This is a genomic window from Cupriavidus sp. JZ107, from assembly GCF_053903255.1.
The window spans coordinates 2,851,799-3,306,562 of the sequence record NZ_CP096481.1 but is presented as its reverse complement, the minus strand read 5'-3'; the positions used below and the strand labels follow the sequence as shown (position 1 = coordinate 3,306,562).

Annotated in this window: 395 protein-coding genes, 2 tRNA genes, 1 pseudogene and 2 riboswitches (1 of these 400 running past the window's edge); of the genes and pseudogenes, 243 read left to right on the top strand and 155 right to left on the bottom strand. The window is 68.8% G+C overall.

Features of this window, described 5'->3' with window-relative positions:
- The 3 genes from yidC to mnmE form a co-directional block, all read left to right on the top strand.
- Positions 1 to 1,134, top strand: the 3' portion of a protein-coding gene (yidC, locus tag M1D55_RS24510) for a membrane protein insertase YidC (RefSeq protein ID WP_064574841.1). 528 nt of this gene lie to the left of the window's left edge; 1,134 of the gene's 1,662 nt are visible here — the last part of the coding sequence; its start codon lies off the left edge, out of view; its stop codon occupies positions 1,132 to 1,134.
- A 175-nt stretch (positions 1,135 to 1,309) separates the two neighbouring features.
- On the top strand, positions 1,310 to 2,242 hold the full coding sequence (locus M1D55_RS24505) for a CHAD domain-containing protein (RefSeq protein ID WP_456282048.1): 933 nt from the start codon (positions 1,310 to 1,312) through the stop codon (positions 2,240 to 2,242).
- An 18-nt stretch (positions 2,243 to 2,260) separates the two neighbouring features.
- On the top strand, positions 2,261 to 3,694 hold the full coding sequence (mnmE, locus tag M1D55_RS24500) for a tRNA uridine-5-carboxymethylaminomethyl(34) synthesis GTPase MnmE (RefSeq protein WP_006579325.1): 1,434 nt from the start codon (positions 2,261 to 2,263) through the stop codon (positions 3,692 to 3,694).
- A gap of 64 nt (positions 3,695 to 3,758) precedes the next feature.
- Here mnmE and M1D55_RS24495 read toward each other — a convergent pair whose 3' ends face one another.
- Positions 3,759 to 5,003 (bottom strand): MFS transporter, encoded by a 1,245-nt coding sequence (locus M1D55_RS24495; RefSeq protein ID WP_456282047.1) that lies wholly within the window; start codon positions 5,001 to 5,003, stop codon positions 3,759 to 3,761.
- A gap of 1 nt (position 5,004) precedes the next feature.
- Complete coding sequence (locus M1D55_RS24490) at positions 5,005 to 6,414, bottom strand: amidase (protein ID WP_456282046.1); 1,410 nt, start codon at positions 6,412 to 6,414, stop codon at positions 5,005 to 5,007.
- Between the two features lie 161 nt (positions 6,415 to 6,575).
- Between M1D55_RS24490 and gcvA the strand changes: the two genes are divergently transcribed.
- From gcvA to M1D55_RS24475, 3 genes are all read left to right on the top strand, one after another.
- Positions 6,576 to 7,475, top strand: coding sequence for a transcriptional regulator GcvA (gcvA, locus tag M1D55_RS24485; protein ID WP_006579328.1), 900 nt, complete (start codon positions 6,576 to 6,578; stop codon positions 7,473 to 7,475).
- A gap of 109 nt (positions 7,476 to 7,584) precedes the next feature.
- Positions 7,585 to 8,301 carry an MgtC/SapB family protein gene (locus M1D55_RS24480; protein ID WP_006579329.1) on the top strand — a complete coding sequence of 239 codons (717 nt, stop codon included), beginning with the start codon at positions 7,585 to 7,587 and terminating at the stop codon, positions 8,299 to 8,301.
- Positions 8,302 to 8,472: 171 nt separating this feature from the next.
- Positions 8,473 to 8,703 carry a hypothetical protein gene (locus tag M1D55_RS24475; RefSeq protein ID WP_456282045.1) on the top strand — a complete coding sequence of 77 codons (231 nt, stop codon included), beginning with the start codon at positions 8,473 to 8,475 and terminating at the stop codon, positions 8,701 to 8,703.
- Positions 8,704 to 8,883: 180 nt separating this feature from the next.
- Here the strand turns inward: M1D55_RS24475 and M1D55_RS24470 are convergent, their stop codons facing one another.
- The 4 genes from M1D55_RS24470 to M1D55_RS24455 form a co-directional block, all read right to left on the bottom strand.
- Complete coding sequence (locus M1D55_RS24470; protein ID WP_456282044.1) at positions 8,884 to 9,717, bottom strand: IclR family transcriptional regulator; 834 nt, start codon at positions 9,715 to 9,717, stop codon at positions 8,884 to 8,886.
- A gap of 23 nt (positions 9,718 to 9,740) precedes the next feature.
- Entirely contained in the window at positions 9,741 to 10,730 is a 990-nt protein-coding gene (locus tag M1D55_RS24465) for a Bug family tripartite tricarboxylate transporter substrate binding protein (RefSeq protein ID WP_456282043.1), read from the bottom strand.
- 156 nt (positions 10,731 to 10,886) lie between these two features.
- A complete protein-coding gene (locus M1D55_RS24460; RefSeq protein ID WP_456282042.1) occupies positions 10,887 to 12,662 on the bottom strand; it encodes an AMP-binding protein in 1,776 nt (591 codons plus the stop codon).
- Between the two features lie 79 nt (positions 12,663 to 12,741).
- Positions 12,742 to 16,089: a carboxyl transferase domain-containing protein gene (locus M1D55_RS24455; protein ID WP_456282041.1), complete on the bottom strand. Its 3,348-nt coding sequence runs from the start codon at positions 16,087 to 16,089 to the stop codon at positions 12,742 to 12,744.
- 371 nt (positions 16,090 to 16,460) lie between these two features.
- Here M1D55_RS24455 and M1D55_RS24450 point away from each other — a divergent pair, with 371 nt between their 5' ends.
- The gene (locus tag M1D55_RS24450; RefSeq protein WP_232206838.1) at positions 16,461 to 17,114 is read left to right on the top strand and encodes an Sbal_3080 family lipoprotein; all 654 of its coding nucleotides are present in this window, start codon (positions 16,461 to 16,463) and stop codon (positions 17,112 to 17,114) included.
- Here the strand turns inward: M1D55_RS24450 and M1D55_RS24445 are convergent.
- Positions 17,101 to 19,161 carry a methyl-accepting chemotaxis protein gene (locus M1D55_RS24445; protein WP_456282040.1) on the bottom strand — a complete coding sequence of 687 codons (2,061 nt, stop codon included), beginning with the start codon at positions 19,159 to 19,161 and terminating at the stop codon, positions 17,101 to 17,103. The genes M1D55_RS24450 and M1D55_RS24445 overlap by 14 nt on opposite strands.
- A 272-nt stretch (positions 19,162 to 19,433) precedes the next feature.
- On the opposite strand from M1D55_RS24445, the gene M1D55_RS24440 reads away from it, so the two are divergent.
- Complete coding sequence (locus M1D55_RS24440) at positions 19,434 to 20,423, top strand: Rpn family recombination-promoting nuclease/putative transposase (protein ID WP_456282039.1); 990 nt, start codon at positions 19,434 to 19,436, stop codon at positions 20,421 to 20,423.
- A 43-nt stretch (positions 20,424 to 20,466) separates the two neighbouring features.
- Here the strand turns inward: M1D55_RS24440 and M1D55_RS24435 are convergent, their stop codons facing one another.
- The 3 genes from M1D55_RS24435 to M1D55_RS24425 all read right to left on the bottom strand — a co-directional run bounded on the left by M1D55_RS24435 (position 20,467) and on the right by M1D55_RS24425 (position 23,578).
- Positions 20,467 to 21,438, bottom strand: a complete 972-nt coding sequence (locus tag M1D55_RS24435; RefSeq protein WP_456282038.1) for a M14 family metallopeptidase — start codon at positions 21,436 to 21,438, stop codon at positions 20,467 to 20,469.
- Positions 21,439 to 21,448: 10 nt separating this feature from the next.
- The gene (locus M1D55_RS24430; RefSeq protein WP_064574857.1) at positions 21,449 to 22,441 is read right to left on the bottom strand and encodes a Bug family tripartite tricarboxylate transporter substrate binding protein; all 993 of its coding nucleotides are present in this window, start codon (positions 22,439 to 22,441) and stop codon (positions 21,449 to 21,451) included.
- Positions 22,442 to 22,594: 153 nt separating this feature from the next.
- Positions 22,595 to 23,578 (bottom strand): LysR family transcriptional regulator, encoded by a 984-nt coding sequence (locus tag M1D55_RS24425; RefSeq protein ID WP_456282037.1) that lies wholly within the window; start codon positions 23,576 to 23,578, stop codon positions 22,595 to 22,597.
- Between the two features lie 275 nt (positions 23,579 to 23,853).
- Here M1D55_RS24425 and M1D55_RS24420 point away from each other — a divergent pair, with 275 nt between their 5' ends.
- Positions 23,854 to 24,555 carry a tetratricopeptide repeat protein gene (locus tag M1D55_RS24420; RefSeq protein WP_006579492.1) on the top strand — a complete coding sequence of 234 codons (702 nt, stop codon included), beginning with the start codon at positions 23,854 to 23,856 and terminating at the stop codon, positions 24,553 to 24,555.
- 210 nt (positions 24,556 to 24,765) lie between these two features.
- On the opposite strand, the gene rodA is transcribed toward M1D55_RS24420, so the two are convergent.
- The 5 genes from rodA to M1D55_RS24395 form a co-directional block, all read right to left on the bottom strand.
- Entirely contained in the window at positions 24,766 to 25,908 is a 1,143-nt protein-coding gene (gene rodA, locus M1D55_RS24415) for a rod shape-determining protein RodA (protein WP_023263931.1), read from the bottom strand.
- Positions 25,909 to 25,919: 11 nt separating this feature from the next.
- Complete coding sequence (mrdA, locus tag M1D55_RS24410; RefSeq protein ID WP_456282036.1) at positions 25,920 to 28,307, bottom strand: penicillin-binding protein 2; 2,388 nt, start codon at positions 28,305 to 28,307, stop codon at positions 25,920 to 25,922.
- Positions 28,308 to 28,367: 60 nt separating this feature from the next.
- On the bottom strand, positions 28,368 to 28,880 hold the full coding sequence (mreD, locus tag M1D55_RS24405) for a rod shape-determining protein MreD (RefSeq protein WP_006579990.1): 513 nt from the start codon (positions 28,878 to 28,880) through the stop codon (positions 28,368 to 28,370).
- Positions 28,877 to 29,917, bottom strand: coding sequence for a rod shape-determining protein MreC (gene mreC / locus M1D55_RS24400; protein ID WP_456282035.1), 1,041 nt, complete (start codon positions 29,915 to 29,917; stop codon positions 28,877 to 28,879). Before mreC ends, mreD begins: the two co-directional genes overlap by 4 nt.
- 214 nt (positions 29,918 to 30,131) lie before the next feature.
- Positions 30,132 to 31,175, bottom strand: a complete 1,044-nt coding sequence (locus tag M1D55_RS24395) for a rod shape-determining protein (RefSeq protein ID WP_023264573.1) — start codon at positions 31,173 to 31,175, stop codon at positions 30,132 to 30,134.
- 709 nt (positions 31,176 to 31,884) lie between these two features.
- Between M1D55_RS24395 and gatC the strand changes: the two genes are divergently transcribed.
- The 6 genes from gatC to M1D55_RS24365 all read left to right on the top strand — a co-directional run bounded on the left by gatC (position 31,885) and on the right by M1D55_RS24365 (position 38,018).
- Positions 31,885 to 32,184 (top strand): Asp-tRNA(Asn)/Glu-tRNA(Gln) amidotransferase subunit GatC, encoded by a 300-nt coding sequence (gene gatC / locus M1D55_RS24390; RefSeq protein WP_006580203.1) that lies wholly within the window; start codon positions 31,885 to 31,887, stop codon positions 32,182 to 32,184.
- A 136-nt stretch (positions 32,185 to 32,320) separates the two neighbouring features.
- The gene (gatA, locus tag M1D55_RS24385) at positions 32,321 to 33,844 is read left to right on the top strand and encodes an Asp-tRNA(Asn)/Glu-tRNA(Gln) amidotransferase subunit GatA (RefSeq protein ID WP_064574866.1); all 1,524 of its coding nucleotides are present in this window, start codon (positions 32,321 to 32,323) and stop codon (positions 33,842 to 33,844) included.
- 2 nt (positions 33,845 to 33,846) lie between these two features.
- Complete coding sequence (locus M1D55_RS24380; protein ID WP_064575129.1) at positions 33,847 to 34,332, top strand: hypothetical protein; 486 nt, start codon at positions 33,847 to 33,849, stop codon at positions 34,330 to 34,332.
- Between the two features lie 114 nt (positions 34,333 to 34,446).
- Positions 34,447 to 35,904, top strand: a complete 1,458-nt coding sequence (gene gatB, locus M1D55_RS24375) for an Asp-tRNA(Asn)/Glu-tRNA(Gln) amidotransferase subunit GatB (RefSeq protein ID WP_006577809.1) — start codon at positions 34,447 to 34,449, stop codon at positions 35,902 to 35,904.
- A 270-nt stretch (positions 35,905 to 36,174) separates the two neighbouring features.
- Positions 36,175 to 36,933 carry a DUF484 family protein gene (locus tag M1D55_RS24370; RefSeq protein WP_456282034.1) on the top strand — a complete coding sequence of 253 codons (759 nt, stop codon included), beginning with the start codon at positions 36,175 to 36,177 and terminating at the stop codon, positions 36,931 to 36,933.
- Positions 36,934 to 36,956: 23 nt separating this feature from the next.
- On the top strand, positions 36,957 to 38,018 hold the full coding sequence (locus tag M1D55_RS24365) for a tyrosine recombinase XerC (RefSeq protein ID WP_064574870.1): 1,062 nt from the start codon (positions 36,957 to 36,959) through the stop codon (positions 38,016 to 38,018).
- 45 nt (positions 38,019 to 38,063) lie between these two features.
- Here M1D55_RS24365 and M1D55_RS24360 read toward each other — a convergent pair whose 3' ends face one another.
- Positions 38,064 to 39,017 (bottom strand): transcriptional regulator GcvA, encoded by a 954-nt coding sequence (locus M1D55_RS24360; protein WP_023263526.1) that lies wholly within the window; start codon positions 39,015 to 39,017, stop codon positions 38,064 to 38,066.
- Positions 39,018 to 39,227: 210 nt separating this feature from the next.
- Between M1D55_RS24360 and M1D55_RS24355 the strand changes: the two genes are divergently transcribed.
- The 4 genes from M1D55_RS24355 to M1D55_RS24340 all read left to right on the top strand — a co-directional run bounded on the left by M1D55_RS24355 (position 39,228) and on the right by M1D55_RS24340 (position 42,303).
- A complete protein-coding gene (locus tag M1D55_RS24355) occupies positions 39,228 to 39,590 on the top strand; it encodes a DUF2917 domain-containing protein (protein ID WP_456282033.1) in 363 nt (120 codons plus the stop codon).
- A gap of 189 nt (positions 39,591 to 39,779) precedes the next feature.
- The gene (lipB, locus tag M1D55_RS24350; protein WP_456282032.1) at positions 39,780 to 40,607 is read left to right on the top strand and encodes a lipoyl(octanoyl) transferase LipB; all 828 of its coding nucleotides are present in this window, start codon (positions 39,780 to 39,782) and stop codon (positions 40,605 to 40,607) included.
- A 36-nt stretch (positions 40,608 to 40,643) separates the two neighbouring features.
- On the top strand, positions 40,644 to 41,642 hold the full coding sequence (gene lipA / locus M1D55_RS24345; RefSeq protein ID WP_006577815.1) for a lipoyl synthase: 999 nt from the start codon (positions 40,644 to 40,646) through the stop codon (positions 41,640 to 41,642).
- A gap of 55 nt (positions 41,643 to 41,697) precedes the next feature.
- Positions 41,698 to 42,303 (top strand): MarR family winged helix-turn-helix transcriptional regulator, encoded by a 606-nt coding sequence (locus tag M1D55_RS24340; RefSeq protein ID WP_197498312.1) that lies wholly within the window; start codon positions 41,698 to 41,700, stop codon positions 42,301 to 42,303.
- Here the strand turns inward: M1D55_RS24340 and M1D55_RS24335 are convergent.
- Complete coding sequence (locus M1D55_RS24335) at positions 42,300 to 43,946, bottom strand: alkaline phosphatase family protein (protein ID WP_064574872.1); 1,647 nt, start codon at positions 43,944 to 43,946, stop codon at positions 42,300 to 42,302. The genes M1D55_RS24340 and M1D55_RS24335 overlap by 4 nt on opposite strands.
- 35 nt (positions 43,947 to 43,981) lie before the next feature.
- Positions 43,982 to 44,971 (bottom strand): tripartite tricarboxylate transporter substrate-binding protein, encoded by a 990-nt coding sequence (locus tag M1D55_RS24330; RefSeq protein WP_261668765.1) that lies wholly within the window; start codon positions 44,969 to 44,971, stop codon positions 43,982 to 43,984.
- A 286-nt stretch (positions 44,972 to 45,257) separates the two neighbouring features.
- Between M1D55_RS24330 and pxpB the strand changes: the two genes are divergently transcribed.
- The 3 genes from pxpB (at position 45,258) to pxpA (ending at position 47,840) form a co-directional block, all read left to right on the top strand.
- Positions 45,258 to 45,956 carry a 5-oxoprolinase subunit PxpB gene (gene pxpB / locus M1D55_RS24325; RefSeq protein WP_456282031.1) on the top strand — a complete coding sequence of 233 codons (699 nt, stop codon included), beginning with the start codon at positions 45,258 to 45,260 and terminating at the stop codon, positions 45,954 to 45,956.
- On the top strand, positions 45,953 to 47,032 hold the full coding sequence (locus tag M1D55_RS24320; protein ID WP_456282030.1) for a 5-oxoprolinase subunit C family protein: 1,080 nt from the start codon (positions 45,953 to 45,955) through the stop codon (positions 47,030 to 47,032). Before pxpB ends, M1D55_RS24320 begins: the two co-directional genes overlap by 4 nt.
- 73 nt (positions 47,033 to 47,105) lie before the next feature.
- Positions 47,106 to 47,840 carry a 5-oxoprolinase subunit PxpA gene (pxpA, locus tag M1D55_RS24315; RefSeq protein WP_456282029.1) on the top strand — a complete coding sequence of 245 codons (735 nt, stop codon included), beginning with the start codon at positions 47,106 to 47,108 and terminating at the stop codon, positions 47,838 to 47,840.
- A 359-nt stretch (positions 47,841 to 48,199) separates the two neighbouring features.
- Here pxpA and M1D55_RS24310 read toward each other — a convergent pair whose 3' ends face one another.
- The 5 genes from M1D55_RS24310 to M1D55_RS24290 form a co-directional block, all read right to left on the bottom strand.
- The gene (locus M1D55_RS24310) at positions 48,200 to 49,435 is read right to left on the bottom strand and encodes a VanZ family protein (RefSeq protein ID WP_456282765.1); all 1,236 of its coding nucleotides are present in this window, start codon (positions 49,433 to 49,435) and stop codon (positions 48,200 to 48,202) included.
- A gap of 76 nt (positions 49,436 to 49,511) precedes the next feature.
- Entirely contained in the window at positions 49,512 to 50,138 is a 627-nt protein-coding gene (locus tag M1D55_RS24305) for an ABC-type transport auxiliary lipoprotein family protein (protein WP_456282028.1), read from the bottom strand.
- 29 nt (positions 50,139 to 50,167) lie between these two features.
- Entirely contained in the window at positions 50,168 to 51,127 is a 960-nt protein-coding gene (locus tag M1D55_RS24300) for an MlaD family protein (RefSeq protein ID WP_006579623.1), read from the bottom strand.
- The gene (locus tag M1D55_RS24295; protein ID WP_232206196.1) at positions 51,127 to 51,993 is read right to left on the bottom strand and encodes an ABC transporter ATP-binding protein; all 867 of its coding nucleotides are present in this window, start codon (positions 51,991 to 51,993) and stop codon (positions 51,127 to 51,129) included. Before M1D55_RS24295 ends, M1D55_RS24300 begins: the two co-directional genes overlap by 1 nt.
- The gene (locus M1D55_RS24290; protein ID WP_006579621.1) at positions 51,990 to 53,114 is read right to left on the bottom strand and encodes an MlaE family ABC transporter permease; all 1,125 of its coding nucleotides are present in this window, start codon (positions 53,112 to 53,114) and stop codon (positions 51,990 to 51,992) included. Before M1D55_RS24290 ends, M1D55_RS24295 begins: the two co-directional genes overlap by 4 nt.
- Before the next feature lie 129 nt (positions 53,115 to 53,243).
- On the opposite strand from M1D55_RS24290, the gene M1D55_RS24285 reads away from it, so the two are divergent.
- Positions 53,244 to 54,182 carry a biotin--[acetyl-CoA-carboxylase] ligase gene (locus M1D55_RS24285; RefSeq protein WP_456282027.1) on the top strand — a complete coding sequence of 313 codons (939 nt, stop codon included), beginning with the start codon at positions 53,244 to 53,246 and terminating at the stop codon, positions 54,180 to 54,182.
- Complete coding sequence (locus tag M1D55_RS24280; RefSeq protein ID WP_456282026.1) at positions 54,179 to 55,066, top strand: type III pantothenate kinase; 888 nt, start codon at positions 54,179 to 54,181, stop codon at positions 55,064 to 55,066. Before M1D55_RS24285 ends, M1D55_RS24280 begins: the two co-directional genes overlap by 4 nt.
- 44 nt (positions 55,067 to 55,110) lie before the next feature.
- On the opposite strand, the gene rfaE2 is transcribed toward M1D55_RS24280, so the two are convergent.
- From rfaE2 to M1D55_RS24245, 7 genes are all read right to left on the bottom strand, one after another.
- Positions 55,111 to 55,605, bottom strand: coding sequence for a D-glycero-beta-D-manno-heptose 1-phosphate adenylyltransferase (gene rfaE2, locus M1D55_RS24275; protein WP_456282764.1), 495 nt, complete (start codon positions 55,603 to 55,605; stop codon positions 55,111 to 55,113).
- 25 nt (positions 55,606 to 55,630) lie between these two features.
- Positions 55,631 to 56,494, bottom strand: coding sequence for a ferritin family protein (locus M1D55_RS24270; RefSeq protein ID WP_006579757.1), 864 nt, complete (start codon positions 56,492 to 56,494; stop codon positions 55,631 to 55,633).
- 174 nt (positions 56,495 to 56,668) lie between these two features.
- The gene (locus M1D55_RS24265; protein WP_232206213.1) at positions 56,669 to 57,871 is read right to left on the bottom strand and encodes a patatin-like phospholipase family protein; all 1,203 of its coding nucleotides are present in this window, start codon (positions 57,869 to 57,871) and stop codon (positions 56,669 to 56,671) included.
- Between the two features lie 47 nt (positions 57,872 to 57,918).
- Entirely contained in the window at positions 57,919 to 58,935 is a 1,017-nt protein-coding gene (locus tag M1D55_RS24260) for a PhaM family polyhydroxyalkanoate granule multifunctional regulatory protein (RefSeq protein WP_456282025.1), read from the bottom strand.
- A gap of 68 nt (positions 58,936 to 59,003) precedes the next feature.
- Complete coding sequence (locus M1D55_RS24255; RefSeq protein WP_006579915.1) at positions 59,004 to 59,879, bottom strand: enoyl-CoA hydratase/isomerase family protein; 876 nt, start codon at positions 59,877 to 59,879, stop codon at positions 59,004 to 59,006.
- A gap of 165 nt (positions 59,880 to 60,044) precedes the next feature.
- A complete protein-coding gene (locus tag M1D55_RS24250; RefSeq protein ID WP_006579914.1) occupies positions 60,045 to 61,028 on the bottom strand; it encodes a fumarylacetoacetate hydrolase family protein in 984 nt (327 codons plus the stop codon).
- Positions 61,029 to 61,115: 87 nt separating this feature from the next.
- Entirely contained in the window at positions 61,116 to 62,156 is a 1,041-nt protein-coding gene (locus tag M1D55_RS24245) for a Bug family tripartite tricarboxylate transporter substrate binding protein (RefSeq protein ID WP_232206192.1), read from the bottom strand.
- A gap of 257 nt (positions 62,157 to 62,413) precedes the next feature.
- Between M1D55_RS24245 and M1D55_RS24240 the strand changes: the two genes are divergently transcribed.
- The 4 genes from M1D55_RS24240 (at position 62,414) to M1D55_RS24225 (ending at position 65,889) form a co-directional block, all read left to right on the top strand.
- A complete protein-coding gene (locus M1D55_RS24240) occupies positions 62,414 to 63,247 on the top strand; it encodes an IclR family transcriptional regulator (protein WP_006580140.1) in 834 nt (277 codons plus the stop codon).
- The gene (locus M1D55_RS24235) at positions 63,207 to 64,310 is read left to right on the top strand and encodes a DUF3108 domain-containing protein (RefSeq protein WP_456282024.1); all 1,104 of its coding nucleotides are present in this window, start codon (positions 63,207 to 63,209) and stop codon (positions 64,308 to 64,310) included. The genes M1D55_RS24240 and M1D55_RS24235 overlap by 41 nt, the downstream gene beginning before the upstream one ends.
- A gap of 214 nt (positions 64,311 to 64,524) precedes the next feature.
- Entirely contained in the window at positions 64,525 to 65,331 is an 807-nt protein-coding gene (gene pcaD / locus M1D55_RS24230; protein ID WP_064574892.1) for a 3-oxoadipate enol-lactonase, read from the top strand.
- Positions 65,332 to 65,631: 300 nt separating this feature from the next.
- The gene (locus M1D55_RS24225; protein WP_006579976.1) at positions 65,632 to 65,889 is read left to right on the top strand and encodes a BTH_I0359 family protein; all 258 of its coding nucleotides are present in this window, start codon (positions 65,632 to 65,634) and stop codon (positions 65,887 to 65,889) included.
- A gap of 104 nt (positions 65,890 to 65,993) precedes the next feature.
- On the opposite strand, the gene M1D55_RS24220 is transcribed toward M1D55_RS24225, so the two are convergent.
- A complete protein-coding gene (locus M1D55_RS24220) occupies positions 65,994 to 66,386 on the bottom strand; it encodes a rhodanese-like domain-containing protein (RefSeq protein WP_006579975.1) in 393 nt (130 codons plus the stop codon).
- Positions 66,387 to 66,553: 167 nt separating this feature from the next.
- Here M1D55_RS24220 and M1D55_RS24215 point away from each other — a divergent pair, with 167 nt between their 5' ends.
- The 3 genes from M1D55_RS24215 (at position 66,554) to M1D55_RS24205 (ending at position 71,250) form a co-directional block, all read left to right on the top strand.
- The gene (locus M1D55_RS24215) at positions 66,554 to 67,648 is read left to right on the top strand and encodes a homocysteine S-methyltransferase family protein (protein ID WP_023263508.1); all 1,095 of its coding nucleotides are present in this window, start codon (positions 66,554 to 66,556) and stop codon (positions 67,646 to 67,648) included.
- 100 nt (positions 67,649 to 67,748) lie between these two features.
- Positions 67,749 to 70,496 carry a methionine synthase gene (gene metH, locus M1D55_RS24210; RefSeq protein WP_082928413.1) on the top strand — a complete coding sequence of 916 codons (2,748 nt, stop codon included), beginning with the start codon at positions 67,749 to 67,751 and terminating at the stop codon, positions 70,494 to 70,496.
- Between the two features lie 250 nt (positions 70,497 to 70,746).
- Positions 70,747 to 71,250, top strand: a complete 504-nt coding sequence (locus M1D55_RS24205) for a hypothetical protein (RefSeq protein ID WP_023263509.1) — start codon at positions 70,747 to 70,749, stop codon at positions 71,248 to 71,250.
- A gap of 113 nt (positions 71,251 to 71,363) precedes the next feature.
- Here M1D55_RS24205 and M1D55_RS24200 read toward each other — a convergent pair whose 3' ends face one another.
- Positions 71,364 to 74,189 carry a pentapeptide repeat-containing protein gene (locus M1D55_RS24200; protein ID WP_456282023.1) on the bottom strand — a complete coding sequence of 942 codons (2,826 nt, stop codon included), beginning with the start codon at positions 74,187 to 74,189 and terminating at the stop codon, positions 71,364 to 71,366.
- Positions 74,190 to 74,553: 364 nt separating this feature from the next.
- Here M1D55_RS24200 and M1D55_RS24195 point away from each other — a divergent pair, with 364 nt between their 5' ends.
- The 3 genes from M1D55_RS24195 (at position 74,554) to M1D55_RS24185 (ending at position 75,969) form a co-directional block, all read left to right on the top strand.
- Positions 74,554 to 75,186: a response regulator gene (locus M1D55_RS24195; protein WP_006579377.1), complete on the top strand. Its 633-nt coding sequence runs from the start codon at positions 74,554 to 74,556 to the stop codon at positions 75,184 to 75,186.
- 96 nt (positions 75,187 to 75,282) lie between these two features.
- On the top strand, positions 75,283 to 75,690 hold the full coding sequence (locus M1D55_RS24190) for a response regulator (protein ID WP_023263511.1): 408 nt from the start codon (positions 75,283 to 75,285) through the stop codon (positions 75,688 to 75,690).
- Between the two features lie 135 nt (positions 75,691 to 75,825).
- On the top strand, positions 75,826 to 75,969 hold the full coding sequence (locus tag M1D55_RS24185; protein WP_006579379.1) for an entericidin A/B family lipoprotein: 144 nt from the start codon (positions 75,826 to 75,828) through the stop codon (positions 75,967 to 75,969).
- Between the two features lie 48 nt (positions 75,970 to 76,017).
- On the opposite strand, the gene M1D55_RS24180 is transcribed toward M1D55_RS24185, so the two are convergent.
- Positions 76,018 to 77,541, bottom strand: a complete 1,524-nt coding sequence (locus M1D55_RS24180; RefSeq protein ID WP_456282022.1) for a CHASE3 domain-containing protein — start codon at positions 77,539 to 77,541, stop codon at positions 76,018 to 76,020.
- 272 nt (positions 77,542 to 77,813) lie between these two features.
- On the opposite strand from M1D55_RS24180, the gene M1D55_RS24175 reads away from it, so the two are divergent.
- The 4 genes from M1D55_RS24175 to M1D55_RS24160 all read left to right on the top strand — a co-directional run bounded on the left by M1D55_RS24175 (position 77,814) and on the right by M1D55_RS24160 (position 79,542).
- Entirely contained in the window at positions 77,814 to 77,987 is a 174-nt protein-coding gene (locus M1D55_RS24175) for a DUF1328 family protein (RefSeq protein ID WP_006579617.1), read from the top strand.
- An 81-nt stretch (positions 77,988 to 78,068) separates the two neighbouring features.
- A complete protein-coding gene (locus M1D55_RS24170; protein ID WP_006579618.1) occupies positions 78,069 to 78,236 on the top strand; it encodes a DUF1328 domain-containing protein in 168 nt (55 codons plus the stop codon).
- Between the two features lie 142 nt (positions 78,237 to 78,378).
- Positions 78,379 to 78,840, top strand: coding sequence for a glycine zipper domain-containing protein (locus tag M1D55_RS24165; RefSeq protein WP_023264146.1), 462 nt, complete (start codon positions 78,379 to 78,381; stop codon positions 78,838 to 78,840).
- A gap of 108 nt (positions 78,841 to 78,948) precedes the next feature.
- Positions 78,949 to 79,542 (top strand): ferritin-like domain-containing protein, encoded by a 594-nt coding sequence (locus M1D55_RS24160; RefSeq protein WP_006579440.1) that lies wholly within the window; start codon positions 78,949 to 78,951, stop codon positions 79,540 to 79,542.
- 207 nt (positions 79,543 to 79,749) lie between these two features.
- Here the strand turns inward: M1D55_RS24160 and M1D55_RS24155 are convergent, their stop codons facing one another.
- Complete coding sequence (locus M1D55_RS24155; RefSeq protein ID WP_456282021.1) at positions 79,750 to 80,082, bottom strand: DUF1840 domain-containing protein; 333 nt, start codon at positions 80,080 to 80,082, stop codon at positions 79,750 to 79,752.
- Positions 80,083 to 80,306: 224 nt separating this feature from the next.
- On the opposite strand from M1D55_RS24155, the gene argS reads away from it, so the two are divergent.
- The 5 genes from argS (at position 80,307) to M1D55_RS24130 (ending at position 85,400) form a co-directional block, all read left to right on the top strand.
- Positions 80,307 to 82,094, top strand: a complete 1,788-nt coding sequence (argS, locus tag M1D55_RS24150; RefSeq protein ID WP_064575139.1) for an arginine--tRNA ligase — start codon at positions 80,307 to 80,309, stop codon at positions 82,092 to 82,094.
- A gap of 109 nt (positions 82,095 to 82,203) precedes the next feature.
- Positions 82,204 to 82,908: an SPOR domain-containing protein gene (locus M1D55_RS24145; protein WP_064574896.1), complete on the top strand. Its 705-nt coding sequence runs from the start codon at positions 82,204 to 82,206 to the stop codon at positions 82,906 to 82,908.
- A gap of 85 nt (positions 82,909 to 82,993) precedes the next feature.
- Entirely contained in the window at positions 82,994 to 83,629 is a 636-nt protein-coding gene (locus M1D55_RS24140) for a thiol:disulfide interchange protein DsbA/DsbL (protein WP_006578386.1), read from the top strand.
- A gap of 95 nt (positions 83,630 to 83,724) precedes the next feature.
- Positions 83,725 to 84,564 carry an SDR family oxidoreductase gene (locus tag M1D55_RS24135; protein ID WP_023265041.1) on the top strand — a complete coding sequence of 280 codons (840 nt, stop codon included), beginning with the start codon at positions 83,725 to 83,727 and terminating at the stop codon, positions 84,562 to 84,564.
- Complete coding sequence (locus M1D55_RS24130; protein ID WP_456282020.1) at positions 84,564 to 85,400, top strand: helical backbone metal receptor; 837 nt, start codon at positions 84,564 to 84,566, stop codon at positions 85,398 to 85,400. Before M1D55_RS24135 ends, M1D55_RS24130 begins: the two co-directional genes overlap by 1 nt.
- 28 nt (positions 85,401 to 85,428) lie before the next feature.
- On the opposite strand, the gene M1D55_RS24125 is transcribed toward M1D55_RS24130, so the two are convergent.
- Complete coding sequence (locus tag M1D55_RS24125) at positions 85,429 to 85,812, bottom strand: antibiotic biosynthesis monooxygenase family protein (RefSeq protein ID WP_232206186.1); 384 nt, start codon at positions 85,810 to 85,812, stop codon at positions 85,429 to 85,431.
- 11 nt (positions 85,813 to 85,823) lie between these two features.
- A complete protein-coding gene (locus M1D55_RS24120) occupies positions 85,824 to 86,903 on the bottom strand; it encodes an MBL fold metallo-hydrolase (protein WP_456282019.1) in 1,080 nt (359 codons plus the stop codon).
- Positions 86,904 to 87,134: 231 nt separating this feature from the next.
- Between M1D55_RS24120 and M1D55_RS24115 the strand changes: the two genes are divergently transcribed.
- The 29 genes from M1D55_RS24115 to M1D55_RS23975 all read left to right on the top strand — a co-directional run bounded on the left by M1D55_RS24115 (position 87,135) and on the right by M1D55_RS23975 (position 121,327).
- A complete protein-coding gene (locus M1D55_RS24115; protein ID WP_456282018.1) occupies positions 87,135 to 87,605 on the top strand; it encodes a MerR family transcriptional regulator in 471 nt (156 codons plus the stop codon).
- A 308-nt stretch (positions 87,606 to 87,913) separates the two neighbouring features.
- Positions 87,914 to 88,291: a PaaI family thioesterase gene (locus M1D55_RS24110; protein ID WP_456282763.1), complete on the top strand. Its 378-nt coding sequence runs from the start codon at positions 87,914 to 87,916 to the stop codon at positions 88,289 to 88,291.
- Between the two features lie 72 nt (positions 88,292 to 88,363).
- Positions 88,364 to 89,548, top strand: coding sequence for an isovaleryl-CoA dehydrogenase (locus tag M1D55_RS24105; RefSeq protein WP_064574905.1), 1,185 nt, complete (start codon positions 88,364 to 88,366; stop codon positions 89,546 to 89,548).
- 211 nt (positions 89,549 to 89,759) lie between these two features.
- Complete coding sequence (gene aceK, locus M1D55_RS24100; protein ID WP_006578378.1) at positions 89,760 to 91,577, top strand: bifunctional isocitrate dehydrogenase kinase/phosphatase; 1,818 nt, start codon at positions 89,760 to 89,762, stop codon at positions 91,575 to 91,577.
- Positions 91,574 to 92,245 carry a carbonate dehydratase gene (can, locus tag M1D55_RS24095; protein WP_006578377.1) on the top strand — a complete coding sequence of 224 codons (672 nt, stop codon included), beginning with the start codon at positions 91,574 to 91,576 and terminating at the stop codon, positions 92,243 to 92,245. Before aceK ends, can begins: the two co-directional genes overlap by 4 nt.
- Before the next feature lie 206 nt (positions 92,246 to 92,451).
- Positions 92,452 to 93,633: an acetyl-CoA C-acetyltransferase gene (locus M1D55_RS24090; protein WP_023265040.1), complete on the top strand. Its 1,182-nt coding sequence runs from the start codon at positions 92,452 to 92,454 to the stop codon at positions 93,631 to 93,633.
- 45 nt (positions 93,634 to 93,678) lie between these two features.
- Entirely contained in the window at positions 93,679 to 94,359 is a 681-nt protein-coding gene (locus M1D55_RS24085; protein WP_456282017.1) for an SDR family oxidoreductase, read from the top strand.
- Positions 94,360 to 94,366: 7 nt separating this feature from the next.
- Positions 94,367 to 95,497 (top strand): acyl-CoA dehydrogenase family protein, encoded by a 1,131-nt coding sequence (locus M1D55_RS24080; RefSeq protein ID WP_456282016.1) that lies wholly within the window; start codon positions 94,367 to 94,369, stop codon positions 95,495 to 95,497.
- Between the two features lie 88 nt (positions 95,498 to 95,585).
- Positions 95,586 to 96,245, top strand: a complete 660-nt coding sequence (locus tag M1D55_RS24075; RefSeq protein ID WP_006578172.1) for a 2-hydroxychromene-2-carboxylate isomerase — start codon at positions 95,586 to 95,588, stop codon at positions 96,243 to 96,245.
- Entirely contained in the window at positions 96,242 to 96,937 is a 696-nt protein-coding gene (locus M1D55_RS24070; protein ID WP_064574917.1) for an HAD family hydrolase, read from the top strand. Before M1D55_RS24075 ends, M1D55_RS24070 begins: the two co-directional genes overlap by 4 nt.
- Positions 96,934 to 97,416, top strand: coding sequence for a YchJ family metal-binding protein (locus M1D55_RS24065; RefSeq protein WP_456282015.1), 483 nt, complete (start codon positions 96,934 to 96,936; stop codon positions 97,414 to 97,416). Before M1D55_RS24070 ends, M1D55_RS24065 begins: the two co-directional genes overlap by 4 nt.
- Before the next feature lie 129 nt (positions 97,417 to 97,545).
- Positions 97,546 to 99,153: a carboxyl transferase domain-containing protein gene (locus M1D55_RS24060; protein ID WP_456282014.1), complete on the top strand. Its 1,608-nt coding sequence runs from the start codon at positions 97,546 to 97,548 to the stop codon at positions 99,151 to 99,153.
- 3 nt (positions 99,154 to 99,156) lie between these two features.
- Complete coding sequence (locus tag M1D55_RS24055; protein ID WP_456282013.1) at positions 99,157 to 100,128, top strand: alpha/beta hydrolase; 972 nt, start codon at positions 99,157 to 99,159, stop codon at positions 100,126 to 100,128.
- Between the two features lie 41 nt (positions 100,129 to 100,169).
- Positions 100,170 to 100,958: an enoyl-CoA hydratase/isomerase family protein gene (locus M1D55_RS24050; protein ID WP_456282012.1), complete on the top strand. Its 789-nt coding sequence runs from the start codon at positions 100,170 to 100,172 to the stop codon at positions 100,956 to 100,958.
- A gap of 275 nt (positions 100,959 to 101,233) precedes the next feature.
- A complete protein-coding gene (gene bioA / locus M1D55_RS24045) occupies positions 101,234 to 102,658 on the top strand; it encodes an adenosylmethionine--8-amino-7-oxononanoate transaminase (protein ID WP_456282011.1) in 1,425 nt (474 codons plus the stop codon).
- Entirely contained in the window at positions 102,648 to 103,892 is a 1,245-nt protein-coding gene (gene bioF / locus M1D55_RS24040; protein ID WP_456282010.1) for an 8-amino-7-oxononanoate synthase, read from the top strand. The genes bioA and bioF overlap by 11 nt, the downstream gene beginning before the upstream one ends.
- Positions 103,889 to 104,635, top strand: a complete 747-nt coding sequence (bioD, locus tag M1D55_RS24035) for a dethiobiotin synthase (protein WP_456282009.1) — start codon at positions 103,889 to 103,891, stop codon at positions 104,633 to 104,635. Before bioF ends, bioD begins: the two co-directional genes overlap by 4 nt.
- A 19-nt stretch (positions 104,636 to 104,654) precedes the next feature.
- A complete protein-coding gene (gene bioB / locus M1D55_RS24030; protein ID WP_456282008.1) occupies positions 104,655 to 105,686 on the top strand; it encodes a biotin synthase BioB in 1,032 nt (343 codons plus the stop codon).
- 166 nt (positions 105,687 to 105,852) lie between these two features.
- Positions 105,853 to 107,877 carry an acetyl/propionyl/methylcrotonyl-CoA carboxylase subunit alpha gene (locus tag M1D55_RS24025; protein ID WP_456282007.1) on the top strand — a complete coding sequence of 675 codons (2,025 nt, stop codon included), beginning with the start codon at positions 105,853 to 105,855 and terminating at the stop codon, positions 107,875 to 107,877.
- 370 nt (positions 107,878 to 108,247) lie between these two features.
- Complete coding sequence (locus tag M1D55_RS24020; RefSeq protein WP_456282006.1) at positions 108,248 to 110,734, top strand: hypothetical protein; 2,487 nt, start codon at positions 108,248 to 108,250, stop codon at positions 110,732 to 110,734.
- Between the two features lie 121 nt (positions 110,735 to 110,855).
- Positions 110,856 to 111,797 carry a 2-hydroxyacid dehydrogenase gene (locus M1D55_RS24015; protein WP_064574934.1) on the top strand — a complete coding sequence of 314 codons (942 nt, stop codon included), beginning with the start codon at positions 110,856 to 110,858 and terminating at the stop codon, positions 111,795 to 111,797.
- 65 nt (positions 111,798 to 111,862) lie between these two features.
- On the top strand, positions 111,863 to 112,804 hold the full coding sequence (locus M1D55_RS24010; protein WP_456282005.1) for a hydroxymethylglutaryl-CoA lyase: 942 nt from the start codon (positions 111,863 to 111,865) through the stop codon (positions 112,802 to 112,804).
- Positions 112,805 to 112,864: 60 nt separating this feature from the next.
- Complete coding sequence (locus M1D55_RS24005; RefSeq protein WP_006577544.1) at positions 112,865 to 113,401, top strand: YbaK/EbsC family protein; 537 nt, start codon at positions 112,865 to 112,867, stop codon at positions 113,399 to 113,401.
- Positions 113,398 to 113,835, top strand: a complete 438-nt coding sequence (locus M1D55_RS24000) for a thioesterase family protein (RefSeq protein ID WP_023264838.1) — start codon at positions 113,398 to 113,400, stop codon at positions 113,833 to 113,835. Before M1D55_RS24005 ends, M1D55_RS24000 begins: the two co-directional genes overlap by 4 nt.
- 151 nt (positions 113,836 to 113,986) lie before the next feature.
- On the top strand, positions 113,987 to 116,719 hold the full coding sequence (locus tag M1D55_RS23995; protein WP_456282004.1) for a hypothetical protein: 2,733 nt from the start codon (positions 113,987 to 113,989) through the stop codon (positions 116,717 to 116,719).
- Between the two features lie 32 nt (positions 116,720 to 116,751).
- Complete coding sequence (locus tag M1D55_RS23990; RefSeq protein WP_456282003.1) at positions 116,752 to 119,415, top strand: hypothetical protein; 2,664 nt, start codon at positions 116,752 to 116,754, stop codon at positions 119,413 to 119,415.
- Between the two features lie 87 nt (positions 119,416 to 119,502).
- On the top strand, positions 119,503 to 119,790 hold the full coding sequence (locus tag M1D55_RS23985) for a DUF1289 domain-containing protein (RefSeq protein ID WP_023264836.1): 288 nt from the start codon (positions 119,503 to 119,505) through the stop codon (positions 119,788 to 119,790).
- The gene (locus tag M1D55_RS23980; RefSeq protein ID WP_456282002.1) at positions 119,787 to 120,737 is read left to right on the top strand and encodes an MBL fold metallo-hydrolase; all 951 of its coding nucleotides are present in this window, start codon (positions 119,787 to 119,789) and stop codon (positions 120,735 to 120,737) included. The genes M1D55_RS23985 and M1D55_RS23980 overlap by 4 nt, the downstream gene beginning before the upstream one ends.
- A gap of 5 nt (positions 120,738 to 120,742) precedes the next feature.
- A complete protein-coding gene (locus tag M1D55_RS23975; protein WP_006577539.1) occupies positions 120,743 to 121,327 on the top strand; it encodes a GNAT family N-acetyltransferase in 585 nt (194 codons plus the stop codon).
- Between the two features lie 4 nt (positions 121,328 to 121,331).
- Here the strand turns inward: M1D55_RS23975 and M1D55_RS23970 are convergent, their stop codons facing one another.
- Entirely contained in the window at positions 121,332 to 122,912 is a 1,581-nt protein-coding gene (locus M1D55_RS23970) for an ABC transporter substrate-binding protein (protein ID WP_232206170.1), read from the bottom strand.
- A gap of 513 nt (positions 122,913 to 123,425) precedes the next feature.
- Between M1D55_RS23970 and M1D55_RS23965 the strand changes: the two genes are divergently transcribed.
- Positions 123,426 to 125,504: a hypothetical protein gene (locus tag M1D55_RS23965; protein WP_456282001.1), complete on the top strand. Its 2,079-nt coding sequence runs from the start codon at positions 123,426 to 123,428 to the stop codon at positions 125,502 to 125,504.
- 82 nt (positions 125,505 to 125,586) lie between these two features.
- Here M1D55_RS23965 and M1D55_RS23960 read toward each other — a convergent pair whose 3' ends face one another.
- The 6 genes from M1D55_RS23960 to M1D55_RS23935 all read right to left on the bottom strand — a co-directional run bounded on the left by M1D55_RS23960 (position 125,587) and on the right by M1D55_RS23935 (position 132,668).
- The gene (locus tag M1D55_RS23960) at positions 125,587 to 127,773 is read right to left on the bottom strand and encodes a TonB-dependent receptor (protein ID WP_456282000.1); all 2,187 of its coding nucleotides are present in this window, start codon (positions 127,771 to 127,773) and stop codon (positions 125,587 to 125,589) included.
- A 197-nt stretch (positions 127,774 to 127,970) separates the two neighbouring features.
- On the bottom strand, positions 127,971 to 128,414 hold the full coding sequence (locus M1D55_RS23955) for a hypothetical protein (protein WP_456281999.1): 444 nt from the start codon (positions 128,412 to 128,414) through the stop codon (positions 127,971 to 127,973).
- Entirely contained in the window at positions 128,404 to 129,729 is a 1,326-nt protein-coding gene (gene zigA / locus M1D55_RS23950) for a zinc metallochaperone GTPase ZigA (RefSeq protein WP_456281998.1), read from the bottom strand. Before zigA ends, M1D55_RS23955 begins: the two co-directional genes overlap by 11 nt.
- A 212-nt stretch (positions 129,730 to 129,941) precedes the next feature.
- On the bottom strand, positions 129,942 to 130,628 hold the full coding sequence (gene dksA / locus M1D55_RS23945) for an RNA polymerase-binding protein DksA (protein ID WP_023264981.1): 687 nt from the start codon (positions 130,626 to 130,628) through the stop codon (positions 129,942 to 129,944).
- 409 nt (positions 130,629 to 131,037) lie between these two features.
- Positions 131,038 to 132,123, bottom strand: coding sequence for a CobW family GTP-binding protein (locus M1D55_RS23940; protein WP_456281997.1), 1,086 nt, complete (start codon positions 132,121 to 132,123; stop codon positions 131,038 to 131,040).
- Positions 132,111 to 132,668, bottom strand: coding sequence for a Fur family transcriptional regulator (locus M1D55_RS23935; protein WP_456281996.1), 558 nt, complete (start codon positions 132,666 to 132,668; stop codon positions 132,111 to 132,113). The genes M1D55_RS23940 and M1D55_RS23935 overlap by 13 nt, the downstream gene beginning before the upstream one ends.
- Before the next feature lie 197 nt (positions 132,669 to 132,865).
- Between M1D55_RS23935 and glgX the strand changes: the two genes are divergently transcribed.
- The 7 genes from glgX (at position 132,866) to M1D55_RS23900 (ending at position 140,199) form a co-directional block, all read left to right on the top strand.
- Positions 132,866 to 135,055 carry a glycogen debranching protein GlgX gene (gene glgX / locus M1D55_RS23930; protein ID WP_456281995.1) on the top strand — a complete coding sequence of 730 codons (2,190 nt, stop codon included), beginning with the start codon at positions 132,866 to 132,868 and terminating at the stop codon, positions 135,053 to 135,055.
- 195 nt (positions 135,056 to 135,250) lie between these two features.
- Entirely contained in the window at positions 135,251 to 136,237 is a 987-nt protein-coding gene (locus M1D55_RS23925) for a tripartite tricarboxylate transporter substrate-binding protein (protein ID WP_064574951.1), read from the top strand.
- 333 nt (positions 136,238 to 136,570) lie between these two features.
- Positions 136,571 to 137,107, top strand: coding sequence for an ATP-dependent protease subunit HslV (gene hslV, locus M1D55_RS23920; protein ID WP_023264983.1), 537 nt, complete (start codon positions 136,571 to 136,573; stop codon positions 137,105 to 137,107).
- A gap of 117 nt (positions 137,108 to 137,224) precedes the next feature.
- Positions 137,225 to 138,556, top strand: a complete 1,332-nt coding sequence (gene hslU, locus M1D55_RS23915) for an ATP-dependent protease ATPase subunit HslU (RefSeq protein ID WP_006576303.1) — start codon at positions 137,225 to 137,227, stop codon at positions 138,554 to 138,556.
- A 255-nt stretch (positions 138,557 to 138,811) separates the two neighbouring features.
- Complete coding sequence (locus M1D55_RS23910) at positions 138,812 to 139,396, top strand: hypothetical protein (protein WP_006576302.1); 585 nt, start codon at positions 138,812 to 138,814, stop codon at positions 139,394 to 139,396.
- Positions 139,397 to 139,545: 149 nt separating this feature from the next.
- On the top strand, positions 139,546 to 139,749 hold the full coding sequence (locus M1D55_RS23905) for a CsbD family protein (protein WP_023264984.1): 204 nt from the start codon (positions 139,546 to 139,548) through the stop codon (positions 139,747 to 139,749).
- A 132-nt stretch (positions 139,750 to 139,881) separates the two neighbouring features.
- A complete protein-coding gene (locus tag M1D55_RS23900) occupies positions 139,882 to 140,199 on the top strand; it encodes a hypothetical protein (RefSeq protein WP_456281994.1) in 318 nt (105 codons plus the stop codon).
- 78 nt (positions 140,200 to 140,277) lie between these two features.
- Here M1D55_RS23900 and M1D55_RS23895 read toward each other — a convergent pair whose 3' ends face one another.
- Together M1D55_RS23895 and M1D55_RS23890 are read right to left on the bottom strand one after the other, a co-directional pair.
- Positions 140,278 to 140,904, bottom strand: a complete 627-nt coding sequence (locus M1D55_RS23895) for a response regulator transcription factor (protein WP_231906337.1) — start codon at positions 140,902 to 140,904, stop codon at positions 140,278 to 140,280.
- The gene (locus M1D55_RS23890) at positions 140,901 to 142,256 is read right to left on the bottom strand and encodes an ATP-binding protein (RefSeq protein WP_456281993.1); all 1,356 of its coding nucleotides are present in this window, start codon (positions 142,254 to 142,256) and stop codon (positions 140,901 to 140,903) included. The genes M1D55_RS23895 and M1D55_RS23890 overlap by 4 nt, the downstream gene beginning before the upstream one ends.
- Positions 142,257 to 142,559: 303 nt before the next feature.
- Here M1D55_RS23890 and M1D55_RS23885 point away from each other — a divergent pair, with 303 nt between their 5' ends.
- Complete coding sequence (locus M1D55_RS23885) at positions 142,560 to 143,033, top strand: copper chaperone PCu(A)C (protein ID WP_006576297.1); 474 nt, start codon at positions 142,560 to 142,562, stop codon at positions 143,031 to 143,033.
- 74 nt (positions 143,034 to 143,107) lie between these two features.
- Here M1D55_RS23885 and M1D55_RS23880 read toward each other — a convergent pair whose 3' ends face one another.
- Complete coding sequence (locus tag M1D55_RS23880; RefSeq protein WP_006576296.1) at positions 143,108 to 144,043, bottom strand: LysR family transcriptional regulator; 936 nt, start codon at positions 144,041 to 144,043, stop codon at positions 143,108 to 143,110.
- 97 nt (positions 144,044 to 144,140) lie between these two features.
- Here M1D55_RS23880 and M1D55_RS23875 point away from each other — a divergent pair, with 97 nt between their 5' ends.
- Entirely contained in the window at positions 144,141 to 144,647 is a 507-nt protein-coding gene (locus M1D55_RS23875; RefSeq protein WP_023264985.1) for a DMT family transporter, read from the top strand.
- Between the two features lie 52 nt (positions 144,648 to 144,699).
- Here M1D55_RS23875 and M1D55_RS23870 read toward each other — a convergent pair whose 3' ends face one another.
- Positions 144,700 to 144,948 carry a cysteine-rich CWC family protein gene (locus M1D55_RS23870; protein ID WP_064574955.1) on the bottom strand — a complete coding sequence of 83 codons (249 nt, stop codon included), beginning with the start codon at positions 144,946 to 144,948 and terminating at the stop codon, positions 144,700 to 144,702.
- Positions 144,949 to 145,147: 199 nt separating this feature from the next.
- Here M1D55_RS23870 and argB point away from each other — a divergent pair, with 199 nt between their 5' ends.
- The 6 genes from argB (at position 145,148) to M1D55_RS23840 (ending at position 150,923) form a co-directional block, all read left to right on the top strand.
- Positions 145,148 to 146,065: an acetylglutamate kinase gene (gene argB / locus M1D55_RS23865; protein WP_006579752.1), complete on the top strand. Its 918-nt coding sequence runs from the start codon at positions 145,148 to 145,150 to the stop codon at positions 146,063 to 146,065.
- 53 nt (positions 146,066 to 146,118) lie between these two features.
- Positions 146,119 to 147,093 carry a pyrimidine 5'-nucleotidase gene (locus M1D55_RS23860; protein ID WP_064574959.1) on the top strand — a complete coding sequence of 325 codons (975 nt, stop codon included), beginning with the start codon at positions 146,119 to 146,121 and terminating at the stop codon, positions 147,091 to 147,093.
- Positions 147,090 to 147,764, top strand: coding sequence for a nucleoid occlusion factor SlmA (gene slmA / locus M1D55_RS23855; protein WP_064574961.1), 675 nt, complete (start codon positions 147,090 to 147,092; stop codon positions 147,762 to 147,764). Before M1D55_RS23860 ends, slmA begins: the two co-directional genes overlap by 4 nt.
- Before the next feature lie 344 nt (positions 147,765 to 148,108).
- Positions 148,109 to 149,347, top strand: a complete 1,239-nt coding sequence (gene metX, locus M1D55_RS23850) for a homoserine O-succinyltransferase MetX (protein WP_082928418.1) — start codon at positions 148,109 to 148,111, stop codon at positions 149,345 to 149,347.
- Positions 149,344 to 149,967: a methionine biosynthesis protein MetW gene (gene metW / locus M1D55_RS23845; protein ID WP_006577582.1), complete on the top strand. Its 624-nt coding sequence runs from the start codon at positions 149,344 to 149,346 to the stop codon at positions 149,965 to 149,967. Before metX ends, metW begins: the two co-directional genes overlap by 4 nt.
- A gap of 128 nt (positions 149,968 to 150,095) precedes the next feature.
- Complete coding sequence (locus tag M1D55_RS23840; protein ID WP_006577583.1) at positions 150,096 to 150,923, top strand: acyl-CoA thioesterase; 828 nt, start codon at positions 150,096 to 150,098, stop codon at positions 150,921 to 150,923.
- 196 nt (positions 150,924 to 151,119) lie between these two features.
- On the opposite strand, the gene M1D55_RS23835 is transcribed toward M1D55_RS23840, so the two are convergent.
- On the bottom strand, positions 151,120 to 152,451 hold the full coding sequence (locus M1D55_RS23835) for a muropeptide transporter (protein WP_456281992.1): 1,332 nt from the start codon (positions 152,449 to 152,451) through the stop codon (positions 151,120 to 151,122).
- 148 nt (positions 152,452 to 152,599) lie between these two features.
- Between M1D55_RS23835 and M1D55_RS23830 the strand changes: the two genes are divergently transcribed.
- A complete protein-coding gene (locus M1D55_RS23830; RefSeq protein WP_456281991.1) occupies positions 152,600 to 153,595 on the top strand; it encodes a M48 family metallopeptidase in 996 nt (331 codons plus the stop codon).
- Positions 153,596 to 153,737: 142 nt separating this feature from the next.
- On the opposite strand, the gene argC is transcribed toward M1D55_RS23830, so the two are convergent.
- Together argC and M1D55_RS23820 are read right to left on the bottom strand one after the other, a co-directional pair.
- Entirely contained in the window at positions 153,738 to 154,685 is a 948-nt protein-coding gene (gene argC, locus M1D55_RS23825; RefSeq protein WP_006578518.1) for an N-acetyl-gamma-glutamyl-phosphate reductase, read from the bottom strand.
- A 96-nt stretch (positions 154,686 to 154,781) separates the two neighbouring features.
- The gene (locus M1D55_RS23820; RefSeq protein ID WP_023264749.1) at positions 154,782 to 155,558 is read right to left on the bottom strand and encodes an exodeoxyribonuclease III; all 777 of its coding nucleotides are present in this window, start codon (positions 155,556 to 155,558) and stop codon (positions 154,782 to 154,784) included.
- Positions 155,559 to 155,588: 30 nt separating this feature from the next.
- Here M1D55_RS23820 and pyrE point away from each other — a divergent pair, with 30 nt between their 5' ends.
- Positions 155,589 to 156,272 (top strand): orotate phosphoribosyltransferase, encoded by a 684-nt coding sequence (gene pyrE, locus M1D55_RS23815; protein WP_456281990.1) that lies wholly within the window; start codon positions 155,589 to 155,591, stop codon positions 156,270 to 156,272.
- Here pyrE and M1D55_RS23810 read toward each other — a convergent pair whose 3' ends face one another.
- The 5 genes from M1D55_RS23810 to M1D55_RS23790 all read right to left on the bottom strand — a co-directional run bounded on the left by M1D55_RS23810 (position 156,273) and on the right by M1D55_RS23790 (position 160,871).
- On the bottom strand, positions 156,273 to 157,091 hold the full coding sequence (locus M1D55_RS23810) for a polyphosphate kinase 2 family protein (protein ID WP_064574970.1): 819 nt from the start codon (positions 157,089 to 157,091) through the stop codon (positions 156,273 to 156,275). It lies immediately after the preceding gene.
- An 85-nt stretch (positions 157,092 to 157,176) separates the two neighbouring features.
- Entirely contained in the window at positions 157,177 to 158,049 is an 873-nt protein-coding gene (gene dapF, locus M1D55_RS23805; RefSeq protein WP_456281989.1) for a diaminopimelate epimerase, read from the bottom strand.
- Between the two features lie 93 nt (positions 158,050 to 158,142).
- On the bottom strand, positions 158,143 to 159,036 hold the full coding sequence (locus M1D55_RS23800) for a lipid A biosynthesis lauroyl acyltransferase (protein ID WP_006578522.1): 894 nt from the start codon (positions 159,034 to 159,036) through the stop codon (positions 158,143 to 158,145).
- Entirely contained in the window at positions 159,033 to 160,007 is a 975-nt protein-coding gene (locus M1D55_RS23795; RefSeq protein ID WP_006578523.1) for a lysophospholipid acyltransferase family protein, read from the bottom strand. The genes M1D55_RS23800 and M1D55_RS23795 overlap by 4 nt, the downstream gene beginning before the upstream one ends.
- A 9-nt stretch (positions 160,008 to 160,016) precedes the next feature.
- A complete protein-coding gene (locus M1D55_RS23790) occupies positions 160,017 to 160,871 on the bottom strand; it encodes a lysophospholipid acyltransferase family protein (protein ID WP_006578524.1) in 855 nt (284 codons plus the stop codon).
- 358 nt (positions 160,872 to 161,229) lie between these two features.
- Here M1D55_RS23790 and metK point away from each other — a divergent pair, with 358 nt between their 5' ends.
- A complete protein-coding gene (gene metK / locus M1D55_RS23785; RefSeq protein ID WP_023264748.1) occupies positions 161,230 to 162,393 on the top strand; it encodes a methionine adenosyltransferase in 1,164 nt (387 codons plus the stop codon).
- Between the two features lie 226 nt (positions 162,394 to 162,619).
- Here metK and M1D55_RS23780 read toward each other — a convergent pair whose 3' ends face one another.
- Together M1D55_RS23780 and M1D55_RS23775 are read right to left on the bottom strand one after the other, a co-directional pair.
- Entirely contained in the window at positions 162,620 to 163,039 is a 420-nt protein-coding gene (locus M1D55_RS23780) for an Hsp20/alpha crystallin family protein (protein ID WP_456281988.1), read from the bottom strand.
- Between the two features lie 43 nt (positions 163,040 to 163,082).
- A complete protein-coding gene (locus M1D55_RS23775) occupies positions 163,083 to 163,610 on the bottom strand; it encodes an Hsp20/alpha crystallin family protein (RefSeq protein WP_456281987.1) in 528 nt (175 codons plus the stop codon).
- A gap of 228 nt (positions 163,611 to 163,838) precedes the next feature.
- On the opposite strand from M1D55_RS23775, the gene M1D55_RS23770 reads away from it, so the two are divergent.
- From M1D55_RS23770 to M1D55_RS23760, 3 genes are all read left to right on the top strand, one after another.
- Positions 163,839 to 164,801: a Kdo hydroxylase family protein gene (locus tag M1D55_RS23770; protein WP_456281986.1), complete on the top strand. Its 963-nt coding sequence runs from the start codon at positions 163,839 to 163,841 to the stop codon at positions 164,799 to 164,801.
- 227 nt (positions 164,802 to 165,028) lie between these two features.
- Positions 165,029 to 166,600, top strand: a complete 1,572-nt coding sequence (locus tag M1D55_RS23765; protein ID WP_064574975.1) for a GMC family oxidoreductase — start codon at positions 165,029 to 165,031, stop codon at positions 166,598 to 166,600.
- A 143-nt stretch (positions 166,601 to 166,743) separates the two neighbouring features.
- Positions 166,744 to 167,175, top strand: coding sequence for a hypothetical protein (locus M1D55_RS23760; RefSeq protein ID WP_064574976.1), 432 nt, complete (start codon positions 166,744 to 166,746; stop codon positions 167,173 to 167,175).
- A 21-nt stretch (positions 167,176 to 167,196) separates the two neighbouring features.
- Here M1D55_RS23760 and M1D55_RS23755 read toward each other — a convergent pair whose 3' ends face one another.
- Positions 167,197 to 168,864 carry an acyl-CoA dehydrogenase family protein gene (locus M1D55_RS23755; RefSeq protein WP_456281985.1) on the bottom strand — a complete coding sequence of 556 codons (1,668 nt, stop codon included), beginning with the start codon at positions 168,862 to 168,864 and terminating at the stop codon, positions 167,197 to 167,199.
- 267 nt (positions 168,865 to 169,131) lie between these two features.
- Positions 169,132 to 169,233: riboswitch (TPP riboswitch) on the top strand.
- A 105-nt stretch (positions 169,234 to 169,338) separates the two neighbouring features.
- Between M1D55_RS23755 and thiC the strand changes: the two genes are divergently transcribed.
- From thiC to M1D55_RS23720, 7 genes are all read left to right on the top strand, one after another.
- Positions 169,339 to 171,237, top strand: a complete 1,899-nt coding sequence (thiC, locus tag M1D55_RS23750) for a phosphomethylpyrimidine synthase ThiC (protein WP_456281984.1) — start codon at positions 169,339 to 169,341, stop codon at positions 171,235 to 171,237.
- Between the two features lie 161 nt (positions 171,238 to 171,398).
- A complete protein-coding gene (locus M1D55_RS23745; RefSeq protein WP_064574983.1) occupies positions 171,399 to 172,610 on the top strand; it encodes an FAD-dependent oxidoreductase in 1,212 nt (403 codons plus the stop codon).
- 112 nt (positions 172,611 to 172,722) lie between these two features.
- Entirely contained in the window at positions 172,723 to 172,920 is a 198-nt protein-coding gene (gene thiS, locus M1D55_RS23740) for a sulfur carrier protein ThiS (RefSeq protein WP_006579970.1), read from the top strand.
- A 4-nt stretch (positions 172,921 to 172,924) separates the two neighbouring features.
- Positions 172,925 to 173,752 (top strand): thiazole synthase, encoded by an 828-nt coding sequence (locus M1D55_RS23735; RefSeq protein WP_456281983.1) that lies wholly within the window; start codon positions 172,925 to 172,927, stop codon positions 173,750 to 173,752.
- Positions 173,749 to 174,918 (top strand): thiamine phosphate synthase, encoded by a 1,170-nt coding sequence (locus M1D55_RS23730; RefSeq protein ID WP_456281982.1) that lies wholly within the window; start codon positions 173,749 to 173,751, stop codon positions 174,916 to 174,918. The genes M1D55_RS23735 and M1D55_RS23730 overlap by 4 nt, the downstream gene beginning before the upstream one ends.
- Before the next feature lie 164 nt (positions 174,919 to 175,082).
- The gene (locus tag M1D55_RS23725; protein WP_064574992.1) at positions 175,083 to 175,841 is read left to right on the top strand and encodes a type IV toxin-antitoxin system AbiEi family antitoxin domain-containing protein; all 759 of its coding nucleotides are present in this window, start codon (positions 175,083 to 175,085) and stop codon (positions 175,839 to 175,841) included.
- On the top strand, positions 175,834 to 176,760 hold the full coding sequence (locus M1D55_RS23720; protein WP_456281981.1) for a nucleotidyl transferase AbiEii/AbiGii toxin family protein: 927 nt from the start codon (positions 175,834 to 175,836) through the stop codon (positions 176,758 to 176,760). The genes M1D55_RS23725 and M1D55_RS23720 overlap by 8 nt, the downstream gene beginning before the upstream one ends.
- A gap of 53 nt (positions 176,761 to 176,813) precedes the next feature.
- Here M1D55_RS23720 and M1D55_RS23715 read toward each other — a convergent pair whose 3' ends face one another.
- Positions 176,814 to 178,616 (bottom strand): sigma-54 interaction domain-containing protein, encoded by a 1,803-nt coding sequence (locus M1D55_RS23715; RefSeq protein WP_456281980.1) that lies wholly within the window; start codon positions 178,614 to 178,616, stop codon positions 176,814 to 176,816.
- A 181-nt stretch (positions 178,617 to 178,797) separates the two neighbouring features.
- Between M1D55_RS23715 and M1D55_RS23710 the strand changes: the two genes are divergently transcribed.
- The 6 genes from M1D55_RS23710 (at position 178,798) to M1D55_RS23685 (ending at position 185,741) form a co-directional block, all read left to right on the top strand.
- Positions 178,798 to 180,345: an acyl-CoA carboxylase subunit beta gene (locus M1D55_RS23710; RefSeq protein WP_006579966.1), complete on the top strand. Its 1,548-nt coding sequence runs from the start codon at positions 178,798 to 178,800 to the stop codon at positions 180,343 to 180,345.
- Between the two features lie 86 nt (positions 180,346 to 180,431).
- Positions 180,432 to 181,436 (top strand): Bug family tripartite tricarboxylate transporter substrate binding protein, encoded by a 1,005-nt coding sequence (locus tag M1D55_RS23705; protein WP_006579965.1) that lies wholly within the window; start codon positions 180,432 to 180,434, stop codon positions 181,434 to 181,436.
- A gap of 4 nt (positions 181,437 to 181,440) precedes the next feature.
- On the top strand, positions 181,441 to 183,618 hold the full coding sequence (locus tag M1D55_RS23700; protein ID WP_456281979.1) for an acetate--CoA ligase family protein: 2,178 nt from the start codon (positions 181,441 to 181,443) through the stop codon (positions 183,616 to 183,618).
- Positions 183,615 to 185,033, top strand: a complete 1,419-nt coding sequence (locus M1D55_RS23695; protein ID WP_456281978.1) for an acetyl-CoA carboxylase biotin carboxylase subunit — start codon at positions 183,615 to 183,617, stop codon at positions 185,031 to 185,033. Before M1D55_RS23700 ends, M1D55_RS23695 begins: the two co-directional genes overlap by 4 nt.
- Before the next feature lie 14 nt (positions 185,034 to 185,047).
- Positions 185,048 to 185,260, top strand: a complete 213-nt coding sequence (locus M1D55_RS23690; RefSeq protein WP_006580124.1) for an acetyl-CoA carboxylase biotin carboxyl carrier protein subunit — start codon at positions 185,048 to 185,050, stop codon at positions 185,258 to 185,260.
- Positions 185,261 to 185,288: 28 nt separating this feature from the next.
- Positions 185,289 to 185,741: a PaaI family thioesterase gene (locus M1D55_RS23685; protein ID WP_156526487.1), complete on the top strand. Its 453-nt coding sequence runs from the start codon at positions 185,289 to 185,291 to the stop codon at positions 185,739 to 185,741.
- A gap of 349 nt (positions 185,742 to 186,090) precedes the next feature.
- Here the strand turns inward: M1D55_RS23685 and thiD are convergent, their stop codons facing one another.
- Entirely contained in the window at positions 186,091 to 186,915 is an 825-nt protein-coding gene (thiD, locus tag M1D55_RS23680) for a bifunctional hydroxymethylpyrimidine kinase/phosphomethylpyrimidine kinase (RefSeq protein WP_456281977.1), read from the bottom strand.
- Positions 186,916 to 187,035: 120 nt separating this feature from the next.
- Positions 187,036 to 187,130: riboswitch (S-adenosyl-L-homocysteine riboswitch) on the top strand.
- Positions 187,131 to 187,250: 120 nt separating this feature from the next.
- Here thiD and ahcY point away from each other — a divergent pair.
- From ahcY to M1D55_RS23660, 4 genes are all read left to right on the top strand, one after another.
- Positions 187,251 to 188,669, top strand: coding sequence for an adenosylhomocysteinase (ahcY, locus tag M1D55_RS23675; RefSeq protein ID WP_456281976.1), 1,419 nt, complete (start codon positions 187,251 to 187,253; stop codon positions 188,667 to 188,669).
- Between the two features lie 210 nt (positions 188,670 to 188,879).
- The gene (locus tag M1D55_RS23670) at positions 188,880 to 189,233 is read left to right on the top strand and encodes a phage holin family protein (RefSeq protein WP_006580075.1); all 354 of its coding nucleotides are present in this window, start codon (positions 188,880 to 188,882) and stop codon (positions 189,231 to 189,233) included.
- Positions 189,234 to 189,282: 49 nt separating this feature from the next.
- Complete coding sequence (metF, locus tag M1D55_RS23665; protein WP_456281975.1) at positions 189,283 to 190,113, top strand: methylenetetrahydrofolate reductase [NAD(P)H]; 831 nt, start codon at positions 189,283 to 189,285, stop codon at positions 190,111 to 190,113.
- Between the two features lie 82 nt (positions 190,114 to 190,195).
- Entirely contained in the window at positions 190,196 to 190,975 is a 780-nt protein-coding gene (locus M1D55_RS23660) for a Mut7-C RNAse domain-containing protein (protein WP_006580074.1), read from the top strand.
- 97 nt (positions 190,976 to 191,072) lie between these two features.
- Here M1D55_RS23660 and M1D55_RS23655 read toward each other — a convergent pair whose 3' ends face one another.
- Positions 191,073 to 191,705, bottom strand: coding sequence for a 5-formyltetrahydrofolate cyclo-ligase (locus tag M1D55_RS23655; protein ID WP_456281974.1), 633 nt, complete (start codon positions 191,703 to 191,705; stop codon positions 191,073 to 191,075).
- A 149-nt stretch (positions 191,706 to 191,854) separates the two neighbouring features.
- Here M1D55_RS23655 and M1D55_RS23650 point away from each other — a divergent pair, with 149 nt between their 5' ends.
- From M1D55_RS23650 to M1D55_RS23625, 6 genes are all read left to right on the top strand, one after another.
- Complete coding sequence (locus tag M1D55_RS23650) at positions 191,855 to 193,825, top strand: lytic transglycosylase domain-containing protein (RefSeq protein ID WP_232206139.1); 1,971 nt, start codon at positions 191,855 to 191,857, stop codon at positions 193,823 to 193,825.
- A gap of 170 nt (positions 193,826 to 193,995) precedes the next feature.
- A complete protein-coding gene (locus tag M1D55_RS23645) occupies positions 193,996 to 195,018 on the top strand; it encodes a complex I NDUFA9 subunit family protein (protein ID WP_064575006.1) in 1,023 nt (340 codons plus the stop codon).
- A gap of 384 nt (positions 195,019 to 195,402) precedes the next feature.
- On the top strand, positions 195,403 to 196,092 hold the full coding sequence (locus M1D55_RS23640) for a glutathione S-transferase family protein (protein ID WP_064575007.1): 690 nt from the start codon (positions 195,403 to 195,405) through the stop codon (positions 196,090 to 196,092).
- Between the two features lie 25 nt (positions 196,093 to 196,117).
- The gene (locus tag M1D55_RS23635) at positions 196,118 to 197,362 is read left to right on the top strand and encodes a multifunctional CCA addition/repair protein (protein ID WP_456281973.1); all 1,245 of its coding nucleotides are present in this window, start codon (positions 196,118 to 196,120) and stop codon (positions 197,360 to 197,362) included.
- Positions 197,363 to 197,614: 252 nt separating this feature from the next.
- Entirely contained in the window at positions 197,615 to 199,936 is a 2,322-nt protein-coding gene (locus M1D55_RS23630) for a hypothetical protein (RefSeq protein ID WP_456281972.1), read from the top strand.
- 19 nt (positions 199,937 to 199,955) lie between these two features.
- Complete coding sequence (locus M1D55_RS23625; RefSeq protein WP_456281971.1) at positions 199,956 to 202,076, top strand: hypothetical protein; 2,121 nt, start codon at positions 199,956 to 199,958, stop codon at positions 202,074 to 202,076.
- Here the strand turns inward: M1D55_RS23625 and M1D55_RS23620 are convergent.
- Positions 202,071 to 202,265, bottom strand: coding sequence for a DUF2905 domain-containing protein (locus M1D55_RS23620; RefSeq protein WP_006579486.1), 195 nt, complete (start codon positions 202,263 to 202,265; stop codon positions 202,071 to 202,073). The genes M1D55_RS23625 and M1D55_RS23620 overlap by 6 nt on opposite strands.
- Positions 202,266 to 202,280: 15 nt before the next feature.
- Positions 202,281 to 203,477, bottom strand: a complete 1,197-nt coding sequence (locus M1D55_RS23615) for a class I SAM-dependent methyltransferase (protein WP_456281970.1) — start codon at positions 203,475 to 203,477, stop codon at positions 202,281 to 202,283.
- 15 nt (positions 203,478 to 203,492) lie between these two features.
- Between M1D55_RS23615 and M1D55_RS23610 the strand changes: the two genes are divergently transcribed.
- From M1D55_RS23610 to ttcA, 3 genes are all read left to right on the top strand, one after another.
- Positions 203,493 to 204,326, top strand: coding sequence for an SDR family oxidoreductase (locus tag M1D55_RS23610; RefSeq protein WP_064575017.1), 834 nt, complete (start codon positions 203,493 to 203,495; stop codon positions 204,324 to 204,326).
- 89 nt (positions 204,327 to 204,415) lie between these two features.
- A complete protein-coding gene (locus tag M1D55_RS23605; protein WP_006575896.1) occupies positions 204,416 to 204,808 on the top strand; it encodes a dihydroneopterin aldolase in 393 nt (130 codons plus the stop codon).
- Between the two features lie 129 nt (positions 204,809 to 204,937).
- Positions 204,938 to 205,918 carry a tRNA 2-thiocytidine(32) synthetase TtcA gene (gene ttcA, locus M1D55_RS23600; RefSeq protein ID WP_006575897.1) on the top strand — a complete coding sequence of 327 codons (981 nt, stop codon included), beginning with the start codon at positions 204,938 to 204,940 and terminating at the stop codon, positions 205,916 to 205,918.
- A 93-nt stretch (positions 205,919 to 206,011) separates the two neighbouring features.
- On the opposite strand, the gene M1D55_RS23595 is transcribed toward ttcA, so the two are convergent.
- Positions 206,012 to 206,908: a DUF6279 family lipoprotein gene (locus tag M1D55_RS23595; RefSeq protein WP_456281969.1), complete on the bottom strand. Its 897-nt coding sequence runs from the start codon at positions 206,906 to 206,908 to the stop codon at positions 206,012 to 206,014.
- A gap of 290 nt (positions 206,909 to 207,198) precedes the next feature.
- On the opposite strand from M1D55_RS23595, the gene glmU reads away from it, so the two are divergent.
- Together glmU and glmS are read left to right on the top strand one after the other, a co-directional pair.
- On the top strand, positions 207,199 to 208,572 hold the full coding sequence (gene glmU / locus M1D55_RS23590; RefSeq protein ID WP_006575899.1) for a bifunctional UDP-N-acetylglucosamine diphosphorylase/glucosamine-1-phosphate N-acetyltransferase GlmU: 1,374 nt from the start codon (positions 207,199 to 207,201) through the stop codon (positions 208,570 to 208,572).
- Positions 208,573 to 208,699: 127 nt separating this feature from the next.
- A complete protein-coding gene (gene glmS, locus M1D55_RS23585; RefSeq protein ID WP_006575900.1) occupies positions 208,700 to 210,538 on the top strand; it encodes a glutamine--fructose-6-phosphate transaminase (isomerizing) in 1,839 nt (612 codons plus the stop codon).
- 89 nt (positions 210,539 to 210,627) lie between these two features.
- Here glmS and M1D55_RS23580 read toward each other — a convergent pair whose 3' ends face one another.
- Together M1D55_RS23580 and M1D55_RS23575 are read right to left on the bottom strand one after the other, a co-directional pair.
- Positions 210,628 to 212,004, bottom strand: a complete 1,377-nt coding sequence (locus M1D55_RS23580) for a heavy metal sensor histidine kinase (protein ID WP_456281968.1) — start codon at positions 212,002 to 212,004, stop codon at positions 210,628 to 210,630.
- Positions 212,004 to 212,690 carry a heavy metal response regulator transcription factor gene (locus M1D55_RS23575; RefSeq protein WP_006575901.1) on the bottom strand — a complete coding sequence of 229 codons (687 nt, stop codon included), beginning with the start codon at positions 212,688 to 212,690 and terminating at the stop codon, positions 212,004 to 212,006. The genes M1D55_RS23580 and M1D55_RS23575 overlap by 1 nt, the downstream gene beginning before the upstream one ends.
- Positions 212,691 to 212,927: 237 nt before the next feature.
- Here M1D55_RS23575 and M1D55_RS23570 point away from each other — a divergent pair, with 237 nt between their 5' ends.
- The 5 genes from M1D55_RS23570 (at position 212,928) to M1D55_RS23550 (ending at position 217,767) form a co-directional block, all read left to right on the top strand.
- Positions 212,928 to 214,784, top strand: coding sequence for a copper resistance system multicopper oxidase (locus M1D55_RS23570; RefSeq protein WP_456281967.1), 1,857 nt, complete (start codon positions 212,928 to 212,930; stop codon positions 214,782 to 214,784).
- A 47-nt stretch (positions 214,785 to 214,831) separates the two neighbouring features.
- The gene (locus tag M1D55_RS23565) at positions 214,832 to 216,052 is read left to right on the top strand and encodes a copper resistance protein B (RefSeq protein WP_456281966.1); all 1,221 of its coding nucleotides are present in this window, start codon (positions 214,832 to 214,834) and stop codon (positions 216,050 to 216,052) included.
- Positions 216,053 to 216,092: 40 nt separating this feature from the next.
- Positions 216,093 to 216,479, top strand: coding sequence for a copper homeostasis periplasmic binding protein CopC (gene copC, locus M1D55_RS23560; RefSeq protein ID WP_006575904.1), 387 nt, complete (start codon positions 216,093 to 216,095; stop codon positions 216,477 to 216,479).
- A 4-nt stretch (positions 216,480 to 216,483) separates the two neighbouring features.
- Positions 216,484 to 217,422 carry a copper homeostasis membrane protein CopD gene (copD, locus tag M1D55_RS23555; RefSeq protein WP_456281965.1) on the top strand — a complete coding sequence of 313 codons (939 nt, stop codon included), beginning with the start codon at positions 216,484 to 216,486 and terminating at the stop codon, positions 217,420 to 217,422.
- A 213-nt stretch (positions 217,423 to 217,635) separates the two neighbouring features.
- Positions 217,636 to 217,767, top strand: a complete 132-nt coding sequence (locus M1D55_RS23550) for a hypothetical protein (RefSeq protein ID WP_255650794.1) — start codon at positions 217,636 to 217,638, stop codon at positions 217,765 to 217,767.
- 88 nt (positions 217,768 to 217,855) lie between these two features.
- Here M1D55_RS23550 and M1D55_RS23545 read toward each other — a convergent pair whose 3' ends face one another.
- From M1D55_RS23545 to M1D55_RS23535, 3 genes are all read right to left on the bottom strand, one after another.
- Positions 217,856 to 218,596 (bottom strand): dienelactone hydrolase family protein, encoded by a 741-nt coding sequence (locus M1D55_RS23545; RefSeq protein ID WP_456281964.1) that lies wholly within the window; start codon positions 218,594 to 218,596, stop codon positions 217,856 to 217,858.
- An 85-nt stretch (positions 218,597 to 218,681) separates the two neighbouring features.
- A complete protein-coding gene (locus M1D55_RS23540) occupies positions 218,682 to 219,494 on the bottom strand; it encodes a helix-turn-helix domain-containing protein (protein ID WP_456281963.1) in 813 nt (270 codons plus the stop codon).
- 143 nt (positions 219,495 to 219,637) lie between these two features.
- The gene (locus M1D55_RS23535) at positions 219,638 to 220,375 is read right to left on the bottom strand and encodes a GDSL-type esterase/lipase family protein (RefSeq protein WP_006575910.1); all 738 of its coding nucleotides are present in this window, start codon (positions 220,373 to 220,375) and stop codon (positions 219,638 to 219,640) included.
- A gap of 284 nt (positions 220,376 to 220,659) precedes the next feature.
- Between M1D55_RS23535 and M1D55_RS23530 the strand changes: the two genes are divergently transcribed.
- The 6 genes from M1D55_RS23530 to M1D55_RS23505 all read left to right on the top strand — a co-directional run bounded on the left by M1D55_RS23530 (position 220,660) and on the right by M1D55_RS23505 (position 226,216).
- Entirely contained in the window at positions 220,660 to 220,941 is a 282-nt protein-coding gene (locus tag M1D55_RS23530) for a UxaA family hydrolase (protein WP_006575911.1), read from the top strand.
- Between the two features lie 104 nt (positions 220,942 to 221,045).
- Positions 221,046 to 222,221 (top strand): UxaA family hydrolase, encoded by a 1,176-nt coding sequence (locus M1D55_RS23525; protein ID WP_006575912.1) that lies wholly within the window; start codon positions 221,046 to 221,048, stop codon positions 222,219 to 222,221.
- Positions 222,221 to 223,159, top strand: a complete 939-nt coding sequence (locus M1D55_RS23520) for a hydroxyacid dehydrogenase (RefSeq protein ID WP_456281962.1) — start codon at positions 222,221 to 222,223, stop codon at positions 223,157 to 223,159. Before M1D55_RS23525 ends, M1D55_RS23520 begins: the two co-directional genes overlap by 1 nt.
- Positions 223,156 to 224,196 carry an Ldh family oxidoreductase gene (locus M1D55_RS23515; protein ID WP_456281961.1) on the top strand — a complete coding sequence of 347 codons (1,041 nt, stop codon included), beginning with the start codon at positions 223,156 to 223,158 and terminating at the stop codon, positions 224,194 to 224,196. The genes M1D55_RS23520 and M1D55_RS23515 overlap by 4 nt, the downstream gene beginning before the upstream one ends.
- Before the next feature lie 90 nt (positions 224,197 to 224,286).
- Positions 224,287 to 225,300, top strand: a complete 1,014-nt coding sequence (locus M1D55_RS23510; RefSeq protein ID WP_456281960.1) for a Bug family tripartite tricarboxylate transporter substrate binding protein — start codon at positions 224,287 to 224,289, stop codon at positions 225,298 to 225,300.
- A 175-nt stretch (positions 225,301 to 225,475) separates the two neighbouring features.
- Entirely contained in the window at positions 225,476 to 226,216 is a 741-nt protein-coding gene (locus tag M1D55_RS23505) for a GntR family transcriptional regulator (RefSeq protein WP_064575153.1), read from the top strand.
- Positions 226,217 to 226,318: 102 nt separating this feature from the next.
- Here the strand turns inward: M1D55_RS23505 and M1D55_RS23500 are convergent, their stop codons facing one another.
- On the bottom strand, positions 226,319 to 226,729 hold the full coding sequence (locus M1D55_RS23500; RefSeq protein WP_006579736.1) for a Fur family transcriptional regulator: 411 nt from the start codon (positions 226,727 to 226,729) through the stop codon (positions 226,319 to 226,321).
- Positions 226,730 to 226,905: 176 nt separating this feature from the next.
- On the opposite strand from M1D55_RS23500, the gene M1D55_RS23495 reads away from it, so the two are divergent.
- The 5 genes from M1D55_RS23495 to M1D55_RS23475 all read left to right on the top strand — a co-directional run bounded on the left by M1D55_RS23495 (position 226,906) and on the right by M1D55_RS23475 (position 234,082).
- Positions 226,906 to 229,071: a TonB-dependent siderophore receptor gene (locus tag M1D55_RS23495; protein WP_456281959.1), complete on the top strand. Its 2,166-nt coding sequence runs from the start codon at positions 226,906 to 226,908 to the stop codon at positions 229,069 to 229,071.
- Between the two features lie 40 nt (positions 229,072 to 229,111).
- Positions 229,112 to 230,749, top strand: coding sequence for an ABC transporter substrate-binding protein (locus M1D55_RS23490; RefSeq protein ID WP_456281958.1), 1,638 nt, complete (start codon positions 229,112 to 229,114; stop codon positions 230,747 to 230,749).
- Between the two features lie 197 nt (positions 230,750 to 230,946).
- A complete protein-coding gene (locus tag M1D55_RS23485; protein WP_456282762.1) occupies positions 230,947 to 231,816 on the top strand; it encodes an ABC transporter permease in 870 nt (289 codons plus the stop codon).
- 5 nt (positions 231,817 to 231,821) lie between these two features.
- A complete protein-coding gene (locus tag M1D55_RS23480; protein ID WP_456281957.1) occupies positions 231,822 to 232,649 on the top strand; it encodes an ABC transporter permease in 828 nt (275 codons plus the stop codon).
- Positions 232,646 to 234,082, top strand: a complete 1,437-nt coding sequence (locus M1D55_RS23475) for an ABC transporter ATP-binding protein (RefSeq protein ID WP_456281956.1) — start codon at positions 232,646 to 232,648, stop codon at positions 234,080 to 234,082. The genes M1D55_RS23480 and M1D55_RS23475 overlap by 4 nt, the downstream gene beginning before the upstream one ends.
- Positions 234,083 to 234,199: 117 nt before the next feature.
- Here the strand turns inward: M1D55_RS23475 and M1D55_RS23470 are convergent, their stop codons facing one another.
- Positions 234,200 to 234,502 carry a TFIIB-type zinc ribbon-containing protein gene (locus tag M1D55_RS23470; protein WP_064575050.1) on the bottom strand — a complete coding sequence of 101 codons (303 nt, stop codon included), beginning with the start codon at positions 234,500 to 234,502 and terminating at the stop codon, positions 234,200 to 234,202.
- A gap of 216 nt (positions 234,503 to 234,718) precedes the next feature.
- Between M1D55_RS23470 and M1D55_RS23465 the strand changes: the two genes are divergently transcribed.
- Entirely contained in the window at positions 234,719 to 235,531 is an 813-nt protein-coding gene (locus tag M1D55_RS23465; protein ID WP_456281955.1) for an aminotransferase class IV family protein, read from the top strand.
- Between the two features lie 84 nt (positions 235,532 to 235,615).
- Here the strand turns inward: M1D55_RS23465 and M1D55_RS23460 are convergent, their stop codons facing one another.
- Positions 235,616 to 236,560, bottom strand: coding sequence for a Bug family tripartite tricarboxylate transporter substrate binding protein (locus tag M1D55_RS23460; RefSeq protein WP_156526488.1), 945 nt, complete (start codon positions 236,558 to 236,560; stop codon positions 235,616 to 235,618).
- Positions 236,561 to 237,058: 498 nt separating this feature from the next.
- On the opposite strand from M1D55_RS23460, the gene M1D55_RS23455 reads away from it, so the two are divergent.
- From M1D55_RS23455 to M1D55_RS23445, 3 genes are all read left to right on the top strand, one after another.
- Positions 237,059 to 238,210, top strand: a complete 1,152-nt coding sequence (locus M1D55_RS23455) for an acyl-CoA dehydrogenase family protein (RefSeq protein WP_456281954.1) — start codon at positions 237,059 to 237,061, stop codon at positions 238,208 to 238,210.
- Complete coding sequence (locus M1D55_RS23450) at positions 238,207 to 239,382, top strand: acyl-CoA dehydrogenase family protein (RefSeq protein ID WP_456281953.1); 1,176 nt, start codon at positions 238,207 to 238,209, stop codon at positions 239,380 to 239,382. The genes M1D55_RS23455 and M1D55_RS23450 overlap by 4 nt, the downstream gene beginning before the upstream one ends.
- Before the next feature lie 89 nt (positions 239,383 to 239,471).
- Positions 239,472 to 240,455 carry a tripartite tricarboxylate transporter substrate binding protein gene (locus M1D55_RS23445; RefSeq protein ID WP_043438942.1) on the top strand — a complete coding sequence of 328 codons (984 nt, stop codon included), beginning with the start codon at positions 239,472 to 239,474 and terminating at the stop codon, positions 240,453 to 240,455.
- Between the two features lie 19 nt (positions 240,456 to 240,474).
- Here M1D55_RS23445 and M1D55_RS23440 read toward each other — a convergent pair whose 3' ends face one another.
- Complete coding sequence (locus tag M1D55_RS23440; RefSeq protein ID WP_006578809.1) at positions 240,475 to 241,452, bottom strand: LysR family transcriptional regulator; 978 nt, start codon at positions 241,450 to 241,452, stop codon at positions 240,475 to 240,477.
- A gap of 105 nt (positions 241,453 to 241,557) precedes the next feature.
- Positions 241,558 to 241,734 carry a hypothetical protein gene (locus M1D55_RS23435; RefSeq protein WP_456281952.1) on the bottom strand — a complete coding sequence of 59 codons (177 nt, stop codon included), beginning with the start codon at positions 241,732 to 241,734 and terminating at the stop codon, positions 241,558 to 241,560.
- On the opposite strand from M1D55_RS23435, the gene M1D55_RS23430 reads away from it, so the two are divergent.
- The 5 genes from M1D55_RS23430 to M1D55_RS23410 all read left to right on the top strand — a co-directional run bounded on the left by M1D55_RS23430 (position 241,733) and on the right by M1D55_RS23410 (position 248,481).
- The gene (locus M1D55_RS23430; protein ID WP_006578808.1) at positions 241,733 to 242,506 is read left to right on the top strand and encodes an enoyl-CoA hydratase/isomerase family protein; all 774 of its coding nucleotides are present in this window, start codon (positions 241,733 to 241,735) and stop codon (positions 242,504 to 242,506) included. The two genes, M1D55_RS23435 and M1D55_RS23430, sit on opposite strands and share 2 nt — an antisense overlap.
- 23 nt (positions 242,507 to 242,529) lie before the next feature.
- Positions 242,530 to 243,747: a CaiB/BaiF CoA transferase family protein gene (locus M1D55_RS23425; RefSeq protein WP_006578807.1), complete on the top strand. Its 1,218-nt coding sequence runs from the start codon at positions 242,530 to 242,532 to the stop codon at positions 243,745 to 243,747.
- A 386-nt stretch (positions 243,748 to 244,133) separates the two neighbouring features.
- Positions 244,134 to 246,302: an alpha/beta hydrolase domain-containing protein gene (locus M1D55_RS23420; RefSeq protein WP_456281951.1), complete on the top strand. Its 2,169-nt coding sequence runs from the start codon at positions 244,134 to 244,136 to the stop codon at positions 246,300 to 246,302.
- A 29-nt stretch (positions 246,303 to 246,331) separates the two neighbouring features.
- Positions 246,332 to 247,972, top strand: coding sequence for a tannase/feruloyl esterase family alpha/beta hydrolase (locus M1D55_RS23415; RefSeq protein WP_456281950.1), 1,641 nt, complete (start codon positions 246,332 to 246,334; stop codon positions 247,970 to 247,972).
- A gap of 176 nt (positions 247,973 to 248,148) precedes the next feature.
- The gene (locus M1D55_RS23410; protein WP_006579003.1) at positions 248,149 to 248,481 is read left to right on the top strand and encodes a four-helix bundle copper-binding protein; all 333 of its coding nucleotides are present in this window, start codon (positions 248,149 to 248,151) and stop codon (positions 248,479 to 248,481) included.
- Positions 248,482 to 248,616: 135 nt separating this feature from the next.
- On the opposite strand, the gene M1D55_RS23405 is transcribed toward M1D55_RS23410, so the two are convergent.
- The 3 genes from M1D55_RS23405 to M1D55_RS23395 all read right to left on the bottom strand — a co-directional run bounded on the left by M1D55_RS23405 (position 248,617) and on the right by M1D55_RS23395 (position 255,477).
- The gene (locus M1D55_RS23405) at positions 248,617 to 249,933 is read right to left on the bottom strand and encodes an MFS family transporter (RefSeq protein ID WP_456281949.1); all 1,317 of its coding nucleotides are present in this window, start codon (positions 249,931 to 249,933) and stop codon (positions 248,617 to 248,619) included.
- Between the two features lie 484 nt (positions 249,934 to 250,417).
- Positions 250,418 to 254,206 (bottom strand): AAA family ATPase, encoded by a 3,789-nt coding sequence (locus M1D55_RS23400; RefSeq protein ID WP_456281948.1) that lies wholly within the window; start codon positions 254,204 to 254,206, stop codon positions 250,418 to 250,420.
- On the bottom strand, positions 254,203 to 255,477 hold the full coding sequence (locus M1D55_RS23395; RefSeq protein WP_456281947.1) for an exonuclease SbcCD subunit D C-terminal domain-containing protein: 1,275 nt from the start codon (positions 255,475 to 255,477) through the stop codon (positions 254,203 to 254,205). Before M1D55_RS23395 ends, M1D55_RS23400 begins: the two co-directional genes overlap by 4 nt.
- 149 nt (positions 255,478 to 255,626) lie before the next feature.
- Between M1D55_RS23395 and M1D55_RS23390 the strand changes: the two genes are divergently transcribed.
- Positions 255,627 to 255,700: transfer RNA gene (locus M1D55_RS23390), tRNA-Cys, on the top strand.
- A gap of 50 nt (positions 255,701 to 255,750) precedes the next feature.
- Here M1D55_RS23390 and dmeF read toward each other — a convergent pair.
- Positions 255,751 to 256,785: a CDF family Co(II)/Ni(II) efflux transporter DmeF gene (gene dmeF / locus M1D55_RS23385; protein WP_456281946.1), complete on the bottom strand. Its 1,035-nt coding sequence runs from the start codon at positions 256,783 to 256,785 to the stop codon at positions 255,751 to 255,753.
- Positions 256,786 to 257,206: 421 nt separating this feature from the next.
- Between dmeF and M1D55_RS23380 the strand changes: the two genes are divergently transcribed.
- Positions 257,207 to 257,779 carry an acyloxyacyl hydrolase gene (locus M1D55_RS23380; RefSeq protein WP_023263830.1) on the top strand — a complete coding sequence of 191 codons (573 nt, stop codon included), beginning with the start codon at positions 257,207 to 257,209 and terminating at the stop codon, positions 257,777 to 257,779.
- A gap of 46 nt (positions 257,780 to 257,825) precedes the next feature.
- On the opposite strand, the gene M1D55_RS23375 is transcribed toward M1D55_RS23380, so the two are convergent.
- Positions 257,826 to 259,268: an aminotransferase-like domain-containing protein gene (locus tag M1D55_RS23375; RefSeq protein ID WP_023263831.1), complete on the bottom strand. Its 1,443-nt coding sequence runs from the start codon at positions 259,266 to 259,268 to the stop codon at positions 257,826 to 257,828.
- Positions 259,269 to 259,597: 329 nt separating this feature from the next.
- On the opposite strand from M1D55_RS23375, the gene M1D55_RS23370 reads away from it, so the two are divergent.
- The 3 genes from M1D55_RS23370 (at position 259,598) to M1D55_RS23360 (ending at position 263,439) form a co-directional block, all read left to right on the top strand.
- A complete protein-coding gene (locus M1D55_RS23370) occupies positions 259,598 to 260,929 on the top strand; it encodes an aminotransferase class III-fold pyridoxal phosphate-dependent enzyme (RefSeq protein ID WP_456281945.1) in 1,332 nt (443 codons plus the stop codon).
- A gap of 454 nt (positions 260,930 to 261,383) precedes the next feature.
- Positions 261,384 to 262,772 (top strand): amino acid permease, encoded by a 1,389-nt coding sequence (locus M1D55_RS23365; RefSeq protein WP_064575070.1) that lies wholly within the window; start codon positions 261,384 to 261,386, stop codon positions 262,770 to 262,772.
- A 319-nt stretch (positions 262,773 to 263,091) separates the two neighbouring features.
- Positions 263,092 to 263,439, top strand: a complete 348-nt coding sequence (locus M1D55_RS23360) for a DUF2917 domain-containing protein (protein WP_064575072.1) — start codon at positions 263,092 to 263,094, stop codon at positions 263,437 to 263,439.
- Between the two features lie 10 nt (positions 263,440 to 263,449).
- Here the strand turns inward: M1D55_RS23360 and M1D55_RS23355 are convergent, their stop codons facing one another.
- Positions 263,450 to 264,499, bottom strand: coding sequence for a hypothetical protein (locus M1D55_RS23355; RefSeq protein ID WP_456281944.1), 1,050 nt, complete (start codon positions 264,497 to 264,499; stop codon positions 263,450 to 263,452).
- Positions 264,500 to 264,795: 296 nt separating this feature from the next.
- Here M1D55_RS23355 and icmF point away from each other — a divergent pair, with 296 nt between their 5' ends.
- The 4 genes from icmF to M1D55_RS23335 all read left to right on the top strand — a co-directional run bounded on the left by icmF (position 264,796) and on the right by M1D55_RS23335 (position 272,100).
- Complete coding sequence (icmF, locus tag M1D55_RS23350) at positions 264,796 to 268,110, top strand: fused isobutyryl-CoA mutase/GTPase IcmF (RefSeq protein ID WP_456281943.1); 3,315 nt, start codon at positions 264,796 to 264,798, stop codon at positions 268,108 to 268,110.
- 155 nt (positions 268,111 to 268,265) lie between these two features.
- Positions 268,266 to 268,682 (top strand): HIT family protein, encoded by a 417-nt coding sequence (locus M1D55_RS23345; protein WP_023264791.1) that lies wholly within the window; start codon positions 268,266 to 268,268, stop codon positions 268,680 to 268,682.
- Between the two features lie 71 nt (positions 268,683 to 268,753).
- Complete coding sequence (locus M1D55_RS23340) at positions 268,754 to 269,614, top strand: 3-hydroxybutyryl-CoA dehydrogenase (protein ID WP_006578654.1); 861 nt, start codon at positions 268,754 to 268,756, stop codon at positions 269,612 to 269,614.
- A 644-nt stretch (positions 269,615 to 270,258) separates the two neighbouring features.
- On the top strand, positions 270,259 to 272,100 hold the full coding sequence (locus M1D55_RS23335) for a hypothetical protein (protein WP_456281942.1): 1,842 nt from the start codon (positions 270,259 to 270,261) through the stop codon (positions 272,098 to 272,100).
- Between the two features lie 10 nt (positions 272,101 to 272,110).
- Here M1D55_RS23335 and M1D55_RS23330 read toward each other — a convergent pair whose 3' ends face one another.
- On the bottom strand, positions 272,111 to 272,779 hold the full coding sequence (locus M1D55_RS23330) for a Crp/Fnr family transcriptional regulator (RefSeq protein ID WP_006578248.1): 669 nt from the start codon (positions 272,777 to 272,779) through the stop codon (positions 272,111 to 272,113).
- 259 nt (positions 272,780 to 273,038) lie between these two features.
- Between M1D55_RS23330 and M1D55_RS23325 the strand changes: the two genes are divergently transcribed.
- From M1D55_RS23325 to M1D55_RS23295, 7 genes are all read left to right on the top strand, one after another.
- The gene (locus M1D55_RS23325) at positions 273,039 to 275,048 is read left to right on the top strand and encodes an AMP-dependent synthetase/ligase (RefSeq protein WP_456281941.1); all 2,010 of its coding nucleotides are present in this window, start codon (positions 273,039 to 273,041) and stop codon (positions 275,046 to 275,048) included.
- Positions 275,049 to 275,061: 13 nt separating this feature from the next.
- Complete coding sequence (locus M1D55_RS23320; RefSeq protein WP_006578246.1) at positions 275,062 to 276,009, top strand: ABC transporter ATP-binding protein; 948 nt, start codon at positions 275,062 to 275,064, stop codon at positions 276,007 to 276,009.
- Positions 276,010 to 276,064: 55 nt separating this feature from the next.
- Entirely contained in the window at positions 276,065 to 276,979 is a 915-nt protein-coding gene (locus M1D55_RS23315) for a branched-chain amino acid ABC transporter permease (RefSeq protein WP_006578245.1), read from the top strand.
- Positions 276,980 to 277,021: 42 nt separating this feature from the next.
- Positions 277,022 to 278,098 (top strand): branched-chain amino acid ABC transporter permease, encoded by a 1,077-nt coding sequence (locus tag M1D55_RS23310; protein ID WP_006578244.1) that lies wholly within the window; start codon positions 277,022 to 277,024, stop codon positions 278,096 to 278,098.
- Positions 278,099 to 278,192: 94 nt separating this feature from the next.
- Positions 278,193 to 279,530, top strand: coding sequence for an ABC transporter substrate-binding protein (locus M1D55_RS23305; RefSeq protein ID WP_023264789.1), 1,338 nt, complete (start codon positions 278,193 to 278,195; stop codon positions 279,528 to 279,530).
- Between the two features lie 226 nt (positions 279,531 to 279,756).
- Positions 279,757 to 280,572, top strand: a complete 816-nt coding sequence (locus M1D55_RS23300; protein ID WP_006578243.1) for an ABC transporter ATP-binding protein — start codon at positions 279,757 to 279,759, stop codon at positions 280,570 to 280,572.
- Between the two features lie 32 nt (positions 280,573 to 280,604).
- Positions 280,605 to 281,852, top strand: coding sequence for a phenylacetate--CoA ligase family protein (locus M1D55_RS23295; RefSeq protein ID WP_456281940.1), 1,248 nt, complete (start codon positions 280,605 to 280,607; stop codon positions 281,850 to 281,852).
- Positions 281,853 to 281,874: 22 nt separating this feature from the next.
- Here M1D55_RS23295 and M1D55_RS23290 read toward each other — a convergent pair whose 3' ends face one another.
- From M1D55_RS23290 to M1D55_RS23245, 10 genes are all read right to left on the bottom strand, one after another.
- Entirely contained in the window at positions 281,875 to 282,297 is a 423-nt protein-coding gene (locus M1D55_RS23290; protein ID WP_082928731.1) for a YbaN family protein, read from the bottom strand.
- Positions 282,298 to 282,408: 111 nt separating this feature from the next.
- Complete coding sequence (locus M1D55_RS23285) at positions 282,409 to 283,386, bottom strand: NAD(P)H-dependent flavin oxidoreductase (protein WP_023264788.1); 978 nt, start codon at positions 283,384 to 283,386, stop codon at positions 282,409 to 282,411.
- A 323-nt stretch (positions 283,387 to 283,709) separates the two neighbouring features.
- Positions 283,710 to 284,912, bottom strand: a complete 1,203-nt coding sequence (locus M1D55_RS23280) for a class I SAM-dependent rRNA methyltransferase (protein WP_064577361.1) — start codon at positions 284,910 to 284,912, stop codon at positions 283,710 to 283,712.
- A gap of 123 nt (positions 284,913 to 285,035) precedes the next feature.
- Complete coding sequence (locus M1D55_RS23275; protein ID WP_023264787.1) at positions 285,036 to 285,326, bottom strand: DUF493 family protein; 291 nt, start codon at positions 285,324 to 285,326, stop codon at positions 285,036 to 285,038.
- Positions 285,327 to 285,349: 23 nt separating this feature from the next.
- Positions 285,350 to 286,555 carry a D-alanyl-D-alanine carboxypeptidase family protein gene (locus tag M1D55_RS23270; RefSeq protein ID WP_023264786.1) on the bottom strand — a complete coding sequence of 402 codons (1,206 nt, stop codon included), beginning with the start codon at positions 286,553 to 286,555 and terminating at the stop codon, positions 285,350 to 285,352.
- Between the two features lie 114 nt (positions 286,556 to 286,669).
- The gene (locus M1D55_RS23265; protein ID WP_006578239.1) at positions 286,670 to 287,314 is read right to left on the bottom strand and encodes an alpha/beta hydrolase; all 645 of its coding nucleotides are present in this window, start codon (positions 287,312 to 287,314) and stop codon (positions 286,670 to 286,672) included.
- A gap of 88 nt (positions 287,315 to 287,402) precedes the next feature.
- Positions 287,403 to 287,723, bottom strand: a complete 321-nt coding sequence (locus M1D55_RS23260; protein ID WP_006578238.1) for a (2Fe-2S) ferredoxin domain-containing protein — start codon at positions 287,721 to 287,723, stop codon at positions 287,403 to 287,405.
- A 245-nt stretch (positions 287,724 to 287,968) separates the two neighbouring features.
- Complete coding sequence (locus M1D55_RS23255; protein ID WP_456281939.1) at positions 287,969 to 290,086, bottom strand: ATP-dependent helicase; 2,118 nt, start codon at positions 290,084 to 290,086, stop codon at positions 287,969 to 287,971.
- A 330-nt stretch (positions 290,087 to 290,416) separates the two neighbouring features.
- Positions 290,417 to 290,962 carry a TlpA disulfide reductase family protein gene (locus M1D55_RS23250; protein WP_456281938.1) on the bottom strand — a complete coding sequence of 182 codons (546 nt, stop codon included), beginning with the start codon at positions 290,960 to 290,962 and terminating at the stop codon, positions 290,417 to 290,419.
- Positions 290,963 to 291,026: 64 nt separating this feature from the next.
- The gene (locus M1D55_RS23245; protein ID WP_456282761.1) at positions 291,027 to 291,500 is read right to left on the bottom strand and encodes a thioredoxin fold domain-containing protein; all 474 of its coding nucleotides are present in this window, start codon (positions 291,498 to 291,500) and stop codon (positions 291,027 to 291,029) included.
- A 212-nt stretch (positions 291,501 to 291,712) separates the two neighbouring features.
- Here M1D55_RS23245 and M1D55_RS23240 point away from each other — a divergent pair, with 212 nt between their 5' ends.
- The 3 genes from M1D55_RS23240 (at position 291,713) to M1D55_RS23230 (ending at position 294,536) form a co-directional block, all read left to right on the top strand.
- Positions 291,713 to 292,297 carry a hypothetical protein gene (locus M1D55_RS23240; RefSeq protein ID WP_064577356.1) on the top strand — a complete coding sequence of 195 codons (585 nt, stop codon included), beginning with the start codon at positions 291,713 to 291,715 and terminating at the stop codon, positions 292,295 to 292,297.
- Positions 292,297 to 293,679, top strand: a complete 1,383-nt coding sequence (locus M1D55_RS23235; RefSeq protein WP_456281937.1) for an MFS transporter — start codon at positions 292,297 to 292,299, stop codon at positions 293,677 to 293,679. The genes M1D55_RS23240 and M1D55_RS23235 overlap by 1 nt, the downstream gene beginning before the upstream one ends.
- A gap of 197 nt (positions 293,680 to 293,876) precedes the next feature.
- A complete protein-coding gene (locus tag M1D55_RS23230) occupies positions 293,877 to 294,536 on the top strand; it encodes a LysE family transporter (RefSeq protein WP_006579220.1) in 660 nt (219 codons plus the stop codon).
- A gap of 555 nt (positions 294,537 to 295,091) precedes the next feature.
- On the opposite strand, the gene M1D55_RS23225 is transcribed toward M1D55_RS23230, so the two are convergent.
- Positions 295,092 to 296,822, bottom strand: coding sequence for a YifB family Mg chelatase-like AAA ATPase (locus tag M1D55_RS23225; RefSeq protein ID WP_456281936.1), 1,731 nt, complete (start codon positions 296,820 to 296,822; stop codon positions 295,092 to 295,094).
- A 329-nt stretch (positions 296,823 to 297,151) separates the two neighbouring features.
- Positions 297,152 to 297,400 (bottom strand): annotated as a pseudogene (locus tag M1D55_RS23220) (accessory factor UbiK family protein); the annotation flags it as partial.
- A 381-nt stretch (positions 297,401 to 297,781) separates the two neighbouring features.
- Here M1D55_RS23220 and M1D55_RS23215 point away from each other — a divergent pair.
- From M1D55_RS23215 to mnmH, 12 genes are all read left to right on the top strand, one after another.
- Positions 297,782 to 298,552 (top strand): TorF family putative porin, encoded by a 771-nt coding sequence (locus tag M1D55_RS23215; protein ID WP_064577349.1) that lies wholly within the window; start codon positions 297,782 to 297,784, stop codon positions 298,550 to 298,552.
- 60 nt (positions 298,553 to 298,612) lie between these two features.
- The gene (locus M1D55_RS23210) at positions 298,613 to 298,951 is read left to right on the top strand and encodes a P-II family nitrogen regulator (protein WP_006159494.1); all 339 of its coding nucleotides are present in this window, start codon (positions 298,613 to 298,615) and stop codon (positions 298,949 to 298,951) included.
- 53 nt (positions 298,952 to 299,004) lie between these two features.
- Entirely contained in the window at positions 299,005 to 300,534 is a 1,530-nt protein-coding gene (locus tag M1D55_RS23205) for an ammonium transporter (protein WP_456281935.1), read from the top strand.
- 518 nt (positions 300,535 to 301,052) lie between these two features.
- The gene (gshA, locus tag M1D55_RS23200) at positions 301,053 to 302,348 is read left to right on the top strand and encodes a glutamate--cysteine ligase (RefSeq protein WP_006578775.1); all 1,296 of its coding nucleotides are present in this window, start codon (positions 301,053 to 301,055) and stop codon (positions 302,346 to 302,348) included.
- Between the two features lie 45 nt (positions 302,349 to 302,393).
- On the top strand, positions 302,394 to 303,386 hold the full coding sequence (gene gshB, locus M1D55_RS23195; RefSeq protein WP_232207235.1) for a glutathione synthase: 993 nt from the start codon (positions 302,394 to 302,396) through the stop codon (positions 303,384 to 303,386).
- A 93-nt stretch (positions 303,387 to 303,479) separates the two neighbouring features.
- Positions 303,480 to 303,935: a PTS sugar transporter subunit IIA gene (locus tag M1D55_RS23190; RefSeq protein ID WP_006579199.1), complete on the top strand. Its 456-nt coding sequence runs from the start codon at positions 303,480 to 303,482 to the stop codon at positions 303,933 to 303,935.
- Positions 303,904 to 304,173, top strand: coding sequence for an HPr family phosphocarrier protein (locus M1D55_RS23185; protein WP_006579200.1), 270 nt, complete (start codon positions 303,904 to 303,906; stop codon positions 304,171 to 304,173). The genes M1D55_RS23190 and M1D55_RS23185 overlap by 32 nt, the downstream gene beginning before the upstream one ends.
- A gap of 50 nt (positions 304,174 to 304,223) precedes the next feature.
- Entirely contained in the window at positions 304,224 to 306,005 is a 1,782-nt protein-coding gene (ptsP, locus tag M1D55_RS23180) for a phosphoenolpyruvate--protein phosphotransferase (protein ID WP_006579201.1), read from the top strand.
- 224 nt (positions 306,006 to 306,229) lie between these two features.
- The gene (locus M1D55_RS23175; protein WP_064573664.1) at positions 306,230 to 306,541 is read left to right on the top strand and encodes a (2Fe-2S)-binding protein; all 312 of its coding nucleotides are present in this window, start codon (positions 306,230 to 306,232) and stop codon (positions 306,539 to 306,541) included.
- 120 nt (positions 306,542 to 306,661) lie between these two features.
- Positions 306,662 to 307,141: a bacterioferritin gene (gene bfr, locus M1D55_RS23170; RefSeq protein WP_006579203.1), complete on the top strand. Its 480-nt coding sequence runs from the start codon at positions 306,662 to 306,664 to the stop codon at positions 307,139 to 307,141.
- 222 nt (positions 307,142 to 307,363) lie between these two features.
- Positions 307,364 to 308,437, top strand: coding sequence for a selenide, water dikinase SelD (selD, locus tag M1D55_RS23165; protein ID WP_456281934.1), 1,074 nt, complete (start codon positions 307,364 to 307,366; stop codon positions 308,435 to 308,437).
- Positions 308,437 to 309,624, top strand: coding sequence for a tRNA 2-selenouridine(34) synthase MnmH (mnmH, locus tag M1D55_RS23160; protein ID WP_456281933.1), 1,188 nt, complete (start codon positions 308,437 to 308,439; stop codon positions 309,622 to 309,624). Before selD ends, mnmH begins: the two co-directional genes overlap by 1 nt.
- A gap of 86 nt (positions 309,625 to 309,710) precedes the next feature.
- Here mnmH and M1D55_RS23155 read toward each other — a convergent pair whose 3' ends face one another.
- From M1D55_RS23155 to gpmA, 3 genes are all read right to left on the bottom strand, one after another.
- Positions 309,711 to 310,460: a HesA/MoeB/ThiF family protein gene (locus tag M1D55_RS23155; protein WP_006579206.1), complete on the bottom strand. Its 750-nt coding sequence runs from the start codon at positions 310,458 to 310,460 to the stop codon at positions 309,711 to 309,713.
- A 73-nt stretch (positions 310,461 to 310,533) separates the two neighbouring features.
- Entirely contained in the window at positions 310,534 to 312,147 is a 1,614-nt protein-coding gene (locus M1D55_RS23150) for a S41 family peptidase (RefSeq protein ID WP_064572476.1), read from the bottom strand.
- Positions 312,148 to 312,323: 176 nt separating this feature from the next.
- Positions 312,324 to 313,070 carry a 2,3-diphosphoglycerate-dependent phosphoglycerate mutase gene (gene gpmA / locus M1D55_RS23145; protein ID WP_006579208.1) on the bottom strand — a complete coding sequence of 249 codons (747 nt, stop codon included), beginning with the start codon at positions 313,068 to 313,070 and terminating at the stop codon, positions 312,324 to 312,326.
- A 141-nt stretch (positions 313,071 to 313,211) separates the two neighbouring features.
- Here gpmA and M1D55_RS23140 point away from each other — a divergent pair, with 141 nt between their 5' ends.
- The 5 genes from M1D55_RS23140 to M1D55_RS23120 all read left to right on the top strand — a co-directional run bounded on the left by M1D55_RS23140 (position 313,212) and on the right by M1D55_RS23120 (position 316,958).
- Complete coding sequence (locus tag M1D55_RS23140; protein WP_006579209.1) at positions 313,212 to 313,625, top strand: rhodanese-like domain-containing protein; 414 nt, start codon at positions 313,212 to 313,214, stop codon at positions 313,623 to 313,625.
- Between the two features lie 142 nt (positions 313,626 to 313,767).
- Complete coding sequence (gene grxC, locus M1D55_RS23135; protein WP_006579210.1) at positions 313,768 to 314,025, top strand: glutaredoxin 3; 258 nt, start codon at positions 313,768 to 313,770, stop codon at positions 314,023 to 314,025.
- A gap of 154 nt (positions 314,026 to 314,179) precedes the next feature.
- Entirely contained in the window at positions 314,180 to 314,698 is a 519-nt protein-coding gene (secB, locus tag M1D55_RS23130) for a protein-export chaperone SecB (RefSeq protein ID WP_456281932.1), read from the top strand.
- A gap of 233 nt (positions 314,699 to 314,931) precedes the next feature.
- Positions 314,932 to 315,957, top strand: a complete 1,026-nt coding sequence (locus tag M1D55_RS23125; RefSeq protein ID WP_006579212.1) for an NAD(P)H-dependent glycerol-3-phosphate dehydrogenase — start codon at positions 314,932 to 314,934, stop codon at positions 315,955 to 315,957.
- Complete coding sequence (locus M1D55_RS23120) at positions 315,954 to 316,958, top strand: Bug family tripartite tricarboxylate transporter substrate binding protein (protein WP_456281931.1); 1,005 nt, start codon at positions 315,954 to 315,956, stop codon at positions 316,956 to 316,958. The genes M1D55_RS23125 and M1D55_RS23120 overlap by 4 nt, the downstream gene beginning before the upstream one ends.
- Positions 316,959 to 316,984: 26 nt before the next feature.
- On the opposite strand, the gene trmL is transcribed toward M1D55_RS23120, so the two are convergent.
- Together trmL and M1D55_RS23110 are read right to left on the bottom strand one after the other, a co-directional pair.
- Complete coding sequence (gene trmL / locus M1D55_RS23115) at positions 316,985 to 317,455, bottom strand: tRNA (uridine(34)/cytosine(34)/5-carboxymethylaminomethyluridine(34)-2'-O)-methyltransferase TrmL (protein ID WP_064572487.1); 471 nt, start codon at positions 317,453 to 317,455, stop codon at positions 316,985 to 316,987.
- Positions 317,456 to 317,512: 57 nt separating this feature from the next.
- Positions 317,513 to 318,208, bottom strand: coding sequence for a ComF family protein (locus tag M1D55_RS23110; RefSeq protein WP_232207237.1), 696 nt, complete (start codon positions 318,206 to 318,208; stop codon positions 317,513 to 317,515).
- A gap of 153 nt (positions 318,209 to 318,361) precedes the next feature.
- Between M1D55_RS23110 and M1D55_RS23105 the strand changes: the two genes are divergently transcribed.
- The 8 genes from M1D55_RS23105 to M1D55_RS23070 all read left to right on the top strand — a co-directional run bounded on the left by M1D55_RS23105 (position 318,362) and on the right by M1D55_RS23070 (position 325,135).
- Positions 318,362 to 319,318, top strand: coding sequence for a methyltransferase domain-containing protein (locus M1D55_RS23105; protein ID WP_456281930.1), 957 nt, complete (start codon positions 318,362 to 318,364; stop codon positions 319,316 to 319,318).
- 238 nt (positions 319,319 to 319,556) lie between these two features.
- Positions 319,557 to 320,069, top strand: coding sequence for a DUF2244 domain-containing protein (locus M1D55_RS23100; protein WP_456282760.1), 513 nt, complete (start codon positions 319,557 to 319,559; stop codon positions 320,067 to 320,069).
- A gap of 64 nt (positions 320,070 to 320,133) precedes the next feature.
- A complete protein-coding gene (coxB, locus tag M1D55_RS23095) occupies positions 320,134 to 321,387 on the top strand; it encodes a cytochrome c oxidase subunit II (protein ID WP_023263845.1) in 1,254 nt (417 codons plus the stop codon).
- A 39-nt stretch (positions 321,388 to 321,426) separates the two neighbouring features.
- Positions 321,427 to 323,031, top strand: coding sequence for a cytochrome c oxidase subunit I (gene ctaD, locus M1D55_RS23090; RefSeq protein WP_023263844.1), 1,605 nt, complete (start codon positions 321,427 to 321,429; stop codon positions 323,029 to 323,031).
- A gap of 97 nt (positions 323,032 to 323,128) precedes the next feature.
- Complete coding sequence (locus M1D55_RS23085; RefSeq protein ID WP_006579792.1) at positions 323,129 to 323,260, top strand: cytochrome oxidase small assembly protein; 132 nt, start codon at positions 323,129 to 323,131, stop codon at positions 323,258 to 323,260.
- A gap of 30 nt (positions 323,261 to 323,290) precedes the next feature.
- Positions 323,291 to 323,917 (top strand): cytochrome c oxidase assembly protein, encoded by a 627-nt coding sequence (locus M1D55_RS23080; RefSeq protein ID WP_006579793.1) that lies wholly within the window; start codon positions 323,291 to 323,293, stop codon positions 323,915 to 323,917.
- A gap of 23 nt (positions 323,918 to 323,940) precedes the next feature.
- Positions 323,941 to 324,156, top strand: coding sequence for a DUF2970 domain-containing protein (locus M1D55_RS23075; protein WP_006579794.1), 216 nt, complete (start codon positions 323,941 to 323,943; stop codon positions 324,154 to 324,156).
- A gap of 118 nt (positions 324,157 to 324,274) precedes the next feature.
- Positions 324,275 to 325,135, top strand: a complete 861-nt coding sequence (locus M1D55_RS23070) for a cytochrome c oxidase subunit 3 (RefSeq protein ID WP_006579795.1) — start codon at positions 324,275 to 324,277, stop codon at positions 325,133 to 325,135.
- A gap of 126 nt (positions 325,136 to 325,261) precedes the next feature.
- Here the strand turns inward: M1D55_RS23070 and M1D55_RS23065 are convergent, their stop codons facing one another.
- The 7 genes from M1D55_RS23065 to M1D55_RS23035 form a co-directional block, all read right to left on the bottom strand.
- Positions 325,262 to 326,557, bottom strand: coding sequence for an MFS transporter (locus M1D55_RS23065; RefSeq protein ID WP_456281929.1), 1,296 nt, complete (start codon positions 326,555 to 326,557; stop codon positions 325,262 to 325,264).
- A 36-nt stretch (positions 326,558 to 326,593) separates the two neighbouring features.
- A complete protein-coding gene (locus M1D55_RS23060; RefSeq protein ID WP_456281928.1) occupies positions 326,594 to 327,376 on the bottom strand; it encodes a peptidylprolyl isomerase in 783 nt (260 codons plus the stop codon).
- Positions 327,377 to 327,400: 24 nt separating this feature from the next.
- The gene (gene narI / locus M1D55_RS23055; protein WP_006579798.1) at positions 327,401 to 328,084 is read right to left on the bottom strand and encodes a respiratory nitrate reductase subunit gamma; all 684 of its coding nucleotides are present in this window, start codon (positions 328,082 to 328,084) and stop codon (positions 327,401 to 327,403) included.
- Between the two features lie 38 nt (positions 328,085 to 328,122).
- On the bottom strand, positions 328,123 to 328,848 hold the full coding sequence (gene narJ, locus M1D55_RS23050) for a nitrate reductase molybdenum cofactor assembly chaperone (RefSeq protein WP_456281927.1): 726 nt from the start codon (positions 328,846 to 328,848) through the stop codon (positions 328,123 to 328,125).
- A gap of 3 nt (positions 328,849 to 328,851) precedes the next feature.
- A complete protein-coding gene (gene narH, locus M1D55_RS23045; protein ID WP_456281926.1) occupies positions 328,852 to 330,378 on the bottom strand; it encodes a nitrate reductase subunit beta in 1,527 nt (508 codons plus the stop codon).
- Positions 330,375 to 334,205: a nitrate reductase subunit alpha gene (locus M1D55_RS23040; protein WP_456281925.1), complete on the bottom strand. Its 3,831-nt coding sequence runs from the start codon at positions 334,203 to 334,205 to the stop codon at positions 330,375 to 330,377. Before M1D55_RS23040 ends, narH begins: the two co-directional genes overlap by 4 nt.
- Before the next feature lie 502 nt (positions 334,206 to 334,707).
- Entirely contained in the window at positions 334,708 to 334,920 is a 213-nt protein-coding gene (locus tag M1D55_RS23035) for a twin transmembrane helix small protein (RefSeq protein WP_006577163.1), read from the bottom strand.
- Positions 334,921 to 335,001: 81 nt separating this feature from the next.
- On the opposite strand from M1D55_RS23035, the gene M1D55_RS23030 reads away from it, so the two are divergent.
- From M1D55_RS23030 to M1D55_RS23010, 5 genes are all read left to right on the top strand, one after another.
- Complete coding sequence (locus M1D55_RS23030; RefSeq protein ID WP_456281924.1) at positions 335,002 to 335,835, top strand: SURF1 family protein; 834 nt, start codon at positions 335,002 to 335,004, stop codon at positions 335,833 to 335,835.
- 18 nt (positions 335,836 to 335,853) lie between these two features.
- A complete protein-coding gene (locus M1D55_RS23025; protein WP_006579465.1) occupies positions 335,854 to 336,513 on the top strand; it encodes an SCO family protein in 660 nt (219 codons plus the stop codon).
- Positions 336,514 to 336,523: 10 nt separating this feature from the next.
- Positions 336,524 to 337,696, top strand: a complete 1,173-nt coding sequence (locus M1D55_RS23020) for a COX15/CtaA family protein (RefSeq protein ID WP_456281923.1) — start codon at positions 336,524 to 336,526, stop codon at positions 337,694 to 337,696.
- Positions 337,693 to 338,634: a heme o synthase gene (locus M1D55_RS23015; protein ID WP_006579467.1), complete on the top strand. Its 942-nt coding sequence runs from the start codon at positions 337,693 to 337,695 to the stop codon at positions 338,632 to 338,634. Before M1D55_RS23020 ends, M1D55_RS23015 begins: the two co-directional genes overlap by 4 nt.
- Positions 338,635 to 338,772: 138 nt before the next feature.
- A complete protein-coding gene (locus tag M1D55_RS23010) occupies positions 338,773 to 339,402 on the top strand; it encodes an SCO family protein (RefSeq protein ID WP_064572501.1) in 630 nt (209 codons plus the stop codon).
- A 27-nt stretch (positions 339,403 to 339,429) separates the two neighbouring features.
- On the opposite strand, the gene M1D55_RS23005 is transcribed toward M1D55_RS23010, so the two are convergent.
- The 5 genes from M1D55_RS23005 to rpoH all read right to left on the bottom strand — a co-directional run bounded on the left by M1D55_RS23005 (position 339,430) and on the right by rpoH (position 345,123).
- Positions 339,430 to 340,335, bottom strand: coding sequence for a GntR family transcriptional regulator (locus M1D55_RS23005; protein ID WP_456281922.1), 906 nt, complete (start codon positions 340,333 to 340,335; stop codon positions 339,430 to 339,432).
- A 131-nt stretch (positions 340,336 to 340,466) separates the two neighbouring features.
- On the bottom strand, positions 340,467 to 341,498 hold the full coding sequence (gene puuE / locus M1D55_RS23000) for an allantoinase PuuE (RefSeq protein ID WP_456281921.1): 1,032 nt from the start codon (positions 341,496 to 341,498) through the stop codon (positions 340,467 to 340,469).
- A gap of 50 nt (positions 341,499 to 341,548) precedes the next feature.
- Positions 341,549 to 342,283 carry an aspartate/glutamate racemase family protein gene (locus M1D55_RS22995; RefSeq protein ID WP_006578316.1) on the bottom strand — a complete coding sequence of 245 codons (735 nt, stop codon included), beginning with the start codon at positions 342,281 to 342,283 and terminating at the stop codon, positions 341,549 to 341,551.
- A gap of 68 nt (positions 342,284 to 342,351) precedes the next feature.
- A complete protein-coding gene (locus tag M1D55_RS22990) occupies positions 342,352 to 343,857 on the bottom strand; it encodes an NCS1 family nucleobase:cation symporter-1 (protein WP_156526345.1) in 1,506 nt (501 codons plus the stop codon).
- A gap of 369 nt (positions 343,858 to 344,226) precedes the next feature.
- Positions 344,227 to 345,123, bottom strand: a complete 897-nt coding sequence (gene rpoH, locus M1D55_RS22985) for an RNA polymerase sigma factor RpoH (protein ID WP_456282759.1) — start codon at positions 345,121 to 345,123, stop codon at positions 344,227 to 344,229.
- Positions 345,124 to 345,501: 378 nt separating this feature from the next.
- Here rpoH and M1D55_RS22980 point away from each other — a divergent pair, with 378 nt between their 5' ends.
- The gene (locus M1D55_RS22980; protein WP_064572507.1) at positions 345,502 to 346,377 is read left to right on the top strand and encodes a pirin family protein; all 876 of its coding nucleotides are present in this window, start codon (positions 345,502 to 345,504) and stop codon (positions 346,375 to 346,377) included.
- Positions 346,378 to 346,578: 201 nt separating this feature from the next.
- Here the strand turns inward: M1D55_RS22980 and ybiB are convergent, their stop codons facing one another.
- The 3 genes from ybiB to M1D55_RS22965 form a co-directional block, all read right to left on the bottom strand.
- Complete coding sequence (ybiB, locus tag M1D55_RS22975; RefSeq protein ID WP_456281920.1) at positions 346,579 to 347,592, bottom strand: DNA-binding protein YbiB; 1,014 nt, start codon at positions 347,590 to 347,592, stop codon at positions 346,579 to 346,581.
- Positions 347,593 to 347,710: 118 nt separating this feature from the next.
- On the bottom strand, positions 347,711 to 349,030 hold the full coding sequence (locus tag M1D55_RS22970; protein WP_456281919.1) for a CmpA/NrtA family ABC transporter substrate-binding protein: 1,320 nt from the start codon (positions 349,028 to 349,030) through the stop codon (positions 347,711 to 347,713).
- Positions 349,031 to 349,059: 29 nt separating this feature from the next.
- A complete protein-coding gene (locus M1D55_RS22965) occupies positions 349,060 to 349,722 on the bottom strand; it encodes an ANTAR domain-containing response regulator (RefSeq protein WP_456281918.1) in 663 nt (220 codons plus the stop codon).
- 305 nt (positions 349,723 to 350,027) lie between these two features.
- Here M1D55_RS22965 and M1D55_RS22960 point away from each other — a divergent pair, with 305 nt between their 5' ends.
- Both M1D55_RS22960 and maiA read left to right on the top strand, forming a co-directional pair.
- Positions 350,028 to 350,732 (top strand): fumarylacetoacetate hydrolase family protein, encoded by a 705-nt coding sequence (locus M1D55_RS22960; protein WP_064572511.1) that lies wholly within the window; start codon positions 350,028 to 350,030, stop codon positions 350,730 to 350,732.
- A gap of 4 nt (positions 350,733 to 350,736) precedes the next feature.
- A complete protein-coding gene (gene maiA / locus M1D55_RS22955) occupies positions 350,737 to 351,384 on the top strand; it encodes a maleylacetoacetate isomerase (protein WP_064572513.1) in 648 nt (215 codons plus the stop codon).
- Positions 351,385 to 351,464: 80 nt separating this feature from the next.
- Here the strand turns inward: maiA and ftsY are convergent, their stop codons facing one another.
- The gene (gene ftsY, locus M1D55_RS22950) at positions 351,465 to 352,880 is read right to left on the bottom strand and encodes a signal recognition particle-docking protein FtsY (protein ID WP_456281917.1); all 1,416 of its coding nucleotides are present in this window, start codon (positions 352,878 to 352,880) and stop codon (positions 351,465 to 351,467) included.
- A 60-nt stretch (positions 352,881 to 352,940) separates the two neighbouring features.
- Here ftsY and M1D55_RS22945 point away from each other — a divergent pair, with 60 nt between their 5' ends.
- From M1D55_RS22945 to M1D55_RS22915, 7 genes are all read left to right on the top strand, one after another.
- On the top strand, positions 352,941 to 354,488 hold the full coding sequence (locus M1D55_RS22945; protein ID WP_456281916.1) for a M16 family metallopeptidase: 1,548 nt from the start codon (positions 352,941 to 352,943) through the stop codon (positions 354,486 to 354,488).
- A 9-nt stretch (positions 354,489 to 354,497) separates the two neighbouring features.
- Positions 354,498 to 355,901 carry a M16 family metallopeptidase gene (locus tag M1D55_RS22940; RefSeq protein ID WP_456281915.1) on the top strand — a complete coding sequence of 468 codons (1,404 nt, stop codon included), beginning with the start codon at positions 354,498 to 354,500 and terminating at the stop codon, positions 355,899 to 355,901.
- Between the two features lie 241 nt (positions 355,902 to 356,142).
- On the top strand, positions 356,143 to 356,697 hold the full coding sequence (gene rsmD, locus M1D55_RS22935) for a 16S rRNA (guanine(966)-N(2))-methyltransferase RsmD (protein ID WP_006576802.1): 555 nt from the start codon (positions 356,143 to 356,145) through the stop codon (positions 356,695 to 356,697).
- Positions 356,698 to 356,906: 209 nt separating this feature from the next.
- Positions 356,907 to 357,392: a pantetheine-phosphate adenylyltransferase gene (coaD, locus tag M1D55_RS22930; protein ID WP_006576803.1), complete on the top strand. Its 486-nt coding sequence runs from the start codon at positions 356,907 to 356,909 to the stop codon at positions 357,390 to 357,392.
- A gap of 171 nt (positions 357,393 to 357,563) precedes the next feature.
- Positions 357,564 to 357,824 carry a YfhL family 4Fe-4S dicluster ferredoxin gene (locus M1D55_RS22925; protein ID WP_064572517.1) on the top strand — a complete coding sequence of 87 codons (261 nt, stop codon included), beginning with the start codon at positions 357,564 to 357,566 and terminating at the stop codon, positions 357,822 to 357,824.
- Positions 357,825 to 358,055: 231 nt separating this feature from the next.
- Positions 358,056 to 359,279, top strand: coding sequence for a hypothetical protein (locus M1D55_RS22920; protein ID WP_456281914.1), 1,224 nt, complete (start codon positions 358,056 to 358,058; stop codon positions 359,277 to 359,279).
- A gap of 106 nt (positions 359,280 to 359,385) precedes the next feature.
- Positions 359,386 to 360,978 carry a hypothetical protein gene (locus tag M1D55_RS22915; RefSeq protein ID WP_456281913.1) on the top strand — a complete coding sequence of 531 codons (1,593 nt, stop codon included), beginning with the start codon at positions 359,386 to 359,388 and terminating at the stop codon, positions 360,976 to 360,978.
- A gap of 65 nt (positions 360,979 to 361,043) precedes the next feature.
- Here the strand turns inward: M1D55_RS22915 and pth are convergent, their stop codons facing one another.
- The 7 genes from pth to M1D55_RS22880 form a co-directional block, all read right to left on the bottom strand.
- Complete coding sequence (gene pth, locus M1D55_RS22910) at positions 361,044 to 361,634, bottom strand: aminoacyl-tRNA hydrolase (protein ID WP_456281912.1); 591 nt, start codon at positions 361,632 to 361,634, stop codon at positions 361,044 to 361,046.
- Between the two features lie 158 nt (positions 361,635 to 361,792).
- Complete coding sequence (locus M1D55_RS22905; RefSeq protein ID WP_006576808.1) at positions 361,793 to 362,404, bottom strand: 50S ribosomal protein L25/general stress protein Ctc; 612 nt, start codon at positions 362,402 to 362,404, stop codon at positions 361,793 to 361,795.
- A gap of 147 nt (positions 362,405 to 362,551) precedes the next feature.
- A complete protein-coding gene (locus M1D55_RS22900) occupies positions 362,552 to 363,505 on the bottom strand; it encodes a ribose-phosphate pyrophosphokinase (RefSeq protein ID WP_006576809.1) in 954 nt (317 codons plus the stop codon).
- A gap of 79 nt (positions 363,506 to 363,584) precedes the next feature.
- Positions 363,585 to 363,661 (bottom strand) — tRNA-Gln (locus M1D55_RS22895).
- 57 nt (positions 363,662 to 363,718) lie between these two features.
- Positions 363,719 to 364,591, bottom strand: coding sequence for a 4-(cytidine 5'-diphospho)-2-C-methyl-D-erythritol kinase (gene ispE, locus M1D55_RS22890; protein WP_456281911.1), 873 nt, complete (start codon positions 364,589 to 364,591; stop codon positions 363,719 to 363,721).
- 65 nt (positions 364,592 to 364,656) lie between these two features.
- Positions 364,657 to 365,265, bottom strand: coding sequence for a lipoprotein insertase outer membrane protein LolB (gene lolB / locus M1D55_RS22885; RefSeq protein ID WP_456281910.1), 609 nt, complete (start codon positions 365,263 to 365,265; stop codon positions 364,657 to 364,659).
- Between the two features lie 139 nt (positions 365,266 to 365,404).
- Positions 365,405 to 367,366 (bottom strand): tetratricopeptide repeat protein, encoded by a 1,962-nt coding sequence (locus tag M1D55_RS22880; protein WP_232207099.1) that lies wholly within the window; start codon positions 367,364 to 367,366, stop codon positions 365,405 to 365,407.
- Between the two features lie 134 nt (positions 367,367 to 367,500).
- On the opposite strand from M1D55_RS22880, the gene mutM reads away from it, so the two are divergent.
- Complete coding sequence (gene mutM, locus M1D55_RS22875) at positions 367,501 to 368,394, top strand: bifunctional DNA-formamidopyrimidine glycosylase/DNA-(apurinic or apyrimidinic site) lyase (protein ID WP_456281909.1); 894 nt, start codon at positions 367,501 to 367,503, stop codon at positions 368,392 to 368,394.
- A 58-nt stretch (positions 368,395 to 368,452) separates the two neighbouring features.
- Complete coding sequence (gene mutY / locus M1D55_RS22870; RefSeq protein WP_456281908.1) at positions 368,453 to 369,658, top strand: A/G-specific adenine glycosylase; 1,206 nt, start codon at positions 368,453 to 368,455, stop codon at positions 369,656 to 369,658.
- 56 nt (positions 369,659 to 369,714) lie between these two features.
- Here mutY and M1D55_RS22865 read toward each other — a convergent pair whose 3' ends face one another.
- The 11 genes from M1D55_RS22865 to M1D55_RS22815 form a co-directional block, all read right to left on the bottom strand.
- Entirely contained in the window at positions 369,715 to 370,368 is a 654-nt protein-coding gene (locus M1D55_RS22865) for an LON peptidase substrate-binding domain-containing protein (RefSeq protein WP_006576778.1), read from the bottom strand.
- An 83-nt stretch (positions 370,369 to 370,451) separates the two neighbouring features.
- Positions 370,452 to 371,333 carry an RNase adapter RapZ gene (gene rapZ, locus M1D55_RS22860; protein WP_232207102.1) on the bottom strand — a complete coding sequence of 294 codons (882 nt, stop codon included), beginning with the start codon at positions 371,331 to 371,333 and terminating at the stop codon, positions 370,452 to 370,454.
- A 269-nt stretch (positions 371,334 to 371,602) separates the two neighbouring features.
- Positions 371,603 to 371,893, bottom strand: a complete 291-nt coding sequence (locus M1D55_RS22855) for a PsiF family protein (protein ID WP_006576780.1) — start codon at positions 371,891 to 371,893, stop codon at positions 371,603 to 371,605.
- A 188-nt stretch (positions 371,894 to 372,081) separates the two neighbouring features.
- Entirely contained in the window at positions 372,082 to 373,053 is a 972-nt protein-coding gene (hprK, locus tag M1D55_RS22850) for an HPr(Ser) kinase/phosphatase (protein ID WP_006576781.1), read from the bottom strand.
- A 72-nt stretch (positions 373,054 to 373,125) separates the two neighbouring features.
- A complete protein-coding gene (ptsN, locus tag M1D55_RS22845) occupies positions 373,126 to 373,581 on the bottom strand; it encodes a PTS IIA-like nitrogen regulatory protein PtsN (RefSeq protein WP_006576782.1) in 456 nt (151 codons plus the stop codon).
- Between the two features lie 379 nt (positions 373,582 to 373,960).
- A complete protein-coding gene (hpf, locus tag M1D55_RS22840) occupies positions 373,961 to 374,317 on the bottom strand; it encodes a ribosome hibernation-promoting factor, HPF/YfiA family (protein WP_006576783.1) in 357 nt (118 codons plus the stop codon).
- A 49-nt stretch (positions 374,318 to 374,366) separates the two neighbouring features.
- Complete coding sequence (locus M1D55_RS22835; protein ID WP_456282758.1) at positions 374,367 to 375,845, bottom strand: RNA polymerase factor sigma-54; 1,479 nt, start codon at positions 375,843 to 375,845, stop codon at positions 374,367 to 374,369.
- Positions 375,846 to 376,033: 188 nt separating this feature from the next.
- Positions 376,034 to 376,858 carry an LPS export ABC transporter ATP-binding protein gene (lptB, locus tag M1D55_RS22830; RefSeq protein ID WP_006579161.1) on the bottom strand — a complete coding sequence of 275 codons (825 nt, stop codon included), beginning with the start codon at positions 376,856 to 376,858 and terminating at the stop codon, positions 376,034 to 376,036.
- A 97-nt stretch (positions 376,859 to 376,955) separates the two neighbouring features.
- Positions 376,956 to 377,585: a lipopolysaccharide transport periplasmic protein LptA gene (lptA, locus tag M1D55_RS22825; protein ID WP_053822969.1), complete on the bottom strand. Its 630-nt coding sequence runs from the start codon at positions 377,583 to 377,585 to the stop codon at positions 376,956 to 376,958.
- An 80-nt stretch (positions 377,586 to 377,665) separates the two neighbouring features.
- Positions 377,666 to 378,295, bottom strand: coding sequence for an LPS export ABC transporter periplasmic protein LptC (gene lptC, locus M1D55_RS22820; RefSeq protein ID WP_006579159.1), 630 nt, complete (start codon positions 378,293 to 378,295; stop codon positions 377,666 to 377,668).
- Between the two features lie 8 nt (positions 378,296 to 378,303).
- Positions 378,304 to 379,287 (bottom strand): KpsF/GutQ family sugar-phosphate isomerase, encoded by a 984-nt coding sequence (locus M1D55_RS22815; RefSeq protein ID WP_006579158.1) that lies wholly within the window; start codon positions 379,285 to 379,287, stop codon positions 378,304 to 378,306.
- 244 nt (positions 379,288 to 379,531) lie between these two features.
- Here M1D55_RS22815 and M1D55_RS22810 point away from each other — a divergent pair, with 244 nt between their 5' ends.
- The 3 genes from M1D55_RS22810 (at position 379,532) to M1D55_RS22800 (ending at position 384,077) form a co-directional block, all read left to right on the top strand.
- A complete protein-coding gene (locus tag M1D55_RS22810) occupies positions 379,532 to 381,511 on the top strand; it encodes a monovalent cation:proton antiporter family protein (RefSeq protein WP_006579157.1) in 1,980 nt (659 codons plus the stop codon).
- A 61-nt stretch (positions 381,512 to 381,572) separates the two neighbouring features.
- Positions 381,573 to 382,145, top strand: a complete 573-nt coding sequence (locus tag M1D55_RS22805; RefSeq protein WP_006579156.1) for an adenine phosphoribosyltransferase — start codon at positions 381,573 to 381,575, stop codon at positions 382,143 to 382,145.
- Positions 382,146 to 382,316: 171 nt separating this feature from the next.
- Positions 382,317 to 384,077, top strand: coding sequence for a Na/Pi cotransporter family protein (locus tag M1D55_RS22800; protein WP_456281907.1), 1,761 nt, complete (start codon positions 382,317 to 382,319; stop codon positions 384,075 to 384,077).
- Here M1D55_RS22800 and uvrA (M1D55_RS22795) read toward each other — a convergent pair.
- Entirely contained in the window at positions 384,064 to 386,988 is a 2,925-nt protein-coding gene (gene uvrA, locus M1D55_RS22795) for an excinuclease ABC subunit UvrA (protein ID WP_082928207.1), read from the bottom strand. The two genes, M1D55_RS22800 and uvrA (M1D55_RS22795), sit on opposite strands and share 14 nt — an antisense overlap.
- Positions 386,989 to 387,461: 473 nt before the next feature.
- Here uvrA (M1D55_RS22795) and M1D55_RS22790 point away from each other — a divergent pair, with 473 nt between their 5' ends.
- From M1D55_RS22790 to M1D55_RS22755, 8 genes are all read left to right on the top strand, one after another.
- Positions 387,462 to 388,739, top strand: coding sequence for an MFS transporter (locus tag M1D55_RS22790; protein WP_064572538.1), 1,278 nt, complete (start codon positions 387,462 to 387,464; stop codon positions 388,737 to 388,739).
- Between the two features lie 183 nt (positions 388,740 to 388,922).
- Positions 388,923 to 389,444 (top strand): single-stranded DNA-binding protein, encoded by a 522-nt coding sequence (locus M1D55_RS22785; RefSeq protein WP_006578107.1) that lies wholly within the window; start codon positions 388,923 to 388,925, stop codon positions 389,442 to 389,444.
- A gap of 215 nt (positions 389,445 to 389,659) precedes the next feature.
- Positions 389,660 to 390,877: an acyl-CoA dehydrogenase family protein gene (locus M1D55_RS22780; protein ID WP_456281906.1), complete on the top strand. Its 1,218-nt coding sequence runs from the start codon at positions 389,660 to 389,662 to the stop codon at positions 390,875 to 390,877.
- Between the two features lie 29 nt (positions 390,878 to 390,906).
- The gene (locus M1D55_RS22775; RefSeq protein ID WP_456281905.1) at positions 390,907 to 392,247 is read left to right on the top strand and encodes an LLM class flavin-dependent oxidoreductase; all 1,341 of its coding nucleotides are present in this window, start codon (positions 390,907 to 390,909) and stop codon (positions 392,245 to 392,247) included.
- 118 nt (positions 392,248 to 392,365) lie between these two features.
- Positions 392,366 to 393,196 (top strand): MetQ/NlpA family ABC transporter substrate-binding protein, encoded by an 831-nt coding sequence (locus tag M1D55_RS22770; RefSeq protein WP_456281904.1) that lies wholly within the window; start codon positions 392,366 to 392,368, stop codon positions 393,194 to 393,196.
- Positions 393,197 to 393,216: 20 nt separating this feature from the next.
- Positions 393,217 to 394,083, top strand: a complete 867-nt coding sequence (locus tag M1D55_RS22765) for a methionine ABC transporter ATP-binding protein (protein WP_456281903.1) — start codon at positions 393,217 to 393,219, stop codon at positions 394,081 to 394,083.
- Entirely contained in the window at positions 394,064 to 394,720 is a 657-nt protein-coding gene (locus tag M1D55_RS22760) for a methionine ABC transporter permease (RefSeq protein WP_456281902.1), read from the top strand. The genes M1D55_RS22765 and M1D55_RS22760 overlap by 20 nt, the downstream gene beginning before the upstream one ends.
- Before the next feature lie 230 nt (positions 394,721 to 394,950).
- Entirely contained in the window at positions 394,951 to 396,534 is a 1,584-nt protein-coding gene (locus tag M1D55_RS22755; RefSeq protein WP_456281901.1) for a TerC family protein, read from the top strand.
- A gap of 33 nt (positions 396,535 to 396,567) precedes the next feature.
- On the opposite strand, the gene M1D55_RS22750 is transcribed toward M1D55_RS22755, so the two are convergent.
- The 3 genes from M1D55_RS22750 to M1D55_RS22740 all read right to left on the bottom strand — a co-directional run bounded on the left by M1D55_RS22750 (position 396,568) and on the right by M1D55_RS22740 (position 397,548).
- Positions 396,568 to 396,942 carry a hypothetical protein gene (locus M1D55_RS22750; protein ID WP_023263391.1) on the bottom strand — a complete coding sequence of 125 codons (375 nt, stop codon included), beginning with the start codon at positions 396,940 to 396,942 and terminating at the stop codon, positions 396,568 to 396,570.
- Positions 396,943 to 396,962: 20 nt separating this feature from the next.
- Positions 396,963 to 397,247, bottom strand: coding sequence for a hypothetical protein (locus M1D55_RS22745; RefSeq protein WP_456281900.1), 285 nt, complete (start codon positions 397,245 to 397,247; stop codon positions 396,963 to 396,965).
- A 97-nt stretch (positions 397,248 to 397,344) separates the two neighbouring features.
- On the bottom strand, positions 397,345 to 397,548 hold the full coding sequence (locus M1D55_RS22740; RefSeq protein WP_456281899.1) for a cold-shock protein: 204 nt from the start codon (positions 397,546 to 397,548) through the stop codon (positions 397,345 to 397,347).
- A gap of 303 nt (positions 397,549 to 397,851) precedes the next feature.
- Between M1D55_RS22740 and M1D55_RS22735 the strand changes: the two genes are divergently transcribed.
- The 8 genes from M1D55_RS22735 to M1D55_RS22700 all read left to right on the top strand — a co-directional run bounded on the left by M1D55_RS22735 (position 397,852) and on the right by M1D55_RS22700 (position 407,479).
- A complete protein-coding gene (locus tag M1D55_RS22735) occupies positions 397,852 to 398,016 on the top strand; it encodes a hypothetical protein (protein ID WP_456281898.1) in 165 nt (54 codons plus the stop codon).
- Complete coding sequence (gene kdpF, locus M1D55_RS22730) at positions 398,013 to 398,105, top strand: K(+)-transporting ATPase subunit F (RefSeq protein WP_197498270.1); 93 nt, start codon at positions 398,013 to 398,015, stop codon at positions 398,103 to 398,105. The genes M1D55_RS22735 and kdpF overlap by 4 nt, the downstream gene beginning before the upstream one ends.
- The gene (gene kdpA, locus M1D55_RS22725; RefSeq protein WP_456281897.1) at positions 398,105 to 399,913 is read left to right on the top strand and encodes a potassium-transporting ATPase subunit KdpA; all 1,809 of its coding nucleotides are present in this window, start codon (positions 398,105 to 398,107) and stop codon (positions 399,911 to 399,913) included. The genes kdpF and kdpA overlap by 1 nt, the downstream gene beginning before the upstream one ends.
- A gap of 213 nt (positions 399,914 to 400,126) precedes the next feature.
- Complete coding sequence (kdpB, locus tag M1D55_RS22720) at positions 400,127 to 402,208, top strand: potassium-transporting ATPase subunit KdpB (RefSeq protein WP_456282757.1); 2,082 nt, start codon at positions 400,127 to 400,129, stop codon at positions 402,206 to 402,208.
- Positions 402,209 to 402,255: 47 nt separating this feature from the next.
- Positions 402,256 to 402,888 (top strand): potassium-transporting ATPase subunit KdpC, encoded by a 633-nt coding sequence (gene kdpC / locus M1D55_RS22715; protein WP_456282756.1) that lies wholly within the window; start codon positions 402,256 to 402,258, stop codon positions 402,886 to 402,888.
- Positions 402,889 to 402,956: 68 nt separating this feature from the next.
- Entirely contained in the window at positions 402,957 to 405,818 is a 2,862-nt protein-coding gene (locus tag M1D55_RS22710) for a DUF4118 domain-containing protein (RefSeq protein WP_456281896.1), read from the top strand.
- Between the two features lie 42 nt (positions 405,819 to 405,860).
- Complete coding sequence (gene kdpE, locus M1D55_RS22705) at positions 405,861 to 406,556, top strand: two-component system response regulator KdpE (protein ID WP_456281895.1); 696 nt, start codon at positions 405,861 to 405,863, stop codon at positions 406,554 to 406,556.
- A gap of 146 nt (positions 406,557 to 406,702) precedes the next feature.
- Positions 406,703 to 407,479, top strand: a complete 777-nt coding sequence (locus M1D55_RS22700) for a TorF family putative porin (protein ID WP_456281894.1) — start codon at positions 406,703 to 406,705, stop codon at positions 407,477 to 407,479.
- A gap of 32 nt (positions 407,480 to 407,511) precedes the next feature.
- On the opposite strand, the gene M1D55_RS22695 is transcribed toward M1D55_RS22700, so the two are convergent.
- The gene (locus tag M1D55_RS22695) at positions 407,512 to 408,333 is read right to left on the bottom strand and encodes an anti-sigma factor family protein (protein WP_232207113.1); all 822 of its coding nucleotides are present in this window, start codon (positions 408,331 to 408,333) and stop codon (positions 407,512 to 407,514) included.
- The gene (locus M1D55_RS22690) at positions 408,330 to 408,860 is read right to left on the bottom strand and encodes an RNA polymerase sigma factor (RefSeq protein WP_006579644.1); all 531 of its coding nucleotides are present in this window, start codon (positions 408,858 to 408,860) and stop codon (positions 408,330 to 408,332) included. The genes M1D55_RS22695 and M1D55_RS22690 overlap by 4 nt, the downstream gene beginning before the upstream one ends.
- A 248-nt stretch (positions 408,861 to 409,108) precedes the next feature.
- On the opposite strand from M1D55_RS22690, the gene M1D55_RS22685 reads away from it, so the two are divergent.
- Entirely contained in the window at positions 409,109 to 409,558 is a 450-nt protein-coding gene (locus M1D55_RS22685) for a DUF305 domain-containing protein (protein ID WP_456281893.1), read from the top strand.
- Positions 409,555 to 411,066 (top strand): YncE family protein, encoded by a 1,512-nt coding sequence (locus M1D55_RS22680; protein WP_456281892.1) that lies wholly within the window; start codon positions 409,555 to 409,557, stop codon positions 411,064 to 411,066. Before M1D55_RS22685 ends, M1D55_RS22680 begins: the two co-directional genes overlap by 4 nt.
- 30 nt (positions 411,067 to 411,096) lie before the next feature.
- On the opposite strand, the gene M1D55_RS22675 is transcribed toward M1D55_RS22680, so the two are convergent.
- Positions 411,097 to 411,996: a LysR family transcriptional regulator gene (locus M1D55_RS22675; protein ID WP_064572571.1), complete on the bottom strand. Its 900-nt coding sequence runs from the start codon at positions 411,994 to 411,996 to the stop codon at positions 411,097 to 411,099.
- Positions 411,997 to 412,092: 96 nt separating this feature from the next.
- Here M1D55_RS22675 and M1D55_RS22670 point away from each other — a divergent pair, with 96 nt between their 5' ends.
- Positions 412,093 to 412,698 (top strand): cysteine hydrolase family protein, encoded by a 606-nt coding sequence (locus tag M1D55_RS22670; protein ID WP_053821055.1) that lies wholly within the window; start codon positions 412,093 to 412,095, stop codon positions 412,696 to 412,698.
- Positions 412,699 to 412,837: 139 nt separating this feature from the next.
- On the opposite strand, the gene uvrA (M1D55_RS22665) is transcribed toward M1D55_RS22670, so the two are convergent.
- Positions 412,838 to 418,750: an excinuclease ABC subunit UvrA gene (gene uvrA / locus M1D55_RS22665; RefSeq protein ID WP_456281891.1), complete on the bottom strand. Its 5,913-nt coding sequence runs from the start codon at positions 418,748 to 418,750 to the stop codon at positions 412,838 to 412,840.
- Between the two features lie 477 nt (positions 418,751 to 419,227).
- Here uvrA (M1D55_RS22665) and M1D55_RS22660 point away from each other — a divergent pair, with 477 nt between their 5' ends.
- A complete protein-coding gene (locus M1D55_RS22660) occupies positions 419,228 to 420,586 on the top strand; it encodes an ankyrin repeat domain-containing protein (protein WP_456281890.1) in 1,359 nt (452 codons plus the stop codon).
- A gap of 33 nt (positions 420,587 to 420,619) precedes the next feature.
- On the opposite strand, the gene M1D55_RS22655 is transcribed toward M1D55_RS22660, so the two are convergent.
- The 7 genes from M1D55_RS22655 to ilvA all read right to left on the bottom strand — a co-directional run bounded on the left by M1D55_RS22655 (position 420,620) and on the right by ilvA (position 428,915).
- A complete protein-coding gene (locus tag M1D55_RS22655; RefSeq protein ID WP_456281889.1) occupies positions 420,620 to 422,194 on the bottom strand; it encodes an efflux transporter outer membrane subunit in 1,575 nt (524 codons plus the stop codon).
- Positions 422,195 to 422,243: 49 nt separating this feature from the next.
- Positions 422,244 to 423,407 (bottom strand): ABC transporter permease, encoded by a 1,164-nt coding sequence (locus tag M1D55_RS22650; RefSeq protein WP_456281888.1) that lies wholly within the window; start codon positions 423,405 to 423,407, stop codon positions 422,244 to 422,246.
- Entirely contained in the window at positions 423,404 to 424,414 is a 1,011-nt protein-coding gene (locus tag M1D55_RS22645; protein WP_456281887.1) for an ATP-binding cassette domain-containing protein, read from the bottom strand. The genes M1D55_RS22650 and M1D55_RS22645 overlap by 4 nt, the downstream gene beginning before the upstream one ends.
- Positions 424,411 to 425,478: an HlyD family secretion protein gene (locus M1D55_RS22640; protein ID WP_456281886.1), complete on the bottom strand. Its 1,068-nt coding sequence runs from the start codon at positions 425,476 to 425,478 to the stop codon at positions 424,411 to 424,413. Before M1D55_RS22640 ends, M1D55_RS22645 begins: the two co-directional genes overlap by 4 nt.
- Positions 425,479 to 425,497: 19 nt before the next feature.
- On the bottom strand, positions 425,498 to 426,355 hold the full coding sequence (locus M1D55_RS22635; protein WP_456281885.1) for a TetR/AcrR family transcriptional regulator: 858 nt from the start codon (positions 426,353 to 426,355) through the stop codon (positions 425,498 to 425,500).
- A 114-nt stretch (positions 426,356 to 426,469) separates the two neighbouring features.
- A complete protein-coding gene (gene queF / locus M1D55_RS22630; RefSeq protein ID WP_006577922.1) occupies positions 426,470 to 427,303 on the bottom strand; it encodes an NADPH-dependent 7-cyano-7-deazaguanine reductase QueF in 834 nt (277 codons plus the stop codon).
- Between the two features lie 73 nt (positions 427,304 to 427,376).
- Entirely contained in the window at positions 427,377 to 428,915 is a 1,539-nt protein-coding gene (gene ilvA, locus M1D55_RS22625) for a threonine ammonia-lyase, biosynthetic (RefSeq protein ID WP_023264521.1), read from the bottom strand.
- Between the two features lie 341 nt (positions 428,916 to 429,256).
- On the opposite strand from ilvA, the gene otsB reads away from it, so the two are divergent.
- The 3 genes from otsB (at position 429,257) to otsA (ending at position 433,498) form a co-directional block, all read left to right on the top strand.
- Complete coding sequence (otsB, locus tag M1D55_RS22620; protein WP_456281884.1) at positions 429,257 to 430,174, top strand: trehalose-phosphatase; 918 nt, start codon at positions 429,257 to 429,259, stop codon at positions 430,172 to 430,174.
- A gap of 119 nt (positions 430,175 to 430,293) precedes the next feature.
- On the top strand, positions 430,294 to 432,051 hold the full coding sequence (locus M1D55_RS22615; RefSeq protein ID WP_144425869.1) for a glycoside hydrolase family 15 protein: 1,758 nt from the start codon (positions 430,294 to 430,296) through the stop codon (positions 432,049 to 432,051).
- 55 nt (positions 432,052 to 432,106) lie between these two features.
- Positions 432,107 to 433,498 (top strand): alpha,alpha-trehalose-phosphate synthase (UDP-forming), encoded by a 1,392-nt coding sequence (gene otsA, locus M1D55_RS22610; protein ID WP_064572583.1) that lies wholly within the window; start codon positions 432,107 to 432,109, stop codon positions 433,496 to 433,498.
- A gap of 135 nt (positions 433,499 to 433,633) precedes the next feature.
- Here the strand turns inward: otsA and M1D55_RS22605 are convergent, their stop codons facing one another.
- From M1D55_RS22605 to M1D55_RS22570, 8 genes are all read right to left on the bottom strand, one after another.
- Positions 433,634 to 434,242: a nucleotidyltransferase family protein gene (locus tag M1D55_RS22605; protein ID WP_456281883.1), complete on the bottom strand. Its 609-nt coding sequence runs from the start codon at positions 434,240 to 434,242 to the stop codon at positions 433,634 to 433,636.
- A complete protein-coding gene (locus tag M1D55_RS22600; RefSeq protein WP_064572587.1) occupies positions 434,224 to 435,252 on the bottom strand; it encodes an XdhC family protein in 1,029 nt (342 codons plus the stop codon). Before M1D55_RS22600 ends, M1D55_RS22605 begins: the two co-directional genes overlap by 19 nt.
- Positions 435,225 to 435,761 carry a CoxG family protein gene (locus tag M1D55_RS22595; RefSeq protein ID WP_043440339.1) on the bottom strand — a complete coding sequence of 179 codons (537 nt, stop codon included), beginning with the start codon at positions 435,759 to 435,761 and terminating at the stop codon, positions 435,225 to 435,227. Before M1D55_RS22595 ends, M1D55_RS22600 begins: the two co-directional genes overlap by 28 nt.
- On the bottom strand, positions 435,752 to 437,014 hold the full coding sequence (locus M1D55_RS22590) for a vWA domain-containing protein (RefSeq protein ID WP_456281882.1): 1,263 nt from the start codon (positions 437,012 to 437,014) through the stop codon (positions 435,752 to 435,754). Before M1D55_RS22590 ends, M1D55_RS22595 begins: the two co-directional genes overlap by 10 nt.
- Before the next feature lie 36 nt (positions 437,015 to 437,050).
- Entirely contained in the window at positions 437,051 to 437,959 is a 909-nt protein-coding gene (locus tag M1D55_RS22585; RefSeq protein ID WP_064572589.1) for an AAA family ATPase, read from the bottom strand.
- Positions 437,960 to 438,080: 121 nt separating this feature from the next.
- Positions 438,081 to 438,929 (bottom strand): FAD binding domain-containing protein, encoded by an 849-nt coding sequence (locus M1D55_RS22580; RefSeq protein WP_456281881.1) that lies wholly within the window; start codon positions 438,927 to 438,929, stop codon positions 438,081 to 438,083.
- Positions 438,930 to 438,946: 17 nt separating this feature from the next.
- Entirely contained in the window at positions 438,947 to 441,358 is a 2,412-nt protein-coding gene (locus tag M1D55_RS22575) for a xanthine dehydrogenase family protein molybdopterin-binding subunit (RefSeq protein ID WP_456281880.1), read from the bottom strand.
- A gap of 12 nt (positions 441,359 to 441,370) precedes the next feature.
- Positions 441,371 to 441,883 (bottom strand): (2Fe-2S)-binding protein, encoded by a 513-nt coding sequence (locus M1D55_RS22570; protein ID WP_456281879.1) that lies wholly within the window; start codon positions 441,881 to 441,883, stop codon positions 441,371 to 441,373.
- Positions 441,884 to 442,342: 459 nt separating this feature from the next.
- Between M1D55_RS22570 and M1D55_RS22565 the strand changes: the two genes are divergently transcribed.
- The 9 genes from M1D55_RS22565 to ubiB all read left to right on the top strand — a co-directional run bounded on the left by M1D55_RS22565 (position 442,343) and on the right by ubiB (position 454,569).
- Entirely contained in the window at positions 442,343 to 442,921 is a 579-nt protein-coding gene (locus M1D55_RS22565; RefSeq protein WP_023263402.1) for a YqaA family protein, read from the top strand.
- Positions 442,922 to 443,152: 231 nt separating this feature from the next.
- Entirely contained in the window at positions 443,153 to 447,127 is a 3,975-nt protein-coding gene (locus M1D55_RS22560) for a DUF3683 domain-containing protein (protein ID WP_456281878.1), read from the top strand.
- Positions 447,128 to 447,137: 10 nt separating this feature from the next.
- On the top strand, positions 447,138 to 447,605 hold the full coding sequence (locus tag M1D55_RS22555; protein WP_456281877.1) for an HIT family protein: 468 nt from the start codon (positions 447,138 to 447,140) through the stop codon (positions 447,603 to 447,605).
- A gap of 193 nt (positions 447,606 to 447,798) precedes the next feature.
- On the top strand, positions 447,799 to 449,730 hold the full coding sequence (locus M1D55_RS22550) for an ABC transporter ATP-binding protein/permease (protein ID WP_456281876.1): 1,932 nt from the start codon (positions 447,799 to 447,801) through the stop codon (positions 449,728 to 449,730).
- Positions 449,731 to 449,790: 60 nt separating this feature from the next.
- On the top strand, positions 449,791 to 450,210 hold the full coding sequence (locus M1D55_RS22545) for a gamma-butyrobetaine hydroxylase-like domain-containing protein (protein ID WP_064572600.1): 420 nt from the start codon (positions 449,791 to 449,793) through the stop codon (positions 450,208 to 450,210).
- 43 nt (positions 450,211 to 450,253) lie between these two features.
- The gene (gene ubiE / locus M1D55_RS22540) at positions 450,254 to 450,985 is read left to right on the top strand and encodes a bifunctional demethylmenaquinone methyltransferase/2-methoxy-6-polyprenyl-1,4-benzoquinol methylase UbiE (RefSeq protein ID WP_456281875.1); all 732 of its coding nucleotides are present in this window, start codon (positions 450,254 to 450,256) and stop codon (positions 450,983 to 450,985) included.
- A 41-nt stretch (positions 450,986 to 451,026) separates the two neighbouring features.
- Positions 451,027 to 452,034, top strand: a complete 1,008-nt coding sequence (locus M1D55_RS22535; protein ID WP_232204937.1) for a Tim44 domain-containing protein — start codon at positions 451,027 to 451,029, stop codon at positions 452,032 to 452,034.
- Positions 452,035 to 452,180: 146 nt separating this feature from the next.
- Positions 452,181 to 452,885: a ubiquinone biosynthesis accessory factor UbiJ gene (locus M1D55_RS22530; protein ID WP_064572605.1), complete on the top strand. Its 705-nt coding sequence runs from the start codon at positions 452,181 to 452,183 to the stop codon at positions 452,883 to 452,885.
- Positions 452,886 to 452,994: 109 nt separating this feature from the next.
- Positions 452,995 to 454,569 (top strand): ubiquinone biosynthesis regulatory protein kinase UbiB, encoded by a 1,575-nt coding sequence (gene ubiB, locus M1D55_RS22525; protein WP_064572606.1) that lies wholly within the window; start codon positions 452,995 to 452,997, stop codon positions 454,567 to 454,569.
- Positions 454,570 to 454,764: the final 195 nt, after the last annotated feature.

The window sequence follows — 454,764 nt, the reverse complement described above, 5'->3', positions numbered from 1 at the left end:
ACGTACCGCTTCCAGAAGGGCAGCTATGTCGTCGCGACGCGCTTCGACGTGACCAACAACCGTGCGCAGCCGGTGTCGCCGACGCTGTACATGGAACTGGCGCGCGACGGCAGCCATGTCGAGCAGTCGCAGTTCTACAGCACGTTCACCGGCCCGGCCGTCTACACGGACGCGGACAAGTACCACAAGATCAGCTTCGAAGACATCGCCAAGGGCAAGGTCACGATGCCCGGCCCGTCGGACAACGGCTGGGTTGCGATGGTGCAGCACTACTTCGCCTCGGCCTGGCTGCCGCAGACCGGCAAGCAGCACAGCTTCTACGTCGAGCAGATCGACCCGAACCTGTATCGCGTCGGCGTGCAGCAGCCGCTGGGCGAGATCGCGCCGGGTGCGACGGTATCGACCGACGCGCGCCTGTTCGCCGGTCCGCAGGAAGAGCACATGCTCGAGCAGATCGCCCCGGGCCTGGAGCTGGTCAAGGACTATGGCTGGCTGACGATCCTGGCCAAGCCGCTGTTCTGGCTGCTGGAGAAGCTGCACGGCATCCTGGGCAACTGGGGCTGGTCGATCATCGCGCTGACCGTGCTGATCAAGCTGGTGTTCTTCCCGCTGTCCGCGGCGAGCTACAAGTCGATGGGCAAGATGAAGGACCTGCAGCCGCGCATGACGTCGATCCGCGAGCGTTACAAGAACGACCCGCAGAAGATGAACCAGGAGATGATGGCGCTGTACCGCACCGAGAAGGTCAATCCGCTCGGCGGCTGCCTGCCGATCCTGATCCAGATTCCGGTGTTCATCGCGCTGTACTGGGTGCTGCTGTCGTCGGTCGAGATGCGCGGCGCGCCGTGGCTGGGCTGGATCAAGGACCTGTCGGTACCCGACCCGTTCTACATCCTGCCGATCGTGATGGCCGTATCGATGTTCGTGCAGACCAAGCTGAACCCGACGCCGCCGGACCCGATCCAGGCCAAGGTCATGATGATCATGCCGCTGGTGTTCTCGGTGATGTTCTTCTTCTTCCCGGCCGGCCTGGTGCTGTACTGGGTGGTCAACAACATCCTGTCGATCGCGCAGCAATGGCAGATCAACCGGATGCTGGGCAAGGGCAAGACTGCGGCGCCGGCCAAGGGCTGAGCCCGACCGGCACCGCGCCACGACAAGGCCCGACGCGAAAGCGTCGGGCTTTTTCTTTGGGCGGCTCCTGGACCCAAAGACGACCATGCGCCGCTTCAAGCGAGGCCGTTTCCTACACTGTAGCCAGGCGAATTGACAGCGGGCCGGCGCGAGTCACCGGCTCCAAATTGCCGACATGGGCACTCTGACACTGAAACGCCGGATGCGCGCGCTCGACGCCTTTGCCGCGCTGGCCGCCGCCGACCTGCAGCGGATCGCCAGCGCGCTGCGCGCGCTGGACCGGCGCGACCGCCCCGACGACCTGCATGCCCTGCGCGTGGCGGTCCGCCACCTGCGCGCGGTGCGCTGGGTCTTCGCGCCCGCGCTGCCGGGAACGGTGGCGGCGCGCTGGCGCATCGTGCTGCGCGACCTGATGCGCGCCACCGGCCCGGTGCGCGATTGGGATGTCTTTATCGCCGACACGCTGCAGCCCGCGCTGTCGCGCCAGCCGGGCGATCCGGTGCTGCTGGCGCTGCTCGACAGCGCACAGTCCAGGCGGGAGGCCGCGCGCGCGACGCTGATGGCGGTTCTGCACGCCCAGCGCAGCCAGACCTTGCCGGTGCTCGACGACGACCTGGCCGCACTGCGCCATCGCGCCGTCGACGGCATCCCGGGCAAGGCGAACGCGCCGCTGGGCCGGCTGGCGCGCCGACGCGTGCGCAAGGCGCGGCGCAGCGTCCGGGCGCTGAAGGCGCGCTGGCGCGAGCTCGGCACCGAGGCTGACATCACGCTTGCGCCTGCCGGCGACTTTCTGCATGCGCTGCGCGTCGCCGGCAAGCGGCTGCGCTACGCGATCGAGGCCGTCGGCCCGTTGCTGCCGGCGCGCTACACCGGCCGCGTCCATCGCAAGCTGGTCGCGCGCCAGGCCAGGCTCGGCGCGCAGACCGATGCCGCCAGCGCCCGTAGCCTGCTGTCCGCGCTGCTGTCCGGCCCCGGCGAGGAGCATCCGTTCCAATCTGCGGGGACGGCGGGGACGCCAATCGCCGCGGCAACGACTGCCACGACCGCGATGTCGCCGCCCCTGTCCTCATCGAAGACTGCCCAACTGGTGACGCCGGCGCCGCGTTGATCTGCGACAATACCGCCCATGACCGTCCAGCCCAGCATCGACACGATCGCCGCCATCGCCACCGCGCCCGGACGGGGCGGCATCGGCGTGGTCCGCGTGTCCGGACCCGAAGCCGGCACGATCGCGCGCGCGGTCTGCGGCCAGCCGCTGACGCCGCGCCGCGCCACCTATCTGCCCTTCCTCGACGGCAAGGGCGAGGTGATCGACCACGGCATCGCGCTGTTCTTCCCCGGCCCGCATTCGTATACCGGCGAGGACGTGCTCGAGCTGCAGGGCCACGGCGGCCCGGTCGTGATGCAGATGCTGCTGACGCGCTGCCTGCAGGCGGGCCGCGAAGTCGGGCTGCGCTTGGCCGAACCCGGCGAATTCACGCGCCGCGCCTTCCTCAACGACAAGCTCGATCTGGCGCAGGCCGAGGCCGTGGCCGACCTGATCGAGGCCAGCACCGAGGCCGCCGCGCGCTCGGCGGCGCGCTCGATGGAAGGCGCGTTCTCGCAGGCGATCCGCGCGCTGGTCGAGCAGGTGATTCATCTGCGCATGCTGGTCGAGGCCACGCTGGACTTCCCGGAGGAGGAGATCGACTTCCTCGAGGCCTCCGATGCGCGCGGCCAGCTCGATACGATCCGTACCGCGCTGGGCGGCGTGCTGGCGCAGGCGCGGCAGGGTTCGCTGTTGCGCGAAGGCCTGTCGGTGGTGCTGGCGGGCCAGCCGAACGTCGGCAAGTCGTCGCTGCTGAACGCGCTGGCCGGCGCCGAGCTGGCCATCGTCACGCCGATCGCCGGCACCACACGCGACCGCGTGCGCGAGACGATCCAGATCGAAGGCATCCCGCTGCATATCATCGACACCGCGGGCCTGCGCGAGGACGCGGTCGACGAGGTCGAGCGCATCGGCATCGAACGCACCTGGGAAGCGATCGGCCGCGCCGACGTGGTGCTGCATCTGATCGACGCCACCGACTATCTGCAGCATGGCCTGTCCGAGATCGACGATGCGATCGACGATCGCCTGTCCGGCCATTTGCCGCCGGGGGCGCCGATCCTGCGCGTGGTCAACAAGATCGACCTGGCGCCCGCGGTCGGCGCCATCACGTTCGGCGGCAACCGTCCGCACGTGGTGGTGGCCAACGGCCCGAACCCGACCGAGATCTGGATCTCGGCGCGCACCGGCGCCGGCATCGACCTGCTGCGCCGGGAACTGCTGCGCGTGATCGGCTGGCAGGCCGGCAACGAGGGCGCCTTCCTCGCGCGCGAGCGCCACCTGAACGCGCTGCGCAGCGCCCAATCGCATCTGGACCTCGCCGCCGAACGCGCCGATCAGCAGGACAAGGCGCTGGACCTGTTCGCCGAGGAACTTCGGCTGGCGCAGGAGCACCTGAACAGCATCACCGGCGAATTCACCAGCGACGACCTGCTCGGAACGATCTTCACGCGGTTCTGCATCGGCAAGTAAGGCCGGCCCTGGAGCCGCCTTTGGGCTGCCGTTGGGCCGCCGCTGGGCGCCGTCGGGCCGAATATCAGCCCGGCGCCGAGCCGCGCTTCGACCCGCGCGCCGCCACCATCAAAATTGCCCCCGCAATCAAATTCGCCGCCACCGCCGCCAGGATCGGCAGCGTATAACTGCGGCTCGCATCGAACGCATAGCCGGCCGCGCTCGGTCCGATCAGCGTCCCGAAGGCCACGCTGGTGTACAGCACGCCGATGATGCCGCCGACGTTGCGGCCGCCGAACAGGTCCATCACCACCGCCGGCAGCACCGCGACCCAGCCGCCGTAGCAGGCGCCGAAGAGGAAGGCGAACAGCGCCAGCATCCAGAAGCCGCTGGCGACGGCCCAGATCACCAGCGTGAACGCCAGCGCGATCACCGTGCACAGCAGGAAGCGCTGGCGGCCCATGCGGTCGGCCAGGCTGCCCAGGAAGAAGCGTCCCACCGTGCTGCCGACACCGATCACGCCCAGCAGCAGCACGGCCGTGCCCTGCGCAATGCCGAGGTCCTGTGCGTGCGGCACCAGGTGGACGAAGGGCACGAACACGCCGAACGAGGCGATCAGGCACGCGGCATAGAGGCTGATGAACTGGCGCGTCCGTACGGCGTCGCCGACCGACAGGTCGGCCGACGGCGCGGCGGTGTGGGCATGGACAGGCAACGGCTCGCCGTCCGCTGCCAGGCCGCGCTCGCGCGGATCGTTCTCCAGCAGCAGCGACGCGCCCACGCCAAGCACCGCGGCCAGCACGCCCAGCGTCAGATAGGCGTCTCGCCAGCCCGCGCCGTCGATCAGCAGCGCCGCCAGCGGCGGCATCGCCAGCGTGCCGACGCCGATGCCGCTGACCGCAAGCCCCGAGGCGAGACCGCGCCGCTTGACGAACCAGCGCTGCACCGCGCCCACCGCCGGCACATAGGCCAGGCCGACGCCCAGGCCCACGCCGAGCCCGTAGGCCGCGTAGACCTCGACGATATTGCGCGCGACGCTCGCCAGCGCGAGCCCCGCGCCGACCAGCAGCATGCCGGCGATGCACAGGCGGCGCGCGCCCCAGCGATCGGCCAGCGGCCCGCTGACGATGCCCAGCGCGAAATACAGGAAGCCGGCCAGCGAGAACACCAGCGAGACCGCCCCGCGCGACGCGCCGAACTCGTGCTGCAACGGCTCGATGAACGCGCTGAAGGTATAGGCGCTGCCGAAGCCGACGAAGGTCACGGCGAACGCCGCGGCGACGACCCACCAGCCGTAGAAGATGCGCTGCTTGACCACCAGTGTCGTCATGTCAGTTCACCGGATGTTGTCGATGCCAATCGGTGGCGCCCTGGAAGGCGGCGCCCGCGCGCACCAGCATCGCTTCGCCCAGATGCGGGGCGACGAGTTGAAAGCCGATCGGCAGCCCTAGCCGCGACAAACCGCCTGGCAGCGTGATGGTCGGATGGCCGGTCAGGTTGAAGGGACAAGTGTACCGTTGCAGGCCGGCGATCAGCGCGGGCTGTTCGCCGAGCGTGCGAACAGCGGCCAGCGACAGCGGCGCATACGGATGCACCGGCGTCAGCAGCAGGTCGATGGTTTGCAGCAGGCCGACCATGCGGCCACGCAAGTCGGCACGGCGCAGCAATATCCGCTGATAGTCGATGCCGGACAGCGCGCGTCCCGCTTCGATGACCGAGGCCAGCACCGGCCCATATTCGTCGCGGCGGGCGGGATAGCTGGCGGCATGGGCGACGGCCGCCTCGACCGCGCAGTTGGCGGCCCAGTCGTCGGTCAGCGCGCTGCCCGCACGCATTGCCTCCGGAACGCGGACGTCGACCACGGTCGCGCCGAGCGCCCGCAAGACCTCCGCGGCCGCGCAGACAACGGCCTGGACTTCGGCATCGATGCCGTCGCCATTCCAGTCCGCGTCGATGCCGATGCGGACGCCGCGCAGGTCCGTCGCCATCGCGCCAAGGTAGTCGGGCACCGGCTCGCGCAGGGCGGTCGGGTCCTGCGTGTCGGCGCCCCCGATGACCTGCAGCAGCAGGCCGGCATCCGCCGCGCTGCGCGCCATGGTGCCGACATGGTCCAGCGACGGCGCCAGCGGGAACACCCCATGCCGGCTGACGCGGCCCCACGTCGGCTTCAGCCCGGTCACGCCATTGGCCGCCGCCGGCCACCGGATCGAGCCGCCGGTATCCGACGCGATGGCGCCATGGCAGAGCCCGGCCACCGTCGCCACGCCGGCGCCGCTCGACGAGATGCCCGGCCAGTAGTCCGCATGCCACGGGTTCAGCGGCGCAGTGACCGAGGGGTGATGGTCGGAATAGGCACCTTCGGTCAGTTGCAGCTTGCCCAGCAGCACCGCGCCCGCCTGCTTGAGCCGCTGGACGACGGTGGCGTCCCGGTCCGGCCGGAAATCCCGATGGATCGCCATGCCGGCAGCGGTCGGCACTCCCTCGGTCCAGCACAGGTCCTTGACGCCGATCGGCACGCCATGCAGCGGGCCGCGATATCGGCCAGCGGCAATCTCGGCCTCGGCGGCTTCCGCCTGGGCCATCGCCATATCCGCCATCACCAGCGCGTAGCTGTGCAGCACGCCGTCCAGCGCGGCGATGCGATCCAGCTGGGCGCGCACCACGGTCGTAGGCGAAATCTCCCGGCGCCGGATTCTTGCGGCCAGTTCGGTGATGGAGAGGAAATGCCAATCGGAGGCCATCGTTTACTCGTACGGAAAGAAGGTTAAGTAGAATTGAAGCGGCCTTGCGCCGGAGCGTACCCAACGCTGCGCTGACATGGCCAGACGGCGTCCCAAAACTACCTTTTGTCCCGTCGCCCGCGCAAACCAGATTTCATGGGCCTTTCGCCTTAGAAAAACTAATGTCAAACCACAAGCTGCCACCGCTCAATGCCTTGCGGGCCTTCGAGGCCGCGGCCCGGCATCTGTCGGTCAAGCACGCCGCCGAGGAGCTGTGCGTGACGGCCGGCGCGGTCAGCCAGATGGTCAAGGCATTGGAGTCGCATCTGGGCGTCAAGCTGTTCCAGCGGGTGAACCGCGGCATCTACCTGACCGAAGCCGGGCGCGCCTATCTGCCGCCGGTGCGCAACGCGTTCCGGCAGATCAAGGACGCGACCGGCCGCATCGCGGCGCCGGCAGACACCGGCCTGTTGAACGTCAGCGTCACGCCGTTCTTCGCGGCCGCGTGGCTGGTGCCGCGCCTGCAGTCGTTCCAGCAAACCCATCCCGACATCGATCTGCACGTGATCACGACCACCGCGCTGGCCGACTTCACGCGCGACGGCGTGCATGTCGCGGTCCGGCACGGCCTGGGCCAATATCCGGGCCTGCACAGCGAGCGCATCATCGCGGTGGAGATCGTGCCGGTGGCTGCGCCGTCGCTGGTAGCCAGGCTCGGCATGCCGGCCACGTCCGCCGATCTGCTGCGCTGGCCGCAGGTGCACGACACCGAGCGCAAGGGCTGGCATCTGTGGTTCGCGTCACAGGGCATCGACGAGATCGAGCGCCCGCGTGGACCGTCGTTCGACGATTCGAGCCTGTTGTGGAAGGCCGTGATGACGGGTCAGGGCGCAGGGCTGCTGCCGGCGGCGATGGTGGCCCGCGAACTGGCCGACGGCTCGCTGGTCCGTCTTGCCGACGTCACGCTGCTGGATGCGTTCGCGTACTACCTGGTCTACCCCGAGGAAAGCCACGCGCGCGCGAAGATCGCCTCGTTTCGGGAGTGGATCCTGGAAGAGGCAGCACGTGCCGGCAGCGCGTAGCCGGCGCATCGAGTCTTGCAATCGGTCCTGAATCGGGACCTCGGAACCGGTGCGCACCGCGATCGCGCGATCGCCCTGCGCAGAGCGTCGCATCGCGACAGGAGCCCGTATGGAAGCCTTCCACAACGTCAATCTCGCCTCGCTGCTGGACACGCTTGTCAGCCTGAGCGCCGCCTTCATGTTCGGTGGCGCGATCGGATTCGAGCGGCAGTACCGGCAGCGCACCGCGGGGCTGCGCACCAATGTGCTGGTCGCGGTCGGCGCCGCGGTATTTGTCGACGTCGCCAACCGGCTGCATGGGCACGATGGCGCGGTGCATGTGATGGCCTACGTCGTGTCGGGCGTCGGCTTTCTCGGCGCGGGCGTGATCATGCGGGAGGAGGGCAACGTGCGCGGGCTCAATACCGCGGCGACGCTGTGGGGCTCCGCCGGCGTTGGCGCGGCGGCCGGTGCCGACCTGATTCTCGAGGCGATGATGGCGACGGTGTTCGTGCTCGCGGCCAACACGCTGCTGCGGCCGATCGTCGATGCGATCAATCGCAAGCCGCTCGATGTCGAATCGGTCGAGGTTACCGGCACGGTCCACGTGATCGCGGAGCGGGGTCAGCAGAAGGCGGTCATGGCGCAGCTCGAAGAGGCGCTGGAGCGTGGCGGTTATCCGGTGCACGATCTCGACATCCAGCCGTTCGGACAGGACGAGGTCGAGATCGAGGCGACGCTGGTGGCAAGTTCCTTCGATGGCGATGCGCTGGACCGCCTGGTGCAGCGGCTGGCCGCACTGCCCGCGGTGCGCCAGGCGTTCTGGAGCCCCAGCACGACGACCTGACCGCGGCCGGCGTTGTGCGCGCCTGCGCGTTGGTTTCGGGTTTGTAGGACTACACCCACATGGCTTTCGGCGCTCACTTGATAAGGACGCGCCGCCCCTCTGTGTATCGTTCAGTCAAACGGTTGGCATTGACTTGTCACTCCGTACGAACAACTGCAGAGGTAAGCAAACATGGCTTCGGCCCTCGTCAGCATGCCTGTGGAGCATGCCCGGGCGCTTGCCCGGATTCTGTCCGTGACCCGCGCCGCCTGGCGCTTGAATGAAAACGTCGAAACCGGCAACACCGCGCCATCGCGCACTGCTTCGCGGCGCCGCCGTACCGCCCATCTTGCGGACCTCGCGGCCCGCGCGTTCGAAGCGCAGGTGATGGCGCTGCGCTGCCGCCAGGCCTTCGTTGGCTGACGCCGATCCGGTTTGCGAACACGCAGAGGCCATTGACGCCAACCAGCAGCGAATTCCGCAGTACCTTGTAGTGCTTGTTCCGTTTTGCGCGCGACGTTTATGCGCGTTTGTGTGTCTCCTTGGTTCTTGGCCAGCCTACGGGCTGGCTTTTTTTCGCCGGCTTTGGCCTGCCCGCGCGCCTTACCTGGGGAACGTCGATTCCAGCTGCCGCACCACCTCCAGCAGGCGCGGCCGCACTTCGTTGAGCAGGAATTCGGGCGACAGGCTGTACGACGGTCCGCCGACATTGAGCGCCATCCTCGCCATGCCGTTGCCCGGATCGAAGCCGCGGCCGATGCCGTTGACGTCCTTTTGCCAGTCGCCGAACGAGCATGCGACGCCCAGCGCGCCATGGTCCTGCAGTCCTTGTTCGATGCCCTTGCGGATGCGCGGCCAGGCGACGTCGTCGAGTTCGCGTATCTGCTCGAGCAGCGCCTCCCGTTCTCCATCGGGCGCGACCGCGAGCCACGCCCGCCCGATCGCCGACGTCGACACCGGAATGCGAGAGCCGATGTCGAGCGTCAGCGAGATCGCCGCCGAGCTACGGCAGTGCTCGACGTAGATCATCGACAGCCGGTCTCGCGCGCCGAGCGATACGGTGCCACCGGAGAAGTCGGCCAGGTCCTGCATCAGCGGCCGCGCGACCTTGCGGATGTCCAGCCGCGACAGCATCGCGCTGCCCAGTCCCAGGCAGGCCGTGCCGAGCGCGTACTTGGTGGTGCCTTCGTATTGCGTCAGGTAGCCGAGCCGGGTCAGCGTCGCGGTCAGGCGCGACACCGTGGATTTCGGCAGACGGCAGCGCTGCGCGATCTCCTGATTGCCGAGCGCACGGTCGCTCGAGCGGAAGCACGCCAGCACTTCGAGTCCACGCGCGAGCGCCGTGACGAAATGCCGGTCTTCCTTCGATGCGGCCTTCGATGTGGCCGTCGATGTGGCCGTCGATGCGGCCCCGTTCGTGGGCGAGCTGTCGCGCATGGGAATGGACTTCTGCTGGCCGCTCATCCGACCCGGATACCGGTCTGCTGCACCAGCGACTGCCACACCTTCTGGTCGCGCTTGAGCAGCGCCGCGAACTCGTCGGCGCTGGTGCCGCGCGGCAGCATGCCGGCCTCGGTCAGCATCCGCGATCCATCGGCCGAGCGGACGATGCGTGCGATTTCGGTCGACAGCCGGTCGATTACCGGGCGAGCGCAGCCATGCGGGGCCAGCATGCCGATCCAGCCGATCGCCTCGAAGCCCTGATACCCGGATTCCGCGAAGGTCGGCACGTCGGGCATCGACGGTACGCGGCTGGTCCCCAGCGTCGCCAGCACCTTGATGCGGCCCGCCTCGCCATAGGTGCGCGCCACCACCGTGGAGACGAAGCCGGCCGGCAGCTGCTTGGCCAGCAGGTCGGCGATCGCCGGGGCATCGCCCTTGTAGGCCACGTGCACCGTCTCGATGCCTGCGCGCTGCTTGAACAGCTCGCCGTACAGATGCCCGGTCGACCCGACGCCGAGACTGCCGTACCCCGAACCCGGATGCGCCTTGGCATAGGCCGCGTAGTCGCGCAGCGACTTGACCGGCAGATCGGCGTTGGCGACGAACACCTGCGCGGCGTCGGCGACCAGCGACAGCGGATCGAAGTCCGTCATCGGGTCGTACAGCGGCTTGGGCTGGATCAGCGGGCTCTGGATCAGCGCGGTATTGGTAAACAGCAGCGTACGGCCGTCGGCGGGCGACTTGGCTACCTGCGCGGCGCCGATCATGCCGGCCGCGCCGGGGCGGTTCTCGACGATCACGGTCTGCTTGACCGCCGCGCCCAGCCGGTCGGCGATGAAGCGCGTGATCGCATCGGTCGATCCGCCGGGCGGGTAGGGCAGCACGATGCGGATCGGGCCGTCGATGGTGGCGGCGCCGGACGACTGCGCGCCGGCAAGGCGGGGCAATGCGAGGCTGCCGGCGAGGGCGGCCGAGGTCTGCAGCAGCTTGCGACGGGACGGGTTCATGGTTTGTCTCCTGGTGTCATCGGGCACTCTTGCGGCGCCCTTCCGATCGATGTGCGACCGCGGCTTTGCACGGCTTCGGTCGCGCCTGCTCAATGCGTTCTCAATGCGTTCTCAATGCGTCCTCAATGCGTCCTCAATGCGCGCGCATTGCGATGCTCACTGCGACTGCTCCGCCTCCAGCTGCGCCTGCAGCTCGACCTTGCGCACCTTGCCGGTCGCGGTCAGCGGCAGTTCGTCGACGATGCGGATCTCCGGCACCTTGTAGACCGCCATCTGTTCGCGGCACCAGGCGTGCAGCGATTCGGCGTTGACCGTGGCGGCGTGTTCGGGCCGCAGCCGGATGAAGGCCACCGGCATCTGTCCCTTGTCGCGGTCGGGCCGGCCGACCACGGCCGAACCGAGTACCGCGGGATGGCGCGACAGCAGCACCTCGAGCTCCGACGGGAACACGCTCATGCCGCGCACCTTCAGCATTTCCTTGCGGCGGCCCAGGAAATGCAGATAGCCGTCCTCGTCGTAGGCGCCGATATCGCCGGTGCGGAACCAGCCGCCGCGGAATACTTCGGCGTCGACGTCCGGCCGTCCCCAGTAGCCCTTGAACAGCGACGGCGTGCTGACGACGATCTCGCCTTCGGCGCCGATCGGCAGCAACGCACCGGTGTCGAAGTCGCAGATCTTGATGCGCGTGCCGGGCACCGGCAGGCCGACAAACACGGGCCGCCCGCGCAGGTCCATGTCGTCGTGCTGCATGCCGGTGGTGAAGGTGTCGCTGGTATGCGTCTCGGTCATGCCCCAGGCGCCTTCGGCCAGCACGCTGCCGGTCAGCTCGAACCAGCGCCGGCGGATGTCGGGCGTGATCTTGCGGATGAACGAGGCCGCGCGCGTATGCCGCAACGAGCGCAGGTCGTAGCGTGGCAGCTCGGGGTGGTTCATCAGCTCGACCGCGTTGTCGACCACGACGAAGGTGCGGTTGACACGGTAGCGGTCGATGGCCGCCATCACGGCCACCGGATCCCAGCGCGCGAGCACCACCACGGTGGCGCCGCTGAAGATCGGATAGATCAGTCCCAGGTTCTCGCCGGCGATCCAGAACATCGGCAGGAAGTTCAGCATCACGTCGTCGGAACCCTCCGCCATGCGCGCCGCGTCGACACCGCCGGTCAGCGCGTACGAGGCGGCGGCCGTGTAGACCATGTCGCGCTGCGTGTGCATGCAGCCCTTGGGCATGCCGGTGGTGCCGCCGGTGTAGTTCAGCGCGGCGAGCGCGTCGAGATCGACGGGCGGCAGCGTGATCGGCGACGTCGCGCGGATCGCCGGCATCAGGTCGGTCGCACCGTCGATTCGCAGCGGCGCCGCGTCGAGTCCCGCGGGCAGCGGCACGGTCGGCCGCGCCGGCAGCATCTCGCCCTGGCTGGTAGTGAAGACCGTGCGGATGTGGGTCTGGCTCTTGACCGCCATCAGCATGCCTGCCAGCTGGTCCAGCACGATGATCGCGGTCGCGCCCGAGTCGTTCAGCTCGTAGCGCAGCTCCTCTTCCTTGAACAGCGGATTGACCGGCACGTAGACCGCGCCGAGCTTCAGGATGCCGTAGAACACCACATGGAACTGCGGGCAGTTGCCGATCATCACCGCGACGCGGTCGCCCGCGCCGATGCCGTGCGAGGCCAGCAGCGCGGCGCAGCGCTCGCTGAGGTCGTCGAGCTCGGCATAGCCGACTTCGGTGCCGTAGTAGATCAGCGCCGGATGCGTCGGGCGACGGCGCGCCCACGCGCGCAGGTAGTCGCCGAGCGCGACCTCGCCGTGCGGGTACACCGGCGCGGTCGGCAGGCCGGCGGGCCAGATCCGGCGGTGGCGCGCTTCCAGATCGTCGAAGAACTGCGCCTCGGACGTGGCGTCATGCGATGCCGGTGGGTTCGACTGCTCGCGGTCCATCTGCTGTCTCCTGTTGCATTCTTGTTGGGGTCGATGGCAAGGCGGGGGACGTCTGCGGCGGTGCTGGCGCGGGTTCTCCTTACCAGGCGTCGACGTAGGGCCGCAGCGGCCGGTCCCGATGCGATGCGCCCGCGTCGAGTCCGGTCACCAGCCACTGCCGCGTCGCCGCCGGGTCGATCACCGCATCGAGCTCGAGTGCGGCGGCGGCGTTGATCGCGTGGCCGCGCTCGTACATCTGCGCGACCAGCTTCTGGTACAGCGCATCGCGTTCGGGCCCCTCGGGCAGCGCCTCGAGCTCCTTGCGAAAGCCGAGCCGCACCGCTCCCTCGAGGCCCATGCCGCCGAACTCGCCGGTCGGCCACGACAGCGTGAAGGTCGGCGCGCGAAAGCCGCCCGCCGCCATCGCCATCGCGCCGAGGCCGTAGCCCTTGCGCAGCACCACCGCGAGAAAGGGCACGCGCAGCTTGGCGCCGATCACGAACATCCGCGAGACGTGGCGCACCTGCGCGCGCGCCTCGACCTCCGGGCCGACCATGAAGCCCGGCGTGTCGATCAGCGAGACGATCGGCAGGCCGTGCGCATTGCAGATCTGCATGAAGCGGGCGGCCTTGTCGGCGGCGTCCGCGTCGATGGCGCCGCCGAGGTGGCGCGGGTTGTTGGCCAGGATGCCGACCGGGCGGCCCTCGATGCGGGCCAGCGCGGTATGGATGCCGGTGCCGAAGCCGCTGCGCAGCTCCAGCACGCTGCCGGCGTCGGCGATGCCGGCGATCGCCGCGCGCGTGTCGTAGACGCGCAGCCGGTTCTCCGGCACCACGCGCCGCAGCGCCAGCGGATCGGGCGCCTGCCAGTGGGCGACGGAACCCTGGAACATCGACAGATAGTGCTTGGCCGCGGCCACCGCGGCGGCCTCGTCGTCGACCAGCAGATCGACCACGCCGTTGTGATGCTGCACGGCGGCTGGGCCGATGTCCTCGGGCCGGAACACGCCCAGTCCGCCGCCCTCGATCATCGCCGGTCCGGCCATGCCGATATTGGCGTTGCGCGTGGCGACGATCAGGTCGCAGCAGCCCAGCAGCGCCGCATTGCCGGCAAAGCAGCGCCCGGAGGCGATGCCGATCACCGGCACCTCGCCGCTGAGCGCGGCAAAGGCCGCGAAGGACGGCTGGTAAAGCCCCGCCACGGTCGGAAAGTCGACGTCACCGGGCCGGCCGCCGCCGCCTTCGGCAAAGATCACGGTCGGCAGCCGGTTCTGCAGCGCGACCTGCAGGATGCGGTCGGTCTTGATGTGGTTGCGCTTGCCCTGCGTGCCGGCCAGCACGGTGGCGTCGTAGGCCAGCACCGCGCAGCGCGAGCGCTCGGCCGGGAACAGCGCACCGTTGACGCCGCCGATGCCGGTGATCAGGCCGTCGGCCGGCGTATTGGCAATCAGGTCCGCCTCGCTGCGCCGGCTGGCCTGCGCGGCCACCGCGAGCGCACCGTATTCGACGAAGGTGCCGGCGTCGCACAGGTCGGCGACGTTCTCGCGCGCGGTGCGCTGCCCGCGGGCATGGCGCTTGGCGACGGCGTCGGGCCGCGCCTCGTCGTACAGGAAGGCATGGCGCTCGAGTACGCGCTGCAGGTCCGCGCGGATCGCGTTTGGATCGGCCTGCTCGGCATCGCCGCCGGTGTGCGCGCCGGCCTCGGCCGGTTCCAGCACCAGCAGCACCTGCCCTTCGGCGGCCTGCTCGCCGGCCTCGGCGCGCAGGTCGATCACGCGGCCCGGCTGTTCGGCGACGATCGCGTGTTCCATCTTCATCGCGTCGAGCACGGCGACGGTCTGGCCGGCCTGCACCAGCTGGTCCACCGCGACGCTGACCTCGACCAGCCGGCCGGCCATCGGCGCGCGCACTGCGCGCAGGCCCTCGCCGAGCTGCTCGTCGAAACTGCTGGCGCCGACCGGTGTGGCCGCGACGCTCGCCATGGCGCCGCCGGTGCCGTCCTGCACCGCCTGCTGCGCGCGGCGCTGCGCATCGAGCTGCGCGGCGCGGCTCAGCAGTTCGGGCAGCACCGCCTCGACGTGCCGGGTATGGATCTGCTGGCTGGCGAAGTCTTCGCGCTCGGCCAGCGCGCGCAGCAACTCGAGATTGGTCGCGATGCCGCGGATGGTGAATTCGCCCAGCGCGCGCTGCAGCCGTCGTACCGCGTCGGCGAAGCGTCCGCTGCCGGACGTCACGATCAGCTTGGCCAGCAGCGTGTCGTACTGCGGCGAGGGCGCGTAGCCGGTATAGCCGTGCGTGTCGACGCGAACGTCGGGGCCGGTGGGTGGATCGAAGCGTTCCAGCCGTCCCTGCGCCGGGCGGCCGAGCCCTTGCGCATCGATCGATTCGGCGTTGATCCGGGCCTGGATCGCATAGCCGCGTGGCGCGGGCGGCCGCTGCGGATCGAGGCCCAGTTCGCGCAAGGTCCGGCCCTGCGCGAGCCCCAGTTGCAGCGCCACCAGGTCGACGCCGGTGACCTGCTCGGTGATCGTGTGCTCGACCTGCAGGCGCGGGTTGGCCTCGATGAAGACGAAGGACGGGTTTGCGCCATCGCGGACGGCCCCGTGGCCCGGTTCGGCTTCCTCCACCAAAAATTCGAACGTGCCCAGGCTCCGGTAGCCGGTTCGGCGCGCGAGCGTACGGGCCGCCTCGACGATGCGTTCGCGCAGCGCCGGGTCCAGCGCCGGGCTGGGCGCGATCTCGACCAGCTTCTGGAAGCGCCGCTGCAGCGTGCAGTCGCGCTCGCCCAGCGAGATCACGTCGGTCCCATCGCCGGCGATCTGCACTTCGATATGGCGCGCCCGCACAACCAGCCGTTCGGCATAGACCGCGTCGATGCCGAACGCCGAGCGCGCCTCCGAACGGCAGCGCGCATAGGCCTCGGCCAGCGCGTCGCGTTCGCGCACCACGCGCATGCCCCGGCCGCCGCCCCCGCCGACCGCCTTCAGCACGATGCCGGCGCCTTGCTGCTCGTCGAAGAAGGCCGTCACTGCCTCCAGCGTCGCGCTGCCTTCGGTGGCTGGCATCACCGGCACGCCGCACTCGCGCGCCAGCGCCAGCGCGCGGCCCTTGTCGCCGAACAGTGCGAGCTGGCCGACCGTCGGGCCGACGAAGATCAGGTCGGCCTCGGCGCAGGCCTGTGCGAAGTCGGCGCGTTCGCTGAGAAATCCGTAGCCGGGATGGACCGCGTCGCAACCGGTGCGGCGCGCGGCGGTGAGGATGGCGGGGATGTCGAGGTAGGCGGTGGGGCCTTCGCCGTCGAGCGCGACCGCTTCGTCGGCCAGCAGGCGGTGGCGGCTATTGGCATCGTCGCGTGCATGGACGGCGACGGTCGCGATGCCTAGATCGCGGGCCGCGCGTTGCACGCGCAGCGCGATCTCGCCGCGATTGGCGATCAACAGCTTCTTCACAAGTGTCCCCTGTCGATGTCGCCGCCGCCGGCAGCGGGGCGCATTGTTTTTTGTGGCATGTGATTCTGCAAAGCAGAATCTACATGCCGGGGGATGCGGGGGACAAGGGCGTTTGCCGCGGTGGGACAAAGACGTTGGCGATAATCGGCCAGGCAAAAATTCCGCTGTGCAGAATCACGGTTCAAAATCGGGCGCCACTGCCGTCGATACCGCATCGGATCTCGCATCGGTTGCCGAGCGAATCGCCCCTACAGATCCCGCGGCTAGTCGCCGTTAACCGGCAGAGACCCCGCCATGCGTGCGCTGCGATGCTGGCGGGAGAAGCCCTGCCACCGCGCCATCGCACCAACCGGACCCCGAGGGGAACCGCCATGACTTCCGCCCTGCCACGCCGCGGCCGCGCCGCGTTTGCCGTTTCGTCCGCCCGTGCGGGCCTGCCGAGGATGTCCGCGCTGACGGCGTTGACCGTGCTGACCGCGCTGACGGTGCTGACCGCGGGCTGCGCCACCTATCAGTCCGTCAGCCCCGCCGAAGCGGCGCCGCCGGCCGATCCGATCGCGGCAATGGTCCGCATCGATCCGGACCTCGGGGCCTCGTTCTGCGTGATCGATAGCCCCGCCGGACGCGCACCGTTCGCGGCGACGCTGCTGCAATCGCTGCAGCGCCGCGGCTTCGAAGCGAGGCTGCTGCCGCCCGGATCGTCGGTGGCGGCCTGTACGTTGACGGCGACCTATGCGGCCACCTCGCAGTCGTACTGGCGCACCTTCCTCGCGACGGCCGACATCACCGTCTATCGCCGCGGCGAACGCGTCGGCAAGGCGGTCTACGACGCGCGGCGCAGCCAGGGCGGCGTCAACCTGAGCCACCTGATCGAGCCGCAGCAGAAGATCGACGAACTGGTCGACCAGCTGTTCCCGGGCCGCCTTCCGCATCCGGAGGCGCGGGACCGCAACGCCCCGCCGTCCGATCCGAACGGCGGGGCGGGTCCGAACGCCAACTCCGGCGCTACCGCTACGCCAGCCTGAACGCCTGCACCGCCTCGCGCAGCTGCTGGGCGCGCTGATCGAGGCTTTCGGCGGCGGCCGCCGCCTCTTCGACCAGCGCGGCGTTCTGCTGCGTGACGCCGTCCATCTCGGCCAGCGCGTCGCTGACCTGGGCGATGCCCTGCGACTGCTCGCGCGACGCCGCGCTGATTTCCGCCATGCGCGTGGCGATGCCTTCCACCTGGCGCACGATGTCTTCCATTGCGCTGCCGGCCTGCTGCACCGCTGCGTGGCCGTCGCGCAGGTCGGACACGGTGCGTTCGATCAGCGCCTTGATTTCGCCCGCCGCGGTGGCGCTGCGCTGCGCGAGGCTGCGCACCTCGCCGGCCACGACCGCGAAGCCGCGGCCGTGTTCGCCCGCGCGCGCCGCTTCGACGGCCGCGTTCAGCGCCAGGATGTTGGTCTGGAACGCGATGCCATCGATCATGCCGATGATGTCGACGACTTGCTGCGCGTTGCGATGCACGCCGTCCATCGTCTGCACCACGCGCTCGACCGTGCCGCCGCCGTGCCGGGCCGCATCGGCGGCGCTGCGCACGGTGGCGTCGGCATCCACCGCGGCATCGGCGTTCTGCCGCACCGTCGCGCTCAGCTGCTCGATGCTCGCGGCGGTGCGCTCCAGGCTGCTGGCCTGGCTCGCGGTGCGCGCCGACAGATCGGCGTTGCCGGTCGCGATCTCGCCAGTGCTCGCGACGATCGCATCGGCGCTGGCCCGCACGGTGCCGACGATGCCGGACAGGCCCTGGCCGACGCCGTCGATTGCGCGCATCAGCTCGCCGATCTCGTCGCGGCGCGGGCTGTCCAGGCGCGCGGTCAGGTCGCCGGCGGCGAGACTGCGCGCGGCCGTCGCCGCATCGGCCAGCGGCACGCTGACCATCCGGCGCAGCATCCACCAGAATCCCGCCGACACCAGCAGCGCAAGCGCAAGGCCCGCGCCCAGGAAGCGATTGCGGTTGGCGATCAGTTCGGCGCGCAGGCTGTCGACCGGCACCGAGCCGACGATCAGCCATTGCCATTCGGGATAGGTCTCGAACGCGGTCAGGCGCAACGCCGGGGCGCCGCCGTCGAAGGCGATCCGATGCGTCAGGCTGCCCTGGCGCGCGGCCATCATCTCGCGCAGCCAGGTCTTGCCGTCTTCGTCGCGCGCGTCGAGCTGGACCGTGCCCTCCTGGCGGCGGCCGACCAGCAGCTTGCCCTGGTCGGGACCGGGTTTGGCGTCGACCACCACGAAATGGCCGTCCGTGCCGATCGACTTGCGGCGGATGCGGTTTTTCAGCATCGCGAGCTCGGCACTGACGTCGACGCCGACATAGAGGGCGCCGGCGACCTTGCCGGCGGCGTCCCGCACGGGCTCGTACTTGCTCATGTACGGCTTGCCGAACAGCCAGGTCAACGCGCGATACGAGCGGCCGGCCTGCACCGCGGCATAGGCAGGCCCGGCGCGGTCGAGCAGCGTACCGACCGCGCGCTCGCCGTTCTGCTTCTTCAGCGAAGTCGTCACGCGCACGAAGTCGTCGCCGCGGCGCGCGAACACCGTGGCGATCGTGCCGCCGGTGGTCGCGAAGAAGCGGTCCGGCAGCTCGAAGTTGTTGTTCAGCACGATCTCGCCGCTGGTGAACTGCGGCGTCGGCTGCCCGGCGACCTCGATGGTCTGCGCGGGATCGACCGCATACGGGCCGGGCACCACCGCGGCGAAGCTCAGCAGGAAGCGGTCAGCCTCCTGCAGCATGGTGTCGTCGAACTGGCCGAGCAGGTCGCGCAGCGTTTCGTTCTGCGCGCTCATCGCCGCGCGCTGCTGCGCCTCGAGCTGGCGCATGCTGCTGTCGGACAGCACCCAGGCGAACAGGCCGAACACCAGCACCTGTACGGCCAGCACGATCAGCGCGAGCCGCGTACCGATCCGCGCGGGGCCAGGGCGCCAGCGGCGTGAAGGCCGGCTGGTGGACGAAGTGTCGGCGGGGGAAGGGGAGTAGGCGCCGGCAAAGCCGGCAGCCGAGGAAGCAAGGGGGGCGGGGGCAAGGGGGCGCACGTCCGTTTCCTGCGAAAAGGAAGTTGCCGGCACCACATGGCGCACGGCGGACGCATGATCTCCGTCACGTCGTCATGCAGAGGTTTACGGCCGAGGACGCGCTGCGCTTGATGAGGGTGTTCACCGATTTCCATAGCCATTGACTCGGTTCGGTCCCCATGACGCAACAAATCAGTAACTCATAGCGCGGCAACTATTAAGAAAGCTTCATAGCGGTTGAGTCGGCATGCTGGCGGTCTCGGCGCGATGCGCCCCCACGCATGATCGGCACGATGGCCAAGCACGACGACGTCTCTTACAAGTTTCTGTACACCTGTCCCGAATTCGTCAGGGACCTGCTGAAGACCTTTGTGCCGAGGCAATGGTGGCGCAAGGTGGATTTCTCCACCCTGGAGCGCATGCCGTGCAGCTACGTCACCGATGACTTCCGCCAGCGCGCCGACGATGTGGTTTGGCGCGTGCGAACGGGACAGCAGTGGATGTACCTGTACATCCTGATCGAGTTCCAGAGTACCGTCGACGCGTTCATGGCCGTGCGCGTGCTGAGTTACCTGATGCTTCTGTATCAGGACCTGATCCGCAGGAAGGAATGTTCACCGGACCGCCTGCTGCCGCCCGTGTTGCCCATCGTGCTGTACAACGGCGAAACGAAATGGAAGGCGCCGGTGGATGTCGAAAGCCTGATCGCTCACGATGCGGACTTCCCGGTGCCGCGGTTTCGCTATCACCTGATCGACGAAAGCCGGTACTCGGAAGCACAACTTGCTCGGCGGCGCAATCTCGTGGCGGCGGTGATGCGTTTCAACCGATTGAAGAACGAGCGGAGTCTGATCCGCGTAATTCGTGAGGTCCGTTGCTGGATCGACGGACGCAAGGAGCTCAAGCGGACTTTGGCGATGTGGATGCGTGGCGTATTGTTGAGGCAGCGCAAGGGCAAGCTCGCGCTGCCGCGGGTTCGAGATCTGGAGGATTTGGAAATGTCACTGGCACAACGGATGGACGAGTGGGCCGCCCGACACGAAGAGAAGGGCGAAAAGCGGGGAGAGAGGCGGGGCGAGAAGAAGGGGGTCGCAAAGGGAATCACGAAGGGCCGGCGGGAAGGTGCGGCCCGGGTCCTGCAGCAACTGCTGGCGCGCCGGTTCGGGCCGCTGCCACCGGATATCGTTGCCAGGCTGAATGCGGCGCAGGCGGCCGACATCAGGCGGTGGAGCGGGCGGCTGCTGGACGCGCAATCGCTGGACGCCGTCTTCAAGACACGCTGAGGGCCGCGGCGATGCTCTTGGTGGGCATCTTTGCCGCGGAGGATCAAGGCTGCAGCTGTCCCAGCCGCACTACCGTCACGCCCGGGCGCAGCTGGCGCAGCGACGGCATCACCAGCACGCAGTCCGGATACGGCGTCATCACCGGCACGTCGTCGTTCCAGCCGATCACGGTGCCGGCCTCGGCGAAGGTCTCCAGGCCGGTATAAGGACCGGCGAAGCGGAAGTTCATGCTGGTGGCGACCACGGGCTCGGTCACGCGCACCACGCGCTGCGGTGCGGCCTGTGCCGACAGCCAGCCGGCGGGCAGGTCGCCGCTGTCGACGATGCCGGCGGCGAGCAGGAAGCGCGCGGTGCTGTCGCGCGCCACCGCCACCGACGATGCCTCCCAGTGCTGGCCGCACTCGATCAGCAGCGCATTCTTCGGACTGGCCGGATCGCCGAAGCCGGCGTAGTCGCGCATGCGGCGGCCTTCCGGATGGCCTTCGTCGACGATCACATGCGCCGGAGCGCCGAGTGTGCGCGCCAGCGCCACGCCCTTGTCCAGCGGGCCCGACACGATCAGCGGCAGGCTCTTCTCGTGCATCGAATGCAGGTCCAGCAGCAGATCGACGCGATCGATCAGCGGGCGCATCTCGCGCGCGCGCCGCAGCTCCGACGAGTCGCGCGACGCATCGTCGAGCACCGCGGCGGTCCAGACGCGGTTGAAGTCCTGGTCGACGAAGCGCGAGGCGTCCGGCCTGGCCGGATCGAAGCGGTGATACGCGTCGACGTTGGCGAACGCCAGCGTCAGCTGTCCGCGGCGCGGCTTGAGCCCCAGGTCCAGCAGCTCCTTGACGACGATCGCGCCGCAGACCTCGTTGCCGTGGGTCAGCGCGTTGATCATCACGTGCGGACCCGGCACGCCGCTGTCGAAGTGGTGGACGTAGGCGACGCCGGTATTGCCGTCGGCGTACGGCCGGATATCGGGAAATGCGACTTCGACCGGGTAAGCGTCGAGCGTGGTCATCGTGTTCATGGGGTTCCCGTTATTGCTGGATGCCGGCCGCCTGCACGATGGTGCGGTACTTGGCGGTCTCGCGCTTGACGAAGGCGGCGAACTGGGCCGGATTGGCGGGCGCGACCTCGACGCCGGCCTCGGCCAGCTTCTTGCGGACCTCCGGCATCGCCAGCACGGCCTGCATCTCGTTGTTGAGACGATCCACCACCGCGCGCGGCGTGGCCTTCGGCGCCATCAGGCCGAACCAGACGCCCATGTCGACGCCCTTCAGCGCAGGCGTCTCCGCCAGCGCCGGCACGTCGGGCGCCACCGCGGCGCGCTTGGCCTCGGTCACGCCGTAGGCCTTGACCCGTCCGGCCTGGATATGCGGCAGCGCGGACGACAGCACCATCACCGCCAGATCGATCTGGCCGCCGAGCAGGTCGGTTGCCATGGCCGACGCGCCCTTGTACGGCACGTGCGTGATGCCGACCTTGCCCTGCTGCTTGATCAGCTCGCCGGCGAGGTTCAGCGGCGTGCCGACGCCCGACGACGCGTAGGCGAGCTTGTCCGGCTGCGCCTTGGCCAGCGCGATCAGTTCGCCGGCATTGCGCGCCGGCAGCGTGGGCTTGCCGACCAGCACCATCGGCTGCGTGCCGACGAAGGTGATCGGGGCCAGGTCCTTCTCGCCGTCGTAGCGGACCGCCGGATTGGTCAGGCGGGCGATCGACACCTCGCTGCCCGAACCCATCAGCAGCGTGTAGCCATCGGCCTCGGCCTTGACCACGCGCGACGCGCCGATGGTGCCGCCGGCACCGCCGAGGTTTTCGATCACCACGCTCTGGCCGAGCCGCTTGCCCAGTTCGGGCGCGACGGTGCGGGCCACCAGGTCGACGCTGCCGCCGGCCGTGTAGCCGACCACCAGCGTGATCGGCTTGGCGGGCCATTCGCTGGCGCGCGCGTCGGCCGGAGCCAGCGACATGGCCGAGATGGCGGAGAACAGCAAGGTGGCGGCGGTGGCAGTCCGCAGCGAGATCTTCATGGCAACGCTCCCGTGTCTATCTGTTATCGATGTGGTATGGCGCGATGTTAGGGAGCGGCGCCGTGTCGTCGCATGCGGGTTTGGCAATGGCGATTGCCGGATCGGCAAGCGGGAAGGCGGAGCACCGCCTGCGCGCCCGGCCGCCCGGCGGTATTACGCCGTCGCGGCGCCCCAGAACGCCTCGGCGAGCGGGCGCATCGCCGCGCGCGGACGATAGAGCCGGATCTGCAGCACCAGATCGCGATTGCCGCCCTGTTGGCCGCCAAACTGGCCGCCCTCCGTCCCGGCGTCCGCGACGTTGCCGATATCGGCGCGCACCAGCCGGCCGGCATGCAGATCGTCGGCGATCAGCCGTGCCGGCAGCCAGGCCAGGCCCATGCGCTGGCGCACCATCTCGTGCACCGATTCCGCGAAATCGCAGACCGCCACCACGTCGAGGCGGCCGGCCAGTTTGCGCCGGGCGATTTCCTGATTGACCATGCGGCCCATCGTCAGCGTTTCGGCATAGGCAATGATCGGGACCTGCGCGCCGCTCTTGCCGCCGGTGCCGCGCGCCGGCAGGCGAAAGCACGGGCCACCCGCGGCGTCGGCGGCGGCGACGCAGACCAGCCGTTCGATCCCGACCGGGTGGAACTGGTAGCGGGCCTCGTCCAGCCGCACCGGCAGGTCGGGCGGGCTGTAGCACAGCAGAAAATCGGCATCGCCCTCGGTAAACATCGCCATCGCATCGTGCATGGCGAAGGTCGACAGCCGCGTACGAAAGCCCGCGGCCACCGGATCGTGCCGCAGCGCCTGGCGCAGCCCGGCCAGCCACGCCGGCACCAGCGAGCGCGACAGCGTCTTGCCGGTGGCGATCACCACGGTGCTGGCATCGACACGGTGGGCCGCCCGCAGCGCCAGCCGCGTTTCCTCCAGCGTATGCAGCGCCGACTGCGCCGCCTCCAGGAACTGCCGGCCCTCGGCGGTCAGCCGGACTGGGAACACGCTGCGATCGATCAGCGGCGCGCCGGCCCACACTTCGACCGCCTGCATGCGGCGGCCGAACGCCGGTGGGGTGACGTTGCGCAGTTCGGCGGCGCGGGCGAGGCTGCCGGCCTCGGCCAGACAGACAAAGTCTTCGAGCCAACGGATATGCATGGGGACGAAACGATCGGTTCGTGTCGGGGAAGGGCGGGAAGGGCCGCATGGTCCTTGCGCGGCCGCGTCACTCTAGAGCGTACGCAGCGGCCTGCACGCGCGCGGCGTCGTCGCGGCCAAGCGCCAAGGCGAAACGGCAATCATGTGATCGATGAATGGAGCGGGCGAAAAAATTCCGCTTGTTATTTGTCCTCGTAATGAACCGGTGCAAGCTATCACCGCCTTCCATCGGCTCCTACACTGGCTGGAAAGCCCGATCCCACTGGGAGTCCGCCATGCCGTCCCTGCGCCGCCTCGCCTGCCATGCCGCCTGCACGCTGATCCTGCTGGGCGGGTGGCAGACCGCGATGGCGGCACCCCGGCCGCCGCAGCCCGCGGAGACGCTGACGCGCCAGGCGGTGGCTGCCTACGAGGCGGGCGCTTTCGAGTCCGCGCTGCGCGACTTCGCCGACGCGGCGCGCCAGGGCAACCGGCTGGCGCAGTTCAACTACGCGATGATGCTGCTGCGCGGCGATGGCACCGCGTCGAAGCCGCAGGAGGCGCTGGTCTGGCTGAAGAAGGCGGCCGATAACGAGATGACGCATGCGCAGTTCACCTGGGGCGAACTGCACGAGCGCGGCGAACTGGTGCCGAAGTCGCTGGAGGAGGCCAACCGCTGGTATCAGCGCGCCAGCCAGGGCGGGCATATCCAGGCGCAGGTCGCGCTGGCGACCAATTACTTCATCGGCCGCGGCGTGCCGCGCGATTACGCCAAGGCCTTCGAGTGGTACACGCGGGCGGCGACCGCCGGGGACGGCGGGGCGCAGTACATCGTCGCCAGCTTCTACGAGCGCGGCGAGCCGGGCGTGGTCGAGCGCGATATCGAGCAGGCCAAGATCTGGTACGCCCGCGCCGCGGCGCGCGGCGACCCTGGCGCGCTGGCCAAGTTGCGGTCGCTGCTGGAGCAGACGGTGAGATCGCGCGCGCCGACGATGTAGCGGACGCCTTTCCCTCTGCCCTGCGCCTCTCCCGCAAGCGGGAGAGAGATGAGGTGTGCAAGAGATCGCGCGGTGTTCCGGCGGTTCTCATCTCTGCTGGGGCGCGAAAGGGAATCGCTGCGCCAGGACTCGCGCGGAATCTCCCCTCTCCCCTCTCCCGCTCGCGGGAAAGGGGAGCGAGCAAGCGCGCGCCAGCGCGCCAGTGCGCCCTCAAGTCTGGATCAGCCGCTTCTGCCGCGAGATGTTCATCAGGATGCCGATCCCCATGCCAAGCGTGACCAGCGCGGTGCCGCCGTAGCTGATCAGCGGCAGCGGCACGCCCACGATCGGCAGGATGCCGCTGACCATGCCCATGTTGACGAAGGCATAGGTAAAGAAGATCAGCGTGACGGCGCCCGCCAGCAGCCGCGAGAAGTGTGTCGGCGCGTTCGCGGCGATATAGAGCCCGCGGAAGATCAGCAGCAGGTACAGCACCAGCAGCACGGCATTGCCGATCAGGCCGAATTCCTCCGAGTAGACCGCGAAGATGAAGTCGGTGTGCTTCTCGGGAATGAACTCGAGGTGGGTCTGCGTCCCCTTGAGCCAGCCCTTGCCCATCAGGCCTCCGGAGCCGATCGCGATGATCGACTGGATCGTGTGGAAGCCCTTGCCGAGCGGATCGGTGGTCGGATCGAGCAGCGTGCAGACCCGGTGCTGCTGGTAGTCGTGCAGCACCGGCCAGTTGACGCCGGGCGCGCACATGTCGTGCTCGAAGAACAGCAGCCCGGAGATCAGCGTCACCAGGATCGCCAGCGCCGGCAGGATCAGCTTCCACGACAGGCCGGCGAAGTAGATCACGTACATGCCGGCCGCCAGTACCAGCAGCGCGGTGCCCAGGTCCGGCTGCTTGGCGATCAGACCCACCGGAACCGCCAGCAGCACGCCGGCGACGATGAAGTCGAACCAGCGCAGCCCGCTCTCGCGCTTCTGGAAGTACCAGGCCAGCATCAGCGGCATCGCGATCTTCATCAGCTCCGAGGGCTGGATCACGATGCCGACATTGAGCCAGCGGCGCGCGCCCTTGCGGATCAGCCCGAACATCGCCACTGCGATCAGCAGCGCGACGCCGACCGTATAGAGCGGCACCGCGACCCGCATCAGCGTCTGCGTGGGCAGATAGGCGATCACCCACATCACCGCGTAGGACAGCAGGATATTGCGCAGCTGGTCTTCGACGCGGCCGGGCATGTCGACCGAGGCCGAGTACAGCGCGACGATGCCGGTGGCGAACAGCAGGAAGACGATCAGCGCGAGCGGCTTGTCGAAGCCGGTCAGCGCGGTCTTGATCAGGGACAGGGCGCGTCTGCGATCCATCTGCGCCTCCTTCAATGCGTGGCGTTGGCGCCCGGCGCCGCGGCGGCCTGCCGGGCGCGGGATGCGGGAGACGGAGCGGGGCCCGGCGCGGCGGGCGGCGTGCCCGGGCGTGTCTGGCGCGCGCCCGGTGCGGCGGGAGCGGGTGGCGCGGCGGCCGGCGCCGGCGGCGCGCCATCATGCGGCGGCCTGGTGTGGCCGAGCGCCTGGCGCATGCGCTCGCCCAGCGTCACCGGCGCCGAGGCCGGTGCGATCGCTTGCGGATCGATGTCCGGCGCCGCGGCGACCGCGCTGGCGCCGCCTTCGCGTGCCTCGCCTCCGCCCGCCTTGTCGTGCTGATCCTTGCCGCCCGGCTTGCCTTCCCCTTCCTCGCTGGCCAGCGTGTTGCCCATCGCGCTGGCGCTGGCGATGCTGGCGGTATGGCCGGTGGTGAACACGCTGGGCGTATCGACCGGCGGCAGGCCGTGCGCCCGTTCGGCGGCGGGCGGCGCGATCTCGGCCAGTTCGGCGGGCCATTTGCCGAGCAGGTAGTAATCCATCACCTTGCGCGCGATCGGTGCCGCGTGCGCCGCGCCGAAGCCCGCGTTCTCGACGATCAGCGCCAGCGCGATCTTCGGTTTGTCGGCGGGCGCGAACGCGGTGTACAGCGCGTGGTCGCGCTTGTGCTCGGCCAGTGCGTGATGGTTGTACTTCTCCCCCTTGGCCAGCGAGTAGGTCTGCGCGGTGCCGGTCTTGCCGGCCGACTCGTAGGCGGCGCCGGCGAACACGCGCGCCGCGGTGCCCGAATGCGTGACGCCGACCATCGCGCGCTTGATCACGTCGATATCGGACTGCTTGAACGGCAGCCGGTAGCTTTCCTTCGGCACCGTCAGGCGGCGCTGGCGCGTGACCGCGTCCTCGATCGCCTTGACCAGGTGGGGCTTCATCACCACGCCGTTGTTGACCAGGATCGAGGTCGCATGCGCCAGCTGCAGGATCGTAAAGCTGTTGTAGCCCTGGCCGATGCCCAGCGAGATGGTCTCGCCGTCATACCACTTTTGCTGCTCCGGCTTGCGGTAGGCGCGGCGCTTCCAGTCGGTCGACGGCAGGATGCCGCGGTTCTCGCCCTCGATGTCGATGCCGGTCAGCTGGCCGAAGCCGAGCGGCTTCATGAAGTCGTGGATCGCGTTGACGCCCATGTCGCGCGCGAGCGCGTAGTAATAGGTGTCGCACGACGCGACGATCGAGCTATGCATGTCGACCCAGCCGTGGCCGCCCGGCTTGTCGTCGCGGAAGGTGTGGTTGCCCAGCGTGAAGAAGCCGGGGTCGTGCATGCCCCAGCCCGCGGTGCGCTTGCCGGTCGCCAGCGCCGCCAGCGCCATGAACGGCTTGTAGGTCGAGCCGGGCGGGTAGGTGCCGCGCAGCGGGCGGTTCAGCAGCGGCTTGTTCGGCGAATTGTTCAGCTCGTTCCAGGTGGCGGTGTCGATGCCCTCGACGAACAGGTTCGGGTCGAAGGTCGGCTTGGAGACGAAGGCGAGGATGTCGCCGGTGGCCGGCTCGATCGCCACCAGCGCGCCGCGGCGGTCGCCGAACAGCGCCTCGGCCAGCTGCTGCAGCCGGATGTCGAGCGACAGGATCAGGTTGTTGCCCGGCGTCGCCGGCGCGGTCGACAGCGTGCGGATCGGCCGCCCGCCGGCGCTGACCTCGACCTCCTCGATCCCCGTCAGCCCGTGCAGCTCGGTCTCGTAGCTTTGCTCGATGCCGATCTTGCCGATGTAGTTGGTGCCCTTGTAGTTGTCGGCGTCCTTGCGCGGATCGTACCTGGCCGGATTGGCGTCGTTGGCCTCGTCCATCGCCTCGATGCGCTGCTGGTCGCGCTGCGAGATGCGGCCGATATAGCCGACCACGTGCGAGGCCGATTCGCCCATCGGGTACTGGCGGAACAGCCGCGCCCGCACGTCGACGCCGGGAAAGCGGAAGCGCTGCGCGGAGAAGCGCGCGACCTCCTCGTCGCTCAGCTGGCTGCGGATCGGCAGGCTCTCGAAGCTGCGCGACTCCTCCATCAGCCGGCGGAAGCGCCGGCGGTCGCGCGGCTGGATCTCGATCAGCTCGGACAGTTCGTCGATGGTGTCGTCCAGCGACTGCGTCAGCTTGGACGGCGTGATCTCCAGCGTGTAGGCGGAATAGTTGCGCGCCAGCACGATGCCGTTGCGGTCCATGATGATGCCGCGGTTCGGCTCGATCGGCGCCACCGAGATGCGGTTGTCCTCGGCCTTGGCCGAATACTGGTCGTGCTTGTACCACTGCAGCCAGAAGAAGCGCAGGAACAGCAGGCCGAACAGGATCACGGCGAACAGCGCCGCGGCCGCCACGCGAAGGCGGAAGCGGCCGAGCTCGAGTTCGACGTTGCGGATTTCGGTCATGGTGCTGCGTGGACGGGCGGTCGGGGCACGGAGGGGAACAGCGAACGGAGTGCCATGCCGTCAGATCGGCCGGGTTTCGTCGACGTCGATCGAACGGCGCTGCGGCGCCAGCAGCAGGCCGGTGGCCAGCGGCCACAGCAGCGCCTCGATGCCGGGCGCGACCAGCAGCGGCCAGCCGGGCAGCGGCGCGCCCATCAGCAGCCGGATCACCACCGGCACCGCATGCGCGATGAACAGCAGCGGCAGCACGTGCAGCGCCTGCGTATAGACGCTGAACCACAGCACGCGGCGGTGGATCGTGATGGCGAAGTACGCCAGCAGCGTGTAGGCCATCGCGTGCTCGCCGAGCAGGCGGGCATCGTGCACGTCCATCAGCAGGCCCAGCACGAAGGCCACGCCCATGCCGACCTTGCGCGGCTGGTGGATGTTCCAGAACACCAGCACCAGCGCCACCATGTCGGGCACCCACAGGATGTCGCCCCACGGCAGCAGGTTGAACAGGAACGCCAGCACGAAGGTCAGCGCGATGAAGGCCGGGTTGACCGGCCGCAGCAGGTATTGGGGATGGGTCACCGCTTCTGCTCCTGGCCGGGCGCGGTCGAAGGCGCGGCCGCGGTGGCGACCGTGGCCGCGGCATCCGCCTTCGGCGCCTTCTCCGCTTTCTCGGGCTTATCGGCCTGATCGGCCTTATCCGTCTTGCCGGCCTTGTCCGTCTTGCTGGCCTTGCCGCCGGCGTTCTTGCCGTCGGCCCCGGCCGGCAGGTCGCGCGAGGGCTTCTCGGCCTCGTAGCGCACCACCAGCAGTTGCCGATGCGAACGCACGCCCGCGACCGGCTCGCAGTAGACGCGCGAGAACGCGGTATCGGCCTTGCGTTCGATCTGCACGATGCGCGCGACCGGCAGCCCGGCCGGATAGACGCCGTCCAGGCCGGAGGTCACCAGCAGGTCGCCCTGCTGCAGATCGGCGGACGCCGCCATGAAGCGCAGATCCAGCATGCCCGCCTTGCCGCCGCCGAAGGCGATGCTGCGCAGGCCGTTGCGTACCACCTGCACCGGGATCGCCTGGTCCTTGTCGGTCAGCAGCGTGACTTCGGACTGGAACGGCGTCACGCGCGTGACCTGGCCGACCACGCCGCGATCGTCGATCACCGGGTAGCCGGCCCGCACGTCGTGCTGGCTGCCGCGGTCGATCACGATGCGCTGGCTGTACGGATCGCGCGCGTCGTACAGCACCTCGGCCGCGGTGACCGGCGTGGCCGATTGCTCCTTCAGGTCAAGCAGCTTGCGCAGCTGGCGGTTCTCGGCCTCGAGCTGGGCCTGGCGCAGCGCGTCATCGGCCTGGGCCACCGCGCGCCGGCGCAGCTCGCGGTTCTCGCTGGCCAGCGCGGCGGACGACTGCAGATAGTCGAACGCGGTGCGCGCCATGTCGCGCGGCACCAGCACCGCGCGCTCGACCGGCATCAGCACGGTGGCGGCGACCTGCCGGACCGTGGACAGCGCATCGAAGCGGGCGTCGACGACGAGCAGCACCAGCGCCATCGTGACGAAGATGACCAGGCGCGCGAACGCGGACGTGCCCTGCTTGAATAGCGGTGGCGGCGTGTAATCCATTTAGCCGTACGCAGGCGGTGGCGGTCCGCGTCGCCGGCACGCCGCGCGCGGGCGTCCGGGGGCGGACCGGAATTGGCAAAGTCGCGCGGCCCGCCGGTGGGCGGCGGCCGGCTTGGCCAGGGTGGCGCGGCGGCGGACCTGCCCGTGGCCGGCGTCGGCCAGCGGTGCGGGCAGGGCGCGCTTCGCCACGGGAACGATCCTTTGCCGGACCGGCTTACTCGTAGGCGAAGATGCTGCCCAGCTTGTCCATGCGCTCCAGGGCCATGCCCGAGCCGCGCACCACGCAGGTCAACGGATCCTCGGCGACCAGCACCGGCAGGCCGGTTTCCTCGGCCAGCAGGCGATCCAGGTCGCGCAGCAGCGCGCCGCCGCCGGTCAGCGTGATGCCACGCTCGGCGATGTCCGCGCCCAGTTCGGGCGGGGTCTGCTCCAGGCCGATCTTGACGGTGGAGACGATCTGGTTCAGCGGATCGGTCAGCGCTTCGAGGATCTCGTTGGACGAGACCGTGAACGCGCGCGGGATGCCCTCGGACAGGTTGCGGCCCTTGACCTCCATCTCGCGCACTTCCGAACCCGGGAAGGCGGAGCCGATTTCCTTCTTGATCGCTTCGGCGGTCTGCTCGCCGATCAGCATGCCGTAGTTGCGGCGGATGTAATTGACGATGGCCTCGTCGAACTTGTCGCCGCCGACGCGCACCGAGCCCTTGTAGACCATGCCGCCCAGCGAGATGATGCCGACTTCGGTGGTGCCGCCGCCGATATCGACGACCATCGAGCCCGACGGCTCGGACACCGGCAGGCCGGCGCCGATCGCGGCGGCCATCGGTTCCTCGATCAGGTAGACCTGCGAGGCGCCGGCGCCCAGCGCCGACTCGCGGATCGCGCGGCGCTCGACCTGGGTCGAACCGCACGGCACGCAGATGATGATGCGCGGCGACGGACGCAGCAGCTTGCTGTCGTGCACCATCTTGATGAACTGCTTGAGCATCTGCTCGGTGACGGTGAAGTCGGCGATCACGCCGTCCTTCATCGGGCGGATCGCCTCGATGTTGCCCGGCACCTTGCCCAGCATCTGCTTGGCTTCCTTGCCGACTGCCTGAATGGTCTTCTTGGCGTTCGGGCCGCCGCCCAGGTGGATCGCGACCACCGACGGTTCGTCCAGCACGATGCCCTTGTCACGCATGTAGATCAGCGTGTTGGCGGTGCCGAGGTCGATCGCGAGATCGTTGGAGAAGTAGCTGCGGAGAAATCCGAACATCAGGAGTCCTGTTTTCTGGTGGGTTCGCAGGTATGCGAAGCGGCCGGCGCCAGTCGTTGGCGCCGGCCGCGAAATTCATATGTCGTCGATGGAAACGGCGCGCGTCGTCCGCGCATCCACGGTCCCGCCCATGCCGTTGCGGTGCGCCAGGCGAACCGCGACAGTGCTGGGGGAATGGGCCCGCCGAGCCGGCGGAACGCACTCCCACGGGAACCTTTGATTAGACGGCGCCAGAAAGTTCGCCAAACTTCATTTGGCGGATGGCCGGACGGTGGTCCGGGCGCCACAGACCCGGCACCTAAGATGGGGCAGCAGCGAGTCGGTCTAATCGGAGGATCCTGGTCCGGGCCCCGCGGGCAGTCGGGTCCGGCATCCTTCAGCGGCCGGGTCCTGGGTCCCAAGCGGCGAAGGCGCCGCCAGGGGCGGCGGCAAAACGGAATGATACCTTATAATTCCGCGTGTTTCGGCGGCAAATTGCCCTGAAAAAACCTGTAATTCTGACGATTGTGGGGCGCCGCGCGCGGCACATTCTCCGGGCTGACGCCGGGCCGACAAGGGCCCCGACAGGGCGCTGCCCGAGGCGCGCCGGCCCGGCCCGGTTCAGCGCCTCCCGACTTTCTCCGTACGGTCGCCACGGTCGTCATTCTCCCGGTCCGTCCCGGCCTGTCGCCGGACTGCCGGGCCCTCTGGAATTCCTCGCACCCACGCCATGGCACTCGAGCTATCCGACGTCAAGCGCATCGCCCATCTTGCCCGCATCGACATCAGCGATGACGAAGCTGGCCAGACGCTCGGGCAATTGAATCAATTCTTCTCGCTGGTCGAGCAGATGCAGGCGGTCGACACCAGCGGCGTCGCACCGCTGGCGCATCCGCTGTCGGCGGTACGCGAAATGCAGCAGCGGCTGCGCGACGACGTCGTCACCGAGCCCAACCGGCGCGACGACTACCAGCGTCCGGCCCCGGCCACCGAGGCCGGCCTGTATCTGGTGCCGAAGGTGATCGAATAACGGTCCCACGCCCGGCTCGCCGACGTCGTCCGGCCTTTCCGTATCGGCGTACCGGTACGCACGGCGGCGTCTCCTGAATCGATCCGGCCCGCAGCGATGCGCCGCGGGCCGTTCTCCGAAGCTCTTCCGACACTCCATGTCTTCCTCCGCTTCCTCCTTCCCGGTCGGTTCGACCGTGACCTCGCTGCGCCAGATCGCCGATGCGCTCGCCGCCGGCGCGGTGTCGGCCGAAGAACTGGCGCGTGACTATCTGGCCCGCATCGAGCAGGCCAGTGCGCTGAACGCCTACATCCATGTCGACGCCGAACTGACGCTGGCGCAGGCCCGCGAGGCCGACGCGCGCCGCGCGCGCGGCGAGGCCGGTCCGCTGACCGGCGTGCCGATCGCCCACAAGGACGTGTTCGTCACGCGCGGCTGGCGCTCGACCGCCGGCTCGCGCATGCTGGCCGACTACGAGAGCCCGTTCGATGCCACCGTGGTCCAGCGGCTCGCCGCCGCCGGCATGGTGACGCTGGGCAAGACCAATATGGACGAGTTCGCAATGGGTTCGTCCAACGAGAACTCGCATTTCGGCCCGGTGCGCAACCCGTGGGACGCGTCGCGCGTGCCCGGCGGCTCCTCAGGCGGCTCGGCCGCGGCCGTGGCGGCCGGCCTGGCGCCGGCCGCGACCGGTACCGATACCGGCGGCTCGATCCGCCAGCCGGCCGCGTTCTCGGGCATCACCGGCATCAAGCCGACCTACGGCCGCGTGTCGCGCTTCGGCATGATCGCGTTCGCCTCGTCGCTGGACCAGGCCGGCCCGATGGCGCGCAGCGCCGAGGATTGCGCGCTGCTGCTCAATGCGATGGCCGGTTTCGACGAGCGCGATTCGACCTCGCTGACGCCGGCCCAGGGCGGCGTGGACGAAGACTTCACGCGGCTGCTGGGCCAGCCACGCGGTGGCGCCAGCGCGAACCAGCCGCTGGCCGGCCTGCGCATCGGCCTGCCGCGCGAGTACTTCGGCGCCGGCCTGTCGGCCGATGTCGAGGCCGCGGTGCGCGCCGCGCTGCGCGAATACGAGAAGCTGGGCGCGACGCTGGTCGAGGTGTCGCTGCCCAAGACCGAGCTGTCGATTCCGGTCTACTACGTGATCGCGCCGGCCGAGGCCTCGTCCAACCTGTCGCGCTTCGATGGCGCGCGCTATGGCCACCGCGCGGCCGAGTACCGCGACCTGCTCGACATGTACAAGAAGACCCGTGCCGAGGGCTTCGGCTGGGAGGTCAAGCGCCGCATCCTGGTCGGCACCTATGTGCTGTCGCACGGCTACTACGACGCCTACTACCTGCAGGCGCAGAAGATCCGCCGCATCATCGCCGACGACTTCCAGCGCGCCTTCGGCGAGTGCGACGTGATCATGGGGCCGGTCGCGCCGACGGTGGCGTGGAAGCTCGGCGAGAAGAGCGCCGACCCGGTGCAGATGTACCTGGCCGACGTCTTCACGCTGTCGACCAGCCTGGCCGGCCTGCCCGGCATGAGCGTGCCCTGCGGCTTCGGCGAGGGCGGCATGCCGGTTGGCCTGCAGATGATCGGCAACTACTTCGGCGAGGCGCAGCTGCTGCAGACCGCGCACGCCTTCCAGCAGGCCACCGACTGGCATCTGCGCCAGCCCTCGCAGGGATGATCATGAACGCGCTGCTTTCGATCCGCCCGTCCCGCCTCTCTGCCGGCCGCCTGGCATTGACGGCCGTACTGCTGGCCGCGCTGGCCGGCTGCATTCCGCTGCCGCGCATCGGCGGTCCCACGCCGATCGCCGATCGCGACATCGACCTGGCCGGCGACTGCCGCCGCACGGAGGAAGACGGCTTCCGCGAGGACGCGCAGCTGCGCGTGGCGGACAACAACGTGCAGCAGCTGTCGTGGAAGCTGTGGGTCGGCAAGCGCGGCTCGTGCAGCTTCGACCTGGCCGAGTTCCGCCAGACCCGCCGCAAGCCGCATATCGAACTGGCCGCGCGCGACGGCAGCGCGTGCAAGCTGCTGGTCTGGCAGGACCCGCGCCGCGTCACGCTGGCGCACGCCAATTGCCAGAGCCGCTGCACGCCGGGCATCTATGAAGAGGCGTGGCCGGTCATGTTCGAACCGGGCACCGGTACCTGCGCGCGCACGCAATAACGCCGCCGCACGCACGGCCACAGAGCACAACGCAGAACGCAACGCAGAACGCGAAAGCACACGGCGGCGCGGCCCAGGCCGGCGCCGCCGCAAGGAACCAACAGGAATACCGCCATGCAATGGGAAGTGGTGATCGGTCTCGAAACGCATACGCAGCTTTCGACGGCCTCGAAGATTTTTTCCGGCGCCTCCACCGCGTTCGGCGCGGCGCCCAATACCCAGGCCAGCCCGGTCGATCTGGCGCTGCCCGGCACGCTGCCGGTGCTGAACAAGGCCGCGGTCGAGCGCGCGATCCAGTTCGGCCTGGCGATCGGCGCCCATGTCGCGCCGCATAGCGTGTTCGCGCGCAAGAATTACTTCTACCCCGATCTGCCCAAGGGCTACCAGATCAGCCAGTACGAGATCCCGGTGGTGCAGGGCGGCAGCCTGACCTTCCAGGTCGAGGGCCGCAAGGGCGAGTTCTACGAGAAGACCGTGCAGCTGACCCGTGCCCACCTCGAGGAGGACGCCGGCAAGTCGCTGCACGAGGACTTCGCCGGCATGACCGGCATCGACCTGAACCGCGCCGGCACCCCGCTGCTGGAGATCGTCACCGAGCCCGACATGCGCAGCGCCGCCGAGGCGGTCGCGTATGCGCGCGCGCTGCATACGCTGGTGGTGTGGCTGGGCATCTGCGACGGCAACATGCAGGAAGGGAGCTTCCGTTGCGACGCCAACGTGTCGGTGCGGCCGGTCGGCAGCGACAAGCTGGGCACGCGCCGCGAAATCAAGAACCTGAACTCGTTCCGCTTCCTGCAGCAGGCGATCGAGTACGAGGTGCGCTGGCAGATCGCCGAGATCGAGGATGGCCGCGAAATCCAGCAGGCCACCGTGCTGTTCGATCCGGACACCGGTGAGACGCGCGCGATGCGGACCAAGGAAGACGCGCACGACTATCGCTACTTCCCCGATCCGGACCTGCTGCCGCTGGAGATCGAGCCGGCCTGGGTCGAACGTGTGCGCGCCGCGATGCCGGAGCTGCCGGCCGCGATGCAGGCGCGCTTCGTCTCGCAATACGGCCTGCCGGCCTACGATGCCAGCGTGCTGACCTCGTCGAAGGCGCTGGCCAACTGGTTCGAGCAGGTCGTCGCCGAGGCGGGCGCGGCCAACGCCAAGCCGGCGGCCAACTGGCTGATGGGCGACGTCGCCTCGCAGCTGAACCGCGAGGGCATCGAGATCGATGCCGCGCCGATTCGCCCGGCACAACTGGCGCTGCTGCTCAAGCGCATTGCCGACGGCACGGTGTCGAACAACACCGCCAAGAAGGACGTGTTCCCGGCGATGTGGGCCGGCGAGTGCGACGGCGACGCCGACGCGATCATCGCCGCCAAGGGCCTGAAGCAGATGTCGGACACCGGCGCGCTCGAGGCCATCATCGACGAGGTGCTCGCCGCCAACGCCAAGTCGGTCGAGGAGTTCCGCGCCGGCAAGGAGAAGGCGTTCAACGCGCTGGTCGGCCAGGCGATGAAGGCGACCAAGGGCAAGGCCAATCCGGCCCAGGTCAACGAGCTACTGCGCAAGAAGCTGGGCTGATCGGCTCGGCGCAGTCAGATCGGGAACCCGCGCCCTGGCGCGGGTTTTTTGATGGCGTGACGGGATTGGGCGATATGGGTCGATCGATCGCCCCGCCCTCTCCCCGGCCCTCTACCGCAAGCGGGAGAGGGAGAACACCGTGCGGGATGGCCGACCGCTTCCGTTTTCGCCCCTCCCCCGCTTGCGGAAGAGCGGCCGGGGGAGAAGGCAGCCGGCCCACCCCGAACAGCGTTTGCTACACTCCAGCGCAAATCGTTCGATGACCCGCCAATGAATCCGCAAGACGTCGCCGCCTATCTGCAAAGTCATCCCCAGTTCTTCGAGGACCACGCCGAGCTGCTGGCCTCCGTGCAGCTGACGAGCCCGCACAGCCATCGCGCGGTCTCGCTGCAGCAGCGCCAGATGGAAATCCTGCGCGAGAAGAACAAGGGCCTCGAACTGAAGCTGGCCAATCTGATGCGCCACGGCCACGACAACGACCGCACGCAGAACCGCATGCACGCGTGGCAGCTGCGGCTACTCGGCGAGGCCGATGCGCTGGCGCTGCCGATGGCGGTCAGCCAGGGCCTGCAGCAGGTCTTCGATGTGCCGGCCGTCGCGCTGCGGCTGTGGCAGCTGGCCGAAACGCACGCCCCGCTCGATCTGCTGCGCGGCGAACAGGCCACCGCCAGCGAAGCCGCGCGCCGCTTTGCCGAGGGCCTGCAGACGCCGTATTGCGGCGCCAATCCGTGGGCCATCGCGCCAGCCGTCGCCGAAGAGGGCGCCCAGCCTGTGCCGGCGGCAGTGCCCGACACGCTTGGTGAAGGCGGCAAGCAGGCGGTCGACTGGCTCGAGCGCGATGACATCGCGTCGCTCGCGATCGTCGCGCTGCGCGCCCCCGCCGGCCAGGACGCCGAAACGGGTCCGACCTTCGGCCTGCTGGTGCTCGGCTCGCCCGATGCGCGCCGCTTCCACGAAGGCATGGGTACGGCCTACCTGAGCCGTATCGGCGAACTGGCCGGCGCGGCGCTGGCGCGCCTGCGCGGCTGATCGAAGGACTCGGGCGGCAACGGATGGCCCGCGCCAGCGAACCGGCGTCCGCGGAGAACGCGACGGACGCGCCCCCACCGGCCCTCGATCCGCTGCTGCTCCGCTATCTGGACTGGCTGGCCAGCAGCCGCAAGCTGGCCGAGCACACGCTGGTCGGCTACCGGCGCGACCTGTCGGTATTGCAGGCGCAGGCCGCCAGGTTCGCCCCCGGTACCGCGCTGACCGCGCTGCGCACCGACCAGATCCGCAGCTTCGCCGCGCGGCTGCGCGGCAGCGGTCTCGCTTCGACCAGCATTGCCAGGGCGTTGTCGGCCTGGCGCGGCTTCTACCTGTGGGCCGCGCGGCACGGCCACGGCGTCGAGGCCAATCCCGTCGACGGTGTGCGTGCCCCCAAGGCCGGACGGCCGCTGCCCAAGGCGCTATCGGTCGAGCACGCGGTGGCGCTGGTCGGCCAGCCGGCCGGGGAGGGCGCCGAGGGGCTGCGCGACCAGGCCGTGTTCGAGCTCGGCTATTCGAGCGGCTTGCGCGTGTCGGAGCTGGTGCAGCTCGATTTGCGTTACGTGGAAGAGGACGGCTACCGCTCGTCGGGCTGGATCGACCTGGCCGCGGGCGAAGTCACGGTGCTCGGCAAGGGTTCGCGCCGCCGCAGCGTGCCGGTCGGCAGCAAGGCGGTGCAGGCGCTGCGCGCGTGGCTGGCGGTGCGCGACGACTGGGTCAAGGCTTCGGCCGTCGCCGACCATCGGCACGCGCTATTCCTGTCGCGGCGCGGCGAGCGGCTGTCGGACCGGACCGTGCGCGCCCGCATCAAGCAGCAGGCGATCCGCGCCGGCGTGCCGGCCGACGTGCATCCGCACATGCTGCGGCACTCGTTCGCCAGCCACGTGCTGCAGTCGTCGGGCGACCTGCGCGCGGTGCAGGAGATGCTGGGCCACGCCAGCGTGGCGACGACGCAGATCTACACCGCGCTCGATTTCCAGCATCTGGCCAAGGTCTACGACCAGGCCCATCCCCGCGCACGGTTGGCCGAGCGCGACACGCCCGCCGCGCCTGCTGCGACATCGAAGCCGGACGACGAGCCCGCCTGAGGCCCCGCCAGCCCGCCTGAGGCCCCGCCAGCCCGCCGTCCCTGCCTACGCCCACTGCGACAGGATCTGCCGGAACGCCGCGATCTCGGGCAGCAGCCAGTTGCGGAAGGCCTGCACCTTCGGCGTCTCGAGCATCGCGGGCGTGCAGACGAAGTACAGCAACCACGGACACGGGATGCTGACGTCGAACAGCCGCACCACCCGCCCGGACAACAGATCGTTGTAGGCCAGCGACGAGCGGATCAGCGCGATGCCCTGGCCCTCCGCCGCGGCCTGCAGCAGCAGCGACGAATCCTCGAACATCAGGCCCTTGCGCGGCTCGGGCCAGTCGAGTCCCGCCGCCTCGAACCATGGCCGCCACGGATCGCCTTCGCCGCGCAGCAGCGTCAGCCCCTGCATCTGCTCGGGGCGCTGCGGCAGCTTGCCGCCCAGCAAGGTCGGGCTGCAGACCGGGAAGAACACGTCGTCGAGCAGCCGCTCGACATAGAGCCCCGGATAGTCGCCGCTGCCCATGCGCAGCGCCACGTCGACCTCGTCGCGCGCGAAATCGACCAGCGTGTTCGACGACATCAGCTCGACGTCCAGCTCGGGATGCCGTTCGATAAAGCTGCCGATGCGCGGCGTCAGCCAGCGGGCGGCAAACGACGGCATCGTGCTGATGGTCAGCCGCTTGTCGCGCGTGCCTGACTGCAGCGCGCGCGTCGCTTCGGCGATCTGCAGCAGCGCGTCGCGCACGCGCTCGGCGTAGACGCGGCCGGCCGGCGTCAGGCTGACCCGCTTGCCGTTGCGGGCGAACAACGGCTGGCCCAGTTCTTCCTCTAAGGCACGGACCTGATGGCTGACGGCCCCATGGGTGACGAACAGCTCGGTGGCCGCGCGCGAGAAGCTCTCATGCCGCGCGGCGGCTTCGAACGCGCGCAGCGCGGTCAGCGCCGGCAGCCGTGGCAGCTCGCGATGCCAGGCGCGCGGCAGTTCGACGGGATTACGCTTCAGGGTCATCGCAACAGCGTCGCTATGTGAGATTCGCTAACAAGGGAAATCAATATATATCGTTTTGGAGGTGGTCGGGCAATCACTAGAATGCAATGCATCGGGACCGCAACAGCGAGCGCGCCAGGCCAACCCAGGCCAGACACGGTAAAGCGCGACGCCAGCCGCGCGAAACTCGCGTGCCGGACGGTACCGTCACCTTAGTGAAGGAAGTCCAAAATGGAAACCCTGCTCACAACGACCGTCTTCAGCCTGAACCCGGGCGAGGTCGCGCCGCTGTCGGTACACACCGCGCAACGGCTCTATGTGGAAGATGCCGCCGGCCTGAACCTGTGGGTCACCCGCGACGGCGACTCGGAAGATTACTGGCTGCGCTGCGGCGCCAGCCTGCAGCTGAACCGCGGTGACGAAGTGGTGCTCAGCGTCGATCCGCGTGCCGAGCGCCCGGTACGGCTGGCGCTGATCGCCGAAGCCCGCCGCCCGGCCGCCACCAAGCTGCCGCATCTGGTGAACCGCGTCGTGCGGCGACTGGTTCGAGGCACGCAATGGTCGCCTAACCAGGACATCGTCGCGGCGTCCTGAGCCGAAAGCCGATGCGCCGAGCCGGCGCCATCTGCGGCTGGTCTACTGCCGGCCGCCGGCGCGCCCGGTGTCCGGCGAAGATCGTCCCAATCCAGACCACACCAGCGGACAACCCTGACGGCGCCAGGGTGACAGCCGCCAGCGAAGCAGGGGCCGGTGCGAACCGGCCCTTTTCGCTACACTCTCGGCATGCAAGCAATCGAAGTCATCGAGCGGGGCCGGGAGGACTACGCGCCCTGTTTCGACGCGATGCGCGCCTACACCGCCGCGCGCACCGCCGAATCCCCCGACCAGATCTGGCTCGTCGAGCATCCGCCGGTCTACACGCTGGGCCAGGCGGGCGATCCCTCGCATCTGCTGTCGCCCGATCCGGCGATCCCGCTGGTGCGGATCGATCGTGGCGGACAGATCACCTATCACGGTCCCGGCCAGGTCGTCGCCTACCTGCTGCTGGACCTGCGCCGCCGCGGCCTGATGGTGCGCGAGCTGGTCCATGCGATCGAGCAGGCGGTGCTGGACACGCTCGCGGCGTATAATCTGCCCGCCGAACGCAAGCCTGGCGCCCCCGGCATCTATCTGTCCGACGGTCCGCACCGCGGCGCCAAGATCGCCGCGCTGGGCCTGAAGATCCGCAACGGCTGCAGCTACCACGGCGTCAGCCTGAATGTGCGGATGGATCTGAACCCGTTCCTGCGTATCAATCCGTGCGGTTATGCCGGCCTCGAGACGGTCGACATGGCCCGCGCCGGCGCGACGGTACCGGCGAGCGATGCAGACGGCGGCGTGCGCCGGGAACCGGTCGACGCCCGGCACCAGCCGGAGATCGCGCGACGCCTGGCGGCGGCATTGTGCGACGTGCTGGCGGCGGCGCAGCTGCGCGCCGCGGCCGGCGAACCGGCCGCGAACGAGCAAGCAAACCAGCAAGCAAACCAGCAAGCGAACCGGCAAGCGAACGAACAAGCGAACGAACCAGCCGCCACGGCCCCTGGCCACCTGACACCCCTGACTACGGCCTAGCCGACCTATGCGCGCGGGGAGCGCGCGGAGAACACCATGAGCGACGCCCTGATCGCCACCTCGAATCCCCAAGGCGATGCCGCCCAAGGCGCGGCCTACGACCCGACCCGCAAGCAGAAGTCGGCCGACAAGACCGCCCGCATTCCGATCAAGATCGTCCCCGCCGAAAAGCTGAAGAAGCCGGACTGGATCCGCGTGAAGGCGGCGACCGGCAATTCGCGCTTCTACGAGATCAAGGACATCCTGCGCGCCAACAACCTGGTGACGGTGTGCGAGGAAGCGAGCTGCCCGAACATCGGCGAATGCTTCGGCAAGGGAACCGCGACGTTCATGATCATGGGCGACAAGTGCACGCGCCGCTGCCCGTTCTGCGACGTCGGCCACGGCCGCCCGGACCCACTCGACGTCAACGAGCCGCTGAACCTGGCCAAGACCATCGCCCAGCTGAAGCTGAACTATGTGGTGATCACCAGCGTCGACCGCGACGACCTGCGCGACGGCGGCGCCCAGCACTATGTGGACTGCATCAGCAAGACCCGCGAGCTGTCGCCGATCACCCGCATCGAGGTGCTGGTGCCCGACTTCCGCGGCCGTCTCGACAAGGCGCTGGACATCCTCCAGGCCTGCCCGCCGGACGTGATGAACCACAACCTGGAAACGGTGCCCCGCCTGTACAAGCAGGCCCGTCCCGGCGCCGACTACGCGCACTCGCTGAAGCTGCTGCAGGAGTTCAAGCGCCGCAATCCGGACGTGCCGACCAAGTCGGGCCTGATGGTGGGCCTGGGCGAGACCGACGAGGAAATCCTCGAAGTCATGCGCGACATGCGCGCGCACGACATCGACATGCTGACCATCGGCCAGTATCTCGCTCCGTCGAACCACCATCTGCCGGTGCTGCGCTACGTCCATCCCGACACCTTCAAGATGTTCGAGGAAGAGGCCTACAAGATGGGCTTCACCCACGCCGCGGTCGGTGCCATGGTGCGCAGTTCCTACCATGCCGACCAGCAGGCGCACCAGGCCGGCTTCGCCTGATCCCGCCCGGCGCCCGTTCGCGGCGCCGGATGTTGCCTTGCCTTCTTCCGATCCCGTGGCAGACGACGCAGGCGCCAGCCGCCTGCGCGCGCCGCGCGATATCACCGATCTGCTCAATTTCCGTCTCGCGGCGCTGGTTGGCGCCAGCGGCGCGGCGGTGATCCGCCTGTGCGAAGGCCAGTACGGGGTGTCGCGCCGCGAGTGGGCGCTGCTCGGGCTGCTGGCCATGCGCGGCGCGCAGGCGCCGTCGGAGATCGCCGACCAATGCCATCTGGACCGCACGCGCGTATCGCGGGCGATCACGCGCCTGACCGCCAAGGGTTTGATCCGGCGGCAGACGCTCGACGGCGACCGCCGCCGCGCCAGCGTCGCGCTGACGCCGGCGGGGCAGGCGCTCTACCGGCAGCTGTTCGACGAGGTGGCGGCGATCAATCGGCGCCTGGTCGAGACGCTATCGAATGAAGAACTGGCGACGCTGGACACGCTGTTGACCGCGCTGACCGAGCAGGCCGTCCGCGTCAAGCGGCAGGTCGCCACCACGGTCAGCACCAACCGCTGGCGTGGCGGCGGCGCGCGGCGTCAATGGACCGCGCCGGAAGACCAAGCCGAGGCTGAGTCGGAGATGGACCCCGCCTCGGACGAAGACAGCGCCGCCCGCTAGCGCAGCGCCTCGCGCGCGCCGCGCCATTTCTCGTGCAGCAGCTCCTCCGGCAGCTCGCTCTCGTCCCAGAATCCCAGCAGGATGCCCTTGCGCACCGATGCGCCGCGCATCGCGGCGATGCGTTCATCGCTGATCGCGGTTCGCTGCGACTGCCGTAGTCCCCATTGCGCGAGCGCGAGATACATGCGCTCGCATTGCGCCTGGTGGGCGGGATCGGCGCCGAGGTCGTGCAGCTCGTGCGGGTCTTCGGCCAGATCGAACAGCATCGGCCGGAAGCCGGGCGCGTGAATGTACTTCCAGCGTGCGTCGACGACCATGAACAGCCGCGCATCGAGCGGCGCGACGCCCAGCGATACCGCGGCACCGGTCGCCGAATAGTCGTATTCGCTGATCGCGTAGCGGCGCCAGTTCGCCGGCGCCTGTCCGTGCAGCCAGGGCTGCAGCGCACGTCCCTCGAGCCGGTGCGGTTGCGGCGCGCCGCCGCAGGCCTCGACGAAGGTCGGCACCAGGTCGATCGCCTCGACCAGCGCATCGCAGACCGAGCCGCGCGTCGCGTCGGCCGCCGGCGAGGGGTCGACGACGATCAGCGGCAGCCGCACCGACGGCTCGTGGAACAGGTCCTTCTCGCCCATCCAGTGGTCGCCCAGGTAGTCGCCATGATCTGACGTGAACACGATCATCGTGTCGTCGAGCAGCCCCTTGTTCTCGAGGAAGCGCGTCAGCACGCCGATCTGGTCGTCGATCTGCGTGATCAGGCCCATATAGGCGGGAATCACCGCCTCGCGCACCTCGTCGCGCGAAAACGCCCGGCTGACGCGCGAGTTCAGGAAGGCCTGATAGATCGGATGCGGCTGCGCGCGCTCGGCCTCGTTGCGCACCGGCGGCGGCACGTCGGCGGCCCCGTACATCGCGTGATAGGGCGCCGGCGCGATGCAGGGCCAGTGCGGCTTGATATAGGAAAGATGCAGGCACCACGGCGCGTCGCCGGCCTGGTCGATGAATTCCATCGCGCGCCGCGTCATGTACGGCGTTTCGGAATGCTCCTCGGCCACGCGCGCGGGCCGGCTCGAATTGCGCAGCAGCCAGCCCGACAGCAGATTGCCGTTCTCGTCCTCGCCGGCGTTGGCCCAGTCGTCCCAGCCGTCGTCGCCGGCATAGCCGAGCTCGCGCAGATAGTCGTTGTAGCGCACCGGCTTCGGATCGTAGCGGCCGGCCGGGCCGCTGCCGTGCAGGCCGTCGTCGCGCTCGTACGGATCGAAGCCGCACTCGGCCACGCGCGTGCCGATCAGCGAGGTCGGATCGATGCCGAGCCGCGCCATGCCCTCGGTGTCGGCCGCCATATGGGTCTTGCCGACCAGCACGGTCTGCCGGCCGAGCGGGCGCAGATAGTCGCCCAGCGTCATCTCGCCGACCTTCAGCGGGAAGTTGTTCCAGGCGGCGCCGTGCGAATCGACATAGCGGCCGGTGTAAAAGCTCATCCGCGACGAGCCGCAGATCGTCGATTGCGCATAGGCGCGCGAGAAGCGTACGCCGCGCGCTGCCAGTGCGTCGATGTTGGGCGTGCGGATGGTCGGATGCCCGGTGCAGGACAGGTAGTCCCACCGCAGCTGGTCGCACATGATGAAGAGAATATTGCGGGCCATCGCCGTCACTCCTTGCTGTTGCGTCCGGCCGGACCTTATTGCTGGAAGCCGCTGCGCTTGACCACCGGCTGCCACTGGGCCTTGTAGGCCTTCAGCATGTCCGCGGTCTGCTGCTGCGTGCTGGCCACCGGCTGCATGTTGGCGGCGACGAAGCGCTGCTGTACCGCCGGGTCGGACATCACGCTGTGGATCGCCGCCGACAGCGCCTTGACCTTGTCCGCCGGCATCGACTTGGGCGCGAAGAACGCGTTCCAGCCGTCGGCGGCCAGATCGATGCCGGTCTCCTTCAGCGTGGGGATGTCCTTGGCGAACGACGAGCGCGTCTTGCCCGAGACCGCGAGGATCTTCAGCTTGCCGCTCTGATGCAGCGACAGCACGGCGTCGAGCGTGTCGACGCCGACCGGCACCTGGCCGCCCAGCATGTCGGTGGCCAGCGGCGCCGAGCCCTTGTAGCCGACCACGTCGCCCTTGACGCCGGCGCGCTCGGCCAGCATCAGCGCGAAGAAGTGGGGCAGGCTGCCGGTGGCCGGCACGCCGAAGAACGCCTTGCCGGGATTGGCCTTGAGCCACGCCACCAGGTGCGACATCTCGCGCACCGGCACCTGCGGGCCGGTGATCACGGCGAAGTCGTAGGTCGAGACCTGCGACACCGGCACGAAATCCGCGTCGGGATCGTAGCTGGTGTCCTTGAACACCAGCGGGGCGACCGTCATCACCGCGGGATTGCCAAGCATCAGCACGTTGTCGGCGGAAGCGGCGTGCTTTAGCTGCTGCGCGGCGAGCCGGCCGCCGGCGCCGGCCTTGTTCTCGACCACCACGGTGACGCCGTACTTCGCCTGCAGCGCCTGGCCGACGATGCGCGCGGCACGGTCCGAGGCGCCGCCCGGCGCATACCCGACGACAAAGCGCAGCGGCCCGTCGATCTTGTCGATTTTCTGTGCCAGCGCGGCGGGCGCGGCCGCGCTCAGCAGCGCGACGGCCAGCGCCGCGCGGCGGGCCTTGCGGGCCAAGGTTGCGAATGTCATGGCGTCTCCGTGAGGGTCCTTTCTGCGAGGATGCGGGCAAATTTAAGCGGGACATCGACGATTGATCTAATCAACTATCGTCGCGCGCCGCTATGGAAAACCCTAGGCGCCGGCATGGCGACACAGGTTTCGCAAAACTCACTTTCTCGATAAATTGCCGATAAGACGCATCGGGCGCTCCGCCGCGCATATTGGAGGTGCATTCCGGAGCTGCATTCCGGAGCTGCATTCCCCAACTACATTCCCTGACCCCGCGCGCCTCCTGAATTCCGGACCGACCACCATCATGGCTAGTTGCACGATCCACCGCCTTGCCGAGCGCGCGCTGCTGTGCAGCGTGCCGCCACCCGCGTCGCTCGACGTGCAGCGCCGTTTCTGGGCGATGGCCGATGCCGCCGGCGCCTGGCCCGGCGTCGTCGATGCCTATCCCGGCATGAACAGCCTGACGGTGCTGTTCGATGAGGGCGCCGACCCGCTCGCGCTCGAAGCGCGGCTGGCGCAGGCGTGGGAGCGCCCCGACAGGGAAGGCGACGGCAGCAACGCCAGCAGCCATGTCGGCGGCCGCGTCGTCGAGATCCCGGTCCGCTACGGCGGCGACGATGGTCCCGACCTGGCCGACGTGGCCGCGCATACCGGCCTGACGCCCGAGGAGGTGGTGCGGCGGCACAGCGCGGGCAGCTATACCGTCTACTTCCTCGGCTTTCAGCCCGGCTTCGCCTATCTGGGCGGGCTCGACCCGGCGCTGGCCACGCCGCGGCGCACCGAGCCGCGGCTGGCGGTGCCGGCCGGTGCGGTCGGCATCGGCGGCGAGCAGACCGGCGTCTATCCCGCAGCCGCGCCCGGCGGCTGGCAATTGATCGGACGTACCGAGTTGCCGCTGTTCCTGCCCGAGCGCGATCCGCCCTCGCTGCTGACGCCGGGCGATACCGTGCGCTTCGTTGTCGCATCGGTTGCCGAGCCACTCGCCAAATCGGTGCGCCCATGATCGAGATCCTTCGCCCCGGCGCGCTGGCGTCGATCCAGGACCTGGGCCGCAACGGCATGCGGCGGTTCGGCGTCGGCGGGGCCGGCGCGCTCGACACCGTCGCGCTGCGGGTCGGCAATCTGCTGCTGGGCAATGACGCCGGCGCGGCGGCCATCGAATTGACGCTGGGCCGCGCCACGGTCCGCTTCCACGCTGACCTGCGGATCGCGCTGACCGGCGCCGAATGCCGTGCCGACCTCGACGGCGAGCCGGTCTGGTGCTGGCATGCGTTCGACGTGCGCGCTGGCAGCACGCTGACGCTGCCGGCGCCTCGCGGCGGCACCCGTACCTATCTGTGCGTGGCGGGCGGCATCGACGTGCCGCTGGCGATGGGCTCGCGCAGCACCGATCTGAAGGCCGGCTTCGGCGGATACCAGGGCCGCGCGCTGCGGCGGGGCGATCGGCTCGCGGCGCTGCGGCCCGGCCCGGGTCCGGCGCCATTGCCGCGGATCGGCGTGCTGGCGCCCCCGTGGGCGTTGCCTTCGCCGTCGTCAGCAGCATCCAACGCAGCATCCGCTGACGGCCGCGCGCTGCCGATCCGCATGCTGGCGGGGCTGGAGTACGATCAGTTCGAGACCGAGGCCCAGCACGCGCTGTGGCAGGCCGACTGGACCGTCACGCCGAACAGCAACCGCATGGGGTTCCGGCTCGAAGGGCCGGCGCTGGCCCGGCGGCGCGGCGCACCGGAACTGCTGTCCCATGGCGTGGTGCCGGGCGTCATGCAGGTGCCGCCCGGGGGCCAGCCGATCGTGCTGATGGCCGATGCGCAGACCACCGGCGGCTATCCGAAGATCGGCGTCGTCATCGAGGCCGATCTGTGGCGCCTGGCGCAGGCGCCGCTCGGCGCGGCGGTGCGCTTTCACCGCGTCGGCTTCGAGGAGGCAGAGGCCGCGCGCATGCAGGTGCAGACCTATCTGCGCCAGGTCGCGCAGGCGGTGGCATGGCAATCCGAGGCGCGGACCGGGGCGCAGGCGCCGGCCGCGCGGCGGCGCGCGATGACGCGCCGGCTGTCACCGGCCGGTGCCACGCTGCCGTGACGCGAGAGCGCCAACGTACGCAGCGAACCAGAAGAACGCAACGAAACGACCGAACCCATCCTGGAGGCCCGTCATGCAGATCGATCTGAACGCCGACCTCGGCGAAGGCTGCGGCAGCGACGAAGCGCTGCTGGCATTGATCAGTTCGGCCAATATCGCCTGCGGCTGGCATGCAGGCGACGCGGCCACCATGCTGCAGACCGTGCAGTGGGCACTGGCCAAGGGCGTCGCCATTGGCGCGCACCCCAGCTATCCCGACCGCGAGAATTTCGGCCGCACCGAGATGCGGCGCGACCCGCGCGACATCTATGCCGACGTGCTGTACCAGATCGGCGCGCTCGCGGCGATCGTCAAGGCCCAGGGCGGCCGCCTTGCCCACGTCAAGGCGCATGGCGCGCTCTACAACCAGGCCGCGCGCAACCGCGCGCAGGCGCAGGCAATCGTCGACGCGGTACGCGATTTCGACCCTGAGCTGGTTTTCTTCGGCCTGGCGGGCAGCGTGATGATCGAGGTCGCGCGCGAGGCGGGCCTGGCGGTCAAGGAAGAGGTCTTCGCCGATCGCGGCTACAACCCCGACGGCTCGCTGGTCCGCCGCGGCACGCCCGGTGCGCTGCTCGACGACGACGAGGCCGTGCTGGCGCAAACGCTGTCGATGGTCCGCGAGCGCAAGGTGCGCGCGATCGACGGCCAATGGATCCCGATCCAGGCCGATACCGTCTGCCTGCACGGCGACGGGCCGCATGCGCTGGCCTTCGCCCAACGGATCCGCGATCGTCTGCGGGAAGAGGGGATTGCCGTGCGGGCTTAGGCAGGCGATATTCTTGCTCGAATTGCCCTGGACTTGCGCGGCGGGTCGAACGGCTGTTGCCTGTGCCGATTTGCCACTTAAACTTCGTACGTTGCAGACAAGCGCGGACGATTGTAGAGGTCGTCAGTATGACGGCAGCCTCGACAGGTGGGCTCCTCGAGTCCGGGGTCTGCAACACTTCCTCCAACGCCCCCGATACAAGCACGATTTGAAGGGCGATCTCTGCTCAGTGCTGCGATGACGCGCCGACATTCGCGTTGGCTGCCGAAACAGTCGCAGGCTGCCGCCGTCTTCCGGTTCTGGAATATGTGAAAACGGTGACGTCGCAGGAAGGGCAATGGGGGACAGCGCTACGTCGTCTAGCCGTCTGCCCGCGGCGCCCCGCGCCGCCTCCGCCGCTCCCTTCGCCGCGTGAGCCCGAACTGCTCGACGCGCCAGGCCAGATAGCAGAAGGCCAGAAACGGCCACAGCCATCCGAGCCATTGGGCCAGGCCGTTGAAATGGACGAAGCGGCCGAGCCGCCAGCCCTGTTCGGAGACCCAGGCATAGGGATTGGGCGGCAGCACGTTGGTCAGGATCACCAGCGTCAGCAGCGCGCTCATCGCCAGGATGCCGCGCAGCGGGCGTGGCAGGCGCACCAGCAGCACCAGCGCCAGCGTGCCGGTCACCAGTGCGTAGCGGCCGCCTTCGGACAGCCAGTTGAAGGCGTTGTCGGCGGGAAACTGCAGTTCGGCGGCGAGCCCCTTGAGCAGCAGCGTGGCGGCCAGCAGGCCGGCGAGGATGCGCAGCGTCGGGGCCTGCCGGCGCATTGCCACCGAGGCGAACAGGCCGGTGCCGACCCACGCGCAGCCGGTCACCAGCGATTCGAGCAGCTGGTGCTGCTGCATGTCGTCGGGGCGCAGGCCGATGTCCTCCTGCAGCCGCAGGAAGCCCGGAAACACCCACTGCACCAGCTGCATCGGCCACGACTCGGGATTGGTCAGCCATTGCCGCACCAGCCCGCCCATGCCGAACAGATGCTCCTGCGGAAAGATCTGCGCGAACGGCCACAGCAGGATCAGGATGATCGCGAAGCTGGCGTGCGACTCGAACCAGGCGATGCGCAGGCGCCGCAGCGTGCCGCGATCGATCATCGCGCTGGCGAACGGCGCCATCATCGTGCCGCCGAGCAGCGCGCCCAGCGCATTGGTCATCAGATCGATATTCGATGGAATGCGGTTCGGCAGCCAGGTCTGCAGCGCCTCCATCGCGCCGGACAGCACGATGCCGGCAGCGAACGCCAGCAGCGCGGCGCGCGCGCCCGTCACGCGCGGATGCAGCGACAGCACCACCAGCGCGCCGAACGGGCAATAGCCCAGCACATTGGTCAGCAGATCGAAGTCGGTGATGTAGCGTGGCTTGGGCGCGTTGAGGAAGGCCCACGGCGAGATGCCGTTGTCGGTCCAGCCGGTGAACGGATACAGGCTGGCGTAGATCATCAGCAGCGTCAGGCACAGCAGGCCGAAGCGCGCCAGCGGCGAATGGCGCAGCATGGCCGCGTTCTCCGGCGGCGCCGCGCCGAGGCGCGGGTCCGGAGGAACGGGAGACGGTGGCAGGTCGTGCTGTTTCATGATGCTGCTTGCGGGCGTACCGGCCCGGCGTACCGGCTGGCGTACCCGCTGATGTATCGGCTCATCGTACCGGCAGCGTCGCCACCCAGTCGATGATCGCCGCGATCACGGCATCGGTGCTGCCGGCCAGCGCGCGCACGCCGCCGGCGCCGTCGGCGCTGGGGGCGGGCTGCTCGGCGGTGAAGGTCTTCTGGCCGACCATGCCGTTGCGCAACACGGTGGCGCGCACCTGCACCACGCCCCGGCTGCTGTCGGCGCTGTCGAAGACCTGCTCGAAGTCGACGATATCGACCTTCAGCGCGGGCGCCTGCGTATCCCCGGCCCAGGTCAGTTCGCCGCGTGCCGACACCGCTTCGCGCAGCCGTTCGTCGAACAGCCGCACCGGCGACATGATCCAGCGCTGCGTCGCATAGGGCTGCAGGCGCTCGGCCTGCGCATAGCGCAGCCGGTAGTGGATCGCGTTGCCGTCCAGCCAGGACGGGCCATCGGTGGACAGCACGCGCAGCCGCGGCAGCGTCTTGCCCTGTGCCGGCGAGGCGGCCGGCGGGCCGAGATCGTAGGTCGTGCTGTGCGGCGTGGCCGGCAGCAGAGAGCAGCCGGCCAGCAGCGAGGCGGCCAGCATCGCGCCGGCGCCCGGACGCAGCAGCGCGGAAAGGTTGGCGAGGCGGGACAGGACGGCGTCGGTCATGGGCATCGGTTCCCGGTGCAGGATTGGATTCACGGTGCGGTCCCCGCCGAGGGCGCGCTGAAGCCGTCCTCGCCGGGACCCGGCGGGGTCGCCGAGCCGCCGAACAGCACGCTCTGCGGCCGCTCGTTGAACTGGCCGGCGGCGCGGTCCAGGCTGCGCACCGTCTGCCGCGCGTCGCGCGCGAGGCCGTTGAGCTGCGGCAAGGTCTGGTCGTTCAGATTGTTGGCCGCGTGCTCGACCGAGCCGGCCGCGGCGCGCAACTGCTGGCCGACGCCGTCGACCGTGCGCATCAGCGTGCCGTCGGGGCTGCCGAGCTCGCGGGTCAGCTGTTGGGTCGACTTCAGCGTCGCATTCAGGTTCGCGGTTACCTGCGGCAACTGCCGCGCGGCCGGTTCGATCGCACGGGCCACGCGCGCATAGTCGTCAACGCCCTCCTTGATCGAGCGGATCGTCGTCATCAGCTCGCGCCGGTTCTCGCCCTGGAACATGTCGTTGAGCGAGGCCATCAGCGATTCGACCTGCGTCAGCAGCGAGTCGCCGCGCCGCTCCAGTTCCTCGAAGAAGCCCGGCCGCATCTGGATGCGGGCGACCGCGCGCGGCGAGGTCTCCAGCGGCGGCGACGGCGCGGTGCTGCCTTCCTGCGCGGCGGTATCGTCCAGCTGCACGTAGGCGATGCCGGTCACGCCCTGCAGGCCCAGCGTGGCATAGGTGGTGCGCGTGATCGGCGCCTCCTTGTCGACGCTGATGCGCACGATGATCTGCCCCGGCACCGACGCATCGAAGCGGATCGACTCGACCCGGCCCACCGTCAGGCCGCGGTACTTGACGTCCGCCTGTGGCCCGAGCCCCGTCACGGTCGAGCGCGTGACCAGGTCGTAGGGCACGCGTTCGGTGTGGTCGGTGCCGAACCAGAACAGCGCGAACAGCACCAGCACGGCCAGGCCGATGGTGAACACGCCGGCGAGAAAGGCGTTCGACTTGTTTTCCATCACGACTCTCCAGCGTGGCCGGACACGGCCGCCACGTCCGATGCAGGGTGGGCGCCGCCGGGCAGCGCGCTGAGCGCACGCTGGCCGCGTTCGCCGAGAAAATATTCGCGGATGAAGGGATGGTCGATCTTCACCAGCTGCGGGATCGGCAGCGCCGCCAGCACCTTGCGGTCCGCCAGCACCGCGACGCGGTCGGACAGCGCGACCAGCGTGTCCAGATCGTGCGTGACCATCACCACCGTCAGCTTCAGCTCGCGCCGCAGTTCGCGGATCAGCGCGACATAGTCGTCCGATGCCATCGGGTCCAGGCCCGCGGTGGGCTCGTCCAGGAACACCAGTTCCGGCTCGAGGGACAGCGCGCGCGCCAGCGCCACGCGCTTGATCATGCCGCCGGACAGATCGGCCGGCATCTTGTCGGCGTCGCGCGCCGACAGGCCGACCAGTTCGAGCTTGAGCAGCGACGCCTCGCAGATCAGATTGTCGGGAAGGCAGCGAAGTTCACGCAGCGGCAGCGCGATATTGTCGATCACCGACAGCGACGAGAACAGCGCGCCGCGCTGGAACTGCATGCCCCAGCGGTTGCGCATCCATTGCAGCCGCGCGGGGTCGAGGCCGGCGAGGTCTTCGCCGAACAGCCGGATGGTGCCGGCGGTGGGGCGCTCCAGGCCGACGATCTGGCGCAGCAGCACGGTCTTGCCGGTGCCCGAGCCGCCGACGATCGACAGCACCTCGTCGCGATAGACCTCCAGATCCAGGCCGTCGTGCACGACGGTATCGCCGAAGCGCTTGACCAAGCCCCGTACCTCGATGATCGGCGTGCGACCCCGTTGCACCGTGTCGCGGCCGGTATCGACGATCGCCGTCATATGCCGACATCCTTGAACAGGATCGCGAAGATCGCATCGGCCACGATCACCACGGTGATGGCGGTGACCACCGACGCGGTCGTGCCTTCGCCCAGGCTCTGCGTATTGGGCTTGATGCGCAGGCCGAAGTGGCACGCGGTCAGCGCGATCAGCATGCCGAAGGCCACGCCCTTGCCCAGGCCAAGCCACAGGTTGGCGACCGGCACCGCGTTGGGCAGCTCGCGCAGGAAGAACACCGGGCTCAGGCCCAGCTGCATGTTCGAGGCCACCATGCCGCCGATCAGCGCCAGCAGCGCGGTCCAGGCGACCAGCAGCGGCATCGCCACCGCCAGTGCGATCGCGCGCGGCATGATCAGCCGGAAGCTGTGCGAGATCCCCATCACCCGCATCGCGTCGAGTTCCTCGGTCACGCGCATCACGCCGATCTGCGCGGTGATTGCGGAGCCCGAACGGCCGGCCACCAGGATCGCGGCCAGCACGGGCCCGAGCTCGCGGATCACCGACAGGCCGAGGATATTGACGATGAAGACACTGGCGCCGTAGGTGCGCAGCTGGTTCGCCAGCAGATAGGCCAGCACCACGCCGATCAGGAAGCCCACCAGCGCGGTGATGCCCAGCGCCTTGTAGCCGATGCTGTAGACGTTGGCCGAGATCTCGCGCCACGGGCCGCGCCGCGGCGCGGCGGCGAAGCGCAGCAGGTCCAGCGACAGCTGGCCGAGCATCGCGACGCCGTTGCCGAGCTGCGAGAACAGCGACAGCATCGACGCGCCGAGCAGCGTGACCGGGTTGAAGCGGTCGACCATCCGTTTTTTCCAGCCGTGCCGCCGCACCGCGGCGATCCGCTCGAACGCGCGGCGCTGGCCGTCGGTGGCCTCGAGATGGGCCGGAAAGCGCTCGCCCCAGGCCTGCCACAACAACTGCGCGCCGATATGGTCGAGCCGGCCGATGCCGCCCAGCTGCCAGCGCGCCGTGCCGGGAACGAGGGCCTGCAGCTGCCGGCGCAGGTCATGGGCGCAGCGCTCCTGCGCCAGCGACAGCGCGGTCCAGTCTCCCTGCAACTGCACGGCGGCGGTGCCGTCCTGTTGCGTGACAGCGATGTCCGGCTTCGTATAGCGTTCCAATGGCTGACCGATGTAAGGTGCGAAAGCCGATTTTAAGCCACGCGCCGGCGGGCGCCAAAGTGGACGCGGCTACAATGCGCATGGCCCGATATCGTCGGCCGCCGCCGATTTGCTGCCTCCTCCGCCCGCATGACCGCCGCCCCCACCGATTTCCCGGCCGATTCCTCCGCCGATTCCTCCGCCGATTCCTCGGCCGATTCCCCCGCGCCTTCGTCCTCCTTGCCGCCTGCCTGGCGCATCGATCCGGTACGCCTGCGGGCCGCGCTGGTCGAGGACGCGGCGCGGTGGCAGCTCGAGATCGTCGACGAGACCGGCTCGACCAACGCCGATCTGGTCCAGGCCTGCCGGCGCACGCCGTGGGCCGACGGCGACATGCTGCCGGCCGCCATGCTGCGGCTCGCCTACCGGCAGACCGCCGGACGCGGACGCCAGGGGCGGCCCTGGCAGGGCCAGGCCGGCATGACGTTCTCGGTCGCGCTGCCGCTGGCGCTGCCGCCGGCGCGGCTGGCCGGGCTGAGCCTCGCGGTCGGGCTGGCGCTGGCCGAGGCGCTGAACGACGTCGACGCGCGGCTGGGCAAGGCGGTCGGCCTCAAATGGCCGAACGATCTGCAGATCGACGGCCGCAAGCTGTCGGGCATCCTGATCGAGTCGGTGCCCGCGGGCCCGCAGCGGGTATGGGCCGTGGTCGGCATCGGCCTGAACCTGGTGCGCGATGCCGCGATGGAGGCCGCGCTCGGACGGTCTCTGGCAGGCGTCACCGAATGCATGGACAGATTCGATCCGAAGCATGGGCCGACCGATCTGCTGGCCGCGGTGCTGAACCGGCTGGCCGCGATGCGGATCGCGTTCCTTGCCGACGGCTTCGCGCCGATGGCGCGGCGCTGGTCGGCGCGCGACGCCTATCGCGACCAGCCGGTGCGGCTGCTGCACGACGGCGCGGTGCAGGCCGAGGGCATGGCGCGCGGCGTCGATGGCGAAGGTCATCTGCTGCTGGAGACGGCAAGCGGGTTGCAGCGGATCGCCTCTGGCGAACTGTCATTGCGGCCTGCCGGCGAGGGGACGCGATGAGCGCGAACCACGATGCGCAAGCCAGGGCGAGCGGCACCGTGTTGCTGATCGATATCGGCAATACGCGCCTGAAGTGGGCCTGGTGCAGGGCGGCTCCGCTCGATGCCTCGCCCACCGGCGCGCTGCCGGTGCCGTGGCGCGCGGGCGGCGCCTGCGTCCATGAAGCGCTGCCCACGCTGGCGGCGGACTTGCGCCAGCTGGCCGATGCCGAAGGCGCACCGCGCGGTGTCTGGATCAGCAACGTGGCCGGCCCGGTCATTGCGGCCGAGGTCGACGCCTTGCTGGCCGATGTCTTCGGCACTCCGCCGGCGGTGCACTGGGCCCGCGCCACCGCGTCGCACGGCACGCTGGACAACGGCTATCGCGAACCGAGCCAGCTGGGCGTCGACCGCTGGATCGGCGCCATCGGCGCGCGCCACCATCTGCGCGACGGCCATCTGCTGATCGTCACGGCCGGCACCGCGACGACGATCGACGTGGTGCTGGCTTCGGATGGCAGTGGCAGTGGCAGTGGCAGCGGCGAAGGCACGCCAGCGCGCTCGCGCTTCGCCGGCGGCATGATCCTGCCGGGCCTGGCGCTGATGATGGGATCGCTGGCGCGCAATACCGCGCAGCTGCCCGCGGTCGAGATTTCCGAGGCCCAAGCCGCCGCGGCGTGGGCGGACAACACCCGCGACGCGATCGCCGCGGGCTGCCTGGCGGCGCAGGCCGGCGCGATCGAACGGGCCTGGAGCGCGCTGACGCGGCGCGGTCCGGCCCGCTGCCTGCTGTCGGGCGGCGCGCGCGAGGCGCTGGCGGGCGCGCTGACGCTGCCGTTCGAGCGGCACGAGAACCTGGTGTTGCTGGGTTTGTCGGTGATGGCCGCGCAGCAGCGCGCGATTTGAAGGCCCACGCCGCTCGATGGGCGTGAGACCGGCAGCGGGCGGCCTCAGCCGCCTCGCCGGACCTTGTGCAGCAGCTTGGTGGTCGAGCGGTCGTGCAGGAAGGGGATCGCGTGGGCCTGGCCGCCCCAGCCGCGCACCAGCCGGGTCTCTTCGAGCGTATCGATGTCGTAGTCGCCGCCCTTGACGTAGATGTCGGGGCGTACCAGCCGGATCAGCTCGACCGGCGTCTTCTCGCCGAACATCAGCACCAGGTCGACCGATTCGAGCGCGGCCAGCAGCGCCATGCGGTCGGCCTCGCCATTGAGCGGGCGGTCGTCGCCCTTGCCCAGCATCCGCACCGAGGCATCGCTGTTGACGCCGACCACCAGGCAGGCGCCAAGCTGGCGCGCCTGGGCCAGATAGGTGGCATGGCCGCGATGCAGGATGTCGAACACGCCGTTGGTAAACACCATCGGGCGCGGCAAGGCCGCCAGGCGCCGTTGCAGCGCCTGGGGATCGTCGGTCGAGGCGAGCTTGGCCTCGAAGGCCGGAGGGGACAGCGTCATCGCAAGGACGGCGCCGGCGTCAGGCTTCGGCGGCGGTGGTGCCGCCATTGGCCTGCAGCCGCGCGTTCAGTTCCTTGCGATAGCGGTTCAGGTCCTGCACGGTCTCGAAGGTGCGCTCGAACAGCAGCGACATGTTGTGCAGGATGCGTTCGATGACCTTCTTCTCCCAGCCTTCGTCGAAGCGGATCTGCTTGTCCAGCCAGTGCTCGAGCCAGTCCGGGTCGGGCAGGCGCGACTGCACGGTGTCGTTCGGGAACAGCGCCTTGTTGACGTGCAGGTTGGTCGGGTGCAGCGGCTTCTCGGTGCGGCGCGCCGACGCCATCAGCACGCCGATCTTGGCGAAGGCCGAGCGCGCGTTGTCGCCGAACTGGTTCAGGTACTTCTTCATGTAGCGCAGGTAGGCGCCGCCATGGCGCGCCTCGTCCTGCGACAGCGTGCGGTAGATATGCTTGATCACCGGCTCGGTGTGCCATTCGGCGGCACGGCGATACCAGTGGTTCAGGCGGATTTCGCCGCAAAAATGCAGCATCAGCGTTTCGAGCGGCGGCGCCGGATCGAATTCGAAGCGCACGGCGTGCAGTTCTTCCTCGGTCGGAACCAGATCCGGGCGGAAGCGGCGCAGGTACTCCATCAGCACCAGCGAATGCTTCTGCTCCTCAAAGAACCACACGCTCATGAACGCCGAAAAGTCGGAGTCGTGGCGGTTGTCGCGCAGGAACATTTCGGTGGCCGGCAGGGCGGACCACTCGGTGATCGCATTCATGCGGATGGTTTTCGCCTGATCGTCCGTCAGCAGGCTGGCATCGAAGGAATCCCAGGGGATGTCCTTGTCCATATGCCATCGGACCGCTTCCAGCGATTTGAACAGTTCGGGGTAGAGCATGGTAAGCCTTTGAAATTACGGGCAGATTCTACCAGATGCGAATCATTCCTATAGACCTTTTGCTGGCCGTTCGCAAGTTGCCGTGCGACCGGTTCGATGCCGCCTCCCAATGGCGGACCGGGCAGCAGCCTGCCGAAGTCAGCTGTCGCCACTGTGAAAACCGCGAAAACGGCGTCAGGCCAGCGCCGAGGCGGGCGGGGAGCCTGCCTCGCTGATCGCCGGCGCGCTGCTCGCGGCCGGCGTGCCGGGGATCACGCCATAGAGGAAAGCGGCCAGTTCGTCGCCCTGCGCCTGCGCATCGCGCTCGCCGAGTGCGATCAGCGCCTGCGTGAACTCGGGCTCGAACAGCAGGTAGCTAGCAAATGCCGCGCCTTTCGCCTCGGTGCCGCCCAGCGGGGCCAGCAGCGCGCGCACGGTGCGGGGCAGCCGCTTGACGTGTTCGATCGCCAGCGCCTCGATCGGCTCGCTCGGCGCGATCGTCATCACCTGCACCGGCCGCCACCCTTCGCGATCGTTGGCGATCTCGGGCATGCGCGAGAGCAGCGTGTTGATGTGCTGCAGCCGCTCGAGGTCGGTCGACAGGCCGTCCAGGAAGATGCTGGCCAGCGCCTGGCCGCCGACCTGCGCCAGCGACGGATAGCCGCCCGCCGGCACGGTGTCGTACCAGCCGGCGCGCGGCGCCGAGGCCGCGCCGATGGCCAGGATGCGCGAGGCGCCGAGGTGGATCGCCGGGGACAGCGGCGACATCTGCCGCATGGTGCCATCGCCGAACCACTCATGATGGCCGTCCAGCTCCAGCGGCGTGGCGGGAAACAGGAAGGGGATCGACGACGAGGCCAGCAGATGGTCGACGCCGATGCGCGCCTCCACCGCCAGTCGCTGGCTGCGGCGCCAGGGCTGGATGCGGCGGTGCGACTGGTAGAAGGTCACGTGCCGGCCGGTCGAATACGACAGCGCGGTGATCGCCAGTGCCTGCAGGTGGCCGGCGTCGAGGCTGGCCTGCACGCGCTCGGGATCGAACAGTTCGCTGAGGAGGCTGTCCAGCGGCTTGTTGTCGAACAGCGCGCGCGGCGCGTGCTGCAGCGCCCAGCCGACCGCCAGCGCCGACAGCCAGCGTGCGCCCGAGATGCCGACGCGCAGCACGTCGGTGCGGTAGACGTCCTCGGCATGGATGCTGGACCACAGCGCGGCCAGCGTTTCGGTGGCGCGATCGAAGTCGCCGGCATCGATCGCCAGGCCCGCGCCGTTGATCGCGCCGGCCGAGGTGCCGCAGACCACGTCGAAGGGATTGCGCGTCCCCACGCCATGGCGGGCGGCGATGCGTGCGATGCCGCGCAGCACGCCGGCCTGGTAGGCGGCGCGCGCGCCGCCGCCCATCAGGATCACCGCGGTGGTCTTGCTCGCTGCCAAGGCGCCTCCGGGTGTCAGTGTCCGTTGTTGGCCTTGCCACGGCGCGCGGGCTTCGCGCTCTTGCCGGCCGGCGCCGCGCCATTCGAGGGGCCATTCGAGGGGCCATTGGTGGCGCCGTTGGTGGCGGCATTGGTGGCGCCATTCGTGCCGGCATTCGCGCCGGCCTTCGCACCGCGGCCTGTCCCGCCCGTGGTGCCGTCGTTTGCCGCGCGGGTCGCCCTGCTGCCCGCGGCCTTCGCCGCCGTCCTGGTGCGGCCCTTGGCCGTCGGCTTCGCGGAGCCCGTGCCGGACTGCGCCGGCTGTTCCGGTTCGCTCGCGCCCGCGGTACCCGCCTGGCCGCTGCCCTGGGCCGCCGCGCCGGTGCCCGGCTGGCCGGCGCCGAAGGCGCCCAGATTGTTCAGCGACGCGAGGCTCGCGGCGGCGGCGCTGCTGGCGATCTGGTTGAACTGCTGCTGCAGCATGTCCCACCACAGATTGGCCTGCGGCGGGGGCGAGGCATTGGCGGACTGCGATGCCCTGGCTCGTTGCGCGCCGGGTTCAGGCGGCGCTTCGTGGTCCGGCGCAGCCTGGTCGCCATCCTCGTCCTGATCCGGCGTCGCTTCCATCTCCGCCATGTCCGCCAGATCGCTCGGATCGATGCCCTCCGCGCCCGCCGCCGGCTGGGCGGGGGGCGCTGAAGCCGGACGCCGCGGCGGCGCCGCGCTCGGCGCGTTGGCCGCGCGCGCGACGTTTTCCATCGCGCTTTGCAGCGCCTCGGGCGACAGCGCCTCGCCGACCGTCTTCAGCGCGACCAGCGTCGCGCGCTGGACCTCGAGCCCCTGGATCGTCGTCCGCAGCAGGTTCGCGTTCAGCTGCAGCCAGCTTTCGACCGCCTTCAGGTCATGGATGCGCTTGTCGACCTCGTCCAGATCCATCGGCGGCGTCATCGCCTGCAGGCCCGGCATCAGCCCGGTCGGCATGCCCGCCGCGTTGCCCCACATCTTGCGCAGAAATTCGAAGCCGTCGTTGAAATCGGGTATCTGTCCAAACATGGTCTGTGCTCCGCGGTGGGGCCATCGTCATTGGGTGGCGCGCTGACTGTCCGGCTGCACGCTCCGGCTTACGCGCCGAAGCGCGGCGGCCGTTTCTCGCGCAGGCTGGCCACGCCTTCGCGGACATCGGGTCCGGCGAAGCCCATGAACTCGAGCGCCAGCGAGGTATCGAAGGCGGGCCCGGCCATGCGCAGCCAGTTGTTCAGCGCGTACTTGGTCCAGCGGATCGCGCTCTGCGATCCTTCGGCGAGCCGGTTGGCGATCTCGAAGGCCTTGGCCACCAGCTCGCTCTCGTCGACCGCCAGCGAGACCAGGCCGATGCGCTCGGCTTCCTCGCCGCTGACCGACTCGCACAGCATCAGATAGTACTTGGCCTTCGCCATGCCGCACAGCAACGGCCAGACGATCGCGGCGTGGTCGCCCGCGGCAACGCCCAGCCGCGTATGGCCGTCGACGATGCGCGCGGTGCGCGCCGCGATCGAGATATCGGCCAGCAGGCCGGCGACCAAACCCGCGCCGACCGCGGGACCGTGCATCGCCGAGACCACCGGCTTGTCGCAATTGATCACGTTGTAGACGAGGTCGCGCGCCTCGTGCCAGACGCGCGAGCGGGTCTCGAAATCGTTGGCCATGTCCTCGACCAGCGCCAGGTCGCCGCCGGCCGAGAAGCCCTTGCCCTCGCCGCGGATCAGCGCGACCCGGATCTCGGGATCGGCCGACACATCGCGCCAGATCTCGGCCAGCTCGCGATGCATGTTGGCGTCGGCGGTGGCCAGCTTGCGGTTGGCCGATTGCTGCGCGCCCATCACGATTTCGAGAATGGGGCCGTGCTGGCGCAGCGTCAGCGCCTGATAGCGGTCGTAGCGCGAGGAAGGGGCGGTGCCGGTAGTGGCTGGATCAGTGGCTGGATCGGCGGCTGGGGTGGCGGCTGGGGTGGTGGACATCGCGGGTGGGCTCCTGGCGGGTGGAGGAAGGCGCGGCAAGCCGCCGCGCGCACCCGGCAGGGAGAAAATCGGCGCCCGCTGAAGGCCTGCGCGAATTCCCCAACCGGGCGGTCGGGGAATTATAGGCTGATCGCCGCGGCGATCGGCCGCCAGCCGAGCCCGCGCTCAGGCCGGCGCCGCCACCACCTGGTCGATCGCGCCAAAGATCGAGCGGCCCTGGGCGTCGAACATCTCGATCTTGACCGCGTCGCCGTACTGCATGAAGGGCGTCACCGGCGCGCCGCTCTCGATCGTTTCCAGCGTGCGCTTCTCGGCGATGCAGCAGTAGCCCTTGCTGCGGTCGACGTTGGAGATCGTGCCCGAGCCGACGATACTGCCGGCCCGCACATTGCGCGTCTTGCAGATGTGGGCGATCAGCTGGCCGAAATCGAACACCATATCGGTGCCGCAGTCGGGCCAGCCGACCTTCCTGCTGTTCCACCAGACCGTCAGCGGCAGATGGACCTTGCGTTCGCGCCAGGCGTCGCCCAACTCGTCGGGCGTCACCGCGACTGGCGAGAACGCGGTGGCCGGCTTGCTCTGGAAGAAGCCGAAGCCCTTGGCCAGTTCGGCCGGGATCAGGTTGCGCAGCGACACGTCGTTGGCCAGCACCAGCAGCCGGATGCCCTCGGCCGCCTGCTCGGGCGTGGCGCCCATGCGTACGTCGCCGGTGATCACCGCGACCTCGGCCTCGAAGTCGATGCCCCAGGCCTCGCTGGCGCAGACGATGTCGTCGCAGGGGCCGAGCAGATCGTCGGCGCCGCCCTGGTACATCAGCGGGTCGGTCCAGAACTCCGGCGGCATCTCGGCGCCGCGCGCGCGGCGCACCAGCTCGACGTGATTGACGTAGGCGGAGCCGTCGGCCCACTGGTAGGCGCGCGGCAGCGGTGCCATGCATTGGCGCGGATCGAATGCGAATGGATGCCGGGCGCGGCCGGCGTTCAGCGCGTCGTACAGATCCTGCAGCTGCGGCGCGAGGAAGTGCCAGTCGTCCAGTGCGGTCTGCAGCTTGCCGGCGATGTCGGTGGCATAGTGCGCGGTCTTCAGGTCGCGCGACACGACCACGAGCTGTCCGTCGCGCGAGCCGTCCTTCAGGGTGGCCAGTTTCATCGGGATTCCTGCATCAAGAACGACGCCGGCATGGCGCCGGCGTCCGGATGGGGGATGGCGCCGGCTGTGCCGGCCGCCGCGAGGCCGTCAGTCTACCGTGATGCCCTTGGCCTTGATCAATTTGCCCCAGCGCTCGGCCTCGCCGCGCGCATACTGCGCGAACTCGTCGGGCGTGCTGGAGACCGGCTCGACGCCGATGCCCTCGAAGCGCTTCTGGACCTCGGGCTGCTTCAGCGCCTTGACGAGCTCGGCGTTCAGCCGGCTGACCACCGGCTGCGGCGTGCCGGCCGGCGCGACCACGCCCTGCCAGGCATAGGCCTCGAAGCCGGCGACACCGCCCTCGGCCACCGTCGGCACCTGCGGCAGCGCGGCCAGGCGCTTCGGCGTCGCGCTGCCGAGCGCGCGCAGCTTGCCGCCGAGCACGTTCTGCTGGCCGGCCGCCAGATCGAGGAACATCAGGTCCACCTGGCCGGCCAGCAGATCCTGCACGGCGGGCGCCGCGCCCTTGTACGGCACGTGGGTCATGCGGATGCCGGTCTGCTCCATGAACAGCTCCATCGCCAGGTGGTGCGGGCTGCCGGCGCCCGGCGAGGCGAAATTGACCTTGTCCGGGTTCTTGCGCGCGTAGTCGACCGCCTCCTTCAGCGTGCGCGCCGGGAAGTTCGGATTGGCGACCAGGATCAGCGGGAATCGGGCGATCATGCCGACATGGACGAAGTCCCTGGCGGGGTCGTACGGCAGCTTGCGGTACAGCGACGGATTGGCGGCCAGCGTCGCGGTGTCGGCGGTCAGGATCGTGTAGCCGTCCGGCTTGCTGTGCGCGACGGTGTCGGCGCCGACGATCGTGGCCGCGCCCGGCCGGTTGTCGATCACCACCTGCTTGCCCAGCGCGGGCGAGACCGCCTGGGCCAGCGTGCGCGCCACCACGTCGGTGCCGCCGCCGGCCGGATAGGGCACGACCCAGCGCACCGGCTGGCTCGGCCAGGCAGGCTGCGCCGCGGCTGGGCGAGGCAGGGCGGCGGCGATGGCCGCCAGCGCGCCGGCGCTCAACACGGCGGCGTTCAGCAGGCGACGCAGGATCGGCAGGGAAAGGCGCGCGGTGGGCGCAGCGGCGAGCGGGGCTGGCATGCGGGTCTCCGGGATGTAGTTGTACGGGCATGGTGCCGGTTCGGGCGTGGTCGGGCACGCCTTGCGCAGTCTAGCGACGGATTAAAAACTGGTAAATCGATTTCGCTATAGTAAATTTACGGATCGAGGCGTAGCGCGACGTGACGGAATCGAACTATATTGCCGCGCTTGCCTGCCGCTCGTTTGGCAAGGCGCCGCATGCCGGCGCGGCAAACGCGCCCTGACTCCCGTCCATCCCGCCCGTCCCGATTCGACGCATGACCGACCTAGAAGAAGACGACGCCAAGCTGCGCACCGGCATCCAGTCCATCGAAGTGGGCTTCCAGCTGCTCAAGGCGCTGGCCGCGTCGCCGCGCGCGATGATGCTGCGCGACCTGGCCGCCGCGGCCGACATGAATCCGGCCAAGGCGCATCGCTATCTGGTCAGCTTCCAGCGTCTGGGCATGGTCGCGCAGGACCCGGTCAGCGGCCGCTACGACCTTGGCCCCTTCGCGCTGCAGCTGGGGTTGGCCGGTCTGAACCGGCTCGATCCGGTCAAGAAGGCGCGGCCGATCCTGTCCCAGCTGCGCGACGACATCGACCAGACCGTCGGCATCGCGGTCTGGGGCAACCACGGGCCGACCGTGGTGCACTGGGAGGAGTCGAGCCATCCGGTCACCGTCAGCCTGCGCCTGGGCGACGTGATGCCGATGCTCAATTCGGCCACCGGACGGCTGTTCGGCGCCTATCTGCCGCGCCAGCAGACGCTGCCGCTGATCGAGCGTGAACTGAACGAGCGCCGCGACGACAATCTGCCGGACCTGCCGCGCTCGCTGGCAGACTACGACGCGGTGTGCGCCGACGTGCGGGCGCACGGCGCGGCGCGCACGCTGGGCGGCGTGCTGCCCGGCATCAACGCGATCTCGTTTCCGGTATTCGATGCCAGCGGCCATGTCTCGATGGCGCTGATCGTGTTGGGCGCGCAGACGGTATTCGATGCAGAATGGGGCGGAGCGATCGACCGCCAGGTGCGCGGGATCGCACACCGGATCTCGACGGAGCTTGGATATCTTGGCGGGACCCCGCCGACCGGAACCGCCGGTCACGCCTGACGCAAAACGCGCGCGCCGCCTGCGCTGGGCGGTCGCGCTGGCCGTCGTGCTGATCGCCCATGCGGTGGTGCTGATCGGACTGGTGCGGATGCCCGGCCCGCTGATTCCGCTGGACGCGGTCGACACGCCGGCCCTCGAGGCGATCCTGCTGCCGCCCAAGCCCGTTGCCGTGGCACCGACCCCGCCGCCGCGTCCCCGTCGTTCCCCTCCCAAACCCGCTCCCGCGCCGGCTGCCACGCCGGAACCTGAACCCGCTGCCGAACCGGCGCCTGGTCCGCCGGCGCCCACCGAAGCGCCGCCGCTGGCGACCTCGCCTGGCGGTGCGGGCAGCGTCGCGGCCGGAGGCGGCGCGGGCGGCGCGGGCGGCGCGGGCGGCACGGGTATGGGTCCGGGTTCGGCCCCGGCGCCGGCCCCGGCCGATGCGCTGCGCTACGCCGCGCCTCCGTCGGCGACGCTGCGCTACGCCAGCTTCGTCAACGGCGTCGAGAACCCCGACGGCACCATCCGCTGGCAGCACGGCGGTGGGCGCTACCAGCTGTCGGTCGAAACCCGCATGCTGTGGTTCCGCTTCGCTTTCCACAGCACCGGCGCGCTGGGCGAGCAAGGGCTGGCGCCCGAGCGCTACGTCGAGGAGCGCCGCAAACGCAGCCAGGTGACGCGCTTCGACCGCGCCGCCAACGCGATCGTGTTCGAGTCGCGCGGCGGCCAGGCGCCGCTGCCCGACGGCGCGCAGGACCGCTTCAGCGTGTTCCTGCAGCTGGTCGGCCTGGTGCGCGGCAATCCACAGCGCTATGCCGCGCCGGTTGTCACCGAGACGTTCCAGGTCGCCGACACCAGCGATGTCGAGCCGATGCGGGTCCAGTATGTCGGCGAGGAGGACATCGAGACCGGCGCGGGGTTCGTGCGCGCCAAGCACTTCATCCGCCTGCCGCGGCGCGCGGACGACCGCCGCCGCGTCGAGGTCTGGCTGGCGGAATCGGTCGGCTGGATGCCGGTCAAACTGCGGCAGACGGAGCCCGACGGCACGCAGATCGATCTGGTACTGCGCGGCGCCGAGCCCTAGTCTGGAAGGATCGGAGCCGACCGGCGTGCCTGCCGCGACGCTCCCGCGCGATGCGTCGCCGCCGACCCACCCCGACAGGAGGACACCGATGACCGACACCTTGCCGCCCACCACCACGCCTGACGCGGCTGCGGGATCAAGCCCGGGATCAAGCCGGGAATCAAGCGCAGGCTCCAGCTCCGCCGCCCACCCGCCGGCCTCCGAAACCCATCGCGTGATCGCCGGCGACGTGACGCTGCACGCCCGCATCGACGGCACCGAAGGCCCGTGGGTCGTGCTGTGCCACGGCCTGGCCTGCGATCACACGCTGTGGGATGCCACCGCGGCCCATCTGGCACCGCGCTATCGGGTGTTGCGCTACGACCTGCGCGGCCACGGCCGCAGCGACGCGCCGGTCGGGCCCTATTCGATGCTGCGCATGGCCGACGACGTGGCCGCGCTGATGGACGGACTGGACGTGCCGCAGGCGCATTTCGTCGGCATTTCGCTGGGCGGCATGATCGGCCAGACGCTGGCCGTCCGCTATCCGGAGCGGCTGCACTCGCTGACGCTGGTGGACACGGTCTGCCGCACCCCGCGCCAGGCCCATCCGATGTGGCACGAGCGCATCGGCCACGTCGAGGCACACGGGATGGCCGGAGTGCTCGATGCGACGCTCCAACGCTGGCTGACCGCCCCGTACCGGGCCGCGCACCCCAATCAGGTCGAGCGGATCCGGCAGATGGTGCTCGCCACGCCGGTCCGCGGCTATGTCGGCGCCTGCCTGGCGATTCTTGGCTTCGACCAGGCCGATGCGCTCGCCCGCATCCATTGCCCGACGCTGGTGGTGGTCGGCGACAAGGACCAGGGCTGTCCCGTGGCCGACTCCAGGGCCATTGCCGATGGCATCCCGGCCGCCCAGTTCGAGGTGTTGCCGGACGCCGCCCATTTGTCGCCGATCGAGCAAGCGGAGCGGTTTCATGCCGTTCTCGACGCTTTTCTGTGCAAGGCGGCATGCGGGGCACAGTGCGACACGCCGTGAGCGTCGCCGGACCTGTCGAGCGGTCGTTCCGGCGGCCTTCGTAGGCGTCGAGTACACGCTTCGTAGGACAAACCCTCTTTTCGGCAGAGGAAACGAACTTGCCGCCTCGGGGACGGCTCCAACCTGATGAGCGGGCGCAACGGCAACGGGCACCACGCCAGCGCCCAGCGAGGCATGCGCTTGAAAAGCGTCTTCATGCCCTCAGCTTGGAGGTGAAATCGCGGAAGGAAGCCGGCGCTCCCACCGGCTGCCGCAAGAATCAACAAACCTTCCGCCCGTCCCATAGCCCGGAGGTGCGCCATGCAAATGATCTATAACAGCGACAACTACTGCATCGTGGAGTTTGGTGCCGACGTCGAGCATGCCCCCCTTGCCTCCGGCGGTTACGAGATCGTCGACAAGAACATGAAGCGCGAGATCTTCCTTGGCGGCCAGTTGGCCGAGCATTTCCGCGCCGATGTGCAACGTCTGATCGAGAGCGAACCGTCCGTGGAAGAGGTCGACGAATTTCTTGGCAAGTTCGATACGGTAATGACGCACTCGCTGGCGATGCACTGACGACGCACCGCTGCTGCAAAAAACCCGCGCCACGGCGCGGGTTTTTTTATCGGGGTTGCGCATGCGGGCGGGTCAGCACGCCGCCACCCCGCCGGGCCAGTCTCTCAGTACTGCTCCCACGGCAGCCCTTCGAAGCGCCAGCCGTTGACCGTATTGCGGTGCCGCTGCGCGTCCAGATCGCCCTCGAAGCCGTGCAGCACGTTATAGACGGTGGTGAAGCCGGCGCCTTCGAGCGCCTGCGCCGCGGCCGTCGAGCGGTTGCCGCTGCGGCAGATCAGCAGCACCGGCCGCGCCGACGCCTGTCCGGCCAGCTTCTTGACCGCCTGCACGAAGTGCGGATTGACCTCCCAGTCCGGACCGTCGTTCCACGGCACGTTCAAGGCGCCGGTCGGATGGCCGACGAACAGGTATTCCATCTCGCTGCGGCAGTCGATGAACAGGGCGTCGGGGTGTTCGGCCAGCAGGGCCTGGGCCTCTTGCGGGGCAAGGTGTTGCATGTGGTGTCCGGCGGTGTCGGTCGGTGGGTCGATCTGCCCGAGTGTAGGCGCGGGCAAGGAAGCCCGGCAAGGGCCGGCAAGGTGCCGTAACTGATAAAATCGACCACTTTTCCAGCATCACCGAGGCCAGTGAAGCCATGAGCGCTGCAACCATTGAATCGTCCGGCATGGCATCCGCCAATGCATCGGGCTCGCAGGCAGGCCCGCAGGCCGGTCCCCCGGCGCGGCCGTACACCCGCGCCGCGCAACTGCCGCGGCTGCTGCGCGAGCGCATCCTGATCCTGGACGGCGCGATGGGCACCATGATCCAGCGCTACAAGCTCGGCGAGGCCGAATACCGCGGCGAGCGTTTCGCCGCGCATCCGGTCGACGTCAAGGGCAACAACGAGCTGCTGCTGCTGACCCGCCCGGCGGTGATCCGCGAAATCCACGAGCAGTACCTGGCCGCCGGCGCCGACATCATCGAGACCAATACCTTCGGCGCGACGCGCGTCGCGCAGGAGGACTACAAGATGGCGGACCTGGCCTACGAGATGAACGTGGCCGCGGCCCGGCTCGCGCGCGAGGCCTGCGATCGCTACAGTACGCCCGACAAGCCGCGCTTCGTCGCCGGCGCCTTCGGCCCGACGCCGAAGACCGCCAGCATCTCGCCGGACGTCAACGACCCGGGCGCGCGCAACGTCAGCTTCGAGGAGCTGCGCGATTCGTACTACGAGCAGGGCAAGGGTTTGCTCGAAGGCGGCGCCGACGTGTTCCTGGTCGAGACCATCTTCGACACGCTGAACGCGAAGGCCGCGCTGTTCGCGATCGACCAGCTGTTCGAGGACACCGGCGAACGGCTGCCGGTGATGATTTCGGGCACCGTCACCGACGCCTCGGGCCGCATCCTGTCGGGCCAGACCGTCGAGGCCTTCTGGAACAGCCTGCGCCACGCGCGCCCGATCACGTTCGGCCTGAATTGCGCGCTGGGCGCGACGCTGATGCGGCCGTACATCGCCGAGCTGGCCAAGCTGTGCGATACCGCGATCTCGTGCTACCCGAACGCGGGCCTGCCGAACCCGATGAGCGATACCGGCTTCGACGAGACGCCGGACGTCACCTCGTCGCTGGTCGACGAGTTTGCCGCCTCGGGGCTCGTCAACCTGGTCGGCGGCTGCTGCGGCACCACGCCCGAGCATATCGCCGCGATCGCACAGCGCGTCGCCAACCGCAAGCCGCGCGCCTGGCCCGGCCAGTACCGCGACGAAGCGGCCGCGGCCTGACCGGCATCCCGGTCGTCCCGCCGCCCACGCCTTACCGGCGCGCCGCCGAACGCAACCGTTGCCGGCGCGCCGCGCATCCGATCCCGAACCTGAGTCCGCCATGTCTACCGATACCCGTCCCGCTCGTCCGATGCGCCTGTCCGGCCTGGAGCCGTTCACGCTTGGCGAGGGCAGCCTGTTCGTCAACGTCGGGGAACGCACCAACGTCACCGGCTCCAAGGCCTTCGCCCGGATGATCCTGAACGGCCAGTTCGACGAGGCGCTGGCGGTCGCGCGCCAGCAGGTCGAGAACGGCGCGCAGATCATCGACGTCAACATGGACGAGGCGATGCTCGACTCCAGGGCCGCGATGGTGCGCTTCCTGAATCTGATCGCGTCCGAGCCCGATATCGCGCGCGTGCCGATCATGATCGATTCGTCCAAGTGGGAGGTGATCGAGGCCGGCCTGCAATGCGTGCAGGGCAAGGCCGTGGTCAACTCGATCTCGCTGAAGGAAGGCGAGGAGCAATTCCGTCACCACGCCACGCTGATCCGCCGCTACGGCGCGGCCACCGTGGTGATGGCCTTCGACGAGCAGGGCCAGGCCGATACGTTCGCGCGCAAGACCGAGATCTGCAAGCGCAGCTACGACATCCTGGTCAATGAGGTCGGCTTCCCGCCCGAGGACATCATCTTCGACCCGAACATCTTCGCGGTCGCGACCGGCATCGAGGAACACAACAACTACGCGGTCGACTTCATCGAGGCGACCCGCTGGATCAAGCAGAACCTGCCGTACGCCAAGGTCAGCGGCGGCGTGTCGAACGTCTCGTTCTCGTTCCGCGGCAACGACGTCGTGCGCGAGGCGATCCACACGGTGTTCCTCTATCACGCGATCGCGGCCGGCATGGACATGGGCATCGTCAACGCCGGCCAGCTCGGCGTCTACGACCAGCTCGACGCCGAGCTGCGCGAGCGCGTCGAGGACGTGGTGCTGAACCGCCGTGCCGACGCGACCGACCGCCTGCTCGAGATCGCGGACCGCTACAAGGGCGGCGGCGCGAAGCGCGAGGAGAACCTCGAATGGCGCGGCACGCCGGAGAAGCCGGTGCCGGTGGCCGACCGCCTCGCGCATGCGCTGGTGCACGGCATCACCACCTTCATCGTCGAGGACACCGAGGAGGCGCGCCAGCAGATCGCCGCGCGCGGCGGCCGCCCGATCGAGGTGATCGAGGGCCCGCTGATGGACGGCATGAACATCGTCGGCGACCTGTTCGGCGCCGGCAAGATGTTCCTGCCGCAGGTGGTCAAGAGCGCGCGCGTGATGAAGCAGGCGGTGGCGCATCTGCTGCCCTTCATCGAAGAGGAGAAGCGCCTGCTGGCCGAGGCCGGCGGCGACGTGCGCGCGCGCGGCAAGATCGTGATCGCCACGGTCAAGGGCGACGTGCACGACATCGGCAAGAACATCGTGTCGGTGGTGCTCCAGTGCAACAACTTCGAGGTCGTCAACATGGGCGTGATGGTCCCGTGCAACGAGATCCTCGCCAAGGCCAAGGTCGAGGGCGCCGACATCATCGGCCTGTCCGGACTGATCACGCCGTCGCTCGAGGAAATGGCCTACGTCGCCTCCGAGATGCAGCGCGACGACTATTTCCGCGTCAAGAAGATTCCGCTGCTGATCGGCGGCGCGACCACCTCGCGCGTGCACACCGCGGTCAAGATCGCGCCGAACTACGAAGGGCCGGTGGTCTACGTGCCCGATGCCTCGCGCTCGGTCAGCGTGGCCTCGAGCCTGCTGTCCGACGAGGGCGCGACGCGCTATCTGGACGAGCTGCGCGCCGACTACGAGCGCATCCGCACGCAGCACGCGAACAAGAAGGCCGTGCCGATGGTGACGCTGGCCGAGGCGCGCAAGAACAAGACGCCGGTCGACTGGAGCGGCTACGTGCCGCCGAAACCGAAATTCATCGGCCGCCGCGTGTTCCGCAACTACGACCTGGCGGAACTGGCCAACTACATCGACTGGGCGCCGTTCTTCCAGACCTGGGACCTGGCCGGCAAATTCCCGGCGATCCTGAACGACGAGATCGTCGGCGAATCGGCGCGCCGGGTGTTCTCCGACGGCAAGGCGATGCTGGCGCGGCTGATCCAGGGCCGCTGGCTGACCGCCAACGGCGTGATCGCGCTGCTGCCGGCCAATACCGTCAACGACGACGACATCGAAATCTACACCGACGAGAGCCGCAGCCAGGTCGCGCTGACCTGGCACAACCTGCGCCAGCAGAGCGAGCGGCCGGTGGTCGACGGCGTGCGCCGGCCGAACCGGTGCCTGGCCGACTTCGTCGCGCCGAAGGACAGCGGCATCGCCGACTATGTCGGTCTGTTCGCGGTGACCGCCGGCATCGGCGTCGACAAGAAGGAAGCCCAGTTCGAGGCCGACCATGACGACTACAGCGCGATCATGCTGAAGGCGCTCGCCGATCGTCTCGCCGAGGCCTTCGCCGAATGCCTGCACGCGCGCGTTCGCCGCGACCTGTGGGGCTACGCCGCCGATGAATCGCTCGACAACGAACAGCTGATCGCGGAAGCCTATCGCGGCATCCGGCCCGCGCCCGGTTATCCCGCCTGCCCGGAGCACACGGTCAAGGGCCCGATGTTCCAGGTCCTCGATGCCGGCGAGATCGGCATGGGCTTGACCGACGCGCTGGCGATGACGCCGGCGGCCTCGGTCAGCGGCTTCTATCTGGCACATCCCGAAGCGACCTACTTCTCGGTCGGCAAGATCGGGCAGGACCAGCTGGAAGACATGGTGGCGCGCCGGCACGAAGACCGGACCGCGCTCGAGCGCGCGCTCGCGCCGAACCTGTAACGGTGTGCGAAGCCGCGCGGCCACGGCAGGCGCCGTCGGCGCGCGGCGCCACGCCGCAAGTCGTTGACGGGACTGGCGAAAGCCGCCATCGCGAGCGTGCCGCGGCCGGTGTGCCCGCTCACGACTCCTTACAGCGCATTACATCTCCTCACAGCATCGCGGTGGGGTGCTCCCTAGACTGAGGTCTCGCTCTCCAGGCGACAACCCGCGGCGAAAGCCTCGCCGCACAGTCATTCGAAAGGAGTACTCCATGAAGAAACTGCTGATCTCGCTGTCCGCCCTGTCGATCGCCGCCGCCTCGTCGCTGGCCATGGCGCAAGGTACGCAAGCCGGTGCGACCGGCGGCGCCGCCGGCTCGCTGACCGCGCCGACGGCAACGGCTCCGTCGGCCGGCGCCAACGCCGGCGTGAACGCGGGCGCTGAAGTCGCAGGAAGCCGCGCGAACATGGATACCGGCGTCAAGGCGGGCCTGAACGACAAGGCCGGCGAAATCGACGACACCCGCAAGAGCGCCAAGGACCGTGCGGCCACCGCCGGCAGCAAGGCCAAGTCGAAGGCCCACGACGCGCACGGCAAGACCAAGAGCAAGGCCAAGGACACGGTCGGCGCGGTGGAAGGCACCGCCGACAAGACGGTCGGCGCCGTTGGCGATACGGTCAGCGGCACCGCCGGCAAGGTGGGCGGCCTGGTCGGTGGCGCGACTGGCGGCACCTCGGCCACGGTCGGCGCGGGCGCGTCGGCCAAGGTTCAGTAAGTTCGCTGGATCCAGTAGATTCAGTAGAGGGATCGCCCGCGAGCAAGCGGGCCAGCGCGGCGTCGAATCGCCGCGCTGCCGGGGGGCGGAGGATCGAGGATCTCCGCCCTTTTTTATTGTTGCCTTGCGCGTGCCAACACGTTGCGCAGATGAGGGCGCCACTTCGATGGCCACACGGTATCGAAGACCTCCATTTCGCGCGTGTTGTCGGTCTGTTTCAAGGACAAGTCGAGCAGCATGTGCGTGGACAGCTCGTCGGTACATCTGTCCGAAAGCAGCCGCTCGATGTAGTTGCGGCGCACGGAGGCCATGGACGCGTCGATGCGGATGGCCGCATTGCCCAACGCCGCCGCATAGCGCCTCAGCGCAAACGGGCCATCATTGCTGGTGCCCAGGAATGCGTCGGAAGACAGCCGGGCCAGCACGGCGGCAACACACCACAGGAAATGCGATTGGCATGCCGGGTCCTCGCGATGGGACGGCATGGTGTCGAGCAGCGCCTCCAGATGGGCGGGGGTCGGTTGGACATCCTTTCCCTCGCCGATCAGCACCTCGTTGGAACGATACGCCAGCGCCTGCTGGTGTTCATGATCGACAAGCCGTCGGACGGCGTGGTTGTCCGCGATTGCCGACCGGAAATCGGTCAGGTATTCACTGCCAAATGGCAGGACGGCAAGAAGCCCGTCATGCCATTGGTGCGACCGATTAGCTCCGGCGTAGGCGTTGTGCAGCAATGGGCAGGCGGCCAGATCCTTCCCGATGTCCGCAACGCCGCCAACGTCATAGCGTTGCGCGCCGGTGTTCCCCGGCTCGGCAACCGCGGTCAGCCGGAGCATCGATTGCCAGGTCGGGGGCAGCGCCCCCTGACTTGACGACACGCCACTCTGCTCGAGCGACTCGCCGCGAATCAGGCAACCATAATATTCCGGCGCCACCAGCAGCGCATATTGGCCTGCATCGCCGACGATCGGGAAGAACGTTTCGCCCTCGTCTTTCTCGAGCCGGGCCACCGTATCGGCGAGGGCGGGCGGCAATGTCGCGCGGTACGCGTCCATCAGCGCGGTCTTTCGTTGCGCCACCGATGCCGGCGCATCGGGCCGCGCGGCGAGAAAGACGAGCTGCATCACCAGCCCCGCGTGCTTGCGCGCCCAGGCAGCCCGGTTGCCCTCGCCCAGCGAGCCGATGGCGTCGTGCATCAATCCCGGCAGCAATGGGGCCGTTTCCGGCCACGCCAGCGGGCGGGAGTCGGCCGATCGTTCGGCTTCCCAATAGAGGCGCCGCAGGACCTGCCGCGCCGCCTCGGCTTCGTACTGCGGATGCTCCAGCAGCCAGTTGCGCAACGCGGCGCAACGCCGCACGTCGTCCCGGCAGCCGCAGGCGAGTTGGAACAGATACTCCGAGATCGTACGCCGGGCGCGCGGAGACGGCGGCAGATCCCGCAACGGCGCGCCTGTTGTCAATTGCGCCAACGCTTCGTCGACGTCGCGGATCCGAATGGAAAAGTCGCTGCTCGCCTGCAGCGACAGTGTCAGCAGACACTTGCCATCGCCGACGTCGACGCGACTGAATCGTGCCCCCTCGACGGCGGCCCCGCCGAAGTCGGCGCCGCCAAGACCGGCTTCATTGAAGTGCGCATTGTGCAAGGTGGCGTGGTGAAAGGTCGTGCCCGCGAGGTCGACATTGTCGAAGCGCGCATCCGGCAGACAGGCGTAGCCGAACTCCGCGTTGGTCACCTTGGCACGGACGAAAATCGGCGTGGTGCCGTAGCAGGCCGTCAGCGCCGCGCCATCCATCTGCGCCCCCGCAAAAAGCGCGAACGACACGATAGCCCTCGACAGATTGGCGTGTTCGAGCCGTGCCTCGCGCAGCGTCGTGCCGATCAGACTGGCTTCGGTCATGTTCGCCTGCGACAGGTCCGCCCCGGGCAGCGCGGCCCTGGACAGGCGTGCCTTCGCCAGATTGGCGTGGCGCAGGTTGGCGCGGGCCATGCGCGCATCCTCCAGATCGGCGTTCGCCAGATTGGCGCCGGACAGGTCGGCGGACGCGAGCGTGGCACCGCCTAGCAGCGCGCCCTCCAGGTCGGCGTCAGCCAGGAGCGCGCCGCTCAGATCCAGTTTCGTCAGGTCGGCGCGGGCCAGTTTTGCGCCTCGCAGATCGGGGACCGTGCTAGGCGCGACACGCCTGGCGACTTCGGTCGCCCGCAGCGCGGCCTCGACCCGCGCACGGCCGGCGGCCGGAGACGGCGAGTCGGCCGATGCGCCGTCGCCCGCATGGCAGGTGCGCAACGCGCGCGTCAGCAGCTGTTCGATCGTTCGAACCGGCGGCGGCGACGAATTGCGAAACAGGTTGCGCAGCGCCTGCAGCAGCCGCGCCAGCGGCGTCGTCGGCTGCCCGATCGGCACCAGGCTTGCGGTGGCGTCGGCCATGCCCCGTTTGCCGGGCTCCACGTGCACGTAGTAGTCCTGGCCGTGATAGCGCAGCTTCGCCCCGTCCTTGCATTTCGCCAGGAACTCCTTGAACGGCAGCATGTTCAGATCGCGGCTGATGGCGAAGGCGCGGCACAGTTCGACCAGATGGCGATCGCTGGTGAAGCGGTGCACGCGGTCCGCCAGTTGCGCGTGGCGATTGGCCAGCCGCGTCGCCAGCATGGCGGCTTGGGCCTGCCGGCTCGCTTCCGCTGCCGGGGTCATGGCGCGCTCGCCGCTCCCCGATCGCGCCAGCGCCTGCACGACGTAGCGCGGCTTGTCCGCTGCGTTGTCCAGTCGGACGCTGAAGGCCTGCTTGCCTATCATCAGGTTTCCACCGAGGCGCAGCGCGCTCATCGTCGTCGCATCGAGATGGCTGACGTCGCGCACACTCTTGCAGCGCAGGGTCGCGGCGGTGGGCGCGAGGCGGGGCGAAGGCGCGGCAGGTGCCGGCGGGTGGGCGGGCACTGCCATGGAAGTGGTCTGGGCGGGCATGTGGTAAAGGAGTGGGATTGCCGGGGAGGGATGGCGGGAGCAGGGATTGGAGCGCGCTCCCCGGGAGGCTGCGAGATTGCCATCGGAAAACGCGGCACCGATATCAAAAAAATCCCCGGTTTGAACACCTGCTGACTCTGTTCCGCGAGATATGCCGGGCCAGTCATGCCGCCCGCCGCGATATGTCGTTTGGAAAGAAACGCCGTCGTGCCGGGCGCCATTGGCACGCCACATTGTCAGCCTGACACCGACATTCCCGGTGCTTTGTAATGACTACAATGCAACAGGCCAAACACAGCCTGGCCCCGGCGTCCGGGCAATACCATCGCAGGGGGGAAACTTCATGATTCGCGTCCTGATCGCCGACGATCACCAGATCGTCCGTGCCGGTCTGCGCCAGTTCATTTCCGACGAACCGGATATTCGCGTCGAAGGCGAGGCGGCCAGCGGCGACGAAGTGATGGCGCGGCTGCGCGAAACCGAGTTCGACGTGGTGGTGCTCGACATCTCGATGCCCGACCGCAACGGCATCGACGTGCTCAAGCTGATCCGCCAGCGGCATCCCGACCTGCCGGTGCTGATCCTGTCGACCTATCCCGAGGACCAGTACGCGATCAATCTGATCCGCGCCGGCGCGTCCGGCTATCTGACCAAGGAAAGCGCGCCCGACGATCTGGTCAAGGCGATCCGCACCGTCGCGCAGGGCCGGCGCTATGTCAGCCCGACCGTGGCCGAACTGCTGATCGGCGGGCTGGAGAAGCCGACCGACCAGCCGCTGCACCAGACCTTGTCGAAACGGGAATTCCAGATCTTCTGCAAGCTCTCGCGCGGGCAGTCCGTTTCGGTGATCGCCGACGAGCTGTTCCTCAGCGTCAAGACGGTCAGCACCTACCGCTCGCGCATCCTGGAAAAGATGGGCATGAAGACCAATGCCGATCTGACCTATTACGCGATCAAGAACGGCCTGGTCGAATAGACGGCAAGCCGTTCGTCCCGCAACAAAGGGGCCGGCGGCGGTGCTGTAGGACGGACCCGGATACCTGGCCCCTGGCCCCATTGCTACCATCGAACCATGTTGGATCAAGCCGCGGCAACTCCCTACCGTACGCTGCGGGTCTTACTGATCGAGGACTCGGCGGTCCTGCGGAGCATGTTGCTGGAGTACTTGAACGCATTCTCCTTCGTCGAGACCGTCGATTGGGCGGATACCGAAAGCACTGCCATCCGCCTGTTCGAAAGCGGCAGGTATGAGGTCGTCATCGTCGACCTGCAATTGCGACAGGGCAACGGTATCAACGTGCTGCGGGCGATCCAGAAGGCGCAGGCGCCGGGCATCCGGATCGTCTACACCAATCATGCGCAGGTGCCTACCTACCGGCGTCAGTGCGCCGAAGCGGGGGCCGACTATTTTTTCGACAAGTCGCTCGAGCTCGAACAGGTATTCCGCGTGATCGAGGAATACGCGCAGGCACCGTCCTGAGTTCGGCCGAATGGCTTGAGGCTGGCGGCCGGCGACGACGACTCGTGCTGAGCTCCATGGACCGATCCTTGAGCAGCAAATTTTTTTTCCGTCGCGGCAACGCGCCGCACCCCTCGCCAAGCAAAGGAGATCGTCATGAAAAAGCTGATCGCGCTGTTCGCACTTGCCGGTGTCACGCTGATTACGGGTTGCAACACCATCGCCGGTGCCGGCAAGGACATCGAAAGGGGCGGCGAGAAGATGCAGGGCTCGGCGGAGGAAACCAAACGCAAGATGTAATGCGTCCCGGCGCAGCCATCGAAAAGGAGCCTTTCCAGGCTCCTTTTTTCATGCGCCGTGGCCGTGCTGCGGCGCTCCGGTGGGGCGGGCCGGCGACGGCTCGGTGCCGGGGGCGGCCGGCCGCGGCGGCGTCGCTTCCGCCTGCGCCGGCGCCGCCATCGGCAGTTCGTGCGGCAGCGGCGCGTCGTCCTCGTCCAGCGACGGCGGCGGGGCCACCACGGCGTCGGTCAGCGGCACCTCGACACGGATCGTGACGCCTGCCCCGGGCGTCGAATCGATCTGCAGGGTGCCGCCCAGCGCGATCACGCGCTGCTCCATGCCGAGCAGGCCATGGTGGCCCGAGGTGCGGCGCGTCTCGATATCGGCCGGCAGGCCGCGGCCGTTGTCGCTGACCTTCAGCAGCAGATGATCGTCGGTGCGGGTCAGCGCGACCGACACGCGGCTCGCTTCCGCGTACTTGGTCGCGTTGGTCAGCGACTCCTGCACGATGCGGTACAGCGCGATAGCGGCGGCATCGCGCAGCGGCGGCACCGACGGATCGAGTTCGACCTCGGTCTGCCAGTGGTTGCGCGTGCCGACTTCCTCGACCAGCTGGGCGATCGCTTCCTTCAGGCCGAGGTTCAGCAGCACGGTGGGGCGCAGGTCCTCGATCAGCCGGCGCTTGATCTGGATGCCCTGGTCCACATGCAGCATCACGCGCGTGATCTTTTCCTGGATCTCGGGATAGTCGTTCTGCAGGCGCCGGCGGATCCAGTGCATGTCGAGCTTGGTGGCGGTCAGGATCGCGCCGAGTTCGTCGTGCAGCTCGCGCGCCAGCCGCGTCTTCTCATCCTCGGTGACGCGCTGCAGGTGCGAGGCCAGCGCCGACAACTGGCGCGTGCGCGCGCGCACCATGCGGTCCAGCCGCGCGCTTTCCTCCTCGAGCTCGCTGCGCGCGGCCTCCGACACCGCCAGCCGGCGCGAATGCTGGAAGCCGACGATGACCAGCAGCACGATGTTGATCGCGGTCAGCAGGCCGATGCCGTAGCGCGACAGGTTGATGTCGCGGTCGGCGTTCTCGAGATTGCGCGACACCGACGCGGCGGAGCGCGCGCGCAGCGTCTCCAGGCCGAGCCGCGCCTTCTCCATCGTCTGCTTGCCGAAGTCGGTGCGGATCAGATCGAGCGCGACCTCGACATCGCGCTTGCCGTAGATCAGCGTCAGCTCCATTTCCGTCAGCTTGCGGCTGATCAGCAGCGACGCCTCGCCGAACTGCTTCAACGCCTCGGGGTCGTCGGCGAAGCGGTTGCGGATGTCGTTCATCAGCGTGTTGATGCGCGGGATCGCGCGATGGTACGGCTCCAGATAGCTTTCCTTGCCGGTCAGCAGGTAGCCGCGCTGGCCCGCCTCGGCGTTGACCAGTTCGGCCAGCAGCGCGCTGATGTCGCTCTGCACGTTCTGCGAGCGGATGACTTGCGAATACCCCTGGCGCAGCCGGATATTGCCGGCCTCCGAGGCGATCAGCACGACCACCGTGAGCAGGATGCCACCCGCGAGCAGCACGGTGGACCGCAACGACGATAGCTTCAACATGATGGAATTTCCTGGATTGCGCGCTCGCGGTCGCGCGCGGTGACTGCGCCGATGGAATCACAACGGTTGCGCCCGGTCAACCGATCCACGGACCCGCCCGGAGGCTTCGCAAGGCGGTGCTTCGCACGAGACCTGGCGCCGCGCCGGAGCTGTAGGAAACCGCTGACAGGGGAATCGGTGCAAGGTCGGTGCCTCGCCGAAGTGGCGATTCCTACCATGCTTGCATGGCCTGGCGCACCGAAGCACCGAGCCGCGAGAACAGGAGAAACACCATGCTGAAATGGGCGCTGATCTTTGCCGTGATTTCCATCGTCGCGGGACTGCTCGGTTTCACCGGCATCGCGGCGGGCGCGGCGGGCATCGCCAAGGTCCTGTTCTTCCTGTTCCTGATTCTGTTCGTGCTGTTCCTGGTGCTTGGGGTAACGATCTTCAAGTCGGTCAAATGACGGCCTACCCGACGATCCACCGCTCGCGTTTTCACGCGCCGTTGTGCTGAGGCAGTTCGATCCATCTAGGGGAGTTTCACCATGCTTTACTACGCACTGGTCTTTTTCATCATCGCCCTGGTCGCCGCCGTGTTCGGCTTTGGCGGCATCGCTGCCGGCGCGGTCGAGATCGCGAAGATCCTGTTCTTCATCTTCCTGGTAGTGGCGCTGGTGACCTTCGTCATGAGCCTGGTCCGCAAAGGCCGATGAACGGTCGATGAGCGGCCGATGAACGGGCCGACGATGGCCCGTCGATCGTCGGCCGGCCCTGCGCCAGGTCGCCTGCATTGCGTCGGCCAAGCGCGGCGCGTCGCGCCGCGCGTTGGCCGACGCGCGTCTTAAGGAGAGTCCCATGCTGACCCACAATCCGAAGGTGAAGAAGGAAGTCCGCCATCTTGCCGATTGCGCCAGCGATACGGTGCGCCAGCTGCGCCATGCCGCCCGCGATACCAGCGGCGCCGCGCGCGAGGCCGCCACGCCGGTGGTGGATGAGGTGAGGGGACTGATCTCGGCACTGGAACACACGATCGAGGTGCTGGCGCGCGAAGGCTCGTCCGAGGCCGCGCAGGCCAGCCGCCGGCTGCAGACGCGGGCGCGCATGCTGGCCGACCAGGCACGCGAGGCCACGATGCAGAGCGCGGGACGTGCGCGCGAGCGCGTCGACCAGGCCGTCGTCGGCGTGCAGCATCGCGTCGCCGAGTCTCCGTTCCGCGCCATCGCGATCGCCGCGGCTGTCGGTGCGATCGCCGCGCTGCTGCTGGTGGGCGGCAGCAGCCGCCGCCGCAGCGAGGACGGCCACTACGACGGCAACTGAGGGCCAACCCGGCGACGCAAGCCGAGCCGCGGCAACCAGCGACGGCAACGGAGGCAACGCACCTCCGGCCCGAACCCCACAAAGCAACCTGACAGGAGAACCGCACACATGGACACCCAGACCACGGGCGCCGCCTCTTCCCGCACCGATGCCTCCTCCGCCGGCAAGGGGCCGACCCAGGGCTTTCTGTCGGATGTCGCCACCATCCGCGCACGTGCCCGCAAACATATCGAGGACGGCGCGGTCACCGAAAACTACGACGCGGACCGTGCGACCGTGCTCAAGCTGCTGAACGAGGCGCTGGCCACCGAGCTGGTCTGCGTGCTGCGCTATCGGCGCCACCACTTCATGGCCAAGGGCATCCACGCCGAGCCGATCGCGGCCGAGTTCAAGGTCCATGCCGATGAAGAGCAGGCGCACGCCGACCGCATCGCCGCGCGCATCGTGCAGCTGGGCGGCGAGCCGGATTTTTCGCCCGACGGTCTGTCGGCGCGCAGCCATTCGGAATATGTCGCGCCCAACGGGCTGACCGACATGATCCGCGAGAACCTGATCGCCGAACGGATCGCGATCGAGAGCTATCGCGAGATGATCCAGTACATGGGCGAGCGCGACCCGACCACGCGGCGCATCCTCGAGGAGATCCTCGCGGTCGAGGAGGAGCACGCCGACGAACTGGCCGACATGCTGAGCAAGGAATAGCGGTCGCGCTCAGAGGTGGCGCATGCCGCCATCAAGAATGTCGCCGGCGCTGCCGATGTCGCCATCGGCGGCGCCGGACAAGGAATTGCGGTGCCTCCCCCGACGCCGCAATATCGCAGTACCCCCCTTCGGATCCCCCCTGGTCCGGTGCCCGGTCCGCCCCCAGCGGCCGGGCTGTTTTTTTGGAGGGGGAACGCCTGACTTGCGTCAGACGCCCCACAACACGTCGCAGCCCTCGCGCTGCGAGGCCCGCAGCATGTCCAGGAAGGGATAGGCGCGCTGTCCCAGGTGCAGCGGCTCTTCTTCGTCGTCGTAGTCGTCGCCCTTGCCGCGCTGTTCCTCGGGCAGCTGGCTCTGCGCCGGGGACTGCTTTGCCTGCATCACCGCGGCCTCGAGCCGGTGGATCGCGCGCGGCAGCTCTTCCTTGGTGATCACCCCGCGCTCGCCGACGTGCTTGCCGATGATGCCGAGCAACGTGACGGCGAGATCGTTCATCATGATCAGGTCTTGCGCCGCGTGGGATTTGAAGGTGATCAGCATGGTGGTTCCTTGTCAGCCATGTTGGGATGGTAGCCGTCCTGCTCCGGCGTGCCGGAGCCGGCCGACTGGCTCCTGCGGATGATGTCAGCATAGCACCTGATAAAATCCGCGTTCTGCAATCGATTGCCCGTGCCGCGCTGCGGCATCGTCACGCTGCCGGTGACGGCACCGCCACTATGGCCGAAGCCATCGCGGTCCTGCGTGGCGCGCGGGCCCAGACATTCATGCTGCCTGTTCAGACCTCCAAACTTGCCGCCGCGTTCACCGATGCGGTACGCGCGCTGGCGCCGGCCGATGCCGTGCTGCCCGCTGTCGCCTTCGAACGGCCCAAGGTGGCCGCCCACGGCGATCTCGCCTGCAATCTGGCGATGCAGGTGGCCCGCACGCTCAAGCGCAATCCGCGCGAGCTGGCGCAGCAGATCGTCGACGCGGTGAAGGCCGATGCGCGTACCGCCTCGCTGGTGGCAAGCCTGGAGATCGCCGGCCCCGGCTTCATCAACCTGCGGCTGACCCCGGCGGCCAAGGCCGAGACGCTGCGCGCGGTGCTGCAGCAGGGCGATGGCTATGGCGCCCAGCAGCAGGGCGCGCGCGGCCAGGTACTGGTCGAGTTCGTGTCGGCCAACCCGACCGGCCCGCTGCACGTCGGCCACGGCCGCCAGGCCGCGCTGGGCGACGCGCTCGCCAACCTGCTGTCGTGGCAGGGCTACGCCGTGCACCGCGAGTTCTACTACAACGACGCCGGCGTGCAGATCCAGAACCTCGCGATCTCGGTGCAGGCGCGCGCCCGCGGCCTGAAGCCGGGCGAGGCCGGCTGGCCAGAGGCCGCCTACAACGGCGACTACATCGCCGACATCGCCGCCGATTTCCTCGCCGGCAAGACCGTGCGCGCCTCCGACGGCGAGCCGGTGACCGCCTCCGGCGACGTCGAGGATCTGGACTCGATCCGCAAGTTCGCCGTCACCTACCTGCGCAACGAGCAGGACATCGATCTGCAGGCGTTCGGCGTCAAGTTCGACCGCTACTACCTGGAGTCGTCGCTGTACACCGACGGCAAGGTCGAGGAGGCCGTGCGCACGCTGATCGCCAAGGGCAAGACCTACGAGAGCGAAGGCGCGCTGTGGCTGCGCACCACCGAAGACGGCGACGACAAGGACCGGGTGATGCGCAAGGGCGATGGCAGCTATACCTACTTCGTGCCGGACGTCGCCTATCACACCACCAAGTGGCAGCGCGGCTTCCACAAGGTCATCAACGTGCAGGGCAGCGACCACCACGGCACCATTGCGCGCGTGCGGGCCGGCCTGCAGGGGCTGGAAATCGGCATCCCGGCCGGCTATCCCGACTACGTGCTGCACAAGATGGTCACCGTGATGAAGAACGGCGAGGAGGTCAAGATCTCCAAGCGCGCCGGTTCGTATGTCACGGTGCGCGACCTGATCGAATGGAGCAATGGCGGCGACGAGACCATCCGCGGCTGCCTGGAGACGGGCGTGGCCGACTGGCCGGCCCACTTCACGCGCGGCCGCGACGCGGTCCGATTTTTCCTGCTGTCGCGCAAGGCCGATACCGAGTTCGTCTTCGACGTCGACCTGGCGCTCAAGCAGAACGACGAGAACCCGGTGTACTACGTCCAGTACGCGCACGCCCGCATCTGCTCGATCTTCGAGTCGTGGGGCGGCGAGGGGTGGCAGCAGCGCCTGGCCGAGCTGGCGGGGGCCGACCTGGAGCCGGTGACCGGCGCCGCGGCGAGCCCGCAGGCGCTGGCGCTGGGACAGCGGCTGGCCGAATTCCCCGAGATGCTGGCCCAGGCCGCCAACGAGCTGGCGCCGCATGCGGTCGCCTTCTATCTGCGCGACCTGGCCGGCGACTTCCATGCCTTCTACAACGCCGACCGCGTGCTGGTCGACGACGAGCCGGTCAAGCTGGCGCGGCTCGCGCTGCTGGCGGCGACCCGCCAGGTGCTGCGCAACGGCCTCGCGGTGATCGGCGTGTCCGCGCCGCAGCGCATGTAAGGGGGGCAGCGCGGCCTGCCGGTGTCCTCACCGTCTGCGGGCCGCGGTGACCGGGCCGCCCGGCCGGGCACTGGCTCTATAATCTTCCGGCAATATCCAAGAGGACTCCATGCAACAGCAACGCAAGCGTGCCCCGCGCAAGGCCAGCCGCGCCCAGCAGCGCGGGGGTACGTTTCTCGGCCTGGTGCTCGGCCTGATCATCGGCCTGGCCATCGCGGTGGTGGTGGCGCTGTATATCACCAAGGCGCCGACGCCGTTCCAGCGCAAGGGCACGCCCAAGCCGGCCGAATCCGGCAACGTGGTCGGGACGCTGCCGTCGCCGGTGCAGGAGGCGCCGTCGGACCCGAACAAGCCGCTGTGGAGCAAGACCCCGCCCAAGCCGGTCGGCCCGCCCGCGGAGCCGGCGCATCGGGAGCCCGCCGCGCCGCCGGCGGCCAGGCCCGCGCCGACGCCGGAGGAAGCCGTCAAGCCCGCGCCGAAGACCGCGGAGAAGCCCGCCGAGAAGCCGGCCGAAAAGCCCGCCGAGCGTGCCGTGGCCGATCCGATCGCCGAGATTGCCCAGGCCGACGCCAACAAGGTCGGCTATCTGCTGCAGGTCGGCGCCTTCCGCTCGCAGGACGACGCCAACCGGCAGAAGGCCAACCTGGCGATGCAGGGCTTCGAGGCCAGGGTCACCGACCGCGAGGTCAATGGCGTCAAGCTGTACCGCGTACGGCTCGGCCCGTACAACAAGATCGAAGACATGAACCGCGCGCGCGACCGCCTGCAATCGGCCGGTTTCGAGGCGTCGGTGATCCGCTTCACCAAGCAGTAAGCCAGGAGGCGGCGGCGCCGGGGCGGGCTGAACCCGCGCGGCGCATCGCTGTCATACGCACACCGTTTCACTTTTCTCTCGCGCCATGAAGAAAATCGCCGCCTTGTTCGCCACGCTCGCCGCCGCCGCGGGACTGATGATGGCATCGCCCGCCCAGGCCGCGCCGGCCGAAGGCAAGGAATACCAGGTCTTGAAGGCGGCCCAGCCCGTCACCGCGGGCAAGATCGAAGTCACCGAGTTCTTCTGGTACGGCTGCCCGCACTGCTACGACTTTGAGCCCGAGATCGAAGGCTGGGTCAAGAAGCAGGGCAAGGACGTGGTCTTCAAGCGCGTGCCGGTGGCCTTCCGCGACGACCTGCTGCCGCATACCCGCATCTATTACGCGCTCGAATCGATGGGCAAGCTCGAGGCCATGCACGGCAAGGTCTTCAGCGCGATCCACGCCGAGCGCAAGCGCCTGCTGGACCCGAACGAGATCGCCGATCTGATGGCCAGGAACGGCATCGACCGCAAGGCCTTCCTGGAGGCCTACAACTCGTTCTCGGTGTCGACCAACACCACGCGCGCCAACAAGATCGCCGACGCCTACAAGATCGACGGCGTGCCGACCATCGTGATCCAGGGCAAGTACGTGACCTCGCCGTCCATCGCGGGCAGCAAGGGCGCCGCGCTGCAGACGATGGACTACCTGGTGACCCAGGTCCGCGACAAGAAGCTGTGATGACGTTGCGCGCCGCCGTTGCCGCCGCAGAACGGCCGGCCAACGGCTGAGCGCGCATTGCTTCCGCTTCGTCCTTCTCCTTCCCCCGCCGCCCGATGCGACCCGTCAAAGTCTTTCTCACCGGCGCATCGAGCGGAATCGGCCAGGCCCTGGCGCGCGAATACGCCCGGCAGGGCGCGATTCTCGGCCTGGTCGGCCGCCGCGACGATGCCTTGCGCGCGTTCGTTGCCACCCTGCCCAATCCCAATGCCGCCCGCGTCTATGCGGCCGACGTGCGCGATGCCGACGCGATGCTCGGCGCCGCGCAGGACTTCCTCGACCACTTCGGCTGTCCCGATATCGTGATCGCCAACGCCGGCGTGTCGGTCGGCACGGTGGCCAGCGAACGCGAAGACCTTGAAGCCTTTCGCGCGGTGATGGACACCAACTGGTTCGGCGTGCTGACCACCTTCCAGCCGTTCCTGGCGCCGATGCAGGCGAGAGACGTGGGGCCGCGCGAGTGGCGCGGCACGCTGGTCGGCATCGCCAGCGTGGCGGGCGTGCGCGGGCTGCCGGGCGCCGGCGCCTACAGCGCATCGAAGTCGGCCGTGATCAAGCTGCTCGAGAGCCTGCGGCTGGAACAGCGGCCGCACCGGATCCGCGTGGTCACCATCGCGCCGGGCTATATCCGCACGCCGATGACCGCGCGCAATCCGTATCCGATGCCGTTCCTGATGGACGCCGACGCGTTCGCGCGCAAGGCGGTGCGGGCGATCGCCGCGGGCCGGCGCTTTGCCGTGGTGCCGTGGCAGATGGGCGTGGTGGCCTCGGTGCTGCACGTGCTGCCGCGCTGGCTCTACGACGCGCTGTTCACGCGCGCGCCACGCAAGCCCCGCCAGCCGGAACGGCCGGACGCTCCCGCAGACCCCGCCGCCGACGGCAACGGGAGCCCGTGATGTGGCGCGACGCGCTGGGCCAGCCACACCCGTGCGCCGCTGCTGAGGCGCGGATCGCCTCGCTGGTGCCGTCGGTCACCGAATTGCTGTTTGCGCTGGGACTCGGCGATCGGCTGGTGGCGCGGACCGGCTTCTGCATCCATCCCGAACCGCAGGTGCGCACCGTCGCCAAGGTCGGCGGCACCAAGGACGTGCAGCTGGACAAGCTGCGCGCGCTGGCGCCGACCCATGTGGTCGTCAATATCGACGAGAACCGGCGCGAGACCGTGGACGAGATCCGCGGCTTCGTGCCGAACGTGATCGTGACCCATCCGTGCGCGCCGCGCGACAACCTCGAGCTGTACCGGCTGCTGGGCGGCATCTTCGATCGCGAGGCGCAGGCGCAGGCGCTATGCGCGCGGCTGGAGCAGGGGCTGGCGCGGCTCGAGGCGCGCACCTGGCCGACTCGCAGCGTGCTGTACGCGATCTGGCAGGACCCATGGATGACGGTGTCGCGCGACACCTATATCAGCCGCATGCTGGCGCTGATCGGCTGGCAGACCTGGCCCGGCGATGCCGGCCAGGCGCTGCAGGCCTGCAGCGGCGGCGATTGCGCGCGGCCCAATGCGCCGGGCCAGCGCTATCCGACCTTCCGCTGGAGCGAGGCGCTGGTGCGCGAGCTCGACCTGGTGCTGCTGTCGAGCGAGCCCTATCGCTTCACCGAGGACCACGCCGATGCGCTGGAGCGCCAGCTCGGCCTGCCGGTGCTGCTGGTCGATGGGGAGATGGTGTCGTGGTACGGCAGCCGCGCGATCGATGGGCTGGCGTACCTGGAGACGCTGGCGCGCCAGGCTTGAGGCCGCCGTCGCGATGGCGACGGCGAGATCAGCGCTCGAACCCGTAGGCCCGCTCGACCTTGCTGACGCGCAGCTGGAAGCCCTGATACCAGCGCTCGCGTCCCAGGCGCTGCGCGACCCGGTGTTCGGCATGCGCCTGCCAGGCGGCGATGTCCTCGAGCGAGCGCCAGTACGACACCGTGATGCCGGGCGCGCCGGGCGTGCTGCCGTCGCGCACCGACTCGACACCGAGAAAGCCCGGCATGGTCGCGGCCAGCTCCACCATCCGCTGCGCCATCGCGCCGTAGTCGGCTTCGTGGTTGTCCCCACCCGCCTCGGCGCCGGTGCGCGTGGACGTGAAGATCACCGCGTAATAGGGCGGCGGCGGGGTCTGGGCAAACGGGCTGTCTGGTGCGTGATCGGCGGCGGACATGGGGATCGGATTCAGGCGTGGGCTCGGAACCGGATGATGCCATCGTCGCCGATGGCGCGCTGCAGCTCGCCGGCATGCCACAGCACGTGCAGGTGGGCCAGCGCCTCGCCCATCGCGAAGGTCATCTGGTGGATGTCGAACTGGCGGCGGAAGATCACGTTGACGATATCGCGCGCGCTGCAAGGCTTTTCCGCGCAGGCGGCGCGGGTCTCGGCCAGGCGCTCGACATGGTGCTCGCGCAGCTGCCCGATGCGCGTCTGCAGGTTGCGGAACGGCCGGCCGTGCGAGGGCAGCACCAGCGTGTCCTCGGGCAGGTCCTGGTAGCGGTCGAGCGAGCGCAGATAGAGCGCAAGCGGGTTGGCCTCGGGCTCCATGTCGAACACGCTGACGTTGGTCGAGATCCGCGGCAGCACCATGTCGCCGGAGATCAGTACCTTGAGCTCGGCGTTGTACAGCGCGACGTGTTCGGGCGCGTGGCCGTAGCCGGTGATCACGCGCCAGCTCGCGGCCGCCGGATCGGCGCCCATCGTCACCGTGTCGCCTTCCATCAGCCGGCGGTACTGCGTCGGCAGGTCGGGCACCAGCGTCGCGTAGTAGCTCTTGCGGGCGCGCAGCTTTTCCAGGCTGTCGGGATCGGCCAGGCCGTGCCGCGCGAAGTGGCTGGCGGCGAAGTCGCCGCCGGCGTTCGAGCCGACGCCATTGCCGCCGCTCATCACGCGCGCGCTCATATAGTCGCCCAGGCTCATCCACAGCCGCGCGTCCCAGCGCTGGCACAGCCAGTGCGCCAGGCCCACGTGGTCGGGATGGCAATGCGTAACCAGCACGCGCAGTGCCGGCAGGCCTTCGAGCTCGTTGGCGAAGATCGTCTCCCAGTGCGCCTTGATGGTGTCGTTGGTGATGCCGCAATCGATCACGGTCCAGCCGTCGCGCCCGTCCACGCGATCGCGCACCAGCCACAGATTGATATGGTCCAGCGCGAACGGCAGCGGCATGCGCAGCCAGTAGACGCCGGGGGCCACCTGCTGGCGCGCGCCGGGCTCGGGCATGGTCTCGCCGAACGGGTATTGGAGTTGGTGTTCGAGTGCGTTCATCGGGGAGTCTCTCGGTTGCGAAGCCCTGCGGTGGGCTTTCTCGTCGTGGATCCGGATGCCGGACGCCGGGGGCATGCAATGCGCCGGCACGGCGGGGTGGCCGGGACGGCGTCGGGCGGTTGCCAGGCGCGCTGCTTGACGCTAACGTAAACGTCAATTCGGACGGCCTGTTGCCATCTTAAGCGAAAACGCCCACGCGTATCGAACGTTCGTTCTCTTTTACAGGCGCCCATGCCCAGCTCCGCCACCCAGCCTCCCACGCCGATCGGCCAGCCTGCCAACGCTACCGCCGGCACCACCTACACCATCACCGAACTGGCGCGCGAGTTCGACATCACGCCGCGCGCCATCCGCTTCTACGAGGACCAGGGCCTGCTGTCGCCCGATCGCGTCGGCGCCGGGGGCAGGCAGCGGCTCTACAGCGGCCGCGAGCGCACCCGGCTGAAGCTGACGCTGCGCGGCAAGCGGCTCGGCCTGACGCTGAACGAGATCCGCGAGATCCTGGACCTGTACGAGTCGCCGCGCGATACGGTGCCCCAGCTCGAGCGCTTCCTGGCCTCGCTGGCGCAGCACCGCCAGGCGCTGGAGCGGCAGATGGAGGACCTGCAGGCGCAGTTGGCCGAGATCGACCAGCACGAGCGGCAATGCCGCACGTTGCTGGCGGCGGCCGCACCCGAGCACGAAGGCGCTGCCGGCGCCTGAATGTGGCCGATGCCACCTTCGTCATCCTGCTCACCGACAAATTTAATTGACGTTTACGTAAACGTAAATAAAATAAGCCGACAGCCCACCGCAGCGAGCGGTGCCGGCGCCGACAGGAAGCTGCCATGCCGAATTCCGCCACGGATCTTGCTACAGATGCCGCTGCCGACGTTGCTGCCGACGTTGCCCCAGACCTCGCCGCGGACGTTTCCGCACGCGCCGCCGCGGACGTTTCCGCACGCGCCGCCGCGGACTTGCCGCCGGGCCGCGCCGAGGCGATCGCCGCCAGTTTCGCCCGGCAGGGCCTGATGGCGACGTTCGGCGCCGAGCTGGTCCGCGTCGAGCGCGGCGAGGTCGAACTGGCGATGCCGTGGTCCGAAGGCGTGACGCAGCAGCACGGCTTTTTCCACGGCGGCGTGGTCGGCGCGCTGGCCGACAGCGCCTGCGGCTATGCCGCGCTGTCGATGGTCGGCGAAGGCGAGGCGGGACTGACCGCCGAGTACAAGATCAATCTGCTGTCGCCCGCCAAAGGCGAGCGGCTGATCGCCGTGGGACGGGTGCTGAAGCCCTGCCGCACGCTGATCGTCGCCCAGGGCGACGTATTTACCGAGACCGGCGGCACCCGCAAGGCGGTGGCGACGATGCTGATGACGCTGTGTGTGGTGCGCACGCTCGATCACGTCTGAATTCCCGCGTCCGCCCAGCATCGACCCATTCCGTATCGAATCCGGATTCCACGAGGAAATAGGAGACAAACCATGACCGCGACCCTGCCAGGCCTGAAGTTCGACCTGGGTGAAGACATCGAGATGCTGCGCGAGTCCGTGCAGTCCTGGGCCCAGGCCGAGCTGGCACCGCGCGCGGCCGAGATCGACCGCACCGACCAGTTTCCGATGGACTGCTGGAAGAAGATGGGCGATCTCGGCGTGCTGGGCATCACCGTCGCCGAGGAGTACGGCGGCGCCGACATGGGCTATCTGGCCCACATGATCGCGATGGAGGAGATCAGCCGCGCCTCCGCCTCGGTCGGCCTGTCTTACGGCGCGCACTCGAACCTGTGCGTCAACCAGATCCATCGCAACGGCACGCCGGCGCAGAAGGCGAAATACCTGCCCAAGCTGGTGTCCGGCGACTGGATCGGGGCGCTGGCGATGAGCGAACCCAATGCCGGCTCGGACGTGGTCAGCATGAAGCTGCGCGCCGACCGCAAAGGCGATCGCTATGTGCTGAACGGCACCAAGATGTGGATCACCAACGGTCCGGACTGCGACGTGCTGGTGGTCTACGCCAAGACCGAACCGGAGCTCGGCGCGCGCGGCATGACGGCCTTCATCGTCGAGAAGGGCATGAAGGGCTTCTCGGTGGCGCAGAAGCTGGACAAGCTCGGCATGCGCGGCTCGCATACCGGCGAGCTGGTGTTCCAGGACGTCGAGGTGCCGGCCGAGAACATCCTTGGCGCCGAGAACGGCGGCGCCAGGGTGCTGATGAGCGGCCTGGACTACGAACGCGCGGTGCTGTCCGGCGGCCCGGTCGGCATCATGCAGGCGTGCATGGACGTGGTCACGCCGTACATCCACGACCGCAAGCAGTTCGGCCAGAGCATCGGCGAATTCCAGCTGATCCAGGGCAAGGTCGCCGACATGTACACCACGCTGCAGGCCGCGCGCAGCTATCTGTATACCGTCGGCAAGAACCTGGACGCGCTAGGCAGCGAGCACGTGCGCCAGGTGCGCAAGGACTGCGCCGCGGTGATCCTCTATACGGCCGAGAAGGCCACGTGGATGGCCGGCGAATCGGTGCAGATCCTGGGCGGCAACGGCTATATCAACGAATATCCGGTTGGCCGCCTGTGGCGCGACGCCAAGCTGTACGAGATCGGCGCCGGCACCTCGGAGATCCGCCGCATGCTGATCGGCCGGGAGCTGTTCGCGGAAACGATGTAATGACGAGGCGATGACGAGGTAAAGAGAAGGAAACCGGGGTGTACGGTGCGCCGCTCCACGGTGGGCGGCGCCACCGATGCCACGCGCGAAGCGCTTACAATCACCCCTGATATCCGGTCTCGCCCGCGGCGAGCGCCGCATGCAGGTTTCCCGCCGATGTCCCGCCGGATCCGCGTCCCGATTCTGACCCGCCCAGGTAGTCCGCTCAGCCATGTCCCACTTCCCGAAACTGCTGTCGTCGCAGATCGCCTACGATGTGGCGCGCACCATGCTGGACGGGTTCGACAAGCACTACCGGCTGTTTCGCGAGGTCAGCATCGAGGCCAAGGTCCGGTTCGAAGCCGGCGACTGGGCCGGGCTGCAGCAGCTGCAGCGCGACCGCATCGCGTTCTACAACGAACGCGTGCGCGAGACCACGGTGATCCTCGAGGACGAGTACGACGCCGAGCGGATCGAGGACGAGATCTGGCAGCAGATCAAGCTGCATTACATCGGGCTGCTCACCAACCACCATCAGCCGGAGCTCGCCGAGACCTTCTTCAATTCGGTCTTCACCCGCATCCTGCACCGCTCGTACTTCAACAACGATTTCATCTTCGTGCGTCCGGCGATCTCGACCGAATACATCGAGAACGAGGAGTCGCCGACCAGGCCGACCTTCCGCGCCTACTATCCAGGCAGCCGCGAGGGCATGGCCGACTGCTTCGAACGGATCGTGCACAACTTCCAGCTCGAGCGGCCGTACGAGGACCTGAAGCGCGATATCGGCTATGTGGTGCGCGCGGTCACCGAGCACCTGGGCGACTTCCGCATCGCGCCCAATTTCCAGATCCACGTGCTGTCGTCGCTGTTCTTCCGCAACAAGTCGGCCTTCATCATCGGCCGCCTGCTGAACGGCGACCGTACCTACCCGCTGGCGATTCCGATCGTGCACGGGCCGTCGGGCAAGCTCGCGCTGGACACGGTGCTGCTGCGCAAGGAACAGCTGCTGATCCTGTTCTCGTTCACGCATTCGTACTTCATGGTCGACATGGAAATCCCGTCGGCCTACGTGACCTTCCTGCGCGACATCATGCCGCGCAAGCCGCGCGCGGAAATCTATACGTCGCTGGGTTTGCAGAAGCAGGGCAAGAACCTGTTCTACCGCGACTTCCTGCACCACCTGCAGCATTCGTCGGACAAGTTCATCATCGCCCCCGGCATCCGCGGGCTGGTGATGCTGGTGTTCACGCTGCCGTCCTATCCCTATGTGTTCAAGGTGATCAAGGACTTCTATCCGGCGCCGAAGGAAACCACGCGCGAGCTGATCAAGTCGAAGTACCAGCTGGTCAAGCAGCACGACCGCGTCGGCCGCATGGCGGACACGCTGGAATATTCGGACGTCGCCTTTCCGCTGTCGCGCTTCGACGATGCGCTGGTGCGCGAGCTGCACGAGCATGCGCCGTCGATGATCGAATACCAGCGCGCCAAGGACGGCACCGAGGAAATCGTGGTGCGCCATCTCTATATCGAGCGCCGCATGACGCCGCTGAACATCTACCTGCAGGAAGGCACCGACGAGCAGGTCGAGCACGGCATCATCGAGTACGGCAATGCGATCAAGGAGCTGATGGCGGCCAATATCTTCCCGGGCGACATGCTGTACAAGAATTTCGGCGTCACGCGCCATGGGCGCGTGGTGTTCTACGACTACGACGAGATCGAATACCTGACCGACTGCAATATCCGCCACGTACCGGCCCCGCGCAACGAGGAAGAGGAGATGTCGGGCGAGGTCTGGTACAGCGTCGGCCGCCACGACATCTTTCCCGAAACCTTCCGCACCTTCCTGCTGGGAGACCCGCGCGTGCGCGCGGCCTTCCTGCGGCACCATGCGGACTTTTTCGAACCTGCCCTGTGGCAGGGACACAAGGACCGGCTGCTGGCCGGACACGTTCATGACTTTTACGCCTACCATGCATCGGAACGCTTCATCCATCGATATGGCCCAACCGAAACCGGCGACGAGCCGGCAAGGAGGGCAGCATGACTGACGCCATCGCCCAGCTGTTTCGCAACAACCGCGAATGGGTCGACCGCGTCAACGCGGAAGATCCAAACTTCTTCACCAGCCTGGCCAACCAGCAGGCGCCCGAATACCTGTGGATCGGCTGCTCGGACTCGCGCGTGCCGGCCAACCAGATCCTCGGCCTGGCCCCCGGCGAGGTGTTCGTCCATCGCAATATCGCCAACGTCATTGCGCACAGCGACCTGAACGCGCTGTCGGTGATCCAGTTCGCGGTCGAGGTGCTGAAGGTGCGCCATATCACCGTGGTCGGCCACTACGGCTGCGGCGGCGTCAAGGTCGCGCTCAAGCGCGAGCGCGTGGGCCTGGTCGACAACTGGCTGCGCCATGTGCGGGACGTGGCGGACAAGCACGACGCCTACCTCGGCACCATCGTGCGCGAGGACGACGCCCACAGCCGCCTGTGCGAGCTCAATGTGATCGAGCAGGTCAACAACGTCTGCCAGACCACGGTGATCCAGGACGCCTGGGCCCGCGGCCAGCAGGTCACGGTGCACGGCTGGATCTACGGCGTGTCCGACGGCCTGCTGCGCGATCTCGGCATGGCGGCCAGCAGCAACGAGGAACTGCGCACGCAACTGCAGGCGGCCTACCGGCAGTACGGGGACCCGCCGCATATTCCGGTGCGGTGAGGAAGGATTGAGTGGCGAGGCGTCAAGCGCGCCGATGACACGCTCCCCTGCCCCGCTTGCGGGGGAGGGGCTGGGGGAGAGGGAGGGGCGCTGGCAAGCGCTGAAGGCGTCGGCAGAACGACCGCTTTCCCTCTCCCCCGACCCCTCTCCCGCAAGCGGGAGAGGGGAGTAACCAAAACCGCAGGACAGCAAGCAAGGAGACCACCATGCAAGACCCGATCGTCATCGTATCCGCGGCCCGCACCCCGATGGCCGCATTCCAGGGTGAGTTCGCCAGCGTCACGGCGCCGCAGCTTGGGGCCGTCGCGATCCGCGCGGCGATCGAGCGCGCCGGCATCCAGCCGGAGCAGGTCCAGGAGGTGGTGTTCGGCTGCGTGCTGCCGGCCGGCCAGGGCCAGGCACCCGCGCGCCAGGCCGCGCTGGGCGCTGGGCTGCCGCTGTCGGTCGCCTGTACCACCGTCAACAAGATGTGCGGCTCCGGCATGCGCGCCGCGATGACGGTCTACGACAGCCTGGTGGCGGGCTCGTACGAGATCGCGGTGGCCGGCGGCATGGAGAGCATGACCAACGCCCCGTACCTGATTCCGAAGGGCCGCGGCGGCTACCGGATCGGTCACGGCATGATCTATGACCACATGATGCTCGACGGTCTGGAGGATGCCTACGAGAAGGGCCGCGCGATGGGCACTTTCGGCGAGGATTGCGCGGCCAAGTACGGCTTCACGCGCGAGGCGCAGGACGCGTTCGCGATGGAGAGCGTGCGGCGCGCGCAGCAGGCCACCGAACGCGGCGATTTCCGCTGGGAGATCGCGCCGGTCACGGTGGCGGCCAAGGGCGGCGACGTGGTGATCGACACCGACGAAGGTCCGCGCCGCATCAAGGTCGACAAGATCCCGTCGCTCAAGCCCGCGTTCGCCAAGGACGGCACCATCACCGCCGCCTCGTCGTCGTCGATCAACGACGGCGCCGCCGCGCTGGTGATGATGCGCGAGTCGACCGCCAAGGCGCTCGGCCTGCAGCCGCTGGCGCGCATGCTCGGCCATAGCAGCCATGCGCAGGCGCCGGGCTGGTTCACCACCGCGCCGGTCGAGGCGATCGCCAAGCTGTATCGCAAGCTCGACTGGAACAGCGACAGCGTCGACCTGTTCGAGATCAACGAGGCCTTCGCCGTGGTGCCGATGGCGGCGATGCACGAACTGAAGATTCCGCGCGACAAGGTCAATATCCACGGCGGCGCCTGTGCGCTGGGCCATCCGATCGGCGCCTCCGGCGCGCGCATCATGACCACGCTGATCGGCGCGCTGCGCAAGACCGGCGGCAAGCGCGGCGTGGCCAGCCTGTGCATCGGCGGCGGCGAGGCCACGGCGGTCGGCATCGAGCTGGTCTGAGCCGCCTTCAACGCCGATCCCTGAACGACCCGACAGGAGGCTAGCTTGCCAACCGCACTGATACTGGGCGCCTCGCGCGGCATCGGCCTGGAGTTCGTCCGCCAGTACCGCGCCGACGGCTGGCGCGTGATCGCCACCGCCCGCAGCGACGACGGGCTGGCCGCACTGAAATCGCTGGGCGCGGAGGCGCACCGCGTCGACCTGGCCGAGGCCGATCAGGTCGCGGGCCTGGGCTGGACGCTCGACGGCGAATCGCTCGACGTGGCGGTCTACAACGCCGGCGTGATCGGCCCGCGCACCGAGGGCGCGCAGCCGGTCTCGGCCGAGGAGTTCGACGACGTGATGCATGCCAATGTGCTGGGGCCGATGATGGCGCTGCCGCTGGTGCTGCCCTTCGTCGAGACCGGCCGCGGCGGCAAGGGCGGCGTGCTGGCGGTGCTGTCCTCGCGCATGGGCAGCATCGGCGCGATGGAGAGCAACCGCAGCTGGCTGTATCGCGTCAGCAAGGCGGCGGTCAACGCGGCGCTCAAGTCGGTGTCGCTCGACGCGCGCCATGCGGTCTGCCTGGCGCTGCATCCGGGCTGGGTCCGTACCGACATGGGCGGCGCGGGCGCCGACCTGACGCCGCAGCAGAGCGTGTCCGGCCTGCGCCGCGTGCTGGCCGGCGCCACCGCGCAGGACAACGGCGGTTTTCGCAACTACGACGGCAGCGTGCTGCCCTGGTGAGGTCCCGATGCTGCTCAGTCCCGAACAGGAAATGATCCGCGACGCGGTGCGGCAGTTCGCGCAGGAGGTCATCGCGCCGCAGGCCGCCGCGTGGGATCGCGACAAGACGTTCCCGAAGGAAGTCCACCGCGAACTCGCGGCGATGGGCACCTATGGCGTCGCCGTGCCCGAGGCCTACGGCGGCGCGGGCCTCGACTACCTGTCGCTGGCGCTGATCCTCGAAGAGATCGCCGCCGGCGACGGCGGCACCTCGACGGTGATCAGCGTCAACAACTGCCCGGTCTGCAGCATGCTGATGGCGTTCGCCGACGAGGCGCAGAAGCAGCAGTGGCTGGTGCCGCTGGCCAAAGGCGAGATGCTGGGCGCGTTCTGCCTGACCGAGCCCCATGTCGGCTCGGACGCCGCGGCGCTGCGCACCACCGCGACGCGCGACGGCGATCATTACGTGCTGAACGGCGTCAAGCAGTTCATCACCAGCGGCAAGCACGCCGACGTGGCGATCGTGATGGCGGTCACCGACAAGGCCGCCGGCAAGCGCGGCATCAGCGCCTTCCTGGTGCCGACCGATACGCCGGGCTATGTCGTCGCGCGGCTGGAAGACAAGCTCGGCCAGCATTCGTCGGACACCGCGCAGATCGTGTTCGAGGATTGCCGCGTGCCGGCCGCCAATCTGCTGGGCGAGGAGGGCGCGGGCTACAGGATGGCGCTGTCCGGCCTCGAGGGCGGGCGCATCGGCATCGCCGCGCAGAGCGTCGGCATGGCGCGCGCGGCGTTCGAGGCGGCGCTGGCCTATTCAAAGGAACGTGAGAGCTTCGGCCAGCCGCTGTTCGCGCATCAGGCGGTGCAGTTCCGCCTGGCCGAGATGGCCACGCGCATCGAGGTCGCGCGCCAGATGATCTGGCATGCCGCCTCTCTGAAGGACGCCGGCCGGCCCTGCCTGAAGGAGGCCGCGATGGCCAAGCTCAATGCCAGCGAGATGGCCGAGGCGGTCTGCTCGGATGCGATCCAGGTGTTTGGCGGCTATGGCTATGTCAGCGACTTCCCGGTCGAGCGGATCTACCGCGATGTGCGGGTCTGCCAGATCTACGAGGGCACCAGCGACATCCAGAAGATGCTGATCGCGCGGGCGCTGGCGTGAGCCGCGCCCACGCGAGGCATTTGCCGCCCCTGCTGTTTCGTGCCGTTCCTGCCGTTCCGTTCGCCGTTTCCCTTGCCGAGGACCTGACATGACCGCTGCCCCGATCGACTTCTATTTCGATTTCTCGTCGCCCTACGGCTACTTCGCCAGCACGCGCATCGACGACCTCGCGCGCCAGTACGGCCGCAGCGTGGCGTGGCATCCGATCCTGCTCGGCGTGGTGTTCAAGACCACCGGCATGGCGCCGCTGCCGCAGATTCCGCTCAAGGGCGACTACAGCTGGCGCGATTTCGAACGCACCGCGCGCCACCACGGCATTGCCTACCGCCGGCCGTCGAACTTCCCGCTGCCGACCACGCAGGCCGCGCGCGCGATGCTGTGGCTGCAGAACCATCATGCCGCCGACGTGGCGGTGCGCTTCGCCAAGGCGGTGTACCACGCCTACTTCGTCGACGACATCAACATCGCCGAGCCGGCCGAACTGGTGAAGATCGCCGCGGCGCTGGAGATCGACGCCACCGCGATGGACGCCGGCGCCAGCAGCCAGCCGATCAAGGACCAGCTGAAGGCCGAGATGGAGGTGGCGATGGCCAAGGGCGTGTTCGGCTCGCCCTTCGTCATCGTCGATGGCGAACCCTATTGGGGCTTCGACCGCTTCGACCAGATCGAGGCCCTGCTCAAGAGCGGCACGCCCACCGAGTTGCGGGCCGTGCCGTCCCCCGATTTCAAGGAAAAGAAACCCGCATGACCCTCAGTGCTTCCCCCTCCCGCCGCTTCGACTGCGTGATCTTCGATTGCGACGGCGTGCTGGTCGACAGCGAACCGATCGTCAACCGCGTGCTGAACCAGATGCTGAACGAACTGGGCATCGCGATCTCGCTGGAGGACTCGACCGCGCTGTTCCTCGGCCGCGCCGTGCGCGAGGAGCTCGACACCATCGAGCGGATGCGCGGCGCGCCGCTGCCGGAGAACTGGCTGTCGCACTGGCTGGCCCGGCGCAACGAAGTGCTGGAGGCCGAGGTCGAGGCCGTGCCCCATGTGCGCGACGCCATCGCCGCGATCGCGGCAACCGGCATGCCGTTGTGCGTCGCCTCTGGCGCCGACCGCGTCAAGGTCAAGCTGCAACTGAAGCGCACCGGCCTGCTGGAGCTGTTCCAGCACGACGCCGACGGCCAGCCGCGCGAGCACGTGTTCTCGGCCACCGAGGTCGAGCGCAGCAAGCCCGCGCCCGACGTCTATCTGCTGGCGGCGCGCACGATGGGCGTGGAGCCGTCGCGCTGCGCGGTGGTGGAGGACAGCCCGGCCGGCATCACCGCCGGCGTGGCGGCCGGCATGACGGTGTTCGGTTATGCCGCGCGCAACGATGCCGCGATGCTGCGCGAGGCCGGTGCCCAGACCATCTTCACCGATATGCGGCAACTGCCGGAGCTGGTGGCATGAAGCGGGCGGCGGCGCCTTCGCGCGAAGGCGCCTGCCCGTGCGGCGGCGCCAGCTACGCCGGCTGCTGCGGGCGCTTCCATCGCGGCGAGGCGCTGCCGGACACCGCCGAGCAGCTGATGCGCTCGCGCTACAGCGCCTACGTGCTGAACGACGCGCGGTGGCTGCGCCAGAGCTGGCATCCGTCGACCTGCCCGGCGGCGCTGGAGCAGGACATGGCGCAGGACATGGCGCAGGACATGGCGCAGGAAGCGGCGCAGGACCAGCGCGGCCCGCGTACCCAGTGGCTGGGCCTGACCATCGTCGCGCACCAGCAGCAGGACGACACGCACGCCGAGGTCGAGTTCGTCGCCCGCTACAAGGTCGGCGGTCGCGCGTCGCGGCTGCACGAACGCAGCCGCTTCGTGCGCGAGCCGCGCGCGAGCGGCGAAGCGCCGCGCTGGCTGTACCTCGATGGGGACATCCGCGGGGAAGCGCGATGAGCGCCGCGGCCGCCGCCGTGCGCTGAATTACCGCACCGCGTATCGCCATCCAAAGCGACCATCCAAAGCGACCATCCAACGCAACGCATCCAACGCAACGCATCACAAGATCAGGAAGAGACAGACCCGATGCCCACGCTCGAATCCAAACTCAATGCCCGTTCCGAGGCCTTCAAGGCCAATGCCGAGGCGATGCAGGCCCTGGTTGCCGACCTGAAGGCGAAGATCGCCCAGGTCGCGCAGGGCGGTGGCGAAGACGCGCGCAACAAGCATCTGTCGCGCGGCAAGATGCTGCCGCGCGAGCGCGTGCAGCAGCTGCTCGATCCGGGCACGCCGTTCCTGGAGCTGTCGCAGCTGGCGGCGTACGACATGTACGACAATGCCGCGCCCGGCGCCGGCATCATCACCGGCATCGGCCGCGTGGCCGGGCAGGAATGCGTGATCGTGTGCAACGACGCCACGGTCAAGGGCGGCACCTACTACCCGATGACCGTCAAGAAGCATCTGCGCGCGCAGGAGATCGCCGAGCAGAACCACCTGCCGTGCATCTACCTGGTCGACTCGGGCGGCGCCAACCTGCCGAACCAGGACGACGTGTTCCCCGACCGCGATCACTTCGGCCGCATCTTCTACAACCAGGCCAATCTGTCGAAGATGGGCATCCCGCAGATCGCCGTGGTGATGGGCTCGTGCACCGCCGGCGGCGCCTATGTGCCGGCGATGAGCGACGAGTCCATCATCGTCCGCAACCAGGGCACGATCTTTCTGGGCGGCCCGCCGCTGGTCAAGGCGGCCACCGGCGAGGAAGTCAGCGCCGAGGACCTGGGCGGCGCCGACGTGCATACGCGGCTGTCGGGCGTGGCCGACTACTTCGCGCAGAACGACGCGCATGCGCTGGGGCTGGCCCGCAATATCGTGCAGCACCTGAACCGCCGCAAACCGGACCAGATCCGGCTGCACGCGCCGGTCGAGCCGCGCTACCCGGTCGAGGAGCTGTACGGCGTGATCCCGACCGATACGCGCAAGCCCTACGACGTGCGCGAGGTGATCGCCCGCATTGTCGACGACTCGGACTTCGACGAGTTCAAGGCGCGCTACGGCACCACGCTGGTGTGCGGCTTCGCGCGGATCTGGGGCTATCCGGTCGGCATCGTGGCCAACAACGGCATCCTGTTCTCGGAATCGGCGCTCAAGGGCGCGCACTTCATCGAGCTGTGCTGCCAGCGCAAGATCCCGCTGGTGTTCCTGCAGAACATCACCGGCTTCATGGTGGGCCGCAAGTACGAAAACGAGGGCATCGCGCGCAACGGCGCCAAGATGGTGACCGCGGTGGCGACCGCCCAGGTGCCGAAGTTCACCGTGATCATCGGCGGCTCGTTCGGCGCCGGCAACTACGGCATGTGCGGCCGCGCGTATTCGCCGCGCTTCCTGTGGATGTGGCCGAACGCGCGGATCTCGGTGATGGGCGGCGAGCAGGCCGCCAGCGTGCTGGCCACGGTGCGGCGCGACGGCATCGAGGGCCGCGGCGGCAGCTGGAGCGCCGACGAGGAGGAGGCCTTCAAGCGGCCGATCCGCGAACAGTACGAACACCAGGGCCATCCGTACTACGCCAGCGCCAGGCTGTGGGACGACGGCGTGATCGACCCCGCGCAGACCCGCACGGTGCTGGGCCTGGGCCTGTCGGCGAGCCTCAATGCCCCGATCGACGAGATGAAGTTCGGCGTGTTCCGGATGTAAGCGATGCTGCGTCGTTGCCGCGCGCGCGGTGCCCGTGATGTCGTGCAGTTCGTGCGGGTCGTGCCGATTGCCCGGCTGGCGCTGTGCCTGCTGGCCTGGAGCGCCGGGATCGCGGGCTTCGCATTGCCGGCCGGCGCCGCGCCGCTCGAGGAGACCTGGTCGGTGCCGGTCACGGTCACCGATGCGCACGGCCGGCAGGTCGCGCAGCGTATCGTCGTCTCGGCGTTCCGCGAGCCGGGCCATCCGCGCTATCCGCTGCTGGTGCTCAACCATGGCCGCGCGCCCGATCCCTATGCGCGCGCCCGGCTCGGGCGCGTGCGGCTGGCCGAGCAGGCCGCGTATTTCGCCTCGCTCGGGTTCCAGGTGCTGGTGCCGACGCGGATCGGCTATGGCGCCAGCGGCGGCGACGACATCGAGAACACCGGCAGCTGCACGCGCAAGAACTATCGGCCGGGCTTCGAGGTGGCCGCGCAGCAGGTGCTGCAGGTCATCGAGATGGCACGCTCGCGCCCGGAGATCGACGTGTCGCGCGTCGTGCTGGTCGGCCAGTCGTTCGGCGGCGCGGCGGTGATCGCGCTGGCGGCGAAGAACCCGCCGGGCGTCCGGCTGGTGCTGAACTTCGCCGGCGGTGGCGGCGGCGATCCGCGGCTGCATCCGCGCGAGCCGTGCGCGCCCGAGCAGCAAGCCGCGCTGTTCGCCGAGTATGGCCGCAGCGCGCGCGTGCCGACGCACTGGATCTACACGACCAACGACCGCTACATGGGACCGTATCCGGCGCAATGGTTCGAGGCCTTCCGCGGCGCCGGCGGCGTCGGCAAGTACCACGCGCTGCCGGCCTTCGGCCAGGACGGCCATCAGCTGTTCGCGCGGGGGCTGGCGCGCTGGAAGCCGCTGGCCGAGCAGGCGCTGCGCGAGGCGGGCTTCGAGCCGCGGCCGTTGAACCAGCCCGCCACACCGAAGGATGCGCGCCGATAGCCGGACACACCAATCCAAGCCAGAACTGCAAGGAGACCACGATGGAATTCACCACGCTGACCGTGACTGTCGAGCGCCATGTCGCCACGGTGACGCTGAACCGCCCCGATGTGCGCAACGCCTTCAACGAGACCGTGATCGCCGAACTGAGCGGCGCCTTCCGCGCGCTGGGCGATACGCCGGAGGTCCGCGCGATCGTGCTGGCCGGGCAGGGGCCCGCGTTCTGCGCAGGCGCCGACCTGAACTGGATGAAGAAGATGGCCGGCTACTCGCACGACGAGAACCGCGCCGACGCGCTGCAGCTCGCGCAGATGCTCCATACGATCTGGGCCTGTCCGAAGCCGGTGATCGCGCGCATCCACGGCGACACCTATGCCGGCGGCGTCGGCCTGGTGGCCGCCTGCGATATCGCGATCGCGGCCGACCACGCGCACTTCTGCCTGTCGGAGGCGCGCCTGGGACTGCTGCCGGCGACGATCAGCCCGTACGTGATCCGCGCGATGGGCGAGCAGGCGGCGCGCCGCTACTTCATCACCGCCGAACGCTTCGATGCGGCCGAGGCGCTGCGGCTGGGCTTCGTGCATGCGGCGGTGCCGGCCGACGCGCTCGACGCCAAGGTGGCCGAGCTGACCGCCGCGCTGGTCGCCAACAGCCCGAACGCCGTGCGCGAAAGCAAGCGGCTGGTGCAGGACATCGCCGGCCGGGCCATTGGCGACGACCTGCTGGCCGATACCGCCGAGCGCATCGCGGCGATCCGCGCCTCGGACGAGGGCCGCGAGGGCGTGCGCTCCTTCCTCGAGAAGCGCAGCCCGTCGTGGCGGCCGGCCTGATGTCGTCGCGGTCCGTCCTGTCCCCGATGCCGCCGGCGACGATGTGCGCAGATGCGCGCGCGCCGGTGCGCGATCGCGGTTTCATCGCCCAAATGCCACGAATCTGACGACAACACGCCCTAACGCGCAAATTCACCACCGTTTGCCAAGCCCGCAAGGACCTTCCTACCATGCGTTCTCCCAATCCAGCCGCGTTCCTCGCACCGTCCGGGCCTACCCGGGCCGGCGCCCGCACGGCTGGCCAACCATGGAGGACTCCCTTGGATACCCAGTCCTTGCAACCTGCCCGTTCCGCTCCGCCCGCCGCGCCCGCGCGGCAGCACGGCGGCGGGCTCGCCGCGCGCAGCCAGCGCGCGGTATGGCATCCCTGCACGCGCCTGCGTCCCGGCGGCGATCGGCCGCCGCTGGCCGTGGTCCGCGGCGAAGGCCCGTGGCTCTACGATGACGAAGGCCGCCGCCTGTTCGACGCGACCAGCTCGTGGTGGGTCAATCTGTTCGGCCATGCGAACCCCGCGATCAACGCCGCGCTGAAGGACCAGCTCGACACGCTCGAACACGTGATGCTGGCCGGCTGCACGCACGCGCCGGCGGTCGAGCTCGCCGAATGGCTGTCGGCGCTGACCGGCGGCGCGCTCGGCCATGCGTTCTACGCATCGGACGGCGCCTCGGCGGTCGAGATCGCGCTGAAGATGAGCTTTCACTTCTGGCGCAACGCCGGCCTGCCGGGCAAGCGCGAGTTCGTCTGCCTGCGCCACGGCTACCACGGCGAGACGGTCGGCGCGCTGGCGGTCACCGATGTCGCGGTGTTCCGCGATGCCTACGATCCGCTGCTGATGCGCGCCCATGTGGCGATGTCCCCGGATGCGCGCCAGGCCGGGCCCGGCGAATCGCCGCGCGAGGTCGCGCAGCGCGCGCTCGACGAGCTCGAGGCGCTGCTGCAGCAGCGCGCCGCCAGCATCGCCGCGCTGATCGTCGAGCCGCTGGTGCAATGCGCGGCCGGCATGGCGATGCACGATCCTGCCTATCTGGACGGCGTGCGCGCGCTGTGCGACCGCTACCGCGTCCACCTGATCGCCGACGAGATCGCGGTCGGCTGCGGGCGCACCGGCACCTTCTTCGCGTGGGAGCAGTCGCGCGGCGGGGCCGCGCTCGGCGCGCAGCAGTGGCCCGATTTCCTGTGCCTGTCCAAGGGCATCAGCGGCGGCTATCTGCCGCTGTCGCTGGTGCTGACGCGCGACGCGATCCAGCAGGCCTTCGTCGCCGACGAGCTGTCGCGCAGTTTCCTGCATTCGCACTCGTACACCGGCAATCCGCTCGCCTGCCGCGCCGCGGTAGCGACGCTGGACCTGTTCGCGCAGCACGACGTGCTGGCGATGAACCGGCAGCGCGCGCAGTGGCTGGCCGACGGGCTGGCCGGCCTGGCCGCCGATGCGCGGTTGCGCCACGTGCGCCAGCGCGGCCTGATCTGGGCCGCCGATCTGCGCGAGCCCTTTGCCTCCGAGACCTTCGCCGCCGACTTCCATCGCGCCGCGCTGGAGCACGGCGTGCTGGTCCGGCCGATCGGCAACACGCTGTACGTGATGCCGCCCTACGTCTTCGACGCGCCGCTGGCGAACTGGCTCGGCGAGCGTCTGCTGGCCGCGCTCGACGAGGTGATCAAGCCGGCCGGGCCTGGCAGGGAGGCGCGCGATGCTGCTTGAGCGACTGACACAAGCCGCCGCCGAACGCGAACGCCAGGCGCTGACGCGGACTCGCCGGATCGCGCATACGCCGTGCGCGCCCCGGCAGACCATCGGCGCCCTGCTGCCGGACGGCAGCGAGGCCGACCCGCGCTCGCTGCTCGGCTTCAGCAGCAACGACTATCTGGGCCTGGCCAACCATCCGGCCATCGTCGAGGCCTTTGCCGACGGCGCGCGGCGCTGGGGCGCCGGCAGCGGCGCCTCGCATCTGGTCACGGGCCACGGCCTCGCGCATCACCGGCTCGAGACCGAACTGGCGCGCTGGTACGCCGAATCGATTCCGGACGCGGCCGCGCTGACCTTCTGCACCGGCTACATGGCCAATCTGGCGGTGCTGACCGCGCTCGGCGGCGCCGATGCCACGCTGTTCTGCGAGGCGCTGAACCATGCGTCGCTGATCGACGGCGCGCGGCTGACGCGTGCCAACGTGCAACGCTATCCGCATGGCGATGCCGCCGCGCTCGATGCGCTGCTGGCCGCCAGCACGTCGCCGCTGAAGCTGATCGTCACCGACGGCGTCTTCAGCATGGATGGCGACGTCGCGCCGCTGGCCGAACTGCTGGCGCTGGCCGAGCGGCACGACGCCTGGCTGGTCGTCGACGATGCCCACGGCTTCGGCGTGCTGGGCGAGCGCGGCCACGGCGTGCTCGAGCAACTCGGCCTGACATCGGAGCGGCTGATCTATATCGGCACGCTGGGCAAGGCGGCCGGAGTAGCCGGGGCCTTCGTCGCCGCGCATCGGCTGATCGTCGAGCATCTGGTCAATACCGCGCGCACGTATATCTTCACCACGGCGGCGCCGCCGGCGGCCGCCCATGCGCTGCTGACCAGCCTCGCGCTGATCGAGGGCGACGAGGGCGCGCAGCGGCGCGCCGCGCTGCGGCAGCGCATCGCCGAGCTGCGCCGCGGTCTGGCGCCGATCGCCGCGCCGGCGGGCTGGCAACTGGCCGACAGCGCGACCGCGATCCAGCCGCTGATCGTTGGCGACAACGCCGCGGCGCTGTCGCTGTCGGCGGGACTCGAGCACGCAGGCATCCGCGTCGGCGCGATCCGTCCGCCGACCGTGCCCGCGGGCACCGCGCGGCTGCGCATCACGTTGTCGGCGGCGCATCGGCAAGAGGATGTCGCGGCGTTGCTGTCGGCGCTGGGTGCATTGGCGGCGCAGACCGATTCTTCTTGCAGGGAGGCAGCATGAACCCGCTCCCCGCATTCGCCTGCTTCGTCACCGGCACCGATACCGGGGTCGGCAAGACCCACGCCAGCGCGGCGTTGCTGCACGCGCTGGCCGCGCAGGGCCGCACGACGGTCGGCATGAAGCCGGTTGCCAGCGGCTGCGAGCTGCGCGACGGCCAGTGGCATAACGACGATGTCGCGCAACTGCGCGCGGCCAGCAGCGTGGACGTGCCGCTGGCGCAGACCTGCCCGTGGCTGCTGCGCACGCCATGCTCGCCGCATCTCGCGGCGCAGGCCGATGGCGTCCGCATCGACGCCGAGCCGATCCTGTCCGCGTTTGCGTCGCTGCGCGCGCAGGCCGACACGGTCGTGGTCGAGGGCGTCGGCGGCTTCCGCGTGCCGCTGGCCGCCGGCCCCGACGGCTGGGACACCGCCGACCTGGCGGTCCGGCTCGGCCTGCCGGTGATCCTGGTGGTCGGCATCCGGCTGGGCTGCCTGAGCCATGCGCTGCTGACCGCCGAGGCGGTACGCGCGCGCGGGCTGCGCCTGGCCGGCTGGATCGCCAACCGGATCGATCCCGACATGCTGCTCGCCGACGACAACATCGCCACGCTGCGCGACGCGTTCGACGCAACCGGCACGCCGTGGCTGGGCACGCTGCCGTGGCAACTGCCTGCCGGGCAAGCCGCGCGCTGCCTCGATCTCGCCCCGCTGCTCGACCCCACCCGACATCCCGGCGATGCGCCCTTCGAGCGCGCCGCCTGACAACAGATTCCGACCCGACATGACTACCATCGCCACCATTTCCGCCGATTCGCTGCGCCAGAGCGCACGCCAGCAAGCGCCGCAGACCAATGCCAGGGACAACGGCGACGCCGCCTGGACCGTCGACGCGGTCGCCGCCCTGTTCGCGCTGCCGTTCAACGATCTGCTGTTCCGCGCGCAGCAGGTCCACCGCGAGCATTTCGACGCCAATACCGTGCAGCTGTCGACGCTGCTGTCGATCAAGACCGGCGGCTGCGAAGAGGATTGCGGCTATTGCCCGCAGAGCGCGCACCACGATGCCGGCGTCAAGGCCGGCAAGCTGATGGCGCTCGACGAGGTGCTCGACGCCGCGCGCACGGCCAAGGCCAACGGCGCCACGCGCTTCTGCATGGGCGCCGCCTGGCGCAGCCCGAAGGACCGCCATCTCGAACCGGTGATCGACATGGTCCGCGAGGTCAAGGCCATGGGCCTGGAGACCTGCGTCACGCTCGGCATGCTGCGCGCCGAGCAGGCGCAGCGGCTCAAGGACGCGGGCCTCGACTACTACAACCACAATCTGGATACCTCGCCGGAGTTCTATGGCGAGATCATCAGCACGCGTACCTATCAGGATCGCCTGGACACCATCGGCCATGTGCGCGACGCCGGCATCAATGTCTGCTGCGGCGGCATCGTCGGCATGGGCGAGACGCGCGAGGCGCGGGGCGGGTTGATCGCGCAGCTGGCCAATATGGACCCGTATCCGGAGTCGGTGCCCATCAACAATCTGGTCCAGGTCGAGGGCACGCCGCTGGCGGGCACCGCGCCGCTGGACCCGTTCGAGTTCGTCCGCACGATCGCGGTCGCGCGCATCACGATGCCGCGCGCGATGGTGCGCCTGTCCGCCGGCCGCGAGGCCATGGACGAAGCGTTGCAGGCGCTGTGCTTCCTGGCCGGCGCCAATTCGATTTTCTACGGCGACAAGCTGCTGACCACCGGCAACCCGCAGGCGGAGCGCGATCGCGCGCTGCTGGGCCGGCTCGGCATCCGCGCGGAAGGACACGCGGGATGACGAGGGTGTCCGCGCCTGCCGTTCTCCCGTCGCCCCCGCAAAAGCGGGGGCCCGGCGACTTGCGTAAGCCGCTGGGTCCCCGCCTCCGCGGGGACGACGGGGGGCCGCGCCCGGCGCGGACACCGACAGCCAGCCGGTCGCCGTTCCCCATCAACAAGGAGGAGCCATGTTCACCAAGATCCTGATCGCCAACCGCGGCGAAATCGCCTGCCGTGTCGCCGCCACCTGCCGGCGCCTGGGCATCCGCACCGTCGCGGTCTATTCCGACGCGGACGCGCAGGCGCGCCATGTCGCCTATTGCGACGAGGCCGTGCATATCGGCGGGGCCGCGGCGCGCGACAGCTATCTGCGCGGCGACCACATCATCGAGATGGCGCGCGCGACCGGCGCGCAGGCGATCCACCCGGGCTACGGCTTCCTGTCGGAGAACGAGGGCTTTGCCGAGGCGTGCGCCGCGGCCGGGTTGGTCTTCATCGGGCCGCCGGCATCGGCGATCCGCGCGATGGGCAGCAAGAGCGCGGCCAAGCAGCTGATGGAACGCGCCGCGGTGCCGCTGGTGCCCGGCTATCACGGCGAGGACCAGGATCCGGCGCTGCTGCGCCGCGAGGCGGACCGCATCGGCTATCCGGTGCTGCTCAAGGCCAGCGCGGGCGGCGGCGGCAAGGGCATGCGCGTGGTCGAGGACGCCGCCGGCTTCGAGGCGGCGCTCGCCTCGGTCAAGCGCGAGGCCAGCGCCAGCTTCGGCGACGACAAGGTGCTGGTCGAGAAGTACCTGACGCGGCCGCGCCATATCGAGATCCAGGTGTTCGCCGACACGCAGGGCAACTGCGTCTACCTGTTCGAGCGCGACTGCTCGGTGCAGCGGCGCCATCAGAAGGTGCTGGAGGAAGCCCCGGCGCCCGGCATGACCGAGGAGCGCCGCCGCGCGATGGGCGAGGCGGCGGTCGCCGCGGCCAAGGCGGTCGGCTATGTCGGCGCCGGCACGGTGGAGTTCATCGCAAACCAGGATGGCTCGTTCTACTTCATGGAGATGAACACGCGGCTGCAGGTCGAACACCCGGTGACCGAGATGATCACGGGCCAGGACCTGGTCGAATGGCAATTGCGCGTGGCCGCCGGCGAGCCGCTGCCGCTGTCGCAGGACCAGCTGCGCATCGACGGCCATGCGCTCGAGGCGCGGGTCTACGCCGAGAATCCCGACAAGCAGTTCCTGCCCTCGACCGGCACGCTGCGCTATCTGCGCACGCCGCCCGCGGTGCAGTTCACGCGGGGCGAAGACGTGCATGGCCCCGCCGGCGTGCGCATCGATTCGGGCGTACGCGAGGGCGATGCGATCAGCCCGTATTACGACCCGATGATCGCCAAGCTGATCGTCTGGGGCAAGGACCGCGACGAGGCGCTGGCGCGCATGCGGCAGGCGCTGGCCGCGTATCACGTGGTCGGGCTGTCGACCAATATCGCGTTCCTGCAGCGGCTGGTGGCCTCCGAGCCGTTTGCCAAGGCCGACCTCGATACCGGCCTGATCGCGCGCCACGAAGCCACGCTGTTCGCGCCGCCGGCGCCGGTCGGCATGGAACTGATCGCGCTGGCCGTGGCCGCGCTGCTCGATGCCGAGGCGCGCGAGCGCCGCATCGATGCGGCGGACCCGAATTCGCCGTGGACCCATGCCGGGCCGTGGCGGCTGAACGCGGGCGCCCAGCGGGTGCTGCGCTTCACGCATGGCGCCGACACGCTGGAAGTCACGCTGCAGGCCGACGCGCAGGGCAGCACGCTGTTCTATGCCGACCAGGCGGCACCGTTCCGCACGCACTGCGTGGCCGACGACGTGCAGGTCGACCTCGGCACGCGCCGCGCGCATGGGCAGGTGCATCGCGATGGCGACGTCTTCCATGTGTTCGCCGGCGGGCGGCATGTGTCGCTGGAATGGCAGGATCCGCTGGCGCATGCCGGCGATGCCGAAGGCGAGGGCGGCAAGCTGACCGCACCGATGCCGGGCAAGGTGATTGCCGTGATGGTCGAAGCGGGCGCCACCGTCACGCGTGGGACGCCGCTGCTGGTGATGGAGGCGATGAAGATGGAGCACACCATCAGCGCGCCGGCCGATGGCGTCGTCGGCGAAGTGCTGTATGGGGTCGGCGACCAGGTGGGCGAGGGCGAGCAATTGCTTGGTTTCGAAGCGAAGGCGGGCTGAACCTTCGGGGGAAGGTGGCATGCGGCACTCGCGTTGCGAAATGCAAGAACCGCATGCCTTCCCGAAAGCCGGGCTCCGACCTCGCGTTGACAATTCCGCGATGCCTTGTCTCCGCGAGGCCGGTTCCCGGGGGCCCCGCCTGGCATCGAAGCAACGGCATTGGCGCCGGCCCGAATCCCTCGGGCAGACGCCATCGGCCCGTCGGCACCGCACCGCATCGCTTCGCGGCACGAGGAAGTTCTCAATCGCACGTCTTGAGTTTCCCATGCCCCGATACACGCTCGACCCCTGCGCGCCGCCGCCATCCAACGTGGCCGCCGCCAGCGCGGCCAACGCCACGGCTGCACCATCCCCTCGACACGATTTCGGCGTGTTCCGCTTCGACGGCTATGCCGTGTCCATCAGCATGGACCACCACGGCATGCGAGCCGAGCGGCTGGTCAAGACCACGTCGTCCAGCCCCCTGCATGCGCTGCTGTACTGGTTGAGGACGCTGTTCAAGGCGGAGGGCGGCGCGGCGTGGTATCTGAGCGAGCGCGACGGCAACGAGGTGATCGGGCAGCGCTGGGCCGACGACCGGCAACGGCATCTGCGATCGTTCACGACGCCTGCGCCGCCTCCGCCGTCTCCGCCGCGACCGCCGGCCCTCGAGCTGCCGGCGATTGCCTGGGCCGAGGCGGCCTGGACAGTCGTGCTGGGCTGCCTGCCCAGCCGCGATCGAGCCGCGCTCGGACTGGCCTCGTGGGGGATGCAGCAGGCGATGCAGGGGGAGCTCGCGCTGCATGCGGCACTGGCCCGCACGCGTGGCGTGCGCACGCTGGCGGGCCTGCAGAAGGTCGCGGCGGACTACGGCCTCGGCACCGGCCAGCAGGCCGGCCAGCAGGCGACCCCCGCGCGACCGGACAGGCTGGCGCCAAGACAAAAGGAGGCGCTCGTTGTGGCGCTTGCCGAGCGCATCCCGATGCTGGAAGGCGCTCAGCGCGCCGCCGCACTGGACTGTCTGTGCCGACAGGCCGCGGGCCTGGAGGGCCGCAACGGGATGCGGGTACGCGCCGCGCTGCTGATGTCGCTGCCCAAGGCGCAGCGGGAACAGGCGGCCGCCGTGCTGATGCCTGACAAGGCGGCTTACGCGGCGCTGATCCGGTCGCAGACGCCGCAGGAACAAAAAGAGCGGCTTGTCGGCATCACCGAGGCCTTTCTGCACCAGCCCGGCACGGCAGAAGAGGCGGTCAGCCGCTGGGACCAATTGCTTGCCGATGCCGCGGGCGACCTGCTTGCCCGGCCGGCCCTGGCGCAGCGGCAACTGTCCGCGCTGGCCGCATGCCTGAAGAAGATCGGCAGGCCCGGCGGGAGCGGCGATCGCGAGCTGCCCGCGGTTGCGCTCGATCGCTGGCACGCGCTGCGTCAGCAGTTGCCGGCCTTGCCCGCCACGGAAGCCGTCGAGCTCGCGTACGCGCTGTCCAGGAGCCTCGTTCGTCTCGACGTCGACGGTATCGATCGCGCAAAGGCGGTGGCGTCGGTCGATGCCTGGCAGGCCGGCGTGAAGCTGACCTGCGAACAGCAGGTCAGGCTTCTCGCGCGGCTGGCGCACCTCGAACCGACCGAGGGGCCGGCCGAACGCTGGTCGGCGGTGTGGGACCGTATCGAATCCGAGCAGCTTGGCCACCTGGGCCCCCAGGCGGCGCGCGAGCTGGCATGGGTGCCGGCGCAACAGGGCTGGCAACGCGTGGTGGACTTCTGCATCGACCGCCGCAACGCATCGGCGGATCAGCGTGCCGAGATGCTGCTCGCGCTGGTCCACCTCGTCGATATGCGCCGGTTCTTCTACCGCCAGCTCGACGTCAAGGCATTGAAGCCGAAGCTTCACGAGGCCGCGCAGGATCTGATGAAAAGCGGTGGGCCCGTTTTCCCGCTGCTGCGATGCCAGTGGCGGCCGAAGGCCGAAATCGCCGCGGCCATCCGGCAGCATCTTGACTGGCCCCGCCATTGCCAGGCGCTGGTGCAATGGCTCGAGTACCGCGGCAACCAGGACGCGTCGCCGCATTGGAGCCTGCCCGACCTGCTCGCGCTGCAACCGGACCTGGCCTGGCTTGCCCGGCACATCGGCCAGGATGGCGACGGCGCGGCGCGCGAGGCCGGCCAGCGCGTGGCGATGGCGGTGGCCTCATGGGCCGATACGCAGCTCGCCAGCGACGGCAGTCAGCTGGAGCCGGGGCTGGCGCTGGCCGAAGCGTTGCTGCCACTGGTACAGGCCACGCACTGCGATGACCCCGGCGGCGGCGCGCTGGCGCGGTTGGTGCAGCTGGTCAACACCATCATGCTGGCGGCGAACGAGCAGCCCGGCATCGCGCGCGCCGCTCGCATCGACGCCCTGTTCGACGCGACGTGGGCACGTGTGGATGCGCTCGCGCCGGCCGACCGCCGCGCCACGCTGCAAGCGCTGATCACGCTGAAGGAGCCGCTGCCGCCGAACGAGATACGCCGCACGCCGCAATTCTGGGCTGGCACGACGCTGCTTCGCGCCGCGCAGGCCATATCGGACGACATGCCGGGCAGGGGCGTCCTGCTGGTGGGGCTGGCGAAGGCCGAATACATGCTCGATGGCAAGAACAACCTTGGCGCTCACTTCGGCGGTGCGCGGATGCAGATCCACGCCAGGACCGTCGCGTTGCCGGACAGGGATTTTGCGGTGGCCGCGGAACGCCTCGCGCTATGGTTCTCCAGCCGGCCAGCCGACCGTGCCGAGGCGCACGCCTGGGAAAAGGCGAAGTCCGCCTTCGTCGCCCGCGTGCAAGGCCTGTCAGCCGAACACGTGGCGGCGCGCCAGCGTATCGATTACTGGATGCAACCGGACTGACAGGCGGATCCGGCGATTCGGCCCTGCTCGGCCCTGCTCGGCCCGGCTCTGCCGGCGCCGGTTCCGGAATGACGGAGTCTGAGACAATACGCCGGGACAAGACCAAAGACGTGGAGAAGCAATGAAGCTGCAGTTGTACGTGCCCGACGGCCGCTATGCGCCGTGGATCGAGGGGTTTGCGCAGGCCCTGCCCGAGGCGCAGTGCGTCACCTGGGAAGAGAGCCAAGGACAGCCGGTCGACTATGCGGTGGTCTGGCGCCCGCCGCTCGAGATGCTGAAGGGACGCCAGGACCTGAAGGCCGTGTTCAATCTGGGCGCCGGCGTCGACGGCATCCTGCGGCTGCGCGACACCGATCCCGAAGCGCTGCCGGCCGGCGTGCCGATCGTGCGGCTCGACGACGCCGGCATGGGCGCGCAGATGGCCGAGTACGTGACCCACGCGGTGCTGCGCTATTTCCGCCGGCTCGACGACTACGCGGCGCAGCAGCAGGCGGGCACCTGGAAATTCCTCAAGCCGAATCGGCGCGCCGATTTCACCATCGGCGTGATGGGCGTCGGCACGCTGGGCGCGCATATCGCCCGCACGCTGGCCTCGTTCGGCTTCCCGGTGCGTGGCTGGAGCCGATCGCCGAAGACGGTCGATGGCGTGCAGTGCCATGCCGGCGAGGCCGGGCAGGCCACCTTCCTCGACGGGCTGCGCGTGCTGGTCAACGTGCTGCCGCTGACGCCCGAAACCGAGAACATCATCGACGCGGCGCTGCTGAACCGGCTGGCCAAGGGCGCCTATCTGATCAACGTCGCGCGCGGGCCGCACCTGGTCGAAGAGGACCTGCTGGCCGCGGTGCAGCAGGGCCAGATCGCCGGCGCGACGCTCGACGTGTTCCGCACCGAGCCGCTGCCGCCCGAACATCCGTTCTGGCGCGAGCCGCGCATCACCATCACGCCGCATATCTCGGCGCTGACGCTGCGCGAGGACAGCATCGCGCAGATCGCCGACAAGATCCGCGCGCTGCGGGCCGGCCAGCCGATCGCCGGCGTGGTCGACCTGCAGCGCGGCTACTGAGCGGCGCGCCACATAAAACCGGACCGCCGCCGCGAGCGGCGGCCACCACCAGACGAGGAGCAGCGATGAACCAACCCAACTACGTGAAGATCGTCGAGGTCGGGCCGCGCGATGGCCTGCAGAACGAGAAGGCGATGGTGCCGGCCGACACCAAGGTCGCGCTGATCGACCGCCTGACCGAGGCCGGCTTCGTCAATATCGAGGCGGCTTCGTTCGTGTCGCCCAAATGGGTGCCGCAAATGGCCGACGGCGCCGAGGTGATGGCACGCATCCAGCGCCGGCCCGGCACACTGTATTCGGTGCTGACGCCGAACATGAAAGGGTTCGAGGGCGCGGTCGCCGCGGGCGCGGACGAAGTGGTGATCTTCGGCGCCGCCAGCGAGGCCTTCTCGCAGAAGAACATCAATTGCTCGATCGCGGAATCGATCGCACGCTTCGAGCCGGTGGCGGCTGCCGCCAAGGAAAAGGGCATCCGCCTGCGCGGCAGCATCTCCTGCTCGCTGGGCTGCCCGTACCAGGGCGAGGTGCCGGTGGCGGCGGTGGTCGACGTGGTCCGTCGCATGCGGGACCTCGGCTGCGACGAGATCGACATTGCCGACACCATCGGCGTCGGCACGCCGGCCCGCGTGCAGCAAGTGATGCGCGCCGCCGCCGCCGAGTTTGCGCTGGACCGCCTGTCCGGCCATTTCCACGACACCTATGGCCAGGCGCTGTCGAACATCCTCGCCAGCCTCGACGTCGGCATCCAGATCTTCCACGCCTCGGTAGCGGGCCTCGGCGGTTGCCCCTATGCGAAGGGCGCGACCGGCAATGTCGCGACCGAGGACGTGCTGTACATGCTGCATGGCATGGGCGTGCGCACCGGCATCGACCTGGAGCAGGTGGTGCGCGCCGGCGATTTCATCTCGCAGGCGATCGGCCGCGCCAACAACTCGCGGGTCGGCCGCGCGCTGCTGACCAAGTGGGCGGCCGACAAGGCCGAAGGCAATGCCGCGGCCTGCGTCTGAAGGCGTCTGAAGCCAGTCAGATCCAGACAAGAAACCACAACGCGCGGAGACCGAAGCCCGATGCAGAACCTCGCCCGACCCTTGTCGTTGTCCGAAGGCACCGCCGCCGAGGCGGCCTTGCCCGAATCCGCCCAGCGCGTGGCGCGCCTGCTCGCCGAGCTGGGCCATGACAAGCCGATCGTGATGCTGCCGTCGACCGGCAAGACCTCGGCCGAGGCCGCTGCCGGGCTGGGGTGCTCCGTTGCCGAGATCGCCAAGTCGATTGTCTTTCGGCGGCTCGACGACGACGCGCCGGTGGTGGTGATCGCCAGCGGCAGCAATCGTGTCGACGAGGCCAAGGTCGCCGCGCGCGTCGGCGCGCTAGGCAAGGCCGATGCCCGCTTCGTTCGCGAGAAGACCGGCTATGCGATCGGCGGCGTCTGCCCGATCGGCCATGCGGTCGCGCCGGTGATGCTGCTCGATCGCGACCTGTTCCGCCATGACAGCCTGTGGGCCGCCGCCGGCCATCCGCACGCGGTGTTCAATCTGACCCCGCAGCAACTGCAGGCCATCACCGGCGCGGAAGTGGCCGACGTGGCGCAGGAGGGTTCGGCATGAGCCCCGATCTGAAACCCGGCCTGGCGTTCACCTGGCGCTATACGGTGCCGCCCAAGGCCACGGTGCCAAATCTCTACGACGACGTCCCCGGCTGTCCCGAGATGCCCGACGTGCTGGCGACCGGCTATATGGTCGGCATCATGGAGTGCGCGTGCCTGCAGATGCTGCGTGAATACCTGGACTGGCCACGCGAGCAATCGCTCGGCACGCTGGTCAGCTTCACGCATCTGGCGCCGACGCCGGCCGGCATGACAGTCACGGTCAAGGGCGTGTTGACGGCGATCGAGGGGCGCAAGCTGCGTTTCGAGCTGTCCGCCTGGGATGGCGAGGACAAGATTTCCGAAGGGGTGCATGAGCGCCATCTGATCGACGCGGCGCGCTTCAACGACAAGGTCGCCGCCAAGCGCGAACGGGCGGCCGCCGCGCCCAGGTAGATCGGTCGCCCCAAACGCTTGGGTTTGCCGCCGTTTTGGCAAGCAGCCATGTTCGGCATGGGAACAATACCGTGCAGGTCCGCAGGGTGCGCCTTCGCCCTGCGGGCACCCCGATACGGGGCGGTCTTGATTCACTCCATGTCCGAACGCCATGCCCGACTCGTACAAGTACGTCTACCACGGCTTGCCGCCGCGACAATTCGAAGACATCGAACACCTGCGCCCCGTCTTCGAGCGCGCCTACAGCGTCAGGATCGTATGGCTGCACGACAAGCCCGTGCGCGCCGAACGCGATCCGCCGGCCCGGTTCGGTTCGCCATGGTCGAGACTGATCTACTGGCTGCGCAGCCTGCTGCGTCTGGAAGGCGGCCGCAGTTGGGCCATCGGCCGGCGCGACGCCCGTACCATCATCGAGCAACGAAGCGGGATCGAGCAGGCGTGGTGGTCGGCCCGCGGGGCCAGCGAGGATAAGCAGGCCAACGGCAATGACAAGGCCGGCACGCCGACGCGCCACATCGCTGCGACACCGGCACCCGCACCGGAACCTGCGCCTGCACCCGCATGCATCCATCCGCTCTTCTGGCGCCAGGTCTGCCGATTCCTCGAGCCGGACCAGGTACTGGCCGTGGCGGCGGTCAGCAAGGACGCAAGGCGTTCCACCGCCAGCCAGGCGCTGGTCGCGCGCGCCATGCGCGGCGCGGCGGAAGCCACGACGTTGTCGGCGATGCTGGCCGTGCTCGACGACATGGCCGGCTGGCAGCGGCGCCAGGATCCCGAGTGGCCCGTGCCGATGGCCAGCCATGGCAGTCTGGTGTCGGCGCTCGCGGCACGCGTCCATGTTCTGCTGCCCGCGCAGCGGCAGCCGGCATGCGAGGTACTGCTCGACACCGCCGAGCGCCTTCATGTGGCCGGCCTGCGCGCCCGTGCGTTCGCCGCGATCGCCCGCTCCCTCGATTCGGTACGCGACTCCGACCGCGACGCGACCGAAAGCCGCCTCGGCCGGTTGATCGACGCACTGCCGGCCGAACATCGATATCCGGCGTTGGCCGCCGTGCTGGCGAGCCACCGCACGCGGGAAGCGCGGCGGGCGTTCACCGCGCTGGGTTGCACCGCCGAGAACTGGTTCGCCGTCGTCGGCCGGCTTCCGGCATCCGAATGGGCCCGGGCGACATGGATCGTCTGCGAGGCGCTGCTGCAGGGGTTTCCCGACCAGTGGTCCGCGCAGCCGCCGCGCGCCGAGGCGTGGGACGCGATGCTCGGCGCCATCGACAGGACCGGCACGGCCTGCAACGAGCCGGATCGCGATCGGCGCAAGGCATTCGCACTGGAGGCCATGTGCAAGACCTGGATCGTCGGCGGCAATCCCGAGGAGGACGAGGCACGGTGGCGAGCATTGTTCGAACGGACGAGCGCGCTGCCGCCCGCGCTGATCGCGCCGCCGATGCGTCGGCTGCGCGCCCGTCTGAGCGATCTGCCCGATGCCGCCGGCCGGGCGTGTGCGTCGGCATTTCGCGGCTGGCTGCAAACGGCCGCGCTGCCGGCCGCGCAGCGGATCGAACTCGGTGCGCCACTGATCTCCTGTCTGCCCGAAGAGGAGCGAGGCGCCTACTGGGAGGCAAGGTGGGCCGACTGGTGCAGCGGTGTCGACGACGATGATGCGCGGCGCATCGGCCTGGCACGCGGATTGATCGGCATGCTTTGGAGCGTGCCGTCGCTGGCGAACTGGCCGGCTCCGCTCGGGGGGCACGGCGGTAGCGCGCCGCTGGCGCCTGGGTCGCACGCCAGGCTGCTGTCGATGTTGCCGGCGGAGGCCATGCGCGATGCGCCCGGCAGCATGGCGCAGGTGCTGGCCGAGTCGATGCGTCTGGCGCAGCAGTACGACAGCCCCTTTGCCGCCTTGTGGTGGTACGCGGCAGGTGCGTTGTCGCAAGCGCAGCAGCGCAGCGTGGAATCGATACTGCAACGCATGGACCCGGTCAGCCGGTTCGGTCTGCTGTACGAATTGCTGCAGGACGAGCGCCGCCCGCCTTGCGCGGCGGCGCTGGCGATGGACTGGCTGCGGCAGCCGACGGCGGGCATCGAGGAAGGCCCGGTGCGGGCCCGGCTCGCCTCGTTGCTGGCCAGGCTGTGCGAAGAGGAGACGCGCGCGGGTCTCGCGTTGTCCAAGGTGCTGGACCGCATCGAGACGCTGGCCGGCGAGCTCGAAGCGAGTCCGCCGGTGCAGGCCCAACTCCAGTTCGCCACCGACATGGTGATGCTTGGCAACACCGCCGCCATGGCGGCGAGCCTGCGCCAGCCACCGCCGCGCGAGGTTGTCGAGGCGATCATGCTGCTGGATCGGATCTGGCGCTGGGTCGCACGCGCGCCAGCGTCGATGCGGGCGGAAGTCGTCCAGGCACTGTTGCTGCGCAATCCGGGTTCCGGACGCAATACCGAGAACGCGAACGTCTACCACTACCTGTCCAGGCCCAGCCTGCACCATGTGCTCGAATTGGTCAGAAGCAGCGTGTCAAGCGTGCCGGCCGGGCGCCGTGGCGACATTCTGCTTGCGCTCGCGGTGGCGCGTATCGACAGCGCCAGAGCGGCTGGTTTCGGCGCCATGCACCTCGCCATGTGGGACCTGCTGCGCGATGCGATGCCCGACCGGAACCGGCTTCCCATCCTGTTCGCGGTCGGACGCTGGCTGATCGATTCGCCGATGGACGATGTCATGCGTTTGCGCTGGCGACATTGCATGGCCGAATACGCGGCGCTGTGCGACGGCCTGGCCGAAGTCGACCGCAACTGCGTCCTTCCATGGCGGCTTGCCGTGCAACAGGCGCTGTCGTTCGCGGCCGCCGCGCCCGGTCCGGCGCCGATCCATGGACTCGCGGCGAACGCGTGAGCCTGCCGCGCCCTGAAGACGGACGACGGACCATGCCTGATTCTCCGAAGTACCTCTACGATCCGACCCACGCCGACAGCATTGCCGCGCTGTCCCGTCTCGGACGGGCGCCATCGAGCGGCGCGCAAACCATCGGCGTGTTCCGCTTCCGCGGCGGCGAGCCGGTCCGGATCGCGCGTCTGGACGACAACACCTGGATGGCGACCCGCCTCGATGCGGCGGGCCGGCCGCGCCGCCTGCTCGACCGGCTGCTCGAGCTCGTGCGGTCGCTGTTCCGGCTGGAAGGCGGGCGGCGATGGAAGCTGACCGGGCGCGACCGCCGCGAGATGGAATCCTGGATGTTCGCGATGTCCGCGCGCGCGCTGCAACAGCAGATGCGATGCCAGCGCGAGCAGGCCGCGGTGCGCGATCGGCGCGACGCCAGCACGCTGTCCCGGTTGGAAGCGTTGCCGCTGCCGTTGCTGCACGCGATCGGCGTGAGGCTCAGTCTGCAGGACTGCCATGCGTTGCGGCAGGTCTGCTCCCGGTTCGCCAAGCCGACGGCGCACTGCGTGCCCTTGCTGCAGGCGGCCTTGTGGACCACGCTGCCGGGGCTGCGCCGCGCGCTCGCGCATATGCTGCCGCAAACGGAGAGCCGGCCGTTCGCCGTCGAGCCGGACCGGCCGACGCGCGTAAAGGCATTGCAGGTGGCGGCCGACCGCGTGTCGGAGCTGCCCGCCAGCCAGCGCTGCGCGGGCCTGCGCAGTGTGCTCGATGCGATCCAGCTGGCGTTTCCCGACGGCGACGGCGCCGCGGTACCGCTGCGCGTGCTCGCCACCGAGCTGGCGCGGCAGCCATGTCTTGCCGTGGAAGAGAGCCGCCAGGTCCAGCGTCTCGCGGTCGAACTTTGCCGCGCGCTCGAGCGCCTGCCACTGGCCGAACGGATCGGCGCGGCATTGGCGCTGCACAGGAACCCGACGCTGTCGATCACTGACCGCGTACGCGCGCTGCTGGTGCCGGAGTCCTGCTGGCTGCTGGCCGTGCGCGTGGTCCCAGCGGTGCAGCGGCGCCGCGTCGTCGACGATCTTGCCAGCCTTGTTGCCGAGCCTTCCCGTTTGCCGCCGTCGAAGGCCGTGCCGTTGGCCCTGCAGGCGCTGGAGCTGGCCGAACTCGATCCGGGCGCCAGCGCGCAGGCGCTCGCGGCACTGTTCCGGATCTCGGCGCTGGTCATGCTGGTGCAAGACTGTCCGCCCGTTCCGCCCGATCCGCGCGGTGGCCACGCGGCGTTCCGTGCCGGGATGGCGGTATGGGAGCGCCTGTTGGCAACGGCGTCCGCATGGCCGACGCAGGCAGCCGTCATTCTGATGAAGGCGCTGTTGCAGGCGCTGGCCGCGCTGTCGGACCAGCGCGTCAAGAACAAGGCCCGCCTCGCCGCAGGCAGATGGCTGCAGAATGCCGGCGAGCTGCCGGGCAACGATCGCCATATGATCGAGGCGCTGCTGTTCGCGCTATTGGCCGAACCCGCCCGTCTCGCTGCCTGGAACGCGATGTGGGACGCCTTGCCGCCGCCGGCATCGCAGCACGACGACGCCGCCGAGGCGGACATCCGGCAGATCGCGCGATGCCTGACCTACCTCGCCGATGCCACGCAATGGGAATCGATGCTGCTGCCGCGGCTGACGCCGTTGCCGCCGCAGCAGCAGGCGGCATTGCTGTCAAACCTGCCGGCCTTCCTGTACAGGGGCCCGCATACGATGGAACTGTTCGAGCGGGTGTTGAACCTGGCGGTCCATCATCGACTGATGAAACCGCTGACGCTCTGGTATCGCGCGCGCACGCTGGCGGACTACGGCCAATACGGCGATGCGCTGGACAGCGCGCTGGTCTGCCAGCCGACGGTCCAGCAGGCCCAGTGGATCGTGGCGCTTTCGCGCAATCGGGTGGTGCCCCAGCTATGGATCGATGTGGGACTGGCCGCGATGGAGCCGCCGTTGCCGAATGCGGCGCTGCAGGCCTCGCTGATCGGTGCAGTGGCGGTGCAGTGCCACGGCTGCGGCATCGCGCTCGACGCCGGCTGGCAAGCGCGGCTCGTCCGGCTGACCGAAGCCCTGGTGCAGCTGGAGGACACGGCCGCGCGCCTGGATACCGCGGCGCTCTCGGCGCTGATCGGCATTGGGGATGTCATGCTGCAGCTGCACGACGGCGCGGCGAGATCGGCCAGGCGGGCCTGGGCCGAGGACGCGATCCCCGCCTTCGTCGACGCGGTATGGAGATGGGTCCGCGCTTTGCCGTTTGACAGCATGCTCGGCATGCTGGCCGCCCTGTGCACGGTGCGCGCGCCCTTCGCTCCGTCGTACGAGCGGCACTTTCATCTGGCCACCGTACGGCATGCGTTGGGGTTATTGCCTGCGTTGTCGCCTGAGCAGCAAAGCGACCTGCTGCCGCTGCTGGTCGACATGGAATCCGGGCCCAAGGGCGCGAGGCCGATCGATTGGCGCGGTTTCGACCGCTGCCGCCAGACGCTGTGGCAGGCCATCGTGGAGCTGCCGGCCCGGGAGCGGGCGCGCGCCCGCCTGCTCGACAAGGTGTCGTACTGGTTTGCCCGTGCCCCGGCGGACGCGGCCAGTCGCCGGGCGTGGCGCGACGCCCGCCGCGAGTACCTCGCCATGGTCGATGGCGTGCGGTCCGACCATCGTCCGGTACTGGCCTGGCGCTGAAGGTGGCGGCAGCCCTCGACCCGCCGCGCTGTGCCGTCCGCTCAATGGCGCTACACTGCGTCGATCAGCCTCCGGCCCTTCGTCCCCATGCCAGCCGACGCCAAATTGATCGCCGATCTGCGCCGCCGTGCGCTTTCCGCCCAGTATGCGAGGCCGGTGGCCTCGCCTTGCCGGGATGTCTGCCGCATGGGCCAGCACGGCTACTGCGAAGGGTGCTTCCGCACCATCGACGAGATTGCCGGCTGGGCCAATCGCAGCGACGAAGACAAGCGCGCGATCTGGCAGACGCTGCCGCAACGCGCCGCCACGGCGGACACCGCCGCTACCACCGATACCTCCAATACCGGCGACACGGTGCAGTCGGGGCGCCCATGAGCGAATCCACAGCAAACCAGCCGGACGCATTCGCCGACCGGTTGCCCGCCGGCATCCGCGTGTTCGAACGCGGCTGGCTGTCGGCCAACAACGTGCTGCTGATCGACGGCGACGATACCGTGCTGGTCGATACCGGCTATGTCAGCCATGCACAGCAGACCGTCGCGCTGGTCGAGGCCGCGCTGGACGGCAAGCCGTTGAAGCGCCTGATCAATACCCATCTGCATTCCGACCACTGCGGCGGCAATGCGCTGCTGCAGCGGCGCTGGCAACCTCGCACTTGGATTCCCGCGGCCGAGGCCCGCGCGGTGGCGCAATGGGACGTCGATGCGCTGAGCTATCGCGCCACCGGCCAGCAGTGCGATCGCTTCGCCTTCGACGCGCTGCTCGAGGACGGCCAATCGATGCGGATGGGAGGCCTGGACTGGCAGGTCATCGCCGCACCCGGGCACGACCCGCACGCGGTGATGCTGTTCGCGCCGGCGGAACGCATGCTGATCTCCGGCGATGCGCTGTGGCAGCACGGCTTCGGGGTGATCTTTCCCGAGCTCGACGGCGACAGCGGCTTCGCCGAGCAGGACGCGGTGCTGCGGCGGATCGCCGAGCTGGACGTCCGGCTGGTGATTCCGGGCCATGGCAGCCCGTTTACCGATGTCGGCGCGGCGCTGGAGCGCGCTCGTGGCCGGCTCGACTATCTGCGCGCCGATCCGCGCCGCAACGCCGCGCACGCGCTGAAGGTGCTGGTCAAGTTCAAGCTGCTGGAGCAGCGCCAGATGACGCGCGACGCGCTGCTGCGGTGGATGGCGCAGGCACCGCTGCTCGAGCGCGTGCGGCTGCGCTATCTGGACGGTGCGCCGTTGCCCGGCGTGCTCGAGCAGGTGCTGGCCGGCCTGGTCAAGGCGGGTGCGGCCACGGTCGACGGCGAGTTGATCCGCAATTCGGATTGAGCGCGATGAGCACGGTGCCGATCCTGCGGGGCGACGGGTTCTCGCTGCGTCCGTTTCGACAGGCCGACGCGGAGCAGTTCGCCGCCGCGGTGCAGGAGTCGATGGCGAGCCTCGCGCCGTGGATGCCATGGGCCCATCTGCGCTACAGCGTGCGCGACGCGCAGCTGTGGATCGATACCTGCGCGGAGAATCTTGCGGCCGGACTGTCGTACGACATCGGCGTCTACTCGCAGGACGGCCGCGTGCTGTGCGGCGGCGTCGCGCTGAACCAGATCTCGACCGAGAACCGCATCGCCAACCTGGGCTACTGGATCCGCAAGAGCCGGCAGGGCGAGGGGCTTGCCACCCGCGCCGCCTGGATGATGGCCTGCTTCGGCTTTCACCGGCTGCATCTGACCCGCATCGAGATCGTCGCCGCCGAGCAGAATCTGGCGAGCCGCCGCGTTGCCGAGAAGACCGGCGCGCTGCTCGAATGCATCGCGCGCAACCGGCTGGTGCTGCACGGCGTGCCGTGCCGCGCGGCGATCTACTCGCTGGTGCCGGAGTCGGTGATGCCGACTGTCCCTGCGCCTCCGGCCCCACCGCAATGAGGGATCAGCGCGTGATGCTGAACGCGTAGGTGCGTTCGTCCTGGCGCGGAATCACGGTCAGGCCCTTCTTCGCCGCCCACACATTGATCTGGTAGTACAGCGGGATCACGCCGTAGTCCTTGATGCCGATCTCGGTGGCCTCCTGCAGCAGCTTCTCGCGCGCGCGGTCGTCGATCGTCGTCAGCGCGGCGCTGAGCTTGGCGTCCAGCGCCGGGTTGCTGTAGCGCCCGCGGTTCGAGGCGCCCCAGCCCTTGCCGGGGTCGTAGGTCGCCAGCAGCGACTTCAGCGACGAGCCTGCCTCGCCGGTGTCGGCGCCCCAGCCCGCCAGCATGAACGAGAAGTCGAGCTTGTTGGCGCGCGTGAAGAAGCTCGCCGACGGCATCGCCTCGACGCGCGTCTGGATGCCGATGCGCGTCAGCATCGACGCGATCGCCTGCGCCACCTGTTCGTCGTTGACATAGCGGTTGTTCGGCGTATGCAGCGTCAGCTGGAAGCCGTCCGGATAGCCGGCCTCGGCGAGCAGGCGTTTGGCCGCTGCCGCATCGGCCGTATCGGGCTTCAGGCCCGGCACGTGGCCGAACAGCGAGCTGTTGACCAGCTGGCCGGTCGGCTCGGCCGCGCCTTCCATCACGCGGTCGACGATCGCCTGGCGCGAGATCGCCTTCGAGATCGCCTGGCGCACGCGCGCGTCTTTCAGCGGATTGCGGGGCAGCGGCTTGCCTGCCTTGTCGGCGACGAAGGGCGAGACCTCGCGGTCGCTGTCCATATGCAGGTACATCATGCGGAAGGTCGGCACCTTGAATACCGACACGCCGGGATCGGACGACAGCTTGCGGATGTCCGAGGTCGGCACGTTCTCGATCACCTGCACGTCGCCGGCCAGCAGCGCCGCCACGCGCGGCGCATCGTTGGTCAGGATGCGCAGCGACACCGTGTCCCATTGCGGCTTGTTGCCCCAATAGGCGTCGTTGCGGGTCAGCTCGACGCGGTCGCCCTTGCGGAAGCTGACGAACTTGTACGGCCCGGTGCCGACCATCGCCTTGCCGCTGTTGAAGTCGTCGCTCGAGGCATTTTCGGCGACCTTCTTCGACACCATGTAGATCGTCGACAGATCGTTCGGCACCAGCGGGTAGGGACCGTTGGTGGTGATGCGCACGGTCAGCTTGTCGACCGCGACCACGTCCTTGAAGCCCTTGGTGTAGATCGTGTACGGCGACGGGCTGTTCTTGACGTTGGCCGGCCGTGCCAGCGAGAACACGACGTCCTGCGCGGTGAATTCGCTGCCGTCGTGGAACTTGACGCCCGGCCGCAGCTTGACCTCCCAGGTGGTCTCGTCGACCGCGCGCCAGCTTTGCGCCAGCGCCGGCTTGAAGCGCATCTTCTCGTCCTTGGCGATCAGCGTTTCGAACATGTGCTCGGCGACGTTCGCGTTGGGCGTGACGTTGTGATAGTGCGGATCGAGCGAGGTGATATCGCCGGACAGGCCGATGGTCAGGCCGGCCGCGTGTGCGGGCAGGGCGGCGGCGCCGAGGGCCAGGCTTGTGGCCAGCACCGCGGCGCGCAAGGTACGACGAACGAATGGCATCGGGCACTCCCGTCGGTTGTGGTGTGGCGCATTGTCGGGACCGCGCTCTTGCAGTGTCAAGACGGACAGACCCGCGGCACGGCATTGCACCGGCGGCAGGCAGACCGGGGCGCCGTTAGCCCGCTGGCGCCCCGCAGGGGTGCCTGCTGCACCGCGATGAAACGTCGCGCCGGTAGTCGACAGACCGAGGCGATCGACCCACGCAAGAATGCCCCTCCGGCGCGAAGGCCCCCTGCGCCCTGACCCGACCCTTCGAGGAATCCGATGCCCATCCACGACCTCGGCCGCGCGAGCGCGGCCATGCCCATTGGGCCCGATCCGACCGATTCGGACCCGACCGGTTCCAATCCGACCGGTTCCAATCCGACCCGGCCAAATCGCCTGACCGGCGAAGCGCCCGCGCCAACCGGCACGCTGCATCTGCTGGCGCCGGCGCGGCCGTCCAGCGTTGCGCTGGTCGTCGCGGCTGCCGACGCGGCGCCCGGCCCGTGCTGGTCGCTGTTGGCGGACCCGATGAAGCGCATCGCCGGTTATCTGTCGTTGCGCGACCGCATCGCGCTGTCGCGCGCCAGCCATGCCGTGCGCGACGCGATGGGACAGCTCGCTGCCACGACGCTGGAGCGCGCACGCCAGGTGTCGACCCTGTCCGCCTTGTCCGGCATGCTGGATCGCATCGACGCGATCGCGGACGTGGGCGATCGCATGTTGGTCTTGCGGGCATTGGCGCGGCGCACGAGCTGCCTGGCGCGTGCCCACCGTGTGCGCGCATGGCGGCTGGTGCTGCGCGCGAGCGATGCGCTGCCTGTGGCGGCACGCGGCGCCGTGCTCGTTGAACTGGCGTCCGTGCCAGGCGTGGCGCGGACGCCGGAGCCGTTGCGGCATGACAGCGTGCGCGAAGTCCATGTTCCCGATTGCCTGGCGATGCTCGATCAGCGCCTGAACGGCCTGCCCGGGCCCGGCCGGGCGGCGTTGACCTTTGCCTTGCTTGAAGTACGCGCACCGCAGCGGGGCGGCGGGGTGTACCTGAAGCCGCCCCCGCGGCTGCCATTCGACCTGGCGGGCCATCTTGCGCTGGCGGCCCTGTTGCCGGTGGGCCGGCACCGCGATGCCGCGCGGCTCGCTGTCGAATACCACCTGCGTTCCCCCGGCACGCCAGCGGAACTCTGGCGCGACGGCTTTGGCGCCGCCTGTGCGGCTGGTCATCGGACGATATCCGCATGGACGCTAATGGCGCTGCTGGAAGCCAGGACCGTCGAAGGACCGCCGCTGCTCAGTGCGCTGGAAGCGCCCCAGCTGGCGTGGCAGCAGGCATTCGCCCAGGCCGGACGCTGCACCGGGGAGGCTGCCGCGGAGTTGGCGGTCGGTCTGATGCGATGCTTGCGCGCCGGCTGGGCTGCCGACCCGTTCCGCAGGCAGGGCATCGACGCGCTGTGGCAGCTCGGCGTCGATCTGCGCTTCGATATCGATCAACGCGCCAGGCTGTTTGCGCGATGGGGCGGCTGGCTGTCTGCGCAGCAGTGGGAAGCACTGTGCGACGAGCTGATGGAGCGGTGCGCCACCGAAGGCACAACGCGTTCCCGACGTGACTGGCTGAATCGATTGTTCGACACCGCGCCGCCGGGCGCGCGTTCGATGCCACGGCAACGGGCATTCACGGACACGCAGCGGAAAACATCGGATGCCGCGGCGCCGCTGGAGCGTGCGGCATCGCTCGCACAACGGCTCGAGGCGGCTCCGGGCGAGCCGCCCCCCACCGAGATGCAAAGCTTCCTGGACGCCTTGATGGCGGCCATGCCATTGGCCGACGATGGCCGCGCGGTGCTCGCGCAGGCGATGCAGCGGCTATGCGACACGTCCGAGCCGTTTTCCGCGAAGATGGTCGCGCTCGCCGCCGATTTGCCGTCCTGGAGCGGCGAGATGGAAATGGCCGCGCAACCGGCACTGGCGTTGGAGTTTGCGCGTCTTGCCATCGTGGTGCAGTGGCAGTCGGAACAAGGCCGCGATCACATCCACAGTGCCGACGCGATGGTTCTGCGCAACTTCGTCGATGTCCTGACCCGGTCGGTCAGGCGTTTGCCGATCGAGGTTCGGCAGACGGTGCTGCTCGACCTCGGGCAAGGGCCGACCGAGCAGTACGAGGGCCTGTCCAGTATCAACGCGAGTACCGATTGGATCCTGTCCGTCGCGGCGTCCTTGCCGCCGGCGTTTCGCGTCGACGTGCTGCGCCAGTGGGCCGAGGCCGATACGCGGCGCAACGCTGTGGCCACGATGTGGCACCAAGCGAGCGGCGGCGAATATGGCTGGGCGCCCAGGCGCGCGGTATGGCGCGCCATCATGCAGATCCCGCCCGAGTATCAGGCGTCGCTGCTGTGCGCGACCACGGACTGGTTCCACAGCGTCGTCTCTTCGACGCCGAGCGCGGCGTCACGGAAGGACGACGATTTCGTGGCAGCCGGCGCGCAATGGCTGGAAGCGCTGCAGCGTTTGCCGCCCGACGATCGTCTCGAGCCGCAATCCCTCGTGATGCCGCAGGTGGCAGTGATGATGGAGGATGCGGTAGCGAGGCTGATCTGCAGGTTCGACCGCGCATGAAGCACGGCGCCGGAACAGGGGCCGACGCCATGCAGCCGGGACGGCCGGCGGCGCATCCTTCGCGCCGCTGGCCAGCGCTGCGCTAGAACGTCGTGCGCAGGCCCACGCGCACGCTGCGGCCGGCCATCGGCGCGATGTCGCGCAGGATCGAGGTGGAATTGCGCGCCTCCTCGTTGGTCAGGTTGTCGCCGCGCAGGTAAAGCAGGGTTTGCGTGCGCCCGCTCTTGATCTTGTAGGTCAGCGCGACGCCCAGCATCGTGTAGGCGTCGGTCGGCGTGTCGTTGACGGGCACGCGGGTCTGCTTCGCGGCCCAGGTCAGGTCCAGGCGCGCGCCGAAGGGGCCGGCGCCGTAGACGAGCGCGCCGCCAAGACGCAGCGGCGCCAGCCGCGGCAGCGGCTCGCCGGTCTCGCGGTTCTCGCCGCGCACGTAGTCCGCCCGCGCCTCGAAGTCCAGCGTATCGCTGCCGGTCAGCAGCTTGCGGGCCAGCCGGGTCTTGCCCTCGGCCTCGAAGCCGTACAGCGTCGCCGGAATGCCGAGATAGCGCAGTTCGGGCAGGGCGTCCGCGCTGCCGGGGGCCACCAGCTCGCCTTCCTCGTTGCGCGCGTTGCCGGTCGCGGACAGCGCCAGATAGTTCGAGAAGCGGCTGTAGAAGCCGGACACGCCGGCGCTGTGATCGCCCTGCTTGAAGCGCAGGCCGAGATCGACCGAAGTCGCGCGTTCCTTGTTGGCGTTCGGGTCGCCCTGCTCCCAGGCACCGGTGGCAACGTGCGGGCCGTTGGCGTACAGCTCGTAGAACGTCGGCGCGCGCTCGGTGTAGGCGACGTTGGAGGTCAGCGACCAGGCCGGACCCAGCTTGTAAAGCAGGCCGGCCGAGGCGCTGCCCGCGTTGAAGCTGCGTTTCGCGTCGGCAAAGCGTTCGTTGCCGCCGGCGGTGGCCTTGATGCTGGTATGGTCGATGCGCCCGCCTAGGTTCAGCTTCAGGTTGCCGGCCGAATCCAGCGGCATTTCCTCGAACACGAACAGCGCGGCGTTGTCGGTATCGCTGCTGGGCACGAAGGCCTCCTCGCCCAGCGCGGAGAAGCGGGTCGCGCCGAACTGCGCGCCGATCACGCCGCGCATGCGGCCGATATTGCCGTGCTGCGCCTCGATGCGGGCGTCCCAACCCTTGTTCTTGAACACCGTGCCGGTTTCGCCGCCTTCGATTTCCTTGTGCTCGTAGTCGGTATAGCCGAACTTGCCCTTGACCGATTCGAACCAGCCGCCGGTGGTCCCCGACAGGTTGCGCGCTTCGCCTTCCAGCGCGAAGCGGTCCTGCTTCATGTTCAGCCGCACCTCGTCTTCGGCGGGCGTGCCGTAGTCGTTGCGATAGGCGCTGTAGCTGGCGCCGACGAAGCCGTCGGCCCAGGTGTAGGAGCCGCCCAGCGCGCCGCCGTGCTGCTCGGCGTTCGTGTTGGGCAGGCGGTTGCGGACCTCGCTCTCGCCTTCCTCCAGCGGCTGGCTGTTGCGCAACCGCTCGCTGCGGGCGTAGCCGGGGATGCGCAGGTCGCTGGTCTTGCGGGCGAATGCGTCGGCATGGATGGCGAACTTGCCGTTGCCGGCCTCAATCAGGCCGCTGGCGTTGCGGGCCGCGTCGCCGTCGATCGTCGCGCTCAGGTCGGTGGCGCCGGTCACGCCTTCGATCGGCGCCTTGGGAATGCGGTTGTCGATCACGTTGACCACGCCGCCGATCGCGTTGCCGCCATACATCAGCGCCGCGGGGCCGCGCACGACCTCGATGCGCTCGGCCACCAGCGGGTCGAGCGGCACCGCGTGGTCGTAGGACAGCGTGGCGGCATCGATGCTGCTGCCGCCGTTCTGCAGCACCTTGATGCGGTCGCCATCGAGCCCGCGAATCACCGGCCGGCTCGAGTTCGGCCCGAAGTAGGTCGAGGACACGCCGGGCAGGCTGTTCAGCGTTTCGCCGAGCGTGCTGTTCTGGCGCACGGCCAGGTTGTCGCCCTGCAGCGTGGAGACGGCGGGCACCAGCGAGTTCAGGTCGCTGCCGAGCGGATTGGCGGTGACAACGACTTCGCCGAGGGTGGGGGCGGCGGCCGGGGCGACCGCGGTGGCCTGGCCCCAGGCGGCCGGCGCGGCGAGGCACAGCGCGACGGCGGCCAGCGGAGTCAGGCGGGCGCCGGGCCGAGGCGATCGTTGTGTCAGGTGTTGTGCCGGGCTGGCCGAAGCGTCGGCGGAGCGGCGTGCGGTGGTGCGTTGCAGGGTCGGATTCATGGCTCGCGATGCGAAGAACATCGTGGCGATCGGTCGCGCTCGGTGACTCGCTGCGGATTGGTGCGGCAAGGCGCGGCAAGGCAAGGCCCGCGGCGATGGCGCGGCAGTGCCGGGCCGTCGCAGGGGGAATGCCGGTCAGCGTGGTCGAACGTCGGGATCGCCGGGTCGTCAACAAGCGGCCGCAAGAGCGGCCGCGCTCAGGCGAAGGCGAGCGAAGAAGGTGGGGCGCGCGTCAGGAAGCTGCGCTGCGGCGGCAGGTGGGGCCAGCGCCAGGTGATGCCGGGCGGCACCAGCGGCTTGCCATGCGACAGCAGCGGTATCGGCGGCGTACCGCAGGCACCGAGCGCCTGCGTGGCGGCGTCGAACAGCACGCACGAATGGATCGGCGCGCGCGCGCTGTCCGGTGCATGGCTGTCGATACGGGTATCGCTACCGGCGGAGGCGAGCGAAGTGCCGACCAGGTTCGGCGAAGCCGGATTGGCAGACATTGGCACGGCCGGCGAGCCGCCGTGCTGGATGCGGTGAACCAGGCCGGCGTGCTGCGCCAGCAGCAGGCACAGCACCAGCCACGCTGCCCACAGCGCGCCGCTCAGACGATCCGTGCCCCGGCGCCGCAGCGCGCGCAGCAGCTCAGTGCGCATGTCCGCCATGGTGCCCGCAGTCGCACGGGGCCCCGTCGTGATCGTGATGATCGTGATCGTGATCGTGGTCGCGATGGTCGTGGTCGCCCTCGTTGTCGAAGGCGTCTTCCCAACTGGGGAATGGATCGTCGTAGGCAATCCAGGCCTCGGGACCGGCGGCCATCTCGGCGTCGCTCAGCAGGCAGGCGTCGAGCGCCGCCTCCAGCGCGGCGCGGTCCATGTTCTGCCCGATCAGCACCAGCTCCTGGCGCCGGTCGCCGAACGGCGCCGGCGCACCGTCGACCTGCGAGTCGGCGCGGATCGCGGCCAGCGTCTCGTCGTCCTGCGGCCAGTCGGCCGGGGCGATCGACGCCCACCAGGCACCGGCACCGCCGTGGCGGCACACGCCGCCGGCCTGGCTCCAGCTGCCGGCCACGTCCATGCGGCTGGCCAGCCAGAAGAAGCCCTTGGAGCGCAGCACCTTGCCGTGCTCGCGCAGCCATTCGGTGTGGATCAGGTCGGCGAAGCGGCGCGGATGGAACGGGCGCCGACGCCGGTAAACGAAGCTGCCGATGCCGTAGGCGTCGCTCTCCGGCACATGCTCGCCGCGCAGCTCGGCCTGCCAGCCCGGCGCGGCCGCGGCCGCCTCGAAGTCGAAGCGCCCGGTGTCGAGCACCTTGTCGAGCGGCACCTGGCCGAAGCGCGCGGGCACGATCTCGGCGCGCGGGTTCAGCGCGTGCAGCAGCGCCATCAGCCGTTCGCGTTCGGCGTCGTCGACCAGATCGATCTTGTTCAGCACGATCACGTCGCAGAACTCGACCTGTTCGATCAGCAGATCGACCACGGTGCGGTCGTCCTCGTCGTCGCGCGCCTGGCCGCGGTTGCGCAGATAGTCGGCCTCGTCGAAGTCCTGCGTGAAATGCGCGGCGTCGACCACGGTGACGATGGTGTCGAGCCGGGCCAGGCTGTCCAGCGCGCGGCCGTGTTCGTCTTCGAACGTGAATGTTTCGGCGATGGGCAGCGGTTCTGCCACGCCGGTCGATTCGACCAGCAGATAGTCGAAGCGCCCCTCGCGTGCCAGCGCGGCGATCTCGACCAGCAGGTCCTCGCGCAGCGTGCAGCAGATGCAGCCGTTGGACAGCTCGACCAGCCGCTCGCCGGCCTGCGCCAGCACGCCTTCGCCGACCAGGCGCGCATCGATGTTGACGTCGGCCAGGTCGTTGACGATGACCGCCACGCGCTTGCCTTCGCGGTTGGCCAGCACGTGCTGCAGCAGCGTGGTCTTGCCGGCGCCGAGGAAGCCGGCCAATACGGTGACGGGAAGACGGTCGGCCATGGCGATCTGGAGGATGGAGGGCGAGGGCCGCGCCGCGGTGCGCAGCGCGAAATGCCCAGCTTATTGCAACAAGGTTGCGACTGTAGCAGAAATGCGCGGTCGCGGCACCCTTGCTGTAGCCGCGCGGCGACGCCGTCGTGGTGCGCCGCATAAAAAAGCAAAACGGCCCGGAGTTCCGGGCCGTTGGCAGTGCGGATGAAGGCGCGCAGCCCTCAATCGCCGAACAGTTTCTGACGCAGTTCGCGGCGTTGCTGGGCTTCCAGCGACAGCGTCGCGGTCGGGCGGGCCAGCAGACGCGGCACGCCGATCGGCTCGCCGGTTTCCTCGCACCAGCCGTAGTCGCCGGACTCGATGCGGGCCAGCGACTGTTCGACCTTCTTCAGCAGCTTGCGCTCGCGGTCGCGCGTGCGCAGCTCCAGGGCATGTTCTTCTTCGATCGTGGCGCGGTCCGCCGGATCCGGCACGATGACCGTTTCGCGCAGATGCTCGGTGGTCTGGTCGGCGTTCTTCAGGATTTCGTCGCGCAGCTGTTCAAGGCGGTTCTTGAAAAAGGCCAGTTGGGCCTCGTTCATGTAGTCCTTGTCGTCCATCTTCAGGATTTCAGCTTCAGTCAGAAGTTTATTGCTGCTCATGGTTGCTGCTGATTCTCTTGTTGATGCGACCGGCGGCGTCGTGTTCCGCGCGGATGCAGTGTCGGTCCGCTTGCGCGGTTCGACCGTTTCACTCTGGCTGGCTGCAGTCTTGCTGCTTCGCGTGCCTCCCTTTGCCGCTCCGGTACCGGCCGGCGCCGAGCCGTTCCGGGGGGTAGGCGCAGCTTGCTGTCCCTGCGCCTTTGTCGTAGCGGCCGCAGCACCAGCGGTCTTGCTGCGGCTTTCTTTGGTTTTTGCTGCGGCTACCATGGGATCCCTTTCTCGGCGTCGGTCGACATCGGTCGGCGTCGTTGCCCCAGCGGCAACGCCCTGAAACGTTGCGGCCCGAGATCCCGCGCGTTCGACGGCCATCGCACGAGCACAGCGGCCGCACCGCAGGACGGCCGTCTGATGCTGACGACAACCGCCGCCCTGCATACGACGCGGGCGGCGGCGACATCGCGCTGCCCGCATCACATCCGGCTTATTGTACTTGAACAAATTACCAGGAGATACGGTGGAAAACCGGACCGGATATTCGGTGTTTCACCGAGCGGCGCGTGCCGCGTATATCCGTGCGCAGCGCCGGCGTTTCACCCGGACGGGTGCGGCGTTGCGGCAAGCAGGGCGGCAAAGCTGGCGCGGCCGAGGCGCGGTGGCCCCGGCGAGCGGCCGCCGATCAGGCGAGGCAGTTGGCCAGGCCCTTGAGGATCGCGTCCTTCGGCAGGTCGACGCCGATGAACACCATTTTGGTGCCTGGGGTTTCGTCTTCCCATTTGCCGCCGATGTCGCTGCCCATCAGCTGGTGCACGCCCTGGAACACCACCTTGCGGTCGACGCCTTCCATATAGAGCACGCCCTTGTAGCGCAGCAGCTTCTCGCCGTAGACGGTCAGGATCCCCGACAGGAATTCCTCGAGCTTGCCGTAGTGGAACGGCTTGTCGCTGCGAAAGACAAACGAGCCGATGCGGTCGGTGTGGTGATGGTGGTGATGATGGTTGTGGCCGTGACCGTGGTGGTGTTCGTGGTCATGGTCATGGCCGCAGTCGGCGCCGCAGTGCTCGCCATGCTCGTGGTCATGGTCGTGATCGTGATCGTGATCTTCGGCGCGCAGGAAGTCGGGGTCGATCTCCAGCTTGGCGTTCAGGTTGAAGCCGCGCAGGTCGAAGATCGAGTCGATCGGCGCCTCGCCGAAATGCGCGGTGCCGATCGGCGCGCGCGGATTCATCTGCAGCACGCGATGGCGCAGGTCGGCCAGCTCGTCGGCCGATACCAGGTCGGCCTTGGTGATGAAGATCGCATCGGCGAAGCCGACCTGGCGCTGCGCCTCCTCCTGCTTGTCCAGCTGCTGGTTGCCGTGCTTGGCGTCGACCAGCGTGACCACGGCGTCGAGCAGATAGCGCGAGGCGATCTCGTCGTCCATGAAAAAGGTCTGCGCCACCGGGCCGGGGTTGGCCACGCCGGTGGTCTCGATGACGACCCGTTCGAAATCGATCTCGCCGGCGTCGCGGCGGCCGATCAGGTCCGACAGCGCCTGCACCAGGTCGCCGCGGATCGTGCAGCAGATGCAGCCGTTGCTCATCTGCACGATCTGTTCGCGGCCGTCCTGCACCAGGATCTCGTTGTCGATGTTCTCCTCGCCGAACTCGTTTTCGATCACGGCGATCTTCATGCCATGCTGTTCGTTGAGGATGCGCTTGAGCAGCGTGGTTTTGCCGCTGCCGAGAAAGCCCGTCAGGATCGTGACCGGGATCAGTTTGGACATGTTGGTTCTCCGGGATTGGGGGAAGCCTCAACGGCACCTTCAGTGGCACCCGCGGCCGGCGCGTCGGCCACGGTGCGCGCGCCACATTCGGCGCAGATGCCGTTGACGGTCAATTCGACGTGTTCGACCGCGAAGCCGCTCGGCACACGCGGCGCGGCCTGCCGCGGCGGCGCGCTGTCGGCCTCGAGGCAGAAGGTGCGGTCGCACCGGCTGCAATGGAAATGGCTGTGCCGCCGATGGACTTCCGCGCGCGCCGCCTCGTGCTCGATCAGGCTGAAGCGGAACACGCGGTCGTTGCCGGCGCGCTTTTGCGCCAGCCCCTGCTCGACCAGCCAGTCGAGCACCCGATAGACGGTGACGCGGTCGATCGCCTCGGCGCCGCCCGGAAGACGGTCGATCACGGCCTGATGGGTCAGCGGGATGTCGCTGCCGATCAGGCACGCCAGGATGCAGACGCGCGGTTGCGTGACGCGCGCACCCAGCGCCCGGAGGCGCTCCTGTGCCGCATCGACGGCGGCCGGCAGGCTGGGAGTGGGCGAAGACATGGGGGCGATTTAACCATAGTGCCCCCGGAGATGCAATTCAGTTGCGAGAACGGGTGATCGGCGGCCCCTGTAGTTTTGACAACGCTGCCGGAGATCCGGCGGCAAATATGGGAAGCGCCGGCCTGCGCGCCATGGCCGGCGCCCGGGCATGCGCCGTGCTCCGCACCATCCGTTTCCACACGGGAGTGCCGCGCGCCATGTCCAACTACACCGTCAGCGAAGGCTTGCCGTTTCCCCTGGGCGCCACCTGGGACGGCGACGGCGTCAACTTCGCGCTGTTCAGCGCCCATGCCACCAAGGTCGAGCTGTGCCTGTTCGACCAGAACGGCGAACGAGAGGTCGAGCGCATCGCGCTGCCCGAGTACACCGACGAGGTCTGGCACGTCCGCGTGCAGGGGCTGGCACCGGGCGCCGTCTATGGCTACCGCGTGCACGGGCCCTATGACCCTGCCAACGGCCATCGCTTCAATCCCAACAAGCTGCTGCTCGACCCCTATGCCAAGGCCTATGTCGGCGAACTGCGCTGGGACCCCGCGGTGTTCGGCTATCGGATGGGCGAGGACGACCTGAGCTTCAGCGACAGCGACAGCGCGCCGTTCATGCCGAAATGCCAGGTCGTGGACCAGGCCTTCACCTGGGAGCACCCGCTGAGCGTGCGCGTGCCGTGGGAGCGGACGATCTTCTACGAGACTCATGTGCGTGGCTATACCAAACGCCATCCGGCGGTACCGGAGGCAATGCGCGGCACCTTCGAGGGGCTGGGCCAGCGCGCGGTGATCGACCATATCAAGGCGCTGGGCGTGACCTCGGTCGAGCTGCTGCCGATCCACGTCTTCCTGAACGACAGCCATCTGCTGGACAAGGGGCTGACCAACTACTGGGGCTACAACACGATCGGCTTCTTCGCGCCGGATCCCCGCTTCTTCGCGCGCGGGCCGGGCGCGGTGGCGGAACTGAAGCAGATGATCGACCGCTTTCACGAGGCCGGGCTCGAGATCATTCTCGACGTGGTCTACAACCATACCGCCGAGGGCAGCGAGCTGGGCGCGACGCTGTCGTTCCGCGGCATCGACAACCTGTCCTACTACCGGCTGATGCCGGACGAGAAGCGCTATTACATCAACGACACCGGCACCGGCAACACGCTGAACCTGTCGCATCCGCGTGTGCTGCAGATGGTGATGGACAGCCTGCGCTACTGGGTCACCGAGATGCAGGTCGACGGTTTCCGTTTCGACCTGGCCACGATCCTCGGGCGCGAGCCCGGCGGCTTCGACTATGGCAGCGGCTTCCTGAAGGCCTGCCGGCAGGATCCGATCCTGTCCAGCGTCAAGCTGATCGCCGAGCCGTGGGACTGCGGCCCGGGCGGCTATCAGGTCGGCGGCTTCCCGGCCGGATGGGCCGAGTGGAACGACAAGTTCCGCGACACGGTGCGCGACTTCTGGCGCGGCGAGGAGGGCGTCGCGCCGGAACTGGCGGCGCGCGTCACCGCTTCCGGCGACAAGTTCAACCACAGCGGGCGCCGGCCTTGGGCCAGCGTCAACTTCATCACCGCGCACGATGGCTTCACGCTGCACGATCTGGTCTCGTACAACGACAAGCACAACGATGCCAACGGCGAGGACAACAACGACGGCACCAGCGACAACCGCTCGTGGAACTGCGGCGCGGAAGGGCCGACCGATGACCCCGACATCGTCGAGCTGCGCGAGCGCCAGAAGCGCAATCTGCTTGCCACGCTGCTGTTCTCGCAGGGCACGCCGATGATGGTGGCCGGCGACGAGTTCGGCCGCACCCAGCAGGGCAACAACAACGCCTACTGCCAGGACAACGAGATCAGCTGGGTCGACTGGGAGATCGACGAGCGCGGCCGCGCGTTGATCGACTTCGTGCGCAAGCTGACGACGTTGCGGCGCGCGCTGCCGGTGCTGCGGCGGGGGCGTTTCCTGACCGGCGAGGTCGACGAGGAACTGGGCGTGGCCGACGTCAAGTGGATCAGCGCTGCCGGCGACGAGCTGACGCCGGAACACTGGGACGACGCCTCCATGCGCTGCTTCGGCCTGGTCATCGACGGCCGCGCGCGCGCCACCGGCATCCGCCGTCTGGCTTCGGACGCGACGCTGCTGCTGGTGTTCAACGCCTATCACGACGTGGTCGAGTTCACGTTGCCGCAGATTCCCGGCAGCGACCAGTGGACCTGCCTGATCGACACCAACATGCCGGTGCGCGAGGAACTGCCGGAGTTCTCGTCCGGCGACGTCTACCAGGTCACCGGCCGCTCGGTGCTGCTGTTCGCGCTCGAGGCGCGCGGCTCGACGCGGCGCGTGTTCGAACGGCTGGAGGGCGTGCTGACGGAGGAGGCCGAACCGGGTCCCGACCGCCAATGACATCGAGCGGGGGCCGCATTGGCGAGTGACGTGCGGCCCGCTTCTGCCCGGGTATTTCCTGATATTTCAGGCAAGTCGCCGTTGATAGCATGGCGGCTCCAAGCCGCGACCTCCGGTGAGGCGGCCCACGCCGCCACGGTGGCCGGGCGGCATGGCAGTCTGCACGACGGGAAGTCGGGGAAATCAGGAGAAATAATGAAACACGTTGCAAAAACCGTGGCCGCCGCCCTTGCGGCCGCCGCACTGGCTCTGCCTGGCGTGGTACAGGCGCAGGACTATCCGGGCAGCCGGCCGGTCTCGGCCGTGGTGCCGTTCGCCGCGGGCGGTCCGACCGACAAGGTGGCGCGCGAGCTGGCGCAGGTCATGTCCAAGCATCTGGGCGCGACCATCGTGATCGAGAACCTCGGCGGCGCCGGCGGCACGATCGGCGCGAAGAAGGTGGCCCAGTCGAAGAACGACGGCCACACCGTGCTGATCCACCATATCGGCATGTCGACCGCGCCGGCGCTGTACCGCAACCTCGGCTTCGATCCGCTGAAGGATTTCGAGTACATCGGCGAAATCGCCGACGTGCCGATGGTGCTGGTCGGCAACAAGAACCTGCCGCCGAACACGCTGAAGGACCTGCTGCCGTACATCAAGGCCAACGCCAGCAAGCTGTCGCTCGCCAACGCCGGCATCGGCTCGGCCTCGCACCTGTGCGGCCTGCTGTTCCAGAGCGCGATCCAGACCGAGCTGACCACGGTCCCGTACAAGGGCACCGCGCCGGCGCTAACCGATATCCTGGGCGGCCAGGTCAACCTGATGTGCGACCAGACCACCAATATCGCCGGCCAGCTGAAGGCCAATGCGCTCAAGCCCTATGCCGCGATGCAGCCGCGCCGCGTCGAGGCGTTCAAGGACATCCCGACCGCGGCCGAGCAGGGCCTGTCGAACATCGAGGTCAAGATCTGGCACGCGATGTACGCACCGAAGGGCACGCCGCAGCCGGTGATCGAGAAGCTGTCGGCGGCGCTGCAGAAGTCGGTGACCGACCCGGGCTTCCGCGCCAAGATGGCCGAGCTGGGCGCCGAAGCGGTGCCGGCCCAGCGCGCCACGCCGGATTCGCTGAAGACCTTCCTCGGCAACGAAATCAACAAGTGGACCCCGGTGATTCGCAAGGCCGGCGTCTATGCCGACTGAGTCGATGCGACACTGACCGACTGACCCACTGGCCGCTTCGCCGCCGCTGCTTCCGGCGCGGCGCAGCGGACCGGAGCGGTACCCGAGGCCACGCGTAGACGCGTGGCCTTTTTGTCTTTGCATGGTGGAAAGCGGACTTCGGCGGCGCAATGACTGGAGCAGGGGCCGGTGCGGCCGTCCAGCCCGTCTATATTGGGAGGCCTATATTGGGAGACGCGGGCGGCGCGAGGGCGAATATGGGGCGAACAAGCCGCGTCGGCGGTGGCTGCGCCCGCTCTTGAATTCCGTCAGGCCGTCGCCAAGTAGCTGCCTGAACCCAACTCAGAAGCCACCATGGAACAGTATCACGGCACTACCATCGTCAGCGTCCGGCGCGGCAACCAGGTTGCCCTGGGCGGTGACGGCCAGGTCACTCTCGGCAATATCGTGATGAAGGGCACCGCGCGCAAGGTGCGCCGCATCTACAACGGCAAGGTCCTGGTGGGCTTCGCCGGCAGCACCGCCGATGCGTTTTCGCTGCTGGACCGCTTCGAGGCCAAGCTGGAGAAGTACCAGGGCAACCTGACGCGCGCCGCGGTCGATCTGGCCAAGGACTGGCGTTCCGACCGCGCGCTGCGCCGGCTCGAGGCGATGCTGATCACGGCCGACCGCGACACTACGCTGGTGATCACCGGCAACGGCGACGTGCTCGATCCCGAAGGCGGCATCGCGGCAATCGGCTCGGGCGGCGCCTATGCGCAGTCGGCCGCCAAGGCGCTGATGGAGAACACCGAGCTGTCGCCCCGGGACGTGGTCGAAAAATCGCTGGGCATCGCCGGCGAACTGTGCATCTACACCAATACCAATTTCGTTATCGAGACGCTCGAGTGAGCGTCCTCCTCACGCTTTCCCGCACGTGACGCCCGCCGGGCGCACCACCGCGCCGCAGGGCGCCGTGGCGGCGCCCTGACCGGCCCTCATTGAACGGATACCCGGATACCGAGACCCATGTCCCACACCATGACTCCGTCGGAAATCGTTTCCGAACTCGACAAGCACATCATTGGCCAGAACAAGGCCAAGAAGGCCGTCGCGGTGGCGCTGCGCAACCGCTGGCGTCGCCAGCAGGTGGCCGACCCGCTGCGCCAGGAAATCACGCCGAAGAACATCCTGATGATCGGCCCGACCGGCGTCGGCAAGACCGAGATCGCGCGGCGCCTGGCCAAGCTGGCCGATGCGCCCTTCATCAAGATCGAGGCCACCAAGTTCACCGAGGTCGGCTATGTCGGCCGCGACGTCGACACCATCGTACGCGATCTGGTCGAAATGGCGATCAAGCAGACGCGCGAGTCCGAGATGAAGAAGGTGCGCACCAAGGCCGAGGATGCCGCCGAGGACCGCCTGCTCGACGTGCTGCTGCCGCCGCCGCGCGACATCGGCTTCTCCCAGCCCGAGGAAAAGGATTCCAACACCCGCCAGGTCTTTCGCAAGAAGCTGCGCGAGGGGCAGCTGGACGACAAGGAGGTCGAGCTCGAACTGGCGGCCGCGGTGCCGAGCCTGGACATCATGGGCCCGCCGGGCATGGAGGACATGACCGAGCAGCTGCGCAGCATGTTCGCCGGCCTCGGCCAGGGCAAGAAGCTGCGCCGCAAGATGAAGGTCAAGGAAGCGTTCAAGCAGCTGATCGACGAGGAAGCGGCCAAGCTCGTCAATGACGACGACCTGAAGCAGAAGGCGCTGGCCAATGTCGAGCAGAACGGCATCGTGTTCCTCGACGAGATCGACAAGATCGCCAGCCGCAGCGAACTGGGCGGCGGCGAGGTATCGCGCCAGGGCGTGCAGCGCGACCTGCTGCCGCTGGTCGAGGGCACCACGGTCAGCACCAAGTACGGCATGGTGCGGACCGACCATATCCTGTTCATCGCCTCCGGCGCGTTCCACCTGTCCAAGCCGAGCGACCTGATCCCCGAACTGCAGGGCCGCTTTCCGATCCGCGTCGAGCTCGAATCGCTGTCGGTGGCCGACTTCGAGGCGATCCTGACGCAGACCGACGCCAGCCTGACCAAGCAATACCAGGCGCTGCTGGCCACCGAGCAGGTCGAGCTGGTGTTCGCGCCGGACGGCATCCGCCGCCTGGCCGAGATCGCCCACTCGGTCAACGAGAAGGTCGAGAACATCGGCGCGCGCCGGCTGTACACGGTGATGGAGCGCCTGCTCGAGGACCTGTCGTTCCACGCCACTCGTTCGAGCGGCGAGACCGTGACGATCGACGCCGCCTATGTCGACGAACGGCTCGGCGATCTGTCGGCCAACGAGGACCTGTCGCGCTACGTGCTGTAAGCCGCAGCGATTGTCCCGGCGCCTGTGTCCGAAGTGCGCCTTCCCAGCGATGGGAAGGCGCATTTTTTTTGGTCCCCGGGACACCCGCCAGTGAAGTGTGGTTCTCATGTGGGAATCGTCTTACTCCCCTTTCGGAAGCCCCCGTCTGCTTGCAAAAGCGCACCGCACATAACCTTCATATACGACGAGACAGCAAGGCGGACGCCAACGTCGCCCTTGCAAACTCGAACCGTTCGACAACGACAGGAGCGCGACATGATGAAGAAATGGCTGTCTGCTGCAGTGTGTTCGATGATGGTTGCCGCACCGGCCGGCTTTGCGCTGGCGCAGAGCGCGCCGTCCGGCGCCCGTGCCGACTATGACGCCGCCGTCTCGCGGGCCGACGCCGACTACAAGAACGCCAAGACCCGTTGTGACGCCATGAAGGACAACGCCGAAGACGTCTGCGAGGCCGAGGCCAAGCGCGATCGCGACGTGGCCAAGGCCGAGGCCGAAGCGCGCCGCGATGGCACCGAAGCGGCCCGCGCCAAGGTCCTGAAGGTCAAGGCCGACCGCGAGTACGAAGTCGCGAAGGAACGCTGCGACGACAAGAAGGGCAACGACAAGGACGTTTGCGTGAAGGAAGCCAAGACCGCGCATGAGAAGGCGCTGGGCGAGGCCAAGACGACCCGCGCGGCTGCCGGCGGCGGTACGCGCACCGATGTGGCCGAAGCGCGCCGCGAGGCTCGCAAGGACACCAGCGACGCGGCCTACAAGGCGGACAAGGAGAAGTGCGACGCGATGTCGGGCGACGCCAAGGACCGCTGCGAAGCCGACGTCAAGGCCAAGTACAACCGCTGATCCATCAGCAATCCATCAGCAAGCGATCAGCAAGCATTAGCAAGCATTAGCAAGCATCAGCAATGGGCCGGCCGCGGCTGACGCGGCTGGTCCGTCCCGACGCAGCGAGCGAAGTCGCCAACGCATCAATCGACATTGAGGAGCGGATCATGAACTGGGACCAGATCGAAGGGAAGTGGGAGCAGGCCAAGGGCAAGGTCAAGGAGAAATGGGGCCAGCTCACCGATGACGATCTCACGCAGATCAACGGCAAGCGCGATCAGCTGGCCGGCAAGATCCAGGAGCGCTATGGCTACACCAAGGAGCGCGCCGAGGAGGAAATGCGCGAGTGGGAGCGCGACACGCGCTGGTGACATCGGCCCGTGACATCCGTTGACGGCCGGTAAGCCAGGTAAGCGTTGGTAAGCACGCTGGCACGGCCGCCGCGACGATGAGAAGCTTGCGCCTCGTTGGGCTGCAGTATGGCCGTAAGCAGGAGGTCCAAAATGAAGCATATCGGTTTGATGTCGGCAGGCGTGTTGGCGGGGCTGGCCGGGGCCACGGCGTTCCTGTGCGCCGTGCCGGATAGCAGCGAAGCCACGCGCATCGATGCCGCGGTGGGCGACGGCAGGGTCAAGGTCTCGCATGCCTTGTTCGTCAGCGGGTCCGCCGAATACGGCGCACGCTCGAACCGGCATGCGTTCGATGCATTGCGGGTGGGTACCGGCGGCATGACCGGCGCGACCGGCACGACGGACATGGCCGATCGTGCAGCCCACGGCGGCGACGACCTCGGCTGGGACTACGTGCAACTGCGGCTGTGAAGCGGCGCGCGGCGATGGCCGTGATGCGATACGGCAAGGGCCTGCGAATGCAGGCCCTTTTTACGTTTGCTCGGCGCGCTAGCGCGACACCGGCCGCTTGGCGAGCTTGCGCTGCAGCGTGCGCCGATGCATGTTCAGCGCCCGCGCTGTTGCCGAGATGTTGCCGCCGTGTTCGGCCAGCACGCGCTGGATATGCTCCCACTCCAGCCGCGGCACCGACAGCGGCAGCGGATCCTCGAGCGCGGCCTCGGCGACCACTTCCGAGATGCCGGATTTCAGCGCGGCGAGGATCGAATCGACATTGGCCGGCTTGGCCAGATATTCGTCGGCGCCCTGTTTGACCGCCGCCACGGCGGTGGCGATGCTGGCGTAGCCGGTCAGCACCAGGATGCGCGCGCGCGGCAGCATCGCCCGCAGTGGCGCCACCAGCTGCAGCCCGGAGTCGGCGGGCGCGGTTACGCCGGCCGCGGGGCCGGCGGCCAGATGCAGGTCCAGCGTGACATAGCGGAACGCGGTCTTCTCGGCGAGCGCCAGCGCCTGGTGGCGGTTGTGCGCGATCTCGACCGCAAAGCCGCGCCGCGACAGCGCGCGTGCGAGCGTGTCCGAGAACACCGGATCGTCATCGATCACCAGGAAGGGTGCGCCGGCGTCGCCGTTGCCGGCGGCAGCGGCAGAGGAAAGGGAAGCGGTCGACGTCAAGTTCATGCCGCGTGCTCCAATGAGTCGCTGATCGCCGGCAGCCGCAGCTCGGCCACGGTGCCGCCTTCGGGACGGTCCTGCCACAGCAGCCGCCCCCCCATCTGGCGCGCCACGCTCTGCGCCAGATAGGCGCCGATGCCCTGGCCGCCGTGCGTGCTCGCCACGGGCGCTTCGCCCAGCCGCGCGCGCAGCGCCGCCGGCATGCCGGTGCCATCGTCGATCACGCGCAGCACCAGTTCGCTCGGTCCGCTCCGACGATCGAGCGCGATCGACAACCGCAGCGGCAAGTCGCCGCGTCCGGCGGCCTGCTGGCTGCGGGCCGCGTTGTCGAGCAGGATCGTCAGCATCTGTCCGGTCCGTGCCGGCTCGATCGGCACGTCGGCGGCATCCGGCGCCATCGTGGTGTCGACCCGCGCCTGCGGATGGCGCAACTGCCAGCCGTCGGCGAAGGCGGGCAGCCAATGTCCGACCGGCTGCAGCGCGCTGGCGCGGTTCGCCTCGCGCAATCGCGCCAGGATGCCGCGGCATAGCGCCAACTGCTGCTCGACGGTATCCAGGTCCGGCAGGTAGTCGCGTATCGCGGTACCGCCGCGGGCCGCGTCCGCCGCGTCGGCGCGCAGCTCGCCGGCGATCACGGCGAGCGTCGACAGCGGCGTGCCGATCTCGTGGGCGACCGTCGCCGCCTGCGCGTTCAGCGACTCGACCCGCGCCTCGCGCAGCAGCCGTTCGCGCGCATCGGCCAGTTGCGCCTCGCGTTCGCGCAGCACGCCCGACAGCCGCGCGACGAACAGCGCGATCATCACGGCGCTGGCCACGAAGTTCAGCCACATGCCGACCAGGTGGTAGACCACCGCGTTGTCGGGGTTGTGCAGGTGCAAGGGCACGTATTCGAACAGCATCAGCGAATAGCAGGCCAGCGCGTACAGCGCCAGCGCGACCACCTGGCGCCACGGCACGATGGCCGCCGCCAGCGCCAGTCCCGGCAGATAGAACGAGACGAAGGGATTGGTGGCGCCGCCGGTGAAGAACAGGATCGCCGACAGCGCGGTCAGGTCGACCAGCAGCTGTCCCATCAGCTCGGCATCGCCCGGCACCGAGCCGGCGCGCGCATGCTGGCGCAGCCGCCAGGCGGTCAGCAGATTGAACAGCGCCTGCAGCACGAAGATCGTCAGCAGCGGGCGATAGGGCAGTTGCAGCGCGGCCAGCGTCTCGGCCCAGACCAGCAGCAGCCCCTGTCCGCCGAGGATGGCCCAGCGCAGCCAGTACACGCGGCGCAGGCTCAGCAGGCTGTCTGCGCCGAGGCCTTGCGCGCGAAGGGATTCGCCTGCGGGTGGGGCGGCGTGGGCGGTCATCGTCATGCCGCGAGTGTAGCAATGGCGCCGCCACCGGCCGGCTCGTGCGACACCATGCCGCATTGGTCACGCGGCGAGGCACTGCCAGACTGGCGGATTGCATCGCGTGGGTCTCCATGGCGTGTTCGTGCCCGCCCTGACCCTGCAGCGGTTCATGGTCTAATCGCGCTGTTACGGGGCCATTTACCCGACCATTTACCCGACCATTTACACGACCGGTCACACGACTGTTTGCACGACCATTCACGCGGACTTCCCGCCTCCGCCAAACCGCCTCGATTGAACGAATTGCACCGAGAAAGGATAGAGATGCAAGCCAAGCTGTTCGCCGCCGCCGCTGCATGCTGCGCGCTGTTTTCCACCGCTGCCTCCGCGCAGATCGACATCCGCAACGCATGGGCGCGCGGCACCGTGCCGGCGCAGACCGCCACCGGCGTCTTCATGACGCTGCACGCCCACCAGAACGCGCGCCTGGTCGGCGTCTCGACGCCGGCGGCCGCGACCGCCGAGGTGCACGAGATGAAGATGGAAGGCAACGTGATGCGGATGCGCGCGCTGGACGCGCTGCCGTTGCCGAAGATGGAAGACGTCGAGCTCAAGCCCGGCGGCTACCATGTGATGCTGCTGGGTTTGAAGGCGCCGCTGAACGTCGGCGACAAGGTGCCGGTGACGCTGAAGTTCGAACAGGGCGGCAAGCTGATCGAGCAGCGCGTCGAAGCCGAAGTGCGCGGGCTGACGGCGCCGGCTCACGGCGGCGGCGCCGCGGCCAATCACAAGCACTGACGTCACGCTTCGCCGCAACGCCAGCGGATCGCACCGGCGCGAAGCCGGCCGGTCCGCGGTCGAACCGCCGGGTATCAACCGCGCAGGCTGATCGCCTCGTCCAGCCCCTGGCCCGCGCCGACCGCCAGCAGCCGTTCGCGCAGCCACGCATGCCCCGGATCGGCATCGTTGCGCTCGTGCCAGATCGCGCTGAAGGTGAAGCCCGGAAACGCGAACGGCGGCTCGAACACCGCGAAGCGCGGATCGTCTTCCAGCGCCGCCAGGCTGCGGCGCGCCGTGGTCAGGACCAGGTTGGTGCCGGCGATCAGCGCCGGCGCGACGCTCCAGTGCGGCACCACGCAGGCGATCTTGCGGCGCCCGCCGTGCTTGGCGATCGCGGCATCGATCGGATCGACCTTTGCGCTGTGGGCGGCCACCAGCACGTGCGAGCGCGCCAGGTAGGCAACCTGGTCCAGCCGCCCGTGGTCGCGCACCGTCGCCGCATCGACCGCGCAGCCGTACTCCTCCTCGAACAGCGCCGCCATCCTGACGCCCTCGGGCTGATAGACGAACACGCCCAGCGCCAGATCGATCTCGCCATCGGCGACCTGCGCCGACATCGCTTCGCGGCTGCCCTGCGTCACCACCAGCTCGATGCCGGGCGCGGCCTTGCGGACGGCGCGCAGCAGATTGGGCAGCACCACCATCGCGCCGTAGTCCGACATCGCCAGACGGAAGGTGCGCCGGGCCGTGGCGGGCTGGAAGCCAGACGGACCGAGCAGGATGCGCACCTGTGCCAGCGCCTCGGCCAGCGGACCGGACAGTTCGTGCGCCCGCGCGGTCAGCACCAGCCCGCCCTGGCCGCGCACCAGCAAGGGGTCGTCCAGCAGCTGGCGCAGCCGGGCCAGCGCGTGGCTGACCGCCGGCTGGCTCAGATGCAGCCGCAAGGCGGCGCGGGAAATATGACGCTCGGCCAGCAGGGCCTCGAGCACGACCAGCAGGTTCAGGTCGACGTTGCGCAGATTATTCATGCGGCGAATATTAAACGTTCGAAACGAGAATTGGAAATCCATCCGGCGTAGGGGCAGACTGGCGCGGTCTCGTTTTCGCAAGCATCGAGGAGGTCGCATGTTATCTTCGTCCCATCCCGCCGCCCCGGCCCTTGCGGCCGCCGTGCCGGTGCTGATCGCCGCGCTGGCCGGCGCCATGATCCCGCTGCAGGCGGGCGCCAATGCCGCACTGGGCCGCGCGCTCGGGCATCCGCTGTGGGCGACGCTGGTGTCGCTGCTGGTCAGCCTGGCGGTCGTGGTGGTGCTGATGCTGGCGCTGCGTGTCGGTCCGCCGGGCGCCGGCTGGGCGGGCGGGCCCGCGTGGATGTGGATCGGCGGCGCGGTCGGCGTGTTCTATCTGACCGCCGCGCTGATGCTGGCGCCGCGGCTCGGCGCCAGCGGCTTCATCGCGGCGGTGGTGGCCGGCCAGATGCTGGCGTCGCTGTGGATGGACCATGCCGGCCTGGCCGGCTTCGCGGTGCGCGAACTGACGGCGCCGCGGCTCGGCGGCGCGCTGCTGATCGTGCTGGGTGTGGTGGCGATGCAGTGGAGCGGACCGGCGCGCGTGGGCGCGGCGCTGGATTGAAACGGCGGGACCGATGGGAAAGCCAAGCCGCTGACCGGCTCCCTGTCCGTGTTCACTGTCCCGCTTGAGCCTGCCGCGCGCGCAGGCAGTCCGGACACAGGCAGTGCTGCCCCGGCACGATCAGCCGGGCCGGCAGCAGCGGCATCGTCGCGCACCAGCAATGCGGCAGGCCGGCGGCATGGCCGCAGACGAAGCGCGCGCCGCAGGCCGAGCACCGCTCGACCGGCCGCAACTGGCCGGTCAGCACGGCAGCGGGGCCGTTGCTCGCGTCGGGGCTTTTCGCAGCGCCTTCTGCTGACATCGCGGTGGCTTCCGTTGGCGTAGTTGTTGCATGAAAAGAACGGCCGATGGGCCCCCGGACGCACCGTTGGCGCCCCGCGCAGGGTCCGGTCGGCCCTGTCGCTAGCGTGGCACCCCGTTTCTTGTAAAATTCGGGCGCCTGCCGCGGGGCGCCGGATGCGCCGCGTTGCCATGATACCTGTCGATTTTCACGGATTGCCATGACCTCCGATACCTCCGGGCCCACCGCAACCGCAGTGGCCGCCATCGCCCCCGCCCTCAAGGCCGAGATCCTCGCCGAGGCGCTGCCCTATATCCGCAAGTTCCATGGCAAGACCATCGTGGTCAAGTACGGCGGCAATGCGATGACCGAAGAGAAGCTCAAGCATGGCTTCGCGCGCGACGTGATCCTGCTGAAGCTGGTCGGCATGAATCCGGTGGTCGTGCACGGCGGCGGTCCGCAGATCGACGAGGCGCTGAAGAAGGTCGGCAAGGTTGGCACCTTCATCCAGGGCATGCGCGTCACCGACGAAGAGACCATGGAAGTGGTCGAGTGGGTGCTCGGCGGCGAGGTCCAGCAGGACATCGTGATGCTGATCAACCAGTACGGCGGCCAGGCGGTCGGCCTGACCGGCAAGGACGGCGGCCTGATCCGCGCCAAGCGGCTGAAGATGCCGGACCGCGAGAATCCCGGCGCGTTCATCGACATCGGCTATGTCGGTGACATCGAGGCGATCAATCCGGCGGTGGTCAAGGCGCTGCAGGACGATGCCTTCATCCCGGTGATCTCGCCGATCGGCTTCTCCGACGACGGCCAGGCCTACAACATCAACGCCGACGTGGTGGCCGGCAAGATGGCCGAGATCCTGAAGGCCGAAAAGTTGGTGATGATGACCAATATCCCCGGCGTGATGGACAAGAAGGGCAATCTGCTGACCGACCTGTCCGCGCGCGAGATCGAGGAGCTGTTCGCCGACGGCACCATCTCGGGCGGCATGCTGCCGAAGATCTCGTCGGCGCTGGACGCCGCCAAGAGCGGCGTGAACTCGGTGCACATCATCGATGGCCGCATCGAACATTCGCTGCTGCTTGAGATCCTGACCGAGCAGGCGTTCGGCACCATGATCCGTTCGCACTGACGTACCGCCACCAGGCGCCCGCCGTCGCCGCGGCGGCGCGGCGCCTTCCCCTCGTGCCTTCCCACGCCTCCCGCCGCTCCCCCCACCGCCTGCGGCATCGCCCGGCCGGCAACAACGCCGGCGACACGGTCTGGCTGTTCGATCTCGACAACACGCTGCACGATGCCTCGCACGCGATCTTCCCGGCGATCAATGCCGCGATGACCGCGTACGTCGCGCGCGTGCTCGGCTGCGACGAGGCCACCGCCAGCCGCGTGCGCGTCGACTACTGGAAGCGCTATGGCGCGACGCTGCTCGGCATGATCCGCCATCACGGCGTGGACCCGGCCGACTTCCTGCGCGCCGCGCATGAATTCCCCGACATCGCGCGGATGGTGCGCGTGCGCCGCGGCCTTGCGAAGCAGCTGCGCAGCCTGCCCGGCCGCAAGGTGCTGCTGACCAACGCGCCGCAGGACTACGCGCGCGCGGTGCTGCGCGTGGCCGGCATCGAGCATTGCTTCGAGCGCGTGATCGCCATCGAGCAGATGTGGGTTCATGGCGATCTGCGTCCCAAGCCCGATCGGCGCATGCTGCGGCGTCTGCTGGCACGGCTGCGGATCGCGCCGGGCCGCGCCGTGCTGGTCGAGGACACCGTCTCGCATCTGAAGCGCTATGCTGGCCTGGGGATACGCACCGCGTGGATCACCGGCTATCTGCGCTCGATCGCGCCGAGCCGGCCGCATGACGTACCGGCGGGCGCGGCGCGCGATGCCGCGCAGCAGGCGGCGCTGCGCGCCGAGGCCCAGCGCCATCCGCACGACCGCGACGCCGATCGCGCGGCCAGGCAGGAGGCGGTGACGCTGGTCGCCGCGGAGAACCAGGCGGCCCGCGCACCGCGGCTGTCGCCCGAGGCGCAGCAGGCCGATCGCAACGCGGCCCACACCACGGTACGCACGCGGGCCCGCATGGTGCACCGGCCGGGCTATGTGGACATAAAAGTACAATCGGTGCATCAACTCCATCGACGAATGCGGAGAAACGGGTCATGACGCAGAGCAACGAGGCAGCCGCGCCGGCCGCGAACGCGGACGAGCGCAGCCGGCAGGGCGAGGGCGGCGGCGCTGCCGAGGCCGTGGTCGCGCGCAAGCGGCCGCGCCCCGGCGAGCGGCGCGTGCAGATCCTGCAGACGCTGGCCGGCATGCTCGAGCACCCGCGCTCCGAACGCATCACCACCGCCGCGCTGGCCGCCCGGCTCGGCGTCTCCGAGGCCGCGCTGTACCGGCATTTCGCCAGCAAGGCGCAGATGTTCGAGGGCCTGATCGCCTTTATCGAGCAGACCGTGTTCGGCCTGATCAACCAGATCACCGCGCAGGAGGAGCACGGGCTGCGCCAGGTGCAGGCGATCGTGCGGATGCTGCTGTCGTTCGCCGAGAAGAATCCGGGCATGACGCGCGTGCTGACCGGCGAGGCGCTGGTCGGCGAGCATGAGCGGCTGCAGGAACGCATCAATCAGCTGGTGGACCGGATCGAGGCGTCGATCCGCCAATGCCTGAAGGTCGCCGCGACGCAGGGCGCGTTTCCGGCCGACGCCGACGTATCGGCACGGGCCGCGCTGATTGTCGCCACGGTGCAGGGGCACTGGCATCGCTATGCCAAGAGCGGCTTTCGCAAGCTGCCGGCCGGGCAGATCGACGCGCAGCTGCGCGTGCTGCTGGGCTGATCCCCGTAGCCGGACTGCGGCCGTCGATATTCATCTCCGCGCGCCCCTTCTGCCGACTTCAGCTGATGTCTATCGCTTTGCTCTATAATCTGCCGGTCGCGCCGATTTGATGACTGGCTTGCGGGCGCGCGGCGGGGAAATTTCCCGCCACTATAAATGCGGCTAAAGAGGTTGGTCGGCGCCCCCTCTCCGATTCGCGATTCGACAGGAACGCATTTCAGGGACAACGCCACCGCGCGGCGGACAGCGAAGCATCCGGTGCGAAACAACCCGACTTGGCTGCGTGATTCCAGACGCAAGACCGGTCGGGTTTTTTTATGCCTGCTTCGCGCAGGCCCGCCTACATGACTGACGTTGCCTCGCCATCCGCGCACGCGGACCCGGTGGAACCGGCCGCTTCCGGCACTGCTTCGGACGCCGCTGCCGCCGCCGCGCTGCACCTGCCCCTGCCGCCCGACTCGGTCGGCATCGTGACGCCGCAGCGCATGCATTTCGCCGAGCCGCTGCCGCTGCGCAACGGCTCTTCGCTGGCCGGCTACGACCTGATGGTCGAAACCTACGGCACGCTCAATGCCACGCGGACCAATGCCGTGCTGGTGTGCCACGCACTGAACGCCTCGCATCATGTGGCCGGCGTCTACGCGCACGATCCGCGCGACGTCGGCTGGTGGGACAACATGGTCGGCCCCGGCAAGCCGCTCGACACCGACCGCTTCTTCGTGATCGGCATCAACAATCTCGGCTCGTGCTTCGGCTCGACCGGTCCGATGAGCCTGAACCCGGCCACCGGCCAACCGTTCGGCGCCGCCTTCCCGGTGGTCACGGTCGAGGACTGGGTCAATGCGCAGGCGCGTGTGGCCGATGCCTTCGGCATCGAGCAGTTCGCCGCGGTGATGGGCGGCAGCCTCGGCGGCATGCAGGCGCTGGCCTGGAGCCTGATGTATCCGGAGCGGCTGCGCCATTGCATCGTGGTGGCCTCGACGCCGAAGCTGTCGGCGCAGAACATCGCCTTCAACGAGGTCGCGCGCAGCGCGATCCTGTCCGATCCCGACTTCCACGGCGGCAACTACTACGCGCATGGCGTCAAGCCCAAGCGCGGGCTGCGCGTGGCCCGGATGATCGGCCATATCACCTACCTGTCCGACGAGGACATGGCGGCGAAATTCGGCCGCGAGCTCAAGGCCGAGGACATCCGCTTCTCGTTCGACGTCGAGTTCCAGGTCGAGAGCTATCTGCGCTACCAGGGCGACAAGTTCGCCGAGTACTTCGACGCCAATACCTATCTGCTGATCACGCGCGCGCTCGACTACTTCGATCCCGCGCTGACCTTCGGCGGCGACCTGACCCGTGCGGTTGCGCATACCCGGGCCAGCTTCCTCGTTGCCAGCTTCACCACCGACTGGCGCTTTGCGCCAAGCCGCAGCCGCGAGCTGGTCAAGGCGCTGCTCGACAACAAGCGGCCGGTCAGCTACGCCGAGATCGACGCCCCGCACGGCCACGATGCCTTCCTGCTCGACGATCCGCGTTACCACAACCTGATGCGCGCCTATTACGAACGCATTGCCCGGGAGATCGGCGCATGAATGCCAAGTCCATCACCGAAGCGGCCAACGGCGTGCTGGCACGGCGGCCGGACTTCCGCGCGATCGCGCGCTGGATCGAACCGAATGCGACCGTGCTCGACCTGGGCTGCGGCGACGGCAGCCTGCTGCGCGTGCTGCAGGACGAGCTCGACGTGCAGGCCTACGGCATCGAGATCCGCGACGAGGGCGTGCTGGCGTGCGCGCAGAAGGGCGTGCATGTCATCCAGCAGAACCTGGAGGGCGGGCTGGCGCTGTTCGAGGACAAGAGCTTCGACACCGTGATCCTGTCGCAGACGCTGCAGACCATCCACAACACCGCGCAGGTGCTGCGCGACACGCTGCGCGTCGGCCGCGAATGCATCGTGTCGTTCCCGAACTTCGGCTACTGGCCGCACCGGCTGTCGGTGTTTCGCGGCCGCATGCCGGTGTCCGAGTCGCTGCCCTACCAGTGGTACGACACGCCGAACGTGCGCGTGCTGACCATCAGCGACTTCGAGGCGCTGGCGCCCAAGGTCGGGCTGCGCATCCTCGATCGCGTGGTGATGCACGAGGGCATCACGGTCAACTGGGGCGTCAACTGGCGCGGCAGCCTGGCGGTCTATCGGGTCTGCTCCGCCTGATCGGTTCGGCCCGATCGGTTCGGTCCGAGGATGGCCTCGAACGGAGTGGCCGGCACTTGACGTGCGGCCACTCGGGCGACTACCGTACGGAAATTCCGAACGATCGTTCGCTTTTTCGGCGAGGCCCCATGTCCGCGACATCCGAGCTGCATCCCTTCGACGACGCGATTGCGTTGACCCCCGCCGGCGAGCACCGCTTCGCCGGCCGCACCACCGAGTCGTACTGGAACATGATCGGGCCGTACGGCGGCATCACCGCGGCGACGCTGCTGCAGGCGGCGCTACAGCATCCGCAGCGGCTCGGCGATCCGATCGCGCTGACCGTCAATTTCGCCGGACCGATCGCCGAGGGCCCGTTCACGATCGAGGCGCGGCCCTCGCGCACCAACCGCTCGACGCAGCACTGGTCGCTGGAACTGGTACAGAACGGCGAGGTGGCGACTACCGCCAGCGCGGTGTTCGCGGTGCGGCGCGATACCTGGGGCTGCGGCGAGGCCATCTTTCCCGACGTGCCGCCGGCCGACGCCATCGCGCCGCTGCCGAGCGGCTTCGCGCCGGTGCGCTGGCTCAAGTCCTACGAGATGCGCCCCGTGCGCGGCGCCAAGCCTGCAACCGCCGAACCGGGCACCGAGCATCCCGACAGCCTGACGCAGTTCTGGCTGCGCGACCATCCGGCGCGCACGCCCGACTATGCGTCGATCGCTGCCTGGTGCGACAGCTTCTATCCGCGCATCTTCCTCAAGCGCGCCGGCTTCGTGCCGGCCGGCACGGTCTCGCTGACGACTTACTTCCACGCGGATGCCGCCACGCTGGGGGCGCTGGGCGATCGCCACGCGCTGGGCAGCGCGCGGGCGCAGGTGTTCCGGCAGGGCTTCTTCGACCAGAGCGCGCAGCTGTGGAGCCCGGACGGCGAGCTGCTGGCGAGCTCGCATCAGATCGTTTACTACAAGCAGTAGGCGGGGCCGCTAATCCTCTCCTCACCCTCTCCCCAGCCCTCTCCCGCAAGCGGGAGAGGGAGCCAACCGGTAGTCCGCTCAGGGATACCGCTTCGGCTCGGCTCCTCTGCCGCGGTCGCTCGCATTCGGCTCCCCGCTCCGCTCGCGGGAGAGGGGTGAGGGAGAGGGCAGCGGCGCCCGCTGACCCACTACTGCGTCAGCTCTCGCGAACGCCCTTGCCGTCTCGCCGGCCCTCTCCCGCAAGCGGGAGAGGGGGAACACCCGCAGCCTCGACGGACGCCGTGCGCGTCTGGCTTTCATAGCGCTCGACCGTGCCGCGCATCGCACGCAGCAGCAGCAGCCCCGGCAGCGCGACCAGCACCGTGCCGAGATAGAAGGGCGCCCACCCGTACGATTCGACCAGATAGCCCGAGGTCGGGCCGACATAGACGCGTCCGACCGAGGCCAGCGCCGACAGCAGCGCGTACTGCGTCGCCGAAAACGAGCGGTTGCACAGCGCCATCAGCAGCGCGACGAACGCCGCGGTGCCCATGCCCCCGCACAGGTTCTCGACCGCGATGGTCGCGCCCATCGACCACAGATGGGCGGGCGTCACCGCCAGCAACCAGTAACCGAAGTTCGACACGGCCTGCAGCACGCCGAACAGCATCAGCGAGCGGTACAGGCCGAGCCTGACCATCAGCGTGCCGCCGAACAGCGCGCCGATGATGGTCGCGGCCAGGCCCAGCGTCTTGTTGACCAGCCCCACCTCGCCGGCGGAAAAGCCCACGCCGCGGATCAGGAAGGTCGTCGACAGGCTGCCGGCGAAGGCGTCGCCGAGCTTGTACAGCACGATCAGCCCCAGCAGCCACCAGGCGCCGGTGCGGCCGAAGAAGTCGCGCAGCGGGCCGACCACCGCCTCCTCCAGCGAGCGTGGCGCGCGCGGCGGCGATTCCGCGCGCGGCGCCCACGGCAGCGTCAGCAGGCCGACCGCCATCAGCGCCGCCATCAGCAGGTACATCTGCTGCCAGCCCAGCACGCGGTCGGCCAGCCACAGCGCCAGGCCGCCCGAGACCAGCATCGCCAGCCGGTAGCCCAGCACCTTGACCGCCGCGCCGGCGCCGCGCTCGGCGGGCCGCAGCACGTCGGTGCTGTAGGCGTCGAACACGATGTCCTGCGAGGCCGACAGGAAGGCCACCAGCGTGGCCAGCCCCGCCAGCAGCCACAGCGCCTCGCGCGGCGGGCAGAACGCCATGCCGGCGATGCCGAGCACCAGGCCGACCTGCGTCAGCAGCAGCCAGCCGCGCCGCCGGTCCAGCAACGGCGGCGTGTAGCGGTCCATCAGCGGCGCCCACAGGAACTTGAAGATGTAGGCCTGGCCGACCAGCGAGAAGAAGCCGATGGTCTTGATGTCCAGCCCTTCGACCGTCATCCAGGCCTGCAGCGTGCCCGAGGTCAGCGCCAGCGGCAGCCCCGAGGCAAAGCCCAGTGTCAGCATCGCGCCGATGCGGCGGTTGCGGAAAATATCGAGATAGTCTTGGAAGGTCATGAAGGCGGGAGCAGGGGCCGGGCGGAACAGGCGGTGGAAGTGCCTGGAGGGCCCTGGGTGGCGATCGGGCGCCGTGTATTATTGCATCAGCCTTCGTGATGTCTGTCGCATTCTCGTTGAAACGATGCCCCTTCGCTTGCGTCTGGCCATGTCCGCTCCCTCCGTTGCCGTTCCCCGCATTGCCGTTCCTTCCTCGCGTTCGCTCGGGCTCGCGGCGCCGCTGCGCCGGCTGACGCTGGCCATGCTCGGCGCCGTCGCGCTGCTGGGCGCGCCCGCCGCGCTGGCGCAGTCGGACGGCGTCAATGTGCAGCGCGGCGGTGGCGCGGTCAGCCAGCTGGTGCCGGCCGAGGCGATCGAACAGCAGGCCGCGCAGGAATACGAGCAGATCAAGCAGGAGGCACGCGCCAAGGGCGCGCTGGCGCCGTCCAACGATCCGCGGCTGGCGCGCCTGCGCACGATCTCCGAACGCATCCTGCCGCACGCCGGGCGCTGGAACGACCGCGCCCGTGGCTGGAAGTGGGAGGTCAACCTGATCAAGGCCAAGCAGGTCAATGCGTTCTGCATGCCCGGCGGCAAGATCGCGGTCTATACCGGCTTTCTGGACCAGATCAAGCCGACCGACGACGAGCTGGCGATGGTGATCGGCCACGAGATCGCCCACGCGCTGCAGGAGCATGCGCGCGAGCGCGCCGCCAAGGCCGAGATCACCAACCTCGGCGCCAACGTCATTTCGCAGCTGTTCGGCTTCGGCAACCTGGGCAATCTGGCGCTGGGCACCGGCGCGCATCTGCTGACGCTGAAGTTCTCGCGCTCGGACGAGACCGAGGCCGATCTGGTCGGCATGGATATCGCGGCGCGCGCGGGCTACGATCCGCGCGCCGCGGTGACGCTGTGGCAGAAGATGGGCAAGGTGTCGCAGTCGTCGGCGGCCGGCGCCAGCATGGACTTCCTGTCCACGCACCCGTCCGGCCAGTCGCGCATCGCCGAGCTGCAGCGGCATATGCCCGAGGTGCTGCCGCTGTATGCGCGGGCGATCGGCACCACCGTCGACCGGCTGCCGGCCTACCGGACCAATATGGGCGGCCTCGCCAACGCGCCGGTGGACCGCGGCGACGAGGACAAGCAGCAGCCGCTGAAGCGGTAGCACAGGCCTCGTTCCCGCGCAGGCGGTACCCAGCGTCTTGTGAAGTCACTGGGTCCCCGCATTCGCGGGGACGACAAGCTTGCCGACAAAAGCAAACGGCCCCTGATTCAGGGGCCGTTTGCTTCGGTCAGGCAGGAAAGCGTCAGGCGGTCAGCCCGGTCGCCTCGTCCGCGCCGATATGCACGTTCATGCATTGCACCGCGGCGCCGGCCGCGCCCTTGCCGAGGTTGTCCAGCCGCGCGATCAGCACGATGCGGTCCGCCGAGCCGAACACGAACAGGTCGACGCGGTTGGTGTCGTTGTTGGCCTGCACGTCGAAGAAGCCGTTGTCCAGATGCTCGTCGCTGGCCGCGGGCATCACGCGCACGAACTGCTCGCCCTCGTAGTGCTTGCGGTAGATCTCGGCGACTTGCTCCGGCGTGACCTTGCGCGCCAACCGATCCGGGAACACCGGCACCGTGACGGCCAGGCCCTTGTAGAACTTGCCGACGATCGGGCTGAAGATCGGCGCCTGCGCCAGGCCGGTCTGCACCCGCATCTCGGGCAGATGCTTGTGCTCCAGCCCCAGCGCGTAGGCGCGCGGGCTGTCGAGCTTCGGATTGCCGCCCGCCTCGAAGTCCGCAATCATCTTCTTGCCGCCGCCGCTGTAGCCGGTCAGCGAGAACGCGGTGACGGGGTAGTCGGGCTGCATCACGCCGGCATCGACCAGCGGGCGCACGGCCAGCACGAAGGCGCTGGCGTGGCAGCCGGGCACCGCGATGCGCTTGCTGGCGCGGATCTTCTCGCGCTGGCCGCGCACCAGCTCGGGCAGGCCGTAGGCCCAGTTATCGGCGGTGCGGAACGCCGTGCTGGCGTCGATCACGCAGGTGTCCGGATTGGTCACCAGCGACACCGCCTCGCGCGAGGCCACGTCCGGCAGGCACAGGAAGGCCACGTCGGCGGCGTTCAGGAAGCGTGCTCGCTCGGCCGGATCCTTGCGCTTGTCTTCCGCGATGCGCAGCAGTTCGACATCGGAACGGCCGGACAGATAATCGAGCAGCCGAAGGCCGGTGGTGCCTTCCTGGCCGTCGACGAACACTTTGAATGCCATGGTGGACTCGCTTGGGTATTACGGGTAAGAGGTGCATTGTAGCGAGGATGCCCCGGCATCGCAGCGGCAATCCGCCCCGGCGGCCGGGCGGCCCCGTTACAGCGGGAAGTCGTAGTCGATCGACAGCGGCGCGTGGTCGCTGAACTTCTCGTCCTTGTAGATCGAGCAGGCCTTTGCGGTGTCGGCGATCTTCGGCGTCGCCAGGTGGTAGTCGATGCGCCAGCCGACGTTCTTCGCGTAGGCCTGGCCGCGGTTGCTCCACCAGGTGTACTGCTCGGGCCGCGGGTCGAGCTTGCGGAACACGTCGACATAGCCGTGCACGTCGAACAGCTCGCCGATCCAGGCGCGCTCCTCGGGCAGGAAGCCGGAGTTCTTCAGATTGCCCTTCCAGTTCTTGATGTCGATTTCCTTGTGCGCGATGTTGACGTCGCCGCACAGCACGATCTCGCGCCCGCTGGCCTTGAGCTGCAGCAGATGGGGCAGGAAGGCCTCCATGAAACGGTACTTGGCCAGTTGCCGTTCCTCGGAACTGGAGCCCGACGGCACGTAGACCGAGATCACCGCCAGATGCGGATACTGCACTTCAACGTAGCGCCCCTCGCTGTCGAACTCGGCATTGCCGAAGCCGGTGATCACGCGTTCGGGCTTGTGGCGCGTGTACAGGCCGACGCCGCTGTAGCCCTTCTTCTCGGCGTAGTGGAAGTAGCCGTGATAGCCGTGCGGGGCCAGGAAGGCCTCGGTCATGTCGGCGGCCTGCGCCTTGAGCTCCTGCACACAGACCATGTCGGCGTCCTGCTTGCCCATCCAGTCGAAGAAGCCTTTCTTGCTGGCGGAGCGGATGCCGTTGAGGTTGGCACTGATAATCCGTAACATCTCGGGAAATTTTTGGAACAGAGAGAAAAGATGACGCAGCAAACCACGTCGGCGGCGGACGACCTCAGCCAGACCTTCATCCGCTTCGCGCTGGACGCGGGCGTGCTGTCCTTCGGCGAGTTCGTCACCAAGGCGGGACGCAAGTCGCCGTATTTCTTCAACGCGGGGCTGTTCAACGAGGGCGCCACGCTGGGCCAGGTGGCGCAATTCTATGCGAAAACCCTGCTGGCCTCGGGTGTCGCATTCGACATGCTGTTCGGGCCGGCCTACAAGGGCATCACGCTGGCGTCCGCCACCGCGGTGGCGCTGGCCGGCATGGGCCGCAATGTCGGCTTCGCCTACAACCGCAAGGAAGCCAAGGACCACGGCGAGGGCGGTACGCTGGTCGGCGCAAAGCTGCAGGGCAAGGTGGTGATCGTCGACGACGTGATTTCGGCCGGCACCTCGGTGCGCGAATCGGTGCAGCTGATCCGTGCCGCCGGCGCGGAGCCGGCCGCGGTGCTGATCGCGCTGGACCGGATGGAGAGAAGCGGCACCGCGGAGCAGATCGGCGCCCATTCGGCGGTGCAGGACGTGCAGCGCGAATTCGGCGTGCCGGTGATCGCGATCGCCTCGCTGGCCGATCTGCTGGCATACCTGGACGCCGCGCAGGACCCCGCGCTGGGTGCGTCGCGCGACGCGGTGGCCGCCTACCGCCAGCGCTACGGCGTCTGATCAGTCGACCTTCAGCTGGTCCAGTCCCGGCGCCGACGGCGGATAGGCCGGCTTGAGCCGCGCGAAGGTCTCGCGCAGGATCTCCGCGATCATCAGATTGCGGTGCGTCTTCGAATCGGCGGGAATCACATGCCAGGGCGCGTCCGGCGTCGCCGTCGCGGCGATCGCGTCCTGGTAGGCGTCCATATAGGCGTCCCAGTGCCGGCGCTCGGCCAGGTCATTGGGATCGAACTTCCAGTGCTTGTGCGGATCGGCGAGCCGCGCCTCCAGGCGCGCCTTCTGCTCGTCCTTCGAAATATGCAGGAAGCACTTGACCAGCGTGGTGCCGGTCTCGGCCAGCAGGCTTTCGAAGTGGCGGATCTGCCGATAGCGGCGCTCGCACTCGGCCGCGTCGATCCAGCCATGCACGCGCGTGATCAGCACGTCCTCGTAGTGGCTGCGGTTGAACACCGCGATCTCGCCGGCGCGCGGCACCTGAGCGTGGATGCGCCACAGGTAATCGCGCGCCTTCTCCTCCGCGGTCGGGGCCTTGAAGCCGACCACGCGCACGCCGAGCGGATCGAAGCTGCGGAACACGCCGCGCACGGTGCCGTCCTTGCCGCTGGTGTCCATCCCCTGCAGGATCACCAGCAGCTTGCGTGACTGCTCGGCGTAGAAGATGTCCTGCTGCTCGTCCAGATGCGTCGACAGCTCGGTCAGGCGAGCCCGGTCGCTGGTCTTGTCGCCGCTGGAGAAGGGCCTGGCGCCCGCGTCGAAGCGGTCCAGGCGAAATCCCTTCCCACTGGCGATGCGGTAGGGGTCGAGCGGGGTGTCTGGCATGGGCGCTTCTCCGCGTGGGCGCCGGGCTTCCGGCAGGGTCGCTGGGGCGGGGCGCCGCTGGGGCATGCCCCGCAAGGTCGCTGAATCAGCCGCGCGGCTGCAGCGCGTCCAGATCGATCGAACCTTCGAACACCGTGGTGGCCGGGCCCGTCATCCGCACCGGCGTGCCGTCGCCATCCCAGGCGATGGTCAGGTCGCCGCCGTGCGTATGCACCTTGACCGGCGAGTCGAGCAGGCCGCGCCGGATGCCGGCGACCACCGCCGCGCAGGCGCCGGTGCCGCAGGCCAGCGTCTCGCCGGAGCCGCGCTCGAACACGCGCAGCCGGATCGTGTTGCGGTCGACCACCTGCATGAAGCCGGCATTGACGCGCTTCGGGAAGGCCGCATGGTGCTCGATCACCGGACCGTCCTCGCGCACCGGGAAGCGCTCGGTGTCGTCGACCACCTGCACCGCATGCGGATTGCCCATCGACACCGCGGAAATCCACACGGTGCGGCCATTGGTCTCGATGCCGTACAGCGTGTCGCCGCCCTCGGTCCGCGTCGGCAGCCCCTCTGGCAGGAACGGGATGCGCGCGGGCTCGAACTCGGGCGCGCCCATGTCGACCGTGACCTGGCCGTCGTCCTGCAGCGTCAGCGTGATGACGCCGTTCATGACCTCGACCCGCACCGAGCGCTTGTCGGTCAGGCCGTGGTCGGTGACGAAACGGACGAAGCAGCGCGCGCCGTTGCCGCAGTGCTCGACCTCGCCGCCGTCGGCATTGAAGATCCGGTAGCGGAAGTCGACGTCGGGGCGGGTCGGCTTCTCGACGATCAGGATCTGGTCCGCGCCCACGCCGAAATGGCGGCTTGCCAGCGCGCGCCACTGCTCGGTGCTCAGGTTCAGGGTCTGGTGGATGCCGTCCAGCACGACAAAGTCGTTGCCGGCGCCGTGCATCTTGGTGAACTGGATTTTCATGGCGGGGAGGGCGGGGCGGTCTTGGTTCGATAGGTGGGCCGCGGCGGGCGGTTCAACAATGCCTGGGACCGGCGTACCGGTCCCTCATCAGCGTCAATATATCCCGGGCTCGCCGGGCGGGCGATTCTTGAACCGCTTGTGGACCCAGTAGTACTCGGGAATCCTCGGCCGGATGCAGTCCTCGAAGAACGCGTTCATGCGGCGCGTGTCCTCTGTCACGTTCTCGCCCGGATAGTTGTCCCACGCGGGGAGGATCCGCAGCACGTAGCCGCGATAGTCGGGCAGCTGCTCGGTATAGATCGGCACGACCTTGGCGCCGGTCAGCCGCGCCAGCCGCGACACCGAGGTCAGCGTCAGCGCCTGGGCGCCGAAGAAGGGCACGAATTCCGAGTCGCGCTCGCCGAAGTCCATGTCGGAGATCAACTGCAGCGCCTCGCCCTTCTTCAGGCAGCGGATGATGTCCCGCACGCTGTCGTTGCGCGCGATCATGTGCGCGCCGAAGCGGCCGCGCGCCTGCTTCAGGAAGCCGTCGAACAGCGCGTTCTTCTGCTTGGTGTACAGCGAGGCGCCGGAGCGGCCCACGTGGTCGCGCAGATAGATGGTCAGCCGGATCGCGCCGGCCTCGACGCCCGACAGGTGCAGCGTGACCAGGATGTGCGGCTCGCCGTCGAGCGCGACCAGGTTGGCCTGGTCGTCGATCTGCACCCAGCGGCGCATCTGCGCCTCGCTGCCGGTCCAGAAGATGCCGCGCTCGGCGAAGCTGCGGAACACCGAGCGGAACGACTGGCGCGACAGCTCGGCGATCTCGGCCTCGGACTTGTCGGGAAAGGCGAGCCGCAGGTTGGCGCGGACCACCTCGCGGCGGCCGCTGGGAAACAGATACAGCAGACTGCCCAGCCCTTCGCCGAAGCGGGCGACCAGGGGGTAGGGCAGCTTGCCGAGCACGGTCAGCAGACCGATGCCCAGCCAGGTGAAAAGACGGCTCATGGATGGGAAGTGGACGAAGTCGATTCCGTGGCGCCCGCGTCGGCGGCCTTGAGCGGTGCCGGCGGCGTGGTGGACGGCGCGGCGGACGGCGTGGGCAGCGATGGGGCTTCGGCATCGGCGGGCCACGCGGGCGGCAGTTCCGCGCCGGCCGGGTGCTTGTAGCGGTTGTAGCCCCACAGGTACTGGGTCGGCGCCAGCCGTACCAGTTCCTCGACCACGCCGTTGATCACGGCGGCGGCCGCGGCCGGATCTTCCGGCAGCGGCTCCTCGATGACACGCACAAAGGCGCGATAGCCGCTGCCGCGCGGCAGCCGTACCGAAGCGACGATCGCCAGCGGCGCGCCGCTCCATTGCTGCAGCCGCTGCACCAGCGTCATCGTGTAGGCCGGGCGGCCGAAGAACGGCGCCCACGTGCCCTCGCCGCCGATCGGCACCTGGTCGGGCAGGATGCCGATGGCTTCCTTGCGCTTGAGCGCCTTGACGAGCATCCGCACGCCGCGCGGATTGGCCGGCGCGCTGGTCATGTTCGGGCGGTTGCGCATGCGTTCGACCCAGTCGCGCAGCCAGGGCTGGTGCGGCGGCTTGAACAGCACCGTGACGGGCCGGCGCATCGCGTACGACTGCGGCAGCACCTCGAAGCAGCCCAGGTGCGGCGTCAGCACGATCACGCCGCGCCCCTGGTCCTGCAGCCGGTCCAGCGTCGGCCAGACCACCTCGTTGAAGTCGACCAGCTTTGCCTTGATGGTGTGCCGGGTCCAGAAGTACGGCATTTCCAGGATCATGCGCCCCATCGAGCGAGCCGCCTCATCGATCATGTCGTCGGTGGCGTCCGGAAAGGCGTGGCGGAAATTCTCGGTCAGGCGGGTGCCATAGCGGCCGGGCATCCTGGCGGCCAGCAGGCCGAGCGCGCCACCGATGGCGTGCAACCAGGCCAGCGGCAGACGGGAGATCAGCCAGAACAGGAAAGTCATGGAAGTCGGTCACGCAGCCCGGGGCGGAAGCTCCGCACCGGCCGGGTGCTTGTAGCGGTTGTAGCCCCACAGGTATTGGGTCGGCGCCTCGGCCACCAGCGACTCCGCGGTGCGGTTCAGCAGGGCCGCGGCGTCGGCGGGGTTGTCCGGCAGCATGTCTTCCAGCACCCGCATATGGGCGACATAGGTCGCGCCGCGGGCGGTGCGCTCGGCGAAGACCATGGCGATCGGCGCGCCCGTCAGCTGCTGCAGACGCTGGACCAGCGTCATCGTGTACGCGGGTTTGCCGAAGAACGGCGCCCATACCCCATCGCCGCCGGTGGGTACCTGGTCGGGCAGGATGCCGATCGATTCGCCGCGCTTCAAGGCCTTGAGCAGCGTGCGCACGCCCCGCGGCGTGGCAGGCGCCATCACCAGGTTCGGGCGAGTGCGCATGCGTTCGATCCAGTCGCGCAGCCAGGGCTGGTGCGGGGGCTTGTACAGCGCGGTCACCTTGCGGCGCATCGCGTACGCCTGTGGCAGTACCTCGAAGCAGCCCAGATGCGGCACCAGCATGATCAGCCCGTTGCCCTTGCCGAGCAGCCGGTCCAGTTCCGGCCAGGTGTGCTCGGAAAACCGGGCGAGCCGCTTGCTCAGCGTCTTGCGGCCCCAGAAATACGGCATCTCCATCATCATCCGACCGGTGGAGCGGGCGGCCTCGGCCAGCATCTCGTCGGTGGCGTCGGGATAGGCGTGGCGGAAGTTTTCGGTCAGCCGCCTGCCGTAGCGGCCGGGCAGGCGCGCGGCCAGCAGGCCGAGCGCGCCGCCAATGGCTTGCAGCCATGCCAGCGGCAAGCGCGCAATCAGCCAGAACAGGAAGGTCATGGAGTCCCAACAATGGCCGGCAGCAGGGCCGGCGAGTTCATTTTTCCGCGGATATTGTTTCCCCGGCAGTGGTTTCCCGGCGGCGGCCGATAACCCCGACAGCAGCGATGGCATCGGCATCCTGCCGCGGGATGCGTGTGCCGCGCCGCGCAGGCGCGTATAATACCGCGCATCGCCGAGTTAACTGACAACTTGCGGGGCGATGCGGACCGAATCCCGATGGGAATCCGGCCCGGCTGAAATACCGCTAAAGCGTCGCCCTCCAGGTTTGAGCATGGTTGGCACGCAATAGCCAACGATAGCCAACAAGTTTCGAACAGCGCCATCCCGGCGCCGTAGCCAACCTGGAGAATAGTTCGTGGCAAACGACTTCCTGTTTACTTCGGAATCCGTCTCCGAAGGCCATCCCGACAAGGTCGCCGACCAGATTTCCGACGCCGTCCTGGATGCCATCCTGGCCCAGGACAAGTACGCGCGCGTCGCCGCGGAAACCCTGTGCAATACCGGGCTGGTGGTACTGGCCGGGGAAATCACCACCACGGCCAACGTCGACTATATCCAGGTCGCGCGCGAAACCATCAAGCGCATCGGCTACGACAACACCGACTACGGCATCGATTACAAGGGCTGCGCGGTGCTGGTCGCCTACGACAAGCAATCGCCCGATATTGCCCAGGGCGTCGACCGCGCCTCGGACGATTATCTGAACCAGGGCGCCGGCGACCAGGGCCTGATGTTCGGCTATGCCTGCGACGAGACCCCGGAACTGATGCCGTTCCCGATCTACTACTCGCACCGCCTGGTCGAGCGCCAGTCGCAACTGCGCCGCGACGGCCGCCTGCCCTGGCTGCGTCCGGACGCCAAGTCGCAGGTCACGGTGCGCTATGTCGACGGCCGTCCGCACAGCGTCGACACCGTGGTGCTGTCGACCCAGCACGCGCCGGACATCACGCAGGCGCAGATCCGCGAGGCGGTGATCGAGGAGATCATCAAGCCGGTGCTGCCGCCCGAGATGCTGAAGGACACCAAGTACCTGGTGAACCCGACCGGCCGCTTCGTCATCGGCGGCCCGCAGGGCGACTGCGGCCTGACCGGCCGCAAGATCATCGTCGACACCTATGGCGGCGCGGCGCCGCACGGCGGCGGCGCGTTCTCGGGCAAGGATCCGTCCAAGGTCGACCGCTCGGCGGCCTACGCGGCCCGCTATGTGGCCAAGAACGTGGTGGCCGCGGGCCTGGCGCGCCAGTGCCAGGTGCAGGTCAGCTACGCGATCGGCGTGGCGCGCCCGATCAACGTGACGGTCTACACCGAAGGCACCGGCAAGATCTCCGACGAGGCGATCGCCAAGCTGGTGATGGAGCACTTCGACCTGCGGCCCAAGGGCATCGTGCAGATGCTGGACCTGCTGCGCCCGATCTACGAAAAGACCGCCGCCTACGGCCACTTCGGCCGCGAGGAGCCGGAATTCTCGTGGGAAGCCACCGACAAGGCCGCGGCGCTGCGCGCGGCAGCCGGGCTGTAATTCGCGGGCGCCGGGTCCACTCGGCCAGCGCGAGGGAGCCGGGGGCGGGAAAGACCACCCCCTCTCCCCAACCCTCTCCCCCTGAGGGGGCGAGGGAGAAAGACCTGCCCTCTCCCCCGCGGGAGAGACGGAGAAACACCTCCCCTCTCCCGCTTGCGGGAGAGGGGCCGGGGGAGAGGGCAGCGGCGCGGACCGCCGCCACCGCCGCCTTTTCCCCCACCTCCACTTACCCCACCTTCACTTCGATCCGCCGCGGCTGCGCTTCGGCCTGCTTCGGAATCCGCAGATTCAGCACGCCGTCCTTGAGCACCGCCGAGATCGCGCTGCTGTCCAGCTCGCGGCTCAGCGTGAACACGCGCTTGTAGCGCGCGATCTGGACCTCGGCATAGACCGGCTCCAGCCCTTCGGGCATCTCCTGGCGAATCTCGCCCTCGATGGTCAGGCTGTCGCGGTCGGCGCGCACCTGCAGCGTGTCGCGCGACACGCCCGGCAGGTCGGCCAGCAGCGTGATGCCGGTCGCATCCTCGGTCACGTCCACGCGCGGCAACAGCGTCGCGCTGGTGCCGGCATTGCCGTTGCCGTTGGTGTTCCCGCTGACGTTCACGTTCCGGTCCTGCTCGGCCCGGGTAACGGCTTGATCGTTCATGTCGAACCTCCTGCTCGGTGCAATCATCAGGTCAGTGATCGGGTCAGTTCACGGTGATCCGGCGCGGCTGGGCCGCTTCCTGGCGAGCGATCGAGATCCGCAGCAGCCCGTCGCGATAGGTGGCCTCGATCCTGGCGGTATCGACGTCCTCCGGCAGCGAAATCACGCGCCGGAAGCTGCCGTCGAAGCGCTCGCGCACATAGACGTTGGTGTCGTCGCGCAAGCTCGACGCGCCCGGGGCCGGCTGGCCCTGCTGGCCGGCTTGCGGATTGGCCGACGGGTCGCTCTGCCCAGTTTGTTGCCCGGTGCCCTCGACCCGCGCGCTGCGCCGCCCGGCAATGGTCAGCAGGCCGCGGTCGACGCTGACGTCGAGCGTGGACGGATCGATACCCGGCGCGAACGCATAGACCTCGACGCTGGACGGCGTCATGCCGATATTGACCGCCGGAAAGGCGCCGCGCGCCACCGCGCGGATGCTGCTCGGCGCCGAGAAGGCCTGCTGCAGTTCGCGCTGCAGCCGGTCGAACTCGGCAAACAGGCTGCCCGGAGAACTCAGCAACGATGCATACATGGCATTCCCTCCTTGCTCCTTGCTACTGCTGGCTGTCGTGCATTCGGACCGGCGCGGCCGGTCCCCCGCGTGCCGGACCTGGCCGGCGCGCTTCGACACGAATGTAGTGTCGGACCGCGTCGCTTCAAGAGTCGCATGCGTGGCCGCGGGCGCGCGCGAAGCGTTCCGCGGCGCGGCGGTAGAATCGCGCCATCAGGCGTGGCACACGCCAGCATGCCGAGGAATCCCATGTCCGTTCAAACCGCTGTCCCTCCCGCCGCGCCTGCCAGCGGCGCCGCACCGTCCGCTGCGTCCGCCGCTGCCGGCGGGCTGGACCTGATCCGCCCGCAGCCCTATACCGACTGGGCGCCGCAGCTGCGCGCCGAAACGGCCGCCGGCCTGCGCCGCGAGCTCGAGCAGGGCGCCGTGCTGTATTTCCCCGATCTGCATTTCCGCTTCGAGCCGGGCGAGGAACGCTTCCTCGACAGCCGCTGGTCCGATGGCAAGTCCAAGAACATCAACCTGCGCGCCAACGACACCGCGGTGCGCGGCGCCGTCGGCAGCCCGCAGGACCTCGCCGACCTGTATGCGCTGATCCGGCGCTACGCGGAATACAGCGAGCGTCTGGTGCTGTCGCTGTTCCCCGAATACGGTCCGCATCTGGAGCGCGCCGGCACCTCGCTGCGGCCCAGCGAGATCGCCGGGCGTCCGGTCAGCTGGCGCAAGGACGACACCCGGCTGCACGTCGATTCGTTCCCGTCCAATCCGCTGCTCGGCAAGCGCCTGCTGCGCGTGTTCCACAACATCGATCCGCAGGCGCCGCGGGTGTGGCGCGTCGGCGAGCCGTTCGCCGATTTCGCCAAACGTTTCGTGCCGCGTACCAAGGGCATGTGGCCGGGACAGGCCTGGCTGATGAAGCAGCTGCATATCACCAAGCGCGAGCGTTCGGAATACGACCACCGCATGCTGCAGCTGCACGACATGGCCAAGGCCGACCTCGACTACCAGGCCAGGGTGCCGCAGCAGGAATTCCACTTCCCGCCGGGTTCGACCTGGATCGTCTTCAGCGACCAGGTGCTGCACGCCGCGATGCGCGGGCGCGCGATGATGGAGCAGACCTATTACCTCGATCCGCGCGCGATCTCGGACCACACCCATTCGCCGGAAGCGGTGCTATCGCGGATGCTGGGCAAGCCGATGCTGAAGTCCTGATACGCGCTGCAAGGGCAGGGCGCGTGGGCGCGCGTCCTGCCTTGTTTCCACCCCTGTTCCCCTCCTTTCGCCGGGCTTGTCCGGCCCCTCGCTTTCCCCCGCCGCCCCTCCACAAAGCGCCTACACTGGGCAGCATAGACCGCGTTCGCGCCCCGTCCGCCAGCCTTCGGTGGCGGCCCGACGCGCGAGCGAGCGGCGCGCCGACTTGCCATCGTGCGAGGGGACAAATGGACACCAGTTTCGATTACATCGTGATCGGGGGCGGCGCGGCGGCATGCGCGCTGGCCGGCAGGCTCGCCGACAGCGGCAGCGAATCGATCGCACTGCTCGAGGCCGCCTGGCCCGACGATGACGCGCCGGACTGGGGCCCCTATCTGCGCGGCGCGCCATCCGACTACGACGGCTGGGCCGAGGCCGGTTGCGACGGCTGGTCCTGGGACGACGTACTGCCGTGCTTTCGCCGCGCCGAATGCAATACCCGCGTGATGGGGCGCGACGACGATCCCTGGCATGGCGGCAACGGCCCGCTGCATGTCGGCGATCCGCCGGCGCCTTCGCCGCTGGCCCGCTACTTCGTCGAGTCGGCCGCGCACGCCGGCCATCCCCGCAACGACGACTTCAACGGCCCCGAGCAGGAGGGTGTCGGCTGGTTCCAGAGCGCGCGCCATCGCGGCGAGCCGTGGAGCGCCGCGCGGGCCTATCTGCATCGCGGCGTCGGCGGCAATCTGCAGGTTCTGCACGGCATGCAGGCGCAGCGCATCGTCTTCGAAGGACGGCGTGCGGTCGGCGTGCAGGCGCTGCGCCATGGCAGGCAAATCGCGTTGCGCGCGCGGCGCGAGGTGGTGCTCGCAGCCGGCGCGATCGGCTCGCCGCAATTGCTGATGGTTTCCGGCATCGGCCCCGCCGATCATCTGCAGGAGCACGGCATCGGCGTGGTGCAGCATCTGCCGGGCGTGGGGCTGAACCTGCAGCAACCGGTCGGCATGCTGCTGCACAAGCGCGGCCCGACGCCGCCGTCGCTGCGGCAATCGTTCGGACCGCGCTGGTTCGGCGTCCAATCGGCGATCGGCATGTCGGTCGGCAGGACGTTCGCCGCGGCATGGCACTGGTTGCGGCATGGCGCCGGACTGGGCGGGCGGCGCAGCACGCTGGCGCAGGCCGAGCCGATCAGCGCCGGCGCACTGCTGAAGAGCCAGCCCGAATTGCCGGAACCCGATCTGCAACTGCGCTTCGTCGTCGGTCCAGGTCATGCGCGCGGCGACGGCGGCGGGCACGGCCAGAGCTACGGATGCCGCGTGCTGCTGCTGCGTCCGCGCAGCCGCGGAAGGTTGCGGCTGGCCGGCAGCGATCCGCAGCGGCGCCCGCTGGTCGAGGCCGGGCTGCTTGGCGATCCGCAGGACGTGCGCGACCTGATCGCGGGCGTGGCGCTGGTGCGGCGCATTCTCGCCCAGCCCCCGCTGGCCGCGTTCGGCGGCAAGGCGCTGTATTGCGGCGGGGTGCGCGCCGATCCCGGTGACGAGGCGGCCATCGATGCGCTGGTCCGCGCCCATGCCGAGGCCGCGGAGCGGCCGGCCGGCACCTGCCGGATGGGCATCGATGCGCTGTCGGTGGTCGATCCGCAATTGCGCGTGCGCGGCGTCGAGGCGCTGCGCGTCGCCGATGCGTCGATCATGCCGACGCTGGCCGGCGGCGATGCCGATGCGCCGGCGATCATGATCGGCGAGCGCGCACACGACCTGATACGGCACGGTCCGCGGGTGAGGCTGCGCGCGCTGGAGACCTTGCTGGCACGCGCCTGAGCGCCACGCTCGCCCCGCGGGCGCCGGTTTCCCCTGCTTTCGCCGCATTTTTTCCCACTTTCGGTACGCCGATACTCGGGCAGCAGCCTGTGCGGCGGCGAACAGCCTTATGCTGTGAGCCCACCATGGAAAGGAGAGTCACCGTGCAAAGCACAGGGACCCCCAGGGCCGCCGCGGCCTGGCATGCCGGCCGGCCCCCCGCGGATGCGCGCCATCGTCAGCCGCCCGGCGCCGCCAACGCCAACGCTCCGCTGTCGTCCCATCGGATCGACTGGATCGAAACCGAGGGCGACAACGCCCGCGATCCTGGCGCCGACGGATTGCGGCGTGCCTGGATCGCCCTCGGGGCCTTGACGCGCCATCATCGCGCGCTGGCGACCGTGGTCATGGCTACGGCGATGTCGCTGCCGATCGGCCTGGCCGGCGCCGTTGTGGTGGTCCGCGGCGACCCGCAAGCGCTCCACCCTGGCGTGGCAATGATCATCGCAGCCACGGGCCTGTGGTGCGGCACCTGCTGCCTGTTCTATCTGGATCAATGTCGGCGCCTGCTGCGCGACGGCGAGTCCAACGAGTAGACCTGACCGCAATTGCCGCGATCAAACCGGCCAGGCCCGCTCGATCAGCTTGCCCAGCTGTGCCGCGCTGCCGTCGAGCGTGCCGAACACGCGCCCATGCTGCCGCTCGAGCCGGCTGGCGACGAAGCGCTCGGCGCTATCGGCATCGGCGTGCGCCAGCATCAGCGCCGCCTGCGCGGTCAGCACCAGACCCTGCGCGAAGCGGCGCGCGCAGGTTTCCAGTTCTTCCGGCGCGGCGCGCAGCATCGCCTGCAGCGAAGCGAGTTCGGCGCGCACCGCGGCATGCCCGCCGGCGCGCTGGCCGAGATCCTGCAGCAAGCGCAGCGCATCGTCGGGACTGCGCTGGATCGCGCGCAGCACGTCCAGGCACATGATGTTGCCGGACCCTTCCCAGATCGAATTGACCGGTGCCTCGCGGTAGAGCCGCGCCATCGGCCCTTCCTCGACGTAGCCGTTGCCGCCCCAGACCTCCATCGCCTCGCCGGTCGCCTCGATCGCGCGTTTGCAGATCCAGAACTTGGCGGCGGGCGTCACGATGCGCTTCCACGCGCCGGCCAGCGGATCGGTGGCTGCGTGTTCGAACGCATGGGCGAGCTCCATCATCAGCAGCGTCGCGGCCTCGCTCTCGAGCGCGAGATCGGCCAGCACATTGCGCATCAGCGGCTGGTCGGCGAGCCGCTTGCCGAACGCCGTGCGATGGCGCGCATGGTGGATCGACTGGACCAGCGCGGTCCGCAGCAGCGCGGCGCTGCCGATCACGCAATCGAGCCGGGTATTGGTGGCCATCTCGATGATGGTCGGAATGCCGCGCCCTTCCTCGCCGATCAGGATGCCGCTGGCGCCGCGGAATTCGACCTCGCTGCTGGCGTTGGAGCGGTTGCCGAGCTTGTCCTTGAGCCGCTGGATCTGGATCGCGTTGCGGCTGCCGTCGTCGCGAAAGCGCGGCACGAAGAAGCAGGACAGCGGCCCGTCCTCGGCGCCCATGCGGGCGACCACCAGGTGCGCGTCGCACATCGGCGCGGAGAAAAACCACTTGTGTCCGGTCAGCGCGTACTCGGCGCCGCGGCCCTCGCCCCGCACCGGCCGCGCCACCGTGGTGTTGGCGCGCACGTCCGAGCCGCCCTGCTTCTCGGTCATGCCCATGCCGATCATCACCGCGCGCTTGTCGCGCCAGGGGAGGTCCTCGGGATCGTGCGCGGTCGCATAGAGCCGCGGGGCCAGCTCGCTGAACAGCGCGGCTTCCTTCTGCAGTACCGGGATGCTGGCGAAGGTCATCGTCGCCGGGCACAGCGAGCCCGATTCGAGCTGCGCCTGCAGGAAATAGCCGGCGGTGCGCGCGGCCCAGGCGCCGGGGCGCGGCTGCGCGAACGGCAACGCCTGCAGCTGGCGGCTGCGCAGCAGCGACAGCAGCGCATGCCAGCTCGGATCGAAGCGGACCTGGTCGATCCGTTCGCCGGTGCGGCTGTGGGTGTGCAGCTCGGGCGGATGGCGATTGGCCTGATCGGCCCAGGCCTGGACCTCGGGCTGGCCCAGCGTCGCGCCGAACTCGCGCAGCTCGCCGGCATGCCAGCCGCCGCCAAGGCGTTCGAGCGCGGCGCCGAGCGCGGTGTCGATCGCGAACAGGTTGTGGTGCGCCAGATCGGGGACCTGGTTGAAGACGCGATGGGTGGCGGCGTCGCTGGTGCTCATGGTGTCTCCTGTGGCGGGCTTTCCTGGCTCTGTCCACGCCGTTGCCGTTGCGATTGCCGTTGCGATTGCCGCTGCAATCGCCGCCGGCGCGCTGTGCATGCGCGGACACGCTTTCTGCATGGTAGAGCACCGCCGGCGCTCGTGGCCGGCGCCGACGCAGGCGGCCCAGGCGTCACGCCGAAAGGCCGATCCGATACCGCAGTGCACCACAGTGCGAATGAAACAAGGCTGGCGCAGCCAGTTTCCTTGTGCTTAAATTGGCCCCGTTGGATGAAACAGGGGTGCCGTGCGGATTGGCCGCGCGGCTGAGAGAGTCCCTTCGAACCCGATCCGGTTAGTACCGGCGTGGGAAGTTTCACTGAAGACCCGCAGTTCCCGCCGGCGCGCATTCCAGCCGCGCCAGCATGGTCCCCGAGGGACATGCTCACAGGACTCCTGGTTTCGTCCATCCCCCAAAGAGAGAGGACGATATCCATGGCCCGCAACAACGCCGCCCCCGCCGCATCCTTCGAGTCGCTCGCCAGCGATCTCGACCAGAAGTTCGCCTACCCCGCGTCGAACAAGACCTACCTGACCGGCAGCCGCCCGGACATCCGCGTGCCGATGCGCACCATCCTGCAGACCGCGACGCGCACCGAGCACGGCGAGATGCCGAACCCGCCGATTCCGGTCTACGACACCTCGGGCCCGTACAGCGACCCCGACGTGCGCATCGACCTGAAGGCCGGTCTGCCGCCGGTGCGGGCCAAATGGATCGAGGAACGCGGCGATACCGAGGTGCTGCCGGGCCTGTCGTCCGAGTACGGCCAGGCGCGCGCCAACGATCCGGCCACCGCGCACCTGCGCTTCGCGCAGCTGACCAATCCGCGCCGCGCCAAGGCCGGCGCCAATGTCACGCAGATGCACTACGCGCGCCGCGGCATCGTGACGCCGGAGATGGAATACGTGGCGCTGCGCGAATCGCTGAACCTGCAGGCGCTGTACGACAAGCCCGAATACAAGGCGCTGCTGCGCCAGCATCCCGGCAATGCGCTGGGTGCCGGCCTGCCGCTGCGGCCGGAGGACATCACGCCCGAGTTCGTGCGCCAGGAAGTGGCCGCGGGCCGCGCGATCATCCCCGCGAACATCAACCACACGGAGCTCGAGCCGATGATCATCGGCCGCAATTTCCGCGTGAAGATCAACGGCAACCTGGGCAATTCGGCGGTGACCTCGTCGCTGGCCGAGGAAGTCGAGAAGATGGTCTGGTCGATCCGCTGGGGCGCCGACACGATCATGGACCTGTCCACGGGCAAGCATATCCATGAGACGCGCGAATGGATCCTGCGCAATTCGCCGGTGCCGATCGGCACGGTGCCGATCTACCAGGCGCTGGACAAGACCGGCGGCATCGCCGAAGACCTGACCTGGGAGATGTTCCGCGACACGCTGATCGAGCAGGCCGAGCAGGGCGTGGACTACTTCACGATCCACGCCGGCGTGCTGCTGCGCTATGTGCCGCTGACCGCGGACCGCGTGACCGGCATCGTGTCGCGCGGCGGCTCGATCATGGCGAAATGGTGCCTGGCCCACCACAAGGAAAACTTCCTGTACACGCACTTCGACGAGATCTGCGAAATCATGAAGGCCTATGACGTGTCGTTCAGCCTCGGCGACGGCCTGCGTCCGGGCTGCATCGCCGACTCGAACGACGAAGCGCAGTTCGGCGAGCTGCGCACGCTGGGCGAGCTGACCGCCAAGGCGTGGAAGCACGACGTGCAGGTGATGATCGAAGGCCCGGGCCACGTGCCGCTGCAGCGCATCCAGGCCAATATGGACGAGGAACTGAAGCACTGCTACGAGGCCCCGTTCTATACGCTCGGACCGCTGGTCACCGACATCGCCCCCGGCTACGACCACATCACCAGCGGCATCGGCGCGGCCAATATCGGCTGGATGGGCACGGCGATGCTGTGCTACGTCACGCCGAAGGAGCACCTGGGCCTGCCGGACAAGGAAGACGTGCGCGAGGGCATCATCACCTACAAGATCGCCGCGCATGCCGCCGATCTGGCCAAGGGCTGGCCCGGCGCGCAGCTGCGCGACAACGCGCTGTCGAAGGCGCGCTTCGAGTTTCGCTGGGAGGACCAGTTCAACCTGGGCCTCGATCCGGAACGCGCGCGCTCCTTCCACGATGCGACGCTGCCCGCCGAGGGCGCCAAGATCGCGCACTTCTGCTCGATGTGCGGTCCGAAGTTCTGCTCGATGAAGATCACGCAGGACGTGCGCGACTACGCCGCCTCGCTGAAGTCCGACGAGGCCGCGCAAGCCGAACGCGGCATGCAGGAAAAGTCGATCGAGTTCGTCAGCAAGGGCGCCAAGATCTACTCGTAAACACCGGCGTGTCGTTCCCGCGAGCGCGGGAACCCAGCGGCTTTTCCCCGCCGCAACAGGCGAAGTCGCTGGGCCCCCGCCTTCGCGGGGGCGACGCAGTGGCTTGCTGGCGAATTCGATGTTCCCGGGCCGCCCGCGGCCGGGCTGGCACAATACACCCCATGAAACAGCAGTTTGACGTCGCCATTCTCGGCGCCGGCCTGGCCGGGCGCCTGGCCGCCTGGCGCCTGGTCCGGGCCGGGCTGCGCGTGGCCCTGGTGGAACGCGCCGGTCCCGACGGCGCGGGCGCGGCCGCCCATGTCGCCGCCGCGATGCTCGCGCCGCTGGCCGAATCGGCCATCAGCGAGCGCCGCATCGTCGAGCTCGGCATCGCCAGCGTGGACCTGTGGCGCGCATGGGTGGCCGAGCTCAATGCCGAACAGGCCGCCGAACAGGCGGACGGGCCCACCGCGGTCGAACCCGTCTTCTTCCAGCAGGACGGCACGCTGGTGGTCTGGCACGCCCACGACCGCGGCGAGATGCCGCTGTTCACCAGCCGCATCCGCGCCGTGTCGCCGCCCGAGCTGGTCGCCGAGCGTCTGCACCGGGTCGACGGTGCGGGCATCGCGGCGCTCGAGCCCGCGCTGGCCGGCCGCTTCCAGCAAGGGCTGCTGCTCGAGGGCGAGGGCCAGCTGGACAACCGCGGCACCCTGCGCGCGCTGCTGGCCTGCGCGGTCTCCGCCGGCGTGCATTGCGTCTGGGAAGCGGGCGAGATCGACGAGCGCGACCTGCCGCGGCTGGGCATCGACGCGCGCGTCGTGCTCGATTGCCGCGGCCTGGGCGCCCGTGCCGCGTGGCCCGCCGAGGGCGCCATCAGCGGCGGGGGCGGGATGCCGGGCCTGCGCGGGCTGCGCGGCGAGGTGGTGCGGGTATTCGCGCCCGAGGTTTCGCTGCACAGGCCGGTGCGGCTGCTGCATCCGCGCTATCCGATCTATATCGCGCCCAAGCCCAATCATCTGTACGTGATCGGCGCCACCGAACTGGAAAGCGAGGACGACTCGCCGATGAGCGTGCGCTCGGCGCTGGAGCTGCTGTCGGCCGCGTATTCGCTGCATCCGGCCTTCGGCGAGGCGCGCGTGCTCGAGCTGAACGTGCAGCGCCGGCCCACGCGTCCCGATCATCTGCCCGCGGTGCGGGTCGACGAAGAGTCGCGCGTGGTGCGCCTGAACGGCCTGTACCGGCATGGGTTCCTGATCGCGCCGGCGGTGGTCGAGGCGGCCTGCGAAGTCGTGCGCGCGCTCGCCGACGGCGATCCCGCCGCGCATGCGGTGCCCGCGTCGGCGCGCTGGCCGGGCATGATCGCGCCCGTGCATGGCCAGGCGGTGCTGCATTGATGCGGCATCGAGACAACCGTGCGCTGCTGAACCCCATGCAATCGCGCCCCACCGTCGATCCTCGATCGCCGGACGGCGCGGTTCATCTCAACCGACGACCTACGCGCTGAACATGGAAATCCTGCTCAATGGCAAGCCGCTGGCGCTGAATGCGCCGGCCACGCTGGCCGACGCGGTGGCCGCGGCGCAGATCCCGCCACCGTTCGCCGCCGCGCTCAACGGCCGCTTCGTGCCGCGCGCCGCGCATGCGGATACGCCGCTGTCGGCCGGCGACCGCATCGATCTCGTGCAACCCGTTACCGGAGGCTGATCCCATGACCTTCCCGACCCAGGATGCCGTGCGCGATCCCTTCGTGCTCTACGGCGAATCGTTTTCCTCGCGCCTGCTGCTCGGCACGGCGCGCTATCCGTCTCCGGCGACGCTGCAATCCGCGGTCGAAGCCTCGAAGCCGGCCATGCTGACCGTGGCGCTGCGCCGCCAGGGCGCGGTCGGCGACGGCGAGGGCGGCCACGCCTTCTGGCAGATGCTCAAGTCGATGCAGGTGCCGGTGCTGCCCAATACCGCTGGCTGCATGGCGGCGCAGGAGGCGATCACCACGGCGATGATGGCGCGCGAGGTGTTCGAGACCGACTGGATCAAGCTGGAGCTGGTCGGCGACGACTACACGCTGCAGCCCGACACGCTGAACCTGCCGGCGGTGGCCGAGACGCTGATCAAGGAAGGCTTCAAGGTGCTGCCGTATTGCACCGAGGATCTGGTGCTGTGCCGCCGCCTGCTCGACGCCGGCTGCGAGGCGCTGATGCCGTGGGCCGCGCCGATCGGCACCGGCAAGGGCGCGGTCAATCCGCATGCGATGCGCGTGCTGCGCGATCGCCTGCCCGACACCCCGCTGATCGTCGACGCGGGCCTGGGCCTGCCGTCGCATGCGGCGCAGGTGCTCGAGTGGGGCTACGACGGCGTGCTGCTGAACACCGCGGTGGCGCAGGCCGCCTATCCGATCGAGATGGCCCGTGCCTTTGCGCGTGCGGTCGAAGCGGGACGCCTCGCCTATCTGGCCGGACCGATGCCCGAGCGCGAGATCGCGCAGGCCAGCACGCCGGTGGTCGGCATGCCGTTCTGGCACGCACAGGAGCACGCATGACGCGCCAACCGACGCCGATGCCGGTCGATGCGGCGCTGCAATCCGCACTGGTCGCGCGCCATGGCGAAACCTTCGGCGTGGCCGACCGCGACTGGCGCGCCTTGCGGCTGCAGGACACGCTGACTGCCGATTCCGCCGAGACGCTGGGCCAGACGGACCTGTTGCTGGCCGACGGCGAGGTCGATGCCGCGACGCTCGAACGCGTCGCCGCACGCGGCGCGATGCTGGTCCAGACCGAGCGCGAGGGCGGCCAGTGGATCGACACGGTGCGCTCGCCGATGGGGACCTGGGTGTTCGCCACGCCGGCCGACGCCAGCGACGATGCCGCGCAGCCGCCGGCCTTCGTCGCGACGCTGCTGGCCACGCTGGCGCTGCATTTCCCGGCGCACGATGCGCTGTGCCTGGCACGCGCTTGGCAGCCCGGCACGCTGGACTGGCCGGCCGAGTTCGCACGGTTCCCGCGCGTTCGGCACGCCGCGCTGGTCGCGCCGGAGCAGTCCGCCGAACCGTTCGTGCCATGCCCGGCGCGCCTGGGCCTCTACGCCGTAGTGCCGACCGCCGACTGGATCGAACGGCTGGTACCGCTCGGCGTGCCAACCGTGCAGCTGCGCTTCAAGTCCGACGACGCGGCCGCGGTACGCGAGCAGATCGCGCGCTCGGCGGTGGCCGCGCGCGGCAGCCGCAGCCGACTGTTCATCAACGACCATTGGCGCGCCGCGCTGGACTACCACGCCGCGCACGGCAACGACAGCGCGGCCAGCGGCATCTATGGCATCCACCTGGGCCAGGAAGACCTGGATGAGGCGGACCTCGACGCACTGCGCGCCTCCGGCCTGCGGCTCGGCGTTTCCACCCACGGCTACGCCGAGATGCTGCGCGTCGCGCCGCTGCGTCCCAGCTACCTGGCGCTCGGCGCCATCTTCCCGACCACCACCAAGGTGATGCCCACGCAGCCGCAAGGGCTCGGACGCTTTTACGCCTACGCGCGCCTGATGCGCGAGCAGGTCCCGGCACTGGTCGGCATCGGCGGCGTCGACGCGGGCAATCTGCCGCAGGTTCTCGAGGCCGGCGTCGGCAGCGCCGCCGTGGTCCGCGCGATCACCGAGGCGGCCGACGTGCCGGCGGCGGTGGCGCGGCTGATGGCGGCGTTCGGGCAGGCTGATTGAAGCGCCGGGCGGCACCATGCTGCCCGGCACGCTCATAGGGTAGTGCTTCGTGCACCGCCCTTTGATTAGATTTTTTGCGGCAGAAATAAATCAAGGCGCTATTTGTTCTGCCCACGCTAATCGATTCTGCCGCAAGTGTTTAGATCTAGTGCTATTCTTCAACGATGGTTGAAGTTTCGCGCTACCAGATAATCAAACGCCTGCAGACCGGTCTGCACCGGGGGGCGCCGTTCAGCCTTGCGACATTGCGGGAATTTGGCGTGTCGCCACAACTCGCCGCGCGCTATGCCGATGGCGGCTGGCTGGTTCGCCTTGCCCAAGGCGTCTATGCCTTCCCGAACGATGACTTCGGCATCGATGGCTCGCTACGTTTCCTGCAGCGGCAAGTGCCCGGCTTTCACGTAGGCGGCAAGACGGCTCTGGCCTGGCAAGGCATGCGACACAACCTGGGGTCCCGCGAAGCCATCGTCGTTTGGGGCGATGCCCGCTTTTCGCTTCCGGAGTGGATCACCGCGCGACATCCTGCTCGCTATGTGCACGCGCGCCTGTTCGATTGGCCGGATCGCGCATTGGCCGATCGAACGCTGATGACTCCGCCCGGCATGTCGAACGGCGTCAGCGTGTCGGCTCCCGAACGTGCCGCACTTGAGATGCTTTACGAGGTGGGTGTTAAGCAAAGCCTTGAGGAGGCGCGTAACGTCTTCGACGTCTTACGCTCCCCTCGCAAGGACCTGCTCGGACAATTGCTATCGTGCTGTACCAGCGTCAAGGCCGTTCGGCTTTTTCTGACGTGGGCTCGAGAGACCGATCTGGTCGACGTCGATGCCCTGCTGGCCCAGTATCCGGTGCGCTCAGGCAGCAACAAGCGATGGATCAGCCGTCTCGACGACGGTACGTTGCTCTGCCTGAAGCCCCATGGATAACGCCTACGCCAATACTGTCCGTCTCCTGCTTGCCGTTGCTCCCACGGTTTTCGCCAGCGACCTGTTCGCCATGAAGGGGGGCACTGCCATCAATCTGTTCGTCCGCGATATGCCTCGCCTCTCCGTGGACATCGACGTGGTCTACCTTCCGCACGACGTACGCAGAGAGGACGCGATGCTTGCCATCCATCGCGAACTGACTGCTATCGCGCAACGCGCGGCAGCGCTTGGCTTGCGCACGAGGATGATCGGCGCACGCGATCAGCGCGAAACCAAGCTCATCGTCGACAACGACATCAGCCAGGTGAAGGTCGAGGTCAACCTGGTATTTCGTGGCACTGTGCTGCCGGTCGAGCGACGGACGTTGAGCAAAAGGTCCGCTGATCTTTTCGGTGTCGAGTTTGACGTGCCGATTCTCGCCACCGATGAGCTCTACGCCGGCAAACTGGTCGCTGCGCTTGACAGGCAGCATCCCCGCGATCTCTTCGACGTATGGCGACTGTACGAATCGGGCGGGATCACGGACGGCATGGTGGAGTGCTTCGTGACCTATGTCGCCGGCCACAATCGGCCCATTCATGAGGTGCTGTTCGGCAACGACAAGGAAATCACTGGCGAGTATCACCGCGCCTTTGTCGGCATGACGGAGGTCGACTGCTCCCTGAAGACACTGATCGATACCCGGATACGGCTGAAGGAAGAACTGCCAAGGCGGCTCAGCGAGCGGCACAAGCAGTTCCTGACGGGGCTATCCCGAGCCACGCCGGACTGGTCGCTGCTCCAATGCAGGCATGTCGCGGAACTGCCGGCATTGCGATGGAAAGTCGGCAATCTGGAAACGTTTCGCCAGCGGCGCCCCGCGGAGTTTGCAAGGCAAGTGGAGTTGCTCGAAGCGGCGTTCGTCGCGCAAGGGCATTGAATTGTCGCGGCGCCACGGCAAGGGTCACCGTGGCCCGCTATCGATTCGCTCCATCACCCGCCCCGCGCCAGCAACGTGTACAAATGCGAGCGCGAAATCCCCAGCGCCTGTGCGGCGCGCTTCTTGTTGCCGCCATGGTCGGCGATGGCCTTCAGTGCGGCTTCGTAGGCAAGTTCCCGCAGCGCGGCGGGGCGGGAAGGCGGCGTGGTCGCAATGGCCGTCGGTGTCTCGCCGCGCGGCTCGTCTTCCCCCTCGTGTTCGGCATAGCTTTGCGCCAGCGGGTGCGGCGCGGCGTCGGCCGCCAGGGCCGCCGTCGCGCTTTCGTCGCCGCGGGCGAAGTCGGCCACGCGCAGGCGGCCGCCGTCGCAGAACACCAGCGCTTCCTCGATCTTCTGCCGTAGCTGGCGGATATTGCCGGGCCACGGCCGTTCGGCCAGATGGCGGGGGACCGCGCTGTCGATGGCGGGCACCGGCACGTTGTTGCGCTGGCAGAAGGCCTGCACGAAGTGGTGCAGCAGCGCGGGGATGTCCTCGCGGCGCTGGCGCAGCGCGGGGATGCGCAGCACGACGCCGCTCAGTCGGTAGTAGAGATCCAGCCGAAAGCGGCCGGCGTCGATCAGCGCCTGGATGTCGCGGTTGGTCGCCGCCACCAGCCGGAAGTCGATGCGGCGCGCCTGCCGGCTGCCGATGCGCTCGACTAGATGGTCTTCCAGCACGCGCAGCAGCTTGACCTGCATCTCCATCGGAATGTCGGCGACTTCGTCGAGAAACAGCGTGCCGCCGGCCGCCTGTTCCAGCTTGCCGGCCTGGCCCTGGCGGCGGCTGCCGGTGAAGGCGCCGGCGGCGTGGCCGAACAGTTCCGACTCGATCAGCGTGGCCGGCAACGCCGCCAGGTTCAGGCTGACCAGCGGCTTGCCGTCGCGCGTGTCGCCGCCGTCGCGCTGGCTGGCCTCGTGGATCGCGCGTGCGACGAGCTCCTTGCCGGTGCCGCTCTCGCCCAGGATCAGCACCGGCACGTCGAGCCGCGCGACCGTTTCGATCTCGCGCCGCAGCCGCTGCATCGGCGCGCTGTCGCCGATCAGCCGGCCGGGGCCGCCGCGCAGGTCGTCCAGCGCGCGCCGGTAGTGCGCGACCTGCGAGCGCAATTCGCTGACCTCCTTGTGCATCCGCGCGATCGCTTCGGGTTCCTTGAACAGGACCTGCCCGATCGCGCCGACCACCTCGCCGTGCTGGACGATCGGGATGCGGTTGACCACGCGCGTGACACCGTTCATTCGCTGCAGCTGCCCGATCTCGGCCTTGCCGGTGGCCGCGACCTGCGGCAACCGCGAATTCGGAATCACGCGCTCGGCGGGCTGGCCGATGCCCTCGCCGGTGCGCAGCCCCAGGAAGCGCTCGTGCACCGGGCTGATATAGCGCATGCGGCCGTCGCGGTCCGCCACGGTGATTGCCTGGTACGGGTTGGTGATGAAGTGTTCGAGGATGGCGCCGGCAAACGGCACGGCGCCAAGGAAATCGAACAGCGCGGTGGCGCTGCCCGGACGGTGCAGCAGCACCAGCGTCGTGGTGCCGTCGTCCAGCGCCAGCGCGATATGGCGCGTTGCCTCGGCGCCGGGCGCGGCTACCTCGAACAGATACGGACGAGTGCCGGCAACTTCATCGGTGGAGGGGCGGCCGGCCCGGGCGGTGTCGAAATCGGTGGCCTGTGCCAGCGCGGCCAGCGCGGCGCCGGCCAGTGTGTCGTCGCGCGCGATGCCGGTTGCCGCGGCGACCCGCCCGTCGCGGTCGATCACCAGCGCGCCCAAGGCGTCCGGAACGGCAGCCGATGTCCCGATAGGTGTCTTCAATGACGACAAGAACTGTCTCCGTGGCGGACACCGCAGTGTCCTGATATGTCGTTATCGCGGACACCGTAACAGCCGTCGCTCTCGTCCGCAAGGTTTTTTGCAAGCAGATCAACGACTTGCAGCGGTTACGCCGCCTGGCACGGTTGCTGCGCTTGTGTTGTCCACAGCAACGAGCAACAGGAGACAACGCGTGTCGTGGCAACCCGAAATCGATGAACTGGCCTACCGCCGGCAACTGGCGGCCCAACTGGGCGGGCCGGACAAGGTCCAGCGGCACAAGGACGCCGGCAAGCTGACGGTGCGCGAGCGCATCGATGCGCTGGCCGACCCCGGCTCCTTCCATGAGGTCGGCAGCCTGACCGGCAGCGGCCAGTACGACAGCAACGGTCGGCTGGTCGGCTTCACGCCGGCCAATCTGGTGATGGGACGCGCCCGCGTCGACGGCCGCCCCGTCGTGCTGGTCGGCGACGACTTCACCGTGCGCGGCGGCGCCAACGATGGGGCGGTCGGTGACAAGCTGGTCCACGCCGAGAAGATGGCGCGCGACCTGCGGCTGCCAATGGTGCGGCTGGTCGACGGTACCGGTGGCGGCGGGTCGGTGCGCAATATCGAGACCAAGGGCCATACGCTGATTCCGACCATGAAGGTGTGGCAGCACGTGGTCGAGAACATGTCGCTGGTGCCGGTCGTGTCGCTGGCGCTGGGCTCGGTGGCCGGCATGGGCGCGGCGCGCGTCGCGGCCAGCCACTACTCGCTGATGGTCAAGGAGACCTCGCAGCTGTTCAACGCCGGCCCGCCGGTGGTCGCACGCATCGGCCAGCATCTGACCAAGAACGAGCTCGGGGGCAGCCATATCCACACGCGCAACGGCGTGGTCGACGACGAGGTCGCCAGCGAAGAAGAAGCGTTCGCGCGCGCCCGCCAGTTCCTGTCGTATCTGCCGACCTCGGTGTTCGAGTTGCCGCCGCGCGCCGAGCCGGCCGACGATCCGGCGCGCCGCGACGAATGGCTGCTGTCGGCGATTCCGCGCGATGGCCGCGCGGTCTACAAGATCCGCCCGATCGTGCAGACGCTGGTCGACTCCGGCTCCTTCTTCGAGATCGGCCGGCATTGGGGCCGCGCCATCGTCACGGGGCTGGCGCGCGTCGACGGCTGGCCGGTCGCGGTGGTGGCCAGCGACCCGTACTACTACGGCGGCGGTTGGGACAGCGCCACCGCGGAGAAATTCACGCGCTTCGTCGACATGGCCGAGGCCTTCCATCTGCCTGTGATCAATCTGGTCGACATCGCCGGCTTCCAGATCGGACTCGAGGCCGAGAAGGCCGGGACCATGCGCTACGGCGTGCGTGCGCTGTCGGCGGTCTATCAGGCCACGGTGCCGTGGTGCTCGGTGATCCTGCGGCGCGCCTACGGCGTCGCCGCCGCGGCGCACCAGCATATGGGCCGCTTCAACTTCCGCTATGCCTGGCCGTCGGGCAACTGGGGCTCGCTGCCGATCGAGGGCGGGCTCGAGGTCGCCTACAAGGCCGAGATCGAGGGCGCCGACGATCCGGTGCAGAAGCGCGCCGAGATCGAGCAGCGCGTGCGCAGCCTGACCTCCCCGTTCCGCAGCGCGGAGGCCTTCGTCATCGAGGACATCATCGATCCGCGCGATACGCGGGCGCTGCTGTGCGAGTTCGCCAACCTGGCCGCGCCGCTGCGCGAGGCCGGCGTGCGCAAGTTCGGCATCCGGCCATGAGGCGGGGCTGTGGCACGCCGGCGGCAACGACAACGCCGCGCACAAAGACAACGACAACAACGACAGCCAACATCAAGGAGACCATCATGAATCGAACCCACCGGCCCATGCGCCGAACCACGCTGGCGCTGACCGTCCTCGGTGCCATGGCCGCCGTATCGGCCATCATGCCGAGCACCGCCGCCGCGCAGGAGAACTGGCCGTCCAAGCCGGTCACCATCATCGTGCCGTTCCCGGCCGGCGGCATGACCGACGTGCTGGCGCGCCGCATCGCCAAGGACATCGCCGTCGACCTGAAGCAGCCTGTCGTGGTCGAGAACCGCGCCGGCGCCAGCGGGCAGATCGGCACCGAGATGGTCGCGCGCGCCAAGCCCGACGGCTACACGCTGCTGGTCTCGGCGACGCACCACGTGATCAACCCCGCGGTGCGCGGCACGCTGCCGTACGACGCGGCGAAGGACTTCACGCCGATCGCGCTGCTCGCGACCACGCCCAACGTGCTGGTTGTCAACAACAACATCCCCGCCTCGACGTTGCCCGAATTCCTGGCCTACGCGAAGAAGCAGAAGGAGGGGCTGTCGTTCGGCTCGTCGAGCATCGGCGGCGCGACGCACATGTCGGGCGAGCTGCTGAAGCTGATGACCAAGGCGCCGATGGTCCATATCCCGTACAAGGGTGCGACGCCCGCGATGGCGGACCTGCTCGGCGGGCAGATCCCGGCGCTGTTCCACGATGCGATGACGATGGCGCCGTACGTCAAGGACGGCAAGGTCAAGGCGATCGGCATGACCTCGGCCAGGCGCAGCGATGCGCTGCCGAATGTGCCGACCATCGCCGAGCAGGGCGTGGCGGGCTACGAGGCCACCACGTGGATCGGCTTCTACGGGCCGGCCAATCTGCCCAAGCCGATCGTCGACCGGCTCAACCGCGAGGCGGTCAAGAGCATGAACGCGCCGGATTCGAAGGCCAGCCTCGCGCAATCCGCGACCACGCCGGGCACGATGTCGGCCGAGCAGTTCGGCGGCTTCGTGCAGGCCGAGCTGGCCAAGTGGAAGCGCGTGGCGAGCGAAGCCAAGGTCAAGGTGGAATGACGCGATGACCGATCTCCATGCCAATCCGATCGCGCCGGCGGACGACGGCCGCGCGCTGCTGTCGCTGCTGTCCCCGCGCTCGGTCGCCGTGCTCGGCGCCTCCGACAGCACGATCAAGGCCGGCGGCCGGCCGATCGACTACATGCGGCGGCACGGCTTTGCCGGCGCGATCTATCCGGTCAATCCGAATCGGGCGACGATCCAGGGGGTGACCGCCTATCCGTCGCTCGACGCGTTGCCGGCCGCGCCCGACCTGGTCGTCATCAGCGTGCCCGGATCGGAAGTCGAGCAGGCGATCGATCAGTGCCTGGCGATCGGCGCGCGCGGTGCCGTCATCTACTCGTCGGGCTTCGCCGAACTCGGCGAGGCCGGCGCGGCGCAGCAGCGGCGGCTGGTCGAGCGTGCGCGTGCCGGCGGCCTGCGGCTGTTCGGCCCGAACACGCAGGGCCTGGCGAATTTCGCCAGCGGCGCGATCGCGCACTTCTCGACGATGATCAATGAGGAGGCGGGCCAGGACGGGCCCGTCGCCATCGTCAGCCAGAGCGGCGCCGGCTCGGCCATTGTCTATGGCGGACTGCGCCGCAACGGCATCGGCGTGCGCTATATGGTCGCCACCGGCAACGAGGCCGACGTCAGCGCCGCCGAAGTCGTGCGCGCGGTGCTGCACGACGAGCAGGTGCGCGTGGTGCTGCTCTATATCGAGTCGCTGCGCGACCCGCAGGTGCTGGCGCAGGCCGCGCGGCTGGCGCACGAGCGCGATGTGCCGATTCTGGCCGTCAAGGCCGGCCGCACGCGCGCCGGCCAGCTGACGGCGAGCTCGCACACCGGCGCGCTGGCGGGCGAGGACGCGCTCGCCGATGCCTTCCTGCGCCGGCATGGCATCGTCCGCGTGGCCGACTTCCGCGAGCTGGCCGAATACTGCCAGGTCTTCGCCGGCGGCCAGCGGCCGCGCGGCGACGGCGTGGTGGCGATCAGCAATTCGGGTGCGACGTGTGTGCTCGCGGCCGATGCCGCCGAGGACGAGGGCCTGCGCCTGGTCGAGTTCGACGCGGCCGGCACCGAGGCGCTGCGCGCCGTGCTACCCGGCTACGTCAGCGCGCGCAATCCGATCGACATGACGACCGCGCTGCTGGGCCAGCCGCAGATCTTCGGCCGCACGCTCGACGCTGTGGCCGAGCGCGGCGCCGCCGACATGATCCACGTCGGCTTTCCGATCGGCGGCGAGGGCTACGATTTCGACGACTTCTCCCAGCAGACCGGCCGCTTCGCCTCGGCCAGCGGCGTGCCGGTCGTGGTCAGCGCCAATCAGCAATGGGTGGCGCAGGCCTTCCGCCGGCATGGCGTGCCGGTGTTCGACAGCGAGCGCGCGGCGATGCGCGCGCTGGGGCTGCTGTCGCGCTATGTGCGGGGGCGTGCCGCGGCGCTGGCGGCACCACCGGCGGCACCGGCGGTGTCCGGTTCAGCGAGCCAGCCCACCGCATCGTCAACCACCACGCTCGATGAAGTGCAAAGCCTGGCGCAACTGGCCGCGGCCGGCCTGCCGGCGGTCGCCCATCGGCTGTGCCGCGACCGCGAGCAGGTTCGGCACGCCGTGGCCGAGCTGGGTTTGCCGGTGGTCGCCAAGGGCGTGTCGGCGTCGATCACGCACAAGTCCGAGTACGGGCTGGTGCGCCTGGGCCTGGACAGCGAAGCGCGCGCGCTGGCCGCCTTCGACGAGCTCGATGCCAGGCTCGCCGCGCTGGCCGCCGAGCAGGGCGTCGAGCATGGCGGCGTGCTGATCGCGCGCCAGCACAAGGGAGCGTTCGAACTCGCGGTCGGCGCGCATCGCGATCCGGTCTACGGGCCGGTGGTGATGATCGGGCAGGGCGGCGTGCTGGTCGAGGCGCTGGACGACGTGCAGTTCCTGCCCGCGCCGTTCTCGGCCGCGCAGGCGCGCGAGGCCATCGCACGCCTGCATGTCGCGCGCGCGTTCGGCGCGGTGCGCGGCATGCCGGCGGTCGACGTCGACCGGCTCGCGGCGATGCTGGTGGCGCTGGGCGATTGGTTCGCCGGCAGCGCCGCCGGACGCGCTTGCGCGTCGGTCGATGCCAATCCGGTGATCGTGCCGCGTGGCGACGCCGCCCCGGTCATCGTGGACGCCGTGGTGGTCCGCAACGCCGCCAGCGAGGAGACCAATCGATGACGCCAAAATTGCAGGTCCGTCCGTTGCGCCGCGTGCTGGTCGCCAACCGCGGCACGGTGGCCGCCCGTATCCTGCGCGCGCTGAACGCGCAGGGCATCGAGTCGATCGCGGTCTATTCCGACGCCGATGCCGAATTGCCGTACCTGCAGCAGGCTACGGTGCGCGTGCGGCTGGGCGAGGCCGCGCCGCTGCAGAGCTATCTGAACCAGGACGCGCTGCTGCAGATCGCGCGCGAGCATGCGGCCGACGGCGTCCATCCGGGCTACGGCTTCCTGTCGGAGAACGCCGGCTTTGCCGAGCGCGTCGAGGCGGCGGGACTGTGTTTCATCGGCCCGTCGTCGCGCTGGATCCGCAGGCTCGGCCACAAGACCGAGGCGCGCGCGCTGATGGCGACCCATGGCATGCCGATGACGCCCAGCAGCGCCGTGCTGCCCGACGATCCGGAGGTCGTCGCCAGGGCGGCGGCGCGCATCGGCTATCCGGTGCTGATCAAGCCGGCCGGCGGCGGCGGTGGCATCGGCATGCTGCCGGCCCACGACGACAGCGAGCTGGCCGCGGCGTGGCAGCGCGCCCGCTCGGTCGCGCAGCGCAGCTTCGGCCAGGCCGAGCTGTATCTGGAAAAGCTGATCGAGCGGCCCCGCCATATCGAATTCCAGGTGCTGGCCGACCGCTACGGTGGCGTGCGGGTGCTGGGCGAGCGCGATTGCTCGGTGCAGCGGCGCCATCAGAAGGTCATCGAGGAGGCGCGCGCGCCGAACGTGCCGGCCGACGAGATCGACGCGATGGCCAGGCGCCTGGCGTCGCTGCTGGCGGCGCTGGGCTACGACGTGATCGGCACCGTCGAGATGCTGTACACGCCGGCGACCGGCTTCGTCTTTCTCGAGCTCAATACGCGCTTGCAGGTCGAGCATGCGGTCACCGAGCAGGTCACCGGCATCGATATCGTCGCGGCGCAGCTGCGGCTGGCCCGCGGCGAGCCGATCGAGGCGGTGCTGCCGACGCCGGTTCGCTTGCGCGGCCATGCGATCGAGGCGCGCGTCTATGCCGAGGATCCGGTGCGGTTCCTGCCGTCGCCCGGTCCGCTGACCGTGTATCGGCCGCCGGCGGGCGAGGGCGTGCGGGTGGAGACCGGCTATGCGCAGGGCGGCCGTGTCACCTCCTACTACGACCCGATGCTCGCCAAGGTGATCGCCACCGGCGCCGATCGCGCCCAGGCGATCGCGCGGCTGCGCGCGGCGCTGGACGCCTTCGCCATCGAGGGCGTCAAGACCAATCTCCCCTTTATCCAGCGGGTGCTGGACGACGACGATTTCGTCGCCGGCCGCATCGATACCGGCCTCGCGCAGCGCGTGCTGGCCGGCGGCACGAAGTCCGCCGCCGCGGCGCAGGCGGCCGCATCCACCCTGACATCCTGATCCCGGAGTCCCCCATGAAGCAAATCGAAGCGGCCGTCGCCGGCCATGTCTGCGCCGTCGACGTGCAAGTTGGCGCTACCATTGCGGCCGGCGATGCCGTGATGACCATCGAGTCGATGAAGATGGAAATCCCGCTCGAGTCCGAGCAGGCCGGCGTCGTCAAGGCCATCCTGGTGCAACCCGGCGATGCGGTCGCCGAGGGCCAGGTCGTGATCGAACTCGAGTAAGGAAGTGGTTTTGGAAAGCAGTACGCAAATCGTCCCGCAGATCGTCCCTGAGATCGTTCCGGTCGCGCCGGGCACGGCCGAGAAGCCCTATTTCGGCATTGACGTCCCGCTGATGCGGCATCTGGGCCTGCAGCCGGTCCATATCGAGGAGGGGCTGTGCCAGACACGGCTGCCCGCGCATCCGGCCCTGGTCAACAGCCGTGGCGACGTGCATGGCGGCACGCTGATGGCGGTGCTGGACTTCACGCTCAGCGGCGCCGCGCGCTCGCATGCGCCGCTGGAGACCGGCGTGATCACGATCGACATGTCGACCCACTTCCTGGCCGCCGCGCGCGGCGAGTTGACCTTCGAAGCCCGCTGCATGCGGCGCGGCGCGCGCATCGCGTTCTGCGACGGCGAGGTCAAGGATGCCGCCGGCAACGTCGTGTGCGTGGCGCGGGCGGCGTTCAAGCTGGTGCCGTTGGCGGCCGGGGGGAATTGAGGGCAGAGGTTGGCCGCATTGGCTGGCCGGGCGCCCTTTGCCCTCTCCCCCACCCCTCTCCCGCAAGCGGGAGAGGGGAGTGAGGTTTCCGTGAGGGCGTCGGCCTTGCTGACGCTATCGCCGGTGATCTCCCTCCGACCGCCCGCCGGAGAAGGGATGAGGTTTTCGAGAGGGCGTCGGCCTTGCTGACGTTATCGCCGGTTTGCTCCCCTCGCCCGACTGCGGGAGAGCGGAATGAGGTTTTCGAGAGGGCGTCGGCCTTGCTGACGTTATCGCCGGTTTGCTCCCCTCGCCCGCTTGCGGGAGAGGGGCCGGGGGAGAGGGCAATCCAGCGTCCGCAAAACCGCCATCACCCCAACACCCGCGGCGCGAAGCCGTGGTTCAGCGGGCCGTTGCCGGCGCCGAGCCGCAGGTCCGCGCCGGCCGCGATGGCCTGGGCGACGAAGTCCAGCGCGGTGCCGACCGCCTGCTCCAGCGCGTCGCCGCGCGCCAGTTGCGAGGCGATCGCGGCGGCCAGCGTGCAGCCGGTGCCGTGCAGGTTGCGGGTATCGATGCGCGGATGGCTGAACACGCGCACGCTGCCGTCGGCGCTCATCAGCAGGTCGTCCAGGCTGTCCTGGCCGGCTTCGGCCAGATGTCCGCCCTTGAGCAGCACCGCCTGGCAGCCCAGTTCGATCAGTTCCCGCGCGGCGCGCTCCATGTCGGCGCGGCGCGTGACCGGCCGGCCCAGCAGATACGAGGCCTCGGGCAGATTCGGCGTGACCAGCAGCGCGCGCGGGAACAGCAGCCGCACCATCGCCTGCGCGGTGGCGTCGTCCGACAGCGTCGCGCCGGACGTGGCCACCATCACCGGATCGACCACCAGCTTGCGCACGCCGTGGCGGTCCACCGCGGCGGCCACCGCCTCGACAATCGCCGCCGTGCCCAGCATGCCGGTCTTCGCGGCGTCGATGCCGATATCGCCGGCCACTGCGTCGATCTGCGCCGTCACCATCTCCGCCGGGATCGCATGCACGCCGGTCACGCCGAGCGTGTTCTGCGCGGTAATCGCGGTGATCGCGCTCATGCCGTAGCAGCCAAGGGCGGCGAAGGTCTTCAGGTCGGCCTGGATGCCGGCGCCGCCGCCGGAGTCGGAACCGGCGATGGTCAGGGTACGCGGGGGAAAGGCGGTCATAACGAGTCGAAAGACGAGGTCCGGGACGGCCGGCGGAGGGACGCCGGCCGAGTCCTGACCTGCCAGAAAAGAATTCGGAGAGCGGCACACCGTCGCCGCGCAGGGCAGGTACAATACCGCCACTCCGAGGAGCGTTGCAACGGACGGCGCGCGGGCCCAACCCCGCATTCTGCCATCCGCCAGGCTCGGAATGTCTTCAACGGCGCTCGCTGAACCGTGGTTCGCACGGTGGCGAGTCGACCTATCCGCACGCTGCACCCCCCGATGGGCACGCAGCCGTCCCGGATCCCGTCCCCCTTTCGTCACCGGCGTCCCACTCTTCGACGGAGTGAAACATGAACGCTGTGACCGATCTCAAGAACGATTTCGTGGTGGCCGACATCGGCCTGGCCGGCTGGGGCCGCAAGGAAATCGCCATCGCGGAAACCGAAATGCCGGGGCTGATGGCAATCCGCGAGGAATTCGCCGCCAGCCAGCCGCTCAAGGGCGCCCGCATCGCCGGCTCCCTGCACATGACGATCCAGACCGCGGTGCTGATCGAGACGCTGAAGGCGCTCGGCGCCGACGTGCGCTGGGCCTCGTGCAACATCTTCTCGACCCAGGACCACGCCGCCGCCGCGATCGCCGCCTCGGGCACGCCGGTGTTCGCCTTCAAGGGCGAGTCGCTGAAGGAATACTGGGACTTTACCCACCGCATCTTCGACTGGGCCGACGGCGGCACGCCGAATATGATCCTGGACGACGGCGGCGATGCCACGCTGCTGCTGCACCTGGGCGCGCGCGCCGAGCGCGATCCGTCGGTGATCGCCAGCCCCGGCAGCGAGGAAGAGACCTTCCTGTTCGCCGCGATCAAGGAAAAGCTGGCCAAGGATCCGGGCTGGTACAGCCGCAACCTCGAAGCGATCCGCGGCGTCACCGAAGAAACCACCACCGGCGTGCACCGCCTGTACCAGATGGCGCAGAAGGGCGAACTGCGCTTCCCGGCGATCAACGTCAACGACTCGGTCACCAAGAGCAAGTTCGACAACCTGTACGGCTGCCGCGAATCGCTGGTCGACGGCATCAAGCGCGCCACCGACGTGATGATCGCCGGCAAGGTCGCGGTGGTGTGCGGCTACGGCGATGTGGGCAAGGGCAGCGCGCAGGCGCTGCGCGCGCTGTCGGCGCAGGTGTGGGTCACCGAGGTCGACCCGATCTGCGCGCTGCAGGCGGCGATGGAAGGCTATCGCGTGGTGACGATGGAATATGCGGCCGACAAGGCGGACATCTTCGTGACCTGCACCGGCAACTACCATGTGATCACGCACGACCACATGGCGCAGATGAAGGACCAGGCGATCGTCTGCAACATCGGCCACTTCGACAACGAGATCGATATCGCCTCGCTGGAGAAATACCAGTGGGACGAGATCAAGCCGCAGGTGGACCACGTGATCTTCCCCGACGGCAAGAAGCTGATCATCCTGGCCAAGGGCCGCCTGGTGAACCTCGGCTGCGCGACCGGCCACCCGTCGTACGTGATGAGCAGCTCGTTCGCCAACCAGACGCTGGCGCAGATCGAGCTGTGGCAGCAGCGCGATAGCGGCAAGTACCCGGTCGGCGTCTACACGCTGCCCAAGCACCTGGACGAGAAGGTCGCGCGCCTGCAGCTCAAGAAGCTCAACGCGCAGCTGACCGAGCTGACCGACCAGCAGGCCGCGTATATCGGCGTGTCGAAGGAAGGCCCGTACAAGGCGGATCACTACCGGTATTGATTGCAGACCCATTGCCCGGATGGTGCTCCCCTTTCCCGCTTGCGGGAGAGGGGTTGGGGGAGAGGGAACGAGCGGTGGTCATGCCGCCGTCGCAAGCCACTGCGAATGCCCTTGCCCTCTCCCCAACCCTCTCCCGCAAGCGGAGAGGGAGTACGCCAAAGGCAATCGGCGCGTTTTCGCTTTGCCTTTTTCCACCGACAAGGAGTTGCCATGAGATTGCTGGCGGTATGGATCATCAACGCGCTGACGCTGTTCGCGATCAGCGCGGTGGTCGACGGCATCGAAGTGCGGGGCTTTGGCTCGGCGATGATCGCGGCGGCGGTGCTGGCCATCATCAATACGCTGATCCGGCCGATCCTGGTGCTGCTGACGCTGCCGGTCACGCTGCTGACGCTGGGCCTGTTCATCTTCGTGATCAACGCGCTGTTGTTCCTGTTCGTCGGCAATCTGCTGTCGGGCTTCACCGTGTCGGGCTTCTGGACCGCGCTGCTCGGTTCGCTGCTGTACAGCGTGATTTCGACCCTGCTGGCCGGCCTGCTGCTGCGCGACCGCGAAGCAGCCTGACGCCGGGCGCTCCCTTCCCAGCGCCGCCTCGGCGGCGGCGCCACCCATCATGCAAGACCGCTACTACAGCTTCGAGTTTTTCCCGCCCAAGACGCCCGAGGGCCGGGAAAAGCTGCGCAATACCCGCGCACAGCTGGCCCCGCTGGGGCCCAAATACATCTCGGTGACCTTCGGCGCCGGCGGCACCACGCAGCAGGGCACGCTCGACGCCGTGCTGGAAATCCAGCGCGACGGCATCGACGCCGCCCCGCACCTGTCCTGCGTGGGCTCGACGCGCGACGGCATCCGCGAGATCCTGCGCACCTACCGCGACAACGGCATCCGCCATATCGTCGCGCTGCGCGGCGACATGCCGTCGGGCATGGGCGAGATCGGCGAATTCCGCTACGCCAACGAGCTGGTGGAGTTCATCCGCGCCGAGACCGGCGACTGGTTCCAGATCGAGGTGGCCGCCTATCCGGAGTACCACCCGCAGGCGCGCTCGCCGCGGCACGACCTCGAGAACTTCGTGCGCAAGGTCAAGGCCGGCGCCGACTCGGCGATCACGCAGTACTTCTTCAACGCCGACGCCTACTTCCGCTTCGTCGACGACGTGCGCGCGCTCGGCGTCGACGTGCCGATCGTGCCGGGCATCATGCCGATCACCAACTACTCGCAGCTGATGCGCTTCTCGGAGATGTGCGGCGCCGAGGTGCCCCGCTGGGTCGCCAAGCGTCTGGAGAGCTTTGGCGACGACCGCGAGGCGATCCGCGCCTTCGGCCTGGACGTCGTCACCGCGCTGTGCGAGCGGCTGCTGGCCGGCGGCGTGCCGGGCCTGCATTTCTACACGCTGAACGCGGCCGGCGCGACCAAGGCGATCTGGCAGCGGCTGAAGCTGTAAGTCGGTAAGGCTGCAGGGCTGCAAGGCGGCCCGCCGCGATGGTGGCGATGCGGTGCCCGGTGCCGATGGCATACTGTGCCGCATGGTTACCGCCACGTTCCGCTTCTACGAGGAGCTGAACGATTTCCTCCCCCCGGCGATGCGCGGACGGGACTGGTCCTGTCCGTGCGCCCGCGCGGCCACGGTCAAGCACATGATCGAGGCGCTCGGGGTGCCGCACACCGAGGTCGAACTGATCCTGGTGAACGGACAGTCGTGCGGCTTCGACCGCGTGCTGGCCGACGGCGACCGGGTCTCGGTCTACCCCACTTTCGAGGCGCTGGACGTCACGCCGCTGCTGCGGGTACGGCCGGCGCCGCTGCGGGTCACCCGTTTCGTCGCCGACGCCCACCTCGGCGGGCTCGCCGCGCTGCTGCGCCTGACCGGCTACGACACCCTCTACGACAACCACTTCGACGATCGCGAGATCGAAGCGATCGCGGCGCGCGAGGGCCGCATCGTGCTGACGCGCGACCGCGAGCTGCTCAAGCGCAGCAGCATCACGCATGGCTGCTATGTGCGCGCGCTCAAGCCCCAGGCGCAGCTGCGCGAGATCTTCGGCCGGCTGGACCTGCGCCGGCAGGCGCGGCCGTTCTCGCTGTGCCTGAGCTGCAATGTGCCGCTGCGCGCCGCCTCGAGCGACGAAGTGGCCGGCCGCGTGCCGCCCGCGGTGCTCGAGCGGCACGAGCGCTTCTCCACCTGCGAGGCCTGCCGGCGGGTGTTCTGGGAGGGGTCGCACTGGCGCCGGATGCGGGCGCTGGTCGATTCGCTGATGCTGCCGGAAGGGACGGCCGACGCGCCCGACGCGGCGGCGGACTGCTGACGACGTCCCGATTGCCGCCATGTCGTTCCCGCGAAGGCGGGAACCCAGCGTCTTCAGCAGTCGCCGGGTCCGCGCATGCGCGGGGACGACGCAGGCGTCAGAACCGCCCGGCCTCGGTCACCATCCAGTCCATCGGGATATCGTGCGCGGCTGGCGCCAGCGCGATCCGGCAGTCTTCGTAGCCGATGCCGATCGCCACCGGCTTGCCCGGCAGCGCCGCCAGCGTGCGGTCGTAGAAGCCGCCGCCGTAGCCGAGGCGGAACTTCTGCGCACTGAAACCGACACAGGGAATCAGCAGCGCGTCGGGCGTCACCGCGGCGGTGCCGTCGGGCACCGGGATGCCGTAGCGGCCCTCGCGCATCGGTGTGTCGGGCGTCCAGCGATGGAAGTCCAGCGGCACGCCGGGCCGGCTGACGGCCGGCAGCGCGGCGTCGCGCCCCGGTGCGGCCGCGAGCCAGCGCGCCACCAGGCCGCGCGCGTCGAATTCCTGCTGGATCGGCCAGTAGAACCCCAGGCAACGCACCGGCAACCAGTCGAGCAGCGCGGCCAGCTCGGCCTCGATGCGCGCGTCCAGCCGCTGCCGCTGCGGCAGGCTGGCGCGGCGTGCCAGCAGAGCAGCCCGCAGCGCCCGGCGTTCGGTCACCGGATCAGCGGCGGGATCGCCGGACGGCGAAGACGGTTGCGCGGACGAGGGCGAGGGATCGAGCGGACCGGTCGGTGCGTTGGCCATGAGCGGGAGAAATACGTGCCGAAGCGGGGCGTTAGTCCCGGATCGGCCGGTGAGAAGTGCGTGTGATAATGTCCGCGGACTATTGGTTTTCAAGCGGTTCGGCAGCCACATCCAGCGCCGGCCGGGCCGCCACAACAAGGAAAGACAGGATGCGCAACGGAGTATATCGGCAGCGTGCGGGACAGTTCGCATTGACCGCGATCGCCACCGCCTTGAGCTTGACGCTGCTGGCAACACCGGCCGCCGCGCAGAAGCGCACGGTATCGTCGAACGGACAGGGCGCCGCATCGACGATGATCCCGGGCAATCCGGACGACGCCTTCCGGGCGCTGCGCGAAGCCGCCCGCAAGAACGACGTGGCGCGCGCCTATGCGATCTCGGCCACGCTGGTCGACTACCCGGTGCCCTCCTACGTCGAATACTTCCGCATCAAGCCGCAGCTGTTCGATGCCAGCGGCCTGGCGCGCATCGACGCGCCCGACGACGAGGTGCGCGCCTTCCTGCAGCGCTACCAGGGCGAGGCGATCGCCGACCGCATGCGCAACGACTGGCTGCTGGTGCTCGGCAAGCGGCGCGACTGGGCCAACTTCGACGCGCAGTATCCGCAGTTCGTGCTGAAGGACGATACCCAGGTCGAGTGCTATGCGTTGCTGTCGCGCGCGCTGAAGGGGCAGAACGTCGCCGCCGAGGCGCGCGCGCTGCTGACCGAGCCGAAGAACTATGGCGAGGGCTGCGTCGACCTGATCGGCTATCTTTACCAGAGCCGCCAGATCACGCGCGCGGACGTCGCCTTCCAGGCCCGCACCGCGCTGGAGCAGAACTACACCACGCTGGCCGGACGCATCGCCGCCACCGTGCCGGACGCCCCCGTCGACGGCGATACGCTGGCCATGGTGGTCAAGATGGCGCGCAGCGATCCGGCGCAGGCCGCCGCCTACCTGACCGCCAGCTCGGGCAGCCTGTCGCGCGACGAGCAGGGCGCGGGCTGGGGCGTGGTCGGCCAGTTCGCCGCCAAGAAGCTGCTGCCCGATGCGGCCGGCTACTTCCGCCGCCAGGTCGAACTGGGCGGCAACCAGTGGCTGTCGACCGAGACGCAGGAGTGGCGCGTGCGCGCGGCGCTGCGCCAGGGCGACTGGAAGCTGGTGCGGCTGGCGATCGAATCGATGCGCCCCGAATTGCGCACCAAGGATCCGGCCTGGACCTACTGGCTCGGCCGCGCGCTGGCCGAAGCGGGCCGCAACGACGAGGCCCGCCAGCAGTACCAGTCGATCGCCAGCGGCTTCAATTTCTACGGGCAGCTCGCCAGCGAGGAACTGGGCCAGCGCATCACGCTGCCGGCGCGTACCCAGGTCAGCGATGCCGAGGCGATGGCGATGCGCACGCGCCCCGGCTTCCAGCGCGCCAAGGCGTTCTACGACATGGACCTGCGCTTCGAGGGCAACCGCGAATGGAACTGGGAGCTGCGCGGCATGAGCGACCGCGAGCTGCTGGCCGCGGCGGAGTACGCGCGCCGCATCTCGCTGCTGGACCGCACCGTCAACACGGCCGACCGCACCCAGGCGCAGCATGACTTCTCGTTGCGCTTCCTGATGCCGTTCCGCGACATCATGCAGCGCGCCACCGACCAGGCGGGCCTCGACATGGCGTGGGCCTACGGCATCATCCGGCAGGAGTCGCGCTTCATCATGAACGCGCGCTCGTCCGCCGGCGCCCACGGCCTGATGCAGGTGATGCCGGCCACCGCGAAGTACGTGGCCCGCAAGATCGGCATGACGGACTTCACGCCGTCGATGATGAGCGATCCGAATGTCAACATCCTGCTCGGCACCAGCTACATGAGCATGGTGCTGACCGACCTGGACAGCTCGCAGACGCTGGCGTCGGCCGCGTACAACGCCGGCCCGGGCCGGCCCAAGAGCTGGCGCACCAGCCTGTCGCGGCCGGTCGAGGGGGCGATCTTCGCCGAGACCATTCCGTTCACGGAGACGCGAACCTACGTCAAGAATGTGCTCTCCAACGCCACGTACTATGCTGCATTGATGCACGGACATCCGCAGTCGCTGAAGGCGCGGCTGGGCACGGTGGTGCCGTCGCAGGTCACCACCACCAGCCTGCCCTGACGGGGCCGTGACGGCGCCCCGCGGGTGCGCCGACGGGGTGCCCCCGGGGCGAGATGTCCGCCGCTGCTTGACGCAGCATCGAACGCGCAGCATCGAACGCGCAGCATCGAACGCTGGGTCGAAACCCGCCGCGGCAGCCGTGCCGCGGCCACCGTGCCACGGAGGACATCATGCTGACGAGCAATGTGCTGGTGATCGGCGGTTCGGGCTTTATCGGCAGTCATCTGGTCGCGCGCCTGTCGGGCGTGGCAAACCGCAGCAACGCGCCGCTCGAACACGCGACGGTGGTCATTCCGCCGATGGATCCCGAACGGATCGTGGTGGTCACGCGCAACGAGGACAATGCGCGCGACCTGCTGGCGCTGCCGCGGGTCGAGATCGCGGTGCTCGATGTCGCCGACGAGGCGGCGCTCGACAGCGCGATCGGATCGCTGGGCATCGAGGGCATCGTCGTCAATCTGGTCGGCGTGCTCCACGGCGGGCGCGGCGACCCTTACGGGGCAGGGTTTGCCGCCGCCCATGTCGAACTGCCACGCCGGCTGATCGAATCGATGCGGCGCACCGGCGTTCGCCGGCTGCTGCATATGAGCGCGCTCGGCGCCGACAGCGCGGGCCCGTCGATGTATCTGCGCAGCAAGGGCGACGGCGAGCGCGCGGTGCGCGAGAGCGGTCTGGACTGGACGATCTTCCGCCCCTCGGTGGTGTTCGGCCCCGACGATCATTTCCTCAACCTGTTCGCCAGCATGCAGCGGCTCGCGCCCGTGGTGCCGCTGGCCTGCGCGCAGGCGCGGTTTCAGCCGGTGTTCGTGCAGGACGTCGCGCAGGCGATGGTCAATGCGATGGCGACCCCGGCCACGATCGGCCGCTGCTACGAACTCGGCGGCCCGCAGGTCTATACGCTGGAGGAACTGGTGCGCTTTGCCGGCGAGGCCTCCGGCCATCCGCGCCCGGTACTGCCGCTGCCCGACGCGCTGGCACGCCTGCAGGCGGCCGTGCTCGAACATATGCCGGGCGGCCCGGTGATGTCGCGCGACAACCTCGATTCGATGCGGCTGGACAATGTGCTGAGCGGCCCGATGGCGCCCGAGCTCGGCGTGCATCCGACCAGCCTGGAGGCGGTGATGACCGAGGCGCTGTCCGGTGGCAGGGAGACGCGGCTGGAGGCGTTGCGCTCGAGCGTGCATCGGCGGTGAAGGTGGGGTGGGAGCTGCCCTCTCCCCGGCCCTCTCCCGCAAGCGGGAGAGGGAGAAAACCGGCAGGCGGTTCCCACTAACGCTTGCGGGAGAGGAAGAGAAACCAACCGAGGGTTTCTCACCCCCCTTGCAGGCGGACGGCTCCCCTCTCCCGCTTGCGGGAGAGGGGCTGGGGGAGAGGGCAGCGGACCCGATGCGCTCGTATGTGACCCAGATTGACACTCCTTGCGAGCCCAATTCGTTTGGCCCGGCCCCGAGCCGCTGGCTACAATGTTCGGCCTGAAGCGCAGCGTGGTCAGCCATACCGCTTTCCTGTCTTTCCGGTCTTTTCCGCATGCCACCGATCGCGCTCGCCTCGCTCTCTCCCTCTCCAAGGACTCCCAAATGAAGCTCGTCATCGGCAACAAGAACTATTCCTCCTGGTCGTTGCGTCCCTGGCTGGTGATGGCGCACGCCGGCATTCCATTCGAGGAAGTGCCAGTGCGCCTGTTCACGCCGAGCTTCGCCGAGGAGATCGGCCGTTATGCGCCGGCCAACAAGGTGCCGGCGCTGATCGACGGCGATATCGTGGTCTGGGACTCGCTGGCGGTCGTCGAATACCTGGCCGAGCGATTCCCCGACAAGCAGCTGTGGCCGCAGGACTCGGCCGCGCGGGCCTTCGCGCGCTCGATCTGCGCCGAGATGCACGCCGGCTTCGGCAATCTGCGCAGCCAGCTGCCGATGAACCTGAGCGCGATGCTGCCCGGCATGGGCTGGAACGTCGCGGTGCAGCGCGATATCGACCGCATCGTGCAGCTGTGGCAGCAGGCGCGCGAGCGCTTCGGCAACGGCGGCCCGTTCCTGTTCGGCGCGTTCTCGATCGCCGATGCCTACTTTGCGCCGGTGGTCTGTCGCTTCGCGACCTATGGCATCCACCTGCCCGAGCACGCCAAGGCCTATGCCGATCTGGTGCTGGAACTGCCGGCGCTGCAGCGCTGGATCGCGGCGGCCCGCGAGGAGCGCGATTTCCTCGCGCCGGACGAGCCGTATCGCGCCGCGCCGGACCGCGACGACGCGATCGTGATCCAGCACTGAAGCGTCGGACCGAGGAAGCAGCTCCATGCAGATCTATGCCGTCGGCGGCGCCATCCGCGACCAGTTGCTGGGCACCCCCAGCCAGGACCGCGACTACGTGGTCGTCGGCGCGACCCCGGCGGAGATGGAAGCGGCCGGCTTCAAGCCAGTCGGCAAGGACTTCCCGGTCTTCCTGCATCCGCGCACCCGCGAGGAATACGCGCTCGCGCGCACCGAGCGCAAGACCGCCGCCGGCTACAAGGGCTTCGCCTTCTATTGCTCGCCCGATGTCACGCTGGAGGACGACCTGATCCGGCGCGACCTGACCATCAACGCGATGGCGCAGGCGGTCGACGAGCAGGGCGACCTGGCCGGGCCGGTGATCGATCCGCACGGCGGCCAGCGTGATCTGGCCGCCAAGGTATTCCGCCACGTGTCGCCGGCCTTCGCCGAGGACCCGGTGCGCATCCTGCGCCTGGCGCGCTTCGCCGCCCGCTTGCCCGAATTCACCGTCGCGCCGGAGACGCTGGCGTTGATGCGGTCGATGGTGGACAGCGGCGAGGTCGACGCGCTGGTGGCCGAGCGCGTCTGGCAGGAGCTCGCGCGCGGGCTGATGGAGGCGCGCCCGTCGCGGATGTTCGAGGTGCTGCGCGAGTGCGGTGCGCTGGCGCGGCTGATGCCGGAGCTGGACCGGCTGTGGGGCGTGCCGCAGCGCGCCGAGTATCACCCCGAGGTCGATACCGGTGTCCACGTGATGATGGTGGTCGATACCGCCGCCGCGATGCGGGCACCGCTGACGGTGCGCTTCGCGGCGCTGGTCCATGACCTGGGCAAGGGCACCACGCCCGCCGACGTGCTGCCGCGCCATATCGGCCACGAACAGCGCAGCGTCGCGCTGCTCGAAGCGGTCTGCAAGCGGCTGCGCGTGCCGACCGATTGCCGCGATCTCGCCGTGCTGGTCGCGCGTGAGCACGGCAATATCCATCGTTCCACCGAATTCGGCGCCGCCGCGGTGACGCGGCTGCTCGAGCGCTGCGACGCGCTGCGCAAGCCGGAGCGCTTCGCCGAGGCGCTGCAGGCCTGCGAGGCGGACGCGCGCGGCCGGCTCGGCTTCGAGCAGCGTGACTATCCGCAGCCGGCCCGGCTGCTGGCCGCACGCGAGGCCGCCGCCAGCGTGGATGCGGGCGCCATCGCGCGGGAGTGCGCGGGACAAGTCGAACTGATCCGCGAGCGCGTGCACCAGGCGCGGGTCGCCGCGGTGGCGCGCGCACTGGGGCAGCCGGGCGAGTAGCGCGGCGGGCGACGAGACAAGTCACCGCGGCAAGTCACCGCTGCAAGCCACCGACACAAATCGATAGCAACGGTCAGGAGCGGACAACAGAATGGCGCCTCGCTCGAATGCGGGGCGCCTGCCGGCCTGTCCCTGCATTCGAGCGGCTAGTCGCCGACGCCTGCACCGACGCGCATCGTCTCTTCCTCGCCATGGTGCCGATCCGGCACGGCAGCCCAGCGTCGGCGTTGTCCTGTCCAAAGGTCCAACGCCATGCCCAATCCCATCGCTCCGTATCTCCCCGCCTGTCCGATGCCGCCGGCATCGAACGATTCCACCGCCGCGATCCCGTACGTCCCAATCGAAGCCGAAAACAAGGCCGACACCAACCTCGACACCAACCTCGACACCAACCTCGACACCAACCCCGACACCAACCCCGACACCAACCCCGACACCAACCCCGATACCGATATCGAACCCGACACGGGTTGGCATCGGCTGCCCGCCGAGCTGGTCGTCCATATCGGAGGTTTCCTGCCATGGCAGGCGCTCGACGCGCTGGGTCGAACCCATCACCGGTCGCGCCAGGCGCTCGCCGCTTGCATCGTTCACTCGCGCATCGGCTGGCGCATTGCCTGCGTTTCGAGCCTGTCGCTGCTCGGGCGCACGGTAGGCGAGTTGCGCAGCCCCCAGCTGTCCGGCCTGCAACGCGCTCGGGCGCTTGGCGCGCTCGCGGGCCGCCTGCCGAGCCTGGATGGCGGCATGGTCTGCGCGGCACGACATGTCCTGCTGGACGAGATTGCGCGGCTGCCGCGCCCGCTGCGGGCAGAGCCGCTTGTCGGCGTGATGCATGGGCTCGCGCGCTGCTCGCCATCGCCGGTGCACAAGGGCGGTGCCTGGCCGCTGCTGATAGCGGCGCATGCCGTGGCGCCCGCGCGGCGCGGCGAGGCGCTGATTGCGTGCCTGCGCATTCCGTCGTTGACGCGAAACGCCATGCCCAACGTCACGCATTGGATCGACGAGGCGCTGTCGCTGCCGGCGCCCGACCGTGGCGCCTTGCTGGCACAGGTCGTGCGGCGCTTCTCGTTTGGCAGTCCGATGCGCACGGATGCGCGCTTGCAGCAGTTCATGCGCGCCTGCCAGGCGCTGCGGACGCCCAATGGAGAGCCCGCGGGGGCCGAGCAGGCCGTCGTGCTGATCGCATTGGCCGATGCGCTGGACCATCATCTGGCGCGGAAAGACGGGGAAGACGAGGCCGCGCACGACGTGTGGCGCGACCTGCTGGCCGCGGCGCAGGCCTTGCGGCCCGACTGCGCACTCGACGTGATGGCGGCACTGGCGGGCCCAGGGGCCCTGAGGGGCGCCGCGAGCGGCCCGCTGCGCTGGGCCATGCTGTGGCAGGCGGGCCGGCGTTTCGGCGCGGAATCCTCGCAATACGCGCGCTGGCTGGCGGCGCTGTCCCTGCATCACGGCTGGGTGCAGCCAGAGGGAACATGGCAGTGCCTGTTCGATGCGGCCGCCACGCTGCCGCCACGCGAAACAGGGCCGGTGGTCGCCATGCTGGCGCGCGGCGCCGCGGCCGCGGCCGATCGGGCCGATCGCCATGCCCGCTGGCTCGCGCTGTACCAGATGACCCTCGCGATGCCACTGCCCGAAGCGCGTACCGCGCCGCTGGTGGGACTGGCCGAGGCCTTGCTGACCGAGGATGCCGCGATCCAGGACGAGCGCTGGCGGCTGCTGGTCGACGCGATGCCTGCGCTGCCGACGGCCGCGCAATTCAGGGCGCTGCTCGCCTGCATTGACTTCGGCACCGCCGAGCCGTTCTGGGCGCCGTGCCGCCGCATCATCCTGCGCTTGCCGGCGGCCCAGCGCGGCGCGGCGTTGTCCCAGCTTGCCGACCGCATCGTCCAGCTGCAGGCGGACGCGCATCGTGTACGGGCATGGCGGGATATCGCCCATGCGGTGAACGACTTGCCGGCGGAGTATCGGCAGGCACCGTGGCAGATGCTGCTGCGGCGGATGAATCGGGTGTTCGAGCGCGATCCGGTCGGACACGGACGCGCGCGCGACACGCTCGCCGATCTGCTGGCCGGACAGCCGGCCATCGCGCGGCAGCAATGCCTGCTGAGCGCGACCTGGCGAGCCGATCCCAGGCGCTGCGAATGGATCGTGGCGCAGGCACGCGACCTGCCCCCGGCGCTGCAGGCCGAGGTGCTGGCGAGGGTAGCGCGGGCGGCACGGCTTGCCGGCACGGGCCATCGCGTTGAATGGGGCACCGATCAACGCATCGCGGTGTGGGTCGATCTGGTCGGCGCGGTCAAGGAGTTGCCGACCCACTATCGCGGCGCGCCGCTGCAGCAACTGGCGCAACTGCTTGCCAAGTTGCCGCCGGACATGCGGCGCACGGCCCGCCGGTATTTCGTCGCGCTGCTGCGCGGCGTACCGCCCGCCGACATGCCGGCCGGCTTCGCCGCGGCCGATCCCTTTGCGGAATCCGCGATGGTACGCCGTGTATTGAAGCGGCCGCGGTACCCGCTCGCCATGCAGGCCGTCGCGCCGAAGCGCGCGCGGATCGACGAGACCTGGCCTTGAACTGTTTCACGGAGCCACCATGCCGCTGCAAATCGATACCCGATGCATGACCAACCCGGCGTTCGTGCCGGCCGGGGAAACCGGGGAGGCAGGGGCGGCCGCACAAGCCGGACATCCCCGCGCCACGTGGCACGATCTGACGACCGATCTGCTGTGGCATATCGCCGGCTATCTCGACGATCGGCCGCTTTGCGCGATCGCGCGCACGGAGCGCCGCAGCCGCGCGACGCTGGCGTCGGCGGTGCGCCTGGCCCGGATCGGCTGGCGCATTGCGCGCGCGTCGAGCCTGTCGACGCTGCGCGACGCGTTGCGGGAGATCGATGCGGCCGGACTGCCGGCAACCACGCGTGGCGATCGTCTGGCGGCGCTGGCGCAGCGGCTGCCGCTGCTGCATCTCGACATGGGTCCTGAAGCGTGCGATGTCCTGCTCCAGGCCATCGCCGCGCTGCCGGCCGGCGCACGCCAGGCGGCGCTGTGCGAATGGCTGCGCGGCTTCGGCTGGGTGCATGGCAGAAGCGCGCGGGCGCGCGATCCATGGCTGCAAGCCCGATTGCTGCGCCTGGTGCTCGAACTGCCCGCCCGGCAGCAGGCCGCGGCATGCCAGGCATTCTTTGACAACATGCCTTGGCTGGCCCCCTCGCTGCTTGCCGAGCTGCCCGCGCGCCTGCTGTGGGCACTCGCCTTGCCGGAGGCGGATCGTGGTCCCCTGGTCGTGGCCATGCTGCAGTCCGTTCGCACGGTCGAACACGCGCGGCAGTTCGATCTGCTCGGCGTGTTGCAGTCGGTGTACGCGCAATTGGTGCGGCCGGATGGGCAGCCGGCGGTTCCTGAGCGCACCGCGTTGCTGTGCGCGGCGGCGGGCGAGGTCGGCGCGGTCCGGCAACTGCCGGATGACGAGACCAGGACCGTGGGGTTGCGACGGTGGCTGATCGGCATGGCGCAATCGCTGCCCGGCGATAGCCTGTTGCCGGTGCTGATGCGGGTGGCCGCGTGGCCGACGGTGTCCCTGTCGCTCCATGCCGATGGCGACGGGCCGCAACGGCTGTGGGCCATCGGTGTGCGAGCGTGCGGCGATGCATTCGCATTGGGGCGGTGGCTCGCGGCGATGCACCGTCATCCGGTGCAGGACCTGTCGGAGGTGTGGGCCACGGTATGGGCGGACGCGATGACAATGGCGCCACCTCGGCGTGCCGATGCGATCGCGTCCCTCGCGGCGTCACTGACGGTGATGCCAGGCTATCCGCAGCGGGTCAACTCGTGGCTGACGCTGTTTCAGCATACCGTCGAGGCATTGCCGCTGGCGTATCGTGCCGCTCCGTTGCAGGCGCTGGTGACAGCCTTGCCCGAACTGGGCCTGATGATCTGGGACCCGCGGGGCGATATGGTGGTCGATGCCGCGGCTTGCCTTCCTCCGGCGCAGCAGGTGGCGGTGCTGCACGAATGCTGTGCCGATTCCGGCGCGCTGCTCGAGCGCCATTGGGACCGTTATCTCGAACAGATCAGGCAGCTGCCTGCCGCGGCGCTGGCGGTCGAACTGGAGCGGATGGCCTGGCAGCTACGCAGAATGCGTCCCGCCCTGGCGGCATCGGCATGGCCCGAGCTCGTCGCGCTGCTGCACCGCGTACCGGCCGAACAGCGCTTGCGGCCATGGCTGGCGCTTTGGCGGGTGGTCGGCGTTACGTTCGGCCAGGCGAACCGGGCGGCGGCATGCGAGGGTTTGCTGCAGGCACTGACGCGGCAGCCGCCGGCCGCGCAGGAGCAATGGCTGGTGGCCGCCGCGGCGATCGACCATCCGGACGCGGCGTTGCTGCTGCTCGAGCGGGTGGCCGGCCTGCCGGCGGCGCGCCGCGCCAGCGTGCTGACGGTACTGGCGCGCGGCTCCGTGATGATCCGCTCCCGGGCGGAATGCATGGCGATATGGCATGCGCTGCTCGACGCGGTGGGTGGCCTGCCGCCGGCCTACCGCGGCTCGCCGCTGCACGCGCTGGCCGATCTGCGGCGCCGGCTGGCGTGGGGATATGGCGAGCCCTCGTTGGAGCCTCTGCTCGCGTTGTGCGACGGCGTGCCGGCAATGGACCTGCCCGCGGATCTTGTCTCACCGGATCTCCCGCCGGACTTCTCGCCTGACCTCCCGCTATAGCAGCCGGCCAACCACCAGCGCGATCAGCGACAGCAATACCGTCGACGCGAACGGCAGCACCCACTCGCGGCCGAACAGGCGGAAGCGCACGTCGCCCGGCAGGCGGCCCAGCCCGATCTTTTGCAGCCACGGCAGCGCGGACGACAGGATGATCACGGAAAGGAAGATGGTCAGTGTCCAGCGCAGCATGGGGGCCTTCCGTGGCTACAGGGTGTGGCTGCGGTCGCCCGCGGCAAAGCCGATCGGCACGCTGTCGCCCAGACCGCGCGTCAGCGCGATGGCCTTGAACAGCTCGCCCATTTCGGCTTCGGACAGCAGCTTCTGCACCGCGTTGGCGGCCGGCAGGAAGCTGCGCGCATCGTTTGGGTCCAGCGACATCAGCAGTTCCGTGATGCCGGCGTTCATCAGCAGGCGCGCCTGCGAGGCAAAGCCCGCGACCTCGAGCCCGGCGTCGACCGCGGCCTGCGCGATGCCGCTGAAGTTGACGTGGGCAGTGATGTCCTGCAGCCCCGGATAGAGAAACGGATCGGGATGGGCGTGATGGCGGTAGTGGCACATCAGCGTGCCGCCGGTGCGCTGCGGATGGTAGTACTCGCTGGCCGGGAAGCCGTAGTCGATCAGCAGCGCCGCGCCGCGCGTCAGCATCGCGCCGAGCGAGCGGACGAAGCCCTCGCCCTCGGCATGGGTCTCGGTGACGACGTCGTGGTCGCCGGGAATCGCCGCGACGGCGGCGGGCACGTCGGCCGCGCCCAGTGGCCGGTCGGCGAAGCGGAAGCGCGCCTCGTTGCCATGCTCGCCGCCATCGTTGCGCGCGACCCCGCGCTCATGCCAGACACCGCCCACCCGCGCGTAGAGCCGCACCGGCATCGCATCGAGGACCTCGTTGCCGATCGCCACGCCCTCGAAGCGCGCCGGCAGCGCGTCGAGCCACTGCACGCGGGCGGCCAGATGCGGGGCGCGCGCGGCCAGCGTGGCCTGCTGGCGGGCGCGCAGTTCGCCGGACAGCTCGACGATCCAGTAGCGCGAGGGCAGTTGGCCTTCGTCTTCGAGCGCCAGCAGCAGATCCGCCGCCAGCCGGCCGGTGCCGGCGCCGAATTCCATCACCTCGCCCAGGCCGAGTTGGAGCCATTGGGCCAGCTGGCGCGCCAGCGTGCGGGCGAAGAACGGGGTTAGCTCGGGGGCGGTGATGAAGTCGCTGCCGTCGCGCACGTCGCGGCCGAACTTCGCCGCACCGCCGCTGTAGTACCCGAGCCCGGGCGTGTAGAGCGCCATCGCCATATAGCGGTCGAAGCCGAGCCAGCCTTGCGCGGCGTCGATCGCCTCGCCGATGCGCGTGGCCAATGCCGTGGAGGCATCGAGCGCGTCCGCGGAGGGAAGGGGTAAACTACCGGTTTTCTGCATCCCGCGATTGTAGCAATGCCAGATTTCACTTCTTCCGGCGCCGCGCCCGCTTCGTCCGCGGCTTCGTCGACGCAGGCGGCCGCGCCCGGCAATGGCCGCGGCATTGCGCTGGTGACCGGCGGCGCCCGCCGCATCGGCCGCGCCATTGCGCTGGAGCTGGCGGCGCGAGGCTGGGATATCGCCGTGCACTGCCATCGCTCGCGCGACGAGGCCGAAGAGGTCGCCGGCCAGATCCGCGCGCTGGGCCGCCGCGCCGCGGTGCTGCAGGCGGACCTCGCCGACGAGGCCGCGACTGGCGGGCTGATCGCCGCCTGCACCGCCGCCATCGGCACGCCGACCTGCCTGGTCAACAACGCCTCGCTGTTCCAGTACGACGTCGCCACCAGCTTCTCCTACGGCTCGCTCGACACGCATATGCGTACCAATGTCGCGGCGCCGCTGCTGCTGTCGCGCGAGTTGCACCGGGCGCTGCCGGACGATGCGCGCGGCGTCGTGATCAATCTGCTGGACCAGAAGCTCGACAACCTGAACCCGGACTTCCTGTCGTACACGCTGTCAAAGGCCGCGCTGCAGACCGCAACGATGCAGCTGGCCCAGGCGCTGGCGCCGCGGCTGCGTGTGGTCGGCGTGGCGCCGGGCATCACGCTGGTGTCCGGCGACCAGTCCGGCGGCGGCTTCAAGCGCGCGCACCGGATGACGCCGCTGGGCCAGTCGTCGACGCCCGACGATATCGCCCAGGCCGTCGCCTACCTCGCCGAGGCGCGCGCGGTGACCGGCACCACGCTGTATGTGGACGGCGGCCAGCACCTGATGCCGCTGGCGCGCGACGTGATGTTCCTGACCGAATGACTTCCCCGGAGCCGGCGCCGCCTGTACCATCGGCGGCCTTTGCCGGTTCCCGGCCTCTCTTCCCTCTGCCCTTTCTCTCCCACGCCGCCATGTCCGCCGCTCTTTCCCATCCCAGCCTGCAAGACTGCCGCCGCATGTTCCTGCGCAACTACGAAGTGCAGATCAACATCGGCGTGCACGAGTTCGAGAAAAAGGGCGAACAGCGCGTGCTGATCAATATCGACCTGTACGTGCCGCTGGCGGAAAGCACGCCGCACGACGACAAGCTGCACGAGGTCGTCGACTACGACTTCATGCGCAATACCGTTGCCGAACGCATGGCGCTGGGCCATGTCCATCTGCAGGAAACGCTGTGCGACGACGTCGCCCGGGCGATGCTGCGCCACCCCAAGGTGCGCGCGGTGCGCGTATCGACCGAGAAGCCGGACGTGTACCCGGACTGCGATTCGGTCGGCGTCGAGGTGTTTCATATCAAGAGCTAGGCCCGCACTTGCCAGGCCGGTCCCCGTCGTGACGCGGCCGGCACTTGATGCGGCCGCTGGGGCGCTCCGCTAAAATACCCGGTTCGATTGCGCCAGAACGGCGCCCCGCCCGTTGCCTTTCCTCCCGCCATGACCGAAACCACCCATTCCAAGAACTTCTACCGCCTCGAGACCTATCTGCAATCGCAGACGGGCCGCGCGATCGGCGACTTCAAGATGATCGAGGACGGCGATACGGTGCTGGTCTGCCTGTCGGGCGGCAAGGACTCGTACACGATGCTGTCGGTGCTGATGGCGCTGCAGAAGCGGGCGCCGATCGACTTCAAGCTGATCGCGATGAACCTCGATCAGAAGCAGCCGGGCTTCCCAGAGGACGTGTTGCCGCGCTACCTCGATGGCATCGGCGTGCAGTACGTGATCGTCGAGGCCGACACCTATTCGATCGTCAAGGAGAAGGTGCCCGAGGGCAAGACCACCTGCTCGCTTTGTTCGCGGCTGCGCCGGGGCGTGATCTACCGGACCGCGAAGGAACTGGGCGCCAACAAGATCGCGCTGGGCCACCACCGCGACGACATCGTCCAGACCTTTTTCCTGAACATGTTCTTCGGCGGCAAGATGAAGGCGATGCCGCCGAAGCTGGCCACCGACGACGGCCAGCACATCGTGATCCGCCCGCTGGCCTATTGCTCGGAGAAGGACATCGCCGCCTATGCGCGCGCGATGGAATTCCCGATCATCCCGTGCAACCTGTGCGGCTCGCAGGAGAACCTGCAGCGCAAGAAGGTCAAGGAGATGCTGCTCGAGTGGGAACGGCAGAACCCGGGCCGCATCGACAACATCTTCTCGGCGCTGAAAAACGTGGTGCCGTCGCATCTGGCCGATACCGAGCTGTTCGACTTCAACGGCCTGGCGACCGGCCTGGCCAAGGTCGACGAGGCCTCGCTGTTCGGCGACTCGACCTTCTCGCAGCAGCCGCTGGTGTTCGCCGGCGGCAGCGCCGAGAACCGGATGGAATTCGTCCGCTTCGAGAGGCCGGGGGGGCGGGACACGAAGCCCGAAGGCGCGGCGGCGGGGACCGCCACTGCGGCGGCCGCGTCGGCGGCCGAATAAGGCATCGGCGCCCTGGCGCCGGTTCATTCAGCGCTCCTCCGGCTCTTCTCCAGCCCGCCTTCCGCGCTCTTCGGCTTTTCCTTGCCCGCCGTCTCAGTTCGCGGCGCGCGACGGCGCGATGGCCGGTTGCCGCGGCTCCTCGCGCATCAGCGACCGCGTATCCTCGATCCACTTCTGGAAGCGCTCGACCGCGTGGCGCTTCTGCTCCGGCGTGGTCATGTTGGCGATCTGCGCCGCCACCGTCAGTCCGGCCTCGGTATTGGCCTCGTAGCTGACGCGGCGTTCGCGCGTCGGCGGCGCCTGCCACTGGTCGCCGAAGCGCTGCAGCAGCGCGATCACGCGCGCCTTGGGCGGATGTTCGGCCTGAACCTGCCGAACCAGCGCCAGCCAGGCCTGCTGGCGCTTGACCCGTTCGCCGAAGCGCGACTCGGCGTTGTCGACCACCGGGCGAAGCGCGGCACGGATCGCGTCCTGCTGCTCGCGCGAGAAGCGGCCGTAGATCAGCGTGGCCCACTCCATCACCTTGTCGTAGCGCGCCTCGAGCCGGTCTTCGGGGCTGCCGCGCAGGAATTTCTTGCGGTACTTTTCGTTGCCGTCGGCGAACTTGCGTTCCATCCGCTTGATCTGGTCCGGCGTCAGCGTCAACAGCAGATCGGCGACATCCGGAATCGCATGGTCGAAGGCGACGCGCGCCATGCGCTGCGTGTCGTCGCGCACGCGCTGCAGCTGCGCCTCGGTGACCGGCCCCTGGACCTCGCTCCTGGCGCGCTGCAGCAAGGCGGCGATCTCCGGCAACTGCTCGCGTCGGTGCCAGGCGAAGAAACGGGCGATCGCGTCGCGCGTCTGCGGTTCCTGGTCGTCGGAGACGTCGACATAGTTGTCGATCCACCAGTAGGCGAGGTGGTCGCCCTGCTGGTAGCCGAGTTTCATCGCATTGCAGGCGGTCAGCAACACCAGCATCCCCGCCGCGATCAGTTCGCGCCACCGCACATTGTGAATTTGCGCAACAGCCGTCAAGCGGCGGATACCCCCCATGCTAGAATCGCCGGACGCGCCGACGGCAGCTCGCCGTCGCCCGCCAGGCAAGGTGTGGCAACGGTTTGCGGGCGATGGCGGGGTGCCGGCGACGGCCTCCGCATCCGCCCGTCCAGGACGAAACGCAGCCGATAAACGGCCAGGCGTCCGCCAGTTGCGCCAATGCCCGGCTGTCACGTCGGGGCTGGTCGCGCGTCTTTCCGATCCGGATCTCAATTCGGGCGCACTCACTTAGGAACCTCCTCGTGAACATCGTCATTCTCGCCGCCGGCATGGGCAAACGGATGCATTCCGATTTGCCGAAGGTGCTGCATCCGCTGGCCGGCCGGCCGCTGCTTGCTCATGTGATCGATACCGCGCGTACGCTGTCGCCGACGCGGCTGGTGGTGGTCGTGGGCCATGGCGCCGAGCGGGTCCAGGCCGCGGTCGCCGCCCCCGATGTCGCCTTCGCGCTGCAGGCTCAGCAACTGGGCACCGGCCACGCGGTGATGCAGGCGCTGCCGCTGCTCGATCCGGCCCAGCCGACGCTGGTGCTGTACGGCGACGTGCCGCTGACCCGGGCCGATACGCTGGCCCGTTTGGTGGAAGCCGCCGGCAAGGACCGTTTCGGCATCCTGACCGTCGAGATGGACGATCCGACCGGCTACGGCCGCATCGTGCGGGACGCCGCCGGCAGCATCGCCCGCATCGTCGAGCAGAAGGACGCCAGCGAGGCCGAGCGCGCGATCCGCGAAATCAACACCGGCATCGTGGTCTGCCCGACCGCGAAGCTCACCGAGTGGCTGGCCACGCTGCGCAACGATAACGCGCAAGGTGAGTACTACCTCACCGATACCGTCGAGCGCGCCGTCGCCGATGGCGTCGAGGTCGTGTCCGCCCAGCCCGGCGCGCTGTGGGAGACGCTGGGCGTCAACAGCAAGGTGCAACTGGCCGAACTCGAGCGCCTGCATCAGCGCAATCAGGCGATGCGGCTGCTGGAAGCCGGCGTGACCGTGCTCGACCCGGCCCGGATCGATATCCGGGGCGAACTGACATGTGGCCGAGACGTCACGATCGACGTGGGGTGCGTGTTCGAAGGACAAGTTCACCTGGAAGACGGCGTGCAGATCGGTCCTCACTGTGTGATCCGCGATAGCCGCATCGGTTCCGGGGCACGGGTGCTGGCGTTCTGCCATCTGGAGCAGGCGCAGGTCGGCGCCGACGGCCGGATCGGGCCCTATGCCCGTCTGCGCCCAGGCACCGAACTGGGCGAGGACGTCCATATCGGCAACTTCGTCGAGGTCAAGAACAGCCAGATCGCCGCGCACAGCAAGGCCAACCATCTGGCCTACGTCGGCGACGCCACGGTCGGCTCGCGCGTCAACATCGGGGCGGGCACGATCACCTGCAACTACGACGGCGTCAACAAGCACCGCACGGTCATCGAGGACGACGTCTTCATCGGCTCGGACTCGCAGCTGGTCGCGCCGGTCACGGTGCGGCGCGGCGCCACGCTGGGCGCCGGCACCACGCTGACCAAGGAAGCGCCGGCGGACCAGCTGACGCTGTCGCGGGCCAAGCAGATGACCGTCCCCGGCTGGCAGCGGCCGGTCAAGCAGCCCAGGCAGGGCACGAAGTAAGATAGGCGCACCGCGCTGGCCGGCGCGCCAGCGCCGGGGGCGGGCGGCATAAGCGCCCAGCCATCCGGAACATCGAACAAAGCATCAACGCAGGCGGTCACGAGCCGCGGCACCCAGGGAGAGCAACATGTGTGGCATCGTCGGCGCGGTTTCGACGCGCAATATCGTTCCGGTTCTGATCGAAGGCCTGCGCCGCCTGGAATACCGCGGCTATGACTCCTGCGGCGTGGCGGTGGTCCGCGAAGACACGCTCGAACGCGCCCGCACCGTATCGCGGGTGGCGGACCTGGACGAGCAGACGCGCGGCTCCGGCCTGTCCGGCACGATCGGCGTCGCGCACACGCGCTGGGCCACGCACGGCAAGCCCGACACCATCAACGCGCACCCGCACTTCTCGGGCGAGACCATTGCGCTGGTGCACAACGGCATCATCGAGAACTACGAGCCGCTGCGCGACGAACTGCGCGCCGCTGGCTACGGCTTCGATTCGCAGACCGATACCGAAGTGGTCGCGCATCTGGTGCACCAGGCCTACACCTATCCCAGCAGCGCCACGCGCGGCGACCTGTTCGCCTCGGTGCGCGCGATCACCAAGCGCCTGCATGGCGCCTATGCGATTGCCGTGGTCGCCAAGGACCAGCCGGACGTCGTGGTTGGTGCGCGCGCCGGCTCGCCGCTGGTCGCGGCGCTGGGCGAGGGCGAAGCCTTCCTCGCCTCGGACGCGCTGGCCGTCGCCGGCACCGCCAACCGCGTGATCTATCTGGAAGAGGGCGACGTGGTCGAGGTGCGGCGCGACGCGATCACGATCCACGACCTCAACGACGAGCCCGTCGAGCGCGAAGTGCGCGTGGTGGAAGCCCATGCGGCGGCCGTCGATCTGGGCCCGTACCGGCATTTCATGCAGAAGGAAATCTTCGAGCAGCCGCGCGCGCTGGCCGACACGCTCGAAGGCATCGAGAGCATCGAGCCGAGCCAGTTCGGCGAGCGCGCCGCGCAGGTGTTCGCCAATATCGACAGCGTGCTGATCCTGGCCTGCGGCACCAGCTACTACTCGGGCTGCACCGCCAAGTACTGGCTCGAGGCGATCGCCCGCATCCCGACCCAGGTCGAGGTCGCCAGCGAATACCGCTACCGCGAAACGGTGCCGAATCCACGCCAGCTGGTGGTCGTGATCTCGCAATCGGGCGAGACCGCCGACACGCTGGCCGCGCTGCGCCATGCCAAGGGACTGGGCCACGAGCACACGCTGTGCATCTGCAACGTCGCCAGCAGCGCGATGGTCCGCGAAACCGAGCTGCGCTTCATCACCCGCGCGGGCACCGAGATCGGCGTCGCCTCGACCAAGGCCTTCACCACGCAGCTGGCCGCGCTGTACATGCTGACGCTGGCGCTGGCCAAGCTGCGCGGCACGCTGTCGGAGGAAAGCCAGGGCAGGGCGCTGGCGAACCTGCGCCACCTGCCCGCCGCGCTGCACGGCGTGCTGGCGCTGGAGCCGCAGATCATCGCCTGGTCCGAAGACTTCGCCCGCCGCGAAAACGCACTGTTCCTCGGGCGCGGCCTGCACTATCCGATCGCGCTGGAAGGCGCGCTGAAGCTGAAGGAAATCTCGTATATCCACGCCGAGGCCTATCCGGCGGGCGAGCTCAAGCATGGGCCGCTCGCGCTGGTCACGGAAGCGATGCCGGTGGTCACGGTGGCGCCGAACGACGCGCTGCTGGAGAAGCTGAAGTCGAACATCCAGGAAGTGCGCGCCCGCGGCGGCCGGCTCTACGTGTTCGCCGACGCGGACACGCACATCACGTCGACCGACGGCATCCAGGTGATCCGCCTGCCCGAGCACTACGGCGACCTGTCGCCGATCCTGCATGTCGTGCCGCTGCAATTGCTGGCGTATCACACGGCCTGCGCGCGCGGCACCGACGTCGACAAGCCGCGCAATCTGGCGAAGTCGGTGACGGTGGAGTAAGGGGCGAACCGACGAGGGGATCGCTCCCCCCGAAGGGCGCTGCGGCGAGGTATCGGCCGCAGCGCCTTTTTCTTTGGGCAGTCCGCCCTTCAGCCCTGCCGCTTCGGAAACCGCAAGCCGAACCGCGTCTTCCCCCGCTCCGACCGCACCGCGATATCCCCGCCATGCGCCAGCATGATGGCCTTGGTGATCGACAGCCCCAACCCCACGCTGTCCGATTCGGGCCTGGTGCGCGATTTATCCCCGCGAGAGAAGCGGTCGAAGATCGAAGGCAGCAGGGCGGGGTCGATCTCGGTGCCATCGTTTTCCACCGCGACCTCGACGTGTTCGCCGGCGTCGGCCACCGCGACGACGATGCGGCCGCCGGGCGGCGTATAGCGCAGCGCGTTGGAAATCAGGTTGCTCAGCGCCCGCCGCAGCATCAGCCGGTCGCCCTGGATGCGGCCGTCGCCCTGCAGGTCCAGCCGCACCGCCTTGTCCTCGGCCAGCGCCTCGTAGAAGTCGAACAGCGCGCGCACCTCGTCGGCGATGCGGATCGCCTCGGTATTCGGCAGGTCGAGCCCGTGTTCCATCTTGGCCAGATACAGCATGTCCGACACCATGCGGGCGAGGCGCTGCAGTTCCTCGGCGTTCGACGCCAGGATGTCGCGGTAATTGCCGGCATCGCGGGGCTGCGACAGCGCGACCTGGGTCTGCGTCATCAGATTGGTAATCGGCGTGCGCAGCTCGTGCGCCAGGTCCGAGGAGAACTCGGACAGGCGGCGGAAATCGTCCTGCAGCCGAGCCAGCATCGCGTTCAGGTTGGCCGCCAGATCGGCCATCTCGACCGGCACCGCTTCGACCGGCATCCGTTCGGACAGCTTGCTGCCGGTCACGGTCTGCGCGCGCGAGGCCATGGTGCGCAGCGGCGACAGTCCGCGGCGCGCGGCCCACCAGCCCAGCACGCCGCTGGCCAGCGCGGCAAGCGCGATATAGAACACCAGCGACTGGCGGAATGCGTGAATGAAGTGATCGTGGATCTCGGTGTCCATGCCGACCAGCATGCGCAGCGGTTCGCCCGTGCCCGATCCGCGAAGGGTGCGAACCATGCCGCGATACAGCTGGCCGTTCTGCCGCCATTCGAGCGCATCGCCGTCCGCACCGGGCCGCATCGCCGCATCCAGCGCCGCACCGAAATCGAAGCCGGGGCTCGCAAACAGCGGCGCGCTTCGATCGCCCTGCACATGGATCAGCAGGCCGCCGTGGTGCTTCTGCGCGTCGGCCAGCCGCGCGGCGATGCCGTCGGACGGGCCCGTCGTCACGATCCGCTCGACCATCCGCAGATTGTCCCCGAGCAGCGCGTAGTCCTGATCGGCAAAGTGCCGGTCCATCGCCGAGAAGATCAGCCACCCGAGACCCAACAGCACGCAGGCGGAGGTCAGCGAGAACAGCGCGGTCAGCCGGGCCGTCAGCGAGAGGCGCGGCATCAGTCGGCGTCCTCCGGATTTTCGAGCACGTAGCCCATGCCGCGCACGGTCTGGATCAGCTTGATGTCGAAGTCGTCGTCGATCTTGGCGCGCAGGCGGCGGATCGCGACGTCGATCACGTTGCTGTCGCTGTCGAAGTTCATGTCCCAGACCTGCGAGGCGATCAGCGAGCGCGGCAGCACCTCGCCGCGCCGGCGCGCCAGCAGCTCCAGCAGCGAGAATTCCTTGTTGGTCAGCACGATGCGCCGCCCGGCACGGGTGGCGCGGCGGCGGGCCAGGTCGAGCACCAGGTCGGCGATCTGGATGCGGTCCATCGCCACCTGCGTGGCGCCGCGGCGCAACAGCGTGCGGACGCGGGCCAGCAGCTCGGCAAAGGCAAACGGTTTGACCAGATAGTCGTCGGCGCCGAGCTCCAGCCCCTTGACGCGATCGGCGACGCTGTCGCGTGCCGTCAGGAACAGCACCGGCACGCGGTTGCCGGCGGCGCGCAGCGTCTGCACGATGCGCCAGCCGTCGACGTCGGGCAGCATCACGTCGAGCACGATCAGATCGTACGGTTCGGTCATGGCCAGATGCTGGCCGTCCAGGCCGTTGGCGGCCAGGTCCACCACGAACCCCGCCTCGGTCAGGCCCTGCCGCAGGTATTCCCCGGTCTTGGCCTCGTCTTCGACTACCAGCAATTTCATCGGCGCTTTCCTGCTTTCCCGCTTCCCGCTTTCCCGCTTCCCGGTCGCTTCCGCTTTTGCTCCGGCCCGCCATCGGCGTCCGGCGCGACTGTCGCGATAGTGTAGGGCCACGCTCCCAACATGACGCCAACCTTACCGGAATGTAATGTCGGGGTAATTGGGCGGTTACTGCCGTGTCCTTATGCTGGCGACGCGATAGATCACGATAGACAACGATAGAAAACGAGGACCGCTTCCATGCCACGCATTGCCCCGACCACCCTGGCCCTGCCGCCCCATCTGTCCCGCCGGCGTTTCGTGCAGGGACTGGTGGCGGGGGGCGTGCTCGGTGCACTGTCCGGCGTGTCCGGCGCAGGCTGGGCCCAGCAAGCGGACCGTCCGCGGCGCGCGGGCAGCGGCAGCGCGCCGGTGCTCTCCGGCACCGAGTTCGACCTGGTCATCGAGGAGGCGGTGGTCAACTTCACCGGCAAGCCGGCCATCGCCCACACGATCAACGGCATGCTGCCGGGGCCGACGCTGCGCTGGCGCAAGGGTGATACGGTGACGATTCGCGTGACCAACCGGCTGCGCGAGCCGACCTCGATCCACTGGCACGGCATCATCCTGCCGTTCGAGATGGACGGCGTGCCCGGCATCAGCTTTCCCGGCATCGCCCCGGGCGAGAGCTTCACCTACCGCTTCAAGGTCGTGCAGAGCGGCAGCTACTGGTACCACTCGCACTCCGGCTTCCAGGAGATGACCGGCGTCTACGGCGGCCTGATCATCGACGGCGACGACGACCCGATCCGGGCGGACCGCGACCATACCGTGCTGCTGTCCGACTGGACCGACGAGGACGGCATGCGCGTGCTGTCCAAGCTGAAGACGCAGAGCGACTACTACAACTACAACCAGCCCACCGTCGTCGACTTCTTCCGCGATATCGCCAACGACGGCGTCAAGGCCGCTGTCGACAAGCGCCGCATGTGGAACCAGATGCGGATGAGCCCGACCGATCTGGCCGACCTGTCCTCGCATACGCTGACCTATCTGACCAACGGCGTGACGCCGGCGGGCAACTGGACCGGCCTGTTCAAGCCGCGCGACAAGGTGCGGTTGCGCTTCATCAATGGCAGCGGCAATACCTTCTACGACGTGCGCATTCCCGGGCTGAAGCTCAGGGTCGTGCAGGTCGACGGCCAGAGCATTGAGCCGGTGACGGTCGACGAATTCCGCTTCGGCCCCGGAGAGACCTGCGATGTCATCGTCGAGCCGCGCGACGAGGTCTACACGATCTTTTCGCAGTCGATGGACCGCACCGGCTATGCGCGCGGCACGCTGGCGACGCGCGAAGGGCTGCAGGCCGCCGTGCCCGCGCTGGACAAGGCCGAATGGCTGACCATGACCGACATGATGGGCGACATGGGGGCAATGGCCCACGGAAGCCATGGCGGCGCTCACGATCACGGCGCCATGCACGGCGCGCACGGGATGCATGGCATGCATGGCACGCAACATGGCGGCATGGTGATGGACCACAGCCAGCATGCGATGGCCGCGATGCCGGCCGACGGTTCGCTGAAGGTTCCCAGCAAGACCGCGCGTCATGCGCGCACCGAATACGGCCCGAGCACCGATATGCGGGTCGACATGGCGCGCACCAATCTGGACGACCCCGGCATCGGCCTGCGCAACAACGGACGCCGCGTGCTGACGCTGGCCGACATGCGCACCGTCGGCGGCCCAATGGACCCGCGCGACGCGGGCCGCGAGGTCGAGCTGCACCTGACCGGCAATATGGAGCGCTACACCTGGTCGTTCGATGGCCTGGAGTTCGGCAAGTCGACACCGGTGTATTTCCACCACGGCGAGCGGCTTCGCGTGATCCTGCACAACGACACGATGATGACCCACCCGATGCATCTGCACGGCATGTGGAGCGAGCTGGAGGCGCCGGACGGCTCGTTCCAGGCGCGGCGGCACACGATTCCGGTGCAGCCGGCCCAGCGCATCAGCTTCCTTGTCACGGCCGATGCGCTCGGACGCTGGGCGTGGCATTGCCATCTGATGATGCATATGGACGCCGGCATGTTCCGCGAAGTGCTGGTGGCCTGACGGGCCCGAGCTTTCATCCGAATTCCAAGACGCACGGAGCCCGAGCCATGCCTTCGAAAACACTTGCAGCCTTCCTGCTGGCGTCCGCCGGCGCCAGCGCCGCATTGGCACAGCAGCCGCACCAGCACGATCACGGTGATCATCACCAGCACCACCACCAGCACCACCACCAGCACCAGCAGCAGCACCAGCAGCAGCATCATCAGCAGCACCAGCACCAGCACCAGCACCAGCACGGGCAGCATCAGCAGCATCAGCAGCATCAGCAGCATCAGCAGCAGCACGGGCGCAACGACCACCACGGGCATCACCATCAACCGGCCGCGGCACAGCCTGCGGCCAGCAAGCCCGCCGAAGCCGCTGCCGCGCCCGCCGACAAGCCGGGCGCGGACCATGGCGCGATGCACGACATGGACCACGGCACTGCGCAGCCGATGGACCACGGCGTCCACGGCAACGGACAAGCCATGCCGCCCGCCAGCGCCCCGCAACCGGCGATGGACCACGGCGACATGAAGATGCAGGGCGGCAGCGCTCCGCCCGACGCGCGCGATCCGCACGCCTACTCCGGCGGCCATCGTCTCGGCGTCGGGCAGTACGCGCTCGGTCCCCATCGCCAACTGCATATGGCCGACGAGCACCTGTTCGGCTCGGTGCTGGTGGACCGCCTCGAATGGGCCCGCGGCAGCGACACCAACGCCGCCGCGTACGAGGCACAGGCGTGGATCGGCAATACCTACGACCGGCTGGTGATCAAGGCCGAGGGCGAGGTCGAACGCGGCAAGGTTCACGAGGCCCGCACCGAACTGCTGTGGGGCCACGCGATCGCGAGCTACTGGGACACCCAGCTCGGTATCCGCAACGACGCCGGCCACGGCCGTCCCGCGCGCAACTGGCTCGCGTTCGGCGTACAGGGGCTGGCGCCCTACTGGTTCGAGGTCGACGCCACCGGCTACCTCGGCACCGAAGGGCGGACGGCGCTGCGGCTGTCCGCCGAGTACGAGTTGCTGATCACGCAGCGCCTGATCCTGCAGCCGCGCATCGAGGCCAATGTCTACGGCAAGAACGACCGCGAGGTCGGCGTCGGCAGCGGCCTGTCCAACGGCGCGGTTGGCGTGCGGCTACGCTATGAGTTCAGCCGCCAGTTCGCGCCGTATATCGGCGTCGAGCGCTACCAGACGTTCGGCAATACGGCGGACATGGTCCGCGCGTCCGGCGGCCGCAGCGGCGAGACGCGCTTTGTCGCCGGCGTGCGCGTGTGGTTCTGAGCCGGGTTTTCGTGATTGCAAGACTTTCTGGAGGGCTGCCATGCGCGCTATCCGCAAGACCATCCAACTGCTGTCGCTCGGTGCGGCCCTGCTGATCGGCCAGACCGCGTTCGCGCATCCGAAGCTGTTGTCCTCGACGCCGGCCGATCACGCGCAGGTGTCGGCGCCGGAGCGGATCGAGCTGCGGTTCTCGGAAGCTCTGGTCAAGCAGTTTTCCGGCGCCAATCTGCTGATGATCGGCATGCCCGGCATGGCCGACCATGGTCCGATGAAGATCGCGGCCACCGTGGCGCCGGGCGACGACCCCAGGACGCTGGTTGTCACGCCCGCAAAGCCGCTGTCGCCGGGCAGCTACCGTCTGGAATGGCGTGCCGTCGCGTCCGACACGCACCCGGTCACCGGCAGGATCTCGTTCCAGGTGAAGTGAGCCGATGCCGCCGGACTGGCCGACCGTCCTGCTGCGGTTTGCGCTGTACCTGGACCTGATGCTGGTGTTCGGGCTGCCGTTTTTTGTCGTGCACGGGCTGCCCGGAGACGAGCGGCAATCGCGCTTCGCCACATCGGTGCGGTACGCGGCAGTCGGTGGCGCGATCGCGGGCCTGCTTCTGTCCGTCGGCAATTTGCTGCTGATGGCCAAGGCGCTGTCGGGCGTCGCGCAATACGCACTGCTGGACCGGGAAACCGTCGGCATGGTGCTGACCGCGACCGACTTCGGCTTGGCCTGGAGCGTGCGGATGGCGACGCTGCTCGCCGTGTTGCTTGCCTTTTCCATCCGTGGCCTGCCACACGCGCTTCGTCTCGGCAGTGCAACCGTCGCGGCGGCCGTGGCGCTCGCCACGCTGGCGTGGTCCGGCCACGGCGCCATGGACGAGGGAGCCCGCCGCTACGTGCATCTGGGCGCCGACATCGCGCATCTGCTTGCGGCCGGTACCTGGGTCGGCGCGCTGCTCGCCTTCGTCTGCATGGCCGCCGGTGTGCGCCGCGCCACCGCGGCCGAGGTGGCGATGCTCGCTCGCGCCGCCAGCGGGTTTGCACGCGTCGGCACGCTGGTCGTCGCCACGCTGGTGCTGACCGGCGCCATCAACTACTGGCTGATCGTCGGCCCGTCGCTGGCCGGCATCGCCTCCACCGGTTACGGTCAGCTGCTGCTGGCGAAGCTCGCGCTGTTCGGCGCGATGCTGGGGTTTGCCGCGCTCAACCGCTTTCGCTTCAGCCCGCGCCTGGCGGCGGCGCTGGCTTCAGGCGAAGCGCGCTCGGCGGCAGCGGCGCTGCGCCGCAGCCTGTGGCTGGAGACCGGCTGCGCCACGGCCATCCTGGCGCTGGTGGCTTGGCTCGGCACGCTGTCGCCGGAGGCGCTGCAAGGGGGGTAGCCGCGGTGGGCCAAGGCTCGTTTGCAGCATTGACAATACCTCGTGCAGATTCTGCGACACCGACTGCCTTAGCGACTGCCTTGCCGAAGCGCATGGCGCCTGCGCTGCGGACGATAGGTCTCCTCACGTCGGTATCACGCCCGATCTGTCCGCTGGCACGCTCGATGCATCCATTCGGGTCCGGACGTCATGTCCGCACATCCGGAGACCATCATGACTCAGCAACAGCAAGGCCAAGGCCAAAAGAGCGGCAGCAAGCAGCAGCAACAACAGCAACAAAGCAAGGGCGGCCAGCAGCAGCAAGGCGGCCAACAGCGCGAGCGCAAGCAGCAGCAACAGAAGTAAGGCAGTGCGGGAGTATGCGGCGGCGAATGCCCGGAGGGATTCGCCGCTGTTTTTTTTTGCGTTACAAGAAGACGGCTGGCCGTGAGCTTTACGCCCCCAGTTGCTCGGCCAGGAATCCCTTCATCGCCGCCCATGAGCGCCTGTCGGCCCTGGGGTCATAAACGATCCCCCGTTCCGGGAAGTTCGCGCCGGCGAAGGTGAAGGCATGGCGGGCGTGCCCATAGGCGTGCAACTGCCAGTCCGCCCCGGCGTCGGTCAGTTCCCTGGCGATGGCCAGCACATCGGCCGGCGGCGCGACGGGGTCCTCCCACCCGTGCAACAGCAGCACGCTTGCGGAAATCGGCCCTTGCCGGTCGATCCGTGGCGGCTGTAGCACGCCATGAATGCTGATCGCGGCGACCAGATTCGGCGGCGCCGCGCGCGCCAGGTCGAGCGCGCACAGGCCGCCGAAGCAGTAGCCGACCGCGGCGATGCGGCCCGGATCGACGCCGGGGAGCGCCATGGTGGCATCGAGCCCCGCCAGCAGCCGTTGCCTCAGCAGGGCACGGTTGGCGAGCATCGGATTCATCAGGCGCGAGTTGTCGCCCATCGGGTCGCCGCGGACCCCCTTGCCGTAGACGTCGGCGGCGAAGCAGACGTAGCCCAATGCGGCCAGCCGGTCCGCGCTGCGCTTGATGGGATCGCTCAGCCCGCTCCACTCGTGGGCCAGCAGCACGCACGGCGCGGATGGCCCGAGGCCGGCGGGCCGGGCCACGTAACCCTCGAAGGTCGTCTCGCCATCGGTGTAGTCGACCAGCGATCGTTCCAGCGCAATTTCATCAACGTCCATCCGTACCTCCTGTCGTGTGCCACCGGCAGGATGCCGCCGCGCGGACGCGCCGTATTGAACGTTTGGGACGCCGGACGCCGCGCCGTCAGAGGTAGAAGGCCGGGCCGTCAGTCGATTGCGCGCCGAAGTGTTCGGCAAGCGGCGATGGTCCGGCGCGGGCGTAGCCGCCTGGGGTCTGGGCCAGCCGTCGCCGCCAGTTGCGGATCTGGTGGGCCTGGTCGCTGTAGCCGGACAGCGCGTCCCCATCGCCGCGTTGCACGGCCTGGATGCTCGACTGCAGCCGCTCCAGGTCCATCAACTGCTTGGGGCCGAGGCCGAGATGCCGCTCGAACCATCGGTGCAGTTGGCGGCGATCGACGGCGGTCAGCCGGGCGATGTCCTGCACCTGCCGGCCTTGCCGCAACAGCGCGTGGGCTGCCGCGAGGGTTGGCAGTTCCATTGGCGCCCGGATGGCATCGAGGCGCCGCAGCAGCCAGTCGTCCAGTTGGCGGGCGATCCGGCCCGGCGACCACGCCGCGCTGAGGTCTGCCTCGAGCGCGCAGGCCGCCCCGTCGCCCAGATAGCCCGCGAGGTCCATCAGGCGATCCTTGCAGTCCGCGCCAATGCCGGGAAACAGCCGCGCCAATCCCACGGCGCCGAGCATCGCCATGACGAAATACGTGTCCGACCACGAGCGCCAACGGCGGCTGGCCGACTGGAAACCCAGCAGCGAGACCTTGGGCACGGTGGGGCCGTCCTCCATCGCATTGGGACGGCCGAAGTTGACCGACAGCACCGCGCCCGGGTAAGGGCAGGTCACGATCGGCTGCCCTTCATACATGCCCTCCAGGTCCTGGACGAACCAGTAGCCGTTGACGTAGGGCGCCAACGCGGGGCAAGGGGCGATCACCTGGAACATGGCGGACTCCTCCGGGCTCATCCGGGGCAGTGGGGAAGCGTCGAACGCTGTCAGGCGCAAGACGCGACGCTCAACATACCAGAAGCCGGTTCTGGCACGCCGCCCGTGTTCGCTGATCGCATCGGCGCGGAAGGCGGGGAGCGCTATCGCACGGCGACGCTGGTGCCCTGCAGATACGGCAGGATCACGGCCTTCCAGCGCGCATAGCCTGCGCCGTTCAGATGCACGCCGTCATAGGTGTACGCGCGGTCCAGGTTGCCGTCGCGGTCCGCCAGCGCGCGGCCGACGTCGATCCACTCGACGCGATCGTCCCTGGCCGCCAGTCCGGCCAGCAGCGCGTTGAGCTGCGCGACACGGCCATTGTCGCGGCCGGTGTCGCGGATCTCGCGGTTGACCGGCAGCGTGCTCTGCAGATAGATCCGCGTGCCGGGCGACACGCGCTTGACCGTGTCGACGATCTGCCGATAGCGGTCGAACACCTCGCGTTCGTCGAAGGCGCCCAGGTCGTTGATGCCGGCCATCAGGAACAGCTTGGACGGCCGCGTACCGGCGACGGATTCGATGCGGTCGAGAATCCGCGCGGTCGAATCGCCGCCGATGCCGCGATTGACCACATCGCCGTGACCGAGAAACTCCGACCATTCCCCGGCTTCGGTGATCGAGTCTCCGACGAACACGATCTTGCCGGCGGGCAGCGCGGCATCGAGCGAGCGCAGATGCTGCAGCCGCCCGGCGCTGTAGCCCGAGCCATCGTCGCGGTGCTTGAGCTTGAAGGCGAGATAGCTGATGCCGCCAAGGCGGTGAATCGCCATCACGGTGGCGCTGACGAATGCGAGGTTCAGCAGCAGCGACGCCACCAACAGCAGTCTGATCGGACGCATGGCCGACTCTCCCGGGTAGGCGGAGGTTGGGCGGCCGATCTCCCTTCGATGCCGGGCGGCCGCGGCCAGGGAAAGCTCCGCGAGCCGATCTTCGGACGCTCGGGCTGCTGCGTCAGTGCGACAGCAAACGCTTCTCATTTCAAAGGCAAGTTAGGGTTGGCGAGCACGAACGCGCCGGAGCGCACAACCATATACATCTAATTCATATAGATGAGTTGGTTGACCTTTATGTTTTGAGCACCTATGATCCGATGCACGCACCAACCCACAGAGGAGACACAACGATGATTCACGTCGTATTGCACGACGCCAAGGACACGGTGGCCGTGGCCGTGGTGGAAGGGATCGAGGCGGGCACCGAGCTGAACGCCTGGATCATGGATGAGGACCGCACCATCACGGTGACCGCGCGCCAGCCGATCCCGATCGGCCACAAGGTCGCGCTGCGCGACATGGCGCCGAACGACACGGTCTACAAGTACGGCGTCGACATCGGCAAGGTGGTCGCGCCGATCAAGGCCGGCGAGCACGCCCACGTGCACAACATCAAGACCAAGCGCTGGTAAGGCATCGCCGCCCGGCGATCCGCGCGGGACAGTGCATCGATCCCCCGCGCAGCCATTCACGCCCGACCAGGCGATTCAGTCATCCGAGAACCGAATACCAAGCCATGTCCATCATCGACCAAAACACCACCTTCTGGGGCTACCGCCGCGACAACGGCCGCGTCGGCGTCCGCAACCACGTGATCATCCTGCCGCTGGACGACCTGTCCAACGCGGCCGCCGAGGCCGTCGCGCATGCGATCAAGGGCACGATGGCGATCCCCCATCCCTATGGCCGCCTGCAGTTCGGCCCGGACCTGGAGCTGCATTTCCGCACGCTGATCGGCGCCGGCAGCAATCCGAACGTCGCCGCCGTGGTGGTGATCGGCATCGAGGACGGCTGGACCAAGCGCGTGGTCGACGGCATCGCGAAGACCGGCAAGCCGGTGGTCGGCTTCGGCATCGAGGGCCATGGCGACCACGAGACCATCAAGCGTGCATCGAAGGCCGCCAAGGAATTCGTGCAGTACGCCACGGCGCTGCATCGCGTCGAATGCCCGATCGCCGACCTGTGGGTGTCGACCAAGTGCGGCGAGTCGGATACCACGTCCGGCTGCGGCGCCAACCCGACCGTCGGCAATGCCTTCGACAAGCTGCATCCCCTTGGCACCACGCTGGTGTTCGGCGAGACCTCCGAGCTGACCGGCGGCGAGCATATCGTCGCGGCACGCTGCGCCAACGACGAGGTCCGCCATCAGTTCATGGCGATGTTCGAGCGCTACCAGGGCATGATCGACCGCTGGAAGACCACCGATCTGTCGGAGTCGCAGCCGACCAAGGGCAATATCGCCGGCGGCCTGACGACGATCGAGGAGAAGGCGCTGGGCAACATCCAGAAGATCGGCAAGAAGTGCACCGTCGACGGCGTGCTCGACAAGGCCGAGGAGCCGACGCATCCGGGCCTGTGGTTCATGGATTCGTCGTCGGCCGCGGCCGAGATGGTGACGCTGTGCGCGGCCTCCGGCTTCGTCGTGCATTTCTTCCCGACCGGGCAGGGCAACGTGATCGGCAACCCGATCGTGCCGGTGATCAAGCTGTGTGCGAATCCACGCACTGTGCGGCTGATGAGCGAGCACATGGACGTCGATTGCTCCGGGCTGCTGCAGCGCGAGCTGAACCTCGACCAGACCGGCGACAAGCTGCTCGAGTGCATGCTGGCCACCGCCAACGGCCGCTGGACCGCGGCCGAGGCGCTGGGCCACCGCGAGTTCGTGCTGACCCGCATCCACGAGTCGGCCTGATGAAGCGGATCTGCATCAGCGAGTTCATGGACCCGGACGCGGTGGCGGCGCTGACGCCCGGGTTCGAACTGCGCTACGAGCCCGACTGGGTCGACCGCCGCGCCGAACTGCTGGCGGCGCTGCCTTCGGCCAACGCGCTGATCGTGCGCAACCGCACGCAGGTCGATGCGGCGCTGCTCGACAGCGCGCCGCGCCTGCGCGTGGTGGGGCGGCTCGGCGTCGGCCTGGACAATATCGACGTCGAATCGTGCAAGGCGCGCGGCATCCGCGTGATTCCGGCCACCGGCGCCAATGCGCGCTCGGTCGCCGAGTACGTCGTCACCACGGCGGCGATGCTGCTGCGCGGCGCCTATCAGAGCAGCGGCGAGGTGGTGCAGGGCAAGTGGCCGCGCGCGCGTTTGTCGGAGGGCCGCGAGACGCTGGGCAAGACGCTGGGCCTGATCGGCTTCGGCGACATCGGCCGGCAGACCGCCGCGCTGGCGCAGGCCTTCGGTATGCGCGTGGTCGCGCACGATCCGATGCTGCGCGACGACGATCCGGTCTGGCAACGCAGCGGCGTCGCGCCGCGCGGTCTCGATGCGCTGCTCGCCGAGGCCGATGCGGTCAGCCTGCACGTGCCGCTGGTGCCGGCGACCCGGCATCTGCTCGATGCGCGTCGCCTCGCCGCGATGCGCCCGGGCGCGGTGCTGATCAATACCGCGCGCGGCGGCGTGGTCGACGAGTCCGCGTTGGCGGCGGCGCTGCGCCAGGGGCATCTGGCCGGCGCCGCGCTCGACGTGTTCGAGCGCGAGCCGCTGCCCGCGGGCTCGCCGCTGGACGGTGTGCCCCATCTGGTGCTGACGCCGCATATCGGCGGCGTCACGCGCGAGGCCAATGCGCGCGTGTCGATGCGGATCGCGCAGCAGGTGCGGCAGGCGCTGGACGAGGTATCGACATGAGCGCCCCCGACATCAAGGCCGTCGATGCCGCACGCCTGACGCGGCTGGCCGAGGCCGCGCTGCGCCGCGCCGGTGCCAGCGCGCTGCAGGCCCAGGCCACCGCGGCGGCGCTGGTGCGCGCCGATGCGGCGGGGCTCGCCTCGCACGGCGTGTCGCGGGTGCCGATGTATGTCGCGCACCTGCGGCGCGATCGCGTCGATGGCGCGGCGGTGCCCGTGCTGCAGACGCGCAACGACGAAAGGCGTGCCGCGCTGTTGGTCGACGCCCGCTGCGGCTTCGCCTTCCCGGCCTGCGCGATGGCGATCGAACAGGCGATCGTGCGCGCGCGCGAGCTCGGTGTCAGCGTGGCCGCGGTCGCCAACAGCCATCACTTCGGCGCCGCCGCCTCGCATCTGGAGCCCGTCGCTGCCGCCGGCATGATCGGCATCGCGCTGGGCAACTCGCCGGCCGCGATGCCGGCCTGGGGCGGGCGCAAGCCGCTGTTCGGCACCAATCCGATCGCCGCGGTGTTTCCGCGCCGCGGCGCCGTGCCGGTGGTGATCGACCTGTCGCTGTCGGAGGTCGCGCGCGGCAAGATCATGGTCGCCGCCAAGGCGGGCCAGCCGATTCCGCTGGGCTGGGCGCTCGACGAAGCCGGCGAGCCGACCACCGACGCGGCGGCCGCGCTGCGCGGCTCGATGCTGCCCGCCGGCGGCGTCAAGGGCGCGATGCTGGCGCTGCTGGTCGAGCTGCTGGTGGTGTCGCTGGCCGGCGCGCAGTTCGGCGCGGAGGCCGATTCCTTCTTCGAAGACGCCGGCGGGCGGCCGCGCATCGGCCAGGTCTTCCTGGTGCTGGATCCGGCCGCGTTCAGCGGCGAGCAGGTCTATCACGATCGCGTCGAGGCGCTGCTGGCGGCGATGTTGGCCGACCCGGGCACGCGCCTGCCCGGCGCGCGCCGCGAGGCATCGCAACAACGCGCCAGCCGCGAGGGCATTGCCGTGCCCGCCGCGCTGCTGGCCGAACTGGAGGCGCTGGCCGGGGAGGGTAGTCCGGCCTAGCAAGCGTCAGCTCGGGCCGGCCTCCGCGCCGGCCCCCCAATACGCCGAGGTCCGCAAAGTACGGATGGCGGCAAACAAAGGAGACAAACCATGCATCGCCCGTTGATTCGCACCATGCTGCGGCATGTGGCCGCGTTGTCCGTTGCCTTGTCCGCCGTGACCGCCATTACCGCCGTTACCGTGGCCGCCCCCGCGGCGGCCCAGGGGCCCGCCGACTATCCGAGCAAGCCGATCCGCTACGTGGTGCCGTTTGCGCCCGGCGGCCTGACCGACATCATGGCGCGCATGGTCGGCCATCAGCTGTCGGAGGAGTGGGGTAAGCCGATCGTCATCGACAACAAGCCGGGCGGCAACGCCAATATTGGCGCCGACCAGGTGGCCAAGGCGCCGGCCGACGGTTACACCTGGCTCGCTGTCACGCTGACGCACGCGTCCAACGTCACGCTGTTTCCGAAGCTGCCCTTCAACATGCAGAAAGACCTGGTGCCGGTGGCGCGGATCGCCTCGTCGCCGATGACCGTGGTGGTGCCGGCCAACTCGCCGATCCAGTCGATGAAGGACCTGGTCGAGGCGGCGCGCAAGGGCAAGCTCAATGCCGGTTCCAGCGGCAACGGCACGCCGCCGCATCTGACGCTTGCCCTGTTCGAGAGCCTGACCGGCACCAAATTGACGCACGTGCCGTACAAGGGTGGTGCACCGTCGATGACGGACCTGATCGGCGGGCAGATCGACGTGGTGTTCTCCAACTTCCCCGAGTCGCTGGCCTACGTCAAGGGCGGCAAGCTGCGCGCGCTGGCGGTGACCACGCGCGAACGCCATCCGCTGCTGCCCGATGTGCCGACGGTTGGCGAAGTCGGCTTCCCGGACCTGCTGGTCGAGAACTGGACCGGCCTGATGATGCCGGCCGGCACGCCGAAGCCGGTGATCGACAAGGTCGGCACCGCGGTGGCGAAGATGGTCGAGGTCAAGTCGGTGCGTGACCGCATCGTGGCGGCGGGCTTCTCGCCCGCTCCCCAGGCGAGCGCGCCCTTTACCGACTACTTCCAGGGCGAGGTCGCGCGCTGGGCGAGGCTGATCGACCAGAAGGGCATCCGCGCCGAGTAGATCGCAGCGCGCGGGGCGGGGCGCGAAGCCCAGGGTTCGAGACGATCTTCGACACGGCGGGCGCGGGCGGCGGCAGTCATCCATGTTATATAGACGTTCCGTTCCGACGCCGGGCAGCCGGCGGCGGTCCGGAACCGGCATCGTGCCAATCCATCCGTCAGGGAGATCGTTGAAGGTGGGCGCAGAATTCGAAGCAGGCGCGGCAATCGGCGGCGTGCTGTACAAGGACGTCAAGCGGGCGATCCTGGCGGCGCTGGCCGCCGGCGAGTGGAAGCCGGGCGAGGCGATTCCGGCCGAACGCAAGCTGGTGGAGCGCTTCGGCGTGTCGATCGGCACGCTGCGCAAGGCGATCGACGAACTGGTGGCGGAGAACATCATGATCCGCCATCAGGGGCGCGGCACCTTCGTCGCGACCCACCGCCAGGAGGATCACTTCTTCCGCTTCTTCCGCGTGGTGCGCGAGGACGGGCATCGCGCGTTTCCCAGCGTGCGGCTGGCGAAATTCCGGCGCGGCAAGGCCAGCAAGGAAGAGGCACTGGCGCTCGGCATCGCGCCGGGCGAGCGGGTCTTCCATTTCATCAACGTGCTGTCGCTGGACGGCAGGCCGGTGATGACCGATGCGATCACGGTGCCCGAGGCGCTGTTCGACGGGCTGACCGAGACGATGCTGCGCGAGCGGCCCAACACGCTGTACAACTTCTATCAGGACGCCTTCGGCATCAACGTGATCCGCACCGAGGAGCGCCTGCGCGCGGTGCTGGCCGACGAGGACGACCATCGGCTGCTGCCGGTGCCGGTGGGCGGTCCGCTGCTGCAGATCACGCGGATCGCCTCGTCCTATCACGACCGGCGCGTCGAGCGCCGCGTCTCGCGGCTCGACACCACCGCGCACGAGTTCGCGATCTCGCAGCCGTAACTCCGTCGCCGCTCGCGTCGTCATTCCCGCGCATGCGGGAACCCAGCGACTTTGAATGCCACTGGGTCCCCGCGTTCGCGGGGACGACGACATCCCTTCGTATCAGCTTGCCCGCCGTTTCCCCGCCTTCTTCGTCGCGCATTCGATGCAGCGGCCGCGCAGCGTCAGCTCGTGCTGCTCGACGACGAAGCCCGGCGGCGTGATCTCTTCCAGGTGCCCGGGGCACCCTTCCAGCGGAAACACGCGGTCGCAGCTCAGGCACTGGAAGTAGTGCTTGTGCACGACCGCGTCAGGTTCGTCCGCGACCTCGTAGCGGTCCGCCTGTCCCGGCAGCGGCACCGCCACCAGGCCACCTTCCTGCAGCATGGCGCGGATATTGCGGTAGACCGTCGCGAGTCCAAGCGTCGGCACCGTGCGCTGCGCGGCGGCCAGGATCTCGGCAGGGCTCAGCGGCCGGGCGGCCTCGCGCAGCGCGCCCAGCACGGCCTCGCGTTGACGGGTCATGCGTTCCATAGCTAGAATGATAATGAAAATTCGTTCTCAATAAGGCGCGCCGTCGCTCGGCAGCGTCGCCGCAGCCCGTATTGTCGCCGCTATTGTCGTTGCCTGCGGCTTCCATTGCCGGCCCGCACACGCGGTACGGCATGACGGTGGCGGTGATCGCCTGTCTTCGCTCACTCTTCGTCCACATGTCCACGCCGATTTCATCGCCCGCGCGGGTACCCGCGCGCCGCGCTGCGCGACCCTTGCGCGCGGTTCATCCGCTGTCGCCGCTTGCCGCCGCGCTGTTCGCCGCTGCCGCGCTCGCCGAACCCACCGAGGCCGCGGAGCGGGAGGAGGCCGTGCTGCCCGAGGTCGCGGTGGTGACGTCCGGCGCCGCATCGTACAACCCGGATGAAGCCAGCGGCGCGACGCGCACCGACACGCCGCTGCGCGAAGTCCCGCAGGCGGTGCGCGTGGTGCCGCGCGCGATGATCGACGATATCGGCGCGACCCGGCTCGAGCAGACCTTCGACTATGTCAGCGGCATCGCGCGCCAGGACAGCTTCGGCGGCCTGTGGGACAACTTCGCGGTGCGCGGCTTCGCCGGCAACGAAAACACCGGCACCGGCTACCTGGTCAACGGCTTCGTCGCCAACCGCGGCTTCACCGCGCCGCGCGACGCCGCCACCATCGAGCGCGTCGAGGTGCTCAAGGGTCCCACCTCGTCGCTGTACGGCAGCGGCGAGCCGGGCGGCACGCTGAACCTGGCCACGAAGCAGCCGCAGTTCAAGCCGGCGCAGAACTACGAGCTGGAAGTCGGCAATCGCGACCGTTATCGTGTCGCCGCGGATGTCACCGGGCCGCTGGGCGAGAACGTCGCCGGCCGCCTGATCGCGGTGGGCGACCATCAGGGCAGCCAGCGTTCGTTCGTCGACAGCCAGCGCTATCTGCTGGCGCCCTCGCTGACGTGGACGCTCGGCGCCGATACGGTGATCCAGTACGCCGGCGAATGGCAGCGCTTCTCGACGCCGCTGGACCGCGGCATCGTCGCGGTCGACGGCCGACTCGACGCGATGGGCCGCAAGACGTTCCTCGGCGAGCCGGCCGACGGCGATATCCGCCTGGACAGCCAGTCGCACCAGCTCGGCGTCGAGCATCAGTTCTCCCCCGCGTGGAAGGGCCGGCTGTCGCTGGCCTATCGCGGCGGCTCGCTGGAAGGATATTCGACCGAGCCCTTCGCGCTGGCCGCCGACGACCGCACGCTGCGGCGCCAGCGGCGATACCGCGACTACCAGTCAGACGACACCGCGCTGCAGGCTGACCTGACCGGCCGCTTCGACACCGGCGCGCTGTCGCACACGCTGCTGGTGGGCCTGGACGCCTATCGCTTCAGCAGCAGCCAGGTGCAGCTGCGCGGCAATCCCACCGCCGCGACGCCATATCCGATCGACATCTACGAGCCGGTCTACGGATCGACGCCGCCGCCGCTGCTGCCGAACACCGATACGCACGAGCGACAGACCAATCTCGGCCTGTACGCGCAGGACCAGATCGCCTTTGGCGAGCGCTGGCGCCTGCTGGGCGGGCTGCGCGTCGACTCGTATCGGCAGACGCTGGACAACCGCCTGCGCGGCACGCGCGTCGAGCAGGACCAGACCGCGGTGTCGCCGCGCGTGGGACTGGCCTATCTGGCCAGCAACAACGTGACGCTGTTCGCCAATGCCAGCCGCTCTTTCCGCCCCAACCCGGGCAGCAACGCCGCCGGCGAGCCCTTCACGCCCGAGCGCGGCCGCGCGGTCGAGGCGGGCCTGAAGTTCGAGACCGACGATCGCCGCCTCGGCGCGACGCTGAGCGCGTTCACGATCCACAAGCGCAATGTGCTGACCGCCGATCCGGCCGATCCCTCGTTCTCGACCACCGCAGGCGAGGCGCGCAGCCGCGGCCTCGAACTCGATGTGGCGGGCCGCCTCGGCCAGCATTGGCGCGTGTCGGGCAGCGTCGCGCTGACCGATGCCGAGATCACCGCCGATACCCGGCTGCCGGCCGGCACGCCGCTGCGCAATATTCCGCGCACCAGCGCCAGCGCGCTGGCGGTCTACGAGGATGCGGCGCCGGTCGGGCAACGCTATGGGCTCGGCGCCGGCGTGCGCTACGTCGGCAAGCGCTCGGGGGACGCAGCCGACAGCTTCACGCTGCCGTCGTACACGCTGGTCGATCTGCTCGCCTACTGGCAGCTCAGCAAGCAGGCCCGGCTGACGCTGAACGTGCACAACCTGTTCGACCGGGACTACTACGCCAGTTCCTACAGCGCGCTGTGGATCGCGCCGGGAGCGGGGCGCACGGTGCGCCTCGGGCTGCGGCTCAGCTATTGACGCGATGAAACCGTCCGCTGCCATGCCCCCGCCTGCATCGATGCCAGCCGATTCACCGGATTCACCGCGGTCGCCACGCCGCCGGCGCCTGCTGGGAGCCGGCGCCGCCGCGCTGCTGTCGCCGGCGCTGGCGCAAGGCAAGGGGACGGACACGGACGCGGACAAGAGAGCCGCAGCCGACCGCACCGTGCGCGTGATCGGCCCGTGGGAGCTGTCGAGCCTGGATCCGCTGCGCGGGGGCTATCTGTTCGCGCGCATGCAGGTCGCCGAGACGCTGGTCGACTATGACGCGCAGGCGCGACCGGTTGCCGGGCTGGCGTCGCGCTGGCAGGTGTCCGGCGACGGGCTGGTTTGGCGCTTTGCGTTGCGCCAGGGCGCGCGCTTTCATGACGGCTCGCCGGTGCGCGCGGCCGACGTCGTGCAGGCGCTGCGGCGTGCGCTGCATCCGGCCGGCGTGCTCGGCCAGGCGCCGATCGCCGCGATTGATGTCGCGACCGATGCCGCGACCGATGCCGCGATCGACACCGCGCCTGGCGCGGTCGTCCGGATCCGTTTGCACCAACCGTTTCCCGCGCTGCCGGCGCTGCTGTCGCACAGCAGCACGCAGATCCTCGCGCCCGCGTCCTTTGGCGCCGATGGCGCGGTCCGCGCGATCGTCGGCTCGGGCCCGTACCGCATCGTCACGCTGGAGCCGCCGCAGCGCTTCTCGGTGGCGGCTTTCGATGGCTGGCAGGGGCCAGTCCCGGCGGTGCGCCGGGCCAGCTATCTGGCGGTCGGACGCGCCGAGATGCGCGCGCTGATGGCCGAGGCGGGCCAGGCCGAACTGGCCTACGGGCTCGATCCCGGCAGCGTCGCGCGGCTGCGGCGCGGCGACGCGGTCCGCGTGCTGCAGCAGCCGATCCCGCGCACCACCGCGCTGAAGCTCAATGCCCGCCATCCGCTGCTCGCCGATCCGCGCGCGCGGCAGGCGCTGTCGCTGGCACTGGACCGGCGCGGCATCGCGCAGGCGGTGCTGCGAGAGCCGTCGCTGGCCGCGACGCAGCTGTTCCCGCCCGCGCTGGCCGGCTGGCACCGCGCCGAGCTGCCGGGACTCGCGCACGACCCCGTACGCGCCCGAGCGCTGCTCGCCGAACTGGGCTGGCGGCCCGGCACCGACGGCGTGCTGGCACGCGGCGGCGAGCGTTTCGCGCTGACGCTGCAGACCTTTCCCGATCGCCCCGAACTGCCGGTGATCGCCGCCGCGATCCAGGAGCAGCTGCGCCTGATCGGCATGCAGGTCCGCGTGGCGATTGGCAATTCCAGCGAGATCCCGCTGGGCCATCGCGACGGCACGCTGCAGATGGCGCTGATTGCGCGCAACTATGGCGCGGTGCCCGATGCCTTGGGCACGATCGCGCAGGACTTCGGCACGGCCGATGGCAACGGCGGCGATTGGGGCGCGATGGGCTGGTCGTCGGCGACGCTGACGCGCGCGCTGGCGGCGATGTCGTCGACCACGGACGCGGCCCGTACGCAGGCGCTGCGCGGGCAGATCGCCGGCGCGCTGCACGAGGGCCTGCCACTGGTGCCCGTGCTCTGGTATCACCAGACGCTCGCGGCCAGCCCGCATCTGGCCGGCGTGTCGATCGACCCGTTCGAACGCAGCTACCGGCTCACCGAATTGCAATGGACCCGATGACGCCACCGAATCCTCAGGCCACAGCGCTGGCCGCCACACCGGCCGCGGCAAGCGTCGCCGAATCCGCATCGGCATCGCACGATGCCTTGCGCCGGCGGCGCGCCACACCGGCCGCCCGGCTGATCGCTCGCGTGCTGCTGCAGCGCGGGGTGCAGGCCGCGGTCGTCGCCGCGCTGGTCGGCAGCCTCAGCTTCCTGATGATGCGGCTGCTGCCGGGCGACATGGCGTTCCGCATCGCCGCCGGCCGCTATGGCTACGACATGGTGACCGCGCAGGCCGCCGACGCGGTGCGGGCCGAACTGGCGCTTGACCAGCCGTGGTTCGACGGCCTGCTGGCGTGGTGGTCGCGGTTGCTGCATCTGGATCTGGGCACCTCGACGGTGACCGGGGCACCGGTGGCGGCCGAGATCGCGCATCAGCTCGGCCATACGCTGTGGCTGGCGCTGGCCGCGCTGGCCGTCTCGACGTTGATCGCGCTGCCGCTGGGCTTTGCCGCGGGCAGGCACGCCGGTGGCCAGACCGATCGCCTCACGCTGGCGCTGTCGGTGCTGCTGCGCGCGCTGCCGCCGTTCGTGCTCGGCATGCTGCTGGTGCTCGCGTTCGCGGTCGAACTCGACTGGCTGCCGGCCGGCGGCCACGGCGAGCACGGCAGCTGGATCGCGCCGGCGCTGACGCTGGGGCTGGGCCTGGCCGCCACCGCGATGCGCGTCGCGCGCGATGCGATGGCCGGCGTGGTCGCGGCGCCGTACTGGCTGTTCGCGCGGACCAAGGGGCTGACGGACCGGGTCGCGATGGCGCGGCACGGCGTGCGCAATGCCGCGGTGCCGGTGGTCGCCTATCTCGGCGTGCAGCTGGTCTATCTGCTCGAGGGCGTGGTGGTGGTCGAGATGCTGTTCGCGTGGCCCGGCATCGGCCATGCGCTGGTGCATGCGATCTTCGGCCGCGATGTGCCGATGATCCAGGGCACCGCGTTGACGATGGGACTGCTGTTCGTGGTGTTGAACGCCGCGGTCGACCTCGCCTGCATGGCGATCGATCCGAGGCTGCGAGCGAGGGTGGCACGATGAGCGGAATGGCAAGCCTGAGCTTGAATGGCGTATCGGCGGCTGCCACGCCGCGGCGGCGAATCGCCTTGCTGCTGATCGTGCTGCTGGCCCTGTTCGCCGTGGTCGGCCCGTGGGCCACGCCACGCGAACCGTTCGAACAGGATCTGTACCGCGTACTGCAGGCGCCGACGATGGCCGAGCCGCTCGGCACCGATCATCTGGGCCGCAGCGTGCTGGCCCGCACCGCGCACGCCACGCGGCTGTCGCTGGGGCTCGCGCTGCTGTGCGTGCTGTCGGCCGCGCTGCCGGGCACGTTGCTTGGGCTGCTTGCCGCGTGGCGCGGCGGCTGGGTCGATCGCGTGGCGGGCGCACTGGCCGACGCGGTGCTGTCGCTGCCGGGACTGCTGCTGGTGCTGCTGCTGTCCGCGCTGGCGCCGGGCGCGATGTGGCCGTTGTATCTGGGGCTGTCGCTGGTGCTGTGGGTCGAGTATTTCCGCGTCGCGCGCGCCAGCGCGCAGATCGTGCTGCAGAGCCACCATGTCGAGGCCGCGCGCCTGCTCGGCTTCGGACCGCTGCATATCGTGCGCCGGCACCTGCTGCCCGAGCTGGCACCGGTGCTCGGCACGTTGAGCAGCTTCGGGCTTGGCGCGGCGGTGCTGGCGCTGGCCGCGATGGGCTTCGTCGGCATGGGCGTGCAGCCGCCGATGGCCGAGCTCGGCCTGATGATGACCGAGTTGCTGCCCTATGCGGCCGAGGCGCCGTGGGCCATCGCCAGCCCGATCGCGGTGCTGGCATTGGCGATTCTGGCGTTGGCACTGCTCAACGACCGCACGCGTGCCGGGGTGTCGTCATGAACGCGCGGAACGACATCCTCATCGAGGACTTGCACGGCGACCGCGCCGGACGCCTGCTCGGCGTGACGGACCTGTCGGTCGCGAGTGCCGGCGGCGTGCTGCTGCAGCCGGTGTCGTTCGAACTGCAGGCCGGCCGCGCGCTGACGCTGCTGGGCGAGACCGGTTCCGGCAAGAGCCTGCTGGCCCATGCCGTGATGGGCTCGCTGCCCTCCGGCCTGCGCGCGAGCGGGCGCCTCGCCGGCGATGGCTGGCATTGCGAGGCCGGCGATAGGCGGGCGCGGCGGCCGCTATGGGGCCGCGAGCTGGCGCTGCTGCCGCAGGAGCCGTGGTTTGCGCTGGACCCGCTGATGCGCGTCGATGCGCAACTGGCGGAGACCTATCGCTGGGTCGCCGGGCAGTCGCGACAGCGCGCCGCGCACCACGCCGCGCAGGCGCTGCGCGCGGTCGGGCTCGGGCATGCGGCGCGCGCCTGGCCGACCGCCTTGTCGGGCGGCATGGCGCAACGCGCGGCGTTCGCGATCACCCGCGCCGGCGATGCGCCGATCCTGATCGTCGATGAACCGACCAAGGGCCTGGACCGGATCTGGCGCGACGATCTGGTGGCGCGCCTGCGCGCGGCGCTGGAACAGGGCTGCGCGGTGCTGACCATCACCCACGACATCGGCGTGGCGCGCGCCCTCGGCGGCGACACGATGGTGATGCTCGATGGCCGCGTCGTCGAGCGCGGCCAGACCCACGCGGTGCTGGGCGCGCCGTCGCACGACTACACGCGCGCGCTGATCGCAGCAGAGCCCGCGGCGTGGCCGCGGCGGCCGATGCCCGATATCGGCGGCGAGGTGTTGCGCGCCAGCGGCCTGAGCAAGCGTTTTGGCGACCATCTGCTGTTCGACGGCCTCGACCTGGCGCTGCACGCGGGCGAGCGCGTGGCCGTCACCGGACCCAGCGGCAGCGGCAAATCGACCTTGGGCAATGTGCTGCTCGGTCTCGCCCGGGCCGATCGCGGCAGCGTGCGCCGCGCCGACGGCATTGCGCGGGTTCGTTTCCAGAAGCTCTATCAGGACCCGGCCGGCGCCTTCGCGCCGCATGTCTCGCTGGGCCGCGCGCTGCAAGACCTGATCGCGCTGCACCGGCTCGAACGCGCGCCGCTGCGGCCGTGGATGGAGCGGCTCGGCTTGTCGGCCGATCTGCTCGAACGGCTGCCGGGCGCGGTATCCGGCGGCGAACTTCAGCGCTTCGCCTTGCTGCGCGCGCTGCTGCTGCGGCCGGCCTTCCTGTTCGCCGACGAGCCGACCTCGCGGCTGGACCCGGTGACACAGCGCAATACCATCGACCTGATCGTCGAGGCGGCGGAACAATCGGACTGCGCGCTGATGCTGGTCACGCACGATCCGGATCTTGCCGCCAACGTGGCGGCCCGCACGCTGGCGTTCTGATGAACATGGCGCCGGCTGATGTCGTTCCCGCGAAAGCGGGAATCCAGCGTCTTTGAAAGACACTGGGTCCCCGCCTTCGCGGGGACGACCGGCATGCTCAGCAGGGATGGCCGAGCGTCAATCGAAGATCTCGTGCCAGATGCTCTTCTTGCGATAGTGCTTCTGCTCGCGATAGCGGTCGTCGTCGCGATAGCCGCGCTCGTAGCCGCGGTCATAGCCGCGCGGATCGGCCGGGCGTTGCGGCGCAGCGGCCGGGGCCGCCTGGGCGAGCGGCGCCTGTTCGGCGGACGCGCGTTCCAGGATCTTGTCGAGCTCGCCGCGATCGAGCCACACGCCGCGGCATTTGGGGCAGTAGTCGATCTCGACGCCCTGGCGTTCGGCCATCACCAGCGTGGTCTCGGTACACACGGGACATTGCATCGCAGCTCTCCTTGATTGCGTGTTCAACGGCTGTCAGACCGTCGGCGGCCGGCTTGGTTCGGCACCGCGGATGCCGGCTTGCGCTTGATGCGCCACATCTGGTGGAACGGAATCTTCAAGTTGCACTTGTCGATCGGATCAAAAGTTCTTGTTTCCATCAGGCCTGGCCGATCGGCGATAGTTGCGCCACTTGACGATCACATACAGGAGCGTGCCATGTCAGCCGAATCGAAGTTCCAGATCCCCTACCTCGACGGACAGCCCGCCTCGGCGGCGGACCTTGCCCCGATCGCCTTCGCCGGCTATGCCCACTTCACCGCGATGCAGGTCAGGGATGGCCGCATTCGTGGCCTGGACCTGCATCTGTCGCGGCTGCGCTCGGCATCGTCGGCGCTGTTCGGCACCGCGCTGCCGGATGAACAGGTGCGGCAGCAATTGCGGACCGCCTTGCAGGCGGGGCCCGGCGACCTCTCGTTGACGGCGACGGTGTACTCGCCCGAAGGCGAATTCACGGCGCGCGGCACTGGAACGCCCCGGTTGCTGATCCGGACCGGTCCGCCTTCGTCGGGCCCCGACGGTCCTCTGTCCCTGCAGACCGTCGAGCACGAGCGCGTCCTTCCCGCAATCAAGCACGTCGGCGAAATCGCCAAGACCTGGTACCTGCGCCAGGCCGTGGAACAAGGCTTCGACGATGCGGCCTTCGTTGACCGTCATGGGCGGCTCAGCGAGGCCAGCATCTGGAACCTGGCGTTCTGGGACGGGGAGGCGGTGGTATGGCCGGTAGCGGAGATGTTGACCGGCACCACGATGGGCATCGTGCGGCGTCAGCTGGACCGGCTTGGCATTGCGCAGCGCTCGCGCGAGATCAGGCTTGCCGATGTGCCTTCGCTCGCCGGCGCCGTGGTGATGAACTCGTGGACGCCCGGCGTGCCGGTGCGGCGCGTCGGTTCGGTGCCCATCCCCGATGCGCCGCAGTTTGTCGCGCTGCTGCGGCGCGCCTATCAAGCGGAGCCCGCGGTGGCGCCGTGACGCGCTTCACCGCCTGCGCTCATTGCCTGCGCTCATTGCCTGCGCTCACCGCCTGCGCTCATAGCTTCGGCTCATTGCTTGGGCTCATTGCTTCGGAATCCCCGCCAGCGTGGCCGCCGCCGACCACCGCTTGATCTCGTCGAGCTGGAACTTGCGCAGCACGTCGGCGCCGCCGGCGAAGATCTGGCCATTGGTGCGGCCGATGAATTCGGCGGCCTCCTTGCTGTTGAAGATCTCGACCGCGGCCTGGCTCAGCTTGTCGACGATCGGCTTGGGCGTATTGGCGGGCGCGAACAGCGAGACCCAGTTGATCATGTAGTAGTCCTTGAAGCCCAGTTCCTGCAGCGTCGGCACATTGGGCTGCACGTCCAGCCGCTTGTCGCCGGTGACCGCCAGGATCCGCGTCTTGCCGGTCTGCGCCAGCGCCGCCGCGGCGGTGTAGTCCGACAGCGCGAAGTCCACCTGGCCACCGGCCAGGTCCGCGACGGCCGGCGCCGCGCCCTTGTACGGGATCGCGACCGCCTTGACGCCGGCCTGCTTCAGGAACAGCTCGGTGGCGATCTGGTACGAGGCCGAGCCGGAGCCGTAGCTCAGCTTGCCGGGCCGTGCCTTGCCGTCGCGGATCAGGTCCTGCACGGTGCGATACGGTGAGCTCGCGGGCACCGACAGCACCATCGCGCCGTAATAGAGCCGCGCCACCGGCGCGAAGTCCTTGACCGGGTCGTAGGGCAGCGACTTGAACTGCACCGCGTTGGTGGCCATCGGCGAGTTGCTGGCGACGAACAATGTGTAGCCGTCGGGCTCCGCACGCGCCACCGCCTGCGCCGCGATGAAGCTGTTGGCGCCGGGCCGGTTCTCGACCACGAAGGGTTGGCCGAAGCGTGCCTCCAGCTTCTGCGCGAGGAAGCGCGCGGTGCTGTCCGAGCCGGTGCCCGGCGGGAACGACACCACGATCTTGACCGGCTTGCCCGGATAGCCGGCGGCATCGGCAGCCGCATTGCCGGCGACCGCTGGCGACGGCGACATCATCGCCAGCGCGATCGCCGATCCGGCGGCAAGCGAAGCCAGCCGCGCAACGTTGCCCATGTCCATCCACTGATAACGCATCGTTCTGTCTCCTTGCGGACGGTGTGAATCCCATCCTGTCGAACCAGGCCACAGGCTAAGCGCCCACCGGCGGCCGGGCAATTGTCGCGAGGGCATATCGCTTATGCGCATGCCGCATGACGCGCTCCCCTCTCCCGCGAGCGGTAGAGGGGGGAGAGGGCAAACGGCGGTCGTCATGTCGCCGGCGTCTGATAACCACCTCCTCTCCCCAACCCTCTCCCCCTGAGGGGGCGAGGACAGCTACCGCAGAGCCGGACGCCATGCGGCTCGAGCTGGACGCCATGCGGTTCTGCTGTCCCAACCCCAGACAACCGGATTTTTGTTATGCCGCCGACGCGATGGGCGGCCGCCCTCGCCGTCGCTAAGCTGGCCGGCACATCGACTGTGGACGTACGCAGTGGACCAACGACAGGAGGGGGAGTGGACACAGCCAGCCAAATCGTGATTCGACCGGCGCAGCCCGATGGCGATCTCGCGCCATTGCGAGCGCAAGTACGCGCCTTTCTCGCCGAGACCGTCGGCGACCGCCTGCCGCAGAAGCGGGCGCAAAGCTGGTCCGGCTTCGACCCCGAATTCAGTCTCGCGCTCGGCGCCAAGGGCTGGATCGGCATGACATGGCCGAAGGCCTTCGGCGGACAGGAGCGCTCGATGCTGGAGCGCTATGTCGTGCTGGAGGAACTGCTGGCCGCAGGGGCGCCCGTGGGCGGCCATTGGGTCGCCGAGCGGCAGAGCGGTCCGCTGCTGATGCGCTATGCGGACCCGGAAGTCGCCCGCGAGATCGTGCCCCGCATCACGCGCGGCGAGCTGCGCTTCTGCATCGGCATGAGCGAGCCCGATTCGGGCTCGGACCTGGCGTCGATCCGCACCCGCGGCGATCGCGTCGACGGCGGCTGGGTCGTCAACGGCACCAAGCTGTGGACCTCGAACGCGCATCGCTCGCACTACATGATCGCGCTGGTGCGCACCGACCGCAGCGCCGACGACAAGCACAAGGGCCTGTCGCAGCTGCTGATCGACATGCGCTCCGAAGGACTGCAGGTGCGGCCGATCCGCAATCTGGCCGGCGAAGAACACTTCAACGAGGTGGTGTTCGACAACGTGTTCGTGCCCGACCGGATGGTGATCGGCGAGCCGGGGCAGGGCTGGGCCCAGGTCACCGCCGAGCTGACCTTCGAGCGCAGCGGCCCCGAGCGCTATCTGAGCAGCTACGCGCTGCTGGCCGAGATGGTCGACCACGCCGATGCCGACGACGCGCGGCACGCGGTCGAACTCGGCTATCTGGTGGCCGAACTCGGCAATCTGCGGCAGATGTCGCGCGGCATCGCGGCGATGCTTCATCGCGGCGAGAACCCGCAACTGGCGGCGGCCAACGTCAAGGACCTGGGCGCGCTGTTCGAGCAGCGCATCCCCGAGATCGCGCACCAGCTGTTCGGCCATGAACTGCGCCCGGACGGCTCGCCCTTCGTCGCCACGCACTGCCACCTGACGCAAACCGTGCCCTCGTTCTCCCTGCGGGGCGGCACGCGCGAAATCCTGCGGGGAATCATTGCCAGAGGGCTGGGGGTCCGATGAACCAAAGGGAACAAAGCGAACAATGCGAACGCGAACTGGCGCTTGAACTCGAGCTCGAGCAGATGCTGGCCGACAGCGCGCAACGGCTGTTCGGCAACGAAGTCACCATCGCGCAGCTGGAAGCGGCCGAGCGCGGCGAATGGCAGTCGGCGCTGTGGCAAACGGTGGAGGACAGCGGCCTGACGCGGCTGTTCGCCGGCGAAGACGACGGCGGCGCCGCGGCCGGCTGGCAGCAGGGCCTGCCCGCGCTGCTGGCGGCGAGCCGCACGCTGGCGCCGATTCCGTTCATCGACACCGCGGTGTGCGGATGGGTGCTGGCGCAGCTGGGCATCGCGATGCCCGATGGGCCGATGGCATTGGCCGCGCACGTTGGCGATGCCGAAGCGGAGCGGCCGGTCGCACGCTCGAGCGCCGAAGGCTGGCGCCTCGACGGCACGGTGGACGTGCCGTGGGGCCGGCACCTGCGCCACGTCGTGGTGCGGGCGGCCGAACGCCAGCCGTTCGGGCGCGGGGTGTGGCTGCTGGCGCCGACCGCCGCGTGCCGCGTCGAAACGAGCGCCAACCTGGCCGGCGAGCCGCGTGACCGGCTGCGCTTCGACGACACGCTGTCGGCCGCCGCGGTGGTGGTGGAGAACCCGGCCGACGAGGCGATGCTGGGCCCCGTCGCCGGATCGTCGCAACCGTCGCAACCGTCGCAACCGTCGCCGCTCGGCGCGCTGATGCGCGCCATACAGATCGCCGGCGTGCTCGAGCGCGTGCTGAACCAGACCGTGCAATACGCGACCGAGCGCATCCAGTTCGGCCGGCCGATCGCGAAGTTCCAGGCGATCCAGCAGCAGCTGGCGATGCTGGCCAACGAGGTGGTGGCCGCGCGCATGGCGGTGGCCAGCGCCTGCGCGGCGATGCGCGCGCCCGGCTGGGACAGCCAGGCGATGGTGGCGAAAGTGATCTGCGGCAACGCCGCCGGACGCGCGGCCGCGATCGCGCACCAGGTCCATGGCGCGATCGGCTTCACGCACGAGCACTCGTTGCACTGGTCGACCCGCCGGCTATGGAGCTGGCGCGCCGAGTACGGCAGCGAGGCGCACTGGGCGCGCGAGATCGGCGCGCAGGCGATCCGCGCCGGCGGCGCCGCGCTGTGGCCGCGCGTCACCGCGCCGCAGGCGGCCTGAGCCGCGGCGCCACGCGCAACCGCCAAGCGCAACGGATCGCCCCACCGCAAACAACACAGGGACAAACCAGCCCACTTCAGGAGACATCGATGCGAGTACCGGGTTTGCTTCGGGCGCTGCTGCTGGCCAGCGTCGCCTTTGCCAGTGCCGCCGCCAGCGGCATCGCCGCCGCGGAATCGGCGAGCGAATTTCCTTCGCGGCCGTTGCGCATCATCGTGCCGTTCACCTCGGGCAGCGGCTCGGATTCGTCGGCCCGCTTCTACGGCGAAGCGCTGGGCCGCGTGCTGGGACAGCCGGTGGTGGTCGAGAACCGCCCCGGCGCCAACGGCGTGATCGGCATCCAGGCGCTGAAGAGCGCGCCGGCCGACGGCTACACGATCCTGCTGGCAAGCAATTCGCCGCTGTCGGTCAATCCGATCGTGCTGAAGAACCTGCCCTACGACCCGCTTGCCGATCTGCGCCCGGTGGCGGGCCTGAGCCGGAACATGAACGTGTTCCTGGTGCCGGTCGATTCCCCGTGGAAGACGCTGGCCGATGTGGTGGCCGCGGGCAAGGCCAAGCCGCTGAGCGTCGGCACCTATTCGGCGGGATATCGGCTGGCGGCAGCATGGTTCGGCAATCTGGCCGGCATCAAGCTGGTCAATATTCCGTACAAGGGCCAGGCGCAGATCATGACCGACATCATCGGCAGGCAGCTCGATCTCGCGGTGGTCGACACCAGCGGCGCGCTGACGCTGATCCGGCAGGGCAAGGTGCGGGCTCTGGCGGTGTCGGGCGAGAAGCGCCATCACGAGTTGCCCGAGGTACCGTCGGTGCGCGAGCTCGGCTATCCCGACTACGTGCAGTACAGCTGGGTCTCGTTCTACGTGCGGGCGCAGACGCCGGACGACATTGCCGACAAGCTGGCGGGCGCGATGCAGTCGATCCTGAAGACGCCCGAGTCGATCGCGTTCCTGGCCACCAAGGGCAGCGACCTGATGCCCTATGCCCCGCAGGCGATGCGCGCCTTCCATCAGGCCGAGATCGCGCGTTTCCGGCGGGTCGCGCAGGCCGCGGGCATCCAGCCGGAATGACGCAATGACCGAATAACGACTACACCGGCAGGCCGCGGGCGACCTCGGTCAGCATCGTGCGCAGCAGGGAGACGAAAGGATGGGTATGGACGTTGTTGTGCCAGCACAGGTGCACCGGGATGGCCAGTGCCGGGTCGTCGATCGCAATGAAGCGCACGCCCGGATGCCGGCACAGCACCGGCGCCAGATAGCCCGGCACCATCGCGTACATGTCGGTGCCGGTGATCGCGTCGGCGACGGCCAGGTAGCTGGTCATCGTGCAGGCGATATGGCGCTGCTGCCCGTGACTGGCGAAGTAGCGGTCGACCATGCGGGTGACCACACCGAACTGCGAGATGTCGAGGCACGGCAGCGGCGCGAGCTCGGCGGCGCCCGGCGTGCTGCCGAGATGGGCGTTGCCGGCATCGCACAGGCAGCCGAACGGCGCGTTGAACAGCAGCTCCGAACGCAGCGCCTCCGATTCGACCGGGTAGAACGCCACCATCACGTCGATCGCGCCGCTGGTCATCGCGCTCAGTCCGCTGGGCATCGGCACCGGATGCATGCGCACCCGCGCGCGCGGCGCCACCTGGCGCAGCCTGGCGAGGAAGGCCGGCGCGATCAGCGCCTGCAGCGAGTCGTTGATGCCGATCGCGTAGGAGCCGGTCTCCTGCGCGGGGTCGTAACGATCGGTCTGCGTGTAGATGCTTTCGATCGTGCGCAGCGCGGTGTCCAGCGCCTGCTGCAGTTCCTGCGCGCGGCGCGTCGGCAGCATGCGGGCCGCGCTCTTGATCAGCAGCGGGTCGCCGAATTCCTCGCGCAGGCGCTCGAGCATGCGGCTGGTCGATGGCTGGCTGCTGTCGAGCCGCCGCGCCGCCTCGCTGACGCTGCGGCTTTCCAGCAGCGCGGCCAGCACGACCAGCAGGTTCAGGTCCTTGTGCCGCAGTTCGGCCAGCGGCAGGCGCCGGTGGTCGCTGGCGGGCGTCGGCTCGCCCTGTCGATGGTCTCCGCTAGGCATCGTTCGATTCGCGTTGCGCTCCTGGTGAGCGGGTCCGGCAAGCCGCAGCCTGCGCCCGCTTTCGATTGGCTGGCCCGGATCGATCCGTCCGGACGGGTGCCGACATTATCCCGGACCTGCGCCGCGCGGCCCATCGGCAATTTCCCAAGCCGCTTTCACCGTCACCGTCACTGTCACCGACTCCCCTTGCCACCGACTTCCCTGGCCACCGACTTCCTTGCCACCGGCTTCCTTCTCACCGACTTCCTTGCCACCGACTTCCTTGTCATAGCCCACTGCCATGGACAACACTTCTTCCGTCTCGCTGCGCCGGCTGCCGCAGGACCACGTCGCGCACGTGGTGCTGCAGCGCCCGCCCCATAACCATGTCGATGTCGACTGCATGGCGGCACTGGCCGACGCCTTCGAGCAGATCGACGGCGACGACGACTGCCGCGCCATCGTGCTGGCCGCCGATGGCAAGTCGTTCTGCGCCGGCGCCGACTTCGGCACGCCGGACCCCTCGGTCCGGCGCGACCCGAGCCCGTTCTACCGGCAGGCGATGCGGCTGTTCCGCACGCGCAAGCCGATCGTCGCCGCGGTGCATGGCGCGGCGATCGGCGCCGGCGTGGGGCTCGCGCTGGTCGCCGATTTCCGCGTGACCTGCCGCGAGGCGCGCTTCAGCGTCAATTTCAACCGGCTGGGCTTTCATCCGGGCTTCGGCCTGAGCCTGACGTTGCCGCGCTTGATCGGCGAGCAGCGCGCCGCGCTGCTGTTCTACACCGGCCGCCGCATCGACGGTGCGACCGCGGTCGAGATGGGCTTGGCCGACGAGCTTGTCGAGCAGGCCGACGTGCTGGCGCGCGCCCACGCGCTCGCCTGCGAGATCGCGGTCTCCGCGCCGCTGGCCGTCGAAAGCACGCGCGCCACGCTGCGTGCCGGCCTGGCCGATCGCATCGCGCAGATCAACCGGCACGAACTGGAAGTCCAGTTGACCCAGTTCCCGACCGAGGACTTCCGCGAAGGCGTGGCCGCGATGGCGGAACGACGCCTGCCCAATTTTCAGCGCCGCTGATGCGGCATCACAGGAGTGCGTCAGTGAACGAATACAACGGAGGCGGCCGGGCCGCCGTGGCCGGGCCGCTGGACGGCGTGCGGGTACTGGACCTGTCGTCGGTGGTGCTGGGGCCGATGGGCACGCAGGTGCTGGCCGACATGGGCGCCGACGTGATCAAGATCGAAGCGCCGGAGGGCGACCTGATGCGCGCCAACGGCGTGGTCGAGCATGCGGGCATGAGTTCGATCTTCCTTGCGCTCAATCGCAACAAGCGCTCGGTGGTGCTGGACCTGAAGGACGAGCAGGGCGCCGCCGCGCTGCGCGCGCTGATCCCGACGGTCGACGTGCTGGTCCACAACATGCGGATCGGCGCGATCGAGCGGCTCGGCTTCGGCTACGAGGCGGTCGCGCGCCTGCGCCCCGACATTGTCTATTGCGCCGCGCCGGGCTTCGGCCAGGACGGTCCCCACCGCGACAAGCCGGCGTTCGACGACATCATCCAGGCGGCCTGCGGCTTCGTCGGCGCGGCCAGCGCGGCCGGCGCGGAGCCAGACTACCTGCCCAGCCTGATCGCCGACAAGACCACCGGACTGGCGGTCGCCAACGCGGTGCTGGCCGCGCTGTTCCGGCGCGAGCGGCATGGCGAGGGCCAGTACGTCGAGGTGCCGATGCTCGAGACGATGGCCGCCTTCGTGCTGACCGAGCATATGGGCGGCATGATGTTCCCGTCGTCGACCGCCAAGGCCGGCTATGCGCGCCTGCTCGAAGGCGGCCGCAAGCCGGTGCGCACCGCCGATGGCTGGATCAGCATGCTGCCCTACACGGAGCGGCACTGGAAGGCGTTCTTCCATGACCTCGGACGCGACGATCTGGCCGAGCGCTATCGGATCGCCAGCCGCCGCGAGCGCAACGCCAACATCAAGGCGCTGTACGGCCATCTGGCCGAGCTGGCGCCGCTGCGCACCACCGCGCAATGGATGGCGCTGTGCGAGCGGCTCGATATTCCCGCCACGCCGATCTATCGGCTCGAGGACCTGCCGCAGCATCCGCACCTGTCGGCGGTGGGACTGTTCGAGGAGTCCGTGCATCCGGCGGTCGGTCCGATCCGGCAGGTGCGGCCGACCACGCGCTTTGCCCGCACGCCCACCGCGATCCGGCGGCCCGCGCCATCGCTGGGCGAGCATACCGAGGAGGTGTTGCGCGAGGCCGGCGTCGCGCCGGAGCGCATCGCGGCGTTGGCGGGGGCGGCGGGGCGCTGAACATCACCTCCTCTCCCCGGCCCTCTCCCCCCTGAGGGGAGAGGGAGGATCCCGTCGGCGGGGACCCATGCCGCGAGCGAAGCCTGGTATCGCGCCGGTCTTCTCCCGCGCCGGTCTTCTCCCGCGCTGGTCTTCTCCCGCGCTGGTCTTCTCCCCTCTCCCGCTTGCGGGAGAGGGGCAGGGGGAGAGGGCAACCGCGCCACCCAGACCGACATGGTCCCCGCACGCGAAAACCCCCATCCACCCATTCCGCCAAAAACCCGTTAAATCCATCGAGATTATCCATTTCTCTCCGATCAATCTCCTTCCTAGACTTGGCGCCAACGCTCCGTCAGTGGGCGTGAAGACAAGCGACCCGAAGAAGAACCACCAGGGCAGGAGAAGACATGGAGATCAGGCACGCTCGCCGCGTCGGTACGGCGCGGGCGATGGGATGGGTATTGGCCGCGGCGGCCGCGGCGTCCGTATTGGCCGGCTGCGGCAGCGACGATGATGGCCCGCCGGCCGGTGGGCCGCCCGGCGGCGGACAGCGTCTGACGCCTGCGATCACGCTGACGATCTCCGCGCGCGAGGACTTTCCCGGCAGCTTCGGCAGCGTTGGCGCCTACGAGAAGCTGACCGGCTCGCTGCACGGCGAGGTCGATCCGAAGGACCCGCGCAACGCGGTGATCCAGGACCTGGAGCTGGGGCCGGTCAATGCGCGCGGCATGGTCGAGTACACCACCGAGTTCGTGATGCTCAAGCCGAAGGACATCGGCAAGGCCGGCGGCGTGCTGCGCTACGACGCGCCCAATCGCGGCAATATCCTGACGATGCCGAACCCCGCCGCGGTACCGGGCGACGCGGTCTATTTCGAACGCGGCTATGTGTTCCTGTACGCGGCCTGGCAGGGCGACGTGCCCAAGAGCTCGCCGGCGCGGCTGACGCTGAGCGTGCCGGTGGCGCGCAACAAGGACGGCAGCAGCATCACCGGTCCGTACGCGGCCGAGCTGGTGCCGAACGTCGCGACCTCGACGATGAGCCTGCCCGGCGGCGTCTTCAACGGCTCGATGATTCCGTACGCACCGGCGAGCCTGGACAACACGCAGCCGGGCTACACGCTGACACGCCGCGTCAACGAGACCGATCCGCGCGTGCCGATCGCACCGTCGGAATGGAAGTTCGCCGATTGCAGCGCCAGCGGCGCGCCGTTTCCCGGCAAGCCCGACGGCAGCAAGGTCTGCCTGAAGGACGGCTTCCAGCCGGGCTATCTGTACGAGATCACCTACGTAGCCAAGGACCCGAAGGTGATGGGCGTGGGCCTCGCGGCGCTGCGCGACACCGTGACCTTCTTCCGCCATCGCAGCGCCGACGCCGCCGGCACGCCCAATCCGATCGCCGGCGCGATCCGCTACGCGATCGGGCAGGGCACCTCGCAGTCGGGCAATGCGATGAAGACCTTCCTGCATCTGGGCTTCAACGCGGCGCTGGACGGCGGCAAGGTGTTCGACGGCATCTTCGCGCATGTCGCCGCGCGCCAGACCAATATCAACACGCGTTTCGCGGTGCCCGGCGGCGGCGGTGGCCTGCGCACCGACCATCGGGCGTTCGGCCAGACCGCGCCGCGCGGCCTGGCGGCCGACTACGAGGACGCCGTCGCGGGCCGCACCGGTGGCGTGATGAAGCGCTGCAGCGAGACACAGACCTGCCCCCGCTTCTTCCTCGGCCTGTCGGGCACCGAGTTCTGGCAGCTGCAGGGCTCGCCGGTGCTGACCGACGCCTACGGCTTCACCGACCAGACGCAGCCGGACAACGCGCGCATCTACTACTACGCCAGCACGCAGCACGGCGGCCGCTCGGCGCAGATCAACTACAACCCCGCGCAGACCGTCTATCCGGCCGGCTCGATGATCGACTTCGCCGATACCTTCCGCGCGCTGTTCATTGCGCTGGAGGACTGGGTCGCGCGCGACATCGCGCCGCCGGACAGCCAGGTGCCGCGCATCGCCGACGGTACGCTGGTGCGTCCGGACCAGCTGCAGGTGCCGGTGATCAAGGGCGTCAGCTTCACCGGCCCGAGTGGAACGGTGCCGATCCCGGACTTCCAGTACCTCGGCCGCTACAACGGCTTCCCGCTGCTGGACTACGGGCCGCAGTACCGGCCGCAGGACGAGTCTGGCATCGCCACCGTGCTGCCGCCCGCCTATCTGGGCCGCGACTACGCGATCCTGGTGCCGCAGCTCGATCCCTCGACCGGACTGGCGAGGGCCGGCATCCGCTCGCTGGACGTACAGGTGCCGGTCGGCACCAGCCTCGAGTTCAACTACGTCGCCACGCCCGGCATCGTCGATCTGGTCAATCTGGGCGGCAGCTATCTCCCGTTCCACAAGACCGAGGCCGCGCGCACGGCGGCCGGCGACCAGCGGCCTTCGCTGGAGGCGCTGTACGGCGACCAGGCGGGCTATCTGGCGAAGCTGCGGTCGGCGGCCGATGCGCTGGTGGCGCAGCGTTTCCTGCTGCCCGCCGATGCGCAGCGCGCGATCGCGCGGGCCCAGGCCAACCCGGTGCTGCCTTGATGCGTTGCCGAACGAACGGAGGAGACGAGATGGACAAACCAGTCCCATGGCGCGCGCCGGCGATGGCCGCGCTCGCCGCGATGACCCTGGCGGTGGCAGGCTGCGGCGGTGACGACGACGCGCCGTCCGCGCCGCCTCCGACCGCGAACCAGCCGCCGAAATCCTGCGCGCAGATGGCTGCCGCCGCGCTTGACGGCGCCACGGTGCAGGCGGCCACCGAGATTGCCGCCGGCAGCTTCTCGCCCAGCACCGGCACCACGGTGACGGTGCCCGCGTTCTGCCGCGTGCAGGCGGTGGCGCGGCCCAGCAGCGATTCGGAGATCCGCTTCGAGGTATGGATTCCGGCGGCCGCGCAATGGAACGGCAAGCTGCTGGTGACCGGCAATGGCGGTTACAGCCCGGCGCTGGGCTACCGGGCGATGGCGATGGGGCTCGCGCGCGGTTATGCCACGGTCGGCGGCGATACCGGTCACCAGTCCGCCAATCCGAACGACATGCTGTTCGGCGTCAACCATCCGGAGAAGATCGTCGACTGGGGCACGCGCTCGATCCATGCGATCACGGTGCCGGGCAAGCGGCTGGTCGCGGGCATGCACGCCCGCGAGATCGAGCGCGCGTACTTCTACGGCTGCTCGACCGGCGGCCATCAGGGCTATGCCGAGGCGCAGCGCTACCCCGACGATTTCGACGGCATCATCGCCGGCGCGCCCGGCAACAACCGGGTGCGGCTCAACGCGGGCTTTCTGTGGCAGTTCCTGGCCAATCACCGGCCCAACGACAATCTGTCGCCGATCATCCCGGCCGCCAAGCTGCCGATGGTCACGCGCGCCGCGGTGGCGGCCTGCGATGCGGACGATGGCGTCACCGACGGCGTGGTCGACGACCCGCGTCAATGCGGCTTCGATCCGGCCACGCTGCAATGCACCGGGGCCGACGCCGACACTTGCCTGACCGCCGAGCAGGTGTCGGCCCTGAAGGCCATGTACGCCGGCGCGCGCAATCCCCGCACTGGCGAGCAGGTGTACCCGGGATGGCCGAAGACCAGCGAGGCGCTGTTCACGGCCGGCGGTTCGCCGGTGGGCTGGAACAGCTACTGGGGCACGACCGAGCCGACGCGCGCGGACTTCTGGCGCTACTGGGTGTTCGACAACCCGCAGTGGAACTGGTGGACCTTCGACTTCGATCGCGACCTGGCCTATGCCGATGCCAAGGTCGGCGCGATGGTCGACCAGAACAACCCCGATCTGTCGGCGTTCAAGGCCAGCGGCGGCAAGCTGCTGGTCTACAACGGCTGGCAGGACCCGGTAGTCAACGCGGTCGACACCATCGCCTACTACGATCGCGTCAAGGCCGCGCAGGGCTCTCAGGCGGAGGTCGACACGTTCTTCCGGCTGTTCATGGTGCCCGGCATGGGGCACTGCTCGGGCGGACCGGGGACGACGCAGTTCGGCAATGGCGATACGCCGGCGCCGGTGGTGGACGCGGACCACGACATCCTCGAGGCGCTCGATGCGTGGGTCACGCGCGGCACCGCGCCGGACCGGATCGTCGCCTCCGCTGTCAGCGGCGGGGCGGTGGCGCGCACGCGGCCGCTGTGCCCGTATCCGCGCAAGGCCGTCTACCAGGGCAGCGGCAGTACCGACGATGCGGCCAGTTTCTCGTGCCGGTAGCGCGGGCCATCCGGTGCACGGCCGGCAGAAGTTGCAAGGCATGTAAGAGCGATCGGCGCGGTGCCGCAAGGCGCGGTGCCGGCGGGCGGCGCTGACGAAGCGCCGTCGTCGTGGTCCGCGCCTTGCTCGGTCGGGTATGGCGCCAATCCGGCGTCGACCGAGCGAGGAGCGATGCCATGCCTCACGAGCAATATCAAGCCTGTATCGATGCCTGCACGCGCTGCGCGCAGGCCTGCCGTCACTGCGCGGCTTCCTGCCTGCAGGAACACGACGTGCAGAAGATGACCGAGTGCATCCGGCTGGACCTGGACTGCGCCGGCATTTGCGAACTGTCGGTGGCCTATATGTCGCGCGGCAGCAAGCAATCGCGCGAGTTATGTGCGCTGTGCGCGCAGATCTGCGAACGCTGCGCCGAGGAGTGTGCGCGCCATCAGGCCCAGCATTGCCAGCAGTGCGCACAGGCCTGCCGCGACTGCGCACAGGCGTGCCGGCAGATGGCGGCGGCCTGAAGCAGCCGGGCGGGTGGTTTGCCGGGGGTGACGAGCCGCAAGGATCGACCCCCGCAAGCCGCTGGGTCCCCGCGTTCGCGGGGACGACAGGCTTTCAAGGGCAGGCCGGCAAGATCGCCGGCCCATTGCCCATTCTCAGTCGTCGTGATGCAGGTACTTCGCCTGGCGCGGCAGCCGCATGCTGACGAAGAAGGCCAGCACCATCATCGCGGTCACGTACCAGTAGAAGGCCGACTCGTGGCCGACCGCCTTCAGGTTCAGCGCGACGTATTCGGCCGAGCCGCCGAACACGGCATTGGCGATCGCATAGGCCAGGCCCACGCCGAGCGCCCGCACTTCCGGCGGGAACATCTCGGCCTTGACGATGCCGCTGATCGACGTATAGAGGCTGACCACCGCCATCGCGAGCGTGATCAGCACGAAGGCGACCGCCGGATTGGTGATCGTATGCAGCGCGGTCAGCACCGGCACCGTGATCAGCGCACCGAGCGCGCCGAACAGCATCATGTTGGTACGCCGGCCGATGCGGTCCGACAGCGCGCCGAACACCGGCTGCATGCACATGTAGACGAACAGCGCGCCGGTCATCACGTAGCTGGCGGTCTTGATCGGCATGCCGGCGGTGTTCACCAGATACTTCTGCATGTAGGTGGTGAACGTATAGAAGATCAGCGAGCCGCCGGCCGTGTAGCCGAGCACCGTGAAGAAGGCCGCCTTGTGGTCGCGCAGCAGCGTGACGACGCTGCCGGCGCCCTTGGTATTGCGCGACGCGGCGCTCGACGTCTCCTTCAGCGTCCGGCGCAGCAGCAGCGCCACCACCGCGGTGATCGCGCCGATCACGAACGGAATGCGCCAGGCCCAGGCGCGCAGCTCCTGCTCGGTGTACAGCTGCTGCAGCACGACCACCACCAGCACCGCCAGCAACTGGCCGCCGATCAGCGTCACGTACTGGAACGACGAGAAGAAGCCACGCCGGCCCTTGAGCGCGACCTCGCTCATGTAGGTTGCGGTGGTGCCGTACTCTCCGCCGACCGACAGGCCTTGCAGCAGGCGCGCCAGCAACAGCAGCGCGGGGGCCCAGGCGCCGATGCTGTCGTAGGTCGGCAGGCAGGCGATCATCAGCGAGCCCGTGCACATCATCACCACCGAGATCAGCAGCGAATGCTTGCGGCCGTGGCGGTCGGCGATGCGGCCGAACACCCAGCCGCCGATCGGCCGCATCAGGAAGCCCGCGGCGAACACGCCGGCGGTATTGAGCAGCTGCACGGTGGGATCGGACTGCGGAAAGAACGAGTGCGCGAAATAGATCGCGCAGAAGGCGTAGATATAGAAGTCGAACCATTCGACGAGATTGCCGGACGAGGCCGCGACGATCGCGAAGACGCGGCGGCGGCTGTCGTGGTCGCGGTCCGCCCGGCCGGCCGGAATGGTGGTGCTGGTCAGTTCTGTCATGGGAGATCGCTGAGTAGGACGCCGGCGATCATGCGCGAGCATGCGTGCGCCGGAGTCGGGCGAAGCGCGGCGGGGGCACCGCTGCTGCAACAGACGCCGCCCGCGAAGGCCAGGGGTCTGGCGGGCGGGCGGCAGGACGGTGTAAGGGTAACCCCTAGGGCGTGATCCTGCACGGCACGGCGGTGCGGCGTGCGGGGCGGGGCGATGCCGAGCCCAGACAGGGCGCGGGATGGCGCGCGATTGTTCGCGATCGCGAACACAGTGTCTCGTGCAGCGTTCGCGGAATGGCGAGCGCTGTTGCCCTCTCCCCCGCCCCTCTCCCGCAAGCGGGCGAGGGGAGGACCCACCTGGTGGTTCGAGCGGCGATGGTAGGGGCTCCCCTCTCCCGCGAGCCGGAGAGGGGTTGGGGGAGAGGGCAACGGCGCCCGCTACCGCGCTACCCCGCTACCGCGCTACCCCGCTACCCCGCTACCCCGCTACCCCGCTACGACCCGACCATCACCCGGCTCTGTCCGCCCGACAGCCTGCGCACCTCGATGCGCGTGCCGATGCGTTCGGTCATCTCGTGCACGTGCGAGATCACGCCGACCTTGCGGCCCTGGGCCTGCAGGCTGTCGAGCGCGTCCATCGCGACGCGCAGCGTGTCGCCGTCGAGGCTCCCGAAGCCCTCGTCGATGAACAGCGATTCGACCCGCACGCGATGCGAGGACAGCGATGCCAGCCCGAGTGCCAGCGCCAGCGACACCAGGAACGACTCGCCGCCGGACAGCGAATGCACCGAGCGGGCCTCGTCGGCCATGTCCTGGTCGATCACCAGCAGCGCCAGGCTCTGTCGCACGCGCTCGAGCCGGTAGCGGCGCGACAGCGTGGCCAGATGCCGGTTGGCGTAGCCGAGCAGGATGTCCAGCGTCATCTGCTGGGCATGGTTGCGGAATTTCTTGCCGTCGGCCGAGCCGATCAATTCGTTCAGCACCTGCCAGGTGTGCGCCGTGGCCTGCTGCCGCTCGATGCGCGTGACGAGGTCGCTGGCCTGCGCGCGCCGCTCGTCGTCGCGGCGCAGCGTGAAATCGGCCTCGGCCAGCGCCTGCTTGGCGCGCTCCAGTTCGGCACGGGCCGCCGCCAGTGCGGCTTGCACGGTGGCGGCGTCGTCCTGCCCGGGCCGCCGCGCCAGATGGCGTTCGCGTTCGGCGCGGCGCGTCTGCACCGCGCCGTGCGCCGCATCGACTTCGCGTTGCAGCGCGTGCAGCGCCTCTTCCTCGCGCGCCAGCCAATCGGCATCGAGCGCCAGCAGCGCGCGCAGGCCGGCTTCGTCGAGCGGCGCGGCCGCTGCCGAACCCTCGCGCCGGGCGTGCCAGTCCTGCAGCCAGGCCTTGAGCCGCGCCGCCGCTTCGCGTGCCTGCCGGTCCAGCACCTCGCTTTGGGACTGCGCCTGTTCGGCGCGCGTGCCCTGCCGCGCCAGTTGTTCGTTGGCCGCCTGGCTCGCGCGCTGCGCCGCGTCGACGCGCGCCGTGGCGTCGGCACCGGCCTGCGCGAGACGGGCCGCGATCGTATCGACCGTCAGGCCCGCGTCGGGCGTGCCGGCAAACAGCGCCTCGCGATCGGCGCGCCGTTCGGACAGGCGCGTGTCGGCGAACGCCAGCGCCTCGGCGGCCTTGCGATGCGCGTCGAGCGCGTGCTCGTGCGACTGCGTGGCGGCCGCCAGCGCGCCATCGAGCTGCACGATGCGCTGGCGCTGCGCGTCGCGTTCGTCGCGATGCCGTGTCCATTGGCCGGCATCGTCCGCGCAGCGCGTACGGAATCCCGCGGGATCATCGTGCCACTGGCCGCGCCAGCCGGCGCCCGCGGCCCGCGCCAGCGCGCCTTCGTCCAGTTCCCGCAGGGCCTGGTCGCGCTGCGCTGCCGTTGCCGCGGCCGACTCGTTGGCCGCGCCATGACGCAACGCGAGTTCGGCGGCCAGCGCCTGCGCGCGTTGCAGCGCGCTGTCGGCCGCGGTTTGCTCGGCCTGGCCCGCGTCGAGACGCAGGCGTGCGGCCTGCAATTGCTTGTCGAGCACGCGCAGCTGGGTGTCGAGTTCGGCCGCGCTGCGCTGCTGTGCGTCGGCGTCGGCCAATTGCCGCGCAAACCAGTCGGCGCGTTGGTCGGCATCGATCATTTCGGCCTGTGCGGCCACCGCGTCGGCTTGCCATTCGCACGCCGCCAGGTCGCGCTGCTGCGTCGCCGCGGCAAGGCGCGTGTCCAGCTGCGCCAGCGCTTCGCCGTGGCTGTGCGCCAATGCGGCGGCGCTGCGCTCGTCCGCATCGATCCGCGCCAGCGCCTGCTGGCAGCGGCGGTACTCGTTCTCCAGCGCGCCGAGCGTGGCCTGCAGCGCCGCGCGCAGCGGCGAGTCGCCATGCGCGTAGGGGTGCTCGCTGGCGCCGCAGACCGGGCAGGGCTCGCCGGGCTCCAGCGTCTCGCGCAACTGCTCGACGCTTTGCTGGCAGGCGGCCAGCGCGCGTTGCCAGCAGCGTTCCGCCTGCGCCGCCGCTTGCTCGGCGGCGGGCCGTGCGGCGCGGGCCGCGTCGATGCCTTGCTGGCACTGCTGCCATTGCGCCTGCAGCGTGTCGCGCTGCTGGACCAGCTCGGCCATGCGCGCTTCAGCGGCGAGCCGTTCCCGCCAGCGCGCCGCTGCCTGCTGCAGCGCGTCGCGTTGCCGCTGCAATTCGGCGGCTCGCGCGGCGATGGCATCGCGGTCGTGACCGGCCAGCGCCTGCTGCGCGACCGCGTATTGCTGCTGCGCCTCTTGCAGCGACGCGGCGGCGGCCGCAAGCCGCCCCTGAGCATCGGTCTGGTCCTGTTGTGCCTTGGCGAGCTGCGCTGCCAGTCGCGCGGCCTCTTGGGTGGCGGCGGCGTGCCGGATGTGCCAATCGTCGGCCTGCGCAAACAGCGCGTCCCAGCGCGGCCATTGCGTGGCCAGGGCTTCGAGCCGGGCATGCCGGACGAGCCAGTCCTCGGCCGCGGCCAGCGCCGAGCCGGCGGATTCGCGCTCGGTCCGCAGCCGCGCCTGATCGCGGCGCGTTTCTTCGAGCGCCTGCTCGGCTTGCCGATGCGCAAGCGCCACGCGCTCGCGGTCCGGGCTCAACGCAGCGATCACGGCATCGAGTTGGCGCGCCTGCGCCAGGCGCGGCGCCATCGCGGCCTCGGCGTGGCGCGCCGCCTCGAGCGCGGCGGCGGCGCGCTGCCGTTCTGCCTGGGCGTCCTGCGCCGCACGCTCGGCCGCGGCCAGCGCTTCGGCCGCGCGCGCCAGCTGCTGGCGCTGCGCCTCGCGCTGTGCGGCGAGCCGGTCGATCTCGGCCACCAGCGCCCGCGCGGGCTGGGCCGCGTGCGCGTCGGCCAGCCGGGTTCGCCGTGGCGCGGCGGCATCGTGGGCGGCGATGGCGGCCCGATGCCGGTCGATCGCCTGCTGTTCCAGCCTGGCGAGGTCGGCCGCATCGGCGTGCCAGCGCAACTGCGCCTCGTGTTGCCGCAGCCGTTCGTCGAGCGCCGTCACCGCGTCCTGCTGCTGCCGCCGTTGCTGCTCGCACTGCGCGCGCGTGTCGGCGTCCAGCGGCTGGTGCTGGGCGGCCTGCTCGCGCAGCTGGCGCAGCGCCTCCTGCTCGGCCTTGTTGCGTTCGAAGGCGCGCCGGGAGATCGCCTCGAAGCGGCCGGTGCCGGTCAGCGCCTGCAGCAGCGCCGCGCGTTCATCGTCGCCTGCCTTCAGGAAGGCGAAGAACTCGTTCTGCGCCAGCAGCACCGCGCGGGTGAATTGCTCGAAGGTCAGTCCGACGCGCTCGACGATCGCGGCCTGCACTTCGGTCTTCAGCCCTCCGCCGACCGGCTCTTCCCCGGGCAGCCGCGCCAGCGACATCTGGGTCTGCTGCAGCTTGCCGCCGGCCTTGCCGCGCGCGCGGCGCACGCTCCAGCGGGCGCGGTAGGCTTGGCCGTCGCCGCCGACGAAGTCGACCTCGGCGTGCCCCTCGGCGGCGCCGCGGCGCAGCAGCGTGCGCGTGTCGTGCGCGCCGATGGTTTCGCCCGCGACGTCGGGCAGCACCGTGGCGCGGCCGCCGACCCGGGCGACGCGCGGAGTTTCGTCATACAGCGCCAGGCACAGCGCATCGAGCAGTGTGCTCTTGCCCGCGCCGGTGGGGCCGCAGATCGCGAACAGGCCGGCCGAGGCCAGCGGTTCGGCGGTGAAGTCGATCGCAAACTCGCCGGACAGCGAGGCCAGGTTGCGGCCGCGAATGGCGAGGATCCTCATGGCGCGGCGACCTCGTCCGGGGCGTGCAGCAGTTCGGCGAGCGCGGCCGCCAGCGTGGCCGGCGCCTCGGCGCCATGCCGCTCGCGATACAGCGAGGCGAACACCGCGGCCGGGTCGAGCCGGTTCAGGTCGTCGAGCGACAGCATCGGCGCGGGCTCCTCGCCGGGCGCGCCGGCGGCGCTGACCTCGATGCGCGCGAGGCGCACCGGCTTGCCGTCGAGCGCGGCTTCGACCTTCGCGCGCAGTGCCGGCTCGGGACCGTCCAGCGTGACGCGGACCTGCAGATAGGGCTGCAGCGAGTCCGGCAATGGCGGCAGCTCGAGCGCGCGCAGCGCGTCGAGCACCAGTTCCAGCGGCCGAGGCGTCGGCGGCACGCGCATCAGCTCGACCGGCCTGGGCACCGGGATCGCGTGCCACTCGGCCAGCGCTTCGCCGTCCAGTCTGGCGCTGACGACCTGGTGCGGGTAGTGGATCTCGGAGAACGACATCGGCAGCGGACTGCCGCTGTAGCGGATGTGCTCGTGGCGGCCGACCTTCTGCGGCCGATGCAGGTGGCCCAGCGCGACATAGGCGATGGCGGGGTCGAAGATGCCGGCGGGCAGCGCCTCGGCGCCACCGATCACGATGCGCCGCTCGGAGTCCTCCGACACCTCGCCGTCGCGCATATGGCAATGGCCGAGCGCGACGATGGGCTGACCGGGTTGCCGGCGGGCGAGCGCCAGTTCGAGCGCGCCGCGATAGAGCGCGGCAACGCCGGCCTGGTAGGGGTCGGCATCGGCGTCGGCATCGTCATCGGCATGGTCGCTGGAGCCGTCGACGCGCGGCACATCGCCGGGCCGCAGGAAGGGGATGGCCAGGCACCACGCCGCGATCCGGCCCTGCGCATCGCGCACCGGCACCACCAGCCTTTCCATGTCGATCGTGCCGTCGGGCAGCCGGTGGACCTGGCCGACGCAGGCCGCGCCGAACCAGTCGAGGAAGGGCGCGGGCGCCTCCAGCCGCGCCGGCGAATCATGATTGCCGGCGATCATCGCGATCGCCAGATGCGGACGCCGGCGCCTCGCCTCGGTCAGGAAGCGGTACAGCTGCCGCTGCGCGGCGGCCGACGGGTTGGCGGTATCGAAGATATCGCCGGCGACCAGCAGCAGGTCGGTGGCCTCGGCGTCCAGCGTATCGAGCAGCCAGTCGAGGAAGTGCTGGTGTTCGTGGGTGCGGTCGTAGTGATGCAGGGTCTGGCCCAGATGCCAGTCCGAGGTGTGCAGCAGTCGCATGCGGAAAGGGCCTTTCAACGATGGCCGAGACGATAGCAGAGTTCGCTGTGGGGTCCGGTGTGGTCCGATGGAGCGCTCGCCTGCACGATCGGGAGAATCGGGCTACACTTCGGCCCGCGCTGTTTCGCAGCGCACCGCTTCAGAACAGCGGCGGGGTGGCAGAGTGGCATGCCACGGCCTGCAAAGCCGTGTACGACGGTTCGATTCCGTTCCCCCGCCTCCAGTCTTCCTGCCCGCGCCAGCGCGCGGGTGCGAGCCGGTCAGCAGCCTCGGTCAGCCGGCCTTGATCATCGCGCCATCGTCGCAGCGCGCGATTTCCACCGTCACATGCGCCAGTTCCTCGTGCACGCCGAGGGCGGTACGCACGCGCGCCGGCGTCAGCGTCGGGTCGTGCGTGACCAGCGCGACGATGCAGGCGAACTTGTCCTTGCCGACGCGCCAGACATGCAGGTCGGTAATGCGGGTGCCCTCGCGCCCGTGATCGAACCCGGCCAGCACCTCGCGCACCTCGTCGACCACCGGGTGGTCCATCTCGCGATCGAGCAGCACGGCCGAGGTCTGGCGGATCAGGCCGAGCGCCCAGTGTCCGACCAGCACCGCGCCGACGATGCCCATCACCGGGTCGAGCCAGTTCCAGCCGAGCCACCAGCCGCCCGCCAGCGCCAGCAGCGCCAGCACCGAGGTGGCGGCGTCGGCCAGCACGTGCAGATAGGCCGAGCGCAGGTTCAGGTCGTGGCCATGCGCGTGGCCGTGCGTGTGACCGTGATGGTGGTCGTGGCCGTCGTGATGATCGTGGTGATGGTGAGCGTGATCGTGATCGTGGTCGTTCCCGTGCCCGTGGTGGTGGTGATGGTGGGCGCCGCCCAGCAGCCAGGCGCTGGCCAGATTGACCAGCAGGCCCAGGCAGGTGACCGCCATCGCCTCCGGATAGCGGATCGCCGCCGGCGCGAACAGCCGCTCGATCGACGCGAAGCCCATCAGCGCGGCCACGCCCATCAGGAAGATCGCGCTGGCGAAGCCGGCCAGCACCTCGATCTTCCAGGTGCCGAAGGCGAAGCGGCGGTCGTTGGCGAAGCGTCGGGCCGCTGCATACGCGAATACAGACAGGCCGATCGCCAGCGCGTGCGAACTCATGTGCCAGCCGTCGGCCAGCAGCGCCATCGAGCCGAACCACCAGCCGGCGCCGATCTCCGCGACCATCGCCGCGGCCGTCAGCAGCAGCACCAGGCGCGTCCCGCGCTCGCCGGCGGCGTTGCCGCGGTCGAACACATGCGAGTGGGTCCAGGGGGAGAGATCGTGGGTATGCATGGCGTGCCTCTTTTCGATGGCCGCAAGGGTAGCAGCATGCGCGTGCCGGCAGGCGCAAATCCCTGTTGGCGGTGCGCCGGCTGGCGCGGCGCGGCTCAAGTTTTCTGGTGGCGGATCGTTTACCCCCAGACGCGAAATGGATTTATCGGCTCATAACATACATTCATGAATGCATGTATCATCCGGGTCACGAATTTGCGTAACTTCGCTCTTTGCTTGCCAAAAGTACGATGACTTATCGATTTATTGCCGGTTGCATGGCGGCGTGGCTGGGCATGTGCGCCACCGCCGGATGGCTGATCGAACGGCTCTGGGCCTAGCCTGGGCCGGTTCGCGCGGCGCCGATGCGTGTGGCGTGTTGTGCCTGGCACGGACTGTGCCAGTGCCTTCGCCGGCATCTTTCAACTCTCTCCCCTCGACCATGACACAACAACAAGAACGGACGGCGCGTTCGCTGCGCCGCTCGGCCGCCCTTTGCTGCGCTGCCGCAGCGCTGATCGTGGCGGCGCCGGCCCAGGCCGATCCCGCCGTCCATGTCGCCTACGGCCGCGACCCCGGCCACGGCCTGAACAAGTACGAGATCGGCCTGAACTGGGATTCGGGATTCGCCTACGGCAATCCACAGGGCTGGCTGGCCAAGCTGCAGTGGGAAGTCGAACTGGCCCGCTGGAACGCGCGCACCGGCAACAATCGCCGCGACGTGACCGAGATCGGCTTCTCGCCGATCCTGCGCGTCGAAAAGCATGGCTGGAGCGTGGTGCCGTTTGCCGAGCTGTCGGTCGGCCTGCGGCTGATGAGCGCCACTTCGACGTCGGACTCGCACGACTACAGCACCGCGTTCCAGTTCTCGGACATGGTCGGCGTGGGCGTGGCCTTCGGCCCGCAGAAGCGCGCCGAGGCGGGTTTCCGCTTCCAGCACATCTCGAACGCCAGCATCAAGCGGCCGAATCCGGGTACCAACTTCTACACCGGCTACGTGCGCTACCGCTTCTGAGCGGGTCGTTGGCGCCGGTCGTTGGCGTAGCCAGAGGCGTGCGCGGCTAGCCGCCGCCGCGCACGCCGTCGAAGAATTCCCACAGCGCCGGCGCATCGCTGGTCGCGATATTGAAGCGGATCCACGGCGAATCGGTCTCGTCCGGCGCGAAATAGCTGCCGGGTGCCAGCCACACGCCGTGCGACAGCGCGCGCGTCGCCAGTTGTCCGCCGGACAGCCCGTGCGCGGCGGCGGCCGCGCCGTCGGGCGCCCCTCGCACGCGCGCCCAGGCAAACATGCCGCCTTCCGGGCGCAGCAGCACTTCGAGGCCGTGCGCCTCCATCTTCTCGGTGACCCGGTCCTGCTGCGCGCGCAGCCGGGCCGCCAGCGCGTCGACATGGCGCGCGTAGTGGCCGCCGGTCAGCACCGCATAGACCAGCCGCTCGGTCACCTCCGACGAGGTCAGCCCGACCGCCATCTTGGTGCGGGCGAAGGCCTTGGCCAGTTCCGGGCTGGCCGCCAGATAGCCGACCCGCAGCGACGGCGTGATGGTCTTCGAGAACCCGTTGACATAGACCACGTGCGACAGCCCGTCCATCGCCGCGAGCATCGGCGCGCCGGCCGGCGCCAGCTCCCGGTAGATATCGTCCTCGACCACCAGCAGCCGGTGCTGCTCGGCCAGTTGCAGCACGCGGTGCGCGTTCATGCTGGTCAGCGTGCCGCCGGTCGGGTTCTGCAGCACCGTGTTGACGAACAGTGCGCGCGGCCCGTGCCGGCGGATCGCCGCGTCGAGCGCGTCGGTATCGAGCCCCGCCGCGCCGCGCGGCACGCCGACGACCTTCAGCCCGGCGAGCCGGAGGATCTGCAGCAGATTGCAGTAGCACGGGTCCTCGACCAGCACGGTATCGCCGGCGCGCAGCAGCGTGCGCACGACCAGGTCCAGCGCCTGGGTCGCGCCCTGCGTCAGCACCACCTGCTGGGCCTGCATCGGCATGCCGTACTGCGCCAGCCGCGTGGCGATGTGCTCGCGCAGCGCGGCGAAGCCATAGGGATGGCCGTAGCCCGACACCTGCCCGGCCGGCACGCGCGCGGCGGCGCGGATCGCCTGGTGCAGCCCTTCCTCGTTGAGCCAGTCGCCCGGCAGCCAGCCGGCGCCGGCCTTGATCGGCACCGAGTGGTCGGCGAACACGTCCGACAGCAGCCAGGCGGCGTTCAGCGCCGGGGTTTCCCAGCGGGGGTGGTGCGCCTGTTCGGTGCTGGGCTGGCGATGCGCCACCGTGTAGCCCGAGCCGGCGCGCGCCGCCAGGTAGCCGAGCGCGGTCAGCCGGCCGTAGGCCTCGGCCACCGTGAACGTGCTGACGCCATGCTGCGCGGCGAAGCGCCGCACCGAGGGCACGGCGATGCCGGGGCGCAGCGCGCGCCGGTCCACCAGCGCGGCGATGCCGGCGACGATCTGTTCGGTCAGCGTGTCGCCGCCACGGCGGCTGCGGGTCAATTCGAGCTGGATCATGCGACCGCATTGTGGGGGCGATGCCTGTACAGTTCAAGCGGGGCGAAGCGCGCCGCCGGACCGCTCGGTCATGCCACGATGGCGCGGATTGTCGGCCAATACCGCGGCATCGCGATGATGGCACTGGGTTGGGGCGCTCCTGTACCTGTACGGTTTGAGGCGAAAAAACAGTACGGTAAGGCGAGCATTTCACAACCGTATATTTTTAGCTGAAGCAGCGCTCGCTACAGTGGCCGGATCGCTATCCCGCACCATCGGGCGCTTCGGCGCGGTGGCGCGGACCCCGAACGACACCCGGAACGACATCCGGACGAACCAAGGAGGAAGTAATGGACGCCGCCAAGACCGTGATTCCCGATCTCGATGCGCTGTGGATGCCGTTCACCGCGAACCGCCAGTACAAGGCGGCGCCGCGGCTGCTGGCTTCGGCCAGCGGCATGTACTACACGACCCACGACGGCCGCAAGATCCTCGACGGCTGCGCCGGCCTGTGGTGCGTGGCCGCCGGGCACTGCCGCAAGGAGATCGCCGACGCGATCGCGCACCAGGTGCAGACGCTGGACTATGCGCCGCCGTTCCAGATGGGGCATCCGCTGTCGTTCGAGGCGGCCAGCAAGGTGGCGGCGATCATGCCGTCGGGCCTGGACCGCATCTTCTTCACCAACTCGGGCTCCGAGTCCGTCGATACCGCGCTGAAGATCGCGCTGTCCTACCACCGCGCCCGCGGCGAGGGGCAGCGCACCCGCTTCATCGGCCGCGAGCGCGGCTATCACGGCGTCGGCTTCGGCGGCATGGCGGTCGGCGGCATCGGCCCGAACCGCAAGGCCTTCTCGGCCAACCTGATGCCCGGTACCGACCATCTGCCGGCCACGCTCAATATCGCCGAGGCGGCCTTCTCCAAGGGGCAGCCGACCTGGGGCGCGCATCTGGCCGACGACCTCGAGCGGATCATCGCGCTGCACGACCCGTCCAATGTCGCCGCCGTGATCGTCGAGCCGCTGGCGGGCTCGGCCGGCGTGCTGGTGCCGCCAGTCGGCTATCTCGAGCGGCTGCGCGAGATCACCAGCAAGCACGGCATCCTGCTGATCTTCGACGAGGTGATCACTGCCTTCGGCCGCCTGGGCGCGGCCACCGCGGCCGAGCGCTTCCAGGTCACGCCGGACCTGATCACGATGGCCAAGGCGATCAACAACGCGGCCGTGCCGATGGGCGCGGTGGCGGTCCGGCGCGAGGTCCACGACACGGTGATCGACGCCGCCGCCGCGGGCGCGATCGAGCTGCCGCACGGCTACACCTATTCGGGCCACCCGCTGGCGGCCGCCGCGGCGATCGTCACGCTGGACCTGTACCGCAGCGACGACCTGTTCGGCCGCGCCGCGAAGCTCGCGCCGCTGTTCGAGGAGGCCGCGCACGGCGTGCGTGGCGCCCCGCACGTCAAGGACATCCGCAACCTGGGCCTGGTGGCCGGCATCGAGCTCGAACCGCGGCCGGGACAGCCGGGCGCGCGCGGCTACGAGGTCTTCCTGAAGTGCCTGGAGCGCGGCGTGCTGGTTCGCTACACCGGCGACATCCTGGCCTTCTCGCCGCCGCTGATCGTCACCGAGGCGCAGATCGCCGAGCTGTTCGACACGGTGCGGCAGGTGCTGAAGGACGTGCAGTAAGGCGTCGCGCGCGCGCCGCACCGCGGCTTGATTTTCCCCTCTCCCGCCTGCGGGAGAGGGGCAGGGGAGAGGGCAGCGGGCGGTCGTTCTGCCATCGCGGATCGAAACCACCCCTTTCCCCAACCCTCTCCCCCCTGATGGGGAGAGGGAGAACACCCGCCGGCGTGGATTCCTTCTCTCGCCGATAAGCCGCCCGCCTTCCCCGGATTCTCCTGCCCCGAACCCCGAAGCCCGCCTCCATAAGTGACGGCTTGGCCGGCACGGTTCGCTAAACTAGGCGCCTTTTTTGCCCCGGCCGGCACACCTTGCCGGCCCGCGGGCTGCCCGCGCGTCCGCCCAGGCGGTGGCGCGCGCGGGCATTGGCGACCGGTCATCCACAGGCCGGCCAACTCGATCCTGGCGACACCGCGTGACCGACCCCGGGGCGGATGCCGCCAATGCAGGAGATCCCTTCATGAGCTTGTTCCGCACCAAGGACATCGAAACGATGCTCGCCGCGAGCCGCGACGATGGCTTGAAAAAGGTGCTCGGCCCGGTCGACCTGGTGATGATGGGCATCGGCGCCATCATCGGCACCGGCATCTTCGTGCTGACCGGTACCGGCGCGCTGACCGCCGGTCCGGCGCTGACGCTGTCCTTCGTGATCGCCGCGCTTGCCTGCGGTTTCGCCGCGCTGTGCTACGCCGAGTTCGCGACCGCGATCCCGGTGTCCGGCTCGATCTATACCTACAGCTACGCCACGCTGGGCGAGATCGTCGCCTGGATGATCGGCTGGGACCTGCTGCTCGAATACGGGCTGGCAACCTCGGCGGTGTCGGTGGGCTGGTCCGGCTACTTCCAGTCGCTGCTGTCGGGCTTCGGCCTGCAGTTGCCGGCCGCGCTGACCGCGGCACCGGGCGCGGTGCCCGGCGTGCAGACGGTACTGAACCTGCCCGCGGTGCTGATCATGCTGGCGATCACCTGGGTGGTGTCGTACGGCGTGCGCGAGTCGGCGCGCGTCAACAACATCATGGTGGCGATCAAGGTCGCGGTGGTGCTGCTGTTCATCGTGGTCGGCGTCTGGCACGTCAAGCCGGCCAACTGGCAGCCCTATGCGCCGTTTGGCTTCGCCGGCATCGTCAATGCGGCGGCGCTGGTGTTCTTCGCCTTCATCGGCTTCGACGCGGTGACCTCGGCGGCGGAGGAGGTGCGCAACCCGCGCCGCGACCTGCCGATCGGCATCATCGGCTCGCTGGCGGTCTGCGCGCTGCTGTATGTCGCGGTGGCCGCGATCATGACCGGCATCGTGCCGTTCCCGAAGTTCGAGGGCATCGACCATCCGGTCTCGCTGGCGCTGCAGTACGCCGGCGAAAACTGGGTCGCCGGCTTCGTCGACCTGGGCGCGATCCTCGGCATGACCACGGTGATCCTGGTGATGACCTACGGCCAGACCCGCATCCTGTTCGCGATGTCGCGCGACGGGCTGCTGCCGGCCAGGCTGTCGCAGGTGCATCCGGTGCACGCGACGCCGTTTCACGCGACCTGGACGGTCGGCATCGTGTTCTCGTCGATCGCCGGCCTGGTGCCGTTGAACGTGCTGGCCGAGCTGATCAATATCGGCACGCTGTCGGCCTTCGCGCTGATCTCGATCGCGGTGCTGGTGCTGCGCCGGACCCGGCCCGACCTGCCGCGTACCTTCCGCTGCCCCGGCGTGCCGGTGGTGCCGCTGCTGTCGGTAGGCTTCTGCCTGTTCCTGATGGCGCATCTGCAGCCGTTCACCTGGATCGCCTTCCTGCTGTGGCTGGCGCTGGGCCTGGTGATCTATTTCGGCTACGCGCGGCGCAACGCCGTGCTGCACCGCTAGCCGACGGCCGAACTGTCAGAAAAAACGCCGGAACAGTACCTGGGAAACTGTCTGGAACTGTCACTGGGATGGCCGCGCCGGCCGTCCATAATGAAATCGTGCATCGAAGCACGTCGTGGCGCCGCCGTCCGTGCGGTCGCCCACAGTGGCAGCAGGCCTGGCGCAGCGGGCAACAACCGTCGCGGAATACCGAAAGGCTTTCCGACCATCGCCGTCCACCATGCCCGCCTGGGCAATGGCCGGCCCGCGTGCGGCGCGGCCGGCGGGCGGCGGTTGGACGGGCCGGCTCCGTTCGATGCCCATCGACAGGAGCAGCACCATGCAGGAACTCAGGGACTTCGAGCTGGACCAGGCCGGTACGCCGGTCAGCTGGCGCGCGCGGCCGGGCCAGCGCATCGTCGCGCGCGAGGGCAATATCTGGCTGACGGTGGAAGGGCAGCGCGGCGACGTCTGGCTGGCGCCGGGCCAGTCGTTCGACCTGCCCGACGGCGCGTGGGTATGGATTTCGGCCGACGCGCCGGGGGCGCGCTTCACGGTGGCGCAGCAGTCCGCGCCGCTGTCATGGCGCGCTCTGGCCGCGCTGCTGCGACCGCGGCCGCGGCCGGACCCGATCCGGCTCCCGGAGCCGTCCGCCGGCTGGTGGCCGGCGCGGCATCTGTCGCGCTAGGCGGCGGCGCTCAGCGCGCCGGCGTCGCGGTCGACAGCGTGGCGGCGACCGCCTGCCACAACGGTTCCAGCCGCTGCCGCTCGTTGTCGGCGGCCTGCGGCGGCAGCGACGGCGTGCGGCACAGCAGCACCGCGGTCTGGCCGGCCTCCGGCAGCGGCACCCACCAGACGCGGCCGTACTGCAGACGGCCGCCGTCGCTGGCGATGGAGAAACTGGCCCAATTGGCGCGGTGATTGGCCAGCCGGACCGTGCCCTGGGCGATCACCTTGGCGCCGGCGCCGGTCAGCGCCTTCAGTTCCTCGGTGGCGCGCGCGGCGGCCGCCGCGCTTGCAGCGTCCTTCCCCGCTTCCTTGGCCCCGTCCTTGGCCCCGTCCTTCGCGCCATCCTTCGGCAGCGGCCGCGCCAGCAGATCGATCGTCGACAGGCCGTTGCCGCCCTGGCTGGTGAAGGCAAAGATGGCGTTGTCCGGCAGCAGCTTTTCGCGGGCCGGATCGCGCTCCCACGACAGCGGCATGCGCAGCATCAGGTCGATCGCGCCGGCCTGCCGGATGCCCTTGGTGGTGTAGCTGCGGGCCATCGGCGAGGCCAGTTCGGCGGCGGGTTTGTCCTCGTAGACCGCGGCCAGCAGCAGCTGCAGCGAGGCCTTCTCCATGTCCCCCTGGGCGCTTTCGCGCACGCGCTGCAGATAGGCCTGCATCGCGGGCTCCGAGGCCAGCGCCGACTGCATCGCCTCGCGGTCCATTTCCAGCACCTTGGTCGCCAGCCGGGCGCGATCGGCGGCGGGCAGCGGAATGTCCTGGAACAGCCGGGTCACCGTCGCCAGCGCATCGGGATACTGGCGGTCGAACGCATTGCGCACCTGCTGGATGTCGTTGCGCAGCGACGGGTATTTGGCCGCGGCGCGCTCCAGCGTGGCGTTCTGGTTGGTCAGATAGCCGTACAGGCTGGTCAGACCCGAGATGGCCGCAGGCGTGTAGTCCCACGCGATGGCACTGGCAGGCAGGCCGATCAGACCCGCCACCAGCGCAAGGCGCGGCAGCCACGGCACGCAATGCCGCATAGGAATCTCCCTTCAGTAGGTCGACACGGCCGGCGGTGCGTGTCCTTTGTTGTGCCGACCGGAGGTCCGAGTCCCGGCGGATGTTCTGGATTGTAGCCGAAGGCAGAGGGCGTCACGTGCCGTTTGCTGCCCGCTGGTCAGGCCCGACGGGATGGGCCTACAATCGACTGGCCCGCCGGCGGCTGCGCCGTGCGGGCGACCCCAGACAATATGGCCAGCAATGGCCGCACAACGCGATGGCCGGTGCTTCGGCGGCGCAGTCTGTCCGCCGGTCCCGGCCTCACCGGGTGGAGACCATGACCGATCTGTCAGACCTGCGCAAGGCAGGCGCCGAAGCCGAGGCCGCTACCGTGGCGCCGGCACCCGCGCCCGCCGGCCCGCCGACCCACAAGGTCCGCTTCGTTACGGCCGCATCCTTGTTCGACGGCCACGATGCTTCGATCAACATCATGCGCCGCATCCTGCAGGCGCAAGGCTGCGAGGTGATCCACCTCGGCCACAACCGCTCGGTCGAGGAAGTCGTCGCGGCCGCGCTGCAGGAGGACGTCCAGGGCATCGCCGTGTCCAGCTACCAGGGCGGCCACGTCGAATACTTCAAGTACATGGTCGACCTGCTGCGCGAGCGCGGCGGCGCCCATATCCAGGTGTTCGGCGGCGGCGGCGGGGTGATCGTGCCGGCGGAGATCCGCGAGCTGCAGGACTACGGCGTCGCGCGCATCTACAGCCCCGAGGACGGCCAGCGCATGGGCCTGGTCGGCATGATCGCCGACATGGTGCGGCGCTGCGACTTCGACCTGTCGCGCCATGCCCCCGCGACGCTCGATTCGTTGCGTGCCGGCGATCGCCGGGCGCTCGCCCAATGGATCACCGTGCTGGAGAACGGCAAGGCCGATCCCGCGCTTGCCGCGGCGCTGCATGCCGACGCCGCCGGCATCGCGACCCCGGTGCTGGGCGTGACCGGCACCGGCGGCGCCGGCAAATCGTCGCTGACCGACGAGCTGATCCGCCGCTTCCGGCTCGACCAGCAGGACGGCCTGCGCATCGCCGTGATCTCGATCGACCCGTCGCGCCGGCGTACCGGCGGCGCGCTGCTGGGCGACCGGATCCGCATGAACGCGATCCACCATCCCCGGATCTACATGCGCTCGCTGGCCACGCGCGACGCCGCCAGCGAGGTGTCGCGGGCACTGCCGGACGCGCTGGCGGCCTGCAAGGTCGCCGGCTTCGACCTGATCGTCGTCGAGACTTCGGGCATCGGCCAGGGCGACGCGGCGATCGTGCCCCATGTCGACCTGTCGCTGTACGTGATGACGCCCGAGTTCGGCGCGGCCAGCCAGCTCGAGAAGATCGACATGCTGGACTTCGCCGACTTCGTCGCGATCAACAAGTTCGACCGCAAGGGCGCGCAGGACGCGTGGCGCGACGTTGCCAAGCAGATGCAGCGCAACCGCGAGCAATGGCATGCGCGCGCCGAGGACATGCCGGTCTACGGCACGCAGGCCTCGCGCTTCAACGACGACGGCGTGACGATGCTGTACCTGGGCCTGCGCGAGGCGCTGGCCGCGCGCGGCCTGGTGCTGCGCGACGGCACGCTGCCGCGGCTGGCGGGACGGCAGAGCACCGGCCGCAACGCGATCGTGCCGCCGGCGCGCAGCCGCTATCTGGCCGAGCTGGCCGACACCGTGCGCGGCTATCACAAGCGCGTGGCCGCGCAGAGCCGGATCGCGCGCGAGCGGCAGCAGCTGCGCGAGGCACGGCGCATGCTGGCGGAGGCGTCGCCTTCCGCCGGGGCCGGCGCGGTGGAGGCATTGCAGGCGCTCGAGGCCGAGCGCGACGGCGCGCTGGGCGAGACCGAGCGCGCGCTGCTGTCGGGCTGGCCCGCGCTGCGCGAGGCCTACAGCGGCGAAGAGCATGTGGTCACGATCCGCGGCAAGGAGCTGCGCACCGGCCTCGTCACCACCACGCTGTCGGGCACACGCCTGCGCAAGGTGGCGCTGCCGCGCTTCACCGACGAGGGCGAGCTGCTGCGCTGGCTGATGCGCGAGAACCTGCCGGGCTATTTCCCGTACACCGCGGGCGTCTTTCCGTTCAAGCGCGAGAACGAGGATCCGACCCGGATGTTCGCCGGCGAGGGCGATGCCTTCCGCACCAATCGCCGCTTCAAGCTGGTCTCCGAAGGCATGCCGGCCAAGCGGCTGTCGACGGCATTCGATTCGGTGACGCTGTACGGCGAGGATCCGGACCTGCGTCCCGACATCTACGGCAAGGTCGGCAATTCGGGCGTCTCGATCGCGACGCTCGACGACATGAAGGTGCTGTACGACGGCTTCGACCTGATCGATCCGCAGACCTCGGTGTCGATGACGATCAACGGCCCGGCGCCGGCGATCCTCGCGATGTTCATGAATACCGCGATCGACCAGCAGCTCGAGCGCTTTCGCCGCGAGCAGGGCCGCGAGCCCGATGCCGGCGAGGCCGCGAAGATCCGCGCGATGGTGCTGCAGAACGTGCGCGGCACCGTGCAGGCCGACATCCTGAAGGAGGACCAGGGCCAGAACACCTGCATCTTCTCGACCGAGTTCTCGCTGAAGGTGATGGGCGACATCCAGCAGTACTTCGTCGATCATCAGGTGCGCAACTTCTACTCGGTGTCGATCTCCGGCTATCACATCGCCGAGGCCGGTGCGAATCCGATCTCGCAGCTGGCCTTCACGCTGGCCAACGGCTTCACCTATGTCGAGGCCTATCTGGCGCGCGGCATGCATATCGACGACTTCGCTCCCAACCTGTCGTTCTTCTTCTCGAACGGCATGGATCCGGAGTACAGCGTGCTGGGCCGCGTCGCGCGCCGCATCTGGGCCGTCACGCTGCGCGACAAGTACGGCGCCAACGAGCGCAGCCAGAAGCTGAAGTACCACATCCAGACCTCGGGCCGCTCGCTGCACGCGCAGGAGATCGACTTCAACGACATCCGCACCACGCTGCAGGCGCTGATCGCGATCTACGACAACTGCAATTCGCTGCATACCAACGCCTACGACGAGGCCATCACCACGCCGACGGCGGAATCGGTGCGGCGTGCGCTGGCGATCCAGCTGATCATCAATCGCGAATGGGGCGTCGCCAAGTGCGAGAACCCCAACCAGGGCAGCTTCCTGATCGAGGAGCTGACCGACCTGGTGGAGGAGGCGGTGCTGCAGGAGTTCGAGCGGATCGCCGAGCGCGGCGGCGTGCTCGGCGCGATGGAGACCGGCTACCAGCGCGCCAGGATCCAGGAAGAGTCGATGTATTACGAGCAGCGCAAGCACGACGGCTCGCTGCCGATCATCGGCGTCAACACCTTCCGCAATCCCGACGGCGATCCGACCCAGGCCACCTTGGAGCTGGCACGCTCCAGCGAGGACGAGAAGCAGAGCCAGTTGCAACGGCTGCAGGACTTCCACGCCCGCCATGCCGACCAGGCACCGGCGATGCTGGCGCGGCTGCGCCAGGCGGTGATCGACGACGAGAACGTGTTCGCGGTGCTGATGGACGCGGTGCGGGTCTGCTCGCTCGGGCAGATCACGCATGCGCTGTTCGAGGTCGGCGGACAGTATCGACGCAACATGTAGCGCTTGCCGAACGGCACGACAGCGCCGGGCCGCCGTGCCCGGCGCTGTCGTTTTCCGCGGCCATCGTCGCGCGCCGCAATTTCGCACGACCGTGCGTTAAACTCGCAGGCGGCGCCGCATTGCCGCCGCCACGCATTCCCGAACCGGAGCTCACGGTGTACGACCCGAACAATATCTTTGCCCGAATCCTGCGAGGCGAGCTGCCTTGCCACAAGGTCTACGAGGACGCCGACACGCTGGCCTTCATGGACATCATGCCGCAGTCCGACGGCCACGTGCTGGTGCTGCCCAAGGAGGCCGCCGCCGAGCTGTTCGAGCTGTCGGAAGGCGCCGCGCAGGCCGCGATCCGCACGACCCAGCGCATCGCGCGCGCGGTGCGGGACGCGTTCGAACCGGACGGCCTGTCGATCGGCCAGTTCAACGGCGCCGCCGCCGGCCAGACCGTGCCGCACGTGCATTTCCATATCGTGCCGCGCTACGCCGACCGCCCGCTGCGCGGCCACGCGAGCGAGCCGCAGGATCCGGCCGTGCTGCAGCAGCACGCGGCGCGCATCATCGCGGCGCTGGGCTGACGCCCGCGCGCGGCCCGACTGCACCTCCATCCCCGATCCATTCCTATTCCATTCGCAAGCAGGGAGACAGCATGACAATCCACACCGTCGGCATCATCGGCGCAGGCACCATGGGCAACGGCATCGCGCAGGCATGCGCGGTGGTCGGGCTCGATGTCGTGATGGTCGATATCAGCCAGGGCGCGGTCGACAAGGGCATCGCCACGATCGCCGGCAGCCTGGACCGGCTGATCAAGAAGGACAAGATCACCGAGGCCGACAAGAACGCCGCGCTCGCGCGCGTGCGCGGCTCGACCGCGTACGAGGACCTGAAGGCCGCGCAGATCGTGATCGAGGCCGCCACCGAGAACTACGAGCTCAAGCTCAAGATCCTGAAGCAGATCGATGCGCTGGTCGGCGACGACACCATCGTCGCGTCCAATACCTCGTCGATCTCGATCACCAAGCTGGCCGCGGCGATCAACCGGCCCGAGCGCTTCATCGGCATGCATTTCTTCAACCCGGTGCCGATGATGGCGCTGGTCGAGCTGATCCGCGGCCTGCAGACCAGCGACGCCACGCACGCGGCGGTCGAGCAGCTGTCGAAGCAGCTCGGCAAGTATCCGATCACGGTGAAGAACAGCCCGGGCTTCGTCGTCAACCGCATCCTCTGCCCGATGATCAACGAGGCCTTCTGCGTGCTCGGCGAGGGCCTGGCCTCGCCCGAAGAGATCGACGAGGGCATGAAGCTCGGATGCAATCATCCGATCGGCCCGCTGGCGCTGGCCGACATGATCGGGCTCGACACGATGCTCGCCGTGATGGAGGTGCTGTATGCCGAGTTCGCCGATCCGAAGTACCGGCCGGCGATGCTGATGCGTGAGATGGTGGCCGCCGGCTACCTCGGCCGCAAGACGGGACGCGGCGTCTACGTCTACAGCCAGAGCCGCTGAAGTACCGGCCGCTGAAGTAGCGGCCGCTGAAGTACGGCCGCTGAAGTACGGCCGCTGAAGTACGGCCGATAACCCACCGATCGGCCGCTCCGCGGACCGGCCCGCGTGCCGGTTCGCGTCTTTCCCTGTGCCCGTCCGCCTCGTCTTCCCGAACTTCCTCTCGCTTCGTTTCCCCTGTCCTCTCCACCATCCGCGTCCTGCACGAGCACGAGTACGCGCGAATGACGCTTCGCGCTCCGTGCCCGCCGCGTGGTGCCATTTCCATCGACAAAGAATCGGTCGCTTTCCGAAAAGTGGCCTCGTCGCGATCCGTACGATGACCGCCTCCACTCACCCTATGAGGATCGAAAGTCATGGCGACGTTTATCGGACAGGTGAAAAAGACGACGTACGATCAGTACTACCAGCACGTGCGAAGCAATCCAGGCGACTTCGTGGCGCGCGTCCTCGGACAGAAGGCCAGTGGGCCGGAGCCGAGCGGCCGATTCCAGATCGGCGAGGAGATCTTCACGCTGAAGCTGGTTACCAAGGGAAAGACACGGCGGCTATGCATCGAGCGCCAGTTCGAGAACGGCGAATCGTTGGTGCAGACGCGGATCCGGCAGCTGATGGACTATCTGTTCTTCCGCAGCAGCACGCGCAGGATGGAGCGGGCGCTGCGCAGCGGATCCACCATCACGGCGGGCCTGGTCAAGGGCCTGCGCGGGCATGCCGATCGCGTTGTCGAAGAGCTGTGGCCGGGCTTCGAGGCACCGCTCGCCGAAGCCGGCGCGGCCGAACGGCGCGGCCAGGCGGCGTCGAACCGGCGCCCGATCTCCGAGCGCGCGCTGGGGACGCTGGTATCGCTGAACCCGGGAGAAATCGACGCATGGATCCGCTGTCCCGAAGAAGGTCCGGTGAGCCTGGAACAGATCGATCGCGGCAAGTCCAGGATCGAGGACGACATCCTGGTGCTGTCGTTCAAGAGCGGAGGCGATGCCATCGAGTTCCGGCTGCACGCCCGGGGTAGCGGCTCGCCCGAGCGCAAGCAGCGCGCCCGCCGCGACATGGAGCGCTTGCTGTCGATCGCCAGGGGTGACCGAGAGGATTGCGGTTACCGGAACATGGCCGAACTGATGGGCCGTTTCATGGTCGCGACGATCGAGGACGAAGCCCCGCGGCTGCTGGAACAGTGGGCGCGCGGCATCCTGTCGGATAACGAGAATCACGAAGTCAGGCCGCTGCTGATCTGCACGGTCAAGAAGGATGGCAGCCCGGAGTCGACGCGGGCGACGCGGCGGGCCCTGGCCCGCGCCGTCGACGAAGCCATGGCGTCGTGCCGGGCTTGCGCGGCACAGCGCTTCCAGGCGATCCTCAATGGGGTGTGCCGCGACAAGGCCGATCGGATTGTATCCGCGGTGCTCGATGCACGCGCGAGCCTGATCGAGGCGATCCAGCAGAAGGCCAAGCCCTTTGTCGCCGGACAGCGGCTCGCCGCGTTCGTGCGCCAGGTCGTGCAGGAACGGGGTGTGTCGGCCGCCGCGGCGCAGGCGCTGCACGACGACCGCCCGGCTGGCGCGGCCTTGCCCGAGGGCGTGCGACTGGCGCGCTTCACCCGCAAGCCGGGGCTGCTCGATTGGATCTCGGGCGAGCGGACTCACGAGGAGGTGCTGGCGGTCGCATCGCGCAAGGATGGCGAGGCGTTGCGCTTCGTGCCGCAGGGACGGCCGAGCCTGGCGAAGTGGGCATGGAAGACCATCCGCCTGGCCGAGGTGCCCAAACATATCGAAGGCGATGCCAAGGCATTGCATCAGACGGTATTCGACGTTTCGCTGGGCCAGTTCTACCAGAGGGAGATCGTTCCGCTGCTCCACGACAGCGTGCGCCGGCTACAGAGCCAATTTGCCTTCGAGTGGAAAGCCGAAGAAGACGTGCCGACCGAGCTGTTGCTCAGGCTGACGTCCAGTCTGCGAATCGGCAATACGACCTGCGGCTACCTCCATCGCTGGGCGGGCGAAGCGGCCGGGGCAGGCGGTGCCGGGGGACCGTCCGCGGAGCGCGTCGTCGTGGCCGACGAGATCGAGGTGGTTTCCGGTCCGATCGCCGAGCAGCCGATCTCGCCGCAACAGGCCGCGGCGTACGTGCTGAGGCAGGAACTGAAGTCCGTGGTCCCCCCGGTCGCCACGGTGGCGGAGACGGACTGCGAAAAGCCCGTCACGGTCTACACCGACGGCAAGTTCGAGTCCTTGCATCAGTTTGACCTGGACGCGCCGCGCAAGCCGAACGATCGCCCGCAGCGGCATCCGGTGGACAAGGGCAAATCGCCGAACCCTCAGCAGCCAGCCGCATCGCCTTCCTCCACGTCTTCCACGTCTTCCACGTCCTCCACGGCTTCCACGTCCTCCACGGCTTCCACACCTGCCACATCTTCCACGCCTGCCACGGTGCCGCCGTCCGCGCCGCCGCTGCCCGAACGGGTGCCAGCCGGGCAAACGGCGCCGGTCTGAATCCGATGCCTCACTCGCCGTACTGGCGCAATCCTTCGAGATCGAGCACCTCGATCTCGCCATAGTCGACCCGAACCAGGCCTTGCTGCTCCAATACCTTCAGGGCCTGGTTCGCCCGCTGCCGCGAAATGCCGGCCAGCAGTCCGATCTCTTCCTGCGAAATTTCCAGCTTGGTGCCGATGCCCGGATACAGGTGCTCGTTGAACAGCGACGACACCGCCCGCGCGACGCGCGAGTCGATATCGAGCAGCCGCTCGTATTCGACCGCGGCGATGAACTGGCCGAGCCGCTCGTTGAGCTGCGTCAGCAGGAAGCGCGTGAACGGCAGGCTGGTATCGAGCAGCCATTGGAAGGTCTCGCGCGGCAGGAAGGCGATGCGCGAATGGCGCAGCGCCATCACGTCGTACTTGCGGATCTCCTGCTTGAGGGCGGCCCCTTCGCCGAACCAGCCGCCGGTCGGCACGCCGGTGAAGGTTACCGACTTGCCCGATGGCGACACCGTCGTGATCTTGACGATCCCCTCCAGCACGCCGAGCCAGTGCTCGGCCATCTCGCCCTTGTGGCAGACGTAGTCGCCGGGGTTGTATTCGCGCACGAACATGGCCTGCCGCACCCGCTGGCGCTGTTCGTCGCTGAGGTCGGCGGCCCAGATGCACCGGTCCAGAAAGTCGTTGAGCATGCCTGCTAGGCTCCGGTCGGGAGTCCGGCGAGGACTCCGCTAGGGATTAACCCGGAATTGTCACCGACGTGACAACCGGGGGGAGGGGCATCGGCTATCTTACGTTCACCACGGACCGACCCGCGCGCAAAGGCGCGGCCACGATATCCCTGGCGCGCCGCGGCCGTCTGGCCGGCGGGCGACCAGCGGCAAGTATAACGATCGGCACCGGCGCTTGGCACCGGCGGGAACCCACCCGCCGGAGGGACAGGAGACAGCGATGCAGGACAGGTCGGCAACGACCTTCCCGCGACTGCTGCTGGCGCATGCGCAGCAGCGGCCGGATCATCCGGCCTATCGCGAGAAGGATCTCGGTATCTGGCAGACGAGCAGCTGGTCGCAGGCGGCGCAAGAGGTACGCGCACTGGCCTGCGGGCTGGCGGCGCTCGGCTTCGGCCGCGGCATGAACCTGGCGGTGGTCGGCGACAACCGTCCGCGGCTGTACTGGGCCATGACCGCCGCCCAGGCGCTGGGCGGCGTGCCGGTGCCGCTGTATCAGGACGCGATCGCCAGCGAAATGGTCTACGTGCTGCGCGACGCCGAAATCGCGTTCGCGGTGGTCGAGGACCAGGAGCAGGTCGACAAGCTGCTCGAGGTCGAGCAGGACCTGGCCGCGCAGGGCGGTGCGGTGCGCCACCTGATCTATGAAGACCCGCGCGGGCTGCGCGACTACGACCATCCGTCGCTGATGTCGTATGAGCGCCTGCAGGAGATCGGCCGCGAATACGACCGCGCGCATCCGGGCTTCTTCGACCAGGCCGTGGCGGCCGGCGATCCGGACGATACGGCGATCATCCTGTACACCTCGGGCACCACCGGCAAGCCCAAGGGCGTCTGCCATTCGCACCGCGGCCTGATCGGCGCGGCGATGCATGGCTGCGAATTCGACCGGCTCGGCCCCGACGACGATGTGCTGTCGTACCTGCCGATGGCCTGGGTCGGCGACAACCTGTTCTCGTACGCGCAGGCGCTGGCCGCGGGCTTTACCGTCAACTGCCCCGAGTCGCGCGAGACCGTGATGACCGATCTGCGCGAGATCGGTCCGACCTATTACTTCGCGCCGCCGCGCATCTACGAAAGCCTGCTGACGCAGGTGATGATCCGCATGGAGGATGCCGGCTGGCTCAAGCGCAAGCTGTTCGACCGGGCCATGGCCGTGGCGCGCCGCTGCGGCGCGGACATCCTCGATCGCCGTCCGGTGCCGCTGCTCGAGCGGATGCGCTACGCGCTCGGCGAATGGCTGGTCTACGGCCCGCTGCGCAATGTGCTCGGCATGAGCCGCATCCGCGTGGCCTATACCGCGGGCGAGGCGATCGGCCCGGACCTGTTCCGCTTCTATCGCTCGATCGGCATCAACCTGAAGCAGTTCTACGGCCAGACCGAGACCTGCGCCTATGTCTGCCTGCAGCCCGACGGCCAGGTCAAGTTCGACTCGGTCGGCCCGGCCGCGCCCGGCATGGAGATCCGCATCGCCGACAACGGCGAGGTGCTGGTGCGCGGCGTGGGTCTGCTCAAGGCGTACTACAAGCGCGACGATGCGACGCGCGAGGCGATCAACGACGACGGCTACTTCATGACCGGCGACGCCGGCGTGATCGACGCCGACGGCCATCTGAAGATCATCGATCGCGCCAAGGACGTCGGCAAGCTGGCCGACGGTTCGATGTTCGCGCCCAAGTACATCGAGAACAAGCTCAAGTTCTTCCCCTACATCAAGGAGGCGGTGGCGTTCGGCACCGGCCGCGACCGCGTCTGCGCCTTCGTCAACATCGACTTCGAGGCGGTCGGCAACTGGGCCGAACGGCGCCATCTGCCGTACGCGGGCTATATCGACCTGGCCGCGCAGCCGCAGGTGATCGAGCTGATCACCGGATGCGTGGAGCAGGTCAATGCCGACCTGGCCAAGGATCCGGCGCTGTCCGGCTCGCAGATCGCGCGCTTCCTGATCCTGCACAAGGAGCTCGATCCGGACGACGACGAACTGACCCGCACGCGCAAGGTGCGCCGCGGCTTCATCGCGGAGAAGTACGCGGTGCTGATCGACGCGCTGTATGCCGGCCGCGCGGAGCAGTTCATCGAGACGCGCGTCAAGTTCGAGGACGGGCGCGAAGGCAGCGTCAGCGCGACGCTGAAACTGGTGGATGCCCGGCGCTTCCCGCCGGCGGCAGCGGCGCAGGCCGCGACGGCAACGCAGGCCGGCGCCGCGACGCCCGCCGAGCAAGCGGCATAGCAGGGGCAGGAGGATGACGCAGATGGCGTGGCAAGGCGTGGAGCGGCGGGCCGACGGCTCGCCTGAATGGTCCGGCGCAGGGGCAGGGCCCGGGACACAGCAAGCCGGCGAGCCGCTGGCCGAAGGCGGCGTGGCGATCGAGGCGGAGTCGAAGTCGAACCAGCGTGCGACAGGGGCGACAGCGACGCGGCATGGCGAGGTGATCCTCGATCTGCAGCATATCTCGCTGTCGTTCGGTGGCGTCAAGGCGCTGACCGACATCTCGTTCGACGTCCGGGAGCACGAGATCCGCGCGATCATCGGCCCGAACGGCGCCGGCAAGAGTTCGATGCTGAACGTGATCAACGGCGTCTATCACCCGCAGCAGGGACGCATCGTGTTCCGCGGCGAGGAGCGGCGCAAGATGCATCCGACCGCCGCCGCGCGCCAGGGCATCGCCCGCACGTTCCAGAACATCGCGCTGTTCAAGGGCATGACCGTGCTCGACAACATCATGACCGGGCGCAACACGCGCTTTCGCTCCGGGCTGCTGGCCAACGCGCTGTGGTGGGGACCGGCCCGCAACGAGGAGATCGCGCACCGGCGCAAGGTCGAGGAGGTGATCGACTTCCTCGAGATCCAGTCGATCCGCAAGACGCCGGTGGGGCGCCTGCCCTACGGCCTGCAGAAGCGCGTCGAACTGGCGCGCGCGCTGGCGGCGGAGCCCTCGCTGCTGCTGCTGGACGAACCGATGGCGGGCATGAACGTCGAGGAGAAGCAGGACATGTGCCGCTTCATCCTGGACGTCAACCAGCAGTTCGGCACCACCATCGTGCTGATCGAGCACGACATGGGCGTGGTGATGGACATCTCCGACCGCGTGGTGGTGCTCGACTACGGCAAGAAGATCGGCGACGGCACGCCCGAGCAGGTCAAGTCCAACCCCGAGGTGATCCGCGCCTACCTGGGCGCGTCGCACTGAACGGCATCGCCCACTTGCGCAACGCTGACTCCCGTCCTTCACCGAGGCCACGCCGATGACCTTCTTCTTCGAAATCCTGCTCGGCGGACTGCTGTCCGGGCTGATGTACTCGCTGGTGGCGCTCGGCTTCGTGCTGATCTACAAGGCCTCCGGCGTGTTCAATTTCGCGCAGGGCGCGATGGTCTACTTCGCCGCGCTGGCCGTGGTCGGGCTGATGGACAAGGGCATGCCGATGTGGGCGGCCGTGATCGGCGCCTTCTTCGTGATGACGCTGGTCGGCATCGGCACCGAACGCTTCGTGCTGCGCAAGCTGGTCAACCAGCCGCCGATCACGCTCTTCATGGCGACCATCGGCCTGTCGTTCTTCCTCGAGGGGCTGGGGCCGCTGCTGTTCGGCAACGAGGTGCGGCCGATCCAGCTGGGCATCGTCGACGAGCCGATCGAGGCGATCCTGACCCGCTTCAATATCGTGATCTCGAAGTTCGACCTGGCCGCGGCGGCGATCGCCGGCGTGCTGGTCGCCACGCTGGCGCTGTTCTTCCAGTACACCAAGGTCGGCCGCGCGCTGCGCGCGGTGGCCGACGACCACCAGGCCGCGCTGTCGCTGGGCATTCCGCTGCAGAACATCTGGGCCATCGTCTGGGGCGTGGCCGGCTTCGTCGCGCTGGTCGCCGGCATGCTGTGGGGCTCGCGCAATGGCGTGCAGTTCGCGCTGACGCTGACCGCGCTGAAGGCGCTGCCGGTGCTGATCCTCGGCGGCTTCACCTCGGTGCCGGGCGCGATCGTCGGCGGGCTGATCATCGGCGCCTCGGAGAAGCTGGCCGAGATCTATATTCCGCCGGTGTTCCAGTCGATGTTCGGCGGCAACTTCGGCGGCATCGAGGGCTGGTTCCCCTATGTGTTCGCGCTGCTGTTCCTGCTGGTGCGGCCCGAGGGGCTGTTCGGCGAAAAGCATATCGACCGCGTGTGACGGTCCCCAACGATCCAGCGGCACGACGCCAGGGAGTCGCCCATGTTCTATCGTGAAGCCGGCCAGTTCAAGACCGACTATGTCGCCGACAGCCAGATCTTTCCGATCCGGCAGGACCGCATCGGCTTCGCCGTGCTGCTCGCGCTCGCCTTCGTCGGCGTGCCGCTGATCGGCAGCGAGTACTGGTTCTCGGCGATCCTGATCCCCTTCCTGATCTTCTCGCTGGCCGCGCTGGGGCTGAACATCCTGACCGGCTATGCGGGCCAGCTGTCGCTGGGCACCGCGGCCTTCATGGCGGTCGGCGCCTACGCGGCCTACAACTTCCAGCTGCGCATCGAGGGACTGCCGGTGCTGCTGACGTTCGTGCTGGCCGGGCTGTCGGCCGCGCTGGTCGGCGTGGCCTTCGGCCTGCCCTCGCTGCGGATCAAGGGCTTCTATCTGGCGGTGGCGACGCTGGCCGCGCAGTTCTTCGTGGTGTGGGCGCTGACCAAGTTCCCCTGGTTCTCGAACAACAGCTCGTCGGGCGTGATCACCGCGCAGCAGCTGGACCTGTTCGGCCTGCCGATCGACACGCCGATGCGCAAGTACCTGTTCGTGCTGGCGATCGTCACGGTGCTGGCGCTGATCGCCAAGAACCTGGTGCGCTCGTCGACCGGACGCGCATGGATGTCGGTGCGCGACATGGACGTGGCGGCCGAGGTCATCGGCATTCCGCTGATGCGCACCAAGCTGCTGGCCTTCGCCGTCAGCTCGTTCTACTGCGGCGTGGCCGGCGCGCTGTACGCGTTCTGCTACCTGGGCTCGGTCGAGCCGGACGGCTTCTCGCTGGACCTGTCGTTCCGCGTGCTGTTCATGATCATCATCGGCGGCGTCGGCAGCATCCTCGGTTCCTTCCTCGGCGCCGCGTTCATCCTGCTGCTGCCGATCCTGCTCGACAACATGCTGCCGCCGCTGGCCGCGCTGCTGCACCTGCCGTTCACCAATGCGACGGTGTCGCACATCCAGATGATGGTGTTCGGCGGCCTGATCATCTTCTTCCTGATCGTCGAGCCGCACGGCCTGGCTCGGCTGTGGCAGATCGGCAAGGAGAAGCTGCGGCTGTGGCCGTTCCCGCATTGACGCCGTGTCGACGGGGCACGCGTCGGTGTCATGCAAACGGGTCGTTGGACAACAACGCCATAACAATGCACCTGCCAAGGTGAAGGAGACAGTGATGAGCAACCTGATTCGCAATGCCCAGCGCGTCGCGCTGGCAGTCGGCGCGGCCGCCGCGCTGCTGGTGCCGGCGCTGCCGGCGCAGGCCCAGAGCGGCGAGCAGTTCATCGCGCTGCCGAGCTACCGGGTCGGGCCGTATGGCGCCAACGGGCAGTCCTGGTACGGCGGCTTTATCGACTATCTGAACTACGTCAACCTGAAGGAAGGCGGCGTCAACGGCGTCAAGCTCAGCTGGGAAGAGTGCGAGACCGAGTACAACAACGCCAAGGGCGTCGAATGCTATGAGCGCCTGAAGGGCAAGAACCCGACCACCAAGGGCACCGCCTACCATTCGATGTCGACCGGCATCTCGTACGCGCTGGTCGACAAGACGGCGGCCGACAAGGTGCCGCTGGTGATGATGGGCTATGGCCGCACCGACGCGGTGGACGGCTCGGTGTTCCCCTACGCCTTCCCGCTGGTCACGACCTACCAGATGCAGGTGTCGGCGATCGTCAAGTACCTGGCCGGCAAGAGCGGCGGTTCGCTGGCCGGCAAGAAGATCGTCTACCTGTACCACGACTCGGCCTATGGCAAGGAGCCGATCGTCGCGCTGCAGGCCGAGGCCAAGCTGGGCAAGTTCGACCTGATCGAGATCCCGGTCGCGCATCCGGGCAACGAGCAGGGCGCGCAATGGCTGCGCATCCGCCAGGAGCGGCCCGACTACGTGATCTTCTGGGGCTGGGGCGTGATGAACCAGACCGCGCTGAAGGCCGCGCAGAAGGTCGGCTATCCGCGCGACAAGATGATCGGCTCGTGGTGGGCCGGCTCAGAGGAAGACACCGTGCCCGCGGGCGACGCCGCCAAGGGCTACATGAGCGCGACCTGGAACGTGGCCGGCAAGGGCGTGCCGCTGATCGCCGATATCGAGAAGGTGGTCTACGGCGGCGGCAAGGGCAATATGCAGGACCGCAACAAGATCGGCTCGGTGCTGTACAACCGCGGCGTGTCGGCGGCGGTGGTCACGGTCGAGGCCATTCGCGTCGCGCAGAACAAGTTCGGCAAGGGCAAGCCGATGAGCGGCGAGCAGATGCGCTGGGCCTTCGAGAACCTGAACCTGACCAACGCGCGGCTGCAGCAGCTCGGCGCCACCGGCCTGCTGCCGGAGATCAAGACCAGCTGCGAAAACCACGAGGGTTCGGGCAAGGTCAAGATCCAGCAATGGGACGGCGCCAAGTGGACCGTGGTGTCGGACTGGATCGAGGGCAACAAGAGCCTGATCCACCCGCTGTTCAAGGCCAACGCGGCGCAGTACGCGAAGGAGAAGGGCATCACGCCGGCTTGCGCGAAGTCGTGATGGGCCGATCCCGCGCGTTCCGCTGAACAGGCGGGTGTTCCCCCTCTCCCCCTCAGGGGGAGAGGGCCGGGGAGAGGGAGGTGGTTTTCGGGCGCGCAGGCATGGCCATCGCCCTTGCCCTCGCCCCCGCCCCTCTCCCGCAAGCGGGAGAGGGGAGAAGACCCCAGGCATGCGTGCGCCCAGTCCGCCGACACCATCGCGCGCGATATCACTACCGAGGTCCACCATGACCCTGCTGTCCATCAACAACATCGAAGTGATCTACGACCACGTGATCCTGGTGCTCAAGGGCGTGTCGCTCGACGTGCCGGAGGGCAGCATCGTCGCGCTGCTGGGGGCCAACGGGGCGGGCAAGACCACCACGCTGAAGGCGATCTCGAACCTGTTGCGCGCCGAGCGCGGCGACGTGACCAAGGGGTCGATCGAATACCGCGGCGCGCGCGTCGACCAGCTGACGCCGAACGATCTGGTCAAGCGCGGCGTGATCCAGGTGATGGAAGGCCGGCACTGCTTCGCTCACCTGACCATCGAGGAGAACCTGCTGACCGGCGCCTATACGCGCGGGCTCTCGCGCGGCGAAACGCGCGACGAGCTCGACAAGATCTACACCTACTTCCCCCGCCTGAAGACCCGGCGCAAGTCGCAGGCCGGCTATACCTCGGGCGGCGAGCAGCAGATGTGCGCGATCGGCCGGGCCATGATGGCCAAGCCGAACATGGTGCTGCTCGACGAGCCGTCGATGGGGCTGGCGCCGCAGATCGTCGAGGAGATCTTCGAGATCGTGCGCGACCTGAACCAGCGCGAGCGCGTCAGCTTCCTGCTGGCCGAGCAGAACACGATGGTCGCGCTGCGCTATGCCGACTACGGCTACATCCTCGAGAACGGCCGCGTGGTGATGGATGGCGCCGCCGAGGCGCTGCGCACCAACGAGGACGTCAAGGAGTTCTACCTCGGCGTGGCCGCCAACGATGCCGACGGCGGCGGCCGCAAGTCGTTCCGCGACGTCAAGAGCTACCGCCGGCGCAAGCGCTGGCTCGCCTGAGCGGCAACCATCCTTACCGACATCCGTCACCCATGTCAGAACACTTCGACGCTCTCGAGACGCGCGACCCCGCCGCGCGCGAACAGTCCCTGCTGGCCGCGCTGTCGCGCCAGGTCGCGCATGCCAGGACGCACGCGCCGTACTTCGCCGAGGCGCTGCGCGATGTCGATCCGCAGGCGCTGACCTCGCGCGAGGCGCTGGCCGCGCTGCCGGTCACGCGCAAGGCGCAGCTCGGCGCGCTGCAGCAGGCCAGCGGTCCGCTGGGCGGGCTCAACGCGACGCCGCTGGGCGCGCTGCGCCATATCTACCAATCGCCCGGGCCGCTGCACGAACCCGACGGCCACGGGCCCGACTGGTGGCGCACCGCGCGTGCGATGTTCGCCGCAGGATTTCGCCGCGGCGAGCTGGTCTACAACACCTTCTCGTATCACTTCACGCCGGCCGGCATGATGATGGAAACCGGCGCGCACCGGCTGGGCTGCTGCGTGTTTCCGGCCGGCGTCGGCCAGACCGAATCGCAGGTGCAGGCGCTGTCGATGCTGCGGCCCGCGGCCTACGCCGGCACGCCGTCCTTCCTGAAGATCCTGCTCGAACGCGGCGCCGAGCTCGGCCAGCCATGCAGCCTGGCCAAGGCGCTGGTGTCGGGCGAGGCGCTGCCGCCTTCGCTGCGCGCCTGGTTCGTCGAGCGCGGCATCAAGGTGCACCAGATGTATGGCACCGCCGATGTCGGGCTGATCGCCTATGAAAGCGAGGGCGCCGACGGCTGGGTGGTCGACGAGGGCGTGCTGGTCGAGATCGTCGAACCGGGTGGCACGCGGCCGATGCCGGAGGGCGAGGTCGGCGAGGTGGTGGTCACGGTGCTGGGCAACGAGGACTATCCGCTGATCCGCTTCGGCACCGGCGACCTGTCCGCCGTCGTGCCGGGCTCGTCGATGACGCCGAGCCCGTGCGGGCGCACCAATATCCGGCTGCGCGGTTGGCTGGGCCGCGCAGACCAGACCACCAAGGTCAAGGGGATGTTCGTCCATCCGGGCCAGATCGGCGAGGTGATGCGCCGCCATCCCGAGCTGCGCGCCGTGCGGCTGGTGGTGACCGGCGCGCCGGGCGCGGACGTGATGACGTTGCATTGCGACGCCACGCGGGACGATCAAGGGCTGGCCGATGCGATCGCCGTGTCGATGCGCGACGTGATGCGGCTCAAGGGCGAGGTGAAGTTCGTGCCGGCCGGTTCGCTGCCGCAGGACGGCAAGGTCATCGAGGACGCGCGCAGCTACGACTGAGCGCCTCCAACGGGGCGCGCGTTCAGCGGCGCCGCGGCGGTTCCGGCTCGGCCGGCGGCGCGGCCGATGCGGGCCCATAGCCGCCGCGCGGCCGGGTCGGCAGGTACAGCAGATAGGCCGTCGCCACGACGCCGATCGCCAGCAGCGCGATCGAGAATGCCGGCCTGGCGCGCAGCAGCCAGGCCGTGGTTGGCAGCGAGATCCACATCATTCCGATCGCCAGGATCTTGGCGCGCAGCGGGATGCTGCGGTGGCGCTGCCAGTCGTGCACGATCGGCCCGAGCCGGGGATGGCTCATCAGCCAGTCGTGGAAGCGTTCTGAGCCGCGCGCGAAGCAGGCCGCGGCCAGCAGCACAAACGGCGTGGCGGGCAGCACCGGCAGGAAGATGCCGAGCACCGCCAGCACCATGCAGACGATGCCGAGCGTGGCCCAGGCCGCGCGCACCAGGCGTTCGCGGCGGCTGCGCCGGACCTCGGCAATGACGACAGGGGGTTTATCCAGCGGGGAATCTCCAGCGGTCTGCGGGGACGACCGCGTCCGCGGTGGCGGAGGCGGTCAGCAGGCGGCGCACAGGCGTGCCTTGGCCGCATCGTACTCGGCCTTCATCCGCGCGACAATCTCGCCGGCCGACTGGATCGCGTCGATCTGCCCGACGCCCTGGCCCGCGCCCCAGATGTCCTTCCACGCCTTGGCCTTCGAGCTGCCGCTGGAGAAGTCCATCTTGCTCTTGTCGGCCTGCGGCAGGTTTTCCGGATCGAGCCCCGAATTGAGGATGCTCTCGCGGATGTAGTTGCCGTGCACGCCGGTGAACAGGTTGGTGTAGACGATGTCGGCGGCGGCCGCATCGGTGATCGAGCGCTTGTAGGCCTCGCTGGCATGGGCTTCCTGCGAAGCGATGAAGCGCGTGCCGACATAGGCGAAGTCGGCGCCCATCGCCTGCGCCGCCAGCACCGCGTCCCCGGTGGCGATCGAGCCCGACAGCGCGATCGGGCCGTCGAAGATGCGCCGCACCTCGCCGACCAGCGCGAACGGCGACAGCGTGCCGGCATGCCCGCCGGCACCGGCCGCGACCAGGATCAGGCCGTCGACGCCGGCCTCGATCGCCTTCTCGGCATGGCGCAGGTTGATCACGTCGTGCAGCACGATGCCGCCATAGCTGTGCACCGCGTCGATCATCTCCTTGACCGGCGCGCGCAGCGAGGTGATGAAGATCGGCACCTTGTGCTCGACGCAGACGCGCACGTCCTGCTCCAGCCGGGCATTCGACGCATGCACGATCTGGTTGACCGCAATGGGCCCGACCGTGGCGTCGGGGTTGGCCGCGCGGAACGCCGCCAGTTCCTGCTGCATCTGCGTCAGCCATTCGTCGAGCAGCTCGGCCGGGCGCGCGTTCAGCGCCGGAAACGAACCGACGATGCCGGCCTTGCATTGCGCCAGCACCAGTTCCGGATAGCTGACGATGAACATCGGCGACGCGATCACGGGCAGCGTCAGGTTCTGCAGGGCGGCGGGAATCTGTTTGGCGGCGGGCATGGTGTCTCCTGGACCTCGGAAGCGATGCGTGGCATCGGCTTTTTTTGAACGATCGTTCGATTATAGGAAAGCTGCGCGAGGCGACGGTAGCGCAACGGTAGAGGCCCCAGTCTAGCGCCCGGTAATCGGCGACGAACCAAAAAAAAGCCCCGCGTCCGGGGCGGGGCAATTACCACGAAGACTGATACATCGACGGCGGGCACCTGCCAATGCCGGAACCGTCAACGGCATGGTAGAGCGGCAATATGACGATCCGGGGACGACCCGGTGACGTCTCGATGAAGCGGCAAGCCGCCGATGCAACGCGGTGCGCCGATCCGCGGCTACACGCGCTGCAGCAGCAGCCCCTTCAGATATTCGCCCTCGGGGAAGGCCGCCAGCATCGGATGGTCGGTGCCGGCCGACAGCCGCCGCAGGATGCGCGCGTCGACGCGCGCGTCGGTGGCGGCGCCGGCCACGATCTTGTGGAACAGCTCCATGCCGATCGCGCCCGAGCACGAGTAGGTGAACAGCAGCCCGCCCGGGCGCAGCAGCTGCATGCCGACCAGGTTGATCTCCTTGTAGGCGCGCGCGGCGCGGTCGATATGCTGGGCCGACGGCGCGAACTTCGGCGGGTCCAGCACGATCAGGTCGAACTGCCGGCCCTCGGCGCGGAACTGCCGCAGCGACTTGAACACGTCCGCGTCGAGCCACGTCGCGCGGCCCGCATCGAAGCCGTTCAGCGCGACATTGCCCTCGGCGATCTTCAGCGCCTCGCCCGACGAATCGATCGACACCACCGACGCCGCGCCGCCGCGCAGCGCGGCCAGCGAGAAGCCGCCGGTGTAGCAGAAGCAGTTCAGCACCTCGCGCCCTTCGGCGAGGTCGCCGACCAGCTTGCGGTTGTCGCGCTGGTCGACATAGAAGCCGGTCTTGTGGCCGTTGCGGACATCGACGTAGTAGCGCACGCCATGCTCGGTCACCGACAGCTCCGGGTCGGGGTCGGCACCGGCCAGCACGCCGGTCACCAGCTCCAGCCCTTCGCGCTCGCGCACCGCGGCGTCGGAGCGCTCGTAGACGTTGGGGCAACCGGTCTCCCTGACCAGCGCCTGCACGATCGCGTCCTTCCACTGCTCGACGCCGGCGGCATTGAACTGGCAGACCAGTTGCGCCTGCTCGGCGCCGCGCCCGGCGCCGTAGTAGTCGACCACCAGGCCGGGCAGACGGTCGGCCTCGCCGAACACCAGCCGCACCGCGTCGCTGTCGCTGACCCACTGGCGGCGATGCGCGACCGCCGCGGCGACGCGGCGCTTGATCAGCGCATGGTCGACCGGCTCGTTCTCGTCGAAGGTCCAGACGCGTGCGCGGATCTGCGAGTGCGGACTGTAGGCGGCCTTGGCGAGAAAGCGGCCGTCGGCGGCGCGTACGGTGATGGTGGCGCCTGGCTCGGCGCGGCCCTCGACGCGGTCGACGCCGGTCGCATAGATCCAGGGATGGCGGCGCAGCAGGGACTTCTCCTTGCCGGGCTTCAGGGTCAGGGTATTCATGATTCAGGGAAGAGGGACCGCGCATCGGCGGCCTCGAGATTCACCGCGCGGGTGGCTCCCCTCTCCCGCCTGCGGGAGAGGGGCCGGGGGAGAGGGCGGCAGCAGTGGCCAAGGCCGAAGGCGTTACAGCACCACCTTGACCATCGGATGCGCGGTCAGCGCGCGATACAGGTCGTCGAGCTGCTCGCGGCTGGTGACCCAGACCGTCACGGTCAGGCCAAGATAGTTGCCGTTGCGCGACGGGCGCATCTCCATCTTGCCGGCGTGGAAGCCCGGATCGAATTCCTGCACCAGCGTGACGATGGCCTCGGCGAAGCCATCCTGCATCGCGCCCATCACCTTGATGGGGAAATCGCTCGGGTACTCGATCAGCGAAGGCCGGTCGGACCCGTTGTCGGTGTTGTCGGCGCTCATGGCGGCGGCCTCCTTGTTGCTTGTTACTTGCGCTTGAACCACAGGCGGATGGTGTCCCAGATGCGGCCGAAGAAGCCGGCCTCCGGCACCTCCTCCAGCGCGACCACCGGGAATTCCGCCACCTTGGTGGTGCCGTCCATCAGCTTGACGGTGCCGACCTGCTGGCCGGCCGAGATCGGCGCCACCAGCAGCTCCTGCCGCTCCAGCACCGGCTTCAGACGGCCCGCGGTGCCCTTGGGCACGGTGACGTAGGTCTCGTCGCGGACGCCGATCTTGATGGTGTCGTTGCTGCCCTTGTAGATGTCCGGCGTGGCCAGTACCTGGCCCTTGTCGTAGAGGCGCAGCGTGTCGAAGAACTGGAAGCCGTAGTTCAGCACCTTCAGGCTTTCCTGGGTGCGGACCTGTTCGCTGGTGGTGCCGATCACGATCGAGATCAGGCGGCGCGAGCCGTTCGGCACGTTGGCCAGCGGGCGCTTGGCCGAGGAAATCAGGCAGTAGCCCGCCGAGCGGGTGTGGCCGGTCTTGACGCCGTCCACGGTCGAATCGATGTACAGCAGGCGGTTGCGGTTGGGCTGCTTGATCTTGTTATAGGTGAACTCCTTTTGCGAGTACATGCCGTAGTACTCGGGGAAGTCCTGGATCAGGCGCGTCGTCAGGATCGCCAGATCGGCCGCGGTGGTGTAGTGGTTCGGGTCGGGAATGCCGTCGGTATTCGTGAAGTGCGTGCTCTTCATGCCCATGCGCTGGGCCTCGCGGTTCATCATCGCGACGAAGCCTTCCTCGGAGCCGCCAACGGCCTCGGCCAGCGCCAGCGCGGCGTCGTTGCCCGACTGCACGATCAGGCCCATCAGCAGGTCCTGCACCGTGACCGGCTTGTTCGGCTCGATGAACATGCGCGACTCGTCGCTCTTGACCTTCAGCACGACATTGGTCGGCACCACGGCCTGGTCCAGCGTCAGCCGCTTTTCCTTCAGCGCCTGGAAGGCCAGGTAGGCGGTCATGATCTTGGTCAGCGAAGCCGGCTCGATGCGGGCGTCGGCATTCTGCGAGCCGAGCGCCTGCCCGCTGGTGACGTCGTAGAGCATCCACGCCTTGGCTGCCACCTGCGGCATCGGCACGGCCTGCGCGCGCACCGTCAGCGGTGCGCTGGCGAGCGCGAGCACGGCGGCGCTGGCCAGCAGGGTATGGGCGATGCGGTGGGAGAACAGCGGCGAAGCTTGATTGAACATGTTTTCAGGTTCCGACAAGAGAGAAAGGGCAGCGTCGCGCCGCCACGCGGACGTGGCGGCGGGGCATGGAGCGGCGGCCACGGATCGCCGTGGCCGCCCGCTCAATGCCCGGGCTCAGCGCTGCCACGCATTGACGACGAGCTGCTTGATCAGATGCAGCTTGCGATGGAAGAAATGGTCGGCGCCGGGAATCACCGTGACCGGCAGCTCCTGCGGCCGCGCCCAGTCGAGCACGCTGGCGAGCGGCACGGTCTCGTCCTGCTCGCCGTGGATCACGATGGTGTCGGCGGGAACGTCGGCGACCTGCCAGCGCGAGGCCGCGGTGCCGACCATCGCCAGCCGCTCGGCGGGCGTGCCGGCCTCGGCGAGGCGCCGCGCCACATGGCTGACGACGAAGCTGCCGAACGAGAAGCCGGCCAGCGCCAGCGGCAGCGTGGCCGCGTCGGCGGACCAGTCGCGCTGCTGGCGCATCCAGTCGATCACCGCCAGCAGATCGTCCTGCTCGCCCTGGCCGTTGTCGTGCTCGCCGGCGGTGCCGCCGACGCCGCGGAAGTTCGGCCGCACGGTGGCGTAGCCCAGCTGCACGAAGGCACGGGCCAGCGTCTGCGCGACCTTGTTGTCCTTGGTGCCGCCGAACAGCGGATGCGGGTGGCCGACCAGCGCAAGGCCGCGCACCGGGGCGGCCTGCGGCAGGTCGACCGACACGTCGATCGCGCCGGCGGGACCGGCAACGGTGAGTACCTGGGTATGCGCGTTCATGGCAGGAAGGGCGGAAATCCGGGAACGAAAGGGAGCGTGGGCGGCGGCTGGCAGCGGGATGGCGACGGATGCGGTCCGAGCGCGGCGCTCAGCGATCCACCATCAGGCGTTCGACCGGCTTGCCGTGGATCAGATGGCTGTCGATGATTTCGTCGATGTCCTGCTCGTCGACGAATGTGTACCAAACGGCCTCCGGGTAGACCACCAGTACCGGACCGAGTTCACAGCGGTTCAGGCAGCCCGCCTTGTTGATCCGCACGCGGCCCTCGCCGCCGGCGATGCCCAGCTCCTTGCAACGCTTCTTGGCGTATTCCTGCATCGCCTTGGCGTTGTGGTTGGCGCAGCAGTTTTCGCCCGGCTCGCGCTGATTCAGGCAGAAGAAGACGTGGTGCTGGTAGTAGCTGCTCATGCGTGGGAGGGCGCGGCACGCTCGGCTGGGCCGCGCGGGCGGCTGGGCGCCGGTCGGAACGGTGGGAAGCTCGGAATTATACGGCGAGCCGGGGGCCGTTTCGACCGCATGGCGGCGTCTGCAGGGCGGCGCCGTGGCGGGAGTTAGCTATGGCGCACAACAAGCGCCGGTCCGACGCCCTCGTCGAAGGCCCGGGGTAACGGGTGTACGCAGGCTGCGCCCCCAGTACGGCCCCTACGGCCGGCTCATCGCCACATATTGCGCATCCGCGCGGCCAGGTCGACCGCCGGCAGCGACGCGCGCTGGGGCGCCGCGTCGACCGGCGGAGGCGGCGGCCACGCGCGGCTGTGGAAATGCGGCATCACGCGATTGGGCAGGAAGCGCGTGCGCGACGCATACACGTGGCGGTCGCCCATGCCGGGCTGCTGATGCACGTAGAAGCGCTGCGGCACCACGATATCGAGATGGTCGCGTGCGCGCGTCATCGCGACATAGAGCAGCCGGCGCTCTTCCTCGATCTCCTCGGTGGTGCCGGTGGCGAGATCCGACGGCAGGCAGCCGTCGACCGCGTTCAGCACGTAGACCGCCTTCCACTCCTGGCCCTTGGCCGAATGGATCGTCGACAGGATCAGATAGTCCTCGTCGCGCAGCGGCACGCCCGATTCGTCGCTGGAGGCATCGGGCGGGTCCAGCGTCAGCTCGGTCAGGAAGCGTTCGCGCGAGCCGTAGGTCGCGGCGATGCGCGCCAGCTGCTGCAGGTCGGCGGCGCGCGCGGCGGCATCGTCGTGCAACCGTTCCAGATGCGGCTCGTACCAGCGCAGCACGCGTTCGAAGTCGACCGGCCATGCCGCCGCGGGGGCCATCGCCTCGCGCGCCAGCGCGACCAGTTCGGTCCATGCCTCGGCGGCCGCCGGCGGCGCTTCGAACGATTCCAGCGCGAACAGCGGATCGCTGGCGAGCTCCAGCCCGTCGAGCACACGTGCCGCGGTCTTGGGCCCGACGCCCGGCATCAGCTGCAGCGTGCGAAAGCCCGCCATGCGGTCGCGCGGATTCTCGAGCCAGCGCAGCGCCGCCAGCATGTCCTTGACGTGGGTCGACTCGAGGAATTTGAGTCCGCCGAACTTGACGAACGGAATGTTGCGGCGGACCAGCTCCAGTTCGAGCTGCGCGCTGTGGTCGGCGGCACGGAACAGCACCGCCTGCGCCATCAGCGCCAGCCCTTCCTCGCGCCGCGCCAGGATGCGCTCGACCACGAAGCGCGCCTGCTCGGTCTCGTCGTTGACCACCACCACGCCGGGCTTCTCGGCGCTGGCGCGGTCCGACCACAGGTCCTTGGTGAAGCGCTCGGCCGCCAGCCCGATCACCGCGTTGGCGGCGGCCAGGATCGGCTGCGTCGAGCGGTAGTTGCGCGACAGCGTGACCTGTCCCGCCGCTGGCGAGAAGCGGTGCGGGAAGTCGAGGATGTTGCGTACGGTGGCGCCGCGGAACGCGTAGATCGATTGCGCATCGTCGCCGACCACGGTCAGGCCGCGGCCGTCGGGCTTGAGCGACAGCAGGATCGCCGCCTGCAGCGCATTGGTGTCCTGGTATTCGTCGACCAGCACGTGGTCGAAGCGCTCGCCCATGTCGCGCGCCAGCGCCGGCTCGGCCAGCGCCTGTGCCCAGTACAGCAGCAGGTCGTCGTAGTCGAGCACCTGCTGCTTCTGCTTGGCCTCGACATAGCCGGCGAACAGCGTGCGCAGCGCGTCGACCCACATCGCGTAGCGCGGGAACTGGCGCTGCAGCACCTCTTCGAGCGGCAACTGCGTGTTGACCACGCGCGAATAGATCGCCAGGCAGGTTTCCTTGCGCGGAAAGCGGGCGTTCTGCGCCGACAGGCCGAGGTCGTGCCGCACCACGTTGATCAGGTCGGCCGAATCGCCGCGGTCGCTGATCGTGAACGAGGGCGACAGGCCCAGCGTCTCCGCGTATTCGCGCAGCAGCCGCGCGCCGATCGCGTGGAAGGTGCCGGCCCATTGCAGCGCCGCGCGGCCGGGATTGGCCGACGACGTGGCGCCGTTGCGGGCGGCGAAGGCTTGGTCAACGATGCGCTCGACGCGCCGGCCCATCTCGACCGCGGCGCGCCGCGAGAACGTCAGCAGCAGGATGCGCCGCGGATCGGCGCCGCCCAGCAGCAGGTGCGCGACGCGGTGCGCCAGCGTATTGGTCTTGCCCGAGCCCGCGCCGGCGATGATCAGCAGCGGCTGGTCGGTCGGGTGCTCGACCGCTTCACGCTGCTCGGGATTGAGCGCGGCGAGATAGTCGACCGGATCGGCCGGGTCGGCCGGGGCGGCGGCGGGTGCAGGAGCGAGAGCGACGGACACAGTGGCGAGCGAGGGCGAAAACCGGAAATGTTCGCCGCAGACTGTATATCCATACAGATGTGTTGGGCAAGCGGGGGATGGTTGAAGGGGCGAGAGGGGCGCTTTTGGCGTGGTAGCGCCGGGGTTGCCCTCTCCCCCGGCCCCTCTCGCGAGCGGGCGAGAGGAGCAAGCCGGCAGCCTTGTCGAACGCCTGCGGCCAGCTATCTCGCCCGCCTTCGCGAGAGCCTTGCCGAATGCCTACTGGGTTCTCCCTCTCCCGTTTGCGGGAGAGGGTTGGGGAGAGGGCAAGCGGCGCCGGCATACCGCGGCCGCCCCTTCCCTGTCAGCGCATCAAACCGCCTTGCCCAGTGCCTCGTCCAGCAGCTTGTGCAGGCTGTCCCATTCCGGCTCGCCGACATAGCGCTTCAGGATGCGCCCGTCCTTGTCCACCACGAAGGTGGTCGGCGTCAGCTGCACGTCGCCGAAGGCCTTGGCCGCGGAGCCGTCCGAATCGAGCGCGACCTTGAACGGCAGCTTGCGCGTCTCGGTGAAATTGGTCACGTACATCGGCGGGTCATAGCTCATCGCCACGGCGACGAACTCGAGGCCCTTGTCCTTGAACTGCTGATAGGTGCGCACCATGTCCGGCATCTCCTTGACGCAGGTGGTGCAGCTGGTGGCCCAGAAGTTGACCATATAGACCTTGCCCTGCAGCTGCGCGGTGCTGACGCGCTCGCCGGACAGCAGCACGAAGGTCGCTTGCGGCGCGTGCCGGGCCGGGGTCAACGCGCGGTAGCCAAACCAGCCGAGCAGGACCAGTACCAGCAGGCCCGCGACCAGCGGCCAGCGCTTGCGGGCAGAGGCGGGACGTTCCGGTTGGGAGGCGGACGAAGTCATGATGGGCCGACCGAAGGAGGGAGAAACCGCCATTCTAGCGCCGAGGCCGCGGCGGTGACGGGAGTCAGCGCCCGCCGGCCGTCGCCGCCATCGCGGCGCGCGCGGTGTCGAGCGACTGTTCCAGATAGGCGCCGTAGAAGTCGGGCTGCATGCCGCGCAGCGGCGGCGCGGCCGGGCGGCCGCGGCCGTCGAGGAACAGCACCGTCGGCGCGAAGCGGATGCCGTGGTCGCGCGCCCAGGCGCGTGCGGTGGTGGCACGGCCGTCGGCATCGCGGATCGGCGTCGCCGCGCTCATGTCGAGCTCGCGCGCCACAACCTCTCCGCTGGCGACCTGCGGGCCCAGATAGTTGCGCCGCACCGCTTCGCAATAGCCGCAGTCCGGCAGCGTCACCAGCACCACCAGCGGTTCGCCGCGCCGGCTGGCCGCGCGGGTTTCCGCCGCCAGGTCGCTGACCGCCGGCAGATGCGTGGCGCTCGCCGCCCGTGCCGGCGGCGGCGCCACGGCGAGCGCCAGGGCGATCGCGGGGATGGCCAGCATGCCGGCCAGCCGCGCCGGGATGGCGCCCCGATGCGATGCCGGACCGGTGCGGCGACCTGCGAAGTCGAAAACCATAATGAAATATCGAGAAGAGAAAGACACTGCGCCAGTGCCTGATCCCCGATAATAGCGGCTTGGCCGCGCCGCTGCCGGGGCGGCGCGTGGCCCGCTTTTTTCTGCCGTCTTCCGTTCACCGCCCGATCACGCTTTCGATGTCTCGCCTTTCGTTCCTCCGCCGGCCGGCCCGGTGTTGCGCCGCCCTGGCGGTCGCCGCGCTGCTGGCCTGCTCGCCGCGCTACGACTGGCGGACGATCCAGTCCAACGAGGGCGGGTACGCCGCGCTCTATCCCGGCAAGCCGACCAGCGCCGCGCGCGATGTCGCGATCGCGGGCCGCAAGCTGCCGATGACGATGGAGGCGGCGCGCGTCGACGAGACGCTGTTCGCCGTCGGCGTGGTCACGCTGCCCGGCGACGACGCGGCGCTGCGCGCCGAGGCGCTGTCGGCGATGCAGTCCGGCCTGCTGGCCAATCTCGGCAACGCGCCGACCGAACCGGTACAGACGCGCGCGGTCACGGTGATGTCGTCCGCGCAGCCGCCGGTGGCGCTGCAGGGCATCGAGATCCGCGTGGCCGGGGTGTCGCCACAGGACAAGGCGCCGCGCCGGCTGACCGCGCGGCTGGTCGCCAAGGGGACGAAGGTCTACCAGGCCGTCGTGCTCGAGGCCGGCGATGCCGCGCGCGACCAGCGCCAGGCCGAGCAGGTCGAGCAGTTCCTGGCCGGCTTCCACCCGTTCTGATGCGTTCCCGTACTACCCGTACCAGTCCACGCAGCACCCGCCTCGGCCTGACGATGCGCCCATCCGCGCTGCTGCGCCGGGGCGAGGGCGCGCTGGTGTTCGCCTGCTTCGCGGCCGCCTATGTGCTGTCGTACGCGCTGCGCACGATCAACGCGGTGATCGCGCCCGAGCTGATCGCCGACCTGCGGCTGTCGAACGCCGACCTCGGCCTGCTGTCGTCGGCCTATTTCCTCGCCTTCGCCGCGATGCAACTGCCCGTCGGCCAGTGGCTGGACCGGCGCGGCGTGCGCCGCGTCGAGACCGTGCTGCTGCTGATCGCCGCAGCCGGCGCGCTGGTCTTTGCGCTGGCCGGCTCGGCGGCGACCCTGTGGCTGGGCCGGGCGCTGATCGGCGCCGGCGTGTCGGCCTGCCTGATGGCTTCCTATACGGCGTATCGCCGCTGGTTTCCGACCGCGCGCCAGAGCCAGCTGTCGGTCTGGATGCTGGTGGCCGGCAGCGGCGGCGCGCTGATGACGACACTGCCGGTGCAGGCGGTGCTGCCGTGGCTGGGCTGGCGCGGCGTGTTCCTGGTGATGGCGGGCCTGCTGCTGGCGTCGGCGCTGGCGCTGTATCGGGGGCTGGCGCGGGTCGAGCGGCGCAGTGCACGGCTGGCGCGCCCGGCGCAGCCGGATAGCGCATCGGCCGAGTCCGCCAATTTCGCGGCCGACATCGGAAGCGCCGGCGGTAACGTCGCGGCGCAGGCGCCGACGGCGATGGCCGGCGGCTATCGCGCGCTGCTGCGCCACCCGGCCTTCGTCCGCGTGATGCCGTTCGGGCTGCTGAACCAGGCCGGCTTCATGGCGGTGCAGACCCTGTGGGTCGGCCCGTGGCTGGTCGACGTGCTCGGCTTCGGGCCGGACCGCACCGCGCAGATCCTGTTCCTGTTCAATATCGCGCTGCTGGCCGGGTATCTGCTGCTGGGGTGGCTGGCGCCGCGGCGCGCGCGCGACCCGGTCGAGTCCGCGCGGCTGGTGATGATCGGCGCCGGCCTGACGCTGGTGCTGCAGGCGGCGATCGTCGCCTGGACCGCGCCGGCGGCGTGGCTGCTGTGGCCGCTGCTGGCGATGTGCGCGAGCACGCTGTCGCTGATCCTCAGCACGCTGAGCCTGGCGTTTCCCGCCGAGGTGGCGGGGCGCGCCAACACCACCTACAACCTGCTGGTGTTCGGCGGCAGCTTCCTGATCCAGTGGGGGCTGGGTGTCGCGATCGATCTGTTCCGCGACGCCGGGCTGCCGCAGGCCGACGCCTTCCGCGCGGCATTGGGCGGTCTGCTGGCGCTGCAGCTCGCCGGCTACCTCTGGTATGCGCTGGTGCCGCGGCTGTGGAAGCGGGCGGCGGGCTGAACGCCGCCGGCGCTTGAAGCGATCCGGGGATTCGAAAGGGTCCAGGGGTTGGAAAAGGCCGGAGTTTGGCAAAGTCCGGGGCTTGCAAAAGCCCGGGGCTTGGAAAAGGCCGGGGTTTGGGGAAAAGCTCGGGGTTTGGAAAGGCCCGCGAGGTTCGAAAAGGTTCGAGCTTAGGCAAAGACAAGAAGGAGCAAATCATGCGTTGGGAAATCTGGCTCGCCTATTTCGCGGCCTGCTGGGCGATCGCGGTCTCGCCGGGCTCGGGCGCCGTGCTGTCGATGAGCCACGGACTGTCCTATGGGCTGCGCAGGACCACCACGACGATCCTCGGCCTGCAAGTGGGGCTGCTGATCGTGCTGCTGGTCGCCGGCGGTGGGCTGGGCGCGCTGCTGCTCGCGTCCGAGCACGCGTTTGCCGCGGTCAAGACCGTCGGCGCGCTGTACCTGATCTATCTGGGCGTGCAGCAGTGGCGCGCGCGCGTCGAGCAGGAGCCGGCCGATGCGCGCGGCGACGGCCGGTCACCGGGCGGCATCCGCGTGGCCGCGATGAGTCCGCGCCGGCGTTTCGCCACCGGGCTGCTGACCAATGTCACCAATCCGAAGGGGATCGTCTTCATGGTCGCGGTGCTGCCGCAGTTCATCGATGCGGCGCGGCCACTGGCGCCGCAATTGGCGATCCTGGCCGTGACGATGTGCGCGGTCGACCTGGTCGTGATGCACGGCTACGCGCTGCTGGCCTCGCGCATGCAGGGCCTGTTCCGCGATGCCCGCGCGATGCGCTGGCAGAACCGCGTGTTCGGCAGCGTGCTGATGGCGGTCGGGGCCGCGCTGTTCTTCGTGCGGCGCCAGCCGGGCTGAGCGCTGTCGGACCGCGCCGGCTGGCGATCCCCCGGCCGGTTTGCTTCAATGGTGGTTACCCCGCTCCTGGAGCCGACCGATGTCGTGCCGCGCCGACCATACCGTTCCCCCGATAGAAGACCCGCCGCCGCCCGGCGTGCCTCCCGATCATCCGCCGATCGAGGAAGAGCCGGAACCGCCGGGCGAGCCTCCCGAAGCTCGCCTTCTGGCTTGATGTACCGCAATGCGCCGCCACCGCGCCGGTTCGCTCCCCTCTCCCACTTGTGGGAGAGGGGCGGAGGAGAGGGCAAGGGCGATTGAATGACCGGCGGCGTCGATAGGGCGACCGCCCGTTCCCTCTCCCCCGACCCTCTCCCGCCAGCGGGAGAGGGGAGATTGACAGCAACGCGCCGCCACCGCGCTGGTTTGCACCCCTCTCCCACTTGTGGGAGAGGGGTGGGGGGAGAGGGCAGGGCGATTGAATGACCGGCGGCGTCGATAGGGCGACCGCCCGTTCCCTCTCCCCCGACCCCTCTCCCGCCAGCGGGAGAGGGGAGCCGATCGCAGGCGGGTCGGCTAGGCGGGACGCAATACCCGCCGATACTGCACCGCCTCCGCCGCGTGTGCCGCGCCGACGATGTCGGCGCCGGCCAGGTCCGCGATGGTCCGCGCGACCTTCAGCACGCGAAAGTACGACCGCGCCGACCAGCCGAGCCGGGCCATCGCCGCCCGCAGCAGCCCCTGCGCCTGCTCGTCGAGCGGGCAGTGCCGCTCGATCTCCTGTCCCGCGAGTTCCCCGTTGGGTTTGCCCTGCCGTTCCAGTTGCCGCGCCCGGGCGGCCAGCACGCGCGCGCGGATCGACGCGCTGTCCTCGCCGGTCGGGCCGTCCAGCGTCTCCTGCTGGCTTTGCGCCGGCACCTCGATCTGCAGATCGATCCGGTCCAGCAGCGGCCCGGACAGCCGCGACTGGTAGCGCAGCACCTGGTCCGGCGTGCAGCGGCAGGCCCGGGCCGGATGGCCCTGGTAGCCGCAGGGGCAGGGGTTCATCGCCGCCACGAACTGGAAGCGCGCCGGGAAGTCGGCCTGCCGGCCCGCACGCGAGATCGTGATGCGGCCCGACTCCAGCGGCTCGCGCAGGACCTCCAGCACGCGCCGCTCGAACTCGGGCAACTCGTCGAGGAACAGCACGCCGTGATGCGCCAGCGAAATCTCGCCGGGGCGCGGATCGCCGCCACCGCCGACCATCGCGGCCGCCGAGGCGGTATGGTGGGGCGAGCGGAACGGCCGGCGGCCCCAGCGCTCGGCCTGGAAGCCGGCGCCGGTCAGGCTCAGCACCGCGGCCGATTCGAGCGCCTCCTGCAGCGTCATCGGCGGCAGCAGCCCGGGAAAGCGCTGCGCCAGCATCGACTTGCCGGTGCCCGGCGGGCCGATCAGCAGCGCCGAGTGCTGGCCCGCCGCGGCGACCTCCATCGCGCGGCGCGCCTGCCCCTGGCCGCGGACGTCGCGCATGTCCGGCATGCCGGCGGGCGGACCGGCCAAGGGTGCCGTCGCCCCGGGCCTGGCCCGCGCCAGTGGCGGGCCGGTGCGGGCCAGGTGCGCGCAGACCTCGGGCAGCGAGGCGGCCGCCAGCACGGTGACCGACTCGACCAGCGCGGCCTCGGCGCCGTTGCCGGCCGCGACCACGAAGGCGCGGCCGGCGGCGCCGGCGCTGGCATTGGACCCTGCCCCTGCTCTTGCTGCTTCTCCGGCTCCGGCTCCGGCTCCGGCTCCGGCTCCGGCTCCGGCTCCGGCTCCGGCTCCGGCTCCGGCTCCGGCTCCGGCTCCGACTCCGACTCCGACTCCGACTCCGACTCCGACTCCGACTCCGACTCCGACTCCGACTGCGGCTCCGACTGCGGCTCCGGCCGCCTGCTCGCGCGCCAGCCCCATCGCCATCGCCAGCGCGCCGCGCACCGGCCGCAGCGCGCCCGACAGCGACAGCTCCGCGGCGAACTCGTAGCCGTCCAGTGCCGGTGCCGGGATCTGCCCGCTGGCCGCGAGGATGCCGAGCGCGATCGCCAGGTCGAAGCGGCCCGATTCCTTCGGCAGATCGGCGGGCGCGAGATTGACGGTGATGCGCCGGTTCGGGAATTCGAAGCCGCAGTTCAGGATCGCCGCGCGCACGCGCTCGCGGCTCTCGCGCACCTCGGTCTCCGCCAGCCCGACGATGGCGAAGGCCGGCAGGCCATTGGCCAGGTGGATTTCGACCGAGACCGGCGGCGCGTCGATGCCGGTCAGCGCGCGGCTGCGCAGGACGGCGAGGTGCATGGGGACGACCAAGGGAAAGAGGAAGAGGTGGAGGAAGGGTGGGCGAGGGTGGTGGGCTAGGGTGACGGGCGAAGGCGTAGGGCGCGAGCGGTGGACGAAGGCGGTGAAAGGGCGATCCGGCACGTCACCGATTTATTAACGCCGCCGTAAACGCAGAAGGCCGCCGGTTGCCCGGCGGCCTTCGCATGACGTGAGGTCTGGCGCGTTCAGCCGGCCAGCCCCGGGTTCGTCGGCCCGGTGCCCGGCTCGGGCGTGGTCGAGCCCGGTACCGAGGTGGCCGAGGCCGTGGTGCCGGCGCCGGCGGTGCCGACCGTGGCCGGTCCCACGCCCGCCGCCCCGGCCATGCCGGCGCGGCGTTCCAGGTCCGCGACACGCATCTCCAGTTCCTCCAGCCGCGCACGCGTGCGGGCCAGCACCTGCGACTGCACGTCGAATTCCTCGCGGGTGACCAGATCGAGCTTGGCGAAGCCCTGGGTCATCATGCTGCGGACATTCTTCTCGATGTCCTTGGCGGGCGAATTGCGCAGTACCTCGCTGACCTTGCTCTGCAGGTCGTTGAAGAGATCGGTCGGTTTCATCGGTTTCTCCTTCTGCACCGTCGGGGTGCATCGATCGGGGGCGGCGGGGGCGGCCGGATGGGCGCATCTGCACGTTATCGGTGCAGTGCGCGCCCATGGTCGCGGCCGGCACCAGCCGGTGGCATGGGCCGATTATGGCCCGTGAAGCGCGCCGGGGAAAGCGGCCCGGTCCCATCGGACACAGCATTTAACCCGGCGCCGCCCGCCGGGCCCCATGTTGCGGGCTTTCCGAAGGCAGAAGGAAACGCCTTTTCATTCTCCGTCCCCCGCGCGCTTGCAACGCGACCCACGCGCGCCCGCGCGCCGGCGGACCCTGGCATGGCAGTTGCAGTATCGGCCTGACAGAGAAGTCCCGAGCCCAAGGAAAAGGAGAAGAAATCCATGAAGACGCTGGCCCTCGCCATCGGCGCGCTGACGCTGTGCGGTTCCGCCACCACCGCACTGGCGCAGAGCGCGCCCGCGACCGCCGAAGCGGCCTCGCCGCATACGTTCACGGCGAACGTGACGCTGGCCTCCGAATACCGCTACCGCGGCATCATGCAGACCAACCGCCGGCCGGCGATCCAGGGCGGCTTCGACTACAGCCATGCGAGCGGCTTCTACGCGGGCAACTGGAACTCGAGCATCAGCTGGCTGAACGACAGCAACGACGAGGTGTCGGCGCCGATCGAGATGGACTTCTACGCCGGCTTCAAGAACACCTTCGGCGACGGCAAGTGGAACTACGACGTCGGCGTGCTGCAGTACTACTACCCCGGCGACTATCCGGCCAATTTCACGCGGCCGTACACCACTGAAATCTACGCAGGCATCGGCTACGGCCCGGTGTTCCTGAAGTACTCGTACGCGCCGACCAACCTGTTCGGCTTCTACGACAGCAAGAACAGCTGGTACGTCGACCTGGCGGCCAACGTGCCGCTCGAGTTCTGGGGTCTGACGCTGAACGCGCACGTCGGCTACCAGAAAGTGCAGAACGTGGCGGACGCCTCGTACACCGACTGGAAGCTCGGCCTGACCAAGGACCTGGGCAACGGCTTCTCGGCGGCGGTCGCGTACATCGACACCAATGCCAAGCGCGGCGTCTACACCAACACCTCGGGCCGCTACATGGGCAAGGCCACGGTGGTCGCCACGCTCACCAAGACTTTCTAAACACGGTCAGCACGAGCGGGCCCCGCCGGCAAACGGGGCCGCGCTCTCAGGAGAACACGGATGAAACTGATCATCGCCGTCATCAAGCCGTTCAAGCTCGACGAAGTGCGTGAAGCGCTGTCGGACGTGGGCGTGTCCGGCATCACCGTCACCGAGGTCAAGGGTTTCGGCCGGCAGAAGGGCCATACCGAGCTGTACCGCGGCGCCGAATACATCGTCGACTTCCTGCCCAAGGTCAAGATCGAGGTTGCGGTGCCCGACGATGTGGTCGACCGCGCGATCGAGGCGATCGAGAAGTCGGCCCGCACCGGCAAGATCGGCGACGGCAAGATCTTCGTCGCGCCGATCGAGCAGGTCATCCGGATCCGTACCGGGGAGACCGGCGGCGACGCGCTGTAACGCCACGCCGACGCCAACAAACGAGCCATACAAGAGCGACAAGAGGTATTCAGATGACTAGCTGGTTCAAACGATTCCTGACGGCCGGCGCCATGGCGCTGGCGCTGGGCACGGCGGGCGTGGCCCTGTCGGGCCCGGCCGCGGCGCAGGACAAGCCCGCCGCGGAGGCTTCGGCCGCCGTCACGGCGCCGGCCGCCCCGGCCGCCGCACCCGCCGCTGCCGCCGCTGCTGCGCCTGCCGCGGAAGCCGCCGCGCCGGCCGCCGCCGCGCCGACCCCGAACAAGGGCGACGTGGCCTGGCTGCTGATGTGCACGGCCTTCGTGATCTTGATGACGCTGCCGGGCCTCGCGCTGTTCTACGGCGGCCTGGTCCGCTCGAAGAACATGCTGTCGGTGCTGATGCAGTGCCTGGTGATCTTCTCGCTGGTCGCGCTGCTGTGGGCCATCTACGGCTACAGCTTCGCCTTCACCGAGGGCAACGCCTTCTTCGGCGGCACCGATCGGCTCTTCATGAAGGGCCTGACGCCGGAAGCGGTCACCGCGACCTTCAGCAAGGGCGTGGTGATTCCGGAGCTGGGCTTCTTCGCCTTCCAGTGCGCGTTCGCCGCGATCACCTGCAGCCTGATCATCGGCGCCTTCGCCGAGCGGGCCCGCTTCTCGGCGGTGCTGGTGTTCATCGTGCTGTGGTTCACCTTCGCCTATATCCCGATGGCGCATATGGTCTGGTTCTGGCCGGGCCCGGACGCGTACACCGATGCGGCGGCGGCCGAAGCGGCCACGGCCAAGGCCGGCTGGCTGTTCCAGAAGGGCGCGCTCGACTACGCCGGCGGTACCGTCGTCCACATCAACGCCGCGGTGGCGGGCCTGGTCGGTGCCTACATGTTCGGCAAGCGGATCGGCTTCGGCCGCGAGGCGCTGCGCCCGCACAGCCTGACCTTCACCATGGTCGGCGCCTCGCTGCTGTGGTTCGGCTGGTTCGGCTTCAACGCCGGCTCGGGCCTGGAAGCGAGCGGCGGCGCCGCGCTGGCCTTCGTCAACACGCTGCTGGCGACCTGCGCCGCGGTGCTGGCGTGGACCTTCGGCGAGTGGATCACCAAGGGCAAGCCGTCGATGCTGGGCGGCGCGTCCGGCGCGGTCGCCGGCCTGGTGGCTATCACCCCGGCCGCGGGCTTCGTCGGCCCGATGGGCTCGATCGTGATGGGCCTGGTGGCCGGCCTGCTGTGCCTGTGGGGCGTGACGGGCCTGAAGCGGATGCTTGGCGCGGACGACTCGCTGGACGTGTTCGGCGTGCATGGCGTCGGCGGCATCGCCGGGGCGATCCTGACCGGCGTGTTCGCGGCGCCGAGCCTGGGCGGCGTGGGCATCTACGACTACGTGGCCAACAAGGTATCGGACAACTATTCGATCGCGAGCCAGGTCTGGGTGCAGACCGAGGGCGTGCTGACCACCGTGGTGTGGTCGGCGGTGGTGGCCTTCGTCGCCTTCAAGCTGGTGGACCTGCTGATCGGCCTGCGCGTGCCCGAGGACGAGGAGCGCGAAGGCCTGGACATCACCTCGCACGGCGAGACCGCCTACGAGGGCTGACCCGAACGAACGCGCGATGCGGGGTCCCACGGCCTGCCGCCCCCGCATCGCCCACGGTGTTGTGCTGGAGAGCTGATTGGGAATCTTCTCTCAGGAGTTTTGCCCGGCCGCGTGCCGGGCTTTTTTATCGGCGAGCAGCCGGCAAAGCCAGTGCTGGCGCGGCCTGCCGGGCAGGTAGGCAAGCACTGTTCGCCATCCGCTTAAATCGGAATTCAAAATCCTTCATTTGTGTAAAGGACAGCACCCGCATAGAGTGCAGGTGAGGCAGTTTCCTCCACCTGCAGAACGCTCCCCGTATCTGTCAGGCCACTTGAAACGCGGCGAAGCCGCGTTTTTTTTTGTCCTCGCGACGGCGCTCCCCGCGCTCTTTGAATTCGGCGGCCTATCCCCATATTGTTAGCCCAAGGCGGAAACGATCGGACATTTCCCCGTTCCGCCGGCATTGGCATGCCATCTGCATGCAATTGGCCGTTCCTCTACAATCGGGGCGGACGATAAAGACGATCAATAGGATGGATATGGTCCCGCACCTCATCACCGCGCTGAACGGCCCGCTGCTCGAACTGGAAAAGAAGATACTGGACGCGACCCCGTCCATCGAGCGGTGGTTCCGTCTGGAATGGCAGGAGCATACCCCTCCGTTCTACTGTTCGGTCGATCTGCGCAACGCCGGCTTCAAGCTGGCCCCGGTCGATACCAATCTGTTCCCCGGCGGTTTCAACAATCTGGCCCCCGAGATGCTGCCGCTGGCGGTGCAGGCCGCGATGGCGGCGATCGAGAAGATCTGTCCGGATGCCAAGAACCTGCTGCTGATCCCGGAGCGCCATACCCGCAACATGTTCTACCTGCAGAACGTGGCGCGGCTGTCGCTGATCATGCGCCAGGCGGGACTCAATGTCCGGCTCGGCTCGCTGTCCGAGGACATCACCGAACCGACCCCGATCGAGCTGCCCGACGGCCAGACGCTGGTGGTCGAGCCGCTGACCCGGCTGGGCACCAAGGACCGCCGGCTGGGGCTCAAGGACTTTGATCCCTGTTCGATCCTGCTGAACAACGACCTGTCGGCCGGCGTGCCGCCGATTCTCGAGAACATCAACGAGCAGTACGTGCTGCCGCCGCTGCACGCAGGCTGGTCGACGCGGCGCAAGTCCTCCCACTTCTCGGCCTACGACGAGGTCGCCAAGAAGTTCGCCAAGCTGATCGACATCGACCAGTGGATGATCAACCCGTACTTCGCCAAGGTCGGCGGCATCGACTTCCATGAGCGGGTCGGCGAGGAAGCGCTGGCCGACGCGGTCGAGGGCGTGCTCAAGAAGATCGCCAAGAAGTACCGCGAGTACGGCATCAAGGAAACGCCGTACGTCGTGGTCAAGGCCGATGCCGGCACCTACGGCATGGGCGTGATGACGGTGCGCGATCCGGCCGAGGTCAAGGGCCTGAACCGCAAGGAACGCAACAAGATGAGCGTCGTCAAGGAAGGCCTCGAGGTCAACGACGTGATCATCCAGGAAGGCGTGCATACCTTCGAGAAGGTCAACGAGGCGGTGGCCGAGCCGGTGGTCTACATGATCGACCGCTACGTCGTTGGCGGCTTCTACCGGGTCCATACCGGCCGCGGCGTCGACGAGAACCTGAACGCGCCGGGCATGCATTTCGTGCCGCTGGCGTTCGCGCCCAACAGCATCCCGGACACGCATGCCAAGCCGGGCGCGGCGGTGCCGAACCGGTTCTACATGTATGGCGTGGTGGCGCGGCTGGCGCTGCTGGCGGCCTCGCTGGAACTGGAAAAGACCGACCCCAATCCGATCCTCTGATCTTCCGACCGGCACGACCACGGGCTACCAACCGGACACGCCAGCATGCGCATTCTGTTCATTACCGATCCGCTCGAGACCTTCAAGACCTACAAGGACTCCACCTACGCGATGATGGTCGAGGCCGCCTCGCGCGGCCACGAGCTGTTCTTCTGCCTGCAGTCGCAGCTGTCGCTGGTCGGCGGCGCGGTCGAGGCGGTCGCGCAGCGGCTGCATCTGCTCGATGCCGGCGAGGATCAGGACCACGGCCATGGCCACGCCGCCTGGTTTCGCCTCGATGCGCCGGCCGCGATGCCGGTGCCGGCCTTCGACGCGGTGCTGATGCGCAAGGACCCGCCGTTCGACATGGAATACGTGACCAGCACCTGGCTGCTGGAGCTGGCCGAGTCGCAGGGCGCCAACGTCTTCAACAAGCCGCAGGCGATCCGCGACCATTCCGAGAAGGTTGCGATCGCGCAGTTTCCGCAGTTCATCACGCCGACGCTGGTCACGCGCGACGCGGCCCGCATCCGCGCCTTCCACGCCGAGCACCGCGACATCATCGTCAAGCCGCTGGACGGCATGGGCGGCATGGGCGTGTTCCGCGTCGGCGCCGATGGCATGAACCTGGGCGCGATCATCGAAACGCTCGGTGCCAACGGCGTGCGCACGCTGATGGCGCAGCGCTATATCCCAGAGATCAAGGACGGCGACAAGCGCATCCTGCTGATCGGCGGCGAGCCGGTGCCGTACTCGCTGGCGCGTGTGCCGATGGCCGGCGAGGTACGCGGCAATCTGGCGGCGGGCGGCACCGGCCGCGCGCAGCCGCTGTCGGAGCGCGACCGCGAGATCGCGCAGACGCTGGCGCCGGTGCTGTGGCAGCGCGGCCTGCTGCTGGTCGGACTCGACGCGATCGGCGACTACCTGACCGAGGTCAACGTGACCAGCCCGACCTGCTTCCAGGAGATCATGCAGCAGACCGGTTTCCCGGTGGCCGGCATGTTCATCGACGCGCTGGAACGGGCGGTCGCGCACCGCGCGGCCGCGAAGGGTGGCTGACGGCGGCTGAGCGCGAGCGCCGGAGCGCCGCTGCGCGCGACGGCGCCGTTACCCCGCCTGCTACAATCGCGGCAATCCACAGGATTCACCATCATGGCAGGCATTCTGATCATCGCGCACGCGCCGCTCGCTTCGGCGCTGCGGGACTGCGCCGCGCATGTCTATTGCGGCGAGCCCAAGCGGGTCGAGGCGATCGACGTCGCTCCGGATGCGGAGCCGGCGGCCGTGCTGGCCGAGGCGCGCCGCTGCCTGGCCGCGGTGATCGAAGACAATGGGGCGCTGGTGCTGACCGACATCTTCGGCGCCACCCCCGCCAATATCGCCGCCCGTCTCGCCGAGCCGGGCCGGATCAAGGTGCTCGCCGGCGTCAATCTGCCGATGCTCGTGCGGGCGATCTGCTACCGCTCCGAAAAGCTGGACCAGCTCGCCACCAAGGCGCTCGCCGGCGGCTCGCAGGGCGTGCTGCAGATCGGCTCGACCACCGTACAGAACCAGATCGCCAACCACCCCGACAAGTATGCTGCAGAGGGACGTCACCATCATCAATAAGCTCGGGCTGCATGCCCGCGCCTCCGCCAAGCTCACGCAACTGGCGGGCAGTTTTGTCAGTCAGGTCAGGATGTCGCGCAACGGGCGCCAGGTCGACGCCAAGAGCATCATGGGTGTGATGATGCTGGCCGCGGGCATCGGCTCGACGGTCACCATCGAAACCGAGGGACCCGACGAGCAGGAGGCGATGGACGCGCTGACCGCGCTGATCGCCAACCGCTTCGGCGAGGGAGAGTGAGGGCGCAGGCCCTGTCCGGATTTCATCAACGTTCCTGAACGGAGCGGTTCATGCCATTCGCCCTGCACGGCATCCCAGTCTCGCGCGGCGTTGCGATCGGGCGCGCCCACCTGCTGGCGCCGGCCGCGCTCGACGTGTCCCATTACCTGGTCGACGAAGACCGGCTCGAGGACGAGGTGCTGCGGCTGCGCAACGCGCGGACCGCGGTGCGGGCCGAACTGGCGGCGCTCAAGCGCGACCTGCCGCGCGATGCGCCGGAGGAGATGGGCGCCTTCCTCGACGTGCACGCGATGATCCTCGACGACGAGATGCTGTCGCGCGAAGCCGAGAGGCTGATCCGCGAGCGCCGCTACAACGCCGAATGGGCGCTGACGACGCGGCTCGAGGATCTGATGCGCCAGTTCGACGAGATCGAGGACGAATACCTGCGCGAGCGCAAGGCCGATATCGAGCAGGTGGTCGAGCGGATCCTGAAGGTGCTGGCCGGCGCGCCGGTGCTGACGCCGGCGCCGGTGCCCGCGGTCGCGGCCGATGGCCAGCCGGCGCCCGGGGTGGTCGTGGTCGCCCACGACATCTCGCCGGCCGACATGCTGCAGTTCCGCCATACCGTGTTCCACGGCTTCGTCACCGACCTGGGCGGGCGCACCTCGCATACCGCGATCGTCGCGCGCAGCCTCGACATCCCGGCCGCGGTCGGCGTGCAGAACGCCAGCGAGCTGATCCGCCAGGACGACTGGATCATCATCGACGGCGATGCGGGGCTGGTGATCGTCGATCCCACGCCGATCATCCTCGAGGAATACCGCCACCGGCAGAGCGAACGGGCGCTGGAGAACAAGCGGCTGCAGCGGCTGCGGCATACGCCCGCGGTGACGCTGGACGGCATCGAGATCGATCTGGAGGCCAATATCGAGATGGCCGAGGACGCCTCCGCCGCGCTGGCGGCCGGCGCGGTCGGCGTCGGCCTGTTCCGCTCCGAGTTCCTGTTCATGAACCGGCGCGGCGAACTGCCCGGCGAGGACGAACAGTTCGAGGCCTACCGCGCCGCGGTCGAGGCGATGCGCGGGCTGCCGGTCACCATCCGCACGATCGACATCGGCGCCGACAAGCCGCTGCTCGATTTTCGCGACGGGCGCGACGGCCGCGCCGAGGAATACGAGACGGCGCTGAACCCCGCGCTGGGCTTGCGCGCGATCCGCTGGTCGCTGTCGGAGCCGGCGATGTTCCTGACGCAGCTGCGCGCGCTGCTGCGCGCGTCGGCCTTCGGGCCGGTGCGGCTGCTGTTCCCGATGCTGGCGCATGCCCGCGAGATCGACCAGACGCTGGAGCTGGTGGCGCGCGCCAAGCATGAGCTGGATCAGCGCGGGGTCGCCTACGACCCGTACCTGAAGGTCGGCGCGATGATCGAGATCCCGGCCGCAGTGCTGCTGCTGCCGCTGTTCCTGCGGCGCATGGACTTCCTGTCGATCGGCACCAACGACCTGATCCAGTACACGCTGGCGATCGATCGTGCCGACAACGCCGTCGCGCATCTGTACGACCCGCTGCACCCGGCCGTGCTGCAGCTGATCGCGCGCACGATCCGCGATGCCAACCACGCTGGCGTGCCGGTCGCCGTCTGCGGCGAGATGGCCGGCGACCCCGCGATGACGCGGCTGCTGCTCGGCATGGGCCTGCGCGAGTTCTCGATGCATCCGGCCCAGCTGCTGCGCGTCAAGCAGGAGATCCTGCATGCCGACTGCGGGCGGCTCGAAGGGCTGGTCGAGCAGGTGCTGTGCGCCTACGAGCCGGAAGAGGCCGCGGCGGCGCTGGCGCGACTGTCACAACCCTGAAACCCTCGGGGTTATAGCGGCCAGCTCAACGCCCGTGAAGTGCTGCCTGTACCGCTTGCCGGGCGCCTACGTGACGTTCCAAGCCCTTGATTTGTAAGTAAAGTGATGCAGATTCCCTGGCGTGTTTCTGTTTCTTAATGGGAATTGTTATCATTCTTTATCTCTGTTATGCTGCCTTCAACAGTCAGGACATGCCGGTGTCCGCGCTGCCCCAAGGAGGCTTTGTGTACGTCTGCATCTGCAACCAGGTAACCGATCGCGAGATTCATGGCGCCGTCCAGCTGGGCGTGTCCACGCTCGACGAGCTGGCCGAAACGCTCGGCGTCGGCACTTGCTGCGGCCGCTGCCGCGATTGCGCGCAGCAGGTTCTCGCCGAAGGCGTTGCAGCATCCTGCCACAGTGCCTCCGCCACCGTGACGGCCCAGACCGTTCACGTCGTCCAGTTTTCCTCCTGTTCCTCGTCGGTACCGCGTGCCATAATGGACACACGGGACCCGGCAGTCGCGAACGACCAGCAAACCGAGCTGGTTGCCTGAACACGCTTGCCGATCGCAGAGCGGCGATCGGCGCGTGTCTTCGTCGTTTTCCTCTGACTGCACGCGGCGCAACCAGCGCCGCGTCGTGTTTTTGCGGGCCCGTAGCAACAGGAGCCCCCGATGAAAGGTGACAAGAAGGTCATCCAGTATCTGAATGCGCAGCTCACCAACGAGCTGACCGCGGTCAACCAGTATTTCCTGCACGCCCGTATGTATCGCCACTGGGGCCTGAAGAAGCTCGGCGACGTGGAGTACAAGGAATCGATCGGCGAGATGAAGCATGCCGACCGGCTGATCGACCGCATTCTGATGCTCGATGGACTGCCCAACCTGCAGGACCTGCACAAGCTGCTGATCGGCGAAGACACACCCGAGATGCTCAAGTGCGACCTGAAGCTGGAGCAGACCGCTCACGTGACGGTCAAGGAAGGCATCGCCTACTGCGAATCGGTCGGCGACTATGTCAGCCGCGAGATTCTGGTCGACATCCTGACCGATACCGAAGAGCACATCGAGTATCTGGAAACGCAGCTGGACCTGATCGACAAGGTCGGCCTGCAGAACTATCTGCAATCGCAGATGGAGCCGGGCGAGCAGTAAAGCCCGGCCGCGGCAGGACCCGCAAGGCCCCGTAACACCAGTTCCAGGGCCAGGCGGTCGTCAGCGGCGCCTCATCGAGCCGCCCGCCGCCGCGCGCTTCGCAGCTTGAATCCCTCTCATTCCCATTCGGTTTCTCATCTCGGTTCCATTCGCCGGTCCCGATCCCCCTCTCCCGCGCTGCCGCCCCCTCCGCGGTCCGATTTTTCCAGCGAGGACACTCCCATGCCGGAACCCATTCGATTGACGCAATACAGCCACGGCGCTGGCTGTGGCTGCAAGATTTCGCCGCAGGTGCTCGACGTGATCCTGGCCGGCAGCGGGCCGCAGCATCTGGACCCGCGCCTGTGGGTCGGCAACGCCTCGCGCGACGACGCCGCGGTCTATGCGATCGACGGCAGCGACGACGGCCGCGCCGTGGTGTCGACCACGGACTTCTTCATGCCGGTGGTCGACGATCCCTTCGATTTCGGCCGCATCGCGGCCACCAATGCCATCAGTGACGTCTACGCGATGGGCGGCGACCCGCTGCTGGCCATCGCGATCCTCGGCTGGCCCGTCAACGTGCTGCCGCCCGAGGTCGCGCGCGAAGTGGTCGCCGGCGGTCGCCGTGCCTGCGACGAGGCGGGCATCGCGCTGGCCGGCGGACATTCGATCGATGCGCCCGAGCCGATCTTCGGCCTGGCGGTGACCGGCATCGTCGAGCGCGCGCATCTGAAGCGCAACGACACCGCACGCGCCGGTTGCCGGCTGTACCTGACCAAGCCGCTCGGCATCGGCGTGCTGACCACCGCCGGCAAGCAGGGCAAGTTGCGCGACGAACATAGCCGCCTGGCGACCGAGTGGATGTGCCGCCTGAATCGTCCCGGCAGCCGCTTCGGCCGGCTGGAGGCGGTGCGGGCGATGACCGATGTGACCGGCTTCGGCCTGCTCGGCCATCTGATCGAAATGGCCGAGGGCAGCGGCCTGAGCGCCCGGCTGGACCGCGCCGCGGTGCCGCTGCTGCCCGGCGTGCGCGAGTACGTCGCCGCCGGCTGCGTGCCGGGCGGCACCCAGCGCAACTTCGCCAGCTACGGACATCGGATCGGCTGTGCCCACGGTGAACTGGATGCCGAATGGCGCGCGGTGCTGTGCGATCCGCAGACCAGCGGGGGGCTGCTGGTCGCGGTCGAGCCCGCTGGCGAGCAGGAATTCCTGGCGGTGGCAGCCGAATGCGGCCTCGCGCTCGAATGCATCGGCGAGATGACCGAGCGCGCCGCCCACGCCGCCCACACCGATCACGCGGTGGTGGTGCGCTGATGGACCGCATGCCCGCGCCATCGGCGGCGGCCTCGGCAAGGCCGGACAGCGCCGACTATCGGGCGCTGCTGCTGTCCGGCGTGCCGATGCTGGACGTGCGCGCGCCGGCCGAGTTTGCGCGCGGCGCTTTTCCGGGCGCGGTCAATCTGCCGCTGATGGACGACGACGAGCGCCACCGGGTCGGCTGCCGCTACAAGGAGGAAGGACAACAGGCGGCGATCGCGCTCGGCCATGCGCTGGTCAGCGGCGAGCGCAAGGCAATGAGGGTGGCCGCCTGGGCCGAGTTCGCGCGCCGCCATCCGCAAGGCTATCTGTACTGCTTCCGCGGCGGCCTGCGCTCGCAGATCTCGCAGCAGTGGCTGCGCGAGGCCGGCATCGACTATCCGCGCGTCATCGGCGGCTACAAGGCGATGCGGACCTTCCTGATCGAAACGCTGGACGCGGCCGTCGGCGAATGCGACTGGCTGGTGCTCGGCGGCCTGACCGGGAGCGGCAAGACCGCGCTGCTGGCCGAGCTCGACAGCGGCATCGATCTCGAGGCCCACGCCGCGCATCGGGGCTCCAGCTTCGGCCGGCGCGCGCGTCCGCAACCGACACAGATCGACTTCGAGAACGGGCTGGCCATCGACCTGTTGCGGCGGCGCGCGGCCGGCGCCGGCACGCTGGTGGTCGAGGACGAGGGCCGTTTCATCGGCAGCCGGGACGTGCCGCCGCGTCTGTATGCCCGCATGCAGGCCAGTCCGCTGGTCTGGATCGACGAACCGTTCGAGGCGCGCGTGGAACGCGTGCTGCAGGACTATGTGGTCGATCTGGCCGCGGAATACGTCGCCGCGCATGGGCCGGACAAGGGCTTCGCCGCCTTCTCGGAACGGATGCGCGACGCGCTGGCCGGCATCGCGCGCCGGCTCGGCGGCCAGCGCTACGAGCGCGTGGCCGCGCTGCTCGCGCACGCGCTGCAACGCCAGGCGCACAGCGGCGAGGTCGACGAGCATCGCGTCTGGATCGCGGTGCTGCTGCGCCATTATTACGATCCGATGTACGACTACCAGCGCGAGGCGAGGGAGAGCCGCATCGTGTTTCGCGGCGATCGCACAGCGGTACGTGAATATCTGCGGGAGCGAACGGCGCCTGCTTCCCCTCTCCCGCTTGCGGGAGAGGGGGAGGGGAGAGGGAAAGGCTCTCGCTGAGCCGACGCGGTCAGTCGTGACGACCGCTCTTGCCCTCTCCCCCCGCCCCTTTCCCGCAAGCGGGAGAGGGGAGCAACACCATGGCTTCAATGCCCGCCGCAAACCTCGCAGTCGGGCGTGCGCGCCAGCGCCATCGTCGTCCATTCCATGCGGAACGCATCGACCATCAGCAGCCGTCCGGCCAGCGTGTTGCCCACGCCGGCGATCAGCTTCAGGGCCTCGGCCGCCTGCACGGTACCGACCATGCCGACCAGGGGCGCGAACACGCCCATGGTTGCGCAGGCGGCCTCCGGCGCGTTCTCCGACGGCGGGAACAGGCAGGCGTAGCACGGCGCATCGTCGCGCCGGCGATCGAATACGCTGATCTGACCATCGAAGCGCAGCGCGGCCCCCGAGACCAGCGGCACGCGATGCGCGACGCAGGCGCGGTTGACCGCATGGCGCGTGGCGAAGTTGTCGCAGCAGTCCAGCACCACGTCGGCGTCGCGCACCAGCACATCCAGTTCGCTGTCGCCGACGCGCGCCGGCACCAGCCGCACGTCGATCTCGGGATTGATCCGCAGCATGCCCTCGCGCGCCGACTCGACCTTGGGCCGGCCGACGTTGGCGGTGGTGTGCAGGATCTGGCGTTGCAGATTGGTCAGGTCGACATCGTCGTTGTCGACCACGACGATGGTGCCGACCCCGGCCGAGGCCAGGTAGGGCAGCGCGGCGGCGCCCAGGCCGCCGGCGCCGATCACCAGCGCGCGGCCGGCCAGCAGCCGGCTCTGGCCTTCGATGCCCAGCTCATCGAGCAGGATGTGCCGCGAGTAGCGCAGCAGTTGGTCGTCGTTCATCGGGCGGGCGGCGGGACCGGGGTCCCGCCGCGATGCTTCCGTCTAGGCGTTCAAGCTTCGTTCAGAGCCCCGTTCAGGGCGCCTTGCCGGTCGGCGTGCCGAGCGGCTTGCCCATCGGCGCGCTCGCGGGCGGCTTGCTGTCGGGCTTGCCTTCCGGCGCGGCGGGCTTGGCGTCCGGCGCAGGCGCCCGCTTGGACGGATCGGCCTTGACCGGGCCCTTCGGCACCTTGCTGTCGGACACCGGCGTCGCCTCGAGCTTGGAGCGCGAGCGCTTGATCGGCTCGCCCTTGAGCTGGTGGATCGCCTGCTGCAGCATGAAGTCGTCGTTGGTGCCGAACTCGATCGGCTTCTTGCGCCGTTCCTTCTCGCGCTCCTCCGGCGACTTCTTCGCGTTCTCTTCCTCGAGCCGGCGCAGTTCCTCGACACGGCGCTGTTCGCGCTCGGTCATCTCGGCTTCCTCGGATTCCTGCTTGTTGTGCAGATGGCGCTCGGTATCGATTTCGCGCGTGATCAGCGCGTCGTCCGGATCGCCTTCCGGGTTCTGGTCGACCGGGATGTCAGGACGGATGCCCTTGGCCTGGATCGACTTGCCCGACGGCGTGTAGTAGTACGCGATCGTCAGCTTGATGCCGGTGTCGTTCGTCAACGGCCGCACGGTCTGCACCGAGCCCTTGCCGAACGTGGTCTTGCCCATGATCACCGCGCGCTTGTGGTCCTGCAGCGCGCCGGCGACGATCTCCGAGGCCGACGCCGAATAGGCGTTGGTCAGCACCACCATCGGGATCTTCTTGAACAGCGGCGGCAGATCCTTCAGCGGATCGTCCTCGACCGACGACAGCCGGTAATTGTTGAAGTTGGTCTTGTAGACCCGCTTGGCGTCGGGCACCTGGCCATTGGTCGAGACCACGGTCACGTCCTCTGGCAGGAAGGCCGCCGACACGCCGACCGCGCCCTGCAGCACGCCGCCGCCGTTGTTGCGCAGGTCCAGCACCAGGCCCTTCATGTTCGGATTCTTCTGCGCCAGCTCGGCCAGGCGCCGGCCCAGATCGGCCACGGTGCGCTCCTGGAAGCTGGTCAGGCGGACCCAGCCGATGGCCGGATCGACCATCTTGGCCTTGACCGACTGCACGCGGATCTCGGCGCGCGTGATCGACACCGGGAAGGTGCGCTCCTCGCTCTTGCGGTAGATCGTCAGCGTGACCTTGGTGCCGGGCTCGCCGCGCATGCGCTTGACCGCCTGTTCGAGCGGCAGGCCGCGCACCGGCTTGTCGTCGATGCGGGTGATCAGGTCGCCGGGCTGGATGCCGGCGCGGAAGGCGGGCGTGTCCTCGATCGGGTTGATGACCTTGACCAGGCCCTCTTCCTGCGAGATCTCGATGCCCAGGCCGGCAAAACGGCCGCGCGTGCCTTCCTGCAGTTCCTTGAAATCCTTGGCGTCCAGATACGACGAATGCGGGTCGAGGCTGGCCACCATGCCCTTGATGGCTTCGGTCAGCAGCTTCTTGTCGTCGACCGGCTCGACGTACTCGCGCTTGATCTGCCCGAATATGTCCGCCATCAGCCGCAACTGCTCCAGGGGCAGCGGCCCCGAGGAGTTCTGCGCGGTCGCGGACAGTTGCAGCGTGGCGAGCACGCCGGCAACGAGTCCCGCGGAGACAAGGCTGATGTTCTTGAGCGTCTTACGCATGTGGGCTGCCTGAACGTTGAATGGCGCCGGGCAGGGCGCCGTGGATTGCGCCGGTTGCGGCGTGGCGCAAGGGGCGCTGCCGGTCCGGTCTGACCGACAGTATAAGAGCGGGCGGAAAAAAAGGCCGCGCCGCGATGCGGCGCGGGCCTTGATGCGCCAAGGCCGGCGCGTCCGGCTCAGCGCGCCTTGCCCTGGCTGGCGACAGCGGCCAGCGAGGCGGCGATCGCTTCCTGGTCGCCCAGGTAGTAATGCCGGATCGGCCGCAGCTCGGCGTCGAGTTCGTACACGAGCGGCGTGCCGTTCGGGATATTGAGGCCCACGATATCGTCATCGGAAATCTGGTCGAGGTACTTCACCAGCGCGCGGATGCTGTTGCCATGGGCCGCGATGACCACGCGCTTTCCGGCTTTGATGTCCGGGGCGATCGATTCGTTCCAGAGCGGCAGCACGCGGGCCACCGTGTCCTTCAGGCATTCGGTCAGCGGAATCAGTTCGCGCGGCACGCCGGCATAGCGCGGGTCGTCGTACGAGGCGCGCGGGTCGGTCGGCTCCAGCGCGGGCGGCGGCGTGTCGTAGCTGCGGCGCCAGACCAGCACCTGTTCGTCGCCGAACCTGGCGGCGGTCTCGGCCTTGTTCAGGCCCGCCAGCGCGCCGTAGTGGCGCTCGTTCAGGCGCCATTCGTTGCGCACCGGGATCCACATCAGGTCCATCTCGTCCTGCACATGCCACAGCGTGCGGATTGCGCGCTTGAGCACCGAGGTATAGGCGACGTCGAAGGCGAAGCCCGCGTCCTTCAGCAGTTGGCCGGCCTGGCGGGCCTGCTGCGCGCCGGTCTCGGTCAGGTCCACGTCGACCCAGCCGGTGAAGCGGTTTTCCAGATTCCAGGTCGATTCGCCGTGGCGGATGAGAACGAGTTTGTACATGCTGCTTCCAAAGAGTGAGAATGCTGCGCGCGCCGCTCGCGAGCCACTTGCCGGCCGCGGGAAGCGGCCCCGTCGACATGGGCCTGGGCGCGAAACCGGCTATTTTATAATGCCGCCGACACAACCCACCGGAAACCCAACGTGAATTTCTTCGCCGACTACAACAACCTTGCCCTGATCGCCCTCGCGGTGGTGTCGGGCGGCCTGCTGGCCTGGCCGACCATTTCGCGCGGCGCGGGCGGCAAGACGGTCAATGCGACCACGGCGACGCAGCTGATCAACAAGCGCGGCGCCGTCGTCGTCGATATCCGCGAACCGGCCGAATACGCCAAGGGCCACCTGCCGCAGGCCAGGAGCGCGCCGCTGGCCGAACTGGCCAATCGCGCGGCCAGCCTTGCGAAGGACAAGTCCGCCCCCATCATCGTCGTATGCCAGACCGGCCAGCGTTCGTCCAAGGCGCACGCGGCGCTCAAGCAGGCCGGCTTCGGCGAGGTCTATTCGCTTGAAGGTGGTGTGGCCGCCTGGCAGCAGGCCGGTCTGCCGCTGGTCAAGTAAGGCTGCCGCAGCCCGATGCCTCGCCCGGGCGGGCCGTCAGCAGGCCCGCCCCGACGCTGGTAAAGTCCAGAAGTCGACCGGCCGCCGCAGCGATTGCCGCGGCGGGTCCGGTCTGAACCGCAAGATGCAAGGAGATAAGCGCATGGCCCGCGTCGTCATGTACAGCACGATGGTGTGTCCGTATTGCCAGATGGCCGAGCGCCTGCTGCGCTCGAAGGGGGTCGAGACGATCGAGAAGATCATGATCGACCGCGAGCCCGGCAAGCGCGAGGAAATGATGAGCCGCACCGGTCGCCGCACCGTGCCGCAGATCTATATCGACGACCGTCACGTCGGGGGCTTCGACGATCTGTCCGCGCTCGATCGCCAAGGGGGCCTGGCACCGCTGCTGGCTGCCTGATTCCCGCCCCGTGCGCGGATGAATTCGTCATCCGCGTCATGTACCATATGCGTTTTCCAACCGGACCATGCGGTTGGCCGCCGCCCGGCGCGCGGCCGCCCGCAGCCCGTCCCCTTCCCGCCACGTTTCATTCCCGCCATTCGGGCACCCATCCATGAGCGACCAGCAAACCAATCAGCCGCAGGACGATCAACCGTACTTCAATATCCAGCGCGTCTACCTGAAGGACATGTCGCTGGAGCAGCCGAATTCGCCGCAGATCTTCCTCGAGACCGAAGCGCCTTCCGTGGAAGTGCAGGTCAATGTGGGCGCCTCGCAGCTGACGGACGGCATCTTCGAGGTCGTCGTGACCGGCACGGTCACCACCAAGGTCCAGGACAAGGTCGCCTTCCTGGTCGAGGCTCATCAAGCCGGCATCTTCGATATCCGCAACGTGCCGGACGAACAGCTCGATCCGCTGCTGGGCATCGCCTGCCCGACGATCCTGTATCCGTACCTGCGCAGCAATATCGCCGACGTGATCACGCGCGCGGGCTTCCAGGCCATCCATCTGTCCGAGATCAACTTCCAGGCACTGTACGAGCAGCGTCTGCAGGCGGCGATGGAACAGGCACAGGCCGAGGGCGGCGGCTCCGGCATCGTGATGCCTGATGGCACGCAGGCACGTCACTGATCGTCGCCATATCCGCAGGCGGAACGGGGCTGCGGCCCCGTTCCGCCTTTTTGCGTCTATAGCTTCAAAAGCGTCAATAGCTTCAAAGTCAATGGCGCCAACGGCTGCGCCGGCCCGGATCGCTGCGATCGCCGTCATCGTCGGGCGTGCAGCGGCCTGATCCATCGTCCAACGCCATTGAGCTACGCCATTGACCCTACGCCATTGACCAACGCCTCGACCACGCATCGATCATGAACCTCGCCTTTCTCGGAGCCGGCGCCTGGGGCACCGCGCTGGCCAGCCATGCCGCCGCCGCGCACCAGGTCGTGCTGTGGGGCCGGGACGCCGGGCAGCTCGCCGCGATGGCGGCCTCCGGCGTCAATGCGGACTATCTGCCTGGCGTGCCGCTGTCCGAGCGGCTCGGCTTCGAAGCCGATTTCGCCCGCGCCGCCGCGCACGCGCTATGCGCGCCTGACGGGCTGGTGATCGTCGCCACGCCGGTGTCGGGCCTGCGGGAGATGACGCGGCGCCTGGCCACCGAGGCGGCCACGCATGGCGTGCCGCTGCGGATGCTGTGGCTGTGCAAGGGCTTCGAGGCCGGCACCCATGCAATGCCGCACCAGATGGTGGCCGAGGAACTGGCGGCCGCCGGCGCGTCGGTGCCGGTCGAGTACGGCGTGCTGACCGGGCCGAGCTTCGCGCGCGAGGTCGCGCTGGGACTGCCGTGCGCGCTGACCGTCGCGGGCAATGCGCCGGCCATCGCCGAACTGTCGCAGCGCGCCTTCCATCATCGTGCGATGCGAATCTACGGCAGCGACGATCTGGTCGGCGTCGAGGTCGGCGGCGCGGTCAAGAACGTGCTGGCGATCGCCACCGGTGCCAGCGATGGGCTGGGTCTCGGCCTCAATGCCCGCGCCGCGCTGGTCACCCGGGGCCTGGCCGAGATGACGCGGCTGGGTCTGGCGCTGGGCGGGCGCGCCGAGACCTTCATGGGCCTGGCCGGGATGGGCGACCTGATCCTGACCGCGACCGGCGATCTGTCGCGCAACCGCAAGGTCGGCCAACAGCTGGCCGGCGGCAGGACGCTGGAACAGGTGCTCGCCGACCTGGGCCATGTCGCCGAAGGCGTGCGCTGCGCGCAGGCGGTGGCGGCGCTGGCGGACCAGCACGGCGTCGAGATGCCGATCACGCGGGCCGTCTGCGCGGTGTTGTTCGAAGGCTTGGCGGTGGCCGACGCGGTCGCGCAGCTGCTGCAACGCGACGCGCGCGACGAATGACGGCGGCGGATCGCATCAAGCGGCGGCGCCGCTGGCTCGGCGCACTGGCGGCCTGCGGCGGTGCGCTGGCGCTGCCGCGCTCGCTGCTGGCGGCCGACAAGGACTGGCCCGCGCGGCCGATCCGCATGGTGGTGCCGTTCCCGCCAGGGTCGTCTCCGGACCTGATCGCGCGACTGGTATCCGAACCGCTGGCGCAGGCGCTGGGCCAGCCGGTGATCATCGAGAATCGCCCGGGCGCCGGCGGCAATATCGGCACCGGACAGGTCGCCCGCGCCGCGCCGGACGGCTATACGCTGCTGTTCACGATCAACGGTCCGCTGGTCACGGCGCCGACACTGTCGCGCCATCTGCCCTACGATCCGGTGCGCCAGCTGGCGCCGGTGACGCTGGTGGCGACCTCGCCCAATGTGCTGGTGGTCGACCCGCGCACCGGCGTGCGCGATCTGCGCGAATTCGTCGCGCTGGCACGTGCCAGACCCGGTGCGCTGAACTACGGCTCGGTCGGCAACGGCAGCGCCGCGCATCTGGCGATGGAGCAGTTGAAGGCGCGCGCCGGCATCTCGCTCGAACATATCCCGTATCCCGGCTTCCCGCAGATCGCGGCGGCGATGATCGCCGGACAGATCCAGGCCGCGTTCATGGTGCCGGCGATCGCGATGCCGCAGGTCAATGCGGGCCGGCTGCGCGTGCTCGCGGTGACGACCAGCGGCCGCACCAGCCTGTTGCCGTCGGTGCCGACCGTGGCCGAGTCCGGCTATCCGGGCTTCGAGGCGATCTCGTGGCAGGCGGTGCTGGCGCCGGCCGGCACGCCGGCGCCGATCGTCGACCGGCTCTATCGCGAGCTGGTCAAGATCATCGGCAGCGACGCCGTGCGCGCGCAGATGCGGGCGCAGTACTTCATGCCTGCCGGCACCGCGCCGGCCTCGCTGCGCCAGACCATGGCCAGCGAGAAGGCGCGCTGGGACCAGGTGATTCGCGCGGCCGGCGTGCAGCCGGAATAGCCCTCCAGGAAAGCGCCGGCTTCGCCTCAGGCGCCGCCGGCGAAGCCCTGCTGGCGCCAGGCCTCGAACACCACCACGGCGACGGTGTTCGACAGATTCAGGCTGCGGTTATTGGGCCGCATCGGCAGGCGGATGCGCTGCGACGGCGCGAACCATTCCCGGCGCTCCGGCGCCAGCCCACGCGTTTCCGAACCGAACACGAACCAGTCGCCGGGGGCGAAGGCCACCTGCCCGAACGGCGTCGAGCCGTGCGTGGTCAGCGCGAACATCCGTGCCGGGTCCGGGCGTTCGCCGGCGAGGAAGGCGTCCCAGTCCTCGTGCACCTTCATGCTGGCGTACTCGTGGTAATCGAGGCCGGCGCGGCGCATGCGCGCGTCGTCCAGCGGAAAGCCGAGCGGCTTGACGAGGTGGAGTTGGGCGCCGGTGTTGGCGCACAGGCGGATCACGTTACCGGTGTTCGGCGGGATCTCGGGTTCGACTAGGACGACGTGGAACATGGCGGGCGCAGCTTACCGTGCCGAGGCGGCGCTGTCATCTGGGCAACATGGCGGCCATCACGGCGGGGCCGGCGTGCGCAGCGCCACCAGCGCGGTGACGCGCGCCGCGCCGCAGCGCTTGAGCACGGCGGCCGCCTCGGCCAGCGTGGCGCCAGTGGTCATCACGTCGTCGACCAGGGCGACATGTCGTCCATGCAGGGCGCCGGGGGTGGCATCGCGCGCCAGCGCGAAGGCGCCGGCGACGTTCGGATGCCGCAGGTCGGCCGCCAATGCGGCCTGCGGCGCGGTGCTGCGCGAGCGCACCAGCAGATCGGCGCTGGCCGCGGCGCCGACGCGAGGCGCGAGCCTGCGGGCGATTTCCCACGATTGGTTGAAGCCGCGCTCGGCCAGCCGGTCCGGCGCCAATGGAATCGGCACGACCAGGCAGGGCGCGCGAGCGGCATTGTCGAGCGGCGATGACGGCCGTGCGATCCACGCCGACGCCAGTTCGCGCGCGAGCCAGCCCGCCAGCGGCAGCACGCCGCCGAACTTCAGCGCCAGCACCAGCGCTTCGCGCGGCGGCGCATAGTCGCCGAGCACGATGGTGGCATCGAAGGCGGGCGGCGCACAGCGGCACATCGCGCAGAGGCTGGCGGTCCGCTGCGGCAAGGCGCAGCGCGGACAGCGCGGTATCGGCGCCAGCAGGTCCCCCGCACAGCCGGCGCAGACCACGTCGGACTGCACCTGGCCGCACAGCACGCAGGCACAGGGCAGCCACCACTGCGCCAGCCGCTCGCGCACGCCGCCGGCAAGCGCGGTGAGGCGCGCGTATACTGTCGGCCCGGCGCCGCCGCGCGGCCCCGCAGTGCTTTCGCGCCGCCCGCGTCCGGTCCTGCCGTGCCGATCCTCGTCCTTGCCGCCGCTTCCGTGTCCACGTCTCACGCCGACTCCCCCGATACCTATCTGCCGCCCGCGCGGCTGACCCGGCTCGCCTTCGACCGGCGCAGCCCCGGCTTCGCCCAGCTGGATTTTCTGCTCGGCGAGATCGGCCGGCGCATGCAGGAGCGCATGCAACTGATCCGCATCCAGCCCGAGCGGGCGCTCGATATCGGCTGCGGCCAGGGGCAGGGGCTGGCCGCGCTGCGCGCACAGTATCCCGACGCGCAGATCGCCGGCCTCGATATCTCGGGCGCGATGCTGGCGCATGCCGCACAACGCGATCCGCAGCGGCAGCCCGGCTGGCTTGGCCGCCTGCTCGGCAAGCGGCCGACCTTCGATCTGGTGCAGGGCGATCTTGCCACGCTTCCCTTTGCGGAAGGCGCCTTCGACCTGCTGTGGTCAAACTTGGCGCTGCACTGGCATCCCGAACCGCATCGCGTGTTTCCCGAATGGCATCGCGTGACGCGGACCGACGGCCTGGCGCTGTTCTCGCTGTTCGGTCCCGATACCGTGCGCGAGCTGCGCGATGCGTTCGCCGAGGTCGATGGCGAGCCGCACACGCTGCGCTTCGTCGACATGCACGATATCGGCGACATGCTGGTCCACAGCGGCTGGTCGACGCCAGTGATGGACATGGAAACGCTGACGGTCACCTACGAGACGCCCGAGCGGCTGCTGCGCGACGTGCATGCGTTCGGCGGTTTGCGCCGGCCCGCGGGCGACGATGCGCATGGCATGCGCGGACTGAAGGGCCGGCACTGGCACCAGAAACTGCTGGCCGCGCTCGAGCGCCGCCGCAATCGCGACGGCGTGATCGCGCTGACGTTCGAAATCGTCTACGGCCATGCGTGGAAGCTGCCGCCCAAGGGCGGCCAGGCCCGCGACGAACTGGGCCGTGCCGTGGTGCCGATCGACCGCATCGGCCGCGGCCGCCCGCGCGGCTGAGCCGCCGCGCAGCGCGTCGCTGCACTGCCGCTGTGCATCGGCGCGCTGTGGCGCGGGCGCCGTGCCGCGCCGGACTTGGCTTGTTACGGTTGACGAAGCGCCCTATAATGCGCCAGTTTGTCGCAGTGGTCCCCTGGCACAGAAGATCGGCGTTTTAGCACCGAAGCAGTGCAGCAGTGCGGTGAAGCCGGCAGAATTCCAGGCGTGCAACCGATGCAGCGATGCAGAGTGGTTGGCGATGCAGGAACTCGGTATCGCACTCCAGACGGCGCGTGACGGGCCCGGTGATTGTCCTAACGGAGCCCATGCCGTGCCGAACAACGACTGGCTGATGAAGCGGAATTGTTCGCTGTCTCCACGCCAGGTCGGCTGGTTTTACCTCTCCATCGTCAGTATTTCCCTTGCCATCGCCGTGTTCTTCGCGTGGCGAGGAGCCTGGCTCGTGCTGCCCTTTGCGGGGCTCGAGCTGGCCGGGCTCGGCGTGGCGCTGCTCGCCTACGCACAGCACGCGACAGACTACGAGCGCGTCACGCTCAGCGAGGGCAGGTTGGTGGTCGAAAAGGCCAGCGCCGGTGAGGTGACCCGCGAGGAATTCAACCCGCACTGGGTGCGGGTCGAACTGGGCGAATCGTTCCCGGCGCTGGTGGTGGTGCGCTGTGGCACGCACGCTGTGCAGGTGGGGTGTTTTCTGGACCCGTACAAGCGACGAAAGTTCGCGCAGGAACTCGTTTCAGCCTTGCACGCCCTGTAAAAAGAGGCGGCACCGCTGGGAGCGAGGGGCAGATTCGAATCTGTAATTTGGGTAGAGACAACAAATGAAAATGTGGAAGAAGGCATCCGCAGCGTGTCTGGCAGGCGCGTCCCTGCTCGCCAGCCAGGCAGCCCTCGCTGTCGAAGACATGCCGGGCGGTCCCGCCGTGCGCCAGCTGAACCTGACCGAGCCGGTCACCAAGATCGCCGAGCAGATTCACTGGCTGAACTGGATGATGCTGATCATCTGCACGGTGATCTTCATCGCGGTGTTCAGCGTGATGTTCTATTCCATCTTCACGCACCGCAAGGCCAAGGGCTCCAAGCCCGCCTCCTTCCACGAAAGCATCACGGTCGAAGTCGTCTGGACCATCATCCCGTTCCTGATCGTGATCGGCATGGCGCTGCCGGCGACCAAGACCGTGGTCGCGATGAAGGACACCACCAACTCCGACATCACCATCAAGGCCACCGGCTACCAGTGGAAGTGGGGCTACGACTACCTGAAGGGCGAGGGCGAAGGCATCTCCTTCGTGTCGACGCTGACCACCCCGCGCGAGCAGATCAATAACGAGGCGCCCAAGTCGAACACCTACCTGATGGAGGTGGACAACGAGATGGTGGTGCCGGTCAACAAGAAGATCCGCATCGTCACGACCGCCAACGACGTGATCCACGCCTGGATGATCCCGGCCTTCGGCGTCAAGCAGGACGCGATTCCCGGCTTCGTGCGCGACACCTGGTTCCGCGCCGAGAAGACCGGCGTCTACCGCGGCCAGTGCGCCGAGCTGTGCGGCAAGGAACACGCCTTCATGCCGATCGTGGTGCGCGTGGTGACCGACGCCGAATACACCAAGTGGGTCGACGAGAAGAAGAAGGCGATGGCCGCCGCGGCCGACGATCCCAACAAGACCTGGACCCTGGACGAGCTGAAGGTCCGCGGCGAAAAGGTCTACGCCGCCAACTGCGCGGTCTGCCACCAGCCCAACGGCAAGGGCGCCGGCGCCTTCCCGGCGCTGGACGGCTCCAAGGTGGTCAACGGCCCGCAGGCCGACCAGATGCACATCCTGCTCGAGGGCAAGGGCGGCATGCCGTCGTGGAAGCAGCTGTCCGACACCGAGCTTGCCGCGGTGATGACCTACACCCGCAACGTCTGGAGCAACAAGACCGGCGAGGTCATCCAGCCGGCCGACTTCGTCAATGCACGCGCGGGCAAGTTCCCCGAGGGCGGCGGCGCCAAGTCGGCGCAGGGCGCACCGGCGGACGCCAAGCCCGCCGCCGAGCAAGCCAGCGCGGGCGCCCAGGGCGCCGCGAGCTGAACGCGTGGACGTTAGAACAGGATTTCAGGAGTTTTCGCGATGAGTACTGCTACCCCGGACGCACTCGCCCATCCGCACGACCACGCGCATGACGAACATCACGATCATCCGCATGGCTGGCGCCGCTGGCTGTTTGCCACCAACCACAAGGACATCGGCACGCTGTACCTGCTGTTCTCCTTCACGATGCTGATCTCGGGCGGCGTGCTGGCGCTGCTGATCCGGCTGGAGCTGTTCGAGCCGGGCCTGCAGTTTTTCCGCCCCGAGCTGTTCAACCAGTTCACCACGATGCACGGCCTGGTGATGGTGTTCGGCGCGATCATGCCGGCCTTCGTGGGCTTCGCGAACTGGATGATCCCGCTGCAGATCGGCGCCTCCGACATGGCGTTCGCGCGGATGAACAACTTCAGCTTCTGGCTGATGCCGCCCGCCGCGCTGCTGCTGGCGCTGTCGTTCTTCGTGCCGGGCGGCGCCACCGCCGCGGGCTGGACGCTGTACGCGCCGCTGTCGGTGCAGATGGGCCCGGGCATGGACATGGCGATCTTCGCGATGCACATCATGGGCGCGTCGTCGATCATGGGCTCGATCAACATCATCGTCACGATCCTGAACATGCGCGCGCCGGGCATGACGCTGATGAAGATGCCGATGTTCTGCTGGACCTGGCTGATCACCGCCTACCTGCTGATCGCCGTGATGCCGGTGCTGGCGGGCGCGATCACGATGGTCCTGACCGACCGCCACTTCGGCACCAGCTTCTTCTCGGCGGCCGGCGGCGGCGACCCGGTGATGTACCAGCATATCTTCTGGTTCTTCGGCCACCCCGAGGTCTACATCATGATCCTGCCGGCATTCGGGATCATCTCGCAGGTGGTGCCGGCCTTCTCGCGCAAGCGCCTGTTCGGCTACAGCTCGATGGTCTACGCGACCGCCTCGATCGCGATCCTGTCGTTCATCGTCTGGGCGCACCACATGTTCACCACCGGCATGCCGGTGACCGGCCAGCTGTTCTTCATGTACGCGACGATGCTGATCGCGGTGCCGACGGCCGTGAAGATCTTCAACTGGATCGCCACCATGTGGAAGGGCTCGATGACCTTCGAGACCCCGATGCTGTTCGCGATCGGCTTCATCTTCGTGTTCACCATCGGCGGCTTCACCGGCCTGATCCCGGCGGTGGCACCGATCGACATCCAGATCCAGGACACCTACTTCATCGTGGCGCACTTCCACTATGTGCTGGTGGCGGGCTCGCTTTTCGCGCTGTTCGCGGGCTTCTACTACTGGGGTCCGAAGTGGAGCGGGTTCATGTACAACGAGACCCGCGGCAAGGTGCACTTCTGGGGTTCGATCATCTTCTTCAACATCGCCTTCTTCCCGATGCACTTCCTCGGGCTGGCGGGCATGCCGCGCCGCTATGCGGACTACGCGATCCAGTTCGCGGACTTCAACGCGATCTCGTCGCTGGGCGCGCTGGGCTTCGGCCTGATGCAGGTGTATTTCTTCTTCTTCGTGGTGCTGCCGTCGTACCGCGGAGGCGAAGTGGCCGCCGACAAGCCCTGGGAAGGCGCCGAAGGCCTGGAGTGGACCGTGCCCTCGCCGGCGCCGTTCCACACCTTCGAGGTGCCGCCGCAGGTCCGGTAACGGCATCCGGCAAGGCGGGGCGGCGGGCCGCAGGGTCCGCGCTCCGCCCGCCCTGCCGCCCCGGCCCACGACGGCCACCCCCTAATCCGAGAATTCGATGCAGCATCCAAACGAAAGCCCATCGCAGACCGACCGCAAGGCCGCCAATCGCCGTCTCGGCCTGATCCTGCTGTCGATCGTGCTGGTCTTCTTTTTGGGTTTCTTCGCCAAGATGACCTGGCTTGGCTGAATTGGCTGAGTCCCGCTGCAAGGTACAGAGATGAGCACGAAGCAGCCGGTTTCGACCGGCGACGTCGAGGACAAGCGCTACAACCGCGGCATGATGCTGCGGCTTCTGGTGATCGTCGCCGTGATGTTCGCCTTCGGCTATGCGCTGGTGCCGCTGTACAAGAAGATCTGCGAGATCACCGGCATCAACGTCGTCACCACGCGAGAGCTCTACGGCGCCAGCGCCGGCAAGGTCAGCCAGAACACGCAGGTCGACACCAGCCGCACGATCACGGTCGAGTTCGATTCCAACGCTCGCGGCCCGTTCGCGTTCCGCCCGGTCAAGACCAGCATGCAGGTCCACCCGGGCGAGATGGCGACGATCGTCTACGAGGTCGCCAACGGCCAGACCCGGGATATCTCGGCGCAGGCGATTCCGAGCTACGCGCCGAAGCAGGCCACCCAGTATTTCAAGAAGCTCGAGTGCTTCTGCTTCCAGCAGCAGACGCTGAAGGCCAAGGAATCGCGCGAGATGCCGGTGGTGTTCGTGATCGACCCGGATCTGCCCAAGGACGTCGAGAACATCACCTTGTCGTACACATTCTTCGAGATCGGCACGCCGCTGGCGCCGGCGCCGCAGGGCCATCTCGACCAGCCGCCGGCCAGCGCCGGCAGCTGACGCAGTAAAGGAGGAGGGCTGCCATGGACGAACTGAAGGACGCGGTCAAACGCAAGATGTCGTTCTGGCAGACGTTGCGCGCGGTGTTCTGGTCGTTCATCGGCTTGCGCAAGGGCGCGGAACACGATCGCGACATGGCCAACCTGAACCCCATCCATGTGATCGTCGCCGGCCTGCTCGGCGCCGTGATCCTGGTGGTGGTGCTGATCGGCATCGTCCGCCTGGTGGTCGGCGGATAGCCGGGCAAGCGGGCAGCCGGATAGCCGGCGGAACAGGCAACAAGAAGACAGAGCGTCGTCCGCCCTCGGGCAGCCGGCGTATAACGATGAATCAGAGATCTGAGCTGGAGAAAACAGAATGAGTGCGAATCGCGCAAACGCTCCGTACTACTTCGTACCGGGCCCGTCGCGCCATCCGATCACGGCAAGCCTGGGCCTGCTGCTGACCGCCGCCGGCGCGGCAGGGTGGGTCAACGGCCAGCCGTGGGCGCCCTATGTCTGCGTGCTGGGCATCCTGTGGTTCCTGTTCGTGCTCAAGAGCTGGTTCGGCGACGCGATCGGCGAGTCGGAAGGGGGCATGTATGGCCGCCGCATCGACATCTCGTACCGCTGGTCGATGGGCTGGTTCATCTTCTCCGAGGTGATGTTCTTCGGCGCCTTCTTCGGCGCGCTGTTTTACGCCCGCGTCTACACGATGCCGTGGCTGGGCGACCTGAACAACAAGATCCTGTGGCCCGATTTTGCCGCGGTCTGGCCGAACGCCGGTCCGGCCGGCACGGTCGAGCCGTACGAGGCGATGGGGCCGTGGCCGATCCCGACCATCAACACGGCGCTGCTGCTGATGTCCGGCGTCACGCTGACCTGGGCGCACCATGCGCTGCTGGCCGGCAAGCGCAGCCAGGTGGTGCAGGGCCTGGTACTGACGATCCTGCTGGGCGCGGTCTTCATGGGCTTCCAGGTCTATGAATACATGCACGCCTACGCGGACCTGAACCTGAAGCTGACCTCGGGCATCTACGGCTCGACCTTCTTCCTGCTGACGGGCTTCCACGGCTTCCACGTGACGATGGGCGCCATCATGCTGACGGTGGTGCTGATCCGCGTGCTGAAGGGCCATTTCACGCCCGATCATCACTTCGCCTTCGAAGGCGCCGCCTGGTACTGGCACTTCGTCGACGTGGTCTGGCTGTTCCTCTACGTCGTGGTGTACTGGCTGTAATGCTGTCGTCCCCGCGAAGGCGGGGACCCAGGGGCTTTCAAAGACGCTGGATTCCCGCTTTCGCGGGAACGACGCGATGATCGAGGGGACGCAATGCGTCCCCTTTTCATTGGCATCATGGCGTCGTCAGGCCGCGCCGGCCCGCACTGCAGCCCCACCACCGATCACCGGCGTGCGCCGCACGTCGGCGAAGTAGATCAGGATCAGCGACACCCAGACGATGCCGTAGAGCAGCATGAAGCAGCTCGAGCGCACCCGCGTCAGGTCCAGCAGCGCACCGAACAGGATCGGCAGCAGGAAGCCGCCGACCCCGCCGGCCAGCCCGACGATGCCGGTGACCACGCCCATGTTCGACGCGAAATCGTCGGCGACATACTTGAACGTCGACGCCATGCCGAAGGCGAACACCGCGCCCAGCATGAAGGTCAGCACGACGAAGGCCGCCATCGGCGTATGCAGCGCGATCGTCCACGGACCATCGATGGTGTGGATCGTGAAATCGGTCGGCGGATACGACAGCAGGAACAGGCAGATCCACGCGACCCACAGTCCCCACCACGTGACGCTGTGCGCGCCGAGCCGATCGGCCAGCAGCCCGCCGACCGCCCGCAGCACCGAGCCCGGCAGCGAGAAGCCGGCGGCGAAGGCGGCCGCCGCCACCAGCGTCATGCCGTACTGGCCCTGCAGATACTGCGGGATCCACAGCGACAGCGCGGTGAAGCCGCCGAAGGTGATCGAGTAGTACTGGCACAGCCGCCAGACCCTGGGCTCGCGCAGCACCTTGAACGACTCGGTCCAGGAGCCGCCCTGCTTGCCCGCGCCGGGGTCCCGTGCCGAGGCCAGCCAGAACAGCACCGCGGTGACCAGCAGCGCGACCGCATAGACGCGCGGCACCGCGCGCCAGCCGTAGGCCTGCTGCAGCGCCGGCGTGACGAACAGATTCACCGCCGCGCCGACCGTGCCGGCGCCGAAGAAGCCCATCGCGAAGCCGCGCTTCTCGGCCGGGAAGAAGCGCGCGACATAGGGCGTGCCCACCGCGAACGATGCGCCGACGCAGCCCAGGAACAGCCCGATCAGCAGGAACTGCCACAGCGCGGTGGCGTAGCTGACCGCGAACACCGGCAGCGCGCAAACCGCCAGCAGCACCGTCATCACGATGCGGCCGCCGAAGCGGTCGGTCCATGCGCCCAGCGGCAGGCGCATCAGCGCGCCGGTCAGAACCGGCGTCGAGGTCAGCAGGCCGAACTGCGTGCTGTTCAGGCCCAGCTCGTCGCGCAGCGGCACGCCGATGACCCCGAACATCATCCACACCACGAAGCAGACCATGAAGGCCGCCGTGCTGGCGATCAGCACCGACCACGCCTGCGCCGTGACCCTGGTGGCGCCGCCACCGACCGCCGCCACATTCGCCGTCGAACTCATGTCATTCTCCTCGCTCAGGGTCGATGGGCCGCGACACTACTGCACCAGCGGGCCGTTCGCCTCGCCGAGCGCCACGCCGACGATGCTGGCCTGCGCGGCCAGGATTGCGATGTACTGCTGGATCGCCTTGTGCCGCACGCGCTCGCCGAGGAAGCGCGCGATCTCGGCCCGGGCTTCGTCGAAGGGCACCGCCTCGCCGGGCACGCGACGTTCGACCCGCACGATATGGAAGCCGAAGCGGGTCCTGACCAATCCCGGCAGCAAGCCGATCGCCTCACCGTCGAATACGGCCTGCTCGAACTCCGGCACGCTGTCGCCGCGCAGCAGCTGGCCGAGGCTGCCGCCGACGCCGGCCGACGGACAGTTCGACATCTCGCGCGCGGTCGCCTCGAAAGCCTCCGGCTCGGCCAACAGACGGCGCAAGGTCTGCTCGGCCTGATGCCGGACCACCGCGAGCGCGCCGCCACCGGTGACCGCGAACAGGATATGGCTCGCGTAGACGATCTCGTTGCGCCGGAAGCGCGCCGGATGGCCGTCGTAATAGCGCCGGCAATCGGACTCGGTCGGCACCGGCACGCTGACCTCGCGCCCGATCAGCGCATCGACCACGGCATCGTCGAGTTCGGTCCCGGCATCGGCGATGCCCAGCGCCACGGCGCGCTGGCGCAGCAGTTCGCGGATCGCCAGCGCGCGCCTGGCGCTGGCGATCGCATCGGCATCGTCGCGGTACAGCAGGCTCTCCTCGCGGATCGCCTCGGCGCCGATCGCGACGCCATTGACGCTGGCCGGGGCGATGGCCGCCATGGTGGTGTCGTTCATCACGATGTCTCCATCAGCGCTGCGTCAGCGCCGGCGCACCAGCTGGAACGGCCGCACCAGATAGGCGACCGTGCCCATGCCGCTCCAGATATGGATCATCCGCGTGAACGGCGACACCAGGAACAGCGTGAAGCCGAGCAGGATATGCAGCTGGTAGGTCAGCGGCACGCCGCGCAGCATGTCGGCGGCCGCCGGCTCGAAGGTCACGATGCCCTTGACGTAGCTGGTCAGCGATTCGAACAGCACGCCGTCCATATGCCGCATCGACAGCACCACGGTCCACAGTCCGAGAGCGAGCTGCACCCACAGCATCAGCACGATCACGATGTCCGAGACGCGGCTGTTGCGGCGAATCCGCGCATCGAACAGGCGCCGCCAGATCAGGATCGACAGGCCGATGATGGCGACCACACCGGCCGCGCCGCCGCCGACCATGGCCAGCAGCTGATGGCCCGACGCCGACAGGAACGGCGACACCAGCCAGTGCGGCGCCAGAAAGCCGACGAAATGGCCGATCACGACCACCAGGATGCCCCAGTGGAACAGATTGCTGCCGATCTGCAGCGAGCGATGCCGCAGCAGCTGCGAGGTGTCGCTCTTCCACGTGTACTGCTCGCGGTCGAAGCGGATCAGGCTGCCGAGCAGCAGCACCACCAGGCAGATATAGGGATAGATGCCAAACAGGAACGTATGCAGGTAATGCGTCATGACGGCCCTCCGTTCGCAAGCGGTGTGGTAGTCGGGGATCAGCGCTGAGGGCGCTTGTCGTAGAAGCGGACCGGCTCGGCCGCGGGCTGGCCCGCGCCGACGAAACGGACCGGCTCGTCGGCGTAGGCCGCGTCCAGCTCGCGATAGTCGGCCGCGCTCGGCACGCGCGCCGCGTCGTCCGCGTCGGTCGCCGAGGGCTCGGGCAGCGTCAGCGCGGGCGGGCGCTGCCCGATGATCCGCAGCAGCGCGCCCAGCGGCAGCGCGTAGTGGCTGCGCCGCTGGGCGAGCTGGGCCGCGATCGATTGCAGGATTTCGCCGGTCTCGGCCAGCAGCGCCACCGCGTCGGATGCCGGCAGCCGCGACAGGTACTCCAGAAAGACCGGCAGGTAGTCGGGCAGATGGCCGGGCTGCAGCCGCAGTCCGTGGCGCTCGTACATCTGCAGCAGGTCGACCATCGCCTGGCCCCGGTCGCGCGATTCGCCATGCACGTGTTCGAACAGATGCAGCGAGGTCGCGCGCCCGCGATCGAACAGCGCGACATAGTTCTCCTGCAGCGTCAGCGGCTCGCGCGCGGCCAGGTAGCCGAGGAAACGTTCGAGGTCGGCGCGGCTGTCGCGCGGCAGCGAGCGGTCCTCGGCGACGCGCCGGCGTGCCTCCGGCACGGCGTCGAGCAGCGCGGCCTCGGGATAGTCGAGCAGGGCCGACAGCAGCGAGAAGGTGGCCGGCGAAGGCGCGGCGGCACGCGAAAAGACGTCGGTCAGCATGTCCTAGAACTCCTGGCGGATCGGGATCTTGCGATTGCCCTTCTTCGTGCTGAACAGGCTGGTTTCCGAGCGTCCGTCCGAGCAGCCGTTGCCGAACGAGAAGCCGCACGAGGACCGCAGGTCGAAGGCATCCTCGGCGTACTCGCGGTGCGAGGTCGGGATGACGAAGCGGTCCTCGTAGTTGGCGATCGCCAGGTAGCGGTACATCTCTTCGACCTGTGCGGCGTTCAGCCCGGCCTGCGCCAGCACGCCGGGCGCGTCGGCGCCGTCGACATGGCGGGCGCGCATATAGGCGCGCATCGCCAGCAGCCGCTCCAGCGCCAGCTTGACCGGCGCCTCGTCGCCGGCGGTCAGCAGGTTGGCCAGGTAGCGCAGCGGAATGCGCAGCGAGCCGACGTCCGGCAGGTAGCCGTTGATGCCGAGCTCGCCGCTGTTGGCTGCGGCATTGATCGGCGACAGCGGCGGCACGTACCAGACCATCGGCAGCGTGCGGTATTCCGGATGCAGCGGAAAGGCGATCTTCCAGTCGATCGCCATCTTGTAGACCGGTGACTTGCGCGCGCCGTCGATCCAGCCGGCCGGCACGCCGTCGCGCTCGGCCTGCGCGATCACCGCGGGATCGTTCGGGTCGAGGAACAGCGACAGCTGCGCCTCGTACAGGTCCTGCTCGGACTCGACGCTGGCCGCCTGCTCGATGCGGTCGGCGTCGTACAGCAGCACGCCCAGATAGCGGATGCGGCCGACGCAGGTCTCCGAGCAGACGGTCGGCTCGCCGGCCTCGATGCGCGGATAGCAGAAGATGCATTTCTCCGCCTTGCCGCTGTGCCAGTTGAAGTAGATCTTCTTGTAGGGGCAGCCCGACACGCACATGCGCCAGCCGCGGCACTTGTCCTGGTCGACCAGCACGATGCCGTCCTCCTCGCGCTTGTAGATCGAGCCAGACGGACACGCCGCCACGCACGCCGGATTCAGGCAGTGCTCGCACAGGCGCGGCAGGTACATCATGAAGGTGTTCTCGAACTGCCCGTAGATGTCCTTCTGCACCTGCTCGAAGTTGTAGTCCTGCGAGCGCTTCTCGAATTCGCCGCCGAGGATCTCCTCCCAGTTCGGCCCCCATTCGATCTTCTCCAGCCGCTCGCCGCTGATCAGCGAGCGTGGCCGCGCCACCGGCATCGCGCGGCTGTCGCCGGCGTCCTGCAGATGCGCGTAGTCGAAGGTGAACGGCTCGTAGTAGTCGTCGATCTCCGGCAGGCGCGGATTGGCGAAGATCTGCGCCAGGATCCGCCACTTGCTGCCCAGGCGCGGCTCGAGCCGGCCGTTGGCCTTGCGGGTCCAGCCGCCGCGCCAGCGCTGCTGGTTCTCCCAGTCCTTGGGGTAGCCGATGCCGGGCTTGGTCTCGACGTTGTTGAACCAGGCGTACTCCATGCCCTCGCGGCTGGTCCAGACATTCTTGCAGGTCACCGAGCAGGTATGGCAGCCGATGCATTTGTCCAGGTTCAGCACCATCGCGATCTGCGCGCGCACTTTCATCGGGCCTCTCCTTCGCGGATCCTGTGTTCGGTGGCCGGGTTGACCGGATCGGGCGGCGCATCGTCGAGCCAGTCCACGCGCCGCATCTTGCGCACGATCAGGAATTCGTCGCGGTTGGCGCCGACCGTGCCGTAGTAGTTGAAGCCGTACGACAGCTGTGCGTAGCCGCCGATCATGTGGGTGGGCTTGAGCGAGACCCGCGTCACCGAGTTGTGGATGCCGCCGCGCCCGCCGGTGATCTCCGACCCCGGCGTGTTCACGATCTTCTCCTGCGCGTGATACATCATCACCATGCCGCGCGGCACCCGCTGGCTGACCACGGCGCGCGCGCACAGCGCGCCGTTGGCGTTGTAGCACTCGATCCAGTCGTTATCGACGATGCCGGCCTGCCTGGCGTCGTCCTCGGCGATCCACACGATCGGGCCGCCGCGCGACAGCGTCAGCATCAGCAGGTTGTCGGTGTAGGTACTGTGGATGCCCCACTTCTGGTGCGGCGTGATGAAGTTCAGCACGATCTCGGGATTGCCGTTCGAGCGCGTGCCGACCATGCCCGCGTAGCTGCCGGTATCGATCGGCGGCTTGTAGACGCACAGCGATTCGCCGAACGCGCGCATCCACGCATGGTCCTGGTACAGCTGCTGGCGCCCGGTCAGCGTGCGCCATGGGATCAGCTCGTGCACATTGGTGTAGCAGGCGTTGTACGACACGTGCTCGGACTCGATGCCGCTCCAGGTCGGCGACGAGATGATCTTGCGCGGCTGTGCCTGGATGTCGCGAAAGCGAATGCGCTCGTCGGCGCGCGACCGCGCCAGATGGGTGTGGTCGATGCCGGTCAGCGCCGACAGCGCCTGCCACGCCTTGACCGCGACCGCGCCATTGGTCTCGGGCGCCAGCGACAGGATCACCTCGGCGGCGTCGATCGCCGAATCGATGCGCGGCCTCTGTCCGGCGTGACCGGCGTGACCGGCGTGGCCGGCCTCGTCGGAGTCGGACGTGCGCTGGTTCAGCTCGCCCAGCCACCGGACCTCGTCCTCGGTATTCCAGCCGATGCCCTTGCCGCCATTGCCCAGCTTGTCCATCAGCGGCCCCAACGAGGTGAAGCGGCGATAGGTGGCCGGATAGTCGCGCTCGACCACGGTCACCGACGGCATCGTCCGCCCCGGCTGCGGCTCGCATTCGCCGCGCTTCCAGTCGCGCACGTCGAAGGGCTGGGCCAACTCGGCCGGCGTGTCCTTGCCGATCGGCGACAGCACCACGTCGCGCTCGATGCCGAGATGACCTTCAGCCAGCTCGGAGAAACGCTTCGCAATACCCTTGAAGATTTCCCAGTCGCTCTTCGATTGCCAGGCCGGATCGACCGCCGCCGACAGCGGATGGATGAACGGATGCATGTCCGACGTGTTCATGTCGTCCTTCTCGTACCAGGTCGCGGTCGGCAGCACGACGTCGGAGTACATGCAGGTGGTCGACATGCGGAAGTCCAGCGTCACCAGCAGGTCCAGCTTGCCTTCCGGTGCGTTCTCGTGCCACGCCACCTCCTCGGGCCGCGGTACCTCGCCATGGCGTCCTTCGCCGATCTGCTCGCCCTGCACGCCATGCGTGGTGCCCAGCAGATGCTTGAGGAAGTATTCGTGCCCCTTGCCGGACGAGCCGAGCAGGTTGGAGCGCCAGACGAACAGGTTGCGCGGGAAGGCGCGCGGATCGTCGGGGTCCTCGCAGGCCAGGCGCAGCGCGCCGGACTTCAGGCCGTCGGCGACGACGCTGCCGGCCTGCGACGCATCGGTCAGCTTGCGGCCGAGCGCCAGCGGGTTCTGCAGCAGCTGCGGCGCCGACGGCAGCCATCCCATCCGTTCGGCGCGCACGTTGTAGTCGATCGGCGCGCCGTGGAACTGCGACTTGTCGGCCAGCGGCGACAGCAGCGCGCCCGGGTCCATCGGGTCGTAGCGCCACTGGTCGGTATGCGCGTAGAAGAACGAGGTCGCGTTCATCTGGCGGGGCGGCCGATACCAGTCCAGGCCGAACGACAGCGGCGTCCAGCCGGTCTGCGGCCGCAGTTTTTCCTGGCCGACATAGTGGGACCAGCCGCCGCCCGACTTGCCGACGCAGCCGCACATGATCAGCAGGTTGATGATCGCGCGGTAGGACATGTCCATATGGAACCAGTGGTTCAGCCCCGCGCCGAGGATCACCATCGACTTGCCCTCGGTCTTGTGCGCGTTCTCGGCGAACTGCCGCGCGACCGTGATCACGTCGGCGCGCCTGACGCCGGTGATCGCTTCCTGCCAGGCCGGCGTGTACGGAATGTCGTCGTCGTAGGAGGCGGCGACATCGTGGCCGCCCAGCCCCTGGTCCAGCCCGTAATTGGCGATGAACAGGTCGTAGACCGTGGCGACCAGCATGTCGCCGTTGCGCGTGGCAATGCGGCGCGCGCCGATCCGGCGCGACAGCACCGAGCCGTGGCCGGTATTGGGAAAGTGCGGATGCGGGACGTTGCCGAAGTAGGGGAATTGCACGTCGACCGCTTCGTCATGTGCCTGGGCCAGCGACAGCCGCGGCACGAGCGGCGTGCCGTCGGCGCTCTCCATCCGCAGGTTCCACTTGCCCGCGTCGTCGCCGGGCTTGCCGTCCTGCTGCTGGCCCCAGCGAAAGCCCGCCGAACCGGGCGGCACGACGACGCGGTCGGTGGTCTCGTCGATCATCACGGTCTTCCACTCGGGCCGATTGGCCTGCCCGAGCGCGTCATCGAAATCGGCGGCCCGCACCAGCCGCTCCGGCACATAGCCGTCGCCATGCGGCACCAGCCGGACGAGACACGGCATGTCGGTATAGCGGCGGCAGTAATCGAGGAAGTAGGCGCTGCGGCCCGGCGCCAGGTGGAATTCCTTCAGCACCACGTGGCCCATCGCCAGCGCCAGGGCCGCGTCGGTGCCCTGCTTCGGATGCAGCCAGATGTCGCCGAACTTCGCGCCTTCCGAATAATCGGGAAAGATCGACACCACCTTGGTGCCCCGATAGCGGACCTCGGTCATGAAATGCGCGTCGGGCGTGCGCGTCTGCGGCACGTTCGAGCCCCACATCACGATGAAGGTCGAGTTGTACCAGTCGGCCGATTCGGGCACGTCGGTCTGCTCGCCCCAGGTCTGCGGCGACGCGGGCGGCAGGTCGCAATACCAGTCGTAGAAGCTCAGGCAGACGCCGCCCAGCAGCGACAGGTAGCGCGCGCCGGCGGCGTAGGACACCATCGACATCGCCGGGATCGGGGAGAAACCGACCACGCGATCGGGCCCGTGCCGCGCGATGGTATGGACGTTGGCGGCGGCGACGATCTCGTTGACCTCGTCCCAGCTCGAACGGACGAAGCCGCCGAGGCCGCGGCGAGCCTGATAGCTGCGCCGCGCCTGCGGGTCGTCGACGATCGAGGCCCAGGCCTCGACCGGCCCCATCGACTGGCGCCGCTCGCGCCACAGCCTGACCAATGCGCTGCGCACCAGCGGGTATTTGAGCCGGTTGGCGCTGTAGAGGTACCAGGAATAGGAGGCGCCGCGGGAACAGCCGCGCGGCTCGTGATTGGGAAGATCGGGACGGGTACGCGGATAGTCGGTCTGCTGGGTTTCCCATGTCACGATGCCGCCCTTGACATAGATTTTCCAGGAACAGGATCCGGTGCAATTGACGCCATGCGTGGAGCGCACGATTTTGTCATGCTGCCAGCGCTGGCGATAACCGTCCTCCCATTTCCGGTCTTCGTCGGTGACGGCGCCGTGGCCATTGGAAAATGCGATGCGCTCGGTCGAGAAGTAACGCAAGCGGTCGAGAAAATGGCTCATGACGGCTCCGGTCGATTCCGCCTGTCGGCCATGCGGAAAACGGCGGCAACAGCCATCCCCCGCGTGCAGGCGCACGCGTTCCGACAAGGCATTTCATGGGGCGGCTTTGATATTAGTGGTCGAACGCGAAATTGCAAATTCGCGTGCGAACCACATTAACATGCCATATCGATCGGTAAAAACGGAACGAAAAGTTTCTTTGACCTGAATCAAAATCGGCGAATGACGGCACCGCCGGCGTGCTATTCGCATGAATTACAAATCGCGTTTCAGTTATGTACCGAAATGCCGGTGATCGCCGCGACACGGCGGGACACGGCGGCGACACAGCCGATTACGGCTGCAATACGCAGGGCACACGGATTCAAGGGCGCGGCGCGGCGTGTCGATCCTTTAGAATGCGGGATTGCCGTGCATTCCCTGCCAGCACAAACAGCAAGCGCCGCAGGAGTCCACCTCTGCGGCGCTTGCTGTTTGTCGGCTGTCTGGAAGGTGCCCGGTGCTACGGCCCCGTGCGGATGCCCGTGCTTTCGATCCATCCCATCCAGTACGAGAACAGGATGAACAGGAACAGCGCGATCGACAGGCCGACACGTACCGTCAGCGAACGGACCATATGCGCGCTCGACTTGCCGCGGTCGCGCATCATGAAGAACAGGGCCGAGGCCAGGCTGGAGACGATCAGGATGAAGGCAATGACGATGACGATGCGCATGGCGGCGGTCGGGGCGATGGTGTGCCATTATCGCACCGCGTCCCCCCGGCAGTTTCGACGGCATTTGTCGCTGTGCCCCCGATGAAGCTGCTGCGCGCCCTGAGCCCGGTGCCGACGGTCGCGGCGCTGATCGTCATCGCGGTGACCTGCGCGCTGGGCAACTGGCAGCTCGGCCGTGCCCACGACAAGATCGCCCGCGCCGAGCGGCTGCGCGCGCTGGCCGAGGCGCCGCCGCTGCGGATCGGCACGGCGCCGCCGCCGCTGCCCGCGGCCGGGCTGGTGTCGCGCCAGGTGGTCGTGCGCGGCAAGTTCGACCCGGCCCACACCGTGCTGCTGGAAAACCGTCCGCACGGCAACGGGCAGGACAGCCGCTCGGGCTTCCTGGTGCTGACGCCGCTGCGGCCCGACGAGTCCGCCAGTGCGAGCGCCAGCGCCGACGCCGGTGCGCCCCGCGCCGTGCTGGTGCTGCGCGGCTGGTTGCCGCGTGATCCACAGGATCGCACCCGCATCGCGCCGTTTCCGACGCCCGCAGGCACGGTGACGCTGCAGGGCGTGGCACTGGCCGACGTGCCCAAGGTCTATCAGCTCGGTGGCGCCGATGCCCAGCGCGGCGCGCCGATCCGGCAGAACCTGGACCTCGACGACTTTGCCGCCGAACTGGGTATGCCGCTGCAGCCGTTCGTGCTGCAGCAGCGCAGCGACAGCGGCGATGGCCTGGCGCGCGACTGGGCGAGCGCCGACCTCGGCGTCGAGCGCCACTACGGCTATGCCTTTCAGTGGTATGGTCTGGCCGCGCTGACGCTGGTATTGCTGGTGGTGCTGACCTGGCGGCGTGCCCGGCGGCTCGCCAACCCGGCCGATGCCGGCCGCGCCGCCGGCACGGCCCCCGCGGGCGCCGCCCGCAACGACGATTAATCACTCCAACGACGATCCATGCCTTCCGATCCCGCCACGGCCAAGCCGGCCGCGCCGCAAGACTCCCGCAGCGATCCGCGCATCGATGCCCGCACGCGCCGCGGCCGGATCCAGATGCTGTTGCTGCTGCTGGTCTGCGCGTCGCCGGTCATCGCCTCGTATCTGACCTACTACGTGTTCCGGCCGGCCGGCGGGCAGACCAACTACGGCACGCTGATCGAGCCGCAGCGCCCGGCGCCGGCCGTGCAGGTGACGGACGAGCGCGGCCAGCCGGTGCCGCTGCAGGACTTCAAGGGCAAATGGCTGCTGGTGTCGACCGACAGCGCCGCCTGCGACGAGGCGTGCGCGAAGCGGCTGTTCACGATCCGGCAGATCCGCGCCGGCCAGGGCAAGGAGCGCGAGCGCATCGTGCCGGTCTGGCTGGTGAGCGACGACGGGCCGATCGACCCGCGCCTGACCGCCGCCTACAACGAGCCCTATGCCGGCGTGCGCTTCCTGCGCATGCCCCGCGAGCAGATCCGCGGCTGGCTGCCGCCCGCCGACGGCGAGGCGGTCGAGGCCACGCTGTATCTGGTCGATCCGCTCGGCAACCTGATGATGCGGTTCCCGAAGGACCCGGACCCGAAGAAGGTGCATTCGGACCTCAGCCGCCTGCTCAAGTACAACCGCATCGGCTGATGGAGGGCCCATGCTGACTCAACTCGCCCTGATCGGCCTGCTGCTGGCGCTGCTGCCGCTCAGCTATGTGCTGGCCCGCGGCAGCCGCGACAAATACCGCAAGCTGGTCTGGATCACCGCGTTCCTGACGCTGGACCTGATCATGTTCGGCAGCTTTACCCGGCTGACGGACTCGGGCCTGGGCTGCCCCGACTGGCCAGGCTGCTATGGCCATTCGAACCCCTATGCGGCCGTCGAGCACATTCGTGCGGCCGAAACGGCACTGCCGAGCGGCCCGGTGACCTGGGCCAAGGCCTGGATCGAGATGCTGCACCGGTACTTCGCGATGGCGGTCGGGGTCTTGATCATCGCGCTGGTGGTGCTGGCCTGGAGCAAGCGCCGCGAGCTGAAGCAATCGCCGTGGTTCGCCACCGGCGTGCTGCTGCTGGTCTGCGTGCAGGGCGCGTTCGGCGCCTTCACGGTCACGCTGAAGCTGCAGCCGATCATCGTGGTGACCCATCTGCTGCTGGGCATGGCGCTGCTGGCGGCGCTGATCTGGCTGGGCTCGCGCAGCGACCCGCCGCGCACGATCGCGCCGGCGGCAGCCGGCCTGCGCTGGCCGGGACGGATCGCGCTGGCGCTGCTGACGATCCAGATCTTCCTGGGCGGCTGGGTCAGCACCAACTACGCGGTGCTGGCCTGCACCGATTTCCCGCTGTGCAACGGGCAATGGATTCCCGAGATGGACTTCCGCCATGGCTTCACGCTGTGGCGGCAGCTGGGCATGACGGCGGACGGCGACTACATCCCGCATTCGGCGCTGGTGGCCATCCACTGGGTGCACCGCGGCTTCGCCGTGGTGGTGCTCGGCTATCTGGCCTGGTTCGCGCTGCGTACGCGCCGTTTTGCGCCGCTGGCGCGGGCGTCGCACTGGCTGTTGGCGACGCTGGTGCTGCAGTTGGCAACCGGTTTGTCGAATATCGTGCTCGATTGGCCGCTTTTGCCGGCAGTCGCCCACAATGGCGGCGCGGCGGTGCTGCTGATGCTGTTGGTCAGGCTCAATTACAATATAGGGCTCGCGACCCGCGCCGCCACCGCCGCGGCCCCCGGTTCCTTCGATCGCGCCCCCGCTGCCGCTCAAGACGCCCCGGCTCCCGAAGCCGCCGGCGCAAATCGCCCGGCCGACACGGCGCGCGCCTCATGAAAGACAAGACTGCTCCCGTGGCCACCACCGCTACCCAGACCCAGCAACCGCCCAGCCGGCTGCGCCACCTCGCCCGCCAGTACGCCGCGCTGACCAAGCCGCGCGTGACGCAGCTGGCGGTCTTCTGCGCCATCATCGGCATGTTCCTGGCCACGCCCGGCATGGTGCCGTGGCGCGTGCTGATCGGCGGTGCCGCCGGCATCTGGCTGCTGGCCGCCGGCGCCTTCGCGATCAACTGCCTGGTCGAGCAGAAGGTCGACGCGCTGATGCGCCGCACCGCGTGGCGTCCGTCGGCCACCGGCGAGATCGGCACGAGCCAGATCCTGGTGTTCTCGCTGGTGCTGGGCGGCGCCGGCATGTGGCTGCTGCACGTGTTTACCAATGACCTGACGATGTGGCTGACCTTCGCCACCTTCGTCGGCTACGCGGTGGTCTACACGATCCTGCTCAAGCCCGCCACGCCGCAGAACATCGTGATCGGCGGCCTGTCGGGCGCGATGCCGCCGGCGCTGGGCTGGGCCGCGGTGGCCGGCGACGTGCCGGCCGAGGCCTGGTTCCTGGTGCTGATCATCTTCACCTGGACCCCGCCGCACTTCTGGGCGCTGGCGCTGTACCGCCGCGCCGACTATGCCAAGTCGGGCCTGCCGATGCTGCCGATCACGCACGGCGAACGCTTCACGCTGCTGCACATCCTGCTGTACACGCTGGTGATGATCGCGGCGACGCTGCTGCCCTTTGTCTACGGCATGAGCGGCTACATCTACCTGGCGGCGGCGCTGGTGCTGGGCGGCATCTTCCTGGCCTATGCGTGGAAGCTGTACCGGCAATACTCGGACGCGCTGGCGCAGCGCACCTTCCGCTTCTCGATCCTCTATCTGTCGCTGCTGTTCGCCGCGCTGCTGATCGACCACTACTTCAAGTTCGTGCCGCAGGCATGACGGCGCCCGGCCGCGACACGATGTAGCGGCCAGCGCCCGGTGTGCCGCGATCGGCGATACTAGCCGCTGCCGCCGGCGCGCCTGCCGCGCCACTCCTCCCGCCGGCACACGCAGACAAGCCCAAACCGAACCGACACCATGCGCACCGCCTCGTTTCCCTCGTCCGTATTCCCGTCCCTGGCCAATCTGCGCCGCTTCCTGCTGGTCGCGCTGCTGGCGCTCGGCCTGGCCGCCTGCGGCCAGCAGAAGCCGACCTTCCAGAACATCGACGTGACCGGCGGCAGCGAATTCGGCAAGGACTTCAAGCTGACCGACCACACCGGCAAGGAACGCACGCTGGCCGACTTCAAGGGCAAGGCCGTGGTGATGTTCTTCGGCTACACCCATTGCCCCGACGTGTGCCCGACCACGATGGTCGAGTGGAAGACCGTGATGGAGCAGCTCGGCCCGGACGCCGACCGCGTCCAGGTGCTGTTCATCACCGTCGATCCGGAGCGCGACACGCAGGCGCTGCTGGCCCAGTACGTGCCGGCCTTCGACCCGCGCTTCCTCGGCATGCGGCCCGCCGACGAAGCGGCACTGCGCCAGCTGACCAAGGACTTCAAGGTGTTCTACGCCAAGGTGCCCGGCAGCGCGCCGGGCAATTACACGGTCGACCATTCGGCCGGCAGCTATGTGTTCGATCCGGAAGGGCGCCTGCGGCTGTTCATCCGCCACGGCCAGGGCACCGAGCCGATCGTCAAGGACATGAAGCAGCTGCTGTCCTGACCTGTCCGGACGGCAGGCCGCCGGGGCTCAGCCCTTGTTGAAGATGCTGTAGAAGTCCGGCGCGCCGACCTCGGTCACGGTCAGGTCCAGCGACCCTTCGATGTGCTCGAGGTGCTCGCGCATCCGCGCGCGGGCCGCGGCTTCGTCGCGCTTCTCGATCGCCGCGATCAGGTCGCGGTGTTCGTGCTCCGGGCAGGCCGGCGCACCCGGCCGGTCATACAGCGTGATGATCAGGCAGGTCAGCGAGACCATCTCGCGGATGACCTTCTCCAGGATGGCGTTGCCGGCCATTTCCGCCAGCAGGATATGAAACTCCCCCGATAGCCGGATCACCGCGGCGCGGTCGCCGCGTGCGCGCGCCGCGTCCTCTTCCTGCACGTGCCGCTGCAGGCTGCGGACCTTGGCCGGCGTCGCGTGGCGCGCCAGCGTGGCGGCCAGCTCGGGCTCGATGACCTGGCGCGTCTGGAACACCTGGTGCGCCTCCTCGACCGACGGGCTGGCGATGAAGGCGCCGCGGTTCGGCACCAGCGTGACCAGCTTTTCGTGCGCCAGCCGGGCGAACACCTGGCGGATGCGCGCGCGGCTGGCGCCGGTGACCTCGCACAGCCGCTCCTCGACCAGTTTGGTGCCGGCCAGCAGCCGGTGTTCCATGATCGCGGACAGCAGGCTCAGATAGATCGCCTCGGTGGCCGAGGCTTCGGCGCTGCCGCTGTCCGCGCTCTCGGCGGCGTTGGCGGCGGTGTTGGCGGCGGCATTGGTGACTGCGTTTGCAGCGGCGGCGCTCATGGTCTGTGCGTCCTCAGCCGGCGCAACGGTGCTGCGGGACGTGGCCTTGCGGGCGGCGGGTTTGCCGGTGGCGGTCTTGCGCGTGGCCGCCGTGGGCGCCGATGCGGCGGCGGTCTTGCCGCCGGCCGGCTTGCGAAGTGATGACATTGTGACGATGCGCGGTGGACTTTGTCACCGCGATTGGCGACGAACGATCCGCATATCGTACACAAAGCGGGCGGCGCCGGCCCGAAACGCCGGTGCGCGCAGGCCGCCGTCCAGCCATCCGAGGCGTTCCTTCAGAGCGCCAGCGACAGATCGCCTTGCACCGCCGCCCTTGGCTCGCGCGCCGATTCGGCATGGGGATGCGTCTCGATCCAGTGCCGCGCGATATCGATGCGGCGCGCGATCCAGACCTTGTCGTGCGACTGCACGTAGTCCAGAAAACGCTGCAGCGCGCGGAAGCGGCCCGGGCGTCCGAGCAGCCGGCAATGCATACCGATCGACAGCATCTTCGGCTGGTTCAGCCCTTGCGGATCGCCCTCGGCGTACAGCACGTCGAAGGCGTCCTTCAGGTACTGGAAGAACTGCTCGCCGGTGTTGAAGCCCTGCGGCGTGGCAAAGCGCATGTCGTTCGAATCGAGCGTGTACGGCACCACCAGATGCGGCTTCGTTTCGCCGTTGCTCGTCCGCACCTCGGTCCAGAACGGCAGGTCGTCGCCGTAGTAGTCCGAGTCGTAGACGAAGCCGCCGTGCTCGACCACCAGGCGGCGCGTGTTCGGGCTGTCGCGGCCGGTGTACCAGCCCAGCGGCGCGCTTCCGGTCAGCTCGCGGATGATCTGCATCGCGATGCGCATGTGCTCGCGCTCGGTGGCCTCGTCGATGTTCTGGTAGTGGATCCAGCGCCAGCCATGGCAGGCGATCTCGTGGCCCAGCTCGACGAAGGCGCGGGTCAGCTCGGGGTGGCGCTGCAGCGCCATCGACACGCCGAAGATCGTCAGCGGCAGGCCGCGCTGCTCGAACTCGCGCAGGATGCGCCAGACACCGGCGCGCGACCCGTATTCGTAGATGCCCTCCATGCTCATGTGGCGGTCGGGGTAGGCCGCCGCGCCGACGATCTCGGACAGGAACTGCTCGGAGGCCGCGTCGCCGTGCAGCACGCAGTTCTCGCCGCCTTCCTCGTAATTGAGCACGAACTGCAGCGCAACGCGGGCGCCGCCGGGCCATCGGGCGTGCGGCGGCTGGCTGCCATAGCCGACCAGGTCGCGCGGATACGGTTGGCCGGCATCGGCGCCGGACTGCGGGCGGGAAGGGGAGAGCGGAGAGGACATGATCTGCGGCAAGCGGAAATCGTTGGACGTGGCGAGGGGACGGCGGCGCCTCAGTTGATCGCGAACGGTGCCAGCATGCCGGCGTAGGCCTTCGGCAAGGGCCTGGCCCAATCGCCGCGCTTGCTGGTGCGCAGCCGGATCGCGACCAGCGACTCGACCATCTTGACCGCCGACACCACGCCGTCGATCACCGGCGCGCCGATCGCGTCGGCGATCTCCTCGCACAGGTCGGTCATGCCGGCGCAGCCGAGCACGATGCAGTCGCTGCGGTCCTGCGCCAGCGCCTGGCGGCACGATTCGGTGATGATGCGGCGCGCGTCCGAGCCCGGCCGCTCCAGTTCGAGCACCGGCAGATCGCAGGCGTGCACGTTGCGGCAGAAGCGTTCCATGCCGTAGCGCTCGGCCAGATGCCAGGCGATATTGCAGGTCCGCGCCAGCGTGGTGACGACGCTGAAGCTGGTGCCGATCAGGCTGGCCATGTGCATGGCGGCCTCGGCGATGCCGATCACCGGCCCGCGCGCCATCTCGCGCGCCGCGTACAGCCCCGGATCGCCGAAGCAGGCGATCACGTAGCCCTCGACACCCTCGGCCTCGCCCAGGCGGATCTCCTCGAGGATGCCCGGCACCGACAGCGCCTCGTCATAGTGGCTCTCGATGGAAGCCGGACCCATGCGAGGGCTGACGGCGACGATGCGCGTGTCGGGCGAGGCCACGGTGCGGGCGCACTGGCCGATCTTGTCGGTCATGCTTTGCGTGGTGTTGGGGTTGATGATCTTGAGCTTCATGGCAAACGTCGTGGTCGGGTCAGGTCGTCGGTCGTCGGGTCGTCGGGTCGTCGGGTTCAGGCCGCGTGTCAGGCGGCGGCGAAGAAATGCGGCATCATGCGGCGCGCCAGCACGCGGTACAGCACCAGCGCGATGCCCATGCCGATGAACCAGCTGTAGTTGGCCAGGCCCTGCCAGGCCGGCACCACCACGCACAGGATCGGAATGATCGCGGCCGGGATCATCGTGGCGATCGCCACCGGGTTGTAGCCACGGGTGTACCAGTATTTGCCCTGCGGACGCATCGTGTACAGGTCGTCGACGTCGACCTGCTGGCGGCGCACCAGGTAGTAGTCGGAGATCAGGATGCCGAACAGCGGCCCGATGAAGGCGCCCAGCACGTCCAGCGTGTAGTGGATGACCTGCGGGTTGTTGTACAGATTCCAGGGCGTGATGAAGATCGAACCGACCGCGGCGATCATGCCGCCGGTGCGCCAGCTGATGTGCTTGGGCGACACGTTGGAGAAGTCGAACGCCGGCGACACGAAGTTCGCGACGATGTTGATGCCGATGGTGGCGGTCATGAAGGTCAGCGCGCCCAGCACCATCGCGAAGGTGCTGTCGATATGGCTGACGGTCTCCACCGGATCGGTGATCAGCTTGCCGAACACCGGCAGCGTGGCCGAGGTCGTGATCACGGTCAGCAGCGAGAAGCCAAGGAAGTTGATCGGCAGCCCCCAGAAGTTGCCCTTGCGGACCGCGCCGAAGTTCTTCGCGTAGCGCGAGAAGTCGCCGAAGTTCAGCATCGGACCGGAGAAGTACGACACCACCAGCGCGATCGCGGTCAGCATCACCGGCACCGCTTCCCAGCCGCTGTACTTGACGAAGCTCAGCGTGAAGCTGACGTTGCTCCAGCCGGCCTTGTTCACCAGCCAGATCGCCAGCAGGATCATCACCACATAGACAGCGGGGCCGGCCCAGTCGATAAACTTGCGAATGGTTTCCATGCCGGTCCAGAACACCAGCGCCTGCAGTACCCACAGCGTCATGAAGGCCGCCCAGCCCAGCGTCGACAGCCCGGCGAAGCCATGCAGCTTGACGTCGGCATAGGGCGCCAGCGACGGGAAGAAATGCAGCGCCAGCACCAGGAAGGCCGACGAGGCCAGATAGGTCTGGATGCCGTACCACGCCACCGCGATCAGGCCGCGGATCACCGCCGGAATATTGGCGCCGAGCACGCCAAACGAGGCCCGGCAGATCACCGGATACGGGGTGCCGGTGACCTGGCTCGGCTTGGCCACCAGATTGCAGAAGAACTGCACGATGACGATGCCGACCAGCAGCGCGACCAGCACCTGCCAGCTGGTCAGGCCCAGCGCGAACAGGCTGCCGGCGGTGATGTAGCCGCCGACGCTGTGCACGTCCGACATCCAGAACGCGAAGATGTTGTAGGTGCTCCAGGTCTGCTTCTTCAGCGGCGCCAGGTCTTCGTTGGTCAGCCGTTCGTCATACGATGGCTTGATCAGCGCGTTGCCATGGTGGACGGACGCGCTGTCCTGCAGCTCGGCGGCGGCAGGCGCGGTGGTGTGCATCATGCTTGTCTCCTCAAGGCGATGCCATGCGGTGGTAGGCGCGCGGAAGGCGCCGGATGGGCGGTGTGGATCGAAGGATCGGGAATCCGCTCTCAGGATTTATTTTGTAGACAGAATTGTCTACAAAATCTGTTGTAGTTGTGTACGGATTTGTAGATCACGGCCGCGTGATTGTCAACATCACGGCCGCGGGATGCGGGCAAACCCCGAGTCGGAGGGGGCACGCCCAGGTGCGGTGCGGCGCCGAAGCGGCAAAACAAAAGGGCCGGGTCCTTGCGGAACCCGGCCCTTGTCGCCGCCGTCACCCCCGCGCATGCGGGGAGCCAGCGGCTGGCTTGTGGCTTGCCGTTTATGGCCTGCGGGCGGCGCCCATCAGGCGAAGGCCTGCAGCGCGCCCTTCATCTTCTTCATCGCGGCGGACTCGATCTGGCGGATGCGCTCGGCCGACACGCCGAACTCGTCGGCCAGTTCGTGCAGCGTGGCGCCGCCCGAGCCGTCGTCGTTGACCTGCAGCCAGCGCGCCTCGATGATGCGGCGGCTGCGCGGATCGAGCTTGGTCAGCGCCTGTTCCAGGCCCTCGACCTGCATCCGGTCCTGGCGCTTGGCCTCGAGCACGCGCGTCGGCTCGTTGTGGTTGTCGGCCAGATAGGCGATCGGCGCGAACTCCTCCTCGCCGTCGTCGACCTGGCCTTCCAGCGCCAGATCGCCGCCCGACAGCCGGGTTTCCATTTCCATCACTTCCTCGGGCTTGACGTTCAGCTCGCGGGCGACCGCGTCGATCTCGTCCGGCGTGAAGGTATGGGCGCCTTGCTTGTGGCTGCGCAGGTTGAAGAACAGCTTGCGCTGGGCCTTGGTCGTCGCGACCTTGACCATGCGCCAGTTGCGCAGCACGTACTCGTGGATCTCCGCCTTGATCCAGTGGATCGCGTACGACACCAGGCGCACGCCCTGGTCCGGGTCGAAGCGCTTGACGGCCTTCATCAAGCCGATATTGCCTTCCTGGATCAGGTCCGCGTGCGGCAGGCCATAGCCCAGATACTGGCGGGCGATCGACACGACCAGACGCAGGTGCGACATCACCAGGCGGCGGGCCGCCTCGACCGAGTCGTGATCGCGCAGCTCGCGCGCGAGCCGCTGCTCCTCCTCGGCGGTGAGCATCGGAATACGGTGGACAGCCTGGATATAGCTGTCGAGATTGCCCAGCCCGGAGGGCAGGGTCAGGGCCATGCTGTTGGCGCGCTGCGGCACCATCGGCAGGGTGTTGTTCATGGTGATCGAATCGGCAGACAGGACTGCGTTCACTCAGGGCTCCTTTCGCATCCGGCGGGCGGCGTGCCCGCGTGTCGGAAGCATCGACGGCGTCGTGGCCGGCGCTTCCCACACTGCAATGCAACGCATATTAGCACTCCAGCCGGGTGAGTGCTAATTGGAGTCCGGTCCGCTACGATAGTTCCAGAATATCGGAGGAAAAATTCCATAGCGCTCCAGGTTGCTGGGAAGTCGCCCGGAAATCGCTGCGAAGACGGACACAAGTTCATTAGAGGGCCGGCGCCCGTGCCGGTTCTGCTGCAGGGACCATGCCATCGGGCCGCAAAGGCTACACTTGCCAGCATTGCGTCGATCCGCCACGCCCTTGGAGTGTCTGCCATGTCCGCCATTGAACATTTGTTGAAACCGCATGTAAGAGATATCGGCGACTTCTCGGTGCGGCGGGTGCTGCCCTCCGCCGCCGCACAAACCGTTGGGCCGTTCATCTTCTTCGACCACATGGGTCCGGTTCAACTGGAGCCCGGCAAGGGCATGGATGTGCGCCCTCATCCCCATATTGGGCTGGCCACCGTCACCTATCTGTTCGAAGGCGAAATCGTCCATCGCGACAGCGTCGGCAGCGAACAGACCATCCGGCCCGGCGACGTCAACTGGATGACCGCGGGCAGCGGCATCGTCCATTCGGAGCGCTCGCCGCAGGCCGCCCGCGACGCCGGCCCGCGGCTGCACGGCATCCAGACCTGGGTCGCGCTGCCGCGCGAGCACGAGACGGTCTCGCCGTCGTTCTTCCACCATCCGGCCGACACGCTGCCGCGGCTGGTCCACGGCGGCGCGCGCATCACCGTGATCGCCGGCGACGCCTTCGGCGCACGCTCGCCGGTGCAGGTGTTCAGCCGCACGCTGTACGCCGCGCTGGAGCTCGACGCCGGCGCCAGCCTGGCGATTCCGCCCGAGCACGAGCAGCGCGGCCTCTATCTGGTCGATGGCGCCGCCGCGATCGACGGCATCGCGCTGCCGGCCGAGCACCTGGCGGTGCTGACGCCCGGCGCCGAGGCGACCGTCACGGCGCTGGAGCCGTCCCGGCTGATGCTGCTCGGCGGAGAACCGGTCGACGGCCGGCGGCATATCTTCTGGAATTTTGTCGCCAGCACCCGCGAGGCGATCGAAGAGGCGGCGCGGCGCTGGGAGAACGACGAGTTCCCGCACGTACCGGGCGAGACCGAGCGGATTCCGCTGCCGCCGCGGCGGGTCTGACAGAGCCAATGACATGAGGGCACTCCTGGCCCACGCTTGACGGCTCTCCTCTCCCGCTTGCGGGAGAGGGGCTGGGGGAGAGGGAAGGGCAGTCGCTATGCCGCCCGCCGCTCGCCATGGTGACGCCTTTGCTCGCTCCCCGGCCCCCTCTCCCGCGGACGGGAGAGGGGAGCAAGGATCGAGTGGTGCGTACCCAAGTCGCTACAGCGGACTGACCCAGCTGACCCGCGCGCTGTCGCGCAGGCAACCGCGGATCGTCTCGATCTGCGTCGCGATCGGGGCGGGCACCGGCACGGCCCCCGCCAGCACCTGGCGGATCCACGCGGCTGTCAGCGCCACGTCGGTGCCCGGCGGCAGCGCCGGCACGTCGGCGACCGAGCCCGACATCGGGTCCACCAGCGTGCGCTGATGGCCGTCGTGCAGCCAGTCGATGCGGCTGCCGCGGCGGGCGTCGGCCACGACCTCGCCCTCGGTGCCGCGCGCCAGCAGCACGTTGGCCGGCTCGTGCGAGAAGTAATCGGTCAGCGTCTCGCGGTATTCGGGGTGCGTGTAGCTGTACAGCCGCAGCGCCTCGGCAGGCGTGTGCGCGCCGACCGGCTGCAGCATCTTGACGATCGTGTGCGAGGAATTGCGCAGCCCGATCAGGGTGCGCTTGTCGAGCAGCGCCGACAGGGCCGGCGACAGCACGTCGATCGGCAGCACCGCCAGCGGGCCTGGATCGGTATCGCCGCCGCCCGGCTGCGCGAGCCGCCGCGCGGCTTCGTCGACCGTCGCGCACGGCGCGATCCCCAGGGCCTCGAACAGCATGATGCTGGTGACGCGCTGATTGAACTCGCGCGTTCCGTGCACCAGCACCGGGATGCCCTCCCGCGCGAGCAGCAGCGCCAGCAGCGGTACCAGATTGGGCTGCTTGCGCGCGCCGTTGTAGCTCGGGATGACCACCACCTGACGCTCCGGCGCCGGCAGCGGCAGGCAGTGCGCATGCGCGGCCTCCAGCATGCCGGCCAGCTCGTGCGGCGCCTCGCCCTTGATCCGGTACGCCATCAGCACGGCGCCGAGTTCGAGGTCGGAGACGCGTCCGGACAGCATCGCGTCGAACAGCAGGCGCGCATCGTCGCGCGGCAGCGCACGGGCGCCGGCGACGCCGCGGCCGATTTCCTTGATATAGGGGGCCGCAGAGAAGGCGGGCGGAGTGTCGAGGCGGTCAGCGGACATGGCGGTGCGGTGATGCTGTACGGTGAGAGCGGGGCAGCGGGGGTGCAGCAGGGGGTACGTATCGGTCGATGATAGCGCGATACGCCAGGCGGCCCGCGCGGCGGCCGGCCACCGCCATTCAGGCCTTGATCGCGAAGCCGTCGGCATAAGCCTTCGGGTCGCGCGTGGCGTCCCAGATCACGCCGTCCATCAGCCTCGCCGTGCGGAATTCGCTGGCCGGCAGCGGTACCTGCGCGGCCGTGGCGGCCTGCCGGTAGATGTCGAGCCGATTGACCTGGCGGGCCACCGCCAGATAGTCAGGATGTTCCTTCAGCAATCCCCAACGCTTGTGCTGCGTCAGGAACCACATGCCGTCCGACAGGTAGGGATAGTTCGCCTCGCCGTCCCGATGGAAATGCATCGCATCGGGGTCGTCCCAGGTCCTGCCCAGCCCGTTGGCATAGCGGCCCAGCATGCGGTCGAGGATCAGCTCCATGTCGGTGTCGACACAGGATGGCGCGGCGATGGTCTCGGCCGTCCTGCGGCGATTCGACGCCGACGCGTCGATGAAGCGCGATGCCTCCAGCACCGCGGCCACCATCGCGCGCGCCGTGTTCGGATACATCTGCACGAATTCGGCCGTGGTGCCCAGCGTCTTCTCGGGATGGTCGCGCCAGATGCCCTGCGTGGTCTCGGCGGTGAAGCCGGTGCCGTCGGCGATCGCCCGCGCGTGCCACGGTTCGCCGGCGCAGAAGCCGTCCATCTGGCCGAGCCGCATATTGGCCACCATTTGCGGCGGCGGCACGGTGATCGCGCGCGCCTCCCGCATCGGATCGATGCCGTGGGCCGCCAGCCAGTAGTACAGCCACATCGCATGCGTGCCGGTGGGGAAGGTCTGCGCGAAGGTGTATTCGCGCTTTTCCCGCGTCATGTAGGCGCGCAGGCTGGCGCCGTCCCGGACGCCCTTGTCGGCCAGCTTCGTCGACAGCGAGATCGCCTGGCCGTTGTGGTTCAGGTTCATCAGCACCGCCATGTCCTTCCTCGGTCCACCGATGCCCAGCTGCACGCCGTAGACGAGCCCGTACAGCACGTGCGCGGCGTCGAGCTCGCCGTTGACCAGCTTGTCGCGCACGCCGGCCCACGAGGCCTCCCTGGCCGGCGTGATGCGGATGCCGTGCTTGCGGTCCAGCCCCAGCGCGGCGGCCATCACGATCGAGGCGCAGTCGGTCAGCGGGATGAAGCCGATCCGGACCTCGGTCTTCTCCGGCGCGTCCGAGCCTGCCGCCCAGGCGCCCGCGCGCACCATCGGATCGACCAGCGTCATCAAGGCGGATCCGGTCAGGTTCGCCCGCGCGCGGCCGCGACCGTGGCTGGCGGGCGGCGCGTCGGCGCTGCACCCGAATGCATCGGCAACGACGGCCGGGCGCCGGATTTTGGCGGGACTGGGGCGAGGGGGCATGCAAGACTCCAAAAAAAAGCGCGACGGTCCTAGCCCATCACGTCGATCACGCGCTGGGCGGCCTCGACCAGCTTGATGCCGCGCTCCATCGCCATGGTGCGCAGCCGCTTGTAGGCCTCGTCCTCGCTGAGGCCGCGCGCCTGCATCAGCAGGCCCTTGGCGCGTTCGACCACCTTGCGCTCGGTCAGCTTCAGCCGGGTCGCGTCGAGCTCCGCGCGCAGCGCCTGGTCCAGCTGGAAGCGCGCGTAGGCGACATCGAGCACGGTCTTGACCCGCTCGGCGCGCAGGCCGTCGACGATATAGGCCGTGATGCCGGCCGTCAGCGCGGCCTTGATGCGTTCGGCGTCGTCGTTGTCGGTGAACAGAACGATCGGGCGCGGCGCATGCTGGGTCGAGACGCAGACGTGCTCGACCGTATCGCGCGCCGCCGACTCCGAGGCAATGATGATCAGGTCCGGCTGGCGCGCGGCGATGACGTCCGGCAACGCGAGGTCGGCGTCGACCGTCTCGACCTCGCTGAAGCCGGCGGCCGCCAGGCCGGCGCGGATCGTGTCGACGTTCAGCGGATCGGCGTCGAGCGGATCGCGCACCAGCAGGATCCGCAGCGGCCGCCCGCCCGAAGCCGGGGCGGCGGGCGTGGCGGCCGAGGGCGCGGAACGCGTCGTGGAGGGCGGGGACGGGCGGCGATTCATGGGTTTGGTCAGGCGGTGGCCGACGGTCGGGTGGCCGGCTCGCTTGTTGGCTCGCTAGTTGGCTTGTGGCCGGCTTTCCATGGCCGCCTCGGCGGCCGATGTCTGCTGCCTGCTTCATGCAAGAATCACGCCGGGTTTTGGGGCGCCGCTTGCCCCGCGATGGGGCGGCCGGTGTATGCTGATGCCCTGCCGCGAGGGGTCGGGCACCGCCGATGCCCTCGCCGCGCCGGTCCCGCCCGGCGCTCGCGGCGCCATCCGGACCGCGCTCCGATATCCATTCCAGAAGCCATCCAGTGGAGAGATGCATGACCGAGGAGTTCGTATTCCAACCCCCCGCGCCCACCGGCGTGCCGGTGCGCGGCAGCAGCGCGCGTTTTCCGGTGCGGCGGGTCTACTGCGTCGGGCGCAATTACGCCGCCCACGCACGCGAGATGGGATCGGACCCGGACCGCGAACCGCCGTTCTTCTTCTGCAAGCCGAGCGACGCGGTCAGCCCGGTGGCCGACGGCGCCGAGGGCACGTTCCCGTATCCGCCGGGCTCGAACAACGTGCACTACGAAGTCGAGCTGGTGGTCGCGATCGGCAAGGGCGGCCGTGACATCCCGGTCGAGCAGGCCGCCGCACATGTGTTCGGCTATGCCGTCGGTCTGGACATGACCCGCCGCGACCTGCAGAACGAATCGAAGAAGACCGGACGTCCGTGGGAGACCGGCAAGGCCTTCGACCAATCGGCGCCGATCGGCCCGATCGTGCCGGTGCAGGCGATCGGCCATCCCGAGCGCGGCGCGGTGACGCTGGCCGTCAATGGCGCCGAGAAGCAGCGTGGCGACCTGTCCGACCTGATCTGGTCGGTGCCCGAGATGGTGTCGTACCTGTCGAAGCTGTTCGAGCTGCAGCCGGGCGATCTGATCTACAGCGGCACGCCCGAGGGCGTGGGCCCGGTGGTCAAGGGCGATCGCATGCAGTGCGCGATCGAAGGCGTGGGCGAACTGACGGTCAAGGTGGTCTGAAGCGATGCTCAAGCTCTACAGCTATTTCCGTAGTTCGGCGGCGTTCCGCGTGCGCATCGCGCTGGCGCTCAAGGGCCTGCCCTTCGAATACGTGCCGGTGCATCTGCTCAAGGATGGCGGCCAGCAACTGAGCGAGCAATACCGCGCGCTGAACGCCAACGCGCTGGTGCCGACGCTGCTGGACGACGACCATGCGCTGTCGCAGTCGATGGCGATCGTCGAATACCTGGACGAGACCCATCCCGAGCCGGCGCTGCTGCCCGGCACGGCGCTGGACCGCGCCTACGTGCGCGCGGTGGCGCAGTCGATCGCCTGCGAGATCCATCCGCTGAACAACCTGCGCGTGCTCAAGTACCTGAAGCACACGCTCGGCGTCAGCGAGGAAGCCAAGGACGCCTGGTATCGGCACTGGATCGAGGTCGGCTTTGCCGGACTCGAAGCCACGTTGACGCGCGAGGGCAAGGCCGGCCGCTTCTGCCTGGGCGATACGCCGACGCTGGCCGACATCTGCCTGGTGCCGCAGGTCTTCAACGCGCAGCGCTTCCAGGTCGATCTGGACCCGTATCCGACCATCGTGCGGATCTTCGACGCGTGCATGGAGCTGCCGGCGTTCCAGCAGGCCGCACCGAAGGCCCAGCCCGACGCGGAGTAAGTGAAAGGCCGTCAATGAAAACGGGCGCCGCTGGAAACAGCGGCGCCCGTTTTCTTGCTGTCGTGTCCGAGAACGCCTGCTCAGTCGCCCAGCAGCGCCCGCGCGAATTCGTCGGCCTTGAACGGCTGCAGGTCCTCGACCTTCTCGCCCACGCCGATGAAGTAGACCGGCACCGGACGCTGGCGCGCGATCGCGGCCAGGATGCCGCCCTTGGCAGTGCCGTCGAGCTTCGTCACGATCAGGCCGGTCAACTGCAGCGCATCGTCGAAGGCCTTGACCTGCGCCAGCGCGTTCTGCCCGGTATTGGCGTCGATCACCAGCAGCGCCTCGTGCGGCGCGGAGGGCATCGCCTTGCCGATCACGCGCTTGACCTTCTTCAGCTCTTCCATCAGATGCAGCTGCGTCGGCAGGCGGCCGGCGGTGTCGGCCATCACGATATCGACGCCGCGCGCACGGGCCGCGTTGACCGCGTCGAAGATCACCGCGGCCGGATCGCCGCTCTCCTGCGAGACCACGGTGACGTTGTTGCGCTCGCCCCAGATCGTCAGCTGCTCGCGCGCGGCGGCGCGGAAGGTATCGCCCGCGGCCAGCAGCACCGATTGGCCGTAGTGCTGGAAGTGCTTGCACAGCTTGCCGATGCTGGTGGTCTTGCCGGCGCCGTTGACGCCCGCGATCATCATCACCATCGGCTGCTCGCGGCCGAGCTCCATGGTCTTCTCGAGCGGACGCAGCAGCTCGGTCAGCAGATCGCGCAGCGCCAGGCGTACGCCCTCGGCGGTGTCGATGCGCTCGCTCCTGACGCGGCGGCGCAGCTCGCCGAGCAGATATTCGGTGGCCTCGACGCCGGCGTCGGCCATCAGCAGCGCGGTCTCCAGCTCCTCGAACAACGCCTCGTCGACCTTGACGCCGACGAACAGCGTGCTGATGCCGCGGCTGGTCTTGGACAGGCCGGTGCGCAGCCGCTGCATCCAGCCGCGCTTGGCCTCCTCGCTCGGCGGCGGCACCGGGACCAGCACCATTTCGTCGTCATCGCCGTCGCCGGTGGCGGCGGGCGCGGGCGGGGACGGCGGCGCGGGCTGCGCGGCGGGGGCCGGCTGCGGTGCCGCTTGCGGTTGGGGGAGCGGTTCGGGCAGCGGTTCGGGTTGGGGTTCCGTTCGCGGCTCGGGCTCGCGTTGTGGCTCGCGTTGTGTCTCCGGCTCGTGCTGCGGCTCTGCCTGTGGCAACACCTGCGGAGCGGCTTCCGCCGCGGGTTGCGAGGATCGCGTGAACCACGACAGCGGCGACAGTCGGGACGGTGCGGGTTTGGCTTCGGCGGCCGGAGCGGGGGCTTCGATCGGCGCGGGCGGCGCCACCGTTTCCGGCTGCGCCGGTGCGGCGCTGACCGACGGCGCTGTGGCGATCGGTGCCTGCGCTGCCGGGGCCGAGGTTGCCTGCGTCGACGCCTCGGCGGGCGCGTCGGTCGGCTCGGCCTTGCGCTTCTTCCAGAAACTAAACATTGGGAAAGGGGTCCATACCCCGGTAGAATCAATCGCCAAAATTCTAGCAGACGGGGTCGCATGAACCATCGCGCAGGGTCGACCGCGGCGTCGACGTGGCAGGGCGCAACGCCCGCCCATCAGCATGTCTCGAACGGTGCCGACCGGCGCCGGCATTCCCCTTCGCCATCATGGCGGCCCTCTCGCTTGGCCTCGCTCGCGCTGCTCGCTGCCACCGCGTGGCTGCCGCTGGCGCATGCGCAGGGCGTCGCGGTCGACGCGCCGCCGGCCCCCGGGGCGGCGGTACAGGCCGCGGTCCCCGACGGCGGCACCACCGAGTTCAAGCTCGCCAACGGCATGCGCGTGATCGTCAAGGAAGACCATCGCGCGCCCACGGTCGCCCATCAGGTCTGGTATCGCGTCGGCGGTATCGACGAGGTCAGCGGCACCACCGGCGTGGCCCATATGCTCGAACACATGATGTTCAAGGGCACGCCCAAGGTCGGGCCGGGCGAGTTCTCGCGGCAGATCGCCGCGCTCGGCGGCCGCGAGAACGCGATGACCAATCGCGATTTCACGATGTACTTCCAGCAGATCGCCAAGCAGCATCTGCCGCGGATGATGGAGCTCGAAGCGGACCGCATGGCCAACCTGGTGATCCGCGCCGAGGACTTCGAGCGTGAGATGAAGGTCGTGATGGAAGAGCGCCGGCTGCGCACCGACGACTCGCCGCGCGGCACCGTCTACGAACAGCTGCTGGCCACCGTCTATACCAGCGCCGGCTATCGCCATCCGGTGATCGGCTGGATGAACGACCTGGTCAATATGCGCGTCGACGACGTCAGCGCCTGGTATCGCGAGTGGTACGTGCCGAACAACGCGATCCTGGTCGTGGCCGGCGACGTCAATCCCGCCGAGGTCCGGGCGCTGGCCGAACGCACCTACGGCAAGCTCAAGCCGCGTGCGCTGCCGGTGCGCAAGCCGCAGATCGAGCCGCCGCAGAAGGGCGTCAAGCGGATCTGGGTCAAGGCGCCCGCCGAGAATCCCTATCTGGTGCTGGCCTACAAGGTGCCGCGGCTGCGCGACGTCGAGAAGGACATCGATCCGTATGCGCTCGAGGTGCTGGCCGCCGTGCTCAACGGCTACGACAATGCACGGCTGACGCGCGACCTGGTTCGTACGCAGCGGCTGGCCGACGACGTCAACGTCGGCTACGACGGCATCAATCGCGGCGAGTCGCTGTTCGTGCTCGACGGCACGCCGGCCAACGGCCATACCACCGACGAGATCGAGCGCGCGTTGCGCCAGCAGATCGAACGGATCGCGCGCGAAGGCGTGTCCGACGAGGAGCTGCGGCGGGTCAAGGCGCAGGTCGTGGCAGGGCAGATCTACAAGCGCGACTCGGTGTTCGGTCAGGGCATGGAGATCGGCGTGGCGGAAATCGCCGGCATCTCGTGGCAGCAGCTCGACCGCATCCTCGAGCGGATCAAGCAGGTCACGCCGGATCAGGTCAAGACGGTGGCGGGCAAATACTTCAGCGAGGACAACCTGACCGTGGCGACGCTGCTGCCGCAGCCGATCGATCCCAACCAGCCCAAGCCCCAGGCCCCGTCCGGCCTGCGCCACTGAGGACCGCCGATGTTCGCCATCGATTCGCTTCCGTTTTCCCGTCCCGCGGCGCGCGTGCGCCAGGCGCTGACGATCGCCGCCGGCCTGCTGGCGGGCCTTGGCGCCGCTACCGCGCAAGCGGCCATCCCGATCGAACACTGGACCGCGTCGACCGGCGCCCGCGTCTATTTCGTGCGCAGCCCGTCGATTCCGATGCTCGACATCAACGTCGATTTCGATGCCGGCAGCCGCTATGACCCCGCCGGCAAGGCGGGGCTGGCAACGCTGACGGCGGCGCTGCTCGACAAGGGCACGGGCGCCGTGGACGGTCAGCCGGCGCGCGACGAAGCGCAGATCGCCGACGCCTTCGCCGATACCGGCGCCAGCTTCGGCGGCGCTGCCGGCGGCGACCGTGGCGGCATCGGCCTGCGCACGCTGACCTCCAATCCGGAGCTGACGCAGTCGGTCGCGCTGGCCGCGCAGCTGATCAAGGCACCGACCTTCCCCGAGGCCGTGGTCGCACGCGAGAAGGAACGGATGATCGCGGCGATCCGCGAGGGCGATACGCGCCCTGGCGTGATCGCCGACAAGCTGCTGTCCAAGGCCATCTACCCGAACCATCCGTACGGCATGTCGGCCACCGCCGAGTCGGTGGCGTCGGTCACGCGCGCCGACCTGGAGCGCTTCTGGCGCGCCAACTACGCGGCCTCCCGCGCGGTCGTCACGCTGATCGGCGCGATCGATCGCCGCCAGGCCGAACAGATCGCCGAGCTGCTGACGCGCGGGCTGCCCAACGGCGCCGCGCCGCCGGAGATGCCGGCGGTCAAGATGGACATCGGCGCCAGCGTGCAGCGCGTCCCGCATCCCGCGCAGCAGGCCACGGTCGTGCTGGGCCAGCCGGCCATCGCGCGCGGCGACCCCGACTATTTCGCGCTGCTGGTCGGCAACTATGTGCTCGGCGGCGGCGGCTTCAGTTCGCGTCTGACCGAGGAGGTCCGCGAGAAGCGCGGCCTGACCTACGGCGTCGACAGCTATTTCGCGCCGTCCAAGCAGCCGGGACCGTTCGGCATCGGCCTGCAGACCAGCAAGGCGCAGACCGACGAGGCGCTCGCGCTGGTGCGGCAGGTGCTCAAGCGCTTCGTCGAGGAAGGGCCGACGCAGGCCGAGCTGAAGGCGGCCAAGGACAATCTGATCAACGGCTTCCCGCTGCGGATCGACAGCAACCGCAAGCTGCTGACCAACGTCGCGAATATCGGCTGGTACGGCCTGCCGCTGGACTATCTCGATACCTGGACCGCGCAGATCGCCAAGGTCGATCGCCAGCATGTCAGGCAGGCCTTCCAGCGGCATATCCGCCCTGACGCGATGGCCACCGTGATCGTCGGCGGGCCTACCGGCGGCCCCGCCGGCGCGCCGACCGCGGCCGCTCGATGAGCCTGGCGGCGCCGGCCCGCGCCGCCGCTCCGGCGCCCGCCGAGGCTCGCCGCTCAGTGCGCTCCCGCGCATAGCGACCCGACGTGGCCTGCGCGCCGGCGCCAGGCAACGACGCGGCAGGCTCTACAATCACGGAATGAGTCCGCGTTCCCCCTCTCCGCAGCCCGCCGCCGGCGGGCGCTCCCAGACCGCGCCCCGTGGGCGCGTCCCCTCGTTCTCCCCCCGCCAGGCTCCCGCGCAGGTGCGCATCATCGGGGGCCGCTGGAAGCGCACGCCGCTGCCGGTGCTCGATGCCGAGGGGCTGCGGCCCACGCCGGACCGCGTGCGGGAAACGCTGTTCAACTGGCTCGGCCAGGACCTGACCGGCCAGCGCTGCCTGGACCTGTTCGCCGGCTCCGGCGCGCTCGGCTTCGAGGCCGCCTCGCGCGGCGCCGCCCATGTGACGATGGTCGAGGCCAATCCGCGCGTGGCTCGGCAACTGCGCGACAACCAGAGCCGCCTCGGCGCCGAGCAGATCCAGATCGTCCAGGGTGATGCCTTCGCCATCGCGGCACAAATGCCGGCCGCCAGCTTCGACGTGGTCTTTCTCGACCCGCCGTTCGCCGAGGACTGGATCGGCCCGGCGCTGGCCCATGCCGAGCGGCTGACCCACGCGGCGGGCCTGGTCTATGTCGAGTCGGAAAGCCCCTTGAACGGCGCCGATGCGCCGGTGCCCGCCTCGCTGGAAATCGTGCGCCACGCGCGTGCCGGAGCCGTGCATTTCCACCTGCTGCGCCATCGCGGCGCGGCCGACTGAATCGGGCGCTGGCGCTTCGCGCGCCAGTGCGCGATGATCGCCCAAGGCGCTCCCGCCCGCTCGGCTCGGCGGCTTTCAAGCCGCGCATTTAGGGGTACACTACGCCGCTGTCGCCAACGCTCGCCTGGCGGCATCGGCGCAAGCCGGCTGCAAAGCCGGTGCCGGTGCGGCTTGCCGGTTCACGGCAGCGGGCAGAACAAGGAGGAAGCATGGTCGTCGCGGTCTATCCCGGCACGTTCGATCCATTGACCCGGGGACACGAGGATCTGGTGCGCAGGGCGTCCAATATCTTCGATGAGCTGGTGGTCGGAGTCGCCCATAGCCCCAACAAGCGCCCCTTCTTTTCGCTGGAGGAGCGCATCGGCATCGCCAAGGAAGTGCTGGGCCACTATCCGAATGTGCGCGTCGACGGCTTTTCCGGCCTGCTGAAGGATTTCGTGCGCAAGAACAATGCGCGCGTCATCGTGCGTGGCCTGCGCGCCGTGTCGGACTTCGAGTACGAGTTCCAGATGGCCGGCATGAACCGCTATCTGCTGCCGGACGTCGAAACGATGTTCCTGACCCCGTCCGATCAATACCAGTTCATCTCCGGCACCTTCGTGCGCGAGATCGCGGTGCTGGGAGGCGACGTCAGCAAGTTCGTGTTCCCTTCGGTCGAGCGCTGGCTCAAGGAAAAGATCGGCAAGGGCGACTGAGTCCTCGATCGGCTGCCGCTACAAGCCGCGGCCGGCCCGGCGGGCCGGCCCGAAAACGCCTAGAATACGGGGTTCGGAACCGTCAGGACGCGGCCAGTCGGGCGCGGGCGGCTCCAGCGGCGCACCGCGCACAGTTGGCGCGGCGATGGCCGGACTGCAGAAGGAAATATCATGGCGCTGATGATCACCGACGATTGCATCAATTGCGACGTTTGTGAGCCCGAGTGCCCGAACGAAGCAATTTCGATGGGGCCCGAGATCTACGAAATCGACCCCAACAAATGCACCGAGTGCGTCGGCCATTTTGACGAGCCGCAATGCCAGCAGGTGTGCCCCGTCGCTTGCATCCCCCGCGATCCGAACCGGGTCGAGACACAGGAAGTGCTGATGCAGCGCTACCGCCTGCTGACAGCCGCCAAGCACGCCGCCTGACACAGCGTGCGCGACTAGGCCAGGCGCCGGCTGCATACCGGGCGCCGCAATGGAAACCCCGCCAAAGACCATGGCGGGGTTTTTTTACGCCGGTCCGTTATCGACCGCGCACAATGCAACACCGCCGGGACCGAATGCAACCAAAAGTCGTCAGATCCCGCGCATTTGTTAAGCGGCAGCCATCGCCAACATGCGACTGTGCACGGCATTCCTACAGCTCGGGAGAGCGCCATGCCGCAAATCTGCACCGAGGGTTATCCAAGCCCGGCGTTGCCGGGTACCAGCACCTATGAAATGACGTCGTTCGGCCGGTCCGAGGGCCGACTTGGCGTGGATGGGTCGACAATTGCCTTGCGCAACAATCCGCAAGGCGTGATCGCAGGCATAGCCAAGGTTTTTTCCCGAACGGAGGCTCCGCGGCGCACCCCGGAAGCGGAGAACAAACACATCGCCGCTTTGCCGAAGGTGGCAACCGACAAGATTCTCGCTTACCTCGCCGACCCCTTTGAACGGGCAACGCTCGCCATGACATGCCGGCTCCTTTATCGGCAGCTCAAACCTTATTGGCCAGAATTCCAGTTGTTTCGCGATTTGATTGCGTCGAAAAAGAGCCTGGATTTTAGGTCGCAGTCGTCATGCATGAAGGATGTATCGCTATTGCTTAATTTCTTCACCGGGTACCGATGGAACCGCTGGCGTGCAAGGACGATATTCGAGGAGACGCTCAAGCGGCTCGGCAAAATGTACCCTCGTATCCCGGAACGAGTATTCCACGAGGTTTGGCCGTTGTTCCACAAGCTGACGGAAAGCACCAAGCTCGAGGTTCTGCACAGCGTATTCCAACACGCCTTGGCGCGTTCCCCATATTGGGCCATCACCGTGCTGACCGAGTTTGCGCGCCGCGGAGCATATGCAGGAGTTGGGGCCGACTTCCTCGACGCGCTGTTTCATTACGCAACGCCGCTTTTTCTTAACGCGGACACTGCGAAGGAAGCCGAGCCGCTGCTCGGCGCCATCGCACAGGCACAGAGGCTGGGTGGTGACAATTCCAGGGGACGGGATGAGGTGAGATGGAAGCGGATTCTCGAATTGATTCCACCATCCACGTCCATCAAATCCGCCGCTGTACTTGGATTGGCCAATACTGCCGTCGTTATTCAACGGCGCTGGGAAAAGCACGGCAAAGATCCAAAGTATGGTTTCCCGGCTGTAGAAATCATGCGGAATCGGTTTAATGGATTTCCCCCGTCCACGGCGATCAGCGAATCCACAATTCCTATATATCCCTCCGAGGAGAGAGAGATAGATAACCGGCGCCTATTGCGGTACATGGCTACTCCGCGATATGCGGTAGATCGGGCCCGGAGGGATCGCCGGCACCAGGAAATCGTTGCCGCCATGTATGCGCGTCCCGAGGTTCCGTGGTGCGAAACCGCCGGTGGCGGTGGCTCTTGACATAAACAAGGCATCCCAACGGCGATGTGGCTTAACAGATGCCGGATAGTAGTTTGGGTCCGACAGAATGTTCGTCGTACCAAGCAGACTTAGGAGGAGACGATCCATGGGAAGCGTGCGCGGCCATGTTACCTATGTGAGCTGGCTTGCCGACCGGCGTGGAGATTTGCCGGGAGAGCGGCGGGTGGCTTGTGCCAATACGGGTTTGTATTACGGCTGGAGCAGCATCGCTCTGTATAGAGTTGGCGCGTTCATAGATTCGGTCACAGCCTTCTTCCGCGCAAATCCATCGTCGACGCTTCTTACCACCCGATTCGCCGCGGAGGGCACCAGGCATACCGTTTCCCAAGCTGGAATCGCGCTTGGAAGCGTGGCATCGTTCGCCGAGATGATCATAACTTCCGTTGTGTTTGCGAGGCACGCTGACAGGCATCACCGCACCGGTCGGCAGGTCGACGACAACGGGGAGGGGCATGAGGCGTTTGCAAATTACATCCGGAGCCAGAAAGCCGACGTCCAGAAGGCGAAGCTAAGGGCTGGAACTGCAGGCGAAACTCTAGCGCCAGATACCGAGGTGCTCCATGCATATTCTGCCGACGGCGGCATTTTGGTCGTACAGCCTTCGAAAGGCGATCGGCTGAAGGGAAAGCCGACGCAGGAATTGGCGGTAAATTACCTGGAATATGAAACGGCGCAAATAGACCGTCGCGAGGCTGCCAATACTCTGAAGCACTCCTCCGTCATGTTCACGCGTGATGGCATCCTGCAAGGCGGTGGCGTCGGCTGCAATTTGGCGTTGCTTTGGGATAGCTTCAAGATTAGCGAGCTATTACACCTTGCGACGGTGCCGATCAACGCCACAGCGACTGCCATCTGCGGCTTTGCATTCAGCCTCGGGTGTGGCGCCCTCCATATCGTCGCGGGAGCGTTGCGATGGCATGACGGCCTGAAGAAGCTGTCCGCGGCGACCGGGGCGCTGAAGGCAATCAACGACGCCAAAGAGCGACTCAAGGATGCGAAGGAGCGCCAGCAAGCCCAGTTGGCGGAGGCGGGTCGGCTGGCAGAGTCTCTGCTCACGCATGCCGAACGCAACGAAGCTCGCGCTCAGGACGACGCCAACAACCAAATCCGCGTGGGCAAATGGCGGATCACCTATGGCGCCACCGCGATGGCCGTCGGCGCGATTTCTTTGGCCTTGTTCCTGGTGGTAGGCGGAGTCTCGACCGGCGGTATTCTGTTCGGCATCATCGGCGGCCTGGCATTGGCCGGTTGGACCCTCTATGCCGGAATTCGGAATCGCAATTCCGCGAAATCCATCCAGGCGGCGATTGATAAGGGCAACAATAACGCTGTTGCATCGGGAGAGGGCGGGCCGAAGGACAACGAGCTGCCATCGCTTGACGATGTCATCGACCAGGCGGTCCGAATGCTAGACAAGGACGGCGGGCACGATGCCAACGCGCGACGGCTGATCAAGCACACCTTGAAACAGATCGGTTTGACCCGGGAGGATCTTTGGCCACTGCGGTTTTGCTCTTTCGATCCGAGTGTCAAAGGCCCCATCGTCGAGGAACTGAAGATCAAAATCCGCAATCTCGTGGATGGCGATGGTATCCGGTGCGCTGTTGAAAAAGCGTTGCGGCGTCGCCCTGAATCGAAGCTCGCCGCGGAAGCCGAACCGGTCGCCTTAGTCGTTTGAACCGCTCGACGGCCGGGGCGTCGGCCCGCCACGGGTATCGGGCGGCAGGGTCGACCATGCAGCTATTATTTTGCCGAATGCAACTGCATCATCGCGCGTTCGGCTTCGCCTTTTGCCAGCAGCGACAGCGGCGCCACGCTGCGGTCGATGGCCTCGTCGATGGCCTGTTGCTCTTCCCGGCGCGGGGGCTTGAGCACGAAGTTGACGACCTCTTCCCGATCACCGGCGCCGCCGGCATTGCGGGGATGGCCCACGCCGATGCGCAGCCGCCAATATTCCGGCGTCGACAGATGCGCGGAGATGTCCTTCAAACCGTTGTGTCCGCCGGAGCCACCGCCGCGCTTTAGCTTGACCGCGCCGGCCGGCAGGTCCATCTCGTCATGCGCTACCAGAATCTCGTCGGGCAGGATCTTGTAGAAGCGGGCCAGCGACACCACGGCCAATCCCGAGCGGTTCATGAAGGTCGATGGCTTCAGCAGCCAGATATCCTGGTCCCACAGGCGCGCGCGCGCCGCCAGCCCATGGAAGCGGCCTTCCACGCGCGGCGTGGCGCTGGCCATGCGGGCCAGCTGGTCGATCAGCCAGAAGCCGGCATTGTGCCGGGTGGCTTCGTATTCCGCCCCGGGATTGCCGAGGCCGACGATGAGCTTGATCATGGTGCTAACGGGTTCGGTGGCAGGCATGCACGGCGGCGGGCCGCGGCGCAGCAGGGAAGCATACGCGAAAAAAAAAACCGCCGGACGAACCGGCGGTCTTTCTGGCGATACCTGTCGATAACGACAGGGCCGCCGGGTCAGCCGAGGGCTGGCGCCGATCAGGCGGCCGGCGTCTCGCCTTCGCCTTCGCTGGCGGCTTCCGACACACCACCGGCCGGCAGGGCGACGGTCGCCACGGCGGGGTTGTCGTCGCCGTGCGTGATCGGGGTCACGCCCTGCGGCAGCTTCAGGTCCGACAGGTGAACGGTCTGGCCCAGTTCGACGGCGCCCATGTCCACCTCGATGAATTCCGGCAGGTCGCCCGGCAGGCACGACACTTCCAGTTCATTCAGGATGTGGTTGATGATGCCGTGGCCGAGCTTCACGCCAGGAGCGGTTTCCTGGTTCATGAAGTGCAGCGGCACCTTGACGTGGATCTTCTCGGTGGCCGACACGCGCTGGAAATCGACGTGCAGCACCAGCGGCTTGAACGGGTGCATCTGGAAGGCGCGCAGCAGTGCCTTCTCGGTCGTGCCGCCCACTTCCAGGTCGAGGATCGACGAGTGGAAGGCTTCCTTCTTCAGCGCGTGGAACAGCGCGTTGTGATCGAGCTCGATCATCTTCGGTTCGGCGGTGCCGCCGTAGATGATGCCGGGGGTCTTGCCGGCATTGCGCAGGCGGCGGCTCGCACCCGTACCCTGTACGCTACGCTCGAAAGCGATGACTTTCATGGTGGACTCCAAAAAGTAAGAGGGCTGCCCGCGACCAGACAGCCCGATGAATCGGCGCCAGGTACGGTGACCGGGCGCCTCTGCGCCGCATCGCCGCTTGCGAACAAGCCGGCGGACGCGACAAAGCCTTGAATTCTAACAGGAAGTTCAGGAATCGGCGAACAGCGACATGATCGAGTCGCCCTTGACGATCCGGGTGAACGTCTCGGCCAGCAGCGAGGCGGTCGACAGCTGGCGGATCTTGCCGGTCTGGCGTGCGTCGTCGCGCAGCGGAATGGTGTCGCAGACGACCACTTCGTCCAGCGCCGAGTCGGCGATGCGGGCGGCCGCGCCGCCGGACAGCACCGGGTGGGTACAGTAGGCGAACACCTTCTGCGCGCCGCGTTCCTTCAGCACCTGGGCCGCCTTGCACAGCGTACCGCCGGTGTCGATCATGTCGTCCATGATCACGCAGTTGCGGCCGTCGACTTCACCGATGATGTTCATCACCTCGGCCACATTGGCCTTGGGACGGCGCTTGTCGATGATGGCCAGGTCGCAGTTCAGCTGCTTGGCCAGCGCGCGGGCGCGCACCACGCCGCCCACGTCGGGCGAGACGACCAGCAGATCGCCGTAGTTCTTTTCGCGCAGATCGCCCAGCAGTACCGGCGAGGCGTAGATGTTGTCGACCGGGATATCGAAGAAGCCCTGGATCTGGTCGGCGTGCAGGTCCATCGTCAGCACGCGATCGACACCGGCGACTTCCAGCATGTTGGCAACCACCTTGGCCGAGATCGCGACGCGCGCCGAGCGCGGGCGGCGGTCCTGGCGGGCATAGCCGAAGTAGGGCATGGCGGCGGTGATGCTGCGTGCCGAGGCGCGCTTGAGCGCGTCGACCATCACCATCAGTTCCATCAGGTTGTCATTGGTCGGCTGGCAGGTGGACTGCAGCACGATGACGTGCTTGCCGCGGACATTTTCCTGAATTTCGACCTGGACTTCGCCATCGGAGAATCGGCCCACCAGTGCCTTGCCCAGCGGGATGCCGAGGTGCTGCACGACAGCCTCCGCGAGTTTGGGGTTGGCGTTGCCGGTGAATACCATCAAGCCGTCGCTACTCATGAGGGGCACCTGTCTTGCTGCTGGGGGATGGTCGCCGGCGCTGCCGGCGACAGATTCTGCAGATCTGCGAGGAATGTAATGGCAGGGGAGGAAGGATTCGAACCCTCGAATGCCGGAATCAAAATCCGGTGCCTTAACCGACTTGGCGACTCCCCTACACAACCGGGACCGTTCTTCGTTGCGCCGACAGCCACAACGCCGAACGAAAACTTGCTATGCGAAAGCTGTGAGCGGATGGCGCGACATACTTCTCACGCATCTGCCATCCCATTCGGATGGCAACCGATCGAGTACCTGTTGCGCAGTTTGCGCGTCAGTATAGCGTGCAAACACACAGGCACCGGAACCGGTCATCCTTGCCTCGGGGCTGAACTGTCTCAGCCAGACAAGGGCTCGGGCAACTTCGCCGAACTTCGCTGTCGCTATCGCTTCCAGGTCGTTGCGACCGAAACCGAATTTGTTTGTGCAAGCAGCGAAGTCCGCAATTATGGAGATGGGCGTATCCCTTGTCAAGCGTTCATCGGAAAAAATTGCTGCGGTCGGCACATGCTGGCGTGGATGGATGACCACGAACCAGCTGTCCGGCAGATCGACCGCGGTCAACTCCTCGCCGATTCCCTCGGCGAAGGCGTTCTGGCCGAACACGAAGAAGGGCACGTCGGCGCCCAGGCTCAGACCGATCCGCATCAACTGTTCGCGCCGCAAGCCCAGGCCCCACAGCCGGTTCAGCGCCAGCAGCGTGGTGGCGGCGTCGGAGGAGCCGCCACCGATGCCGCCGCCCATCGGCAGCGACTTGTCGAGCGCGATCTCGACGCCGTAGCGGGTTCCCGTGGCCGCCTGCAGCGCCTTCGCCGCGCGCACCACCAGATCACCGTCCGCCGGCACGCCGGGGACGTCCGTCACACGAACGACCGCGCCGTCGTCGCGGCGTTCGAAATGCAGCGTGTCGCTCCAGTCGATCAGCTGGAACACGGTCTGCAGCATGTGATAGCCGTCTGGACGGCGGCCGGTCACATGCAGGAACAGGTTCAGCTTGGCCGGCGCGGGACAGTCGCGCAGTTGCGCGGGAGGCAGGGAGGCTGACATCGGACTGGGATGGAGCGGAGCGAGGATCGAGCGACGGGTACGTGCAGCGTGCGATCGGAGCGCGATCAGTGCGAAGCAGGGGCGTCGATCACCAGCTTGACCGACATCGGTCCACCGGCGCCATCGCGCGCCAGGTCGATCCGGCGCGGCAGCGTTTGCGCGCCATCCGGCGCGGCCTGCCAGGCAGCGTAGCGCACGGTCCAGCCGTTCTGCGACAGCGACTCGAGCCGGCCCTGGGCGTCGCGCGTGGCGCTGGCCGGGGCGCCGGGCGCGGGGCGGGCACGCAGCCAGTCGCGCATGCCGGCCACCGGCAGTGCGAAGCCCAGGCTCTGCTCGAGCAGTGCATCGACCTGCGGCGCGTTGCGCGGCGGTTCGTTGGGCAGGTCGAGCGTCGCGCCCGACGGCGTCGCGGTGACCACGGCGAGGGTCTGGCCGAGCGGCGAGATCAGGTCCAGCCGCACGTTGTCGCCCTGCTCGCGCCAATGGAAGCTGCCTTGCACGCCCTCGTCACGCCCATAGCGGACGTAATTGGCGGCGAAGCGCCCGGTCAGTTCGCTGGCGCGGGCACCGGCGGCGGCATCGAACTGGCGCGACGGCGTGACGCTGGCGCAGGCGGCGAGGCACAGCGGCGCGGACAGGCAAAGCAGGGTCAGGGTACGGCGGGATCGGTCCATGCGTAGAACGGAGATCGATGCCGGGTCACGGCGCGCGGTCGCGCGGCCGTGCCGGCGGCGGATGTCGATGGTTGGGCGATGAATGGCGACGGAGGCCGGCGGCCGCGCAACGCGCAAAAGCCGTCGACGCTATGGCACGCTACTGCGCCAGCCGCACGTTATAGCGCCGCAGCGTCTCGACCAGCGTCTCGTTGTTCGGGTCGAGCTTGACGCCTTCCTCCCAGGTCTTGCGCGCCTCGTCGCGCTCGCCGAGCTGCCACAGCACCTCGCCCAGATGCGCGGCGATCTCGGCCTCGGGCGCCTTCGCATAAGCGTCGCGCAGCAGCTTGGCCGCGGGCTGCAGCTGCCCCAGGCGGAATTTGACCCAGCCCAGGCTATCCATGATGTACGGATCGTCGGGCCCCAGTTCGGTGGCCTTCTCCAGCAGCTTCAGCGCTTCCTGCAGCCGGATGTTGCGATCGGCGAGCGAATAGCCCAGCGCGTTGTAGCCCTGCTTCTGGTCCGGCTGCAACGCGATGAACTGGCGCAGCCGGCGTTCCATGCTGTCGTAGCGCTTCTCGCGCTCGTCCAGCATTGCCAGCTCGTACAGCCATTCGGCGTTGTTGGGCTCGGCCTTGATGCGTTCGTCCAGCACCTTGCGCGCGCGGTCGTAGGCCTTGACTTCCATCAGCATGCCGACCTCGGCCTGGCGCACCGCCATCATCCGCTGCGCACGCTGATCGGGATCGGCGATGTCTTCGGCGTCGGCCAGCATGTCGCCGAAGATCGCCTGCGCATCGTCGAACCGGCCCATGCGGCCCAGCATCTGTGCGCGCTTGACCGATGCCGCGCCGACCATGCGCTGGTCCTCGATCCGGTCCAGCCACTGCACCGCGCCCGCGTAGTCCTTGCGCTCCTCGGCGATCTGCGCCAGATACTGGTACGCGACGTCGGGATTGGAACTCGGTGCCTTTTCGGCCAGCCGCAGGTATTCGTGCAGATAGCGCTCTGCCTCGTCGTAGCGCCGCGCCTGCAGTCCGGTCAGGCCAAGCGCCAGCGGCACGCGTGGATCGTCGGGCGCGACCTTGCGCAGCGCCTCGAATTCGCGCCGCGCGGCGTCCATCTCGTTGCGCTGCAGGTAGACCCGCGCCAGCGTGATGCGGCCGTTTACCGAAGCCGGGGCCTTGTCGAGAAAGCGCTTGAGGCCCGCGATGGCCTGCTCGGGGGCATTGTCGGCGCGCAGCTCGGCCGCCATCAGCGCCGCCGCTTCGTAGTCGGGACGCAGGCGCTGCGCTTCGTCGAGCTCGGCCAGCGCGCCCGGCACATCGCCGGCGGTCTCCTTGGCCCGCGCCAGTGCCAGCCGCGTCTCGGCCGACTGCATGTCGTTGGCGACCAGCCGCTGCAGCAATGCGGCGGCTCCCGCCGGATCGCTGGTGCGCGACAGTTGCTGCTGCAATTGCAGGATGGCCTCGGGCCGATGGCTCGGCGGCACGCCGTTCAGCTGCAGCGAAAGCAGCGGCTCGGCCTCCTCCCAGCGCGCGTTCAGCACCAGCAGGGTCGACAGAACTTGACGCGCGGCCGGCGAGGTCGGCGCCAGATCGGTCCACAGACGGGCGCCATCGAGGGCCTGCTGCGGGACGCGTGCATTGAAGGCGATTTCGGTGGCGCGCTGCGCGAAACGCGGATCGCGGGTCGAGCGGGCCAGTTCCACGTAGGTGCGATAGGCCGGGCCGGTCAGGCCCCGCTGCATCGAGATCTCGGCGGCCAGCACGCGATACATGATGTCGGCCGTCAGCGGCAGCTCGGGCAGCGGCATCTTGGGCGGCAGCGGCGTGGCCGGGGTCGGCTCGAGCTCGCCGTCGCTGCTCAACGTGAACATCGGCCGGTCGGGCTCGGCGCCGTCGGACTTTGCCTCCGCGCGTGCCGGATCGGCCTGGGCCGACCGGGCATCGCGCGCACTGGCGCAGCCGGTCAGCGCACTGGCGCCGACCACGGCCGCGACCAGCAATGGCAGCAGACGCCGGCCTGGCGCTGCGCCGCGCGCGCCGGTCGGCGCAGGCGGCTCGTCAAGCGGTACGTGGGGAGAGAGCAGAGCGAGGATGCGGTCCAGGCGGTCCGGCATGGGTGGGACTCCGGCACGCGTCGTGCCATATGACAAGTTAGGGCCATTGTAACGTGCCGCTACAATGCCCGGCTGCGGGCACCATGGCGGACATGGGGTCTGCCGCTTGGAGTCGTGCGCAAAGGAGAGGTTCGATGCCGGAATTGCCCGAGGTCGAGGTGACCCGACGGGGACTGCTGCCGCATCTGGAGGGCAGCCGTATCGCCGGGGTGGCGGTGCGCCATCGCGGCCTGCGCTGGCCGGTGCCCGAAGAGCTGGAGGCCTGCCTGCCCGGGCGGTTGATCCGGCGTGTCGAGCGGCGCGGCAAATATCTGCTGCTCGAATGCGTGCGTGAGGGGGACGCGACAGCTGGCGGCGTGGCCGGTGGCGTGGCTGGTGGTGAAGACGCCGGCTGGCTGCTGATCCACCTCGGCATGACCGGCACGCTGCGCGTATGGCAGGAGCCGCCCGCGCCAGGCACGCACGACCATGTCGATCTGCTGCTGCACGACGCAGCCGGCCGGCCACTGACGCTGCGTTTCCGCGACCCGCGCCGTTTTGGTGCGGTGCTGTGGACCACGCTGCCGGAGGCGCTGCTGCCTACCCATCCGCTGCTGCGCAATCTGGGCATCGAGCCATTCGACGCTGCCTTCGACGGCGACTGGCTGTACCGCCATACGCGCGGGCGCAGCGCCGCGATCAAGACGGTGCTGCTGTCGGGCGATATCGTGGTCGGCGTCGGCAACATCTACTGCTCGGAGAGCCTGTTCCGCGCCGGCATCCGGCCGACTACCGCCGCAGGCCGTCTGTCGCGGGCGCGCTGCGAGAGGCTCGCCGCGGCGGTGCGCGAGACGCTTGCGCTGGCGATCGAGCGCGGCGGCAGCACGCTGCGCGATTTCGTCGGCAGCGACGGGGCCAGCGGCTATTTCCAGCTCGACTGCCTCGTCTACGATCGTGCCGGCAAGCCTTGCCGGCACTGCGCCACGCCGGTCCGGCAGATCGTGCAGGGCCAGCGCTCTACCTTCTATTGCCCGCAATGCCAGCGTTGAGCGCAACGACGCGCCACCGCTGACCAGAAAAGACTGACGCCCCCCTCGCGACTCATCGATGCCTCGCCGTTCCACCACTCGAGCCACCACGCACTCCGCTGCCGCCCCTGATTCCGCCGCCAGCGCGGTGCCGTCCGATTTCGGCGCCCGCGTCGTGCAATGGCAGCGCCGGCACGGGCGCCACGATCTGCCCTGGCAGAACACCCGCGATCCGTACCGGATCTGGCTGTCGGAGATCATGCTGCAGCAGACCCAGGTCAGCGCGGTGATCGACTACTACCAGCGCTTTCTGGCGCGGCTGCCGACCGTGCAGGCGCTCGCCGACGCGCCGGCCGACGAGGTGATGGCGCTGTGGGCCGGGCTCGGCTACTACTCGCGGGCGCGCAATCTGCACCGCTGCGCAAAGCTGGTGGTCGAGCAGTACGGCGGCCATTTCCCGAGCGATCCGGCCCTGCTCGCCGAGCTGCCCGGCATCGGCCGCTCGACCGCGGCGGCGATCGCCGCGTTCAGCGCCGGCGTGCGCGCGCCGATTCTCGACGGCAACGTCAAACGGGTCTTCGCGCGCTGCTTCGGCGTGCACGGCCATCCTGGCGAAAAGGCGATCGAGAACCGGATGTGGGCAATGGCCGAGGCCGCGCTGCCCGCGCCGGGCCCGCGCCAGTCCGATGACATGGTGGCGTACACGCAGGGGCTGATGGATCTTGGCGCGACCGTCTGCTCGCGCGGCAAGCCGGCCTGCCTGGACGATGCGGCGCGCTGTCCGCTGTCGGACCTGTGCGTGGCCCGCCGCGAGGGCCTGACGGCGGTGCTGCCGACGCCGAAGACGCGCGCGCCGGTGCCGGAGCGCAGTACGGTGATGGTGGTGGTGCGGCATGGCCGCGAGGTGCTGCTGCGGCTGCGCGCGGACAGCGGCATCTGGGGCGGGTTGTGGAGCCTGCCGGAACTGCCCGTGCCGGCGCTTCCGTTCGACGCCGAACAGGCCGAGGACGACGCGCTTGCATTCGGACGGGCGTTCGGCACCCCGGCCCGCGCCGCGATGGTCGCCGAGATGACGCATGTCTTCACCCATTTCCGGCTGCTGATCCGCGCGGTGCGCGTCGACATGGCTGCCTTGGCGTTGCGCGATGTGGGTGAGGCAGGGGCAGCAGTGGACGCAGCGCAAGAGCAGTGGCGCTGGCTGTCGCTGGATCGGCTCGACGAACTCGGCATGCCGGCGCCGGTGCGCAAGCTGCTGGCCGGCGAGGTGGCGCCGCAATTGTTCTGAAGGTGTGATTCGCCCGCTGGAACCGGCCGCGGCGATGTGGCCACGCGCTACAGCCGCTACAACATGTGGTGCTGGCGCATGAAGCGATGAACGATCTCGATCCGCATGCCGGCGTCGGGCAGCGCCATCAGCATCTGCTTGGCCTTCATCGGCACCGGCAGCAGTTCGCATAGCCGATTGGCGACCCAGCTCGGATCCTCCCACTGCATCGGCTCGGCGAACGGCAGCTTGTGCGGCGGCGCGTGCAGCGAGGCGACGATCCGGCGCAGCGCCGCCAGGCATTCGCCCAGCAGTTCCAGCTTGCAGTCGATCACGTCGTCGGGCAGCAGCTCGGCGCGCGCGACCAGCAGGCCGTCGTCGCGGGTATGGTGTTCGAGGATGCGGAAGCGTTGCCTGCCGCGTGTCTCGATCAGCAGCACGCCAAGCTGCTCCATATTGCAGTCGACGATTTCGGCGAGACAGCCGACGGCTTCCGGCACGGTGGCGGCCCCTTCCTGCGCGACCTCGGTGCCGCTGGCGATCAGGCAGACGCCGAATGCCGCGTTGTCGCGCAGGCAATTGCGCACCATGTCGACGTAGCGGGACTCGAATACGCGCAGCGGCAGCCGGCCGCCGGGAAACAGCACGGTGTGGAGCGGAAACAGCGGCAGGCTGTCGACTTCGACGTGGAGCGGTGCCGCGTGATTGGACGCTGCGGAACTGGAAGACATGCGATCCCGAGAAGACTTTCGCTCACAGGGCGGGGGCAAGCACATTGCGCCGCCGCCGGGATCCACCGCCTGGGTCGGCCGGATCAGCTTACCGGCACCAGCTCGCGGTGTCTGACCAGCACATTACCATGCGCGCGGAAGTAGTTGGCAAGTCTTTCCGCGATATAGACCGAGCGGTGCTGGCCGCCGGTGCAACCGATAGCCACCGTCAGATAGCTGCGGTTGTCGGCGACGAAGCTCGGCAGCCATTTCTCGACATAGGCGCGGATGTCCTCTGCCATCGCGAGCACCATCGGCTGACTCTGCAGGAAGTCGATCACCGGCGCATCGCGTCCGGTCAGCGGCCGCAGCTGCAGGTCGTAATACGGATTGGGCAGCGAGCGCACGTCGAACACCATGTCGGCATCGCTGGGCACGCCGTGCTTGAAGCCGAACGAAGTGAACAGCAGCGTCAGCTGCAGATTGTCGTCGCGGATGAAGTCCTTGATCCAGGCGCGCAGCGTATTGGTGCGCACATTGCTGGTGTCGATGCGGTGCGCCGATTCGGCCAGCGGACTCAGCAGTTCGCGTTCCATCTCGATCGCTTCGACCAGCGGGGTCTCGGTCGGTGCGGGCGCACCGCTCGCCCCGCCCGCCGCGAGCCGCACGGACAGCGGATGGCGCCGCCGCGTTTCCGAATAGCGCTGCACCAGCGAATCGGTATTGGCGGTCAGGAAGACCACGCGGACCTCGTGCTCGGCCGACAGGCTGCGCAGTGTCTCGGGCAGCCGCGCCAGCGATTCGCGGCTGCGGATATCGGTGGCGATGCCCAGATGCGTGTAGCCCTCGGCCGCAAGATAGCGGGCGAGTTCCGGGATGAACTGCGCTGGCAGGTTGTCGACGCAGTAGTAGCCTGCGTCTTCAAGCACGTTCAATGCAACCGATTTGCCGGAGCCGGAAATGCCGGTGATGAGGACGATGCGCATAACGCTTGAAGGATAGCATCGCGTGATGATTGCGTCATGACGGTCCGATGAAATCCGTGGTCCGGGATGGCGCGGCAAGCGGGAAAAGCGGCGAAAGCGTGCGAAAGCCGCGCAATGCACGCGCAGAGCGGCGAGAACGGCCGAAACGGCGCAATAGCAAAGAAAAAAGCGAACCGCCGGGTGCCGTGCGATTCGCCTTCATTGGCCTTGATGGGCCTGCTTGATCGGCCGTCTGCCCGCTCCGGGCACAGCGGCCGACCGGTATGCCGTCACGCGGACAGGCACTCCTTCATGAACGCCTTGCGTTCGTCGCCCTTCTTGCCGCTCGCCTGCGCATTGCAGGCCTTCATCTTTTGCTGCTGCGAGTTGCCGGCGGTAGCGGGCTTGGCGGACAGGCATTCCTTCATGAAGGCCTTGCGCTCGTCACCGGTCTTGCCGGCGGCCTGCGCATTGCACGTCTTCATCTTGCTCTGCTGACTGTTGCCGGAGGCGGTCTGGGCAAAGGCGCCCGTGGCGACCAGCGGGCACAGCAGCACGCAGGTTGCGATCAGTGTCTTCATGCTGGAATCTCCTGACTGAGGATCGGGTCGCCAAGCGCAGGATGCGCAACGGCGCAGGCTGGGCGTGATGCCCATTACAGCACAAAACGCTGAAAACCCCAATCAGGTTGACGCTGCCGGCGTGTCGGGCACGCCGATGCGTCAATGCATGCTCGAGCAGACGCTCAGTGGGCGCTCCGGTCCAACGCTCAGAGCAGACGGCCCTGGCCGCGCGAGGCCGCGTCGGCCTGCATCGCGGCGCGCTGGCGATCCATGAAATCGCGCAGCGTGTCGATGCCGCGCAGCCGCAGGATGGTGTTGCGCACGGCGGCCTCGACCAGCACCGCGAGGTTGCGGCCGGCCGCAACCTGGATCTTCACCATGTGGATGGGCAGGCCGAGCACGTCGAGATATTGCGAATCGAGCGGCAGCCGTTCGAATTCGCCGTCGTTGCGGCGGACCAGCTGGACCACCAGCTTGAGCTTCATCTTCCGGCGCACCGCGGTTTCGCCGAAGATCGTCTTGATATCGAGCAGGCCCAGGCCGCGCACTTCCAGCAGGTTCTGCAGCAGCGGCGGGCAGCGACCCTCGACGAAATCGGGGCCAAGACGCACGAAATCGACCGCATCGTCGGCGACCAGGCCATGTCCGCGGGAGATCAGTTCCAGGCCGAGTTCGCTCTTGCCCAGGCCGGATTCGCCCATGATCAGCACGCCCATGCCGAGGATGTCGAGAAACACGCCGTGCATCGTGACCCGCGGCGCGGAAATGCGCGACAGATACAACCGCAGATGGTCGATTACCGCGGCCGACGACACCGGGGTCGTGAACAGCGGCGTCGACGAGCGGGTGCATCGCAGTTCGAGGTCGGGCGGCGGCTCCATGCCGTCGGCGACGACGAGGAAGGGTGGCTCAAGCAGGATCAGCTCACCCATCTGCCGCTTGCGCGTTTCGTCGTCGAGCCGCTGGTAGTAGGTGATCTCCGGCTTGCCCAGCACCTGGATCCGGTTCGGGTGGATCAGGTTCAAGTGGCCGACCAGGTCGGCCGCCGAGGTCGCCTCGCGTGCGAAGTCGAGGTCGAAGGCGCGATCGGCGCCCTCCAGCCCGGCCACCCAGGACAGTTTGAGGTCGGCTGCGTTGTCGTCGAAGATCGACTGGGAGGTGACGCCGGTGAGTTCCATGCGGGATGAGGCGGGGCGCTAAGGCGGTGGTATATGCGGTTGGCGCGGCTGTGCGCGCTTATGCCGGGAGGGTCAAGGATGCCATTGCACCAGCAACTGGTGAACCGCATCGGGCGTCGGCAAAGCGGCGAGGCCATCACGCATGTCGCGATCGGACAATAGCTGAGCGATTTCCGACAGGATTTCCAGATGTTGCTGCGTGGCCTGTTCCGGCACCAGCAGGAAGATCAGCAGCGAAACCGGCTTGCCGTCGGGCGATTCGAACGGGATCGGCTCGGCAAGCCGCATGAAGGCAGCCAGCGGCTGTTTCAGGCCCTTGATGCGGCCATGCGGGATTGCCACGCCGGCACCAAGCCCGGTCGAGCCAAGCGATTCGCGGGCAAACAGATTGTCGGTCACCGTGGCGCGCGCCACGCCATGGTTGTTTTCGAACAGCAAGCCGGCCTGTTCGAACACGCGTTTCTTGCTGGTGACGCTGACGTCGAGCGAGATATTGCCGGGCGGCAGCAGTTTGGCCAAACGGTTCATTTGAAATGCGCGGAATTCCTGAAACTGGCGCCGCCATGCGGTCCTTGCCGGCGTGGGCCGGTCTGCCGTTGCTGGGCGGTGCGTTCGTTGCCGCCGCTTCCCGACTATCAGCGTGCGGCACATTATAGTGCAGGGGGGCTCCCTGCCGTCCGATGCCGATCGCCCCGAGCGGCATTGCACAAGGAAGCGGGGCGGGCATTCTCTATATGTATTGCACAGCATACACCGGGAAGCCTGCCAGACGGAACCCCATTCCGGTTTCATCCTATAGGCTGCGAAGGTCCCGTGCCGCGACGGGCGCAAAAAAGCCGTGCTCCTGGCACGGCTTCTTTCCTCACTTCAAGGCCGGCCGGCGTTGTGGCCGCGCCGAATCTTCAAGCTACTGCTGGGCCTGGTTCGCCACCAGGCTGCTGTGATACTTCAGCGATTCGCGGTCGTGGCTCTGCACCTTGTCCTTGTAGCGGATCACTTGCCGGTCCAGCTTGTCGACCAGCATGTCGATCGCCGCATAGAGATCTTCGTGGTGCGCCTCGACAAAGATGTCCTTGCCCTTCAGATGCACATTGATTTCCGCGCGTTGCCGGCGATCCTTTTCCTTTTGATTGTCGACCGATAGCAGCACGCTGACGTCAATAACCTGATCGAAATGCCTGAGGATTCGCTCCAGTTTCGTTTCCACGTACTCACGCAGCGACGGCGTGATGTCCAAGTGGTGTCCACTGATCTTGAAGTTCATAGCGCTTCTCCTTCTGAAAGAGCCGCACCAGGCAGGCGATGCGACTCGGCTACAAAGACTTGCGAAGGTTCACGGCCGGGATCTTCAAGGCTTCACGATATTTGGCGACGGTACGTCGCGCCACGACGAAGCCTTGTTCCCCCAGCAGTTCGGCAATCCGGCTGTCGGACAACGGGTTTCTGGGGTCTTCGGCTCCTATCAGCTGCTTGATCAGCGCACGGATTGCGGTGGAAGACGCGGCACCGCCGGTCTCGGTCGATACATGACTGCCGAAGAAATATTTCAGCTCGAATGTCCCCATCGGGGTGGCCATGTACTTATTGGTCGTCACACGAGAAATAGTCGACTCGTGTAGACCCAGTGTATCGGCTATCTCCCGCAAAACCAAGGGGCGCATCGCAATTTCGCCGTGCGTAAAGAAATTCTTTTGCCGCTCCACGATGGCTTGTGCGACGCGCAAAATGGTGTCGAAACGCTGCTGGATATTCTTGATGAGCCAGCGCGCCTCCTGCAGTTTCTGCTGCAATCCCGCGGCGCCGGTATCGCCTTTCGCGCCGCGCAAGATTTGCGCATACATATCGTTGATGCGTAGCCGTGGCATCACATCGGGATTGAGCTGCGCGATCCAGTTGTGGCCGCTCTTGCGCACGAATACATCGGGCACCACGAAGTCCGCTTCCGGCCGGCTGTAGGCGTGGCCAGGATACGGCGCGAGTGAGCGGATCAGCTCGTGCGCGGCCTTCAACTGCATGTCGTCGACCTGCAGGGCCTTCTTCAGCCGCGTGTAGTCGCGCGCGGCCAGCAGTTCGAGGTGATGGCGGACGATGGTCATCGCCAGGTCGCGCTGCGGATGTTCGATGCGGCGCAGTTGCAGCGACAGGCATTCTGCTGCGTTGCGTGCGCCGACCCCGGGCGGATCGAAGCTTTGCAGCAGCGTCAGCATCGCATGCACTTCGTCCAGTTCGAATTCGAGCTCTTCCGGCAATTCGGACAGGATTTCCTCGAGCGACGCGCTCAGATAACCGTCGTCGTCGAGCGATTCGATCAGGAAAATCGCCAGGCCCTTGTCGCGCGTCGAGATTTTCAGCGGAGCCAATTGCTCCATCAGATATTCGCGCAGCGTGGGCTCGGCGTCGCGCAATTGCAGCGGCGTTTTTTCGTCCTCATCGCTTTGCGGACGGCGGGCGAAGTCGTCCAGGCTCCAGTCGCCGCCATAATCTTCGCCCGCGCCGTCGGCATAGCCATCGTCGGCCGCGGCGGCACCGTCCGCGCGCGAGTCCGCGGGCGCCGCCGGTTCGGCGGGCGGCGTCGTGGTGGCGGTCTGCACATTGACCGACCCGTCGGCAGCGACGCGCAGCGGGCTTTCGATCCAGTCGTTTTCGCGTTCGAGCAGCGGATTCTCGGTCAGCGCCTGCTCGACTTCCTGTTGCAGTTCCAGCGTGGACAACTGCAACAGCCGGATCGACTGCTGCAGCTGCGGCGTCAGGGCCAGATGCTGGGAGAGGCGTAGCTGTAGCGACGGTTTCATGCGGCCTATTTTATGCGCAACTTCGGCCGCGATGGAACGGAATTTGCTATCGGAAGTTTCGATTGCGTGGGCAGAAGCGATTGCCTGGTGGATCACCAGAGCATGATCGTGGCATCGCTTGCCGGCGTACGAAGCCGCTGCCTCGCAGGGCGGGGCAGCCGCGTGTCGTGCCGCCCCGGGTCAAGCAATTACATGCGGAAGTTTTCGCCCAGGTAAACGCGCCGCACCGATTCGTTGGCGATGATTTCCTTGGGCTCGCCTGCCGCCAGCACCGCGCCCTCGCTGATGATGTAGGCGTGGTCGCAGATGCCCAGCGTCTCGCGCACGTTGTGGTCGGTGATCAGCACGCCGATATTGCGCGCCTTCAGGAAGCTGACGATGCGCTGGATCTCGCCGACGGCGATCGGATCGACGCCGGCGAACGGTTCGTCCAGCAGGATGAAGCGCGGCGCCGAGGCCAGCGCCCGTGCGATCTCGACGCGCCGGCGCTCGCCGCCGGACAGCGACAGCGCAGGATTGTTGCGCAGGTGGGCGATCTGCAGATCGTCGAGCAGGCTGTCGAGCCGGCGCTCGATCTCGGCCGCGGACAGCGCCTTGCCGTTGTCGCGCTGCAGTTCCAGCACCGCGCGGATGTTCTGCTCGACATTGAGCTTGCGGAACACCGACGCTTCCTGCGGCAGGTACGACAGGCCCATGCGCGCGCGCTCGTGGATCGGCAGGCCGCTGATATGCTGGCCATCGAGCACGATGTCGCCTTCGTCGAGCGCGACCAGGCCCACGATCATGTAGAACGACGTGGTCTTGCCCGCGCCGTTGGGGCCGAGCAGGCCGACCACCTCGCCGCTCTTGACGTCGAGCGACACGTCCTTGACCACGGTGCGCGAGCCGTAGCGCTTCTTCAGATGGCGCACCACCAGATTGCTGGTGACGGGCATCGTGCCGGCGCCAGCGCCGGCTGCGGTGTTGGCGTTGGCGGCGGGAGCGGTGGCGGTAGCGGTGTCGGCAACGGACATGTGGGCAATCCTTTGATACTGCTTAATGCGAACGTGCTGCGAAGGTGCGGCGAAGCGTGCTGGGCGGCACGGGGTCAGGCACCGAGGCAGGCCGGGGTCAGGGTTTGGCCGTCGGCGAGCCCTTCAGGTCCACGCCGGCACCGCTGCCGCCGGTCCCCTGGCTCTGGCGCGGCGACAGCACCGCGCGCACGCGGCCGGACGGGTTCGCCGGCGCCGCGTTGCCGCTGCCGCCGGCCGCGGTGTAGAACTCGTTGCGGCTGTCGTAGGTCAGCACCGCGCCGCGAATCTCGTCGACGATCTTGGCGCCGGCCAGGCGCGCCATGCGCGCATTGCCGATCAGCTTGGCCACTTCCTGCTTGCCGTCGTATTCGATGCGGTCGCCCCAGCCGTCGATGTACTCGTCGACGTTGTCACGCTTCTGCCGAATGTAGGCCTGCTTGCCGCCCTTCGAGGTCGCCACCGCGTACTGGTAGCCCTCGGGGTCGGTGCGGACCTCGGCGGCATCGGACTTCAGCACCATGGTTCCCTTGGTCAGCACCACGTTGCCGGTCAGCGTATAGATCTGCTTGACGTCGTCGTAGCTGGCGTTGTCGGCCTCGAGCACCAGCGGCTTGTCGCGGTCGGCGCGTTCGGCGAGCGCCGGCAGGGCCAGCGTCATGCCGGCGGCGAAGGCGAGCAGCACGGCGGTGGCGCGGCGGCGGGTCCAGGTCGTCAGGGTCAGGGTCATGTTGGCCACGATGGCGTTGATTGGCGTTGTCCGGGAGGGAACGTTCGAGGGGTGCGCCCCTGGCGCGCGGGCGCGATGCGTCATGGTTTCGCGCTGCCGCCGCCGCGCGGCGCCATCACGATGGTGCCGCGCACATTGCCGAGCAGATTGACCTCGCGCGTGACATTGTTGAAGACCAGGCCGTTGGCGGTCATCACCGACGGGCCGCGCGTCAGCTTGACCGGCTTGTCGGTCTTGACGATGTCGTCGTTGATCAGGATCTGGAAGTAGCTCGACGTCGCGCTCATCTGCGGGTCCTGCGACGGATCGGCGCCCTGCACGCGAACGATATGGGCATTGCCGAACAGGTCGATCACGCTCGCGTCGGCGTTCATCTTGCCGAGGTCGGCGGTGCCGGTCACCGGCGGCCGATCCGGCTCGTAGGCTCGCATCGCCGGCCGCGTGACCTCGTAGGTCTGGTCGTCCTCGTAATGGATCATCCGCTCGCCGGTGAAGCGCATCTTGGTGCTGCCGTCCTCGGCCAGTTCGGTGGCGGTGAAGCGCTCCATCCAGTAGTCGGGCACGTGGCGCTTCTGGCGTTCGGTATCGCTGACCTCGCGCGGCGTATTGACCTGCACCAGCCAGAAGGTACTGCCGGCAACCAGCGCCATCAGCAGCAGCGGCATCAGCCGCAGCGCGAGGCGGGACAGGGAAGGAAACAGATCCCGCATGGCGTGCGTCAGATGACCTTGGCCCGGGTCAGGTCATGGATATGCAGCGCGCCGACCAGGCGCTGGTCGGCGTCGACCACCAGCAGCTGGTTGATGCGGTTCGCTTCCATGATCTGCACCGCCTCGACCGCGAGCTGGTCCGGTCCGACCGTGAACGGGTTGGCATGCATCACCTCGCCGATCGGCACCGTCTTCCAGTCGCGCGGCGTTTCCAGCAGCCGGCGCAGGTCGCCGTCGGTGAAGACGCCGATCGCGCGGCCGTCGGCGTCGACGATCGCGGTCATGGCCATGCCCTTGCGGGTGATTTCCATCAGCGCCTGCGCCAGCGGCGTGCTTTCGCGGACTTCGGGCACCGCATTGCCGGTGCGCATCACGTCCCGCACATGGGTCAGCAGCTTGCGTCCCAGGGCACCGCCGGGGTGCGAGCGCGCGAAATCCTCTTCACCGAAGCCGCGCGCATCGAGCACCGCTACCGCCAGCGCATCGCCCAGCGCCAGCGCCGCCGTGGTGCTGGCGGTCGGGGCCAGGTTCAGCGGGCAGGCTTCCTTGTCGACGCGGGCGTCCAGATGGGCGTCGGCCAGTTGCGCCAGGTTCGACTCGATATTGCCGGTCACCGAGATCAGCTTGGCGCCGATGCGCTTGACGATCGGCACGATCGACAGCAGTTCGGAGGTCTCGCCGGAGTTGGAGAAGGCGATCAGCACGTCGTCGCGCGTGATCATGCCGAGGTCGCCGTGCGAAGCCTCGGCAGGATGGACGAAGAAGGCGGGCGTCCCGGTCGAGGCCAGCGTGGCGGCGACCTTGCGGCCGATATGGCCGGACTTGCCGATGCCGGAAACGACCACGCGGCCCGAGCACTCCAGCACCAGCCGCACCGCCCGCGCGAAGTCCGGCGTCAGCCGCGACGACAACGCGGCGACCGCATCGGCTTCGATTTGCAGGGTATGGCGTGCGAGCTCGAGTGCTCTTTCCGCATTGAAATTGGCTATCATGGCGACGAAGTATACCAATGAATGCGATGGCGCCCGGGCCGGTGGCAGCGCGTCCGGCGCGGCGTCGGCCTTCGCGTTCGGGTCCCGTCTCCGCCGGCCGGCCGCCCCCTGACGAAACACTGCCGGGCCGGGCAGGTCCGTTCCTGGTCCACCGCTTGCATTACTGCCCGCAACCGCTGCACTGCCGCACCGCAATCCGCACCACCGCCCGCACCATCGCTCGCACCCACACCGGCCCGCCCGAATGCATTCTCCGCTGGACTTGACCCTTGTGCTGCTGGCCGCCGCCGTGCTTGGCGTGGTCGCCTTCCGCATGCTGCAGCTGCCGCCGATGCTCGGCTATCTGGCGGTCGGCATCCTGATCGGGCCCCACGCGCTCGGTTTGGCCAGCGATTCCGGCCAGACCAAGTACCTTGCCGAGTTCGGCGTGGTCTTTTTGATGTTCTCGATCGGGTTGGAGTTCAATCTGGCCAAGCTGCGCTCGATGCGCCGGCTGGTGTTCGGCCTCGGCGGCAGCCAGGTGGTGCTGACCATGCTGGCGGTGGCGCCGGTCGGCTGGCTGTTCAGCGCGGTGTTCGACCTGACCTGGCAGGCGTCGATCGCGCTGGGCGGCGCGCTGGCGATGTCGTCGACCGCGATCGTCTCCAAGATGCTGTCCGAACGGCTGGAGCTCGAGACCGAGCACGGCCGCAATATCTTCAGCGTGCTGCTGTTCCAGGATCTGGCGGTGGTGCCGCTGCTGATTGTGATCCCCGCGCTGTCGCGCGACCCGGGCGAACTGCCGATGGCGCTGGCGCTGGCCATCGTCAAGATCGTGGTGGCGCTGACGCTGATCTTCGTGCTGGGCAAGCGCGTGGTCAGCCGCTGGTTCCACGTGGTGGCCGCGCGCCGCTCGCAGGAACTGTTCATGCTGAACCTGCTGCTGGTCACGCTGGGCATGGCGGCCCTGACCGAGCGGCTGGGCCTGTCGATGGCGCTCGGCGCCTTCATGGCCGGCATGCTGATCGCGGAAACGCCATACCGGCATCAGGTCGAGGAAGACATCAAGCCGTTCCGCGACGTGCTGCTCGGGCTGTTCTTCGTCACCATCGGCATGCTGCTCAATGTGCGCGTGGTGATCGACAACCTGTGGCTGGTACTGACGCTGCTGATCGTGCCGGTGCTGTTCAAGTTCGTGCTGATCGCCGGGCTGGCGCGGCTGTTCGGCTCGCGTCCCGGCGTGGCGATCCGCACCGGCCTGGGGCTGGCACAGGCCGGCGAGTTCGGCTTCGTGCTGCTGAACCAGATCGACGGGCTGGGCCTGGTCGATCCGGTGCTGACGCAGGTGATCCTGGCGTCGATGCTGCTGTCGATGCTGGTGGCGCCGTTCCTGATCCAGTACAGCGATGCGATCGCAATGCGCTTTGCCGCCAACGAATGGCTGCTGCAGTCGCTGAACATGACCCGCATCGCCGCGCAGAGCCTGCAGACCGAGAAGCACGCGATCATCTGCGGCTACGGCCGCAGCGGGCAGAACCTGGCGCGCATGCTCGAGCGCGAGGGCATCGGCTATGTCGCGCTGGACCTGGATCCGGACCGCGTGCGCGAGGCCGCGGCGGCCGGCGATACGGTGGTCTACGGCGACGCGGGGCGGCGCGAGGCGCTGATCGCCGCCGGCATCCATCGCGCCGCGGCGGTGATCATCACCTATGCCAACACGCCGTCGGCGCTGAAGGTGCTGCACCATGTGCACGAGCTCGAGCCGGCATTGCCGGTGATCGTGCGCACGGTCGACGATTCCGAGCTGGAAGCGCTGCAGCGCGCCGGCGCGACCGAGGTCGTGCCCGAGATCATCGAGGGCAGCCTGATGCTGGCCTCGCATGCGCTGGTGCTGCTGGGCGTGCCGATGCGGCGCGTGGTGCGCGGCGTGCAGCAGGCGCGCGATGCGCGCTACAGCCTGCTGCGCGGCTACTTTCACGGCCGCGACGACGAGGAGGACATGATCGAGCGCGACTCGGTGCGGCTGCATTCGCTGTCGCTGGGCCCGGACGCGACCGCGGTCGGCCGCCGCCTCGGCACGCTGGGGCTCGAGCATATCGGCGTCGAGGTCACCGCCGTGCGGCGGCGCGGCATTCGTGCCTTCGATCCGCAGCCCGATACCGTGCTCGAACCCGGCGACATCCTGGTGCTGCGCGGCACGCCCGAGGCGCTCGAGGCGGCCGAGCAGCGGATCACCGAGCGCTGACGCAGCCGCTATCCTAGATGACTGGCGCTTCAGCCAACCCCTTCATCCGTTGTTTCCGACCATGCCCGCTCCCACCATCCAGTCCCCGCCGCTAGGCGACGTGACCACCTATCTGCGCGACCGCATCCGCACGGTGCCCGACTGGCCGCAGCCCGGCGTGATGTTTCGCGACATCACGCCGCTGCTGCAGGACCCGAAGACGCTGCGCGTGCTGATCGACGTATTCGTGCACCGCTACATGGACGCCGGCCTCGACATGGTGGCCGGCATCGATGCGCGCGGCTTCATCCTTGGCGCGATCGTCGCCTACGAGTTGAACCTGGGCTTCGTGCCGATCCGCAAGAAGGGCAAGCTGCCGTTCCAGACCGTGGCCGAGGAATACGAGCTCGAATACGGCAGCGCCACCGTCGAGATCCACGCCGATGCCTGCAAGCCCGGCGACCGCGTGCTGCTGATCGACGACCTGATCGCCACCGGCGGCACCATGATGGCTGGACGCCGGCTGCTCGAGCGGCTCGGCGCCACCGTGGTGGAAGGCGCGGCGATCGTCGACCTGCCCGAGCTCGGCGGCTCGCGCCATCTGCTCGACAGCGGCCTGCCGCTCTTTACCGTGTGCCGATTCGAGGGCCACTGAACGTCCTTCGCGCAAAAACCGCAACGCCGCCCAGCGTTGCGAAGCGCACCATCGCCGGCGCCCCGCGTTGCCCTCGTCCGCAGCGCGGGCGCATAATGGCCGTTCATTCACAACAAGGGCCGGGCGGCCCCTGCCTCTGACCGCCGCACCGGCCGCAATGGGTGCCACACCATGGGCGTTCTGCTTCATCTGCTCTCCGGGGTCGCGCTGCTGGTCTGGGGCACGAATATCGTCAAGGTCGGTATTCTGCGCGTCTACGGCGCGAACCTGCGCCACGTGCTCTCCGCCAGCGTTGCCAATCGCTTCACCGCCTTCGCCGCCGGCCTCGGCGTGACCGGCCTGGTGCAAAGCAGCAATGCGACCGCCGTCATCGTCAGCTCCTTCGTCAGCCAGGGCCTGATCGCGGTCGCGCCCGCGCTGGCCATCATGCTCGGCGCCAATGTCGGCACCGCGATGATGGTGCAGGTGTTCTCGCTGGACCTGTCGTGGCTGTCGCCGCTGCTGATCTTCATCGGCGTGATCGCGCATCTGAGCTGGAAGGGCAGCAGGCCGGGCCACGTCGGCCGCGTGCTGATCGGCCTGGGGCTGATCACGCTGGCGCTGGAGCTGATCTCCAATGCGACCCGTCCGGTAGTCGAGGCCGCCGGCGTCAAGGTGCTGTTCGCCAGCCTGACCGGCGACACCGCGCTCGACATGCTGGTCGGCGCCTTCCTGACCGTGCTGTCCTATTCCAGCCTGGCGGTGGTGCTGTTCTGCGGCGCGCTGGCCTCGGCGGGCGTGGTGTCCATCCCCGTCGCGCTGGCGCTGGTGCTCGGGGCCAACCTCGGTTCCGGCATTTCGGCGTTCCTGACGACCTCAGGCAACAACCAGCCCGGCAAACGGGTGACGCTGGGCAATCTGCTGTCGCGCCTGCTCGGCTGCGTGGTGGCGCTGCCGCTGCTGGACGAGGCGCAGACGCTGCTGCGCGCGCTCGATGCGGACCCGCAGCGGCTGATCGTCAATTTCCACCTGCTGTTCAACGTGGTGCTGGCGGTCGCGCTGATCGGGCTGACCGCGCCGCTGGCGCGGCTGTGCGAAGCGATATTGCCGGGCCGCAACACCGGCGAGAGCCAGGTCACGCCGCGCCACCTCGATCCGGCCGCGCTGTCCACGCCGACGCTGGCGCTGGCCAACGCCGCGCGCGAGGTGCTGCGCATCGGCGACCGCGTCGAGCAGATGCTCGACAACATGCTGCGCGTGCTGCGGACCAACGACGCCAAGCTGGCCGCCGCCACCTGCCGCATCGACGACGAGATCGACGATCTCTATACCGCGATCAAGCTGTACTTGACGCGCATCAGCGTCGAGGCGCTCGACGAGCGCGACGGCCGCCGCTGGACCGAGATCATCTCGCTCAATATCAATCTGGAGCATGCGGCCGACATCATCGAGCGGATCCTGCTCGATGCGCGCGACAAGAAGATCGCCCACAACCTGGTGTTCTCGGAAGCCGGCATGCAGGAGATCACCGAGATGCATGCGCGGCTGATCAGCAATCTGCGGCTGGGGCTGTCGGTGTTCCTGAACGGCGACCTGAAGAGCGCGCGGCAGCTGATGCGCGAGAAGGCGACCTTCCGCGAACTGGAGCGCAAGTATTCGCATACCCACCTGCGCCGCGTCGCCACGCAGACCATCGAGAGCATCGACACCAGCTCGCTGCACCTGGACGTGATCAGCGACCTGAAGCGGCTGAACTCGCTGTTCTGCGCGACCGCCTATCCGGTGCTGGAAGAGGCCGGGGCGCTCGATCGCAGCCGCCTGCGCGAAGACGACGGCCAGCAGGACGAGGGCGCCGCTGCGCCCGCGGCCCCCGGTGGCACACCTGCCCAGGCGCGCGCCGCGCGGGTGCACGCCGACGAGGGCAGGGCGCCTCCGCGCGTCAGCGGCGCCTGACCCGCGCCCGGGCCTGCGCCGGGGCCTGTTCCACCGGGGCCTGTTCCACCGGGCGCTTCAGCAACGGCGCCAGATACTTGCCGGTGAAGCTTGCCTTGCTGGCGGCGATGTCCTCCGGCGTGCCGCGCGCGATGATCTGCCCGCCGCCGGCCCCGCCCTCGGGGCCCAGGTCCAGCACCCAGTCCGCGGTCTTGATCACATCGAGGTTGTGTTCGATGATGACCACGGTATTGCCCTGGTCACGCAGCTTGTGGATGACCTTGAGCAGCAGCGCGATATCGTGGAAGTGCAGGCCGGTGGTCGGCTCGTCGAGGATGTACAGCGTGCGGCCGGTATCGCGCTTGGACAGCTCCAGCGACAGCTTGACCCGCTGCGCCTCGCCGCCCGACAGCGTGGTCGCGGCCTGGCCCAGCCGGATATAGCCCAGCCCCACATCGAGCAGCGTCTGCAGCTTGCGCCGCACCACCGGCACCGCGCTGAAGAACTCGTGCGCCTGCTCGACCGTCAGCTCCAGCACCTCCGAGATGTTCCTGCCCTTGTACAGCACCTCCAGCGTCTCGCGGTTGTAGCGCTTGCCGTGGCAGACGTCGCAGGGCACGTAGACATCGGGCAGGAAGTGCATCTCGACCTTGAGCACGCCGTCGCCCTGGCAGGCCTCGCAGCGTCCGCCCTTGACGTTGAACGAGAAGCGGCCCGGATCGTAGCCGCGCTCCTTCGCCGACGGCACGCCGGCGAACAGCTCGCGGATCGGCGTGAACAGGCCCGTATAGGTGGCCGGATTCGATCGCGGCGTGCGGCCGATCGGGCTCTGGTCGACGTTGATGACCTTGTCGAAGTGCTCGAGTCCGTCGATGCGGTCGTGCGGCGCCGGTTCCGGCGTCGAGCCGTACAGATGGCGCGCCACCGCCGGATACAGCGTGTCGTTGATCAGCGTCGACTTGCCCGAGCCCGAGACGCCGGTCACGCAGGTCAGCAGGCCGACCGGAATCTCGGCGTTGACCTGCTTCAGGTTGTTGCCGCTGGCGTTCAGGATCCGCAGCATCCGTTCCGGATCGGGCGGCGTGCGCGTAGCCGGCACCTCGATGCTGAGTTCGCCCGACAGGTACTGGCCGGTCAGCGAGGCCGGCGAGGCCTCGATCTGCGGCGGCGTGCCCTCGGCGACGATCTGGCCGCCATGCACGCCCGCGCCCGGGCCGATGTCGACCACATAGTCGCTGGCGCGGATCATGTCCTCGTCGTGCTCGACCACCAGCACCGAATTGCCGATGTCGCGCAGATGCTTGAGCGTGCCGATCAGCCGGTCGTTGTCGCGCTGGTGCAGGCCGATCGACGGCTCGTCGAGCACGTACATCACGCCGGTCAGCCCCGAGCCGATCTGCGAGGCCAGGCGGATGCGCTGCGCCTCGCCGCCCGACAGCGTGTCCGCGCTGCGCTCCAGCGACAGATAGTCGAGACCGACGTTGTTCAGGAAGTTCAGCCGCGCCGAGATCTCGCGCACGATCTTGTCGGCGATCTCGCGCTTGGCGCCCTGCAGCTGCAGCGTCAGGAACCAGGTCAGCGCGTCGCGCAGCGGCCAGCCGCTGATCTCGAAGATCGCGCGCGCCTGTTCGCCGTCGCCGACCTTGACGTGGCGGGCCTCGGTGCGCAGGCGCGTGCCGTGGCAGGCGGGGCAGGGCTGGTTGTTCTGGTACTTGGCCAGTTCCTCGCGCACCGCGACCGAGTCGGTCTCGCGGTAGCGGCGCTCCAGATTGGGGATGATCCCTTCGAACACGTGCGAGCGCGTGGTGGTGCGGCCACGCTCGTTCATGTAGGTGAACGGGATCTCGGTCTCGCCCGAGCCGTGCAGCACCACCTGCTGCACCTCGGCCGGCAGGTCCTCGAAGGCGGCGTCCAGGTCGAAGTCGTAGAACGCCGCCAGGCTCTGCAGCATCTGGAAATAGAACTGGTTGCGGCGGTCCCAGCCCTTGATCGCGCCCGAGGCCAGCGACAGGTTGGGGAAGGCCACCACGCGCTTCGGATCGAAGAACGTGATCTGGCCCAGGCCGTCGCAGCTCGGGCAGGCGCCCATCGGGTTGTTGAACGAGAACAGCCGCGGCTCGAGCTCGGGCAACGAGTACGAGCAGATCGGGCAGGCGAACTTCGAGCTGAACAGATGCTCGGCGCCGCTGTCCAGCTCGAGCGCGATCGCGCGGCCGTCGGCCAGCCGCAGCGCGGTCTCGAACGATTCGGCCAGCCGCTGCTTGATGTCCGGCCGCACCTTGACGCGGTCGACCACCACTTCGATGCTGTGCTTCTCGGTCTTCTTCAGCTTGGGCAGCGCATCGACCTCGTAGACCTTGGCCTGCGCCTCGTGCGCGGCGCCGCCGCCCGAGCGGATGCGGAAACGGACGAAGCCCTGCGCCTGCATCGTGTCGAACAGGTCGGTGTGCTCGCCCTTGCGGTCGGCCACCACCGGCGCCAGGATCATCAGCTTGGTGTCCTCGGGCAGCGCCAGCACCGCGTCGACCATCTGCGACACGCTCTGGGCCTGCAGCGGCAGGTCGTGGTTCGGGCAGTACGGCGTGCCGGCGCGCGCGTACAGCAGGCGCAGGTAGTCGTGGATCTCGGTGACGGTGCCGACCGTCGAGCGCGGGTTGTGGCTGGTTGCCTTCTGCTCGATCGAGATCGCCGGCGACAGGCCTTCGATCAGGTCGACGTCCGGCTTCTCCATCAGCTGCAGGAACTGGCGCGCGTAGGCCGACAGCGATTCGACGTAGCGGCGCTGGCCTTCTGCGTACAGCGTGTCGAAGGCGAGCGAGGACTTGCCCGATCCCGACAGGCCGGTGATCACGATCAGCTTGTTGCGCGGCAGATCGAGATTGATGTTCTTCAAATTGTGGGTACGGGCCCCACGGATTCTGATTTCTTCCATATACCGTTTGTCTTCGCCAGGCGGGGCCGCCAGTCGGGGTCGACAGGCCGGTCTCACGGAGCGCCCGCGCCATGGCCGGCTGCGGGCGTACGCTCAAGCAGGAAGCAGGCCGGGGCCTTGGCGCGGGCCGGCGGGGAGGGGGTAGGGCGGCGGTCTTGCCGCCATCCGGACGCCGCTGTCGCCGCCATCGGGCGCCGCGCGCCGCCACCTTCGTGCCGCCGGCCGCTTGCCTCGCCAGCCGGGCCGCTTCCCGCCGATCCGGCGCCGGGCGCCGGGAGCAAACCTGCTAATATACCGAACTTCGGTTTCCGGGGTTGCCCCTGCCTCTGCCTGCCGGCGAGAGGGCGCGGCTCCGGCGCCCGGCACGGTGGCCACGGTGGCGGTTTGGATGGCGCCCCGGCATGGCCGCGTACCGCGGCGCGGGGCCCGGCGCACGGCCGGCCACCCGTCACACCCGAGTCCCCACGAGCGCAATGCCGTCGACCCAGACTTCTTCCCCAGCCGCGGCCGATGGTGCCGAACGCGCAGCCGGTGCGGCCTCCGCACGGATGACCCGTGTCGAGCTGCGCGCCAGCGTGTCGCTGGCGAGCATCTTCGCGCTGCGCATGCTGGGCTTGTTCCTGATCCTGCCTGTCTTCGCCGAATACGCGCGCACGCTGCCCGACGGGCACGACGCCCAGCGCATCGGCCTGGCGATGGGCATCTACGGCCTGATGCAGGCCTTCCTTCATATTCCGCTCGGCTGGCTGTCCGACCGCATCGGCCGCAAGCCGGTGATGATCGGCGGCCTGCTGCTGTTCGTCGCCGGCGGGCTGGTGGCGGCGTTCTCCGACACGCTGACCGGCATCATCGCGGGCCGCGCGCTGCAGGGCACGGGCGCGATCTCGGCCGCGATCACCGCCTGCATCGCGGACCTGACCAGCGAGCGCCATCGGACCAAGGCGATGGCAATGGTCGGCGGCAGCATCGGTCTGACCTTCGCGCTGTCGCTGGTGATTGCCTCGCCGCTGCTGCGCACCATCGGCATGCCGGGAATCTTCACGCTGATGTCGGTGCTGGGCCTGCTGGCGATCGCCGTCACGCTGTTCCTGGTACCGACCCCGCCGCCGCCCCATCCGGACCAGCTGCCGCTGCACCGGGTCTTGCCGAAGGTGCTGTTGAATCCTGACCTCGCGCGCATGAACGTCGGGGTGCTGGCGCTGCATGCCTCCCAGGTCGCAATGTTCATGGTGGTGCCGGGCATGCTGGCCGATGCCGGCATGCCGGTCGATTCGCACTGGAAGGTCTATCTGCCGGTCGTGCTGGTGTCGTTCCTGCTGATGCTGGCGCCGATGATGGCGGCCGAGCGCTATGGCCGCATCCGCCCGGTGCTGCTCGGCGCGGTCGCGCTGATGACCGCGGTGCAGCTGCTGTTCGCCGCGGTGCACGGCCTGTGGCCGATCGTCGGGGTGCTGCTGCTGTTTTTCGTGGCATTCAACGTGCTGGAGGCGATGCAGCCCTCGCTGGTGTCGCGCTATGCGGCGGCATCGCGCGGCGCCGCGCTCGGCGTCTACAACACGACCCAGGCGATCGGGCTGTTCCTCGGCGGCGCCGTCGGCGGCTGGCTGCTGCAGCACGCCGGCCGCAGCGCGGTCTTCCACGGCTGCGCGGCCGTGCTGGTCCTCTGGCTTATAATCGCCTGGGGCATGAAGCCGCCGCCCGCCAGGGTCCGCCACGGCGGCCCGGACAGCGAGCCGCAGCCGGCGCACTGAGCGGCGGCCTGCCGGGCACGATGTAACCGCGGCGGTCACGGCGACGGCCGCATCACGCGGACACGCTTTGCGGCGCCGGGCCGCACTACCATCGGCGCGCCCGGCGCGAATCAGTCGAAAGAGTCAAACCAGTCAGCACATTGCCGCGCCGCCCATCGGGGCGCGGTTCTCGGAGAACACCTCATGGCATCCGTCAACAAAGTCATCCTCGTCGGCAATCTCGGCGCGGACCCCGAAACGCGCTATATGCCCAGTGGCGATGCCGTGACCAATATCCGGCTGGCCACCACCGACCGCTACAAGGACAAGCAGAGCGGCGACATGAAGGAGCTGACCGAATGGCACCGCGTGGCCTTCTTCGGCAAGCTCGCCGAGATCGCCGGCCAGTACCTGCGCAAGGGCTCCCAGGTCTATATCGAAGGCCGCATCCGCACCCGCAAGTGGCAGGACCAGTCGGGCCAGGACAAGTACAGCACCGAAATCGTCGCTGAACAGATGCAGATGCTGGGCTCGCGCCAGGGCGGTGGTGGCGGCGGCGACGAAGGCGGCGGCTACGCCCGCGAATCGTCGGGCGGCGGCTATGGCGGTGGTGGCGGCGGCCGCGGTGCGCAAGGTGGTGGCGGCGGCCAGGGCGGTGGCGCACGCCGGCCGCAGCAGTCGCCGTCGAATGGCTTCGAGGATATGGACGACGATATTCCGTTCTGAGTTTCGCCTCCGCTTCACTGCCTCACCGGCAGCCGATCGAGCCCGCTTCATGCGGGCTCTTTTCATTGGGGCGGCCGATGTTGCGCGCGGGTTTGCGTCTCTGCGCCTATCCAAAGAACAGCCGCGCGGATATCGATATCCCCTTTCCTTCGTTCCGCTTCAGGCGCAGCGTCCCTATCCTCGTAGCCTGTTGATCCGGCCAGGAGGACCTGCCAATGAATGCCCCGTTGGACTTCGACGCGCGCCGCGCCCTGCGTGCCGCGCTGGAGTCGTTGCCCGAGCTGGCGCAGAAGATCGGTACCGATGCGGCCGCGCGCGAGGCGCGGCGTCTGCTGCCCTACGAGGGCTTTGCGCTGTTCCGGCAGTCCGGCCTGGGGCTGTTGCGGATTCCGGCGGAGCGGGGCGGGCTGGGCGGCTCGCTGGCCGACCTGTTCGAGGTCATCGCCACCATTGCGGCGCAAGAGTCCAACGTCGCGCATGCGCTGCGCATCCATTTCGATCAGACCGAGTCGTTGCGGCTGTCGCCGCGCTCGGCCTTCAACGACCTGCAGGTGCAGCGCATCGTCGGCGGCGCCATCTTCGGCGGGGCATCGACCGAGGTCGGCACCGCCCGGCCCGGCGAGATCACCACGGCGCTGCGCCGCGACGGCGATCATTACCGGCTGTCCGGCCGCAAGTACTACTCGACCGGCACCGCCTTCGCCGACTACGCACGCATCAACGTCAAGGATGCCGACGGTGCCGATGCGTCGATCATCATCCCGACCGACCGCCCCGGCTTCAGCGTGGTCGACGACTGGGACGGCATGGGCCAGCGCATGACGGCCAGCGGCAGCCTGGTGCTGGATGACGTGCAGGTGTTTGCCGACGAGGTGACCCGGCGCGGCAACAGCACGCTGGTCGGCCGCCATTGCGGCGCGCTGCGCCAGCTGCATCTGGTCGCGGTGGCGGCCGGCATCGTGCGCAACGCGTGGGCCGATGCGCGGCGCCATGTGCAGGACCATGGCCGTCCCGCGCTGCACAGTCCGGCGCCGTCCGCGCGCGAGGACCATTTCATCCAGCAGGTGATCGGCGATCTGGCCGCGCACAGCCACGCGATCGACGCGCTGGTCCGCGACAACGCGCGCGTGCTGGACCGCTCGGCCGACGCGCTGCTGGCCGGTGCCGACGATGCCGAGGCGCTGGTGCTGCAGGGCGCGCTGGCCACGGCGCAGACACAGCTGGTGGTCAGCAAGCTGGCGCTGCACGTGGGCGAGCGGATGTTCGAGGCGGGCGGGGCGTCGTTCACGGCGAAGCGCTACAACTTCGACCGCCACTGGCGCAATCTGCGCACGATCTTCAGCCACAACCCGCTGCTGCACAAGACGCGCGTGGTCGGCGCCTATCACCTGAACGGCGAGACCACCCACCTGACCGAAGGCCGGGTGTTCTGAGCCATGTCCTGGGCAATCGGAGACCCGCGATGACATCGATCACACCGCCGCGCCAGCTGCATCTGAACATCAACGCCTTGCATTCCGGCTTCGTGCCGTCGGCCTGGCGCCTGCCCGCCAGCGATCCGTGCGCCTTCGTCGACGTGCAGCACTACGTGCGCGTGGCACGCATCGCGGAGGCCGCAAAGTTCGATGCGATCTTCCTTGCCGACAACGCGTCGATCGCCGACCAGATCCATTTCCGTCCGATCACCGCGCTGGAGCCGACGCTCCTGCTGGCGTGCGTCGCCGCCGCGACCAGGCATATCGGGCTGGTGGCCACCGTATCGACCAGCTACAACGAGCCCTACAACGTCGCGCGGCGTTTTGCGACGCTGGACCATGTCAGTGGCGGGCGCGCCGGATGGAATGTGGTGACGACCGCCGATGCGGGCTCGGCGCGCAATTTCGGCCGGGCCGCCCCGCCAGATCACGGCCAGCGCTACGCGCGCGCCGACGAATTCACGACGCTGGTCAAGGCGTTGTGGGACAGCTGGGAGGACGACGCCTTCATCGGTGACAAGACCCGCGGGCGCTTCGTCGATACCGCGATGCTGCAGCCGGTCGGCCATCATGGCGCGTTCTTCGACGTGCACGGTCCGCTGAACCTGCCACGGCCGCCGCAGGGCCATCCGGTGCTGTTCCAGGCCGGCGGTTCCGACGATGGCCGCGAGCTCGCCGCGCGCCATGCCGAGGCCGTGTTTTCGGCAGCGCAGTCGTTCGACGAGGCGCTGGCGTACAAGCGCGCCATCAATGCGCGCGCCGAAGCGCTGGGGCGCGGTGCGGATGCGGTCAAGGTGCTGCCGGGCCTGACCACCATCATCGGCGCCACCGAGGCGCAGGCGCGGCAGCGGCGCGATGCGCTGGTCGACCTGATTCCATGGGACTACAGCCTGAACCGTCTTGCCGGCACGCTCGGCATCGAGGCCGAGCGACTGCAGCTCGATGCGCCGTTGCCCGACGATCTGGCCGTGCCGGCCAATGGCAACCACACCTTCTTCCGCGCGACGCTGGCGGCGGCGAGACGGCGGAACCTGACGGTGCGCGCGCTGATCCGCGAGCTCGCTGGCGGCGGCGGCCACCGCGTGATCGTCGGCACGCCCGAGCAGATCGCCGACGACATCGAGCACTGGTTCCGTCACGGCGCCGCCGATGGCTTCAACCTGATGCCGGACGCGCTGCCCGACGGCCTGCAGGACTTCGTCGACGGCGTGGTGCCGATCCTGCAGCGGCGCGGCATCTTCCGTACCGAGTACGAAGGCGCGACGCTGCGCGAACATCTGCAGCTGGCCCGTCCGGCCGGCAGGGCACCGGCGCGCGCCGCTGCGTGACCGCTGCCTGATGGACGCCTGAGCGCCCCCTTTCATCGGCTTGCGCGGATGCCTTCAGGGACTTGGCGCAGGCCGCCCATTCCCACCGTGCTTTGCCTGACTTCCGCTCCGCCAAACCATGACACGACGCTCGCTGCTTGCCGCCATCGCTTCCCTTGCCATCGCACTGACCGTGCTCGTCCCACTGGTACCGCGCGCCGCCCTGGCGCAGTCCACCGATCGCCCGCTGAAGGTCGGCGTACGCGGCGGCGTCGACGAGGAGATCTGGGAAGTGGTCACGCGCGTGGCCGCGAAGCAGGGCCTGAAGGTGCAGACCATCGTCATCACCGGTACCGCCAGCCCCAACGAGGCGCTGAACAACGGCGATCTCGATGCCAATGCCTTCCAGCACATCCCCTTCCTGCGCGACCAGATCCGGCAACGGGGCTACAAGATCGTCGACGTCGGCAATACGCTGATCTCGCCAATCGCGTTCTACTCGCGCAAGGTCAAGTCGCTGGAGGCTCTGCCGACCGGCGCGCGCATCGGCATCCCCAACGATCCAAGCAACCAGACCCGTGCGCTGGTGATCCTGCGCGACCACGGACTGATCCAGCTCAAGCCTGGTTTTGATCCCTATACCGGGACGGCGTCGCTGTCGGACATCACGGCCAACCCCAGAAAGCTCGAGTTCATCGAGAGCGCCTCGGTGGTGCTGCCGCGCGCGCTGCCGGACGTCGACGCGGCGGCGATCGTCAACACCTTCGCTTACCAGGCCGGCCTGATCGCCACGCGCGACGGCATCGCGGTGGAGAAGAAGGAGCGCAACCCCTATGTCAACGTGATCGCGGTGCGCGAGAAGGATCGGCAGGCACCATGGGTGCCGCGGCTGGTCAAGGCCTACCAGTCGGACGAGGTGCGCCAGTTCATCCAGACCCGGTACCAGGGGGCGGTGATTCCCGCCTTCTGAAGAACCGGAGGAACGCCGCCATGCATGACGACCTGCCGTTGCGACGCGCCGAACCGCATATCGTGTTCGACGCGATCCGCAAGACCTACGCCGGCTCTGCGACACCGGCGCTGGCCGATATCTCGTTCACGATCGGGCGCGGCGAGCGCTTCGGCATCATCGGCCGCAGCGGCGCCGGCAAGTCGACGCTGCTGCGCACGATCAATATGCTCGAGCGCCCGGACGCCGGCAGCGTCGACATCGACGGCCGCGATATCGGCAAGCTCGACGAGAACGGCCTGGTGGCGCTGCGCCGCCGGGTCGGCATGATCTTCCAGCATTTCAACCTGCTGTCGGCCAAGACGGTGTTCGACAACGTCGCGCTGCCGTTGCGCGTGGCCGGTGTGCCGCGCCATGACATCGCCGCGCGGGTGATGGAACTGCTGGACCTGGTTGGACTGTCGGACAAGGCCCGCGCCTACCCGGCAATGCTGTCCGGCGGGCAGAAGCAGCGCGTCGGCATCGCCCGCGCGCTGGTGCACCGGCCCGACATCTTGCTGTGCGACGAGGCCACCTCGGCGCTGGACCCGGAGTCTACCGAGCAGATCCTGGCACTGCTGCGCGATATCAACGAACGCTTCGCGCTAACCGTGGTGCTGATCACGCATGACATGGCGGTGATTCACGAGGCGTGCGAGCGCGTACTGGTGCTCGACCACGGGCGCATCGTCGAACAGGGCCCGGTCTGGCAGGTCTTTGCCGAGCCGCGCGCCGAGGCCACTGTCGCACTGCTGCGCCCGCTGCGGCGGCGCATGCCGTCGCCGAATATCGACGAGGACGCGGCGCCGCGCAAGCCGATGCCACAAACCGCAGAGGAGACTGCATACGATGCTGCCGCCCATGGCTGACAAATACCTGAAGGCGCTTGGCGAGACGCTGCTGATGACGGCCAGCGCCTGCGCGGTGGTCTTCGTCGCGGGCATGGCGCTGGCCATCGTGCTGACCATCACCGCGCCCGCCGGGCTGGCGCCCAGGCCGCGGCTGCATCGCGTGCTGTCGGTGCTGGTCAACGTGTTTCGCTCGATCCCGTTCATCATCCTGCTGGTGGCGATGCTGCCGGTGACCCGCATGATCGTCGGCACCACGATGGGCACCTGGGCCGCGGTGGTGCCCCTCAGCGCCCACCTGATTCCGTTCTTCGCGCGCATCTCGCAAGTGGCGCTCAACGAGATCGACCGCGGCCTGGTCGAGGCGGCCAGGGCGATGGGATGCCGCCGCTGGCATATCGTCGTCCACGTGCTGCTGCCCGAGGCGATGCCCGCGCTGATCGGCGGCGCCACGGTGACCGTGATCGCGATGATCGGCTCTTCGGCGATGGCGGGGGCCGTGGGCGCCGGCGGTCTCGGCGACCTGGCGATCCGCTACGGCTACGAACGCTATGAAACCGCCGTGATGTTCCATGTGATCGCGATCCTGATCGCGCTCGTCACGCTGGTGCAGTTTGCCGGCGAACGGCTGGCACGGCGGTTCGATCATCGGCGATAGCAGGAAGGCCCGGCGAGGCTCGCATCATCGGGCCAAATATGCCGGCCCCAAGGTCGTTACACCGTCATGACACCGGATTCAGCCGGCCGGCATGGCGCGCGCCGCAATCCTTGTCATCCTGGCTCCTATTGACGCGGGAACCCGCCTCGGCCCTACACTGTGCCGTATCCGGTTCCCGCGGCCGTCCTGTTGGCGCGCCGCGCCCGTGGCTCCAACACGACGACGCTCACATGGAATGGCTGACTGACCCCACGATATGGATTGGCCTGGCGACGCTGATCGTGCTCGAGATCGTGCTGGGCATCGACAACCTGGTCTTCATCGCGATCCTGGCCGACAAGCTGCCGCCGGAGCAGCGCGACAAGGCGCGCATCATCGGCCTGTCGCTGGCGCTGTTCATGCGGCTGGGCCTGCTGTCGGTGATGTCGTGGCTGGTCACGCTGACGCGGCCCCTGTTCGCGCTCGGTCCGCTGGAATTTTCGGGTCGCGACCTGATCCTGCTGGCCGGGGGCATCTTCCTGCTGGTCAAGGCCACGCTGGAGCTGCACGAGCGGATCGAAGGCAAGCCCGAGCATGAGGTCGAGAAGCCCGCCTATGCGGGCTTCTGGCTGGTGGTCACGCAGATCGTCATTCTCGATGCGGTGTTCTCGCTGGACTCGGTCATCACCGCGGTCGGCATGGTCGAGCACCTGAGCGTGATGATGGTCGCGGTGGTGGTCGCGATCGCGGTGATGCTGTTCGCGTCCAAGCCGCTGACGCGCTTCGTCAATGCCCACCCTACCGTGGTCGTGCTGTGCCTGAGCTTCCTGCTGATGATCGGCCTGAGCCTGGTTGCCGATGGCTTCGGCTTCCATATCCCGAAGGGCTATCTGTACGCGGCGATCGGCTTCTCGGTCGGCATCGAGGCGCTGAACCAGCTGGCGCGCCGCAATCTGCTGCGCTACGAGGCGCGCCGGCCGATGCGGCAGCGCACCGCGGATGCGGTGCTGCGCCTGCTGGGTGCGCGCCGTGCGGCGCAAGGGCAGGCCGGCGAGCCGGTCAGGCCGGATACCGCCGCGCCGGCCGCGTTCGCGCCGGAGGAGCGCACCATGGTCAGCGGCGTGCTGTCGCTGGCCGAACGCTCGGTCCGCTCGATCATGACGCCGCGCTCGGAACTGTCGTGGATCGATATCGAGCAGGATGCCGACACGCTGCGCCGGCAGATCCTCGCCACGCCGCACAGCTTCTTTCCGGTCTGCCGCGGACAGCTGGACGAGATCCTCGGCGTCGCGCGCGGCAAGGACCTGATCGGCACGCTGGCCGAGCACGGCCGCATCGACGAGACAAGCCTGCGGCCGCCGATCGTGGTGCCGGAATCGATCCGCATCCTGCCGTTGATGGAGACGCTGCGCGCCTCGCGCGGCCAGCTGGTGCTGGTGACCGACGAATACGGCGCGGTGCTGGGGGTCGTCACGCCGGTCGACGTGCTCGAGGCGATCGCCGGAGAGTTCCCCGACGAGGATGAACATCCGACCATCGCGGCGGCGGGACAGGGGCGTTGGCTGATCGACGGCAGTGCCGATCTGCATGCGGTGGCCCATGTGCTGGAGCTGGGCGAACCGTGGACGCAATCGCAGGGGCGCTATGCGTCGCTGGGCGGCCTGCTGCTGGACCGCTTCGGCATCGTGCCGCCCGCGGGCAGTGCGATCGATCTGGACGGTTATCGCTTCACGGTGGTGGAGGCGACCGAACGGCGCATCGATCGCATCGAAGTGGTGCGGCTCGGCGCCGAATCGGTGCAGGCGGCCGCCGATGCCGGACAGCGGGAACGCTGAACGATCGACGATCCGCGCGTCGACCGTCCCGCCTTACACGCCGAACGACTGCAACCGCGAACGGGCGGGCCGGCTCGCGTCGCGCGACCGTACCGGGCGCAGCTCGCCTTGCCAGGGTGCGGCCAGCGCATCGAGCAGGTGGTCGCCGGCCAGCGTCTTGTCGTGCAACGCGTCGCGCAGCGCCTGGCCGATGGCCAGCCGGCACAGCGCCTCGCCGTCGCGCGTCAGCGTGCGCAGGTCCGCGCCCGCACCGGCGCGGATCGTAAAGGAGCGCCGGCCCACGCCGACGAAGCTGGTGAAGCGCACGCAATCGCATTCGCCGGAACCGGCGAAATTGACGCTGACATGGTAGGCAAGGCTGGTGCCGGCCCATGGCAACGTACAAAGGTAACTGACGGCTTCGCTCATGGCGGGCTCGCTTTGGCGCTTCAGGCCGTAGGCAGCGTTTCGGTCGGAACCAGGCCGTCGATGATGGCGCGGCCGTAGTCGACGGCGGCGCGCCTAGCGGTGCCGACGTTCTCGCACGATCCGCTGGTCAGGCGGTACAGCCGCGATTGCTCGTTGCCCGGCGGCTGGCCCTCGACGCAGATCATCACGGAGACATCGAAAGCAAGTTCGGGCTTGGTGCGCGGCCATGTCTGCACCGGCGCGCGCCGGTAGACCAGCGGATAGAGCTCGTAGCCCTTGTAGCTGGCGGTCGGAAAGGAGTCCATGTGTCGCTCCTGTTGAACAGCGTGGAGGCCGGCTCGTTGCCATCAGCAAAAAGCGCCGGCAATAAAAAACCCCGCGGATGCGGGGTTTTCGTCAGCGTCAGACCGCCTCGATCTTCGTGGCGGCCGGGCCCTTCTGGCCGACGCCGCGCACGTAGCGCACCTTCTGACCTTCCTGCAGCGACTTGAAGCCGCTGCCCTGGATCTCCGAAAAATGCGCGAACAGATCGTCGCCGCCGGCGTCCGGCGTAATGAAGCCGAAGCCCTTGGCGTCGTTGAACCACTTAACGGTACCGGTATCCATGTGTTTCTCCTGGTTTGTTCCCGTCGGACGAATGTCCCGAGGGGCATGACGATCAAGAAGAAACATGGAGAAGAAGTGGCGGAGCCGGAGGCGGCCAACTCGGTAATCGACGTGCTTGCTTGAAGATCCTGCGGTTCCCGTTATACAGGTCATGCTTCGGGCTGTCAAAACAATGCGGCAGATCCATTGACGGCAGCGGCCGCCGCATCTTTATACCTTCTTTACGGCCCGCCGCCGCCTTTCTACCCCGTTTTTAGCCGTCGCTCCCTAATCTGCAAGCCGGATTCACTCTCGGTATTTGCCATGGACGGGATCTTCCTGATCGTACTTTTCGGTTTCGCCGGACTCGGCGCCGTGCTGCTGCGGCTGTGCGTCGCGCTGGCGCCGCGCGCATCGGCCAATGCGGGCCAGCATGGCCCGGCGAACGACACGCCGCCGCGCGGCGCCACCCCGGGCAGGGGGCAATGATGGACTGGACCGATCTGCTGGCCGCGGCGATGGCCGCGGCCCTCTTCGTCTATCTGCTGATCGCGCTGCTGCGCCCGGAGAAATTCTGATGACCACGCAGTTCATGGGCCTGCTGGCCCTGTATCTCGCCGTGCTGATGGCGATCGCCCCGCTGCTTGGACGCTATCTGCGCCGGGCCGTCGAGGACGGCCAATACGCGTGGACCGCCTGGGGGCGGCCGCTCGAGCGCCTGCTCTATCGCGCCGCCGGCATACGCGCCGCTGCCGAGATGGGCTGGCAGCGGTATGCGATCGCCGTGCTGGCGTTCAACGTGCTGGGTGTGGTGGTGGTCTATGGCCTGCAGCGCTTGCAGGGCATGCTGCCGCTCAATCCGCAGGGCTTCGGCCCGGTGTCGCCCGATTCCGCGTTCAACACGGCGATCAGTTTCGTCGCGAACACCAACTGGCAGGGCTATGCCGGCGAATCGACGATGACCTATCTGACGCAGATGCTGGGCCTGACCGTGCAGAACTTCGTGTCCGCGGCCACCGGCATCGCCGTGGTGTTTGCGCTGATCCGCGGCTTCGCGCGGCAGAGCGCGGCGACCATCGGCAATTTCTGGGTCGACATGACCCGTACCACGCTGTACGTGCTGGTGCCGATCGCGACCGTCATCGCGCTGGCCCTGGTCAGCCAGGGCGTGATCCAGAACCTCGATGCCTACAAGCAGGTGTCGATGGTGTCGGCGGTCGAATACACGGTGCCGAAGACCGATGCCGCCGGGCAGCCGCTGCGGGAGGCCCAGGGCCAGCCCATCGTCGAGCCGGTCCGTACGGAACAGCAGACGCTGGCGATGGGTCCCGTCGCGTCGCAGGAAGCGATCAAGATGCTCGGCACCAATGGCGGCGGCTTCTTCAACGCCAACTCGGCCCATCCGTTCGAGAACCCGACCGCGCTGGCCAACCTGATCGAGATGCTGGCGATCTTGCTGATCCCGGCCGCACTGTGCTTCACGTTCGGCGAGATGGTCGGCGACCGCCGCCAGGGCCTGGCCGTGCTCGCGGCGATGACGGCGATCTTCGTCGCGATGGCGTGCGTCGCGGCGCTGGCCGAGCACCAGGCCAATCCGGCGCTGGCGGGATTGCCGGTGGACAGCGCCGCATCAGCCTGGCAGGACGGCGGCAATATGGAAGGCAAGGAAACGCGCTTCGGCCTGGCGGCATCGGCGCTGTTCGCCACGATCACCACCGCGGCATCGTGCGGCGCGGTCAATGCGATGCACGATTCGTTCACCGCGATCGGCGGGCTGGTGCCGATGCTGCTGATGCAGCTGGGCGAGGTCGTGTTCGGCGGCGTCGGCTCGGGCCTGTACGGCATGCTGGTCTATGCGGTGCTGGCGGTGTTCATCGCCGGCCTGATGATCGGCCGCACGCCCGAATACCTGGGCAAGAAGATCGAGGCCTGCGAGATCAAGATGGCGGCCGTCGTCATTCTCGTCACGCCGTTGCTGGTGCTGCTGGGCACCGCGGTGGCGGTGATGGCCGACGCCGGCCGCGCCGGCGTGCTGAACCCCGGCACGCATGGGTTCTCCGAGATCCTGTACGCGCTGTCGTCCGCGGCGAACAACAACGGCAGCGCGTTCGCCGGGCTGTCGGCCAACACGCCGTTCTACAACACGTTGCTGGCGGCCGCGATGTGGTTCGGCCGCTTCTGGGTGATCGTCCCGGTGCTGGCGATGGCCGGCACCCTCGCGGCAAAGAAGCGCGTGCCGGCGAGCGCCGGCACCATGCCGACGCACGGACCGCTGTTCGTGGTGCTGCTCGCCGGCACGGTGCTGCTGGTCGGTGCGCTGACCTATGTGCCGGCGCTCGCGCTTGGTCCAGTGGCCGAGCAACTGCAAGGCGCCGCGGTTCGATGAGCCAGGCGTTCTCTTTCTCTTGATGACACCGGACGCCACGCGCTGGCTTGCTGCGTCGACGTCCGTTCCTCCTCTCTAGCGCACTGCGGAGATCCCATGCAACAAGAATCGACGGCCAATGCGGCCGAGATCGGTGGCAATCCCGACGACATGTCGGCCGGCACGCCCTTGGCCGATCGCTCTCCCACTTCCGACCGTGCCGCGGCGCACGGCATGTTCGCACCGCAATTGCTCAAGCCCGCGCTAGCGTCGGCCTTCCGCAAGCTGTCGCCGCGCCAGCAGCTGCGCAATCCGGTGATGTTCGTCGTCTATGCCGGCAGCATCCTGACGACCATCCTGTTCCTGCGCGCCGCCTTCGCGCCCGCGGCGTCTGCTGGCGGCGAGAGCGCCGGTTTCATCCTGGCCGTCGCGGTCTGGCTCTGGTTCACGGTGCTGTTCGCCAACTTCGCCGAGGCGCTTGCCGAAGGGCGCAGCAAGCAACAGGCCGCGGCGCTGCGCGGGCTGCGCACCACGGTGACGGCGCGCGTGCTGAAGGACGGACGGCGCGGCGGCGCGACCGAGCCGCGCGCGGCCACGGCGCTGCGCCGCGGCGATGTGGTGCTGGTCGAGGCCGGCGACATGATCCCCGGCGATGGCGAGGTGATCGAAGGGGTCGCGTCGGTCGACGAGAGCGCGATCACCGGCGAATCGGCGCCGGTGATCCGCGAATCGGGCGGCGATTTCTCGTCGGTGACCGGCGGCACGCGCGTGCTGTCCGACTGGATCGTGGTGCGCATCACCGCCAATCCCGGCGAAACCTTCATCGACCGCATGATCGCGATGGTCGAAGGCGCCAAACGGCAGAAGACGCCGAACGAGCTGGCGCTGACCATCCTGCTGGTCGGCCTGACCATCGTGCTGCTGCTGGCCACCGCGACGCTGCAGCCGTTCTCGGTCTACAGCGTGCTGGTGGCCAGGGCCGGCGTGCCTGTGACCGTCACGGTGCTGGTGGCGCTGCTGGTCTGCCTGATTCCGACCACCATCGGCGGCCTGCTGTCGGCCATCGGCGTGGCAGGCATGAGCCGGATGATGGCGGCCAACGTGATCGCCACCTCGGGCCGCGCGGTCGAAGCGGCCGGCGACGTCGACGTGCTGCTGCTCGACAAGACCGGCACGATCACCCATGGCAACCGCCAGGCGTCGCGGTTCATTGCCGCGCCGGGCGTGGCGCCGGCGCAGCTGGCCGAGGCGGCGTGGCTGTCGTCGCTGGCCGACGACACGCCGGAAGGCCGCAGCATCGTCGCGCTGGCCCGCCAACAGGCGGACCTGCGCATCCCCGATGTGCCGCAGCGCAATGCCACGTTCGTGCCCTTCACCGCGCAGACGCGGATGAGCGGCGTGGACCTGCAGGGCAACGGCGGGCCGCGCCACGTGCGCAAGGGGGCGGCCGATGCGGTGCGCCGCTACGTGGCCGAGCGCGCCGGCAAGTTTTCCGATGCCGTCATGCAGGCCGTCGACGATGTCGCCCGCGCCGGCAGCACGCCGCTGGTGGTCGCCGACGAGCAGCACGGCCAGGTTCGCGTGCTGGGCGTGGTCGAGCTGAAGGACATCGTCAAGGCTGGCATCCGCGAGCGTTTCGGCGAGCTGCGCCGGATGGGCATCGAGACCGTGATGATCACCGGCGACAACCGGTTGACCGCGGCGTCGATCGCCGCGGAAGCGGGCGTCGACGACTACTTGGCCGAGGCCACGCCCGAGGCCAAGCTCAAGCTGATCCGCCAGTACCAGGCGCAGGGGCGGCTGGTGGCGATGACCGGCGACGGCACCAACGACGCGCCGGCGCTTGCGCAGGCCGATGTCGCGGTGGCGATGAACAGCGGCACGCAGGCGGCCAGAGAAGCCGGCAACATGGTCGACCTCGACAGCAATCCGACCAAGCTGATCGAGATCGTCGAGATCGGCAAGCAGATGCTGATGACGCGCGGGTCGCTGACCACGTTCAGCGTGGCCAACGACATCGCCAAGTACTTCGCCATCATTCCGGCGGCGTTCGCCACCACTTATCCGCAACTGGGGCTGCTGAACGTGATGGGGCTGTCCACGCCGGCGTCGGCCATCCTGTCCGCCGTCATCTTCAACGCGCTGATCATCGTCGTGCTGATTCCGCTCGCGCTGAAGGGCGTCGCCTACCGGCCGCTGGGCGCGGCGGTGCTGTTGCGGCGGAACCTGCTGGTCTACGGCCTCGGCGGCATCCTGGTGCCGTTCGCCGGCATCAAGCTGATCGACATGCTGCTGACCGTGCTGGGCTGGGCCTGAGCGCCGGATCACGCAGTCGCTGAATCATCGAATCGAAGGACACCATGATGAATCCCCACGCATCGCCGCAGGCCGCGCCCCTTGCCGCCGAACAGCCGGGCATGCTGCGCCCGCTGCTGACCGTCTTCGCCGCGCTGTCGGTGCTCACGGGCCTGCTGTATCCGGCCATCGTCACGGGACTGGCCAAAAGCGTGTTTCCGCACGAGGCGGCCGGCTCGCTGATCGTCAAGGACGGCAGGACGATCGGCTCGTCGCTGATCGGGCAGCCATTCTCCGAGCCGCGCTACTTCTGGGGCCGGCTGTCCGCCACCGCGCCGATGCCCTATAACGCGGCGGCCTCGGGCGGCTCGAATCTCGGCCCCAGCAATCCGGCGCTGGCGGACGCGGCGCGCGCACGCATCGAGGCGTTGCGCGCGGCCGACCCGGGCAACACGGCGCCGGTGCCGGTGGACCTCGTTACCGCCTCGGGCAGCGGCCTGGACCCGCATATCAGCCAGGCCGCGGCCGAGTATCAGGCGGCGCGGGTCGCGCGTGCGCGCGGCCTGACATTGCAGCAGGTACGCGAGCTGATCGCCGCCCACACCGACCGGCCCGCGCTGGCCGTGCTCGGCGATGCCGGCGTCAACGTGCTGCGGCTGAACCTGGCGCTGGACTCGCTCGGCGAGCCCGGTCCGAAGTAGTGCCGCGGGTGCCGTGGCAGAATGGCCTTTCTCTTGTTCTGCCTTAGCCCAGTCCGGTTCCATTGCCGATGACCGAAGCCGAATTGCGCGATACCGGTGCGCGCGCCGATCCCGATGCGCTGCTGCGGATGGTCCAGCAGCAGGGCGAGCGTGCCGCGCGCGGCAAGCTGCGCGTGTATTTCGGCGCCTCGGCTGGCGTCGGCAAGACCTTCGCGATGCTGGCCGCCGCCAGGGCGGCCCTGGCGCAGGGCACCGATGTGGCGATCGGCGTGGTGGAAACGCATGGCCGCGCCGAGACCGAGGCGCTGCTGGCCGGCCTGGAACGGCTGCCGATGCGCGACGTGCCCTATCGCGGCCGCGTGCTGCGCGAATTCGACCTCGACGGCGCGCTGGCGCGCCGACCCGCGCTGATCCTGGTCGACGAGCTGGCGCATTCGAATGCGCCGGGCAGCCGCCACCCCAAGCGCTGGCAGGACATCCAGGAGCTGCGCGCCGCCGGCATCGATGTCTGGACCACCGTCAACGTCCAGCACCTGGACAGCCTGAACGAGGCGGTCGGCGGCATCACCGGCATCCGGGTCTGGGAAACCGTGCCCGACGCGGTGTTCGATGGCGCCGACGAGGTCGTGCTGGTGGACCTGCCGGCCGACGAGCTGCTGCGGCGGCTCAAGGAGGGCAGGGTCTATCTGCCCGAGCAGGCGCGCCACGCCGCGCGCCATTTTTTCCGCAAGGGCAATCTGATCGCGCTGCGCGAGCTTGCGCTGCGCCGCACCGCCGAACGCGTCGATCACGACGTGCGCGCGTGGCGCCAGTCAGAACCGGTGCAGCCGGTATGGCGCACGCGCGAGGCGGTGCTCGCCTGCATCGGCAGCGGCGACGATGCCGCGCAGGTGGTCAAGAGCGCGCGGCGGCTGGCGGACCAGCTCGATTGCGACTGGCATGTGGTGACGGTCGCCACGCCACGGCTGGCGCCGCCGTCGGAGCGGGCCAGGGTCCGGCTCGAGCACGCGATGCGGATGGCCGAGCAACTGGGCGCGCGCACCGAGACGCTGGCCGGTGCGGACATGGTGCAGGCGGTGGCCGGCTACGTGCGGCGGCACAACCTGACCAAGGTGGTGATCGGACGCGCGCCGGGCGATTGGCGGCGCGGCGGCGACTCGCTGGCCGAGCGCGCGCGTTCGCTGCTGGCGCTGGCACTGTCGCCGCTGGTCGGCGTGCCGGCCGCATGGTTCGGGCGGCGCAGCTTCGCCGACGCGCTGGCGGTCGGCTGTCCCGAGATCGACATCGTGCGCGTGGCCGCCGATACCACGCGGACCGACCTGCGCCCGCCCCACGAGGACGCCCAGCAATCCGACGCACCGGCCGATGGGGCCCGGCGCCGCGACTACCTGTGGGCCGTGGTCTGGTGCGCCGGTGCCTCGGCGCTGTCGGCGCTGGCCACGCCATGGTTCGACGTCGTCAATATCGCGATGCTGTTTCTGGCCGCCGTGATGGGCGTCGCGCTGCGGCACGGGCGTGGCCCGGCGGCATTGGCGTCGGTGCTGTCGGTGGCCGCGTTCGATTTCTTCTTCGTGCCGCCGCGGCTGTCGTTCGCGGTCACCGACGTGCAGTACCTGCTGACCTTCGTCGTGCTGCTGTCGGTCGGCCTGGTGATCGGCCAGCTGACCGCCGGCCTGCGCGAGCAGGCGCAGGTCGCGGTGCAGCGCGAGACCGATGCGCGCACGCTGTACGAGCTGGCGCGCGAACTGTCGTCGGCGCTGACGCTGGACCAGATCGTGCCGATCGGCAGCCGATTCCTGCGCGCGGCGTTCGATGCCAATTCCGCGTTCTTTCTGACATCCTCTGACGGCAAGCTGCTGCCGCCGGTGACCGACCAGCAGCAGCGGGACACGGCCGCGCGCACCGATTCGATCGACCACGTGCTGGCGCAATGGGTGTTCGACCATGGCCAACCCGCGGGCACGGGCACGCATACGCTGCCCGGCAGCACCGTGCTCTATCTGCCGCTGAAGGCGCCGATGCGCACGCGCGGCGTGCTGGCGGTGGAGCCGGCCGCGTGGCGAGCCTTCGCGCAGCCGGCACTGCGGCGCCAGGTGGATGCGTTCTGCACGTTGATCGCGATCGCCATCGAGCGGCTGCACTATGTCGAGGTCGCGCAGCAGGCGCTGCTGTCGATGGAGTCGGAGCGGCTGCGCAGCTCGCTGCTGGCCGCGGTATCGCACGATTTGCGCACGCCGCTGACCGGACTGATCGGCATGGCGGAGACGCTGCGGCGCAGCGACCCGCCGCTGGCGCCGGCGGTGGCCGACACCGTTGCCACGATGCTGGAGCAGGCGCAACGGATGCGCACGATGGTCGTCAACCTGCTCGACATGGCGAAGCTGCAAGGCCGCGAGGTGCGGATCAGGCGGGAGTGGCAATCGGTCGAGGAGCTGGTCGGCTCGAGCCTGGCGGCGATGCGCGAGGCGCTGTCGCGGCACCGCGTCGCGGTGGCTGACCTGTCCCGCGTGCCGCTGGTCCAGTGCGATGCCGTGCTGATCGAGCGCGTGCTGTGCAATCTGCTGGAGAATGCGGCCAAGCACACGCCGGCGGGGACGGCGGTCCGCGTGTCCGCGGAAGCGGGCGACGATGAGGTCCGCATCCTTGTTGAGGACGATGGGCCTGGCGTGCCGGCCGGCAGCGAGCGCCAGATCTTCGAGAAATTCGTGCGCGGACAGCGCGAATCGGCGACCGCCGGCGTCGGCCTCGGGCTCGCCGTCTGCCAGGCGATCGTGCAGGCCCATGGCGGACGCATCTGGGCAGAGCCGGCGCGGCCGGCGCGGTCCGCGCAGCGGCAGGCCGGGCACGGACCTGGAGCCCGCTTCGTCGTCGCATTGCCACGCGGCAATCCACCGCCGCTGGAGGCCGAGCCCCAGGCCCCGCACGCTTGAGCCGATGCCGCCGAGCGCCCGCAACGAAATCCATTACCCGTCATGCCATTCGAATTCTCTCCCACGGTGCTGCTGGTCGAAGACGAACCGCATATCCGCCGCTTCGTACGCGCGACGCTCGAGGCCGAGGGCTGTACCGTGCATGAGGCCGAGACGTTGAAGCGGGGGCTGATCGACGCCGGCACGCGGCAGCCCGATCTGGTGATTCTCGATCTGGGCCTGCCCGACGGCGATGGCGTGCAGCTGATCCGCGAGATGCGGACCTGGACCCAGGTGCCGGTCCTGGTGCTGTCGGCGCGCAGCGACGAAGCGGACAAGATCGTCGCGCTCGACGGCGGTGCCGACGACTACCTGACCAAGCCGTTCGGCGTCGGCGAGATGGTGGCGCGCGTGCGGGTGCTGCTGCGCCGGCACGCCAGGGTCAATCCGCAGGGCAGCCACCTTATCGCCTTCGGCGACGTGCAGGTGGACCTGGCCAATCGCGTGATCACGCGCGCGGGGCAGCCGGTGCATCTGACGCCGATCGAGTATCGGCTGCTGTCGGTGCTGATCGCCCACCGCGGCAAGGTAATGACGCATCGCGAACTGCTGCGCGAGGTATGGGGGCCGTCGCAGTCGGAGAGCAGCCAGTATCTGCGCGTCTACATGGGCCATCTGCGCCACAAGCTCGAGCGCGATCCCGCACAGCCCGTTCATCTGTTGACCGAGACCGGCATTGGTTATCGCTTCGCGGGTTGATGACATGGGGGCTGGCGCGAGGCCTTTGCTTTTATGGCATTCGGATGCGCCGGCCCCGGCTTTTGACACCGTTTTTAGGCACCGGCGTCTATCGTGACGAAGGCCCCTTCGGGGGGAGATCAGGTCCCATCTTCTACTTCGTCACCATGCCTTTGACTCTACCGCGCCATCCCGCGGCCGCGCTGCTGGCCGCTTCCACGCTGACCGCCGCGATGCCCGCCGCCGCGCAGACCGCGGCCGCGCAAGCTGCCGAACACACGCTGACGGGCAATCTGTCGTTGGCCACCGAATACCGCTACCGCGGCATCATGCAGACCGACCGCCGGCCGGCGATCCAGGGCGGCTTCGACTACAGCCATGCGAGCGGCTTCTACGCGGGCAACTGGAACTCGAGCATCAGCTGGCTGAACGACAGCAACGACGAGGTGTCGGCGCCGATCGAGATGGACTTCTACGCCGGCTTCAAGAACACCTTCGGCGACGGCAAGTGGAACTACGACGTCGGCGTGCTGCAGTACTACTACCCCGGCGACTATCCGGCCAATTTCACGCGGCCGTACACCACTGAAATCTACGCGGGCATCGGCTACGGCCCGGTGTTCCTGAAGTACTCGTACGCGCCGACCAATCTGTTCGGCTTCCACGACAGCAAGAACAGCTGGTACGTCGACCTGGCGGCCAACGTGCCGCTCGAGTTCTGGGGCCTGACGCTGAACGCGCACGTCGGCTACCAGAAGGTGCAGAACGTGGCGGACGCCTCGTACACCGACTGGAAGCTCGGCCTGACCAAGGACCTGGGCAACGGTTTCGCGCTGGCCGTGGCCTATATCGATACCAATGCGAACCGGGCGGTGTACACCAATGCCAGAGGACGCCATATGGGCCGGGGCACGGCCTGGGCGTCGCTGACGAAGACGTTCTGAGCGTTTCCCAGGCTGCGCCCGGATCGCCGCCGCTACTGCGCGGCGACCTGCGCGTGCACGTCGTGCGCGAGTTCGAGCAGCCGCTGCCGGTCGATGCCGCCCGACACCGCGTAGCCGAACTTGCCGTCGATCCAGTAGAACACGTTGACGGACCCGTCCTGGTACAGCCGGAACGCGGTCACGTCGGCGGCGAGGTCGCGGTGCGAGATGCACAGCGTGATCCGTTCGCCGTTGGCGTCGTGGTACATGAACTGTGCGACCGGGCCGTGGTTGCTCGGCAGCAGGCGACCCCCCATCAGCGAGAAGCCGGTGCGCGTCAGGATCGGCGGACGGACATCGGCGCCCAGCCGGTTCGATACCCATTTGACCAGCTCCTGCTCGCGGTCGGCGCCGACTTCGACCGGCCGGCGCACTTCGGGGGCGTAGATCACGTGGGCGATCGCCGATTGGCGCGCGAACGACTCGCCGGTATCGAGACGCGCCGGCGCGCGCCGGGCCAGCTCGCCGCCGAAGGAGGGAAGCGCGCGGCGCCACGCATCGGCATTGGCGCCGATGCCGATGCCGACTACCAGCGCCGCGGCCATGCCGCCCAGCAGCCGCCAGTCCAGCCGGCGCAGCCAGGCGCCGCGCCGCGCGGGCTCGCCGCGCAGCCGCGACGGCAGCGGTTCGTTCAGCACGCGGTCGTAGCGGGCGTGCAGCATATGGTTCAGCGCGTAGTATTGGCTGATCCGCTGGGCCAGCTGCGGGTCGTGCTCGAGCCGCTGCTCGATCTCGGCGCGCCGCGCGTCGGGCAGCATGCCGTCGACGTAGGCGTGAATCTCTTCCTCGCTGATCGCGAATGCTTCGTTGCTCATCGCACCACCCTCAGTCGGGCTTCGGGTTTGACGCCGGCCATCAGGCTGCGCAGCCGCTCGCGTCCGCGCGACAGCCGCGACATCACGGTGCCGACGGGAATGCCGAGCGCCAGCGCCACTTCGGCATAGCTCATCGATTCGAGGCCGACCAGCAGCACCACCTCGCGCTGTTCGGCCGGAAGCCGCTGCAGCGCGTAGTCGAGGTCGCGCACCTCCAGCGAGCCGGCGGGATTCGCCGTGCTGTGCCAGTCGGCGCCCGGCAGGCCGTCGGACAGCGTGTCGTCGTCCATCGGCACATGCGCGGCGCGCATGCCGGCGCTGCGCATCTGGTTGACGAAGGCGTTATGCATGATCGTGAATAGCCAGGCCCGCAGATCGGTGCCGTCGTGGTATTGCCGCGCATGGCGCAGCGCGCGCTCGAGCGTGTCCTGTACCAGGTCGTCGGCCAGCTCGCGGTTGTGGACCAGCGCGCGCGCATAGCGGCGCAGCCGCGGCACGTGGTCGATCAGTTCTTCACGAACCCCCATCGCTGTTCCTTTGTCGGTCGGCGGGCCGTGCCGGGTCTGCCCGGCGTCTGCCCTTACAGCGTGAACACCATCGGCGCGATTTTATTCCCGCCCGCGCCGGCCGCCGATCGCGATTTTTTTCCGGCTGGGGGGAATAAGGGTGCCGGCACCGCTGTTCACCTGTTGATACGGACCTCGAGGAGGACAGCATGGCTCTGTGTTTTCGAAGGCGCCACCGCGGTCGCGGCGGCGCGCCGGCTGCATCGCCGATGTCGTGGGCGGCCGGCGCAGTCCTGGCGGTGTTCGCCGTGGCGGCGTCCGCTGATGCCGGCGATCACGCGGCCTTCCTGGCCGAAAACGATCGCGCGATGGAACGGATGATGAAGGACATGGCCATCGCGCCCAGCGGCGACGTCGACCGCGACTTCGTCCACATGATGGTGCCGCACCACCGCGGTGCGATCGAGATGGCGATGGCGCAACTGCGGCACGGCCGCAACCCTCAACTGCGCCGGATCGCGCAGGAGATCATCGCCACGCAGCAGCAGGAGATTGCCGCGATGTATCTCGCGATCGGGCAGGCGCCGCCGGTGGCGGATACGTTCGCCGATATGCCTGCCGATACGTCCGCCGATACTGCGGCGGTCGCCGGCAGCGCGGTCGCCGGCAGCGAGCCGGGCCACCGCGCCATCCACCATTCGCACAAGGAGCCACGATGAAGCTCACCCCGACCGCCGCCATCGCGGCCCTGGCCCTGTCGCTGGCCTTGCCGGCCGCCACGCGGGCTGGCCAGCCGCCGCGCGCCGCCACCGATCCCGACCGGCCGATCAGCCATCGCGACCGCGTCTACGCCGCGGAGCAGTTCTCCAACACGGTGTCCGTCACCGATCCGGCTTCCAACGAGGTGCTCGGCATGATCCGCCTGGGCGAGCCGACGCCGGCCAACTTCAGCCCCTTGTACAAGGGACAGCTGCTGGTGCACGGCCTTGGCTTCTCGCCGGACGGCCGCACGCTCGCGGTCGTGTCGATCGGCTCGAACTCGGTCTCCTTCATCGACACGCAGACCAATGCGGTCAGGCACGTGACCTATCTGGGCCGCTCGCCGCACGAGGCGTTCTACACGCCGGACGGCAAGGAGCTCTGGGTCACGGTGCGCGGCGAAGACTATGTCGCGGTGATCGACGCGGCGACCTATCGCGAGAAGACCCGGATCCCCGTGCCGGCCGGGCCCGGCATGCAGATCTTCTCGCCGGACGGCAAGTACGGCTATGTCTGTTCGTCGTTCCAGCCGCGCACCAGCGTGGTGTCCGTGGCCGAGCACAAGGTGATCGCGACCATCGAGCAGGCCAGCGCGTTCTGCCCGAACATCGCGGCGACGCCCGACGGCAAGCAGGTCTGGTTCACGCTGAAGGACATCGGCAAGGTGCAGGTGTTCGATGCGCGTCCGCCCTTTGCGCCGATCCGCACCATCGATACCGGGCCGATCACCAACCACGTCAATTTCGTGCGCAACCGCAACGGCCAGTTCGCCTACGTGACGGTGGGCGGGACCAACGAGGTCAAGGTGTTCCGCACCGACGATTTTTCGCAGGTCGCGACCATTCCGGTCGGCAAGCTGCCGCACGGCCTGTGGCCCTCGGGCGACGGCAGCCGCATTTATGTGGGACTGGAGAACGAGGACGCGCTGGCGGCGATCGACACGGTGAGCCAACGCGTGGTTGCGACGATCCCCGTCGGCCAGGCGCCGCAGGCGGTGGTCTATGTGCCGGACGCGGTCAGGCAGGGCGATGGCCGGCAGAACCTGCAGCCGGCCGGCACGATTGCCAGGGCCACGCAGCTGTCGCTGGTGCCGGTCGCCGCGGGCGGATCGGAGCAGTCCCAGCAGGCACAGCAGGCCCAACCTGCCCAACATGCCGAACAGGCGCCCACCAGCGTCGCGCTGTTCGATCAGGGACTGGTGCAGGTGCTGCAGGCCTCGGCGACCGGGCTGCAGCCAAAACAGGCCTATGTGCTGGGCCTGGCGGACAGGGCCGATGGTGGCGGCCGTATCGAACCACTGGCGCGCTTCATGGCCAATCCGGCGGGGTCGGCGATCGTCAATACGGTCGGTCCGATTCGTCAGGTCGTCGCCGGCGGTGGCGAGCGCCAGGATGCGCGCCGCTATCTGGTGATCGCGCCGGTGACGGACGCCGGCATCGGCGCGCCGGTGCAGCGGCAGGTGCCGTGATTGCCCCAGGGCCCGGCGGGACAGCCCCGCCTATGGCATCTCCGCGAAGCACTCGGCCAGCCAGTCGGCCACGGCACGAAAGCGCGGCTGGCGCCGGTACTCGGACGGATAGGCCAGCCAGACCTCGCGCCGCACGTCCGGACAGTCCTGCAGCAGATGCAGCGACGGCTGCGTCCGCGCGGCGAAGTGCGGCAGCAGCGCGGCTCCGGCGCCGGCCGCGGCTGCCATCAGCAGCGTATCGACGCTGTTGCTCGACAGCACGATGGCGTCGCGTGCGATCTGCTTGTCGACCCAGCGGATCTCGGGCAACGCGACGCCCGGCGCCAGCGACAACGCGAGCTGGCAGAACGGCAGCGCGGCGAGGCCCTCGTCGGTGTAGCGGCGGCGCATGGCCGCGTTGCCATAGACGCCGTAGTGGATCGTGCCGACGCGGCGCGCCACCACCTGTTCCTCGACCGGTCGATTGAGCCGGATCGCCAGATGCGCCTCGCGGCGTGCGAGGCTCGCGCGGCGCGCCTCGACGATCAGTTCCACCGTCAGTCCCGGATGGCGCTCTCGCAGCGCCGGCAGCCGCTCGGCGATGAACAGCGTCGCCACGCCCTCGGTGGCGGTCAGCTTGACCGTGCCGGACACGCTGCCGGGGCTGGCGCGGCGCGCTTCGAGCTCGCGGCCGATCCGCGCGGCATGCCGCTCCATCTGCTCGGCCGCGGCCAGCGCGATGCGCCCGGCCGGCGACAGCTCGATCCGGCCCTGCACCGATTCGGCCACCGGCGCGCCCAGCGCCGTCTCCAGGCGCCGCAGGCGTCGGATCACGGTGGCATGGGTCAGCCCCAATTCGCGCGCGCAGGCGGCGTAGCTGCCCGAGCGGGCCAGCACGGCCAGCGTCAGCAGATCGTCCCAATGGGTGGTTCCGGCTGTTCTTTTTTGCACAGTGCCTCGTCGGAATCTGGCATGGTGAATCGGCAAGCCGAACCCTATCATGGCGGCATCGCACGATGTCGTGCATTCGATGAAGGAGAGCCTTCCATGCCGCAAGCCAAGACCCTGATGGATTTCGCCGGCGCGACCCGCAAGCCGGCCGACTGGCAGCAAGCCAGCCTGGTGCTGATCGACCACCAGCGCGAGTACGTCGACGGCAGCCTGCCGCTGTCCGGCATGGCCGAGGCCGTGGCCGAGTGCCAGCGCCTGCTGGCGGCCGCCCGCAAGGCCGGCGCACCGGTGGTGCACATCCAGCACCACGGGCAGCCGGGCGGGGCGATCTTCGATCCGCAGGGCCCTTATGCCGAACTGATCGCCGAGCTCGCGCCGGCGCAGGGCGAGACCGTGATCGTCAAGCATCTGCCTAACGCCTTCGCCGGCACGGCGCTGGCCGACACGCTGGCCCGGACCGGCCGCAAGCAGCTGGTGATCGCCGGCTTCATGACCCATATGTGCGTCAGCGCGACCGCGCGCGCGGCGCTGGATCTCGGCTACACCACCACGGTGGTCGCAGCCGCCTGCGCGACGCGCGATCTGCCCGATCCGGTCAACGGCGAGGTGGTGCCCGCCGCGGTCGTGCATCGCACCGCGCTGACGGAATTGAATGATCTGGTGGCGCTGGTGGTGCCGGATGCGGGAGCGTTGGCGGGGTAAGGTGTACAATCGCCGGGTAAGCGCCTGGACCAAATCTTGACAGCGCTCTCGGTATACGACGGACGTCACGATCCAGGATGCAAAAGAGAAGAAAGGCCGCTTGATGCGGCCTTTCGACTTTCTACTCGCCAGTTCCTTCCTACGCCACCGCCCCGCGCACCACCCTTGGCCCGACCTCGTTGGCCGCCACCGCCGCGGTGCGCGCCAGCACCGGCACCAACGCCGCCCCGGTATGGCTGCCCGGCGTGCGTGCCAGCACGTCCGGCGGCGCGGCGGCGACGATGGTGCCGCCGCCGTCGCCGCCTTCCGGGCCGAGATCGATGACCCAGTCGGCTTCGGCGATCACGTCGAGGTCGTGCTCGATCACCACCACGCTGTGGCCGCCGTCGACCAGACGGTGCAGCACGCGGATCAGCTTGGCCACGTCGGCCATATGCAGGCCCACGGTCGGCTCGTCCAGCACGTACAGCGTGTGCGGCGGCTTCTGGCCGCGGCGCGTGACGTCGTCGCGCACCTTGGCCAGTTCGGTGACCAGCTTGATGCGCTGCGCCTCCCCGCCCGACAGCGTCGGCGACGGCTGGCCCAGCGTCAGATAGCCGAGCCCCACGTCCTTGAGCAGCTGCAGCGGATGCGCGATGTTCGACTGCGCGGCGAAGAACTCCACCGCCTCGTCGATCTCCATCGTCAGCACCTCGCCGATATTGCGGCCGCGCCAGCTGACCGCCAGCGTCTCCGCATTGAAGCGCTGGCCATGGCAGACGTCGCACAGCACCTTGACGTCCGGCAGGAAGCTCATGCCGATGGTGCGCACGCCCTGGCCCTCGCAGGCCGGGCAGCGGCCGTCGCCGGTGTTGAACGAGAAGCGGGACGCGGTGTAACCGCGGGCCTTCGCTTCCAGCGTCTCGGCGAACAGCCGGCGGATCGCGTCCCAGACGCCGATATAGGTGGCCGGACAGGAGCGCGGCGTCTTGCCGATCGGAGTCTGGTCGACCTCGAGCACGCGATCGATCGCCTCCCAGCCGGTCACCGCCTCGCAGCCCTGCCAGACATGCTGGACGTCGAGCTTCTTCACGCCCACGCCCTTGCTGGCGCCCGCGGCGGGCTCGGCCTGCGCCGACTTGCGCGCGCGGCGCGTGGCCGGCGACGACAGCACCGAACGGCCGACCGCATCGAGCAGATTGGTCATCAGCACATCGCGCGCCAGCGTGGACTTGCCCGAGCCGCTGACGCCGGTGATGGCCACCAGCCGCGACAGCGGCAGGCTGGCGGTGACATTGCGCAGGTTGTGGAGCGTCGCGCCATGCACGGTCAGCCAGCGCTCGGGCACCGCCGTGTCGGCGGCGCTCGCCTTGCCTCGCGCTGGTGCCGTGACCGGCCGGCGCGCCTGCAGCGGATGGACGATCGGCCGGGCCAGGAACTGCCCGGTCAGCGACGACGGCTGCGCCGCCAGATCGGCGACGCCGCCCTGCGCGACCACATGGCCGCCGCGCTTGCCGGCGCCAGGGCCGATGTCGATGATGTGGTCGGCGCGGCGGATCGTGTCCTCGTCGTGCTCGACCACCACCAGCGTGTTGCCCTTGTCGCCGAGCTTGCGCAGGGCGTCGAGCAGGATGCGGTTGTCGCGCGGATGCAGGCCGATGGTCGGTTCGTCCAGCACATAGCAGACGCCCTGCAGATTGCTGCCGAGCTGCGCCGCGAGCCGGATCCGCTGCGCCTCGCCGCCCGACAGGCTGGGTGCGGCGCGGTCCAGGCTCAGATAGCCCAGGCCGACCTCTTCGAGGAACTCGAGCCGGCTGCGGATTTCGCTGACCACGTCGCGCGCGATCTCGGCGTCGCGGCCGCGCAGCGTCAGCTGCTCGATCCACGCGCGGGTCTGCGACACGGTCCACTGCGCGATGTCGACGATCGAGCGGCCGGCGAAGCTGACCGCGCGCGCGGCCGGGTTCAGCCGCGTGCCGTGGCACGAGGGGCAGGCCGCGTGGCCGACGCCTTCTGGTTCGATCTCCTCCGACGGGAGTGTCTGCTCGCGGCCGCGTTCGTCGCCGCCGATCACGCTGTCGTCATAGGCGGCGCGCTGTTCGCGCGTCAGCGCCAGGCCGGTGCCGACGCAGCTTTCGCACCAGCCGTGCTTGCTGTTGTACGAGAACATGCGCGGATCGAGCTCGGGATAGCTGGTACCGCAGGTCGGGCAGGCGCGCTTGGTCGAGAACACCTTGGTCTGGCCGACGCCGTCGCCGTTGTGGCCGTTGCCGAACGCCTCGCGCAGCCCATCGAGCGGTGCCAGCAGGTGCATCACGCCCTTGCCGTGCTCGAGCGCCTGCTCCAGCAGCGTGCGCAGCTCACCCTCGTTGTCGGGCGAGATCACCAGGTCGCCGACCGGCAGCTCGATCGTGTGTTCGCGGAAGCGGTCCAGCCGCGGCCACGGATCGACCGGCAGGAAGGCGCCGTCGACACGCAGATGCGTATGGCCGCGCGCCTTCGCCCATTTGGCGAGATCGGTGTAGACGCCCTTGCGGTTGACCACCAGCGGCGCCAGCAGGCCGACATGCTGGCCGCGGTATTCGCGCAGCAGCTGCGCGACGATCGATTCGGGGCTCTGCGCGCTGACCGGCGTGCCGTCGTGCACGCAGTGCTGCAGGCCGAGCTTGACGTACAGCAGCCGCAGGAAGTGCCAGACCTCGGAGGTGGTCGCCACCGTGCTCTTGCGGCCGCCGCGCGACAGGCGCTGCTCGATCGCCACGGTCGGCGGAATGCCGAACACCGCGTCGACCTCGGGCCGGCCCGCCGGCTGCACGATCGAGCGCGCGTAGGCGTTCAGCGATTCGAGATAGCGGCGCTGCCCCTCGTGGAACAGGATGTCGAAGGCCAGCGTCGACTTGCCCGAGCCCGATACGCCGGTCACGACGTTGAACTTGTTGTGCGGGATGTCGACGTTCAGCGACTTCAGGTTGTGCTCGTGCGCGTTGACGATGCGCACCACGTTCTCGCCCTGGACCTCGGCCAGCGCGCGCCGCGCGCGGCGGGCCGCCGGCGAGCCGTGCGCCGACTGCAGCCGCAGCGCGTCGTGCTCGGCCTGCGCATCGCTGCGGCCGATCTGGCTTTCGTACTGCAGCAGCGCCGCGCCGGTATGCGACTGGGCGCAGCGCTTGACGTCGTCCGGCGTGCCGGCGCAGACGAGCTGGCCGCCGGCGTCGCCCCCTTCGGGGCCCAGGTCGATCAGCCAGTCGGCCGCGCGGATCACGTCCAGGTTGTGCTCGATCACGATCAGCGAATGCCCGCCATCGAGCAGCTTGCCGAAGGCGCGCATCAGCTTGGCGATGTCGTCGAAGTGCAGGCCGGTGGTCGGCTCGTCGAACATGAACAGCCGGCCTTCGCTGGCGTCCGGCGCGACGCGCTTGCGCGCCGCCTGCGCGGTCTCGGCGAGGAAGCCGGCCAGCTTCAGGCGCTGCGCCTCGCCGCCCGACAGCGTCGGCACCGGCTGGCCCAGCTTCACGTATTCGAGGCCGACGTCGACGATCGGCTGCAGCACGCGCAGCACCTCGGCATCGGCCGCGAACAGCGCCACCGCCTCGCTGACGGTCAGCTCCAGCACGTCGGCGATGCCCAGCGCCCGGCCGCCGCGTTCGATCTTCACTTCCAGGATTTCGGCGCGATAGCGGCTGCCGTCGCAATCCGGGCAGCGCAGGTAGACGTCGGACAGGAACTGCATCTCGACGTGCTCGAAGCCGGAGCCGCCGCAGGTCGGGCAGCGTCCGTCGCCCGAGTTGAAGCTGAAGGTGCCGGCGGTATAGCCGCGCTGCTTGGCCAGCGGCGCCTTGGCGAACAGCTTGCGGATCTCGTCGAAGGCGCCGACATAGCTGGCCGGATTGGAGCGCGCGGTCTTGCCGATCGGCGACTGGTCGACGAACACGGCATCGCCGATCTGCTCGGCGCCGACCAGCGCGCGGTGCGCGCCGGGGGCTTCGGTGGCGCGGCCGAAATGGCGGGCCAGCGCGGGGTGCAGCACGTCCTGGATCAGCGTCGACTTGCCCGAGCCCGATACGCCGGTCACGCAGACCAGGCGCTGCAGCGGGATCGACACGGTGACGTCCTGCAGATTGTGTTCGCTGGCGCCTTCGAGCACCAGCCGCGGCGTGGCCTCGTCGACCGGCCGGCGGACCCAGTCCGACGCATCGGCGACGCGGCGCTGGCCACCCAGGTATTGCCCGGTCAGCGTGCCGGCGTGGCGGATCTCGGCCGGCGTGCCGTCGTAGACGATCTCGCCGCCGCGCTCGCCCGGGCCCGGGCCCATGTCGATCAGGCGGTCGGCGGCCAGCATCACCGAGGGATCGTGCTCGACCACCACCAGCGTATTGCCGGCATCGCGCAGCCGCCGCATCGCCTCGACGATCCGGTTCAGGTCGCGCGGGTGCAGGCCGATGCTCGGCTCGTCGAGCACGAACAGCGTGTTGACCAGCGAGGTGCCGAGCGCGGTGGTCAGGTTGATCCGCTGCACCTCGCCGCCGGACAGCGTGCGGCTCTGGCGGTCCAGCGTCAGATAGCCGATGCCGACGTCGCACAGATACTTGAGCCGCGTGCGCACCTCGGTCAGCAGCAGCTTCAGCGCGTCGTCGAGCAGCACGCTGGGCAGCGTCAGCGTGTCGAAGAAACGGCGGATCCGTTCGATCGGCAGCAGCATCAGGTCGTGCACGGTCAGGCCGGGCAGGGCCTCCAGCTGCTCGCGCCGCCAGGCCACGCCGCGCGGCATCACGCGGCGGGCCGGGTCGAGCACCGCGTCCGCGTTCTCGCGCGAGCCCAGGCGCCACAGCATCGCCTCGGTCTTGAGGCGCGCGCCGCCGCAGGTGTCGCACAGCGTGTAGCTGCGGTACTTCGACAGCAGCACGCGGATATGCATCTTGTAGGCCTTCGACTCCAGGTAGTCGAAGAAGCGGCGCACGCCGTACCACTGGCTGTTCCACTTGCCGTTCCAGGCGGGGTCGCCGTCGATGACCCAGTCGCGCTGTTGCTGCGTCAGCTCGGCCCACGGCGTGTCGCGCGGAATGCCGGCGCGCGCGGCGTAGCGCATCAGGTCGTCCTGGCACTCCTTCCAGGCCGGTGTCTGCATCGGCTTGATCGCGCCCTGGCGCAGCGTCTTGCGGCCGTCGGGGATCACCAGGCCGAGATCGACGCCGATCACGCGGCCGAAGCCGCGGCAGGCCTCGCAGGCGCCGTAGGCGGAGTTGAACGAGAACAGCGCCGGCTGCGGATCGGCATAGCGCAGGTCGCTCTCGGGGCAGTGCAGGCCGGTGGAGAAGCGCCAGATGGTCGCTTCGGCGTCGCCGGCTTCCGTGGAGGCGGCGTCGCCCTCGGGCAGTACGTAGATGCTGACGCGGCCGGCGCCGCGCTTGAGCGACGATTCGATCGCCTCGACCACGCGGGCCTTGTCGGCACGCTGCAGGCGGAAGCGGTCGGCCACCACGTCGAGCATCTTGCGCGGGCCGGTTGGCGAGTTGACCACCCGCTGCGCCTGCACGCGGGTATAGCCGCTGACCGACAGCCATTGCGCGATCTCGTCCTCGCTCGCCGATTCCGGCAGTTCGACCGGGAAGGTGACCGCCAGGCGCGGGTCGCCGTCGCGGGTGCGCTCGAGCAGTTCGGCGTAGATCGTCTCGGGGGTGTCGTGGCGTACCGGCAGCGCCGTTTCGCGGTCGAACAGCTGGGCGGCGCGCGCGAACAGCAGCTTCAGGTGGTCGTTCAGCTCCGTCATGGTGCCGACCGTCGAGCGCGAGCTGCGCACCGGATTGGTCTGGTCGATCGCGATGGCCGGCGGCACGCCCTCGACGCGCTCGACCTGGGGCCGGTCCATCCGGTCGAGGAACTGGCGGGCGTACGCGCTGAAGGTCTCGACATAGCGCCGCTGCCCCTCGGCATAGAGGGTATCGAAGACGAGGCTCGATTTGCCGGAGCCGGACGGACCCGTGACCACCGTCATTTCGCCGGTGCGCAGGTCCAGATCGACTTGCTTGAGATTGTGCTGACGCGCGCCGCGGATGCGGATGACGCCGGAAGACATGGGGAGGAATCCTTTCGATGGCCGCACCGCGCCCAGGGCCGGGGCGGTGGAAAGTCGGGCGTAAACTTTAGCAAAAGTCCCGCGGACGCGTCCGGATGCCACGCCGGCGCCGCCCGGCGGCCCGCCACGGGTCACCGGACGTGGTCCGCCGCACCGACTGCCACCGGCCGCCGGCGCGCCCCTTTGCACAGATTCCGGGTGTTTTCAAGAAGACTCCGCTTGCCGCGCCCCATAGCATGGCCGCGCCGGCGGTGGGCGCGTCCGGTCGAGCGGCATACCGCTCCGCCTCCGGAACCCCGCAGGCAGCCCCGGCGGCCGCCGGCAACCACCAGCCATCGGCGCCCACCCGCGGCCACCCACAGCGACCCGCCAGCCCACCGCCGCCCCTCACGCCGCCAGCCCGTCGCCTCGGCACCCGGCTGGCAACCGGTGCCGCGACCCTCCGCGGCGCCCATCCCAAATGCCAGGAGAACACGCATGGTGCTACCAACCAGGAGTTTCATCGATGCCAAGCCTGCCGGTGCGCCGGGCGGCGCATCGACCGTGGAAGAGACGGCGGTCGCCGACCTGCACGTGGCCATCGCGCGTGGCGACGCGGCGGCGATCGACAAGCTGGCGGCCGCGCAACCGACGCTGCTGCGCCTGCCGGACCGCGATGGCAACAGCGCGCTGCACCTGGCGATGCTCGCCGGCGGCGAGCTGAAGACCGTCGAAGCGCTGCTGCGGCACGGCGCCGATCCGGCGCTGACCAACGCCAACGGCGATACCGCGCTGCATCTGGCGTTTCGGCTCCGGCCGTCAGCGCCGCAACTGGTGCGCACGTTGCTGCGCCAGCTGGAGGAGCAGGGCGCCCACGCCGCGAAGCTGGCGCTGTCGGCCCGCAATGCCGATCGTCGGCCGCCGGTGGCACTGGCACCGCTGACGGACGGCGATGCGATGGCAGGCGACGCGGCACTGTCGGCGACCATCGGCGAACTGGTGGCGGACTATCTCGGCTGGCTCGCAAGCAGCGGCACCGACGGACTGGCGCACGCCGCCGGCAACGGCGACATCGCGCAACTGACGCCGTGGCTGGCGCGGGCCGAATCGTTGTCGCTGCCGCTGTCGCCGCGGGGCCACGGAGCACTGGCCATCGCCGCGGGGCGCGGCCAGCTGGCGGCGATGCGCGAGCTGATCGCGGCGGCGCAGCCGCACGGCGCCTGGCTGGTCGATCTGGCCTCCTTCCCGGACGGCGAAACACCGCTGGCGCGCGCCGCCACCTTCGGCCAGCGCGAGGCCGTGGCGCTGCTGCTCGCGCATGGGGCGGCGGTCGACGGCCGCGACGCCGCGCGCCGCACGCCGCTGATGCGCGCCACGGTCTACGGCCATGCGGACGTCGCCGCCACGCTGCTGGCGGCCGGCGCCGATCCGCGCGCGCGCCAGGCCGAAGGCTGGACGCCGCTGCACTACGCCGCCGCAGCGCTGCATCCGGAGGTGGTGTCGATGCTGGTGATGCATGGCGCCGGCGATGGCATCCAGCAGCGCAACGCCGCGATGCGCACGCCGCTGCTGCTGGCGGTCGGCAGCGACGAGCTCGGGCGGTCCCCGGCCGTGCGTGCGCGCACGGTGGCCTTGCTGCTGCAGGCGGGCGCCAGCGTCGATGCGGCCGATCAGCGTGGCATGACGGCGCTGATGGTCGCCGCACGGTCCGGTGATGCCGGCGTGGTTGGACTGCTGCTCGATGCCGGCGCCAATGCGCAGTTGCGCAATGCGAAGGGGCACACCGCGCTGACGCTGGCGCAGTCCGCGGGACAGCGCGAAGTCGCCGCGCTGCTGGCGCCGCGGTCACCGGTCTGAGTGAAGGCCCGACGTGAGCGCCGGGCCGCGGATTCACCGCAAGGCCGTGGCTGCCGGGGCGGCGGCCCGGCCCTGCGGCGCTTCGCCGGTTTCCGCCTCGGCGTGCCACCAGCCGCCGCCCAGCGCCTGCAGCAGCGCGGCGGAATCCGCCAGACGGTCGGCGCTGGCGCGCGTCAGCGCCAGCGTGGTCTCGCGATGCTGGCGTTGCGCATCGATCAGCGCCAGCTGGCTGACGCCACCCAGCCGGTATTGCTCGGTGACGATGGCCAGCGTCGAGGCGGCGCGCTGGGCCGCTTCGGCCCGCGCGCGCAGCGTGGCGGCATCGCTGTGGACCGCCTGCAGCGCATCGGCGACCTCGCGCAGCCCCTGCAGCACCGCCTGCCGGTGCGCCGCCAGCGCCTGCCGATAGGCCGCCTGTGCGGCGCGTTGCCGCGCCCGCAGCGCGCCGCCGCGAAACACCGGCTGCACCAGTCCCGCGGCGACATTCCACACATTGAGGTGATCGAACAGATCGCCGCCCGTGCGCGACTGCGTGCCCGCGCTCGCCGACAGCGTCAGGCTCGGATACAGGTTGGCGGTGGCCACGCCGATATCGGCGCTGGCCCGATGCAGCAGCGCCTCGGCCGCGCGGATATCGGGACGCCGGCGCGCCAGCGCCGACGGCAGGCTGACCGGCAAGGCGTCGGGCAGCCGCAGTTCGGCAAGGCGAAATACCGGCACGGCGCCGGCTGTTGCGCTCGAGCCGGGTTCGCCCGGTTCGCCCGCGGCGTCCGGCGGCAATCCCAGATAGATCGCCAGCTGATGCCGCGTCGCCGCCAGCTGCCGCGACAGGCCGGGCAGCAGCGCCTCGGTCTGCGCCAGTTCGCCGCGCTGGCGCTCGGCCTCGACCGCGGCGGTCCCGCCGAGCGCGACGCCTTGCTCGACGATCGCCAGCTGCCGCCGCTGCGCGTCGATCAGCGCCTCGGTGTCGTCGATCTGCGCGCGCAGGCTGGCCTCGCGAATGGCCGCGGTGGCGACATTGGTGGCGAGCGACAGCCGCGCGGCCTCGAGTTCGTAGCGCTGGAAGTCGACCGCCGCGCGCAGGCCTTCGAGTTCGCGCCGCTGCGCGCCGAACAGGTCCAGCACATACGAGACGCGCACCGAGGCGCCATATAGCGTGAACGGCGGGGGGCTGGGGAAGGCGGTGATGCCCATCGATTCGATATTGACCTGCTGGCGGGCCGCGTCGAGCCGCGCATCGATGGCGGGCCACTGCGCGATGCCGGCCGCGGCCGCGTAGTCGTGCTGCGCCCGTTCAAGACTGGCCTGCGCCTGCGCCAGCGTCGGGCTGTTGGCCAGCGCGGTGCGGATCGCGCCGTCGAGCGCCGGGCTGCCGAACAGCGACCACCACTGCGCCGGCACGTCGGCGCCGTCGACCAGATGCTGCGCGTCGCCGTGCCGCGCGGGCGTCGTCGCCGAGGTCGTGGTCGGCGGCAGCGGCGCGGCGCCATAGCGCGCGCTGTCCGGGGCGGGCGGTGCGACGAAGTCCGGGCCGACCGCGCAGCCGGCCAGCAGCGCTGCGGCGGCAAGCGGCGCCAGCCGTTTGCATCGGAACGCGGACAGGGTCATGGCAATCTCCTTGCGGGCATCGACGTAGGGCGTGCGCATCGGCCGGGCCTCAATCGAGCGTACGGCGATAGAAGCGCACCGCGATCGCCATCACCACCGCGGTGAACAGCAGCAGCGGCCAGACATTGGGCCAGAGCTCGGCCCAGCCGCTGCCCTTGAGCAGGATGCCGCGGATCATCCGGTGGAAGTAGGTCATCGGCAGCAGGTTGCCGATCGCCTGCGCCCACTGCGGCATGCCCTGGAACGGGAACATGAAGCCCGACAGCAGGATGCCGGGCAGGAAATAGAAGAAGGTCAGCTGCATCGCCTGCAGCTGGTTCTGCGCCAGCGACGACAGCGTGATGCCGACCGTCAGGTTGGCAGCGATGAACAGCAGCGCCGCCAGGTAGACCGCGACCACCGAGCCGACGAAGGGCACGCCGAAGACCCAGCGCGCCGCCAGCAGGATGATGGTGCTCTGGATCAGGCCGATGAAGACATAGGGCACGATCTTGCCGGTCATCACTTCCAGCGGGCGCACCGGCGTGGCGAGCAGGTTTTCCATCGTGCCGCGCTCGCGTTCGCGCGTCATCGCCAGGCCGGTCATCATCACCATCGTCATCGACAGGATCACGCCCATCAGGCCCGGCACGATGTTGTACTGGGTCAACCCCTCGGGGTTGTAGAGCCGGTGCACCTGCACATCGAAGGCGGGCTTGCCGCTGGCGAGACGGGACAGCGGTCCCTTCAGGTCCTTGTCGGCGACCGCGACGGGCATCTGCGACAGCGCGGCCAGCGCGGCGCCGGTCGCCGAAGGGTCGGTGGCGTCGGCCTCGACCAGCACCGCGGGCCGTTCGCCGCGCAGCAGCCGGCGCGTGAAGTCAGGCGGAATGGTGACGACGAACTGCAGCTCGCCGCGCATCAGGGCCTCGCGTCCCGCCGCCTCGTCGGGCAGCGTGCCGACCACGCGGAAATAGCGCGAGGCCTGCATGCTGGCCACCAGCGAGCGGGTGAATTCGCTGTGGTCGGCGGCGATGACACCGGTGGGCAGCTGGCGCGGGTCGGTATTGATCGCGAAGCCGAACAGCAGCAGCTGCAGCACCGGCAGTCCGACGATCATGCCGAAGGTCACGCGGTCGCGGCGCAGCTGCAGGAACTCCTTCAGCACGATGCTCCACCAGCGCCGCAGCGAGAAGCCGAGGCGTTCGCCGTGTGCGCGCGCCTCGCCCCTCATTGCCGGGCACCCCCCGCTCGCGCAGGGGGCTCGCCCTCGGCGCGCATATTGTCGTCGGCCCGTTTCATCATGTGGATGAACACGTCCTCCAGGCTGGTGTCCACCGGCGCGATCCGATGCGAGCCTTCGGCGGCAAGCCGCCGCAACGTGGCTTCCAGCGCGGCTGCGTCGCGGCCGGTCACGTGCAGCGCGTTGCCGAACACCACGGTCTGCTCGACCGCCGGCTCGTCGGCGAGCCGGCGCGACAGCGCGTTCAGGTCGCCGCCCTCGACCGACCAGGTCGACAGGCCCTGCGCCGCCACCACCTGTTCGGCGGTGCCCTGGGCCAGCAGCTTGCCGTAGGCGATATAGGCGAGCTTGTGGCAGCGTTCGGCCTCGTCCATGTAGTGCGTGCTGACCAGCACCGAGATGCCGCGCGCGGCCAGCCGGTGCAACTGCTCCCAGAAGTCGCGGCGCGCCTTCGGATCGACGCCGGCGGTCGGCTCGTCGAGCAGCAGCAGTTCCGGTTCGTGCAGCAGGCACGCCGCCAGCGCCAGCCGCTGCTTCCAGCCGCCCGACAGCGCGCCGGCGAGCTGGCGCGCGCGGCTGGCCAGTCCCAGTCCGTCGAGCGCGTGCTCGACCGCCGCCTTGCGATCGGGCACGCCGTAGACGCGTGCGACGAAGTCGAGGTTCTCGCGGATCGACAGGTCTTCCCAGTACGAGAATTTTTGCGTCATATAGCCGACGCGGCGCTTGATCTGCGCGCTGTCGCGCAGGATATCGAAGCCCAGGCAGGTGCCGTGGCCCGCGTCGGGCGTCAGCAGCCCGCACATCATCCGGATCGACGTGGTCTTGCCGCTGCCGTTGGGGCCGAGGAAGCCGAAGATCTCGCCGCGGCGCACCTGCAGCGTCAGGCCGTCGACCACCTGCTTGTCGCCGAAGCGCTTGCCGAGGTCGTGCACGTCGATCGCCAGTTCGGGCGCGCCGCGCTCGGCCGCCGAAGTGCCGGCTGGCACGGTGCCGTTCATGGGCGTGCTCCGCTTGCCGCTGCTGCCGATGCGGGTGCGGTGCCACCCGCTGCGGCCGGCTCGACCTCCACCGGCTGGCCCGGATGCAGCCGCGCCGCGTCGGCAGGCGCCGGGCGCGCCTCGACCAGGAAGACCAGCTTGCGCCGCGTTTCGTTGCTGTAGATCACCGGCGGCGTGTATTCGGCCTGGCTCGAGACATAGCGGATGGTGGCGGGGATCGCGGCGCCGCAGCCGTCGCAGGTCAGCCGTACGGCTTGCCCGGGCCGCAGCGTGCCGATCGCCGCTTCGGGCACGAAGAAGCGGACCTTGACGTTGCCCGGCGGCAGCAGCCGCACCACCGGACTGCCCGCCGGCACCCATTCGCCCTGCCGGTAGAGCGTGTCGTAGACCAGGCTGGCCGCGGGCGCGGCGATCGCCTTGCGCGACAGCCGCCAGTCGGCCTGCGCCAGCGCGGCGCGCGCGGCCTCGACCTGGGCCTGCTGCGCCCCTCGGCGCGCCTCGCGGCCGGGCAGGCGCGCCACCGCCAGATCGCTGCGCAACTCGCGCACACGGGCGGCGTCGGCCTGCGCGGTGGCGCGGCTCTGCTCGAGCTGGGCCTGCGGAATCGCGCCGATGCGCAGCTGGGCCTCGTCGCGCACCAGCGCGGCGGCGCTGCGCTGGTGCGCGGCTTCGGCCTGCGCCAGTTGCGCGCGGATCGCGTCGATCTCGGGCGGCCGCCGCCCGGTCTGCAGATCGGCGAACTCGGCCTGGGCGGCTTCGAGTTGCGCCACCGCCTGGGCGCGCGCGGCCGATTCTTCCTCGGTCTCCAGCGCGAACAGCGGCGCGCCGGCGGCGACCCGCTGGCCGCGTTCGACGGTCAGCCGTTCCAGCCGTCCGGCGAACGGCGAGGCGAGATGGACGAACTCGCCTTCGACATAGCCCTGCCAGCGCGGCGGGGGCGCATCGCCGCACGCCGCCAGGCCCAGTGCCGCCGCCAGTGCGCAAGCCGGCAACAGCCTGGCGCGCCGGGCGCCATGCCGGTGACGCTGGCGCGGGTCGAGGGGTGAGGGGGTGGCGTCGGGCATGGCGGCTCGATGGTGCGGGTCAGCGGCGTTCGGCGGGGCGGCCCCGGCGGCCGCTTGTGCCGGGGTTGACTGAGCGGATGCCATGCGTCAGCAGCGCGCGCGCATGCGCGACCATGGCATCGACATCGACGGCATCGGCGCCGGGCAGGCGCCGCCAGATATGGCCGGTCGCCAGCGGCAGCAGCGCCAGCCCGATCACCGAGACCATCAGCAGCGGCGGCGCGAGCGCGGCATCGATGCGGCCGCGCTCGCGCGCGGCGCTCAGCGCGGCGACCACGACGCCCAGCCGCTGCAGGCCGAAGCGCTGCATCACGCGTTCGCGCAGCTGGCCCTCGCCGGTGACGATCTCGCGCACCCACAACGCCGGAAACCAAGGCGTCGCGACGGCCGCGCGGATCAGCCGCTCGGCAATGCCGGCCAGCAGCGCGGCGGGGTCGGCGGCCGTGTCGGCAGCTGCGTCGTCGGCATTGGCATTGGCACTGGCATTGGCTTCGTCCGGCCCGGCCGGCGCAAACACGCGGTCGACCAGCGGCCCCAGCCGTTCCTCGGCGACCGCGTCGAGCAGGCGGCCGCGGTCGCCGAAGTAATAGTGGACCAGCGCCGGCGTCACGCCGGCACGGGCCGCGATGGCCTTGACCTGGGTCGCCGCGATGCCGTGCTCGGCAAACAGCGTGACGGCGGCGTCGAGCAGGCGCTCGCGCTGGTCTTCGGCGGCAAGCGCGCGGCCCGGTCCGCGCGCCGGCGCGCTGCCGAGGCCCTTGACCGCTGCGGCGCTGCGCCCCGGACGCCCCGGGCGGCGCAGCGGGGCGCCTTCCTGCGGTGAAGCGGGCAGGGCGGCAGCGGAAGCGGCGGAGGAGCGGGAGCGGCGGGCGGTCATGGTCGGGATCTCGTTCGCTGGATATTAATTGGCACATTAATTAATTCAAGGCCTGTTACAAAGAAGCCGGCGTTGCGCTGTCGCGCGCACGCCGGCCTGGCCTTGCCTTGGGGGTTACTGCCGCGCGTTGCGCCGGTTATCGGGCCACGGCGTGTTGAAGTTGGTGCGGAACGGGTTGATGTCGAGGCCGCCGCGCCGCGTATAGCGCGCGTAGACCGCCAGCTTGACCGGCTTGCACTGGCGCAGCACGTCCACGAAGATGCGCTCGACGCACTGCTCGTGGAACTCGTTGTGGTTGCGGAAGGAGATCAGGTATTTCAGCAGCCCCTCCTGGTCGATCGGCGCGCCGACATAGCGGATCTGCACGCTGCCCCAGTCGGGCTGGCCGGTGACCAGGCAGTTCGACTTCAGCAGATGCGAGACCAGCGTCTCCTCGACCGGCGTCTCTTCCTGATCCGCGCGCAGCAGCTGCGGCGCCGGCTCGTAGATGTCGGTCTCGATATCGAGCCGGTCCAGCAGCAGGCCGTCGAGCTCGCCCATCTGCTGGCGGGCGAAGTCGGGTTCGGCGGTCAGCCGCACCTGCACCGCGCCGCCGGTCGCTTCGGACAGGTCCTGCCGCAGCAGCTGCTGCAGCGCCTCGGGGGATTCGAGCCGGGTCTGGTTGAAGCTGTTCAGGTACAGCTTGAACGATTTCGATTCGACGATGTTCGGCGTGTCGGCCGGAATGATGAAGCTGGCCAGCGCGACCTGGGGCTTGCCCTTCGGGTTGAGCCAGGACAGTTCGTAGGCATTCCAGATGTCCACGCCGAAGAACGGCACCGCGCGGCCTTCGGGCAGGCCGATCTCGGCGCGCTTGGGCGCGCGCGGGATCGGAAACAGCAGGCTGGCGTCGTACTCGGTCTTGTAGGCCGAGACTTTGCCCAGCGGCGAATGTTCGGGCACGGTCATGAGGACTCCTGTCGGGTTCCGCGATGCAAGGATTTGCGGTGGTTCGGGCGGTTCGGCGGCGCGGCGCAGGCCGTCACGCCAGGAACAGCTTGTAGACGGGGTTGTCGGTTTCTTCCCAGTGTAAGTAACCGAGCGTGGCAAGGAAGGCCTTGAATTCGCGCTTCTCGTTCTTCGGCACCTGGATGCCGACCAGGATGTTCGACGTGTCGGCGCCCTGGTTGCGGTAGTGGAACAGGCTGATGTTCCAGTTCGGGCTCATGCTCGACAGGAATTTCATCAGCGCGCCCGGGCGCTCCGGGAATTCGAAGCGGTACAGCAGCTCGTCCTGGGCCAGCGCGGAGTGCCCGCCGACCATATAGCGGATGTGCTGCTTGGCCAGCTCGTCGTTCGACAGGTCCAGCGCGGCAAAGCCGTGGCGGCGGAAGGCCGCGGCGATCTTGTCGCTTTCGGCGCGGCTGCCGATCTGCACGCCGACGAAGATGTGCGCGAGCTGGTTGTCGGCGATCCGGTAGTTGAACTCGGTCACGTTGCGCGTGCCCAGCTGTTCGCAGAAGCGGCGGAAGCTGCCGCGTTCCTCGGGGATGGTCACCGCGAACACCGCCTCGCGCGCCTCGCCGACCTCGGCCCGTTCGGCGACGAAGCGCAGGCGGTCGAAGTTCATGTTGGCGCCCGAGGCGATCGCCACCAGGTTCTTGCCCTTGAGCTTCTCGCGCTCGGCATACGCCTTCAGCCCGGCCACGGCCAGCGCGCCCGACGGCTCCAGGATGCTGCGGGTGTCCTGGAACACGTCCTTGACGCCGGCGCACAGCGCATCGGTATCGACCAGCACGATCTCGTCGACCAGCTCGCGCGCGATGCGGAAGGTCTCCTTGCCGGCCAGCTTGACCGCGGTGCCGTCCGAGAACAGGCCCACGTCCTTCAGTTCGACGCGCTTGCCGGCATCGATCGAGCGCTTCATCGCATCGGAATCGACCGTCTGCACGCCGATCACCTTGATCTCCGGCCGCACCGCCTTGATGTACGACGCCACGCCGGCGATCAGCCCGCCGCCGCCGATCGCGACGAACACCGCGTGGATCGGACCCGGATGCTGGCGCAGGATTTCCATCGCGACGGTCCCCTGGCCGGCGATCACCTCGGGATCGTCGAACGGATGGATGAAGGTGAGCTTGTGCTTGCGCTGCAGTTCGGCGGCGTGCTGGTAGGCGTCGCTGTACGACTCGCCGTGCAGCACCACCTGCACCCACTTGCCGCCGTGCTTGCGCACCGCGTCGATCTTGACCTGCGGCGTGGTCACCGGCATCGCGATGATGGCCTTGCACTCCATCCGCGCCGCGGCCAGCGCGACGCCCTGCGCGTGGTTGCCGGCCGAGGCGGCGATCACGCCGCGCTTCAGTTCGTCGGGCGTCAGCGAGGCCATCTTGTTGTAGGCGCCGCGCAGCTTGAACGAGAACACCGGCTGGGTGTCCTCGCGCTTGAACCAGACCCCGTTGCCGATTCGCGCCGACAGTTCGCGGGCGTAGGTCAGCTCGGTCTCCTGCGCCACGTCGTACACCTTGGCGGTCAGGATCTTCTTCAGGTAGTCGGGTTTGCTGGCTGTCTTGCGGGTCATGTCGACGACCGGCGCGGGGCCGGATTGGATGGACGGAAGAAGGCGGAGGGCCGGCGCTGGGGGCGGGGCGCAGGGGCGGCTCGGGGTCGCGGCGCGCTGTGCCGCTGCGTGGCTGCGCCGCCCCCGGCATCGGCCGTGGCATTCGGGAAACCGCTAATGATAAAGGATCGGGCGGCGCCGGGTCCGCATGGAGCACGGTGCCGCGCGACGGTGCACGCGGCTGAAGCGCGCCGCACCGCCGCAGTGCAGCGGCGGCCCGGCGGATGCCCTGGTGACGCATCCGCCTTGTAGGACGCCGTCCGGTGGACGCTCGTCAAGCTATCGTGATACGGTGTGCGGCGATGTCATCCCTTCCGCTGATCGATCCCGATAACGCGCTATTCCTCGACTTCGACGGCACGCTGGCCGACCTGGCGCCACGCCCGGAGCTCGTGCAGGTCGAGGCGGGACTGGTGGGAACGCTGCGCACGCTGCACCGGCAGCTGGGCGGCGCGGTGGCGATCGTATCGGGGCGCACCATCGCCGAACTCGACGTCTTTCTCGCGCCGCTGCAACTGCCCACCGCGGGCGTGCACGGTGCCGAGCTGCGCGACGCCGAGGGCCGGCGGCTCGAGGTCCCGGCCCCTGATCTGGACCGGCTGCACCGCCGGCTCGAGGATTTCGCGCAGGCCCATCCGGGGCTGCGGCTCGAGCGCAAGCCGATGGCGCTGGCGGTGCACTACCGCGCGGCGCCCGAGCTCGAGACGCTGGTGCGCGAGCAGGTCGCCCAGGCGCTGGGCGATGTCAGCGGACTGGAAATGCTCCACGGCAAGATGGTGGTCGAGGTCAAGCCGGCCGGCGTCACCAAGGGCAGCGCGGTCGAGCTGATCATGCGTTCGCCGCCCTTCGCGGGCCGCATGCCGATCTTCGCCGGCGACGACGTGACCGACGAGGACGGCTTTGCGATGGTCGCCCATCTGGGCGGAGTCGGCGTGCTGGTCGGCCAGCGGCAGAGCGCCGCCACCGTCAGCGTGCCGGCGCCCGCGGACCTGCGCGCGTGGCTGCACCGCAGCGCCAGGGCGCTCGATGGCAGTCCCGCCGGCGCGGCGCCGGCCGCGCATGCCGGCGAGAGCCCCGGCGATAGCGCCACCGATATGGCGACCGACACAGCGGCCGACACCACGTCCGACACCGCGCCCGGCACCACGCCCGTCCCTGCGGCCGCCGCAGGCCCGTCCGGCACCGGCGCCAGCCCATCCGCGTCCACCACCTCATCCTGACAAGGGGGAAGTTTGTGAGTCAGCCCGAATCCGGCGTAGCGCGCAACCGCGCCGACGAGATCAACAGCGACGGCACACAGCAGGGCGGGCGATATTGCCCGCCTTCGCTATCGCTGGGCATGATCGGCAATTGCGCGTTCTCCGCGCTGGTCGATTCGCGCGGCCGCATCGTCTGGTGCTGCCTGCCGCGCTTCGATGGCGATCCGGTCTTCAACGCGCTGCTCGACCCGAGCGAGAACGCGGGCCATTTCTCGATCGAGATCGAGGACTTCGCCGAATCGCGCCAGTGGTACGAGCCGAACACCGCGGTGCTGCGCACGCGGCTGACCGACCGCCACGGCAACTGTCTCGAGATCACCGATTTCGCGCCGCGCTTCTTCCGCCTGGGCCGCTATTTCCGTCCGTTGACGCTGGTGCGGCGGATCCGCCCGGTCAAGGGCGCGCCGCGCGTGCGCGTGTCGATCGCGCCGCGCTTCAACTGGGGCCGCACGAAGCCGCAGACCTCGCGCGGCAGCAGCCATGTCCGCTTCATCGGCGACGACATGACGCTGCGGATGACGACCGACGCGCCGCTGACCTATGTGATGGCCAACACGCCGTTCCTGGTCACGCAGGGCATGAACTTCATCCTCGGCCCCGACGAGACGCTGCAGCACGGCGTCGACGAGACCGCGCGCGACTTCGAGCAGGAGACCATCTCGTACTGGAAGCTGTGGACACGCCGGCTGGCGGTGCCGCGCGAATGGCAGGACGCGGTGATCCGCGCCGCCATCACGCTGAAGATGTCGCTGTACGAGGAGACCGGCGCGATCGTCGCCGCGATGACCACCAGCATCCCGGAAGCGCCGCACAGCGGCCGCAACTGGGACTATCGCTTCTGCTGGCTGCGCGATGCCTTCTTCGTGATCCGCGCGCTGAACAGCCTGTCCGAAGTCGGCACGATGGAGGACTACCTGCGCTGGATGTCCAATGTGGTGATGCAGTCCAAGGACGGCCATATCCAGCCGCTGTACGGCATCGGCCTCGAACGCGAGCTGCCCGAGAGCGTGCTCGACCATGTCGCCGGCTACCGCGGCATGGGGCCGGTGCGGGTCGGCAACCAGGCGCAGGAACACTTCCAGCACGACGTCTACGGCAATGTGGTGCTGGGCGCCGCGCAGGCCTTTCACGACCACCGGCTGCTGCATCGCGGCGGCCCCGCCGAATACCGCGTGCTGGAGCAGGTCGGCGAGCAGGCGGTGCGCGTGTTCGGCACGCCGGACGCCGGCATGTGGGAGCTGCGCACCCGCGCAAGGGTGCATACGTCATCGGCGCTGATGAGCTGGGCGGCCTGCGACCGGCTCGCCAAGATCGGCGACAAGCTGCAGCTGCCCTCGCGCGCGGCCTACTGGCGCAAGCATGCGGAGACGATGCGCGAGCGCATCCTGCGCGAGTCGTGGAGCGAGGAGCGCCAGGCCTTCGCCGAGAGCTTCGGCGGACGCGAGCTCGACGCCAGCGTGCTGTTGATGGCCGAGGTCGGCTTCATCGATCCGCGCGACGCGCGCTTCGTCGCGACGATCGAGCGGCTGGAAGAGGTGCTGTGCGACGGCCCGTACATGCGCCGCTACGAGGCGCCCGACGATTTCGGCAAGCCCGAGACCGCCTTCAATATCTGCACCTTCTGGCGGATCGATGCGCTGGCGCGTATCGGCCGCAAGGAACAGGCACGCGAAATCTTCGAGGCGATGCTGGCCGCGCGCAATCCGCTCGGCCTGCTGTCCGAAGATACGCATCCGGTCACCGGCGAGATGTGGGGCAATTTCCCGCAGACCTATTCGATGGTCGGCCTGATCAACGGCGCGATGCGCCTGTCGTCGCCATGGGACGCGGTGATCTGAGCCGGCCCCGATTCACCGGGCGGCGCGCGCCGGCGCGCCGCCTCACAGGAGGCCTATGTCAAGACTGGTAGCGGTATCCAACCGCGTCGCCGACCCCCGCAATGCCGCCGCCGGCGGACTCGCGGTGGCGCTCGGCGAAACGCTGAATGCCACCGGCGGACTATGGTTCGGCTGGAGCGGCCGGGTCGTCGAGACCGCGCAGGGTGGCACGCCCGGAGAAGGCGAACTGCATCTGCAGCATGCCGGCGACGTGACGCTGGCCACGGTCGACCTGAGCCGCGAGGATCACGACGCCTACTACCTGGGCTACAGCAATGGCGTGCTGTGGCCGGTGTTCCACTACCGCGTCGATCTGGCCGATTTCGACGCCGGCCATCTGAACGTCTACCGCCGCGTCAACCAGCTGTTCGCGCGCAAGCTGGCGCCGCTGCTGCGGCCGGACGACATGATCTGGATCCACGACTATCACCTGATTCCGCTGGCCGCGGAACTGCGGGCGATGGGATGCGGCCAGCGCATCGGATTCTTCCTGCATATCCCGCTGCCGCCGCCGCCGATCCTGACCACGATTCCGCAGCACGAATGGCTGATGCGCGCGCTGTTCGCCTACGACCTGATCGGCTTCCAGAGCCAGGCCGACCTCGAGCACTTCGCGCGCTACGCGCAGTCCGAGGCGGGCGCCGAGCCGATGGGCGACCATCGCTACCGCGCCTTCCATCGCACCGTGCGGGCGCAGGCGTTTCCGATCGGCATCGACGTCGACGAGTTCGTGTCGCTCGGCAAGGGGCACGAGGCGCAGGAAACCTACGAGATGATGATGGGCCAGTACGCGCGCCGGCGGCTGCTGCTGGGCGTGGACCGGATGGACTATTCGAAGGGGCTGCCGGAGCGGCTGAAGGCGTTCCAGGCGCTGCTGGCGCAGTATCCCGAGAACCGTTCGAGCGCCACGCTGATCCAGATCGCGGCGCCGTCGCGCGAATCGGTCGACGCCTATGCCGATCTGCGCCGCCAGCTGGAAGGGATGTCGGGGTCGATCAACGGCGAGTACGGCGAACTGGACTGGATGCCGATCCGCTATATCCACCGCACCACGTCGCGCCGGCGCCTGCCGGGGCTGTGCCGCGCGGCGCGCGTCGCGCTGGTGACGCCGCTGCGCGACGGCATGAACCTGGTCGCCAAGGAATATATCGCCGCGCAGGACCCGGACGATCCCGGCGTGCTGGTGCTGTCGCGCTTCGCCGGCGCGGCCGAGCAGCTGAAGGAAGCGCTGCTGGTCAATCCCTACGATATCCAGGGCACCGCGCAGGCGATCCAGCAGGCGCTGCACATGCCGCTGGCCGAGCGGCAGAGCCGGCATCAGAAGCTGCTCGAGAACATCCGCGCCCAGGACGTGCACTGGTGGAGCCGTGAATACCTCCGCAGTCTGGCGGAGAGCGATCAGGGGTGAGCGAGGGAAACCGCCTCCCTCTCCCCAGCCCTCTCCCCCTGAGGGGGAGAGGGAGGACCCAATAGGGATGTCGGGCCTTGCTCCCCTCTCCCGCTCGCGGGAGAGGGCAGGCGGCGCGCGTTCAGCCGCAGCCAGTCAATGCAGATCCTCTGGCGTATCGATATCCCGGAACGCGCCGTCGTGATCGGTCAGGATCCGTGTCACGGCGCGGCCCTGCAGCAGCGCCCGCGCCCCCTCGTCGCCGTCCAGCCGCAACAGCGCGTCGCGCCAGCCGGGGCCGAACGCCACCGGGTGGCCGCGCCGGCCGTCGCGCCATGGCGCGGCGATCGCTTCGCTGCTGGCCTCCGGTGTGACAATGCTCAGCGCCACCGCGCGCACCAGTTCGACCGTCAGCCACGGCATGTCGGCCAGCGCCACCAGCCATCCGCGCGCGTCGGCGCGGGCTTCGACCGCCGCCGCCAGCGCGGCGCCCATGCCGGCCTCGGCGCGCGCGCAGGCCAGCACCGTGCAGCCGCCCTCGCTCAGTTCCCGTTCCAGCTCCGGCTGTCCCGGCCGCACCACGGCGATCGCGCCGGGCAGCGCGGTGGCCAGCGTGCGGGCGCTGTGCCACGCCACGGTGCGTCCGTCCGGCAGCGCTTGCAGCAGCTTGTTGCGCGCGCCGCCTGGATCGAAGCGGCGGCCGTAGCCGGCCGCCAGCAGGATGCCGGCCGGCAGATCCGAATCGATCAGCGGCCCGGACTGCATGCGCTGGCCTCGTTGGCCGCCAGTTCGCGCGCGGCCTTGGCGCCCTCGACCTGCAGGATGTCGGGCAGCGAGACATGGTTCTTCGCTGCGACCACCTCGGCCAGGATCGAGATCGCGATCTCCGGCGGCGTGCGGCTGCCGATATAGATGCCGACCGGTCCGTGCAGCCGCGCCAGCTGCGCGTCGTTCAGATCGAATTCCTTCAAACGCTCGCGCCGCGCCTGGTTGTTGCGCCGCGACCCCAGCGCGCCGACATAGAAGGCGCGCGTGCGCAGCGCCTCCATCAGCGCGAGGTCGTCGAGCTTCGGATCGTGCGTCAGCGCGATCACCGCGCAGCGCTCGTCCAGCTTCATCTCGATCACGGTGTCGTCCGGCATCGTGCGCACCATGGTGACGCCGGGGATGTCCCAGGTTTCGGTGTATTCCTCGCGCGGATCGCAGACCGTGACCTGGAAGCCCAGGCCGACCGCGATCTGGCACAGGTATTTCGACAGCTGTCCGGCGCCGATCACCAGCATCCGGTAGCGCGGCCCGTGGATCGTCGCCAGTGTGCGGCCGTCGAAGCTCAGGCCGTCGGTGGCCTGCGCCGGGCCCAGCGTGGCCTTGCCGGTCGCCATGTCGAGCGTGCGGGTCACCAGCCTGCCGTTCTCGACCGCGTCCAGCAGCTCGGCCAGGCCGCTGTCGGCCGTCACCGGTTCGGCGACCAGCTCGATGGTGCCGCCGCACGGCAGGCCGAAGCGGTGCGCCTCCTCGGCGCTGATGCCGTACTTGATCGCCTCCGGCGTGCGGGCCGCGATGCCTTCGCGCCGGACCCGGTCGATGATGTCGTCCTCGATGCAGCCGCCCGACACCGAGCCGACCACCAGCCCGTCGTCGCGCACCGCCAGCATCGCGCCCTCGGGGCGGGGCGACGAGCCCCAGGTCCTGACCACCGTGACCAGCAGCGTGCGGTGGCCTTCGGCGGTCCACCGCACACTGCTTTTCAGGACTTCGAGATCCACGCTGTCCATGATCGCTTCCGTTTCGTTTGTTCGCCTTCGGCCGAATCGGCCGCAGAAGGTTCATCCGCCGGCGACGCGCCGCCGCTGACCGCCTCGCAGAAGCGCGTGAAGAAGGTGTCCGCCATCTTGCGGGCGGCACCATCGACCAGCCGCGAGCCGATCTGCGCGATCTTGCCGCCGACCTGCGCCTGCACCGTGTACGACAGCACGGTCTCGTCGCCGTCCGGGTCCAGCCGCACCTTCGCGGTGCCCTTGCCGAAGCCCGCCGCGCCGCCCTGGCCGTCGAACGCGATGGTATAGCTGTCCGGCGCCTGGATGTCCTGCAGCGCCATCCGGCCCTTGAACTTCGCCTTCACCGGCCCGACCGCGGCGGTCATGCTCAGCAGGTAGGCGTTGTCGCCATCGGGCTCGATACTCTCACATCCGGGAATGCAATGCTGGAGCAGGGCCGTGTCGTTCAACGCCTCCCAGGCGACCTGCTGCGGCACCGGCAGCCGGTGGGTTTGGGTCATTTCCATGGTGCGGGGTTCTCCTTGTCGTTGTTGGCGGACCGGCGCGCCGATGGCGCCGCGAGCAGCGATTCCAGCGCGAACAGGCTGGCCAGGTTGTGGGCGGGGCGCAGCGCGTCGACATGCGGCAGGATCGCCTGCACGCCGCGGGCCTGCGGCGTGAAGCCCGCGTAGCGCAGCAGCGGATTGAGCCAGACGATGCGATGGGCGAAGCGCCGCAGGCGCGCCATCTCGTCGCCCAGCAGGTCGATCCGCTCGTGATCGAGGCCGTCGGTGACCAGCAGCACGGTGGCGCGGCCGCCCAGCGTGCGGCGCGCCCACTGGCGGTTGAAGGTCGTCAGCGCGGCGCCGATGCGCGTGCCGCCGGCCCAGTCGCGCACCTGCTGTGCGATGGTCTCCACGGCATCGTCGGGATCCCGCTCGCGCAGCGCCCGGCTGACATTGGTCAGCCGCGTGCCGAACAGGAACACCGACAGCCGCTCGCGCGATTGCATCAACGCATGACAGAAGTACAGCACCGCGCGCGAATACTGGCTCATCGACCCCGAGATATCGAGCAGCAGCACCAGCGGCGGGCGTCGCTCGGCGTGGCGGCGGTATTTCCAGCGCATCCATTCGCCGTGCTGGCGCACCGCCAGCCGCGCGCTCGCGCGCAGGTCGGCGTGGGTGCCGTGGGCGGCGGCGCGCAGCCGGCGCGTGCGCTCGGTTGCCAGATGCGTGCGGCGCGCGCGGATCAGATGCTGCAGCGCGCGCCATTCGTCGGCCGACAGCGTATCGAAGTCGCGCTGCGCCAGCCGCTCCTGCGCGGAGAAGGTCAGCACCGCGCCGATGCGCTGCTCCGCCGGCGACGGGGCCGGTGCGGATGGCTCGGCGGGCGGCTTGCGCGCGGCCAGCGCGTCGGCGAGGCGGTTGCTGCGGCGAGGCGGCGGCGCGCCGGCGTCCACGCGCGGCAGCAGCAGCGCGCGCAGCTTGCCCTCCCAATCAGGGTCGCGCCAGAACAGGTCGAAGGCGGCGTCGAACAGTGGGCGTTGGTCGGGGCCGGACAGCATCAGCGCGGCCAGCGTCGCGCGCACCTCGTCGCGCCGGCCCAGGTCGACGTGCCGCAGCGCCTGCAGCGCGTCGACGGCCTGCGCCGGCGACAGCGGCAGGCCGGCGCCACGCAGCAGCCGCACGAAATGGGTGATATTGCGCGCCAGCACCGGCAGCTCGGGAACGGTACGTGCCGCGGCCTGGCCGTCCGGCGCCGTGGCGGCGCGTGGCATCGGTGAAGCCGCGTCGGCTGGCGGGCGCGGCGTCACTCAGCGCTCCCCGGCCGGCTCCGTCGGCGTGCCGGCCAGCAGTTCGGCCACGGTCGGCCCGTCGACGCGCGCGAGATCGTCCTGGTATTTGAGCAGTACGCCGAGGGTGTCGCGCACCGAATCGGGATCGAGTTCCGTCACGCCGAGCGCCGCCAGCGCGCGGCACCAGTCGATCGCCTCGGCGATGCCGGGCGCCTTGAACAGGTCGATGCCGCGCAGCCGGTGCACGAAGTCGATCGCCTGCGTCTGCAGCGCCGCCGCGGCCTCCGGCGCGCGGGCGGCGACGATGTCAAGCTCGCGCTGGCGCTCGGGATAGCCGATCCAGCGATAGAGGCAGCGGCGCTTGAGCGCGTCGTGAACCTCGCGCGTGCGGTTCGACGTGATCACGATCAGCGGCGGGCGCTGCGCGGCGATGCGGCCGATCTCGGGGATCGACACCTGGTATTCGGACAGCACCTCGAGCAGGAAGGCCTCGAACGGTTCGTCGGCGCGGTCGATCTCGTCGATCAGGAGCACGCGCGGCCCCGCGGGGGCGGCAGGGTCGGGCAGCAGCGCCTCCAGCAGCGGGCGCTTGAGCAGGAATTCGTCGCGGTACAGCGATTGCGCCTCGGGCCGTTCGCCGCGCGCCTCGGCCAGGCGCAGCGCCATGATCTGGCGCGGATAGTCCCATTCGTACAGCGCGCTGGCGGCGTCGAGTCCCTCGTAGCACTGCAGCCGCAACAGCCTGGTGCCGAGGCCAGCGGCGATCGCCTGCGCCAGCGCGGTCTTGCCGACGCCCGGTTCCCCTTCGAGAAACAGCGGGCGCTGCATCTTCAGCGCGAGGAACAGCACGGTCGCGGTCTCGCGGTCGGCGAAGTATTGCTCGCGCTGGAGCAGCGTCAGGGTCTGGTCGATCGAAGCGGGCAGCATGAAGGCGAGGTCGGACGACAGGACGGGTAGAGGCGGCGGCAGTGAACGAGGCCGGATCGCGGGAAGAACCGCGGCAAGCAGGCGGACCGGCAAGCCGGTCCGCTGCTGCGCTTCAGCACGATCAGGAAGGTTGCGAGGAACCCTGCCCCAGCGCCTGCTCGACCGCGCGCGCCGCCAGCACCGGAATCAGATGCGCCCGGTACTCGGCGGACCCGTGCAGGTCGTCGTTCAGGCCCTCGGTCGGGATCGTCACCGCCCGCGCGGCCGCCGCGCTGAAGTCCGCCGACAGCGCGCGCTCCAGCGGCTCGCAGCGGAACACCGCGTCGGCGGCACCGGTGACGGCCACGCGCACGTCTGCGCCGCTGCTGCTACTGCCATCTGCCCCGCCGACGCCCCTGGCCACCATCACGCCGACCAGCGCAAAGCGCGAGGCCGGGTTGCGGAACTTGACGTAGGCGGCCTGGCGCGGACAGGGGAAGCGCACCGCGGTGATCAGCTCGTCCGGCTCGAGCGCGGTCTCGTACATGCCGACGAAGAAATCGTCGGCGGCGATGCTGCGCCGGTCGGTCACCACGGTGGCGTTCAGGCCCAGCACCGCGGCCGGATAGCAGGCGGCCGGATCGTTGTTGGCGATCGAGCCGCCCAGCGTGCCGAGCGCCCGTACCTGGCGGTCGCCGATGCCACCGGCCAGCGCGGCCAGCGCCGGCAGCCGGCGCTTGACCTCGGGGTGCGCCTCGACATCGGCGTGCCGCGCGCCGGCGCCGATCACCAGCGTGTCGCCTTCGACACGGATGTCGCGAATGCCGGGAATGCGGTTGATGTCGACCAGCGTCGACGGCGCGGCCAGACGCAGCTTCATCGCCGCGATCAGGCTCTGCCCGCCCGCCACGATCTTCGCATCGGGGTCGCTGCGCAGCAGCGCGGCCGCCGCCTGGGCATCGGTCGCGCGTTGGAACTGGAATGCGTACATGGATGTCTCCTCGCGCGTCAGATGGTGCGTGCCGGGGTGGCACCGTTGCCGGCTGCCTGCCCGGCCGCGTGGATCGCCTGCCAGACCCGATGCGGGGTGGCCGGCATCTGCAGGTCGCGCACGCCGAGCGGCGACAGCGCGTCGATCAGCGCGTTGATGAAGGCCGGCGGCGAGCCGATCGCGCCGGCCTCGCCGCAGCCCTTGACGCCCAGCGGATTGTGCGTGCACGGCGTGCCCTGCGCGGTCTCGACGGTGAAGTCCGGCAGATCGGCCGCGCGCGGCATTGCGTAGTCCATGTAGGAGCCGGTCAGCAGCTGGCCGCTGTCGCCGTCGTAGACGCACTGCTCGAGCATCGCCTGTCCGAGCCCCTGGCCGATGCCGCCGTGGACCTGTCCCTCGACGATCATCGGATTGATGATGTTGCCGAAGTCGTCGACCGCGGTGAACTTGACCACCTGCGTCTCGCCGGTGTCCGGGTCGACCTCGACCTCGCAGACGTAGGCGCCGGACGGATAGGTGAAGTTGGTCGGGTCGTAGAACGCGTTCTCGTTCAGGCCCGGCTCCAGCCGCTCGAGCGGGTAGTTGTGCGGCACATAGGCCGACAGCGCGACCTCGCCGAAGGTCTTGCTGCGGTCGGTGCCGGCCACGCGGAACACGCCGTTGCTGAACTCGATGTCGTCGGCCGACGCCTCGAGCAGGTGCGCGGCGATCTGCCTGGCCTTGGCCTCGATCTTGTCGAGCGCCTTGACGATGGCCGAGCCGCCGACCGCCAGCGAACGCGAGCCGTAGGTGCCCATGCCGAACGGCACGCGGCCGGTGTCGCCGTGCACGACCTCCACCGCATCGAGCGGGATGCCGAGCCGGTCGGCCACCACCTGGGCGAAGGTGGTCTCGTGCCCCTGCCCGTGGCTGTGCGAGCCGGTGAAGACGGTTACGGTGCCGGTCGGATGCACGCGGATCTCGCCGACCTCGAACAGGCCGGCACGCGCGCCGAGCGCCCCGGCGATGTTCGACGGCGCCAGCCCGCATGCCTCGATGTAGCAGGAATAGCCGAGGCCGCGCAGCTTGCCGCGGCGCTGGGCCTCGTCGCGGCGCGCCGGGAAGCCGGCCACGTCGGCCAGCTCCTGCGCGCGCTGCAGGCAGGGCTCGTAGTCGCCGGTGTCGTAGGTCAGCCCGACCGGGGTCGCATACGGGAAGCTGCGGATGAAATTGCGCCGGCGCAGTTCGGCCGGATCGATGCCGAGTTCGCGCGCCGCGGTCTCGACCAGCCGCTCGACCACATAGGTGGCCTCGGGCCGGCCCGCGCCGCGATAGGCGTCGACCGGCGCGGTATTGGTGAACACCGCGGTGACCTCGGCGTAGATTGCCGGGGTCGCGTACTGGCCGGCCAGCAGCGTCGCGTACAGGATGGTCGGCACGCTGGAGGCGAAGGTCGACAGGTAGGCGCCCATGTTGGCGGTCGTGTGGACCCGCATCGCCAGGAACTTGCCGTCCCCATCGAGCGCCAGCTCGGCGCGCGTGACATGGTCGCGGCCGTGGGCGTCGGTCAGGAAGGACTCGGAACGCTCGGCGGTCCACTTGATCGGCCGCTTGACCTTCTTCGACGCCCAGGTTAGCGCGACGTCCTCCGGATACAGGAAGATCTTCGAGCCGAAGCCGCCGCCGACGTCGGGCGCGATCACGCGCAGCCGCGACTCGGGCAGCCCCAGCACGAAGGCGCCCATCAGCAGCCGCTCGACGTGCGGGTTCTGGCTGGCGACGTACAGCGTGTAGCTGTCGTCCTGCCGGTTGTAGCTGGCGTTGACCGCGCGCGGCTCGATCGCATTGGGTACCAGCCGGTTGTTGACGATCTCCAGCGTGGTCACGTGCGCCGCCTTGGCGAAGGCCGCATCGGTGGCCGCGCGGTCGCCGTGGCCCCAGACGTAGCAGGTGTTGGCCGGCACGTCGTCGTGCACCAGCGTGGTGGCGGAGGCCGCGTCGGCGGTGCGCACCACCGCCGGCAGTTCCTCGTAATCGACCTCGATCTTCTCGGCGGCGTCGCGCGCCTGCTGCAGCGTCTCGGCCACCACCAGCGCGACCTGGTCGCCGACATGGCGGACCTTGCCCTGCGCCAGCACCGGATGCGGAGGCTCTTTCATCGGCGAGCCGTCGATGCTGTGGATCAGCCAGCCGCAGGGCAGGCCGCCGACCTTGTCGGCCGCCATGTCCTCGCCGGTGAAGACGCCGATCACGCCGGGCGAGGCCATCGCCTGGCGTGTGTCGATCGAGCGGATGCGCGCGTGCGCGTAGGGCGAGCGGACGAAATAGCCGTAGCTCTGCTGCGGCTGCACGATGTCGTCGGTGTACTGGCCGATGCCGGTCAGGTAGCGGTAGTCTTCCTTGCGCTTGACGGAGGCGCCGACCAGCCGTGGGGTCTCGGGTGCGTTCATGGCGGTTCCTCCTTACTCGGCCGAGGCGGCGGATGCGGGCACGCCGGATGCAGCGGCGCTGGCCATCGCGGCCTGGCCCTGCTGCACCGCGCGCACGATGTTGTGATAGCCGGTGCAGCGGCACAGGTTGCCGTCCAGATGCGCGCGGATCGCCGCGGCGTCCGCGTTCGGGCGCTCCTGTACCAGCGCGGCCGCGCTCATCACCATGCCGGGCGTGCAGAAGCCGCATTGCAGTCCGTGGCAGTCGCGGAACGCGGCCTGCATCGGATGCAGTTCGCCATCGGGGGCCAGCCCTTCGATGGTGGTCACCTGGGCACCGTCCGCCTGCACCGCCAGCAGATTGCACGACTTCACCGCCCGGCCGTCCAGATGCACGGTGCAGGCGCCGCATTGCGCGGTGTCGCAGCCGACATGGGTGCCGGTCAGGCGCAGCTGTTCACGCAGGAATTGGACGAGAAGGGTGTGGGGTTCGACCTGGGCGTCGACGGTCTTGCCGTTGACGGTCAGGCGGATCGGAATCGCCATGCTGGTCTCCATGTGGGTGGACGCACATGGCCGGCTCCGGACATCCCGCGTGTATCCCGAAAATGCGCGATGACTGCCCGGAACAGGCTACGGCGCGGTGCTGCCGCTTGTTGGAACGCGGCTATTTCGTGATGGTGGTACAGCGAGTGTTACAGCTAACGATTGCGGCTAACGATTGCGGCTTACGATTGCGGCTTACGATTGCGGCTTACGATTGCGGCCAACGAATGCAGCGGTCAATCCCGCGACGGGCGATCCGTCGCGGCCCATCGGCCAGTGAACCATAGGCTGGCAAAGGCTCTAACAGTAAATCACAAATCCCCAGGCTGTGCCATGCGGGTTGGCCCGCTTGGCGCTTGCTAGAATGGCCGGCCGCGCGAGCGGGGCAGCTTCGGCATGGCCGTCGCGCCCGCCGCCGCTTCGCGTCCCGAACCCTCGACCGAACCACCGCATTCATTGATGGAAGGCCTGATCGACTGGCTGTTCGACACCGCCGCGCTGCCCAAGGTTGGGCTGAGCGCGATCTTCCTCGTCAGCCTGCTGTCGGCGACGCTGCTGCCGGTCGGATCCGAGCCCGCCGTGTTCGGCTATATCAAGCTCAATCCGGACATGTTCTGGCCCGCGTTGCTGGTGGCCACCGCCGGCAACACGGTCGGCGGCGCGATCGACTGGTGGCTCGGCTACGCGGCCAAGCTGGCGCTGGTGCGCTACCACCTGCGGCGCCAGCATCGCGAGCACGAGCGCGAGCACGCCGAACACCGCAAGCATCCGCGCAAGCCCCGCAAGCCGCCGCTGGACGCGCGCTATTTCCGCTGGATGCGGCGCCTCGGCCCGAAGACGCTGCTGCTGTCGTGGTTGCCGATGTTGGGTGATCCGTTGTGCACATTGGCCGGGTGGCTGCGCTTGCCGTTCTGGCCGAGCCTGGGCTATATGGCGGTCGGCAAGCTGCTGCGCTATCTGGCGATGACCAGCGCGCTGCTGTGGATTCCGGACAGTTTCTGGCGGGGGCTGGGCGACATGATGCGGGGGTGGTTCTGACCTCGTCGTCCCCGCGCAAGCGGGGACCCAGCGTCGTTGAAGCCTGGTCGCGGAGCGAAAGCCGCTGGGCCCCCGCTTTCGCGGGGGCGACAGCACCAGGCCCCGCCCGCCATGTCCCGAGCGGGGGTATGGGATTGTTGCGCTGCGGCAAAATCGGCCGTTGCAGTACAATCGCGCTTTAGTTGACGACAGGCGCACCGTCCCCGTGCGCCGCATGCCGCGCTCCCGCCCATGAATGCCCCACTCGTGCTCGACGCCAAGCTCGCCGCGCAGGACGCCCCTCCGCGCCTGCGCGAGATCCCCTATAACTACACCTCCTTTTCCGACCGCGAAATCGTGATCCGCCTGCTGGGCGAGGAGGCCTGGCGGATCCTGGACGAGCTGCGCGGCGAGCGCCGCACCGGCCGTTCGGCGCGGATGCTGTACGAGGTGCTGGGCGATATCTGGGTGGTCCGCCGCAATCCGTATCTGCAGGACGATCTGCTAGAGAACCCGAAGCGCCGCGAGATGCTGATCTCCGCGCTGCATCACCGCCTGGCCGAGATCGAGAAGCGCCGCGCCGCCGATCGCGCCGAGCATGCCGAGCCCGCCGCCGAGGACCGTTCGCACCGCGTCGAGCAGCTGGTCACCTTCGCCCGGCAGGCCATCGAGGAATTCAAGCGCGAGTTCACCGACGCCTACGAGCTGCGCAAGCGCGCGCTGCGCGTGCTGGGCCGTGTCACGCAGAAGGACAACATCAAGTTCGACGGGCTCTCGCGCGTGTCGCACGTGACCGACGCCACCGACTGGCGCGTCGAATACCCGTTCGTGGTGCTGACCCCCGATACCGAGGAAGAGATCGCCGGGCTGGTCAAGGGCTGCTTCGAACTGGGCCTGACCATCATTCCCCGCGGAGGCGGCACCGGCTATACCGGCGGCGCCGTGCCGCTGACGCCGCTGTCGGCGGTGATCAATACCGAGAAGCTGGAACAGCTCGGACCCGTCGAGCAGACCGACCTGCCGGGCGTGCCGGACAACGTCGCGACGATCTTCTCCGGCGCCGGCGTGGTGACGCGCCGCGTCGCCGACGCGGCCGACAAGGCGGGCCTGGTGTTCGCGGTCGACCCGACCTCGATCGACGCCTCGTGCATCGGCGGCAACGTCGCGATGAACGCCGGCGGCAAGAAGGCCGTGCTGTGGGGCACCGCGCTGGACAACCTGGCCTGGTGGCGCATGGTGGATCCGGAGGGCAACTGGCTCGAGGTCACGCGCCTGGACCACAACCTGGGCAAGATCCACGACGTGCCCGTCGCCACCTTCGAGCTGAAGTGGTTCGACGGCAATCGCGCGCCGGGCGAGAAGCTGCTGCGCAGCGAGACGCTGGCGATCGAGGGCCGCAAGTTCCGCAAGGAAGGGCTCGGCAAGGACGTCACCGACAAGTTCCTGGCCGGCCTGCCGGGCGTGCAGAAGGAAGGCTGCGACGGCATCATCACCAGCGCGCGCTGGATCCTGCATCGGATGCCGCGCCATATCCGCACGGTCTGCCTCGAGTTCTTCGGCCAGGCGCGCGACGCGATCCCGAGCATCGTCGAGATCAAGGACTTCCTCGATATCGAGTCGAAGACGCCGGGCGGCGCGATCCTCGCCGGCCTCGAGCATCTGGACGAGCGCTACCTGCGCGCGGTCGGTTACGCCACCAAGAGCAAGCGCAACGCCTTCCCGAAGATGGTGCTGATCGGCGATATCGTCGGCGACGACGAGAACGCGGTCGCGCGCGCCACCTCCGAAGTGATCCGCATGGCCAACGGCAAGAGCGGCGAGGGCTTCGTCGCGATCAGCCCCGAGGCGCGCAAGAAGTTCTGGCTCGACCGTTCGCGCACCGCCGCCATCGCGCGCCATACCAACGCCTTCAAGATCAACGAAGACGTGGTGATTCCGCTGAACCGGATGGGCGAATACACCGACGGCATCGAGCGCATCAATATCGAGCTGTCGATCAAGAACAAGCTCAAGCTCGCCGACGAGCTCGAGAGCTTCTTCGCGCGCGGCAACCTGCCGCTGGGCCGCAGCGACGACGCCAACGAGATCCCCAGCGCCGAGCTGCTGGAGGACCGCGTGCAGCAGGCGCTGACGCTGCTGCGCGACGTGCGCGCGCGCTGGATCTATCTGCGCGACAACCTCGACACGCCGCTGACGCAGGCGCGCGCCGCGCTGATCGGCCACGGCCTGGGCCTGCTGGGGCAGGCCTTCGAGGCGCGGCTGGTGCAGCAGCCCGATGCCGCCGTGTTCCATCTGCTGCAGGATCGTACGATCCGCGTGTCGTGGAAGAACGAGCTGCGCGCCGAGCTGCGCAAGATCTTCAACGGCGGCGAATTCAAGCCGATCCTCGACGAGGCGCAGAAGATTCACAAGCAGGTGCTGCGCGGCCGCGTCTTCGTCGCGCTGCACATGCACGCCGGCGACGGCAACGTGCACACCAACATCCCGGTCAACTCCGACGACTACGACATGCTGCAGGACGCCCACAAGGCGGTGGCCCGCATCATGGCGCTGGCGCGTTCGCTCGACGGCGTGATTTCGGGCGAGCACGGCATCGGCATCACCAAGCTGGAGTTCCTGACCGAGGAAGAGATCGGCGACTTCCGCCAGTACAAGCAGCGCGTCGATCCGCAGGGCCGCTTCAACAAGGGCAAGCTGCTGCCCGGCGCCGACCTGCGCAACGCCTATACGCCGTCGTTCGGGCTGATGGGGCACGAGTCGCTGATCATGCAGCAGAGCGACATCGGCGCGATCGCCGACAGCGTCAAGGACTGCCTGCGCTGCGGCAAGTGCAAGCCGGTGTGCGCGACCCACGTGCCGCGCGCCAACCTGCTGTACAGCCCGCGCAACAAGATCCTGGCCACCTCGCTGCTGATCGAGGCCTTCCTGTACGAGGAGCAGACGCGCCGCGGCGTGTCGATCAAGCACTGGGACGAGTTCTCGGACGTGGCCGACCACTGCACCGTCTGCCACAAGTGCGTGACGCCGTGCCCGGTCAAGATCGACTTCGGCGACGTGTCGATGAACATGCGCAACCTGCTGCGCAAGATGGGCCAGAAGAAGTTCAACCCCGGCACCGCGGCGGCGATGTTCTTCCTGAACGCGACCAATCCGCAGACCATCAACATGACCCGCAAGGTCATGATGGACTGGGGCTACAAGGCCCAGCGCGCCGGCAACGAGCTGATGAAGACGCTGGCGCGCAAGCAGACCGCGCATCCGCCCGCCACCGTCGGCAAGCCGCCGGTGCGCGAGCAGGTGATCCACTTCGTCAACAAGAAGATGCCGGGCAACCTGCCCAAGAAGACCGCGCGCGCGCTGCTCGATATCGAAGACAACGAGATCGTGCCGATCATCCGCAATCCGAAGGCGACCTCGGTCGAGAGCGAGGCGGTGTTCTACTTCCCGGGCTGCGGCTCGGAGCGGCTGTTCTCGCAGGTGGGGCTGGCCACGCAGGCGATGCTGTGGCACGTCGGCGTGCAGACCGTGCTGCCGCCGGGCTATCTGTGCTGCGGCTATCCGCAGCGCGGCACCGGCCAGTTCGACAAGGCCGAGAAGATCGTCACCGACAACCGCGTGCTGTTCCACCGGGTCGCCAACACGCTGAACTACCTCGACATCAAGACGGTGGTGGTCAGCTGCGGCACCTGCTACGACCAGCTCGCCGGCTACGAATTCGAGAAGATCTTCCCTGGCTGCCGCATCATCGATATCCACGAGTATCTGCTGGAGAAGGGCGTCAAGCTCGAGGGCGTGACCGGGGCGCGCTACATGTACCACGATCCCTGCCACACGCCGATCAAGACGATGGACCCGACCAAACTGGTCAACCAGCTGATGGGCGGTAACGGCGAGGCCGGCAACATCGAGAAGAACGAGCGCTGCTGCGGGGAGTCGGGCACGCTGGCGGTCACGCGTCCGGACGTGTCGACGCAGGTCCGCTTCCGCAAGGAAGAGGAAATGCGCAAGGGCGCCGGCAAGCTGCGCGCCGACGGCTTCGACGGCGACGTCAAGATCCTGACCAGCTGCCCGTCGTGCCTGCAGGGCCTGTCGCGCTACAACGAGGATGCCTCGGTGCAGGCCGACTACATCGTGGTCGAGATGGCGCGCCATCTGCTGGGCGAGAACTGGATGCCCGACTACGTCGCCGCGGCCAACGCCGGCGGCATCGAACGGGTGCTGGTGTGAGGGTCCGGCAATGAGCGCGGCGGAGCAGGGCGCGGCCCGCGTGGCGCGCGTGGCGGATTGCCCGCTGTGCGAGGGCGATGGCGGCGAGCTGGTCTGGCAGGACGCGGGCGGGCGCGCCCGCGTGATCCTGGTCGAGCACGAGCGCTTCCCCGGCTTCTGCCGCGTCGTCTGGCAAGACCACGTGGCCGAGCAGACCGACCTGTCCGAGGCCGAGCAGGCCTGGCTGATGCGGCTGGTCGCCCGCGTCGAACGCACCGTGCGCGACGTGATGGCGCCGGACAAGGTCAATCTGGCCGCCTTCGGCAACATGGTGCCGCACCTGCACTGGCATATCATCCCGCGCTATCGCTGGGACACGCATTTCCCCGAGGCCGTCTGGGCCGCGCCGCAGCGCGAAGCGGACGCCGGGCGCGTCGAGGCGCTGCAGCAGCGGCTGCCGGCGCTGCGGGCGGCGCTCGCCGCGCTGTCAGCCGAGTGAGCAGGCGACGCGTTCTACCTGCGTGGTGACTGCGCGCCGTGACTGCGCGCCGAATTGCGGCGAATGGTGCCGAATGCGCGCCGTTGCGCCGCGCGGAACCCGGGCGGTTTCCCCGCCGTCTGATGCCTGTTCGCCGTTCCGTGCTGGCCACCCGCGCCGGCGCGGCCGTTGTTCCTAACGCCTGCCGTCATTCATGTCCACGCCAACCACCGCCACCGTGCCCGGTCCGGCCGTCCCGGCCCGCGAGCTGCAGATCCAGAGCCGCCTGCGCTTTCGCGCGACCTGGGCGCTGATCAAGCCCTACTGGAAATCGGAGGACCGCAAGGCCGGGCTCGGACTGTTGCTGCTGCTGGTGGCGCTGAACCTCGGCATCGTCTACATCAACGTGCTGCTCAACGAGTGGAACCGCGTGTTCTACAACGCGCTGGAGCAGCGCGACTACGCCTCGTTCAAGGAGCTGCTGCTGCGCTTCAGCATGATCGCGGCCTGCTTCATCGTCGCCGCGATCTTCCGCCAGTACTACACGATGATGCTGCAGATGCGCTGGCGGACCTGGATGACCAACCAGTTCCTCGGCAAGTGGCTGGCCTGGCAGGCCTACTACCGCATCGAGCAGACCCACGCGACCGACAACCCCGACCAGCGCCTGGCCGACGACCTGCGGCTGTTTACCGACGGCGCGCTGTCGCTGTCGCTCGGCCTGCTCAATTCGGTCGTCACGCTGGTGTCCTTCGTCGGCATCCTGTGGGCGGTGTCCGGGCCGATCAGCTTCGCGCTGGGCGGCACCACGATGACGATCCCCGGCTATATGGTCTGGTTCGCCGGCGGCTACGCGGTGCTCGGCTCGCTGCTGACGCACTGGATCGGCCGCCCGCTGATTGGCCTGAAGTTCCAGCAGGAGCGGTACGAGGCGAACTTCCGTTTCTCGCTGGTGCGGCTGCGCGAGAACGCCGAGCCGGTCGCGCTCTATCGCGGCGAGCCGACCGAGCAGTCCGGGCTGCGCGCGCGCTTCGAGCAGATCCGCGTCAACTGGAACCAGCTGATGTTCTATACGCGGCGGCTGACCTTCATCAGCTCGGGCTACGGCCAGTTCGCCATCATCTTCCCGATCCTGGTCGCCGCGCCGCGCTACTTCGCCGGCAAGATGACGCTCGGCGGGCTGATGCAGATGTCGAGCGCCTTCACACAGGTGCAGGGCGCGCTGTCGTGGTTCGTCGACAACTATGCGACGCTGGTCGGCTGGAAGGCCGCGTCGAACCGCCTGATCGATTTCCAGCAGGCGATCCGCGAGGCCCAGCGGCAGGAACGGCTGCACGACGGCGAGCACGATATCCAGGTCACTGTCGGCGATGCCGGTGCCGGGGCGCGCGATCGCATCGAGATCGACGCGCTGGCGCTGGCGCTGCCCGTGCTGGGGGGCCCCGGCCTGCCGGTGGTCAAGCGGCCGCTGGTGTCGGCGTTCTCGCTGACGATCGCGCGCGGCGAACGGTGGCTGGTGACCGGCCCGTCGGGCTGCGGCAAGAGCGTGCTGTTCCGCGCGCTGGCCGGGATCTGGCCTTACGGCAGCGGTTCGGTGGCGATGCCGGCGGCGTCGCGCACGCTGTTCCTGCCGCAGCGCAGCTATCTGCCGGTCGGCACGCTGGCCGACGCGCTGGCCTATCCGCAGGCCGGCGACGCGCATCCGGCGCAGACGCTGCGCGACGCGCTGCGCCAGGCCCAGCTTGGCGCGCTGGCCAACCAGCTGGACGTGTTCGACAACTGGGCGCTGCGGCTGTCGCCCGGCGAGCAGCAGCGGCTGGCGTTTGCGCGCGCGCTGCTGTGCAAGCCCGATTTCCTGTTCCTCGACGAGGCGACCAGCGCGCTGGACGAGGAGACCGAACGCGCGATGTACCAGCTGATGGTCGATGCGCTGCCCGGCGCGGCGATCGTCAGCATCGCCCACCGCAGCACGGTCGCGGCCTTCCACGATCGCCGGCTGCGCTATCTGCCCGAGGGTGGGGCGCCGCAGGCCGATGCCGCGGCCACCGGGACGATCGAGGCCGGTGTGCCCCGTCCTGCGCTCGAAGATGGGCAAGGCGGGTCGCGTGCGGTAAGCTATCGGGTCGTACAAGAAGTAGAAGCGTGAATCCGGCAGGAGCTTTGGCCTCCGCCCGGGTCCGCGCCAACACGGCAAGCGCCGAGAATCATGGCAGGACTGGAAAAAGATACCCCGCATCCCACCGCGCTGACGGTCCACACGCAATCGCGCGTGCTGGAAATCGGCTTCGACAATGGCGAGAGCTTCCGGCTGCCGTTCGAATACCTGCGCGTCTATTCGCCGTCGGCCGAGGTGCAGGGCCATGGCCCGGGCCAGGAAGTGCTGCAGACGGGCAAGCGCGACGTCAACGTGACCGCGGTCGAGCCGGTCGGCAATTACGCGATCCTGATCCGCTTCTCCGACGGCCACGACAGCGGCATCTATTCGTGGGACCTGCTGTACCGCCTCGGCGCCGAGCAGGAATCGCTGTGGCAGGACTACCTGCGGCGGCTCGAGGCCGCCGGCGCCGACCGCGACACCCCGATGGCGCCCGCCGCGGCGCACGGCCACGGGTGCGGCCATCACTGAGCCGCCGGTCCCCACCGACTCCCCTGGATTTCTGGAGCCAGCGATGAGCGAAACCCACTTCGGGTTCGAGAAGGTCGACGAGACCGAGAAGGCCGGCAAGGTCGCCGGCGTGTTCCATTCGGTCGCGTCGAAGTACGACCTGATGAACGACCTGATGTCGGGCGGCATGCACCGGCTGTGGAAGCTGTTTACGATCGCCCAGGCCGGCGTGCGGCCGGGCCAGAAGGTGCTCGACATCGCCGGCGGCACCGGCGACCTGGCCAAGGCGTTCGCGCGCCAGGCGGGCCCGACCGGCGAGGTCTGGCTGACCGACATCAACGAATCGATGCTGCGCGTCGGCCGCGACCGGCTGCTGAACGACGGCATCGTGACGCCGACCTGCCTGTGCGACGCCGAGCGGATTCCGTTCCCGGACAACCACTTCGACCTGGTCACCGTGGCCTTCGGCCTGCGCAACATGACGCACAAGGACCGGGCACTGGCCGAGATGCGGCGGGTGACGAAGCCGGGCGGCAAGGTCATGGTGCTGGAGTTCTCCAAGGTCTGGAAGCCGCTGGAAAAGGCATACGACATCTATTCTTTCAAGGTGCTGCCGTGGCTGGGCCAGCGTGTTGCCGGCGACGCCCACAGCTACCGCTACCTGGCCGAGTCGATCCGCATGCACCCGGATCAGGATTCGCTTGTGCGGTTGATGGAACAAGCGGGGCTGGAGAACGTCGAATACTTCAACCTGACGGCAGGCGTGGTTGCCTTGCACGTCGGCCGTAAGTACTGAATCAGCGCCGATTGCGGCGCAATAAAAGGGGATAAGGAATCATGTCCAACATTCGCGGAAAATTCCTGGCGGGGTCGCTGGCCGGCATGCTGGCCTTCGGGATGGTGTTCGATGCGGAAGCCAAACGCATGGGCGGTTCGCGCAGCTTCGGCAAGCAGTCGTCCAACGTGACCCAGCAGCGCCAGCAGGCGCCGCAGCAGACGCCGGCGCAGCAGCAGGCTCAGCAACCGGCGCAGCAGGCCGCGCCGGCGACCGCCGGCGCCGGTGCCGCCACGGCCGCCGCGCCGCGCCGCAACTGGGGCGGCATCCTCGGCGGCATCGCCGCTGGCCTGGGCATCGGCTGGCTGCTGTCGCAGTTCGGCCTGGGGGGCGCCGCGCTGACCTTCCTGTCCAACCTGATCCTGATCGCGGCGCTCGCCTTTATCGCGATCTGGCTGATCCGCAAGTTCCGTGGCGGCGCCAAGCGCCCGCAGCCGGCCTATGCCGGCGCGGCCGGTGCCGGCGGTTCGCCGGGCGGCCGGACCGACCTGAACCGCGGCGCCTTCGACCGCGGCCAGGAGCCGATGATGCGCGAGCCCGTGCTGCAGCCCTCGGCCCAATCGGCCGGCCCGGCCGCGCTGCAACCGGCCGCGGGGGCCGCGGCGGCCGGGTCGCAGGTCGCGCAGCCCTGGGGCGTGCCGGCGGACTTCGATACCGAAGCCTTCCTGCGCAATGCCAAGGTCTACTTCGTGCGCCTGCAGGCCGCCTGGGATGCCGGCAATCTCGACGACATCCGCGAGTTCACCACGCCGGAAATGTTTGCCGAGATCAAGATGGACCTGGGCGATCGCGGGGCGCAGGGCAACCACACCGACGTGGTGACGCTGGACGCGACGCTGCTGGGCATCGAGTCGACCGACAACCAGCATGTGGCCAGCGTGCGCTTCAGCGGCATGATCCGCGAGAACGAAGGCGAGGCCGCGCAGCCGTTCGCCGAGGTGTGGAACCTGGCGAAGCCGGCCAGCGGCGCCGGCGGCTGGGTGCTGGCCGGGATTCAGCAGGAATCCTGAGCCCGCGGCCGAGTCGCTGCTTGAGCCAAGGCCCGGGTACGGCGTGATGTGCCCGGCGCTGGCTTAGAATGGAGGCCCACGCGCCAACGCGCGTGGGCCTTTTTCATTGGCGCCGGCCTGGCCGGCGTGGTCCGCACCATCACGCCATGAACACTCTTCCGTCCGCGCTGGCCGGCCCCATCGTCGCCGCGCTCAATCATCTGCTGGAACAGGAGCCGTGGGCGCGCAAGCTGCTGACGCCCTATGCCGGCCGCGTGATCGGCTTCGACGCTGCTGCCTTTGCGATGGCCTTGCGGATCGATGCGCAAGGCATGGTCGCGCTGGCCGCCGCCGACGCGCCGCCGCCGTCTGTGACGATCGCCGTGCCGCTGCAGCAATGGCCGCTGGTGGTGGCCGATGTCGCCGCCGGGGGGCAGGCCGCCGCGATGCGCCACGTGCGGCTGGAGGGCGATGCCGAGCTGGCCAATACCGTGTCGACGCTGGCGCGCAGCCTGCGCTGGGATGCCGCGGAGGATCTGGCCCGGGCCTTGCGTGCCGTGATGGGCGGCACCGTCGGCGACAGCGTCGCGCAGCGGCTGGTCGACGGCGCGCAGCAGGCCCACGCCGGCGCGCTGCGGGTCGGGCGGGCGCTGGTCGAGAACGTGACCGAATATCTGCTGGACGAACAGCCGACGCTGGTCCGCCATGCCGCGCTGGACGATTTCCGTGCCGATGTGGCCGCGTTGCGCGACGATCTGGCCCGGCTGGAGAAACGGCTGGAGCGGCTGGAGCGGCTGGAGCGCGGTGCGGGTGCTGGTCCCGGTGCCGGCCCCGGTGCCGGCGCCGCCCCGCTGCCGTCCGCGCATCGCTGAACCGGGCCAGCCGCGCCGAGCGCGGAACCGCTGACAAGAATCCCGCCCGCCGGCGGCAACGACGCGCAAAAGCGTGTCCCGATCCGGCCGGCTTACCAACAAGACCTGCATGACCCGTTTCCTGCGCCTCTGCAAGATCGCCTTTGTCATCTTCTACTACGGCCTGGACGAGCTGGTGCTGTCCGGTTTCCAGAACCGGCATATCCGCCTGCTGGTCAGGGTCATCACCATCGGACGCAAGCTCGATACCGTGCCGCGCGGCGTGCGGCTGCGGCTGGCGCTGACGCGGCTGGGGCCGATCTTCGTCAAGTTCGGCCAGGTGCTGTCGACCCGGCGCGACCTGCTGCCGGCCGACATCGCCGACGAACTGGCGCTGCTGCAGGACCAGGTGCCGCCGTTCGATCCGGCCGTCGCGGTCGCCATCATCGAGCGCTCGCTGGGCCGGCCGCTGACGCAGCTGTTCGAGACCTTCGAGCACCAGCCGGTCGCCAGCGCGTCGATCGCGCAGGTGCATTTCGCCACGCTGAAGGCCGGCCCGTATCGCGGCCGCGAGGTCGCGGTCAAGGTGCTGCGGCCCGGCATGCTGCCGGTGATCGACAGCGACCTGGCGCTGATGCGCGATGTCGCGGTCTGGATCGAGCGGGTGTCGGCCGACGGCAAGCGGCTCAAGCCGCGCGAGGTGGTCGCCGAGTTCGACAAGTACCTGCACGACGAGCTCGACCTGATGATCGAGGCGGCCAACGCCAGCCAGCTGCGCCGCAACTTCCAGGACACCGAGCTGCTGCTGGTGCCCGAAGTGTTCTGGGACTTCTGCAGCAGCGAGGTGTTCGTGATGGAGCGGATGCACGGCATCCCGATCTCGCGCACCGAATCGCTGAAGGCCGCCGGCGTCGACCTGCACCGGCTGGCGGAGGAGGGCGTCGAGATCTTCTTCACGCAGGTGTTCCGCGACGGCTTCTTCCACGCCGACATGCACCCGGGCAACATCCTGGTGTCGGTGCAGCCCGAGACCTTCGGCCGCTATATCGCGCTGGACTTCGGCATCGTCGGCGCGCTGTCCGAGTTCGACAAGAACTATCTGGCGCAGAATTTCATCGCGTTCTTCCGGCGCGATTACCACCGCGTCGCGCTGCTGCACGTCGAGTCGGGCTGGGTGCCGCCGCAGACCCGGGTCGAGGAGCTGGAAAGCGCGGTGCGCGCCTGCTGCGAGCCGTACTTCGACAAGCCGTTGAAGGAGATCTCGCTGGGCATGGTGCTGATGCGGCTGTTCCAGACCTCGCGCCGCTTCAACGTCGAGATCCAGCCGCAGCTGGTGCTGCTGCAGAAGACGCTGCTCAATATCGAAGGGCTGGGCCGCCAGCTGGACCCGGACCTGGACCTGTGGAAGACCGCCAAGCCCTATCTCGAGCGCTGGATGCACGAGCAGGTCGGCTGGCGCGGCGCCTGGGAGCGCATCCAGGTCGAGGCGCCGCAGTGGGCCAAGATGCTGCCGGACTTTCCTCGGCTGGCGCACCAGTTCCTGGAGCGCCGCGCGCTGGTCAACAACGGCCAGCAGGACCGCCTGCTGGCGGCGCTGGTGGTCGAGCAGCGCCGCACCAACCGGATGCTGGCGATCGGGCTGCTGCTGATCGGCGCCGTGGCGATCGCGGTTGTGGCCACGCAGCTGGTCGACTGGTTCGGTTGAGGGTTCGACCCAGCGTCGGCCTGCCGCCGTCGCCGATCCAGCCCGTGCCGACGGCCCGCGCCGCTGCCGATTTTTTTGGCAGGGCGCGCTTGTATCGCCGCTTGCATCGCTATAATCCGCGTTTTGATTCGGCTACGACCGCAGGCCAGTGCTCGTCCCAGGGCACCCGATCCGCCACCCACGCGGCCCCGACCG

Excerpts from the sequence above, each read along its gene's own strand:
- M1D55_RS24505 (WP_456282048.1), top strand. The coding sequence starts at position 1,310 with ATGGGCACTCTGACACTGAAACGCCGGATGCGCGCGCTCGACGCCTTT.
- mnmE (WP_006579325.1), top strand. The coding sequence starts at position 2,261 with ATGACCGTCCAGCCCAGCATCGACACGATCGCCGCCATCGCCACCGCG.
- M1D55_RS24495 (WP_456282047.1), bottom strand. The coding sequence starts at position 5,003 with ATGACGACACTGGTGGTCAAGCAGCGCATCTTCTACGGCTGGTGGGTC.
- M1D55_RS24490 (WP_456282046.1), bottom strand. The coding sequence starts at position 6,414 with ATGGCCTCCGATTGGCATTTCCTCTCCATCACCGAACTGGCCGCAAGA.
- gcvA (WP_006579328.1), top strand. The coding sequence starts at position 6,576 with ATGTCAAACCACAAGCTGCCACCGCTCAATGCCTTGCGGGCCTTCGAG.
- M1D55_RS24480 (WP_006579329.1), top strand. The coding sequence starts at position 7,585 with ATGGAAGCCTTCCACAACGTCAATCTCGCCTCGCTGCTGGACACGCTT.
- M1D55_RS24475 (WP_456282045.1), top strand. The coding sequence starts at position 8,473 with ATGGCTTCGGCCCTCGTCAGCATGCCTGTGGAGCATGCCCGGGCGCTT.
- M1D55_RS24470 (WP_456282044.1), bottom strand. The coding sequence starts at position 9,717 with ATGCGCGACAGCTCGCCCACGAACGGGGCCGCATCGACGGCCACATCG.
- M1D55_RS24465 (WP_456282043.1), bottom strand. The coding sequence starts at position 10,730 with ATGAACCCGTCCCGTCGCAAGCTGCTGCAGACCTCGGCCGCCCTCGCC.
- M1D55_RS24460 (WP_456282042.1), bottom strand. The coding sequence starts at position 12,662 with ATGGACCGCGAGCAGTCGAACCCACCGGCATCGCATGACGCCACGTCC.
- M1D55_RS24450 (WP_232206838.1), top strand. The coding sequence starts at position 16,461 with ATGACTTCCGCCCTGCCACGCCGCGGCCGCGCCGCGTTTGCCGTTTCG.
- M1D55_RS24440 (WP_456282039.1), top strand. The coding sequence starts at position 19,434 with ATGGCCAAGCACGACGACGTCTCTTACAAGTTTCTGTACACCTGTCCC.
- M1D55_RS24435 (WP_456282038.1), bottom strand. The coding sequence starts at position 21,438 with ATGAACACGATGACCACGCTCGACGCTTACCCGGTCGAAGTCGCATTT.
- M1D55_RS24430 (WP_064574857.1), bottom strand. The coding sequence starts at position 22,441 with ATGAAGATCTCGCTGCGGACTGCCACCGCCGCCACCTTGCTGTTCTCC.
- M1D55_RS24425 (WP_456282037.1), bottom strand. The coding sequence starts at position 23,578 with ATGCATATCCGTTGGCTCGAAGACTTTGTCTGTCTGGCCGAGGCCGGC.
- M1D55_RS24420 (WP_006579492.1), top strand. The coding sequence starts at position 23,854 with ATGCCGTCCCTGCGCCGCCTCGCCTGCCATGCCGCCTGCACGCTGATC.
- rodA (WP_023263931.1), bottom strand. The coding sequence starts at position 25,908 with ATGGATCGCAGACGCGCCCTGTCCCTGATCAAGACCGCGCTGACCGGC.
- mrdA (WP_456282036.1), bottom strand. The coding sequence starts at position 28,307 with ATGACCGAAATCCGCAACGTCGAACTCGAGCTCGGCCGCTTCCGCCTT.
- mreC (WP_456282035.1), bottom strand. The coding sequence starts at position 29,917 with ATGGATTACACGCCGCCACCGCTATTCAAGCAGGGCACGTCCGCGTTC.
- M1D55_RS24395 (WP_023264573.1), bottom strand. The coding sequence starts at position 31,175 with ATGTTCGGATTTCTCCGCAGCTACTTCTCCAACGATCTCGCGATCGAC.
- gatC (WP_006580203.1), top strand. The coding sequence starts at position 31,885 with ATGGCACTCGAGCTATCCGACGTCAAGCGCATCGCCCATCTTGCCCGC.
- gatA (WP_064574866.1), top strand. The coding sequence starts at position 32,321 with ATGTCTTCCTCCGCTTCCTCCTTCCCGGTCGGTTCGACCGTGACCTCG.
- M1D55_RS24380 (WP_064575129.1), top strand. The coding sequence starts at position 33,847 with ATGAACGCGCTGCTTTCGATCCGCCCGTCCCGCCTCTCTGCCGGCCGC.
- gatB (WP_006577809.1), top strand. The coding sequence starts at position 34,447 with ATGCAATGGGAAGTGGTGATCGGTCTCGAAACGCATACGCAGCTTTCG.
- M1D55_RS24370 (WP_456282034.1), top strand. The coding sequence starts at position 36,175 with ATGAATCCGCAAGACGTCGCCGCCTATCTGCAAAGTCATCCCCAGTTC.
- M1D55_RS24365 (WP_064574870.1), top strand. The coding sequence starts at position 36,957 with ATGGCCCGCGCCAGCGAACCGGCGTCCGCGGAGAACGCGACGGACGCG.
- M1D55_RS24360 (WP_023263526.1), bottom strand. The coding sequence starts at position 39,017 with ATGACCCTGAAGCGTAATCCCGTCGAACTGCCGCGCGCCTGGCATCGC.
- M1D55_RS24355 (WP_456282033.1), top strand. The coding sequence starts at position 39,228 with ATGGAAACCCTGCTCACAACGACCGTCTTCAGCCTGAACCCGGGCGAG.
- lipB (WP_456282032.1), top strand. The coding sequence starts at position 39,780 with ATGCAAGCAATCGAAGTCATCGAGCGGGGCCGGGAGGACTACGCGCCC.
- lipA (WP_006577815.1), top strand. The coding sequence starts at position 40,644 with ATGAGCGACGCCCTGATCGCCACCTCGAATCCCCAAGGCGATGCCGCC.
- M1D55_RS24335 (WP_064574872.1), bottom strand. The coding sequence starts at position 43,946 with ATGGCCCGCAATATTCTCTTCATCATGTGCGACCAGCTGCGGTGGGAC.
- M1D55_RS24330 (WP_261668765.1), bottom strand. The coding sequence starts at position 44,971 with ATGACATTCGCAACCTTGGCCCGCAAGGCCCGCCGCGCGGCGCTGGCC.
- pxpB (WP_456282031.1), top strand. The coding sequence starts at position 45,258 with ATGGCTAGTTGCACGATCCACCGCCTTGCCGAGCGCGCGCTGCTGTGC.
- M1D55_RS24320 (WP_456282030.1), top strand. The coding sequence starts at position 45,953 with ATGATCGAGATCCTTCGCCCCGGCGCGCTGGCGTCGATCCAGGACCTG.
- pxpA (WP_456282029.1), top strand. The coding sequence starts at position 47,106 with ATGCAGATCGATCTGAACGCCGACCTCGGCGAAGGCTGCGGCAGCGAC.
- M1D55_RS24305 (WP_456282028.1), bottom strand. The coding sequence starts at position 50,138 with ATGACCGACGCCGTCCTGTCCCGCCTCGCCAACCTTTCCGCGCTGCTG.
- M1D55_RS24300 (WP_006579623.1), bottom strand. The coding sequence starts at position 51,127 with ATGGAAAACAAGTCGAACGCCTTTCTCGCCGGCGTGTTCACCATCGGC.
- M1D55_RS24295 (WP_232206196.1), bottom strand. The coding sequence starts at position 51,993 with ATGACGGCGATCGTCGATACCGGCCGCGACACGGTGCAACGGGGTCGC.
- M1D55_RS24285 (WP_456282027.1), top strand. The coding sequence starts at position 53,244 with ATGACCGCCGCCCCCACCGATTTCCCGGCCGATTCCTCCGCCGATTCC.
- M1D55_RS24280 (WP_456282026.1), top strand. The coding sequence starts at position 54,179 with ATGAGCGCGAACCACGATGCGCAAGCCAGGGCGAGCGGCACCGTGTTG.
- M1D55_RS24270 (WP_006579757.1), bottom strand. The coding sequence starts at position 56,494 with ATGCTCTACCCCGAACTGTTCAAATCGCTGGAAGCGGTCCGATGGCAT.
- M1D55_RS24265 (WP_232206213.1), bottom strand. The coding sequence starts at position 57,871 with ATGGGCGGCGGCGCGCGCGCCGCCTACCAGGCCGGCGTGCTGCGCGGC.
- M1D55_RS24260 (WP_456282025.1), bottom strand. The coding sequence starts at position 58,935 with ATGTTTGGACAGATACCCGATTTCAACGACGGCTTCGAATTTCTGCGC.
- M1D55_RS24255 (WP_006579915.1), bottom strand. The coding sequence starts at position 59,879 with ATGTCCACCACCCCAGCCGCCACCCCAGCCGCCGATCCAGCCACTGAT.
- M1D55_RS24250 (WP_006579914.1), bottom strand. The coding sequence starts at position 61,028 with ATGAAACTGGCCACCCTGAAGGACGGCTCGCGCGACGGACAGCTCGTG.
- M1D55_RS24245 (WP_232206192.1), bottom strand. The coding sequence starts at position 62,156 with ATGCCAGCCCCGCTCGCCGCTGCGCCCACCGCGCGCCTTTCCCTGCCG.
- M1D55_RS24240 (WP_006580140.1), top strand. The coding sequence starts at position 62,414 with ATGACCGACCTAGAAGAAGACGACGCCAAGCTGCGCACCGGCATCCAG.
- M1D55_RS24225 (WP_006579976.1), top strand. The coding sequence starts at position 65,632 with ATGCAAATGATCTATAACAGCGACAACTACTGCATCGTGGAGTTTGGT.
- M1D55_RS24220 (WP_006579975.1), bottom strand. The coding sequence starts at position 66,386 with ATGCAACACCTTGCCCCGCAAGAGGCCCAGGCCCTGCTGGCCGAACAC.
- M1D55_RS24215 (WP_023263508.1), top strand. The coding sequence starts at position 66,554 with ATGGCATCCGCCAATGCATCGGGCTCGCAGGCAGGCCCGCAGGCCGGT.
- metH (WP_082928413.1), top strand. The coding sequence starts at position 67,749 with ATGTCTACCGATACCCGTCCCGCTCGTCCGATGCGCCTGTCCGGCCTG.
- M1D55_RS24205 (WP_023263509.1), top strand. The coding sequence starts at position 70,747 with ATGAAGAAACTGCTGATCTCGCTGTCCGCCCTGTCGATCGCCGCCGCC.
- M1D55_RS24200 (WP_456282023.1), bottom strand. The coding sequence starts at position 74,189 with ATGGCAGTGCCCGCCCACCCGCCGGCACCTGCCGCGCCTTCGCCCCGC.
- M1D55_RS24195 (WP_006579377.1), top strand. The coding sequence starts at position 74,554 with ATGATTCGCGTCCTGATCGCCGACGATCACCAGATCGTCCGTGCCGGT.
- M1D55_RS24190 (WP_023263511.1), top strand. The coding sequence starts at position 75,283 with ATGTTGGATCAAGCCGCGGCAACTCCCTACCGTACGCTGCGGGTCTTA.
- M1D55_RS24185 (WP_006579379.1), top strand. The coding sequence starts at position 75,826 with ATGAAAAAGCTGATCGCGCTGTTCGCACTTGCCGGTGTCACGCTGATT.
- M1D55_RS24180 (WP_456282022.1), bottom strand. The coding sequence starts at position 77,541 with ATGTTGAAGCTATCGTCGTTGCGGTCCACCGTGCTGCTCGCGGGTGGC.
- M1D55_RS24175 (WP_006579617.1), top strand. The coding sequence starts at position 77,814 with ATGCTGAAATGGGCGCTGATCTTTGCCGTGATTTCCATCGTCGCGGGA.
- M1D55_RS24170 (WP_006579618.1), top strand. The coding sequence starts at position 78,069 with ATGCTTTACTACGCACTGGTCTTTTTCATCATCGCCCTGGTCGCCGCC.
- M1D55_RS24165 (WP_023264146.1), top strand. The coding sequence starts at position 78,379 with ATGCTGACCCACAATCCGAAGGTGAAGAAGGAAGTCCGCCATCTTGCC.
- M1D55_RS24160 (WP_006579440.1), top strand. The coding sequence starts at position 78,949 with ATGGACACCCAGACCACGGGCGCCGCCTCTTCCCGCACCGATGCCTCC.
- M1D55_RS24155 (WP_456282021.1), bottom strand. The coding sequence starts at position 80,082 with ATGCTGATCACCTTCAAATCCCACGCGGCGCAAGACCTGATCATGATG.
- argS (WP_064575139.1), top strand. The coding sequence starts at position 80,307 with ATGCTGCCTGTTCAGACCTCCAAACTTGCCGCCGCGTTCACCGATGCG.
- M1D55_RS24145 (WP_064574896.1), top strand. The coding sequence starts at position 82,204 with ATGCAACAGCAACGCAAGCGTGCCCCGCGCAAGGCCAGCCGCGCCCAG.
- M1D55_RS24140 (WP_006578386.1), top strand. The coding sequence starts at position 82,994 with ATGAAGAAAATCGCCGCCTTGTTCGCCACGCTCGCCGCCGCCGCGGGA.
- M1D55_RS24135 (WP_023265041.1), top strand. The coding sequence starts at position 83,725 with ATGCGACCCGTCAAAGTCTTTCTCACCGGCGCATCGAGCGGAATCGGC.
- M1D55_RS24130 (WP_456282020.1), top strand. The coding sequence starts at position 84,564 with ATGTGGCGCGACGCGCTGGGCCAGCCACACCCGTGCGCCGCTGCTGAG.
- M1D55_RS24125 (WP_232206186.1), bottom strand. The coding sequence starts at position 85,812 with ATGTCCGCCGCCGATCACGCACCAGACAGCCCGTTTGCCCAGACCCCG.
- M1D55_RS24120 (WP_456282019.1), bottom strand. The coding sequence starts at position 86,903 with ATGAACGCACTCGAACACCAACTCCAATACCCGTTCGGCGAGACCATG.
- M1D55_RS24115 (WP_456282018.1), top strand. The coding sequence starts at position 87,135 with ATGCCCAGCTCCGCCACCCAGCCTCCCACGCCGATCGGCCAGCCTGCC.
- M1D55_RS24110 (WP_456282763.1), top strand. The coding sequence starts at position 87,914 with ATGGCGACGTTCGGCGCCGAGCTGGTCCGCGTCGAGCGCGGCGAGGTC.
- M1D55_RS24105 (WP_064574905.1), top strand. The coding sequence starts at position 88,364 with ATGACCGCGACCCTGCCAGGCCTGAAGTTCGACCTGGGTGAAGACATC.
- aceK (WP_006578378.1), top strand. The coding sequence starts at position 89,760 with ATGTCCCACTTCCCGAAACTGCTGTCGTCGCAGATCGCCTACGATGTG.
- can (WP_006578377.1), top strand. The coding sequence starts at position 91,574 with ATGACTGACGCCATCGCCCAGCTGTTTCGCAACAACCGCGAATGGGTC.
- M1D55_RS24090 (WP_023265040.1), top strand. The coding sequence starts at position 92,452 with ATGCAAGACCCGATCGTCATCGTATCCGCGGCCCGCACCCCGATGGCC.
- M1D55_RS24080 (WP_456282016.1), top strand. The coding sequence starts at position 94,367 with ATGCTGCTCAGTCCCGAACAGGAAATGATCCGCGACGCGGTGCGGCAG.
- M1D55_RS24075 (WP_006578172.1), top strand. The coding sequence starts at position 95,586 with ATGACCGCTGCCCCGATCGACTTCTATTTCGATTTCTCGTCGCCCTAC.
- M1D55_RS24070 (WP_064574917.1), top strand. The coding sequence starts at position 96,242 with ATGACCCTCAGTGCTTCCCCCTCCCGCCGCTTCGACTGCGTGATCTTC.
- M1D55_RS24065 (WP_456282015.1), top strand. The coding sequence starts at position 96,934 with ATGAAGCGGGCGGCGGCGCCTTCGCGCGAAGGCGCCTGCCCGTGCGGC.
- M1D55_RS24060 (WP_456282014.1), top strand. The coding sequence starts at position 97,546 with ATGCCCACGCTCGAATCCAAACTCAATGCCCGTTCCGAGGCCTTCAAG.
- M1D55_RS24055 (WP_456282013.1), top strand. The coding sequence starts at position 99,157 with ATGCTGCGTCGTTGCCGCGCGCGCGGTGCCCGTGATGTCGTGCAGTTC.
- M1D55_RS24050 (WP_456282012.1), top strand. The coding sequence starts at position 100,170 with ATGGAATTCACCACGCTGACCGTGACTGTCGAGCGCCATGTCGCCACG.
- bioF (WP_456282010.1), top strand. The coding sequence starts at position 102,648 with ATGCTGCTTGAGCGACTGACACAAGCCGCCGCCGAACGCGAACGCCAG.
- bioD (WP_456282009.1), top strand. The coding sequence starts at position 103,889 with ATGAACCCGCTCCCCGCATTCGCCTGCTTCGTCACCGGCACCGATACC.
- bioB (WP_456282008.1), top strand. The coding sequence starts at position 104,655 with ATGACTACCATCGCCACCATTTCCGCCGATTCGCTGCGCCAGAGCGCA.
- M1D55_RS24025 (WP_456282007.1), top strand. The coding sequence starts at position 105,853 with ATGTTCACCAAGATCCTGATCGCCAACCGCGGCGAAATCGCCTGCCGT.
- M1D55_RS24015 (WP_064574934.1), top strand. The coding sequence starts at position 110,856 with ATGAAGCTGCAGTTGTACGTGCCCGACGGCCGCTATGCGCCGTGGATC.
- M1D55_RS24010 (WP_456282005.1), top strand. The coding sequence starts at position 111,863 with ATGAACCAACCCAACTACGTGAAGATCGTCGAGGTCGGGCCGCGCGAT.
- M1D55_RS24005 (WP_006577544.1), top strand. The coding sequence starts at position 112,865 with ATGCAGAACCTCGCCCGACCCTTGTCGTTGTCCGAAGGCACCGCCGCC.
- M1D55_RS24000 (WP_023264838.1), top strand. The coding sequence starts at position 113,398 with ATGAGCCCCGATCTGAAACCCGGCCTGGCGTTCACCTGGCGCTATACG.
- M1D55_RS23995 (WP_456282004.1), top strand. The coding sequence starts at position 113,987 with ATGCCCGACTCGTACAAGTACGTCTACCACGGCTTGCCGCCGCGACAA.
- M1D55_RS23990 (WP_456282003.1), top strand. The coding sequence starts at position 116,752 with ATGCCTGATTCTCCGAAGTACCTCTACGATCCGACCCACGCCGACAGC.
- M1D55_RS23985 (WP_023264836.1), top strand. The coding sequence starts at position 119,503 with ATGCCAGCCGACGCCAAATTGATCGCCGATCTGCGCCGCCGTGCGCTT.
- M1D55_RS23980 (WP_456282002.1), top strand. The coding sequence starts at position 119,787 with ATGAGCGAATCCACAGCAAACCAGCCGGACGCATTCGCCGACCGGTTG.
- M1D55_RS23975 (WP_006577539.1), top strand. The coding sequence starts at position 120,743 with ATGAGCACGGTGCCGATCCTGCGGGGCGACGGGTTCTCGCTGCGTCCG.
- M1D55_RS23970 (WP_232206170.1), bottom strand. The coding sequence starts at position 122,912 with ATGCCATTCGTTCGTCGTACCTTGCGCGCCGCGGTGCTGGCCACAAGC.
- M1D55_RS23965 (WP_456282001.1), top strand. The coding sequence starts at position 123,426 with ATGAAGCGCATCGCCGGTTATCTGTCGTTGCGCGACCGCATCGCGCTG.
- M1D55_RS23960 (WP_456282000.1), bottom strand. The coding sequence starts at position 127,773 with ATGAATCCGACCCTGCAACGCACCACCGCACGCCGCTCCGCCGACGCT.
- M1D55_RS23955 (WP_456281999.1), bottom strand. The coding sequence starts at position 128,414 with ATGCGCACTGAGCTGCTGCGCGCGCTGCGGCGCCGGGGCACGGATCGT.
- zigA (WP_456281998.1), bottom strand. The coding sequence starts at position 129,729 with ATGGCCGACCGTCTTCCCGTCACCGTATTGGCCGGCTTCCTCGGCGCC.
- dksA (WP_023264981.1), bottom strand. The coding sequence starts at position 130,628 with ATGGTAGCCGCAGCAAAAACCAAAGAAAGCCGCAGCAAGACCGCTGGT.
- M1D55_RS23940 (WP_456281997.1), bottom strand. The coding sequence starts at position 132,123 with ATGTCCAAACTGATCCCGGTCACGATCCTGACGGGCTTTCTCGGCAGC.
- M1D55_RS23935 (WP_456281996.1), bottom strand. The coding sequence starts at position 132,668 with ATGTCTTCGCCCACTCCCAGCCTGCCGGCCGCCGTCGATGCGGCACAG.
- glgX (WP_456281995.1), top strand. The coding sequence starts at position 132,866 with ATGTCCAACTACACCGTCAGCGAAGGCTTGCCGTTTCCCCTGGGCGCC.
- M1D55_RS23925 (WP_064574951.1), top strand. The coding sequence starts at position 135,251 with ATGAAACACGTTGCAAAAACCGTGGCCGCCGCCCTTGCGGCCGCCGCA.
- hslV (WP_023264983.1), top strand. The coding sequence starts at position 136,571 with ATGGAACAGTATCACGGCACTACCATCGTCAGCGTCCGGCGCGGCAAC.
- hslU (WP_006576303.1), top strand. The coding sequence starts at position 137,225 with ATGTCCCACACCATGACTCCGTCGGAAATCGTTTCCGAACTCGACAAG.
- M1D55_RS23910 (WP_006576302.1), top strand. The coding sequence starts at position 138,812 with ATGATGAAGAAATGGCTGTCTGCTGCAGTGTGTTCGATGATGGTTGCC.
- M1D55_RS23905 (WP_023264984.1), top strand. The coding sequence starts at position 139,546 with ATGAACTGGGACCAGATCGAAGGGAAGTGGGAGCAGGCCAAGGGCAAG.
- M1D55_RS23900 (WP_456281994.1), top strand. The coding sequence starts at position 139,882 with ATGAAGCATATCGGTTTGATGTCGGCAGGCGTGTTGGCGGGGCTGGCC.
- M1D55_RS23895 (WP_231906337.1), bottom strand. The coding sequence starts at position 140,904 with ATGAACTTGACGTCGACCGCTTCCCTTTCCTCTGCCGCTGCCGCCGGC.
- M1D55_RS23890 (WP_456281993.1), bottom strand. The coding sequence starts at position 142,256 with ATGACGATGACCGCCCACGCCGCCCCACCCGCAGGCGAATCCCTTCGC.
- M1D55_RS23885 (WP_006576297.1), top strand. The coding sequence starts at position 142,560 with ATGCAAGCCAAGCTGTTCGCCGCCGCCGCTGCATGCTGCGCGCTGTTT.
- M1D55_RS23880 (WP_006576296.1), bottom strand. The coding sequence starts at position 144,043 with ATGAATAATCTGCGCAACGTCGACCTGAACCTGCTGGTCGTGCTCGAG.
- M1D55_RS23875 (WP_023264985.1), top strand. The coding sequence starts at position 144,141 with ATGTTATCTTCGTCCCATCCCGCCGCCCCGGCCCTTGCGGCCGCCGTG.
- M1D55_RS23870 (WP_064574955.1), bottom strand. The coding sequence starts at position 144,948 with ATGTCAGCAGAAGGCGCTGCGAAAAGCCCCGACGCGAGCAACGGCCCC.
- argB (WP_006579752.1), top strand. The coding sequence starts at position 145,148 with ATGACCTCCGATACCTCCGGGCCCACCGCAACCGCAGTGGCCGCCATC.
- slmA (WP_064574961.1), top strand. The coding sequence starts at position 147,090 with ATGACGCAGAGCAACGAGGCAGCCGCGCCGGCCGCGAACGCGGACGAG.
- metX (WP_082928418.1), top strand. The coding sequence starts at position 148,109 with ATGACTGACGTTGCCTCGCCATCCGCGCACGCGGACCCGGTGGAACCG.
- metW (WP_006577582.1), top strand. The coding sequence starts at position 149,344 with ATGAATGCCAAGTCCATCACCGAAGCGGCCAACGGCGTGCTGGCACGG.
- M1D55_RS23840 (WP_006577583.1), top strand. The coding sequence starts at position 150,096 with ATGTCCGCGACATCCGAGCTGCATCCCTTCGACGACGCGATTGCGTTG.
- M1D55_RS23835 (WP_456281992.1), bottom strand. The coding sequence starts at position 152,451 with ATGACCTTCCAAGACTATCTCGATATTTTCCGCAACCGCCGCATCGGC.
- M1D55_RS23830 (WP_456281991.1), top strand. The coding sequence starts at position 152,600 with ATGTCCGCTCCCTCCGTTGCCGTTCCCCGCATTGCCGTTCCTTCCTCG.
- argC (WP_006578518.1), bottom strand. The coding sequence starts at position 154,685 with ATGGCATTCAAAGTGTTCGTCGACGGCCAGGAAGGCACCACCGGCCTT.
- M1D55_RS23820 (WP_023264749.1), bottom strand. The coding sequence starts at position 155,558 with ATGTTACGGATTATCAGTGCCAACCTCAACGGCATCCGCTCCGCCAGC.
- pyrE (WP_456281990.1), top strand. The coding sequence starts at position 155,589 with ATGACGCAGCAAACCACGTCGGCGGCGGACGACCTCAGCCAGACCTTC.
- M1D55_RS23810 (WP_064574970.1), bottom strand. The coding sequence starts at position 157,091 with ATGCCAGACACCCCGCTCGACCCCTACCGCATCGCCAGTGGGAAGGGA.
- dapF (WP_456281989.1), bottom strand. The coding sequence starts at position 158,049 with ATGAAAATCCAGTTCACCAAGATGCACGGCGCCGGCAACGACTTTGTC.
- M1D55_RS23800 (WP_006578522.1), bottom strand. The coding sequence starts at position 159,036 with ATGAGCCGTCTTTTCACCTGGCTGGGCATCGGTCTGCTGACCGTGCTC.
- M1D55_RS23795 (WP_006578523.1), bottom strand. The coding sequence starts at position 160,007 with ATGACTTTCCTGTTCTGGCTGATCTCCCGTCTGCCGCTGGCCTGGTTG.
- M1D55_RS23790 (WP_006578524.1), bottom strand. The coding sequence starts at position 160,871 with ATGACCTTCCTGTTCTGGCTGATTGCGCGCTTGCCGCTGGCATGGCTG.
- M1D55_RS23780 (WP_456281988.1), bottom strand. The coding sequence starts at position 163,039 with ATGAACGATCAAGCCGTTACCCGGGCCGAGCAGGACCGGAACGTGAAC.
- M1D55_RS23775 (WP_456281987.1), bottom strand. The coding sequence starts at position 163,610 with ATGTATGCATCGTTGCTGAGTTCTCCGGGCAGCCTGTTTGCCGAGTTC.
- M1D55_RS23770 (WP_456281986.1), top strand. The coding sequence starts at position 163,839 with ATGTCCGTTCAAACCGCTGTCCCTCCCGCCGCGCCTGCCAGCGGCGCC.
- M1D55_RS23765 (WP_064574975.1), top strand. The coding sequence starts at position 165,029 with ATGGACACCAGTTTCGATTACATCGTGATCGGGGGCGGCGCGGCGGCA.
- M1D55_RS23755 (WP_456281985.1), bottom strand. The coding sequence starts at position 168,864 with ATGAGCACCAGCGACGCCGCCACCCATCGCGTCTTCAACCAGGTCCCC.
- thiC (WP_456281984.1), top strand. The coding sequence starts at position 169,339 with ATGGCCCGCAACAACGCCGCCCCCGCCGCATCCTTCGAGTCGCTCGCC.
- M1D55_RS23745 (WP_064574983.1), top strand. The coding sequence starts at position 171,399 with ATGAAACAGCAGTTTGACGTCGCCATTCTCGGCGCCGGCCTGGCCGGG.
- thiS (WP_006579970.1), top strand. The coding sequence starts at position 172,723 with ATGGAAATCCTGCTCAATGGCAAGCCGCTGGCGCTGAATGCGCCGGCC.
- M1D55_RS23735 (WP_456281983.1), top strand. The coding sequence starts at position 172,925 with ATGACCTTCCCGACCCAGGATGCCGTGCGCGATCCCTTCGTGCTCTAC.
- M1D55_RS23730 (WP_456281982.1), top strand. The coding sequence starts at position 173,749 with ATGACGCGCCAACCGACGCCGATGCCGGTCGATGCGGCGCTGCAATCC.
- M1D55_RS23725 (WP_064574992.1), top strand. The coding sequence starts at position 175,083 with ATGGTTGAAGTTTCGCGCTACCAGATAATCAAACGCCTGCAGACCGGT.
- M1D55_RS23720 (WP_456281981.1), top strand. The coding sequence starts at position 175,834 with ATGGATAACGCCTACGCCAATACTGTCCGTCTCCTGCTTGCCGTTGCT.
- M1D55_RS23705 (WP_006579965.1), top strand. The coding sequence starts at position 180,432 with ATGAATCGAACCCACCGGCCCATGCGCCGAACCACGCTGGCGCTGACC.
- M1D55_RS23700 (WP_456281979.1), top strand. The coding sequence starts at position 181,441 with ATGACCGATCTCCATGCCAATCCGATCGCGCCGGCGGACGACGGCCGC.
- M1D55_RS23695 (WP_456281978.1), top strand. The coding sequence starts at position 183,615 with ATGACGCCAAAATTGCAGGTCCGTCCGTTGCGCCGCGTGCTGGTCGCC.
- M1D55_RS23690 (WP_006580124.1), top strand. The coding sequence starts at position 185,048 with ATGAAGCAAATCGAAGCGGCCGTCGCCGGCCATGTCTGCGCCGTCGAC.
- thiD (WP_456281977.1), bottom strand. The coding sequence starts at position 186,915 with ATGACCGCCTTTCCCCCGCGTACCCTGACCATCGCCGGTTCCGACTCC.
- ahcY (WP_456281976.1), top strand. The coding sequence starts at position 187,251 with ATGAACGCTGTGACCGATCTCAAGAACGATTTCGTGGTGGCCGACATC.
- M1D55_RS23670 (WP_006580075.1), top strand. The coding sequence starts at position 188,880 with ATGAGATTGCTGGCGGTATGGATCATCAACGCGCTGACGCTGTTCGCG.
- metF (WP_456281975.1), top strand. The coding sequence starts at position 189,283 with ATGCAAGACCGCTACTACAGCTTCGAGTTTTTCCCGCCCAAGACGCCC.
- M1D55_RS23660 (WP_006580074.1), top strand. The coding sequence starts at position 190,196 with ATGGTTACCGCCACGTTCCGCTTCTACGAGGAGCTGAACGATTTCCTC.
- M1D55_RS23655 (WP_456281974.1), bottom strand. The coding sequence starts at position 191,705 with ATGGCCAACGCACCGACCGGTCCGCTCGATCCCTCGCCCTCGTCCGCG.
- M1D55_RS23650 (WP_232206139.1), top strand. The coding sequence starts at position 191,855 with ATGCGCAACGGAGTATATCGGCAGCGTGCGGGACAGTTCGCATTGACC.
- M1D55_RS23645 (WP_064575006.1), top strand. The coding sequence starts at position 193,996 with ATGCTGACGAGCAATGTGCTGGTGATCGGCGGTTCGGGCTTTATCGGC.
- M1D55_RS23640 (WP_064575007.1), top strand. The coding sequence starts at position 195,403 with ATGAAGCTCGTCATCGGCAACAAGAACTATTCCTCCTGGTCGTTGCGT.
- M1D55_RS23635 (WP_456281973.1), top strand. The coding sequence starts at position 196,118 with ATGCAGATCTATGCCGTCGGCGGCGCCATCCGCGACCAGTTGCTGGGC.
- M1D55_RS23630 (WP_456281972.1), top strand. The coding sequence starts at position 197,615 with ATGCCCAATCCCATCGCTCCGTATCTCCCCGCCTGTCCGATGCCGCCG.
- M1D55_RS23625 (WP_456281971.1), top strand. The coding sequence starts at position 199,956 with ATGCCGCTGCAAATCGATACCCGATGCATGACCAACCCGGCGTTCGTG.
- M1D55_RS23620 (WP_006579486.1), bottom strand. The coding sequence starts at position 202,265 with ATGCTGCGCTGGACACTGACCATCTTCCTTTCCGTGATCATCCTGTCG.
- M1D55_RS23615 (WP_456281970.1), bottom strand. The coding sequence starts at position 203,477 with ATGCAGAAAACCGGTAGTTTACCCCTTCCCTCCGCGGACGCGCTCGAT.
- M1D55_RS23610 (WP_064575017.1), top strand. The coding sequence starts at position 203,493 with ATGCCAGATTTCACTTCTTCCGGCGCCGCGCCCGCTTCGTCCGCGGCT.
- M1D55_RS23605 (WP_006575896.1), top strand. The coding sequence starts at position 204,416 with ATGTCCGCCGCTCTTTCCCATCCCAGCCTGCAAGACTGCCGCCGCATG.
- ttcA (WP_006575897.1), top strand. The coding sequence starts at position 204,938 with ATGACCGAAACCACCCATTCCAAGAACTTCTACCGCCTCGAGACCTAT.
- glmS (WP_006575900.1), top strand. The coding sequence starts at position 208,700 with ATGTGTGGCATCGTCGGCGCGGTTTCGACGCGCAATATCGTTCCGGTT.
- M1D55_RS23580 (WP_456281968.1), bottom strand. The coding sequence starts at position 212,004 with ATGCCGCGCCTCTCGCTGACGGCCCGGCTGACCGCGCTGTTCTCGCTG.
- M1D55_RS23575 (WP_006575901.1), bottom strand. The coding sequence starts at position 212,690 with ATGAAATTGCTGGTAGTCGAAGACGAGGCCAAGACCGGGGAATACCTG.
- M1D55_RS23570 (WP_456281967.1), top strand. The coding sequence starts at position 212,928 with ATGCCACGCATTGCCCCGACCACCCTGGCCCTGCCGCCCCATCTGTCC.
- M1D55_RS23565 (WP_456281966.1), top strand. The coding sequence starts at position 214,832 with ATGCCTTCGAAAACACTTGCAGCCTTCCTGCTGGCGTCCGCCGGCGCC.
- copC (WP_006575904.1), top strand. The coding sequence starts at position 216,093 with ATGCGCGCTATCCGCAAGACCATCCAACTGCTGTCGCTCGGTGCGGCC.
- copD (WP_456281965.1), top strand. The coding sequence starts at position 216,484 with ATGCCGCCGGACTGGCCGACCGTCCTGCTGCGGTTTGCGCTGTACCTG.
- M1D55_RS23550 (WP_255650794.1), top strand. The coding sequence starts at position 217,636 with ATGACTCAGCAACAGCAAGGCCAAGGCCAAAAGAGCGGCAGCAAGCAG.
- M1D55_RS23545 (WP_456281964.1), bottom strand. The coding sequence starts at position 218,596 with ATGGACGTTGATGAAATTGCGCTGGAACGATCGCTGGTCGACTACACC.
- M1D55_RS23540 (WP_456281963.1), bottom strand. The coding sequence starts at position 219,494 with ATGTTCCAGGTGATCGCCCCTTGCCCCGCGTTGGCGCCCTACGTCAAC.
- M1D55_RS23535 (WP_006575910.1), bottom strand. The coding sequence starts at position 220,375 with ATGCGTCCGATCAGACTGCTGTTGGTGGCGTCGCTGCTGCTGAACCTC.
- M1D55_RS23530 (WP_006575911.1), top strand. The coding sequence starts at position 220,660 with ATGATTCACGTCGTATTGCACGACGCCAAGGACACGGTGGCCGTGGCC.
- M1D55_RS23525 (WP_006575912.1), top strand. The coding sequence starts at position 221,046 with ATGTCCATCATCGACCAAAACACCACCTTCTGGGGCTACCGCCGCGAC.
- M1D55_RS23520 (WP_456281962.1), top strand. The coding sequence starts at position 222,221 with ATGAAGCGGATCTGCATCAGCGAGTTCATGGACCCGGACGCGGTGGCG.
- M1D55_RS23515 (WP_456281961.1), top strand. The coding sequence starts at position 223,156 with ATGAGCGCCCCCGACATCAAGGCCGTCGATGCCGCACGCCTGACGCGG.
- M1D55_RS23510 (WP_456281960.1), top strand. The coding sequence starts at position 224,287 with ATGCATCGCCCGTTGATTCGCACCATGCTGCGGCATGTGGCCGCGTTG.
- M1D55_RS23500 (WP_006579736.1), bottom strand. The coding sequence starts at position 226,729 with ATGGAACGCATGACCCGTCAACGCGAGGCCGTGCTGGGCGCGCTGCGC.
- M1D55_RS23495 (WP_456281959.1), top strand. The coding sequence starts at position 226,906 with ATGTCCACGCCGATTTCATCGCCCGCGCGGGTACCCGCGCGCCGCGCT.
- M1D55_RS23490 (WP_456281958.1), top strand. The coding sequence starts at position 229,112 with ATGCCAGCCGATTCACCGGATTCACCGCGGTCGCCACGCCGCCGGCGC.
- M1D55_RS23485 (WP_456282762.1), top strand. The coding sequence starts at position 230,947 with ATGATGCGGCTGCTGCCGGGCGACATGGCGTTCCGCATCGCCGCCGGC.
- M1D55_RS23480 (WP_456281957.1), top strand. The coding sequence starts at position 231,822 with ATGGCAAGCCTGAGCTTGAATGGCGTATCGGCGGCTGCCACGCCGCGG.
- M1D55_RS23475 (WP_456281956.1), top strand. The coding sequence starts at position 232,646 with ATGAACGCGCGGAACGACATCCTCATCGAGGACTTGCACGGCGACCGC.
- M1D55_RS23470 (WP_064575050.1), bottom strand. The coding sequence starts at position 234,502 with ATGCAATGTCCCGTGTGTACCGAGACCACGCTGGTGATGGCCGAACGC.
- M1D55_RS23465 (WP_456281955.1), top strand. The coding sequence starts at position 234,719 with ATGTCAGCCGAATCGAAGTTCCAGATCCCCTACCTCGACGGACAGCCC.
- M1D55_RS23460 (WP_156526488.1), bottom strand. The coding sequence starts at position 236,560 with ATGATGTCGCCGTCGCCAGCGGTCGCCGGCAATGCGGCTGCCGATGCC.
- M1D55_RS23450 (WP_456281953.1), top strand. The coding sequence starts at position 238,207 with ATGAACCAAAGGGAACAAAGCGAACAATGCGAACGCGAACTGGCGCTT.
- M1D55_RS23445 (WP_043438942.1), top strand. The coding sequence starts at position 239,472 with ATGCGAGTACCGGGTTTGCTTCGGGCGCTGCTGCTGGCCAGCGTCGCC.
- M1D55_RS23440 (WP_006578809.1), bottom strand. The coding sequence starts at position 241,452 with ATGCCTAGCGGAGACCATCGACAGGGCGAGCCGACGCCCGCCAGCGAC.
- M1D55_RS23430 (WP_006578808.1), top strand. The coding sequence starts at position 241,733 with ATGGACAACACTTCTTCCGTCTCGCTGCGCCGGCTGCCGCAGGACCAC.
- M1D55_RS23435 (WP_456281952.1), bottom strand. The coding sequence starts at position 241,734 with ATGGCAGTGGGCTATGACAAGGAAGTCGGTGGCAAGGAAGTCGGTGAG.
- M1D55_RS23420 (WP_456281951.1), top strand. The coding sequence starts at position 244,134 with ATGGAGATCAGGCACGCTCGCCGCGTCGGTACGGCGCGGGCGATGGGA.
- M1D55_RS23415 (WP_456281950.1), top strand. The coding sequence starts at position 246,332 with ATGGACAAACCAGTCCCATGGCGCGCGCCGGCGATGGCCGCGCTCGCC.
- M1D55_RS23410 (WP_006579003.1), top strand. The coding sequence starts at position 248,149 with ATGCCTCACGAGCAATATCAAGCCTGTATCGATGCCTGCACGCGCTGC.
- M1D55_RS23405 (WP_456281949.1), bottom strand. The coding sequence starts at position 249,933 with ATGACAGAACTGACCAGCACCACCATTCCGGCCGGCCGGGCGGACCGC.
- M1D55_RS23400 (WP_456281948.1), bottom strand. The coding sequence starts at position 254,206 with ATGAGGATCCTCGCCATTCGCGGCCGCAACCTGGCCTCGCTGTCCGGC.
- M1D55_RS23395 (WP_456281947.1), bottom strand. The coding sequence starts at position 255,477 with ATGCGACTGCTGCACACCTCGGACTGGCATCTGGGCCAGACCCTGCAT.
- dmeF (WP_456281946.1), bottom strand. The coding sequence starts at position 256,785 with ATGCATACCCACGATCTCTCCCCCTGGACCCACTCGCATGTGTTCGAC.
- M1D55_RS23380 (WP_023263830.1), top strand. The coding sequence starts at position 257,207 with ATGACACAACAACAAGAACGGACGGCGCGTTCGCTGCGCCGCTCGGCC.
- M1D55_RS23375 (WP_023263831.1), bottom strand. The coding sequence starts at position 259,268 with ATGATCCAGCTCGAATTGACCCGCAGCCGCCGTGGCGGCGACACGCTG.
- M1D55_RS23370 (WP_456281945.1), top strand. The coding sequence starts at position 259,598 with ATGGACGCCGCCAAGACCGTGATTCCCGATCTCGATGCGCTGTGGATG.
- M1D55_RS23365 (WP_064575070.1), top strand. The coding sequence starts at position 261,384 with ATGAGCTTGTTCCGCACCAAGGACATCGAAACGATGCTCGCCGCGAGC.
- M1D55_RS23360 (WP_064575072.1), top strand. The coding sequence starts at position 263,092 with ATGCAGGAACTCAGGGACTTCGAGCTGGACCAGGCCGGTACGCCGGTC.
- M1D55_RS23355 (WP_456281944.1), bottom strand. The coding sequence starts at position 264,499 with ATGCGGCATTGCGTGCCGTGGCTGCCGCGCCTTGCGCTGGTGGCGGGT.
- icmF (WP_456281943.1), top strand. The coding sequence starts at position 264,796 with ATGACCGATCTGTCAGACCTGCGCAAGGCAGGCGCCGAAGCCGAGGCC.
- M1D55_RS23340 (WP_006578654.1), top strand. The coding sequence starts at position 268,754 with ATGACAATCCACACCGTCGGCATCATCGGCGCAGGCACCATGGGCAAC.
- M1D55_RS23335 (WP_456281942.1), top strand. The coding sequence starts at position 270,259 with ATGGAGCGGGCGCTGCGCAGCGGATCCACCATCACGGCGGGCCTGGTC.
- M1D55_RS23330 (WP_006578248.1), bottom strand. The coding sequence starts at position 272,779 with ATGCTCAACGACTTTCTGGACCGGTGCATCTGGGCCGCCGACCTCAGC.
- M1D55_RS23325 (WP_456281941.1), top strand. The coding sequence starts at position 273,039 with ATGCAGGACAGGTCGGCAACGACCTTCCCGCGACTGCTGCTGGCGCAT.
- M1D55_RS23320 (WP_006578246.1), top strand. The coding sequence starts at position 275,062 with ATGACGCAGATGGCGTGGCAAGGCGTGGAGCGGCGGGCCGACGGCTCG.
- M1D55_RS23315 (WP_006578245.1), top strand. The coding sequence starts at position 276,065 with ATGACCTTCTTCTTCGAAATCCTGCTCGGCGGACTGCTGTCCGGGCTG.
- M1D55_RS23310 (WP_006578244.1), top strand. The coding sequence starts at position 277,022 with ATGTTCTATCGTGAAGCCGGCCAGTTCAAGACCGACTATGTCGCCGAC.
- M1D55_RS23305 (WP_023264789.1), top strand. The coding sequence starts at position 278,193 with ATGAGCAACCTGATTCGCAATGCCCAGCGCGTCGCGCTGGCAGTCGGC.
- M1D55_RS23300 (WP_006578243.1), top strand. The coding sequence starts at position 279,757 with ATGACCCTGCTGTCCATCAACAACATCGAAGTGATCTACGACCACGTG.
- M1D55_RS23295 (WP_456281940.1), top strand. The coding sequence starts at position 280,605 with ATGTCAGAACACTTCGACGCTCTCGAGACGCGCGACCCCGCCGCGCGC.
- M1D55_RS23285 (WP_023264788.1), bottom strand. The coding sequence starts at position 283,386 with ATGCCCGCCGCCAAACAGATTCCCGCCGCCCTGCAGAACCTGACGCTG.
- M1D55_RS23280 (WP_064577361.1), bottom strand. The coding sequence starts at position 284,912 with ATGAATACCCTGACCCTGAAGCCCGGCAAGGAGAAGTCCCTGCTGCGC.
- M1D55_RS23275 (WP_023264787.1), bottom strand. The coding sequence starts at position 285,326 with ATGAGCGCCGACAACACCGACAACGGGTCCGACCGGCCTTCGCTGATC.
- M1D55_RS23270 (WP_023264786.1), bottom strand. The coding sequence starts at position 286,555 with ATGTTCAATCAAGCTTCGCCGCTGTTCTCCCACCGCATCGCCCATACC.
- M1D55_RS23265 (WP_006578239.1), bottom strand. The coding sequence starts at position 287,314 with ATGAACGCGCATACCCAGGTACTCACCGTTGCCGGTCCCGCCGGCGCG.
- M1D55_RS23260 (WP_006578238.1), bottom strand. The coding sequence starts at position 287,723 with ATGAGCAGCTACTACCAGCACCACGTCTTCTTCTGCCTGAATCAGCGC.
- M1D55_RS23250 (WP_456281938.1), bottom strand. The coding sequence starts at position 290,962 with ATGACTTCGTCCGCCTCCCAACCGGAACGTCCCGCCTCTGCCCGCAAG.
- M1D55_RS23245 (WP_456282761.1), bottom strand. The coding sequence starts at position 291,500 with ATGCTGGCCATCCCCGCGATCGCCCTGGCGCTCGCCGTGGCGCCGCCG.
- M1D55_RS23240 (WP_064577356.1), top strand. The coding sequence starts at position 291,713 with ATGTCTCGCCTTTCGTTCCTCCGCCGGCCGGCCCGGTGTTGCGCCGCC.
- M1D55_RS23235 (WP_456281937.1), top strand. The coding sequence starts at position 292,297 with ATGCGTTCCCGTACTACCCGTACCAGTCCACGCAGCACCCGCCTCGGC.
- M1D55_RS23230 (WP_006579220.1), top strand. The coding sequence starts at position 293,877 with ATGCGTTGGGAAATCTGGCTCGCCTATTTCGCGGCCTGCTGGGCGATC.
- M1D55_RS23225 (WP_456281936.1), bottom strand. The coding sequence starts at position 296,822 with ATGCACCTCGCCGTCCTGCGCAGCCGCGCGCTGACCGGCATCGACGCG.
- M1D55_RS23215 (WP_064577349.1), top strand. The coding sequence starts at position 297,782 with ATGAAGACGCTGGCCCTCGCCATCGGCGCGCTGACGCTGTGCGGTTCC.
- M1D55_RS23210 (WP_006159494.1), top strand. The coding sequence starts at position 298,613 with ATGAAACTGATCATCGCCGTCATCAAGCCGTTCAAGCTCGACGAAGTG.
- M1D55_RS23205 (WP_456281935.1), top strand. The coding sequence starts at position 299,005 with ATGACTAGCTGGTTCAAACGATTCCTGACGGCCGGCGCCATGGCGCTG.
- gshA (WP_006578775.1), top strand. The coding sequence starts at position 301,053 with ATGGTCCCGCACCTCATCACCGCGCTGAACGGCCCGCTGCTCGAACTG.
- gshB (WP_232207235.1), top strand. The coding sequence starts at position 302,394 with ATGCGCATTCTGTTCATTACCGATCCGCTCGAGACCTTCAAGACCTAC.
- M1D55_RS23190 (WP_006579199.1), top strand. The coding sequence starts at position 303,480 with ATGGCAGGCATTCTGATCATCGCGCACGCGCCGCTCGCTTCGGCGCTG.
- M1D55_RS23185 (WP_006579200.1), top strand. The coding sequence starts at position 303,904 with ATGCTGCAGAGGGACGTCACCATCATCAATAAGCTCGGGCTGCATGCC.
- ptsP (WP_006579201.1), top strand. The coding sequence starts at position 304,224 with ATGCCATTCGCCCTGCACGGCATCCCAGTCTCGCGCGGCGTTGCGATC.
- bfr (WP_006579203.1), top strand. The coding sequence starts at position 306,662 with ATGAAAGGTGACAAGAAGGTCATCCAGTATCTGAATGCGCAGCTCACC.
- selD (WP_456281934.1), top strand. The coding sequence starts at position 307,364 with ATGCCGGAACCCATTCGATTGACGCAATACAGCCACGGCGCTGGCTGT.
- mnmH (WP_456281933.1), top strand. The coding sequence starts at position 308,437 with ATGGACCGCATGCCCGCGCCATCGGCGGCGGCCTCGGCAAGGCCGGAC.
- M1D55_RS23155 (WP_006579206.1), bottom strand. The coding sequence starts at position 310,460 with ATGAACGACGACCAACTGCTGCGCTACTCGCGGCACATCCTGCTCGAT.
- M1D55_RS23150 (WP_064572476.1), bottom strand. The coding sequence starts at position 312,147 with ATGCGTAAGACGCTCAAGAACATCAGCCTTGTCTCCGCGGGACTCGTT.
- gpmA (WP_006579208.1), bottom strand. The coding sequence starts at position 313,070 with ATGTACAAACTCGTTCTCATCCGCCACGGCGAATCGACCTGGAATCTG.
- grxC (WP_006579210.1), top strand. The coding sequence starts at position 313,768 with ATGGCCCGCGTCGTCATGTACAGCACGATGGTGTGTCCGTATTGCCAG.
- secB (WP_456281932.1), top strand. The coding sequence starts at position 314,180 with ATGAGCGACCAGCAAACCAATCAGCCGCAGGACGATCAACCGTACTTC.
- M1D55_RS23125 (WP_006579212.1), top strand. The coding sequence starts at position 314,932 with ATGAACCTCGCCTTTCTCGGAGCCGGCGCCTGGGGCACCGCGCTGGCC.
- M1D55_RS23120 (WP_456281931.1), top strand. The coding sequence starts at position 315,954 with ATGACGGCGGCGGATCGCATCAAGCGGCGGCGCCGCTGGCTCGGCGCA.
- trmL (WP_064572487.1), bottom strand. The coding sequence starts at position 317,455 with ATGTTCCACGTCGTCCTAGTCGAACCCGAGATCCCGCCGAACACCGGT.
- M1D55_RS23100 (WP_456282760.1), top strand. The coding sequence starts at position 319,557 with ATGCAGGAACTCGGTATCGCACTCCAGACGGCGCGTGACGGGCCCGGT.
- coxB (WP_023263845.1), top strand. The coding sequence starts at position 320,134 with ATGAAAATGTGGAAGAAGGCATCCGCAGCGTGTCTGGCAGGCGCGTCC.
- ctaD (WP_023263844.1), top strand. The coding sequence starts at position 321,427 with ATGAGTACTGCTACCCCGGACGCACTCGCCCATCCGCACGACCACGCG.
- M1D55_RS23085 (WP_006579792.1), top strand. The coding sequence starts at position 323,129 with ATGCAGCATCCAAACGAAAGCCCATCGCAGACCGACCGCAAGGCCGCC.
- M1D55_RS23080 (WP_006579793.1), top strand. The coding sequence starts at position 323,291 with ATGAGCACGAAGCAGCCGGTTTCGACCGGCGACGTCGAGGACAAGCGC.
- M1D55_RS23075 (WP_006579794.1), top strand. The coding sequence starts at position 323,941 with ATGGACGAACTGAAGGACGCGGTCAAACGCAAGATGTCGTTCTGGCAG.
- M1D55_RS23070 (WP_006579795.1), top strand. The coding sequence starts at position 324,275 with ATGAGTGCGAATCGCGCAAACGCTCCGTACTACTTCGTACCGGGCCCG.
- M1D55_RS23065 (WP_456281929.1), bottom strand. The coding sequence starts at position 326,557 with ATGAGTTCGACGGCGAATGTGGCGGCGGTCGGTGGCGGCGCCACCAGG.
- M1D55_RS23060 (WP_456281928.1), bottom strand. The coding sequence starts at position 327,376 with ATGAACGACACCACCATGGCGGCCATCGCCCCGGCCAGCGTCAATGGC.
- narI (WP_006579798.1), bottom strand. The coding sequence starts at position 328,084 with ATGACGCATTACCTGCATACGTTCCTGTTTGGCATCTATCCCTATATC.
- narJ (WP_456281927.1), bottom strand. The coding sequence starts at position 328,848 with ATGCTGACCGACGTCTTTTCGCGTGCCGCCGCGCCTTCGCCGGCCACC.
- narH (WP_456281926.1), bottom strand. The coding sequence starts at position 330,378 with ATGAAAGTGCGCGCGCAGATCGCGATGGTGCTGAACCTGGACAAATGC.
- M1D55_RS23040 (WP_456281925.1), bottom strand. The coding sequence starts at position 334,205 with ATGAGCCATTTTCTCGACCGCTTGCGTTACTTCTCGACCGAGCGCATC.
- M1D55_RS23035 (WP_006577163.1), bottom strand. The coding sequence starts at position 334,920 with ATGCGCATCGTCATCGTCATTGCCTTCATCCTGATCGTCTCCAGCCTG.
- M1D55_RS23030 (WP_456281924.1), top strand. The coding sequence starts at position 335,002 with ATGAAGCTGCTGCGCGCCCTGAGCCCGGTGCCGACGGTCGCGGCGCTG.
- M1D55_RS23025 (WP_006579465.1), top strand. The coding sequence starts at position 335,854 with ATGCCTTCCGATCCCGCCACGGCCAAGCCGGCCGCGCCGCAAGACTCC.
- M1D55_RS23020 (WP_456281923.1), top strand. The coding sequence starts at position 336,524 with ATGCTGACTCAACTCGCCCTGATCGGCCTGCTGCTGGCGCTGCTGCCG.
- M1D55_RS23015 (WP_006579467.1), top strand. The coding sequence starts at position 337,693 with ATGAAAGACAAGACTGCTCCCGTGGCCACCACCGCTACCCAGACCCAG.
- M1D55_RS23010 (WP_064572501.1), top strand. The coding sequence starts at position 338,773 with ATGCGCACCGCCTCGTTTCCCTCGTCCGTATTCCCGTCCCTGGCCAAT.
- M1D55_RS23005 (WP_456281922.1), bottom strand. The coding sequence starts at position 340,335 with ATGTCATCACTTCGCAAGCCGGCCGGCGGCAAGACCGCCGCCGCATCG.
- puuE (WP_456281921.1), bottom strand. The coding sequence starts at position 341,498 with ATGTCCTCTCCGCTCTCCCCTTCCCGCCCGCAGTCCGGCGCCGATGCC.
- M1D55_RS22995 (WP_006578316.1), bottom strand. The coding sequence starts at position 342,283 with ATGAAGCTCAAGATCATCAACCCCAACACCACGCAAAGCATGACCGAC.
- M1D55_RS22990 (WP_156526345.1), bottom strand. The coding sequence starts at position 343,857 with ATGATGCACACCACCGCGCCTGCCGCCGCCGAGCTGCAGGACAGCGCG.
- rpoH (WP_456282759.1), bottom strand. The coding sequence starts at position 345,123 with ATGAACAACACCCTGCCGATGGTGCCGCAGCGCGCCAACAGCATGGCC.
- M1D55_RS22980 (WP_064572507.1), top strand. The coding sequence starts at position 345,502 with ATGTCCGCCATTGAACATTTGTTGAAACCGCATGTAAGAGATATCGGC.
- ybiB (WP_456281920.1), bottom strand. The coding sequence starts at position 347,592 with ATGTCCGCTGACCGCCTCGACACTCCGCCCGCCTTCTCTGCGGCCCCC.
- M1D55_RS22970 (WP_456281919.1), bottom strand. The coding sequence starts at position 349,030 with ATGCCCCCTCGCCCCAGTCCCGCCAAAATCCGGCGCCCGGCCGTCGTT.
- M1D55_RS22965 (WP_456281918.1), bottom strand. The coding sequence starts at position 349,722 with ATGAATCGCCGCCCGTCCCCGCCCTCCACGACGCGTTCCGCGCCCTCG.
- M1D55_RS22960 (WP_064572511.1), top strand. The coding sequence starts at position 350,028 with ATGACCGAGGAGTTCGTATTCCAACCCCCCGCGCCCACCGGCGTGCCG.
- maiA (WP_064572513.1), top strand. The coding sequence starts at position 350,737 with ATGCTCAAGCTCTACAGCTATTTCCGTAGTTCGGCGGCGTTCCGCGTG.
- ftsY (WP_456281917.1), bottom strand. The coding sequence starts at position 352,880 with ATGTTTAGTTTCTGGAAGAAGCGCAAGGCCGAGCCGACCGACGCGCCC.
- M1D55_RS22945 (WP_456281916.1), top strand. The coding sequence starts at position 352,941 with ATGAACCATCGCGCAGGGTCGACCGCGGCGTCGACGTGGCAGGGCGCA.
- M1D55_RS22940 (WP_456281915.1), top strand. The coding sequence starts at position 354,498 with ATGTTCGCCATCGATTCGCTTCCGTTTTCCCGTCCCGCGGCGCGCGTG.
- coaD (WP_006576803.1), top strand. The coding sequence starts at position 356,907 with ATGGTCGTCGCGGTCTATCCCGGCACGTTCGATCCATTGACCCGGGGA.
- M1D55_RS22925 (WP_064572517.1), top strand. The coding sequence starts at position 357,564 with ATGGCGCTGATGATCACCGACGATTGCATCAATTGCGACGTTTGTGAG.
- M1D55_RS22920 (WP_456281914.1), top strand. The coding sequence starts at position 358,056 with ATGCCGCAAATCTGCACCGAGGGTTATCCAAGCCCGGCGTTGCCGGGT.
- M1D55_RS22915 (WP_456281913.1), top strand. The coding sequence starts at position 359,386 with ATGGGAAGCGTGCGCGGCCATGTTACCTATGTGAGCTGGCTTGCCGAC.
- pth (WP_456281912.1), bottom strand. The coding sequence starts at position 361,634 with ATGATCAAGCTCATCGTCGGCCTCGGCAATCCCGGGGCGGAATACGAA.
- M1D55_RS22905 (WP_006576808.1), bottom strand. The coding sequence starts at position 362,404 with ATGAAAGTCATCGCTTTCGAGCGTAGCGTACAGGGTACGGGTGCGAGC.
- M1D55_RS22900 (WP_006576809.1), bottom strand. The coding sequence starts at position 363,505 with ATGAGTAGCGACGGCTTGATGGTATTCACCGGCAACGCCAACCCCAAA.
- ispE (WP_456281911.1), bottom strand. The coding sequence starts at position 364,591 with ATGTCAGCCTCCCTGCCTCCCGCGCAACTGCGCGACTGTCCCGCGCCG.
- lolB (WP_456281910.1), bottom strand. The coding sequence starts at position 365,265 with ATGGACCGATCCCGCCGTACCCTGACCCTGCTTTGCCTGTCCGCGCCG.
- M1D55_RS22880 (WP_232207099.1), bottom strand. The coding sequence starts at position 367,366 with ATGCCGGACCGCCTGGACCGCATCCTCGCTCTGCTCTCTCCCCACGTA.
- mutM (WP_456281909.1), top strand. The coding sequence starts at position 367,501 with ATGCCGGAATTGCCCGAGGTCGAGGTGACCCGACGGGGACTGCTGCCG.
- mutY (WP_456281908.1), top strand. The coding sequence starts at position 368,453 with ATGCCTCGCCGTTCCACCACTCGAGCCACCACGCACTCCGCTGCCGCC.
- M1D55_RS22865 (WP_006576778.1), bottom strand. The coding sequence starts at position 370,368 with ATGTCTTCCAGTTCCGCAGCGTCCAATCACGCGGCACCGCTCCACGTC.
- rapZ (WP_232207102.1), bottom strand. The coding sequence starts at position 371,333 with ATGCGCATCGTCCTCATCACCGGCATTTCCGGCTCCGGCAAATCGGTT.
- M1D55_RS22855 (WP_006576780.1), bottom strand. The coding sequence starts at position 371,893 with ATGAAGACACTGATCGCAACCTGCGTGCTGCTGTGCCCGCTGGTCGCC.
- hprK (WP_006576781.1), bottom strand. The coding sequence starts at position 373,053 with ATGGAACTCACCGGCGTCACCTCCCAGTCGATCTTCGACGACAACGCA.
- ptsN (WP_006576782.1), bottom strand. The coding sequence starts at position 373,581 with ATGAACCGTTTGGCCAAACTGCTGCCGCCCGGCAATATCTCGCTCGAC.
- hpf (WP_006576783.1), bottom strand. The coding sequence starts at position 374,317 with ATGAACTTCAAGATCAGTGGACACCACTTGGACATCACGCCGTCGCTG.
- M1D55_RS22835 (WP_456282758.1), bottom strand. The coding sequence starts at position 375,845 with ATGAAACCGTCGCTACAGCTACGCCTCTCCCAGCATCTGGCCCTGACG.
- lptB (WP_006579161.1), bottom strand. The coding sequence starts at position 376,858 with ATGTCCGTTGCCGACACCGCTACCGCCACCGCTCCCGCCGCCAACGCC.
- lptA (WP_053822969.1), bottom strand. The coding sequence starts at position 377,585 with ATGACCCTGACCCTGACGACCTGGACCCGCCGCCGCGCCACCGCCGTG.
- lptC (WP_006579159.1), bottom strand. The coding sequence starts at position 378,295 with ATGCGGGATCTGTTTCCTTCCCTGTCCCGCCTCGCGCTGCGGCTGATG.
- M1D55_RS22815 (WP_006579158.1), bottom strand. The coding sequence starts at position 379,287 with ATGATAGCCAATTTCAATGCGGAAAGAGCACTCGAGCTCGCACGCCAT.
- M1D55_RS22810 (WP_006579157.1), top strand. The coding sequence starts at position 379,532 with ATGCATTCTCCGCTGGACTTGACCCTTGTGCTGCTGGCCGCCGCCGTG.
- M1D55_RS22805 (WP_006579156.1), top strand. The coding sequence starts at position 381,573 with ATGCCCGCTCCCACCATCCAGTCCCCGCCGCTAGGCGACGTGACCACC.
- M1D55_RS22800 (WP_456281907.1), top strand. The coding sequence starts at position 382,317 with ATGGGCGTTCTGCTTCATCTGCTCTCCGGGGTCGCGCTGCTGGTCTGG.
- uvrA (WP_082928207.1), bottom strand. The coding sequence starts at position 386,988 with ATGGAAGAAATCAGAATCCGTGGGGCCCGTACCCACAATTTGAAGAAC.
- M1D55_RS22790 (WP_064572538.1), top strand. The coding sequence starts at position 387,462 with ATGCCGTCGACCCAGACTTCTTCCCCAGCCGCGGCCGATGGTGCCGAA.
- M1D55_RS22785 (WP_006578107.1), top strand. The coding sequence starts at position 388,923 with ATGGCATCCGTCAACAAAGTCATCCTCGTCGGCAATCTCGGCGCGGAC.
- M1D55_RS22780 (WP_456281906.1), top strand. The coding sequence starts at position 389,660 with ATGAATGCCCCGTTGGACTTCGACGCGCGCCGCGCCCTGCGTGCCGCG.
- M1D55_RS22775 (WP_456281905.1), top strand. The coding sequence starts at position 390,907 with ATGACATCGATCACACCGCCGCGCCAGCTGCATCTGAACATCAACGCC.
- M1D55_RS22770 (WP_456281904.1), top strand. The coding sequence starts at position 392,366 with ATGACACGACGCTCGCTGCTTGCCGCCATCGCTTCCCTTGCCATCGCA.
- M1D55_RS22765 (WP_456281903.1), top strand. The coding sequence starts at position 393,217 with ATGCATGACGACCTGCCGTTGCGACGCGCCGAACCGCATATCGTGTTC.
- M1D55_RS22760 (WP_456281902.1), top strand. The coding sequence starts at position 394,064 with ATGCTGCCGCCCATGGCTGACAAATACCTGAAGGCGCTTGGCGAGACG.
- M1D55_RS22755 (WP_456281901.1), top strand. The coding sequence starts at position 394,951 with ATGGAATGGCTGACTGACCCCACGATATGGATTGGCCTGGCGACGCTG.
- M1D55_RS22750 (WP_023263391.1), bottom strand. The coding sequence starts at position 396,942 with ATGAGCGAAGCCGTCAGTTACCTTTGTACGTTGCCATGGGCCGGCACC.
- M1D55_RS22745 (WP_456281900.1), bottom strand. The coding sequence starts at position 397,247 with ATGGACTCCTTTCCGACCGCCAGCTACAAGGGCTACGAGCTCTATCCG.
- M1D55_RS22740 (WP_456281899.1), bottom strand. The coding sequence starts at position 397,548 with ATGGATACCGGTACCGTTAAGTGGTTCAACGACGCCAAGGGCTTCGGC.
- M1D55_RS22735 (WP_456281898.1), top strand. The coding sequence starts at position 397,852 with ATGGACGGGATCTTCCTGATCGTACTTTTCGGTTTCGCCGGACTCGGC.
- kdpF (WP_197498270.1), top strand. The coding sequence starts at position 398,013 with ATGATGGACTGGACCGATCTGCTGGCCGCGGCGATGGCCGCGGCCCTC.
- kdpA (WP_456281897.1), top strand. The coding sequence starts at position 398,105 with ATGACCACGCAGTTCATGGGCCTGCTGGCCCTGTATCTCGCCGTGCTG.
- kdpB (WP_456282757.1), top strand. The coding sequence starts at position 400,127 with ATGTTCGCACCGCAATTGCTCAAGCCCGCGCTAGCGTCGGCCTTCCGC.
- kdpC (WP_456282756.1), top strand. The coding sequence starts at position 402,256 with ATGAATCCCCACGCATCGCCGCAGGCCGCGCCCCTTGCCGCCGAACAG.
- M1D55_RS22710 (WP_456281896.1), top strand. The coding sequence starts at position 402,957 with ATGACCGAAGCCGAATTGCGCGATACCGGTGCGCGCGCCGATCCCGAT.
- kdpE (WP_456281895.1), top strand. The coding sequence starts at position 405,861 with ATGCCATTCGAATTCTCTCCCACGGTGCTGCTGGTCGAAGACGAACCG.
- M1D55_RS22700 (WP_456281894.1), top strand. The coding sequence starts at position 406,703 with ATGCCTTTGACTCTACCGCGCCATCCCGCGGCCGCGCTGCTGGCCGCT.
- M1D55_RS22695 (WP_232207113.1), bottom strand. The coding sequence starts at position 408,333 with ATGAGCAACGAAGCATTCGCGATCAGCGAGGAAGAGATTCACGCCTAC.
- M1D55_RS22690 (WP_006579644.1), bottom strand. The coding sequence starts at position 408,860 with ATGGGGGTTCGTGAAGAACTGATCGACCACGTGCCGCGGCTGCGCCGC.
- M1D55_RS22685 (WP_456281893.1), top strand. The coding sequence starts at position 409,109 with ATGTCGTGGGCGGCCGGCGCAGTCCTGGCGGTGTTCGCCGTGGCGGCG.
- M1D55_RS22680 (WP_456281892.1), top strand. The coding sequence starts at position 409,555 with ATGAAGCTCACCCCGACCGCCGCCATCGCGGCCCTGGCCCTGTCGCTG.
- M1D55_RS22670 (WP_053821055.1), top strand. The coding sequence starts at position 412,093 with ATGCCGCAAGCCAAGACCCTGATGGATTTCGCCGGCGCGACCCGCAAG.
- uvrA (WP_456281891.1), bottom strand. The coding sequence starts at position 418,750 with ATGTCTTCCGGCGTCATCCGCATCCGCGGCGCGCGTCAGCACAATCTC.
- M1D55_RS22660 (WP_456281890.1), top strand. The coding sequence starts at position 419,228 with ATGGTGCTACCAACCAGGAGTTTCATCGATGCCAAGCCTGCCGGTGCG.
- M1D55_RS22655 (WP_456281889.1), bottom strand. The coding sequence starts at position 422,194 with ATGACCCTGTCCGCGTTCCGATGCAAACGGCTGGCGCCGCTTGCCGCC.
- M1D55_RS22650 (WP_456281888.1), bottom strand. The coding sequence starts at position 423,407 with ATGAGGGGCGAGGCGCGCGCACACGGCGAACGCCTCGGCTTCTCGCTG.
- M1D55_RS22645 (WP_456281887.1), bottom strand. The coding sequence starts at position 424,414 with ATGAACGGCACCGTGCCAGCCGGCACTTCGGCGGCCGAGCGCGGCGCG.
- M1D55_RS22640 (WP_456281886.1), bottom strand. The coding sequence starts at position 425,478 with ATGCCCGACGCCACCCCCTCACCCCTCGACCCGCGCCAGCGTCACCGG.
- M1D55_RS22635 (WP_456281885.1), bottom strand. The coding sequence starts at position 426,355 with ATGACCGCCCGCCGCTCCCGCTCCTCCGCCGCTTCCGCTGCCGCCCTG.
- queF (WP_006577922.1), bottom strand. The coding sequence starts at position 427,303 with ATGACCGTGCCCGAACATTCGCCGCTGGGCAAAGTCTCGGCCTACAAG.
- ilvA (WP_023264521.1), bottom strand. The coding sequence starts at position 428,915 with ATGACCCGCAAGACAGCCAGCAAACCCGACTACCTGAAGAAGATCCTG.
- otsB (WP_456281884.1), top strand. The coding sequence starts at position 429,257 with ATGTCATCCCTTCCGCTGATCGATCCCGATAACGCGCTATTCCTCGAC.
- M1D55_RS22615 (WP_144425869.1), top strand. The coding sequence starts at position 430,294 with ATGATCGGCAATTGCGCGTTCTCCGCGCTGGTCGATTCGCGCGGCCGC.
- otsA (WP_064572583.1), top strand. The coding sequence starts at position 432,107 with ATGTCAAGACTGGTAGCGGTATCCAACCGCGTCGCCGACCCCCGCAAT.
- M1D55_RS22605 (WP_456281883.1), bottom strand. The coding sequence starts at position 434,242 with ATGCAGTCCGGGCCGCTGATCGATTCGGATCTGCCGGCCGGCATCCTG.
- M1D55_RS22600 (WP_064572587.1), bottom strand. The coding sequence starts at position 435,252 with ATGGACAGCGTGGATCTCGAAGTCCTGAAAAGCAGTGTGCGGTGGACC.
- M1D55_RS22595 (WP_043440339.1), bottom strand. The coding sequence starts at position 435,761 with ATGGAAATGACCCAAACCCACCGGCTGCCGGTGCCGCAGCAGGTCGCC.
- M1D55_RS22590 (WP_456281882.1), bottom strand. The coding sequence starts at position 437,014 with ATGCCACGCGCCGCCACGGCGCCGGACGGCCAGGCCGCGGCACGTACC.
- M1D55_RS22585 (WP_064572589.1), bottom strand. The coding sequence starts at position 437,959 with ATGCTGCCCGCTTCGATCGACCAGACCCTGACGCTGCTCCAGCGCGAG.
- M1D55_RS22580 (WP_456281881.1), bottom strand. The coding sequence starts at position 438,929 with ATGTACGCATTCCAGTTCCAACGCGCGACCGATGCCCAGGCGGCGGCC.
- M1D55_RS22575 (WP_456281880.1), bottom strand. The coding sequence starts at position 441,358 with ATGAACGCACCCGAGACCCCACGGCTGGTCGGCGCCTCCGTCAAGCGC.
- M1D55_RS22570 (WP_456281879.1), bottom strand. The coding sequence starts at position 441,883 with ATGGCGATTCCGATCCGCCTGACCGTCAACGGCAAGACCGTCGACGCC.
- M1D55_RS22565 (WP_023263402.1), top strand. The coding sequence starts at position 442,343 with ATGGAAGGCCTGATCGACTGGCTGTTCGACACCGCCGCGCTGCCCAAG.
- M1D55_RS22560 (WP_456281878.1), top strand. The coding sequence starts at position 443,153 with ATGAATGCCCCACTCGTGCTCGACGCCAAGCTCGCCGCGCAGGACGCC.
- M1D55_RS22555 (WP_456281877.1), top strand. The coding sequence starts at position 447,138 with ATGAGCGCGGCGGAGCAGGGCGCGGCCCGCGTGGCGCGCGTGGCGGAT.
- M1D55_RS22550 (WP_456281876.1), top strand. The coding sequence starts at position 447,799 with ATGTCCACGCCAACCACCGCCACCGTGCCCGGTCCGGCCGTCCCGGCC.
- M1D55_RS22545 (WP_064572600.1), top strand. The coding sequence starts at position 449,791 with ATGGCAGGACTGGAAAAAGATACCCCGCATCCCACCGCGCTGACGGTC.
- ubiE (WP_456281875.1), top strand. The coding sequence starts at position 450,254 with ATGAGCGAAACCCACTTCGGGTTCGAGAAGGTCGACGAGACCGAGAAG.
- M1D55_RS22535 (WP_232204937.1), top strand. The coding sequence starts at position 451,027 with ATGTCCAACATTCGCGGAAAATTCCTGGCGGGGTCGCTGGCCGGCATG.
- M1D55_RS22530 (WP_064572605.1), top strand. The coding sequence starts at position 452,181 with ATGAACACTCTTCCGTCCGCGCTGGCCGGCCCCATCGTCGCCGCGCTC.
- ubiB (WP_064572606.1), top strand. The coding sequence starts at position 452,995 with ATGACCCGTTTCCTGCGCCTCTGCAAGATCGCCTTTGTCATCTTCTAC.